The 419,418-nt window shown below is 37.8% G+C and carries 359 protein-coding genes, 2 tRNA genes and 1 rRNA gene (2 of these 362 only partly in view); 178 read left to right on the top strand and 184 right to left on the bottom strand.

The window, feature by feature from the left end; all coding sequences use genetic code 11:
• The 4 genes from SJY44_RS04650 to SJY44_RS04665 form a co-directional block, all read right to left on the bottom strand.
• Positions 1-829 carry the 5' portion of an NADP-dependent isocitrate dehydrogenase gene (locus SJY44_RS04650; RefSeq protein ID WP_396591467.1) on the bottom strand. 608 nt of this gene lie to the left of the window's left edge, so the window shows 829 of its 1,437 coding nt (coding positions 1-829); it begins with the start codon at positions 827-829; its stop codon lies beyond the left edge, outside the window.
• A gap of 155 nt (positions 830-984) precedes the next feature.
• Positions 985-1,299, bottom strand: coding sequence for a hypothetical protein (locus tag SJY44_RS04655; RefSeq protein ID WP_396591468.1), 315 nt, complete (start codon positions 1,297-1,299; stop codon positions 985-987).
• A 54-nt stretch (positions 1,300-1,353) separates the two neighbouring features.
• Complete coding sequence (locus tag SJY44_RS04660; RefSeq protein WP_396591469.1) at positions 1,354-1,737, bottom strand: hypothetical protein; 384 nt, start codon at positions 1,735-1,737, stop codon at positions 1,354-1,356.
• 2 nt (positions 1,738-1,739) lie between these two features.
• The gene (locus SJY44_RS04665) at positions 1,740-2,114 is read right to left on the bottom strand and encodes a hypothetical protein (protein WP_298924202.1); all 375 of its coding nucleotides are present in this window, start codon (positions 2,112-2,114) and stop codon (positions 1,740-1,742) included.
• A 148-nt stretch (positions 2,115-2,262) separates the two neighbouring features.
• Here SJY44_RS04665 and SJY44_RS04670 point away from each other — a divergent pair, with 148 nt between their 5' ends.
• The 6 genes from SJY44_RS04670 to SJY44_RS04695 all read left to right on the top strand — a co-directional run bounded on the left by SJY44_RS04670 (position 2,263) and on the right by SJY44_RS04695 (position 9,031).
• A complete protein-coding gene (locus tag SJY44_RS04670; RefSeq protein WP_396591470.1) occupies positions 2,263-2,949 on the top strand; it encodes a TetR/AcrR family transcriptional regulator in 687 nt (228 codons plus the stop codon).
• A complete protein-coding gene (locus SJY44_RS04675) occupies positions 2,942-4,609 on the top strand; it encodes a peptidase domain-containing ABC transporter (protein WP_396591471.1) in 1,668 nt (555 codons plus the stop codon). The genes SJY44_RS04670 and SJY44_RS04675 overlap by 8 nt, the downstream gene beginning before the upstream one ends.
• A 7-nt stretch (positions 4,610-4,616) precedes the next feature.
• The gene (locus tag SJY44_RS04680) at positions 4,617-5,969 is read left to right on the top strand and encodes an HlyD family secretion protein (protein WP_396591472.1); all 1,353 of its coding nucleotides are present in this window, start codon (positions 4,617-4,619) and stop codon (positions 5,967-5,969) included.
• Complete coding sequence (locus tag SJY44_RS04685) at positions 5,953-7,368, top strand: TolC family protein (protein ID WP_396591473.1); 1,416 nt, start codon at positions 5,953-5,955, stop codon at positions 7,366-7,368. The genes SJY44_RS04680 and SJY44_RS04685 overlap by 17 nt, the downstream gene beginning before the upstream one ends.
• Before the next feature lie 56 nt (positions 7,369-7,424).
• A complete protein-coding gene (locus SJY44_RS04690) occupies positions 7,425-8,282 on the top strand; it encodes a YitT family protein (RefSeq protein ID WP_396591474.1) in 858 nt (285 codons plus the stop codon).
• Between the two features lie 116 nt (positions 8,283-8,398).
• The gene (locus SJY44_RS04695) at positions 8,399-9,031 is read left to right on the top strand and encodes a thioredoxin family protein (RefSeq protein ID WP_396591475.1); all 633 of its coding nucleotides are present in this window, start codon (positions 8,399-8,401) and stop codon (positions 9,029-9,031) included.
• On the opposite strand, the gene SJY44_RS04700 is transcribed toward SJY44_RS04695, so the two are convergent.
• The 6 genes from SJY44_RS04700 to SJY44_RS04725 form a co-directional block, all read right to left on the bottom strand.
• Entirely contained in the window at positions 9,014-9,733 is a 720-nt protein-coding gene (locus SJY44_RS04700; protein ID WP_298924214.1) for a hypothetical protein, read from the bottom strand. The two genes, SJY44_RS04695 and SJY44_RS04700, sit on opposite strands and share 18 nt — an antisense overlap.
• Before the next feature lie 87 nt (positions 9,734-9,820).
• On the bottom strand, positions 9,821-10,507 hold the full coding sequence (truB, locus tag SJY44_RS04705; protein ID WP_299168241.1) for a tRNA pseudouridine(55) synthase TruB: 687 nt from the start codon (positions 10,505-10,507) through the stop codon (positions 9,821-9,823).
• A gap of 41 nt (positions 10,508-10,548) precedes the next feature.
• Positions 10,549-11,343, bottom strand: a complete 795-nt coding sequence (locus tag SJY44_RS04710) for an undecaprenyl-diphosphate phosphatase (RefSeq protein ID WP_298924218.1) — start codon at positions 11,341-11,343, stop codon at positions 10,549-10,551.
• 1 nt (position 11,344) lies between these two features.
• Positions 11,345-11,608, bottom strand: coding sequence for a DUF3098 domain-containing protein (locus SJY44_RS04715; RefSeq protein ID WP_298924219.1), 264 nt, complete (start codon positions 11,606-11,608; stop codon positions 11,345-11,347).
• Positions 11,609-11,617: 9 nt separating this feature from the next.
• Entirely contained in the window at positions 11,618-12,496 is an 879-nt protein-coding gene (locus SJY44_RS04720) for a permease-like cell division protein FtsX (RefSeq protein WP_299168238.1), read from the bottom strand.
• Between the two features lie 97 nt (positions 12,497-12,593).
• The gene (locus SJY44_RS04725) at positions 12,594-14,468 is read right to left on the bottom strand and encodes a T9SS type B sorting domain-containing protein (RefSeq protein ID WP_396591476.1); all 1,875 of its coding nucleotides are present in this window, start codon (positions 14,466-14,468) and stop codon (positions 12,594-12,596) included.
• Positions 14,469-14,566: 98 nt separating this feature from the next.
• On the opposite strand from SJY44_RS04725, the gene SJY44_RS04730 reads away from it, so the two are divergent.
• From SJY44_RS04730 to SJY44_RS04755, 6 genes are all read left to right on the top strand, one after another.
• A complete protein-coding gene (locus SJY44_RS04730; protein WP_396591477.1) occupies positions 14,567-17,494 on the top strand; it encodes a leucine--tRNA ligase in 2,928 nt (975 codons plus the stop codon).
• Positions 17,495-17,596: 102 nt separating this feature from the next.
• Complete coding sequence (locus SJY44_RS04735; protein WP_298924227.1) at positions 17,597-17,851, top strand: SemiSWEET transporter; 255 nt, start codon at positions 17,597-17,599, stop codon at positions 17,849-17,851.
• 335 nt (positions 17,852-18,186) lie between these two features.
• Positions 18,187-19,287 carry an alanine dehydrogenase gene (gene ald, locus SJY44_RS04740; RefSeq protein ID WP_298924229.1) on the top strand — a complete coding sequence of 367 codons (1,101 nt, stop codon included), beginning with the start codon at positions 18,187-18,189 and terminating at the stop codon, positions 19,285-19,287.
• Between the two features lie 92 nt (positions 19,288-19,379).
• Positions 19,380-20,075: a zinc metallopeptidase gene (locus tag SJY44_RS04745; protein WP_298924231.1), complete on the top strand. Its 696-nt coding sequence runs from the start codon at positions 19,380-19,382 to the stop codon at positions 20,073-20,075.
• Between the two features lie 132 nt (positions 20,076-20,207).
• Positions 20,208-20,549, top strand: a complete 342-nt coding sequence (locus SJY44_RS04750) for a winged helix-turn-helix transcriptional regulator (protein WP_396591478.1) — start codon at positions 20,208-20,210, stop codon at positions 20,547-20,549.
• Between the two features lie 5 nt (positions 20,550-20,554).
• Positions 20,555-21,097 (top strand): DinB family protein, encoded by a 543-nt coding sequence (locus tag SJY44_RS04755; RefSeq protein WP_396591479.1) that lies wholly within the window; start codon positions 20,555-20,557, stop codon positions 21,095-21,097.
• On the opposite strand, the gene SJY44_RS04760 is transcribed toward SJY44_RS04755, so the two are convergent.
• Together SJY44_RS04760 and SJY44_RS04765 are read right to left on the bottom strand one after the other, a co-directional pair.
• Positions 21,094-21,564: an Lrp/AsnC ligand binding domain-containing protein gene (locus SJY44_RS04760; RefSeq protein WP_298924237.1), complete on the bottom strand. Its 471-nt coding sequence runs from the start codon at positions 21,562-21,564 to the stop codon at positions 21,094-21,096. The two genes, SJY44_RS04755 and SJY44_RS04760, sit on opposite strands and share 4 nt — an antisense overlap.
• 48 nt (positions 21,565-21,612) lie before the next feature.
• Positions 21,613-22,986, bottom strand: a complete 1,374-nt coding sequence (locus SJY44_RS04765) for a saccharopine dehydrogenase family protein (protein ID WP_396591480.1) — start codon at positions 22,984-22,986, stop codon at positions 21,613-21,615.
• A 79-nt stretch (positions 22,987-23,065) separates the two neighbouring features.
• Between SJY44_RS04765 and SJY44_RS04770 the strand changes: the two genes are divergently transcribed.
• Positions 23,066-23,458: a DUF423 domain-containing protein gene (locus tag SJY44_RS04770; protein WP_396591481.1), complete on the top strand. Its 393-nt coding sequence runs from the start codon at positions 23,066-23,068 to the stop codon at positions 23,456-23,458.
• A 64-nt stretch (positions 23,459-23,522) separates the two neighbouring features.
• The gene (gene pckA, locus SJY44_RS04775) at positions 23,523-25,139 is read left to right on the top strand and encodes a phosphoenolpyruvate carboxykinase (ATP) (RefSeq protein ID WP_396591482.1); all 1,617 of its coding nucleotides are present in this window, start codon (positions 23,523-23,525) and stop codon (positions 25,137-25,139) included.
• A gap of 57 nt (positions 25,140-25,196) precedes the next feature.
• On the opposite strand, the gene SJY44_RS04780 is transcribed toward pckA, so the two are convergent.
• Genes SJY44_RS04780 through SJY44_RS04790 form a run of 3 tightly spaced genes read right to left on the bottom strand, consistent with a single transcriptional unit; the run spans position 25,197 to position 28,258 of the window.
• On the bottom strand, positions 25,197-25,940 hold the full coding sequence (locus SJY44_RS04780) for a uroporphyrinogen-III synthase (protein WP_298924246.1): 744 nt from the start codon (positions 25,938-25,940) through the stop codon (positions 25,197-25,199).
• Between the two features lie 6 nt (positions 25,941-25,946).
• Positions 25,947-26,603, bottom strand: coding sequence for a DUF4271 domain-containing protein (locus tag SJY44_RS04785; protein WP_298924249.1), 657 nt, complete (start codon positions 26,601-26,603; stop codon positions 25,947-25,949).
• Complete coding sequence (locus tag SJY44_RS04790) at positions 26,600-28,258, bottom strand: ArnT family glycosyltransferase (RefSeq protein WP_396591483.1); 1,659 nt, start codon at positions 28,256-28,258, stop codon at positions 26,600-26,602. Before SJY44_RS04790 ends, SJY44_RS04785 begins: the two co-directional genes overlap by 4 nt.
• Positions 28,259-28,378: 120 nt before the next feature.
• On the opposite strand from SJY44_RS04790, the gene SJY44_RS04795 reads away from it, so the two are divergent.
• From SJY44_RS04795 to SJY44_RS04805, 3 genes are read left to right on the top strand one after another with little or no spacing between them, the layout of a single operon-like run.
• Positions 28,379-29,107, top strand: coding sequence for a polyprenol monophosphomannose synthase (locus SJY44_RS04795; RefSeq protein WP_298924253.1), 729 nt, complete (start codon positions 28,379-28,381; stop codon positions 29,105-29,107).
• A gap of 1 nt (position 29,108) precedes the next feature.
• Positions 29,109-30,443, top strand: coding sequence for a dihydroorotase (locus SJY44_RS04800; protein WP_396591484.1), 1,335 nt, complete (start codon positions 29,109-29,111; stop codon positions 30,441-30,443).
• 3 nt (positions 30,444-30,446) lie between these two features.
• The gene (locus tag SJY44_RS04805) at positions 30,447-30,869 is read left to right on the top strand and encodes a DUF4296 domain-containing protein (protein ID WP_396591485.1); all 423 of its coding nucleotides are present in this window, start codon (positions 30,447-30,449) and stop codon (positions 30,867-30,869) included.
• Here the strand turns inward: SJY44_RS04805 and SJY44_RS04810 are convergent.
• On the bottom strand, positions 30,866-31,864 hold the full coding sequence (locus SJY44_RS04810) for an NAD-dependent epimerase/dehydratase family protein (RefSeq protein ID WP_396591486.1): 999 nt from the start codon (positions 31,862-31,864) through the stop codon (positions 30,866-30,868). The two genes, SJY44_RS04805 and SJY44_RS04810, sit on opposite strands and share 4 nt — an antisense overlap.
• Before the next feature lie 84 nt (positions 31,865-31,948).
• Here SJY44_RS04810 and tyrS point away from each other — a divergent pair, with 84 nt between their 5' ends.
• Entirely contained in the window at positions 31,949-33,244 is a 1,296-nt protein-coding gene (tyrS, locus tag SJY44_RS04815; protein ID WP_396591487.1) for a tyrosine--tRNA ligase, read from the top strand.
• A gap of 74 nt (positions 33,245-33,318) precedes the next feature.
• Positions 33,319-33,759: a hypothetical protein gene (locus tag SJY44_RS04820; RefSeq protein WP_396591488.1), complete on the top strand. Its 441-nt coding sequence runs from the start codon at positions 33,319-33,321 to the stop codon at positions 33,757-33,759.
• Position 33,760: 1 nt separating this feature from the next.
• Here the strand turns inward: SJY44_RS04820 and SJY44_RS04825 are convergent, their stop codons facing one another.
• From SJY44_RS04825 to SJY44_RS04850, 6 genes are all read right to left on the bottom strand, one after another.
• Positions 33,761-34,747, bottom strand: coding sequence for an acyl transferase (locus SJY44_RS04825; RefSeq protein WP_396591489.1), 987 nt, complete (start codon positions 34,745-34,747; stop codon positions 33,761-33,763).
• 68 nt (positions 34,748-34,815) lie between these two features.
• Complete coding sequence (locus SJY44_RS04830) at positions 34,816-35,139, bottom strand: T9SS type A sorting domain-containing protein (protein WP_298924266.1); 324 nt, start codon at positions 35,137-35,139, stop codon at positions 34,816-34,818.
• Between the two features lie 139 nt (positions 35,140-35,278).
• Complete coding sequence (locus tag SJY44_RS04835) at positions 35,279-35,587, bottom strand: T9SS type A sorting domain-containing protein (RefSeq protein WP_298924268.1); 309 nt, start codon at positions 35,585-35,587, stop codon at positions 35,279-35,281.
• Positions 35,588-35,735: 148 nt separating this feature from the next.
• Complete coding sequence (locus tag SJY44_RS04840) at positions 35,736-36,836, bottom strand: T9SS type A sorting domain-containing protein (protein WP_396591490.1); 1,101 nt, start codon at positions 36,834-36,836, stop codon at positions 35,736-35,738.
• A 128-nt stretch (positions 36,837-36,964) separates the two neighbouring features.
• Positions 36,965-39,070: a hypothetical protein gene (locus tag SJY44_RS04845; protein ID WP_396591491.1), complete on the bottom strand. Its 2,106-nt coding sequence runs from the start codon at positions 39,068-39,070 to the stop codon at positions 36,965-36,967.
• A gap of 41 nt (positions 39,071-39,111) precedes the next feature.
• The gene (locus tag SJY44_RS04850; RefSeq protein ID WP_396591492.1) at positions 39,112-42,054 is read right to left on the bottom strand and encodes a TonB-dependent receptor domain-containing protein; all 2,943 of its coding nucleotides are present in this window, start codon (positions 42,052-42,054) and stop codon (positions 39,112-39,114) included.
• A gap of 179 nt (positions 42,055-42,233) precedes the next feature.
• Between SJY44_RS04850 and SJY44_RS04855 the strand changes: the two genes are divergently transcribed.
• A complete protein-coding gene (locus SJY44_RS04855; RefSeq protein ID WP_396591493.1) occupies positions 42,234-42,920 on the top strand; it encodes a response regulator transcription factor in 687 nt (228 codons plus the stop codon).
• A 107-nt stretch (positions 42,921-43,027) separates the two neighbouring features.
• Complete coding sequence (locus SJY44_RS04860; RefSeq protein WP_396592117.1) at positions 43,028-43,975, top strand: sensor histidine kinase; 948 nt, start codon at positions 43,028-43,030, stop codon at positions 43,973-43,975.
• On the opposite strand, the gene SJY44_RS04865 is transcribed toward SJY44_RS04860, so the two are convergent.
• The gene (locus tag SJY44_RS04865) at positions 43,900-45,012 is read right to left on the bottom strand and encodes a glycosyltransferase (protein ID WP_396591494.1); all 1,113 of its coding nucleotides are present in this window, start codon (positions 45,010-45,012) and stop codon (positions 43,900-43,902) included. The two genes, SJY44_RS04860 and SJY44_RS04865, sit on opposite strands and share 76 nt — an antisense overlap.
• Positions 45,013-45,098: 86 nt before the next feature.
• Between SJY44_RS04865 and trmB the strand changes: the two genes are divergently transcribed.
• The 8 genes from trmB to SJY44_RS04905 all read left to right on the top strand — a co-directional run bounded on the left by trmB (position 45,099) and on the right by SJY44_RS04905 (position 50,133).
• Positions 45,099-45,770, top strand: a complete 672-nt coding sequence (trmB, locus tag SJY44_RS04870) for a tRNA (guanosine(46)-N7)-methyltransferase TrmB (protein WP_298924278.1) — start codon at positions 45,099-45,101, stop codon at positions 45,768-45,770.
• Positions 45,771-46,397, top strand: a complete 627-nt coding sequence (locus tag SJY44_RS04875; protein WP_298924280.1) for a LysE family transporter — start codon at positions 45,771-45,773, stop codon at positions 46,395-46,397.
• 3 nt (positions 46,398-46,400) lie between these two features.
• A complete protein-coding gene (locus SJY44_RS04880) occupies positions 46,401-46,739 on the top strand; it encodes an MGMT family protein (protein ID WP_298924282.1) in 339 nt (112 codons plus the stop codon).
• A 119-nt stretch (positions 46,740-46,858) separates the two neighbouring features.
• Positions 46,859-47,998 (top strand): Mrp/NBP35 family ATP-binding protein, encoded by a 1,140-nt coding sequence (locus SJY44_RS04885; protein WP_299168218.1) that lies wholly within the window; start codon positions 46,859-46,861, stop codon positions 47,996-47,998.
• Between the two features lie 2 nt (positions 47,999-48,000).
• A complete protein-coding gene (locus SJY44_RS04890; RefSeq protein ID WP_163420210.1) occupies positions 48,001-48,240 on the top strand; it encodes a NifU family protein in 240 nt (79 codons plus the stop codon).
• 69 nt (positions 48,241-48,309) lie between these two features.
• The gene (locus tag SJY44_RS04895; protein WP_396591495.1) at positions 48,310-49,368 is read left to right on the top strand and encodes an NAD(P)/FAD-dependent oxidoreductase; all 1,059 of its coding nucleotides are present in this window, start codon (positions 48,310-48,312) and stop codon (positions 49,366-49,368) included.
• A gap of 42 nt (positions 49,369-49,410) precedes the next feature.
• Complete coding sequence (locus SJY44_RS04900; RefSeq protein ID WP_396591496.1) at positions 49,411-49,758, top strand: four helix bundle protein; 348 nt, start codon at positions 49,411-49,413, stop codon at positions 49,756-49,758.
• A 42-nt stretch (positions 49,759-49,800) separates the two neighbouring features.
• Entirely contained in the window at positions 49,801-50,133 is a 333-nt protein-coding gene (locus SJY44_RS04905; RefSeq protein WP_298924291.1) for a 2Fe-2S iron-sulfur cluster-binding protein, read from the top strand.
• Here SJY44_RS04905 and SJY44_RS04910 read toward each other — a convergent pair.
• On the bottom strand, positions 50,130-51,866 hold the full coding sequence (locus SJY44_RS04910) for an ABC transporter ATP-binding protein (RefSeq protein WP_396591497.1): 1,737 nt from the start codon (positions 51,864-51,866) through the stop codon (positions 50,130-50,132). The genes SJY44_RS04905 and SJY44_RS04910 overlap by 4 nt on opposite strands.
• 135 nt (positions 51,867-52,001) lie before the next feature.
• Here SJY44_RS04910 and SJY44_RS04915 point away from each other — a divergent pair, with 135 nt between their 5' ends.
• Genes SJY44_RS04915 through SJY44_RS04925 form a run of 3 tightly spaced genes read left to right on the top strand, consistent with a single transcriptional unit; the run spans position 52,002 to position 55,494 of the window.
• On the top strand, positions 52,002-53,051 hold the full coding sequence (locus SJY44_RS04915; protein ID WP_396591498.1) for a TPM domain-containing protein: 1,050 nt from the start codon (positions 52,002-52,004) through the stop codon (positions 53,049-53,051).
• Between the two features lie 54 nt (positions 53,052-53,105).
• Positions 53,106-53,315, top strand: a complete 210-nt coding sequence (locus SJY44_RS04920; RefSeq protein WP_163420200.1) for an alkylphosphonate utilization protein — start codon at positions 53,106-53,108, stop codon at positions 53,313-53,315.
• A gap of 10 nt (positions 53,316-53,325) precedes the next feature.
• Entirely contained in the window at positions 53,326-55,494 is a 2,169-nt protein-coding gene (locus SJY44_RS04925; RefSeq protein ID WP_396591499.1) for an acylase, read from the top strand.
• Here SJY44_RS04925 and SJY44_RS04930 read toward each other — a convergent pair whose 3' ends face one another.
• The 4 genes from SJY44_RS04930 to SJY44_RS04945 all read right to left on the bottom strand — a co-directional run bounded on the left by SJY44_RS04930 (position 55,495) and on the right by SJY44_RS04945 (position 59,518).
• Complete coding sequence (locus tag SJY44_RS04930; protein ID WP_396591500.1) at positions 55,495-56,136, bottom strand: hypothetical protein; 642 nt, start codon at positions 56,134-56,136, stop codon at positions 55,495-55,497.
• 74 nt (positions 56,137-56,210) lie between these two features.
• Positions 56,211-57,353 (bottom strand): acyltransferase family protein, encoded by a 1,143-nt coding sequence (locus SJY44_RS04935; protein WP_396591501.1) that lies wholly within the window; start codon positions 57,351-57,353, stop codon positions 56,211-56,213.
• Between the two features lie 102 nt (positions 57,354-57,455).
• Positions 57,456-58,610 carry a helix-turn-helix domain-containing protein gene (locus SJY44_RS04940; protein ID WP_396591502.1) on the bottom strand — a complete coding sequence of 385 codons (1,155 nt, stop codon included), beginning with the start codon at positions 58,608-58,610 and terminating at the stop codon, positions 57,456-57,458.
• Between the two features lie 11 nt (positions 58,611-58,621).
• Positions 58,622-59,518, bottom strand: coding sequence for a metallophosphoesterase (locus SJY44_RS04945; RefSeq protein WP_396591503.1), 897 nt, complete (start codon positions 59,516-59,518; stop codon positions 58,622-58,624).
• 115 nt (positions 59,519-59,633) lie between these two features.
• Between SJY44_RS04945 and SJY44_RS04950 the strand changes: the two genes are divergently transcribed.
• Positions 59,634-62,009 carry a GAF domain-containing protein gene (locus SJY44_RS04950; RefSeq protein ID WP_396591504.1) on the top strand — a complete coding sequence of 792 codons (2,376 nt, stop codon included), beginning with the start codon at positions 59,634-59,636 and terminating at the stop codon, positions 62,007-62,009.
• On the opposite strand, the gene SJY44_RS04955 is transcribed toward SJY44_RS04950, so the two are convergent.
• Positions 62,010-63,203 carry a Pycsar system effector family protein gene (locus tag SJY44_RS04955; protein ID WP_396592118.1) on the bottom strand — a complete coding sequence of 398 codons (1,194 nt, stop codon included), beginning with the start codon at positions 63,201-63,203 and terminating at the stop codon, positions 62,010-62,012.
• 54 nt (positions 63,204-63,257) lie between these two features.
• Here SJY44_RS04955 and SJY44_RS04960 point away from each other — a divergent pair, with 54 nt between their 5' ends.
• On the top strand, positions 63,258-66,974 hold the full coding sequence (locus tag SJY44_RS04960) for a metallophosphoesterase (protein WP_396591505.1): 3,717 nt from the start codon (positions 63,258-63,260) through the stop codon (positions 66,972-66,974).
• On the opposite strand, the gene SJY44_RS04965 is transcribed toward SJY44_RS04960, so the two are convergent.
• Genes SJY44_RS04965 through SJY44_RS04985 form a run of 5 tightly spaced genes read right to left on the bottom strand, consistent with a single transcriptional unit; the run spans position 66,971 to position 76,680 of the window.
• Positions 66,971-67,831: a hypothetical protein gene (locus SJY44_RS04965; protein WP_396591506.1), complete on the bottom strand. Its 861-nt coding sequence runs from the start codon at positions 67,829-67,831 to the stop codon at positions 66,971-66,973. The genes SJY44_RS04960 and SJY44_RS04965 overlap by 4 nt on opposite strands.
• Complete coding sequence (locus SJY44_RS04970) at positions 67,828-68,727, bottom strand: GyrI-like domain-containing protein (RefSeq protein WP_396591507.1); 900 nt, start codon at positions 68,725-68,727, stop codon at positions 67,828-67,830. Before SJY44_RS04970 ends, SJY44_RS04965 begins: the two co-directional genes overlap by 4 nt.
• Before the next feature lie 47 nt (positions 68,728-68,774).
• On the bottom strand, positions 68,775-70,103 hold the full coding sequence (locus SJY44_RS04975) for a vanadium-dependent haloperoxidase (protein ID WP_396591508.1): 1,329 nt from the start codon (positions 70,101-70,103) through the stop codon (positions 68,775-68,777).
• A 12-nt stretch (positions 70,104-70,115) separates the two neighbouring features.
• Entirely contained in the window at positions 70,116-73,382 is a 3,267-nt protein-coding gene (locus tag SJY44_RS04980; RefSeq protein ID WP_396591509.1) for a VCBS repeat-containing protein, read from the bottom strand.
• Complete coding sequence (locus SJY44_RS04985; protein WP_396591510.1) at positions 73,375-76,680, bottom strand: VCBS repeat-containing protein; 3,306 nt, start codon at positions 76,678-76,680, stop codon at positions 73,375-73,377. Before SJY44_RS04985 ends, SJY44_RS04980 begins: the two co-directional genes overlap by 8 nt.
• Before the next feature lie 182 nt (positions 76,681-76,862).
• On the opposite strand from SJY44_RS04985, the gene SJY44_RS04990 reads away from it, so the two are divergent.
• Positions 76,863-78,515, top strand: a complete 1,653-nt coding sequence (locus SJY44_RS04990) for a solute:sodium symporter family transporter (RefSeq protein WP_396591511.1) — start codon at positions 76,863-76,865, stop codon at positions 78,513-78,515.
• A 13-nt stretch (positions 78,516-78,528) separates the two neighbouring features.
• On the opposite strand, the gene SJY44_RS04995 is transcribed toward SJY44_RS04990, so the two are convergent.
• The 5 genes from SJY44_RS04995 to SJY44_RS05015 form a co-directional block, all read right to left on the bottom strand.
• Positions 78,529-78,996, bottom strand: coding sequence for a monoheme cytochrome C (locus SJY44_RS04995; protein ID WP_396591512.1), 468 nt, complete (start codon positions 78,994-78,996; stop codon positions 78,529-78,531).
• 2 nt (positions 78,997-78,998) lie between these two features.
• The gene (locus tag SJY44_RS05000) at positions 78,999-80,222 is read right to left on the bottom strand and encodes a sulfite oxidase (RefSeq protein ID WP_396591513.1); all 1,224 of its coding nucleotides are present in this window, start codon (positions 80,220-80,222) and stop codon (positions 78,999-79,001) included.
• A gap of 8 nt (positions 80,223-80,230) precedes the next feature.
• Entirely contained in the window at positions 80,231-81,775 is a 1,545-nt protein-coding gene (locus SJY44_RS05005) for a sodium/solute symporter (protein WP_298924328.1), read from the bottom strand.
• Positions 81,776-81,924: 149 nt separating this feature from the next.
• Positions 81,925-83,082, bottom strand: a complete 1,158-nt coding sequence (locus SJY44_RS05010; RefSeq protein WP_396591514.1) for an LLM class flavin-dependent oxidoreductase — start codon at positions 83,080-83,082, stop codon at positions 81,925-81,927.
• A gap of 23 nt (positions 83,083-83,105) precedes the next feature.
• Positions 83,106-83,996 (bottom strand): aldo/keto reductase family oxidoreductase, encoded by an 891-nt coding sequence (locus SJY44_RS05015; RefSeq protein WP_396591515.1) that lies wholly within the window; start codon positions 83,994-83,996, stop codon positions 83,106-83,108.
• A 125-nt stretch (positions 83,997-84,121) separates the two neighbouring features.
• Between SJY44_RS05015 and SJY44_RS05020 the strand changes: the two genes are divergently transcribed.
• Positions 84,122-84,664: an NADPH-dependent FMN reductase gene (locus SJY44_RS05020; protein WP_396591516.1), complete on the top strand. Its 543-nt coding sequence runs from the start codon at positions 84,122-84,124 to the stop codon at positions 84,662-84,664.
• Positions 84,665-84,682: 18 nt separating this feature from the next.
• Here SJY44_RS05020 and SJY44_RS05025 read toward each other — a convergent pair whose 3' ends face one another.
• The 5 genes from SJY44_RS05025 to SJY44_RS05045 all read right to left on the bottom strand — a co-directional run bounded on the left by SJY44_RS05025 (position 84,683) and on the right by SJY44_RS05045 (position 94,913).
• The gene (locus SJY44_RS05025; protein ID WP_396591517.1) at positions 84,683-85,681 is read right to left on the bottom strand and encodes a LacI family DNA-binding transcriptional regulator; all 999 of its coding nucleotides are present in this window, start codon (positions 85,679-85,681) and stop codon (positions 84,683-84,685) included.
• Between the two features lie 53 nt (positions 85,682-85,734).
• Entirely contained in the window at positions 85,735-86,667 is a 933-nt protein-coding gene (locus SJY44_RS05030) for a YeiH family protein (protein ID WP_396591518.1), read from the bottom strand.
• 64 nt (positions 86,668-86,731) lie between these two features.
• Complete coding sequence (locus tag SJY44_RS05035; protein ID WP_396591519.1) at positions 86,732-90,067, bottom strand: VCBS repeat-containing protein; 3,336 nt, start codon at positions 90,065-90,067, stop codon at positions 86,732-86,734.
• A gap of 211 nt (positions 90,068-90,278) precedes the next feature.
• Positions 90,279-91,901 (bottom strand): RagB/SusD family nutrient uptake outer membrane protein, encoded by a 1,623-nt coding sequence (locus SJY44_RS05040; protein WP_396591520.1) that lies wholly within the window; start codon positions 91,899-91,901, stop codon positions 90,279-90,281.
• A 12-nt stretch (positions 91,902-91,913) separates the two neighbouring features.
• Entirely contained in the window at positions 91,914-94,913 is a 3,000-nt protein-coding gene (locus SJY44_RS05045) for a SusC/RagA family TonB-linked outer membrane protein (RefSeq protein WP_396591521.1), read from the bottom strand.
• A 372-nt stretch (positions 94,914-95,285) separates the two neighbouring features.
• Here SJY44_RS05045 and SJY44_RS05050 point away from each other — a divergent pair, with 372 nt between their 5' ends.
• From SJY44_RS05050 to SJY44_RS05060, 3 genes are all read left to right on the top strand, one after another.
• Positions 95,286-96,305: a LacI family DNA-binding transcriptional regulator gene (locus SJY44_RS05050; RefSeq protein WP_396591522.1), complete on the top strand. Its 1,020-nt coding sequence runs from the start codon at positions 95,286-95,288 to the stop codon at positions 96,303-96,305.
• A 66-nt stretch (positions 96,306-96,371) separates the two neighbouring features.
• Positions 96,372-98,675, top strand: coding sequence for a glycoside hydrolase family 65 protein (locus tag SJY44_RS05055; RefSeq protein ID WP_396591523.1), 2,304 nt, complete (start codon positions 96,372-96,374; stop codon positions 98,673-98,675).
• Entirely contained in the window at positions 98,672-100,543 is a 1,872-nt protein-coding gene (locus SJY44_RS05060) for an alpha-amylase family protein (RefSeq protein WP_396591524.1), read from the top strand. Before SJY44_RS05055 ends, SJY44_RS05060 begins: the two co-directional genes overlap by 4 nt.
• A gap of 52 nt (positions 100,544-100,595) precedes the next feature.
• Here the strand turns inward: SJY44_RS05060 and SJY44_RS05065 are convergent, their stop codons facing one another.
• Positions 100,596-101,015, bottom strand: coding sequence for a hypothetical protein (locus SJY44_RS05065; RefSeq protein ID WP_298924351.1), 420 nt, complete (start codon positions 101,013-101,015; stop codon positions 100,596-100,598).
• A 186-nt stretch (positions 101,016-101,201) separates the two neighbouring features.
• Between SJY44_RS05065 and SJY44_RS05070 the strand changes: the two genes are divergently transcribed.
• Complete coding sequence (locus SJY44_RS05070) at positions 101,202-101,954, top strand: glycerophosphodiester phosphodiesterase (RefSeq protein ID WP_396591525.1); 753 nt, start codon at positions 101,202-101,204, stop codon at positions 101,952-101,954.
• Positions 101,954-103,225, top strand: a complete 1,272-nt coding sequence (locus SJY44_RS05075; protein ID WP_396591526.1) for an NAD(P)/FAD-dependent oxidoreductase — start codon at positions 101,954-101,956, stop codon at positions 103,223-103,225. The genes SJY44_RS05070 and SJY44_RS05075 overlap by 1 nt, the downstream gene beginning before the upstream one ends.
• A gap of 1 nt (position 103,226) precedes the next feature.
• Here the strand turns inward: SJY44_RS05075 and SJY44_RS05080 are convergent, their stop codons facing one another.
• Both SJY44_RS05080 and glpK read right to left on the bottom strand, forming a co-directional pair.
• The gene (locus SJY44_RS05080) at positions 103,227-103,955 is read right to left on the bottom strand and encodes an MIP/aquaporin family protein (RefSeq protein ID WP_396591527.1); all 729 of its coding nucleotides are present in this window, start codon (positions 103,953-103,955) and stop codon (positions 103,227-103,229) included.
• Between the two features lie 37 nt (positions 103,956-103,992).
• Positions 103,993-105,489 (bottom strand): glycerol kinase GlpK, encoded by a 1,497-nt coding sequence (gene glpK, locus SJY44_RS05085; protein ID WP_396591528.1) that lies wholly within the window; start codon positions 105,487-105,489, stop codon positions 103,993-103,995.
• Positions 105,490-105,560: 71 nt separating this feature from the next.
• Between glpK and SJY44_RS05090 the strand changes: the two genes are divergently transcribed.
• Positions 105,561-106,100: a DUF1697 domain-containing protein gene (locus SJY44_RS05090; protein WP_396591529.1), complete on the top strand. Its 540-nt coding sequence runs from the start codon at positions 105,561-105,563 to the stop codon at positions 106,098-106,100.
• A 25-nt stretch (positions 106,101-106,125) separates the two neighbouring features.
• On the opposite strand, the gene SJY44_RS05095 is transcribed toward SJY44_RS05090, so the two are convergent.
• Complete coding sequence (locus SJY44_RS05095) at positions 106,126-106,599, bottom strand: TspO/MBR family protein (protein ID WP_396591530.1); 474 nt, start codon at positions 106,597-106,599, stop codon at positions 106,126-106,128.
• 93 nt (positions 106,600-106,692) lie between these two features.
• On the opposite strand from SJY44_RS05095, the gene SJY44_RS05100 reads away from it, so the two are divergent.
• Positions 106,693-107,772, top strand: coding sequence for a diphosphomevalonate/mevalonate 3,5-bisphosphate decarboxylase family protein (locus SJY44_RS05100; protein WP_396591531.1), 1,080 nt, complete (start codon positions 106,693-106,695; stop codon positions 107,770-107,772).
• A gap of 1 nt (position 107,773) precedes the next feature.
• On the opposite strand, the gene SJY44_RS05105 is transcribed toward SJY44_RS05100, so the two are convergent.
• A complete protein-coding gene (locus tag SJY44_RS05105) occupies positions 107,774-108,208 on the bottom strand; it encodes a hypothetical protein (protein ID WP_396591532.1) in 435 nt (144 codons plus the stop codon).
• Between the two features lie 406 nt (positions 108,209-108,614).
• On the opposite strand from SJY44_RS05105, the gene SJY44_RS05110 reads away from it, so the two are divergent.
• From SJY44_RS05110 to SJY44_RS05120, 3 genes are read left to right on the top strand one after another with little or no spacing between them, the layout of a single operon-like run.
• Complete coding sequence (locus SJY44_RS05110; RefSeq protein ID WP_396591533.1) at positions 108,615-109,553, top strand: mevalonate kinase; 939 nt, start codon at positions 108,615-108,617, stop codon at positions 109,551-109,553.
• Between the two features lie 9 nt (positions 109,554-109,562).
• Complete coding sequence (locus SJY44_RS05115) at positions 109,563-110,468, top strand: geranylgeranylglycerol-phosphate geranylgeranyltransferase (protein ID WP_396591534.1); 906 nt, start codon at positions 109,563-109,565, stop codon at positions 110,466-110,468.
• On the top strand, positions 110,468-111,418 hold the full coding sequence (locus tag SJY44_RS05120) for a carbon-nitrogen hydrolase family protein (protein ID WP_396591535.1): 951 nt from the start codon (positions 110,468-110,470) through the stop codon (positions 111,416-111,418). Before SJY44_RS05115 ends, SJY44_RS05120 begins: the two co-directional genes overlap by 1 nt.
• Before the next feature lie 82 nt (positions 111,419-111,500).
• Here SJY44_RS05120 and SJY44_RS05125 read toward each other — a convergent pair whose 3' ends face one another.
• Both SJY44_RS05125 and SJY44_RS05130 read right to left on the bottom strand, forming a co-directional pair.
• Positions 111,501-111,995 (bottom strand): VOC family protein, encoded by a 495-nt coding sequence (locus tag SJY44_RS05125; protein WP_396591536.1) that lies wholly within the window; start codon positions 111,993-111,995, stop codon positions 111,501-111,503.
• A gap of 61 nt (positions 111,996-112,056) precedes the next feature.
• Positions 112,057-112,872 carry a DUF6597 domain-containing transcriptional factor gene (locus SJY44_RS05130; protein WP_396591537.1) on the bottom strand — a complete coding sequence of 272 codons (816 nt, stop codon included), beginning with the start codon at positions 112,870-112,872 and terminating at the stop codon, positions 112,057-112,059.
• Positions 112,873-113,064: 192 nt separating this feature from the next.
• Between SJY44_RS05130 and SJY44_RS05135 the strand changes: the two genes are divergently transcribed.
• Both SJY44_RS05135 and SJY44_RS05140 read left to right on the top strand, forming a co-directional pair.
• On the top strand, positions 113,065-113,904 hold the full coding sequence (locus tag SJY44_RS05135; protein ID WP_299214726.1) for a pseudouridine synthase: 840 nt from the start codon (positions 113,065-113,067) through the stop codon (positions 113,902-113,904).
• Between the two features lie 37 nt (positions 113,905-113,941).
• Complete coding sequence (locus SJY44_RS05140; RefSeq protein ID WP_396591538.1) at positions 113,942-115,129, top strand: DUF1343 domain-containing protein; 1,188 nt, start codon at positions 113,942-113,944, stop codon at positions 115,127-115,129.
• A gap of 181 nt (positions 115,130-115,310) precedes the next feature.
• Here SJY44_RS05140 and SJY44_RS05145 read toward each other — a convergent pair whose 3' ends face one another.
• From SJY44_RS05145 to SJY44_RS05210, 14 genes are all read right to left on the bottom strand, one after another.
• On the bottom strand, positions 115,311-116,099 hold the full coding sequence (locus tag SJY44_RS05145) for a hypothetical protein (protein WP_396591539.1): 789 nt from the start codon (positions 116,097-116,099) through the stop codon (positions 115,311-115,313).
• A gap of 149 nt (positions 116,100-116,248) precedes the next feature.
• Complete coding sequence (gene argH, locus SJY44_RS05150) at positions 116,249-117,532, bottom strand: argininosuccinate lyase (RefSeq protein WP_396591540.1); 1,284 nt, start codon at positions 117,530-117,532, stop codon at positions 116,249-116,251.
• Entirely contained in the window at positions 117,529-117,939 is a 411-nt protein-coding gene (locus tag SJY44_RS05155) for an ACT domain-containing protein (RefSeq protein ID WP_298924384.1), read from the bottom strand. Before SJY44_RS05155 ends, argH begins: the two co-directional genes overlap by 4 nt.
• A 4-nt stretch (positions 117,940-117,943) precedes the next feature.
• Positions 117,944-119,020, bottom strand: coding sequence for a M20 family metallo-hydrolase (locus SJY44_RS05160; protein ID WP_396591541.1), 1,077 nt, complete (start codon positions 119,018-119,020; stop codon positions 117,944-117,946).
• Positions 119,017-119,796, bottom strand: coding sequence for an acetylglutamate kinase (gene argB, locus SJY44_RS05165; protein ID WP_396591542.1), 780 nt, complete (start codon positions 119,794-119,796; stop codon positions 119,017-119,019). Before argB ends, SJY44_RS05160 begins: the two co-directional genes overlap by 4 nt.
• 1 nt (position 119,797) lies before the next feature.
• On the bottom strand, positions 119,798-120,544 hold the full coding sequence (locus tag SJY44_RS05170; RefSeq protein ID WP_298924390.1) for an SDR family oxidoreductase: 747 nt from the start codon (positions 120,542-120,544) through the stop codon (positions 119,798-119,800).
• Positions 120,545-120,555: 11 nt separating this feature from the next.
• Complete coding sequence (locus SJY44_RS05175; RefSeq protein WP_396591543.1) at positions 120,556-121,494, bottom strand: acetylornithine carbamoyltransferase; 939 nt, start codon at positions 121,492-121,494, stop codon at positions 120,556-120,558.
• On the bottom strand, positions 121,491-122,618 hold the full coding sequence (locus SJY44_RS05180) for an aspartate aminotransferase family protein (RefSeq protein WP_396591544.1): 1,128 nt from the start codon (positions 122,616-122,618) through the stop codon (positions 121,491-121,493). The genes SJY44_RS05175 and SJY44_RS05180 overlap by 4 nt, the downstream gene beginning before the upstream one ends.
• A 5-nt stretch (positions 122,619-122,623) precedes the next feature.
• Positions 122,624-123,424, bottom strand: a complete 801-nt coding sequence (gene proC, locus SJY44_RS05185) for a pyrroline-5-carboxylate reductase (protein WP_396592119.1) — start codon at positions 123,422-123,424, stop codon at positions 122,624-122,626.
• A 7-nt stretch (positions 123,425-123,431) separates the two neighbouring features.
• A complete protein-coding gene (gene argC, locus SJY44_RS05190) occupies positions 123,432-124,406 on the bottom strand; it encodes an N-acetyl-gamma-glutamyl-phosphate reductase (RefSeq protein ID WP_396591545.1) in 975 nt (324 codons plus the stop codon).
• A complete protein-coding gene (locus SJY44_RS05195) occupies positions 124,399-125,589 on the bottom strand; it encodes an argininosuccinate synthase (RefSeq protein WP_396591546.1) in 1,191 nt (396 codons plus the stop codon). The genes argC and SJY44_RS05195 overlap by 8 nt, the downstream gene beginning before the upstream one ends.
• A complete protein-coding gene (locus tag SJY44_RS05200) occupies positions 125,586-126,200 on the bottom strand; it encodes a GNAT family N-acetyltransferase (RefSeq protein ID WP_396591547.1) in 615 nt (204 codons plus the stop codon). The genes SJY44_RS05195 and SJY44_RS05200 overlap by 4 nt, the downstream gene beginning before the upstream one ends.
• A 218-nt stretch (positions 126,201-126,418) precedes the next feature.
• Positions 126,419-127,783, bottom strand: a complete 1,365-nt coding sequence (locus tag SJY44_RS05205) for a mannosyltransferase (protein ID WP_396591548.1) — start codon at positions 127,781-127,783, stop codon at positions 126,419-126,421.
• Positions 127,784-127,920: 137 nt separating this feature from the next.
• Positions 127,921-128,382, bottom strand: a complete 462-nt coding sequence (locus SJY44_RS05210; protein ID WP_396591549.1) for a GyrI-like domain-containing protein — start codon at positions 128,380-128,382, stop codon at positions 127,921-127,923.
• Positions 128,383-128,587: 205 nt separating this feature from the next.
• On the opposite strand from SJY44_RS05210, the gene SJY44_RS05215 reads away from it, so the two are divergent.
• Positions 128,588-129,238, top strand: a complete 651-nt coding sequence (locus tag SJY44_RS05215; RefSeq protein ID WP_396591550.1) for a hypothetical protein — start codon at positions 128,588-128,590, stop codon at positions 129,236-129,238.
• Between the two features lie 235 nt (positions 129,239-129,473).
• Here the strand turns inward: SJY44_RS05215 and SJY44_RS05220 are convergent, their stop codons facing one another.
• The gene (locus SJY44_RS05220; RefSeq protein ID WP_396591551.1) at positions 129,474-130,196 is read right to left on the bottom strand and encodes a helix-turn-helix transcriptional regulator; all 723 of its coding nucleotides are present in this window, start codon (positions 130,194-130,196) and stop codon (positions 129,474-129,476) included.
• Between the two features lie 116 nt (positions 130,197-130,312).
• Entirely contained in the window at positions 130,313-131,188 is an 876-nt protein-coding gene (locus tag SJY44_RS05225; RefSeq protein ID WP_396591552.1) for a transcriptional regulator, read from the bottom strand.
• Between the two features lie 145 nt (positions 131,189-131,333).
• On the opposite strand from SJY44_RS05225, the gene SJY44_RS05230 reads away from it, so the two are divergent.
• The gene (locus SJY44_RS05230; protein ID WP_396591553.1) at positions 131,334-132,422 is read left to right on the top strand and encodes an alpha/beta hydrolase-fold protein; all 1,089 of its coding nucleotides are present in this window, start codon (positions 131,334-131,336) and stop codon (positions 132,420-132,422) included.
• On the opposite strand, the gene SJY44_RS05235 is transcribed toward SJY44_RS05230, so the two are convergent.
• The 5 genes from SJY44_RS05235 to SJY44_RS05255 form a co-directional block, all read right to left on the bottom strand.
• The gene (locus SJY44_RS05235; RefSeq protein WP_298924414.1) at positions 132,419-133,903 is read right to left on the bottom strand and encodes a cellulose synthase family protein; all 1,485 of its coding nucleotides are present in this window, start codon (positions 133,901-133,903) and stop codon (positions 132,419-132,421) included. The genes SJY44_RS05230 and SJY44_RS05235 overlap by 4 nt on opposite strands.
• Before the next feature lies 1 nt (position 133,904).
• Positions 133,905-134,594, bottom strand: coding sequence for a glycosyltransferase family 2 protein (locus tag SJY44_RS05240; RefSeq protein WP_396591554.1), 690 nt, complete (start codon positions 134,592-134,594; stop codon positions 133,905-133,907).
• Positions 134,595-135,077, bottom strand: a complete 483-nt coding sequence (locus SJY44_RS05245) for a toxin-antitoxin system YwqK family antitoxin (RefSeq protein WP_396591555.1) — start codon at positions 135,075-135,077, stop codon at positions 134,595-134,597. It abuts the gene before it with no gap.
• Position 135,078: 1 nt separating this feature from the next.
• Positions 135,079-136,683: a 4Fe-4S dicluster domain-containing protein gene (locus tag SJY44_RS05250; RefSeq protein WP_298924419.1), complete on the bottom strand. Its 1,605-nt coding sequence runs from the start codon at positions 136,681-136,683 to the stop codon at positions 135,079-135,081.
• Between the two features lie 62 nt (positions 136,684-136,745).
• The gene (locus tag SJY44_RS05255) at positions 136,746-138,095 is read right to left on the bottom strand and encodes an NAD(P)/FAD-dependent oxidoreductase (RefSeq protein WP_396591556.1); all 1,350 of its coding nucleotides are present in this window, start codon (positions 138,093-138,095) and stop codon (positions 136,746-136,748) included.
• A gap of 237 nt (positions 138,096-138,332) precedes the next feature.
• Between SJY44_RS05255 and SJY44_RS05260 the strand changes: the two genes are divergently transcribed.
• The 5 genes from SJY44_RS05260 to SJY44_RS05280 all read left to right on the top strand — a co-directional run bounded on the left by SJY44_RS05260 (position 138,333) and on the right by SJY44_RS05280 (position 143,345).
• Positions 138,333-139,055, top strand: a complete 723-nt coding sequence (locus SJY44_RS05260; protein WP_396591557.1) for a DUF547 domain-containing protein — start codon at positions 138,333-138,335, stop codon at positions 139,053-139,055.
• 21 nt (positions 139,056-139,076) lie between these two features.
• A complete protein-coding gene (locus tag SJY44_RS05265) occupies positions 139,077-139,982 on the top strand; it encodes a hypothetical protein (protein ID WP_396591558.1) in 906 nt (301 codons plus the stop codon).
• 46 nt (positions 139,983-140,028) lie between these two features.
• Positions 140,029-141,045 (top strand): glycoside hydrolase family 113, encoded by a 1,017-nt coding sequence (locus tag SJY44_RS05270; RefSeq protein ID WP_396591559.1) that lies wholly within the window; start codon positions 140,029-140,031, stop codon positions 141,043-141,045.
• 18 nt (positions 141,046-141,063) lie between these two features.
• Positions 141,064-142,326 (top strand): POTRA domain-containing protein, encoded by a 1,263-nt coding sequence (locus tag SJY44_RS05275; RefSeq protein ID WP_298924429.1) that lies wholly within the window; start codon positions 141,064-141,066, stop codon positions 142,324-142,326.
• Between the two features lie 86 nt (positions 142,327-142,412).
• Positions 142,413-143,345, top strand: a complete 933-nt coding sequence (locus SJY44_RS05280) for a hypothetical protein (protein WP_396591560.1) — start codon at positions 142,413-142,415, stop codon at positions 143,343-143,345.
• 4 nt (positions 143,346-143,349) lie between these two features.
• On the opposite strand, the gene SJY44_RS05285 is transcribed toward SJY44_RS05280, so the two are convergent.
• The 5 genes from SJY44_RS05285 to SJY44_RS05305 form a co-directional block, all read right to left on the bottom strand.
• Positions 143,350-144,060: a TIGR04283 family arsenosugar biosynthesis glycosyltransferase gene (locus SJY44_RS05285; RefSeq protein ID WP_396591561.1), complete on the bottom strand. Its 711-nt coding sequence runs from the start codon at positions 144,058-144,060 to the stop codon at positions 143,350-143,352.
• Positions 144,047-144,946, bottom strand: a complete 900-nt coding sequence (locus SJY44_RS05290) for a DUF547 domain-containing protein (protein WP_396591562.1) — start codon at positions 144,944-144,946, stop codon at positions 144,047-144,049. The genes SJY44_RS05285 and SJY44_RS05290 overlap by 14 nt, the downstream gene beginning before the upstream one ends.
• A 121-nt stretch (positions 144,947-145,067) precedes the next feature.
• On the bottom strand, positions 145,068-145,883 hold the full coding sequence (locus tag SJY44_RS05295; RefSeq protein WP_396591563.1) for a purine-nucleoside phosphorylase: 816 nt from the start codon (positions 145,881-145,883) through the stop codon (positions 145,068-145,070).
• Positions 145,864-146,523 (bottom strand): TIGR04282 family arsenosugar biosynthesis glycosyltransferase, encoded by a 660-nt coding sequence (locus SJY44_RS05300; protein ID WP_396591564.1) that lies wholly within the window; start codon positions 146,521-146,523, stop codon positions 145,864-145,866. Before SJY44_RS05300 ends, SJY44_RS05295 begins: the two co-directional genes overlap by 20 nt.
• Complete coding sequence (locus tag SJY44_RS05305) at positions 146,483-147,010, bottom strand: rhodanese-like domain-containing protein (protein WP_396591565.1); 528 nt, start codon at positions 147,008-147,010, stop codon at positions 146,483-146,485. Before SJY44_RS05305 ends, SJY44_RS05300 begins: the two co-directional genes overlap by 41 nt.
• 89 nt (positions 147,011-147,099) lie before the next feature.
• Here SJY44_RS05305 and SJY44_RS05310 point away from each other — a divergent pair, with 89 nt between their 5' ends.
• From SJY44_RS05310 to SJY44_RS05320, 3 genes are all read left to right on the top strand, one after another.
• Entirely contained in the window at positions 147,100-148,650 is a 1,551-nt protein-coding gene (locus SJY44_RS05310) for a glycoside hydrolase family 32 protein (RefSeq protein ID WP_396591566.1), read from the top strand.
• Positions 148,651-148,778: 128 nt separating this feature from the next.
• Positions 148,779-149,771 (top strand): type I glyceraldehyde-3-phosphate dehydrogenase, encoded by a 993-nt coding sequence (gap, locus tag SJY44_RS05315; protein WP_396591567.1) that lies wholly within the window; start codon positions 148,779-148,781, stop codon positions 149,769-149,771.
• A gap of 415 nt (positions 149,772-150,186) precedes the next feature.
• Positions 150,187-150,636, top strand: a complete 450-nt coding sequence (locus SJY44_RS05320) for a hypothetical protein (protein ID WP_396591568.1) — start codon at positions 150,187-150,189, stop codon at positions 150,634-150,636.
• Positions 150,637-150,673: 37 nt separating this feature from the next.
• Here SJY44_RS05320 and SJY44_RS05325 read toward each other — a convergent pair whose 3' ends face one another.
• Positions 150,674-150,901 (bottom strand): hypothetical protein, encoded by a 228-nt coding sequence (locus SJY44_RS05325; protein ID WP_298924443.1) that lies wholly within the window; start codon positions 150,899-150,901, stop codon positions 150,674-150,676.
• Between the two features lie 153 nt (positions 150,902-151,054).
• Positions 151,055-151,127, bottom strand: a tRNA-Phe gene (locus tag SJY44_RS05330).
• Between the two features lie 110 nt (positions 151,128-151,237).
• On the opposite strand from SJY44_RS05330, the gene SJY44_RS05335 reads away from it, so the two are divergent.
• The 7 genes from SJY44_RS05335 (at position 151,238) to SJY44_RS05365 (ending at position 159,014) form a co-directional block, all read left to right on the top strand.
• Complete coding sequence (locus tag SJY44_RS05335; RefSeq protein WP_298924445.1) at positions 151,238-151,966, top strand: type III pantothenate kinase; 729 nt, start codon at positions 151,238-151,240, stop codon at positions 151,964-151,966.
• Positions 151,967-153,232, top strand: a complete 1,266-nt coding sequence (locus SJY44_RS05340) for a hypothetical protein (protein WP_298924446.1) — start codon at positions 151,967-151,969, stop codon at positions 153,230-153,232. It abuts the gene before it with no gap.
• A 102-nt stretch (positions 153,233-153,334) separates the two neighbouring features.
• The gene (locus SJY44_RS05345; protein ID WP_298924447.1) at positions 153,335-154,705 is read left to right on the top strand and encodes a hypothetical protein; all 1,371 of its coding nucleotides are present in this window, start codon (positions 153,335-153,337) and stop codon (positions 154,703-154,705) included.
• 1 nt (position 154,706) lies between these two features.
• A complete protein-coding gene (gene lptC / locus SJY44_RS05350) occupies positions 154,707-155,309 on the top strand; it encodes an LPS export ABC transporter periplasmic protein LptC (RefSeq protein ID WP_298924448.1) in 603 nt (200 codons plus the stop codon).
• 1 nt (position 155,310) lies between these two features.
• Complete coding sequence (locus tag SJY44_RS05355) at positions 155,311-155,514, top strand: hypothetical protein (protein WP_396591569.1); 204 nt, start codon at positions 155,311-155,313, stop codon at positions 155,512-155,514.
• A 5-nt stretch (positions 155,515-155,519) separates the two neighbouring features.
• Positions 155,520-156,809, top strand: coding sequence for a hemolysin family protein (locus SJY44_RS05360; RefSeq protein WP_298924450.1), 1,290 nt, complete (start codon positions 155,520-155,522; stop codon positions 156,807-156,809).
• Positions 156,810-156,893: 84 nt separating this feature from the next.
• Positions 156,894-159,014, top strand: coding sequence for a peptidylprolyl isomerase (locus tag SJY44_RS05365; protein ID WP_298924452.1), 2,121 nt, complete (start codon positions 156,894-156,896; stop codon positions 159,012-159,014).
• A 66-nt stretch (positions 159,015-159,080) separates the two neighbouring features.
• Here SJY44_RS05365 and SJY44_RS05370 read toward each other — a convergent pair whose 3' ends face one another.
• The 4 genes from SJY44_RS05370 to SJY44_RS05385 all read right to left on the bottom strand — a co-directional run bounded on the left by SJY44_RS05370 (position 159,081) and on the right by SJY44_RS05385 (position 163,341).
• Positions 159,081-159,659 carry a GDYXXLXY domain-containing protein gene (locus tag SJY44_RS05370; RefSeq protein ID WP_396591570.1) on the bottom strand — a complete coding sequence of 193 codons (579 nt, stop codon included), beginning with the start codon at positions 159,657-159,659 and terminating at the stop codon, positions 159,081-159,083.
• Positions 159,649-160,935, bottom strand: coding sequence for a DUF2157 domain-containing protein (locus SJY44_RS05375; RefSeq protein ID WP_396591571.1), 1,287 nt, complete (start codon positions 160,933-160,935; stop codon positions 159,649-159,651). The genes SJY44_RS05370 and SJY44_RS05375 overlap by 11 nt, the downstream gene beginning before the upstream one ends.
• Before the next feature lie 178 nt (positions 160,936-161,113).
• Complete coding sequence (locus tag SJY44_RS05380) at positions 161,114-162,025, bottom strand: GYDIA family GHMP kinase (RefSeq protein WP_396591572.1); 912 nt, start codon at positions 162,023-162,025, stop codon at positions 161,114-161,116.
• Positions 162,025-163,341: a hydroxymethylglutaryl-CoA reductase, degradative gene (locus tag SJY44_RS05385; protein WP_396591573.1), complete on the bottom strand. Its 1,317-nt coding sequence runs from the start codon at positions 163,339-163,341 to the stop codon at positions 162,025-162,027. Before SJY44_RS05385 ends, SJY44_RS05380 begins: the two co-directional genes overlap by 1 nt.
• Positions 163,342-163,498: 157 nt before the next feature.
• Between SJY44_RS05385 and SJY44_RS05390 the strand changes: the two genes are divergently transcribed.
• The gene (locus SJY44_RS05390) at positions 163,499-165,658 is read left to right on the top strand and encodes a S9 family peptidase (protein ID WP_396591574.1); all 2,160 of its coding nucleotides are present in this window, start codon (positions 163,499-163,501) and stop codon (positions 165,656-165,658) included.
• Positions 165,659-165,676: 18 nt separating this feature from the next.
• Positions 165,677-167,209, top strand: coding sequence for a peptide MFS transporter (locus SJY44_RS05395; RefSeq protein ID WP_396591575.1), 1,533 nt, complete (start codon positions 165,677-165,679; stop codon positions 167,207-167,209).
• Here the strand turns inward: SJY44_RS05395 and SJY44_RS05400 are convergent.
• The 5 genes from SJY44_RS05400 to surE are packed head-to-tail and all read right to left on the bottom strand — an operon-like array spanning position 167,206 to position 171,993.
• The gene (locus SJY44_RS05400) at positions 167,206-169,230 is read right to left on the bottom strand and encodes a ComEC/Rec2 family competence protein (protein WP_396591576.1); all 2,025 of its coding nucleotides are present in this window, start codon (positions 169,228-169,230) and stop codon (positions 167,206-167,208) included. The two genes, SJY44_RS05395 and SJY44_RS05400, sit on opposite strands and share 4 nt — an antisense overlap.
• Positions 169,230-169,775, bottom strand: a complete 546-nt coding sequence (locus SJY44_RS05405; protein ID WP_298924467.1) for a C40 family peptidase — start codon at positions 169,773-169,775, stop codon at positions 169,230-169,232. Before SJY44_RS05405 ends, SJY44_RS05400 begins: the two co-directional genes overlap by 1 nt.
• 32 nt (positions 169,776-169,807) lie before the next feature.
• Positions 169,808-170,920, bottom strand: coding sequence for a lipid-A-disaccharide synthase (lpxB, locus tag SJY44_RS05410; RefSeq protein ID WP_396591577.1), 1,113 nt, complete (start codon positions 170,918-170,920; stop codon positions 169,808-169,810).
• 19 nt (positions 170,921-170,939) lie between these two features.
• Positions 170,940-171,224 carry a hypothetical protein gene (locus tag SJY44_RS05415; protein WP_298924471.1) on the bottom strand — a complete coding sequence of 95 codons (285 nt, stop codon included), beginning with the start codon at positions 171,222-171,224 and terminating at the stop codon, positions 170,940-170,942.
• Entirely contained in the window at positions 171,214-171,993 is a 780-nt protein-coding gene (gene surE, locus SJY44_RS05420) for a 5'/3'-nucleotidase SurE (RefSeq protein WP_396591578.1), read from the bottom strand. The genes SJY44_RS05415 and surE overlap by 11 nt, the downstream gene beginning before the upstream one ends.
• 202 nt (positions 171,994-172,195) lie before the next feature.
• On the opposite strand from surE, the gene SJY44_RS05425 reads away from it, so the two are divergent.
• A complete protein-coding gene (locus SJY44_RS05425; RefSeq protein WP_298924475.1) occupies positions 172,196-174,394 on the top strand; it encodes a carboxy terminal-processing peptidase in 2,199 nt (732 codons plus the stop codon).
• 99 nt (positions 174,395-174,493) lie between these two features.
• Here SJY44_RS05425 and SJY44_RS05430 read toward each other — a convergent pair whose 3' ends face one another.
• Both SJY44_RS05430 and SJY44_RS05435 read right to left on the bottom strand, forming a co-directional pair.
• The gene (locus SJY44_RS05430; RefSeq protein WP_396591579.1) at positions 174,494-175,762 is read right to left on the bottom strand and encodes a DEAD/DEAH box helicase; all 1,269 of its coding nucleotides are present in this window, start codon (positions 175,760-175,762) and stop codon (positions 174,494-174,496) included.
• A 155-nt stretch (positions 175,763-175,917) separates the two neighbouring features.
• Positions 175,918-176,781, bottom strand: a complete 864-nt coding sequence (locus tag SJY44_RS05435) for a hypothetical protein (protein ID WP_396591580.1) — start codon at positions 176,779-176,781, stop codon at positions 175,918-175,920.
• 142 nt (positions 176,782-176,923) lie between these two features.
• On the opposite strand from SJY44_RS05435, the gene SJY44_RS05440 reads away from it, so the two are divergent.
• Positions 176,924-177,724, top strand: coding sequence for a DNA/RNA non-specific endonuclease (locus SJY44_RS05440; protein ID WP_396591581.1), 801 nt, complete (start codon positions 176,924-176,926; stop codon positions 177,722-177,724).
• Here SJY44_RS05440 and rodA read toward each other — a convergent pair.
• The 7 genes from rodA to SJY44_RS05475 all read right to left on the bottom strand — a co-directional run bounded on the left by rodA (position 177,721) and on the right by SJY44_RS05475 (position 185,459).
• Positions 177,721-179,004, bottom strand: coding sequence for a rod shape-determining protein RodA (gene rodA, locus SJY44_RS05445; protein WP_396591582.1), 1,284 nt, complete (start codon positions 179,002-179,004; stop codon positions 177,721-177,723). The two genes, SJY44_RS05440 and rodA, sit on opposite strands and share 4 nt — an antisense overlap.
• On the bottom strand, positions 178,994-180,862 hold the full coding sequence (locus SJY44_RS05450; RefSeq protein ID WP_396591583.1) for a peptidoglycan D,D-transpeptidase FtsI family protein: 1,869 nt from the start codon (positions 180,860-180,862) through the stop codon (positions 178,994-178,996). The genes rodA and SJY44_RS05450 overlap by 11 nt, the downstream gene beginning before the upstream one ends.
• 56 nt (positions 180,863-180,918) lie before the next feature.
• Positions 180,919-181,425: a rod shape-determining protein MreD gene (locus tag SJY44_RS05455; RefSeq protein WP_298924487.1), complete on the bottom strand. Its 507-nt coding sequence runs from the start codon at positions 181,423-181,425 to the stop codon at positions 180,919-180,921.
• A complete protein-coding gene (mreC, locus tag SJY44_RS05460; protein ID WP_299168149.1) occupies positions 181,418-182,233 on the bottom strand; it encodes a rod shape-determining protein MreC in 816 nt (271 codons plus the stop codon). Before mreC ends, SJY44_RS05455 begins: the two co-directional genes overlap by 8 nt.
• 64 nt (positions 182,234-182,297) lie before the next feature.
• On the bottom strand, positions 182,298-183,326 hold the full coding sequence (locus SJY44_RS05465; RefSeq protein WP_036380166.1) for a rod shape-determining protein: 1,029 nt from the start codon (positions 183,324-183,326) through the stop codon (positions 182,298-182,300).
• A gap of 55 nt (positions 183,327-183,381) precedes the next feature.
• Positions 183,382-184,914 carry a bifunctional phosphoribosylaminoimidazolecarboxamide formyltransferase/IMP cyclohydrolase gene (gene purH / locus SJY44_RS05470; protein ID WP_396591584.1) on the bottom strand — a complete coding sequence of 511 codons (1,533 nt, stop codon included), beginning with the start codon at positions 184,912-184,914 and terminating at the stop codon, positions 183,382-183,384.
• Between the two features lie 92 nt (positions 184,915-185,006).
• Positions 185,007-185,459, bottom strand: a complete 453-nt coding sequence (locus SJY44_RS05475; protein ID WP_298924500.1) for a GAF domain-containing protein — start codon at positions 185,457-185,459, stop codon at positions 185,007-185,009.
• Between the two features lie 145 nt (positions 185,460-185,604).
• Between SJY44_RS05475 and SJY44_RS05480 the strand changes: the two genes are divergently transcribed.
• The 4 genes from SJY44_RS05480 (at position 185,605) to SJY44_RS05495 (ending at position 189,418) form a co-directional block, all read left to right on the top strand.
• On the top strand, positions 185,605-186,015 hold the full coding sequence (locus tag SJY44_RS05480; RefSeq protein WP_298924502.1) for an HYC_CC_PP family protein: 411 nt from the start codon (positions 185,605-185,607) through the stop codon (positions 186,013-186,015).
• An 84-nt stretch (positions 186,016-186,099) separates the two neighbouring features.
• Complete coding sequence (locus SJY44_RS05485; RefSeq protein ID WP_298924504.1) at positions 186,100-188,334, top strand: TonB-dependent receptor; 2,235 nt, start codon at positions 186,100-186,102, stop codon at positions 188,332-188,334.
• A gap of 19 nt (positions 188,335-188,353) precedes the next feature.
• Entirely contained in the window at positions 188,354-188,710 is a 357-nt protein-coding gene (locus SJY44_RS05490; RefSeq protein WP_396591585.1) for a heavy-metal-associated domain-containing protein, read from the top strand.
• Positions 188,711-189,418, top strand: coding sequence for a heavy-metal-associated domain-containing protein (locus SJY44_RS05495; protein WP_396591586.1), 708 nt, complete (start codon positions 188,711-188,713; stop codon positions 189,416-189,418).
• Positions 189,419-189,482: 64 nt separating this feature from the next.
• Here the strand turns inward: SJY44_RS05495 and SJY44_RS05500 are convergent, their stop codons facing one another.
• The 10 genes from SJY44_RS05500 to miaB all read right to left on the bottom strand — a co-directional run bounded on the left by SJY44_RS05500 (position 189,483) and on the right by miaB (position 201,277).
• Positions 189,483-190,973 carry an alpha-L-fucosidase gene (locus SJY44_RS05500; protein WP_396591587.1) on the bottom strand — a complete coding sequence of 497 codons (1,491 nt, stop codon included), beginning with the start codon at positions 190,971-190,973 and terminating at the stop codon, positions 189,483-189,485.
• A gap of 11 nt (positions 190,974-190,984) precedes the next feature.
• On the bottom strand, positions 190,985-193,216 hold the full coding sequence (locus tag SJY44_RS05505) for a DUF4838 domain-containing protein (protein ID WP_396591588.1): 2,232 nt from the start codon (positions 193,214-193,216) through the stop codon (positions 190,985-190,987).
• Positions 193,217-193,238: 22 nt separating this feature from the next.
• Positions 193,239-194,432: a glycoside hydrolase family 18 protein gene (locus SJY44_RS05510; protein ID WP_396591589.1), complete on the bottom strand. Its 1,194-nt coding sequence runs from the start codon at positions 194,430-194,432 to the stop codon at positions 193,239-193,241.
• A gap of 202 nt (positions 194,433-194,634) precedes the next feature.
• Positions 194,635-196,269: a chaperonin GroEL gene (groL, locus tag SJY44_RS05515; protein ID WP_396591590.1), complete on the bottom strand. Its 1,635-nt coding sequence runs from the start codon at positions 196,267-196,269 to the stop codon at positions 194,635-194,637.
• Positions 196,270-196,290: 21 nt separating this feature from the next.
• Positions 196,291-196,569, bottom strand: coding sequence for a co-chaperone GroES (gene groES / locus SJY44_RS05520; protein ID WP_055396737.1), 279 nt, complete (start codon positions 196,567-196,569; stop codon positions 196,291-196,293).
• Positions 196,570-196,714: 145 nt separating this feature from the next.
• Positions 196,715-197,083 (bottom strand): preprotein translocase subunit SecG, encoded by a 369-nt coding sequence (gene secG, locus SJY44_RS05525; RefSeq protein WP_298924521.1) that lies wholly within the window; start codon positions 197,081-197,083, stop codon positions 196,715-196,717.
• A gap of 10 nt (positions 197,084-197,093) precedes the next feature.
• Positions 197,094-197,984 (bottom strand): hypothetical protein, encoded by an 891-nt coding sequence (locus SJY44_RS05530; RefSeq protein ID WP_298924523.1) that lies wholly within the window; start codon positions 197,982-197,984, stop codon positions 197,094-197,096.
• Between the two features lie 5 nt (positions 197,985-197,989).
• Positions 197,990-198,535: an LptE family protein gene (locus SJY44_RS05535; protein WP_396591591.1), complete on the bottom strand. Its 546-nt coding sequence runs from the start codon at positions 198,533-198,535 to the stop codon at positions 197,990-197,992.
• Between the two features lie 3 nt (positions 198,536-198,538).
• Positions 198,539-199,810, bottom strand: coding sequence for a sigma-54 interaction domain-containing protein (locus SJY44_RS05540; protein WP_396591592.1), 1,272 nt, complete (start codon positions 199,808-199,810; stop codon positions 198,539-198,541).
• A gap of 3 nt (positions 199,811-199,813) precedes the next feature.
• Positions 199,814-201,277: a tRNA (N6-isopentenyl adenosine(37)-C2)-methylthiotransferase MiaB gene (gene miaB, locus SJY44_RS05545; protein WP_396591593.1), complete on the bottom strand. Its 1,464-nt coding sequence runs from the start codon at positions 201,275-201,277 to the stop codon at positions 199,814-199,816.
• A gap of 143 nt (positions 201,278-201,420) precedes the next feature.
• On the opposite strand from miaB, the gene SJY44_RS05550 reads away from it, so the two are divergent.
• The 9 genes from SJY44_RS05550 to SJY44_RS05590 all read left to right on the top strand — a co-directional run bounded on the left by SJY44_RS05550 (position 201,421) and on the right by SJY44_RS05590 (position 212,881).
• Complete coding sequence (locus SJY44_RS05550) at positions 201,421-202,671, top strand: LVIVD repeat-containing protein (RefSeq protein ID WP_396591594.1); 1,251 nt, start codon at positions 201,421-201,423, stop codon at positions 202,669-202,671.
• Position 202,672: 1 nt separating this feature from the next.
• The gene (locus SJY44_RS05555; RefSeq protein ID WP_396591595.1) at positions 202,673-202,930 is read left to right on the top strand and encodes a BPTI/Kunitz domain-containing protein; all 258 of its coding nucleotides are present in this window, start codon (positions 202,673-202,675) and stop codon (positions 202,928-202,930) included.
• 231 nt (positions 202,931-203,161) lie between these two features.
• On the top strand, positions 203,162-205,645 hold the full coding sequence (gene topA / locus SJY44_RS05560; protein ID WP_396591596.1) for a type I DNA topoisomerase: 2,484 nt from the start codon (positions 203,162-203,164) through the stop codon (positions 205,643-205,645).
• A 1-nt stretch (position 205,646) separates the two neighbouring features.
• A complete protein-coding gene (locus SJY44_RS05565; protein ID WP_163419967.1) occupies positions 205,647-206,804 on the top strand; it encodes a formimidoylglutamase in 1,158 nt (385 codons plus the stop codon).
• Between the two features lie 119 nt (positions 206,805-206,923).
• Positions 206,924-208,303 carry a gliding motility lipoprotein GldK gene (gene gldK / locus SJY44_RS05570; protein ID WP_298924540.1) on the top strand — a complete coding sequence of 460 codons (1,380 nt, stop codon included), beginning with the start codon at positions 206,924-206,926 and terminating at the stop codon, positions 208,301-208,303.
• An 80-nt stretch (positions 208,304-208,383) separates the two neighbouring features.
• Entirely contained in the window at positions 208,384-209,034 is a 651-nt protein-coding gene (gene gldL / locus SJY44_RS05575) for a gliding motility protein GldL (protein WP_396591597.1), read from the top strand.
• 65 nt (positions 209,035-209,099) lie between these two features.
• Positions 209,100-210,668, top strand: coding sequence for a gliding motility protein GldM (gldM, locus tag SJY44_RS05580; protein WP_396591598.1), 1,569 nt, complete (start codon positions 209,100-209,102; stop codon positions 210,666-210,668).
• 21 nt (positions 210,669-210,689) lie between these two features.
• Complete coding sequence (gene gldN / locus SJY44_RS05585) at positions 210,690-211,592, top strand: gliding motility protein GldN (protein ID WP_298924546.1); 903 nt, start codon at positions 210,690-210,692, stop codon at positions 211,590-211,592.
• Between the two features lie 233 nt (positions 211,593-211,825).
• Positions 211,826-212,881, top strand: coding sequence for an NAD(P)/FAD-dependent oxidoreductase (locus SJY44_RS05590; protein ID WP_396591599.1), 1,056 nt, complete (start codon positions 211,826-211,828; stop codon positions 212,879-212,881).
• Here SJY44_RS05590 and SJY44_RS05595 read toward each other — a convergent pair.
• Entirely contained in the window at positions 212,869-213,261 is a 393-nt protein-coding gene (locus SJY44_RS05595; protein WP_396591600.1) for a DUF983 domain-containing protein, read from the bottom strand. The two genes, SJY44_RS05590 and SJY44_RS05595, sit on opposite strands and share 13 nt — an antisense overlap.
• Before the next feature lie 65 nt (positions 213,262-213,326).
• Here SJY44_RS05595 and SJY44_RS05600 point away from each other — a divergent pair, with 65 nt between their 5' ends.
• From SJY44_RS05600 to SJY44_RS05635, 8 genes are all read left to right on the top strand, one after another.
• Positions 213,327-215,237, top strand: coding sequence for an ABC-F family ATP-binding cassette domain-containing protein (locus SJY44_RS05600; RefSeq protein WP_396591601.1), 1,911 nt, complete (start codon positions 213,327-213,329; stop codon positions 215,235-215,237).
• A gap of 137 nt (positions 215,238-215,374) precedes the next feature.
• Entirely contained in the window at positions 215,375-216,262 is an 888-nt protein-coding gene (locus tag SJY44_RS05605; protein ID WP_298924550.1) for a hypothetical protein, read from the top strand.
• Positions 216,263-216,418: 156 nt separating this feature from the next.
• Positions 216,419-217,555, top strand: coding sequence for an efflux RND transporter periplasmic adaptor subunit (locus tag SJY44_RS05610; protein WP_396591602.1), 1,137 nt, complete (start codon positions 216,419-216,421; stop codon positions 217,553-217,555).
• A complete protein-coding gene (locus SJY44_RS05615; protein WP_396591603.1) occupies positions 217,552-220,839 on the top strand; it encodes an efflux RND transporter permease subunit in 3,288 nt (1,095 codons plus the stop codon). Before SJY44_RS05610 ends, SJY44_RS05615 begins: the two co-directional genes overlap by 4 nt.
• Positions 220,836-222,164: a TolC family protein gene (locus tag SJY44_RS05620; RefSeq protein WP_298924556.1), complete on the top strand. Its 1,329-nt coding sequence runs from the start codon at positions 220,836-220,838 to the stop codon at positions 222,162-222,164. The genes SJY44_RS05615 and SJY44_RS05620 overlap by 4 nt, the downstream gene beginning before the upstream one ends.
• A 77-nt stretch (positions 222,165-222,241) precedes the next feature.
• Complete coding sequence (locus SJY44_RS05625; RefSeq protein WP_396591604.1) at positions 222,242-222,424, top strand: CPXCG motif-containing cysteine-rich protein; 183 nt, start codon at positions 222,242-222,244, stop codon at positions 222,422-222,424.
• 39 nt (positions 222,425-222,463) lie between these two features.
• A complete protein-coding gene (locus SJY44_RS05630) occupies positions 222,464-223,795 on the top strand; it encodes an MFS transporter (protein ID WP_396591605.1) in 1,332 nt (443 codons plus the stop codon).
• A 205-nt stretch (positions 223,796-224,000) separates the two neighbouring features.
• Positions 224,001-224,834, top strand: a complete 834-nt coding sequence (locus SJY44_RS05635; protein WP_396591606.1) for a sulfite exporter TauE/SafE family protein — start codon at positions 224,001-224,003, stop codon at positions 224,832-224,834.
• Between the two features lie 20 nt (positions 224,835-224,854).
• Here SJY44_RS05635 and SJY44_RS05640 read toward each other — a convergent pair whose 3' ends face one another.
• The 10 genes from SJY44_RS05640 to SJY44_RS05685 all read right to left on the bottom strand — a co-directional run bounded on the left by SJY44_RS05640 (position 224,855) and on the right by SJY44_RS05685 (position 237,943).
• Complete coding sequence (locus SJY44_RS05640) at positions 224,855-225,697, bottom strand: endonuclease/exonuclease/phosphatase family protein (protein ID WP_396591607.1); 843 nt, start codon at positions 225,695-225,697, stop codon at positions 224,855-224,857.
• Positions 225,694-226,257, bottom strand: coding sequence for a sulfatase/phosphatase domain-containing protein (locus tag SJY44_RS05645; RefSeq protein WP_396591608.1), 564 nt, complete (start codon positions 226,255-226,257; stop codon positions 225,694-225,696). The genes SJY44_RS05640 and SJY44_RS05645 overlap by 4 nt, the downstream gene beginning before the upstream one ends.
• 502 nt (positions 226,258-226,759) lie before the next feature.
• A complete protein-coding gene (locus tag SJY44_RS05650) occupies positions 226,760-228,343 on the bottom strand; it encodes a hydantoinase/oxoprolinase N-terminal domain-containing protein (protein WP_396591609.1) in 1,584 nt (527 codons plus the stop codon).
• Positions 228,344-228,347: 4 nt separating this feature from the next.
• Positions 228,348-229,430 carry a DUF917 domain-containing protein gene (locus SJY44_RS05655; protein ID WP_396591610.1) on the bottom strand — a complete coding sequence of 361 codons (1,083 nt, stop codon included), beginning with the start codon at positions 229,428-229,430 and terminating at the stop codon, positions 228,348-228,350.
• 2 nt (positions 229,431-229,432) lie between these two features.
• Entirely contained in the window at positions 229,433-230,632 is a 1,200-nt protein-coding gene (locus SJY44_RS05660; protein ID WP_396591611.1) for a cytosine permease, read from the bottom strand.
• A gap of 4 nt (positions 230,633-230,636) precedes the next feature.
• The gene (locus SJY44_RS05665; protein WP_396591612.1) at positions 230,637-230,960 is read right to left on the bottom strand and encodes a hypothetical protein; all 324 of its coding nucleotides are present in this window, start codon (positions 230,958-230,960) and stop codon (positions 230,637-230,639) included.
• Positions 230,960-231,757: an aspartate/glutamate racemase family protein gene (locus SJY44_RS05670; protein ID WP_396591613.1), complete on the bottom strand. Its 798-nt coding sequence runs from the start codon at positions 231,755-231,757 to the stop codon at positions 230,960-230,962. Before SJY44_RS05670 ends, SJY44_RS05665 begins: the two co-directional genes overlap by 1 nt.
• A 1-nt stretch (position 231,758) precedes the next feature.
• On the bottom strand, positions 231,759-233,420 hold the full coding sequence (locus tag SJY44_RS05675) for a hydantoinase B/oxoprolinase family protein (protein WP_396591614.1): 1,662 nt from the start codon (positions 233,418-233,420) through the stop codon (positions 231,759-231,761).
• 2 nt (positions 233,421-233,422) lie between these two features.
• Entirely contained in the window at positions 233,423-235,486 is a 2,064-nt protein-coding gene (locus SJY44_RS05680) for a hydantoinase/oxoprolinase family protein (RefSeq protein WP_396591615.1), read from the bottom strand.
• Positions 235,487-235,591: 105 nt separating this feature from the next.
• Positions 235,592-237,943 carry a TonB-dependent receptor gene (locus SJY44_RS05685; protein WP_396591616.1) on the bottom strand — a complete coding sequence of 784 codons (2,352 nt, stop codon included), beginning with the start codon at positions 237,941-237,943 and terminating at the stop codon, positions 235,592-235,594.
• Positions 237,944-238,057: 114 nt separating this feature from the next.
• On the opposite strand from SJY44_RS05685, the gene SJY44_RS05690 reads away from it, so the two are divergent.
• Positions 238,058-239,302 carry a hypothetical protein gene (locus SJY44_RS05690; protein WP_396591617.1) on the top strand — a complete coding sequence of 415 codons (1,245 nt, stop codon included), beginning with the start codon at positions 238,058-238,060 and terminating at the stop codon, positions 239,300-239,302.
• Between the two features lie 363 nt (positions 239,303-239,665).
• Here SJY44_RS05690 and SJY44_RS05695 read toward each other — a convergent pair whose 3' ends face one another.
• From SJY44_RS05695 to SJY44_RS05730, 8 genes are all read right to left on the bottom strand, one after another.
• Positions 239,666-239,974 carry a hypothetical protein gene (locus SJY44_RS05695; RefSeq protein WP_396591618.1) on the bottom strand — a complete coding sequence of 103 codons (309 nt, stop codon included), beginning with the start codon at positions 239,972-239,974 and terminating at the stop codon, positions 239,666-239,668.
• A 265-nt stretch (positions 239,975-240,239) separates the two neighbouring features.
• A complete protein-coding gene (locus SJY44_RS05700; RefSeq protein ID WP_396591619.1) occupies positions 240,240-241,859 on the bottom strand; it encodes an arylsulfatase in 1,620 nt (539 codons plus the stop codon).
• Between the two features lie 24 nt (positions 241,860-241,883).
• Positions 241,884-243,533 (bottom strand): discoidin domain-containing protein, encoded by a 1,650-nt coding sequence (locus SJY44_RS05705; protein ID WP_396591620.1) that lies wholly within the window; start codon positions 243,531-243,533, stop codon positions 241,884-241,886.
• 11 nt (positions 243,534-243,544) lie between these two features.
• Complete coding sequence (locus tag SJY44_RS05710) at positions 243,545-244,966, bottom strand: sulfatase (protein WP_396591621.1); 1,422 nt, start codon at positions 244,964-244,966, stop codon at positions 243,545-243,547.
• A gap of 128 nt (positions 244,967-245,094) precedes the next feature.
• Positions 245,095-246,102, bottom strand: a complete 1,008-nt coding sequence (locus tag SJY44_RS05715) for a LamG-like jellyroll fold domain-containing protein (RefSeq protein WP_396591622.1) — start codon at positions 246,100-246,102, stop codon at positions 245,095-245,097.
• Positions 246,103-246,125: 23 nt separating this feature from the next.
• The gene (locus SJY44_RS05720; RefSeq protein WP_396591623.1) at positions 246,126-247,913 is read right to left on the bottom strand and encodes a RagB/SusD family nutrient uptake outer membrane protein; all 1,788 of its coding nucleotides are present in this window, start codon (positions 247,911-247,913) and stop codon (positions 246,126-246,128) included.
• 11 nt (positions 247,914-247,924) lie between these two features.
• The gene (locus SJY44_RS05725; RefSeq protein ID WP_396591624.1) at positions 247,925-251,218 is read right to left on the bottom strand and encodes a SusC/RagA family TonB-linked outer membrane protein; all 3,294 of its coding nucleotides are present in this window, start codon (positions 251,216-251,218) and stop codon (positions 247,925-247,927) included.
• A 57-nt stretch (positions 251,219-251,275) separates the two neighbouring features.
• Positions 251,276-252,634 carry a Gfo/Idh/MocA family protein gene (locus tag SJY44_RS05730; RefSeq protein WP_396591625.1) on the bottom strand — a complete coding sequence of 453 codons (1,359 nt, stop codon included), beginning with the start codon at positions 252,632-252,634 and terminating at the stop codon, positions 251,276-251,278.
• A 345-nt stretch (positions 252,635-252,979) separates the two neighbouring features.
• Between SJY44_RS05730 and SJY44_RS05735 the strand changes: the two genes are divergently transcribed.
• Positions 252,980-257,173, top strand: a complete 4,194-nt coding sequence (locus tag SJY44_RS05735; RefSeq protein WP_396591626.1) for a two-component regulator propeller domain-containing protein — start codon at positions 252,980-252,982, stop codon at positions 257,171-257,173.
• Positions 257,174-257,241: 68 nt separating this feature from the next.
• On the opposite strand, the gene SJY44_RS05740 is transcribed toward SJY44_RS05735, so the two are convergent.
• The gene (locus SJY44_RS05740) at positions 257,242-259,902 is read right to left on the bottom strand and encodes a twin-arginine translocation pathway signal protein (protein WP_396591627.1); all 2,661 of its coding nucleotides are present in this window, start codon (positions 259,900-259,902) and stop codon (positions 257,242-257,244) included.
• A 10-nt stretch (positions 259,903-259,912) separates the two neighbouring features.
• Complete coding sequence (locus tag SJY44_RS05745; protein ID WP_396591628.1) at positions 259,913-260,950, bottom strand: substrate-binding domain-containing protein; 1,038 nt, start codon at positions 260,948-260,950, stop codon at positions 259,913-259,915.
• 271 nt (positions 260,951-261,221) lie between these two features.
• On the opposite strand from SJY44_RS05745, the gene SJY44_RS05750 reads away from it, so the two are divergent.
• The 15 genes from SJY44_RS05750 to SJY44_RS05820 all read left to right on the top strand — a co-directional run bounded on the left by SJY44_RS05750 (position 261,222) and on the right by SJY44_RS05820 (position 274,297).
• Positions 261,222-261,500, top strand: a complete 279-nt coding sequence (locus SJY44_RS05750; protein WP_299487700.1) for a hypothetical protein — start codon at positions 261,222-261,224, stop codon at positions 261,498-261,500.
• 510 nt (positions 261,501-262,010) lie between these two features.
• Positions 262,011-263,252, top strand: coding sequence for a hypothetical protein (locus SJY44_RS05755; protein WP_396591629.1), 1,242 nt, complete (start codon positions 262,011-262,013; stop codon positions 263,250-263,252).
• Between the two features lie 66 nt (positions 263,253-263,318).
• On the top strand, positions 263,319-265,838 hold the full coding sequence (locus SJY44_RS05760) for a hypothetical protein (RefSeq protein WP_396591630.1): 2,520 nt from the start codon (positions 263,319-263,321) through the stop codon (positions 265,836-265,838).
• A 93-nt stretch (positions 265,839-265,931) separates the two neighbouring features.
• A complete protein-coding gene (locus SJY44_RS05765; RefSeq protein WP_396591631.1) occupies positions 265,932-266,504 on the top strand; it encodes an RNA polymerase sigma factor in 573 nt (190 codons plus the stop codon).
• Entirely contained in the window at positions 266,497-267,234 is a 738-nt protein-coding gene (locus SJY44_RS05770) for a hypothetical protein (protein WP_396591632.1), read from the top strand. Before SJY44_RS05765 ends, SJY44_RS05770 begins: the two co-directional genes overlap by 8 nt.
• Positions 267,231-270,452 (top strand): CHAT domain-containing protein, encoded by a 3,222-nt coding sequence (locus SJY44_RS05775; RefSeq protein WP_396591633.1) that lies wholly within the window; start codon positions 267,231-267,233, stop codon positions 270,450-270,452. Before SJY44_RS05770 ends, SJY44_RS05775 begins: the two co-directional genes overlap by 4 nt.
• A 103-nt stretch (positions 270,453-270,555) precedes the next feature.
• Positions 270,556-270,771: a hypothetical protein gene (locus SJY44_RS05780; RefSeq protein WP_396591634.1), complete on the top strand. Its 216-nt coding sequence runs from the start codon at positions 270,556-270,558 to the stop codon at positions 270,769-270,771.
• A 3-nt stretch (positions 270,772-270,774) separates the two neighbouring features.
• Positions 270,775-271,167 carry a hypothetical protein gene (locus tag SJY44_RS05785; RefSeq protein ID WP_396591635.1) on the top strand — a complete coding sequence of 131 codons (393 nt, stop codon included), beginning with the start codon at positions 270,775-270,777 and terminating at the stop codon, positions 271,165-271,167.
• Positions 271,168-271,174: 7 nt separating this feature from the next.
• Positions 271,175-271,444 carry an Imm27 family immunity protein gene (locus SJY44_RS05790; RefSeq protein WP_396591636.1) on the top strand — a complete coding sequence of 90 codons (270 nt, stop codon included), beginning with the start codon at positions 271,175-271,177 and terminating at the stop codon, positions 271,442-271,444.
• A 20-nt stretch (positions 271,445-271,464) separates the two neighbouring features.
• A complete protein-coding gene (locus SJY44_RS05795; protein WP_396591637.1) occupies positions 271,465-271,881 on the top strand; it encodes a hypothetical protein in 417 nt (138 codons plus the stop codon).
• 55 nt (positions 271,882-271,936) lie between these two features.
• Positions 271,937-272,320: a hypothetical protein gene (locus SJY44_RS05800; protein ID WP_396591638.1), complete on the top strand. Its 384-nt coding sequence runs from the start codon at positions 271,937-271,939 to the stop codon at positions 272,318-272,320.
• Between the two features lie 30 nt (positions 272,321-272,350).
• The gene (locus tag SJY44_RS05805) at positions 272,351-272,779 is read left to right on the top strand and encodes a contact-dependent growth inhibition system immunity protein (RefSeq protein WP_396591639.1); all 429 of its coding nucleotides are present in this window, start codon (positions 272,351-272,353) and stop codon (positions 272,777-272,779) included.
• 58 nt (positions 272,780-272,837) lie between these two features.
• Positions 272,838-273,398 carry a hypothetical protein gene (locus SJY44_RS05810; protein WP_396591640.1) on the top strand — a complete coding sequence of 187 codons (561 nt, stop codon included), beginning with the start codon at positions 272,838-272,840 and terminating at the stop codon, positions 273,396-273,398.
• A 37-nt stretch (positions 273,399-273,435) separates the two neighbouring features.
• The gene (locus tag SJY44_RS05815; RefSeq protein WP_396591641.1) at positions 273,436-273,657 is read left to right on the top strand and encodes a hypothetical protein; all 222 of its coding nucleotides are present in this window, start codon (positions 273,436-273,438) and stop codon (positions 273,655-273,657) included.
• Positions 273,658-273,661: 4 nt separating this feature from the next.
• Positions 273,662-274,297 carry a hypothetical protein gene (locus SJY44_RS05820; protein ID WP_396591642.1) on the top strand — a complete coding sequence of 212 codons (636 nt, stop codon included), beginning with the start codon at positions 273,662-273,664 and terminating at the stop codon, positions 274,295-274,297.
• A 176-nt stretch (positions 274,298-274,473) separates the two neighbouring features.
• Here the strand turns inward: SJY44_RS05820 and SJY44_RS05825 are convergent, their stop codons facing one another.
• Positions 274,474-276,975, bottom strand: a complete 2,502-nt coding sequence (locus SJY44_RS05825; protein ID WP_396592120.1) for an ABC transporter permease — start codon at positions 276,973-276,975, stop codon at positions 274,474-274,476.
• A 50-nt stretch (positions 276,976-277,025) separates the two neighbouring features.
• Entirely contained in the window at positions 277,026-277,715 is a 690-nt protein-coding gene (locus SJY44_RS05830) for an ABC transporter ATP-binding protein (protein ID WP_396590741.1), read from the bottom strand.
• A 71-nt stretch (positions 277,716-277,786) separates the two neighbouring features.
• Between SJY44_RS05830 and SJY44_RS05835 the strand changes: the two genes are divergently transcribed.
• The 16 genes from SJY44_RS05835 (at position 277,787) to SJY44_RS05910 (ending at position 288,967) form a co-directional block, all read left to right on the top strand.
• Positions 277,787-278,473, top strand: coding sequence for an arylesterase (locus SJY44_RS05835; protein WP_396591643.1), 687 nt, complete (start codon positions 277,787-277,789; stop codon positions 278,471-278,473).
• A gap of 174 nt (positions 278,474-278,647) precedes the next feature.
• Positions 278,648-278,872 (top strand): type II toxin-antitoxin system ParD family antitoxin, encoded by a 225-nt coding sequence (locus tag SJY44_RS05840; RefSeq protein WP_298924613.1) that lies wholly within the window; start codon positions 278,648-278,650, stop codon positions 278,870-278,872.
• Positions 278,869-279,165: a type II toxin-antitoxin system RelE/ParE family toxin gene (locus tag SJY44_RS05845; protein ID WP_396591644.1), complete on the top strand. Its 297-nt coding sequence runs from the start codon at positions 278,869-278,871 to the stop codon at positions 279,163-279,165. The genes SJY44_RS05840 and SJY44_RS05845 overlap by 4 nt, the downstream gene beginning before the upstream one ends.
• An 18-nt stretch (positions 279,166-279,183) precedes the next feature.
• Positions 279,184-279,591 carry a hypothetical protein gene (locus tag SJY44_RS05850; protein WP_396591645.1) on the top strand — a complete coding sequence of 136 codons (408 nt, stop codon included), beginning with the start codon at positions 279,184-279,186 and terminating at the stop codon, positions 279,589-279,591.
• Positions 279,592-279,672: 81 nt separating this feature from the next.
• Positions 279,673-279,807, top strand: coding sequence for a hypothetical protein (locus SJY44_RS05855; protein WP_396591646.1), 135 nt, complete (start codon positions 279,673-279,675; stop codon positions 279,805-279,807).
• A gap of 360 nt (positions 279,808-280,167) precedes the next feature.
• Entirely contained in the window at positions 280,168-280,386 is a 219-nt protein-coding gene (locus tag SJY44_RS05860; RefSeq protein WP_396591647.1) for a hypothetical protein, read from the top strand.
• A 250-nt stretch (positions 280,387-280,636) separates the two neighbouring features.
• The gene (locus SJY44_RS05865) at positions 280,637-281,770 is read left to right on the top strand and encodes an FG-GAP repeat protein (RefSeq protein ID WP_396591648.1); all 1,134 of its coding nucleotides are present in this window, start codon (positions 280,637-280,639) and stop codon (positions 281,768-281,770) included.
• A 353-nt stretch (positions 281,771-282,123) separates the two neighbouring features.
• Entirely contained in the window at positions 282,124-282,264 is a 141-nt protein-coding gene (locus tag SJY44_RS05870) for a hypothetical protein (RefSeq protein WP_396591649.1), read from the top strand.
• The gene (locus SJY44_RS05875) at positions 282,261-283,022 is read left to right on the top strand and encodes a LytR/AlgR family response regulator transcription factor (protein ID WP_396591650.1); all 762 of its coding nucleotides are present in this window, start codon (positions 282,261-282,263) and stop codon (positions 283,020-283,022) included. Before SJY44_RS05870 ends, SJY44_RS05875 begins: the two co-directional genes overlap by 4 nt.
• Before the next feature lie 23 nt (positions 283,023-283,045).
• Positions 283,046-283,489: a response regulator gene (locus SJY44_RS05880; RefSeq protein WP_396591651.1), complete on the top strand. Its 444-nt coding sequence runs from the start codon at positions 283,046-283,048 to the stop codon at positions 283,487-283,489.
• A gap of 5 nt (positions 283,490-283,494) precedes the next feature.
• Complete coding sequence (locus SJY44_RS05885; protein ID WP_396591652.1) at positions 283,495-283,953, top strand: PAS domain S-box protein; 459 nt, start codon at positions 283,495-283,497, stop codon at positions 283,951-283,953.
• 35 nt (positions 283,954-283,988) lie between these two features.
• Positions 283,989-285,044: an iron-containing alcohol dehydrogenase family protein gene (locus SJY44_RS05890; protein WP_396592121.1), complete on the top strand. Its 1,056-nt coding sequence runs from the start codon at positions 283,989-283,991 to the stop codon at positions 285,042-285,044.
• A 167-nt stretch (positions 285,045-285,211) separates the two neighbouring features.
• Positions 285,212-286,381 carry a DUF3440 domain-containing protein gene (locus SJY44_RS05895; RefSeq protein ID WP_396591653.1) on the top strand — a complete coding sequence of 390 codons (1,170 nt, stop codon included), beginning with the start codon at positions 285,212-285,214 and terminating at the stop codon, positions 286,379-286,381.
• Positions 286,382-286,385: 4 nt separating this feature from the next.
• On the top strand, positions 286,386-286,994 hold the full coding sequence (locus SJY44_RS05900; protein WP_396591654.1) for a ParB N-terminal domain-containing protein: 609 nt from the start codon (positions 286,386-286,388) through the stop codon (positions 286,992-286,994).
• Positions 286,995-287,023: 29 nt separating this feature from the next.
• Positions 287,024-288,064: a hypothetical protein gene (locus SJY44_RS05905; RefSeq protein WP_396591655.1), complete on the top strand. Its 1,041-nt coding sequence runs from the start codon at positions 287,024-287,026 to the stop codon at positions 288,062-288,064.
• A 183-nt stretch (positions 288,065-288,247) separates the two neighbouring features.
• A complete protein-coding gene (locus SJY44_RS05910; protein ID WP_396591656.1) occupies positions 288,248-288,967 on the top strand; it encodes a putative quinol monooxygenase in 720 nt (239 codons plus the stop codon).
• 67 nt (positions 288,968-289,034) lie between these two features.
• Here SJY44_RS05910 and SJY44_RS05915 read toward each other — a convergent pair whose 3' ends face one another.
• The 3 genes from SJY44_RS05915 to SJY44_RS05925 form a co-directional block, all read right to left on the bottom strand.
• A complete protein-coding gene (locus tag SJY44_RS05915; RefSeq protein WP_396591657.1) occupies positions 289,035-289,907 on the bottom strand; it encodes a helix-turn-helix domain-containing protein in 873 nt (290 codons plus the stop codon).
• A 6-nt stretch (positions 289,908-289,913) separates the two neighbouring features.
• Positions 289,914-291,482, bottom strand: coding sequence for an HAD-IA family hydrolase (locus tag SJY44_RS05920; protein ID WP_396591658.1), 1,569 nt, complete (start codon positions 291,480-291,482; stop codon positions 289,914-289,916).
• A 100-nt stretch (positions 291,483-291,582) separates the two neighbouring features.
• Positions 291,583-292,452, bottom strand: a complete 870-nt coding sequence (locus SJY44_RS05925) for a polyprenyl synthetase family protein (RefSeq protein WP_396591659.1) — start codon at positions 292,450-292,452, stop codon at positions 291,583-291,585.
• Positions 292,453-293,432: 980 nt separating this feature from the next.
• Here SJY44_RS05925 and SJY44_RS05930 point away from each other — a divergent pair.
• The 11 genes from SJY44_RS05930 (at position 293,433) to SJY44_RS05980 (ending at position 318,617) form a co-directional block, all read left to right on the top strand.
• The gene (locus SJY44_RS05930) at positions 293,433-296,270 is read left to right on the top strand and encodes a T9SS type B sorting domain-containing protein (protein WP_396591660.1); all 2,838 of its coding nucleotides are present in this window, start codon (positions 293,433-293,435) and stop codon (positions 296,268-296,270) included.
• A 709-nt stretch (positions 296,271-296,979) separates the two neighbouring features.
• On the top strand, positions 296,980-302,532 hold the full coding sequence (locus tag SJY44_RS05935) for a leucine-rich repeat protein (protein ID WP_396591661.1): 5,553 nt from the start codon (positions 296,980-296,982) through the stop codon (positions 302,530-302,532).
• A gap of 255 nt (positions 302,533-302,787) precedes the next feature.
• Positions 302,788-302,997 (top strand): hypothetical protein, encoded by a 210-nt coding sequence (locus tag SJY44_RS05940; protein ID WP_396591662.1) that lies wholly within the window; start codon positions 302,788-302,790, stop codon positions 302,995-302,997.
• A 2-nt stretch (positions 302,998-302,999) separates the two neighbouring features.
• The gene (locus SJY44_RS05945; RefSeq protein WP_396591663.1) at positions 303,000-307,547 is read left to right on the top strand and encodes a leucine-rich repeat protein; all 4,548 of its coding nucleotides are present in this window, start codon (positions 303,000-303,002) and stop codon (positions 307,545-307,547) included.
• 605 nt (positions 307,548-308,152) lie between these two features.
• Entirely contained in the window at positions 308,153-308,374 is a 222-nt protein-coding gene (locus SJY44_RS05950; protein WP_396591664.1) for a hypothetical protein, read from the top strand.
• Between the two features lie 54 nt (positions 308,375-308,428).
• A complete protein-coding gene (locus SJY44_RS05955) occupies positions 308,429-308,926 on the top strand; it encodes a hypothetical protein (protein WP_396591665.1) in 498 nt (165 codons plus the stop codon).
• A gap of 47 nt (positions 308,927-308,973) precedes the next feature.
• Complete coding sequence (locus SJY44_RS05960; protein ID WP_396591666.1) at positions 308,974-309,687, top strand: glutaredoxin domain-containing protein; 714 nt, start codon at positions 308,974-308,976, stop codon at positions 309,685-309,687.
• Between the two features lie 358 nt (positions 309,688-310,045).
• Positions 310,046-311,842 carry a choice-of-anchor L domain-containing protein gene (locus SJY44_RS05965; RefSeq protein WP_396591667.1) on the top strand — a complete coding sequence of 599 codons (1,797 nt, stop codon included), beginning with the start codon at positions 310,046-310,048 and terminating at the stop codon, positions 311,840-311,842.
• 1,211 nt (positions 311,843-313,053) lie between these two features.
• Positions 313,054-313,995, top strand: coding sequence for a hypothetical protein (locus tag SJY44_RS05970; RefSeq protein WP_396591668.1), 942 nt, complete (start codon positions 313,054-313,056; stop codon positions 313,993-313,995).
• Positions 313,996-314,100: 105 nt separating this feature from the next.
• Positions 314,101-314,844, top strand: a complete 744-nt coding sequence (locus SJY44_RS05975; protein WP_396591669.1) for a hypothetical protein — start codon at positions 314,101-314,103, stop codon at positions 314,842-314,844.
• A 338-nt stretch (positions 314,845-315,182) separates the two neighbouring features.
• Positions 315,183-318,617 (top strand): leucine-rich repeat protein, encoded by a 3,435-nt coding sequence (locus SJY44_RS05980; protein WP_396591670.1) that lies wholly within the window; start codon positions 315,183-315,185, stop codon positions 318,615-318,617.
• Positions 318,618-318,787: 170 nt separating this feature from the next.
• Here SJY44_RS05980 and SJY44_RS05985 read toward each other — a convergent pair whose 3' ends face one another.
• Complete coding sequence (locus SJY44_RS05985; protein WP_396591671.1) at positions 318,788-319,072, bottom strand: hypothetical protein; 285 nt, start codon at positions 319,070-319,072, stop codon at positions 318,788-318,790.
• A gap of 52 nt (positions 319,073-319,124) precedes the next feature.
• Between SJY44_RS05985 and SJY44_RS05990 the strand changes: the two genes are divergently transcribed.
• Positions 319,125-319,337 carry a hypothetical protein gene (locus SJY44_RS05990; RefSeq protein WP_396591672.1) on the top strand — a complete coding sequence of 71 codons (213 nt, stop codon included), beginning with the start codon at positions 319,125-319,127 and terminating at the stop codon, positions 319,335-319,337.
• Positions 319,338-319,351: 14 nt separating this feature from the next.
• Positions 319,352-322,327: a S8 family serine peptidase gene (locus SJY44_RS05995; RefSeq protein WP_396591673.1), complete on the top strand. Its 2,976-nt coding sequence runs from the start codon at positions 319,352-319,354 to the stop codon at positions 322,325-322,327.
• Here the strand turns inward: SJY44_RS05995 and SJY44_RS06000 are convergent.
• Positions 322,321-322,509 (bottom strand): hypothetical protein, encoded by a 189-nt coding sequence (locus tag SJY44_RS06000; protein WP_396591674.1) that lies wholly within the window; start codon positions 322,507-322,509, stop codon positions 322,321-322,323. The genes SJY44_RS05995 and SJY44_RS06000 overlap by 7 nt on opposite strands.
• 128 nt (positions 322,510-322,637) lie before the next feature.
• Between SJY44_RS06000 and SJY44_RS06005 the strand changes: the two genes are divergently transcribed.
• From SJY44_RS06005 to SJY44_RS06045, 9 genes are all read left to right on the top strand, one after another.
• Entirely contained in the window at positions 322,638-323,579 is a 942-nt protein-coding gene (locus tag SJY44_RS06005; RefSeq protein WP_396591675.1) for a type IX secretion system membrane protein PorP/SprF, read from the top strand.
• A gap of 380 nt (positions 323,580-323,959) precedes the next feature.
• Positions 323,960-324,934, top strand: coding sequence for a lipocalin family protein (locus SJY44_RS06010; protein ID WP_396591676.1), 975 nt, complete (start codon positions 323,960-323,962; stop codon positions 324,932-324,934).
• A 652-nt stretch (positions 324,935-325,586) separates the two neighbouring features.
• Positions 325,587-325,835 (top strand): hypothetical protein, encoded by a 249-nt coding sequence (locus SJY44_RS06015; protein WP_396591677.1) that lies wholly within the window; start codon positions 325,587-325,589, stop codon positions 325,833-325,835.
• 67 nt (positions 325,836-325,902) lie between these two features.
• Positions 325,903-326,775, top strand: a complete 873-nt coding sequence (locus SJY44_RS06020; RefSeq protein ID WP_396591678.1) for a hypothetical protein — start codon at positions 325,903-325,905, stop codon at positions 326,773-326,775.
• A 48-nt stretch (positions 326,776-326,823) separates the two neighbouring features.
• On the top strand, positions 326,824-327,198 hold the full coding sequence (locus SJY44_RS06025) for a hypothetical protein (RefSeq protein ID WP_396591679.1): 375 nt from the start codon (positions 326,824-326,826) through the stop codon (positions 327,196-327,198).
• A gap of 708 nt (positions 327,199-327,906) precedes the next feature.
• Positions 327,907-328,542 carry a hypothetical protein gene (locus SJY44_RS06030; RefSeq protein ID WP_396591680.1) on the top strand — a complete coding sequence of 212 codons (636 nt, stop codon included), beginning with the start codon at positions 327,907-327,909 and terminating at the stop codon, positions 328,540-328,542.
• A gap of 218 nt (positions 328,543-328,760) precedes the next feature.
• Positions 328,761-329,276, top strand: coding sequence for a lipocalin family protein (locus SJY44_RS06035; protein WP_396591681.1), 516 nt, complete (start codon positions 328,761-328,763; stop codon positions 329,274-329,276).
• Between the two features lie 80 nt (positions 329,277-329,356).
• Positions 329,357-329,917: a hypothetical protein gene (locus SJY44_RS06040; RefSeq protein WP_396591682.1), complete on the top strand. Its 561-nt coding sequence runs from the start codon at positions 329,357-329,359 to the stop codon at positions 329,915-329,917.
• A gap of 40 nt (positions 329,918-329,957) precedes the next feature.
• On the top strand, positions 329,958-330,092 hold the full coding sequence (locus SJY44_RS06045; protein WP_396591683.1) for a hypothetical protein: 135 nt from the start codon (positions 329,958-329,960) through the stop codon (positions 330,090-330,092).
• Positions 330,093-330,244: 152 nt separating this feature from the next.
• Here the strand turns inward: SJY44_RS06045 and SJY44_RS06050 are convergent, their stop codons facing one another.
• The 5 genes from SJY44_RS06050 to SJY44_RS06070 all read right to left on the bottom strand — a co-directional run bounded on the left by SJY44_RS06050 (position 330,245) and on the right by SJY44_RS06070 (position 334,141).
• A complete protein-coding gene (locus SJY44_RS06050) occupies positions 330,245-330,571 on the bottom strand; it encodes a hypothetical protein (protein WP_396591684.1) in 327 nt (108 codons plus the stop codon).
• A 26-nt stretch (positions 330,572-330,597) separates the two neighbouring features.
• Complete coding sequence (locus SJY44_RS06055; protein ID WP_396591685.1) at positions 330,598-330,822, bottom strand: hypothetical protein; 225 nt, start codon at positions 330,820-330,822, stop codon at positions 330,598-330,600.
• Positions 330,823-330,870: 48 nt separating this feature from the next.
• Complete coding sequence (locus SJY44_RS06060) at positions 330,871-331,287, bottom strand: hypothetical protein (protein WP_396591686.1); 417 nt, start codon at positions 331,285-331,287, stop codon at positions 330,871-330,873.
• Between the two features lie 246 nt (positions 331,288-331,533).
• Positions 331,534-332,895: a cytochrome P450 gene (locus tag SJY44_RS06065; RefSeq protein WP_396591687.1), complete on the bottom strand. Its 1,362-nt coding sequence runs from the start codon at positions 332,893-332,895 to the stop codon at positions 331,534-331,536.
• Between the two features lie 10 nt (positions 332,896-332,905).
• Entirely contained in the window at positions 332,906-334,141 is a 1,236-nt protein-coding gene (locus SJY44_RS06070) for a terpene synthase family protein (RefSeq protein WP_396591688.1), read from the bottom strand.
• Between the two features lie 424 nt (positions 334,142-334,565).
• Between SJY44_RS06070 and SJY44_RS06075 the strand changes: the two genes are divergently transcribed.
• From SJY44_RS06075 to SJY44_RS06095, 5 genes are all read left to right on the top strand, one after another.
• A complete protein-coding gene (locus SJY44_RS06075) occupies positions 334,566-335,279 on the top strand; it encodes a hypothetical protein (RefSeq protein ID WP_396591689.1) in 714 nt (237 codons plus the stop codon).
• A gap of 1,350 nt (positions 335,280-336,629) precedes the next feature.
• Positions 336,630-336,947 carry a hypothetical protein gene (locus SJY44_RS06080; protein WP_396591690.1) on the top strand — a complete coding sequence of 106 codons (318 nt, stop codon included), beginning with the start codon at positions 336,630-336,632 and terminating at the stop codon, positions 336,945-336,947.
• A gap of 771 nt (positions 336,948-337,718) precedes the next feature.
• Positions 337,719-338,264 (top strand): lipocalin family protein, encoded by a 546-nt coding sequence (locus SJY44_RS06085; RefSeq protein ID WP_396591691.1) that lies wholly within the window; start codon positions 337,719-337,721, stop codon positions 338,262-338,264.
• A gap of 18 nt (positions 338,265-338,282) precedes the next feature.
• A complete protein-coding gene (locus SJY44_RS06090; RefSeq protein WP_396591692.1) occupies positions 338,283-338,843 on the top strand; it encodes a hypothetical protein in 561 nt (186 codons plus the stop codon).
• Between the two features lie 74 nt (positions 338,844-338,917).
• The gene (locus SJY44_RS06095) at positions 338,918-339,106 is read left to right on the top strand and encodes a hypothetical protein (protein WP_396591693.1); all 189 of its coding nucleotides are present in this window, start codon (positions 338,918-338,920) and stop codon (positions 339,104-339,106) included.
• A gap of 101 nt (positions 339,107-339,207) precedes the next feature.
• Here SJY44_RS06095 and SJY44_RS06100 read toward each other — a convergent pair whose 3' ends face one another.
• Positions 339,208-340,488 (bottom strand): tyrosine-type recombinase/integrase, encoded by a 1,281-nt coding sequence (locus SJY44_RS06100; RefSeq protein ID WP_396591694.1) that lies wholly within the window; start codon positions 340,486-340,488, stop codon positions 339,208-339,210.
• A 42-nt stretch (positions 340,489-340,530) separates the two neighbouring features.
• Positions 340,531-340,603: transfer RNA gene (locus SJY44_RS06105), tRNA-Met, on the bottom strand.
• Positions 340,604-340,717: 114 nt separating this feature from the next.
• Here SJY44_RS06105 and SJY44_RS06110 point away from each other — a divergent pair.
• Together SJY44_RS06110 and era are read left to right on the top strand one after the other, a co-directional pair.
• A complete protein-coding gene (locus tag SJY44_RS06110; protein WP_396591695.1) occupies positions 340,718-342,085 on the top strand; it encodes an alanine/glycine:cation symporter family protein in 1,368 nt (455 codons plus the stop codon).
• The gene (era, locus tag SJY44_RS06115; protein ID WP_396591696.1) at positions 342,072-342,956 is read left to right on the top strand and encodes a GTPase Era; all 885 of its coding nucleotides are present in this window, start codon (positions 342,072-342,074) and stop codon (positions 342,954-342,956) included. The genes SJY44_RS06110 and era overlap by 14 nt, the downstream gene beginning before the upstream one ends.
• A 52-nt stretch (positions 342,957-343,008) precedes the next feature.
• Here era and SJY44_RS06120 read toward each other — a convergent pair whose 3' ends face one another.
• Positions 343,009-343,527, bottom strand: coding sequence for a GTP-binding protein (locus SJY44_RS06120; RefSeq protein ID WP_396591697.1), 519 nt, complete (start codon positions 343,525-343,527; stop codon positions 343,009-343,011).
• A gap of 76 nt (positions 343,528-343,603) precedes the next feature.
• Here SJY44_RS06120 and der point away from each other — a divergent pair, with 76 nt between their 5' ends.
• Positions 343,604-344,905 carry a ribosome biogenesis GTPase Der gene (gene der / locus SJY44_RS06125; protein WP_298924664.1) on the top strand — a complete coding sequence of 434 codons (1,302 nt, stop codon included), beginning with the start codon at positions 343,604-343,606 and terminating at the stop codon, positions 344,903-344,905.
• 4 nt (positions 344,906-344,909) lie between these two features.
• Here the strand turns inward: der and pbpC are convergent, their stop codons facing one another.
• Both pbpC and SJY44_RS06135 read right to left on the bottom strand, forming a co-directional pair.
• Positions 344,910-347,249: a penicillin-binding protein 1C gene (pbpC, locus tag SJY44_RS06130; protein ID WP_396592122.1), complete on the bottom strand. Its 2,340-nt coding sequence runs from the start codon at positions 347,247-347,249 to the stop codon at positions 344,910-344,912.
• A gap of 41 nt (positions 347,250-347,290) precedes the next feature.
• Positions 347,291-352,864 carry an alpha-2-macroglobulin family protein gene (locus tag SJY44_RS06135; RefSeq protein WP_396591698.1) on the bottom strand — a complete coding sequence of 1,858 codons (5,574 nt, stop codon included), beginning with the start codon at positions 352,862-352,864 and terminating at the stop codon, positions 347,291-347,293.
• Between the two features lie 214 nt (positions 352,865-353,078).
• On the opposite strand from SJY44_RS06135, the gene SJY44_RS06140 reads away from it, so the two are divergent.
• Complete coding sequence (locus SJY44_RS06140) at positions 353,079-353,492, top strand: nuclear transport factor 2 family protein (RefSeq protein ID WP_396591699.1); 414 nt, start codon at positions 353,079-353,081, stop codon at positions 353,490-353,492.
• Positions 353,493-353,503: 11 nt separating this feature from the next.
• On the opposite strand, the gene SJY44_RS06145 is transcribed toward SJY44_RS06140, so the two are convergent.
• From SJY44_RS06145 to SJY44_RS06170, 6 genes are all read right to left on the bottom strand, one after another.
• Positions 353,504-353,983 (bottom strand): hypothetical protein, encoded by a 480-nt coding sequence (locus SJY44_RS06145; protein WP_396591700.1) that lies wholly within the window; start codon positions 353,981-353,983, stop codon positions 353,504-353,506.
• Between the two features lie 87 nt (positions 353,984-354,070).
• Positions 354,071-354,853 (bottom strand): TPM domain-containing protein, encoded by a 783-nt coding sequence (locus SJY44_RS06150; RefSeq protein WP_396591701.1) that lies wholly within the window; start codon positions 354,851-354,853, stop codon positions 354,071-354,073.
• Positions 354,834-355,271 carry a TPM domain-containing protein gene (locus tag SJY44_RS06155; RefSeq protein ID WP_396591702.1) on the bottom strand — a complete coding sequence of 146 codons (438 nt, stop codon included), beginning with the start codon at positions 355,269-355,271 and terminating at the stop codon, positions 354,834-354,836. Before SJY44_RS06155 ends, SJY44_RS06150 begins: the two co-directional genes overlap by 20 nt.
• A 4-nt stretch (positions 355,272-355,275) precedes the next feature.
• The gene (locus SJY44_RS06160; protein ID WP_396591703.1) at positions 355,276-355,875 is read right to left on the bottom strand and encodes a LemA family protein; all 600 of its coding nucleotides are present in this window, start codon (positions 355,873-355,875) and stop codon (positions 355,276-355,278) included.
• A gap of 28 nt (positions 355,876-355,903) precedes the next feature.
• Complete coding sequence (locus SJY44_RS06165) at positions 355,904-356,233, bottom strand: MerR family transcriptional regulator (protein ID WP_396591704.1); 330 nt, start codon at positions 356,231-356,233, stop codon at positions 355,904-355,906.
• Positions 356,233-357,210 carry a M23 family metallopeptidase gene (locus SJY44_RS06170; protein ID WP_396591705.1) on the bottom strand — a complete coding sequence of 326 codons (978 nt, stop codon included), beginning with the start codon at positions 357,208-357,210 and terminating at the stop codon, positions 356,233-356,235. Before SJY44_RS06170 ends, SJY44_RS06165 begins: the two co-directional genes overlap by 1 nt.
• Before the next feature lie 104 nt (positions 357,211-357,314).
• Here SJY44_RS06170 and alaS point away from each other — a divergent pair, with 104 nt between their 5' ends.
• The 4 genes from alaS to SJY44_RS06190 are packed head-to-tail and all read left to right on the top strand — an operon-like array spanning position 357,315 to position 362,205.
• Entirely contained in the window at positions 357,315-359,939 is a 2,625-nt protein-coding gene (alaS, locus tag SJY44_RS06175) for an alanine--tRNA ligase (RefSeq protein ID WP_396591706.1), read from the top strand.
• Between the two features lie 3 nt (positions 359,940-359,942).
• The gene (locus tag SJY44_RS06180; protein WP_396591707.1) at positions 359,943-360,602 is read left to right on the top strand and encodes a hypothetical protein; all 660 of its coding nucleotides are present in this window, start codon (positions 359,943-359,945) and stop codon (positions 360,600-360,602) included.
• 19 nt (positions 360,603-360,621) lie between these two features.
• Entirely contained in the window at positions 360,622-361,578 is a 957-nt protein-coding gene (locus tag SJY44_RS06185; RefSeq protein ID WP_396591708.1) for a GSCFA domain-containing protein, read from the top strand.
• Positions 361,579-362,205 (top strand): DUF4230 domain-containing protein, encoded by a 627-nt coding sequence (locus tag SJY44_RS06190; RefSeq protein WP_396591709.1) that lies wholly within the window; start codon positions 361,579-361,581, stop codon positions 362,203-362,205.
• Here the strand turns inward: SJY44_RS06190 and SJY44_RS06195 are convergent.
• The 3 genes from SJY44_RS06195 to SJY44_RS06205 all read right to left on the bottom strand — a co-directional run bounded on the left by SJY44_RS06195 (position 362,173) and on the right by SJY44_RS06205 (position 364,851).
• A complete protein-coding gene (locus SJY44_RS06195) occupies positions 362,173-363,930 on the bottom strand; it encodes an aromatic amino acid hydroxylase (RefSeq protein WP_396591710.1) in 1,758 nt (585 codons plus the stop codon). The two genes, SJY44_RS06190 and SJY44_RS06195, sit on opposite strands and share 33 nt — an antisense overlap.
• A 101-nt stretch (positions 363,931-364,031) precedes the next feature.
• Positions 364,032-364,619 (bottom strand): DUF4136 domain-containing protein, encoded by a 588-nt coding sequence (locus SJY44_RS06200; RefSeq protein WP_298924694.1) that lies wholly within the window; start codon positions 364,617-364,619, stop codon positions 364,032-364,034.
• A gap of 70 nt (positions 364,620-364,689) precedes the next feature.
• The gene (locus SJY44_RS06205; RefSeq protein WP_396591711.1) at positions 364,690-364,851 is read right to left on the bottom strand and encodes a DUF5522 domain-containing protein; all 162 of its coding nucleotides are present in this window, start codon (positions 364,849-364,851) and stop codon (positions 364,690-364,692) included.
• Between the two features lie 180 nt (positions 364,852-365,031).
• On the opposite strand from SJY44_RS06205, the gene SJY44_RS06210 reads away from it, so the two are divergent.
• The 4 genes from SJY44_RS06210 (at position 365,032) to hemL (ending at position 368,508) form a co-directional block, all read left to right on the top strand.
• Positions 365,032-365,361 (top strand): hypothetical protein, encoded by a 330-nt coding sequence (locus SJY44_RS06210; RefSeq protein ID WP_298924698.1) that lies wholly within the window; start codon positions 365,032-365,034, stop codon positions 365,359-365,361.
• A gap of 9 nt (positions 365,362-365,370) precedes the next feature.
• The gene (locus tag SJY44_RS06215) at positions 365,371-366,276 is read left to right on the top strand and encodes a 1-aminocyclopropane-1-carboxylate deaminase/D-cysteine desulfhydrase (RefSeq protein WP_396591712.1); all 906 of its coding nucleotides are present in this window, start codon (positions 365,371-365,373) and stop codon (positions 366,274-366,276) included.
• Positions 366,273-367,124, top strand: a complete 852-nt coding sequence (locus SJY44_RS06220) for a glucosaminidase domain-containing protein (RefSeq protein ID WP_396591713.1) — start codon at positions 366,273-366,275, stop codon at positions 367,122-367,124. The genes SJY44_RS06215 and SJY44_RS06220 overlap by 4 nt, the downstream gene beginning before the upstream one ends.
• A 106-nt stretch (positions 367,125-367,230) precedes the next feature.
• Positions 367,231-368,508 carry a glutamate-1-semialdehyde 2,1-aminomutase gene (gene hemL / locus SJY44_RS06225; protein WP_396591714.1) on the top strand — a complete coding sequence of 426 codons (1,278 nt, stop codon included), beginning with the start codon at positions 367,231-367,233 and terminating at the stop codon, positions 368,506-368,508.
• A gap of 224 nt (positions 368,509-368,732) precedes the next feature.
• Here the strand turns inward: hemL and SJY44_RS06230 are convergent, their stop codons facing one another.
• The 3 genes from SJY44_RS06230 to SJY44_RS06240 form a co-directional block, all read right to left on the bottom strand.
• Positions 368,733-369,905: a nitrate/nitrite transporter gene (locus tag SJY44_RS06230; protein WP_396591715.1), complete on the bottom strand. Its 1,173-nt coding sequence runs from the start codon at positions 369,903-369,905 to the stop codon at positions 368,733-368,735.
• Between the two features lie 115 nt (positions 369,906-370,020).
• Positions 370,021-371,865 carry a hypothetical protein gene (locus tag SJY44_RS06235; RefSeq protein ID WP_396591716.1) on the bottom strand — a complete coding sequence of 615 codons (1,845 nt, stop codon included), beginning with the start codon at positions 371,863-371,865 and terminating at the stop codon, positions 370,021-370,023.
• Between the two features lie 174 nt (positions 371,866-372,039).
• The gene (locus tag SJY44_RS06240) at positions 372,040-372,771 is read right to left on the bottom strand and encodes a hypothetical protein (RefSeq protein ID WP_396591717.1); all 732 of its coding nucleotides are present in this window, start codon (positions 372,769-372,771) and stop codon (positions 372,040-372,042) included.
• Between the two features lie 323 nt (positions 372,772-373,094).
• Between SJY44_RS06240 and SJY44_RS06245 the strand changes: the two genes are divergently transcribed.
• The 3 genes from SJY44_RS06245 to SJY44_RS06255 all read left to right on the top strand — a co-directional run bounded on the left by SJY44_RS06245 (position 373,095) and on the right by SJY44_RS06255 (position 375,209).
• Complete coding sequence (locus SJY44_RS06245; RefSeq protein WP_396591718.1) at positions 373,095-373,652, top strand: TetR/AcrR family transcriptional regulator; 558 nt, start codon at positions 373,095-373,097, stop codon at positions 373,650-373,652.
• Between the two features lie 64 nt (positions 373,653-373,716).
• Positions 373,717-374,682 (top strand): alpha/beta fold hydrolase, encoded by a 966-nt coding sequence (locus SJY44_RS06250; protein ID WP_396591719.1) that lies wholly within the window; start codon positions 373,717-373,719, stop codon positions 374,680-374,682.
• A gap of 98 nt (positions 374,683-374,780) precedes the next feature.
• Positions 374,781-375,209: a DUF1348 family protein gene (locus tag SJY44_RS06255; RefSeq protein WP_396591720.1), complete on the top strand. Its 429-nt coding sequence runs from the start codon at positions 374,781-374,783 to the stop codon at positions 375,207-375,209.
• A 98-nt stretch (positions 375,210-375,307) separates the two neighbouring features.
• On the opposite strand, the gene SJY44_RS06260 is transcribed toward SJY44_RS06255, so the two are convergent.
• The 4 genes from SJY44_RS06260 to SJY44_RS06275 all read right to left on the bottom strand — a co-directional run bounded on the left by SJY44_RS06260 (position 375,308) and on the right by SJY44_RS06275 (position 379,937).
• The gene (locus tag SJY44_RS06260; protein ID WP_396591721.1) at positions 375,308-376,372 is read right to left on the bottom strand and encodes an adenylate/guanylate cyclase domain-containing protein; all 1,065 of its coding nucleotides are present in this window, start codon (positions 376,370-376,372) and stop codon (positions 375,308-375,310) included.
• Positions 376,373-376,482: 110 nt separating this feature from the next.
• Positions 376,483-376,929, bottom strand: a complete 447-nt coding sequence (locus SJY44_RS06265; RefSeq protein WP_298924717.1) for a DoxX family membrane protein — start codon at positions 376,927-376,929, stop codon at positions 376,483-376,485.
• A 1-nt stretch (position 376,930) separates the two neighbouring features.
• Positions 376,931-377,818, bottom strand: a complete 888-nt coding sequence (locus tag SJY44_RS06270; RefSeq protein ID WP_396591722.1) for an IPT/TIG domain-containing protein — start codon at positions 377,816-377,818, stop codon at positions 376,931-376,933.
• Between the two features lie 13 nt (positions 377,819-377,831).
• On the bottom strand, positions 377,832-379,937 hold the full coding sequence (locus SJY44_RS06275; protein ID WP_396591723.1) for a TonB-dependent receptor plug domain-containing protein: 2,106 nt from the start codon (positions 379,935-379,937) through the stop codon (positions 377,832-377,834).
• Between the two features lie 104 nt (positions 379,938-380,041).
• On the opposite strand from SJY44_RS06275, the gene SJY44_RS06280 reads away from it, so the two are divergent.
• Positions 380,042-380,950 carry a DUF6607 family protein gene (locus SJY44_RS06280; RefSeq protein ID WP_396591724.1) on the top strand — a complete coding sequence of 303 codons (909 nt, stop codon included), beginning with the start codon at positions 380,042-380,044 and terminating at the stop codon, positions 380,948-380,950.
• A 46-nt stretch (positions 380,951-380,996) separates the two neighbouring features.
• Here SJY44_RS06280 and SJY44_RS06285 read toward each other — a convergent pair whose 3' ends face one another.
• A complete protein-coding gene (locus tag SJY44_RS06285; protein WP_396591725.1) occupies positions 380,997-381,419 on the bottom strand; it encodes a VOC family protein in 423 nt (140 codons plus the stop codon).
• A 66-nt stretch (positions 381,420-381,485) separates the two neighbouring features.
• Between SJY44_RS06285 and SJY44_RS06290 the strand changes: the two genes are divergently transcribed.
• From SJY44_RS06290 to SJY44_RS06305, 4 genes are all read left to right on the top strand, one after another.
• Complete coding sequence (locus tag SJY44_RS06290) at positions 381,486-382,343, top strand: helix-turn-helix transcriptional regulator (protein WP_396591726.1); 858 nt, start codon at positions 381,486-381,488, stop codon at positions 382,341-382,343.
• Positions 382,344-382,467: 124 nt separating this feature from the next.
• Complete coding sequence (locus SJY44_RS06295; protein ID WP_396591727.1) at positions 382,468-382,866, top strand: DUF5367 family protein; 399 nt, start codon at positions 382,468-382,470, stop codon at positions 382,864-382,866.
• Between the two features lie 18 nt (positions 382,867-382,884).
• Positions 382,885-383,376: a DUF1772 domain-containing protein gene (locus SJY44_RS06300; RefSeq protein WP_396591728.1), complete on the top strand. Its 492-nt coding sequence runs from the start codon at positions 382,885-382,887 to the stop codon at positions 383,374-383,376.
• A 24-nt stretch (positions 383,377-383,400) separates the two neighbouring features.
• A complete protein-coding gene (locus SJY44_RS06305) occupies positions 383,401-384,237 on the top strand; it encodes an NAD(P)H-binding protein (protein WP_396591729.1) in 837 nt (278 codons plus the stop codon).
• 49 nt (positions 384,238-384,286) lie between these two features.
• Here SJY44_RS06305 and SJY44_RS06310 read toward each other — a convergent pair whose 3' ends face one another.
• The 6 genes from SJY44_RS06310 to SJY44_RS06335 all read right to left on the bottom strand — a co-directional run bounded on the left by SJY44_RS06310 (position 384,287) and on the right by SJY44_RS06335 (position 390,200).
• Positions 384,287-385,012 (bottom strand): DUF3307 domain-containing protein, encoded by a 726-nt coding sequence (locus SJY44_RS06310; RefSeq protein WP_396591730.1) that lies wholly within the window; start codon positions 385,010-385,012, stop codon positions 384,287-384,289.
• Entirely contained in the window at positions 385,009-385,617 is a 609-nt protein-coding gene (locus tag SJY44_RS06315) for a transcriptional regulator (RefSeq protein WP_396591731.1), read from the bottom strand. Before SJY44_RS06315 ends, SJY44_RS06310 begins: the two co-directional genes overlap by 4 nt.
• A 156-nt stretch (positions 385,618-385,773) precedes the next feature.
• Entirely contained in the window at positions 385,774-386,592 is an 819-nt protein-coding gene (locus SJY44_RS06320) for an SH3 domain-containing protein (RefSeq protein WP_396591732.1), read from the bottom strand.
• A 188-nt stretch (positions 386,593-386,780) separates the two neighbouring features.
• A complete protein-coding gene (locus tag SJY44_RS06325) occupies positions 386,781-387,227 on the bottom strand; it encodes a hypothetical protein (protein ID WP_396591733.1) in 447 nt (148 codons plus the stop codon).
• Between the two features lie 107 nt (positions 387,228-387,334).
• A complete protein-coding gene (locus tag SJY44_RS06330; RefSeq protein ID WP_396591734.1) occupies positions 387,335-387,523 on the bottom strand; it encodes a hypothetical protein in 189 nt (62 codons plus the stop codon).
• Between the two features lie 178 nt (positions 387,524-387,701).
• On the bottom strand, positions 387,702-390,200 hold the full coding sequence (locus SJY44_RS06335; RefSeq protein ID WP_396591735.1) for a zinc-dependent metalloprotease: 2,499 nt from the start codon (positions 390,198-390,200) through the stop codon (positions 387,702-387,704).
• Positions 390,201-390,466: 266 nt separating this feature from the next.
• Here SJY44_RS06335 and SJY44_RS06340 point away from each other — a divergent pair, with 266 nt between their 5' ends.
• Both SJY44_RS06340 and SJY44_RS06345 read left to right on the top strand, forming a co-directional pair.
• The gene (locus tag SJY44_RS06340) at positions 390,467-391,198 is read left to right on the top strand and encodes a hypothetical protein (RefSeq protein ID WP_396591736.1); all 732 of its coding nucleotides are present in this window, start codon (positions 390,467-390,469) and stop codon (positions 391,196-391,198) included.
• A gap of 356 nt (positions 391,199-391,554) precedes the next feature.
• Positions 391,555-391,857, top strand: a complete 303-nt coding sequence (locus SJY44_RS06345) for a hypothetical protein (protein WP_396591737.1) — start codon at positions 391,555-391,557, stop codon at positions 391,855-391,857.
• A 72-nt stretch (positions 391,858-391,929) separates the two neighbouring features.
• On the opposite strand, the gene SJY44_RS06350 is transcribed toward SJY44_RS06345, so the two are convergent.
• From SJY44_RS06350 to SJY44_RS06375, 6 genes are all read right to left on the bottom strand, one after another.
• Complete coding sequence (locus SJY44_RS06350; protein ID WP_396591738.1) at positions 391,930-393,360, bottom strand: SLC13 family permease; 1,431 nt, start codon at positions 393,358-393,360, stop codon at positions 391,930-391,932.
• A 55-nt stretch (positions 393,361-393,415) separates the two neighbouring features.
• Positions 393,416-394,294, bottom strand: coding sequence for an AraC family transcriptional regulator (locus tag SJY44_RS06355; protein ID WP_396591739.1), 879 nt, complete (start codon positions 394,292-394,294; stop codon positions 393,416-393,418).
• A 26-nt stretch (positions 394,295-394,320) separates the two neighbouring features.
• Entirely contained in the window at positions 394,321-395,376 is a 1,056-nt protein-coding gene (locus SJY44_RS06360) for a flavin monoamine oxidase family protein (RefSeq protein ID WP_396591740.1), read from the bottom strand.
• 10 nt (positions 395,377-395,386) lie between these two features.
• Entirely contained in the window at positions 395,387-396,136 is a 750-nt protein-coding gene (locus tag SJY44_RS06365) for an SDR family NAD(P)-dependent oxidoreductase (protein ID WP_396591741.1), read from the bottom strand.
• Positions 396,137-396,313: 177 nt separating this feature from the next.
• Positions 396,314-399,562, bottom strand: coding sequence for a TonB-dependent receptor domain-containing protein (locus tag SJY44_RS06370; protein WP_396591742.1), 3,249 nt, complete (start codon positions 399,560-399,562; stop codon positions 396,314-396,316).
• 79 nt (positions 399,563-399,641) lie between these two features.
• Positions 399,642-400,790, bottom strand: coding sequence for a FecR domain-containing protein (locus SJY44_RS06375; RefSeq protein WP_298924773.1), 1,149 nt, complete (start codon positions 400,788-400,790; stop codon positions 399,642-399,644).
• A gap of 88 nt (positions 400,791-400,878) precedes the next feature.
• On the opposite strand from SJY44_RS06375, the gene SJY44_RS06380 reads away from it, so the two are divergent.
• A complete protein-coding gene (locus SJY44_RS06380; protein ID WP_396591743.1) occupies positions 400,879-401,427 on the top strand; it encodes an RNA polymerase sigma factor in 549 nt (182 codons plus the stop codon).
• A 52-nt stretch (positions 401,428-401,479) separates the two neighbouring features.
• Here SJY44_RS06380 and SJY44_RS06385 read toward each other — a convergent pair whose 3' ends face one another.
• The 6 genes from SJY44_RS06385 to SJY44_RS06410 form a co-directional block, all read right to left on the bottom strand.
• Positions 401,480-402,376 (bottom strand): DUF6999 family protein, encoded by an 897-nt coding sequence (locus tag SJY44_RS06385; protein WP_396591744.1) that lies wholly within the window; start codon positions 402,374-402,376, stop codon positions 401,480-401,482.
• 9 nt (positions 402,377-402,385) lie between these two features.
• The gene (locus SJY44_RS06390) at positions 402,386-404,233 is read right to left on the bottom strand and encodes a 3-oxoacyl-[acyl-carrier-protein] synthase III C-terminal domain-containing protein (protein ID WP_396591745.1); all 1,848 of its coding nucleotides are present in this window, start codon (positions 404,231-404,233) and stop codon (positions 402,386-402,388) included.
• Positions 404,234-404,375: 142 nt separating this feature from the next.
• Positions 404,376-405,464: an amidohydrolase family protein gene (locus SJY44_RS06395; protein WP_396591746.1), complete on the bottom strand. Its 1,089-nt coding sequence runs from the start codon at positions 405,462-405,464 to the stop codon at positions 404,376-404,378.
• A 106-nt stretch (positions 405,465-405,570) separates the two neighbouring features.
• The gene (gene lysS / locus SJY44_RS06400) at positions 405,571-407,262 is read right to left on the bottom strand and encodes a lysine--tRNA ligase (RefSeq protein WP_396591747.1); all 1,692 of its coding nucleotides are present in this window, start codon (positions 407,260-407,262) and stop codon (positions 405,571-405,573) included.
• A 49-nt stretch (positions 407,263-407,311) separates the two neighbouring features.
• Positions 407,312-407,869 carry a thioredoxin family protein gene (locus tag SJY44_RS06405; protein WP_396591748.1) on the bottom strand — a complete coding sequence of 186 codons (558 nt, stop codon included), beginning with the start codon at positions 407,867-407,869 and terminating at the stop codon, positions 407,312-407,314.
• 105 nt (positions 407,870-407,974) lie between these two features.
• The gene (locus SJY44_RS06410) at positions 407,975-409,018 is read right to left on the bottom strand and encodes a helix-turn-helix transcriptional regulator (protein ID WP_396591749.1); all 1,044 of its coding nucleotides are present in this window, start codon (positions 409,016-409,018) and stop codon (positions 407,975-407,977) included.
• 92 nt (positions 409,019-409,110) lie between these two features.
• On the opposite strand from SJY44_RS06410, the gene SJY44_RS06415 reads away from it, so the two are divergent.
• Genes SJY44_RS06415 through lipB form a run of 3 tightly spaced genes read left to right on the top strand, consistent with a single transcriptional unit; the run spans position 409,111 to position 410,766 of the window.
• Positions 409,111-409,266, top strand: coding sequence for a YqaE/Pmp3 family membrane protein (locus tag SJY44_RS06415; protein ID WP_082433465.1), 156 nt, complete (start codon positions 409,111-409,113; stop codon positions 409,264-409,266).
• A gap of 10 nt (positions 409,267-409,276) precedes the next feature.
• Entirely contained in the window at positions 409,277-410,017 is a 741-nt protein-coding gene (locus SJY44_RS06420; protein ID WP_396591750.1) for a hypothetical protein, read from the top strand.
• 32 nt (positions 410,018-410,049) lie between these two features.
• Positions 410,050-410,766: a lipoyl(octanoyl) transferase LipB gene (lipB, locus tag SJY44_RS06425; protein ID WP_396591751.1), complete on the top strand. Its 717-nt coding sequence runs from the start codon at positions 410,050-410,052 to the stop codon at positions 410,764-410,766.
• 31 nt (positions 410,767-410,797) lie between these two features.
• Here lipB and SJY44_RS06430 read toward each other — a convergent pair whose 3' ends face one another.
• The 4 genes from SJY44_RS06430 to SJY44_RS06445 all read right to left on the bottom strand — a co-directional run bounded on the left by SJY44_RS06430 (position 410,798) and on the right by SJY44_RS06445 (position 416,025).
• Positions 410,798-411,493, bottom strand: coding sequence for a hypothetical protein (locus tag SJY44_RS06430; protein ID WP_396591752.1), 696 nt, complete (start codon positions 411,491-411,493; stop codon positions 410,798-410,800).
• 2 nt (positions 411,494-411,495) lie between these two features.
• On the bottom strand, positions 411,496-412,812 hold the full coding sequence (locus SJY44_RS06435) for an OmpA family protein (protein ID WP_396591753.1): 1,317 nt from the start codon (positions 412,810-412,812) through the stop codon (positions 411,496-411,498).
• Between the two features lie 130 nt (positions 412,813-412,942).
• Positions 412,943-415,399 (bottom strand): ribonuclease HII, encoded by a 2,457-nt coding sequence (locus SJY44_RS06440; protein ID WP_396591754.1) that lies wholly within the window; start codon positions 415,397-415,399, stop codon positions 412,943-412,945.
• Positions 415,400-415,428: 29 nt separating this feature from the next.
• Positions 415,429-416,025, bottom strand: coding sequence for a ribonuclease HII (locus tag SJY44_RS06445; protein ID WP_396591755.1), 597 nt, complete (start codon positions 416,023-416,025; stop codon positions 415,429-415,431).
• Between the two features lie 201 nt (positions 416,026-416,226).
• On the opposite strand from SJY44_RS06445, the gene SJY44_RS06450 reads away from it, so the two are divergent.
• A complete protein-coding gene (locus SJY44_RS06450; RefSeq protein ID WP_396591756.1) occupies positions 416,227-418,218 on the top strand; it encodes a putative porin in 1,992 nt (663 codons plus the stop codon).
• Between the two features lie 313 nt (positions 418,219-418,531).
• Positions 418,532-419,418 (top strand): 16S ribosomal RNA (locus SJY44_RS06455) (it continues 635 nt past the right edge of the window).

The raw sequence follows: 419,418 nt of genomic DNA on the forward strand, positions 1-419,418 counted from the left end.
CAGATGGATTGGCCAGATTTTGTCCAGCCCTTCTCGGTGCAGAACCATGAATTGCCTCGAACATAGCACATTGTTCACCTATATTGGCAGATCCTGCCAGTCCCACGGATCCTGTTATTTGAGCAGCGACATCAGATAGTACATCACCGTATAAATTTGGCATAACAATCACATCAAAATTCTCAGGAGTGTCTGCGAGTTTTGCGGCACCTATGTCAATGATCCAGTGTTCGTTAACAATATCCGGGTATTCTATGGCAATTTCATTGAAGACCTGATGAAATAGGCCATCCGTCTGCTTCATTATATTATCTTTTGTAAAGCAGGTAACTTTTTTTCTATTGTATTTTTTTGCATATTCAAAAGCATATCGCACTATTTTTTCGCAACCCGGTCTGCTGATGAGCTTAAGACACTGAACCACTTCATCTGTTTGTTGATGTTCTATACCAGCGTATAAGTCTTCTTCGTTTTCCCTAATAATGACCACATCCATTTTGGGATGTTTGGTCTTTACAAAAGGATGAATGCTGCGACATGGCCTTACATTGGCGTAGAGTCCTAAGGACTTTCGAGTCGTTACGTTGAGACTTTTATAACCACCACCTTGTGGAGTGGTTATTGGTGCTTTTAAAAACACCTTGTTTTTTCTAATAATGTCCCAGGATTCTTTTGTTATTCCGGAAGTATTGCCCTTTAGATAAGCATTTTCTCCAACTTCAATTTCATCGACTTCAAGCTGTGCTCCGGCTGCTTTAAGAATTCGCAAAGTGGCATCCATAATTTCAGGGCCAATTCCATCACCTTTTGCTATAGTAATTCTATTCATGTTTTAAATATTTCATACAAAAGTGCAAATATGTTATCATATAATTTTATTTATATTAATTATGAAAAACATTAATAAAATTTATGTATAAATGATTTATTACACCGGCGGATTTAAATAACCGGATTGTAAGGTCTAGTCTTTATAATCGTTCCTTATGTCTTTTCAGTACTTGATCTAAGATCTGCACTTTGAGCTTCATCCATATAAATTATGGGCATAGCATAAATAAGAGGAAGATTTTCTGCAAACTTTTTTTTAATGCGTTTATTTATTTTGTTGAATAACAATGCTTTTGTTGTACCCATTACCAAGGTCTGTTCAAGACTTTCCTTTTGACCATTCTTTAATCGTTTATGGAGTATTTTATTTGAGACTAGTGCATTGAGCATTAATTTTTCATCGATAAGAAAATCGACTATATCATTTGCTTGCGGAGGGGAGTCGCATATAATATGAATTAAAACCATACGAAATAATTAAGCAGCCACTTACCAAATGGGCGGTCTTCATTATAAATTAGACTAGTTTATGAGCGCTTCTTTTTTCTGATGGTCATTTAATCTCATTTCGCCACTGCCAATTGCAGTTTTCAGGTCGGCTGTCAATGTTCTGTAAGCTTTAAAAAACTTTTTCCCGTCAGACCTCTTAAATGTAATTATTGGATTGCCGCTACTTGATATTTTAGTAATGGTAACAATTGAGCTTTTTAAAGTTGACATATTGGGGATACCACCACGCTTGATAATGAAATTTTTGCGAGGCACATTGATATTCTGATATGAAACACCAGTTGGCTCACCTATAACAAGTTGGTCACCAACCTTTACCAAATCAGTATGGTTTTCTTGCGCATTTAAACCATTTGCGAACAAGGAGAACATTAATAAAAACAGGATAGATTTCATAACTACATAGATTTATTGTTTTCAATTTTTTCTTTAACCAGAATGGCCTTTATGGTAGGTTTGTAACCATAAAAATTCCTTCCGTCCTCTCTTCTTAGAACAACCTGTGTACTTCCGTCAGGCATAACATTCATCTGATCTATTACCACAATATTTCCATGAAAATTCATTGTAAGTCCAAACCCTGAGGAAGAATTTAGGTGGTTGTCAACCATTACAATATCAGAATATGGAATCTCGAGTAACATCCCTTTTTCTGAATCACCTCTGCTCTCAGCAAAGTGTTTAAAATTTATATGCTGTGCTTTGTTTTGAGCCGTAACTTGTAGTCCAGAAAGTAGCATAAAACATAAATAAAATAGAACCTGTCTTTTCATAAGCTTTAGTTTTAGGACATAGTTTTAACATAAAGATAAGATTATATCAGTTATAAAAAAGCATTACTATTGTTAATAAGTAGTTAAACTATCATATGTTAATAGTAATACTGTTATATTTGTCTAAAATCTATAACGGCTTTTATTTATGGAAAGATTAATGCAATCAATTCGAATTGGAATCAATGATAAAATTTACGTAAAAGATCCCGAATCATCAGACTTAGGAAAAAGAATAATTGAACAGAGCATTTTAATGATTGATGAAATGGGCTTTGAAAGTTTCACATTTAGGAAACTGGGCGAGCGCATAAAATCCAATGAAAGTTCCATTTATAGGTATTTTGAAAACAAACATAAGCTCCTCCTTTATTTGGCTTCATGGTACTGGGGTTGGTTGGAGTATAAAATGGTCTTTGCCACAAATGGTATCACAGACCGGAGTGAAAAACTTAGAAAAGCTATTGAGATTCTTACTCAGACGGTAGAGCAAGATGTTTCTTTTTCTCATATAAACGAGGTATTGTTGAGCAAGATAGTTATTAATGAATACTCCAAATCATACCTAACGAAAGAGGTAGATCAGGAAAATAAGGATGGCTACTTTATAATATACAAAAGGCTGGTAAATCGCTTATATGAAATGATTGTATCACTTGATGGTGATTATCCTTACCCTTCTAGTTTAGCAAGTACGGTTTTAGAAGGAAGCCTGCATCAGTATTTTCTTAAGGAGCATTTTCCCATGCTAACAGATTGCAACCAAACGACCACCCCAACACAATACTTTACAGACATGGTCTTTAGGATCGTAAAACCAAAAAACAATGCCTAAAAATATTCTTACTGCTTGGCAGCGCCTAATGGGCATGCTGGCATTGGATAAGAAAGATGTGCTTCAAGTTTTTTATTATGCCATTTTTGCTGGTATAGTAAATCTTTCCTTGCCCCTTGGTATACAAGCAATTATTAACTTAATACAAGGTGCGCAAGTAAGTACATCTTGGATTGTCCTAGTCGTTTTAGTAACCTTAGGGGTTGCATTTGCAGGAGCTTTACAGTTAATGCAGATGCGTATTATTGAAAACGTACAGCAAAAGATTTTCACTAGAGCTTCTTTTGAATTTGCTTATAGATTTCCAAAGATAAAAATGAGCGAATTAAGGAACTATTATCCGCCAGAATTGGCGAATCGGTTTTTTGATACACTTACGGTACAAAAGGGTCTTTCAAAAATCTTAATAGATTTTCCGGCCGCATTGCTACAGATTGTGTTTGGGTTGCTGCTACTGTCATTTTACCATCCCTTCTTTATCATATATGGACTACTCCTATTATTGCTCATATATGTGGTTTTTAAGTTCACTGCGCAACGTGGTTTAGAAACTAGTCTGGATGAGTCAAAAAACAAGTATAAGGTGGCCCATTGGATTCAGGAAATAGCAAGATCCATAGTCAGTTTTAAACTTTCAGGTGGTACAACACACGGTATTGATAAAAATGACACTTTGGTAGCTAATTATTTAGATGCCCGCGAAGGCCATTTTAAGATTTTAGTACTTCAATTTATCCAAATGATTGGTTTTAAGGTCCTGGTAACCGCGGGACTTTTACTTATTGGAGGATTGCTCGTACTTAATCAAGAGATGAATATTGGACAGTTTGTGGCTGCAGAAATTATTATTCTTTTGGTGATTAGCTCTGTCGAAAAAATGATTTTAGGCCTCGAAACTTTTTATGACTTACTTACTTCTTTAGAAAAATTGGGGCAAGTGGTGGACAAAGAACTAGAACCACAAGATGGGGAAAAACCTTTTGCAAAAGACGAAGGATTTGTGGTTGAACTTGCGGATATTTCTTATAATGTGCCCGAAAGAGATAAGAAAATTATTGATGATGTCTCCCTGACCATTACACCTAGTTGTACCATTTTATTGCAAGGGACAAGTGGCTCGGGAAAATCAACACTCTTAAGGTTGATCGCTGGTATTTTTGAACCGGACCAGGGAAAAATATTTGTAAATGATGTTGCATTACAAGGAGTAAACCTTAATTATTACCGCTCTCATCTGGGAAAGTCATTAAGCGAGGAATCTCCATTTGAGGGGTCACTGCTTAACAACATAACATTTGGGAATAAGAATATTTCCCAAGAGGATGTGTATTGGGCATTGGAGAAAACAGGATTGACCCAATTTGTTAAAGAACAACCACAAGGATTGAAAACAGTTTTATATCCCGAGGGGAAACAATTACCGTATACCATTTCTAAGAAAATTGTTTTGGCACGTAGTATTGTTACAAAGCCTAAGCTACTTATCCTAAAAGACCCATTAGACCAATTTGCAGAAAATGAAGCTACGGAAATCATGGACTTTCTAACGGATGGCTCCAATGGATGGGCGTTGGTTATAGTAAGCGCAAACCCAAAATGGATAGAACGTTGCGGGCGCATTATTACTATGGAAAATGGAAAATTGATTAACGAAAGATAGAAAGACAATGCTAAATATATCACCAAATAAGTTAAATGAAAAGGTTGACATTAGTGGCTATAAGGCGGTTGAGAAAGTTTTCTATAGAACGCATTATAAACACTTTAATCGGTTTTTGGCTGCTTTTTTTGTAATCGCCTTCATTATCCTTTTCCTGCCTTGGACCCAAAATATTACAGGGAAAGGTTATTTAACTACATTAAGACCCGATCAACGGCCACAGACCATTCAATCACCTATTCCTGGGAGAATAGAAAAATGGTATGTTAGCGAGGGAGATTATGTAAAGAAAGGGGATACCATTCTCTTTATCTCTGAGGTAAAAAGTGAATATTTTGACCCAAATTTGGTGGAACGTACAGGACAGCAAATCAAAGCTAAGTCAATGGCGGTTACATCTTATGAGGGAAAGGTAGAAGCACTTAACATGCAGATTGGCGCAATATCCAATGAGCGTGGATTAAAATTGGAGCAGGCAAAGAACAAGTTACTTCAATCTAGATTAAAAGTTCAGAGCGACAGTATTGATTTGGAAGCTGCAAAGACCAATATTTCTATTGCGCAAAGACAATACGACCGTGTCGTTCAGCTTGAACAAGAAGGATTAAAGGCTGTTACAGATGTTGAAGAAAAACGTTTAAAGTTGCAGGAAACTCAAGCCAAACTAATCTCACAAGAAAATAAACTGTTGGCGAGCAAGAACAATGTCATAAATGCACAAGTAGAAATTAGTAGAGTACAAGCGGAGTATACGGATAAGGTTTCCAAAGCACAGAGTGATATGTATACTGCACAGTCCAATCAATTTGATTCTGAAGCACAGGTTACCAAATTAGAAAATTCATATACCAATTATGAAATGCGTAATGCCATGCTATATATTAAAGCCCCTCAGACTGGGTTTATCAATAAAGCAATACAATCGGGCATTGGTGAAACTTTTAAGGAAGGAGACAGATTAGTCGGTATTATGCCTTCCGTGTATGATATGGCCGTAGAAACCTTTGTGGAACCCATAGACTTACCGTTATTACATATAGGAGAAAAGGTCCGTATACAGTTTGATGGTTGGCCTGCTATTGTTTTTAGCGGTTGGCCCAATGTTTCCTTTGGGACTTTTGGTGGGGAGGTAGTGGCCATAGAAACTTTTATAAGTGACAATGGGAAATATAGAGTTTTACTGGCTCCAGACAAAGAAGATCAACCATGGCCCAAAGATATACGTGTGGGCTCAGGGGCCAATACCATGGCATTATTAGAAGACGTTCCTATTTGGTTTGAGCTATGGAGACAGCTAAACGGGTTCCCTCCAAATTATTATCAACCTGAAAATAAAGTGGCCGATGTTAAAAAGAAATAAGCAAGGAATCCAGATATGGATACTCTTTTTTCTATCCATTTTTTGGGTTCGGGCACAGCAAGATTCTATCGTACTCAATTTTAACGAGTACTTGGGCTATGTAAAAAAGTACCACCCCATTGCCAAACAAGCCCAGCTGAACATAGCCATAGGACAAGCTAATTTAATGAAAGCACGAGGAGGATTCGATCCAAAAATTGAAGTGGATTATGACAGAAAGGACCTTAAAGGGACAGAATATTGGGATAGATTAAACACAACGTTTAAAGTTCCTACTTGGTTTGGAATTGAGTTAAAAGGAAATTTTGAGCAAAATCAAGGGGAACACATAAACCCAGATGAAGAAGTTCCTGAAGATGGCTTGTATAGCGCTGGGGTGTCAATGTCCTTAGGAGAGGGTTTTTGGATAAATGAAAGAATGGCCACCCTTAAAAAAGCGAAATTCTTTAGAGAGCAATCAAAAGCTGATCAGGATTTGTTTGTAAACCAGGTATTGTACAAAGCTTCTTTAGCTTATTTTGATTGGCTCAGGGCTTACAAAGATGCTATGATTTTTAATGATTTTCTTCAAAATGCTGAAGTGAGATTTGAAGGAGTTAAGCAAAGTGCTCTAGCCGGGGATATTGCTATAATAGATACCGTTGAAGCTAAGATTGCTGTTCAGAATAGGGCTTTGAGCCTGGAGCAGGCCAAAGTTAGATTGATGAAAAAATCTTTGGAACTTTCCAATTTTCTATGGATTAATGATGTGCCTGTAGAATTACAACCGGAGGTAATTCCTGATGAAAATGTGGAGAGCGAGATTGATGTTACCTTAGAGATCATGGGTAAACCTTTGGATAGCTTTACGCTGGAAAATCACCCCAAGCTTAGATCTTTGGAATATAAGATTGATGGTTTGGTTGTAGATAAGCGATTAAAGGCAAATAAGTTACTGCCCATATTGGATGTTCAGTATAATTTCTTGACAGAATCTCCTGATCAAATAAACTCTTTGGACATTGACAATTTCAAAGGTGGGGTAAGTTTTCGTTTTCCCTTGTTTTTGAGGAAAGAACGAGGTGATTTAAAATTGGCAAAGTTTAAGCTACAAGATGCACAATTTGAGCGGGACAATGCACAGGTGGAAATTCAGAATAAGGTCATTGCTATTTATCGTGAATTGGATTCGTACATTACACAAAACCAATTAATTGCCAATATTGTAACAGATTACAATACCTTGCTGAATGCAGAAGAGCGGAAATTCAGTTTTGGTGAGAGTTCGCTGTTTTTGATTAATTCAAGAGAAGGAAAACTTATTGATGCGGCTCTCAAACAGAACGAGGTACAGAACAAGTTTTTTTATACAAAAGCACGATTGTTTAAGAGTCTGGCCATCAACCCAGAAATCTTATAGATACTTTAAAAAGAATCAAAAAGTGATTTAGTTTTCTTAACCATTATAAACCCACAATGAAGATACCTCCAATTTTAAAAGACCTATTTTTCATTTTAACGGGAATTTTTTCTGCAGCATTTGGTTTGGAAAGTTTCTTATTGCCAAATAGATTTATTGATGGTGGGGCAACGGGAATTTCACTATTGGTTACAGAAGTCACCTCAATTCCATTATGGATTTTGATTGTTTTGGTCAATATTCCATTTCTATTTTTAGGATATCGTGTACTTGGAAAACAATTTACCATAAAAGCGATTTTGGCAATTTTAGGATTGGCTTTGGCGTTGGTATTCATTCAATTTCCAGAAGTAACCCAAGACAAATTGTTGGTTGCCGTTTTTGGTGGATTCTTCTTGGGTGCCGGAATAGGGCTTTCAATTAGAGGGGGCAGCGTTCTTGATGGCACGGAGGTTTTAGCTATTTTTTTAAGTAGAAAGCTAGGAACAAAAATAGGGGATATCATCATTTTGATTAACATATTGATTTTTTTAGCAGCAGCCTATTTGTTATCAATTGAAGCCGCTTTGTATTCTATGCTTACCTATTTAGCTGCTTCAAGAACTCTGGATTTTGTACTTGATGGTATTGAAGAATATACAGGTGTAACCATTATATCTGAAAAAAGCGAAGAAATCAGGGTAATGATTACGGAGAAATTAGGCAGGGGATTAACCATTTATAAAGCAAGTGGCGGCTATGGAAAGAAGGGAGAGCATAATGAATATGATGTCATCTACACGGTAGTCACAAGGTTGGAGATTAGGAAATTGAACATTGAACTCAATAAAATCGATGCCAATGCTTTTGTGGTCATGAACAGTATAAATGATACCAAAGGCGGCATGGTAAAGAAAAGAGTATTGAACAAATAATATCCAAACCCATTTCCCAAAATATTGGTTTTGTAAGTTTTCAGTTAGGAATACAACCAATGATAAAAGTCAGCTCTTGTGGAGTTTTTGAGACTTAATTTTGGAAAAATTATCACATGGAAGTAATTGAAGGAAATATACAGAAAGAACGTTTAGAACTTGTTCAAAAGGGCATTTCAAACGGAATGGATTATACGGAATATAGAGATTTAGTACGTCATTTAGCCAAAAATAGACAGACTACGGGCGTTGATCAATTGGAATCACTTATCAATTACACGGAACTAAATGATCGCCGCATGAATAGATGGGACAAAACTTTAAAAGTTCCATCAGAAATTGAAGAAAAGATTTCCAAGGTAAAATCTAGACTTACCTTTTTAGTGCTAAGTGAAAGCTGGTGTGGAGATGCATCACCTAGCTTACCTGTTATGAACAAGATTACAGAACTTAATCCAAATATTGAATTTAAGATTGTACTAAGGGATGAAAACTTGGATTTAATGGATGAATTCTTGACCAATGGCAGTCGCTCCATTCCTAAATTGATTGTTTTGGATAAGGAGAAAGATGAAATAGTAAGTGAGTGGGGACCACGATCTAGTACCGCCACGGATATGGTCGAAGCCTATAAGAAAGAACATGGTACACTGACCTCAGAGTTTAAGCAAGACCTTCAGGTCTGGTACAATAAAGATAAAGGGCAGAATATTTTAAGAGACTTGGTGGAATTACTTCCTTTGGAATAAGTAAGTTATCGTTCCTATTTGGGAGGCTTTAGAATCTGAACTAAACCTTGCTTTTAATGCATAGGCAATAGCATTGTCCACCAAGCAACCATTACTTGTTCCAGAACTCTGATCGTTATAATCAGCTTCGGTAACATAGCCAGATGCGTCCACTTTTATATTAATGACCACTTTTCCGCCTTCAATACAAGTGTAAATTGGTGGTGGTAAGGAATAAGCGTTTCTTTCAATTAGAGAATATGAAATAGAAGTACGCTTGTCCTTTAAATTATTGGTAAACTCCTCTTTTTGAGCTTCGCGTTCGCCTAGCAATTGTTTTTTCTCTTGTCGTTTTTCGGCTAGTTCCTTAAGGTGTGCTGCATATTCACTGTCAGAACCAGAAAATTCGCTTTGGTCACTGTTCAAAGCGCGTTCTTCCAAAATCTCTTCAAGTGTTTTTAAAGGTTCAGGATTACCAACAGAAGGTTTAGCGGTTTCATTAAAGGCCATATGACTTTTAATAGGATCGTTATTGGCCAATTCTTCCATTCTTTCCTCTTCCTCCTTCAATAATTCTACTATATCCTCATCCGCCAAACTCATTTCAATAACATACTCTTCCTCTTGTACTCCTCCTAAATGAATGTTGAACAACAACAATATAATGAGAGACATAGAGAAAAAAGTTATTAATAACGATAACTGGTTTCTGTTTAGGTTCATGGTGATATTATAACCGCTTTTTTCTAAAATTATTTTATTCCAATGATTATGCCTAACCTATTTTTTTAAAAGTATTTAACCTTTCAATCATAGATTTTCCTTAAAAACCATAGGAGTAACAGCATTAATTACGTTGAAATCACCTATTTTGGTTCTTCTGAGCTCAGATAAATATGCTCCAGATTGTAGTGATTTTCCAAAATCATAGGCTAAAGAACGAATGTATGTTCCTTTGCTGCAGACGACTCTAAAATGGATTTTAGGCAGTTTTATTTGTGTAATTTCAAATTCAAGGATTTCTATTTTCCTAGATTTGATTTCTACTTCTATTCCTTCTCTGGCAAACTCATACAATCGCTTACCATCTTTTTTCAAAGCTGAAAACACTGGAGGTACCTGTTCAATTTCACCAAGAAACTGCTTTGTGGCAGTTTGAATAAGGTCTTCGGTAATATGATCCGTTGGAAATGTCTGGTCCACTTCGGTCTCCATATCAAAAGAAGGTGTAGTTGCCCCTAAGGTGAAGCTACCCGTATATTCCTTAACCTGCCCCTGTAGTTCAGGTATTTTTTTAGTGAATTTCCCTGTACAGATAATCAATAACCCAGTAGCTAAGGGATCCAATGTGCCAGCATGTCCTATTTTAAACTTTTTAAGGTCAAATTTTTTCCGAATGCCCCATTTTAAGGCATTAACAGCTTGAAATGAGCTCCATTCCAGTGGTTTGTCTATCAACAGGATTTGTCCGTTTAAAAAGTCCTCTTTGGTTTTCAAGCAGCGTTGAATTTAGATTAACAGGGATTTTTTGAAAGAAATCACCCCCATATGCTCCAAGCGATGGCAATAAGACCAACGATCAAGCAATAAATTGCAAAATACGTGAGCTTGCTTTGGCGTACTATTTTTAGCATCCAAGTACAAGCAGCAAGTCCTGCAATAAAGGCAGCTGCGAACCCTGCACCCATAGCAGCGGTTTCTCCACCTTCAAAATTAATATCTCCACTTAGAATGTCTTTTGCAACTTTCCCAATAATTAACGGAACGACCATTAAAAAGGAAAAACGGGCGGACTTTGATTTATCAATACCCAATAATACCGCTGTGGATATGGTGGCGCCACTGCGGGAAATACCGGGCAGCATGGCTACGGCCTGTGCCATACCAATAATAAAAGCACTTCGGTAAGAAACTCCTTTGTCCGTAGTTTTTGCCAAATCTGCCAAATACAATAAAATAGCAGTAATTATTAGCATAATACCTACAATGATAATTGCTCCATCAAAAAAGACTTCCATAAAATCCTCCAGAAAAAAACCTATCAATGCAGCAGGAATCATCGAAATGATAATCTTCAATGAAAATTGGGTCTGTTCATTCCATGTAAATTGAAAAAGCCCTTTTATAATGTCCCAAACATCTTTTCTGAAGACAACAATGGTGCTCAATGCCGTAGCAAAATGTAAAACCACGGTGAACAAAAGACTTTCCTCTGGAAGGGAGTTACTTCCCAGAATAGCTTTTCCCAATTCTAAATGTCCACTTGATGATACAGGTAAAAATTCGGTCAGTCCTTGAATTATACCAAGGATAATAGCATCTATAATATCCAAACTATTTTTTGTTTTTGTCAGGGTTCAACAAAATGGCATATACCTGAATTCCAAGCCCAATAAGAACTAAAGTAGGGGCCAAACGGATTCTTCTAAAACTGTATATGTCTGGATTAAATACATTGGGGTCGTCACTACCACCCCCGGTCATTAAAATAAACCCTAGAGCAATAAAAGCTAGCCCTATAAAAAGAAAGAGGTAGTTTCTTTTTTGGAAGATAAATTGGGAGGTTGGTTTTTGTACGTTCTTATTTTTCTTACTCATGGTGTAAAGTTAATAATAAAGATCATCTGTCCTTAAATTCAAAAAGCGCTGGGTGGCAATATGCGTGCTTGCCCAAGAAATGATGACTCCAAGCCCAAAAACCCCTACAAATAGAGCTATTAAAACAATAAAATCTTGAAACAAGTTTAGTTCTGGGAAATTTATGTTTACATAGTAAAGGACAATTGCCAAGGCTATAAGCGCAAGTGTTGCCCCCAACATTCCCAGTTTAATATTCGTCCAAATAAAGGGTCTTCGGATAAATGTTTTGGTTGCCCCCACCATCTGCATGGTTTTAATAATAAATCGCTTTGAATAAATAGAAAGTCGGATAGAACTATTGATCAGCAATACTGCTATTAAAGTAAAGGCAGCGCTGGCAAAAAGAATCCACAAACTTATTTTCCGCACATTATCATTGAGCAAGGAAATCAATGGTTTGTCATAGCTTACTTCATCTACATAAGTTTTAGCGGCAATACCACTGGCAATTTCTTCAATCTGTTCTGGTGATACAAAGTCTGCCCTCAGATTGACATCAATGGCGTTTTGAAGGGGATTATAGCCTAAAAATTCAATAAAATTCTCACCAATGTCCTCGCTATATTGTTCGGCCGCATCTTCCTTGGTAATGTAATTGGCCGACTTTGTATAGTCTGCCATGGCCAAACTTTTTTGCAATTGTTCTATTTCCACAGGCTTGGCATTGTCCTTTAAAAAGACTGAAATAGTAATTTGTTCCTTAAAATGGTCTGCCAGTTTTTTGGTATTCAGTACCAAAAGCCCAAGAGCTCCAAGTAAAAACAAAACTAATGCGATGCTCAAAACCACTGAAAAATATGAGGTAATCAGCTTTCTTCGTTGATATCGTTCAATATATTGACTCATAAAGGAAAATCAGTATGTAAAAATAGAAAAGTATGAATTAACAATTGTATAATTCTGGACTATTGCACTGTTTTATCTTTATTATGATATAATAAAATCAACGTTTGAGCGTAAAATGCCCTTTGAACAAACTGTTCCCAACTTTTACAGTGTACCAATAATCGGATGCAGGTAGAGGTCTGCTATCAAAAGTACCGTCCCAAGAATAGTCTTTCTCTTTGGATTGTGCTATAAGTCTTAAGTTTCGATCAAAGATGTTAATTTCATAGTCGTCGGTGACTTGAATTCCTTCTGGGATAAAACGTTCATTTATGCCATCACCATTTGGGGTAAAAAACCGGGGTATTACCAAATGGACGAATGGAAATCGAAGCACACCGCAAAAGTTCTTCTGTCTTATGTAAGCAACGTATGCTCCTCCCAAAAGGTTTTGAAAATTAGGACTTTCTTGATAAACGATGCCATCAAGGGAATATTCAAAATCACCCCCAATTTGGGTGAGAATGGTCAAATCTCTGTGATCAGAAACTATCCTATCCACTATGGGCTTGTCAATTTGAGAAACTTCAATCACCTTTGTGGCGCTGCAGCCGTTGCTGTCTGTTACCATTACCGTATATTCTCCTGGCAGAGTAACAGTTATTTCCTGAGTGTTTTCCATAGTGCTCCAAGAATAGAGGGAATTGGGTAAATCTGCCGATAAGACCAAGGATTCCCCTTCGCATAGAATCAACGCTTCATTTTCTAAGATGGGCAAATCATTATAAAAAATACTTACCGCCGTCCTAGAGTCGGATCTACAACCTGCTATTTCGGATACCGCTTCTGCGTAATAGGTGCCATTTATAGTAGTTTCATAAAACAGGCTACCAGTCTGTAAAAGGGTCCCCCCAACTGGGGCATCATACCAATTTGTTGTAATACCGTTTGGAGTGGAAACGGATACCCCTCCAACAACATCCTCACAAAGCGAAACCTCTCCCAAAGAAGTTGGAGGCATAGGTCTTTCTTCAATAATGACTTCAAAAACATCAGATACCGCACTACAATTTAAATTGGAAAGGTTAATAGGGTCTTCTGCTACCTTTACTCGATATAATGTTGTGCTAGAAATTAAAGGTGATGTCAGGCTTTGAGCGGTTTCACCAATAATATCGTTCCAAGTTGTACCATCTGTGCTTTCTTGCCATTGATAGGCATGAGTGCTGTAAATAGAAAAATCGGGTGTCGCGTTAAGATCAACTGATATAGGAACGTTTTCTTCGCATATGGCAATACTTGTATTATCTAAAGTATCGGCAAGGGTTATTCTATCGCCACAGGCCCTAAAAACAATGTCATCGATGGCCAGGTCATTACCGCAGCCACCTATCCCATTGTTGAGCATTTTCAAAATAACCGAAGTCTGCCCAGGTAATGTTTGAAAAACCAAGGCGTATTGTTCCCATATTGCTGTGGACGTGCTAAAAATATTTCCAGTGTCTCCAGTTGCCAATAAATTTGTGTCGGTATTGTCCCAAATCTGAAACCTTACATTTATTGGAATACCATTGCCACTGCAGCCGGCACTTGGCAGAAGGTTTATCAACCAAGATGAAAACTCATATGAAGTATTTTCGCATAGCCCGTTGATGGTTCTTCTGAAAAACTCACCGGATGTAAAACTTGCATTTACAATAAAAGCTTTGCCATTTGTGTCACCAGGAGTATGGTCATTTGTATTAAACCAATCAAAAAAATTAGTTCTGCTGGATATGGTATAATTTCCATCAACAGGTTCCAAAGGACCTCCATTTACATAGTTGTATGTAGTTGCTCCTGCCGGCAATGGAGGGCCGTCTTGTAACCCAGTCCCAAAAGTTTCCGTAAAAATTGGGTCTCCAGAATTACCACTGCAAAAACCCAATTGAGCCTTTGACTTTTGAAGAAAAAGCAATGAAAATAGTAAAGAAAAGAGTAAGTGGTTTCGCAATGGACGTAAGTAATATTGGTTTTGAATAGGCTTGCCTAATCTTTTCCGCTTTAAGGGATTAAACCTATTTTTGCCAAATTAAAGAAGTAAGATATAAAATGAACTACAATTTCCGTGAAATTGAGGCCAAATGGCAAAAGTATTGGGCAAACAACGAAACATTTAAGGCGTCCAATAATTCCAATAGACCCAAGTTCTATGCACTTTCTATGTTTCCCTATCCTTCAGGGGCCGGACTGCACGTAGGGCATCCATTGGGTTATATTGCCACGGATATCTATGCCCGCTACAAAAGACATAAGGGGTTTAATGTATTGCACCCTATGGGGTACGATTCTTTTGGTTTGCCTGCAGAGCAATACGCCATCCAGACAGGGCAACACCCTGCAATTACCACAGAAACCAATATAAAAAGATATCGAGAACAGTTAGACCAACTTGGTTTTTCGTTTGATTGGAGTCGCGAAGTGCGCACCTCTGACCCCAATTATTACAAATGGACCCAATGGGTTTTTATCCAATTGTTTAATTCATGGTACAATAAGAATACAGATAAAGCTGAGGCGATAACTGATTTGATTTCCATTTTTGAAAAAGAAGGAAACGCAATGGTAAATGCTGCTTCTGATGATGATGCCCCGATTTTTAGTGCGGAGGATTGGGCCAATTTTTCAGAAAAAACCAAGCAAGAATTATTGCTAAAATATAGATTGACGTATTTGGCCGATACTGAGGTAAACTGGTGCCCTGCATTAGGGACGGTTTTGGCCAACGATGAAATCGTCAATGGCGTTTCGGAACGGGGAGGACATCCCGTTATCCGAAAGAAAATGACACAATGGAGCATGCGCATTACCGCTTACGCCCAACGTTTGTTAGATGGTTTGGACACGATTGATTGGCCCCAGCCGCTAAAAGATTCACAGACCAATTGGATTGGTCGTTCAGAAGGAGCCTCTGCCATTTTTAATGTCATTTCGAGCGCAATCGAGAAGCATCAAATAGAAGTCTTCACCACTCGCCCAGACACTATTTTTGGAGCTAGTTTTATGACCTTGGCTCCAGAACATGAATTGGTTGCAAAAATCACTACCCCAGAACAAAAAGAAGCTGTAGAAGCTTATGTGGAAGCTACGGCAAAGCGCTCTGAGCGTGATAGAATGGCTGATGTCAAAACCATATCAGGAGCGTTTACAGGTGCTTATGCGGAACATCCATTTACAAAAGAACCTGTTCCTATTTGGATTGGGGATTATGTTTTGGCAGGATATGGAACAGGGGCAGTGATGTCAGTTCCATGTGGCGATCAACGCGATTATGATTTTGCAAAGCACTTTAATATTCCCATTCCCAATATTTTTGAAGGAGTGGATATTTCTGAAGAAGCGTTTGCTGATAAAGAAAAAACGATTATTGCCAATTCAGACTTTTTAAATGGACTGCCTTATAAGAAAGCGGTAAAATTGGCGATATATGAATTGGAAAAACTAGGCCAAGGCCAAGGAAAGATAAATTACCGTTTGCGAGATGCTGTTTTTAGTCGTCAACGGTATTGGGGAGAGCCTTTTCCTGTGTACTATGTGGACGGAATGCCGCAAATGATTGCAGATAAACATTTGCCTTTAAAATTACCAGAGGTTGAAAAATATTTGCCAACTGAAACAGGGGAACCCCCTTTAGGAAACGCTACGATTTGGGCTTGGGATGCCAAAAACAATAAAGTAGTGTCCAATGAGATGCTGAAACAAGTTCAGCATGACGAAGCTGGTCATTCCGAACTTGATTCGGAATCCCATACAGGAGTGTACCCATTGGAATTAAACACTATGCCAGGTTGGGCAGGAAGTTCCCAATACTTTAACCGTTATATGGATGCTCATAATGATGAGGCCATTTATTCACAAGACGCCATTGACTATTGGGAAGATGTGGACTTGTATATTGGAGGTAGTGAGCATGCTACTGGGCATTTGTTATACTCCCGTTTTTGGCAGAAGTTTTTGTTTGATATAGGAGTTGCTCCAAAAGATGAGTTTGCCAAAAAATTGATCAATCAGGGGATGATTACGGGGACGAGCGCTTTTATTTACAGAACTAATATTGATAATAAAATCACTTTTGTTTCCAAAGGAAGAATTAAAGAGCTGGGTAGTTATTTGGTTGAAATGATAGAAGGAAAAGAACTTGATTTGAGGCCTCAAAATTACGGGGCTTTGCAAAAAATCCATGCAGATGTTTCCTTGGTTAATGCTTCGGATGAGTTGGATATTGACGCCTTTAAAAAGTGGCAACCGGAATACAAGGACGCTGATTTCATTTTGGAAGACGGTAAATATATTGTTGGACGCGAAATCGAAAAAATGTCTAAATCCAAATACAATGTCGTCAACCCAGATGCCATTTGTGAGGAATATGGAGCAGATTCATTACGTTTATATGAAATGTTCTTGGGACCATTGGAGCAATCCAAACCTTGGAACACGGCAGGAATAACAGGGGTTCATTCTTTCCTTAAAAAATTATGGAAGTTATATGCTACGGTTGATGAAAGCATAGAACCTTCAGCAGAAAACTTAAAAACCCTGCACAAGACCATCAAAAAAGTGGAAGAGGATATTGAGCATTTCTCCTTTAATACTTCGGTATCTACTTTTATGATTTGTGTAAATGAATTAACCGCTCAAAAATGCATAAGCAAAGCGATTTTGGAGCCTTTGGCCATTTTGGTTTCCCCCTATGCGCCGCATATTGCAGAAGAACTTTGGGAGAGATTAGGGCATTCACAATCCATTGCAGAAGCACCTTTTCCAAAGTTTGAAGAAAAGTATTTGGTAGAGAGCAGCAAAGAATATCCCATATCCTTTAATGGTAAAACGCGCTTTACTATGGAACTGCCTTTAGACATGGGTAAAGATGATATTGAAGCCGCAGTTATGGCGCATGAAAAGACCCAAGCGCAGTTGCAAGGACGTACTCCTAAAAAGGTAATTGTAGTTCCTGGAAAGATTGTGAACATTGTGGGATAAAATTTTTAAAATAGTGTCATGTTGAGCCCGTTGAAGCGTATTGATTGTTAATATTGTCTATACTTCGACAAGCTCAGGATGATATCATAAAATAAAATGTCCATGAAAACCTTTGAAATTATAGGCCTTATTGCGGCCACATTGACTACATCTTCATTTATTCCGCAGGTTTATAAAGCATGGAAGTATAAATCAACAAAAGACATTTCTTTGGTTATGTACCTTATACTCTTTATAGGTAGTGTGTTATGGTTGTACTATGGACTTATGATTCAAAGTGTACCTGTAATTATGGCCAATGGTATTACAAGCACTTTGGTGGCCTTTGTGGTTATTTTAAAATTAAAACATAAGTAGTCCAATACTGGGCAGGGAAACCCATTGTTTGGAGTACATTCTCGATTAAGGTACATTTTGACAGCATAAAAGCTCCCGCCCAATAATGACGGGTTTTTTATCTTATTGTTGGCTTTATTTATACTCTTATTAAGAATTAGATATAGATAGACGTCATATTTTCGAGATACTATTCTTAAAGAACATATTTATTTTAGTAACACCCCCTATTTATTGAGGGTTAAAATATTAAAAAACATATTTTTTATCCTTTAACCCCTATTTTTTATCGATTTAATTTCTTGGTTTGTTTTTTTTGTAACACTTTTGAAGTGTAAATAGAAAAAAGTAACAAAATGATTGTAGGTGTACCTAAAGAAATCAAGAACAATGAAAGCCGAGTTGGGATGGCACCAGCTGGGGTTTTTGAATTGGTAAAGAATAACCATACCGTTTATGTGCAGTCAGGAGCAGGTGAAGGAAGCGGTTTTTTCAATCAAGATTATCAACAGGCAGGGGCCACAATTTTGGACACTATAGGTCAAGTATACGCTATGAGCGATATGATAGTGAAGGTCAAAGAGCCAATAGCAGAAGAATATAGACTTATTCAAAAAGGGCAAATTGTATTCACATATTTTCATTTTGCATCAAGTGAAGCTTTGACTAAAGCAATGATTGCAAGTAAATCTATTTGTATTGCTTATGAAACAGTTGAAGATGAAGAAGGAACACTACCACTTTTAACACCAATGTCAGAAGTTGCAGGACGTATGGCGATTCAACAAGGTGCAAAGTATTTGGAAAAGCCTGTTAAAGGAAGAGGTGTGCTCTTAGGAGGAGTTCCAGGTGTAGCGCCTGGAAGGGTTTTGGTTTTGGGAGCAGGTACCGTAGGGATTCAAGCTGCAAAAATGGCAGCAGGGTTAGGGGCGCATGTTACCATTTTGGATGTTAATATGAAACGTCTCCGTTATGTAAATGATGTAATGCCTAGCCATGTAGTCACGGAATTTTCAAGCGAATTTAATATCAGAAAACACATACAAACCCATGATTTAATTATTGGAGGTGTACTTTTAAAAGGAGCAAAAGCCCCTAACCTAATTACTAGGAATATGCTCAAAGAAATGCGCCCAGGAACTGTTATAGTGGATGTTGCTGTAGATCAGGGAGGCTGTGTAGAAACTACTAGGGCCACTACCCATGAAGACCCGGTATATATCATCGATGATGTGGTGCACTATTGTGTTGCAAATATGCCTGGGGCAGTCCCTTACACTTCTACAGTTGCCTTGACGAATGTAACACTGCCCTATGTATTAAAGTTGGCCAATATGGGATGGCGTAGTGCCTGCAATTTGGATAAATCTCTTGCAAAGGGTTTAAATATAATAGAAGGTGAAGTGGTCTACGAAGAAATTACGGAAGCGTTTAATTGGGAACCTACTCTTGTCTAACGTACAAATTGGCAGTAAAAAAGCCCTGCCCAATAATGGCGGGGTTTTTGCATTATTGTTGGTATCTTTATATGAATTAAAACACTAAAACAATGATGACATATTATATATTGATTGGCGGAATTGCGTTGATCAGTTGGTTGGTCAGCAGTCGATTAAAGAGCAAGTTCAAAAAATATTCAAAGGTTCATCTACGCAATGGGATGAGCGGTGCCGAAATTGCCCAAAAAATGTTGGATGATCATGGAATTAGAGATGTTAAAGTAATATCTACAGCAGGAATGCTAACCGATCATTATAATCCAAAGAACAAAACCGTGAATTTGAGTGAAGGTGTATACAGTCAGCGCAACGCGTCTGCGGCTGCGGTTGCAGCCCATGAAGTAGGGCATGCTGTTCAACACGCACAAGCTTACGAATGGTTAACTATGCGGTCCAAATTAGTGCCCATTGTGAGCGTTACATCTAGTATGTCAACATGGGTTGTTTTTGGGGGCTTAATGTTAGGCGCAGCAGCAGGTGTAGGTTTTGGCTTTTATATTGCAGTAGCAGGATTGATTATGATGGGATTTGCTACAATATTCAGTTTTATTACACTACCCGTGGAATATGATGCCAGTAATCGTGCTCTAGCATGGTTAAAGCAGAAAAATGTTGTGAGTCAAGAAGAATATGCTGGAGCAGAAGATGCATTAAAATGGGCCGCTAGAACCTATTTGGTGGCTGCTTTGGGTGCCTTAGCTTCTTTGGCTTATTGGGCTTTTCAAATTTTTGGAGGAAGAGATTAAACTCATTTTATTCAAAACTAAAGCAAGACCTGCTTGGAGTAATTCAAGCAGGTCTTTTTGTTGATATATACCTGTTTTGGGTAAGGTCATGCTTTTTTTGTAGTATTGCTACTAAATGTGTAGCAATATATTATGGCAATACCAAAACCTGGAATACCCGTTCGTGGATCAAAAACTGGACAACCTATAATGGCTCTGCTTGATTTATTGGGGAGAAGTTGGGCCATGGGAATCATTTGGCATTTGTACAATGGACCAAGCACCTTTAGAAAGTTACAGGAATACTGTGAATCTATTTCACCTACCACATTGAATAAGAGAATTAAAGAGCTTAAGAACTCACACCTAATAATAAAGACGGTAGATGGTTACGCTCTCTCCGAATATGGTAAGGAGTTATTTGAAATGCTTGAACCCATGGGGCTTTGGGCAAGGAATCGATGGGCAGCAAGTTTTATTGTCAATAAAAACTAAATTTTATGAGAAGAATTAAAAAACCCAATATTGGGGAATATCCTGAGTATTCCCATATTTATTTAGATTTAATGGATGATGATGATAGAGTTTTGGAACACCTTTGGAGCAATTTTCTTAAAATAAAAGAATTTATCTTTTTCCTCCCAGAAGAGAAACTGCATTATAGATATGAAGAGGAGAAATGGACGATAAAGGAAATCCTTGTGCACCTTATTGATGACGAACGAATTTTTGCCTATCGTGCATTGAGGTACGCCAGAAATGATGACACACCCTTGCACGGTTTTAATCAGGATTTTTACACCAAATACTCCAATGCGAATGAACGAAGTTTGGAAAGTATTTTTGAAGAGTATGAATGGGTGAGGAAATCAACCATAGCCCTTTTTCAGAATTTACCGGAGGAGAGTTTTATGCGGGGTGGAAAAGGGATAGATATAGACGGGAGTGTTTTAAATAAAAGAACGGTAAGAGGATTGGCATACCATATTGCGGGCCATGAATTGCGGCATTTTAATATTATTAAAGAACGATACTTGAATTAAATCGAAATCTGCCTATCTATCTGCTGGTTTAATGAAATAAAGGTTTCAGTTCTGGAAACCCCTTCTATTTGCTGAATTTTTTTGTTTAAAACCATCATCAAATGCTCATTGTCCTTGCATAAAACTTTAATAAGTATGGACCAGTTTCCAGTAGTGTAGTGGCATTCCAATACTTCCGGAATTTTTTCCAATTCTTTTACTGCTTGGGGATTGGCCATGGCCTTATCTAAAAAAATACCAATATAGGCCATCGTTGTATAGCCCAACACCTTTGGATTAATTATGAATTTTGAACCTGATAACAATCCAGAGTTTTCCAATTTCCGTAAACGTTGGTGAATGGCGGCCCCAGAAATACCTATGTTTCTGGCAATTTCTAGAATTGGTCTACGGGCATCTTCCATCAAGTACCTTAGTATTTTTTTATCGATACCATCAATTTTAACCGAATTGTTAGTGGTTTTCATGGGAATGATTCAAAATTGTAGTTAAAGATACCTAAAAGCGGTAAAACTTTAACTTCCAATAGAATCGGGGTTATAACCAAGATAGGGCACTTGGTATTCTTTAAAATTAATTCCATAAGATTTTAATTCTGAAAGAATAGGACTGTAAACTTCACTGTTTATGGGAATTTGTACTCCAGGTGTGGTAATCTTTTTGTTCAAAATTTGTAATGTAGCTATTGCAACTGGCAACCCTACAGTTTTTGACATAGCCGTATAGGTTTGATTTTCACCCAGTACAACCATATTGGCATCTATTTGTTTTTTCTTGCCGTCTAGTTCGTAACCAAACTTATGGTACATAACGATCATATCCTTTTCATCCTTGCCTAATGTCCAACTATCTTCAAGTATATATTGAAGCATTTGGGCCGGAGTAGCATTTTTAAGTGGGATTGTTTTAGAATCATCAAAAAGATTCAATTCCATTAGTTTGCCCCAGCGAATATCATCTTGGTCAATCTTAAGGTAGTGCCGTAGTTTCAATTCAACAGAATCCGTTGGAGAATAAGGTAAAAATTGATTTACAAATTGACGGTAAGACATTCCCTCAGAATTTTCAATAACATAGCTGTCATCTGTCATTCCAAGAATTACAAACATCTGCCATGCTTTAGAAAAACCTACCCGTCGCATGGTTCCACGGTATAAGGTTAAACTGTCTTGAAGGCCGTAAGCTTCTCTATATTTTAAAGAATCCCTATTGGGATAAACTTCAAAACTGCCATATCCTTCAATGTCTAAAAGTTCAGTACGGCGAAAAAGTTTTTGATAGGGTATGTATTTATAGGCGCCTTCTTGAATAAATTTAGCAGCTCCACCTTGGCCTGCAACCACAACATTTCTTGGATTCCAGGTAAACTTGTAACTCCATAGATTAGAATCATGCTCAGGGGCAACCAAACCACCTGTAAAGGATTCAAAAAGCAACATTTTTCCACCTTTAGCACGAATGCGATCGATGACCTCCATTGCGCTCATATGGTCAATGCCGGGATCAAGACCAATTTCATTCATAAAGACAAGCCCATTTTTTTTTGCATCCTTGTCCAATTCTTGAATTTCCTTACTTACATAAGAAGCGGTTACTAGATGTTTTTTAAAATGAATGCAATCTTCAGCTATTTTAATATGTAACCTTGGGGGCAACATGGAAACAACGATAGATGCAGAATCTATTGCTCTTCTTCTCTCCTCATCATTAAAAATATCCAAAGTAATAATGCTGCAGTTATGGTGCGAAGAAATATCCTGCGGGATGTTTTCAGGATGAAGATCACCTATAACCAGATGAAGATTCTCCTCTTCAGACTTTTTTAGAAGATAATCTAATAGATATGAGGTGGATTTTCCTGCTCCAAGAACCAAAATAGTGCGGACCATAGGTTTTGTTTACTTTTGATTAAAACGGATACTAAGGTATCAAATTGTTATATTTTTAAAAATATTGACCCATTAAGTTATGAACAAAACAATTTTGCTGACAGGAATCTTGTTTGGATTCTTGGCTATTCTTTTTGGTGCGTTTGGCGCACATGGGCTGGAAAAGTTAGTTGACGTAGAGGCTGTTGATACTTTTGAAACAGGGGTTAGGTATCAAATGTACCATGCCCTATTTCTTTTGGTTTTGGGGATTTGGAATGGACCCACAAAAAGACAGAAAAAAACAGTATTTATTATCATCTTGATCGGGATTGTTCTTTTTTCCTTTTCAATCTATTTGTTGGCCGTAAACAGTTTAACTACCGTAGATTTTAAAAGAATAGCGTTTTTAACTCCATTAGGAGGAACTTTTCTACTTCTGGGTTGGTTTTTTATTGGCTACTACGTTTTAACCGGAAAAGCATCGAAATAAACAATTATAAACTTTATAAAAAGCGATATTTTTCTAGCTTTGTACCAACTTTAAAAACAAAAAAATGAATGCATTTATCCCAGCAACGAAAACGATTTCGTTAAAGCATTATGGAATACTGCACAACAACGTACACTACCAACTCTCTTCTGAAGAACTTCATGATTTAACTATTGATAAGGATATGGGTAAAGAGGCTTCATCAGGAGCCTTGTCCATACATACTGGAGAGTTTACTGGAAGATCCCCAATGGATCGTTTTATTGTAAAGGATGCAATTACCGAGGGCAAAGTTTGGTGGGGAAATATAAATATTCCCTTTGATAGTGAAAAGTTTGATAAACTCTATGATAAGGTCATAACTTATTTAAATGAAAAAGAACTGTTTGTTCGGGATTGTTATGCGTGCGCGGAAGATGCCTATAAACTTAACATAAGGGTCATTAATGAATATTCATGGTCCAATATGTTTGCTTATAATATGTTTTTAAGGCCAACAGAAGAAGAGTTGGAAGCTTTTGATCCGGAGTGGACCGTGATCAATGCTCCAGGTTTTATGGCAGACGCTGCGATCGATGGTACCAGACAGCATAATTTTGCCATTCTTAATTTTTCAAAAAAGATTGCATTAATTGGAGGCACAGGATATACTGGTGAAATCAAAAAAGGTATTTTTTCAGCGCTTAACTTTATTCTTCCGGTGTTTAAAAACACATTGCCCATGCACTGTTCGGCCAATGTGGGTGAAGATGGGGATACTGCAATTTTCTTTGGTCTTTCTGGGACTGGAAAAACAACACTTTCTACTGATCCAAATCGTAAACTGATTGGGGATGATGAACATGGGTGGACTGCAGATAACACCGTTTTTAATTTTGAAGGAGGATGCTATGCAAAAGTGATAGATCTTTCAAAAGAAAATGAGCCTGAGATTTATGGAGCTATTAAGCAGGGCGCTATTCTGGAAAATGTAATTATGGATGATAAGGGTGTCGTTGACTTTTCAGATACTTCTGTTACCCAAAATACCAGGGTTAGTTATCCCATATATCACATTGATAATATTCAACAACCCTCTATAGGTAAAAATGTAAAGAACATTTTCTTTTTAACGGCTGATGCTTTTGGTGTTTTACCTCCAATATCCAAACTTACTCCTGCGCAAGCAGCATACCATTTTATTTCTGGTTATACGGCCAAGGTTGCTGGCACAGAAGCTGGGGTGGTAGAACCACAACCATCATTTTCTGCATGTTTTGGAGCTCCTTTCATGCCTTTACACCCTGCCAAATATGCGGAAATGTTAAGTAAAAAAATGAAAGAATCTGGAGTAGATGTGTGGTTGATCAATACTGGATGGACCGGAGGCCCATATGGGGTAGGAACCAGAATGAAGCTAAAGTATACTAGGGCTATGATCAGTGCTGCTTTGAATGGAGATTTGGGACTTTACAACTATGATAACTACCATATCCATTCCGTTTTTGGAGTTGCACAACCTAGGGAATGCCCTGGGGTTCCAACGGCGGTATTAAGCCCAAGAACAACATGGAACAATGATGAAGCATATTATAAAACAGCCTTTAAGCTGACAAATGCTTTTAGAGAGAACTTTAAGAAGTTTGAAGAATATGCAAGTGAGGAAATTAGGCGTGGCGGACCGCAGCGATACGCTTTTTAAAACAAAAAAGGCCCAATCATTTGATTGGGCCTTTTTTGTTTTATATCGATAACCAGGTTATTTATTTACACTGGTTATATATTTCTGAAGGGCCATGGTCATAGATGGCGTTTCAGGTGTTGGAGCTTTAATATCTATACGAAGTCCAGCATCTGCAGCAGCTTCTACCGTGCTATTTCCAAACACTGCGATTCGTGTCCCATTTTGTTCAAAATCGGGAAAGTTTTTAAGTAAAGACTCAATTCCTGAAGGGCTAAAGAATACCAAAACATCATAAGTTACTTCTCTAAGATCTGACAGGTCACTAATAACTGTTTTGTAGAAGATACCTCGTTTCCAGTCTACTTTAAGCTCATCCAAAATCTGCGGAACTGTAACTTTAAGTGTATCAGATGATGGTAATAGGAACTTTTCATCCTTATATTTTTTAATAAGCGGAACCAGTTCATTGAACATTCGTTTTCCCACGTAAATTTTCCGCTTTCTATAAACAACATACTTTTGCAAATAATAAGCAACTGCTTCAGATTGGCAAAAATATTTCATGCTGTCAGGAACTTTAAAACGCATCTCTTCTGCAATTCTAAAGAAGTGATCTACAGAATTTCTGCTTGTAAGGATAATCGCAGTAAAATTGTTTAAATCAATTTTTTGCTGTCTTACATTTTTAGCTTCTACTTCCTCTACATGAATAAAAGGTCTAAAATCCACCTTTACTTTTTCTTTTTCGATTAATCGTGAGTAGGGAGAATTTTCTATTTTGGGTTCTGGCTGGGAAACCAAAATTGTCTTTACTTTCATAAGCTTTCAATCTTTTAGATAGCTTCCAACTAACACTAAGGGTGCAATTTCGAGTGCGCAAAGGTACAAAATAAAATAGAAAAAATAGGGAATTATAGCTTTTTGATGGTTCTTCAATAGCCTTGTCAGTCCAATGACATTAATGGAAATAATTAAGATTATAGCAACAGAAAATATGATTTTTGAGTCATTTAGAATATAAATAAGAACAATGTTGCTAACGAACATTACCAAACTACTATAGTTGAGGTAGGAGAGTTTGTTGAACAGTAATTCGGAAATTAACCCTTGAGTATTGAAAACAAATCCTTGGGCAAATTGAAGTAAAATTTTGACGATTTGAAACAACAACAACCCTACTATTATTATAAAAAAAGAGGAAGGATTGTCATCATTGGGTAATGTAAAAAAGGCCTTCAGCAACAAGAAAATGAATAAAGAAAAGTTGATCAGTTGGAATATGGTCAATAGGATATGGAACCAATTAAGAAGGCGCCCCTTTTTGTTATAAAGCACAACATACCTATTATTAAAAGGTAATATCATAAAGTTTAAGAATCTATTTCTGAAAAGGTATTTTCCTAGCGCAAGCACAACCATACTAAAAAACAGAACAATCGTTATCCAATCCAAGGATTCAATAGTTTTATAAACTGGGTTCATTCTTTTAGTTTAACTGGTTTACCATTTAGTCCAGGTAGGAGGCCATTTTCAGCTATTCCAATTCTAAAATATCCATGGTTTTCCATTTTAGGTTTTGGTAGCTCAAATTGAAAAAATAAGGTGTCCTTCGATTTTAATATAATTTCACTTGATGATTCTGGTTTAACTTTTAAAGGAATCATCTCTTTCACCTGTTTGTACTTGTTAGAATAGGCAACTGTGTACTTTAGTTCTTCAAGAGGAATGTCAAATTCATAAGGGTTGTACACCTTTAGTGTATATGTGGATTTTTCATGAGGCTCTTCAACAATACATTCTAATTTGCGATAAGATTCAAAGTCATTCATGAAGACCCCATAGAAAACTGTCCCGTCAGGGTATGTGTAGGTAATATCACCACTCTTTCTATATTTTGTGACATAGACTATTTTTTTGTGCCTAACCCGCTCTTCAGAATCATCAATAGAGTACTGATTCTTTCTATACATATGGTTATTGAGAGAGAAAGTCGAGTTTCCGGAGTAAAACTCATACATAGGGGCACTACGATACGAGTTTTCAAAAATTATTGGAATATCTCCAGCTTTTGAATTTAATTCAGATACCCATTGCTTATTTCCGTGTGTTTCAAAAATTATTGGTAATAAAGGGCTGTGAACCAGCCACATCCTAGCATAGATTAGAACTATCATACTAACAATACCCATTCTATACATCCATTTTCTGCTATTGGCATTTTCAATAAGATGGTTAAAAGCCAGAATCGCCGTAGGGATAGAGATAATAATGACCCATTGCGTTTGTACTCTTCGATTAAAACTGGATATAAAAAAGAAAATTACAACTCCGTAGGTTAAATATAATAACGCCTTGGTAAATTTATTGGTAGATTTTGTTTTGATTAATGATAGGTACACCCAATAAAAAAGCAGTCCAAAAATGGCAACAAGATTTACAAAGTAACCCAGGGTAAACTTGGTAAATGAATATGCCTGATTGGGGCGCTCATAAAGATGGTATTTAATAGATACAAAATCATTTTGGTACAGCCACAGAAAATGAGGACTGTAACATACCAATGCAACGGCAACTGCTAACCAAGCATTCCTGTCTTTAATAAGTTTTAAATTGGAAAGGAACACAAATAAAATTACTAAGACCGCATGATACTTGCTGTACATTAAAGCAGCCATTACAACCCCCATGAAGATTGAGGTCCAAATTGTGGGATTGTTTAGAAAACGCTTGTAAAGCAGCAGGAACAGAGCAGTAAAAAATAGTAAAGGAGTATCAGGCAGTGTTAAAAAGCCATAAGCATTCATTAGGGTCATTGAGAATAGAAGAAGAAAAAAGTGGATTACATAATCTTTTTTCTTTGGATTATCTATTAGCTCCCATAGAATTAAATATGTGCCAACAGAAAGGACACAGCTCATAAAACGAACCCCTAACTCTCCATCAAATAAGAAACTACTTAGCTTAATTAAAAAAGCGACCATTGGAGGGTGGTCAAAATAGCCCCAATCCAAGTTCTGAGCATAATACCAATAATAAGCCTCATCGTAAATTAGTTCTGTAAAATAACCCTGTACAAGGTTGAGAATAAAAAGAACTGCCAGGAGAATAAGAAAAAGCCTGGGAAACTTTTGGGTCATTAAATGAATTTTAGATGGTTCAAAGTTACAAATATTGACCAATAATATACTTAGTAATGCATGCCACAACTTGTAAACGCAACTTATAAAACGTTATTTTTGCCATCTAATCTTATGTGAATGGCAGACGGTTTAGTTATAATACCAACCTTCAATGAAATTGAAAACATTGAAGCCATTATAAAAACGGTTTTTGACTTAAAGAAAGATTTTCATGTTCTTGTAGTAGACGATAACTCACCAGATGGTACTGCTCAAAACGTAAAGAAACTGCAAGAACAATTTCCTGAACGCTTATTTCTTGAGGTACGTAAGGAAAAATCTGGTTTAGGAACGGCTTACATTCATGGGTTTAAATGGGCTCTAGAAAGAGACTATGACTATATTTTTGAAATGGATGCTGATTTTTCGCATCGACCAGCAGATTTGTCCCGATTGCATAGAGCTTGTTTAAATGGAGCAGATGTAGCGGTAGGTTCTCGATATAAGAAAGGGGTAAATGTGGTCAATTGGCCTCTTTTTAGAATATTACTGTCTTATGGCGCATCATTTTATGTAAAAATTATCACGGGGATGCAGGTTCACGACCCAACAGCTGGTTTCGTGTGCTATAAAAGAGAGGTTTTGGAAAATATAGATTTGGATGCAGTCCGATTCATTGGTTATGCATTTCAAATTGAAATGAAGTATAGAGCTTATCTCAAAAAGTACAAAATTGAAGAAGTTTCCATCATTTTTACGGATAGGGTAAACGGAAAGTCGAAAATGAACTCAGCCATAATAAGAGAAGCTATTTTTGGTGTTTTCGCAATGAAGTTAAGAAGTATATTTTTCAAAAAGAGTTTTTAAAATGTCAAGAATCCTATTAAAAAATACCAAGGTTGTTAATGAGAATAGCATTTTTGAAACTGATGTGCTTCTGGATGGAGATTTTATAGCACGCATTGATACGGATATCACAGATGATATTGCCAAGGTTATTGATTTAAACGGAGACTATTTGTTACCCGGGGTAATTGATGATCAAGTGCATTTTAGAGAGCCAGGACTTACTCATAAAGGAACTATAGCTACTGAAAGTAGAGCTGCTCTAGCGGGTGGGATTACCACTTTTATGGAACAGCCAAACACTAATCCCCAAACTACCACTATAGAAAAACTTGAGGAGAAATTTGCGATCGCTGCAAAAGATGTCTATGCCAATTATTCCTTTCTTTTTGGAGGTACTAATGATAATCTTGAAGAGCTAAAAAAGCTGGATAAAAATGCATGCTCAGGAGTAAAACTGTTCTTAGGGTCTTCAACGGGCAATATGTTGGTTGATGATGAAGCGGTTTTGGAAAATATTTTCAGGAATACCGAAATGGTAATTTCTACGCATTGTGAAGATGAAGGAACCATACGGGCAAATATGGCCAAATATCAAAAAATGTACGGTGATGATATTCCCATAGCGCTTCACCCTATAATTCGAAGTGAAGAAGCCTGCTATCTATCTTCATCAAAAGCAATTGCATTAGCAAAGAAAACAGGAGCTAGATTACACGTATTCCATCTTTCCACAGGTATTGAGACAGATTTATTCACCAATACGATTCCTCTGGAAGAGAAGAAGATTACAGCAGAAGTGTGTATACATCATCTTTGGTTTTCAGATGAAGATTATGCAGAAAAAGGAACATTGATAAAATGGAACCCCGCTGTAAAGACCGCAACCGATAGAGAAAAGCTTTGGGAGGCACTTTTGGATGATAGAATAGATATTATAGCAACGGACCATGCCCCGCATACCATTGAAGAAAAAGATAATCCGTACACAAAAGCACCATCTGGTGGACCTTTAGTGCAGCATGCCCTATTGGCGATGCTTCAAAAAGAAAAAGAAGGGAAAATTAGTTTGGAGAAGTTAGTGGAAAAAATGTGCCACAACCCTGCCAAACTTTTTGATATTGATAAGAGAGGTTTTATACGTGAAGGATATTATGCAGATTTGGTTCAGGTAAATAGAGACTCCCAAAAGGAGGTTACAAAATCCAATATTTTTTATAAATGTGGATGGTCTCCATTTGAAGGTGTTACTTTTGGTTCCAAAGTGGTGCGCACATTTATAAATGGCCATCTAGGATATGAGAATGGAATTTTCTCTGAAGAGAAAAATGCCAAAAGGCTTACATTCAACCGATAAAAAATGAGAAAACTAGTTTTATTGTTTTCTGGAATACTTCTTTTTTCATGTGGTAAAAAGGTGATTGAAAAACCTGAAAAACTTATCCCACAAGAAAAAATGGTTGCCATTTTGCATGATTTGGCAATATTGAACTCAGCCAAGTCATCTTTTAATCATGTGATGGAGGATAAAGGGATAAAGGTTATGGAGTTCCTTTATCAAAAACATGAGATAGACAGTATTCAATTTTCCCAAAGTGATTTGTATTACGCTTCTGTTCCTCTAGAGTATCAAGCTATTTATGAAAAAGTAGAAGCGAAGTTGGAAACAAGAAGAGCGACTTTGGAAAAGACAACTAAAAAGAGAAATGATAGTATAAGAGAGGCTCAAAAAAAGAAGATAGATTCAACTATCAAGCCTAAAGTTGATAAGACCAAGTCTTAGTTCTTGAATTTTGCACAACAAAAGGTAATGGCTTCTTCTAAGTTCTCAAACTCAAAAGCAATAGCTTGTTTTATTTTTTCACTGCTGTAATTTTCCCTTTTGTACAGTCCTTTGGTCATATTTTTAGTAAGCCTTCTTCGTTTTCCTAGCAATTTGCTTCGTAACCAATCCCATCGCCAAAAAAATTCTAAAGCCAAGAAAGGGATTTTTTTAGTTGGTGTTTTAACTTCAAGTTTTGGCGCAATTTTTTGAAATAATTCTTGATATGACAAATTCTCATTTACGAGAATAAATCGTTCCCGTTCTATTTCTGAATCCATGAGTTTTACCATGGAATTTATTACATCAGCAACGGTTGCAAAACCAGTTCCTCCGGGAAGGAAAGACTTTTTGCCTTTTGAGGCATACGTAAAAAAAGTGCCGCTTCCAGATTTCCAAAATCCAGGACCTATAACCACTCCGGGGTTAACTACAACAACTGCCAGTCCTTCTTGGGAACCTCTCCAAACCTCAAGCTCGGCATCATGCTTTGTTAATCCGTAAACAGATACATGGGTATCACTCCATTCATTGTCCTCTGTTACGAGTTTATCTTTGATGCTAGAACCTATAGCGGCAATGGAACTGACATAGCAAAGCTTTTTGATATTATGTTCCAGACAAAGGTTGACAATGTTTGCAGTACCTTCAATATTGGTTTTAACTAAAGCGGGATACTTATTTGGGTCAAATGAAATGAGTGCAGCACAATGGTAAACATATTCAACATCTTGAAAAAGTTCTCGCAGAGAAACGATATCGGTGATGTCTGCTTTTACCCAAATTATTTGGTTCAGTAAGTTTGATGCATTGTCAGTATAGTACCCAAAGATTTTGGAAACAGTGTTGATAGCGTCTTCATTTCTATAACTAGCTTTCACCTTTTTTCCATTTTTAACCAAATGAAAGAGTAAGTGCGAACCTATTAAACCAGTGCCTCCGGTGACTAAAATCATTTAGTAAAAGTACCCATTTGCAGTGAATTTATTCTAGGATGTAAGAACTTCATTTTATATTTGCACCTACTCTAAAACACTATGATGGCAAAAAACTTTGTTCAAGAATTACAATGGAGAGGTATGGTGCATGATATTATGCCCGGAGCAGAAGAACATCTTATGGAGGGAATGCAGGCTGCATATGTTGGGATTGACCCAACTGCAGACTCATTACATATTGGGCATTTGGTGAGTGTAATGATGTTGAGGCATTTTCAATTGGCAGGGCACAAACCATTTGCTTTGGTTGGTGGTGCTACGGGAATGATCGGTGATCCATCTGGTAAGTCGGCAGAGCGTAATCTGTTGGATGAAAAAACCCTTCGCCATAATCAAGAGGCTCTAAAATCTCAATTAGGGAGGTTTTTAGATTTTGAAAGTGATGCGGAAAATTCAGCGGTCTTGGTGAACAACTATGATTGGATGAAAGATTTCTCTTTCCTTGATTTTATCAGGGATGTTGGGAAACATATTACGGTCAATTATATGATGGCAAAAGATTCCGTTAAGAAGAGACTTTCCTCAGAAGCTAAAGAAGGAATGTCCTTTACAGAATTTACCTATCAATTGGTACAGGGGTATGATTTTTTATACTTGTACCAGAAGCATAATTGTACCCTTCAAATGGGAGGTAGCGATCAGTGGGGAAATATTACCACAGGGACCGAACTTATAAGAAGGATTGGTGGAGGGAAAGGATTTGCCCTTACTTGTCCTTTGATTACCAAAGCAGATGGAACTAAGTTTGGTAAAACTGAAGGTGGAAATGTTTGGTTAGATGCTGAGAGAACCTCACCTTATAAGTTTTATCAGTATTGGTTGAATACTTCGGATGAAGATGCTGAGAAATATATAAAAATCTTTACTTTTTTGAGTAAAGATGAAATTGAAGATTTGGTTATCAAGCACAAAGAGGAGCCTCATCTTAGACAGCTACAAAAGCAATTGGCAGAGGAAATAACTATAAAAGTACATTCCAAGGCCGATTTGGAAAATGCCATAAAGGCGAGTAATATCCTATTTGGAAAATCTACTTCCGAAGATTTAAAGGAACTGGATGAAAAGACCTTTTTAGATATTTTTGAAGGTGTTCCCCAAGCCCAGGTTTCAATAGATGAGGTAAATGCTGGATTGGACATGATTGGTGCTTTGGCAGCAAAAACGGGTTTTCTAGCATCAAATGGAGAGGCGAGAAGAGAGTTGAAACAAAATTCTATTTCAGTAAACAAGCAGAAGGTGAAAGAAGATTTTCTTATCACCACGTCTGATTTAATCAACAACAAATTTGTACTACTTCAACGAGGTAAGAAAAACTATTTTGTTTTGGTAGTGAGTTAGTATATGTTTAAATTTTCAAGTATCACGCAACCAAAAAGTAAATTTCTGCTCTTTTTTGTATAAAACTGAATACGATGAGAATATTGGTGATACTTTTTTCTTTCTTTATGATGGTGAGTTCTTGTAACTCAAGTACTGATAGTCAAGAACAAATTCCACTCCAAAGCGAAGGTCAAAAATGGCAACTTGTAAGAATGACGGGAAGTTTTGTTAATTCTGAGACTGTCGGGGATGATATGGATTGGCAAGAATACTATGTTTTAAAACCAAACGGCATGTTTGTTAAGCATAGAGAAAGGGATGGTTCTATTACGACGGCGACAGGATCTTATGAGCTAATTACACAAGAAAATGAAAAATATTTTGAGCTCACTTACAAAACGGGGAAAGGACTTATTGCCAGTTGCCACGGTGTAGATGGAAAAGAAGTTCTAATGTATAATGGCGATATGCTCTTTGGCACTTGGAATGCTTGTGATGGTCCGGGGTTGGAATATAGCTTGGTCAAAGAATAAATTACAAGGCCATCAAATTACATCCCCTAATATCAGAATGGTCAAATCGGCCAAGGACTTCAAAGGTTCCATTTTCATAGACTTTACCTAAATCTTGGGTAGCGATAAAAGAACAAGAGTATACATTGGCTAAATCAATAATATTTATTCCACCGGTTTTACCAGAAGATTGAATGGAAAGCGGGTCTTCTGTATCTCGAGGGATTACTTTCATCCATGGCGGAGTTTTAAATAGGCCATCACCTTCGGAATATGCTTGAGATAATAACTCCGTCATTCCATACTCCGAATGAATTTTAGATGCTCCAAAAGCCTTTTTAAGAACGTCATGTAGTTCCTCACGGATTAATTCTTTTCGTCTACCTTTCATTCCTCCAGTTTCCATGATTATAGTGTGCTTTAAATTCAGAGGGAATTGTTCCGCTAAATCCAACAGAGCAAATGAAACACCAATTAACAATGTCTTTGTTTGTCTTTCTTCAAGTTGAAGAAGTTTTTGATGGAGGGTATTTAAATCATATAAATAAAAACCACTTTTTGGGTGCTTGGATCTGTCCACAAGGTCATTCACCATAAAAACCAAAGAAGAACCTTCCCTTTCCAAATAGGAAGGTAATAAAGCAACTACGCAATACGCTTCAATAGGGCCATAAAATGTATTAAAACCTTTCAGATAACTCTGTTGATATAAGTTTAAATCAGGAACATAATGTTTACTGGTGGTACTATTGGTGGTTCCGCTACTTTCAAAAATTGCTTCCGATTTTTTATAGGAAGAAACTACTTTGCGCGTCTTGAAAAATTCTATGGGAAGAAAAGGAATCTCTTCAATAAAACGAACATTAGTAGGGGATTTTCCCAAGTGCTTACAATAGCCTTGGTACACGGTATTGTTTTTAAACTGAAACTGAAAGATTTCAAGTGACAATGAATCAAATTCACCTTGGTTTGAAATTGAAAAAATTTGTTGAATTCTTGACCTATCCATTGAGCAACAAAAGTACCCAAAAATAAAAAAGCCCTTCTCTAGAGAAGGGCTTTTTCGATAGCATTTTTTTATTTTATGACCAGTTTTCTAGTCATCGTTTTTTCCTGTTCGGTTACTTGAAGCACATAGACCCCAGGAACCAACCTGGATATGTTTAAGGTGTTTGTTGATATTCTATCTGTAAGCACAATATCTCCAAAAACATCGTAAATTTTTATCTGCTTGCTTCCATTAGAAGCAGTGGTAATGTATACTTCCTCGCCATAGACGGGATTAGGGTACATTTTAAAACCCTGTAGTTCTTGCGCTTGTTCAGTATTTACACTGACCAGCTCTTGGCCGAAAGTGAAAAGGGGTAATGCCATAATGAGAATAAAGTAGATTTTCTTCATAAATGCTGATTTGGGAAATAAGCAATATAAAAGTATGCAAACCTGTTAAAAAGAGCTATAAAATGTTGTGAAACAAAGAATTATGTAGGTAAAGGTAAAAAAGATGGTATTTTGTCGATGAAAAGCCCGAAATAGGGAACTACTTAATAATCAGCTTTCTGGTAGCAACTTTGTTGTTCTCAAAAACCCTTAGAATGTATACGCCTTTGTCTAGGCTAGAAAGGTTCAATTCTCTACCAATAATGGTAGTTTGCAATACTTGGGTTCCTAAAACATCAAAAATTAAGATTTGCTTTGGAGCATTTTTGGTAGTCTCAATATGAATTTTTCCTTGGGTAACCGGGTTGGGGTACAGCTTAAACCCGTCAATATCAGCTCCAGCTTGGGCATTCTGTGCGAATCCAAGGGAGCAAACAAAAAAGAAGAAGACGAGGTAAAGGTGCTTCATAAAGTATTGGTTACAAAGGGTATGCCACAAATATAAATAATTTGAACACTGAAATAGGGGTGCTTTAAGAAAAAAGCCACACTTTTCGATGAAGTGCATAAAAAAAGCCCCGCATTTGGCAGGGCCTTCGATTGAACTGGTTAATAGTTTAGTCGTTGCCTACATAGACTTTTCTGGTACTATTTTTGCTTTTTACAATATAAATTCCATCCTTTTTAAGGTTTTGGATTATAGAATTTTCTTGTTCTACATTGTTCACTTCTCTGGAAAGAACTTTTTGTCCAGAAAAACTATAAATGGATATTTGGTATGGCTCTTCTTTTTTACCAAGTTCCAATGAGGATAAGTCGAAGGTTAAATTGTTAACATCGAGCCTATTTACTTTGAATGGGAAAACATAATGTTGTGGAGGATTTGCATAAAGTGGAGGAGGAGGGAGATAAGGTGCCTTGATTAGAAAATGAAAGTAGTATGTTTTACCTTCAAATAGTGCGAAAGCCCCAGTAGTAGGGTTAGGAGCGGCTGAAAAGTTTCTATCGAAATTTATATCGTACTCTCCATTGGCGGGGATTTGGCTAAAGTTTCCATGAAATACGTTGAACAATTGTATGGGGCCAGTACCCAATACGCTTTTGTCCGACATGTGTACATCGATTTCTCGATTTCCTTGGCCGTAATTGGTTCCACCAATGTTCTTCAGGGTAAATCTAAAAGTGGTTTTAGGATTTCCAAAGGAGGACCAATTCATTTCTATAAGAGGCGATTGATGGTTAAGTACATTCCACGTGTTCCCTGATTGACTTATTTGGGCCTTTATTAACGATACCTTGGGAATTGTTGGACAACCGTTATTGTAACTTGGACCAGCTTCGTTTGGACAATTGTCTTGGCTATCTGGAACGCCGTCACTGTCAAAATCAATAACGCAAGTAAAGCTGATAGGCGCACCTATATTGGTTCCATCAACAAATTCATCTGCATCTTGATTAGACCTGGAAGAAGCCTTAGTGATTTTGACATATTTATCAACTCCATCAATGTTTTCAATAAAATATATATTGCCAACAATTAAGGGGCTGCCGATAAAGATATTCAATTTGATTTGTTGCCCTAAGATATTGTTACAAAAATTGGTATTTGCTTGAGAAAATGTGATTCCCAAGTCGCGGACCTCATGATATTTGTAACTCTGGGCGTTTTGAACGAATGAAACAGCAAAAAACAAGATTAACAATGTAATTTTTTTCATGATTAGTAGGATTAAAAGTTCACAATAAATCTATAAGAAAAAGACTACATATATATTAAGGGTAAATAAAGAAAACGTAAATAAAAAAAGCCCCGCATTGCGGGGCTTTTTAAACTATATTAAATCTTTTAGTTGGTCGCCCAATCAAAGATGGTTACATCAACAGTTGCCGCAGCATCGTAAGCAGCATTTACATCGATGGTTACATTATCAACAGTAACATTGGTAGTGGCACCACCATCTCTAAAGTCAACATTAGTAGTGTATCCATCAAGAGAAAGACCTGTGATTGCAGCACCAGATTCTTTCTTAAACTGTAATGCAGTACCACCTTGGGTAGAAACACACGTCAAGTTTTCTAAAGTAGGCATGTTATTGTCACCATCAGCTTCAACAGCTGTGGAGAAACCGGCTTCAGTATGTAGTACGTAAGCATTGGTCAAGGTACCGTTCCACCCTTCAGTCCAGTCGATAGCATCGTCCTGGTTGTTTTCCATGTAGAAATTAGAAGCAGAAACTGTACCACCAAAGAACTCAACACCGTCATCGGCACCGTTCAAAATAGCAACGTTGCTAATGGTGGTTTCAGAGCCAACTGCATACAATGTAAGACCGTTGTATTGGGATTCAGAGTTAATCTGCGCACCAGCGTAGTTGATAATCAGGTAATTAATAGTCCCAGAGTCATCGGTATTGTTAGAACCACCATAAATAATGTTGCCAACTTCGGCCGTTGCATCGGTACCCTTGGTAGTGGTAGCATCACCAGCAATAACCAAACCACCCCAGTCACCAGCAGTTTCATTCCCGGATGTCATAACAACAGGATTGTCAGTAGTACCAAGGATATCAATCATTGCACCTTTTTGAACTACAATATAAGTACTGGTTGCACCCGCAGCCTGCACGTTGGCAGTAATAGTAGTGCCAGCAGGAATGGTCAATTTAGCTCCAGACTGAACACTTAAAGTACCTTGTAATTCATATGCTATTGAAGCGTCCAAAGTTAAATCAGAAGAAACATTACCTGTAAGGATTGTAGCAGTACCTACAGTTTGACCTGTTGCCCAAGAAAAAGAGTTGACATCTACTGTGGCGAGATTGGCATATAGCTCATTTGGATCGGAATCTTCACCTTCAATCTGTACATTGGAAACAGCACCCCCATCTCTAAAGTCCAATATAGTCTCGTAACCAGATATAGAAAGACCAGTGATAGTTGCACCAGATTCTTTTTTGAACTGTAATGCCGTACCCCCTTGGGTAGATAATACAGTCAGGTTAACTAAGCTTGGGTTACCGTTGTCTCCATCCGCTTCAACAGCAGTAGAGAAACCAGCTTCGGTATGTAGCACATAAGCATTGGTCAAAGTACCGTTCCATCCTTCAGTCCAGTCGATAGCATCGTCCTGGTTGTTTTCCAAATAAAAGTTGGAGGCGGAAACCGTACCACCAAAGAACTCAACGCCATCATCAGTACCATTCAACAAAGCTATATTACTAATGGTGGTTCCAGAACCAACGGCATAAAGTGTAAGTCCGTTGTATTGAGATTCTGGATTGATTTGTGCACCAGCGTAATTGATGATCAGATAATTAATAGTACCGGAGTTATCGGTATCGTTGGAGCCACCGTAGAGGAACTCACCGACTTCAGCACTTGCATCAGTACCTTTGGTGGTTGTGGCATCACCTAGGATAACCAAACCACCCCAATCACCGGGAACTTCACTATCAGATGTCATAACAACAGGATTAGAAGAAGTACCAAGGACATCAATGGAAGCACCTTTTTGGATAACAATATATGTACTGGTTTCGTCACCGGAAGCAGCCGAAGCTGTAATGGTAGTACCAGCAGGAATAGTTAATTTCGCACCATTTTCAACACTAACTGCACCATCAAGGATATAGGTTTCGCTAGCATCAAGTGTTAAGTCTTCTGTTATAGGGCTAAGAGTAGTCAAGTTTACAGAAGTGGTACACGCATTTGGACAAGAACCGCCGCAATCAACACCTTCCTCATCTCCATTCTGAATACCGTCATCACAGGTTGACTCAACAGGGCAAGCAGCACAAGTACCACCACAATCGACACCTGTTTCCGTACCGTTTTGAATACCATCGGAACACGTTGGGCCGTTACCACCATTATCATCACTACTACAACCCGTAAGAACGAGTGCAAATACAGCCATGGAGGCTATTGAAATTTTAAAGATTTTCGTTTTCATAATTAGGGTTTTAAATTTAGATAGTTAATATTTATAAGTTGTTAAAAATTATAAGTCACACCTAGACTAACGGTGCTGCCTAGTTTATAAGATCTTACCGTTTCGGTACGGATAATTCTTTGTGGCGCGTTAGGCCCCAAACGTTCATTTATGTCGGTTGAAAAATCTCGAATTTCATTTCGGTTATCCAAGACTCCCTGGGTTCTTTTTATTTCAGGATTTAAAAGGTTTTGGCCATTCAATGATACCTGCCAATGCTCACCAAGTTCTTTGCTTAACCTAGCATTAAGTACCACAAAACCATTTTCAACTATATTGTCGTTATAGGAATAATCGTAGATGTTAAACCCTTCTGCACTTCCCAAAACAAAAATTTTGTCAGACGCATAGTTGGCATTAAGAGATGCGCCAAAAGCATTTTTACCCGCAGTCTTAAGATTTAAATTGGTGTTCATTATAAAGTCCGATGCTCCTTGTAGACCTGTAGAACTATTGGTTCCAAATTTGAAGAAGTCCGTTGCACTGGCACCATCTGCAGTTGGAACAAGTTTCAAATCTTGTTCATGGTGCATAAGGGTGGCATTAAAAACAAAATTTAAGTCAACTCCAGAATCAATGTCATTTTCCTCATCATAAGTAGGTTTAATCAAGTTAATCTTGCTCTCTAGCTCAATTCCGTAAACCTCTGCCTTTTCTCCAGTATTTTCATAAGTCCATATACTTTCACCGCCACGCTGTACAGTTCTATTGATAGGATCTGTAATATCCTTATAGAATACTGCCAAGGAGATTAACTGATCATTCGTTGGAAAGAATTCCCATTTAATATCAAAATTGTTTGTAAAAGATGCGGTTAGGTTATCTGCATTACCAGTCACTTCTTGACCAGAAGGAGCTACGTATCTAAAGGGGGCGATTTCCTTAAATTCGGGTAATGTTATGGTTCTACTTGCGGCCAACCTTAAGGCATGCTTGTCATTAATCGTGTATTTTAAGTTCAAACTTGGATAAAAGTTAGAATAGTCTTGAGTCGTTTCTCCAACAATCCTTGAGCCGCTACCTCCTACATCATAACTAACAAATATTTCATCTTTTTGCAGTCTAACACCTGCATTTACCCCAAGTTTATTCAACTGAACATTAAAGTCGGCGTAAGCTGCTTGTGAAGTATAATCTCCAGTGTAAACATCCTTTGTTTCTCCGTTGGCATTTTCACTCAACCTAACAACTTGCAAAGAACCGTTGGCAAAATTTTGGGTATTTAATACACCATTCAAATTGTCCAAACTGTTGGTTCTTGTGCTAAATCTATCAACACTATTGGATTCTGTTACCCCAACAAATTCCGAACTAAAATCACGCTCTTTGTTTCGATAGAAAATACCTAATTCAATATCAAATTTTTTGCTGGAATCCCCTTCTTCATCTTCTTCGTTGATAACACTAATTACATCATTTACATAACCGTTATATTCAATATCTTCGATTAATTGTGCAGCTTTTCTTTGATTAAAACCACCTTGTGAGTTTAGTGCTACTGAAGTTTCCGGAGCAGCATCAAAGAATACTTGGTTTCTAATTCGATTGGGTTCATCGGCATTAAGCAAATTATAACCACCTGCCCAATTCAATTGGTTTTTTTCGGATAACCTATGTTCACCCAAAAGTTGCGTGACCAATAGTTTGGTTTGCTTGGTGTTTTGGTCTTTTACAAATTCCAATGGAATCCCAAAACTCCCAAAGGCACCTGTGTCATCACTAACTTGAGCCTCACCGTTTCTACCAAACTCTATAACTTCATCTTTCAATGTGTTGAGAAATGTGGTAGTAGATTTTATTTTATTCTTATCATTTATGTAATAGGTTAAATCAAATAATGCTGTATTTGTGATTTCAGACTCATATTTGGTATAATCTGACGCACCTACTTGAACAAAACCATACTCCAAAATTTGGTAGATACCTTCATTATGTCTAAAATTCTCATTATGCGACCCGGTTAGGATGAAAGAGAGTTTATTGTCAAAAAGTTTCCTCCCAAATGTTAGGTTTACACCATAATTCAATGGGTTTTCCCTAGTGGTAGGATCCCAAGATTGTTCAGTTAATTGTTGAACAAGTGTTCTGTTTGAATTGTAAAACCCAAAAGTGGTTTCATCATCTAAATTTGGAGAAACTAAAAAGTTGTCGTTAACCCCATCTTGGTATACAGATGTGTTCAAGCCACCAGAAACACCTATGCTTAACTCTGAACTTCCAACAAGTTCTCTTGAGGCAATATCGATATTGCCTGAAGCTTGATCGGCAGAGGTTTTTGCTGAATAGGTTTTGCTGATACTAATGTTTTGGATAACCCTTGTAGGAAATAAACCTAAGTTTATGTTTTTTCTATCTACATTATCAGATGGTATAGGTAGGCCATTTAATGTTGTTGATAGGTATCTATCACCCAGCCCTCTAACAAAAATATCACCAGAAGCTTCACTTTCTGTTACTCCTGAAATTTTGGTCGTTGCAGTTTTGGCATCAGAGATACCCAAATCACCTAATTCCTTTGCGCCGATACTTTCAACTACCGTAACTGCATTTTTTTGATCTAACAATAGTGCAACTTCAGAATCTTTTCTTGCAACTGTGGTAACAACCACCTCATCTAATGCCAGTCCAGATGATGCACTCATGGGTACATTTACACTAGTTACTTTATCAGCTACTACCTCAACATTTGGAATTTCGATAGTTTCATAACCTAGATAACTGTATTGTAAAGTATACACTCCGGGCTCAACATTAGAAATCTCGTAAAGCCCATCAAAATCTGAAGTTGTCCCTTGCGTTGTTCCTTTGATCAGAACATTGGCAAAGGCCAATGGTTCGTTATTCAATTCTTTGTCAGTCAGTTTTCCTATTATGCTCCCGGTGGTGGCTTGTGCACTCACCTGCACGACAACTAATAGGGTTAAAATCAATAAATAAAATTTCATTCTTAGCTAAATATTTGGCGCAAAGAACGCTACAGGTTGTAAAAGCGATGTTAGGGACGTGTTAAGTGTTTATTTGAAAACTGTTACAATAATGTTATGACATTAAATCAATGTTAAGCATTGATGAGGTTATAGTATTATATTTACATTTGGGCGATCAACATTAAAAATACCATCCCATGAAAACAAAGGAAATTAAGATTCTACTTGTTGATGATGAACCTGATATTCTGGAAATTGTAAGCTATAATCTTTCTTCTGAAGGGTACGAAGTTTTTACTGCTAAGAATGGAGTAGAAGGTGTGGCAAAGGCAAAAAAGAAAACCCCTCACCTAATTATTCTAGACGTTATGATGCCAGAAATGGATGGCATTGAAGCATGTGAAATTATAAGAAGTACGCCAGGCCTTGAGAATACTATAATAACATTTCTAACCGCTCGCGGAGAAGATTATTCACAAGTGGCAGGTTTTGATGCCGGTGCGGATGATTATATCACCAAACCTATTAAACCAAAAGTATTGGTGAGCAAAGTAAAAGCTTTACTCAGAAGGCTAAAAGAAGAAAAGGCCGATGTTGAGGATATCGTAAAGGTTGGTAACATTGTAATTAATAGAGAAGAGTACAAAATTGTCAATAATGGTGAAGAGATAGTGCTTCCAAGAAAAGAATTTGAACTTTTATCATTGTTGACTTCCAAGCCAAACAAGGTGTTTAAAAGAGAAGTGATTTTAGATAAGGTATGGGGAAATGAAGTGGTTGTTGGCGGCAGGACCATTGATGTCCATATTAGAAAACTACGTGAAAAAATAGGAGACGATCACTTTAAAACTGTAAAAGGTGTGGGCTATAAGTTTGTTTTGTAATGGCTATTAGAATAAGGAAATCTTATAAGTTTGCCTTAAGGTCATCCCTCCTTATTACCTTTTTTCTTGTTGGATTATTTGTAGCCTTTCTCATTTATAAAGGGCAGATGGACTGGTCGTTTATTGTTCTGTTTGCACTATCTTGTTTTGCTGTTTCATTTACGATACTCCAGATTAGGGTAGAACGATTTATCTACAGACGTGTTAAAAAGATATATGATGATGTTTCGCTATTGGAATCTTCATCATTCTCGTCAAAACCTGTTACCACAGATATGAAAACCTTGACTCAGGAAATTGAAAAATTTGCAGAGGACAGGAAGATTGAAATAGATACCTTAAAAATTCGTGAAGAATACAGAAAAGACTTCTTAGGAAATGTATCCCATGAGCTGAAGACCCCCCTTTTTACTGTCCAGGGTTACATACTCACTTTGTTGGATGGTGCCATGAATGACAAAAAAATTCGGGAAAAATATTTAGAGCGAGCCAATAAAGGGGTAGAACGCTTGATTTATATTGTTAAAGACCTGGATTTAATTACCAAGCTTGAAGTTGGCGGATTAAAACTGGAACGAGAAGATTTTGACATTATTGAGTTCATCCAAAATGTATTCGATCTTCTAGAAATGAAAGCAGCAAAAAAGGAAATCAGCCTAACTTTTGATATGGAATACAAAGATCCTATTTATGTAAACGCTGATAGAGAGAAGATACAACAGGTGGTCAGTAATCTTCTTGTAAATTCTATTAAATACGGTCATCCAAATGGAACAACAGAAGTAAGTGTTGAGAATCTTATTAAAAACAAGGTCATTATTAGGGTGACAGATAATGGGGAAGGGATACCAAAAGAGCATATCCCAAGGCTTTTTGAGCGTTTTTATCGTGTAGATCAAAGTGGTAGCCGTGCTGAAGGAGGTTCAGGATTGGGGCTTTCCATCGTAAAACACATTATGGAGGCACATGATGAAAAAATTTATGTTGAAAGTGAAGAAGATGTAGGTTCCGAGTTTTCTTTTACTTTAGAAAAAAGTAAAAACAAGCTAGCGTAGTCAATATCTGATTCAAATTGCTTTAACCCCTCAAAAGTATCCAACCTCTTCAAATCATCAAACTTAAAATCGCTTTGATTACTATAGGGAACTAGATTTTGTTTTTGCAAACGTTTTGCAAGGTATTCCTGCTCATATTGCCCCGGTGTAGGGATAAAAAATGCTTTTTTTTCTAGTTTGGCCAAATCCATTACAGTGGTATATCCAGAACGACAAAGTACTTTGGTACTTTGGTTCAAAGCAGTTTGCAATTCTTGGGATTGCATAAAATTACAAATAGTGAGGGAGCCATTCAAGGTCTCAAATTCTTCAATAAATTTTTTCTCTTCAATTTTACCTTCTACAAAAAGTATATTTCCATCATATTGTTGAAGTTCCTCCAGAAGTTTTTCCTCCAAGATGGTTCGTTGAGGCTCAGGACCAGAAAGTAGAATCATTAAATCGTATTTCTGCTCAACAATTATTTTTTCAAACCTACTTAGAGGGCCTAAATATTTAATATTGATTTTAGATTTTTTCAAATGTCCCAGCTTACCAGTAAGGTTTGGTTTTCCCTTAACATCTGGCACCCAGCAGGCATCAAACTTTTTAATGATTTTTTGATGTGCCTTAGAACTCATCCAAGTTGTATTCCCAGAAAGGACATTAAGTTGATGCGTGATAAAAACACAAGGCACTTTTTTGTAAAATACTCCCAAACGGTTGTCAGAAATAATACCATCCAATTGATGCTCTTTGACCAACTGTTTTATAGCTTTTTTTTCCTTCTTCATTGCCTTCAACACTTTTGGGGAATCCCAGATCATCTTAATTTTAAAATTCTTGGCCTTTTCAGCATAAGTTATCTTGTATGAAGGCAATTCAAAAGAAGGAAGGTCTGGAAACTCCTTCTGTAAAAGCGAAAGAGCAATACCGTCCGATGCTAAATAAGGTTGGTGACCATAAGCTAGAAGAGCATTTATAATTGGGATGCATCTTGTGGCATGACCTAATCCCCAATTTAATGGGGCAACCAAAATGCGTTTAGAGTTTTGCATCACAACAAAAAAACAAAATCAAAATTGCTTTTGGATTTCCTTAGTTTTGCCAAAACATTAAGTTTTTGCACATTAAGAGAAGTTAAGTGGGAAGTAAGAACAAACTTAAAAGATTTAAGGAAAACGAAACTTTTCCAAATGTAATCCAGCCTCAGAGAGAAAAGGTTTTAGAAGGATTCGAATTTAAAGGGAATTGGTCATCTTTTTTTAAAAATGAAAACCCTTTGGTTCTGGAATTAGGCTGCGGTAAAGGAGAGTATACAGTTGGTCTCGCACAGAAGAATTCGGATAAAAATTTTATTGGAATTGATATTAAAGGAGCCAGGTTTTGGAGAGGAGCCAAATCTGCCCAAGAAACAGAACTAAATAATGTGGCTTTCGTGCGCACACAAGTTGAACTTGTAGATCATCTTTTTGGAGAGAATGAGGTAGATGAAATTTGGATTACCTTCCCTGATCCACAAATAAAATACAAACGCACCAAACACCGTTTGACCAACCCGCTATTCCTTGAAAAATATAAACATATATTAAAACCAGATGGAATTGTAAATTTAAAGACCGATAGCGAGTTTATGCATGGATATACACTTGGTCTTTTGCAAGGATTGGGTTGTGAAATTTTGTATTCCAACCATGATGTATATAAAAATGAAGGAAGCCCGGCTGAAGTTTTAGAAATCCAAACTTTTTATGAAAATCAGTATCTTGAGAAAGGAAAACCAATCACTTACATCCAATTTCGGATCACAAACTAAATGACGCACCTGTTAACTCTTTTCTTTTTCACTTTTTTAGCGGCCTTTGGAGCTTCGGTACCGCCTGGTTTATTGAATATGAACGCAGCTAAAACTAGTGTCGAAAAAGGGAAAAGCAATGGAATTGTTTTTGGTTTAGGAGTGTCTGTAATGGTCATTTTTCAAACCTACATTGCTGTTAGAATAGCAAAGTATCTTTCAAGGAATCCAGAAGTGATAGGTATGCTATTGCAAATTGCGCTAGTGGTATTTGCGATATTGGCTATTTTTTTCTTTTTGAAAGGAAAAAAACAAAACGACCACCCGATTGATTTTGAGCAGGGCAAGAAACGCAGTAGCTTCACAAAAGGTCTTTTTTTAGCCGCTATCAACCTCTTAACAATACCTTATTACAGTGGTGTAAATTCGGTGTTTCATACACAAGGATTTATGAATTACAAAGTTATTGATGAGGTGATTTTCATCTTAGCTGCTGGTTTAGGTACTTTTTTGGTGATGTATTTGTACGCCTTTTACTTTAATAAAATGGAACGGAAAACCAATCGCTTTTCCAAAAACTCCAACTATATTTTGAGTGGTTTAATGTTGGTTTTATTGATGATTACACTAATCAAAATTTTCTACTGATAGATGGAGGAACCTAACTTTTTTGATAAGGTCTATGAGGTGGCAAAACAAATACCCTATGGCAAGGTCACTTCTTATGGAGCTATAGCAAAGTATTTGGGCGCTGCTAGAAGCGCTCGAATGGTTGGTTGGGCCATGAACAATTCAGCGGCAAAGGATGTTCCAGCTCACCGGGTTGTAAATAGAATTGGGATGCTCACGGGAAAACATCATTTTGATGGCACTAGCCTTATGCAGCAACTTTTGGAAAATGAAGGTGTAGTTGTGAGGGATAACCAAATTGTAGATTTTAAAAAGCACTTTTGGGACCCGGGAAAAGAATTTGAATCAGAATTGGGATAGCATAAACTCTGGTTATTCCACCATCTTCATTTTCAATATACAAACTTCATTATCTAACCCCCAAGCCGTATCTTTGTAATTTAGAATCAGTTTAAACGACTGCAATTAAAACAGGATTAATGAAGCTGAATAAAGCAGACATTCTCAAGGCATTAGAAAACATATCCGCCCCGGGCGAAGGACAAAATATTGTAGAAAGTGGAGCGGTGACCAATGTACAAGTATTTGGAGATGAAGTTGAGGTAGATGTTACCATAAAGAACCCTAGTCTTCAAGCTAGAAAGAAAACAGAAGTGGAGATTTTAAAAATCATCCATAGAGAAGTTTATGAAAAAGCAAAGATCAAGATTAACGTTAAGGTTGAGGCACCTTCAAAACCTAAAGTAAACCAGATTAAAGGGAATCCAATTCCCGGTATTCAAAATATAATTGCCGTAGCTTCTGGCAAAGGTGGCGTTGGAAAATCTACCGTCACGGCTAATTTGGCAGTTACGTTGGCCAAAATGGGCTTTAAGGTAGGGTTGTTGGATACAGATATTTATGGGCCATCTATGCCCATAATGTTTGATGTTGCCTTAGAAAAACCTTTGTCCATTAACGTGGATGGTAAAGCAAAAATGAAGCCTGTTGAAAATTACGGAGTTAAACTGCTTTCCATTGGTTTTTTCACACAACCAAATCAAGCCGTAATCTGGAGAGGCCCTATGGCTTCAAAAGCCTTAAATCAAATGATTTTTGATGCACATTGGGATGAACTTGACTTTCTTCTACTGGACTTGCCTCCTGGAACTGGCGATATCCACCTAAGCATTATGCAGTCGCTGCCGGTAACAGGTGCCGTAGTGGTTAGTACTCCTCAAGAAATTGCCTTAGCAGATGCTAGAAAAGGAGTTGCTATGTTCCAGCAAGAAGCTATAAGCGTTCCTGTGTTGGGTATTGTGGAAAACATGGCCTACTTTACACCAGATGAACTGCCTAGCAACAAATACCATATCTTTGGAAAGGATGGTGCCAAAAACTTGGCAACGGATTTAGATATTCCATTTTTGGGAGAGATTCCTTTGGTACAGAGCATTCGAGAAGCGGGTGATGTGGGAAGACCAGCAGCTTTGCAAACAGCTACGCCAATTGAAGAAGCATTTGAAGAATTAACAAAAAGTGTCGTTCAAGAATTGGTAAGAAGAAATACAGATTTACCACCAACGGAAGCAATAAAGATTACCACAATGGCAGGATGTGCCGCCGTTAAAAAGAAATGATTATGACGTCAGAAGAGATAAAAACAAATGTTCAAAAAGCCTTAGATGAAATTCGTCCTTTTTTACAAAGTGATGGAGGAGACATTTCATTGATTTCTATAGATAATGGAAGTTCGGTCAAAGTGAAGCTTGAGGGCAATTGCATTGGCTGCAGTGTTAACCAAATGACCTTAAAAAGTGGTGTGGAAATGACCATAAAAAAGTATGTTCCTCAGATTGAAGAAGTCATTAATGTAAGCTAGTCTGACAAAAATCATAAATCCTTCCTAGAACAAATCATAAGTTGCGCAGATATCTAAATACGATTCTGAATGATTAAAACCGATATACTGATAATTGGAGCGGGCCCTACGGGTCTTTTTGCTGTTTTTGAGGCAGGTCTATTACAGCTAAAATGCCATTTAATAGATGCTTTGCCACAACCAGGAGGGCAATGCTCAGAAATATACCCTAAAAAACCGATTTACGATATCCCCGGTTTTCCAGAAGTTTTGGCTGGAGAACTAGTGGATAACTTGATGGAACAGATAAAGCCATTTCAACCAGGCTTTACTTTGGGAGAACGCGCTGAGAAGATTGAAAAATTAGAAGACGGTTCTTTTGTAGTCACTACAAATAAAGGAACGCAACATCACGCACCCATTATTGCCATTGCAGGAGGTTTAGGGAGCTTTGAGCCAAGAAAACCATTGCTGGACAATCTATCCAAATTTGAAGACAAAGGAGTTGCCTATATCATCAAGGAGCCAGAAATCTATCGAGATAAGAAGGTGCTAATAGCAGGAGGAGGAGATTCTGCATTGGACTGGTCTATCTTTCTTGCAGATATTGCTTCAGAGGTTACGTTGGTTCATAGACGTAATGAGTTTCGTGGAGCTTTAGACTCTGTCGAGAAAGCGCAGCAATTAAAGAATCAAGGAAAAATTAATTTGATTACACCTTCTGAAGTAGTTGGGTTACATGGTGAGGAGAGATTGGAAAAAGTTTCCATCAAAAGAACAGACACTTCTGAAGAAATTGATTTAGAAGTCGATAATTTTATTCCACTCTTTGGGCTTTCGCCTAAATTAGGGCCTATTGCGGATTGGGGCTTGGAAATTGAAAAAAATGCGATAAAGGTGGACAATACACTGGACTATCAAACCAATATTCCAGGAATTTATGCCATTGGTGATGTCAACACCTATCCTGGTAAGTTAAAATTGATTTTATGTGGTTTTCATGAGGCCACTTTAATGTGCCAAAGTGCATACCAACGCATATTTCCAGATAAAAAATATGTTATGAAGTATACCACGGTTGGTGGTGTAACTGGTTTTGATGGAAGTAAAAAAGAGGCTCCTAAAGCTGTTGTAAAATCTATTGACTAGTGAAATAGTTTGATGGTGAAGTAGTAAAAAAGTGTTGAGTTTATGACAATACAGCGTTTTGAAGATTTAAAAGTTTGGCAAAAATCTCAAGATTTGTCAGTTGAAGTATATAGAATGTTTTCAAATATTACGGATTTTGGTTTTAGGGATCAAATAAGAAGGGCTTCGGTATCTATTTCAAATAATATTGCAGAAGGTTTTGAACGAAGTTCCAACGCCGATTTTAAAAGATTTTTATATTTCTCATTGGCTTCAAACAGTGAAGTAAGATCGATGTTATATCTGTCTGAAAGATTAAACTATTTAGATCGACCAAAAGCCGAAGAATTGATTAATGAAACAAACGAGGTTTCAAAAATGCTTTACGCATTTATCAAATCAATGAAATAACTAATTCGCTTTATCACTAACCAACTAGTAAACTATAGGAGAATGTCCGACATAAAACTTAAGATTATAGATCGGGATGGAGTATTGCATGAAGTTGATGCGCCAACGGATATGAATATGAACTTGATGGAGGTTGTTCGTTCTTACGAGCTGGCCCCGGAAGGAACTATTGGAATTTGTGGAGGAATGGCCATGTGTGCTTCATGCCAATGTTATATAAAATCTGATCATTCACTTCCAGAAAAATCTGATGATGAAGAAGCCATGTTAGCTGAAGCCTTCTTTGTTCAAGACAATAGCCGCTTAGGATGCCAAATTCATATGAAGGATGATTTGGATGGTCTAGAAGTGGAACTGGCCCCAGAAGAAGCTTAAATCCTAGCCTGATACGTAAACAAGTTATAGTACCTTCCTTCGGTGGCAATCAATTCGTTATGGGTGCCTTGTTCGGCAATTCTACCATTTTCAATCACCAAAATTTGATTTGCTTTTCTAATGGTACTCAATCGGTGAGCTATTACAAAAGTGGTTCTTCCTTTGGTCAATTCAGCTAGACTTTTTTGAATCAATGCTTCGGATTCCGTATCTAGACTGGAGGTAGCCTCATCCAAAATCAGAATCTTTGGGTCCGCTAGAACAGCACGAGCAATGGCAATACGTTGTCGTTGTCCACCTGAAAGTTTTACACCGCGTTCGCCAATTAAGGTATCTAGGCCATCATCAAATCGGTCTGTAAACTCATCAACATAGGCAGCTTTTACGGCCTGTTGTAACTTTTCTTCGGAAGCATCAGGTCTTGGAAAAAGGATATTTTCCTTAATGGTACCTTCAAACAAAAAGTCATCCTGCAGGACTACTCCTAAATGCTGTCTAAAACTGTTCAGGTCAACCTTTGATAAATCTTGTCCATCAACGGTAATGGTTCCAGAATTTGGATTGAGGAAACTAGCTGCCAATCCGGCTATTGTGGATTTTCCTGATCCAGAACTACCAACTAAGGCAATAACCTCACCTGGTTTAACGTCAAAACTTATATTGTGCAATACCTCTTTGTCCTCTTCATAAGAAAAGGAGACATTGTTGAATGTTACATCTCCATGAACAGAATCAAGTTGAATTATGCGTTCTTTTTCCTGTGCTTCGGCAGTTTTGTTCATGAGCTCCTCAGTTCTGTCCAAACCTGCCAATGCCTCAGTTAATTGGCTCCCTATATTACTCATTTGCACAATGGGAGCCACCATGAGCGCCAGCAAAAAGGTAAATTCAATGTATTGACCAATTGTTAATTGGTCCGCTATTATTTTATATCCACCAAGACCCATTATTCCAGCAGTGGCCAATCCGAGTAAAAATGTGGATGAACTTGTCATAAAAGCTGTGGCAGTTAGACTTTTCTTGACATTTTCAAAAAGTTTATGCACACCGCTTTCAAAAACCTTAGCTTCTTGGACTTCTGCTCCAAATCCTTTTATTATTCTTATTCCACCCAAGGTTTCCGTCAATCTTCCTGTAACCTCTGCATTTATCTTTCCTCGGTTACGAAAAATGGGTCGTATAATTTTAAATGCTTTGAGGGCAATTAGTGCAAAAATTGCTAAAGGAACCAAAGTCAATAATGTCATGCTCACACTAATTCTAAGCAAAAGTATTAGGGATACAATCGCAGTAATTGTGCCCCCTACCAATTGCACCAATCCAGTTCCAATTAAATTTCGTACTCCTTCCACATCAGTCATAATTCTTGAAACCAAAGCACCGGATTTAGTATTGTCAAAGAAACGTATTGGTAATGAAAGCACTTGTTTTTGAACTTGCGAGCGGAGTTCTGAAATTAAAAACTGCGCTTGAACACTTAATATTTTTGTAAGCAAAAAAGAAGTCACTGCTTGCACCAGAAAACCTGCAGCCACAATTGCAACAAGAATCTTAAGATATGGGATATCTCCTTCTGGAATTATTTCATCCATAAAAATTCTTAGAGATATGGGTGCAATAAAACTGGCGGCTTTGCTAACAACTATCAATACCAATCCTATAAAAACCAAATTCCTTTTAGGCCAAATAATGGTCTTGAATGCTTTTAAAATACTAACTTTTTTATCCACCATATACTATTCTTCAAAAGAAGATGCAAGTTACTTGAAATTATACTGGCATAAAACCATAAAGACAGCTAGTCAATTCATATGAAAGAAACTGTGTAACATATTAGTATATTTAGATGTTTTTGATGATTAAAGTGTATGGTTAAAAGAGTGCTTTTTTATTTTTTACTTCTGGTTTCTTTCTTTGGTTTTGCACAACAGCAATATCCTGATTTAAAGGAAATAGTCACCGACAGCGCAAAAATATTCACAGTACAGGAATTAGAAGGACTAAAAACCAAGCTTACCAATTTCGAAGAAGAAACTACCAATCAATTGGTGGTGCTTACCATTAAAGAATTAGGTTTTGAAACCATTGAGGAATATGCCAACAAAACGTTCAATAAAAACAAATTAGGTCAAAAAGAAAAGGACAACGGTATTCTTATCCTTTTTGCTCACAACGATAGAAAGGTTCGGATTGAGGTAGGTTATGGCTTGGAGCCCTATATAACAGATGCGGTTGCTTCCAATATTATTAGAAATACTATGATTCCTCAGTTTAAGGAATCCAACTATTATGAGGGTATAAATCTAGCTGCAGATCAACTCATCGAATTTCTTAATAATCCTGAAGCGCTTGAGGAATTCAAAAAAGAAATGGACGCTAATGAAAACCAAATGGATTGGGTTGTTAAGCTTGTTATGGCTCTTTTCCTCTCTATTTTTATTGCAGCTGGTGGATTTATTTTCTTCAAAGCTTATTCTGGTTTAATAGAAATTTTTAGAGGAATGTTGATAGGCAAACTAGGTTTGCTCCAGGGTTTGTTCATGATGGTTTTTAGTTTGATTCAAATCCTTTTTTCTTCTGTTTTCATTTTGATGCCCTTGTTCTTTGCTTCAATGGTTTTTGGTGTTGTTAAGGATATAGATAATATGGATCAGGTGTTTGAACATACTCATTGGCTTTATTACATTCTTGCTAGTTTTTTAGGGATAACCATTTTAATTGCCGTTTTGAAAATCTTGCTTAAAGGGAAAGAAGATTTTAAACTTTCGCTCTACAAAAACGATAAGACTTACATGCGTAAAACCTTCTCCTCATCCGGTAGCCATTCTTTTGGTTCAAGCTCAGGTGGAAGCAGCTCTGGGGGCTTCTCCGGAGGAGGTGGTAGTTCAGGCGGTGGTGGTGCAAGTGGAAGTTGGTGATTGTATTAGTAATTCAAGGGTATTTCATTTATTTTCACTGTGTAAACAAACAATATGGATACGAAAGATAGTAATGGAAATGTTCTTGAAGATGGAGACAACGTTCATGTAGTCAAAGACTTAAAGATTAAGGGAATGTCCAAAACCCTAAAAAGGGGAAATGTGATAAAGAATATTAGACTAACCGGTAATCCACAAGAAGTAGAGTGCAGAGTTGGAAAGGCCCAAATAGTATTAAAGACCCAATTTTTGAAAAAAGCTTAAAATTTTTAGAATGAGAACAGTAGCGTTATTAGTTTTTTTAATGATGGTTTCTTGTGGAGAAAAACCACAAACAGAAGTCGAAAAATGGGAGGCCCAAGCTGAAAATATTACAATTATTAGGGATGATTTTGGGGTACCACATATTTATGGAAAAACTGATGCAGATGCTGTATTTGGACTGCTATATGCCCAATGCGAAGATGATTTTAACCGAGTAGAGCAAAACTATATTTGGGCCACAGGAAGATTGGCAGAGGTTGAAGGCGAAGATGCATTATACAGCGATTTAAGAGCCAGACTTTTTATGAGTGAAGAAGAAGCAAAGGCCAATTATGACAAAAGCCCCGAATGGCTAAAAGAACTTTGCGATGCTTTTGCAGATGGCATTAATTATTACTTGCATACCCACCCAGAAGTAAAGCCAAGATTATTGACCAAGTTTGAGCCATGGATGCCCATGTATTTTAGTGAAGGTTCCATAGGTGGAGATATAGAACGAATTTCTGTCAGAAAAATAAAAGCTTTCTATGAAAGTGGACTGGAGATTCCAGAAATGGAAGAATTGAAAATGAAAAGGGAAGAGGAAATGGCTGAACCTCAAGGATCCAATGGAATAGCTATTTCAGGGAAATTAACGGAATCTGGCAATGCTATGTTATTGATAAATCCGCACACCTCATTTTACTTTAGAGGAGAAGTACATGTTGTTTCCGAAGAAGGTTTGAATGCTTATGGTGCGGTGACTTGGGGGCAGTTTTTTGTGTACCAAGGTTTTAATGAGAAAACGGGATGGATGCATACTTCAACATATACAGATGTGATGGACGAGTTCAAGGAAACCATAGTGAAAAATGATGATAATTTGTTTTATCAATATGGAGAAGAGCTAAGACCTGTAGAAACATCAGAAGTGACCTTGAAGTATAAAGATGGTGATGGTGTCAAAGAAAAAACCTTTCCCATGCACCATACCCATCACGGACCAATAACTCATGCGGTAGATAAGCAATGGACAGCTTCTGCGATGATGTGGGAACCGGTAAAAGCATTGGAGCAATCCTATATACGAACTAAGAAAGATGGCTATAATGGATTTAGAGAAATGATGGATATCCGTACCAACTCTTCTAACAATACGGTCTATGCAGATGCCGAAGGTAATATTGCCTATTTCCATGGAAACTTTATTCCAAAAAGAGATACTATTTTCAATTACAGAGAACCGGTTGATGGAAGCAATCCTAAAACTGATTGGCAAGGTTTGCATTCAGTGGACGAGAACATTCTGGTATTGAATCCTGATAATGGTTGGATTCAGAATTGTAATTCCACACCGTATACATCTGCTTTAGAATTTAGTCCAAATAAAGAAGACTACCCAAATTACATGTCCATAGATCGAGAGAACTTTCGTGGTGTGCATGCCATTGGTTTATTAAAAGACAAAAGTGGCTACACATTAGATAGTCTTATTGAACTTGCCCATGATCCATATTTACCTGCTTTTGAAGCATTGATTCCTGGATTGATAAATGCCTACTATGCTCATCATGATAGAAATCCAAAATTACAAGGGGCTATAGATACTTTGGCGGATTGGAATTTTAAGACGTCAAAAGAATCTGTGGCAATGACCTTGGCGCATTATTATGGGACCTTAAGCTATAAAAAAGCGAATAGACCAGATGGGATGACTCCAATGCAATTAATTACATATTGGGGCAGTGAATCACCTCAAAAAGAAAAACTGACACTTTTTGAAGAGGTAGTTGACCAATTGGAAGCAGATTTTGGAACTTGGAAAATGCCTTGGGGGGAAGTTCATCGTTACCAAAGACTTAATGGAGATATTCGTCAACCATTTGATGATGCTAAACCAAGTATTCCAATAGGTTTTGCTAGTGGTCGTTGGGGCGCTTTGGCTGCCTATGGAGAACGTTACAATAACGGAACCAAGAAAATTTATGGTACTCGGGGCAACAGCTTTGTCGCTGCTGTGGAGTTTGGAGAAAAAGTAAAGGCAAAAACAATTTTGGCCGGTGGCCAAAGTGGTAATCCTGATTCACCACATTTTGACGATCAAATACAAATGTATTCTAATATGAATTGGAAGGATGCGGCATACTACAAAGAGGATGTTCTTAAAAGAGCGGTGAAAACCTATAATCCGGGGGAATAATTATTCTTCTTCCTTAATTACAATAAGACTTGCTTTTGAGCCTGTAGAAAGATTCCAGCGGTTGTTATGGATAACTTGACCTTTTTCATCCGCTATTACGACTTGAGCAGTATTAGGACCGGACGAACCTTGGTTCAGTGCTTCAAAATCAAGACGATTGAAACCTTTTATTAAATCAATATTGATTCCTTTAAAAGAACCCGAAAGCAAAATATTATGTTCTACAACCTCTCCATTAAGATATATTTTGACTCGATCTCCATCTACATATTCATGATCTCTACAAACAACTCCTATGAATTTTGCCGTAGTTTTTAAGTCACCTAAATATTGATCACCAAAATGTTCTTTGGAGCCCTTCTTTTCTTTTTCCCCAACTTTTGGGTCAATGACCATATCATGACCCGCTTGCAGCAACTCTTTATCGGGCAGCATTTTTACTCCGGGCTTATTGTTTTTTGAAGTCAAATTCTCATCAATAATCGAAGGGATACGCAAAGAGGTGCCTTGATTGGCAGGCTTTATATCCAGATTATTTCGTTCCCCAACTTTTAGAGGACGAGTAGTGGGGATATCCCCCTGAGCTTGCAGAGCGGTAATGCCCAAAACAAGACTAACAAGTAGAAAAACAAGTTTTTTCATAGCAACTTGGTCGATACATTGCTTTAAAGTTAACAAATACCTTGCCACCTTATTGGTAAAAGGAAGTTAAATCATCAATCAGTATTTGATTCGCCTTTCTTTTGTTTTAAGCCAAACAGAGGGTGTAACAAGGGAATCCGTAAGATGATTAAATCATAAATCAACCAACTAAGACCAAATGTACCAATCACCAAAATGGAAGCTTTTGCTAATAATCCCCAATCCAATTTAATTAAATAATAGCCAATTGCAACGGTAATGGTCTGGTGTAAAATATAGAAGGGATATACTGCTATATTGGCATAAGCCAATTTTTTACTGGGCCTATTTAAGTATTTTGCGGAATACGCAAAAAGCACAAGAATCCATGACCAAATATTTACTACTTTCAGCAGTGCTTCAACTGCGTGCACAACATAGCCATCTTCCAAAACAAGCCAAATAAAAACTTGACTGAAAAAAGCAATGATTCCAATACTAAGCGCTTTTGTCTTAATACTTTTTAAACTTTCCCAGAAAACCTCGCCTGTGGCAATCAATAAAAATCCATAGAAAAATAGAACTATGCTAAAGCTTATGTTGAACCAGTCATCAATAAGTGCATGTGTAACATCAAAAAAAGGTTCAACAAAGGTTTCTAACAGATATAAAGGAATTACAAAAACGTAAAGTCGAGAAGGCCTTTTAATTAAGTTTTTAATCCATTTAATGAATTTTGTATTATTCTGACGCAGGTAAACAAGAATTGGGGACAATACCAATGAAAACAGAAAAAGGTACGGCAAAAACCAAAGATGGTGCCAGCTAATATTCCCTTCAGGATAGATTCCATCAAAAGCGACTGTCGTAAAAAACTCCAAGAAAGAACCTGTAAATTGTCCGTTGGTCACACGTTCAAAATATATTTGAGGTGGAACAATGAGCAACATGCCCACTGCTAATGGAATACCCAAACGCAGATAACGTTCCAAATTAAATTTCCATATGTTTCTTTTACCCAACGCATAGTATGTTCCCATGCCCGAAATAACAAATAAAACGGGAAGTCGCCATTGGTTTAAGAACAGCATGGGCCAACGCAACCAATCATAAATAACATTGTTTTTAACATGCCAGCCCCATGGCACAAAAAACATTCCTACGTGATAGAAAATGAGCAACCCAAAAACGATTACTCGCAACCAATCTAAATCGTAACGTCTAACTTTTGTTTCCATCTTAGAATTATTTTGATCAAAGATGGAAAGTTGAGAATAAAACCTTATGTTTTTTAAACCCTGAAACGTCTTGAATTATAATTCTGGAGAAGAAAACGCGATTTAACCCGTTTTTTGTTTCATGAACATGGATGGTGATGTACTCGTATGCTTTCTGAAAGCGGTGTAAAAGGCCGATTTAGATTTGAAACCTACCGAAAGGCCAATGGCTTCAATGGTTAAATGGGAATATTTATGACTAATTAACCGATCTTTTGCAATAACGATTCTTTTTTGGTTTAGATAATCGTTAAAGTTCATTCCTGTTTCTGAATTGATTAGTTTGGAAACAAGATTTGTGTTGGAATTAAGCCTTTCCGCTAAATCCTTTAAAGACATTTTTTCGTTTAGAAAGCGGTCATCTTCGGAAATACATTTTTCAATATCATCAAATAGAATTGAGCCGGAGGTAAGTGTTTCGTATTTATCGGCAATCCAGGATTTTTCAAAAAACCTAGATTCTGAAATAATGAAAAATGAAGTTGTAAAGGTTATTATGGTTTGTAGAATTCCAATATAATGATCTCCCCCATCATCATCGTAGTTGAGGAAAATCAGAAATATAAATATTAAAAGACAACTAAAAATGACAACTGTGTTTCTTGAAAAAGCGTATTTGTCGACTTTTATATTTTTAGACGAGAACGTCTTCTTGCTCTTTGCTTTGAAAACCAGTCTAGTGGCCAGAATGATATAAAAAAGAAGACTGAATAGAATCATCCACCTAAACTCATCCTTTACCTTTTGAAAAGAATAGCTGAAGGAGTCTGGAACGGATAGATACCCTAAATTATCATAATAGGCTCCTAAATAAGCATTTAGCTTTACCTCAATAGGTGCCAAATAATAGTTGGTTTGTGATAGCCCATACAATAGTGGAAGCAAAAAATGGGGCCAATGTTTTTTAAAAGTAATCGGTTTTCTTTCAAGCAAGGCATAAATGAAGAAATAAATGGTCGGGGCAATCAAAAGGACAAAGACTTCAGTAGAATCGTTAAAATGCAGGATATATCTTATTAATCCTGTGTAGCATAAATACGTGTCCGCAAAGACTAAACACTGTATTAACAAGGCCCACCCAAAAAGAACCGTAGCAGATTCCTTTTTTGAGCGAAAAAGAATAACAAAGCTTAAAAAAATACCTTGAACGACACCAAGAAACATTAAATGAGATGCAAGGTTATGTCTGATAGGAATTTGATCAAGTATATATTGCACACTTTCCATAGTTATTTATCTATGTAATCCACCAATTTTTCAGGACCTTCCAATAATATTCTTACTATTTGAAGGGTGCCATCTGGTTTTGTGGCGATCTGCCATTTGATCAAAGAAATATTACCGCCTTCAATTTCCAGTCCGGTAATACTTCTGGGGTGTACACAGCTACCATCATTAAAAAAGGGAATCTGTCCCGGTTCAGGAAAACGAGGACGATGCGTATGTCCTGCAATTGTAATCTTTAAGTTGTTTTTTAAAATCCAACGTTTAATACGCCTTTCAATTCTAATGAGCTCTTTGTAGTTTTTTGCAGGACTTGTAGGGTCTGCAATGCCAACAACTTGTAAAGGCTTCCAAAGGACCCGAACCAAAAAACGGCCTATACGCCAGCAAACATAGTTCCACCAATCCGCTTGATGGCCATGAGTACAAAACAGTTCCTGCTGTGTTTCCTTGTGCTTGAGAATTAATGCTTCGTGGTAGGTTATTCCTTCAAAAAGTTCCTTATCCGAGTCATCTATAGGCTCAAAATAGCTTGATAAATGTTTGTCCACATAGGACTTATCCCTATAAACCATATCATGGTTACCCCATAACATATGTAATCTATTTTCGAGATGAAACTTCCGTAACAATTGAAAAACATTCTTATGTGCTTCAAATATGGACTCAAAACTGATATTTTCCCATAACTCATCCCCGTCACCGAGCTCGCAATAGCTAAAACCCTCACGATAATAATAGTTCAGTGCATGAAAATAGATGTTCCGGTTGTTGGCAAAATCATCAGCAAAGCTATTATCTCCCCTATGACAGTCACTAAAAAGTATAAACTTATCCCTGTCATCAAAAGGGATAATCTTGGCATTTTGGTAAGCGCGGTCTAACCGAGTATGGGAGGACATTCAAGAAATTTCACTAAATATCCAAAAAATGCGGACAAATCCATAAAGATTCCCTTAACAACTGTGCATTTTTTCTTTTTGTAACTTTACGGGCTAAACCTCGACTAATCCGCGTATGAAGGAGAATTACAATGCTGAAAGTCCTATGTTGCAATTTGTAAGTTTCAATAAACTATTGGAACATTATGACGAGCAATTGAAAAGCAAAGATAAATTTCTTGCTAACAGGGCGAAGTACGTTTTGGAGGCCCAAGCTCCTTTTCCAGAGTTGAGGGAGGGCTTTAATGATGTTAAGTTGTTAAAGAAACACAAGGATGTAATCAGTATCATCCTTGCTGATACTTTTGCTCCGGTTCTTACAAAAAATGAAATTAAAACGGCTTCTACCCCTTTTGAAAACTTAGTTTTCAATTCCTCAGAACGTTTTCAGGATATTCTTAAAAATGCGGGTGAAGGTTTTGAATTGGAAATCCGTAACCTTCCAATGGATATAAATTACATCATGAAATGTACCGTGGTGTTAAATTTTTACTACGGTTTTAATATGGACTTTAGGCGTCCATTATTTTATGATATTCCAGACACAAATGGTGTTATGCGCCACTATAGAATACTGTACAATGCAGATTTTATGGAAATAATACCGACTGAAAAATCAAAGGAACTTAGTCAAAGTGATGTTGATGAACTTTTAGAGAATTTTGAGAATGTTGAACTTTGGAAGGAGAAGATTCCACCAAACAGTTTTATATCCAAAGGTTTTGTAATCTCCAATATGTTTGATGTAACGGCGGAACATTCCATTTCTGAAATTAAGTCCACACTTATAGGCAGTAACAAGAGAGGGACGGAGAACTTTATGGACAGTTTTCAGGACACCTTCCGGTCATTGTTCAACCTTAAAAAGATTAAGGTAGGTTTTACTGGCTATGATAATCATGCAAATCGCTTTTTAAAGATTTATGGTAAGGGAATAGAAAGCTATATTCTCAAAGGAAAAGAGATGGAGCCCTGTGATGATATGCTTTGCGGATATTCTTATGGCAAGTTGTTTGGGGAGAACACTTATTTTGCTATTTCCAACGTTGAAAAATATTTTGAAAAATCTGGAGGGGCACAGCAACCTTACAAGAATTTACATGAACAAGGCATAAAAAGTGTAATACTTGCTCCTATAGCTGACAATGGCAATCTTTTGGGTGTATTGGAATTGGTTTCTAATACAGTAAACGAATTGAACAGCGTAAATGCAAACAAGTTAGACGATGTAATGCCTTACATTGTTTCTGCTGTGCTAAGATCAATAGAAGAAGAGGAGAACTTGGTGGATGCTATAATCCAGCATGAATGCACAACGGTACATTCTTCCGTTTACTGGAAATTCCAAGAGGAGGCAAAGCGTTTCATGGCCGATGAACTTGTGGGAAACCAACCCGTTTTTAAAGAAATCGTTTTTAAGGATGTATATCCACTTTATGGTCAGATAGATATCAAAGATTCCTCAAAGGAGCGTAACCTTTCAATTCAGAGAGACTTGATGATTCAGCTTTCTGAAATCAATGGAGTACTTCAGGAAGCTATAAAAAAATACGAGCTTCCCATATATGAGGAATTGATGTTTAGGGTTGACACCTATCTGGAAGAAGTTAAGGAAGCACTTTACACCCATACTGAACAGGCAATCTTTGATTTTGTAAAAGAAGAAATAACGCCCGTTTTCAGGCATTTAAAACGGGAAAATAAAGAACTAAAGAATTTCATTGAGAATTACGAAGCACAGATAGACCCTACCACGGAGTCTTATTACGATCATCGTCGTAATTATGACAATAGCGTAATGGAGGCCAATATGCAGTTAGCATCTTTATTGGACAAAAAACAGATAGACGCTCAAAAAATGTTTCCGCATTATTTTGAACGCTATAAAACGGATGGGGTAGAGCACAATATGTACATTGGCAGTTCTATAGCCAATGACAGAAATTTTGATCCACTTTATTTAAGCAACCTAAGATTGTGGCAGCTTCAGGTCATGTGCGATATGGAGAACAAATATTACGCATTAAAATCTAAGCTACCGGTTAAACTGGATGTAGCCTCTTTGATTTTGGTTTATAGCACTTCTTTGGCGATTCGTTTTAGAATGGATGAAAAGCGATTTGATGTAGACGGCACATATAATGCGAGATATGAAATCATTAAAAAACGTATTGACAAGTCTTATATAAAAGGCACCAACGAAAGATTGACCCAAAAAGGCAAGTTGGCCATTGTATATTCCCAAAGAAAAGATGAAAAGGAATATATGCGCTATATAAGATTCCTAAAGGCAAAAGGCTACTTCACCAATAATATAGAAGTTGTAGAACTTGAAGGCCTTCAGGGAGTTACTGGGCTTAAAGCAATTAGGGCCGAAATTTTGTACACTAAGGATACAAAATCTGAACGCACATATACCTATGAAGATTTAATGGAAGAGTTAAAGTCTTAGCTAAAAACTCATTCTATCTGGCCCAAAAAATCGAAAAGCAATTCCGAATGCCACTACGGATATTACTATGCCTATAATAAAAATAGTGTAAGTAAGTCGTAGAATTTTATATTTCCTATTAAGTACAAGACCTAAAAAATATAGGTCTTTGGTCAGTGATGAGTAAATATACTGGTTGTCCTTTACCAACTCCTGAATGGCCCATTCATAATCCTCTAGACTCATTTTATGAAAATTGCCAAAGAATAGGAGATTTACTTTTTTGTTTTTTACATCATCTTTTGTGAATTGTCCACTTGTGACATTAGGTCTTGTGGCTAAAACTGCAAGAACCATTGAGATAACACTAAACGTAATAAAAATCAAGGTAGGATAAATAAGGTAGGCATTGGATGGATTATCTAATTTTGGGATTAGGTTAGATAATGCCACCGAAATTATGATTGCATTTACTGATAATAGAATATTGGCCTTGGTGTCGGCAATATCACTTAGTGTCAAATGATTTTTTAGGGTAACCCTAAAAAGTGTCTGTATACCGCGATCGGGACTTTCACTTTTGTATTTTGCTTTCAACGCTTCCTTTTTGGCAATTTCCTTTTCAGTCTTCTTTTCCTTGACCAATTGTTTTAGGTTACGTTCTTTCGCTTCATCCCAGTTTTCTTTAGCGTAATCAGTATAATACTGATGCTCAGTTCGGAACATCTTTATATTTTCATCTCTCCATTGTTTGCTGGTATATTTAGCTATTCCAAGCTCTTGCAGTTCTTCTTTCAAATAATCTGTTGTTTCCCAGTAACTCTTTTGAGCAAAGTGTGAAGCATCGGCGTCCCTGATAATTTCCTGATGAAGATTGCTCGGCTCATGGTATCTTTTTGTTGCCATGATACAGTTGCAAATCTTTTCAATATCAGTAGCGTTATAACTATTTTCTTTAAGAAACTCAGCAGCAATTTCACAACTGGCTTCTTCATGATTTTCTATGCTTTTAGTATAGCCCGTATCGTGGAACCAAGCAGCCAGTATGAGTTTTTCACTTTCTGTTTCTCCAAGATTATAGAAATTGAGTAATTCTTTAGTACTTTTAACGACACGCTGGGTATGGCGCAAATTGTGGTATAAAAAATTTGGATCAAGTTTATTTTCCAGAATTTCAGATACAAAACGTTCAGCTTTTTCAACAATTTCCGACATATATAGTACTTTGAATTCTCCAAAATACAAAATTTTGGAATCAACTTCAGTCATATGAAAAAACATTACTTAGTTATCCTTTTATTGGCCATTGTATCTAGTTGTGCCACCTATGAGGCAAAATATACTGTCCCGTTCAATAACAGCAAAACTTTGAACGCTAAAGAAGTGGAACACACCTTTTATTTAATTGGTGATGCGGGAAAATCCCCGGTAGGCGATTTAAACCCTGCTCTTAAAATATTTAAATCTAAATTGAGAAATGCAGACAAGAACAGTACTGCTATTTTTTTAGGGGACAATATCTATCCAGCAGGATTCCCGAACAGAGAGGATGACCCTTCTGGTCACGAGTTGGCAAAAAACCATTTGGATGCCCAACTAAGTACAGTAAAAGAATTTAAAGGAAAAACTGTGTTTATTCCCGGTAATCATGATTGGTACAGTATGGGGCTTGACGGATTGGAAAGAGAGGAAAAGTACATTCAAAAAGCTTTGGACAGCAAGGAGGTATTTTTTCCGGACAATGGATGCCCCATAGAAAAGATTAAGATAAGTGATAATATAGTTGTAATAGCCATTGATACAGAATGGTATTTGACCAATTGGGACAAACATCCAACTATGAACGATGATTGTGAAATAAAGGATAGAGGAAGATTCTTTGAAGAATTGGAAGGATTGATCAAAAAGAATTTGGATAAAACCATAATCATTGCCATGCATCATCCAGCGTTTACCTATGGTTCCCATGGTGGGCAGTTTTCATTTAAAGAACATATTTTTCCTGTGGGAGGGAATGTTCCCATACCTATTTTGGGTACAATAGGTAATCTTCTTAGAAAAACTTCTGGCGCTTCAATTACAGATTTACAAAACAAAATGTATAACCACTTAAAGAATCGGTTGATCACCTTAGCGCAATATTCAGAAAAAGTCATTTTCACTTCTGGACACGAACATTCACTTCAATATATAGTAGAGGAAAATATACCTCAGATAGTTAGTGGGTCTGGAGCCAATAAAGGTTATACCCGTCTACTCAACGGAAGTAAATTTTCTTCAGGTCAAATGGGGTATGCCATTTTAAAAGTATACAAAGATGGTTCTTCAGGAGTGGATTTTTATGGCCTCGATGATAATGGAGTTGAAGGTTTACTATATAGTTCAGAAGTGTTGGCTTCAAATAAAAAGAAGATAAGCAGTGATTATAGTGATACGTTTCCTGCGGAAATGGAAGCATCGATCTATACAGATGAAGAGATAGATAGAAGTGGTTTTTACAAATGGCTTTGGGGAGATCGTTATAGAAAATACTATGCTACTAAGGTAAAGGCACCAACAGTACGCCTAGACACTTTATTTGGAGGCCTAAGCGTAGTAAGAAAGGGTGGTGGAAACCAGTCCAACTCATTAAGACTCCAACACAAAGATGGGAGGCAGTTTGTAATGCGCGCACTTAGAAAAAGTGCAGAACGATATCTACAGGCAATCGCCTTCCAGGAACAATATATTATAGGAGAATTTGAAGGTTCTTATACAGAGAAACTGCTGATGGACTTTTATACCGGTGCTCACCCATATGCGCCGTTCGCACTTGGTCCACTTTCGGACGCTGTGGGAATCTACCATACAAACCCAAAGTTGTATTACATACCCAAACAAAATACACTTGGTGACTACAATAACGATTTTGGAGATGGACTGTATATGATTGAGGAGCATGTATCTGAAGGGCATGGAGAGCTGGCGAGTTTTGGGTATTCCAATAAGATAGAAAGTACATATGACCTAATCAATAAGTTGAGGGAGGATGAAGAGTATAGCATTGATAAAAAAGCGTATGTAAAAGCTCGTTTGTTTGATATGTTGATTGGTGACTGGGATCGTCATGTAGATCAATGGCGTTGGGCAGAGTTTGAAGATGAATCTGGGAATAATGTTTTTAAGCCTTTTCCAAGAGATAGAGATCAAGCCTTTTCTATTTGGGGAGATGGTGCGTTGATGTCGTTTGCATCAAGAACGGTTCCTTCTTTACGAATTTTTGAAGGATTTAATGAAGAAATACGCAGTGTAAAAGGGTTTAATGGATCACCAAGAACGTTCGCTTTGGATATGGCATTGCTATCTGAGACTGATAGGAACTTATGGATAGAACAGGCAATGTTAATTCAGGAAAAAATAGATGAATCAGTAATTGATGATTCGTTCTCCGCTTTTCCAAAAGAAGTTAATGATGAGACTGTTTCCAATTTTAAAACGATACTATTAAAAAGAAAGCAAAATCTTGTCAATACGGCAAAAGAGTACTTTAATATAATAAATAAATATAGCGTAGTTACAGGTACGGATAAGGATGATCACTTCGTTATCAATTCATTGAAAAATGGAAGTTTGGACGTTAGAGGGTATCGAATAAAGAATGGAAAGAAAAAGGATTTATTTTTTGAAAAGAATTATGCTCCGGAATTCACTAAAGAAGTTTGGGTATATGGATTGGACGATGACGATGTTTTTGAGGTGAATACACAAACCTCTAAAATAAAAGTTAGAATAGTAGGGGGACAAAACAATGATGAATACAAAATAGCTGAGAAATCTAAAAAGGTACACGTCTATGATTTTAAAACAAAAAAGAACACCTATGATGAAGCCTTTGGAGGTGTAGTTCACGAGGTAAATGACTACGACACCAATACCTATGAGTTTCTAAAAGTAAAGGCCAGCAATAATCAATTGTTACCGTCTCTTGGGTTTAATCCAGATGATGGATTTAGAATTGGGCTTACCGACACCTATACGTTTAATGGATTTAGACAGAATCCTTTTACCCAGCAACATACATTCAATGCAGCTTATTATTTTGCTACAAATGGATTTGATTTAGCGTACAATGGAGAGTTTGCCAATGTTTTTGAAAATGTAAATTTAGAATTGAAGGCTAAGTTTACCAGTCCAAATTTTAGTATTAATTTCTTTGATTTTGGAAATGAAACCGTGAACAATGATGATGAAGAGGTTCTTGAGCTAGATTTTAATCGAGTAAAAATTAGAACCATTGCTTTTGCACCATCTCTGGTTTGGAGAGGTTATTTAGGATCAAAAGTACGTTTGGGTGTTTCTTATGAAAACTATGATGTAGAAGAAACAGAAGGGCGTTTTATCGAGGGATTCTTTACCGATGTAGGACGAGATACCCAGCAGGATTTTTTTGGAGTAGATGCGGAATACAGTTACTCCAATACGGACAATGAAGCTTTTCCGACCATGGGAATGAGCTTTTCTTTGCATGGAGGGTATAAAACGAATTTGAGTGATTCAGGTAGGGCGTTTGGATTTATAGTGCCTAGCTTGTCCCTAGATCATAAAATTTGTTCTGATGGCAGATTGGTTTTGGCCACAAAAATAAAAGGACACTTTAATATTGGAGATGATTTTGAATTTTATCAAGGAGCCAGTATTGGTGCAAATGATGGTTTAAGAGGATTCCGTTTCCAACGGTTTACAGGGAAAACGGCCTACTATCAAAATACAGATTTACGATATAGTTTTAGAAAGCGTAAAACGGGGGTGTTGCCTGTAACCCCTGGAATCTTTGGAGGGTTTGATTATGGTAGAGTTTGGTTCCCGGGAGATTCTTCGGACAAGTGGCACAATTCCTATGGTGGAGGATTTTTCCTGAATGGAGCTGATTTGCTCTCAGCAAATTTTGGATTTTTTAATAGTTCGGATGGTCCACGATTTGCTTTTGGAGTAGGCTTTGGGTTTTAATCAATCTTGTAGGAATATAAATTCCGACCTTTGGTTTTAGACTGTTCATCTGCTATTAAAAGTGTGTTATTGTCAATAAAGCAAATGGATTCTTGTTGGGTTCTGTGCTTTACATCTATGGTGCGCAGAGTACCTTTTGTAAAATCATCCGAACTAAAATCGGTAAACAACCATATAAAACCAGAGCCCAGTAATACAACCTTTTTTCCATCGGGAGAGATATCAGCTCCAGTGACGGAACAGAACTGTTGGTCCGTGCAGGCAGTGAATTCTCCTATTAATGTTGCTTCATGAGAGCCAACAACAGCAGGAATTTTATAAATAAAAGCCTTTCCCGTATAGGGCTTAGTTCTATTTTTTGTGATGAGATATAGAAAGTTGTTTTTGTAAAAGAACGCCTCACAATCAAACATCAATTTTGACTTTTTTGGCGGAAACTTCTTTTGCTCTGGGTAATGAAAGGTAATTTTTTCCGCTTTTATTTTTTTACCAGTTTCATTTTCAGGATTTGGTGTTTTATAGATTGAAAGGTTCTTTCGGTCGTTGGCGTTATTTCCAAAATTCCCTATGTAGAGATTCCCTTTTTCGTCTTTGGCCAAATCCTCCCAATCATGGTTTTTAGCATTTTCTACCTTGAATTCCTTGACTAGATTTGCTTCAAGATTTATGGCATATAAATGATCTTTATTTCCATTGTCTTCTATTGCCCAAACCGTGGTATTATTGATAGAAACAATTCCAGATATCTCACTGAGTTTTGAAGGAAGTTTCCCCAAGTACGTTAAGTCCCCATAGTAAGGTTTTTGGGCACATCCTTGAAGGAATACAAATACTAGGAAAATAGTCAGTTTATTCATTTAGATTCTTTAATTGGCATAAATATTTCTGCTTTCCATTCTAGTTCATTCCCTCCGATGCTTGGGTTATCGTAAAAAATTTCAACAGGAGTTTTCACAACTTCAATATTGTTCTTTTGAGCATAATCCAAAAGCTTATACCAAGCACGGTCAGAGGTTATGTAGTTTCCATTATAAATAGCTTTTAGAGCCTTAGTACCTTCAAAATCTTTATATTTTATCTCATTATTCACCGGCAGTGTGTCTGATTTTATTATGGGATAACAAAAATTATATTCAATACTGTCATTCTGAACGTTCCATTTGGTAATTTCAGTAAAAGGAGAACCGTTTAGTTTAAGGTTGTTTTGCTTTACAAATCCGCTTAAAAAAGGATGGTCTCGCATCATGCCAAATGCTTTTTCAGATTGGAGTCCTTTGACGGTCAAATATGCACAAAAAGTAGACTTTAACTCGTCCTCTCCAACTACACTGACCTTGAAGTTTTTAACATGATTGTTTAAAACCTGATTAAAGTTGACAAGATTTTTTTTGGAGCGTTTTTCTATGACCGTTGAGGTAAAAGGAATCATGAGTTTATTCATGAAACTATTGTTTAAATCCTTGACTCTTACCTTAATTTTTGAGGTAGAATCTGTAATAGGAATTATTTCCCAATCATATTGGACTATGGTATCATTAAATTTTAATTGCTGTTTAATATTCAATAGCCCATCCTGTTCTAATGAAACATTGGATTGCATTCGTTTATCCCAACTTTTTATAGTTTGATTAATTGCACCAGGAAAAGTATTGGCCTTAAATGTTATTAGATAATCATTGGGTTTTACAAAAAGGTACCACCCCAGAAAAGCAATAAGAATAGAAACTATTACCAAAGAAATTTTTCGTTTCATCAGTACTCAAATTAAATTTTAGGTTAAAGAATTATTGAATCATTGAATCATTGAATCATTTTAAGGTTATCCACCACAAATTTACCTAAATCACGTCCTTGTTTTACCCCAACATTTACAGCTTTACGGTAATGGATTCCACCATACATTCTACTTATGGCAGCTTCATCAGCTGCTTGCTTAAATGAAGTGAAAGAACGCACAGGTAATCCGTAAGGCACTTCGGTGTCATCGTCAAAAGCAAAATCGTCTCCAAAAATATCGGTAAGTGTAGTTGCCGCTGCGCCCGACACTACGCTATGACCACTGGTATATTCTGGAAATGGAGGTGTTTGTAGAATGGGCACCCAATTTTCATCAATATGCTCATTAATAAGGGTTTCTGGTCGTATTAGGTTACTTCTGTATTTTTCATCCCAGCAACTTATAAAAGCATCGACCATGGCAATGGATGCTTTGGTATAAGCGTAAACAGTTTTGTTTACGTCGGCATTGGATTTTCTACTTGCAATTTTTGTAATACCAATCCAATGCGCTCCAGGGGTAATTTTTTTGGTTGCGAACATTAAGTGGCCCCTAGTTACAGATACATAAGGATTGCAATCCCAAAATTGGGCAATCTCAACTTCTTCTGAATCATCCCCAGCAGAAGTTATTTGATTGCTGATGTCATAGACCTCTTTTAGCTCTTTAAAGAAATCAGAATCTTCTTCCATAGAAAATGGAGGAGGAGGAGAGGGTTTAAACTGACTGGCGGAATCTATAACGAAAGGTCTTATTTTGTTCCAATGTGGCTCAATGCCCGCCATGTATGCTGGTGGTGTAGGTTGCCATCTTGATGGATTATCGGTGTCAACGGTAAACTTTGGCATGGTTCGGGTTTGGTTGTAATTATCCCCATTCATCCATTTTGCAATATGCTCGGCAACTTCCAGTCCATAGGTCTTTGAGCTATTGAATTCTTTTGTGTTTTTGCCCTCCCAAATAGTATAAAGACTATCGCGATAGGCTTCGATTCGATCTTCAGAAAAAATAAGGCGTTTGCTTAACTCTATGTGCGCGATTAATGCAGCCAATTCATGATTGATTACTTCTCCATCTTTAGGGGTGGGAATGGCCTTTAATCCCCTAACTTGATTGGCCAACGATAGGTATTCATTTTCTTGTGAGGCCAAAATTTCGTAGGCGGCAATATTTGGATAAGCAAATATTCTACTTGCCACGGGGGGCGAAAAGATATCATGTATCATTACTTCCGTTACCTTATCAACTGAGCCGTGAAAATCTTCAGGAGTAATAGTAATGGGTTGACTTTCTTCTGTGCAAGAAAAAAGAAACATAGCGAATAGAAGTAGTAAGCCGATTTGTCCTTTCATCATTAAATAGTTTTAATTCTGTACCCTATATACTTGGGGTTTATCGTTATTAAGCGTTACTAAAAGATAAGTTACATTATTGATTGTAACTATGTTTAGGTGTCTTATTGATTTCTGGGTAAGTTCCAAGCCCAATCTATCACCCAAAATTATATCATTTTCATTAGTTATCAATGCTCCTAGAAAAGAATCGAATCTTCCCTGAAAAGGTGTAACCCCAAAGTAGTTTCCAGCTACTAATACCTCGTTTTTGGAATCGCCATCAAAATCATGGGATAAAAAGGATTTAATTGGAGAAACCTGCAGCTCTGATTTAAAGGGTACAAAAGTGAATTTATCACCCATATTCTTCAAATAGCCAGAACGCAGTTCATGAGCCTCTAAAACTTTTGCTTTGTCAAGGATTGTCTTGTCAAAAAGTTGCTCTATAGTTTTACCTGCAAACTCTTTATAGGTATTGAATTTTTTTCTGAGAAAAACAAGTTGTCCAGATAATTCATCTAGACCTAAAATAGGATAGTATTGTCCATTTTTTTGCGTGGCAACGATGGTCTCCGTACTTCCATTTTCATCAAAATCAGAGAAGAACATTTTCATCGGAGCATTTTCAGATGCGCTAAATTTTGAGTTTGAACCCCAGTTGCCAAGCAAGTAATCCATATCTCCGTCGGAATCTATATCAAAAGGTTGAATAGCTTGCCAAAGCCCTTTTAAAGAACTGTCTAAAAGGTCAACTTCACTAAAATTACCATTGGAATTTTTATAGAATCTTGGAGCCATCCACCCTCCCACTAAGATTAAATCATCCGATCCATCATTATCAAAGTCCGTCCAAACGGCATCTGTGACCATTCCGCCATTTTGGAATGGGGCATTTTCTAGTATTGAAAAACTACCACCTTCATTTATCAGTATGAATGAATTGGGAATCTCCCCGAATTTCGATGTAACGGTATTAGCACCCACAAAAAGATCTAAGTCACCATCATTATCATAATCATTTGCTTTAACTACTGAAGCATTTTCAAAGAAATCTGGCAGATTGGATTTTACAAAACCAGAATCCGTTTTAACAAAATAACTATCTGATAAAGGTTTAGCTTTTCCAGAGAAATCTGCCCCGCCTGAACCCATAAATATGTCATCCTTCCCATCTCCATTAAAATCTTTTATTAGTGCAACTACATCTTCCTTGACCGAATCTTTTTGTAGCTCAAGAAATTTTTGCTCCACAAATGATGTATCCTGTTGCACATAGATTTTGGAAGGAAAGAACTTTGATCCTCCAAAGAATACATCTTCTTTGCCATCTCCATTCAAATCTCCTACAGCGATTGCCGGACCTAAATCAGATACACGATAAGGGATAAGTTTCTCTCTATTAAAGTCGATATGATTATCCTCTATATGTGTAAAATCTATCCCTAAATTATCATCCACTTTTTTGAAAAGAGGTTTGGTTTTAGGTTTTATTGATTGATAATTAAATAGCTTTGTATTATCTGGTTTTATCTCTAAGGTTTGATTTGTGGCAATATCTCTAAGAGTTTGATATGATTTATCTGGCCAAACAATTTTTATTGAATCAACCTTTTGGGTAGTTCCGTACCCAAAGTGTATTAAAGGCTCGGAACTTGATTGAAACCCTCGACTAGTATAGAGTTCTTTATATTGTAAAATGCCTTTATGATAGGAATAAACTTTTGTTCCAATACCAAAAGGGTTCTTTGCTTTGAACTTTGGTTGAATCTTTAGGTAGTTTGCACTTGTATTGGTCTTATTAACATAAATAGTGGCTGGTGCGTTTATGTTATTGGTGACTAAATCTAAATCTCCATCGTTATCCAAATCTCCATAAGCGGTAGCTCCCGATATTAAGGTGTCTTTGGTAATCCAATTGTCAGATTTATTTTCAAACTGGAGATTTGTACTTCCCTTAAATACAACATTATTTATGGCTCCAGAAGGCATCAAATCAAGTGCTTCTTGGTCTACTAATTTAGTATTATCAAGTTTCTTTTGAATCTGTTCGTTAGAAATAAAACGGATATAATCTAAATCATTTGGACGTTTTGGAATTCCGTTGGAAACAAACAAATCTTGTTCTCCGTCTTGGTCATAATCTCCAAATAATGCGCTCCAACTCCAGTCCGTTGCAGCAATTCCACTAAGTAATGCGGTCTCTAGATAATTACCGCTGGGTTGGTTAACATAAAGCATATTTCTTGTAAACTGATAATGATACCCGTAACGCTCAATCCGAAGTCGTTGAACTTGAATATTATCATCCCCTTCTGAAGATTTTAACGGGATTTCATCTTCTGGAAGCATATCCAAAGAAATTAAATCTGGTAAGCCATCATGATTAATATCTGCAACATCACTCCCCATGGAGAACCTGCTCGTATGTCCAAAGTGTTTCCTAAGACTTTCGTTAAACGTTCCATCACCATTATTTAAATAGTAATAATCGTCTTCATGAAAGTCATTCCCAATATAAAGGTCCGGATAACCATCTAGGTTAAAGTCGGAAACAGCTATACCCAACCCATATCCATTTATTCCACCATAAATGCCTGCTTCCTCGCTAACTTCGATAAATTTTCCTCCATCGTTCCTGAGTAGTTTATCTCCTGTTTCAAAATTCCTTGTATAGCGTAGATCAACTCTGCCGAATGACTCTTGAGTATGCACTGCATGGTTTAATAAGTAAAGGTCCAAATCCCCATCAAGGTCATAGTCCAGGAAAGCAGCAGAAGAACTGTACGAGTCAAAATCCAATCCATATTTTGCAGCACTTTCTGTAAAGTTGACCTGTCCTGAGCCTGCCGAAGGGCCATTATTGATGAATAACTCGTTATGTCCTTCAAAACCATTGATTCCAACTACAGCGCATACATAAATATCCAGAAGACCATCGCCGTTTACGTCTCCCATTACTGTACCTGTATTCCATGTACTTTTCCCTTGAATACCTGCACTTTCTGAAATATCTTCAAATTTTAGTCCACCTTTGTTTAGGTACAATGCGTTTTTTACCTGATTTCCTGAAAAGAAAATATCTGGCAAGCCATCATTATTGATATCGCCAATAGCTACTCCACCACCATTATAAAAATAGAGATAGTCCAAAATGTTTAAGTCATCTGATTCCGTCAGGGTATTGGTAAAAGAAACCCCAGTATCTTCAGTAGATGGATTTGAGAAAAGCTCACCTTCTTTTTTTCCACAGCCTAAAACAAGCAGGAAGAGGAGTGATAAAGAAATACATTTATTCATTTTGAATTTTTTCTAAAAACAAAGGGGTGGAATCGTTAATGCCAACGACATAATATTCCCTTTTGTTAATCATAATTTTTTTGATGCTCCTAGCCGGACCAGGGATGTTAACTCCTACATTGTTTACCCATTGAAAACCATTTTCCCCAAAACGCAAAAGTATGCCATGTGATGCATCCATCCTACCCAGTTGAGTGCTAATTTCATAGTTATTGCCAACGGCAAGAATGTCTTTATGGCCATCCTTGTCAAAGTCATCTACAATGATGTCATTGATTGTTGAAACCTGTGCCATACTGGGCAATTTAATTTTTTTGAAGGTGATATCCCCAGTGTTTTCAAAATAACAGCTAGAAAGCTCGTAAACTTTTTTCTGCTGTGCATTTTTAAGGTTCTCAGAGCCAAAGAGATCTTCTAGTGAGGCTTTTGCAAAACTTTCATAAGAAAGGAACTTCTTGTTTAAAAAAGGCATTTGTTTTACCAGTTCATCTTTGGAGGCGAAAGGGGTTTCTTTTTCATTATAGAAATAAGTGACCAAAGGTTCTATGGAACCGTTATCATCAAAATCGTGACTGTATAGGGTAATCGGGTTTTCTACGGATGCTTTTAGTTTGCTGTTATTGCCCCAGTTCCCTGCTACCAAGTCCAAATCCCCATCATTGTCAAAATCTTCGGCAATAATGGAATTCCAAAAACCATGGGTTTTGTCCAAACCATTATTTGAAATCAATTCCATTTTTTTGCCATCATTCATAAAAATAGAGATGGGCATCCAATCACCAAGTGCAACAAGGTCTTTAAACCCATTACCATCCAAATCTGACCAAATTATATCCTTTACATTACCTATGGATTTGAAACTAGGACAAATACTAGAAGTGACATCTTCAAAAACACCCTCCCCATTATTTTTAAATAAATATTGTGTTGCGATAGTTCCAAATTGCTGAGGAACTTGATCGGAAGTAATACAGATGTCCGTATGGCCATCTCCATCAAAATCTACTGTTGTAACTTTAGAAGCATTTAACTCAACTCCTTTAAATGCTTCGGGATCTTTTAAAAATGTTCCATTTTGATTTAGGTAAAACCTTGGTTGTATTCTGTTAGAGGATTTAAATTCATTGCCCGCACTTACTACCACCAAGTCTTGAAAGTCATCGCCGTTGGCATCAAAAAACACATGTGAAACGTCCTCATTGAATGCATCTGCTGAAAAAACATCCTCTTGTTCTTCTATAAACGTGCCTTCAATAGTCTGGATATAAAGTCTAGATGCCTGTGCCTTTGCCCCTGAAATAAAAATATCTTGTAGGTCATCATTGTTTACATCAGCTACCAAGATTGAAGGGCCTTCATTTGTATTGGCAAAAGGGGCCAATGGGTCTCTGTCAAAGTCATAGGTGGGTTGCTCCTTATGAACAAAAGAAACCAGGCTGTCTCTTTGAATAAATATTGAAGGCTTAGCATTATTCCTTTCGGCATAAAAATTACCACTTGCGTTCTTTTCTTCAACTTCTAGTCTGCCTGAGTTGACAGATTCAAGTTTTTGGTATTTTCCAGTGGGCCAAATAACTGTAAGTGATGCTAAAATGGAATCTTTGCCAATTCCCAAATGGAGAGTATTGGGGACAGCAGATAAATACCCTCTGCTCACATAGTTTTCTTGAGCTAAAGTTCCGTTTGTGGTATTTGCAATAAGTTTAGCGCCTATACCAAATGTATTTTCTTTGTTTCCTTTAAAAGTTACTTGGATTGAGTTGTAATTTGGTTTTGAATCAAGAGTATTTTCAAGAATAAAAGCCTCGTCATTAACATTATTGACTACCAAATCCAAATCCCCATCATTGTCCAAATCTGCATAGACACAACCATTGCTGAATGAATTCTCTTTGTTGGACCAAGAATCAGTGACATTTTTAAATGTCAGATTGCCATTATTCTTAAAGAAATAATTGGCAACTTTTTTTTCTGGCAGTTCATTGATAAAAGCCATTTCCTTTTCTGACATTCCCTCTTCAATTTGCTTCTGAATTTTATCATTGGCTATAAAACTGATAAAGTCCATGTCATTGGTTGCGCCCTTTATTCCATTAGAAATGAATATATCTTTATGACCATCGTTATCAAAATCAGCAAAAAGAGGCCCCCAGGACCATTCCGAAGCGGAAATACCACTCAAATTAGCTATTTCACTAAAATTTGTATTCCCTAAATTAAGGTGTAGGGTGTTTTGCATGTATTGCGGGGCAAAACCGTTTTTCAAGTATTGTTGATATACCGGAAAAGCATATTCCAATCCCGAAGTTTTATAGGTCTCTAAATTCTCCGGTAGCATATCCAAAGAAATTATGTCCGTTAAACCATCATTGTTAATATCAGCAATGTCATTACCCATGGAAAAATGGGAGGTGTGCCCCAACTTGGTCTGATCTTCAGAAATAACCTCTTTAAAAGTTCCATTCTTTTGGTTGATGTAGAGGTAGTCGTTTTCAAAAAAATCGTTCCCCACATAAATATCTGGATAGCCATCATTGTTAATATCACTAACACCAAGCCCTAGACCATATCCAATGCCACCCTGAAAAATTCCAGCTTCAGCTGAAACATCAACAAAATTTCCGTTGTCATTTCTATACAAAACATCGCCTGAAAGAGAGTCTATTTGTTTTCTCTTTATTCCCTTACCGTATGATCTATTTGGATTTACGGAATGATTGAGCAGGTACATATCTAAATCCCCATCTATATCATAATCAAAAAATGCTGCTTGTGTTGAGAATCCAGAGAAATCTAGATTGTATTTAGATGCTTCTTCTTTAAAGCTGGAGATTCCGTTTTCATCAACACCTTGATTTACGTATAGTAGATTCTTTCCTTGGATTGTTTTGTAATTTCCAACCTTGCATATATAGATGTCCAATAGGCCATCGTTGTTAATGTCAACATGGGTTACACCCGTTGTCCATCCGTCACTATTGTTAATGTTGGCAGCTTCTGTGATATCTTCAAACTTAAAACCCCCTTTGTTTATATAAAGTTTATCCGCTCCTTGGTTTGATGTAAAATATAGATCAACTAAGTTGTCATTATTAAAATCACCAGCGGCAACTCCTGCACCATTATAGTAGTAGAGATAAGTAAGAATATTGAGTTCTGGGGTATCCTTGAGCTCGTTTTTGAAAGTTATACCAGTATGTGATGCAGGTTGTTTTTTAAAAAAGCTTTCTGAGCTGTTTTTAGAACAACCAACACCTAGTAAAATAGCACTAAAGAAAATCCAGTAGATTCTTCTCATTTCATCAAAATAGGGGGTAAGATAACCATTCCCTTAGTAACAAAGAAAGCCGAATTAGTTAATGTTTTATAGAAACATATGTAACATATTTTGATGATTATATGGTATCTTAAGATAGTAATTGTTGTTTTGGTAAATAATCCAATATATTTATAAACTACAAACAAACTGAACAAATCAACATGTTAGGAATATTATCTTTTCTAGGCTTTACTATTTTAGTAGGGGTCATTGCATATTTGGCTACAAGAAGTACTGATGAAAAATCATCTGATGGATATTTTTTAGGTGGAAGGAGTTTAACAGCGGGAGTGATAGCAGGATCTCTTTTGCTTACCAATTTATCTACAGAGCAAATAGTTGGTTTAAATGGAAGCGCCTATACGGATGGTTTGTCTGTTATGGCTTGGGAGACCTTGGCTGCCATTGCTATGGTTATTGCGGCCATATTCCTGTTGCCTAGATATTTAAAAGGCGGCTTAACGACTGTTCCACAGTTTTTGGCAGATAGATTCGATGTCGCCACCAAAACGATTACATCAGGGCTGTTTTTAACGGGCTATGTTGTAGTACTGTTGCCCGTAATCCTGTATTCAGGGTCCGTGGCCATTAGCGGTATGTTCAATGTGCCGGAATTGTTGAATGTTTCTGACAATACTGCCCTTGTAATATGTATTTGGGGAATTGGTGTCATTGGTTCAATTTATGCAGTATTTGGTGGATTAAAAGCGGTTGCGGTTTCGGATAGTATCAACGCCATAGGGTTGATGATTGGGGGAATTTTGATACCCATATTTGGATTGATGGCTATTGGTGATGGCAGCGTATTTGCTGGGTTGGATACATTAATGTCTACAAATCCAGAACGATTTGATTCTACAGGGCAACATGGACAAGAAGTGCCATTTGCGACTATTTTTACCGGTATGATGCTGGTTCAATTGTTTTATTGGGGGACCAATCAACAGATTATTCAGAGGGCTTTGGGAGCAAAGAGTTTGGCCGAAGGGCAAAAGGGATTGTTGTTGGCTTCATTCTTAAAAATATTGGGGCCGCTAATTTTAGTATTGCCTGGAATGATAGCATATCATTATTTTGACGGAAATCTAGAATCTAGTGATATGGCTTACCCAGCTTTGGTAGGGGCCGTATTGCCGAAATATCTGGTTGGTTTTTTTGCTGCAGTATTATTCGGTGCAATTCTAAGTTCGTTTAATAGTGTGTTGAACAGCTCAGTGACCCTTTTTGGAATAGATATTTATAAGCAGCATATCAACAAAGAAGCCTCAGAAATCAAGGTGGTTAAGTATGGAAAGGTATTTGGAGTTTGTTTGGCTTTGGCAGCAATGTTTATAGCCCCTTTAATTGCCAAGGCTGGCAGTTTGTTCAACTACTTGCAGGAAATCAATGGAATCTACAATATTCCTATACTAACGATTATAGTCGTTGGTTATTTAACGAAACGAGTACCTGCAATTGCAGCTAAAATCGCCATATTTTTAGGCTCGGGACTCTATATTATCAGCCAATTCATTATTGGGCCTGCTATGGTAGATAAGGCATTGGAAACTGCAAAGGCATCTGGAATAACGGATGAAGCAGCATTGAAACTTGTTGAAGCTGATGCGTATCCTCATTTTTTGCATGTAATGGCCATTCTATTCCTGTTAAATGCCGGGATTATGTTGATAATTGGCAAGTTCTATCCGAGAAAGGAAGCTTTTGTTCAGAAGTATACCAAACAAGTGGAAATAACACCATACAAGTATGTAAAACAAGCGGGAGCCATTGTTTGTTTTATCGTAATAGGAATCTATATTTATTTTGCTAAATAAATCTGATACGGGGTTATTTTTCCAAGGGATACCATTCAATATCCGTTAATACTTCGCGACGACCCTTTTTCTGGGGAGCGTAGTTAGTTGTAAGGTAATTGACTATAGCTTCCTCTTGATTTCCTAAATCCCATAAGTTCTGGGTTTCCTGCATCCAACGGATAGTGGCTACCCATCCTTCTTTGGTCATTCTGTTTTGCGTGACCAGTTTGGCTGAGTGACAATTGGTGCAATTTTGGATTACCTCTGTAAGTCCTGTTCCATCAATAAAACCAGTGACAACATGAATCCCGTTTTCAATCTTACCTTCAACTTCTGGAATGGTTATTATGGCAGTTTCTTCTGGTTTATTTTGTAGAACGGAAGGATTTAAAGCAACATAAATAAAAGCAAAAACAGCAATGGCAATCAAGCCAAAAGCGGCAATGAGTTTCTGGTAAAGGCTACGTACTTGTTGTTTAAATTCGTTTTCGGAGGACATGATTAAACTACCTTAATTGCAATTCTATGACAGGCATTATTTAGATATCCTTTTGGATTCCATCCGGGCAGAAGCATAGGCTGTCCAGTACCTTGAGAATCTGTGGCTCTTGCCCAAACTTCGTAATATCCTTTTTTAGGAAAGCCGCTGATTTTTGCTGAAAAATGTTGCCATGCTAACCGGTTAGCTGGTTTCTCAATTGTGCAACTATTCCAAGTGGATCCAAAATCTATAGAATACTCCATTTTAGAAACTTCCAATTCACCTGCCCAGGCATGACCTCTAATATTTAAGGATTGTCCTTCTTTAATCATAGCCCCAGACTTAGGGTAAGTAATCAATGACTTTACTGGCATAGATTCAATAATGCACATATCCTCATCGGCCACTTTTTCACCCGGAGCAACGGGTTCACATGGTACACGATAAGAAGTGCCGGTCATCTTTGCACCATCATGTTCCTTGTTTCGAATGCTAATTCTATTGACCCATTTTCCAGAAGTAGACGCAGGCCAACCACCTGAAACCAATCGTAATGGATACCCATGAGCCAATGGAATATCTTCTCCGTTCATTTTAAACGCCAACAATGTTTCATCTTGCTGTGCCTTAGCAATTGGGACGCCTCTAGAAATGGGTTCTTTCTCCGGATTTCTACTTAAATGTATGTCCGCGGCATGGTACCCAATGTACACCGCATCATTTTTGATTCCAACATCTTCCAGTACATCTCTTAGACGAATTCCGGTCCAATTTGCACAAGATACAGCACCAATGGTCCATTGATTGCCCTTTGCTGGTGGATTGAACTCTCTACGCCCGTTTCCACCACACTCTAAGGTAAGTTGATAGGTGTGTTGCTGGAACTTAGATTTTAATTCTGATAAGGAATAGGTTTTACTTTTTTGAACTGATTCACCATCAATGGTCAAAGACCAGTTATTAACATCTATGTTTTCTGGAATAAGACCATTGTTCCTAATAAACATGAACTTATTAGGTGTGATTTTATCATCTAAAAGATGGGCTTTCGCTTCAATGTTCCACGGTTTGTTGTTAAGAACCGTCATATCCGAATCCTTCTGAAATAATTTAAAAGGATCAGGGTCTTGGAGCGCCAATGGTTTATATCCTAAGGGTATTGTATTCCCAAAGACGATATCGGTTCCAAGGATAGCACTAAAAGTGCCCAAGGTCCCTTTACTAATGAAACTACGTCTTTTCATTATCTATTTTAGTGAAAAATAATATGAAGCAGAACCAATGACAATGCCATTCCAATACCAGCTTTGGCCAGCATAGGTGAAGCAGGTTCAGGCTTCAATTTGTCCTTAATAAATCCAGTTCTTGATCCTAACCAAATAATTACAAATCCAATTATGATAACCCACATGGCTCTAACAAAATAGTTCATGTCCGGGAAATACTCTAAGAAGAAGAATTGTAAAGGAACTGTGGCCGCAAACCCGAACAGCGCAACTCTGTGTTTTGGAAAAGCTAGGAATGCTGCAGCACTTATCAATACCACAATACCACAATTAATAAAGTACCTTAATTGATTGAGCGTATGTGTAAAGGCAGCGCCAGGATCTTGAAACTTTAAGTAAAGCAGGACAATTCCAATGATTGAACCTGAAATAAAAGCTAATAAAATGGCTCTTTTTCCTGACCTAACTACCTGTTGGTCCGTTGCTTTTTTATTTACATATACCTTATAAATATCTATGGACCATAAAGTGGCCAACGAGTTAAATGTGGAATCCACGGTACTCATTAATGAAGCAAACAAAGCACACAAAACAAGGCCTTTAATCCCTATAGGAAGATAAGTGTTTACCAAATATGGGAAAGCAGCGTCTGGTTCTGGCAGTCCATTTTTTCCTAGTATACCGACCAATGCAATTCCTGGTAGAATGATTATGGCGGCCATAAAATACTTCATAAGTCCTCCTACCATTAGTCCAATTTGAACATCTTTCAAACTTTTAGCAGCCAATGAACGTTGCACGACTGACTGGTTTGCACACCAATAATTAATATTTAATAAAAAAGCACCAAAAATATGTGTCCACGGTAATGTATCATGATCAGCAGGTAAATGTAAATGCATTAAATCACCTGTCTTTTCATATAGCTGGGACCACCCACCCATATGATATATCGCAATAAATAATACCACTACACCGCCAGTCAATAGAATTCCAAATTGTATAACGTCTGTACGTACCACTGCTGCCAACCCCCCAAAATAGGTGTATGTAGCTGAGAAAAGCCCTAAGAAAACAATTAGAATTGTGATTCGAATCAATCTATCTTGATGTATAAAAGAAAGGAAATCTCCAAAGACTAAATCTACCGAATAGGCACCCCAGAATAATGCGGCTCCTAATGTAATAGTAGAGAACAAGAGAATATTTGAGGCGGAATATAATAGTGCAACCGTACTACCCAACCTAGTTTTAATAAACTGGGTTATCGTAATAATTTTTTCCCTTAAATACATGGGGACAAAGATGAATGCTGCTAAAAGTAAGCCCTGTATTGCATTGATTTCAAAATTTGCCTGAGCTAACCCATACAAATAGGCAGAACCCATAAAGCCAAGGAATTGATATCCTTGAACGTTGGTAGCAATAGTTGAAAAAGCAATTGAATGCCAACGTAGATTTCTGCCGCTTAAAAAATATTCTTCCGTTGTTGCTTCTTTTGAAGTCCTTCCCGTAAGCGCAGTAACGAATACGATAATAAAATAAGCACTGACAATTAGTAAATCAATCATAGACTATGCAATTAGATGAGTTAATTCCACAGCACAAGATTCCAAATAACAATTTCGCATAATTGGTTTGGTATTAATGGTTGGTTATGGAATAATTCTTAATTATGTAATATACTATTTTGTTTCTAAAATCAGTACCTAAGAGCTTGTTAAATACGTGTTCCGGCACCTAGAGGACTCATTGGTTCTTCTTCGGATACCTTTCCTTGCGCAATTGGCATAGAAAATGTCTTCAGACGTGGCAGGACCAATTTGGCAAATCGCTCACATTCTTCTTTATGTGGATATCCGGAGAAAATAAATGCCCTGATTCCCATATCCATATAACGATTTAATTTTTCTACAATCTGGTCAGGATTTCCAACAAGTGCTGCCCCGCATCCAGAGCGTCCCCTACCTATTCCTGTCCACATATTAGGTTCTACGTAACCATCATCTTCAGCGATTTCACGCATTTCTGCTTGCCTGCTAACACCATAGGATTTTGCATCCAAGGCTCTTTCTCGCATTTCTTTTCCTTGTTCTACACCTAATTTTGAAACAATACTATCGGCATATTCCCTTGCCTCTTCTTCAGTTTCACGCACAACAACGTGCACTCTAAGTCCAAAATCTATTTTACGGCCATAACTTGCGGCTTTGGCGCTCATGTTTTCCATTAACTTTCTTAGATTTCCTTCCGTTTCTGGCCACATTAGATAAACATCACAATGCTCGGCACATAAGTCAACTGCAGCTGGGGAATAACCACCAAAATAAAGTAATGGACCTCCATTTTGATAAGGTTTAACCGGGTCGGATGAAAGTTTCATGTTATAAAATTGACCTTTGTAGTCAATCTCATCCTGGGTCCATCCTTGTTTCAAAATTTCTATAACTTCTCTTGATCGTTGATAACGGTCTTCAGAAGACATTTCTTCACCAGGTAGTGGGGAAGAGATAATATTGATAACAAATCGACCTTTTAAAATATGATCAATAGTAGCCAGCGTTCTTCCCAACATGGGGGGGTGAATTTCACCACAACGCACCGCGGCCAATAAATTGATTTGCTTTGTCATAGGACCTACTGCAGCAACAAAGGGTAATGTATCCTGTCCAACCTGATAAGAAGAAGGGCATAAAATGTTTCGGAATCCATTTTTATCTGCAGTTAGTAATATTTCAGATGCATTTTCAAATGTACTCTTGTGATCCATGCTCCGCTCACCTAAGTAACGATCATCGCCATTACAAATGGGGGCAAACCATGATACTTCAGCTCCTTCTAAATGTGGAGACCTAATTTCTATTTTGGAATTTTCCATTTCTCTTTCTTTATCTATTTTATTTAATCTATTTCTCTTCCTAAGGCAGCTTCCCAGAGCATGTACCATTCTTCATGGGTCAATGATATTTCCAAAGCTTTATGTGCAGCTTGAATACGTTCAATTTTTGAAGTTCCCAAAACAGGGATTATACCCGCAGGATGCTTTCTAAGCCACGCATAAAGAATTTGATCACTTGCGGCATTATATTTTTCTGCTAATATGGCTAAGGTTTTTTGAATACTCTTGACTTTGCTGTCCGTACTATCTTTAAAAAGCAAGCCTCCACCCAACGGAGACCAAGCAGATGGAATTACTTTTAGTTTCTGGCATTGATCTAAGGTGCCATCTTCAAAAGCATTACGGTGTAAAAGTGAAATTTCAACTTGATTGGTAACTAATGGAGTCAATGAGTTTAACAAATCAAATTGCGAAGGCGAAAAATTTGAAACCCCAAAGGCCAATACTTTGCCCTCCTTTTTTAGTTTGGAAATTGCTTCAGCAATTTCGTAAGGATCAAAAAGGTAATCTGGTCTATGCAGCAGCATTACATCTATATAATCCGTTTGCAAACTTGCCAGCGATTTCTCTACGGATGCTTCTATGTGATGTACTGTTAAATCATATGATTTTATCTTGTGCTCAGGACGATTTTCTGAAACCAGCTTTATCCCACATTTAGTGGTAATCCGCATTTTTTGGCGGAGGTCTTTCCTTGATTTAAGCACATTGCCAAAATCTTCTTCCGTAGTATAGTGGCCGTAAATATCTGCATGGTCAAAATCTATAAGATTTAAATCAAGACACCCTTCAATAAATTGTTCATATTCAGATGTGGAAAGATTGCTTCCCCATGTTCCCAATCGCATAGTGCCGATCATATATGGAGAAATGCTGTCTTTTGTTAGTTTCATGTGCATTAAATGATTCGAGTTAGCACTCAAATTTAAATAAATTAATGATAAATGTAAACGTTTACATTATAAAAATTCATAATTTTACAGCATAAATGTTATGTTTAATCTCTTTTGTCATTTAAATGATTACAATTATCTCAGGATCCAATAGAAAAAACAACAAAACCTTACATTTTGCCAGGTATGTTTATGACAAACTTCGTTTGGAAACAGATAGTGAGGTAAAGTTTTTGGATTTATCAGAACTAGAAGGAAATGTTGTCTATGAGAACATGTACAAGGATTCTGACCAACCCAAAATGATTCAGCATATTCAAGACACGTATTTTATACCATCCACTAAGTTTTGGTTTTTTATCCCAGAATATAATGGTAGCTATCCTGGTATTGTAAAATTATTGTTGGATGCGATGTCTATTCGTGAATACAAACCAAGCTTTGATGATAAGAAGGCTTGTATTACGGGAATAGCATCCGGTAGGGCAGGGAATTTACGAGGCATGGATCATTTGGCTGAGGTTTTGAACCATTTAGGAATTCATGTGCACCCCAATAAAAACCCTATTTCCTCTATTTTTAAATTATTGAATTCTGAAGATAATTCCATAACTAAGGAGGCCGAAGAAACCCTTCAAAAACAGATTGCCCAGATTTTGAAATTTTAGACTTCTGTATCCAATAATTTATTTGGTGGAATCTCGTACGATTAGTTTAGGAGATAAAACGGTGGTTTCTGGTTCCATTTTTTTGTCCTGAAGATTTTTAAGTAATAAGTTGGCTGCCAATTCTCCCATTTGCGAGCATTGCTGATCTATTGTGCTAATTTTTGGCTCGGTCAAATTAGTGAAGTCAGCATTTCCAAACGCAATAAGTTTAACATTTTCCGGAACCGCAATATCCATAGTTTTGAGCAGATTTAAAGCATGTAGCCCAATTTCATCACCAAATGCAAAAATCCCGTCAATATTTGGATTAGTTTTAAACGCTTTTTGAAGAACCTCCAAATCAATTTTGACATTGGTGGTAAGCTCAAGAATAGAATGTTTGATAGTGTTATGCCTACTTTTTGAAACAGCATCAATAAATCCTTTTCGTCTTTCGTCAAAAATTGAAACTTTGGAATCACCGGCAATATGAATAATATTTTTGCAATCTTGGTTTATTAAATGTTCTGTTGCAAAAAATGCTCCTCTATAATCATCTAATGTCACCGAATTTATTTGCTTAAGGTTGGGAATCCTGTCAAAAAAGATAACAGGTACTTGACTATTGATGATTTTTTGAATTAAGGAAAAATCAGTTGTTTCTTTAGAGATAGAGATTAGAATACCCTCAACCTTCAATTTTAAAAATGAATTTAAAGCTTCATTTTCCTTTTCTTGAAATTCATGGGACTGTGAAATAATGATATTGTATCCAGAATCACTGACAATTTTCTCTATTCCATTGATAATCCCACTAAAAAAGAAATTGTTTACTTCGGGTACAATTACCCCAATGATTTTGCTTTTTCCGCTGCGTAGTGCCGCCGCCATGATATTAGGTTGGTAATCCAATTCTTCGGCCGCTTTGAGCACTTTTTCTCGTGTCTTGGGCGAGACCAGATGGCTTTCATTGAAAACCCTGGAAACAGTTGCCAATGATAGTCCAGTAATTTTGGCGATTTCTTTTATTCCGGCCATATAAATCAACCATTAAGATTGTTCATCGTCTTTTCAACAAAATGTTCAAAAGATTAGATGTAATTTAAAACATAAAGTAAGGATACAACACCTAAAACTATCCAAGTAAAAATACCAACAATTAAAATATTGAAGCCAAGTTTTTTAAGCTGGGCGATATTAATCTGCAGGCCAATTAGGAAAAGTGTGAAAATCAATGCTTTTCTGGCAATCCAAACAATATGCTCACTGAAGAGTTCTGCTGATGGGACGTAGGAATTAATGAGCATAGCTCCGATGAAACCAAAAATAAACCACGGAAAGGCAAACTTTTCCTTAGAGTTTGAGCCAAAAGAAATGATTAATACCAAAGGTATAATCCATAAAGTCCTCACTAATTTTGTGGTAGTGGCAACATTTAACGCTATTTCTCCATAAACTTGGGCTGCACCTACAACGGAACTTGTGTCATGTATGGCAATAGCGCTCCAGGTCCCAAATTGAACTTGGCTTAGTTCAAAATAATGACCTATGTATGGAAAAATGAACAAGGCTATTGCATTGAGTAAAAATACTATAGCAAGTGAAATGGAAGTTTGAGAAGAATCGGCCTTTAAACTTGGACTGACTGCTGCAATGGCACTACCTCCACAAATAGCGGTACCTGAGGCTACTAATATGGTTGTAATTCTCTCTGACTTGAGGATTTTTCCGAGCGCAAAAGCAATTATAAATGTACAGACAATAGTAATTAAAGTAATGAAAAAACTATTTGAACCTACTTCTATGGCTTGTTTCATATGAATTCCAAAACCCAGACCTACAACAGATAATTGCAGTAAGGTCTTTTGGAACTTCTTGCTGTTTTGAATGATATCTTGGTCAGCTACTTTGAAGATTCCGCAAATCATACCTATAGCTAAGGCCAAAGCAGGAGATATAAACCCAAGTAGGGTTCCGATTAGCACAAGTGCAACTAATATGTATGTGGCTGTTTTTGAAAGCATTCTGAACGAACGCAAAACTACAAATAAAAATGAAAACGTTTACATTTTATTTGGGCACATCAAACTATTGATTGTAGCTATAAATTTTTGGCTTTTCATTATTGATGCCTACAAAAAGGAACTCTTTATCATTCTTATCTTTAAAAGGAAGAAGATGCTTGATTTCGCCTCTTACATAAAAGCCGGATTCATCATATGGCAACCATTCAAAATCTCCATTTTCGTTTGATAGCAAAACACTACCATAGCTAGCGTCAAGCCTGCTGTATTGGGGTTTAAAATCGTAATTATTGCCTCCAAGTATAATATCAATCCTGCCGTCGTCATTGATATCTCTACAATTAATATCGCAAACACATGAGAATTGCGTCTCTTTGGGGAGTCGTTTTATCTCAAAATTTCCATTACCATCATTTATTGCAATTACACTTTCTGTGGTATTTGCTTCTTTGATAATGGAGTTTTTTAGAATGTCAGAATCTAGGAGTTCATCAATGCTCTTTGTGGCATAATCTGAAAATTTGAGGTTTTGTTTCTTTAGAGAAACGAGTTGGTTGGTGAGTTCTCGTTTCATTGAAATGGGAACATCTCTATTTTCAACACTTCTTGTCACTATCTGTTCAATAGTACCATTGTCATCAAAATCGTTGATGAACATTTTGGAAGGAGCTTCGTTTGTGCCATTATACACTGAATTACTTCCTTGGTTGCCGAGGATTAAATCAATATCTCCATCATTATCCAAGTCTTTAGGATAAACCGTATTCCACCAGCCAAGTAGACTATCCAGTGAATTAGCTAGAGGACTAAGCCTTCTTCCATTGTTCTTGAAAATTTTGGGCGACCCCCAATCAGCGGTTAGAACAAGGTCCTTTTTTGAATCTCCATCAATGTCTGCCCATTTGGCATCTGTAAGCATACCAACGTTTTTCAAATGGAAAGCCTTACTCTCTGTTACGTCTGAAAAATTTCCCGTGCCATCATTCTCTAAAAGCAAATGCTCAGGATTTACTCCATAAATACCCGGAACACTTCTGCTGCCAATAAACAAATCAACATCACCATCAGCGTCAAAATCATATGGCGCTATAACTGAAACATTAGTGTTAAGGCTTTTTAAGGTGTTTGGGCTTTTTGAGAAATTTCCTTTTCCGTCGTTTATATATATTCGGTTTGTGTAATTCTTGGCATCACCTGGTATATTGCCCCCAGAACCAACTACCAAATCCATATCCCCATCTCCTTCAATATCCAAGAATGTTGAAGCAGTATCTTCAAAAAGGCGGTCGGCTCTAAACACGTCTTGTACATAGTCCGGCTTGAGTACGCCATTTCCAGAATGTAAATAAATTTTTGCGGGATCTCCCTTTGCACCTCCTATAAATACATCTTCATTTCCATCGTTATTAACATCTGCTATGGCAACTGCTGGACCTTCTTGGGAAAGCATTTTTGAGATTAGACCTTCATAATCAAAGTCTATATGCTTGTCTTCTATATGTGAAGCGATTGATGAACCAATTTCACTTAAAAAGGGTTGTTTGTTTTCTGAATTATTTTGAAATATAATGTTAGCATCCGCTTGTTTAAGAATTAGAGAGGTATTTACATCAACACTTTTAAGAATTTGCGTCTTGTCATTTGGCCAGATTACCCTTAAAGAATCAATCTGTTTTTTTTGACCAAGACCTATTGTCATTTCATAAGCAACAGAAGATTGAAACCCTCTTGAGGGAATCAATTCCTGCCTAATGATTTCATTATCTGTAAAAAGTTCAACAACACTTCCTATACCGAAGGTATTGGGAACATCTCCCTTTAAGTCTATTTTAAGGTAGTTGTTTCCGTTCTTTTCAGCATTGTTTCTATATATAAAGAGTTCTTGGTTTACATTATTTACTATGATATCTAAATCTCCATCATTATCTAAATCCCCATATGCTGCTCCGTTTGAAAAACTGGGGGTGTTTAATCCCCAATCTTCAGAAGAATTTGAAAATGTTAAATCTCCATTGTTTTTAAATGCATAATTTGGAATAGGGGTAGAGGGCATTGCATTGATTACTTCATTTTTTTGATCTTTGTTTCCATAAACGGCCGTTTGTTGCCTTGTAACGTCTTCAAAAAAGTCAATAAAATCTTGATTGGTCAAATCGTGATAAATGCCGTTACATACATAAATGTCTCGATAGCCATCATTGTCCATATCAAACAATAATGCACCCCAACTCCAGTCGGTTCCAGAAACACCGCTGTAATTGGCGATTTCGGAGAAGGAACTTCCTTGGTTTAGCTGAAGTGTATTCTGCATGTATTGGTAGTAGTAATCATTTTGGAGTTTAAGTTGATGGGTATCAAAGGTTTCGAAGGTTGTTGTGTTCTTAAGGCGCTCATCTCCTTCTGGCAACATATCAGTTACAAAAATATCTGATTTTCCATCGTTGTTTATGTCTGCCATATCCGCGCCCATTGAAAAGAGACTCAAATGATTGGCCCAGTCCTTTATGCTTTCTGTAAAAGTTCCATCTTGATTGTTGATGTATAGATAATCGTGCTCAAAGAAATCGTTGGAAACGTAAATATCCGGGTATAGATCATTATTGATATCACCAATGGTAACTCCTAATCCAAATCCGACTAGGCTTCCATAGATGTTTGCTTCTTCACTTACATTAGTAAATATTCCATTGTCATTTCTAAAAAGCCTATCACCACCACCTTTTATCTCTTCAACCACATTCCAGTCTTCTGCTCGTAAATCACGTTTGTTTTCGTAGCCTAAACTTGCAACTGGTATGAAACTGTTGTTAAGCATGTAAACATCGAGGTCTCCGTCTTTATCATAATCAAAAAATGCAGCATGTGTAGTAAATCCGCTATCTGCTAAATTATATTCTTCTGCTTTCTCAGAAAAGGTGAGGTCTCCGTTATTGATGAAGAGTTCATTTTTTTGGTCATCACCTTTAATATTACCCGCATTACATACATAAATATCCAGAAGGCCATCTGCATTAAGATCAACCAATACAACTCCGGTGGACCAAGCTTTAGTTCCGTAGACACCGGCAGACTCTGTAATATCTTCAAAGGTAAAATCACCTTTATTAAGAAAGAGCTTATTCTTTTTACGATTGGCTGTTAAATAAATATCTGGAAGACCGTCGTTATTTATGTCTCCTATTGCAACGCCACCACCGTTATAAAAATTACGGTATAGAAAAATATTAAAATCCTCTTCGTTTTCTATGGTATTGATAAATGATATTCCTGTTTGGGTACTATCCAATGCAGTGAAAAGATGGTTGTGAGAATCAACATTTTCTTCTGTCTTCTTTTTTGAACAGGAAATAACGGTTAAAATGATGAGGAATAGAAAATAACGAAGAAGTCTATTTAGCATCGGATTTAGAATAAGTTTGATTGATTTAATTATTATTAGTTTACCGTTTAAAACTTACGGTTAAGAAGAAACCCAAATATATTTATGTCAATTCGAATGTAATTAATTAGCATCTATTTTCATAACAGTTGACTGAAATTAACTAAAGTGTATAATGAAAAAAGAGGGCAATTATATGCCCTCTTTTAAAATTAAATATATTGATAAACTACTAGTAACCGTCGTTTTGAATCAAATTTGGATTAGTCGCCAAAGCAGCTGCTGGAATAGGAAATTTAACCCTAAATGCATCTGTAACGTTTTTCATTTCCCAAGTGCCTGAAGCAAAGGTTCCAAAACGTAGTTGAACTGCTCTTCTACCCCCCATTACTCCTTCGGAATTCAGTTCTCTAGCGATGATATCTGGCATGTCATCTAAAGTGACACTTCCTAACGGTGCCGCACCTGCTCGCTCTCGTATGGCGTTTACATCGGCAAGAGCTGACGGCCCACCAGTACCACCTCTTAGGGTGGCTTCAGCACGCATTAAGATGGCATCTGCAAAACGTATCCAAGTAAAATCCCTAAAGGTATCTCCGGGTAGATTTCCATCTGCAGCCCGTTGAGGATTTTTAACGATTCGAATACCGTTTCGTTCATTGTTCACTTCTAAATTGGTGAGAATAACGTCCTCATATACCAGAGGATTCTCTTGTCTATCCGTAAGGTTATTGCCGCTAACGTTTCGTTGTTGCCCCCTGATATAACCGGTAGATACACCAGCTACTTCCTCACCTGGAAGTCCAAGTCGTGCATCCTGAGCTACATCATCTGTACCAAAAAGTCTAAAGGTTTCTGTAAGCGTAACAAAACCGTTCCAACCCCCTTGATTAGGGTGTAGTTGATTATACATACGGGTTCTTACGTCACCTTCAAGCATAAAAATTACTTCTTGATTGGTATTATTGGCAGGATCCCAGATATCAAAATAACTTTCATCATTATCAGGATCAGCAGCTCCGATACCGTCCAGCTGGAAGCCTAGTGCTTCTATTGCATTGATGTCTGAAATGACCTGAGTCATATCTCCTTCTGAGCCTACAAGGTGAATAGCATTTAACTGCACCCTAGCTCTTAAGAAACGCGCGAATGCCTCTCCTACCCCAGACAAAGTTCCAGCTCTATCTGCTCCTGAATCTGCAGGCCTCAAAGATACATTGGGACCATTGGAGGAAAGGTTTCCGCTGGAAATGGCTGTATTCAAATCATCCAAAATAAAGGCAAAAGCCTCTTGAGCGGATAATACTGTAGGGTCCACACCTGGACCATCATCCACGCCCCTGATTGGTACTTGGCCAAAGAAATCCAGTATAGAATATACATGAAACGCACGTATAACTTGAGCTTGAGCTAATTCACTAGGATTCGCGCTGGAACGTGAATCTATCAACTGATTTGCGCGAAATGTTGCTGCATTATGCCTATTCCAAGCTTGTAGTACGTAAAAGTGATTGGGATCCCAGGTATGGTTGTGCAACGCACGCCAAACCCCATTATCGCCCCAGTCGGCACCCCTGGTCAATACGGCGATATTTTCTGCGGATACCTCCATGAGCGCATATGAGCTTTCTTGGGAATCTTGACGGAAAAGCCCTACCCCATCACTGTCACCACTGGTATAGAGGGCCTCAAGGCTCGCTGAGGCGCTTACCACCCCAGTGAAGCTACCGCCTGATTCACTGGAAACGGAATCCTGAAAGTTGGGTTCCAGGTCTGTACACGCTTGGAAAGTCACTAAAAGTAAACCGGCACCAAGTGTTTTAATCAATTTGTTCTGTATAAAATCTTTTTTCATCATTTCTTTTTTTTAAAAACTTGCATTAACACCTAGCGAAAAAGTAGTAGGTCTTGGATAAGAGGTCAAATCAATTCCTAAGGAAGGTAAATTATTTAACGTTCTATCTGTTGAGATTTCAGGGTCTTGGCCTGAATAATCAGTAATCACAAACAAATTCTGCGCATTAAGGAACAATCTTAAACTACTAAATGCACTATCTTCTCCCACATTAAAGTTGTGGCCTAAAGTTACGTTTTGTAATCTTAAAAACGACCCATCTTCTACAAACCTTGAAGAAACCGATTGAGGATTAAAAGGATTTTCAACGCCAACCAATGGTAGTGTGTCCGCAAATACATTTCTACCTTGAGATAGGTTAGGAATAGTGGAGAATGCATTTCTGGTATTATTGTAAATGGATTGGCCAAACTGCCCGTTGAAGAACAAGCTCAAGTCCCAATTTTTAAAACTAAAATTATTGGTAAAGCCTAAAGAAAAATCAGGTAAAGCACTTTCTCCAATAAAAATCTGAGCACCTTCGCTGCCAAAAATATTACCTCCATTCTCATCCAAGCCTTGCCAATCTCTAGTAAAGAAGCTAAACAAAGGTTGGTTGTTGGCCAAACGTTGTGAAAAAGCTCTAGATAGACCAGGTCCGTTGATTTGCCCAGCATCTATTTCCGGTCCAACATAGTTCTCTAGAATATTATCCGTATACGTAATATTAAAGTTCAAATCCCAAGAAAAATCTTCGGTCTGTACTGGAATGGCATTAATAGTAAATTCTACACCTTCGTTCACAATATCCCCATCCACGTTAGCAAAAACAAAAGGCTGCGGAGCTGGCTGCGCACTATTTACTTGCAATAGGAATTGTGAAGTCGTTCTTTTGAAATAGTTTACAGATCCTGAAATCCGATTATCCAAAATACCATAATCCACACCAATACTTAATTGCTCATTTTCTTCCCATTGAAGATCAGGTTCATCGAAAGCCACATCTCCTATAGCCCCGGGATCATTCTGATTACCAACGCCAATACGTTGTCTTGACGAAAATTGGTTAGAACCTAAACCTTCTTGGTTACCGGTAACACCCCAGTTGGCACGTAGTTTGAAAGTGTCAAAAAACTCTGGGAACCATTCCTCTTGATCAAGAGCCCAAGAAGCTCCAAAGGCACCAAAAGTACCATATTGGTTGTTTTCACCAAATCGGGAAGAACCATCGATTCTTACAGTACCAGAGAAATTAAATTTATTATTCAACGAATAGTTTGTTCTAAAGAAGAACGATTGCAACTCATCCCTTTCAAGGGAAGTGTTTGCAGCAAATTGTTGTGCTCCGGCAATGTTGTTAATCATCTGAAACAAATCGATAGTTTCAAAATTGAAAGCACGGAGGGTAATGGCTTCATTTACAAACTCTTGGTAGGAATGTCCAAGCACAACATCCAACACATCGTCACCAAATTCTTTATTATAATTTAAATAGGATTCCCAGGTGGTATTGGTCAAATCAATTTCATCCAAGTTGGCTCTACCATTATCTAAAGTTCCATTGGCAGCGAAATTCCTTGATTCCGCAGAAGCGGCGGAAGATGTAGATTTATCAAGACCTACCAAGGTATTGATGGTTAAGTTATCCGTTATTCTATATTGTGCCGACACATTAATAAGAGCCCGCAATGTGCTAGAGGTTGCGCGAGTCAACTCTAAAAGTGCTAACGGATTCCTTCTTTCATTGGATGGCTGGAAGAATCCACCTATAAATCCCTGATCCCTCGTGCCCGATCCAGTCAAAGGTTGAGTGGGATCAAAACCAATGGAAGCTGAGAGTAAATCACCCCTTGCATTTGGGTTATTTGTTATTGGGGGTCTTTGGGACTCAATATTAGAAATGGTAGCTTGTGTGCTCAATTTTAACTTATTATCAAAAAAGCGTTGTGTTGCATTAAATCGAGCGGTCAACCTATCAAACGTACTGTCTTCCACTTCTCCTTCTTGATCTTGATAACCCATGGAAATCCTGTAATTTCCGTTCTCACCTCCTCCTCCATAAGCTATATTGTAGTTTTGGGTAAAAGATGTGCGAAATATTTCATCGTAAGTATCTGTATTGAACCCACCGTCAACAAAAGTACCGCCCGAGATTATATTCTGTGCATCTAAGAATTGTTCCCTTGAAAGCACTTCTGGACGATTACCAATATATCCCACTGAGAAAGTAGAAGAAAATTCCAATACATCCCGTCCTGAGGTACCGGATTTTGTGGTGATGAGAACAACTCCATTCGCACCTCTTGAACCATAAATAGCAGTTGAGGCTGCATCCTGAAGTATGTCAATACTAGCAATATCATTTGGGTTTAAGAAACTCAAAGGATCCAAAGAACCAGAGCTTCCAATATCAGAACCTCCACCAGTATTAGGATCAGAACCTCCACCAGTAGCAGCACTGGTATTGGCCCCGTTTAATGGTACACCGTCAACTACAAAAAGTGGATTGTTATTAGAACGCACTGAAGCGGTACCCCTAACCCTTACGTTAACAGCAGCACCTGGCTCACCACTAGTAGTGGAAATCTGTACACCGGCCGTTTTACCTTGTATCAATTGTTGCGGATTTACAATGACACCCTTGTTAAACTCTTCTGCTTTGACGCTTTCCACAGCACCGACAGTACTTCTTTTGGTAGTTGTACCATAACCAACAACAACAACTTCATCCAATTCATTGGCATCTTCCTGTAAAACAACATTAATTGTTGTTTGTCCATTTACAGCAATCTCTTGTGATGAGAAACCGATGTAACTAAAAACGATAGCTGCATCAGCAGCGACATCATTTATGGTATAGTTACCGTCAAAATCAGTCTGCGTACCATTGGTTGTTCCTTTGACAACAACACTAGCTCCTGGTAAGGGACCGTTTGCATCCGAAACAGTACCAGATACTGTCTGAGCCTTCGCTAAACCAAAGCACACGAATGCACCCAATAGCAAAAAGCTTTTTAGTAGCGTAATCTTCATAAATAATTAATTTTAAGTTTAGTTAATTTTAATTCAAGTGTTAAACATATATAAAAAAAGTGTTAATCTAAATTTAAGTATAGTGCAAGATCAAACGAAAACGGTTTCGTGTTGATAACTTTGAATTGTGAAAGGTTGACAAAACTAAAAGAGTTAATTTATTTAAATCACAATATATTCATCAAGAATTGATGAAATTCACAATATATGGACTAATATACTATTTTTATTTTTTAGGGAAGGTTAACTTCTTTATAAGAGTTTTTGTAAACTTTAAGGTAGTTTTTGTTAAAAAGATTCATTTGAATAACTTGCTTGTCTTTATTGAGTAATTTCCATAGCCAAATTAACTAGACTAAATCTTCAACATACTTGAAAGCAAAGATTACATTAAAGGATATCGCCAGAGAACTTGAGGTCTCTATTTCTACTGTTTCTAAGGCTTTAAAGAACAGCGAAGAGATAAGTAGGGATACAAAAGAAAAAATTCAGGCATTTGCCAAATTGTATAACTACAAACCAAACAACATCGCCATAAGTCTTAAGAACAAAAGGACTAAAAATATAGGTGTGGTTATCCCTGCAATTGTACATCACTTTTTTACTACCGTGATTAGAGGCATTGAGAAATACGCAAATGCTAAAGGCTACAATGTTATTGTATGTCTTTCAGAAGAATCCTTTGATAAAGAAGTCATTAATATGGAAATGCTTGCAAATGGCAGTATTGATGGTTTTATAATGTCTTTATCTTCTGAAACACAGCAAAAAGGGGATTATAATCATTTAAAAGAAGTTACCGAGCAGGGAATACCTGTTGTACTCTTTGATCGTATTACAAATGAAGTTAATTGCGATAAGGTAATTATTGATGATCAGCTGGGCGCATATCTGGCTACTAAAAAGCTAATAGAACAAGGAAGAAAAAAAATAGCATTGATTACCACGGATGATTATTTAAGCGTAAGCAAGGCAAGAACTGAAGGCTATAGAAAAGCCCTTTCCGAAAGCGCCCTAGATGTAGATGAATCAAGAATATTGAAACTGTCATCAATGGAAATGGATGAGAAAAGCATCGGAGATTTTTTTGATACACATGAGGTAGACGCTGTCCTTTGTGTAAATGAAATATTCACGGTCTTTAGTATGAAATTGGTCCAAGAAAAAGGACTTAACATTCCCAAAGACATATCATTTATTGGCTTTACTGATGGATTGCTTTCCAAATATGCAAACCCTAGTCTTACCGTTGTTGCCCAACATGGCGAAAAAATGGGTGAGATTTCAGCACAAATGTTAATTGATAAAGTGGAAAGCGAAAATGAAGAGGAAACGTTCCACACTAAAATTTTGGAACCTACATTGGTAATCAGGGATTCTACAATTAACTAAATTTGTCAAAACCTTTACAGGGAAAGGGGATATCTAAAATTACTCACCAAGTTTTACTTTTTTTCAATGAATCAAGATTATATAAAATCGGACCCTTGGTCCATTATAGAGGAAGGTTTTGATAAAGAACAAGTCAAATCCTCCGAAAGCCTTTTCAGTATAGGAAATGGGGCCATGGGGCAACGTGCTAATTTTGAAGAAGAATACTCGGGAGAAACTTTTCAGGGGAGCTACATAGCTGGGGTATACTATCCCGATAAGACTAGAGTGGGCTGGTGGAAAAATGGATACCCAGAATACTTTGCCAAAGTACTGAACGCTCCAAATTGGATTGGAATCAATGTTTTTATTGACGGAGTTTCTCTGGATTTGAACACTTGCGCAAGTGTTTCCAATTTCAAAAGAGAGCTTAACATGAAAGAAGGTTGGTATCAACGAAGCTTTCAAGCCAAGCTATCTAACAATATTGAAGTCGATGCAAAAATCACTCGTTTTTTAAGCTTGGATGTTGATGAAGTTGGAGCTATAAAAATGGAGTTGGCACTACTAAATTCTAACGCCAAAGTGAAGTTAGTTCCTTATTTGGATAGTGGTATCACCAATGAAGATAGCAACTGGGATGATAAGTTTTGGAATACCACTAGTGTGGACTTCGATAAAGATAGAGCTTATATAGAGGCCCATACGATGAAAACCAATTTTGCAACCTGCACCTTTATGCATGCAAATGCAGAATTCAATGGAGTTTCAATACCTGCACAATTGGGAGATAAAACAGATTCTTTCATTGGTCTTGAATTTGAAAAAAAAGTTTCCCGAGGAGAAAAAATTTCTTTGACAAAATTTGGAGGGTACACGGTTTCTAGAAATAATGAAACTTCAGAATTAATAAATGTAGCCAATACAGTCATAGATCAAGCAACGGCCATGGGCTTTGATGCACTTTTGGAAAAACAAAAAGAAGCTTGGGCCAATATTTGGGAAATGAGCGATATCACTATAGAAGGTGATGTAAAAGCACAACAAGGTATCCGTTTTAATATTTTTCAATTAAACCAGACTTACTTAGGAAAAGATTCTCGATTGAATATTGGTCCAAAGGGGTTTACAGGAGAGAAGTATGGCGGAAGCACTTATTGGGATACAGAAGCCTATTGCCTTCCTTTTTATATGGCCACCAAAAATCAAGAAGTAGCATGGAGCTTGTTGGAGTATCGCTACAATCATTTAGAAAAAGCCATTGAGAATGCTCAAAAATTAGGCTTTACCAATGGAGCGGCACTTTACCCAATGGTAACCATGAACGGAGAAGAATGCCATAACGAATGGGAAATCACCTTTGAGGAAATCCATCGGAATGGAGCTATTTCATTTGCTATCTTCAATTACCACAGATTTACGGGAGATTACAGTTACATCCCAAAAATGGGATTGGAAGTTTTGATTGGTATCGCAAGATTTTGGCAACAGAGGGTCAATTTTTCTCAGGATAAACAAAAGTATGTGATGCTGGGCATTACAGGCCCCAATGAATATGAAAACAATGTCAACAACAATTGGTACACAAACTATTTGGCCAAATGGTGTATAGATTATGCCTTGGAGCAATTGGAAGTAGTTAAGGATGAGTACCCAGAAGACTATAAAAGAATTGTTTCTAAAACAAGTCTGACTTCTTCAGAAACAGAAGGTTGGGCAAAGGTAGTCAACAACATGTACTTTCCATATTCTGAAAAGCATGAAGTGTTCTTGCAGCAAGATGGCTTTTTAGATAAAGAGTTGATTAAGGTTGAGGATTTAGATAAATCAAATAGACCGATCAACCAAAAGTGGAGTTGGGATAGGATTTTGCGGTCTCCTTATATAAAACAAGCTGATGTATTACAGGGGTTCTATTTTTTTGAAGACCATTTCAGCTCAGAAGCGCTAGAGAAACATTTTGACTTTTACGAGCCATTTACCATTCATGAGTCTTCTCTGTCACCTTGCGTGCACAGCATACAGGCAGCAAAACTGGGCAGAATGGAACAAGCCTACACTTTTTATCTAAGAACCTCAAGATTAGACTTGGATGATTATAACAAAGAAGTGGAAGAAGGTCTACATATAACATCCATGGCTGGGACATGGATGAGCATTGTAGAAGGTTTTGGTGGCATGCGAGTGTTGAACGATCAGCTTCATTTTACTCCACAGATACCAACACAATGGAAATCGTATTCTTTTAAAGTTAATTTCAGAAACCAAATAATCACCATTACAGTTTCAGAAAAACAAGCAAATTTTGAAGTAACAGGAGACAAGGATTTGACGATTCAGGTAAATGATAAACCATTGATATTGACTCCTGGAAAAAGTGTTCAGGCATGAAAAGGAATCTCTACATTGCCTTTTTGGCAATCATGGGGATATTGCATTCATGCGAACAGAAAGTTGAAAAAAAATCAGTTCAACCCACAATGAAAAAGAAAGCTGTAGTTTATCAGGTTTTTACCAGACTTTTTGGAAATACGAACAACACCAATAAACCTTGGGGTACCATTGAAGAAAATGGAGTTGGGAAGTTTGCTGATTTTACAGATAAAGCACTGTCAGAAATCAAGGATTTGGGAATAACCCATGTTTGGTATACTGGCGTTCCCCATCATGCATTGATCAATGATTATTCTGCTTACGGAATTTCAAATGATGATCCAGATGTGGTCAAAGGTCGCGCGGGATCTCCCTATGCTGTTAAAGATTATTATAATGTAAATCCAGACTTGGCTGTTGACCCTTCCAAAAGATTGGAGGAATTTAAGGTATTGATACAAAGAACGCATAAGGCAAAGATGAAGGTCATTATCGATATTGTACCCAATCATGTGGCCAGAAATTATGAAGGACTAACCAATCCCGATGGAGTCTCGGATTTTGGGGCAAACGACGATGTTTCCTTGGAGTACCATGTTAACAACAATTTCTATTATATCCCAGAAACGGAATTCAAGGTTCCAGAATGGCAAGATGCATATCTTCCACTTGGTGGAGAAGAAAATAGGCTTTCAGACGCTAAGTTTAAGGAACATCCGGCAAAATGGACCGGCAATGGTTCGCGATTAGCGCAACCTCATTTCAATGATTGGTACGAAACCGTAAAAGTAAACTATGGCATAAGACCAGATGGTACAAAGGATTTTGAAGAATTACCAGAAGGGTTTGATGCAAAGGATTACAAGGCTCATTTTGAGTTTTGGAGTACCAAAACAGTTCCCGATTCATGGAATAAGTTTAGAGATATAGCCCTGTATTGGCTGGACTTTGGAGTGGATGGTTTTCGTTTTGATATGGCCGAGATGGTGCCGGTGGAATTTTGGAGCTATTTGAATTCCAACATCAAAATGAAAAACCCTGAAGCTTTTTTATTGGCTGAGGTCTACAACCCAGACCTTTATAGGGATTATATCCATAAAGGGAAAATGGATTATTTGTACGATAAGGTTGAGCTTTACGATAGCATAAAACACATTATGAAAGGTTATGGTTGGACAGATCATATTCCGGTTGTCCAAAAAGGAATGGCAGATATAGAACATCATATGCTCCATTTTTTGGAAAACCATGATGAACAGCGTATTGCTAGTCCAGACTTTGTAGGCAGTGCGGAGCTGGCAAAACCTGCTATGGTAGTTTCTGCAACACTGAGTACGTCGCCAACCATGATTTATTTTGGTCAAGACGTAGGTGAACCTGGAGCAGAAGATGCCGGGTTTGGTAGCCCCACACGTACTTCAATTTTTGATTATATAGGAGTGCCCAACCATCAACGATGGATGAACAATAAAAAGTTTGATGGAGGTCAACTAACTGATAGTGAACAGGAACTTCGAGATTTTTACAAACGCTTGTTGAACTTCACCATTGAGAGTGATGCCTTGATGGGCGAGTATCAAGAAATCCATTTTTTTAACAAAAACCATACGGAGAATTATGACCATAGAGTACTTTCATACGTTAGATGGTCCAATGATGAAAAATTGATAATAGTATCAAACTTTGATGTTGAAAAAAGCTATGCTTTTGAATTAAAAATTCCTGAAGAGATTATCACTAAATGGAATTTGAAGAATCAAGAATATGATTTAAAAGAAGAGCTATACGGAGAAATAGATAAAGCCCTTTTCGTGAAAAATGGACAAGGAAAAGTTGAAGTCGAGCTTCAACCTCTTGAGTCTTTTATTTTTAGGGTTAATGAATAAAAAAAGCGGATTGCATAACAATCCGCTTAAGTTCAAGGTCGGTTAATTTCCTTTAAGCTTTTGGTGCAGTTTTTTGGTACACCAATCCTATCACCATTCCAATGATTCCATAGAAAACAATCTGCACAACTGCATCAACCAAAGTTCCGGTCATATCCATAAGTCCCATAACAGCATGGTTTAATATACCCATGCCAAGTCCAGTAAAGACGCCAATCCATGCACCAAACTGAAAACCTTCTTTAGCACTGTGATGCCCTCTAGCCCATTTGCTATACACTGAGCTTAATACGAAAGCCATGATTACATTACCTCCAGCAATTAACCCCATATTCATATCTTCATTCAAAAAATTCTTAAGGGTATGTGTCTCATAAAAATCGGCTAGTAAAAACTCCCAAATTCCGTATCCTAACAAAAACATTGTTACGAAAGCGGCAAGTGTCGCTAATAAATTAGATTTTGAAAACATGTTGGTTTGTTTATTGGTTAATAATGTGATAAAAGTATTAAATAAAATTTAACAAATTGATAAAAATTTATACCTTATTATGAGAATATCTCTTCTATAAAGTGTTTTTACTGATATAGTTGCATCTATTTTAACGCTGGCAATTTCAATTTCATGTTGTATTTTTAGTGGTACAAATGAATCAAAATGAAAAAAAGCTTACCCTTAGCATTGATTGCTGTTTTGTTATTTAATAGTTGTGATATGATGGATTCTAAACCTTTGGTTATTGGGCATAGGGGTGCCATGGGACATGAAACTGAAAATACCTTGGCATCAGTCCAAAAAGCAATGGATTTAGGAGTGGATATGATTGAAATAGATGTATTCCAAATCTATAGTGGGGAAACTGTTGTATTTCATGATGAACGCGTGGAAAGACTTTCAAATAGTGGCGGTAAAATAGAAGATTACAACATAGTAGACCTTAAGCAACTTATTTTAGACGGAAACCATAAAATCCCAATGCTACAGGATGTGCTAAAGCTTATAGATAATAAGGTAGCACTTAACATTGAACTTAAAGGATCTAACACTGCAGATAGAGTAAACTTTATTACCAATGTGTATATAAGAGATAGGGGATGGTCTCCTGAAAACTTCATCATTTCAAGTTTTAAATGGGATGAGCTGAGAAAAATGCGGGAGCTTAATAAGGATGTTCAAATTGCTGTTTTAACAGAAGAAGATCCTTTAGAAGCGATTACTGTAGCCAAAGAACTAAATGCTGTTGCCATAAATCCCAACTATAAAACATTGAATGAAGAAAATACAGCTAAAATTCAAGAAGAAGGATTTAGAATCTACACATGGACCGTTAATGAACCTGAAGATATTCAAAAAATGAAGGATTATGGAGTGGATGGAATTATCACAAATTATCCTGAACGGGTAAATTAATGTTTGATGTTGTTATTGTTGGAGGTGGTGCTGCCGGGTTTTATGCTGCGATTCAAGTTGCTGAACAGGCTCCACATCTAAAAGTCGCCATTTTTGAAAGGGGTAAAACCGTGCTTTCTAAGGTTAAAGTTTCTGGAGGTGGTCGATGTAACGTTACCCATGGAGAATTTTCTGCGCATGATTTGGTCACCAATTACCCTAGAGGGCAAAAAGAACTTTTGGGACCTTTCCATACCTATGCTCCCGGGGATGTAATGTCTTTTTTTGAAGAAAGGGGAGTTCCATTAAAAATAGAATCGGACGGAAGGGTTTTTCCACAAAGCAATTCTTCACAATCCATTATTGATTGTCTTGTTGGTGAAGCAGAACAGCTAGGGGTTAAGGTTCTTAAAAATAGTTCTGTAAAACAATTTGGCAAAAACGAAAATGGAGAAGGATGGCAGATAACAACAATGAACAAACATTACCAATGTAAAAAGCTGTTATTGGCTACAGGGAGCAATCCAAAAATTTGGAAACAGTTGGAAGCATTTGGACATAAAGTGATTTCTCCAGTTCCGTCTTTGTTTACTTTTAATATCAATGATGAACGAATCTCTGGAATTCAAGGAGTAAGCACCTTCGCAACTGTAGAAGTTCCGCCAAAAAAAATCTTTTCATCCAAAATTGGCGTTAAGCTAAAAAGTGTTCCAAAAGAAGAACCTGTCCTTCAAGCTGAGGGCCCTGTCTTAATAACGCATTGGGGATTGAGCGGCCCTGCCATTTTGAAGCTCTCCGCATGGGGAGCCAATATTTTGCATGATTATCATTATGTCTTTAGAGTGAATATTAATTGGACACCTGAATACACAACAGGTTCTATGGAACTTTTGTTGAGAGAAATAAAGGAGGTTGAAGCAAAAAAAACAGTTTTACGCACCAACGCTACCGATATTCCTCGAAGACTATGGGTGAATTTGGTAAAAGCTTCTGGAATTGAAGGGGATTTGAAATGGGCAGAGCTTACCAAAGAAAAACTTCAAAACCTAGCAAAACAACTAACTGCATGCTCTTTTAGAGTTGAGGGGAAAAGTACTTTTAAAGAAGAATTTGTTACAGCGGGCGGAGTAAATTTAAAGGAAATCAACTTTAAAACCTTTGAAAGCAAAATACATCCGAACCTATATTTTGCTGGAGAAATCATCAATGTGGATGCCATAACTGGAGGCTTTAATTTTCAAAATGCCTGGACTGGGGCTTACATAGCAGCTAAAGCTATTGCTTCTGGATAATTTAGTGCAAAAACATGGCAATTCCTGCAGCCAATGCAGCACCTAGTATTGGACCTACAACCGGAATCCAAGAATACCTCCAACCATTTGACCCCTTATTTTTAATAGGAACTAAAGCATGTACTATTCGAGGTCCCAAATCGCGAGCGGGATTAATAGCATAGCCAGTGGTGCCCCCTAAAGACAAACCAATTCCCCAAACAATAAGAGCAACAGGTAAAGCGCCCAAAGAACCTAAACCAATAATACTATTGTCCTTAGTTGCAACAGCATCAGTAAAGTACAGTACTGAAAACACCAGCACAAAAGTTCCTAAAATTTCTGTCAAAAGATTTAAAAAAGTATTTGGTATTGCAGGAGCGTTGCAAAAAACACCTCTTTTGCTATTTCCATCCTCTGTGGCATCAAAATGGTCTTTGTTCATTAACCAAACAAAGAAAGCTCCAAGCATAGCGCCAATAAATTGAGCTAAAATATAGTTGGGAACATCATAAATTGAAAATTCTCCTGCCAACGCCAAACCAATAGTGACTGCTGGGTTTAGATGAGCTCCGCTATGGGGTCCAGCGACTACAACACCGGTATATACTGCGAAAGCCCACCCCGTTGTAATCACAATCCAACCAGAGCCACTTCCATAGGTTTTTTGTAAAGAAACATTTGCGTTTACGCCACAACCCAATAGAATCAAAAGGAATGTGCCAATAATCTCAGCGATAAAAGGAGTCATGATAGGTTTTGGTTAAAGGTTATTAGTTTCAACTATTTTAAGATTCTCCTGTCCAAAATTCCAACGCTTTAATGGCTCTGTACCACCCTTGAATGCCTTTTTCAATGGGTTCTCTTTCTGTAGATGGATTAAAGTGTACATCTGTTTGCCATATATCTTGAATTTCCTCCGGACTTTCCCAATAACCAACTGCCAATCCAGCTAAGTATGCAGCACCCATAACGGTTGTTTCCACAATTTTAGGACGTACCGTTACGGTGTTCAAGACATCAGATTGAAATTGCATAAGCATATTGTTGACGGTCGCTCCTCCATCAACTCTTAATTCTTTAATGGAAATTCCAGAATCTGCTTCCATGGCTTTTAAAATGTCCATGGTCTGGTATGCAATGGATTCCAAGGCTGCTCGCGCAATGTGGGCATCAGTGCTTCCTCTTGTCAATCCAAAAATAGTTCCTTGGGCATATTGGTTCCAGTGTGGAGCACCTAATCCAGCAAATGCAGGGACAAAATAAACACCTTCTGAGCTATCTACTGAACTGGCCAGTTGTTCCACTTCAGAAGAAGTTTTTATAATTTTTAAACTGTCACGTAGCCACTGTACCACAGCGCCCGCTATAAAAATACTTCCTTCGAGTGCATAGGTGGTCTTCCCGTTTATTTTCCACGCTACAGTAGTGAGCAAATTGTTTTTGGAAACAATTGGTTTATCACCAATGTTCATAAGCATAAAGCAACCTGTGCCATAGGTGTTTTTTACCATACCTTGCTTGGTGCACATTTGACCAAATAAAGCAGCTTGCTGATCTCCTGCAATACCCGCTATAGGAATTTTGGCAGCAAAGAAGTTTGGACTTGTATGGCCATAAACTTCACTGGATTGTTTTACTTCCGGCAGCATACTTTTTGGAATGGTTAAAAGCTCTAAAAGTTCATCATCCCACTCCATTGTGTTGATGTTGAATATTAAAGAACGACAAGCGTTTGTAACATCGGTAATATGAAGCTTTCCTTCTGTCATCTTCCAAATAAGCCATGTATCAATAGTTCCCAGCACTAAATCACCTGCTTCTGCTTTTTCTCTGGCTCCTTCTACATTATCCAGAATCCATTTTACCTTTGTGCCAGAGAAGTAGGAATCAATGACCAAGCCAGTTTTTTCACGGATCATTTCAGATTTCCCTTGGCTTTTTAGTTCATCACAGTATTCAGAGGTTCGCTTATCTTGCCAAACAATGGCATTGTAAATAGGTTCACCGGTATTTCTGTCCCAAACAACAACAGTCTCACGCTGATTTGTAATTCCTATGGCAGCCAATTGCTCACCTTTTATACCTTTTATGCTTACGGCCTCAGCTGCCATTCCGGCTTGGGTTGCCCATATTTCATTAGCGTCATGCTCTACCCATCCTGGTTTTGGAAAAATTTGGGTGAATTCTTTTTGTGCTACAGAGATTATGGTCCCCTTTTTATCAAAAACTACGGCTCTAGAACTGGTTGTGCCTTGATCTAAGGCAAGGATATATTGATTCATTTAGATTAATTTAATGCGTTTGAATTTACTAAAATAAATCGGAGTAGTTTTATTCGTCAAGATTATAAATTATGAAAAGATACATAGCGCTCTTGAGAGGAATCAATGTAAGCGGCCAAAAGAAAATTAAAATGGCCGATTTAAAGCAGACTCTGGAAAACAGTGGACTACAAAATGTAAAAACCTATATTCAAAGTGGGAATATTGTTTTTGATAGCGAGATTATTGAAACTGATATGCTTCAAGATAAAATTCATAATGCAATTTTAAACGATTTTGCTTTTGAAGTGCCTGTATTGGTGAAAATCAGTAGTCAACTGGAAATGATTTTAACAGCGAATCCGTTTGCGGATGAAGTGGAAGAAAACAGATTATACTTTGTGTTACTTAAAAACCCTCCAGTACAGAGTTTGGTTGATGAATTCAATGAAGTAAATTTTGTTAATGAGGATTTTAGTATAACAAATGCATGTGTTTATTTATGTTGCAAAAACGGATATGGAAATGCTAAACTCAACAATAATCTTGTAGAAAGAAAGCTAAAAGTACAGGCTACAACACGCAATTTAAAGACGATGCAAAAGTTGATTGAAATGACAAAAGACTCTTAATATTGAGTTTCTTGAATCTGAAAAATTAGTTCAATTCCCAGATTTTATAATTAAGCAGAGAGGCAAAGAGAACCCAAAGCAAATAAGGAATAAGCAAAAAGGCAGCTGTTTTACTTACAACTTTAAACCACTTTATGGTTAAAATGATTAAAGTTAAAAGAAGAAGAATCACCAAAAGCGCCCATGATGGACTTTTAAATCCAAAGAAAACAATACTCCAAAGGGCATTAAAAAGAAGTTGAAAACCAAAGTGATAAAGAGCGGTTTTTACCCAGATATGATGAAAACCTTTAGACCAAACTATTCCTGCGGCGATACCCATTAATATGTATAACGATGTCCATACCGGTGCAAAAATCCAATTGGGGGGATTAAAATTTGGTTTGTTCAAAGTAAGATACCAATCATTTACCGAGCTTTGTGTAGCAAAGCTGGATAGAAAACCTATTAAAAGACAAACTGTAACGGCAATTAGGATGTAAACAACCTTTTTTTTCATGATTGGCACGATTCCCCCTAAAATAAGAATTTATTTGTACCCATATCCTTTCAAGCGCCTTGCATCTTTTATATTTGCCCAAATATTTTTCTAATGACAGAAAAAGACTTTCTACCCAATCCATATACTAATTTGCCTGCAAAAGGAAAAGTGACTTGGAAAGCACCCAGTAATATTGCTTTGGTCAAGTATTGGGGTAAAAAAGCAAATCAGATTCCGGCAAACCCTTCAATCAGTTTTACGCTGGATGCTTGTGCGACAACAACATCTGTTTCCTATACTAAAAAGGAGGATATATCACAATTGTCTTTTGATTTGTTTTTTGAAGGGAAGCCTAAAGAGGATTTTAAACCCAAAATTCTAACCTTTTTTGAACGAATTGAAGCCTATCTACCGTTTTTAAAAGCCTATCACTTTAAAATTGAAACCTCAAACTCTTTTCCGCATAGTAGTGGTATTGCTTCTTCTGCCAGTGGAATGGCAGCTTTGGCGCTATGTTTAGTAGAGATTGAAAGGACTATAAATAGAGATATTACAGATACTTTTTTCAAGAAAAAAGCATCTTTCTTAGCACGTTTGGGCTCTGGAAGTGCTTGTAGAAGTATTGAAGGTGATTTAATTCAGTGGGGAGAGTATGCAGGTATTTCTGAAAGTTCTAATCTGTATGGAATCAATTATCCATTTGAAGTGAACGCCATTTTCAAAAACTTTCATGATAGTATTTTGTTGGTACACAAGGGGCAAAAACAAGTTAGCAGCTCCCTTGGTCATGATTTAATGCACGACCACCCTTATGCGGAAAGACGTTTTACCCAGGCACATGAGAATTTGGACAAGCTTAAAAAAGTCTTTGAATCTGGTAATTTGGATGACTTTATAAAGATTGTTGAAAGTGAAGCATTGACATTGCATGCTATGATGATGACCAGTATGCCCTACTTCGTTTTGATGAAACCAGATACGTTGGAAATCATCAATAAAATTTGGGCTTTTAGGGAAGCAACCAAAGTACCCATCTGCTTTACCTTGGATGCAGGTGCAAATGTACATGTGTTATATCCAGAATCTGTAAAGGAAAAAGCAATCCAATTTATTCAGGATGAATTGGTTGTGCATTGCGAAAATGGTCATTATATCTGCGATAAGATAGGGCAGGGGGCAATGTCAAAATAAATTACAAATTTTCACTTTTCAATTTTAGAATGTCTGAGATTACCTTAACTTTCAGAGTTTTCGAATTTGTAAAATTTGAAATATAAGTAAGTAAGCCATAAATAAATAATGCAATTCCTAACATTTCAAGAAGTTCTTCCATAGTATACATTATAGCAAACTGAAGAGTATGGTATCCATGGATTTCGGCATGGTTTCCTTCAATAAGTTCAATTCCCATGGCCCCCCCGACGAATAAAATAGCGGATAGAATGAATATAAGACGTATTTTTTTTGGAAGATTTAAAAGAAATCGAATGTAAATAATTCCAAGAAAGATTATTGCAATGCCATATGGAATTACCCATGCAAAGTATAGATAACCCCCTACATTCACATATTTTTTCACAATAGATATTAGAACCTCATGAAAAGAGAGTAATTCGTCAAATCCCAAGAAGAGAAAGATTAGAGCAAGTATAAACCAGGATGTTTTTTTAGTTTTGGAATTATTAGTAAGACTTCTAGAAATATAATAAAGTAGAAATGCACAGAAAAAAATTGTCATAGAGGAATAAACAGCTGGAAGATTGCCTTCTCTATTAAAATCAAAAAACTTGGTTATATATCTACTGTCAGTATTGAATTTAATTATCAAACTAATAATATTACCCAATAACAAAATTCCTATAAGAATTAGCAACTTTTTTAAAATGGATAATGGAGTAATAATGAATTTCATTTGGCTTGATAATTAGTTTATCAAATTATATACTTTTTTTAAATTACCCATAACTTGTAAATAATTTGAGGTTTTTTTTGATAAAATAATTAATGTTAAATTTGTAAGATATTATCTATCAATGAAAGGACCTCTATTTTATTCTAAAATTCTACTTTTTGGAGAGTATGGAATTATCAAAGACTCCAAAGGTCTTTCCATTCCCTATAATTTTTTTAAAGGCGCCTTAAAGACAGATGAAAATCCATCTGATTTAGCTGAAAAGTCAAACGAAAGTTTGAAGGCTTACGTTAACTATCTTTCAAAACTGGAAAGAGAAGAACAAGGTTTGGTTTCTTTTAATTTGGAAGCATTGGAAAATGATGTCGCAAGCGGCATGTACTTTGACAGTTCTATCCCCCAAGGTTACGGTATAGGTAGCAGCGGTGCTTTGGTAGCAGCCATTTACGACAAATATGCTACAGATAAGATTACAGTTCTTGAGAATTTAACTAGAGAGAAATTACTGAAGTTAAAAGAGATTTTTGGAAAGATGGAGTCTTTCTTTCATGGAAAATCTTCTGGACTTGATCCATTGAATAGCTACTTAAGTTTACCAATTCTTATTAACTCTAAGGATAATATAGAATCTACCAGTATCCCTTCGCAAAATAAAGAAGGTAAGGGAGCGGTTTTTTTATTGGATAGTGGAATTACAGGGGAGACTGCACCTATGGTACAGATTTTCATGGAAAAAATGAAGCAAGAAGGATTTCGTAGTATGATCAAGAATCAATTCATCAAGCATACGGATGCCTGTGTTGAGGACTTTTTAAACGGAAACATGAAATCACTTTTTGGGAACCTAAAGCAACTTTCCCATGTTGTCTTTGACAATTTCAAGCCCATGATTCCATCTAAGTTCCACCAGCTTTGGCAACAAGGTATAGAGACCAACGATTACTACTTAAAGCTTTGCGGTTCAGGTGGTGGTGGTTATATTTTAGGCTTTACACAAGATTTTGATAGGGCCAAAAAAGCACTCAAGGGACACAATTTGGAAGTGGTCTACAACTTCTAAAACAATCAAATGCTTAATAGAAAAAATAAACTCCTGCTGTTTAAGCTATTGAGTTTATTTTCTGTTGTTCGAGGGTATAACATTTTGGTTATTACACTTGCTCAATATTTAGCTTCCATTTATATCTTATCTCCAAATTTACCCCTAAGAGATATGGTTTTGGATATCAATCTCTTTCTTATCGTAACGGCTTCCGCCTTGGTAATTGCCAGCGGATATATTATTAATAATTTTTACGATGCGGAAAAGGACTTGATCAATAAACCAACAAAAACCATGCTAGATAGACTGGTAAGTCAACGGTTTAAATTAACGACCTACTTCATCCTTAATTTTCTGGCGGTTTTAGCGGCAAGTTATATTTCGTTTAGGGCCGTAATGTTTTTTTCGTCCTATATTTTCGGGATTTGGCTGTATTCCCACAAACTAAAACGTGTTCCTTTTATTGGTAATCTGGTATCGGCCTCATTGGCCATCACGCCATTTTTTGTTGTTTTCGTGTATTACGGAAATTTTGAGACGGTAATTTTTGTGCATGCTCTTTTTCTGTTTTTATTGATTTTGGCTCGAGAAATGATCAAAGATTTAGAAAATATGGCCGGAGATATGGCCCAGAATTATAGAACCATACCAATAATCTATGGGGCCAAGGTTTCAAAAGTACTTATTGGTCTATTAATAGTTTTAACCCTGGTTCCTTCACTTTTATTGATCAATATTTTTGATGTGGGTTATATGTACGTGTATTTTTTGGGCTGTATTGTACTGTTAGGGCTTTTTATCATTTTGTTATGGAAAGCCACAGGGAAAAAGCATTATGTTTGGTTGCACAATATTTTAAAATTCATCATTGTTGCAGGGGTTTTTAGTATTTTATTAATTGATGTTGATTTGGTTCTAAATCGGATTTTATAATGGAAAATCTATTAAAAGTGGCAATGGCACAAATTGCCCCAGTTTGGTTGAATAAACAAGCAACTTTAGAAAAAATTGAAAATACAATACAAGAGGCAGCTAAGGAGAAAGCCGAATTGATTGTTTTTGGCGAAGCATTTTTGCCTGGATACCCTTTTTGGTTAGCTCATACTGAAGGGGCAGCATGGGACTTAAAGGTCAACAAAGAATTACACGCCCATTATACTAGAAATTCCATTCAGATTGAAGCTGGCGAATTGGATGCAATTTGCAAATTGGCCCGTGAAAATAAGATGGCAATATATTTAGGAATGATGGAGCGAGCCAAAGATCGTGGTGGTCATAGCTTATATTGCTCTTTGGTATATATAAATCAAAATGGGGAGATAAAATCTGTGCATCGCAAATTACAACCTACCTATGATGAACGCCTTACATGGGCCCCTGGAGATGGTAATGGACTACAAGTACATCCATTAAAACAATTCACGGTTGGTGGCCTCAACTGTTGGGAGAATTGGATGCCTTTACCGCGTGCTGCCTTATACGGTCAAGGAGAAAATCTACATGTGGCTGTTTGGCCGGGAGGACTTCATAATACCAAAGACATTACTAGGTTCGTAGCTCGAGAATCTAGGAGTTTTGTGATTTCGGTTTCTTCATTAATGAAGGTGTCAGATTTTCCAAAAGACACACCACATTTGGACAAAATTTTGGGAAAAGCTCCAAATATTCTTGCTGATGGGGGTTCTGCAATTGCGGGACCCGATGGGGAATGGATTATTGAACCAATTGTAGGTTCTGAAGGATTAATCTATGAGACATTGGATTTTAATCGAGTATATGAAGAAAGACAAAATTTCGACCCTGTTGGGCACTACTCAAGACCAGATGTAACCAAATTACATATAAACAGAGAAAGACAATCTACGGTAGACTTTAAAGATTAATTTTTTTGTCATCCTGAGTTTGCTGAAAGATTTTCAAGGTGAAGGCTTTTATACATTGTTGTGCGTTCGCTTTTTCCTCCGTTTAGTTTGGGGAATTTAGACCAAGTTTATTTCCTTCCGTATCTAAAAACAAAGCAAAAAATCCACTTTCATCTGCGTGAGCGGTTTTTGGGACAATGACTTTTCCTCCATTTTTTTCGACCTTATCAAGAATATGTTGAAGATTATCTCCACCATTAAGATATATGGCCACACCATTTGCTGAAGGTTCGTATCCTTCTCCTTTCATGATAACTCCTGTAACCATTTGTCCTTCGTATGGAAATATTCCCATTTCCATTCCTGGCATTTCCATTTTCTCAATGTTAATACCCAAAATTGTTTGATAAAAATTGACTGCTCGTGAAATATCCGTTGCCGGAATTTCAAAAAGGGAAATAAAACTTTTCATATCATTAGTTTTTTGCTCTTGACTAGAATCTACTTTTTGTATTTCCGGATTTGATTTATTTTGATTGTTACAAGCCATAAGGTTCAAGGCAAGTATTACAGTAGTGCTTAGTACAATTCTATTCATTTTTTCTGTTTAAAATTAAATTAATCTTGAAAGTTGAAATTGTAAAAATGCGACACTCAGTCTATTTGTAGAAAAGAGCGGAAAGCGTCATGTTTTCATTTCCTAAAAATTCCTTCGGGTTCGTCCCTGTAAACTCCTTAAAATCTTTAATGAAGTGTGCTTGGTCATAATATTCGCTTTCATAAGCAATATTAGTCAAGCTTTCCCCTTCTTTATTAAGTAACATTTTTAATGCGGTTTGTAGTCGAATGACTTTGCCTAACTGTTTTGGGCTAACTCCAATTTGTTTTTCAAACTTTCTCTCAAGCTGTCTTCTTTTGGACAAGTCATCTTTAAGAATCGCTTTTATCGGTGCGTTTCCGTTTGTAGATAAAAGGGCGTTAACGGTTGTTTTCACAATATTCTCAACAGTCGACTTGTCGTTTAACCTTTCTAGAAGAAATCCTTCTATGATTTCTATTCGTTCTTTAACATCCTTTGCTCGGATTATTTTTTGCTCTAGTTCCTTGGCGATTTTTTCTTCAAACAATAATGCTAATGGTGTTTCTTTATTAGCTAAGTTTTTAATTGGTTCAGTTACGAAATTGGCAAATCCGTAGGGGTAAAATCGGATTGCAAATGTATTCACATAACCTGTTGGTTCGATATAAAATGGTTCAATGGTTTGTCCAAGTACCATTGCACGAGGTTGTAGGATAAATTCATCTTCCGAAGTATATCGCTTTATGTCATCACCAAGAATAAAAGCCATCTCAATACAGCCATCAGGAACAATCCGCTGTTTTTGCGAATCATTATCAGCAGGAACTTCTAAAGTCCAATAACAGCTAATTAGGTATTCTAAATCTGGATGAGGCTGAAATGTTTGATAATCCATTAATAGTTTGTTTTTTTCTTAGTGACGCACAACGTTTAAGAGATGGTCAGTTTCAATTAACTATATCGGCTGATAAGTGAAGTTCGGAAATTTTATCATAAAAATCCAATCCTTTTCTCTTGTCACACTGAGCCTTTCGAAGTGGACTTAAGGAGGCAAAAAGCACTACCTTTGCAAAAAAATTAATGACTGATGGCGAAATCAGACTACAACCGCGAGCGGAAACCTTCCAACAGAGCGGCAGGAAGCGATAAAAGAAAGCAATTTTCCAAAGGAAAACCACCCAGAAAGAAAACAACACCACAAAAACCATCTAATCCGGATGAAATTCGGTTGAACAAGTATGTGGCAAATGCAGGCGTATGTTCCAGAAGGGAAGCAGATACCTATATTGCCGCTGGCAATGTCTCGGTAAACGGGAAGGTGATTTCTGAAATGGGATACAAAGTAAAACGGACAGATGATGTTCGTTTTGATGGCCGAAAACTGAACCCGGAAAAGAAAGAATACATACTGCTTAACAAGCCTAAAAACTTTATCACCACCACTAATGATGAAAAGGGTAGACGCACGGTAATGGAACTCATTTCCAGTGCTTCTAATTCACGTTTGTTACCAGTTGGTCGTTTGGATAGAAATACCACAGGCCTTTTGCTATTTACCAACGATGGCGATATGACCAAAAAGTTGACTCACCCAACACATGGGGTTCGCAAGATCTATCACGCGCATCTAGATAAAAATTTAACGCTATCAGATTTACGTAAAATAGAGGAAGGGTTAGAATTAGAGGACGGTTTGGTGAAAGTAGATGACATCAGTTATATCCAAGGATCTCCCAAAAAAGAAATAGGCATCGAAATCCATAGTGGGCGCAATCGTATTGTCCGCCGTATTTTTGAGCATTTAGGCTATACCGTAACCAAATTGGACCGCGTTATTTTTGCGGGATTAACAAAGAAAGACCTGCCACGCGGTCATTGGCGTCCTTTAACAGAACAAGAGGTCATTAATTTAGGGATGATTAAGTAACTTAGAGGTACCAAGTATTCACCTCTAAATACATGAAATGCAAAAAGTTGCTGTTGGGCTTGAAATCCTTGCCAAAGACACATTACTGCAACAACAGTTCAAAGGTAATGTCGCCTTATTGTGCCATAATGCTTCAATAGATAGTAAATGCACCCACGCTACCTTTATCTTTAAATCCATCTTTGGAGATCGTTTTAAAAAGATTTTCGGACCTCAACATGGTTTCTCTACCGACGCACAGGATAACATGATTGAGACGGATCATACCGTACATCCCTATTTCAACATTCCTGTGTATTCTTTGTATTCTGAAACCCGTGTGCCAACAGATGCAATGTTGGAAGGAATAGATCATTTTTTTGTGGACCTACAAGATGTGGGCTGCCGTATGTATACGTATATCTATACATTGACACTTTTGTTGGAAAAATGTGCAAACAAGGACATTGAAGTAATTATTTTAGATCGCCCCAATCCAATTAATGGTGAAACACTTGAAGGGAATGTATTGGATACTGCATTTGCTTCTTTTATAGGGAGGCACCCCATACCCGTAAGGCATGGACTTACCATTGGGGAACTTGGATTAATGCACCAAAGGTTATGGGCCAATGAGAAAGCAAATGTTAGGGTGATACAAATGAAGGCCTGGGAAAGGGAGATGTATTTTGCAGATACTCGACTTCCATGGGCATTGCCCTCTCCAAATATAGCAAGGGCAGAGAGTTGCCTCGTTTTTCCTGCAACGGTAATATTTGAGGGGACTTATTTAAGTGAAGGCCGTGGTACCACCCAACCTTTGGAAATTATGGGACATCCGAAAATCAAACCCTTTTCACTTTTTGCAGATCATTTAGAAAAAACGATGATGCATTCTGGATTGAAAGGCTTTGCTGTAAGACCTATCTTATTTCTTCCTACTTTTCATAAATATGTTGATGTGGTTTGCGGTGGTTTTCAAATTCATGCTACGGACAAGGAAACTTTTCAACCCTGGCGGGTAGGACAATTGATGCTAAGGGAACTTTTTCATCACTTGGGTACTGATTTTAAATGGTTGGAACCGCCCTATGAATATATTCATCACTTAGAGCCTATTGATATTCTTAATGGAACAGATCAACTGCGACATTGGGTGGAAAAGAAAAGTTCTTTAGAAGATTTGGATGGCTTAGAGCAACTTGATGAGTATAGGGAGCAACACCAATTGATCAGTCTTTATTAAGGAAGAATTAGAATCTTAAAGAGGTGAATTCTATGGTTACACTTATCGGCCTCGTATAACCGTCAGTTACGGGTTAAATTAGCGATTATTTTCGGTTTAACACAGACTTTAGCAATTTCGAGTGGATTCGGACGCAGTCGAATCCGCCGTAATTGCGGTTATACATTGTTACCACCAGTTTTTATTCCGTTATTATTCCATTTTCAGTTGTTTCTGTCTCCGTTTTTTTATTCAATTTCCATAACCAATATAGTCCTCCTAGTGGTATGCCAAAAGTCCAAGCCGAACTTAAATATCCCATATATGAGAAACTAATTCCGAATAGTATTTGAAAAGTTAATAAACTAAAAGAAAGTCCATAAACTGCGCTATAAGATATCGCTGGAACATTCAGAAATATTACTGCAATATATTTCAACCACTTTTTCTTTAAGTCACTTTTTTTAATTTTTCTAATAATCCAAATATTGAAGATTGGTACACAAATGGCTAATACTCCAAAAAGCCAAAATATCGTCATATTCGGAATTGATTCTTTTATGTCAAGCGTTTTAATGTTGTATATTTTATTAGAATTGTCATCGAAAATTATCTCAAAAACACCAAATTCTTTGTCGTTGGAAAATTCGATTTGAGCTTTTGTGGTATTTGGTGCTGTACTTTCTCCTTCGACAGTCGAAAAAGTTTTATTAGCGGTCATAAATTTGTAGTCCAAATCAGTTCCAAAATTATTTACAATTAACTTTCTGAAATTGGATAAGCCTTTTTTTAATGTGTCAAGGTTTGTGTTTTTAAATCCATCGTGTTCGGTCGCCATATAGGTGAGGCTTTTTTCATAATCTTCTTTTATGAGAGTTTCTACAAATCCTTCTGTTGTGTCTTTGTAAGTAAAAGCGTTATTAATGAAATCACAGCTTGTAAAAATTGATATAGTGAGTATTAGAAATAAAGATTTTGTCAGTTTGTTCATTTTTTCAAATTGGTGGTAACGATAAGCTAAAAATCGTTTTAATGATTCTTTAGCAACTGATAAGTGAAGTTCGGTAATTTTAGCTTAAAAAGCTATGCAAAATTCATGGAGCTACATTATAGCTTGGCGAAAAGAGCGGATGAATTTTTTTAGGTCAGGACCTTTTCCATTTTTTTCTTGATTTCTTCTAAACACAAATTCCCCAAGCTGCCTTCGTGGACATGTTTGATATCTTTTTTGGGTTTAAAGGTTCCTGCTTCAATTTCGCCTCCCATTTTTTTATAAGCATCTCGAAAAGGCATCCCGCTATTGACTAACTCATTTAAAGTGTCTACGCTAAAAAGGTAATCGTATTTGGGGTCATCAAGGATGGCAGTATTCACTTTTATTTCCTTTAAACTAAAATGCATCAACTCTAAACATGCTTTTATATCTTGAATAGCTGGAACAATAATTTCCTTTACCAATTGCAGATCCCGGTGATAACCGCTTGGTAGGTTATTGGTAATCAAGGTCAACTGATTGGGTACCGCTTGAATCTTATTGCATTTGGCCCTAATCAATTCAAAAACATCAGGATTCTTTTTATGCGGCATTATGCTGCTTCCCGTAGTCAACTCATCCGGAAAAGAAATGAAATGAAAATTTTGGCTCATGTACAAACAAATATCCATGGCCAATTTGGACAGCGTAGCAGCCACACTTGAAATTCCGAATGCTGTAGCTTTTTCTACTTTTCCACGCCCCATTTGGGCTGCAACTACGTTAAACTTCAATGTTTCAAAACCCATTGCCGATGTGGTAAATGTTCGATCTATAGGAAAAGAACTTCCATAGCCCGCGGCACTACCCAAAGGATTTTGGTCCGCTATTTTATATGCTGCATTGACAAAGTGTAGGTCATCCACCAAACTTTCTGCATAAGCTGAAAACCAAAGTCCAAAGGAAGAAGGCATGGCAATCTGCAAATGTGTGTAGCCCGGCAGCAAAACGGCATGGTGTTTTTCAGCCAAATCAAGCAACAGATCAAACAAGGTTTTGACTTCATTTTTGATTTCGGTCAACTCATTTTTAAGGTATAGCTGCATCGCTACCAACACTTGGTCATTTCTTGATCTTGCCATATGGATTTTCTTCCCGGTATCGCCTAGTTTTTCGGTGAGCAAAAACTCAATTTTGGAATGCATGTCCTCAAAATCATCCTCAATGGTGAATAGCCCATCTTCAATGCAGTTTGCGATTTTATCCAATTCCTTTATTAAGGCATTGGACTCATCGTTGGTGATCAATCCTACTTTGCCCAACATTTTGGCATGTGCTTTTGAGGCAACTACATCATACTTTGCCAAGAGTAAATCCAATTCGCGATCAATGCCTACTGTAAAATGATCTATTTTTTTGTCGGTGCTAAAACCTTTGTCCCAGAGTTTCATTTTTTCAATTTAGTGGTGTGCGTCAATTTTAGTAAAACGTTCATGGCTCTCTTTGCATCTAGTTGGTCTACAAAGATGTGGTCATGATAATAAGCGGCAACTACATTACAACTGATTTGGTTTTCTGCCATAGCATTCGAAATTGCAGCTGTAAGCCCAACGGACTGTAAGGAAGAATGTACCATTAGTGTAATACAAGAGGCAACATAATCATAATTGAGGTCTAGATTGTCCGCATTCTCTTTTTTTAAAATAAGGGTCATTCCCTCTTTTTCTTTAAAAGTACCATGAACAATGGTTAAGTCTATTTGAAAAGACTCTGGTACACTAACAAAAACATAACTTTCTTCATGAAGAAAGGGTTTCATTTTGGATAAAAGTGCAGCTAGATTTGTTTCTCCTGACATTGAACTATAAATTAACTAGAAATCCTCTTAAAATTTTGATGTACAAATCTATTCCTTCTTCAATTTCTTGTACATAAATATATTCATTGGCAGAGTGAGATCTTGTGCTATCCCCTGGACCTAATTTTACGGACTGGCAACTTAAAGCCGCCTGATCGGAGAGTGTAGGGGAACCATAGGTTTTTCTTCCTAATGCAATACCACTTTGTACCAAATCATGTTCAGGATTTATTGCTGAAGAGTTTAACCGCAATGAACGAGGTGTCATTTTGCAAGGGGCTTCGCTCTGTAAAATCTCAGCAATTTCCTGATTAGAATAACAATCGTTCACTCGAACATCTACCACCAATTCTACTTGAGCGGGCACCACATTATGTTGATTTCCTGCTTTGATTTGTGTCACCGTCAATTTTACTTCACCCAAAGCATCTGACACCTTTTCAAACGAATAATCTTTAAACCAATCCAATACTTTAATGGTGTTGTAAATTGAATTGTCATCATTAGGGTGTGCCGCGTGAGATGGGGTGCCTTCTACCACAGCGTCAAAAACCACCAAACCTTTTTCGGCTATGGCCAAATCCATTAAGGTGGGTTCGCCTACGACCGCAACATCAATTTTGGGAAGAATAGGCAATAATGCCGTTAAGCTCTTTTCGCCAGCATCTTCTTCTTCAGCAGTTGCTGCCATGATAATGTTATGGGTCAAGTTTTCCTGTTCATAGAAATGAACAAAAGTGGCCAAAAGGGACACCAAGCACCCTCCCGCATCATTACTGCCTAAACCAAACAATTTTCCATCTTCAATATGCGGATTAAAAGGATCTTTGGTATAGGCACTGTTAGGCTTTACGGTATCATGATGTGAGTTTAAGAGCAACGTAGGCTTACTCTCATCAAAGTGCTTGTTGAAGGCATACACGTTGTTGAATTGCCTTTGGGTTTTAACACCAAAGCCGGTCAACCACTCCTCAATAGCATCTGCGGTTTTATCCTCTTCTCCCGAAAAAGAAGGGGTAGGGATCAATTGCTGAAGCAACTCAATAGCTCTTTTGGTCAATATTTCTTGATTGATGTTCATAGGGTCAAAGTGGTGAAATTTGTGGTTGTTCCTTGAAGCATTTCGCTATCTCCGATACAGACTTGTTTTACATTATTTTGAAGTGCTTGGAAGCAATTGTGCATTTTTGGAAGCATTCCGTCTGCTATTGTTCCTTTGGCTATAAGCTCTTTATAATTTTTGGAATCTATGTGTTGAATTACCGAGTTTTCATCATCAATATTTTGAAGCACACCTTTCTTTTCAAAGCAATAATACAAGGTGGTTTCAAATTCATTTGACATACCAGAGGCTAATTCAGCAGCTATGGTATCTGCGTTGGTGTTGAACAACTGCCCTTTGCCATCATGGCTCAAAGCACAAAACACAGGTGTAAATTCTGCTTTCAATAAACTAGCAATATTGTTTGAGTTTATGGAATCTACATCCCCTACAAGGCCAAAATCAATTTCTTTTACGGGTCTTTTATGCGCTATAATTGAATTTCCATCCGCACCGCTCATTCCGATTGTGTTGCAATGCAAAGCTTGAAGTTGGGCAACAATTTTTTTGTTTACCAATCCGCCATAGACCATGATTGCCACATCTAAACTTTGAGAATCCGTAATTCTGCGGCCGTTGGTCATTTTGGCTTCAACGCCTAATTTATTACCAATTTCAGTTGCTTTTTTACCACCGCCATGAACCAATATTTTATGTCCATCCATTTGGGAAAACAATTCCAACAAATGCGAAAGCCCTTGCACATCTTCAATGATGTTTCCTCCTATTTTTACAACTGACAGTTTTTGTTTCATTTTATGTGTTTAGAATTCCACCATCAATGGTCATAGCACTCCCAGTAATCCAAGAAGAATCATCTGAAAGCATAAAAAGGGCTAGTTTGGCAATGTCTTCTGGAGTGCCCAATCTTTTGAGCAAAGTTGCGTTTTTAGCATTTTCAACAGCTTCTTCAGGTTTGTCAAAAGCTTTTGCAGAATCCCATATTAGAGGGGTATCCACAGGTCCGGGGCATATTGCATTAACTCTTATTTTGGGCGCATATTCAACGGCCATTTGCTTCATTAAGGCGAGCGTTGCGCCTTTTGATGCGCAATAGGCGGGATGATTGGGAAAACTCTTAAAAGCCGCTATGGATGAATTAATCAAAATAGTACCTCCCGTACCCTCCTGTAGATGTGGGATAGCATACTTTGAGAGATAAAAAATTGAACTTAAATTGGTTTCTAAAGTGTTTTGCCAAGAAGAAATGGGAAGGTCAACAACATTACCCAATCCTAAAACCCCAGCATTCAATGACAGTGCGTCCAGTTTTCCAAAATTGTCAAGTGCTACATTTACAAGTTCTTCATTGTAAGTGGCATTGCCAACGTCACCAGGAACAAACACGGACTTTTCAAGTTTTTTGGCTAGCGCTTGCCCTCTTTTCAAATTTCGCCCAGAAAGAATAAGTTTTGCGCCCTCACTATACAGGGTTTCTGCAATAGCCTTTCCCATGCCACTAGTTGCTCCGGTAATGATACATACTTTGTCTTTCAGCTTCATACGTTTCATGTTTAAAGGACTTCTAAAATTTTCTTTAGTACAATTAAGGCGGAAAATGTCCTATTATTGGCTTGCTCAACCACTAAACTTTGGTGGCCATCCAAAACCGCATCTTCGACTACCACATTTCTTCGGACGGGGAGACAGTGCATAAATTTGGCAGCATCCAGTTTTTTTTGGGTCATCATCCAACTGGTATCTTGATGTAACACTTCTCCATAATTCATATAACCGCTCCAATTTTTCACGTAAACAAAATCAGCATTTTTTAATGCTGTCTCTTGGTCATATTCAATTTGGAAACCTTTTGTGATTTCCGGATTCAGTTCATATCCTTTTGGATGTGTAATCACAAATTCAGCATCTTGCTTTTTCATCATTTCCACAAACGAATTTGCTACGGCATGTGGCAAAGCTTTTGGATGAGGTGCCCATGACAAGACCACTTTAGGTTTTGACTTGGTTTTATGTTCACTTAGAGTAATGGCATCTGCTAAGGCTTGTAAAGGGTGGGCAACAGAACTTTCCATATTCACTATTGGAATGGATGCATGTTTTGCAAAACCCGTTAGTACTTCTTCAGCTTCATCTTTTGTTTTGTCTTCTAATTTAGCAAATGCCCTTATGGCAACAACATCACAAAACTGCGAAACTACTTGGGCAGCTTCTTTAATATGTTCAGATGTGCCCTGATTCATTATGGTGCCATCCTCATATTCCAATGCCCAACCTTCGCTTCCGAAATTCATGACCATAACTTCCATGCCCAAGTACATTGCCGCTTTTTGTGTGCTTAAGCGTGTTCTAAGACTATTGTTGAAAAATAGTAAACAGATTGTTTTTTGCTCTCCTAAATATTGAAATTGGTAGGGATTTTTTTTTAATGTAATTGCTTCATCAACCCAACTGGGAAGAGAGTCAATATCATTTATGGATAGATAGTGTTTCATGCCAATTCCTTTTTTAGGGCTTCAAAAAATAAATCAATATGTGTTTTGGTAATATTCAAGGCTGGTAAAAATCGGAGTAGTTGTTTGTTTTTTGCTCCACCTGTAAAAACACGCTGATTGTAAATCAAACTTTTTCGTAATTCAGCAACCTCAAAATCAAATTCAAGCCCCAACATTAACCCCCTCCCCTTTATTTTTTTTATCTGTGGAATTTCCATTGCCTTTTCCTTGAAATAGATTTCTAAAGACTCCGCGTTTTCAATCAAAGCTTCTTTTTCCAAAACTTCTAAAACAGCCAATGTAGCAACGCAGGCCAAGTGGTTACCACCAAAAGTGGTTCCTAAAAGGCCATAGCTTGCTTTAATGTTTTCATGGATTAAAACCCCACCAACAGGGAAACCATTCCCCATGCCTTTGGCTATGGTAATAATATCTGGTTGAATATCATGATGCTGAAATGCAAAGAACTTACCACTTCGTCCAAAACCGGATTGTACCTCGTCAGCAATTAAAATGACATTGTTTTCCTTGCATTTTTCAGTGATAAATTGATAAAACTTTGTTGTTGGTTCATCCAATCCGCCAACCCCTTGAATTGCTTCCAAAATCACTGCACAATATTCACCCGAAGTAATTGCGGTTTCAAATCCTTCAAAATCATTTAATGGAAGAAAAGTTACTTGTTGCTGTTTGTTTAATGGCGCATTTATGTTGGGATTGTCCGTTGTGGCGACTGCGGCTGAGGTTCTCCCATGAAAACTATTGTTAAACGCAATCACTTTGGATTTTCCAGTATGAAAGGAAGCCATTTTAAGTGCATTTTCATTAGCCTCAGCTCCAGAGTTGCACATGAATAGGTTATAATCCTCGCATTTGGAAAGCACACCTAATTTATCGGCAAGCTCTTGTTGCAAAGGGTTTTGAACAGAATTGCTGTAAAACCCAATGTTGCTTAATTGTTCCTTAAGTCGGTTTACATAATGCGGATGCGAATGTCCTATTGAAATTACCGCATGGCCTCCATAAAAATCGAGATATTTTTCACCCTTGTCATCCACTACCTCAATACCTTTTGCGGATACCGGTATAACATCATAAAGCGGATATACATCAAATAGTTTCATATTTTTTACCCTTTTTTGATGTGGCTAATTTTTTCAAATGAGGCTACAATTCCCCTAATCAAAGAAGAACTTAACCCTTGGTGTTCCATTTCATTTAGTCCTTCAATGGTGCAGCCCTTTGGAGTGGTAACCCTATCAATTTCTTCTTCAGGGTGACTTCCGGATTCTATTAAAAGACTGGCGGCACCATTACATGTGTGCATTGCCAATTCTTGGGCCTCTTTAGCATCAAAACCAAGTTGAATTGCCCCTTGCGTGGTTGCGCGAATCAGACGCATCCAAAAGGCAATGCCGCTGGCACAGATTACAGTGGCCGCTTGCATCTGATCCTCTGGAATCTCTAAGGTATGTCCCATTCTATTGAAGATGGCCTTGGCCAAATCGATTCGTTTTTTTCCAAGTTCATTGGTGCAAAGACAGGTCATTGAATTACCTACAGAAATTGCAGTATTGGGCATGCTTCGGATAATATATCTGTCTGAACCTATGATTTCTTCAATTTTGGAGATACTAAAACCAGTTATCGTACTTATGATAACATGATTCTCTGTTAATAAATCTTTGACCTGTTCTAAAATGGCAGCAAAATGCCCTGGTTGCACTGCAAAAATTAGAATATCTGATTTTTTTACAGCTTCTTGATTGTCAGAAGTGACGGTGACATTTCCATACTTTTCAAAATCCTTGATTTCTGTTGTATTTCTTTTAGTAAGATACATGGTGGTGGCCCCATTGCTATGCAAAACTCCTTTTGCTATTGCCAACCCTAAGTTTCCTGCTCCTATTATTGCTATTTTCATTTTGATTTTCTTTTTAAAATACTCCTGCTTTTAATTGTAGCCCTAGGCTTACATCAAAATCAAACATTAAGTTCATGTTCTGAACGGCTTGCCCAGAAGCTCCTTTTATTAAGTTGTCTATGGCAGATGTTACTAATAATTGGTCTTCATGTTTGTGTAAATGGATATGGCATTGGTTGGTGTTCACCACTTGTTTTAAATGGATGGGTTCTTCAGAAATATGGGTAAAAACAGCATCGGAATAAAAATCTTCAAACAGTTTTTTTGCTTCATCCAATGAGCTCTCAAATTTAGTATAGGCCGTAGCTAAAATACCTCTAGTAAAATTTCCTCTATTGGGCAAAAAGAACAGTTTGCCAGTTGGGTTTCCAAAGGAATCCAAGCTCTCCCCAATTTCTCCTAAATGTTGATGGGTGAAGGGCTTATACCATGAAACATTGTTATTTCGCCAGCTAAAGTGTGATGTGGCGGATAAACCTACTCCGGCACCCGTACTACCGGTTACAGCATTTACATGAACTTCATTTTTTAACAAACCTGCTTTGGCCAAGGGCAATAATGCCAATTGAATAGTAGTGGCGAAACACCCAGGATTGGCAATATTATCAGAAACTTTTATTTCTTCTTTGTTCAATTCAGGAAGTCCGTAGATAAATGATTTTTCGTTGAAGGTGCTATCTTGATGGAGTCTAAAATCATTGCTCAAATCAATGATTTTGGTATTTGCCCCAAAAGTGTTTTCTTCCAAGAATTTTGTTGAATTGCCATGCCCTAGGCACAGAAAAACAACATCTACTTTTGGGTTTATTTTTCCAGTAAATTCTAAATCTGTCAAACCCAATAAGTCTTGATGGGCGGTGCTAATGGGTTTTCCTGCTCGTGTGGTACTGTAGACAAAGTCAATATCGGTTCCTGAATGATTCAATAAAAGTCTGATCAATTCTCCACCAGTATATCCAGAACCACCTATAATTCCTGCTTTAATCATTACTTTGATTTACATGGTTCGCAATTTTCCCAGAATTGGAAAGTATTTTGATAAACCCTTTTGCATCATCAGCGGTCCAACCTTTGTTCATTTCGCCATAGCTTCCAAAAGAAGCGTTCATTAAATCATTTTTCGAGGAAATCCCATTCAGCTCAAATCGGTAAGGATGCAGTGTCACAAAAACATCGCCAGAAACATTTTTTTGAGTGTCTTCTAGAAATACTTCAATATTCCTCATGACTTCATCCAAATAATTTCCTTCATGCAATAGCATTCCATAGAAATTCCCCAGTTGTTCTTTTTGATATTGTTGCCATTTGCTCAAGGTGTGTTTTTCAAGCAAATGATGCGCTTTAATAATAATTAATGGCGCTGCAGCCTCAAAACCTACCCTTCCTTTAATTCCAATAATGGTATCACCTACATGAATGTCCCTTCCTATAGCATATTTTGTAGCTATTTCTGAGAGCTTTTCAATATTCTCAACAGGAGTTCCTGTTTCACCATCAATAGCGATAAGTTCCCCTTTTTCAAAACTAAGCTTGAGCTCTTTTGAAAACTCTTTTTCCAATTGACTTGGATATGCTGTTCCGGGTAATGGTAAATGTGAAGTCAATGTTTCATCGCCGCCAACGGAGGTACCCCATAATCCTCGGTTGATGGAGTATTTTGCTTTTTCCCATGGATAGTCCACACCATTTTTTTGTAGATAATCAATTTCAGCTTCTCTAGATAATTTGTTATCCCTGATTGGAGTGATTATTTCAATTTCCGGAGCTATAATTTGAAAAATCATGTCAAATCTTACTTGGTCATTTCCTGCTCCAGTGCTACCATGGGCGATATAATTAGCGCCAATTTTTTTAGCATGGTTGACAATTTCAATGGCTTGGACAATACGTTCTGCACTTACGGAAAGGGGATAGGTGTTGTTCTTAAGCACATTTCCAAAGATGAGATACTTCACTACTTTTTCGTAAAAATTGGAAACTGCATCTATGGAAGTATAGGATGTAGCTCCTAAATCCAGCGCTTTTTGCTGTATGCTTGTTATTTCTGCTTTGGAAAATCCCCCTGTGTTCACACTTACTGCGTGGACTTCAAAGTCTTTTTCTTTTGATAAATATTTTGCGCAGTAGGAGGTATCTAAACCTCCGCTATAGGCTAAAACTAGTTTTTTCATTTTGCTTTCTTTTTTAGAAAGAGATTTTCCTTAATTCGTTTCAATCTTTGAAACGCTTTGCCATTAAGTCTTTTTGATTCAGTTTTTGATGTGTTTGGGTTGTACAGCATTCCGGTGCATAGACACATGTTTCGCTCGGTTCTGGTAAGAATGTCAAAGTTTTTACAGGTTTGGCAACCTTTCCAAAACTCTGGGTCATCTGTTAGTTCAGAAAATGTAACAGGTTTGTAGCCTAGTTCATAATTCATTTTCATTACCGCCAAACCAGTTGTTATTCCAAAGATTTTGGCGTCAGGAAATTTTTGTTTAGAAAGTTCAAAAACCGCTTTTTTAATTTTTTTGGCCAGCCCCTGTTTTCTGTAATCAGGATGTACGATCAATCCAGAATTTGCAACAAAATTTTTGTTTCCCCAGACTTCAATGTAACAGAAACCGGCAAATTTTTCACCATCCAATGCAATTACTGCATTAGCGTTCTCTAGGCGTTTTATAATATATTCTGGTGTACGCTGGGCAATACCGGTACCACGAACTTTTGCCGATTCAGTAATGGTATCACTTATGATTTGAGCGTATTTAAAATGTGATTCGTTAGCAACTATAATTTCCATTGCTACTTTGTTTTTGAACTAATAAATAATTGAAAGCTGTCTGATGTATTGCGGAAATGGACTCACCTATTTCCAGGAATATAGTGTACCCTTACGGGCGGCGACGCGGAGAGAATGGACGTACTTGAGCAAAGATGCTCAAAGTAGATAATATGTTTTTTTGTCCTTTCATTATGGGTTAAATGTACAAATTAATTCCAGTTGGCATAGAAAAGGAGTTATTTTTTAAAGAAATGTAACTTTTTTTCCCCTTTACCTATTAATTCATAAATAAGAAACCCAAAGACCAGAATATACTCAATGGCCAATAGCCAAAGATTTTCAATATAATCTGAATTTGAATATGCATAATAGCTTAAAACCGCGGTAAAAGACCAAATCATGGCAAACTGATATCTGGTGAATATGCTTAGCACCAGCAAAAAAACTATATACCAAGGATGTACTGTGCTTGATAGAAAGTAATAGCTGGAAAGTACAATGAGCATTGAGGTAATTAGGACATTGTAATTCTGATTTTTTCTAAGAAAGGCAATTAGCAGCGTTCCAATGATTACTGAAATGGCAATGACTTTACCATAGATTTTAATTAGTTCCCAAGGTTTGGCATCAAAATAATTGACAGCAATTTTCTTAACTCCATTATAGATTCCTGCATTAAACTCAAAGTTAGAGAACCAGAGGCCTACAGTTTCTGAGTAGTTGTTGATGAAGACTTGGGAGTAAAAAGGAAGTAGCAAAATAATGCATGTAGCTCCCACTAAAATATAAAACAGGACACTTTTCTTAAAACCAAAGTATTTTAGAAAAAGAGGCAAAAATAAGATTGGCACAAGTTTTACCATTATGGACAGGGCATAAACAGGAGCTCCCCAAACCCATTTGTTGATGGCGATTAAATATAAAGACCAAACAAAGAAAAACAACATGACTCCTTCAAAATGCAGATTTCCTGTTAATTCAACCACCACCAGTGGGTTTAGAAAATACCAAAAAGCCATGTGATTGGATCTATTGAGATTTTGAAGCAACTTTCTTCCAAAATAAAGAATACCGATATCCGCTAGAATGATGGTAAGCCTCATTGTTATTATGGACCCGAGGATGCTTCCCCCTCCCAACATAGCTGCAATGGTAAATATAAGTTGATTTATTGGGGGGTAATTGCTATAGTGTTTTGCACTTAAATCTCCCATGCCAGCAAACAGTTCAGGTGCATTTGCAATAGGTAAATTTTCCTGAAGAATAAGTTGATTTGGCAAGTGTATGTATGGATTGATTCCGTTTTTGATCAATTCCCCATCCCAAATAAAGCGATAAAAATCCTGCGAGAGATTAGGTTCTACAAAGAGGAAAACCAATCGAAATAGAATCCCAGCGACCAATAAGAACTTAAAGTTCCATTTTTCAAATTGGATCAATTTATAATGGAAGAAAAAAAGGGCAGCGAACAGCCCTAGCAGTTTTGGGAAATCTTCTCGATCTAAATCAAAAGCAAAAACAGCATAGAACAACGTGCAGCCTAAAACTATAAGGATAGAATAGGCATGAAGCTTCCAAAATTTTGTGATTTGATGCGGCATGGTAAACGAACATCTCTTGTGCCTGCAAAGAATATAAAAATATATTTGATTCTAAACATTTGGGAAGGATAATAACCCGTTGTGCATTTGAAAGGTGGGATAAAGCTTTAAAGCACAACGGGTAGTCCTAGTGGGTTTTACTCCGTTGCTATGAGTATTTCAGCCTCACCGTTGGTAGGATCTAGTGCTTTCTCGCCATAAATTTCAATATCTGTGGTGTACGCTCTTTTCAAATCCGTATTCCAGATATCCATCCAAGTGTTGATTACCGCATCTTTGGTTAGGTCTCCCTTGGCAATAAATTGTGTATAGTTGGCCTCTGGAACCATTTTCACGGTCATGTCTTCGGGAATATCATCCAGATTGGATACACTACAACCAATAACTATGGTGTAAGGTTTTGTATGATCTCCTTCGTAATCCGTATAAATAGCATAAACAGTTTCATCGGTTTTACTTGGGATTCGGTTCAATGTATTTTCCGACATAAATCTTTTCCAAAGTTGTGGAATGTCTTTTTCAGCTTTTCCTTTGTTGTTAGATGTTCTGGCGGAAAGACCAACAATGGTCAATGCATCTCTTTTTGTGATAGTCATCATGATAAATTTAAGATTTGTACAAAAATATTAGCAGGCTATGACAAGGGTGTGTCAGGGGTGTTTAAAATTGGTCAATTTATCTATTGGATCTATTAATTCAACCTGGATTTTTAATAAAAAATTCGCGAACTTCACTTATCGTTGGATATAAATCATTAAAACGGATTCATATCCTTTTAGTTGGCAGCAAGTTAAAAACTAATAAATGAGAAAACTTCTTTTGACCCTTTTTACCTTTTTTCTAATTTTTTCCTGTAATCAGGAAAGGAATAATGAAAATGATAATAGTGATTTTGCAACATACGGTTTGTTGACTGAAGAACTTTATACATTAAATGTTCTTCTTAAGGAACAAATAATAAATGAATTAGACAATGGATATCTAGAAGATAATGATTTACACCATATTTATGATAGCCTAACTACCGAATACGTTGCATTATTGGATATCACATCAGAGGCTCTTCTAAATAAAGTTGATGTTGAAACTCCCACAGACTATTCAGGCGATTTTTCAAATCCCAAATATATCAACGATTATTTTTTTGATGGACAAACGTATAACTCTAAAGCTATTCAGTTTATTAAAAATACTAATACATATCGTACTGAACTTCTTAAGTTGGTAGAAAATGAAAATCTAGCTTCCAAAATTGAATTTATACTCCAAACTCACGACCCTGAAATGCGGAATGGAGAAAAAGTAAAATACCTAAATTATTATTATAAGGACATGCCATTAATTGGTGTTATAGCTTATATCAATCACAAAAAGAGTAGCATCCTGGAATTGGAACTGGAATACCTGAAAAACCTAAAAATAAAACCAGCTGCCAACAATACCTATAGCAAATAGGGCATAAAGTGCTATTTTTAAAGGCTTGGGCGTGTTTGCTGTGTCCGCCAAATCTTTTGGATTTGGCAATTAAAAAAGAAAAAATAATTACAAAACAAAAAGCTCTGGCTCGCAGACCAGACGGAAACGAAAAGTTTCCTTGCCTGCCCTACTTGCCATAGCCGAGACGATAAGTGTCATCATAAAATTCGTACTCCTATGCCGGCGAATATTTTAGTTTAAAGAGTACACACCATTATTTCCCGTCAGGGTGATTGGCACCTTGGTAATACTTATCATATGATTTATAATATTCTTCCAAGGTCATATTATGTGATTCAAAATGTTCTGATGTAGCGGTTATTTTTTGAATATGGTCTATCCTAAAAACCCTAAAAGCTTTCCTGAGCCTGCAGTATGCAATTAGCAACCAGTTTTCTTGGGTACTATACAATGCAAAAGGCTCAATAGTTCTATTGGAGTGTCTTTTGTCAATGGATATATATTCAATATTCAAAACCTCAAAATTGGTGATTGCAGACTGAATGCGCATTAAATAGTTGCTGGTCTTTTGGTTAGAATAGTTATTGCTAAAATAGATGCGCTCTGTTAGTAAACTGACTTTTTCTTTTTGAGAACCTTTTAGGAGTGCTTTAATTTTTAGAATGGCCTCGCTATAGTTTTGAACAAAAGAGGTGTCTTTGTTTTTAAGAACCAATTGTTCAGCAGTGATAAGGGCATTTGCTTCATTTTCCGTAAACATTACTGGGGGCAATTTATAACCTTCCATCATGGTATACCCCTTGCCTTCTTCTGTAATTATGGGAACTCCGGATTTTTCCAAAGTACGAATGTCCCTATAAATGGTTCTAATGCTAACCTTATGTTTATCTGCAAGCATTTTTGCTGTTACAATCCTTGAGGATTGTAATTGGGTTAGAATAGCCGTAAGTCTTGAAAGTCTTGGTTTTTCTTCCATACAGAACTATAGTTTTATTTAGGTATTTTTCAATTTGATGTTTCTAATCAGGGTCGTATAAATCTAACAATTCTGAATTGGGCCTGCCATTGATAACGACATTTGGTGAAATGAAATCACCATTTAAAATCACTTATTTTTTTGTCATTAAAAAGTACTTTGATGGTATCATTGTTTTCGTACGCTATGTAATGAACGGAGCTATTGCGTTGTGATAGTTTTTTATGCTCTAAAAGTTTAGATAAAGAATCTTGGGGCTTGAGGTTCGAGATCATCATGCCTTCTTTTTTAGGAAACTTTATATAACTGATTCTGTTTGTATGAAGATTGAAAACATTTAAAGAATAGAAATCGTTTTTAGCTAGCGTTGTGTTATAAATTATGTTGCTATTGTCAGATGACCAATTTGCCACTATGGATTCTGGCTTTGAAAAGGAATCTAGTAGGCGTATTTTTCCATTTGTAATATCTTCGGTAAACAAGGCATAGTTTACGCCATCTTTTTTTATTGAAGCAATGATTTTTCCATTTGGAGATAGAATCTTGTGTGCCTCAGCGTTTTTTTTGAAGATGTAGATGAGGGCGGTTACAGCTAAAGCCAATATCAAGATGCCCCATTTTAAATTGCTTCTTCTTTTTATGATTGGAATGGTCCGCTTTTCGATTTCAACTTTTTTCAGGGGAGCGATTAATCGATATCCTTTTCTTGGAAGTGTCTCTATAAATTGAGGATTTGCCCTCGAATCCCTAAATACTTTTCTTAATTCCGATACAGTTTTATCTAATGAATTTTCAGTTACAATGGTTCCTGGCCAGGCTTTCTCCAAAAGCTCTTTTTTCGATATTGTTTGTCCATTAGCTTTGATAAGTTCTAACAAGACTTTCGCAACTTGATTTTGCAAATGAACTTTTTCGCCTCCGTTTGTTAATTCAGAAGTAATTGGATTTAATGTCCAGTCTTTTATTTTATAGTGATACTTTTTTTTAGACATTGAAATATTGAAAATAGAATACGCCTTTATTGAATTCAGAAATAATTCAGGTTCTAACAGATTCAAATAAATACTATTGCCATATTATTGACAGATGTACATACTAACAACAAAATTTACAATGCAAAATATAAAACTAATAGCAATGATTGTTCTATTGGGGAACATTAACGTGTTTGCTCAGTCCAAAACAGTAATCATAAATTCAGAAATTCTTGGAGAGGAAAGACAGGTTCTGGTAGGATTGCCAGATTCATATGATTATGATGGGGAGACTTTCAAGTATCCTTTATTGCTGCTTACAGATGGAGAGTGGCATTTTGATATGGTTTTAAGGGCCACAAAGCTGTTGTATCAAAATGGCTTCCCAAAAATTATAGTTGCTGCCATAGTGAACACCAATAGAGGTAGAGATTTAACGCCTACCAATACCGAGGAAATTCATGCAAGCGGAGGCTCCCAAAAGTTTGATAGGTTTATTAAAGAGGAATTGTTTAAGAATTTGGAAGATAATTATAGAATATCCAATCACAGAACATTGATGGGGCATTCTCTAGGGGGTCTTTTCGCAACATATTCCTTAATCCAAGATATTGATGTTTTTAATGCAATAATAGCTGTAACACCTACCATACGGTGGAATGATTTTAAGATTTTAGAAGATTTTACACCAGATTTCATGGATAAATTGATTCAGTCCAAGAAGCCATTTTTTGTTGGTATTGGAGATGAGGTGGGGCCTGAAAGAGAAGGTGTAGTGCGATTAAAAGAACTATTTGAATCTGCCCATATTCCTAAGTTTACGTACAAAGAATACCTGGATGAATCTCATGTTACCGTTCCTTGGAAGGCTTATTTTGATGGAATAAAGATGGTTTTCAACCCTTTTCTGTTACCTGAAGAATACGATCAACAAGATTTTTCAAAAACTATTGGGTATTATGAAGGTGTGGGAAGCTCTTTTGATTATGACCAAAGGGTACCGCAACGTATTTTATTCAATAGGGGATATGGTGCTCTGGAGAGCGATAACGTAAACGAAGCAAAGGAAATATTTGAATATTACAAGCAAGCCTATCCAAATGTGCCAATTCCCTATACTGTATTGGGAGACATTAATTTTGACTTAAAGAAATATAAAGTTTCAAAAGCAAATTATGATATGGCATACAAACTCTACCCTACAGATTATATAAAGGAACGTATTAAAACTCTTGAAGAGATTCTGAATTAAACTTTCGCAGTTAGTGACTTAAAGAATACAAAGCCAAAACCTAAGAATAACATTAGATGAAAAGGAAAAAGTCCGTAATCATTTAAGGGAACCGCGCTGTACATACCAAATAGGAAATAGACCATGAGTGCAAATTCCAAAATCATATTTGGTGATAGTTTCTTTGTTAAATACTTATTGCCTTTCCAGCTGTCCGTAAGGTTGTTGATGTTAAACTTAGGCGTACGTACAAACTCACTTCGCTTGCCCATATGGCCTTCTAATACCGCAACGGAATTATGCAAGGAGAAGCCCAATGCAACGGAGAAAAAAGTAAAAAACAGTTTTATGTAATCTATAAATTTATCAAAACCACTGCCTTGTATACTTTTATAGGTGAACCAATAGCATATAAACAGAATAATGGTACTTACGATAAAGAAGCTGGTAACTTCAAAAACCCAACCCAAGTGGCCATAACTATTTTTGATGTATAGCATGGGAATACTTAAAACAGCTACTATAAAAACACAAAGGAACATAGAGCTATTAAGCAAATGCATTACGCCATGAAACTTTGTTTTGAATGGAATATTCTTGGAAGTGATAACACTCCAAACTGTTTTTCTGAAGTTTTCCGCACCACCTTTGTTCCAACGAAACTGTTGCGAACGTGCAGCACTAATAACTACAGGAAGTTCAGCTGGTGTCTCTACATCTTCCAAATATTTAAATTTCCAATTTTTCAATTGGGCACGGTAGCTTAGATCCAAATCTTCGGTCAAGGTGTCTCCTTCCCAGTTGCCTGCGTCAAAAATGCACTCTTTTCTCCAAATTCCGGCAGTACCGTTAAAATTGATGAAATGCCCTTTAGAATTTCTTCCTACCTGTTCTAGAGTAAAGTGTGCATCCAAAGCAAAAGCTTGAATTCTTGTTAGGGTAGAATAATCTCTGTTGATGTGTCCCCATCTGGTTTGGACAACACCTATCTCTTCATCCTTAAAATAAGGAACTGTCTTTTTTAACCAATCGCTTTCTGGAAGAAAATCGGCATCAAAAATGGCAACAAACTCTCCTTTGGCAATTTCCAGACCTTCTTTTAGTGCACCGGCTTTAAAACCTTGTCGGTTTTCTCTCTGAATGTGTGTTATATCCAGACCGGTTTTTTGGAGATCTTTTATTCTTTGGGCTGTTTCAATCACAGTATCGTCCGTAGAATCATCCAAAACCTGGATTTCCAACTTACTTTTTGGATATTCTATTTTGGAAATATTTTCCAACAAACGCTCCATAACATACTCCTCATTATAGATAGGAAGTTGTATGGTGACAAATGGAATTTCTTTTGGATCTAACAGGTTGAATTTTGGGGCTACTTCGTTTTTTCTTTTGTTGCCTAAATAGTTGACCAAAAGATTTAGCTGTGCCAAGCTATAGAAGAAAATTAAAACTAAGGCTGTACTATAAATAGCGATGATAATAAAAGTGATCGTAAGTCCCATATTATTTTATACTGTATTTAAAAATCCACCCTAGAATTTTTATGCCTGCAAATATAGCACCTTTTACGGTTCCTGAAACTTTTGAGACACCTATTCTCCTTTTATAACGTACTGGTACTTCGGTATATGCTAGTTTTTTGCGTAAAGCTTTCAACTGCATCTCTACTGTCCAGCCGTACGTTTTGTCCTGCATTTCCAATTCTTTGAGCTTATCGTATTTAATGGCCCTAAAAGGTCCTAAATCTGTAAATTTTGCCCTAAAAAACAAACGCATTAAAAAAGTCGCTAATTCGTTGCCGAAGATTTGAGGAAAAGTCATTGATCCCGCTTCGCGTAGTTCTTTTTTTCGTGCACCTATGACAAAATCCATGTTCTCATTTAAGATTGGGGCCACTATTTTATCCAATTCTTCTGGATAGTCAGAATAGTCTCCGTCGATAAATACGATAATATCGGGTGCTTTGGATTGTTTGTCGATGTAATCCATTCCTTTTAGACAGGCAAAACCATAGCCTCTTTGGTTTTCTGTCAATACCGTAGCGCCTGCTTTTTGCGCATTTTCAACAGTATCGTCTGTAGATCCGTTATTGACCACAATAATTTCTGAAACTGATTTTGGCAACTCTGAAACTACCTTGCCAATGGAATCTCCCTCATTTACAGCTGGGATTATGACTTTAATATCTGCCATTTACTTTAAATCAGATAGATTGTTCTCTTTCTTAAAACTCCTGAAATCATACCACTCCTTAACTTTTTTCCCGTTGTTATATTTTTGTGCAGAAGTCAATTTTTCATTTTTATATTTAAGGCAGTACCCGTTTTTTACTCCTTTTTGAAGTTGACACTTGTGGTTTACTTTTCCTTTTTCATCATAAAACAACCACCATTTAACCATTTTGCCTTTGGCATAATGTCCTTCCATCTCTAAAGTGCCATTTTTTGTATAAAAATACCAGTATCCAACGCGAAGGTTATTGTTATAATGACCTTGTTCCATGATGCGCCCATTAGAAAAATAATACTTCCAGAAGTCTACTTTAGAATCCCCTTTTCTCCAACCTTGTGCCTTTAATTGACCATCTTTATAATACTCGCGGCGATACTCTTTTTTTGAAGCATCATTGAGGGTAAAGCAAAAGAGCAGAAAACCTATAACAAGAAATCTTAACATCTTACTTTTTGTTCACCAATGTCATTAAATCAACGTCATTGCCCAACAATACTTGGTTGCTGTCTATACGACCTTGCAGAGGTCCGTTCTCCAATTTTAGAACACCTCTTGGACATACAGCAGAACAAATACCGCAGCCTACACAGCTAGAACGAACAATGTTCTCTCCTTTTTGGGCATATGCGCGAACATCAATACCCATTTCACAATACGTGGAGCAGTTACCACATGAGATACATTGCCCTCCGTTTGTGGTAATCCTGAATTTTGAAAACAGCCGTTGTTGAAAACCTAAAATAGCTGCCATTGGACAACCAAAACGACACCAAACACGGTTTCCGAAAATAGGATAGAAACCTGTGCCTATAACACCTGAGAAAATGCTTCCTATTAAAAAAGAATATGATTTACGGAGTGTTTCTGATTTGAACAAAAATACTTGGCCTTCACCACTAAAAAAATGGAAACCAATTAAAGCAAGAATAATGACCAAATAACCAGCGGCTCCATATTTTGCATCTTGTTGAAACTGGTCTCTTTTAAAAATCATCACCAAAGCAAAAACAGAAGTCAATAAAACACCTACACCTATTAAGAAAGTACTCTTGGTCAACCAATATTTACTGGTATCATTGCCCAAATATGAATAAATGACCGCTGTGGTCATTAAGGTTACAAAAACAACAACACTGTGTACTACCCAGCGCTCAATCTTCCAAGCTTTTACGGTTTTATCACTTAATTGACGGAAAGAATCTCCAGCAGTTTCGGCCAGACCACCACAACCACAAACCCAGGAACAGTACCAGCGCTTTCCATATTTGTATGTTAGAATTGGACTGATAACAAAAATAGAAAGGACGCCAAAAATCAAAAGAGCAAAACCAATATCACCTGAGCTTAAAAAACCTTTAATACGATATCCTTCAAAATTGTAATAATTCAAAGGCCACATATTTTTAAGGTCATAATAGGGTAGGCTACCACCATTTAAGACCGAACTTCCGTTCAATCTTGCCATCAATTCAGGAATAATAAAGGCAAAAGCTGTTTGAAAGAACATCACACTCATGGTGCGTATTCTTTCATATCTATTATGACGATACTTCCACATAAATTTTATACCAAATGCAAGTATTGCAACAGTATAAAGTGTTCCATAAACAAACCATTGGCTGGCCGGGTTGCCACTTAATGCTCTGCTCAATGGGTCAAATAAACCAATAACCCCTGTATTATCTCCTTTTTGAACTAGACCCAAGTATTCTGGATAGAAATAAAGAATAATGTAGAATGAGGTTAAGGAAATACCAGCAATCCATCCCCAAAAACCTTTACTTGAAATGGATTTGAACCAAACGCCATCATTCTTAATTCCTGGTTCTTTTCTAGAATACATATCCCAAGAAAACCAAATGGTTCCGCTAGTAATGGCTGCCAAAGAAATACTCAGCCAAAGCGCCTTGTTTGGAAAATCAACGTTAAAAGCAGCCAACAAAATGATCGCCAAACCAGATAAGCCGATCAGGGTCGCTATTTTTTGGTTTCTACTTAGTTCTTTTGGTGGTTGACCCGTTAGGGCCATGCTTCTGTCGTAAGTGCTCATATTTTCTTATTCAAAGTTGAATGGTAAAAGTTGTTTTAGATTTATATTGATGGCAACAACCATTAACCAATTGCAAATATTCTTTTTAAACTCTTCTTTTTCATTTTGATGGATTTTCCAAAATCAGTATTGTATTTGGAAACGACCTCAGTTTCATAATTTTTATAGAACTCTGGATCAAAATTGGCATCAATAAGATGTTCCATAACATAATCAACATCTTTTTCTTGGGTTAACCACCTGTCAAAAACCTCATGCCTCATGCGAATACCAAAAGTGTTGATTCCCAAAAACTGATTATTTTCCTTATTGAAGGCTATTGTAATGCATACCTTCTCTTGGGCATGCCTCCAATGAAAGTGCTCCTCATATTCTTTCATTCCTCTTTCAGAAAAGACCCAGCCATAGGTTTGGTATTCAATATCCAAGAATTTAGCTGAGTTGAACCAATGACCTGGTTTGTATTCAATTTGGTTGCCACAGATGGTTTGAGCTACTGTTTCGCCCATCATTCTTCCAGTATACCAAACAGCTTCAATGGGTCTTCTATTTCCAATGGCTTCATGCTGTTCTGCACAATCGCCAATGGCATAAACATCTTTGATGTTGGTTTCTAAAAATCGGTTCACCTTGACACCACGACCCAATTCAATTCCAGAATCTTTTAGAAAATCAATATTTGGGGTAACTCCTGCAGTAAGCCCAACCATATCACAAGCAAGTTCTTCTCCTGTTTCGGCAATAATTACCGATTTGACCTTGCCATTTTCATCAGCTACGATTTCCTTCAGATTTGTTCCAAGGCGTAGGTCAATATGATGCTCTAAAATGTGTTCATTTATCAATTTTGATTCTCCACTGGGAAGAACCCCGTTCCAAAAACTATCTTCTCTAACTAAAAAGGTAACAGGTATATCTCTGCTTCGCAGCATCTCTGCGAGCTCAATGCCAATTAAACCACCGCCTACAATTACAGCTCTTTTGCATACTTCTTTATTGGGAGCATTTACTTCTAAAAGGTCTAAATCTTGCTTAGAATAGAGCCCTTGTGCTCCATGCAAATCTTGACCTGGCCATCCAAATTTATTGGGTTTGGAGCCAGTTGCTATAATTAGTTTATCATAGGTGATAGCTCTGGAGCCATCAATTAACAATTGTTTTTCGTCGGGATTTACTTTGGTTACATACCCTCTTACCAATTCAATCCTATTCTTTTCCCAGAACCAATTTTCATAAGGTTGAATATGGTCAAACTTCATATGCCCCATATACACATACATTAGGGCGGTCCTTGAAAAGAAATAATCTGTTTCCCCAGAAATAATAATGATTCTCTTATCTGAAAGCTTTCGGATATGTCTTGCTGCAGAAACTCCTGCAATACCATTTCCGATAATAACAATGTTCTCCATGAGATTGTATTGGTTGTGGCTAATGTGTCGTCCCTAAATATAGGAACTTAACACGAGGTCTTAATTTAGAAAGAATTTAAATTCTAAAGGTTATCGTAAGGTTATTCCATAAATACGAACGCCTAAGTATTTGATTTATAAATTCTTAAATAAATCATAAAATGTTAAAAGTGCTGTATGTTAAAAAAAAAGGATGCGACAGAAGCTGCAGTTTAATCAACGAAAAAAATTGAAAAGATGAGATTACAGAAAATACTAACCACCTTTTTACTTGCAATTACCTTTCAAATAGGGTTTGCGCAAGACACTTCTGAGTTCTTTACTAAGACAGATACTTTTTTTAAAACCTATGTAAAAAATGGGAGAGTTGCCTATAAAGACATAAAAGCAAATCCAGAGAGCTTAAATGAGCTTTTAAATTTGGCCAAGGCAATTTCAATTTCAAAAAGCGATGCAAATACGTATCAAGCCTTTTGGATCAATGGATACAATTTGTCCGTTATAAAAGGAATTGTAGATAATTACCCTATAAAATCACCTTTGGATAAAGCGGGTTTCTTTGATAAGATAACGTATGATATTGGTGGAAAGAACACGACCTTAAATGATATTGAAAATAAGTTGCTGAGAGCAAATTTCCCTAAAGAAGCCAGATTTCATTTTGTACTTGTCTGTGCCGGGCTAGGCTGTCCACCAATAATAGGTAATGCTTATTTACCCAACACTTTGGATGCTCAATTACAGAAGCAGACACAATTATCCTTAAACAATTCAAATTTTGTAAGGCTTAAGGGCAAAAAGGTGAATCTCTCACAAATTTTTGAATGGTACAATAAAGATTTTACCCAAGAAGGAAAGAGCTTGGTAGATTTTGTTAACCAATACCGCAAAGAAAAATTAGACTCCAACACCAAAGTAGGATACTATCCCTATGACTGGACTTTGAACGAAACCAAATAAAAATTTTAAACAACAACAATCATGAAAAATTTTAAAAACTATATACTATTGTCAGGAATTCTTATGTGTTCTTTTATAGGATTTTCGCAAGATGATACTGATAATCAAAGCAGGAGTAATATTCAACAATATACCCCATCAAAGCTAATTGGAAAAGGACAATGGGACCTTAAATGGTTCAACAACCTTTACACCCAAACGGAGAGTACATTTTCTGATGGAACGGAACCTAGACAAACATTTTTTACCTCTACTCTAGAAGTTTATACTGGGGTTGGATCAAACAAAAGATGGAATGTTGGAGCTATTTTCGAATTTCGTTCCAACGTAGTGGCAGATCGTAGTGCTTTAGATGTATTTAAATTTGATGGTGAAACGGGAACAGCACGTTCTGGACTTACATCATTTGCTCCTTCAGTAAAATTTGTGCCATTTGCTTCAGTAAGTAATTTTTCAATCCAGAGTTCATTCTTTATTCCTTTAGTAGATAATGAAACAGAAGATTTCTTGCCTGTAAATGGTAACGGTGGCGTGTTTCTGGATCAAAATGGATATATATGGCAGAACAGGTTTTTCTATGATCACACCTTTCCTGGAGATAAATGGCAGTTATTTACAGAACTGAATACAGAATTGAGTTTTGGCGACAAGGAAGAAAGTTTTGCCAATAACAGTTTGAATCTGACACCAGGAGTATTTCTTAGTTACTTTCCAAGCTCTAAGTTTACAGTTTTGGCCTTGGCACAACATTCACAGCGTTTGGATCTAGGGAACGATTTTGCACAAGATTTCACAGCTTTAGGAGGTGGCGTTAAATATCAATTGACCCAAGCTTTAAATATTGAAGGACTATACACCAATTTTGTAAGAGGCAGCAACACGGGTCTAGGAGAAACATTTAACATAGGATTACGGGCTATTTTTTAAAGACTAAGCCTTAAAAGATTATTTTAGGAGTCTTAATTTTTTAACTATGAAAAGATTAGGGCTCCTTTGCTTATGTCTACTTCAGTTTTCATGCAATAGTCAAAATATAGAAAAAATAAACGGGGTAAGCTTTGTCGGCTCCAGAGATGAGGTTACTCAGGTTCATGTAGATCCCGTCCTAGGAGTAAATGCCAATTATGCTGCGGTAATGCCTTTTGGTTTCGCTAGGACTTTAAATTCGCCCAATATAATTTTTGATACAGACAGACAATGGTTTGGCGAAACAAAACGAGGGGCACGACAGTACATTGAACTACTGCATAAAAATGGGGTCAAGATAATGCTGAAACCTCAAATTTGGGTATGGAGAGGGGAGTTTACGGGAGATATGACAATGAAATCCGAAGAAGATTGGAAAACTTTCGAAGAATCCTATAGCAAGTTCATTTTGGCCTATGCACATCTGGCTGAAGAAACTAAAGCTGATATTTATTGTATTGGAACCGAATTGGAAGAATTTGTAAAGAATAGACCTGAGTATTGGCAAGATTTGGTTGATGAAGTGAGAAATATTTATAGCGGTAAGCTCACCTATGCCGCTAATTGGGACGAATATTCAAGAACACCTTTTTGGGAAAAGTTGGATTATATAGGAGTGGATGCGTATTTTCCATTGTCAGAGGAGCGTTACCCAACAAAGGAGGAATTGAAATCTGGATGGCAACGTTGGAAGCCCAAATTGGTGGATTTATCAGAAAGAAATGGAAAACCAATCCTTTTTACGGAGTTTGGATATCGCAGTATGGATTACACCGCCAAAAAACCATGGTTGGTAGATAGGAACAAAATGGATGTAAATCTCGAAGCACAAGCCGATGCGACCCAAGCAATTTTTGAAGAATTTTGGAAGGAAGATTGGTTTGCTGGAGGCTTTGTCTGGAAATGGTTTATTCACCATGACGTTTCAGGAGGAGAAGAGGACAATAGATTCACGCCACAGAATAAACCTGCAGAATTGGTAATTCGTAAACACTATACAACCTTGCAAGAATCTAAATTCTAATTTATTGTATAATAGACTATGATGCGTATTGCCTTTGCTTTTTTTCTTATGCTATTAGCAGGCAAGGGATATAGTCAAAGTAAAGTTGTTGATGTAAAAGTTCAAGGAAACAAAAGAACCAAAACAGCTTTTATAAAAAAAATCACAAAGCTTAAAGCGGGAATGGAATTGGATTCTTCACTTATTGAAGAAGACATATACAGGTTAAAGCGATTACCCTCTGTATCTCACGCTTACTTTCAAGTTTTTCCAGCAAATACGGAAGGTGATTACAATGTTTTTTATGGTATAGAGGAAAACTTTACACTAATTCCTTTTGCCAGCGTATATACTTCTAGTAACGATGAATTTGCATTTAGAATTGGGCTGCAGGAATTCAATGTTTTTGGAAACAACATTACGCTAGGGGGATTTTACCAAAGGGATGTTTTTAATTCTATTGGAGCCAATCTTAGAGCTCCGTATCTATTCAGTAATAAACTGGGACTGGCATTAAGCTATCAAGATCTAACAACTCAAGAACCTGTTTTTCTTGATAATGGCACTGCAGATTATAAATACAACAATGAGTCTTTTGAAGTTCTTGGACTTTATGAGATAAACTTTAAGCATAGATTAGAGTTTGGAGTTAATTTTTTTACAGAGGACTATAGATACCTTTTTGGAAGCACAGATCCAGATGTTCCGCAGGCTTTGAACGTAAATAAGCACTTGTTCAAGTTTATTTATAATTATGATGCTATTACATACTATTATCAATATTTATCTGGTTTTAAGAGCGCCCTCAATCTTCAATATGTCAATAGTGCCAATGAGCAGCTGCCAGAATTTATGATTGGCTTTAATGATTTTACTTATTTTTTTAGGGTAGGCCAAAAAGGAAATTGGGCAAATAGACTGCGTTTAGGACTTTCCAGTAATTTGGATACGCCATTTGCGCCATTTGCAGTAGACAATAACTTAAATATCCGGGGAGTTGGAAATACGATTGATAGAGGTACTGGGGCTATCGTTCTAAATACTGAATACAGACATACACTTATTGATAAAGATTGGTTTGTACTCCAGAGCAATGTTTTTATTGATGGAGGTACATGGAGAAACCCTGGAGGAGATTTTAGCGACTTTGGAGACGATCAAAATTTAAGGATTTACCCAGGAGTTGGGCTCAGATTTATTCATAAGAAGATTTTTAATGCAATTTTTAGGATAGACTATGGTCATGGCATTACCAACGAGGCTTCCAGAGGAATAGTTTTCGGAATTGGCCAGTATTTTTAATTCTTATGAATGTATTTCATCGATGATTTTTGCATTTCATCGATTTTTACCATATTTGCAAAGCATCCCTGCAACAACACATAACTATGAAACTATTACTGGCATTTGTACTCTGGATAAGTATGTCTTTTATGCTTTTTGCACAGGATAATTATTATACTGTTACTGCAGAGAAAGGGGACGGAATCTTTTCTATACTTAGAAAACAAGGGCTAGACCCCGTTAAGTACTACGAAGCATTCATCACTTTAAATACCAGGGATATTAAAGATGGAAGTATGTTGCATGTGGGCAGGGAATATAGAATTCCTAAGGCAATGGACTCTTTTAAAAATACTGGAGTGAGGGTACAAATAGCTGAAGGGACCGAAAACCCTATTTTCGATACCGAGCTTGCCACTATGTCACATAAAAGCAAGACACTTAAAGATGCTGTATATTATTTGATTGCAGAAAACCAGACCAGGGAGGAAAACAAATTTGTAAGTGATATTAGCAAGAGTCTGGCAGCAGATCTTATGGTTCATGGCGCAACGGTTTTTATTATAGAAAATAAAGATGAAAAGTTTGCCAATAGTGAGTCTTTGACGGAAGTAGAAAAAATGGGTTGGTATGTTGAAACCATTAATAAGCGCTACTTGCAAAATACCGGAAAATACCAGAGACTGCTCATCATCAGGGCAAATGGTTTAATAAAGAACGGGAACATGGACGTAGCTGTTTACCATCATAACAAAAGTGAAAAAGGGCAGCGTTTCGCTCAAAACATCCAAAATGTCTTTAAAGAAAACAGCATTTCAAACCGTTCTTATAAGGATATCAACATGATTTTTAAAGACAAGAATAGCCTCTATTTGGCTAAAAATACCTTACCCGCTGTAAGCTTATTAACTATAGATGGCAGTTCTAAAACTGTCGGGAAAGATGGAATTTCCGTGCATTCTGATAAAAAGTCTTTTGCAAGCTTGATTACCAACGGTATTCTTAAGGATTATGCTGACCTAGAAATAGAAAACTAGCATTCTATGGATTCAAGAAGTGTTTTGAATAGTATTGAAAAAGTTCATCCGGTCCAGCTCCAAAATAGCTTTTTAGGTGAATCATTGCAAAATGGAACTGCACTTTTATCCATCCTATTTCCCGGTATTTTCTGGCTGAGGTAATTACATGTTCTGGAAGAATTTTAAACGATGTCTGCTTATAGAGCCTTTGAATAAATTCCGTGTCTTCGTAGATTAGATAGTCCTCATTGAATCCCTCGGTTTTATGAAACAACTTACTTTTAATAAAAAGTGACTGATCACCACCTCTGCACAACGTATGGTTTATTCTTGATAGCCAAGCAAAAGTACGTAGGATGGGATTTTTAGTATCAAACTGCATTCTAAAACATCCAGATTGATGACCTTGCTCAATGGCATCTAGAATAAGTTTGTCAAAGTCTTTTGGCGGATAGGTATCTGCATGTAAAAAGTAAAGAATTTCTCCCGTAGCATGTTTGGCGCCGGCGTTCATTTGTCTTGCACGACCTTTTTTAGAATGAATGACCACTGCACCATGTTCTAATGCAATTTCGACGGTTTTATCTCTACTGCCACCATCAATGCAAATCACCTCCAAAACACTTTTTGTGGTGCTATTGTAATTTAAATGTTTAAGTAATTTGCCCAGATAAGCTTCCTCGTTAAGTACGGGGATGAGAATGCTGATGGTTTTGGATTTAATTTGCTTCATTTAAGCTCCAATCATAGTCCAGGTATTCAACTTTTGCATTTTTGCTTATAGGATTGTCCAAGTATATATTTATAAAGTCCAACAATGAAGTATTATTGGTGAAATCACTTTTATACCACTTAAATATTCTTGAAAGCTTTGCAGTGCCATTTTCAAACTGATTTCGTTTTTTGTCATTCACAAAATCGATGGTAGCTTTAGAAAGTAACCTTTCCATATTTTGTTCAGTGAACGCTGCATTAAGCAATTTTGGACAAGAGTAAGAAGCACAGTTTATGGCAAAATGAATTCTTGGTTCATCCATTTTGCGTAATACTTCATGTTCAATATCATTCAAGGAAGTGATGTCCCCGTTTACGGAAATCCAATTTTTCTTCCAGCGATTGGGAATGTCTTTTATGCTTTTGGTAGGATAGTTATCAACGATTAGTTTAACTGTTGCCGCATTGTATAGGTTGATGTAGAATGCCAATTTTTTATCTTTACTCCAAGAAGATGAAGGTGCATTCTGGGATAATAGTTTCAAGTATGTCTCTAAACTGCCAATATCTTTTTTAAATCCAGCATAATTCACATTGCCATCTTCATCTACATATTTTTTCAATAATTCGTTCCAGGAATCATGGTTAAATGCTAAAACCTTTGGCTTTGCTTCTTCAATTTTATTTTTTTTCTCTGTGATTGCTTTTTTTGGAAACTCAACTATTTCAAAAGTATTTTTTGCAATTTCGATGGGCTTAGACTCATTATTCTCTAATGGAATAGATTCGTTGACCGCTGCGATTTCTGCTCTTTTTTGATTTGAATCTACATCAGAATTAACTCTTCCGCTGCCACCGCATGATACAAGCAGTAGTCCAAAAATTAGATTTAGAATGATATTCATGAGTCACTTAATTTGAGGCTAATTGAAAGCACTCATAGAGAAGTCAGAAAAAATGGCCTAACCTTTCAATTTTATATAAAAATAATTTGAATTCAACCTTAGCGGCAATAACACATGTTATTTAAATAACCTTAATCAGTTCTTTAAACAATTGTATCATTTTTGGTTCTGTATTGCCTGCTATTTCAATGATTTCTTGGATATTCACTGGTTTTAGATTATCTGGGTCGCACTCATCCGTTAAAACAGAAACAGCCACAATGGGCAGTCTTAAATGATTTGCAACAATAACTTCGGGAACGGTACTCATGCCAACGGCATCTGCCCCCAATATTTTCAGCATACGATATTCTGCTTTTGTCTCCAGCTGAGGTCCTACTACAGAGGCATAAACTCCCTTTTGAAGCGAGATTCCCTCTTTCTCTGCAATAGCATTAATTTTATTCCGCATATCTAGATTGTAGGGTTCGCTCATATCCACAAAACGATCTCCAAATTCTGCAACATTTTTAAATGCCAAAGGTGACCCTCCCTGAAGATTAATATGGTCTTCTATCAACATAATATCCCCTTTTTTATAATTGAGATTAATTGCTCCAGCTGCATTGGAAACAAATAATTTTTTAATCCCAAGCTGGTGCATTACACGAATGGGATAGGTAACATCCAAGAAATCATATCCTTCATACAAATGAAATCGGCCTTGCATCACCACCACCTTTTTGTTGGCTATGGTACCATAAATTAATTTTCCGGTATGAAACTCTACAGTGGCCAGTGGGAAATATGGAATATGATTATAATGTGCTTCAATCGAATCTTCAATTTCATCTACCAACTGCCCCAATCCGGTACCAAGGACAATGCCGATTTCCGGAGCTTCAAACCCCTTCTTTTTTAAATATTCAACGGATTCTTCAAGTTGTTTTTTTGTCATTCTCTATATGTTTTAAATAAGGTTGGAAAGCTTCAATATCTTTGATGTCCTCATAAATGTCCACGTCATTTTTAGCTTCCAACAAAAAGTAATTTTCAGTTTTTAAGTCTTCTAAGGTATGCGATAATACGGTTTCTGTTCCCCATGCCTTGTTTTTGAACAGTTCCTTTTTAAAGATGGACATTCCCAAAAGATAATAGCCACCATCTTCGGCGGGGCCTATTACATAATCATGGTCTTCCAGTTTTGCAAATGCCTTTTCCAAATCCTCTTGGGAAAGGTCGTACATATCGCTTCCAATAACAATAATTTTTTCAAAGCCTGAACTAAAACCATTTAGAAAAGCATTCTGCATTCTAATACCTAAATCAGCTCCATTTTGAAGCTTTTTTTGATAGATGTTGTTGTCCCATAAATCATTCTCCCAAATAGCTTCAGAATAAAACACCTGTTTTCCTGCTTCCAGTTCCTTGGTAAAGGAGACTGTATGTGCAAGCAAAAATTCATAAATCTCCAAAGCTGTTTTATCTCCCACTTTTGCAGCCAATCTTGTCTTGCATTTTCCAAGCTCTGGATTGCGTGTAAAGATTAAAAGTAGGTTAGTGTTCTTTTTGATCAATAGTCTCTTTTTTGGGTTCATACACTCTTTCGGCGTTTGTCAATAGACTACCCCAATACTTACTAAATGCGTGTACTTTTTCGGTTTGTATGTCATGGGTATTATAAACTGGATACCCTTTGTTTTTCCATTCAAAAATTCCACCGTAAAGATTCTTGACATTGGTATAACCTGCTTGCTCTAATTCTTCACCTACATCTTCGGACCGTACTCCTATGGAACAGTATATAATCAATGGAGTATCCTTATCTGGAATTGACTCCAAAACCTCCACTATTTCAAAGCTTTCATACCCAATCCAAATAGCATTTTTCAAATGGCTAACTTCAAATTCCTCCTTTTCTCTTGCATCCAATAAAACAGTTTTTTCCATACTGCTTAACTCTTCCGTAGAAACATATTCAATGGTGTTGTTATTGAATTTTTCCAGTATTCCAGAGATATATGTTTGTGCATACGAGGTGGAAATTGAAAGAAGTAAAAATAAAAGATTTAAGGGGAATCTCATGAATAAGAAGTAAAAGTCAAAGATAGTGTTTTGTGGATTTTGATAAATAATTATTGCTATCTTAATCTTCTAATCCCAACTAGAATACCATGCAAAAAAGAGTTATGTGTTTATTTATGTTTTTGCTTCTTCTTTCTTGTAAAAGCAAGACAGAGGAAAAAGAAGTGACTCAAGAAAAAGAATCAAAAGTGTACACAGAAAAATACCGTCCACAGTTTCACTTTTCACCACCAGAAAAGTGGATGAACGACCCAAATGGGCTGGTCTACAATGAAGGAATGTATCATCTTTTTTATCAATACTATCCAGAGGATATTGTCTGGGGGCCTATGCATTGGGGGCATGCAGTAAGTAAAGATATGGTGCATTGGGAACATAAACCCATTGCTCTTTATCCAGATGAGCATGGGCTTATTTTTTCTGGAAGCGCGGTAGTGGACAAGAAAAACACTTCAGGATTTGCTAAAGATGGCGAAACACCACTTGTGGCAATTTTCACCTATCATTCCATGGAGGGAGAAAAGGCAGGTAAAAAAGATTTTCAAACTCAGGGTATTGCTTATAGTTTAGATAATGGAGAGACTTGGGTAAAGTATGAAGGCAATCCTGTAATTGGTAATAGTGGAATCAAAGATTTTAGGGATCCCAAGGTTTTTTGGCATGAAGAGTCACAAAACTGGATTTTAGCTTTAGTGGCTGGCGACCATGCGAAATTTTATAAATCCAATGATTTGAAAGAGTGGAAACACCTAAGCGACTTTGGAAAGAGACAAGGTGCCCACGGAGGTGTTTGGGAATGTCCAGATTTATTTCCTTTAAAAGTTGAAGGGTCTAATGAAGAAAAATGGGTGTTGATTATAAGTATTAATCCTGGAGCGCCAAATGGAGGAAGTGGTACGCAATATTTTATTGGAGAATTTGATGGCAAAAAATTCATCTCGGATCAAAAAGAGGCCAAATGGCTAGATTTTGGAACTGATAATTATGCGGGGGTTACGTATAACAATACTCCCAATGGCGAAAGAATTTTTATTGGGTGGATGAGCAACTGGGATTATGCCAGGGACACTCCAACCAAAAAGTGGCGAAGTGCTATGACCGTACCTCGAAAATTATCGCTCAGAAAGGTTGGGGATGATTATCTGCTAGCAAATTACCCTTTAGAACAAATGGACAAATTGGCATCAGAAGTTTTGGACAAGGGTATTAGTGTTCCGGCGGATACCTCACTAACCTTGAATGTTGATGGCTTAAATCAATCTCAGCTCAGTTTTACAACGGCTTCCAAAGATTTTAAACTGATTTTTTCCAACGATTTAAACGAAATCTTAGAGCTTACAATGGATTCCAAAAACAGTGCTTTTATGTTAGATAGAATGAACTCGGGAAAGACTAGTTTTCAGCCTGAATTTGGCAATAAGAAGCATTATATGAATACTCAAGCGCTTGGTGAAGAAGCCTATGAGGTAAAGATTTTATTGGATTGGTCATCTATAGAAGTTTTTATTGATAATGGACTTTATGTAATGACCCAACAAATCTTCCCAACTGAACCATATAATAAATTGACTATTGAAAATCTAGATGATCAATCTGTCATTGAAAACGCTCAAATAAACAAGATGCAATCTACTTGGTAAGTGCACTTAACTCCTTAACTATTTGATTGCATTTAGTGTTCTTTACAATTAATCTCTATTTGTAATGTATAGAGCGGTTTTCAGACTAATAAAATCGATAAAACAAGTAATAACTTAAGAACATTAAAATGAAGATAGGAATAAATGGAATGGGCCGTATTGGTAGAGCCGCTTTAAAGGTAATCACTGAAACCCCAGGATTAGAGGTAGTGGCGGTAAACGATATTGTTTCAATAGAAAATACCACATATTTATTAAAATATGATACGGTTTATGGAGTGTATGAAAAGGAAGTTTCCCATGGTGCAGATACGTTAACGGTTGATGGACAAAAAATACAATACACTTCTATCAGAAACCCAGAGGAATTACCTTGGAAGGAACACCAAGTAGATTTGGTAATTGAAAGTACTGGTGTTTTTACAACAGGTGAAGATGCAGAACGTCATTTAAAGGCAGGTGCAAAAACAGTTATAATCTCTGCACCAACAAAAAGTGCTGATACTCCAACAGTAGTGCATGGTGTAAACTCTAAAGATGGGAATACTAGTGTTTTCTCATGTGCCAGTTGTACTACCAATAATATAAGTCCGGTAGTGGAGGTCTTGGGGCGCAGAATAGGGATTAAAAAAGCAATTATGACTACTGTTCATGCGTACACAGCCTCGCAAGGAACGGTAGATGCTCCTTCAGAAAAAAACTTTAGAATGGGTAGAGCAGGGGCTCAAAACCTAATTCCAACTACAACAGGTGCGGCTATTGCCACCACAAAGGCACTGCCAGAATATGCTGGAAAATTCGATGGAGTTGCAATACGTGTACCAGTTCCTGTAGGATCTATCTCGGATCTAACTTTTGTAACAGAACGATCGGTTACTGCTGAAGAAGTGAATAAAATTCTAATGGAAGAGGCCAAAACGGAACGTTATGCTAATGTTTTGGATACAACCGATGAGCCTATTGTCTCTTCAGATATTATAAAAAGTCCTTATGCTTCAACGATTGATCTTGCAATGACGAGAGTTGTGGATGGCGACTTACTTAAAGTAATGACTTGGTATGATAACGAGTGGGGATTTACTAACCAAATGATACGTCAGATTTTGGAAATTAAAGGATAACTTATGATTACTTAAAAAAAATGGTCGCCAATACTTTGGCGACCATTTTTAATTTATATAATGATAGAGGCAATTAATGAATGTGCAAACGGAGCAGGTAATTACAAGGAACCAAAATAGATAGCCAACTTTTTCTTCAATAGTGTTCATTTTGAAATATGTTTGTTCTTGGTTGAGGTTTTTGATTTATACTCCGAAATTAAAGAAATAGAGGCCTCAAAGTTTTACATTTTCATCAGTTGCTGGGAAAAAGATATAATTGGTAAAAATTACTATGTGAATTGCAAAACGGGTATAAAGTGAATAAAATCCAGTAACGCTAACCTAAGAAGGCATCATACCAAAGTGCTATAAAACTGTTTGGTGTTAGTGTATTAGGTTTTTGAAGCCTAATTTTGGTATTAGATTAAGACTAATGGAATATAAAGATATTAATCAAAATATAGCGGGCAGAATGCGGAAGTGGGGAATGCCGGCTGTTCGTATTTCGTTCGCAGTTATTTTTTTTTGGTTCGGAATTTTAAAACCTTTTGGTTTATCTGCGGCTACAGAACTTTTAATGGCAACAGTAGCCTGGCTTCCTTTCGGAGAGCCGGATACATGGCTTGTGGTAATAGGATGGTGGGAAGTTGTTATTGGAATAACGTTTCTTTTTAGGAAAACAACAAAAATTGCCATTGCCCTATTACTTTTTCAAATGGTAGGTACTTTTATGCCTTTGGTGTTTTTACTTGAAGTTACATTTCAAAACGGAAACTATCTTTTACCCACACTAGAGGGTCAATACATTATTAAAAACGTAATGATTATATCTGCAGCGCTAATTGTGGGAGGGACTTTTTATAAATCCAAAAGAGATTCGTAATCCGACTCTTCTCGTTATAACAGAATGGAAACTTAAATTACACTAAAGGTGTTCCTTTCAAACGTTTTTCAATTTTACGCTTCTTCTCGGTCAGAGATTTCATGACATCCATGAGATTGGAGTCTTGAGTTTCTTTATAAATCTCATTAATAGAAAGTATAAGCTTTTTAGCTTCTCTTGAAGCTGCTACCCTGTCGCTGGTGGACATATGACTCAAAGTTCTACCTACAAACTCTTTTGCCTTTTCTAATAAGTCTTCAGTCATTTTTATTTAAAGTTAATCTAGATTGGCTAAATATAAGAGTTAGTTTGATATTTTATGCCTATATAGCTATTCGATTTTTATATTTATGAAATTATTAAGAATACTACTACATCTTAAAAAACAAAAAAACCGGCAAATTTGCCGGTTTTTTTGTGGTACCTCCAGGAATCGAACCAGGGACACACGGATTTTCAGTCCGTTGCTCTACCAACTGAGCTAAGGTACCTTCAAAAGCCTTTTGCAAAGGCGGGTGCAAATATAATTTCAAAATTAGGATATACAAACAAAAACTTAAAAAAAGGCAATGGTTTTTTTTCAATTCTCCATCTTTGTACTATGAACCTGGTGATTGACATTGGAAATACGCTGATAAAGTACGCTGTTTTTGAAAACAATAAGATTTTGTTTGATGAATACTCGGAGTCAGGATTATTTCTGTCCAAGGTCAAAGAACTTTTTGAACTATATCCAAAAATTGGTCATTCGTTAATTTCTTCAGTTGGTGCATTACAAGGAAAAGAGCAGGACATTGTATCTCTTTTTTGCAGAGTTCACGTACTTACCAGTGAGTCTAAAGTTCCTTTTAAAAATAGTTATGCTACTCCTCAAACTCTTGGTATGGATCGTATAGCAGTGGCAACTGCGGCATTTTATCTTAACCCAAGAGGGAATACCTTGGTTATAGATGCGGGTACTTGCATAACTTATGATATGGTAAATGATTCAGGTGAATATGTTGGAGGTGCCATATCTCCTGGAGTTCAAATGAGATATAAAGCAATGCACAATCAAACTGCCGGCTTACCTTTATTACGTCCTGATGAGATTTTAGATTTTATTGGGAATTCTACCGAAACCTGCATGCACAGTGGTGTAGTCAACGGCGTTTCATTAGAAATTGATGGGGTAATTAGTCAGTACCGTTCTCGCTTTCAAGATTTAACAGTTATTTTAACAGGCGGGGACTCCCATTTTTTTGCCAACCGACTAAAAAATACCATATTTGCGAATTCTAAATTTCTCTTGGAAGGGCTAAATTACTTGCTAGAATACAACAAACGCTAGATGATTAAGAAATTTTTGATTGCTTTTTTTTGCGTAGCTAGTTATGGCATTTTTGCGCAAAACGGTACAATATCACCATATTCATATTTTGGAATTGGAGATTTAAGAAATAATGGTACCGTTGAAAACCAGATGATGGGAGGGCTAGGTATGTATGCGGATAGTATTCATATAAATCTTACAAACCCTGCTGCGTATTCCAAATTAAAACTAACTACTTATACAGCAGGAATTTCACATACTGCGTTTAATTTAAAAAGTTTTACAGAAGAGGAGAAGGTTGGTGTAACAAACTTGGACTATTTAGCAATCGGTTTCCCTGTGGCCAAAAATGTTGGAGTAGGTTTTGGATTAATGCCTTTTTCATCTGTTGGGTACAACTTGACTGATGAAACCACAAATTCAGACCAAGAAACAGTAACTAATGTATTTGCAGGAGAAGGTGGCCTAAACAGGGCTTACCTTTCCGTTGGTTTTGAACCCATAAAGAACCTGAGTTTAGGAGTTACGGTTAATTTTAATTTTGGAAAACTGGAGTATCAAAGGATACAAAGCGTTGAGAATGTTCAATTTGGCACGTTGGATAGACGTGAATCCCGGATTAATGGATACGATTTTAATTATGCGGCTAATTACACCAAAACCATAAAAGATAAGTATACCTTTTACACTTCTCTTATGGTGAACACTCAAGTCAATCTAACTTCAGAGAATACAGAACGCCTTGGTTCTTTTTCTTTGGTGAATGGACAAGAAATTGAGGTAATCAATGTTGATTTGGAGGCTAACAATCTTAGAAACACAGAACTTAAGATACCAACCATAACAACTTTGGGATTAGGTTTTGGTGAAGAAAAGAAATGGTTTATTGGTGGAGAATACAGTTTTCAAAAATTCAGCGATTTCGAAAACGAATTTTTAGGATTGGAAAACGTGACCTATAATGATGCCAACAGTATGGTTCTAGGAGGTTTCTTCATACCTGATTATCGCTCGCTTTCCAGTTACTTTAAAAGGATTACCTATAGGGCAGGATTACGTTATGATGTTACAGGACTTGAGGTGAATAATAAGGAGATAAACAATCTTGGCATAACTTTTGGATTTGGGTTACCGTTGGGCAACAATTTCTCCAATCTTAATATAGGTTTTGAGGCAGGAAAAAGAGGCACGACAGATGCAAACCTTATCGAAGAAAATTATTTTAAATTCAACGTTGGCATATCTTTAAACGATAAATGGTTTGTTAAAAGAAGAATAAATTAATGGGGAATTTTTTGAAATATCAATAAATAACCATTGATATTAATTCCATTAAGATGATTTTTTCATGAAAATTTGTACATTAACCACTTTAAAATTAGTAAGATGAAGAAGAAACACTACTTAACGATGATAGCGATCCTTATGTCGATGGGATTAAGTATGGCTCAAGCACAAAATCCAGAATGCATGACCAATCTGTCTATTTACGCGGAACATGCAAAAGTTAAAAACTACGATGCGGCATATGAGCCTTGGAAAATGGTCTACGAAAGTTGCCCAGATATTAATAAGGCAAATTTCTCATATGGAGAAAAAATTCTGTCGCATAAAATCAAGAATTCCTCTGGAGCGGATAAAGATGGTTATATCCAAGATTTAATGTCATTATATGACAATAGCCTAAAATTTTTCCCTCAGAAATTCAGCAAAGCTGGTGTGGCAATTGACAAAGCTCTTTTATCATATGACAATAAAATGGCCTCTAACGATCAATTGTATGATATGTTGGGAACTGCTTTTCAAGGAGATAAGAAAAACTTCAAAAACCCCAAAGCACTTTACCTTTACTTTTCAAGTTTGGTAGATTTGCATGGAGCGGGGAAAAAAGACCTTCAAGAGGTATTTGATGTTTATGATGATGTAACGGAGAAGGTTGAAGATGAAAACAAAAAATTAACTGCTATTGTTACCAAATTACTTCCAAAAGATTCTTTGGGAACATTAACATCAAAAGAAAAAAGACAACTTAGGGCGGCTACTACAAACTCAAAATCTTATGGTAAGATTGCTGGGAGTATAGATTCTAAATTAGGTGCTCTTGCAGATTGTGGAAACTTAATTCCACTTTACCAAAAAAGTTACGAAGCTAAAAAGGGAGATGTAAAATGGGTAAAGCGTGCCGTTGGAAGAATGTTCTCCAAAGATTGTACGGATGACCCATTGTTTAGCACAATGGTAGAGCTTCAGGCAGAATTAGATCCATCTGCAGACGTATATGTATACTTAGGTACTCTTAAGACTAAGTCTGGAGATAGCAAGGGTGCAATTGCTGACTTTAATAAGGCTGTAGAATTGGAGGCAGATTCGTATAGAAAATCCAATATCCTATATAAAATTGCCACTACGGTTAGAAGAAGCAGTAAATCACAGGCAAGAAGCTATGCGCTTAAGGCCATTGATGCTAACTCTTCAAATGGTAAAGCATATTTGTTAATTGCCAATTTGTATGCAGGTAGCGCAAATGCTTGTGGAACTACAGCGTTTGAAAAAAGAGCAATATACTGGAAGGCTGCAGACATGGCTAGAAAAGCAGGTAGAGTTGACCCGTCTCTTAGTGGACGTGCAAACCAGTCAGCTGCAAGTTACGCAGCAAAGGCTCCTACGAAAGAAATGATTTTCAGCGCCGCTATGGCAGGTAAAACAGTTACTTTTAAATGTTGGGTAGGCGGTAGCGTTAAGGTGCCTAATTTATAGAGTGAAACAGACTTCAAAAAATAATTTAAAGTGTCTTGCCACGGTTTTTGCCGTGGCAATCCTTTTTATGGGCTGTAAGGATAACTATGAAAGGGTAGGTGAAGAAGCAGTCCGACCCATTTTTCCTCAAGGTGTGGCCCAAAATTTCACCCTTACCTATACGGAAACGGAAAAAGAAATGAGCACAGAAGATTTGTCTGACTCAAAGGTAATAGCCATTCTTACCAGCCCAATTACAGAAGATTTTGACAATCAAGATTTCAAGTTTCGTACCTTTCCTAAAGGACTTAAGGTGGACTTTTTTGATGATAAGAACCAAAAGAGCGTTATAACGGCCGATTATGGTATCGTTTATTCCCAAACCAATTTAATAGATTTAAAGGGGAATGTGGTTATAGATAGTCATGATGGGAAAAAGCTGGAAACTCCACAATTGTTCTTCGATAGGGCCAATAACTGGATTTTTACAGAAGAGGTCTTTACATACACAAACCCTGAAGATGGTACAGTAATGGACGGAGAGGGAATGGATTTTAATAGAGATTTTAGTTTTTTCAATGCCCACAAAACCTATGGTCTTATGACCATAAAAGAAAAAGAGTAATATGATAAAATTTTTAAAATATACGGAGTATTTGTACTTGGCTGTAGCTGTCATTTCAATCTATAAAATTGCGACATTGTGGAGTGTAGATCCAAAAGAGACCTATATTTTTATATTTTTTGCAGTGGTTTCTATTGCTATGTTTCTTTTTAGAAGAAAGTATCGTCAACGTTTTGAACAACGAAAAAAGGATAATCAACAATAGTGTTATTGGACTCCTCTATAATCATTATAATTCTCTCATTGCTATTTTCGGCATTCTTTTCAGGAATGGAAATAGCCTATATTTCTGCCAATAGGATTCATATTGAAATTGAAAAAAAACAGGAAGGCTTTTTTGCAAAGATACTGACCTGGCTCACCGAGAAACCCTCCAAGTTTATTGCAACCATGCTTATTGGGAACAACATTGCATTGGTTATTTATGGGTTTTTCATGGGCGATGTACTAATGGATTGGTTTAAAAAACTGGTTCCTACATCTTCAGATTTTTTAAATTCCCTTCTTACAGATTTCAGTCTACTTTCCCAAACGATAATTTCCACTTTAATTATCCTGGTTACCGCAGAGTTTTTACCCAAAGTACTTTTTCAAATCTATTCCAACACACTCTTAAAGGTATTCGCCATTCCGGCATACTTTTTTTATGTGCTGTTCTCGTTCATTTCTTGGTTTGTAATAAAGATTTCAGATTTTGTTCTTCGTGTTTTCTTTAAAACCAAAGGGGATGAGGTTCAATTTGCATTTACAAAACTGGAACTTGGAGATTACATTACTGAACAAATGGAAACCGTAGAAGAGGAGGATGAGGTAGACTCAGAAATTCAAATATTCCAGAATGCTTTGGAATTTTCCGCAGTAAAAGCGCGCGAAGTAATGGTGCCAAGAACGGAAATTACAGCGGTTGAAATAGATGAAACCCCTAAAAACCTTGCTAAACTGTTTTCGGAAACGGGGTATTCCAAAATATTGGTATACAAGGAAAGCATAGATGAAATCATTGGGTATGTTCATTCCTATGAACTCTTTAAAAAACCCAAAACAATCAAGAGTATTCTGTTGCCTGTTGAGCTTGTGCCAGAAACCATGTTAATTCAGGATATTCTTAATGTGCTCACCAAAAAGCATAAAAGTATAGCGGTGGTTTTAGATGAATATGGTGGGACCTCTGGAATAATAACTGTTGAAGATATTGTTGAAGAATTATTTGGGGAAATAGAGGATGAACATGATACCACAGATCTTTATGAAGAGCAGTTGAGCGAAAATGTATTTAAGTTTTCTGCACGTTTGGAAGTAGATTATATTAATGAGAATTACAAACTGGAATTGGCAGAAAGTGATGAGTATGAAACACTGGGTGGATTGATCATGAATGAGACCGGTGAAATTCCTGAACAGGACTCTGAGATAAAGGTTGATAATTTTTTATTTCATATTCTAGAAGTGTCCAATACCAAAATCGACTTGGTTACTGTGCATGTTCTTGCTGAAGATTAACAACTTCCATTCTTTTTTTGACTTTCCTAATTGAAAAGAAAATGGTATTTTCGCCCACTGAAATTATAGAAAACAAGCAGTAAAATGGCAATATTAGAGAATATTAGAAAACGAACAACAGTACTGATTTTAATAATTGGTTTGGCGTTGTTTGCATTTGTAATATCAGGAGTCTTTACCAGCAATGATTTTGCGGGAACAAAAGTAGGCTCCGCTGTGGCAGAGGTAAATGGTGATGATATATCCATTGACGATTTTAGAAAAGAGGTGGAAAACGCTTCTAGACGATTTGGCCCAAGTCTTTCCTCTACGCAATTGGTAAACAGAGTGTATGACCAAGAAGTTAGAAAAGCTATATTGGGACAACAGTTTGAAGATTTAGGGATTGATGTTGAGAGTGATCAAATTATAGAATTTGTAAAAACTTCTGGATACGCTCAAGTTCCAGATTTTCAAGATGAGAACGGAATCTTTAATGCTGAAGTTTTTAAAAGCGCAATTGCAGATTGGAAAGTAAACGATCCATTACGTTATGATGCTTGGTTACAAGATGAGAAAACCATAATTCAATCCGCCAAAGAACGTTTGTATTTTAATCTAATAAAAGGTGGTGTTGGTGCTACACTTTCAGAAGGTGCTTTCGATTATAAAATGGCCAATGAAAAGGTAGATATCCAATATGTTCGTGTTCCATATACTTCAATAGCGGATAGCACTATACAAGTTTCAAAAAGCGAGATACAAGCATACATAAACGAACACAAAGAAGATTTTAACCAAGAAAAGGCAAGAGATATTCGTTTTGTATATTTTGAAGAAAAAGCTTCTGCGGATGATGAAAATGCTATAAAAGATGCAGTTACGGCACTTTTAAACGATACTGTTGAATATTCTGAAGAAAATGACGCTACCGATACTATTTCTGGTTTTAGAAATACCAAGGATATGGCGGCTTTCTTAGATAGAAATTCAGATGCCAAGTTTGATACCATATTTAAGGCTAAAAAAGATTTACCTTCTACTGTAGCAGATACATTGCTGGCTTTAAACGTAGGTGAAATATATGGACCATACCGTGATGGCGATTTCTTCAAAGTTTCCAAAATGATGGATAGAAAACCCAACGGAACCGTAAAAGCAAGTCATATACTTTTTACATATGAAGGAGCTGAAAGGGCTAACCCAAGTATCACAAGAACTAAAGAAGAGGCAGAAGCCAAAGCCAAAGAGATTTTAGCAGAGGCCAAAAAAGAAGGAGCCGTATTCACCACATTGGCAAGAGACAATTCAGATGGACCCTCTGCACCAAGGGGAGGAGACCTAGGATATTTTCAAGAAGGTGTTATGGCAGATGAGTTCAATGATTTTTGTTTTGCTAATGAAGTTGATGCTATAGGTCTGGTAGAAACCCAATTTGGTTTCCATATAATCAAGGTTGATGATAAACAAGATATTGTTCAAGTAGCTACGCTCTCTAGGGAGATTGAACCATCTGAAGAAACAATCAATACATTGTTTACGGATGCCACTAAATTTGAAATGTCCGCTACAGATGCAGAACCTGAAAACTTTGGAGATATTGCAAAAGAAGATAACTATACCATTAGACCAGTTAATAAAGTCAAAGAGATGGATGAGAGTCTTCCTGGACTTTCAGCACAACGAGGTATTGTACAATGGGCATTTAATGATGAGACCAAAGTAGGTGACATCAAAAGGTTTAATATCAATAATGGATATGCTGTTGTGCAGCTTACAAAAAAGTATAAAGAAGGGCTTATGACTCCTGAAGATGCTTCTGCAACAGCCTTGCCAAAAATCAGAAAAGAACAAAAAGCTGCACAAATCATTAGTGCTAACCAAGGAAAAGCGATGGATGCTTTTGCCAAAGACAACAATGTAACCGTTTCCAATGCTTCTTCATTAACCATGAAGTCACCAACAATTCCTGGAGCAGGTAGAGAACCATTGGTTGTAGGTACTGCCTTTGCTTTAGCGCAAGATGCCACTTCTAAACTTGTTGAAGGTGAAACAGGTGTCTTTTTGTTAAAAGTGATTAAGAAGGAAGAAGCTCCTAAAATTGATAACTTTAGCACTTATGCAAACACCATTAAGACCAATGCTGCGAACCGAGTAAACACGGGAGTATACAACGCGTTAAAAGATGGTGCCGAAATAGAGGATAAACGGTCTACTTTCTATTAGGACTCTCTATAAAAATATTAAATAAAAAAGCCTCCCATGGGAGGCTTTTTTATTGCTACTACGGTTCTAGTTTTCCTCTTGTCTTGCTTTAACCAGCGCTCTTATGGGAATACCATCAATCAAAACATCTTTAAGGACAGCATCTCCATTTTTCAGATTGACCAAGGCATAAGTGATTTTAGTAGTGTCTCTTTGAGACTCTCTATAGGTTAGTTCCGCATCATATGCTTTGGATTCTTCCATATAAAACCTGTCAAAAGGATAATCAATTGTCAATTTTGTAGTATCAAAGGAGGTTATAAAACCAACTTCGGCTTTAACAAAATCCTCATTAGGGTCGAGTTTTTCTTTTGAAACTGCTTTTATTTTAGCGAAACCTTCATTGTCTTCTATCATAGAAACATAGATGACCTCTCCACGTATCCAATCATGTTCATCGGGAATTTCTATAGTATTCTCATCATAACTTAATACAATGTATTTTCCTCTAAAAGGATCGCTTGGGTCAATAGGGGCAGTTTTGAACTTGAATTCTTTTCCACTATGCAATACATCTTCTTTATCCCATATCATTTTAGCGGGCACATATAGTTGTGCCAAGACGACAAGAATGAATAAAGGAAACAATACTTTTTTACTGTTCATTTGTCTTTCTTTTTTTAAGCATCCAGTAATTTGTGGCAAAGAATCCTACACCTACGGATACAAATAAAATTCCTCGTACAACAAAGCTCAAATTTGTATCAAAAAACCTGCAAATGACCAAAATTGTAATTATGATGAGTCCATAGTTCAGCACACCTAAATGATTCTGTTTGGCTCCTTCCCTAATGGTCAAGATACCTAGCGCAAAAACATAAAAATTGATTAGGATTGCAGCAAATGGAAAAGATAGTCCAATAAAAAATGCCACAATAAAGAGAATAAACATTGGGGTTAATGGTTTAATATCATTCCAAGGTTTGTTTCTTTGGTGTAAATATAGAAGCACGCCCGCTAGTATTGTAATTATGGCTGAAACAAAAAATTCAGGACTTAAAAGCACTTCATTAAGTAAGAAGTATTTCCTTCTCAAATCTTCCCAAAAACCATCAAAACTTAGTATCAAGAGTAGTATAATAGATCCAAGAGACCCTATTGTCTTATAACCACTGTTCCTTGTTTTTTGTTCATTAAAAAAGGCAAGATTCCCTATCAAATAAAACAGTCCAAACAGACTAAAATAGCCTACAAACATGAACTCTTCCGCCTTATCGGCAAATATTCCAAGAACAATGGTAATTGATAGCGGAATCACCCAATTATGAAAAACCATAAAATTACTTTTTGGTTTTTTCCTGTACAGCAGATAATAAAATGGTAAGATGCCCAAAAGCAACAACCAATAGAGATATGATTCAGAAGAGGGATAAGACCAATAGTTTGTTTCGCAGGCATAGTAGGTTATACCTATTATAAAGAGCAAAGAGGTAACAGAAGACCTCATTATATATATGGCTGGAAGACAAATTAGCATCCATGTCAGTAAGAAGGAACTTAAATCTCCAGAGATATTATAAATCTGACTTACCAACGATATACAGGCTCCAACCCCAAAAAATAAAAGGGTAGTGCCACTTTCTCTCCAGGCAACACTATCTTGTTTTTTAATTAAAACATACCCACAGATAACTTGAGCAACTACCAGAGGTAAAAAAGCAAAGACTGTCTTCGTCATTTTTGAAAGCTCGTCCCAATTGTGAGCTATAATCAGGATAACCCCGAGTCCAACTAAAATTGCTCCTAATATCCCAAAAACAACAAAAAGGCGGTTGGTATATGAACTGCCTTTGTTTTCGTAATAATTTTTAATGCTGTCGGCTGTTTCTTCTGTTATGATGTCAGCCTTTACAAGATTTGGTAAATCCTTAAGAATGCTCATTTCTCTGCTTAGTTTTACCAGCTATTCCCTCTGATTAAAATTATCCAAAAGATAATATAATTGGAGTGCAAGCTTATTTAATGGAAATATAGTAAAACTGTAGAATTACTATTTTATGGATTTGATTATTATAGGATATAGATTGATGAAGCAGAGCTAGTTTTGAAATAAATTAAGTTCAAAGAACCAATTCAGAAAAAGAGAAAATGGTTTCAAATCCTTTGGACTTAAAATAACTAGGAGTCTTTTCACCTCCAGTGGCCATAATGAAATCTCCGCCCCAGGCCCCTAAACTCTTTACGGCTCCAGAATAGTCTGGAAAAAGTTTGGACTTTATGGTTTGTAAACCCAATACTTTTGATAAGATTTCTTCGTGTTCCAACATCAAGGATTCAAACACTGAAAGGGAAGAAGAAGTTGCCATTTGTTTGGTGATTACGGAAATATTTTCTAGTAGGCTGTCCGTATCAAACTTTTGTTGGCGATACGTTGCAATAGCTGCCTTGCTACTTTGTTTTTGGTTGAGATAGACAAAGTAAATAGAATTTTTAAAGGAAGGATTAAAAGGCACTTCCTCAACTTTGGGGATATTATTCTTTAGTTGATAGAAAATAGGGCTATTGTGTTGCGCACAGGCAATATCATAACCACTACCTCCAAAGGCATTGTTCAGTAATCGATAAGCATCGACTTGAGCCCATTGGGCTATGTTGTTTATAAGTGTGGAAGAACTACCCAACCCCCATAATCTAGGAAAGCTTAAATAGGTCTCAACTTTAAGCTCGTCAATATTTTTCAAAAATTCGGGATTTTGAGCTTTTGCTTCAGACAATAAAGTGATTAATGTATTTGAAATGACATCATCGGTAGAAGAGATTAGTGTTAAGGCTTCCAGGTTAAAACTTCCTCTAAACCATTCATTGTCTTTTTCATCCAAACTTGTCCATTCTAACAGTCCCACAGATGAGGTCGGAGTCACCTTTAACGATTGCCCATACTTGGTGGGCACGGCCAATCCAAGAGCACCATCCAAAATTGCATATTCTCCAGAGAGTAACAGTTTACCGTTGCTATAAAATTCTTTCTGCATTAGTTGGATTGAATCTTTTCCAAGGCCTCTTTGACCGAAGCATTGGTTACCGTATTGTCCTTGAAGTAATCCACAAGTTGTAGTTTTTCACTTTCCGAGGCGCCCATTTGATTGAGCATGTTCAACAGATGCATTTTCATATGCCCTTTTTGAATTCCTGTGGTAACCAGAGAACGAACAGCTGCAAAGTTTTGTGCCAATCCGGCAACAGCAACAATTTGCATTAATTCTTTGGCCGAAGGGTTCTGAAGGATTTCTAAAGCCAGCTTTACCAAAGGATGAAGAGAAGTCAATCCACCAACGGTTCCCAGTGCCAATGGAATTTCAATCCAAAATCTAAAGGTATCGTCTTCAATGCTAGCATGTGTTAAGCTCGAATAACTCCCCTCTCTAGCAGCATAGGCATGAACACCTGCTTCAATGGCCCTAAAGTCATTTCCTGTGGCCAATACAACAGCATCAATGCCGTTCATAATGCCTTTATTGTGCGTCACGGCTCTATAGGGTTCAACCTTTGCTATAGCGACTGCTTGCACTATTTTTTGAGCAAATTCTTTTTGAGGAATATTGTCTCCATCCAATGCGGGGATTGGGCAGCTAACTTCTGCCCGAACCAAACAATTGGGCACATAATTGGATAAGATGCCCATCACAATCTCAATAGCTTTCTCTTTTTCTGTAAAACCTGAGTAGGAACTTGCCTTTTCTTTCAAGGTTTTGGCAAATTGCTCCAGACAAGAGTTTATAAAGTTGGCACCCATAGCATCCAACGTCTCAAAAGTGCAGTGCAACTGATAATACCCTTCAATTTTATCACTTAGATCTCTAAGTTGGATATTACTGATTCCACCACCGCGTTTTTCCATGCTTTTGGTAATGGATGCAGTATTGCTATGGAGTTCGGGTTTTATCTCATTAAAAAACTGTTGTAGTTTTTCAGTTTCTCCCTTAAATATAAAATGAACCTGCCCTACTTTTTCAGTTCCTAAAATTTCCGTTTTAAAACCTCCTCGATTTAACCAAAACTTGGCAGCTTTACTTGCTGCGGCTACCACAGAACTTTCTTCAATTGCCATAGGAATAGCATATAAGCTATCATTAATTAAAAAATTGGGAGCGATTGCAAAAGGCAGGTAATAATTGGAAATAGTATTTTCTATAAACTCATCATGTAGTTTTTGAACTGTGGAATCCGTATTCCAATACCGCTCTAACAACTGTTTTGACTGTTTTGGGTTCTTGGTGTAATTAGCTGCTATCCAATCGATTTTTTCACTTTTGGAAAGTTTGGAAAATCCTTCAACAGGAGTGTTCATAGTACTTGGTTAAAGGGTTCAAATATAAGGATAATGCAACTTTTGGTTTTTTTATGGAAGTATTCTGATTTAATTCTTGTTACAATTGTAACACTAAAGTTTAGATTTTGAATAAATATTAGTAAACTTGATAGTTTTTAATCAATTTTTAACTTCAATGAGGAAATCATTTCTCCTACCCCTGCTCGTTTTCGGATTTTTAACCTTCTCGATAGCCCAAAAGAAAAAAATAACCTTAGAAGAAATTTGGGGAGGTGAATTTAGAACCGAGTACATGGATGTGCTCCGGTCCATGAAAAATGGAAAACAGTATACCATTCTAAATTTTAACCGCTCTCCTAGGTCCAGTAGCTTGGATAAATACAATTATGAAACCTTGGAAAAGGTAGAAACCATTGTTGCTTCATCAGATGAGGTGCCTTTCTTTAGCTCTTATGCATTTAGTGAGGACGAATCCAAGATAGTCCTGGCAACGGAGATTGAACCCATTTTTAGACATTCGCGGTTGGGGATCTATTACGTATATGATGTTGCCACCAAAAATATTATAAAGGTTTCTGATGCTAAGATTCAGGAACCTTTGTTGTCTCCAGACGGTTCAAAAGTGGCGTATGTATTGGAAAACAACCTTTTTGTTTTTGATATTGCTTCCAAAAGCGCAAAACAAATTACCACAGACGGTGAGAAGGGAAGCATAATCAATGGAGTAACGGATTGGGTATACGAGGAAGAATTTGCTTTTGTACGCGCATTTGAGTGGAACAGCAACGGTACCAAAATTGCTTTTCTTCGTTTTGATGAAACCAACGTTCCTCTTTATGCAATGGATGTATATGGACAAAATCTGTATCCGTTCCAATATGAATTTAAATACCCAAAAGCAGGAGAGGAAAATGCAAAAGTATCATTGCATATGTTTGATGTGGCTTCTGCCAAGACATCAAATGTAAATTTAGGTGAGGCGTATTATATTCCAAGAATCAAATGGATGAACAATCCCAATCATTTAAGTGTACAAACCATAAACCGACACCAAAACCATTTGAAATTGCATTCGGTCAATGCAACGGACAATTCAGTTTCTGTATTGCTTGAAGAAAAAGATGATGCTTATGTAGACATTACGGACAACCTGACCTTTTTGGCTGATGATAGCTTTATATGGACAAGTGAGATGGATGGTTACAACCATATTTATCTGCACAATGAAGATGGGAAATTGATGAACCAAATCACCAAGGGGGAATGGGAAGTGACCAACTATTATGGCTATGACCAAAAACAGGATAAAATCTATTATCAATCTGTGGAGAATGGTTCTATTAATAGAGATGTGTACAGTATCAGCAGCTCTGGGAAAAGTAAAAAGCGCCTGACCGAAAAAGAAGGAACCAATGCTGCGGATTTTAGTGCAGACTACACGTATTTCATCAATACATTTTCAAGTGCCATAATGCCGCATGAGTTTACATTGCATAAGGCATCAAATGGAAAAAAACTGAAAGACATCAAAAATAATTCGGTACTGGATAACAAATTAGAAGGTTATGAATTGAGTCCGAAGGAATTCTCCACGATAAACATCAATGGGAATGATTTTAACATGTACATGGTCAAACCTGCTGATTTTGACGAAAGTAAAAAGTATCCTCTTCTAATGTTCCAATATAGTGGACCAGGGTCCCAACAAGTGGCCAATCGTTGGTTTGGAAGCAATGACTATTGGCACCAAATGTTAGCATCTGAAGGATATATTATTGCCTGTATAGATGGACGTGGGACAGGATTAAAAGGACGTGATTTTAAAAAAGTCACCTATATGAATTTGGTGAAATATGAAACTGAGGACCAGATTGCCGCGGCTAAAAAATTAAGCGAACTTCCCTACATTGATGAAAACCGAACCGGAATTTGGGGGTGGAGTTACGGAGGTCATATGAGCACCAACTGTCTATTAAAGGGCAATGATACATTTGAGATGGCCATAGCAGTGGCTCCAGTAACCTCTTGGCGTTTTTACGACACAATCTATACAGAACGTTTTATGCGAACGCCTAAGGAAAACCCAGGAGGGTATGATGATAATTCACCATTCAATTATCCTGAGCTTTTAAAAGGAAAGTATTTATTGGTGCATGGCTCCGGAGATGATAATGTGCATGTACAGAATTCTATGCGCATGATTGAAGCGCTAGTGCAAGCCAACAAGGATTTTGAATGGGCCATTTATCCAGACAAAAACCATGGCATTTATGGCGGAAACACAAGACTGCATTTGTTTTCCAAAATGACCAAGTTCGTAAAAGAAAATTTGTAACCAAACTCATTAATATATATGTCAGATATTGTAAAACCAGCCAGTGAAAAGGAACTTTTTGGGCATCCCCAGGGTCTTTTCTATCTATTTTTTGCTGAATTGTGGGAGCGTTTTAGTTTTTATGGAATGCGAGCCCTGCTCACGTTGTACATGGTCAATGTTATATTTGAGGCCTTGTCCAATAGGGATTATGCGGCAGCAGCGGTTTATGCTTCTTATGGGTCACTGGTTTATGCCTCTACGGTAATAGGAGGAAAGATTTCTGATTCTATTTTGGGAATGAGAACTTCTATTTTTTTAGGAGGTATTTTAATGGCTCTTGGCCATTTTGTACTGGCTATTGAAAATAATACGGCTTTCTTTTTAGCATTGGCATTTATTATTGTGGGGAATGGTTTTTTTAAACCTAACATATCAACTTTTGTAGGTACACTTTATAAAGATGGAGACCCAAGAAAAGACTCTGGGTTTACCATTTTCTACATGGGAATCAACATTGGTGGATTTATTTCTCCATTGCTATGCGGATGGCTGGGACAGGCTTACGGATGGCATTATGGTTTTGGTTTGGCAGGAATAGGAATGCTTACCGGATTACTTTTCTTTTGGAGTGGTATAAAAAAGAACGTTTTTGGAGATGGCGGCAAACCGCCAAGTATGGAAGTCTATGAGAAAAAAGTTATGGGAGTTCCTCAAAAGCATCTAATACCCATCATTGCATTTTTATCAGCTCCACTAATAGCATTTTTATTGTATTCCTATAAGTCTTTAGGTGCTGAAGGCAGTTTTCTTGAAGACCAGAACATAGTTAACATACTGTTTAAATTGATTGCAGTTGCTATTTTGATATATATGGGAATGGTTATGATCAAATGTACCGTTGATGAACGGAAAAAGCTCTTCATGGCTTTACTGATTACATTTTTTATGACCATTTTTTGGGGTTTTCATGAACTGCATGGTAGTGTAATTACATTGTTTGCTGCCAGAAATGTGAATTTATCACTTATCAATGCAAGCCAAACCAATGCACTTAACTCCATGTTCATCTTTATTTTGGCAATTCCAATCTCCTTGGTTTGGACATATTTGGCAAAAAAGAAATTGAATCCAAGAACACCATATAAGTTTGGTTTAGGTTTGGTTTTGGCAGGTTTAAGTTTTTACGTTGTATCATTAAGTGGTGGAGCAGCGGATGAAAATGGTATGGTACCATTCTCGTATTTACTTTGGTTGTATTTTATACTATCGGTTGGTGAACTTTTCATGTCGCCCGTTGGGCTTTCAAAAATCACCGATTTATCTCCAAAACGAATTGTTGCTTTTATGATGGGGGTTTGGTTCTTGTCTTCGGCTTTTGCTTTTCAAGTTGTAGGATTTATTTCTAAACAGTTGGCTATTGAGAGTACAGACAGTAATGTGGGTGGCTTGGATACGCTTAATGTATATTTGGATGGTTTCCGTTTAATCGCAATCTATGCCTTAGTGGCCGGAGTTGTTGTGTTGATATTCGGACCGCTAATGAAACGCTTAATGGGCAATATTCACTAGTCCTCATTAAGATTAAAAGAATAATATCCCTTTTCACCGGTACTGTGGAAAGGGATTTCTTTTTTTATGCAAGTTTGCTTCCAACGTGAGACATAGCTTCTGTAGTTGCTGCCATCAGCAATAACCATTTTAGGATTTAGGGAATCTATTACTCTTTCTAAATTAATCTTTGGCGATTGTGTTAGTAATACATAATCTTGATTTTTCACCTGCGGATATATCCCTAGACTATCCATTACATACAGTTTTTTTCCACTGATATTGAAGTTGTTTTTGAACTTATGGTAGGAAATGGATTGAATCCTCTCGGATATTTTATAATCATTTACCATTGACCCAATATTATTGCTGTCCGAAGCATATAGTTTTAAACTTGTCGCTTTTTGATGTAGCAACAATGTGTTCTTGGATTTGTGTAACAATACAAGAGCCTCTTTTTTCTGCCCCTGAATTTGATTCCATATACTCCACCCTTGCAATGTTATAATTCCAGCAAGGAGCGCAATTATGTTTTTTAGTTTTGGTTTGGAGAGAAATACAACCAATGTAGCGATGATTAAATACCCCAAAACCATTTGAACAACATCAAAAGGAATATCCTTAATAATAAAACCTTCTTGTTTGGCTACCCAATCAATGGTAGAATTCATGATTTTGATTATGGCGTTGTACATGACGACCATGAAATTGGGCAGGTTGTCAAAAATGGATAAAAAGATGACCAAAATTCCCATTCCCAGAATCAATCCTAAAAAAGGAATTATTAGAAGATTAGATATAAAAAATAGCGCCGGAAATTGATGGAAATAAAAAAGACTTACTGGTAAAACACCTAATTGGGCTGCAATACTTACGGCTAACAACTGCCAAATTTTACGGATAACAATGTTTTCAGGAAACCAAAATCGTTGAAGCTTCGGGTATATCCAGATAATGGCAAAAACCGCTGCATAGCTCATTTGAAAACCCACTTGAAACAGAAACAAGGGTTTTATCAGCAAAATAAAGAACATGGATAGCGCAATAATGTTGAACGAATTGGTAGGTCTGTTCAAATACATTGCATATGCCAAAAAAGAGAACATGGTCACAGCCCTGACAATAGACGGGGAAAGTCCGGCTATAAATGCATAGGTCCACAGGAGAAATACAATTAGTATCAACTTAATACTTTTGCCTTTTGGGAGCCGCTCTAAGGGGGACAATAAAAACTGAAATAATAATAACAGAATACCAACATGAAGTCCAGAGACGGCTAAAATATGAACAGCTCCAGCGTCTTTGTAATTGTTATAAGTGCTTTCGGAGATGTCATCTCGTTTGCCCAATAAAAGTGCCTGAATTACAGCAAGCTCATCTTCTCCAAAGTTTTCATTTTTTAATTTTGAAATAATATGTTCTCTAAAGTTTGAGGTCAGACCAAAAATGGTTTTAGCAGAATTTTCTTTTAATTGTACAGCATTAAAACCTGTTCGGATTTGATGATATATCCCTTGTTTTTTGAGGTAATCCCGGTAGTTAAATTGATATGGATTCAGAGGAGGTCTAATGGTCTCTGCATTCGAAAACAGAATGAATTCATCATCAACCTTTAGTTTATTTAGCGTAGAATCCGCAGGGAGACTTATAACTATCTTTCCAGTACTTTTTTCGTTTTCAACAGAAATGACCTTGGCCACATACCGTTGTGCGTATTGATTTGGTTTAAGTACCTCCAAAATTTTAAGTTCCCATTGTTTGACTCCATTTATCTCTTTGTTGGAATAATGATGGGAAAGTTTTTTGGATTTGGAAAGGGATACAATAAAAACACCGAGGAGTATAGTGGTAAGAACGGTAATCAACTCAAAAAAGGGAAACCCATCTCTAGATTGTTTCTTCTGGAACAGGTACAAACATGGGAGCAAGGCTAAAAGAGCAAAAAATGAAATATATAGAGCTACTTCAAAATAAAAACCTAGGATAATACCGGCAATGAGGCATATTGTCAATTTTATAGATACAAAATTGAAAAAGCGCATTACAGAATTCGCATTGCCTTAACAAAAGAGTAGTTCCAAAACCCTTCTCGTAAAGAAGATACAATAACACCTCTGGAGGTTGTGGAATGAATAAATTTTATATCATCTCCTTTTACATCAACAACCAAACCCACGTGGTTTATACGCTTTCCGCTTTTACTGGTTTTAAAAAAAAGAAGATCACCTTTTTGTACTTGGCCAACTTTAATGCGTTTGCCCTCCTCTGCCATTTGGTAGGAGACTCTTGGGAACGCAATGTCGTTTTCTTTCAGCGAAACATATAAAAGTCCAGAACAATCCATTCCTTTGTTTGTGGTGCCACCAAATTTGTAACGAGTGCCAGAAAAAGTCATTGCTGTTGCTATAACATCTTCGGTCTTAGAGTTTTTCTTTTTCTCTTTTTTAGGCTTTTCTAGTGGAATGGTTTCTTCGGAAGACCCCTCAACGGTCACGGTTCTAGGAGTACTATAGGTTCTTTTTTTCTTGGCTGTACCACAACCAAAAAGAATCAAAAAGGAAAGAAAATAGAGAGTTCTTTTTAACATCCAAGAATAGCTTTTCTTCTTGGAGGCTAAATCTAAGCATTTTCAATGATTAATTTAGCTGCCAATTGACTGGCGCCATTTCCGCCCAATTTGGCTTTAAGGGTTTTGTAGTCTTCCAAAATGCGATTTCTGTCTTTACCTTCGATAATTTTTGAAAGCTCCTCTTTAAGTTTTTTTGAAGTTAAATCACTCTGTATCAACTCTTTTACCACTTCCTTATCCATGATTAAATTGACCAGTGAAATGTAATCCAAAGTAATAATTCGCTTTGCAATTTGATAAGAAATCCAATTGCCTTTATAGCACACCACTTGAGGGATGCCAAAAAGTGCCGTTTCTAAAGTTGCTGTCCCACTGGTAACCAAAGCGGCATGGGAATGCCTTAACAATGAATAGGTTTGGTTAGATACGTACCCTACATTGTTTTCTTTTATAAAAGAACTATAGAAGTCATCCGGTAAACTTGGTGCTCCCGCAATAACAAATTGATAATCTGGAAAATCATCTCTTACGGAGAGCATTATATTCAACATTTTTTGTACTTCCTGTTTTCTGCTGCCGGGTAAAAGTGCAATGATAGGCTTTTGCGGATTTAGGCTATGTTCTTTTCTAAATGAAGCTTCTTCAACAATTTCTGTGTTCTCTATGGCATCAATCAGAGGGTGGCCAACAAAGTTAACGGGATAGTTATGCTTCTTTTCGTAAAAATCTTTTTCAAAAGGAAGAATAACGTACATATTGTCAATATCTCGTTTTATTTTTTCAATTCTACCTTCCCGTGATGCCCATATTTGTGGAGAAATATAGTAGTTGGTCTTAAAGCCATTTTTCTTGGCCCATTTGGCAATACGCAGGTTAAAACCAGAGAAATCAATAAAAATGATAAGGTCTGGATTAAACTTTTGAATGTCTTCTTTACAAAAGGTAATATTCTTAAAAATAGTGGGAATGTTCTTTATGACCTCCAAGAAACCCATAAATGCCATGTCTTTATAATGCTTGGCCAATGCTCCGCCGGCTTGTTGCATTAAGTCTCCGCCCCAACAACGAATATGTGCAGCTTCATCTTTTTTCTTGATGGCTTTTATGAGATTGGAACCATGTAGGTCTCCAGAGGCTTCACCAGCTATTATGTAGTACTTCATTAATAAAGTTCAAACTCAACTAAAAAATTTTATAATATAAAATTACCAAAGCGGTAATAAGAGTTGCAATCAAAACCCCTCTGGCCCTGTAATCTCTTTTTAAACGCAGAAATCCAAAAAAAGCTATTAGATTTAAAATAGCGCCCAAAGCCAATAAACTTCCAACATGACCTTGTTTTACAGCGGCGTTGAAGGTTTCGGATATGCTTAAATCTGAAAAAATTAAAATATATAATAATGTGCCAAAAGTGTTTGCAATGAGTCCCACTACAAGACCAATTAATACTTCCTTTCTATTTTTCATTTAGACTCCAATTATTTACTTGCGGAATTGTATGATGGGCGGTAAGGTCAAATTGCGTTGGAACCACGGAAACATAACCTTGAGCCAATGCCCATTCATCTGTATCCTCACCTTTGTCCAATAACTCAAATTCCCCGGTCAACCAATAATAATCCTTTCCGGTAGGGCTTATACGTTTATCAAATTTTTCCTTCCAATTGGCTCTTGCCTGTCTGCAAACCTTTATTCCCTTAGGTTCCTCATCCGTTTTTGGAATGTTTACATTCAGAACTATTCCCTTTGGAATTCCATGAAGCAACGCTTCGGTCACTATAGTTTTTATGGATTTGGAAGCATGGCTAAAATCAGCTTCCCATGAATAATCGCAGAGTGAAAAACCAATTGCCGGAATTCCTTCAATACCAGCTTCAATAGCAGCACTCATAGTGCCAGAATAAATCACGTTTATTGATGCATTGGAGCCATGATTGATTCCACTAACACAGATATCTGGCTTTCTGTCCAATATTTCTTGCAGTGCCAATTTTACACAATCTGCGGGGGTTCCGCTACAACTATACTCACTAGGAGCGCCTTCTTCTTGGTCTATTATTACTTTTTTGGAATATAGCGTATTATCTATGGTTATTGCATGCCCCATACCAGATTGTGGACTATCGGGAGCCACAACTATGACCTCTCCAATACCCTTCATTACCCGTATTAATTCCCTAAGTCCTGGGGCAGTTATCCCATCATCGTTGGTAACTAGGATGAGTGGTTTTTTCATTTTACATAATTATTGGCATAAAAATACGTTTTTCATAAGGATATGATGCTCTGGCCGTTTAACAAAAAATTAAAAGCCTTGCACTAAACTGGCACGGTTTTTTCAGTATCTTAGATAATTCATATCAATTGAAACGGAGGATGACGTAATTAAGGTTTGACAAAAATTGTCAAATAATTTCGCTCCTGATAAAAACCCATTTATGAAAAAGAATTTCACCTTGGCGCTTTTGGTAATTCTGGTTGCTGTAGCCTCATGTAGTTTTACAAATAAGTCTTTTGAAAATGACGATAAGGATAAGCTGTTGTTGGATTTGATAACATATGTTCTAGAACGTGGTCATTATGAACCTAAAGATTTAAATGATGATTTTTCCACTAATGTATTCGATGATTTTATAGATGTTCTTGATCCCACAAAAAGATACTTTCTGGCTAGTGATATCAGGGAATTTGAGAAATACAGATTTCAGATTGACGACGAAATCAAAAATACAGACATTACTTTCTTCAACATTGTATACCAACGTTTAATGAAACGAATGGATGAAGCTCAGGATTTATATGCCGAAGTGCTTTCACAACCATTTGATTACGCCATTGAAGAAAACATTAATATTGATTATAAAGATCAAGAATTTGCATCAAACAAAAAGCAGCTTAAAGAACGTTGGAGAAAGCAGCTTAAATACAATACACTCGGTGTTTTCGATAATAAGATTGACAACAAACTTATGGAAAGCACCAACGGAGCTATAGGTGAAGGAGGAGATATCGCTTCCACTAACATAAATTTAAATCTGAAAAATGCCAATGGAGTTTTGAAAGATGTAACCATTGAGGAGATTGAAACTGCCTCTAGGGAGAACACTAAAAACACTTTGGATGAATTTTTCGACTTTATTGATGATTTAGAACGCAAAGATTGGTTTGTACAATACATCAATACCATTGTAGATGAGTTTGATCCCCATACATTCTATTTTGCCCCAGACGACAAAGAAAAGTTTGATATTGGAATGTCAGGCAAATTTGAAGGAATTGGAGCCAGACTACAAAAGAAACCAGAAGGAGCCAGAATTATGGAAATTATTTCTGGTGGCCCAGTTTGGAAAGAACAAAGCTTAGAGGTTGGTGATGAAATATTAAAAGTTGGACAAGCAGGAGATGAGCCTATAGATATTGTTGGCATGCGTTTAGATGATGCCATTAAATTGATAAAAGGACCAAAAGGAACAATAGTTGACTTAACGGTTAGAAGAGTGGATGGTACAGTAGAAGAAGTTTCCATAAAAAGAGATGTTGTTTTGTTGGAAGAATCTTATGCAAAATCTGCTACAGTTAAAAGTGAAGAAAATAAATACGGACTTATTAATCTACCTAAGTTTTACGTTGATTTTGAGGATTACACGGAGCGCAACGCCGCAACAGACGTTGCCAAAGAAGTGGAGCGCCTAAAACAAGAAGGAGTTGAAGGTATTGTGTTAGACTTAAGAGATAATGGAGGAGGGTCTTTAAAAACGGTAGTGGAGATGGCTGGTTTGTTTATCAAAGACGGTCCAATTGTTCAAGTTCGTTCTTCAGGTCAAAGAAAAGAAGTGCATGAAGATAAAGATGAACGTATTCAGTGGGATGGGCCACTAGTTATCTTAGTGAATGAATTATCAGCTTCAGCATCTGAGATTTTGGCGGCTGCCATGCAAGACTATAAGCGAGCTGTTGTTATTGGTAGCAAACAAACATTTGGTAAAGGAACAGTTCAGAATGTAATTCCTTTGGATAATATAGTAAGAAGCAATGAGCATGGAGATTTAGGTGCCATAAAGCTTACCACCCAAAAGTTTTATAGAATCAACGGCGGTTCAACACAGTTGGAAGGTGTTAAAAGTGATATTGTAGTGCCAGACAGATATAGTTATATAGATTTAGGGGAAAGAGATCAAGAAAACCCATTAGGTTGGGATAAAATCACCCCTGCTGAATATAAGATTTGGGATGGTTATATCGATTTTGAAACGACAGTTGCCAATAGTAAAAAACGAATGGAAGGCAATCAACAAATTAAGTTGATAGAAGACAACGCCAAATGGCTTAAAGAGCAACAAGATGAAACAATTGTTTCTTTAAGTTACGATGCTTACAAAAAAAGAGAAGAACAAGCTAAAAAGCGTTCTGATCAATTCAAGAGTCTTAGAGAATATGATTCAAAATTGACATTTGAATCTTTAAAATATGAAACGGAGCTGTTTACGCAAGATTCTGTGCTGAGAGAAAAAAGAGATAGATGGCACAAGAATTTGGCAAAAGACATTTATGTAGAAGAAGCTGTAAATGTGCTAAGAGATTTGCAGTTAAATAACATTAAGAACAGCGAAAGAAAACTGGCAAGCGTAAAAGGATAAACAGTTTTCTGGTAAAAAAATTAAAGCCTACTCCATTGGAGTAGGCTTTTTTTATGGAATAACTTAAACGTTCTAAACAAACGCCAGTTTTAATGGAAATTACCTTTTCTTTCTTCGGAAACCGGGGTTTTGAGAACCTCTTTTTTTATTGCGATTTGCAAAGAACTCTTGTTTCTGGCGACGCTTTTCCTTTTCCAACTCCTTCTTTTCAGAAGCATTCATGGGCTTATCTGTCTGCGGAAATGGGTTGTCATCTACAATTTGGATTTTTTGCTTGATTAGTTTTTCAATATCCCTTATGTATGCATTTTCCTCTGGTTCGCAGATTGAAATGGAAGTGCCCTCCTCACCCGCACGTCCACAACGACCAATTCTATGCACATACGTTTCAGGCTCATTGGGTATGTCGTAATTGACTACATAACGAAGCTTGTCTATATCTATACCACGCGCTGCAATATCTGTGGCCACCAATACTCTAATCTTATCATCTTTAAATTCTTTTAGTGCCCTTTGACGCTGGTTTTGAGACTTATCACCATGGATGGCCGCGCATTCAATTTTTTGTTTTCGGAGATTGCGTACAATTCGGTCTGCCCCGTGTTTTGTTCTAGAAAAAAGTAATACCTGCTCCAGCTTGGGGTCCTCAAGAATATGCAATAGCAATTTACTTTTGTCTTCTTTATTGGTGGTGTATAAATACTGCTGAATCGTTTCCGCTGTGGAAGACACCGGATTTACAGCTACCTTCTTTGGGTTGATTAAAATTTGTTGAGACAGGCTCAAAATATTTTTGGGCATGGTTGCCGAGAAAAATAAAGACTGTCTTTGTTTGGGTAATTTGGCCAAAACCTTTTTAATGTCATGTATAAAACCCATATCCAACATACGGTCAGCCTCATCCAGTACAAAATATTTGACATCCTGTAAAGAGATATATCCTTGGTTCATCAAATCGATTAAGCGTCCAGGAGTGGCAATTAAAACATCTACGCCCTGTCTTAAGACATTGGTTTGGGATCTTTGATTGACACCTCCAAAAATGACTGTATTTGTGATAGTGGTGTATTTGCCGTAAGCGGAAAAGCTTTCTCCAATTTGTATGGCAAGTTCACGCGTAGGGGTAATCACCAGTGTTGAAATCCTTCGTTTACCATTTTGATTTTGTTGATCATTCACCAAGTGCTGAATAATAGGAATGGCGAAAGCTGCCGTTTTTCCTGTTCCAGTCTGCGCACTGCCCAATACATCTTCTTTGTTTAAAACTAGTGGGATAGATTTTTCCTGAATAGAAGTGGGCTCTGTATAGTTTTCATCCCTCAATGCTTTAAGTATGGAAGGAATCAGTTTTAGATCTTCGAATGTCATTTTGTTTTCAATGGGTTACAGTAGTTGGAGTGCAATTAGATTTGAAAAATCCTGCTGTTTTTTGATACAGTCCAAAGGTAACTGAATAGAAAGGTTTCCGCTTAAGAAATCATAGAGCAATTAATTATATGCGGTGTTGTATAACGTTTTTAGTTTTATTCTTGTCGGCTTACTAGTCTAAATTTATTTGACTCAATATTAAATACTCCATGTAGGCTATCGTTCATTCTCTTGTTGTAAAAAAAGTAGAACAGAATTTCGTTTCGCTGATTGTCCCATTTCAAACTTCTTACATCGCGGCCCGTAATTTTTGTTAAGTTCTTGCCATCCAACCCGGAAATGTATAAAAAGTGTTTTTCAAGATTATATACTTTACCAAAAACATTTGGTTCATCCTGCGTTAAACGGTAAATAATTTTTTTTGGTTTGAACTCTTTATTACTTGGAATAACCCCCATAAATCGGATAGAGCCGTTTTCAGGTAGTAATTTATTTATGATATTACAGTTCTTGTCGAGAAACAGAATATTACTGGTATATTCGACAACCATGTTAGATTGATGTATTTCGTAGTTACGTTCTAGGTCAATGTAATCTAAGTTGCCTACCATTGGAATATAAAAGTAGTCCGAATATGGAACTCTTAGCGGTTCGGATAATTTCCCATTCCACATAATGGGCGGTGTTATGTTGTAATTATATCTGGATTTATTGACTTTAGCTTTTCGTGGACTGTCCTTTTTAGAAATGACATTGTAAATCAAGAAAGTACCTATTACTCCCAAAAACACAGTCAAAAATATCAATTCCAGCCGCTTTTTAGACTTGGACTGCTCTCTAAATCTATCAATCGCCTTTTTTATTTGAAACTCTGAAAATTCCTTGAATTTTGGTTTGTCTTCTTTGTTTGATTCCGTGTATAGGACTTCTCGATTATTTCCCTTGAATTTTGCACGTTTTGAAGGCCTTAAATTCCGATTTTGCTTCATTCGATTATTCATGTCCTGAATACTGCTCATTCGAAATTGTTTTTGGTTTTAAAGAAGCTCCCAAAGGAGATTAAAAATGTTGTCAACAAATGAATATAGTTAATAACCAATATAAGAATATACAGACAATAATTATATATTTCTTAAACTTGAAAAAGAAAGCTATAGCTAAATGAAAAACAAAACCATATATACCCTACTCTTTATAGTTTGTGTGGTGGGTTTCTGGGTCTTTGAGAATTTTTATACCCCAGATACCTATTCAAACCCAAATAACAAGACAGACACTACACCTGTGGATTCGGGGTTTTTACCAAGTTCAACCACTGGAACTATTGTAGAACATGAATATTTTATGCTTTCTTACAATGAACCATATGAACAAGCAGAGTGGGTCGCCTATGAACTTAAGAAAAGTCATTTAACACAAGATGATAGAAGAAGACCTTACTTTATTGAAGACCCAAAGGTCAGGACAAAATCCGCTGATTGGAAAAATTATAGAGGCTCTGGCTATGATAGAGGTCACCTTTGTCCGGCTGGCGATAGGCGATTTTCTGAATATGCGTACAATGAAACTTTTTATACGAGCAATATAAGCCCTCAAGACCGGGAATTTAATGCTGGAGTATGGAACCGATTGGAACAACAGGTCCGCTATTGGTGCAAAAAATATGGAGACCTAGTTGTGATTACCGGAGGTGTTTTGGAAAATGGGTTGGAAGAAATAGGAGAAGAGGATGTGGATGTTCCCGACGCTTTCTACAAAGTGGTGTTCAAAAAGAATGGAGACTCTATAGACGTTCTTTCCTTTTTAATGCCAAACAAAGAAAGTAAGGCGGAGTTGGATAGTTTTTTGATTCCTATCGATGAACTAGAAAGAATAACCTCCATTGATTTTTTTGAAAATCAAGATGAAACTTGGCAACAAAAGGTGGAAGGAAAAGTAAATGCTTCCGGTTGGCGTTTTTAAATACCGTCTTTTAAACGATTGGAATCTAGCTTTAAAAAGATAAAAAGTAGCATCGTAAAGAATATCAATCCAGAACCTCCGTAACTAAAAAATGGCAAGGGAACCCCTATTGTGGGGAGTAATCCGATCACCATTCCAATATTGATAAAATAATGGATTAACAATATGGAAATCACCCCATAACCAAACATTCGGCTAAAATCATTTTTCTGTCTTTCAGCAATAAAAATCAACCGTAAAAAGAAAAAGGAAAAAAGCAGAATTACGGTAACCGTTCCCATAAAGCCCCATTCTTCTCCCACGGAGCTAAAAATGTAGTCCGTATGTTGTTCTGGAACAAAATCTCCCTTGGTTCGGGTACCTTCCAAAAATCCTTTTCCAAAGAACCCGCCAGATTCTATTGCTTTTTCAGATTGGTATGTGTTGTAACCAATAGTTTTTCTTATTTCCTCTAATTTCTTCTCGTCTTTTTCCAGACTGAGCCATAGGGCAAAACGGTCGCGGTGTCTTTGCTCAAAAACGTTTTCATAAACAAAACCAACAGATAATGAGAACAGAATAGAAATGGTAATAACTCCAGCCAATGGCAAAATGGGAATCTTTGTTGACTTCCTTTTAAAGATAAATATTAAGGTAGTCAGAATTGCCAATCCTATGGCAACCCAAACTGTTCCAAACATCAATGTGGTGGCAAATAAAACAACCATGGTCAACAAAATTCCAAGATAGTACAATGGAAAGCCTTCTCTAAAGAGCACAAAAAAGAGCGAAAAGTAGATAAGGGAACTTCCTGGATCAGGCTGTGGCAAAATTAGAAGTGCCGGCAACAAAATAATTATCAAAGCATACATCTGATGCTTCCGGGTTTTTATATCTGTCTGAATATCACTTAAATACTTGGCTAATGCCAGCGCAGTGGCAACCTTGGCCAGCTCGGAAGGCTGTAGGTTAAAGAACCCCAAATCGTACCAAGATGTGGCTCCAGCAATGGTTTTTCCAAAGACAAAAAGTCCAAGTAGCAGGACCATTGATATAATATAGAAAATGGATGCAAAGCGTTCAAAAAAATTGGTTTCAATAAAAAGGACAAGAATAATCCCGGCAAAGGCCAATCCTATAAAGAATAGTTGTTTTCCATAAAGTGTAGAAAAGTCAAAAAGTGAAGCATTTGGATCGCTTAATGTCGTAGAATAAATATTGACCCATCCAATCAAGACCAAAAATGCATAAAGAAAAACCGTAAGCCAATCTAATCTTCCAAAAAGCCCTTTACCAGACATATTCATTTATCTTGAAAGGTTCTCCACTATATGGCTTGGCATATTCGTGTTCCAATGTCTTTTCCAGCATTCGTTTTTCTAAATCTTTTCTGGTGATTTCACCTTTTATGTATTTTTCAATGAGCAGGGAAGCAATATGTCCAGCATATCGAGAACCATAATATCCGTTTTCAATATAAACGGCTAAGGCTATTTTTGGATTTTCAACTGGAGCGAAAGCTACAAAAACAGAATGATCTGTAAGTTGCATGCGTTCTCCATTAACTCTTACAAAATTTTCAACAGTACCTGTTTTTCCAGCTATTTCAATATCTGGTATTTGAACCCATCGCCCAGTTCCATATTTATATACATTGGCCATACCTTTAATAACAGGCTCAAAGTGCTCTTTATCTATGGTGGTTTGGTGGGGTTCAGTATATCTAGAGTCGATAGCACCTGTATTCCCAATATTTTTAATGATATGAGGTGTGTAAAAGTACCCCCTATTTGCAATTGCCGCTGTCATATTGGCCAGTTGTAATGGTGTAGCGGCAACCTCACCTTGACCAATGGCATTGGAGATAATTGTTGAAGAAGCCCAGCTGCCATCACCATACCATTTGTCATAGAAAGCTTTGCCTGGAATTCTACCAGGTGCCCCAGTTGGAATATCTGTGCCCAAATAACCCCCAAGGCCAAAACTCTTCATATGTTTTTCCCAAACATCCATACCTTCATCAGTAGTTGGGTATTTTTCATAGATTTTTCTGAAAGTACCTGCAAAGTAGGCGTTGCAAGATTGGTATATGCCTGAGTTCATATCGCGCACACCGCCTCCGCAATGGCACCCTTTCTTTTGACTGCCCACATAAAAACCATTGTAGCATCTAAATTTTGTGCTTGGGTCTATAACACCCTCTTGTAATGCTACCAAGGCATTCATCGTTTTAAAAGGAGAGCCTGGTGAAGGTTGGGCTAATATGGAACGATCCCAAGTGGGTTTGGAAATAGTATCATAATGTAGCTTGCTGTAATTTTTAGACCGCTGTCTGCCCACTAACAGTGCAGGGTCATAAGTTGGTCCTGATATCATGGCCAAAATTTCACCGGATTTAGGGTCAATGGCTACAATTCCACCTCTTTTGCCATTCATCAATCTTTCCCCATACTCTTGTAGCTTTTTGTCCAAGGTGATATGGATTTCCTTTCCTTGCTCAGGTAGTGTGTCCAGCTTTCCATTTTTGTAGGGGCCAATATCCCTATTAAAGCGATCTTTTTGGATGAACTTAACGCCTTTTCTTCCCCTAAGAATTTCTTCGTACTGCTTTTCAATACCTGTACGACCTTTTAGTTCTCCAGCTACATAGTAAGGATTGTTTAACAAGTCTCCTTCATTTACTTCACTAATGTAACCCAATACATTAGCGGCACTGTTTGTGGTATAAAAACGCAAAGATCTCTTCTGAATATAAAAACCAACATAGTGCCTCATTTTTTCTTGAAGTCTTGCGTAATCTTCTTTTGAAAGTTGGGGTACAAGAACGGATGGGAGTCTTGGGGAATATATTCTAGCCCTCCTCAGCTTCTCAATAAAAGCAGGTTTATCAATCCCAAGGAGATTACAGAATTCCAGAGTGTCTAATGGCTTAACTTCACGAGGTATGAACATAATGTCATAGGCAGGTTGGTTTCCCACCATAAGCTCACCGTTTCTATCGTATACATAACCTCTCTCTGGGTAATCATAAATTGCTTTAATTGCTGGGTCTTCCAAAGTTTGATCTGGAGAAAAACTAAAAAGTTGCAAATAGGAAAGCCTACCGATAAAGGTGAATCCTATCATGACAATAATGGAAGATAACAGCAGTTTTTTCATAGACAATAAAATTAGACGAGCTTAGTCTTATGTATTTCAACGAAATAGTAGTCTTTTTATTCGCTTTGTGGGCTAAAAAGTGAACTAAACAGCGTACATAAAATCAAAGTTACAACTCCAGTAGCAAAAACCTTTTTCAAAATCAGTAGGAAGTGGGATATACTTAAAATTTCCAATGAAAAGAAAACAACTTGATGTATTAATACTAATAGGCCTAAAAACGTAATGCGCTGTACTTTGGTGGTATTCTTAAAACTAAAGTTTTGAAATTCATAATTTACCCCAAAACAAAAACGCATAATCACTGGCCTTATGTAGGCTACGGTCAATGAAGCAATGGCATGCAATGCCATGGAGTCTGAAAAAATATCGATCATTAGCCCTAGAAAAAATGCAGTCAGCATAAAAACAGCTCTATTTCCTTTAATGGGAAACCAGTAAAGGAAAATAACATAGACCAAGGGGTTTATAAAGCCAAGGAAGTTCAAGGTGTTGAAAATTAATACTTGGGTCAAGACAAGTAGTATAAATCGAAAACCATTTAAGATTAAGCTGCTATTCATCTGCGGTTTTTGCCTCCAATTTTTTAATTTCCTCCTTGTTCATGTTCTTTATGAGATAGACATTCTTAATATTGGCCATATCGTTGAATAATTCAACATCAATATTATAAAAGCTTCTAGAAGCATTTAGGTCATATTTTTTGATGACACCAATAGGAATGTTTTCGGGAAAAATACTGGACATTGCTCCTGTAACAATAGTATCACCAACAACCAAAGGAACTAGTCTGGGGATGTCAATGAGCTGTACAACCTTATAATCTTGCACATCCCAAATTAATGAACCAAAATAATTCGTGTTCTTTATCTTGGCGTTAATATTGGATTTTGTATTAAGTACGCTCTGTACTGTAGCAAATTTTGAAGAAGTATTTTCAACAATTCCCAAGATTCCTTTAGTGGTAATTACACCCATATCCTGCTCTATACCATGATTTTCCCCTTTGTCTATGGTGACATAGTTTCTTGGGGAGGAAAAGCTGTTTTTTATTAGATTAGCAGTAATTACCTCATAATCTTTGAAAATACTGTCCTTCTCTTGAACGGGTTCTTTTTGAGGATTAAAAAGTAATTTTCGCAGTTGCTCATTCTCTTCAAGAAGCCTATTGTTTTCCTCACGTAGTCCAAAATAGGATGAAATATTGGAGGCTGTGCCATACACATTGCCCATTACCCATTTGGATGAATTGAAGAACTTAGATTGATGGTATGAATGGGTCCTAATGGTTAGCGCAAGGGAAATAACCATAAGAAAGCCATAGAGAAATGCATTTCTGTAACTTAGAATAAAATTGATGATGCGCTGCATGCAATCGTATCATTAGGAAAGTTAATAAACTTTCAAATGGCCATTAAACGGTATAAAAACCGAACTACTTTATTAATATACTTTTATATCGCTCTAAATTTTTAAGTGCTATACCCGTACCTCTTACAACAGCCCTTAATGGGTCTTCTGCAATATAAACGGGTAAATCAGTTTTTTGCGAAAGTCTTCTATCCAATCCTCTTAGCATAGACCCTCCACCAGCTAAGTAAATACCAGTATTGTAGATATCTGCAGCCAGCTCAGGAGGCGTTTGCGATAATGTTTCCATTACGGCATCTTCAACCCTTAAAATACTTTTGTCAAGTGCTTTGGCAATTTCTCTGTATGAAACCTGCACTTGTTTTGGTTTTCCGGTCAATAAGTCTCTTCCTTGGATTGACTTGTCATCCGGTGGAGATTTTAAATCCTCGGTTGCGGAACCAATTTCAATTTTTATAGCTTCTGCGGTACTTTCTCCAACATATAAATTGTGTTGGGTTCTCATATAATAGATAATATCATTGGTAAAAACATCACCTGCAATCTTGACTGATTTATCACAAACAATTCCACCAAGAGCAATCACCGCAATTTCTGTGGTACCACCACCTATATCCACAATCATATTTCCTTTAGGCTGCATAATATCCAATCCAATACCGATGGCTGCTGCCATAGGTTCATGTATTAAATAAACTTCCTTGCCATTTACCCTTTCAGCTGATTCTCTTACCGCTCGCATTTCTACCTCGGTAATTCCAGAAGGGATGCAGATGACCATCCTAAGGGCGGGTGGGAACCATTTTTTCTTTAAGGCAGGAATATTTTTGATGAACATATTAATCATCTTTTCCGAAGCATCAAAGTCAGCAATTACACCATCTTTTAAAGGTCGTATGGTTTTAATATTCTCATGGGTTTTCCCTTGCATCATATTGGCTTCCCTACCAACTGCTATAATCTTTCCAGAGACTCGGTCTCGGGCAACAATGGACGGGCTGTCAACTACTACTTTGTCTAAATGAATTATCAGGGTGTTTGCAGTACCAAGGTCGATGGCGATTTCCTCGGTCATGAAATCAAAAAATCCCATAAAAAGTGTCGGTTTTTTGGATTAAAAGTAAATTTTATCGGCTAAAGTACTAAAATTAATGCTTAAAATGTCTAGTGCCAGTCATTACCATTGCCAGTCCATTTTCATTGCAATAATCTATGCTCAGTTGGTCTTTTATGGAACCTCCTGGTTGTATCACACTTTTTACACCTGCTTTATCAGCAATTTCAACACAATCAGGGAAGGGGAAGAAAGCATCACTGGCCATTACAGCACCGTCTAAATCAAAATTAAAGGACTTAGCTTTATGAATGGCTTGATTTAACGCATCTACCCTTGAAGTCTGTCCTGTACCACTAGCAAAAAGCTGCTTGTTTTTTGCCAAAACAATTGTGTTGCTCTTGGTATGCTTACAAAGTTTGGAAGCGAAAATTAAATCTTCGATTTCTTCAGGAGAAGATTTTTTATCTGTTACAGATGTTAAACCGTCTGCCGTGTCCGTTTTAAAATCCTTGTCTTGAACCAAAACCCCATTGAGACAGGTTCTTACTAGGGTATCCGGTAGATCTACTTCATTTTGAATAAGTATGATTCTATTCTTTTTGCCTTTAAGGATTTCCAAAGCATCAGCAGAGTAACTTGGTGCTATCACTACTTCACAAAATAATTTATGTATCTCTTCAGCTGTAGGCGCGTCAATTTCAACATTAGAAATCAGAATACCACCAAAAGCAGAGACCGGATCACCAGCTAACGCATCAACATATGCTTGATTTATGGTATCCCTTGTTGCCAGACCACAAGCATTGTTATGTTTTAAAATAGCGAAAGTGGGCGCATCATTTTTAAACTCTCCCATTAAGTTTACGGCGGCATCTACATCTAAAAGATTATTGTAGGATAGTTCTTTGCCATGCAGTTTGGTAAAGATTGCCTCAAAATCTCCAAAGAAAAGCCCTTTTTGGTGTGGGTTTTCCCCATAGCGAAGTACTTGTCCATTTTGTTCGCTTATCTTCAATACAGCTTCATCATGATTTTGATTGAAGTAATTAAAGATAGCAGTATCATAATGAGAGGAGACATTGAATGCTTTGGAAGCAAAGCGTTTGCGATCTTCAAGTGTGGTTATACCATCACTTTCAGAAATAACATTAAGGAAATCTTCATAATCCTCCATTGATGAAACACACAGCACATCTTTAAAGTTTTTAGCCGCAGCACGTATCAATGATATGCCACCTATGTCTATCTTCTCAATAATTTCTTGTTCGGGTGCCCCACTGGCAACGGTTTTTTCAAAAGGATATAAATCTACAATGACAATGTCCAGTTGAGGTATTTCAAATTCCTCCATTTGGGCAACATCGCTTTCATTGTCCTGTCTATTTAAGATTCCACCAAAAACCTTGGGATGCAATGTCTTTACACGTCCACCTAAAATAGAAGGGTAACTGGTGACATCTTCAACGGGGACTACATTTATTCCCAAATCCCGAATAAATTTTTCTGTTCCACCTGTAGAATATAGGGTTACCCCAAGTTCATCAAGTTTTTTAACAATAGGTTCTAATCCATCTTTGTGAAAAACGGAAATAAGTGCAGCAGAAGCTTTTTTGGCAGTGTTCATTTTGTGTGTTAAAAATCAATTTATTAAGCACACAAAAGTAATTTTTTTGTTACTAAAAAGTTGGAGGGGTTATCAACAAAATGGCACTAGTTTTAAAGAATTTCAGCTACTTTTTCATTAACAAATTCTAAAAAGCGTTCATCTTCTTCAGTAAATGGATCTGGAGTATTGGAATCTATATCGATTTGCCCAATGTTTTTCCCATTTTTAAATAACGGAACAACGATTTCTGCTTTAACCGTAATACTACAAGCAATGTAATTGTCCTGAGCAGCAACATCTGGTACAACAAAGTTCTCATTGCTCACTGCTACTTGGCCACAAATACCTTTTCCAAATGGAATAATGGTATGGTCTGTAGGTTCACCTACATATGGACCAAGTTTCAATTCGTCCTTATCACCATTTTTAAAATAGAACCCTACCCAGTTATAGTATGCTATTGAATCTTTCAACAATTCGCAAACCTCGGTTAAACGATTTTCTACGCTTTTTTCTTTTTCCGCTAGGATGGAAGTTATTTTGGGTTTTAGGGACGATAACATGAAATTGTTTTTTGCAAATTTATTTTAATTTAAAGTTTTTTGTCTGTTTAAAAGACTAAAAATTACACAATAAGATAGCCTAAAGTTTAGTTAATGAAAAGAGGTTAAAATCCCTTAAAGTGAAATAAATCGTAATTTTGCTCTTGTGAAAACAGTTTTTCATCATATCACTTCAGTACTGCTTGCCATTATGGTATTGCTTTCCACCGTTTCTTGGACTGTGGACAAGCATTTTTGTATGGGTAGGGTAATGGATATTTCACTGTTTGTTGATGCGGAAGAATGCGGTATGGAAGTGGCCATGGCCACAATGGGAGATAAAGTGATGGAAAATCATTGTTGTGATGATGAGTCCTTTACTTTTACTGGGCAGGATGATTTGAAACTTTCATGGTATGATCTAGAAATAGAACACCAGGACTTTCTGGTGGCTTTCACGTATTCATATTTAAATTTATTTGTTCCGGTTGATAAGCTTCCGGTTGCTAACGAAAAATACCCACCCCCTCTTTTGGTCAAGGACATAACTGTTTTGGACCAAGTCTTTTTGATTTGATGTTTTTGAATTTTTAAAATGAAGTCCTCAATGGACTACAAAGGACACATCTTATAGTGTCAAGTAGAAATTCAATACATATAAATGAAAAATATTTTAATAGTACTTTTTTGTCTTCCAATGCTCGTGGGCGCCCAAAAGAAAATTCAGGGCATGGTCATGGAGGCCAATATAGAAAACAAACATATAGGGCTTGCTGGGGCTAATGTATACTGGTTAAATTCTCAAACTGGAACCATTACTAAAAATGATGGAACTTTCAGTATACCTTACCTTAAAGAGCACAACAAACTGGTAATAAGTTTTGTTGGTTTTAGAACAGATACCTTGACTATTGATGAACCCAAAATGGTACATCACTGGTTACAATCTTCCAATCAATTGGATGAGGTGGTAGTGCAAAAGGAGAGAGATGCCGTACAAAAGACGTTTTTTTCCACTCAAAATGTAATTACAGTAAATAGCGCGGAGCTCTTAAAGGCAGCCTGTTGTAATCTATCCGAAAGTTTTGAAACCAATCCGGCAATCGATGTCAATTTTAATGATGCGCTTACTGGCACAAAACAGATTCAGATGTTGGGGCTTACCAGTCCATATTTACTGATTACCCAAGAAAATATTCCAATGGTTAGAGGGGCCTCTCAAACATATGGTCTCACCTTTACGCCAGGTACGTGGGTAGAAAGTATTCAGATCACCAAAGGTGCAGGTAGTGTTGTAAATGGTTATGAAAGTATTTCGGGCCAAATCAATACTGAACTGCAAAAACCATTAACGGATAGCCCTGTGTTTGTTAATGGTTATGCCAATTTAAATGGCCGCTTGGAATTGAACACACATCTAAATACCAAATTGTCTGATAAATGGAGCACTGGATTATTTATTCATGGAAATAGAAGGGATATTGAAGTGGATAACAATGATGATGGATTTTTAGATACTCCCCTGGCCAATCAAATCAATATTATGAACCGTTGGCAGTACCAAGACCCGGAGAAAGGATGGGTAAGTTTCTTTAATGTCAGATTCTTAAATGATGAAAAACAGGTAGGCGAGACTAATTTTAACCCAGATACAGATAAATTCACTACAAATGCTTGGGGTAGCGAGATTGACACAAAAAGGGTTGATGGCTCAGTAAAATTAGGATACGTTTTCCCTGAATTGCCATTTCAAAGTTTTGGTTTTCAAGCCTCCTATAGCAGTCATCAACAGGATTCTTACTACGGTTTCAATGTGTACGATATTGACCATGAAAGTATTTATTCAAACTTTTTATTCAATTCAATCATTGGAAATACAAAGAACAAATTTAAAACTGGTTTAACCTTTGCTTATGATGGCTATGACGAACTCGTAAATAATCAACAATTTGAACGTGTTGATAGATCTGCAGGTGCTTTTTTTGAATATAGTTATGCTAATTTGGAAAAATTAAGCTTTACCGCTGGTCTGCGATTGGATTCACATAACAGATTGGGAACTTTTTTTACACCTAGGTTCCATATCCGATACACACCATGGGAGAAGGCCAGCATAAGAGGGTCTTTTGGTTTGGGAAGAAGAGCTGCAAATATTTTTGCTGAGAATCAAAGGTTGTTTGCTTCTGCAAGAACTATTCAACTTAATGGAAACGGAGGTGATGTTTATGGTTTTGATGCGGAAAAGGCAATGAATTATGGTATAAGTTTTTTACAAGGGTTTACATTGTTTGATAGGCCAGGTAACTTTTCGATGGATTTTTACAGAACGGATTTTGACAATCAAATTGTGGTTGATTGGGAAAATCCCCGAGAGGTTAGATTTTCAAATTTGGAAGGAAAGAGTTTCGCCAATAGTTTACAGGTTGAGTTGAACCATGAAGTACTGCCCAATTTGGAAGTGAGAACTGCATACAAGTTTTATGATGTAAAAACGGATTTTCAGACAGGACTTCAACAAAAACCATTACAAGCTAGACATAGATATTTTGCCAATATTGGGTATAATACACCGGTAAAAGATAACGGAGCTCAATGGCGATTTGATTATACTGTGCATGCATTGGGAGAACAGCGTTTGCCAAATACTTCTTCAAATCCAGTAGATTTTCAACTAGGTGATTTTGCAGAAGGTTATAGCCTAATGAATGCCCAGATGACAAAAGTGTTTTCAAAAAAGTTTGAGGTATATGTTGGAGGTGAGAATTTAACTAATTTTAGACAAAGTAACCCAGTTTTGGGCGCTGAAGACCCTTTTGGTACAAATTTTGACACAACAATCATATACGCTCCCATTTTTGGAAGAATGCTCTATGCGGGCTTTAGATTTAAATCATAACACCTAAAAATAGATAAAAATGAGAAACATAGTATTGACCATAACGTGCATATTGATTTCGGCAATTGGTTTTGCACAGGACAAAAATAAAAAGGTCGCTTTTGAGGTAGATGGCAAATGCGAAATGTGTAAAATGCGGATAGAAAAAGCTGCCTTGGATGTAACAGGGGTCAAATATGCCACTTGGGATATTCCATCACACCAGTTGTCTTTAGTGGTAGATGAAAGAAAAACCGATCCTATGAAGATTAAGACTGCATTGGTTGCAGCTGGGCATGATACCAAAGAGCTTAAAGCAACCAAAGAAGCCTATGACAAAATTCATCCTTGTTGTAAATACCGTGAGGATAATTCAGACGACAGTGATAAGCATTAAATGGAACAAACGTATTCAATCATAGGAATGACCTGTGAAGGTTGTGTTGCTTCGGTTTCAAATAAGCTTTCTAAAACAAAGGGAGTTAAAGGTGTTAAGGTAAGCTTAGAAGATGCGCAGGCAAGGATTGTATCAAGACACCATCTTTCAACCAGTGCTTTGCAGGCTGCTTTGGGAGGCAAATATGCTATAGAGGAAGAACATTCTGTTATACCTATGGTAGCAGTTGAGGAAAAGTCGAAATGGGTGCAATTGAAGCCTTTGTTCTTGATTTTTGCTTATCTATTTGGAGCCTCCACTCTATTGCATTTTAAAGACTGGAATACAGGTGAAGCAATGCTGGATTTTATGGGCTTGTTCTATATAGTCTTTAGCTTTTTTAAATTCTTGGATTTGACAGGTTTTCCTGAAAGTTTTGCAATGTATGATCCTTTGGCAAAACTGATTCCAGCTTATGGTTGGCTATATCCTTTTATAGAGTTGGGATTGGGACTACTTTTCTTAATGCGATTGAAAATAACCTTTGCATTAATTGTAACCGTTGTTGTTCTGGGTATTACAACCATCGGAGTTACTAAAACCTTATTGGATAAAAAAAGTATCCGTTGCGCTTGTTTGGGAACTGCTTTAAAACTCCCAATGACAGAGGCAACTTTTATAGAGAATGCAATAATGCTGGTTATGGCTGGTTGGATGCTTGCAGGCTAAATAAAAATGGAGTTAACCCTTTTTCATGTTCTTTGTTTTAAGTCTTGAAAAAGGGTTTCCCGTTTTATTTCAATTTTATCACAAAAGCATTTGTGTCCAAAAGTTTTGGTTTTAGGTCATCAGGTATTTTAATGGTCAATCCACCCTTGGATGATGTGCATTTTAGTTTTGTATTAAAACCAAGAATTCTTGCTCTAACATTTTTTTGAGGAACGTATCCTGAAAACTTTATCTCAGAAGGCAGGTCGTTCTGATCTTTTTCTGTGAGGTAGATAAGATAAATGGAACCATCGGGTTTAGACGTAATACAGATGTTATCAAACTTATAAGGTGCCATGGACCTAGTGCCATATATGGCTTCGTTGTTTACATCCATCCAACCTCCTATTTCTTCAAGCAATTTATAGGCATCCTTGTCCCATTCCCCTTCTGGGCTTGGAGCAATGTTCAATAATAAATTGCCGCCTTTTGCGACAATATCCACCAGCGTATGTATTGCTTCACGACCAGACATATACTTGGCGTTAAACGAATATGACCATGAGCCTCCAGCAATAATACATGACTCCCATGGATAAGGCAATGGCTTTTCCGGAATTCTATTCTCAGGGGTCAAATAATTTTGATTGATACCGTGAACAGCGCGGTCCACAACAATTAGTCCAGGTTGTTTGATTCTGGCCTTTTTGACCAATGCATCCATTTTAATGTCTTGGTTGATGATTCTATGTTTTAGATAACCATTTTTGTTATCTTTCAATTGCTGATCGTACCAGCTGGTTATTGAAGATTTAGGGGTTTTAGCAACCCAACCGCCATCCAGCCAAAGAATATCCACTTTACCATAGTCTGTAAGTAATTCTAAAATTTGGTTATGGGTGAAATCAACAAATTCTTGCCACTTTTCTGGATTGGCCTCAGGCTCATAATTTACATTACGATCACGAGGAGGGTAATAAGGGTCCCAATAGGATGGCTCATGCCAGTCTGGTTTTGAAAAATACGCTCCAGCCCAAAACCCTTGTGATCTAAAAGAATTAAAAATCTCTTTGGTTATGTTGGCTTTTGGATGCGTAGAAAAAGGAGTTTCAGAATCTGTCACCTTATAGTCGGTATATTTTGAATCAAACATGGAAAAACCATCATGGTGCTTTGTTGTAAATACCACATATTTCATTCCTGCATTCTTTGCTGCGTTTGCCCATTTATCTGGATTGAATTTAGTTGGATTAAATGTTTTCTTTAAACCTTCGTATTCCTTCTTGTAGGTATAATAATCCATGGGATTTGATCCCTTAGTGCGTTCACACCATCCATATTCTTCTGGACAAAGTGACCAAGACTCTACAATGCCCCATTGGCTATAAGTGCCCCAATGCATTAATAATCCAAATTTCAGATCTTGCCATTGTTCCAACTTTTTCAGCACTAATGGGTCTGTTTCAGGAACATAACGTTCTTCCTCATAAATTGCTTGAGAGAAACTGCTTTGAGGTATTAAAATCAAGAATGTTATTAGAGATATAAAGAATGATAAATTGAAACTCCTTTTCATTGTTGAATTTTTTAATTAATAATAATTTCATCGGCAAAAACCCAAGAAGGTAACCCAGCAGCGTGGTGCCAATATGGGGTTTCGGTATTTTTTGCACTTACTTTAAGATATCGAATTTTTCTGGGCTTAAAATCCAAATCAAAATGGTGGATATCATTTACTTTACTTGTTTTTTCTAAAGGATCTGGGTTCTTTAGTGTCCCCAACTGTGTAAAATTTGAGTTGTCCATAGATCCAGAATAGCTTACTGAAGAAGGAAAGAACACCACATGATTGGTTACTTGCAAAAATGCCAGGGATATGGTGTTTATGGTTTTCGGTTCCCCTAAATCGACCACCACTTCCATGTCATTGCCTTCATATCCGAGCCAGTTTGCGTAAAAACTACTGCCACCCAATGCACCATCTGTTAATACTAAAGGGTCTTCATTAGCATATTTCTTAGGTTTCGTCAACGTAACAACTGTTTTGCCTTTTGCCTTATTTGGTTTTTGGGCAATTTTTAGTGCCGACATATAATTGGATGCGTACTCATTAACCGTAAAACCCATTTCATTCATCAAAGTGATGTTGTTTTTTCTGGAAGTATTTATAAAGTTGTCCAGTAAGGAAACAACCATTGGATTGATTGTTTTGTTGAGGTTTTGATCTTCGATCAATAAGCTATAGTTTTCAGTGATATTTTTTCTACAAGCTTCCAAAACTGCGTAATCTACACCCAAACGGGCCATTTTAACCCTTTCCACTACTTCTTGTTTGTGTGCAACTGCCTTTTCGGCCTCATCAAACAGTTGTGTATATTCCTGTAGCAATTCTGGTTTCAGATATGATGAAAATGCTTCTGACGGATCGCCATATAAGAAGAGGAAAAAATCATTGTCCTCTTTAATTTTAGAATGAATTAAGTAGACGTATTTCTTTATAAAAGGACCGGCTTCATGATAATATCCGTTAGTAAATTCTTCTAACAGTTTTTCAATATCTAAATCAGGGTTCCAGAGTAATTTAGCAGTAACATACGAGCGTAGTTCAAAGAGTTCACTTGGATTATGACTATGTTGCTCAAAAATCCATTTGGCATTGTTGTCCCTAAACAATTGTATGTTAGGCTGCAATGTGAAAATATTGGGGAATGGAGCCAGGAAATTGGTAAACTGTGTGGTGTAGTCCCAAATACGAATATTATTGGTCAGTTTTCCCCAACCAATAAGATCACTTGCAAAATCTGTGCACTTTTCTGCTATGGGGGCACTGCGGTCACATTCTATGGAGCATAGAGTGATCAATACATTTGGCTCTGGACGGGTTTTTGGTGGTTTTCGGGTATATTGATAAGCCAAAGTAGAAATGGTCTTATCTGGAAAAGCTTTTGCCACTTGGTTTACAAAATGAATCATTGTGCCGGCAGGGCTTCCTTCTGTTTCATCAATTTTGCTGCAATTATTACATTGACAATGTTGTTGGTTGTCATCCTGGCTTACTGAAATTACTGAAGCTGTCGGATTTCTTTTGAAAAGTGAAGCAACAGAATCCTTTACTATTTCCAAAACTTTTTCATTTGTAAGACAGAGTTGGGTAGGTAGCCTTTTTTCACCTCTTAATGCATAATACTCAGGATGTGATTCGTAGAATTTCTCTTCGGGGATAAACCTATGAAAGGTGTGCACCTTGGCCTCGGGGACATATTTTGGAAATGCTTCATAGGTGACTTTCTGTTGGTCCGCGAATTCATGGTTTTCATAGAACAACTTCGAATGTACTGTTCTTGTTGTTATTTCTGGAATGTGCCTATAATCAATGGGATTAAGAGCAATGGTTTTGGATAGTGGTATCTCTTCGACCCCTGGGGCATACCATCTGCAGTTTAAATAGTTGTTCAAAAACTCAAAGACCGCATTGGTGACGGCCTCGTCAGAGCCTCCAGAAATGAATACATTTTCATTTTCTGTTTTAATTTTTATTTCATACGGTTGTAAATCCTCTTCTTTGATATTTCCAACGTAAATCTTTTTCTTATCAATAGTTTGTGAACTCTCATCTACAATAATCAACTGAACACCGCTTATTTTGTACAGATATTCTTGTAGGTGCTCTGCTGCTGTGTATTGATCCTTGGAAGCATTGTCCATGAAGACGATTTCATAATCTGATTTTCCATTTTCAGCTAATATGACCTGGTCGCTAGAACACGAAACAAAGAGCAAAGCTAAACTCAGCAGTAAGACAAGTAGATTATTTTTCATGGATAGATAGATGATTAATGGGTCAATTTTTTATTGAAGCATCGTACATGGCTTTTAAAAGACTGTTGGCATCTTTGGTATCGTTTCCTAGTTGCCAGAACATTATACCGCCCAATTTCTTTTTTAATGCATACTCAGTTTTTAGCCTAACAGAGACCGTATCATCATAACTTATAAAAATGCTGTCCTTTGCGCTATAGAGGTAGGGTGCTTTTGCAATGGAATCCCAATATCTTTTGTAATTTTTGTCAGCCTCAAATTCTTTCCTAATTTGACTATAACCACTCCAGCCTATGTGCGCGCCTGTGTTTGATTGGTAAAGTCCGTTATTCACAGGAGGGACTCCTTTCCATGCTCTGCCATAAAAAGCCGAACCTATTACAAGTTGTTCAGGTTTGACTCCATTTTCAATACAAAAAGCGATAATTTTTTGTGCTGATCTTGGTCCGTAATCACCGCTACCATCTTTCTGGGATTTCCTATAATTCTCAATAAATTCAGCTGCGGGAGTATCTTTAATGTCTTCTTCTTTAATATATCCCAAAGGGGTATGGTGCCCCGTAAAAGGTGAGTTTCCACCTACCTGATCGTAAGTCATCACATTCATAAAGTCAACATGTTTCATAACTTCCGTAATCTCAATGTTATTGTAATAGCGCTTCCATCCTGCAGATGCAAACGTCAGTATCTGCTCTCTTTCTAAGGTATTTAGAGCTTCGCGCAATTCTTTCATCAACAAGGTGAAGTTCTGTTTGTCTTCTGGTCTTGCTCCTGTATTTGCAGCTGGTATGGCAGGATATTCCCAATCAACATCAAGTCCATCAAGTTGGTATTCTCTATTGAAATTGACTACACTTTCCACGAATTTTTTTCGGTTCTCTGCTGTATGGGACATATCTGAAAAGCCATCAGCGCCCCATCCGCCACAGGCTATCATTACCTTTAAATGCGGGTGTTTTTTACGTTGGGCAACTAATTCGTGAAGTTTTTTGCCATTTTCGGCATGTTTAAACTTCATCTCGCCATCAATTACATTGGTGAAAGAAAATATGATATGCGTTAATTGTTCTAAGGGAAGTTGATCTGGGCTATAATTTTTTTCTGGAACATAATACCCCATTACCACAATTGAATCGTCTTTTTGTTTTTTGCTATTTACAAAAGAAACGACCAGGAATACAACAAGAAAGGCAGTGAAGAGTTTAATGTATTTCATGAGAAAGGGATTTTGTAATCAAAAATTAATCAATTAACTCCCTTTGCTCTAAACTATTAGACAGAAAACATTTGAGAAAGTATGGACGACCGATTTAGAGCTAAAAAATCGCTCAGAAGCTCTACTTCAAATTATTTCAATAAAAAAACCGCTCCAAATTTTGGAGCGGTTTTTTTAAAATATTTATTGGTCCCTAAAGGGATTACATCATACCTGGCATTCCACCGCCGCCGCCCATTGGAGGCATAGCTGGAACATCTTCTTTAATATCTGTCAATGCACATTCTGTGGTCAATATCATTCCAGCAACAGAAGCTGCATTTTCCAAAGCAACGCGAGTTACTTTAGTAGGATCTATGATACCCGCTTTCATCATTTCAACATATTTGTCAGATTTGGCATCAAAACCAAAGTCCCCTTTGCCTTCCATAACTTTAGCGACAACAACAGAACCTTCACCACCTGCGTTTTCAACTATGGTGCGCAATGGAGACTCAATAGCTCTGGCAACAATTTGCAATCCAGTTTCTTCATCAGCGTTTATTGCATCTACTTTAGAAAGAACAGATTTTGCTCTTACCAATGCCACACCACCACCAGCAACGATACCTTCTTCAACAGCAGCTCTTGTAGCATGCAAAGCATCATCTACGCGGTCTTTCTTTTCCTTCATTTCCACTTCAGAAGCGGCACCAACATAAAGTACGGCAACACCGCCAGCCAATTTTGCTAAACGTTCTTGCAGTTTTTCCTTATCGTAATCTGATGTGGTAGTCTCGATTTGAGCCTTGATTTGATTAACACGGGTTTTAATGTTTTTTGCAACACCAGCACCATTGACAATTGTAGTATTGTCTTTATCAATAGTTACTCTTTCCGTAGTACCTAACATATCTATAGTTGCAGTCTCTAAAGAGAAGCCTCTTTCTTCAGAAATAACAGTTCCGTTAGTTAGAATAGCAATGTCTTCTAACATGGCTTTTCTTCTATCACCAAAACCTGGAGCTTTTACCGCTGCTATTTTTAATGAACCTCTTAGTTTGTTCACCACCAAAGTAGCCAAAGCTTCACCGTCAACATCTTCAGATATGATCAACAAAGGTTTTCCAGATTGAGCTACAGGCTCCAATACTGGCAATAAATCCTTCATTGAAGAGATTTTCTTGTCGAACAAAAGGATGTACGGATTGTCTAAATCAACAATCATTTTTTCAGAATCGGTAACAAAATATGGAGAAAGATACCCTCTATCAAACTGCATTCCTTCAACAACATCAACGTAAGTATCCGTTCCTTTTGCTTCTTCTACCGTGATAACACCTTCTTTTCCAACTTTTCCAAAAGCTTGGGCAATCAAATCGCCAATAGTTCCGTCGTTGTTTGCAGAAATAGCGGCTACTTGCTTAATTTTTTCTGATGAATCTCCAACTTTTTTGGATTGCTTTGATAGATTTTCAACAATAGCCTCTACAGCCTTGTCAATACCTCTTTTCAAATCCATTGGATTAGCACCTGCTGCAACATTTTTAAGGCCTTCTTTTACAATTGACTGAGCAAGAACGGTTGCAGTAGTGGTCCCATCACCAGCCAAATCGTTGGTTTTAGAAGCAACTTCTTTTACCATTTGAGCACCCATATTTTCAAGAGGATTCTCTAATTCAATTTCTTTTGCCACAGTAACACCATCTTTGGTTACTTGTGGAGCACCAAATGATTTACTTATGATAACGTTTCTTCCCTTAGGGCCTAAGGTAACTTTTACAGCATTGGCCAAGGCATCTACACCTTTTTTTAGGCCGTCACGTGCATCTATATCAAACTTAATATCTTTTGCCATTTTTCTTTAGTTGATTTTTAATTAAACAATTGCTAAAATGTCGCTTTCACGCATCATCAAATAATCTGAGCCATCTAATTTTAACTCCGTACCAGCATACTTGCCATAAAGAACAGTGTCTCCTACCTTAACCGTGATTGCTTCATCTTTAGTTCCTGGGCCAACAGCTACTACTTTGCCTTTTTGTGGTTTCTCTTTTGCAGTATCTGGAATTATGATACCAGAAGCCGTTTTGGTTTCAGCTTCAACAGGTTCTATAAGAACTCTGTCCGCCAATGGTTTGATGTTAACTTTAGCCATATTATTACTTTTTAGGTATTTGTTTTAAAAATTCTGGAAATGATGGACAGAAATTATGCCATTGCAAAAAAACTGACATTATTAGAAAACAAAAATGCCAGCTTGTCATTCAAGCTGGCATTTTGTATTTGTTTTGTCATTAACACTAGTTAATAGTATCTGCTGGAGTGCTATTGTCAGTTGCAGGAACCTGTTCTGGAACTTCCTCCGGAACCGTTTCAGGAACTGTAGTCTCAATATCATCTCCCTGTAATAACTTGGAATCTGCCTGACTGTAATTTCCTTTAAGGGAAACATTGGAAAGTAGAATCAGTACAATTAATAGCGAAGCAAGGGTCCAAGTACTTTTATCTAAAAAGTCTCCTGTTTTCTTTACTCCACCTACTACTTGGTTTCCACTGCCGCCAAAAGAGGAAGATAATCCGCCTCCTTTTGGATTTTGAACCATAATGACCAAAATCAACAAAAGGCAAACAACAATAATTAATATTAAAAAAATCGCAAACGTACTCATTGTCTCTGTCTTAATCGTTTTCTTTCTGAAGCTTCTTCACCGCCCGAATTTGGTCTGCAAAGAAACCATTTTTTTCTGGATATTTCAAACTCAATATTTTAAAGGCTTGAATCGCTTTTTTATACTTTTTTTGCTCCAAATATACTTTGGCCAAAGTCTCTGTCATCAACTCATTTTTATCCATTTTTGTGGATTCTTTTATGTTGACTTTAGCCTTTAAATCTTCGTTTGGGGTAATTTTGGGTTTATTCTCGATAAACTTGTCCAAAAGGTCAAATTTTTTCTTTTTTTCCAGATTTTTATCTACTGTATTCGGGGTTTCCTCATCAGCGTTTTTGGAAGCCAGTTGCAACCACTCTGTAAAAGAATGTTTTTCTTTTTTGGTAAAAGGAATCGGTTTTCCTAGCTCCAAGTCAATTTCAGGAACCGACTCTTTGGCTTTTTCAACTGAAGAAATTTCAACTTCTTCTTTTTTTGATTTGAAAAGTGCTGGATTCAATATTTGTTCAGCATCTTGAATATTCTGAGGTAAGGCAACCTCTTCGGATTCTACTAAAATGGTTTCAATATCTGGATTAGGCTCAATCTCTTCGGATACTGCTGTTTTATCTTCAAGCTTTGTTGTTCTTCCTGCAATGGTATCCGCAATGTTATTTTGGATAAATTCTTTGGAGGTGACAAAATCAAAGAGAACATCTCTATCCGCAGTATGGGCGGCCGTCACTTTTAACGCGTTGTTGTATTTATAACTGTCCAGATTTTTAAGCCCTTTCAAATGCAACGCCCTAGCTGCTTGAAAATAGGGGTATTCTTCAATAATATCTTCCAGTGCCCGTGTTTGTTTTGGGGATAGGATGGTATTAGATTTTTGAAGAATTTGTATGAAATCCGATACATTCATATTTACTACCAATTGCCTAAAGATGCATTAAAAATATCTTGTGTAATACGTTCAAAAATTTCTTCGTGCGCAGCACTTTGTATGGAATTTAAAGCGGCAGCGGCATCAAAATCAAAAAAGAATGAGAAGCGACGTTCAAAATCCGCATCTTCTTTTGTGGTGTTGTAGAACCTGACATTTACACTCATGGTAAGTCGGTTCTGTGCAGTCAATTGATCTGCTGTTGCCGTCATAGGCGTAACTCTGTACTCCACAATTTCTCCTTCGTACAGCAAATCTCCATTGCTGCCTGTAAGTGATAAGCTGGTAAGGTTATTGATCAAATCCTGAAGTGCCAAGGTGAAATCTCTATCTAATCCAGGCTCAATTGTAGATCCTGGACTTTGGTCTGCATAATTTTGGAAGAAATTCACTTGAAAGCTTTGGGCCGTGCCAATATCCGCTCCGGAAAAATTATAAGCTCCGCAACCATAAAAACTAAGTATTAAAGCAAAAAGTCCAATCTTCACACCACTTTTCTTTATCAAAATATTCAAATGCTTAAATCCCATAATCTATAAATCGTACTGCTTAATTTTTCTGTATAACGTTCGTTCTGAAATCCCTAATTCTGAAGCAGCGGCTTTTCGCTTGCCACGATTGCGCTCCAATGACTTTTTTATCAGTTCAATTTCCTTCTCCTGTAAAGATAAAGTTTCTTCCTCTTGAATTTCTTCAGCAAAATGATAACGATCCTCTTGTGGTTGGGCAACTGTTGCAGTTGCTTCGGGTATTGGCTCAGGTAAATGTAAAACTTCTGCTACATTGTTTTCTTGCTCCTGAGGCTGCTCTTCTTTATTTCCATAAATTTTACGGATCAAGGTCTCGTTTTCTTCTTGTACTTTTTCAGAGTCGTTATTTTTCAATAACTCTAAAGTAAGTTTTTTAAGGTCGTTAAGGTCTCCTTTCATATCGAACAAGACTTTATAAAGAATTTCCCGTTCATTGCTAAAATCGCCTTCCTTTTTTGTTTGACCTATAACCGCGGGCAGATTGGTTTTGCTGGAATTTGGCAAATAGCCATTCAATGTTATGCCCGAAATGGTTCTGTTTTCTTCTAAAACAGATATCTGCTCCGCAATATTTCTTAATTGTCTAATGTTTCCCGGCCATCTATATTTTACAAGTAATTGAATTGCTTGTTCTTCTAACCGAATTGTTGGCATTTTATATTTCTGACCAAAATCTGAGGCAAATTTTCTGAACAACAAGTGAATATCTTCCTGGCGTTCACGTAGTGGGGGAATGTTGATTTCTACAGTACTCAATCTATAGTATAAATCTTCCCTGAACTTCTCTTTTTCAATAGCCTCAAACATGCTGATGTTAGTAGCTGCTACAATCCTGACATCCGTTTTTTGTACTTGCGAAGAACCAACTTTTAAGAATTCTCCGTTTTCTAAAACCCTAAGCAATCTCACTTGGGTCGTTAATGGCAATTCTCCTACTTCATCTAAAAAAATGGTTCCACCATCTGCGACCTCAAAATACCCACTACGGGTCTGTGTGGCACCGGTAAAGGCTCCTTTTTCATGCCCAAAAAGTTCACTGTCAATAGTTCCTTCTGGAATAGCACCACAGTTTACCGCAATATATTTGGCATGTTTACGGTGTGATAGGGAATGTATAATTTTGGGAATAGCCTCTTTACCTACACCACTTTCTCCAGTTACCAAAACCGAAATATCTGTAGGGGCTACCTGTATAGCTTTTTCAATAGCACGATTTAACTTTTTATCGTTGCCAATAAGCTCAAAACGTTGTTTTATGGATTGAACACCTTCCATACTCTAATTATTCTTTGAATATTCAACAGCTTCACCAATAAGTGTCGCTGAGGTACATTCATTTATTTTTACGTGAACAAAATCGCCCACTTTATAATTTTCTTTTGGAAAAACCACAACTGTATTTTGTGAATTTCGGCCCATCCAATGAGCATCTGATTTTTTTGAAAAACCTTCAATCAGAACTTCTTCAATTTTTCCGACATGCCGTTGAGTTCTATAGAAGCTGTGTTTTCGTTGCATTTCGATGATTTCTTGCAGACGCCTCTTTTTTATCTGTTCTGGAATATCATCATCCAATTTTCTTTCAGCTAAAGTGCCAGGCCTTTCGGAATAAGCGAACATAAAACCAAAATCATATTTCACATATTCCATTAAACTAAGAGTGTCTTGGTGGTCTTCTTCTGTTTCAGTAGGAAAACCAGCAATCATATCTTGACTTATACCACAGTCGGGAATAATTTTTCGAATATTATCAATCAATTCAAAATATTCTTCTCTTGTGTGCAGACGGTTCATTGCTTTTAAAATACGATTACTTCCACTTTGCACGGGTAAATGGATAGAGTTGCAGATGTTCTCGTATTTTGCCATTGATTCAATAACATCCAGAGTCATATCCTGCGGATTTGAAGTAGAAAAACGAATCCTCATTTTGGGTTGTACTTTTGCTACCAGCTCCAAAAGATTGGCAAAATTTACAGAAGTAGCCTTTTGCATTTCCGTAGCTTTTTCATAATCCTTTTTCATCCCCCCACCATACCAGAGGTAACTATCTACATTTTGTCCTAAAAGGGTAATTTCTTTAAACCCTCTTTCCCAAAGATCATTAACTTCTTCAAGAATGGATTGTGGGTTGCGGCTTCGTTCACGACCGCGAGTAAAGGGAACCACACAAAACGTACACATATTATCACAGCCGCGGGTTATGGAGACTAAAGCGGTAACTCCATTGGAATTTAGACGAACCGGTGCAACATCACCATAGGTTTCATCTTTTGAAAGAATAACGTTTACAGCGCTTCTGCCTTCATCAATTTCTTGAATAAGGTTGGGCAAATCTTTGTAAGCATCTGGGCCTACCACCATATCCACAATCTTTTCCTCTTCTAAAAATTTGTTTTTTAAACGTTCTGCCATACAGCCCAATACCCCTACTTTCATTCCGGGATTGGTCTTCTTTACTGCATTGAATTTTTCCAAACGTTTTCTAACGGTCAACTCAGCTTTCTCTCTAATAGAGCATGTGTTCACCAAAACTAAATCTGCTTCTTCCAGTTTTTGTGTAGTGTTAAACCCTTCTTTTGCCAAGATTGAGGCGACAATCTCACTATCGGAAAAATTCATGTGACAACCGTAACTTTCTATATAAAGTTTTCTATTGTTCTTTTCGTTTTTCTCCAAAGTCAGAGAACTACCTTGTTGGCTTTCATCAATAATCTTTTCTATGCCTTCGTTTTTGATCATTTCTCCTAGAATGGGCTGCAAAGATAATGCTTATTCCATTTTAGTGACAATTTGGCAGTTAAATTTTATGCAAAAGAAAACGCAACTTTGTTTAAGACTTTCTATCTAAAGGGTGTTATTCTATCCAAAAAACTTAAACAATAATGAAAAAGAAAGTGCTATTAATTTTGTCTTTGGCCACACTTATTTTTGTGTCCTGCGACAGTAACGATGATAATGATGGTTATGCCGATTATTTGGTTGCCAGACCATTGATTATGAGCAAAGCCGAGTTTGCCAATGGTGTAGATATAATTGCACCACGCCCCATTGATGAATCAGGTAAGGTTTACACTTACGAGGATTACATTTTTATCAATGATAAATACCAAGGTGTTCATGTCATAGATAATAGTAATCCACAGCAACCACAAAAAGTTTCGTTTATCAAAATTCCTGGAAATGTTGATATTTCTGTAAAAGATGATTTCCTGTATGCCGATAGTTTAATGGATTTGGTAGTTATTGATATATCAGATTTAAATAATCTAAACACTGTGAATAGGTTGGAAAATGTACTTTATAACAATATTTTTTTTCCATTTGAAGCTGATATTGTAGAATATGATACATATGATTATGATACTGAAATTCTAGTAGGTTGGGAGACTGTTACCGAAAGTAGGTTGACAGCAGAGGTTGAGCAAAATAGAGGTATAGGTATTTTTGACGATGTCGCCTTAAATGAAGCTTCAGATGGAGGAACTGGACAAGGAGGCTCCCTAGCACGGTTTAAAATAGTAGATGACTATTTATACGCTGTGGATAGTCATAACATTAATGTATTTGATATTTCAGATTTAGAGAATCCTGAAGATTTGGAGGATGTTTATGCAGGGTTTGATATTGAAACGATTTTTAATCGTGGCAATCATTTGTTTTTGGGAAGTATGCGCGGTATGTATATATATGACATTTCTTCCCCAGCTACACCAACCTTTGTATCAGAATTTCAACATGGTACCGCTTGTGACCCAGTTGTCGTAGATGGAGATTATGCATACGTAACCCTGAGGGGCGGGAATGAATGTGGTGCTTTGGAAAGCGGTTTGTTCATTGTAGATATTTCTGATATAACTGACCCAAAATTGGCTGTTGATTATCCTATGGATGAGCCTTATGGATTAGGGATAAAAGATGAAAAACTATTTGTTTGTGATGGAAGCTCGGGCCTAAAAGTGTATGACAAAACAGATGTTGAGGATATAAAAATGTTAAACCATTTTAAAGATATTGTTACGTTTGATGTTATTCCGTTAGAAAGTCATTTAATAATGGTTGGCGACGAAGTTTTGTACCAATATGAATATTTAGATGATGAAATAAAGCTCATAAGCCAAATAGGACTCAATTAATATGTGCAGTAATATATATAAAGGTATTATCTGTATTGTGTTACTGTCAGTACATCTAAGCTCCTGTTCTAACGATGATGACAATGAAATACCATCGGCCTGTCAGCTAGAACCGGATCCAGGCGAATGTTTAGCTGCAATTCCCAGATACTATTTTGACAAAGAAGAGCAAAAATGCAAGGAATTCACATGGGGAGGATGTAATGGAATAGTTCCTTTTGAAACTATAGAGGAATGTTTGGAATGCGAAAGAAATTAAATACTATAACATTGAATTTATAGAAAGGTGCTAGGACGAAACCTAACAACCTGAATAAATCTTTTAACTTGGATCATACAATATTGAGGAGCCTTAGAATTTTTGTAGGCGAATCAGGCATGAAGTTTATATGAAATATCCTGTTTTTAACAGGATATTTTTTTGTCAAGTATTTTTCAAAAAATCTAAAATCGAAAAATTCATATACTTTTGTTACCCAAAACTAATTGCATGCCAAAGAATTTAGTTATTGTTGAGTCCCCAGCAAAAGCAAAAACCATAGAACGTTTTTTAGGAAAAGACTACCAAGTAGAATCAAGTTTTGGACATATTGCGGATCTCCCATCCAAAGAGCTTGGTGTAGATGTCGAAAACGATTTTAAGCCAAAATATACAGTAGATAAGGAGAAGAAAGCCTTGGTCAAAAAATTAAAAGATTTGGCTAAAAAAGCAGATACTATATGGTTGGCCAGTGATGAGGACCGAGAAGGAGAAGCCATTTCTTGGCATTTAGCTGAAGAATTGGGCTTAGAGAAAAGCAGAACTAAGCGAATTGTTTTCAACTCTATTACCAAATCTGCAATCCAGAAAGCTATTGAGAACCCTAGGGAAATCAATTACAATTTGGTAAATGCGCAACAGGCAAGAAGAGTTTTGGATAGATTGGTCGGGTATGAGTTATCACCAGTCCTTTGGAAAAAAATAAAACCAGGTCTATCTGCTGGTAGAGTACAATCTGTAGCGGTAAGGTTAATAGTAGAAAGGGAAAGAGAGATTGAGGCTTTTAAACCAGAAGCATCTTTTAGAATAAAAGCAGAATTTAAAACATCTAACGGAAATGTTTTTTCTGCTAAACTAAATAAGACTTTTGTATCAAAAGAAGCAGCAGAAGTATTTTTAAAGCAGAACATTGGTTCGGATTTTTCCGTTGCCAATCTTGATAAAAAACCAGCAAAAAAATCTCCTGCAGCACCTTTTACAACGTCAACCTTGCAACAAGAAGCTTCCAGAAAGCTATATTTTTCTGTTGGTAGAACTATGCAGGTTGCACAACGCTTGTATGAAGCTGGTCTTATTACTTATATGAGAACGGACAGTGTTAACCTGTCTAAAGAAGCATTGGATGCGGCCAAAGATGCCATCGTACAAAATTATGGGGAATCCTACAGTAAAGTGAGAAACTTTACAGGAAAATCCAAAGGTGCTCAAGAAGCACACGAAGCAGTTCGTCCTACGGATATGAAATTGCAATCTCCGCAAATAGAACGTGACCAAGCAAAACTTTATGAATTGATATGGAAGCGAACTCTAGCTTCACAGATGAGTGATGCTGAGTTGGAAAGAACCAATGTGAAAATTAAGGCAAGTTCTCACAAAGAAGAGTTCACCGCAAATGGAGAAGTGGTGAAGTTTGATGGTTTCCTTAAAGTTTATTTGGAAGGTACAGATGAAGAGGATAAGGCAGAAGAACAAGAAGGAATGTTGCCGGCAATGAGTGTTGGTGAAGCTTTGCAAAATAATTTTATTACAGCAACGGAACGTTTTTCAAGACCACCATATCGTTATACTGAAGCTTCCTTGGTTAAAAAGTTGGAAGAACTTGGTATAGGAAGACCATCAACATATGCCCCTACAATTTCCACTATACAGAACAGAGGTTATGCGGAAAAGGGAAGTGTGGACGGAACAGAAAGAAATTATGTGCAGTTGGTTTTGGAATCTGGTCAATTTACTGAAAAGAATTTATCTGAAATGGTAGGTTCAGACAAAGGGAAATTGGTTCCTACAGATATTGGAATGATTGTGAATGATTTCCTGGTCAGTAATTTCACAACTATTCTAGATTACAATTTTACAGCCAAGGTCGAGGAGAATTTTGATGAAATTGCCTCTGGAGAAGAAGATTGGCAAAAGATGATGAAAGATTTTTATAAAGATTTTCATCCCAAAGTTTTAGATGTTGAAGAAAACGCGGAACGTGCAAGTGGAGAACGCATATTGGGTACTGATCCAAAATCTGGAAGACAGGTCGCCGCAAGGTTGGGGCGTTTTGGACCAATGGTGCAGATAGGTACCGTGGATGAGGAAGAAAAACCACTCTTTGCAAGTTTGTTGCCTGAACAATCTATTACAACCATAACTTTTGAAGAGGCCATGGAGCTTTTTCAGCTGCCAAGAAAGTTAGGAACATATGCAGGAGAAGAAGTTGAGGCTAGCGTAGGAAGATTTGGTCCATATGTTAGGTTTGGCAAAAAGTTTATTTCCTTGGCGCAAGGCGAAAGTGCTTTTGATGTAGATATGGAACGTGCCATAGAATTGATAAAAGAAAAAGAGAAAGCAGACGCTCCTATTGCACATTACGAGGATAAAGAGGTTACCAAAGGTAAAGGTAGGTTCGGACCATTCATAAAATGGGATGGGATGTTTATCAACGTAAACAAGAAATACGATTTTGATAATCTTTCCCAAGCTGATATCATTGAACTTATAGAGGCAAAGAAAATTAAGGAAATTGAAAAGTTGATTCAAGAATGGCCAGCGGAGAAAATCCGAATTGAAAAAGCAAGATGGGGAAGGCATAATATTATAAAAGGAAAAATTAAGGTTGAGTTGTCTAAAGATGTGGATGCAACTAAAATTTCTTTAGAAGAAGCACAAGCCTTAATAGAGAAGAAAGCACCTAAGAAAAAAACCAAAGCAAAGGCTAAGAAGTAGTATGGCATTCGATTTTTTGGTTCCTATTAAAGATAGGGTCCTAGCATTTTCAGAGTTATTGCCTCCACAGGCATTGGGTAAAAACATCTTCAAGCATACCGAGAAAAAAGGATTACCTGTTTTCGCAAACGCAACTGTCGCTATTTTTGGGGTTCTGGAATCCAGAAATGGATTCGAAAAGAAACCGGAGCGATTGAATATTGATGAAATACGTATTCAGTTGTATCGCCTAATGGCCGGTAATTGGAATTCCACAATATTGGATATTGGAGATATAGAAGAAGGCAATACGGTAGAGGATACTTATTTTGTGGTCAAAGAAATTGTGGCAGGCCTGTTAGAAGAAAACATTATACCTATTGTAATAGGTGCAACACAAGATATTACATTCCCCACGTACAGAGCTTTTGATAACATTAGGGACATGGTCAATCTGGTATCCATAGATAGCCGTTTTGATTTTGGGGAAGACGAAGAACTTATTTCTTCGCATTCCTACATGAGTAAAATTATCACGGACAAACCCAACAATCTATTTAATTTTTCCAATATAGGTTACCAAAGTTATTTTAATGCTCAAGAAGAGATTGATTTAATGGAGCGACTTTTCTTTGATGCCTATAGGTTGGGAGAAATAGCTGCTAACCTAGAATTGGCAGAACCGGTATTAAGAAGTTCTCATATTGTTAGTCTGGATTTACGTGCAATTCGCGCGAGCGAAATGGGCTCTTTTAAAAACTTTTCTCCCAATGGTTTTACAGGTAGGGAGATTTGTGCCATTGCAAGATATGCTGGTATTAGTGATAAAGTATCATTGTTTGGCATATACGAAGGGGAGAATTCTCCACAAGCATTTCAAATGATAGCCCAAATTATTTGGTACTTCATAGAAGGTATTAGTTTTAGAATAAAAGAATTCCCAAGTTCCAAAAGTGAAGATTTTACAAAGTTCACAGTCCCTACAGATACAGAGGAACTAGTATTCTACAAGAGCCATGTAACAGAACGTTGGTGGGTAGAGGTTCCATCAATTTTGCCCGAACATACTAAAACAAATTCGGCGGCGTTATTACCTTGCACCGAGGAAGACTATCTGGATGCTTGCAACCAGAAGATTCCAGAAAGGTGGTTCAAGGCCTATAGAAAGGGCTTTAACTAACAAATTAAATTTTAAGCATTAATTGTTTTTGCACAATAATTTATTCAAAAAACAGTTTTGAGAATAATGAATTTGTGTTACACAGTTTATAATCTTAAATCGAAAATTTAACCTAAAGTATGAGAAAGCTATTCTTTTCATCTCTAGCACTTGTTTTTTTACTGAGCAGTTGCGGTTCAAAATCAAAGTCAAAAGGTGAACTAGTTGGAGCCCAAGGAAAAAAGTGGTATCCAGAGAAACCCTACGGAATGGAACTGATTCCCCGCGGCTCCTATGTAATGGGTAAAGCTGAAGAGGACCAGGCGAAAGTATTGAACGCTCCCACCAGAACAGTTACTGTACGTTCCTTTTATATGGACGATACGGAAATCACAAATAGTGAGTACCGACAGTTTGTGGAGTGGGTAAAAGATTCCATTACCAGAACCAAATTGGCCATTCTTGCTGATGAACTGGGTATTGGCCCAGAAGATGAAGGTATTGGAGAGTATGCTTTTAAGGATACGGACACTACCAAAATTTCAGTTTACGATAAATATATGCTTGATAACTATGCTGGTTTAGGTGAAACCGGTTATGAAGGAAGAGCATTAAATACCGATGTTGATTTGGTATGGGATACATCAGAATACCCAGATGAATATTATTCTGAGGTAATGGATTCATTGTATATTCCGGAAGAGGAAAGCTATAATGGATTAAGAACCGTTGATGTAACCCAATTAAAATATAAGTACAATTGGATGGATATTGAAGCTGCTGCCCGTGCTAAAAGTGGTAGAAGAAAAGATTTCATCAAAAAAGAGGAATTGGAAATTTATCCGGATACCACAGTTTGGATTCGTGATTTTGAATATTCCTATAATGAACCTATGCACAATGACTATTTTTGGCATGATGCTTATAGCGATTACCCCGTTGTTGGAGTAAACTGGCAACAGGCAAAAGCATTTTGTTCTTGGAGAAGCAAGTTTAAAAACGATGACCAAAAAAGTCGTGGAAAGCAGTTTGTAAACCAATTTAGATTACCAACCGAAGCCGAATGGGAATATGCTGCTAGAGGTGGTATTGATGGAGGTACGTACCCTTGGGGTGGACCTTATGTAATCAGTGATACAGGTTGTTTTATGGCCAATTTTAAGCCTCAACGTGGAGATTATGCCGCAGATGCCGCATTGTACACTGTTGAAGCAAAATCTTACGAGCCAAACGAATATAACCTTTATAACATGGCGGGTAACGTATCTGAGTGGACTAGTTCCAGTTTTGATCCAGGCGCCTATGAATATCTGTCAACTATGAATCCAAACATTGGATCAGGACAGAATAAGAGAAAAGTAATCCGTGGTGGATCTTGGAAAGATGTTGCTTACTTCTTGCAAGTAAGTACTAGAGACTATGAATACCAAGATTCAGCAAGAAGTTACATAGGTTTCCGAACTGTTCAAGATTATATGGGCGAAGAGGATTCTACAAAGGGGCAAGGGCTTCCAAACTAAATACAATAAATTAAACGAGAGAACATTATATAAACCAGTAACCAAATACTTATTTATATAACTTAATTAAAACTAGAATTATGGCACAGTCAAAATCAACAAAAAAACTGTTTAACATGGCCTACGGGCTTGGAGCATCGGTAGTAATTATTGGTGCATTATTTAAAATCCTTCACTGGGAATTTGGACCACTGAACGGTGGGATATTACTTGCTATTGGACTTATTACTGAAGCATTAATTTTTGCAATCAGTGCATTTGAACCAGTAGATGACGAATTAGATTGGTCTTTAGTGTATCCAGAATTGAACAATGGTCAAGCTAAAGGAAATAAAAACGACGCTAAGCAAGCTCAAGAAGCTGAAGGTCTTCTTTCAAGAAAATTGGATGATCTTTTAAAAGATGCTAATATTGATTCTGAGCTTTTCACAAGTTTAGGTGATAGCATCAAGAACTTTGAAGGTGCCGCTAAAGGTATTGCTCCAACTACGGACGCTATTCAGCACACCAAGAAATATTCTGAGGAATTATCTCATGCTGCAGCTCAAATGGAATCTTTGAACAGTTTGTACAAAGTACAATTGGAAAGTGCAAGCAGACAAGCTTCTATTAACGAGGAAGTAGTACAAAATGCTGGTGCATTAAAAGATCAAATGGAATCTTTGGCAACCAACCTGTCTTCATTAAATGGAGTATATGGTGGTATGTTAACCGCTATGGCAAAGAACTAATTAGGGATTTGATTGATATACCAAACCCAGATCAAATTAATTATTAATTCTAATTAGATAAAAACATGGCATCAGGAAAAGAAACCCCACGTCAGAAGATGATCAACCTTATGTATTTGATCTTCATCGCGATGTTAGCCTTAAATATGAGCAAGGAAGTTCTTGCAGCGTTCGGTATTATGAACGAAAAGCTAGAGACTTCCAATATCAAGACTTCAGAAAGTAATGACAATTTCTTGGCTAGTCTTGAAACGAAAGCGTCGGAAGACGAAAAGAAGTACGGCGAATTATATCAAAATGCACAAAAGATAAAAAGCTTATCTCAAGAGTACTTTGATTATTTAGAGACCCTTAAGAAAGGTATGACCGAAAAACTTGAGGATCCTAAGGATTACGCAAGAATGGACAACTCTGATTATTTAGATCAGAAGCTTTTCCAAGGAGATAACCTGTCTAAGGACGGTAAGGAATTCATGAAAAGAATTACCGACTATAGAACTCAAGTATCTGCTATTGCACCTGCAGCTTTGAAAGAAGCCGTAAAAACAAGGTTTGCTATCGGAGATGGCAAAAAAGATGATGGTAAAGTTGAAAAGAGAGATGGTACCCGCCAAGATTGGATCAACTATCATTATGAAGGGTATCCTTTAGTGGCTTCTTTGGCTAAATTAACAGCGCTACAAGCAGATGTTAAGGCAACTGAAGAAGATGCTTTGAAATCAATGTTGGAAGGTGAGCTTACAAATCAAGTTTCACTGACAAACTTTGCTACTTCATTGCATGCATCTAAATCTGCTTTCTATAATGGAGATAAGTATGATGGTAAGATTATTATCAGTAAAACAGATAAAACATCTACACCAGTAAAAGCTGAGTTGACTTTAGACGGTAGAAAACTAACAGAAGGGAAAGACTATAAGTTAGAAGCAGGAGGTGTTCAAATGTTGATTGGTGCCGGTAATCCTGGTGACCATGAGATTGTTGGAACAATGTTCTTTATGCAAGACGGAGAAGAAATTCCTGTTGAGGTTAAGAACTCTTTTGCTACAATTTCTAAGCCTAATGCTGCAGTAATTGCTGCTGACAAGATGAACGTGGTATACCGTGGGGTTGCTAACCCTATGACCATATCTATTCCTGGTATTCCTGATAACAAAGTTTCTGCATCTGCTCCTGGACTTTCCAAGAGAAGTGGAAGCAAGTATGTTATGAATCCTGGTACAGGTAGAGAAGTGACTATTAGTGCTTCTGGTATTTTGCCTGACGGTCAAAGAATCAGTACACCTGCAACTTTCCGTATCAAGGATATTCCAAGACCAGGAGGTACTGTTCGTGGAGAAGCAGGAAGTGCTAAAATGCCTAGAAAAAATCTAGAAATATCTACTGTTGGAGCTATGTTGGAAGATTTTGATTTTGACTTAAACCTTGCTGTAAGCGGATTTAAATTCAAAGTGCCAGGTCAACCTACAATAGTGGTAAACGGAAACAAATTGAATACTAGAGCTAAATCTGCTTTGAGAAGAGCTAAAAGAGGTGAAGCTGTTCAGATATTCGATATTAAAGCATTCATTACAAATAACAAGAGTTACAAGTTGAAGAAAGTTTCTCCTGTTGTAGTGGAGCTTACAAACTAAAAAGTATACATACAGATAATCATGAATTGGAAAAATGCATTTTTAATTGGAGCTTTAAGCTTACTGCCCATTTCAATAATGGCACAGGCAAACATTTTGAATGCCAAGCTGCCAGAAGAAATAGGAGTAAAGACTGAAGCTCAAATAGAGCAGGACAATGATGCCCCATTGGAATACGGATATACAGATGATAGAGATATCCTTTGGTCCAAAACTATATGGGAGGTAATTGACCTAGACGAGCGTGTTAACTTTCCATTGTACTACCCAACCGATACTATTGGTATTGGAGCGGACAGAAGGTCTTTGTACCATGTTTTGATGAAGAACATCAAAAATGGAACTTTGACTGAAGTATATACGGACTCTTACTTTACTGAAAAGCGAAAGTTTGAGGATTTAACCGCTACATTGAGTAAAGTGGATACCACGGACCTTGGATACGAACAAATCAATGCAGGAGAAGAGCTTTCTGCTGAATTTATCAACCAGAGAGATTTGAATGCTGCTGATATTGAAGAGTATCGTATAAAAGGGATATGGTATTTTGATAAGCGTCAAGGAGAGCTGAAATACCGCTTATTGGGTATTGCACCAGTAGCTCCAGATGTAAACTTTGTAGATGATGAGTCTGTAGACCCAGGTGAGAATAAAGTTGAGTTGTTTTGGGTATGGTACCCCGCAGCAAGACAAGTTCTGCACGAAGCCAAAGTCTATAATCAGCGTAATTCTGCACGCCCCATAACTTATGATATGCTGTTGAACGCAAGACGTTTTAATGCAGTGATCTATAAGGAGGACAACGTCCATGGAGATCGTGAAATTGACGATTACGTTTTTGACAATGCACTGTTCCAGTTATTGGAGTCCAAAAGGATTAAAGAAGTTATCCGAGACAGGGAGCAGGATATGTGGGCTTACTAAGCCTTAGAGATTAAATTTTCCAATTCAATATTCATATAGACGCCGCACATTTGTGCGGCGTTTTTTATTTGCCTTTGTTGCTATTGCCTAGAAGAACATGCTAAGTTTGTCAATGAAGTTTTTACATATCTTGGAAGTACAATTAGTATTTAGATTGTCATACTGAGCTTGTCGAAGTATGTTTTTGCTGAGTATATGAAAATTTTCAGGCTCAAGATATCTATTTTTGTAGCATGCTGGATTATATAGTCGTAGGCCTTGGTTTGGCCGGAATCTCATTTTGTGAAATTCTGGAAAAAAAAGGTAAGTCCTTTAAGGTAATTTCAGATGATTCTCAACAGGCCTCCCTAGTAGCTGGCGGACTCTATAATCCGGTTATTTTAAAAAGGTTTACTATGGCTTGGAATGCCAAGGAACAAATGGATTTGGCGCTACCTTTTTATACAAGCTTAGAACAAAAACTACATGTAAAACTGGATTATACCATTCCAGTACTCCGCAGATTTGCATCAATTGAAGAACAAAACGTCTGGTTTGAGGCAGCAGATCGCCCAGGGCTTGATTATTTTTTGTCTACTACCATCATAGAAAATGAAAACCCAAGTATAGATGCCCCATTTGGTTTTGGTGAAGTAAAACATACAGGACGAATAGATACCAAGACATTACTTACTTCCTATTCAGAATATTTGGAACAGCAAGGGCTTTTAGACAAAGAATCCTTCGATTTTTCATGTTTACAGACGTCTGAAGGACATATTTCTTATAAAGCAACTAAGGCAAAGCAGATTATTTTTGCCTGCGGTTATGGACTTAAAAACAATCCTTTTTTCAATTATCTGCCATTAAATGGTACCAAAGGGGAGCTATTGACTATCAAAGCACCAGAATACAAAGAGAAGAATGTTATTAAATCTTCAGTTTTTACAATTCCTCTAGGAGATGATTTGTATTGTATAGGGGCAACTTATAAATGGAAAGATAAAACCAATGAACCTACAGAAGATTCCAAAAATGAACTTTTAGAAAAACTGAAGACTTTTTTAAACTGTGATTTTGAAATTGTTAAACATGTTGCAGGAATTAGACCAACGGTAGTAGACAGAAGACCTTTGGTTGGCCAACATCCCGAACACAAAAGTTTATATGTGTTAAATGGTTTTGGATCTAGAGGCGTGCTTATAGCCCCAGATGTTTCAAAACAGCTGTTCAATAAAATTGAAAATAGAATAGCGCTTGATCCAGAAATCAATATTCACAGATTCACGAAAAAATATTACTCTAACTGACGCTTTACGGACTTGGGTTCATACTTAACAAAAAGGTTGATCCATATATTTCGAGATAAACGTATGATAAAGGGCATAAAAACAACCATAGTAATTACTATTGCAATAAAGGTGTTTACAAGAGAGGTTCCTATAAGAAGAAATGCGATTACAAAAGTTGCTACAGCAAAGGCAATACCCACACCATAGCTTACGTACATGGATCCATAAAAGAACGAAGGTTCAATTTTATATTTAGTGCCGCAATGGGAACAACGCTCATGCATTTTAAAGATTTGGGAAATTGCATATGGATTATTGTTGAGATACATGCTCTCTTCATGACATTTGGGACAACTTCCTGTTAAAATACTGTAGAGTTTGTTTCCTTTTTTTAACATTTGCAGCAATTTTGCATAAAAATACGGATTCACCCGTATTTGTTTTGTAATTCAGGTCACATAAAATGCTAAACATTCATAACCTTTCTGTCGCTTTTGGAGGCGAATATCTTTTTGAGGAAATCGCCTTTCGTTTAAACGGAGGGGACAGGGTTGGCCTGATTGGAAAAAACGGAGCGGGAAAATCCACTTTGTTGAAATTACTCTCTAAAGAAATGGCTCCAGATTCAGGAACCATAGCTATGGAGAAAGATATCAAAATTGGGTTTTTAAAGCAGGATATCGATTTTGAACAAGGTAGAACGGTATTAGAAGAATCATACCAGGCATTTTTTGAGCTTAAATCTTTGGAAGTAAAACTTGATGAAATAAATCAAGGACTCGCAGAAAGAACTGATTATGAAAGTGAGGCCTATAATCAGTTGATGATTGATCTGACTGATGTTACCCACCGATATGAGATTCTGGGAGGCTATAACTATCAAGGTGAGACCGAAAAAGTTTTATTGGGATTAGGGTTCAAGAGGGATGATTTTGACAAAGCTACCGATACCTTTTCTGGTGGCTGGCGTATGCGAATTGAGTTGGCAAAACTGTTGCTCCAGAGCAATGATGTCTTGCTTTTGGATGAGCCTACCAACCATTTGGATATAGAATCCATTATTTGGTTGGAGCAATTTCTCAACAATTACCCAGGAGCTGTGGTAATCGTTTCGCATGATAAAATGTTTTTGGATAACGTCACGAACAGAACCATAGAGATTTCTCTTGGGAGAATTTATGATTACAACAAGCCCTACTCTAAATTTCTGATACTTAGAAAAGAAATCAAAGAACAACAATTAAGTGCCCAAAAGAACCAAGAGAAACAAATACAACAGACTGAAAAACTAATTGAAAAGTTTAGAGCCAAGGCAAGTAAAGCTTCTATGGCCCAATCTCTAATAAAAAAGCTGGATAAGATTGATCGCATTGAAGTAGATGAGGACGATAACAGTGCTATGAATGTAAAATTTCCAGTGTCAATAACTCCTGGCAAAGTCATAGCCGAACTTGAGGGTCTATCTAAGAATTATGGAGAAAAGCAGGTTTTAGAGGGTATTGACCTTTTGGTGGAACGGAGCAGCAAAACGGCTTTTGTTGGTCAAAATGGACAGGGAAAAACTACATTGGCCAAGATAATGGTTGGTGAACTGGAGTATACAGGCGGGCTTAAAATCGGACATAACGTGCAGATTGGTTATTTCGCGCAAAACCAGGCCGAATATCTAGATGGCAAAAAAACGGTCTTAGATACAATGATAGATGCTGCAAATGAAAGTAACCGCAGCAAAGTAAGAGATATTTTAGGTTCTTTTTTATTCCGAGGGGATGAAGTGGAGAAATACGTTAAGGTTTTGTCTGGGGGAGAACGTAACCGTTTGGCATTGGCCAAATTGCTGTTACAGCCCTTTAATGTATTGATTATGGATGAGCCTACTAACCATTTGGATATAAAATCTAAAAACGTACTTAAAAAGGCTTTGCAAAATTTTGAAGGAACATTGATTTTGGTTTCTCATGACCGTGACTTTCTTCAAGGATTAACAGATAGGGTTTATGAGTTTAAGGATGGTAATATCAAGGAGTATTTAGGGGATATTGATTTTTACTTGGAACAACGAAAAGCTGAAGACTTTAGGAAGATTGAAAAAGGTGAAAAGAAAATTAAGGTTGAAAAGGCACAGCCCAAGGAGAATGACTATCAAACCCAAAAGAAACTAAAATCCTTAAAGAATAAATTAAGTAATGTAGAAAGCAAAATTTCACAATTGGAAAAAGACATTGCCGAAATAGACCACAATATGTTATTGGACTATGATACCACCATAGCTGCTCCAGGATTTTTTGATGACTACCAAGGAAAAAAGAACATTTTGGAATCCTTGATGGTGGACTGGGAAAAACTGTCCAATGAACTCGAAATATTGAGTTAACTGCTTTTATAATAATTGCTCACCACGCTTTTTGCTTCGTTTACAACATATTTCCCCTGATTCACCTATTTAATTTGTAGGTATTTTCCTTCTATTCGTAATTTGTAGGTAAATTCTTATGAATTGACTTATTTATAATGACTAGACTAACCATTTTCTGCTTAATACTATTTTCTGCTACAAGTCAGGTTTTTTCCAGTGTGGAAATTTCACAAAAGGAGAAAAGTGCGCTTATTGATCTGTTTAACAATACAAATGGTGAAAAATGGAGTGCAACATGGGATTTAAGCAAACCGGTACATACATGGAAGGGGATTGAGCTGAAGGATAATCATGTGGTTGGAATAAATCTATTTAGAAATAATTTAGAAGGCGTTCTTCCGGAGAGTCTTGGGAAATTAAAATATCTAACCCATTTAAACCTTGCTTTTAATAGCATTACTGGGGTCTTGCCAAAAGATATTGTCAAGCTTAAAAATCTAAAAGTACTTCGATTAGAGATGAATCGAATAAAAGGCTCATTACCACTTGGAATAGGACAGCTTCAAGAACTGAGGGTATTTTCTATGTTCAATAACTTTTTGAGTGGATCTATACCATCAACCTTTGGGGAGTTAAAAAACTTGAGGGAACTTAACTTATCTAGCAATAACCTTAAAGGTCTAATTCCTAATTCAATAGGAAATTTGACAAAATTAGAGGCATTGGGGCTTTTTGAAAATAATTTGGAAGGATCAATTCCAGAAGAAATGGGGAAACTAGGTGAACTGCGGGAATTGGTACTTGCCAATAACCAACTGGGCGGAGAAATTCCTTCAGAATTTGGACAATTGGCCAGCCTAAAAATATTACAGTTACAGAACAATAGATTCAATTCCTATAAAGGCCTAAGAGAGATGGATACAAAACAGTTTCTGGTCTTTGATACCGATGAGAAAACATTAAATCCAAAATTCAACGAAATACAATTGCAACGCACACGAATGGCGGATACAAAATTTGAAGATGTTGACGAGAATGAGTAGTTAGTTATACTTTAGTTTGTTTGGTTTGGGGATGCAGGCGTGTATCCCCTTTTTTTGTTTAGAAAAACAAAACATTCCCTAAGCAATTTATGAAATATTTAACCCTACAACGATAAGGAAGCGAATAGTTTTGCAAAAGACTAATCCATCCTACGCATGCGCAAGCTAATTATCTCCGCCGTTGTTGGCGGACTCATTATTTTTGGATCTTTATATTTTGCAGGATTAATTGCAGAAAGTAAGGACAGTAGAAGGCCAAAACTGCAGAAAGTTGTTAAAACTGTTTTTGTTGATACGGTTAAAAATAGTATCATTCCAATTGTAGTTCCCGCTAATGGAAACCTAAAGGCCAAGAGAAGAGTTGAACTGTTTTCTGAAGTGCAGGGCGTTTTTAGGTCTGGAAGTAAATTATTCAGAACAGGACAAGAATACAATGCCGGGCAGACATTGATTCGTATTGATGCAAGTGAGTACTACGCCAGTGTACAATCTGCAAAAAGCAATTTGTACAATCTGCTTACCTCTATAATGCCAGATTTACGGTTAGATTATCCTGAAATATATCCAAAATGGCAAGAATACTTAAATGGTTTTGACCTTAACAGTACGACGCCAATGTTACCTGAAATGGAATCGGAGAAGGAAAAGTTCTTTATTTCCGGTAGAGGAATAATATCCAATTATTACAATGTAAAGAATTTAGAACAACGACTTTCTAAATACAATATTTCAGCGCCTTTTAAAGGTGTGCTAACTGATGCACTGGTAACAGAAGGAACTTTGGTGCGGGTAGGTCAGAAATTAGGGGAATACATTAATATAGGAGTTTATGAACTAGAGGTTTCAATAAGTAAAACCTATGGAGATTTCTTAAAAGTTGGAAAAAAGGTAGCGCTCTCCAATTTGGATAAGACCCAAGAATATATGGGAGAGGTTAGCCGAGTAAACGGACGGGTTGATCAGAACTCCCAGACGATAACAGTTTTTATTGAGGTCAGTGGAGATAACTTAAAAGAAGGTCAATATCTAGAAGCCAATTTGCAGGCCAAAGAAGAGTCAAATGCTATTGAAATAGATCGTTCGTTATTATTGGAAAACAATCAAATCTTTGTGGTCAGAGACTCTATCCTAGACCTTATTGATGTGATCCCAGTTTACTTTACAGATAAGAAGGTGGTATTGAAAAATGTTCCAGATAGTGAGGTTATCATTGCCAAAGCACTGACTGGAGCTTATTCAGGAATGCTGGTGAAAGTATTTGATGCGGACAAACCAAAAAAGGCCAAATCGTGAGGAAAGTAATATCTTATTTTATTAAGTACCATGTTGCGGTAAATGTAATAATTATTGCATTTTTTATTTTCGGTATTGTTGGTGCATTCTCATTAAAATCCTCATTTTTTCCGCTAACGGAATCCAAAAATGTTTTAATCACAATAGCCTATCCAGGAGCTTCTCCACAAGAAGTTGAAGAAGGAATCGTGTTGAAAATTGAGGATAACCTCAAGGGACTTCAGGGAGTGGAAAGAGTTACCTCTACGTCTAGGGAAAATAGCGGAACGATCAATGTGGAGATAGAGAAGGGCAGGGATATTGATTTTATGCTGTTGGAAGTCAAAAATGCAGTAGATCGTGTTCCTACATTTCCAACAGGTATGGAACCATTAGTAGTTTCTAAATTAGAGCCGGTTAGGCCTACGATAAGTTTTGCTGTAAGTGGACAGAATATTTCATTGACGACCTTAAAACAAATAGGAAGGCAAATAGAAAATGATTTAAGGGCTATTGATGGCATTTCTCAAATCACTATTTCTGGTTACCCAGACGAGGAGATTGAAATAGCAGTAGACGAAAATAGACTACTGGCCTATAACCTCTCCTTTAATGATGTTGCACAAGCCGTTTCCAATGCCAATATTTTGGTTACCGGGGGTAATATTAAGACCAATACAGAGGAATACTTGATTCGGGCAAATAATCGCTCGTACTATGGAGATGAACTTTCCAATGTTATGGTACGCGCAGATGCATCAGGTCGTGCTATACGGCTAAAGGATGTTGCAACCATCAGGGACCGTTTTTCAGAAACGCCCAATGCAGCATATTACAACGGGGATTTATCAGTTAATGTTACCGTTACAAGTACCAATACTGAAGATTTAATAGGTTCCGCAGAAAAAGTAAAAGAGTACATTGTCGATTTCAATCAGAAATACACCAATGTTCAATTGGATGTTGTTCGGGATTTATCCAAAACCTTGACGCAACGAACTGATCTACTTACCGAGAATGCCATAATAGGAATGATTTTGGTGCTTATTTTCCTCTCTCTATTTTTAAATACAAGATTGGCTTTTTGGGTGGCCTTTGGTTTACCGGTTGCATTTTTAGGAATGTTTGTTTTTGCACCAATGCTTAATGTAACCATCAACGTACTGTCTCTTTTTGGGATGATTATCGTAATCGGTATTTTGGTAGATGATGGTATTGTAATAGCAGAAAATATCTATCAACATCATGAAAAAGGAAAAACCCCTGTCCAAGCTGCAATAGATGGAACTATGGAGGTTATTCCGCCCATTCTTTCAGCAATTATCACTACGATATTGGCTTTTTCCATTTTCCTGTTTTTAGATGGTCGAGTGGGGGATTTCTTTAGCGAAGTTTCTGTAGTTGTAATTCTAACTCTGGTAGTTTCATTGGTTGAAGCACTAATTATTCTACCTGCTCATTTAGCACATTCAAAAGCACTTCAGCCCCAAAAGAAAGGCCCTAAAACAGGCATGGCAAAAGTGTTCTCCAAACTAAGAATCATAAATAAATTAGGAGATGATGCAATGGTATGGATGCGAGATAAAATGTATAGTCCGGCTTTACGTTTTGCCATGGATTACAAACTATTGACTTTTGCATTATTTTTTATGGCGTTGGTTTTAACCTTTGGATCTATAGGAGGTGGTATTATTAGAACTTCATTCTTCCCCAGAATTGCAAGTGACAGAATTGCGGTTGAATTGCTTATGCCCAATGGTGCCAATGAAAAGGTTACCGATTCAATAATTAGTATGATTCAGGATAAAGCTCAAATTGTAAACGAAGAGCTTACGGATAAATATTTACAGGGCTCTGATAAGATGCTTTTTGAAAATATGCTTAAAAATGTTGGGCCTGGCTCTTCTTCAGCTACATTGGTCATCAATTTACTGCCAGGAGAAGAGCGTCCAGATGCAATTAGGGCAGATATGGTCACTAGTAGACTAACAGAATTGGTAGGGCCCGTTATTGGTGCAGAGAGTCTTATTTATGGTTCAGGAGGTAATTTTGGAGGAGATCCAGTTTCAGTTTCCCTGCTAGGGAATAACATTCAAGAGCTTAAGGCGGCCAAATCTGAATTAAAAACGGCCTTGTTGAACAATGCACTCTTAAAAGATGTGGCGGACAACGACCCAGCAGGAATCAAGGAAATACGATTGGAACTGAAGGAAAATGCATATTTATTGGGCTTAGACCTACGTACTGTAATGAATCAGGTTAGAGCTGGCTTTTTTGGTGCTCAAGCACAGCGTTTTCAAAGAGGACAGGATGAGATTCGCGTATGGGTACGCTATGATCGAGAAAATAGATCATCTATTGCAGATTTGGATGAAATGCGGATTGCGGCTCCCAGTGGAGAGCGAATTCCTTTGTCAGAAATTGCAACGTACACGATTGAAAGAGGAGATGTTGCAATAAACCATTTAGATGGTCAGCGGGAAATCCAAGTTTCATCAGATATTAAGGATTTGCAAACAACAAGTGGTACAGATGCCATGACATGGGTGCGAACGGAAGTTATGCCAGATATCCTATCCAAATACCCTTCCATTACTCCTTCCTACGAAGGGCAGAATAGAGAGGCGAATAAATTACTTGATTCATTGACTTTTGTGGGCCTAACGGTCCTCTTCCTAATTTTTGTAACGATTGCATTTACCTTTAGAAGTTTCAGTCAACCGCTTTTGCTTATACTTTTGGTGCCATTTAGTTTAACAGCTGTAGCTTGGGGACATTGGATACATGGTTTCCCTATTAATATTCTCTCGATGCTGGGAATTATAGCATTGATAGGCATTATGGTCAATGACGGTCTTGTGTTAATTGGAAAGTTTAATATCAACCTAAGGAATGGACTTAATTTCAATGATGCGTTATACGAAGCTGGACGCTCAAGGTTTAGGGCCATATTCCTAACATCCATTACTACTATAGCCGGTTTGGCTCCACTACTATTGGAAAAGAGCAGACAAGCTCAATTCTTAAAACCTATGGCCATTGCCATTGCTTATGGTATTGGTTTTGCTACGGTTCTTACATTGTTAATGTTGCCTTTGTTTCTCTCTTTTGGAAATAATGTAAAAGTACTGGCCAAAAGATTATGGACAGGCGAAAAAATTTCAAGAGAAGAAGTAGAGCGGGCAATTAAAGAACAGAAAGAAGAGCAACATATGTTGGAAGAAGGAATGCAGCAGCTCAATGGAACTACAAACCACACCGAACCTAAAGAAAATGCTTCAAAAGTTTTAGAAGGAACAACATGATTAAAAGTATATTTTATACACTCCCCATTTTTTTATTGGTTTTTATAAGTACAGCGGAAGCTCAAGAGAAAGTACTTTCCAAAGAAGAAGCCATTGATTTAACATTGGAAAACAACTTGGGTATTCAAGTTGCGCGAAATACCAGAAAAATTGATGACAACAATGCCAATATATTAAATTCTGGCTATTTGCCCACGGTAACCGGCAATGCAGGGGGAAGTATTGATAAGCAAAATACAGAAGGCCAATTGGCAAGCGGAGATATACGTACTGCAGATGGTGCGGAAACAAGGCGCTACAATGCCTCTGTAGATGTAAACTACACCTTGTTTGATGGATTGAACAGATACTACAGCTATAAGAGCTTTAAAGAGCGTTCCCAGCAATCAGAATTAGAAGTAAGGCAGACTATTGAGAATACCGTTTTACAGCTTTTTACCGTGTATTATGAAGTGGCTCGTCTAACGGAGAATACCAAAAACTTGGAACAGGCCTTGGGAATTTCAAAAGACAGGCTAAAACGAGCACGGTATCAATTTGAATATGGACAGAATACCGGGCTGGATGTGTTGAATGCTGAGGTGGATATTAATACAGACAGCATTAATTTGTTAAATTCCAGACAGCAATTACGTAACACAATGCGTGACCTAAACCTTGTATTGAATCAAGATCTTTCCTCACAATTCCTTGCAGATACTACTGTTAATTTTGTACCTGGTCTTCAAATGGAGGAAATGCACAATGAAGCAAAATCGAATAACATCCGACTTCAATTGGTGGAAAAGGACATGAACATTACCATGTACAATGTAAAAGCGGCGAAGAGTGTTTTTCTACCTACAATTGGTTTAACAGGGACCTATGGATGGAATGAATCAACCAATAATAGCCCACTTGCATTTTTAATTCAAAATACATCAACTGGTGTAACCGGTGCTGTTAATCTATCATGGAATCTTTTTGATGGAGGAAGAGGGATTACTGGTATCAAGAATGTAAAAATTGGTTATGAAAATCAAGAATTGCTCAAAAAGCAGATAGAGTTAGAGGTAGAGCGCGATATCCGAAATGCCTGGGACAGTTATACCAATGCGTTGTATGTATTGGAAGTACAGGAAAAGAATTTGCAGACCAATCAAAACAACTTCAATCGCACAGATGAACGCTATAAATTAGGACAGGTTACTTCTATAGAATTTAGACAGGCACAATTGAATCTATTGAATGCGGAATTGGCACAAAGTCAAGCAAAATACAGTGCTAAATTGGCCGAACTGCTAATGCTCCAAATAAGTGGTCAATTGCTGAACATAGATTTTTAATTGGCGAATTCATATATCGAGTCATATCGAGCGCAGTCGAGATATTGGGCTCTTTAGAGTTGTTTTTTGAATAAGGTATGCACGAACATTTCTTTCAATGCCCATATTGTTGGGAAGAGATTTCTTTTCTTTTAGATACTTCTGTGTCAAACCAAACCTATATTGAAGATTGTGAGGTATGTTGCAATCCCATTGAAGCAAATACAACCTTTGAAAATCAAGAATTGATACATTTTGAAGCTAGAGAATTGGGACAATAATTTGTTTACCTTTAAATACAACCGATTCCAGTTTTACTTATGAAGCTTTCAAAGCTGATAGCACCCAAAATTTTCCCGATTTTACTAGTAAATTTTATCGGTATTTTAGGATATAGTATAGTAATTCCAATTCTCATTTTCATAGTGACGGATATGGGAGGGAATGGTTTTATATATGGAATTTTAGGAGCTACATATCCCTTTTTTCAATTCATTGGAGCTCCCATATTAGGAAGGCTTTCAGATAAAATTGGCAGAAAAAAAGTGCTTGTCATTAGCCAGCTAGGTACGTTCATTGCATGGACACTCTTTTTATTGGCCTTTATCCTTCCAGAAACAAAGCTTTGGACTCAAAACACAACGCTTACTGGGAATTACGCAATGACGTTGCCTTTGATCATTATTTTTTTAGCTCGAATTTTTGATGGTTTTACTGGGGGCAATATATCTGTGGCCAATGCATATTTATCAGATATATCCACAGATGAGGATAGAAATTCAAACTTTGGAAAGATGGGGGCTTCTACAAGTTTAGGATTTGTATTGGGTCCAGCTTTTGCTGGGGTTTTGGCTTCTACCATCCTTGGAGAAGTATTGCCTCTAATATTGGCCGCATTAATTTCTCTTGTAGCCATTTTTGTTATAAATACACAACTAAAGGAGAGTGTGCCTTGTGTAGTAAATACAGGAAAGGTCCGCCTGCGGTCTTTACGAAGGTTTTTTCAAGTAGAACATAAGAATTGTTATCAAGAAGGAGAATTACAAGCCAATCCTGAAAAAACAGGATTAAAAAGAATTTTGAGAGAACCTGGTATTCCGCTTTTATACATGGTTTACTTTTTAACTTTTTTGGGCTTTAGTCTCTTTTATGCTGGCCTACCCATATATGCCAATACCATCTTAGATTGGTCATCAACAGAACTGGGTATTTTTCTTGCTTATTCCAGTCTTATTATGATTGTAGTTCAGGGACCTGTTTTGACCAGGTTACAAGGGAAAATAACCAATGAAAGGTTAATACTTGTTGGATCTTTCATACTAGCCTCTTCATTTTTGCTTTTGTCCTTTAAAAGTTTGATAATCATTTATTTGGCCAATACCCTATTATCCATAGGGAACGGTTTAATGTGGCCAAGTTTTATGGCATTGCTATCTAGAACTGGAAGCTCTAAAATGCAGGGAGCCATACAAGGGTATGGTAATAGTATGGGGAGTATTGCCAGTATGTTTGGTCTTATTTTAGGTGGTGTTTTGTTTGAATTCTTGTCAACTACTGTTTTCGCTATTGGAGGAATAATCTTTTTGATTATCACTGCGTTGATGAGTTTCAATTTTATGCAAGGAAAGAAACAGGTACAGCTGAGTACTTAAGGCTGTTAAAACGTGGTTTAAAAGTTAGAAAAATGTGCATTTGATTCATGCCAAATAGTAGATTTGACTTCTTGGCTTTAATCACAAAAGGAGGTAAATCAAATTATAAAAAAGGTTAGATAGGAATTTTTGTATGCTTATCTTTAATTTGAGAAAATTGCCATATTCAATTGTTGAAATAGTACCTTCTTAATCTAATTTTTTAATGACTCTAAACCTTGTAATAATCCTATTTTTAGTGGGTCTTGCCAATGGTTTTTATTCAGGATTAATGGGAACAGGAGGTAATGTTATTCTTATTCCTGCATTAGATTTGGTTTTGGCACCATTGGGCATTTCAGAGCCTGAATTGGTAAAATTTATAATCGCCCATTCTCTTTTTATAACCATATTTAATGGATTTGCTGTGAGCTATAAGCAATATAGAATAGGCAATTTTTATCTTAAGGAAGTTCTGCTCATTGGTATTCCGGCAGTTTTGGCCGGTTTTATGATGTCTGAAATAGTTAAGACCTCTGATTGGTACGATAAAATCTATTTTGACATACTCTTTTTAATTATGGTTTCTCTTGTGGCAATTAGGTTTTTACTCTTTCGCACAAAAAGTGCGGTTTCTAATAGACAAGAAAAACTCCAAAATGGGAAACTAATGTACTATGTACTTGGCTTGTTTACGGGAGTGACCACAGCACTTTCTGGTTTTGGTGGTGGCATTGTTGTAATCCCCAGTCTAACAGATGTTTTTGGAGTCCAAATACGCAAAGCAAGTTCTATTTCTATTGGAGTGGTAATGTTATTGGCAATTGGGGTAACTGCCAGCTATATAAGTTTTGATACCTCTGAACAAATACAACAAGTACTGCCTAATCAGTTTGGCTACATCTCCATGAGTTTGGTATTGCCTATATTGTTGGGTGTGTTTTTGGCAGCACCGTTTGGTGTAAAAATGGCCCATAGAACCAAACCTGCACTATTACGACTGATTTTTGGTGGAGTAATGGTTTTAATAATAGCCAAAACAGTTGTCGGTTTTATTTGATTTTTATGCAATCTAGCTGTCTATTTATCAGTAAACTCAAGTTTAGCAAGCACAGGAAGGTGGTCAGAAGGGTATCTGCAATTTTTGGAATCACTTAAAATGCCGCTTTTAAGTACCTTGAACGTATTCCCGGAAACAAATACATAATCTATTCTACGGGTAACAGGTTGTGTAAAATTAAAGCCATTGAAGGTGCCTTCAGGGCCAAAGGCATTATCGCCAGCCAAAATATGTGCATCGTTAAAAACTTCTTCAAGTAATTTAATGCCTTTTGCATCGCTTTCCAAATTAAAATCACCCATAACAATTACAGGAAGTTTCTTTTTATTCAGCTCCTTAATTATATTCAGGATTAATTGTGAGCTGTTGGTTTTGGCCTCTTTTCCAACATGATCAAAATGCGCGTTGAAAACATAAAATTGTTTCTCTGTTCCATTTATTTTGAACAAGCCGTAGGTGCATATTCTAGGCAATGCTGCATCCCATCCTTTTGAAGGTTTTTCTGGAGTTGTGGATAACCAAAAGGTGTTCTCCTCCAATAAAGTGTATATTTTTTTATTATAGAAAATTGCTGTAAACTCACCCTTTTCATCCCCATTGTCCCTACCAATTCCAAAAAATGAATAATCAGTTAAACCCTCATCAATATCCTTTAATTGATGGATTAAACCCTCTTGGGTTCCAAAAATCCCCGGGGCATAAAAGTTAAGTTGCGAAATAAGAAAGTCCTTTCGGTGTTCCCAACTGTTTAGACTATCCTTGGGATTATCATATCTTATATTATAGGACATAACATCCAACGTTTGTGCGTATATGAATGAAGTGCCAAGCGTAAGAATAGCAAATAGAATCTTTTTTTTCATTTGATAGGGATGCCTCTTAATTTTTTAAAAGCTTTGTTGGCAACATCAACTTCTGCTTTTGTTGTGGTTTCAAATTCCTTTTCGGTTACTAAATAGTGCTCTTGTAAGCTGTCCAACTTCCGGTGCATTTTGGTGATTATGTCTTTGTACCCTCCATTATCAATAGCATTGTACAGCTCTTTTGGGTCTTTTTCCAAATCATAAAATTCCCAAGCATCAATATCGTCATAAAAATGGATTAATTTATAGCGTTTGGTGCGTATTCCGTATTGTTTTTTTACCATATGAAAAGCTGGATAATCATAATAGTGATAATAAATCGATTCTTTAAAATCAACCTCTGTTCCATCCAACAATGCTTTGAATGATTTGCCTTGCATCTTTTTGGTGTACTGAATTCCTCCGGCTAGATCCAACAGAGTAGGAGCAAAATCCAAATTTTGAACCATAGCATCTGTTATTGTTCCCCGTTTTATTCTTCTTGGTAGTTGCGCTAATAAGGGCATCCTTAGGGATTCTTCGTGCATGAAACGTTTATCAAACCAACCGCGTTCACCCAAATAAAAACCTTAATCGGAAGTATAAATCATGAGGTTTTCTTTGGTTGAACTGTATTAAGAGTGCCCTTTCAAATCCAAAATTGTAATCTGTTCCTTTTCTAAGAAAATTTCCGAACTCTTAATGATATTTTTGCAATAGTTTCATAATAAGGAACCCAATCTCTTATGGAGATGGAATTTGATATTAATAAGATTATCGCATCAGGAATTCAAAACAAGCTGAATCCTAATGTATCCCAGAAATAAATAGAAGAAAAACGATCAGGCAGAATTAAGGGCCGAAAAAGAAAGGCCATTGATTCGTCAACGCCTGATAAAAAGTTTAAAACGCTTCAAAAGTATTTGAAAACTAGATTGGTAGTGATCAATACTGATAATTCGAATTGTCAATTGAATGGGAATACATGCTTTACAAAGTTCATATAAACCTGGGAATAAGCAGACTAAACATAAAAGTTTCTTGAAACTTGTTAAATTGTGCAGCATATTTTTAATGTGTTGATTAACTCAACAAATCCCCGCAAAGCTTTACCTTAAGTTTTACAGCTCCAGGAAGATAGGCTAGGGGTATTACTTCTTTTGCCAGTATATTGATGCTATCTTCTAGGGCCCCGTTTTTCAACAACTCTTGTTTTACCTTTTCAAGTAGTTGCTCCAAAGCTGTATTTTCATCATTCTGTAGAGTGTTAATCACCATTTCTTCCTCACAGCCAATTTGAGCAATGCAAGCACCGAATGCGTTGGCCACTTCCAAGTGTTCTGGAAAAATTACGCTAGAAGCACCGTTGATTTCTTTCGGCAACAAGAATGATCCGCCACCACAGGCAACAACAGGAATTTCTCTCGAATCTGTTTTTAGCTTGTCCACTAACTTTTCAATAGTTATTTGAATCTGATGTTTTACTTCGGAAAGAGCTTCTGGAAATGTTTTTTCCGTAATTTTTTCTATCATTTTAATCAGGTTCAACGATTCTTCAGCATGTTCTATTTCCAATTCATTATTAGCCAAAAAGAAATCGGAAAGGGTTAATGTATCACCTTCAAATGCTATGGCTTTTTCCTTAAGTCGATACCCAACCGAATCTGGGCCAAGGTGACATTTGTTGCCAGAAAACCGCACAATGGTACCCCCACCAATTCCAACTGCTACAACATCTGGCATTCTAAAATTTGTAAGAACACCGCCTATTTGAGCTGCTTGGGTACTTTCCCTAGGAAAAAAGTTGACTAGGACGCCTCCATCCGAGGTTGTGCCACCCACGTCAATAACAATTCCATTTTTCACTTTTGACAATGCCCCTGCTCCGCGAATACTGTTTGTAGGGCCAGAAGAAATGGTAAGCACTGGATAATCCTGCACCTGTTCTAATGACATTAAGGTTCCATCATTTTGACCGATGAACATTTGGGACGAAAGACCCAATCCATGTACGGTATCTTTAAAGGCATTCACCATTTTAGAAGCTACTTTTTGTAAAGCTGCATTTAAAATTGCGGCATTTTCACGCTCTAGCAATCCAAGCCCACCAAGTTGATGAGAACAGCTTGTTCTTACATCACTTCCCAAAATTTCCTTGGCCCAAGCAGCTACCTGCAATTCCTGATCTGGCAGTGTTTTGGAAAAAATGCCGGTAATGGCCAAAGATTCCACCTGTCCCTTCATGGAATGAAGATGTCTTTTTACTTCTTTTTCTTTCAACGGACTTATCAATCGACCATCAAATTCATAACCACCGTGTACCATATAAGTATGTTCCCCCAGAAGGACTTTCAATTCTTCAGGGAAATCTGCCATAGTTGGTATGGAACTGCTTGCTGGAAGACCAATTCTGATAGCACCGATTTTGTTTAGTTCTTTTCGTTCCACCAGAGCGTTGGTGCAATGCGTTGTACCCAACATGATATATTTGATATCCTCTTTGGGAATATTTACTTTGGAAATGACAGCGCCAATAGCATTTTTGATACCAGTACTCACATCTAGCGTTGTGGTCTGCTTGGTTTTGGCCAAAATTGTATTGGTATGTGATACCAATACAGCATCCGTATTGGTGCCTCCAACATCAACACCTATTTTGTAATACATACTTTTAATTTTTGTTCAATTCCTCGATGGGAACAAATTTTTCTTCATAACCGAATTTTTGGGGCCCTCCGAGAACGATTCCCTTAGGGGTTCTCCATTGCTTATCGGCCTTCATGCCCAAAACTGCTACCCTAGTGCCATATTGAACTGATTCTGCAGTAATGGGCTGTGCATTTTCTGCATCTATGAGTACAATCAAATCCGGAGTAATAGCGACAGGTTGCCCATCTTTTTTTGCCATTAAAAACTCATTTTGGAAACCCAATTCCATGAAAGACCCTTGATTTTCATCAAGTCCCATGATCTGACAAATACCTTTATTCCAACGACCTTCTGTTTTGATGGTAACATTGCTGATTTTTCCAGTAAAAAGTTTGATGGCAGATGCTTCTTTAATTAAAGAATTCAGCGGACTTAGGCTTTTCTCTTTTGCATCTATAATAGCTTTTCCAAGTTTTTGGGCATACGAGACAATACCATGCACGGCAGCTTTCTTAACTTGTTCACCGCTCATTGGATAGCATCCAATAGCACAACTGCCCCCCATTTGAATTGTTGTGGCCCCGACAAGGGTTTCTCCCCATACATTATCAATAGTATGGTATATATTTCTGTTTCCTTTTTCATCTGCTTGAGCTATAGGAGAAACGGGAATATCATGTAACGTAAAGGTGACCATTTCCAAGCGTGGAAACGCCCTTCCCATACCATCCGCATCCACTATGGGAATATTTTTTTGTGCGGCAACAGCAAACGGGATTACGCCATTGAGTCCACCAGCTTCGGCGGGCATAATGGCATCTATTTTTTTACCCAAATATTCTTCCATCATCTCAAAGGCCTTGATGAATTCATTTCCCGAAAAAAGCTTTTCCACAAGTATCATGGGCGCTCCAAAAGCTGCAATGGGAACTATCAGTGCGTCATCTTCCAATTCTTCAGCTTTGACAAGGGTCACTTCGCCATAGGTATCTATAGCTTGCTTCACCAAAAGCTTTCCAATATAGGGGTCACCTCCTCCTCCCGTACCTAGAACGGTTGATCCCATGGCTATATATTCAATGTCTGATTTGCCGATTTTTCGCATACTTACTTCATGATTTTTTTAAGGATATAATAAACCAATGCACCAACCACAATCCCTAATATGTTTTTGATAGGGGAGTCCATAAGCAACATCAGTGTTACCCCGGCCCCCCAAGAGAATATTCCTATCCAATTTATTTTCTGAGCTTTTTGTTGATAGGTTTTGGCGATATAATAATCTGAGATCATTACTCCTGCTATTGGTGTTATGGTAATGGTGAGAAGGGTAATAAAACTCATGAAATGGGATAGTATTCCAATAGCGGCAAGTAGTATCCCAACAATTCCGACCATTAAAGTGGTTTTGGAGCGAGAAGTATCACTTAGTTTAAAAAGATCATTGAAGGCCAATCCAGAGGAATAGATGTTCATAACATTGGATGTCCATGTAGCCAGTATAAGAATTGACATTGCAAAAAATGGAAAACCTAAGCTGGAAAATATTTCAACGATATCATAAGTTCCCTGTGTAATTGCTAAAATTGCACCAATGGCGAGCAAACATAATGCAGAAGGGATGATTCCAAAGATTGAACCCAAAACCGCATCCCGTTTCGTTGCTGCAAAACGATTGTAATCAGGTGAAATTACTCCTCCAACCGAAATAAAGCCGATGGTGAGCCCAATAGCTTGTAAAAAGGGCATTGGGCTTTCAGGCTTAAAATCCAGTACTTCTTGAAAACTATGAGTTTGAAAGGTGATAACAAGTCCGTAAATCAATAGCAAAACGATAGCAGGTACCGCGATATAATTAAGCCATTTTAGATATTTGAATCCAAAAACTGCTGTGAGTACCATAATAATGCCCCAAAAGACTGACGTGACCCATACAGGAATATCAGGCCCACCCATTTCTAAGAGTATTTTCGAAAAGGAAGCCCCCGCAATATTACTTTGGATTCCAAACCACCCTAAGGTAGATAAGCCAATGACCAACGCAACGATTATCTTGGCACCATTCTCACCAAAACTGCTCGAAGCCAACGCAACAGTCGCTTTTCTTTTTTCAACTGCTGCCATGCTCAAGAAAGACATGAAGAGTACTACAAAGCTAAAACCAATAAGACCAGCCAAAATCGATGTATTGAAACTTAAGGCAGCTATTAAAGTACTGCCAATAAGTAATGCGGGTACGCTTACGATGCCTCCGAACCAAATACCAGCAAGACTATACCATTTTGTGTTAGTTTGATTGTTTTCCATTTTATTATGTCTTGATTAGCATATAAAGGAGTTTTGTGTCCTCCAGAATGTTTCCTGCTTGGGCCTCGAAAGCTTCCAGATAAACGACATCCCCTGACTTTAGGCAACCCTTAATTGAACCATCTTCATTGAGCATTTCAATATTTCCCTGTTGAATAATCGAAATTTCATGGCTTGGATGTCTTGTAAAACCTACTTCCGGAATTCTGGTTCCCTTTTTTAGAAATACTGTACCAAATTGAAACTCCACCTGCTCTTTCTGAATATGAAAAAGAGATTTGTTGTAATGTTCATCGGGCAGTGGGTATGTAATTTTTTTTATCTCCATTAGCTCACGATGATTCTATTACCAAATTGATAGTCATCCGAAAACAGTCCAAATTGTGCAATGTCCTGTTCTGATGGAGGTTCACAGCTCCATTTTCTTGAGGGCTTCCACCCGTATTGTTTTTTTAAAATGGCCGCTTGTTCTGCCTGTTTCAAAGCTGCAAGAGAAGGGTCTATAACAGGCACGCTAAGCTTTTCCTGAATCTCTTTAAAGAAACCAAATTCGCAAGTACAGCCTAATATGACAGACTCTGCGAAATCCTCTTTAACAGCTTTTTCCGCAGCTCTAAACAAATTATTAGCTGTAATATCATGGTCTTTTTGAAACTCACAGACATTCATACCAACATCTCTAAAGGATGCTAAATGTTCCCCATAACCATATTCCTTTATGGTCGAGTGCATTTCATGTTCCCATTTTTTTTGACCGATGATTACGGAAAACTTATTGGATAGTTTTAAGGCAATTTCGATTGAAGATTGACAAGGAGCGACGACTACCATATCACCAGAAATTTCTCTAGCATCCAATAAATAAGGGTCGTAAAAACAACCAATAATCAGAGCATCAAAACCTTCCGCTGAAGCTTGGCGCGTGGCCTTAATCAAATCAGAGGCAATGAGTGCGTTGTAGGTTCTATACTCTAGGTTATCCATTTGACCTACGGTTGGGTTCAAAGAGGTGACATGTACTTCAGTGTTTGAATACTTATTTTCTTTGATCATTTCGGCAAAAAATGCATCATATGCGTCAAAGCCGACTGGGTTCAGATACATGATTTTTATGACATCTTCCATATTAAATATTGTAGAATTCTTTTGCTTCTTTTTTGCTTATGTATCCGTTTTTCACATCTAAGAGAACATTTTCCTTTGGTCGATTTTTAGGGTCTCCATAACCACCTCCGGTGGCGGTAACACATCTTACGATATCTCCTTTTTCCAAAGCAATGTTGGTCCCCAAACTATGTCTTTCTTCCGTCCCATCTTTTCGAATAAGCAAGAAGTAATTATAGGATCCATCATGACCACCATTCATACCCCAGGTTTTTGTTTTTTCACCCAAAAATGCAGCTGTGACATGAGCTCCATCGGAAACAATTTTGTAATCTACATACTGCCCATTTCCTCCTTGAAATTCGCCATATCCACCACCTTCATTGTGAAGGGCATATTGTTCTACCTGGATACCATAGCGCATTTCTCGGATTTCAATTGGAATGTTGTAGGATTCACCACTACCACAGGAGAGTTGCCCACGGTTTCCGTCATGTGATGAGGAAGCTCCCCATCCACCTGCCAAAGGTTCGGCCTGAATATAAAATTGTCCGGTGTCCGGATGCATACCTGAAATGAACGTAGCACAGACAGAACGTAAATGCCCAGCTGGTAACTTATCCGGAATCATTGGCGCCAATATCTTCCAAATTAAATCGATGGACGTGATTAAAACTTCATAGTAAACCGATACTGCCGAAGGGGCTTCCGCGCTAACAATGGTTCCCGGTTCACAGATAACTTTCATTGGCCTGAACGCGCCTCCGTTGGCATCCATTCGTGGTGTAGTTATGGCCTTAAAAAGACTTCGGCAACCTGTGACCAAGCCACTAAAAGCCAGATTGGTAGCACCTTTTACTTGTGGATGAGAACCATTAAAATCAGCTATAAATTCATTATCTGTCACTGTTATTTTAGCCTTGATAGGAAAGGGTCCTTCACCAAAACCATTGTCCTCAATTTCGGTTGTTCCTTCATACACTCCATTTGGAATCTGCTTAAGGGCTTCAATACACATGCGCTCCCCATAATCGAGGAAATCTTCTTTGGCTTTGACAAATGTTTCCAAACCATATTTTTCAATAATTGAAATCACCCTTCGGGCACCTATCTCTGCTGCCGCTATTCCGGCATAGAGATCACCAAGAGTGCTATCCGGTAATCGTACGTTGGATTTGATGAGGTCAACAATAGCCTCATTGATTTTACCTTTTGCTCGTACTTTTATGAATGGGAAATGCAATCCTTCCTGATAAATTTCTGTGGCTACCGTAGAGACAGAACCTGGGAACGTCCCCCCTAATTCTGTCCAATGTGCTTTGTTGACTGTAAATGCGACCAGTTCATTTTTATAAAAAACTGGATATATCACCGATACATCTGATAGGTGGGTTCCCCCACCCGCATAGGGTGTATTGGCAATGACAACATCTCCTTCTTCCAATGTGTTTTCTCCATTGAATTTTTCTAAAGTTGCCCTTACAACAGAATCTAAAGCGGCCAAAAATGCGGTTACTCCGTTACCTTGGGCCAATAGTTCTCCTTTGGAATCTGTAATACCTACCGCATAGTCGAGTGATTCGTAGATGATAGGGCTCATGCTGGTGCGCTGCAAAGTCTGAAACATTTCATCGCCAGCAGCAACCAATGCATCCTGTATGATTTCTAAGGTAAATTTTTCCATTGCTAGACTTTTTGTAAGGTTAGAATTAGGTTTCCATACTCATCAACATGTACAATATGCAAAGGAGTAACCAGTGTGGTCGTGGCTTTTTCGGCAATTACAGCTGGACCCTTAATACTCATTTTTGGTTCTAACAAATTTCTGTGGTAAAATGCGGTTTGCTGAATTCCCAAATCGTCAAAATCAACCTCTCTGGTATCAAATTGTGCATCTTCTACTTTTTTGCCAAGGGTATCCAATTTTGGAAAGTCTGGTTTGTCAACCACCACTTCCGCTACTAAATGGAAATTTACCAATTCAACAACGGCATCCAGCTCAAAAGAATAGTGCTTTTTGTGTTCTTTGTGGAAATACTGGATTATGGTATCCAGCGGCGTATGGTCATCAAAGTTGGACAACAGTACTTTTACATAGTGTTCTTGACCGGCATAACGCAAATCGGTATAATAGGTAAACTTGATGTCGTCGTTTGTATAATCATCCAATTTGAAGTTTTTGATAGCCTCATTTTCCATTTCCGCGAAGGTTGATTGGATAATGGCTCTTTTTTCGGACTCTAGGGTTATCACATTGGTCCTGATAAAATCTCTTCGTATATCAGACATGAGCATCCCGAAAGCAGAAAATACTCCTGCATGCGGTGGGACAATCAATTCTGATACCTGAAGCTCTCTAGCCAAATCTGCCCCATGCATTGAGCCCCCACCTCCAATGACAACCATGGTGAAATCCCTAGGGTCATGTCCTTTGTTTACGGAAATGAGTTTCAAAGCATTGACCATGTTGGAATTGGCAATTCTTAAAATGCCTTTGGCAATGTCTTCTTTTGATGCATTCAATGATTCGCATAAAGGTTGGGCGGCTTTTTCAATACTTGGGTAATCAGGTTGCAGCTCACCTCCCAAAAAATAATCCGGATGTATACGTCCGGTGATAATATTGGCATCTGTAGTGGTAAGATTTTTTCCTCCACGACCGTAAGCAGCAGGTCCAGGCATTGCACCTGCACTTTTGGGTCCAACATGCATTTTTCCTCCCTTATCTATCCAGGCAATACTTCCTCCTCCGTTTCCGATCTCAACAATATCGATTACAGGGGTTTGAATGGGATAACCAGCTTCTGTCCTTGAATGTTCTATTTTATAGTTGGTGGTAATTTTTACCTGACCATTTTCAACTAAGGCGCATTTGGCAGTGGTTCCACCAATATCCAAAACAATCAGGTTTTTTTTGCCAATGACCTTTCCTAAGGCGATAGCTCCAAAAACACCACTTGCAGGGCCAGATTCTACCATGGTAATCGGATTGCTCTTTACATCATTCAAGGTGGTTATTCCTCCATTTGATTGCATGATGTAAGGGGAATCACGTAGTCCTCTATGTTTTAACTTTTCTTTGAGCTGGTTCAAGTACTTTTTGGCAATGGGCAAAACATAGCCGGATAAAACTGTTGAACTTGTTCGTTCATATTCTCGCCATTCCCTAGTCACCTGATAAGAGGCGATTATTTCGATGCTATCGACGAGTTTGGACATTTCTTGAACAAGCTGTATTTCGTGCTCTGGGTTTTTATAAGCATGCAAAAGACAAACCGCAATGGCCTCAACTTTTTCTTCCTTGCAGGTTTTTAGAATGGCCTTTAGAGTCGCCATATTCAACTCTTTGATGACCTCACCTTTGTAATTCATTCGTTCCTCTACCTCAAACCTTAAATATCTGGGCACAAAAGGTGGCTGTTTTACAAAGTTGAAATTGAACAGGTCAGGTCGATTACAACGTGCTATTTCCAGTACATCCCGAAACCCCTTTGTAGTTATCAAGGCCGTTTTCGCGCCTTTACGTTCGGTAAGTGCATTAATGACCACAGTGGTGCCATGTGCGAAGAATTCTACCTCCTTTAAATCTACATTTCCTTTTTCTATGGTATCTAATATACCCTCTTCAAAATTGGAAGGTGTAGTATCTGATTTTGCAACTTTTACTCCTGTTGGTCTGCCTGTTTTTTTGTCAAATTCCAAACATACCAAGTCTGTAAAAGTCCCTCCTATATCTGTTGCGACTCTCATGGTTATCTTAATAAATTTTAAAGAAAGCCACTAATGAGTTTTAGTGGCTTTGCATTTGCAATGGATCACTTAAACTAACTCAAATATTAAATTTGCCCACAGGAGTTAGAACTTGTAGGCTATACTAGCACCATAGGTGGCAGGTTGACCAAGCCACGCTAGGTCAGAACCACCATTAGAGAATGTTTGCGCAAAAAATTCGGTAATGTATTCCGTATCGGTTAGGTTGGTCCCCCAAAGATTTATTGAAAAATTATCAAAAGTAAGACCCAATCTGGCGTTCAAAAGATTGTATCCTGAAGACACTGCGACATTGTCTTCGTGCCAATAAATTTCTCCTGTTCCTTCCAAGTTTACATTCCCATTAAATGAAACATTCTTTGAAATGTCAAAGTTGGATTCCAAACCAAAACTATAGCTGTCTTGTGGTACTAGGGGAGTATTGTTTCCAGAGACATTTATGGTTTCATTGGCACCGGTGCTCACGGTTGATGTACCTTCAGTTATTCTGGCCTTACTTACGCCGTAACTACCGAGGATATCCAGCCAGTTTGTTGCTCTCAGCTTTAGTTCTGCTTCAAACCCTACTGACTCACTTTCCGGAACATTGAAATTACCGATGAGAATATTTCCGTTCCCACCATCAAGTACAAGGGCGTACAGCTGTTGGTTACTGAAATCAATGTAGTATCCAGAGAGATTCAGTATGAAACGACCATTCCACAAGGTGTTCTTCATTCCGATTTCATAGTTGTCAGTGGTTTCTGCTTCAAAATCTGAATTATATCGAACCGTATTACCTTGGTTAAAACCTCCGGTTCTGTATCCCCGCCCATAGTTGGCATATAGTAACATATCCTCAGTTGCCTTTAGTGCTACTGAGAGCTTGGGTTGCAGTTGTGTATCCGTTTTTTCGGGATTGGTGTTTTCAGTGACATTGTCTTGTTGAATATTATCTCGGTCAAATCGAAGCCCTGCCGATAAAGTCAACCGATTGGTAACTTGGAAATCCAAAAATCCGAACGCCGCAATGGTGTTATAGGTATTTGTAAAGTTCCCAATGGCTAATCTGGATTGCGTTCCTGTGGGTTGAAAGGGCGCTGCGAAAAAACCAAAATCAGCAGTGGCATCGGTAATTAGTTGTTTATCCAATTTTTGATAAAAAGCACCTAGATCCCAATTGAATTTGCTATCAGTTGCCGTGGAACTCAATCGAAATTCCTGATTAATGGTTTCTGTGTTACTATCTTGAATTTGTCGTAAAACGTCGGCGGCGGTGAAATCTAAATCCCCTATGTGGTTACGCTCTCCCTTGTTATAGGAAGAAGAGGAAGTAAGTCTAACACTGCCAAGATTAAAATCGAACTTCAGGTTTCCGTAGATGGCGTCAAGGGTAGAACGCCCGAATTGATCTCCTTGAATGGCAAGATTGTCAAAATCATCTGGATCAATGGTGGGGTTACCCGTAGTTGGAGATGCATAATACACTGCACCAGCTTCAGCATCAATAAACTGACCTGTAAGTGTAGCCGTGGTATTGGAAGATAAAACGGCTTTTAACTGTCCCCTAATGGACAAATCCTCAACAAAATCAGGTTCGGTGTTTAATGTAACGTTGTTCAATAAACCATCGCCCTTTTTATAAGAACCTGAGACCCTATAGAAAAGTTTATCTTTTATCAATGGCCCGGTTGATGATAGTTGCGCCTGTAAAAGGTTTCCGTTAGCATACCCAAATTGAATTTTATTTCGTGATGTATTGGTGGGTTCATTGGTAACAATATTGATTGCCCCAGCAATGGCATTTCTACCATAAAGTGCACCTTGAGGTCCTTTGACAATTTCAATCAGTGCCAAATCAAACAATTCTTGGTTGATCAAATTAGCATCAGGTAGCGTAACCCCATCAATTACAAAAGCAATGGGAGACTCACCATTACGGATATGTGAAATTCCCCGAACGGTAATGAAATTGTTTCCAATGTTCTGTGAAGTCGTAAAATTTACGTTTGGAATCTGATCGGCAAAGGTTTGTATATTATTTACACCTTTTGTTTCTATTGCCTGTGCGGTGAATGTAACAACAGACTCCGGAATAGATTGCACGGACTCGGCACGTCTTCTTGCTCTACCAACTACGTTATCAAATCCTTTTACAACAACTTCTTCAAGTTGGGAAGCATCTTCCTCCAAGGTTACATTTAAAGAATTGCCGTTTACTGTAATTTCTTGGGTTTTAAATCCAAGATAGGAAAACACAAGTGTAGCTTTGGAATTGGCTCTTATGGCATAATTTCCTTTAAAATCTGTAGTGGTGCCATTTGTTGTCCCTTGCTCAATTACCGAAACCCCAAAAAGAGGGCCTTCCGCAGACTGAACATTACCGCTAACCTCAATGTTCTGGGAGAAAGAACAAAATGGTAAAAGTAGTATAAGCAATAAAACTGATCGTAGCATGGGTTATCTGATTATAAATTAGTTGGCTAAATATAGACATGTCAATTTTCCTAAGTTTTTTTTCCGAATTATAAATTATATTTTAGTAATTCCATTTAATTAAACTGGAAAATAATGGAAAATATTTTGGAAAGGCATGATAGCGAAACATTACTCCTAACGAAGCAGGTATTTACCGTGCTCCTAAATAAAGTGATAACACATTTTAAAGAATCTCATAAAATAGAAGGGAAATACAAAGATTCCCAGCTGTATGGTTTTGGAAACTATGATACGGAAAAGGCCAATCTAAAGAACGATTTGGAATTAGTTCTTCGAGGGTATGTAAACGGAAAGTACTTGTACAACAAGCTTAGGGAATCATCTTCGGGTAAACCAGTTATTAAGATTAGTAGAGAATATAGGTCTCTATTTTTTAATTATTTGGGATACAGAGATGTCATCGAGTTTATTAAAAGTGATTTGTTCTCACCAAAGCAGCGGGATAAACAATTTGATCTACTCAATAAAAGGGGTAGTTTGATTGACCACTATTATGTGTGCTACTATTTTGGCGAAGACAACAAGATGAATAAAGGTCAGGTAATTATTTACAATGATTGGAAAACGGTGGAAATGATATATGTATATGTTGATGAAAATGGATCTAGGGGCGTGTACATCTTTTACGGAACCATTAATCAAAGTGAGGATTTTGCCCATTTTGACACAAAATATTTTGTAGGAAACAAGAAGAGTGAAGGAGCAAAGTTCATTTTTTTCATTGGTAAGTCATCTCCCAATGAAAGACATTATCTAATCGGAACATATTCAGGATTTGACAAATACGACAGGGCGATAGCGGGAAAAATGATTTTAAAAAAATTCGATACCAAAGCAGAGATTGAGGAGGAAGTAAATGATAAGTTGTTTGACCCCATTATTTGCCAAGAGTTAAATAAAGTTAGGCTAGTTGTGGAAAGCAACATTAGAAAAAACCCTCTTAGATTTTCCAAGAAAAGCCCATATGCCCAAGTCTTAACTAAGTCGGCGGGAGATTATGTTTTTGATTTCAAAATAGAAGGAAAAAGTTATAGTATAAATCTTAAAATTGAAAAACACCATTATAATATTGTGAGTTTGAATGATTCCGTAATTATAGAAGATGACAGAGTTCTTGCACTAAACAAAGGGCAGATACTTAACTTGGATTTTTCGGTTTCCGGAATGTTCCATCTTCAAAAAACATCCGTTTACATCAATGCCATAGATTTCATTAATAAAAATAGGGGTGTAGAAGGACAGTTTAATGGCGTGGATATAAACAATAATATTGTTTCTGGCATTGTCTATATTTCAAAGTTTAATGTAATTAAATGATGGCATTGACTTAAGTATATCTGACGAATTTTGACACCAATAATTTTACTTGAGTTTACCGATTAAATACTATTAATATATCGTGAATTAAGTAACTCTTTTATATGTCAAACAGATCCGTTTTGGTCATCATCTAAACTCTTCCATTCCTCCAGTGTTCAAATAAGAATGAGCAAAAACCACCATGACCATAAAACCGCCAATTGAAAGAACGAATGAAGAAAGCTGTTGAAGTCCTGAAAAAATTCGTTTTATTAAACTTTTGAAAAACCAGCAAAACGCTTCAAAGTAATGCATTAGCGGAAAGCATTTATAATCTTGGGATTTTCTACTTTGAGAAATGATTCGAAAGAAATCAACTTTTTAAAAGCGTTTATTGTTAAACTCTACATATTCATTTCTAATATTCTTATAAAGAATACCCAATCTTTGGTGAAAATCCTCGGTCATGGTTATCTGAAATTGTTTTATACCAATTTGTAGGTGCATTTGTTCGTCGATTTGACCATGTAAGAAATCATAATCATAGGCCAATCCATAACAGGTTTCAGTAGGTTGGGCTGCAAAGAACAGTTTTTTTGAACCCTCGTTGGAGCATGAATAATGGACTATAAAGGAAATACTCTTATAATGTCTAACATATTCATTTATCTTTAAAGGACCATTTTCCATACCCATGGTTTTTTCATTGATTATTGGCTTTGTATTGCGAGTAATCTGTTTGTAACACTATTTAATTTATACTATAGTCTCAGATTTTTGATTCTTAATCGCTAAGAATTGATTTTTATGGGATTATTGGTTATTGTTGCCCGAACAGGAAAGATTCCAAAACTCAGAACTATTCTGCGTCCAAACTTGTTAATATCTCCAATGGAAAACAGATACTTAATCAACGATAAATTCGTCCTTCGTCCTGAATTTTGAAGTATTACAGTTAATCTTGAACATCAGAAAGCAATCCATCTTCAATCAAAGGAATCCTAAATCGTTCTATCTCCGCGTCGACATGTTCATCCTTAAAAATGTTGGCTGCTTTTTCAATGATTTCTGGATGTTGGTGGGCAATATTGTTCAATTCTTCAGGATCTATGCTAAGATCGTATAGTTCTAAAGTTGGTTCTTTTTTTGGATTCTTGAGATTTTGCCTGATTACTTTCCAATCCCCTATTCTTATAGCAACTTGTCCTCCGTATTCAGGATACTCCCAAAACAAAAAATCATGTTCAGATTGATTTTCTTGCCCCAACAAGGTGGGTAAAAAACTAATACCATCGGTTTTATCAGGATTTTCAATATTGTTAAGGTCCAATAAGGTTGCCATTAAGTCATATTGAGCAGAAATATGATTGGTTGTGCTGCCAGGCTTAATGTGATTTGGCCATGAAGCAATCATTGGAACACGAATTCCACCTTCGTACACAAAACCTTTACCTCTTCCATATTCTTCGCCAAAAATACCTGAACTGTCAAAAAATTCACCATCCGTACCGCCAGAATAGGTTACTCCATTATCCGAAGTGAACATGATAATGGTATTTTCATAGAGCCCATTTTTTTTAAGGTGTTCAACAAGCTTCCCTACATTTTCATCTAAATAAGAAATCATGGCGGCATATCCTGCTCTTGGATTTTGATGTGGATAATAACCTATTTCTCCTAAATATGGTTCCTCTTTCCCGAACTTTTCTTTATAATAATCCACCCATTTTTGGGGAGCTTGGATTGGATTGTGGGGTATAGGCGTTGCCCAATAGAAAAAGAAAGGATTTTCTTTGTTTTCAGAGATGAAACCCAACATTTCATCAAACATTAAATCAGGGGTATAATCGTTTAGGTTGTAATCTTTGTAATTTGATGGGTCATTAGGGTCTGCGCCTTCAGCTAACTTTTTACTTGGTGGAATGGTATCGTTGTTAAGGTGGACTCTGTTTTCATTCTTATATAGATGTACAGGGTAATAGGTATGTGCTTGTCTTTGGCAATTGTATCCATAGAAAAAATCAAAACCCATCTTGGTTGGAATTGCATCGGTATGAGGCGCTCCTAGTCCCCATTTCCCTACCATTCCCGTTGTATATCCATTTTCTTTTAACAATTTTGGAAACAATACCGTAGATGAAGGAATTGGTCTTTGACCCTCTAAAGTAGAGTCTAGAACGACAGCTTTGTAATTCCAAACATTTCCTCTTTCATTCCATTCATCATTGCCTCTTATGTAGGCATGTCCAGAATGTTTACCTGTCATTAGCATGTATCTTGCGGGAGCGCAAACAGGAGCTCCGGTATAATGTTGTGTAAATAGCATCCCGTTCTTGGCCAGAGCATCAATGTGTGGAGTTTCAATCTTTTCTTGACCATAAGTGCCCAATTCACCATATCCCAAATCGTCGGCAAGGATGTAAATGATATTTGGTTTTTCCGTTTTGACCTCTGCTTCTGTATTGTCTTTACACGAACTCATCATAAGGCCAAAAAAGAGAGCTGGCAACAAGAGCATGATTGTATTGATAGATTTGAAATAGATCGAATCTGTTGAGAAAGAATGGAATTTCATGTTCATTTTTTTAAAGAAATATTATTATTCCGAAATGATATCGATTTCGTTTAAGATAAGATTTTCCTCTGTTCCGGAGGGAATGTATACCTGACTTATCAAAATTCTTAAATATTGTGAACTAACACTGTTGTCTAAGTTGATTTTAGCTTCTGTCAAACCATTGGATAGAGACATTTCTTTAACCGTTGTGAAACTTATACCATCATTGCTTGTTTGAATGACTACATTCTTTGGTCTATAATTGGTCCCCGCTCTGTCTGAAAACAGGTAAACTCCGCTAAAAGTCATTGAGTTTGCCATGTCGATGGTAATCTCATGAGGTCCACTATCTGCTATATTATAAGGATAGTTTGAATGCCAGTAAGATGATAAATCACTATCTAGCATAGTAGTGGCAACACGGTCGGGATTTGGACTTGTTGTATTGGCTAATATAGTCCAGTTACTTCTATCACGTAACACAAATGGGGTATATGCGGCAATAACGTCATCATTGGGGATTTTTGTTGTTAAATCTATGGTATAGGCATAACCTCCTATTTTTTGCCTGTTGCCATTTTTTGCAATAGCGTTGAATGTGAGCTGTATATCATTTTTCGTCTCATCCTTATATTCATTAAAAAGGTCGCTGTACGGAATCCGCAGACTGAAATTGTATTCATTTATGTTTCCAGTGGGTTCAAGTACTGTCGTAAAGGTTATGTCATCGTAATTATCACCCCCGCCTGCAGGAAAACCGTCATGTCCAACATAGATATGATTTAATACCGCAGGAGATGTAACAGTACCTTGTACCATCAAGGAGTTGTTAGTTTCATCTTTCTCTACCGTATATCCCAAAAATTCGGCACTAACATCAGTGGCATAATATGGAATATTGTCTTTTGTATTAAAAGCTTCACATACATTTAGGATAGCCGAACTCGATGCGGTTAGAAAAACACGTTCAGAACCATCATTTTGATAAGTGTGATTTCCAAATGACATTAAAGAAACTTTCGGCAAATCTGAACCCTTATGTGCGCAATGTGGCAGATTGAGACCATGCCCTAGTTCATGCATGATACCGCCCAATCGGTCACAGTTCATAAGTTGAAAATCACCAATGGATTTTCCAGTCGGGACTAGTTTAAAATCATCTGTATTGGCAAAAGCTATTTTATTGATTCCGTAAAAAGGAACGCCACTATCCCTAAAACCTAGAACAAATGTATGGGTTCCTTGTTTGGTGTTTGGGTTGGCAGCAAAATACTGGTCAATTTCGTTAAGGATTTCGTTATGTCCTTGGTAAGATGTGGATGCAAGCCTGCCTTGTACTAAATGAATTCTTGCCTTGCCTTGTTGATTTGTAACCAAACCAAAGGTTTTTTTGCCATATCCGTTGAGCTCCATTTGAAGTTCAAACCACTGTTGCACATAGACCATCATATTTCCGACTTCATTCAATAATCCCTCATTTACTGTATAATCTGTAGGATTAAAGAAGACCACATTTAAAGCGTATTGATTATTTGGGCTAACATTCCAAATGTCCTCCTCTGAAGTTTCGGGTTCTTTGGATTCTTTTGGTTTTTCACTACTAGTTGGCGGAGTGTTGGTTTCAACACTATCTGATGAGCAAGAGCCAAAGAAAAATGCCAAAGAAAACAACAAATGATATATTGATTTCATCGAATTTATATTCATGACCTTTTTATGATTGGTTCTTGATATGCGTCATTGATTTCATGTGGTATCGGCGCGTTGGTGTCGGCTCTCCATATTTCCAATAACTCTAATAATTCCTCAGCTTTTTCCGGCAAGGCTTTGGCTAAATTGTTTCTTTCTCCCAGGTCATCTTCTAAATTGTAAAGTTCCAAGGCGTTGTCTTCAAAATAATGGTGCAGTTTCCATTTACCATATTGGACCACCGATCCTGGACGTGTTCTAAACTTTGGATCACGATTCTCATTTTCCTTTGTGATGGCCTGTAAATAAACAGGAAAGTGCCAGAATAGGGGTCGTGTTTCCAAAACTTCATTTTTTAATAGGATAGGATATAAGCTCTTTCCATCCAATCTTAAATTGCCAGGTGAATCAATATCAGCAATCTCCAACAAGGTGGGGTAGATATCTAGATGGGAAATAGGGGTCTTATCTACTTTACCCTTATCTATTTTGCTTTCCCAAATAATGAAAAAGGGTACTCTAATACCTCCTTCATAGTAACTCCCTTTACCTGATCTTAGGGGGTGTTGGTTACTAACAAAGAACAACCCTCCGTTGTCCGAGGTAAATATGATAATTGTGTTCTTAAAACGATCTGTTTGTTTTAAGAATGAAATTAATTTTCCGATATTGGTATCCACATCCTCAATCATGGTCGCATATTTGGGATTGCTTCTTCCTTCAATTTTCTCTTTGGTCTGATATTTTTCCAATAAGGAATCTATGGGTTGAATAGGGGTATGCACGGCATAGGGAGCATAATTAACAAAGAATGGTTTATCCTTGTTTTCAATAGAGTCAATAAGTCTATCCATAATGACCCCGGTTAAGCGTTCACCCTTCGGAGCTTTGATATCTAGATTTTTATAAGGAGCGTAGTAACTTGATGGGTGTCCGGCATGACTTCCACCTATATTCGTGTCGAATCCATTTTGCAAGGGGTTGTCGGACAAGTGCCATTTCCCGGCATGAATGGTATGGTAGCCATTTTTTTTAAGCAATTCAGGAATCAATAAAAACTTTTCGGATATATTCGTCTTATTAACTGTTGGAATTAATTTTCGATCCTTGGATTTTCCTCTTTCGGAACTTCCAACCGTAAAAATACCATGTCGTTGGGTCCATTTTCCGGTCATTAAACTTGCCCTGCTCGGTGCACAATTAGCCGCCGCCGCGTAGGCATTGGTAAATATAGTTCCTTGCTTAGATAGGGCATCTATTGTGGGAGTTTCATAAAAATTACCATCCATATATGAAGGTTCTCCCCACCCCATATCATCTATATTTATTATTATGATATTGGGTTTGGTTTGGGCAGAGGTATTTGACGGCTGACTTGTTTGACATCCCACCAAACCAAAAAAGATACTTACAAATATTACAATCTTAATTCTCATGAAATTATGCCTAATGGTATCACATGGTGGGTTAAATCCCTTAAAAGAAAGAATGCCCGAACAACCAACCTGTTAGGGGAACGTTTTCGGGCATCTTTACAAAAGAACTAACTCAAACTAAACTATTTTTACTTAATCTCACTTAAGATTCTAACTTCATCAGATGTTAATACAGTATCAAAAATTCGAACATCGTCTATTGCGCCCTGAAATATTGAACCTCCCAATTGAGATCCAATATTAATGTCAGTCTCTCCGGTGTTACCAGTGTTGAGTACTGTAATTCCAGATATGGTAAAATCTTCAACACCATCAACGTATAACTTTATGGTGTCTCCATCATAGGTATATGCCACGTGGTGCCACTCACCATCATTAACTGTTGTATTGCCGTTATGACCACCTCCTTGGTATTCGAACCTAATTACTCCACTGCTTTGATATTTAAAAGAAGAACGACTGAATGTTCCTGTATTTCCCCAATGTACTAGTGCTGAAGTAGACCCATGAGTTGTTTTTACCCACAAAGCAACAGATCTACTACCTGCTCCATTAATTCCTGTATATCCTGGTACGGTAAGGGCATTTGAGCCTGTAAAAACATATGAACCACCACCTCCCGGTCGTATGTCATATGTCTCAGCTCCAGCAGATGTAGCTGTAATATCTTGCAAGCCTTTATCCAAATCGCTATTAAGGTTATCTTCAAAAGTGTACCTTATCTGGGCTTTGATATCGATATCTATTATAGGAGGGGCGGTGATTTCAATATGTCCTTCCATAAAGACTTCTCCACCGCCAATGGAATTTCGTACCCTTAACGTAACATCATATACACCTGATGATTCATAGAGTACGGTCGGACTTGCTTCATTTGTATAACTTGGCGTTGCACCTGGTAAAACCCAAGTATAAAGACTTGGAGAATTAATTGAAGTATTGGTGAATGTTACCGTACTTCCTGCTTCAACTGATGTGGCAGATGCTGAGAATGATGCTTGGGGTAACAGCGCAGAATCAACATTGGATTCTTCCGGATAGCCATCATCATTACGCGCACATGAGCCTAAAGTCAATAGAAATATTGTCAGAAGACCAAAACTTCTTACTATTAAAACTATATTATTACTTTTCATGTTTTGTCGATTTTTAGTTTGGTTTACCACCCAGGGTTTTGTTCAAGATTTGGGTTTAGGACCAATTGGTCCGCCGGTAGTGGAAATAAGTAGTAATAATCGGGGAAAGCTGGGGGTGCAATGGGAATCAATTGTACATAACCTTCTGCTGCATTGTCCTGAATTGGTATCGTTTGGGTGTAATCCGATTGTCGTATCCACCTTCCCAATTTTACTTCCGTGGCGTAATCCATTTTTTTCCATCTTCGTAAATCGTCCCTTCGGACGCCTTCCCCCATCATTTCAACAGCTCGTTCGCGTCTTATCTCAAATAAAACAGGATCAACATCAGGATCTCTGGTTGGGTCAAAATCGGCTACAATTTCAGAAACAACCATAGGAGCCACTCCGCCACGTTCCCTTAATCTGTTTATGGTGGCATCCGCTATGCCCTGATTAAATTGACCCATTTCAAACATAGCCTCGGCCTGTATCAGTAATATTTCGCCCATTCTAAAAGTAGGGTTATCGTTTAGGTCTTGTCCAGAGTTACCATCGTTATGATCGTTCCAAATCTTCCAAAAACGATACCCATTTCCAGTTTGTGTAGGAACTAACCTGTCAAAATTGGGAACTTCGCCGGTAACTCTTTTGGACCAGTTTCTGTCTGGTAATTCTTTGAAAGGAAAGCCACCCGTTATAGTCGCAAGAATTGGAAAATATTCCTCATCGGCGGCATTACCTGTGGGAGTCCAGTTCTGGGTTCCATCTCCATTTACCCTATACGGCGGCGGACTCATAAGAAGTAAACGGTCATCCCGATCTCTGAACTCTGCATAAAAGTCCCGGTCTCCTTGAAATTGAGTATTGGTCGGGTTGGTAACAGGCAACCCATTTTTTGTCAAAAACTTATCAATTCCTTTTCTTGTAATATCATATTTATTATTGGTAGACCTAGTATTGGTGGATATTGTATGGGTCAATTGATCAATGACATAATGCTTGTATAATATGATACCTGGAATTTCTGCAAGATCGATACTGTTGAAGACCTGATCATAACTTGAATGCAAAACTGGATATTTGCCCATAAGGGTTTCAGAAACTTCTGCAGCTATTGTTAAGAATTTATCAGAATCTCCCAGACTGTGGTACTTACGCCATGTTCCTTCAAAAAGAGCAAAACGTGCCAATAGGGCTCTGGCTACATCCGGATTTACAGTATTTGGGCCATCACCATCTTCCTTAATGATGTTAATCGCTTCTTGTAGATCCCTTAAAATATTGTTTGCCACAAGATCTCTGGAATCTCTAGGAGCATACAAAATATCTGTATCCGAGTCGGTAATCTCGTTTTCCAGCCAAGTTACTCCGCCATAGGTTCTTAAAAGTTCAAAAAATTCATGGGCCCTAAAGAACAATCCTACTCCTCTCCAATGAGCAATATCCCTTTCTTCCATTTCAGATCCATCAATGTTGCCCAACATGATGTTTACCCGGCGAATATTTTCATAGGAATCTCCGTAAATGGTTTCAAAACTATTTGCAGGAATATCAATATTCTGCGCAATATAAGGTCTAGAGATACTGCTACCACCATTTTGCATTAAGTCACCATCCAAATCCCGCGTGGCCGCCCAGACGAGGTTTCTGGGAAAGGTGTCAAAGAATTCATAGAAACTCCACGCATAGGTTCGTACATTGTTGTACGTACTAAAAATAGTCGCTTCCGATAGCTCATCTTGCGGGACAAGATCCAATTCACTATCACAACTTATGGTCAAAAGCAGCATTAAGCTCCCTAAACAAAAACGATTTATTAAATTTTTCATTTCAATTTTTTTTAGAATGATACATTAAGACCTACGGAATACTGTGCCAATATGGGATATCTGGTTCGTACACCAGCGCCTGTCAACGATTGATCTGGATCTAGACCCCTTTGCAATCTATCAAAGGTAAAAGGGTTGTTGGCTGCCACAAAAACCCTTAGTTTGTTGACATTTAAACGATCAAGAACATTAGAATCAAATGAGTACCCGAAAGTGATGTTTTGAATTCGAATATAACTCTCATCGCTTAGGTATTTGGTCTGCACAAATCGGCTTGTTCCATAATTGCTATCATTGTTGCCCGTACTTGCATCCCCATAAATTCTTGGATAGAAAGCATCCTGATTATCTGGGGTCCAATAATCCAATTGGTGGGCATAAATATGATCAAAAACCGAAATATAAGGGAAAATCAAATCCAGATCTTGTTGCCTATCTTCCCCATCCACGGTTGTAAAACCCCTCCAACGATCTCTTTTACCCACACCATTTAAAACAAAGGATAAATCGAAGCCTTTATAGGCCATATTGCCATTGATTCCAAATTGATACCTTCTTGTGTTATTACCAATGCGTTTGCGATCACCAGGACCAGTATCCGCAATCATGTTTCCGTTGTCATCAAACTGCGGAGCTGTCGTACCGTTTCCATTGGTGATTATACCATCACCATTAAGATCTTTGTACTTTACATCGCCAGGGTACGGAACAGGAGTATTTTCCGGAAAAGGAACGCCATCGAGCAACTGTCTGTTTGGGCCAGATAAATCGGCGTCCAAAGTTCCGGACACAAAATCATCAGCGGTATAGTAACCATCGGTAACATAGCCCCAAATCTCACCTACTTCATGACCTTCATAAAATTGACCAATTAATTTTTCGGATGCTTCAAAACGAGTTATTTTAGATTGGCTATCAAAAACATTGACGTTTATACCATAGGTAAAGTCACCAATTTTATCTTGCCAGCCTACTTGTAATTCCCATCCAGTGGTTTCTAGATCGGCGTCGTTCTGTAAAGGCGCTTCTGTTCCTAAAATTGCTGGTAACGGAAGGGCAGCCTTGAGCATACCATTGGTCTCACGTACATAAATATCAAAAGAAGTATTCAATCGATTGTTGAAAAAATTAGCATCCAACCCCAAGTTTTTGGTAACCACCTCTTCCCACGTAAAAGTATCACTAACCAACTGTGCCGGGTTAAAACTTATAAAACGTTGGTCCGCGCTGAGGTCTATCCATTCCGCCAAAAAGCTTTCATATCCTGGGATGGAAGGGTAATATTCTTGTTGGTTATTGTCTGGCCTTCTATACTCTTGGTTTCCTATTTTACCCCAGGAAGCCCTTGGCTTTAATAGGGTTACAAAGTCCGCATTTTTCATAAAAGGTTCCTCGCTAATGTCCCAACCTACAGAGAATGAAGGTAACAGGGCATATCTACTGCCCGAAGCAAATCGGGAAGAGCCGTCATAACGAAGGTTGGCCTCTAAAAAATAACGATCTAGAAGATTGTAATTCAATCGACTAAAATATCCCACAACAGCCCATTCATAAAAGGAATCGGAAATTCGGAAATTCTCTCCTTGTGCTAAATTGAAGGTTGGAGTTTCTGGGTCGATAAGGTCATTTCTGAATGCTGTAAAAACATCTCGCTTTTCATCTTCTTTATTAAAGCCCACAAGAAAATTGAAATTATGGTCGCCCAAGGTCAAATCGTATTTTCCGTAAATGTTCAAACCATTGTAAATCCTGTTGGTTTGTGCTTTTTGAAGACTTGAATTACGCAGCGCATCTTCTTCGGGAACGGTTGGGTTGAACCTAAAGGTGCTATGAAATCTTTGGCCATTATTGACCTCAACTCTATTTATAAAGTTCTTTTCATAGGTATATTCTCCCGTAATTGAAAAATTCTTAAAGGCTTTCCATTCCAAACGTTGGAACAAACGTAAATTGTCATCATCTCTTTTATCAGGAACAGTAAAACGCACCCTATTGCCAGGACTGTCAAAAGGTAGGGTCACAGTTCCATCGTCAAAAAAACCTGTGGGATCGTACATACGTTGTTGAATCGCATTGTTGTATCTAGCATCTGGTATGGACTGGATACTGGAACGGAACAAAACGTTGGAGGAAGATGTAAGGGATGGAGTAATATCGGCATCTATTTGGGCATTAATATTGTATTTTTTGAACGAATCTTTACTCGTGACCATAACACCATCTTCAAAAGCGTAACCGGTACTTAAGCGGTAACCAATCTTCTCACCACCACCCGATACTGAAAAATTATGGATGGTGGAGTACCCAAAATTATTGATAAAATCTTCTATGATATCTGAATCTGCCAGGGGATATAGTTGTCCGCCATCATCGTGTATAGGATAGGTTCTGTTACTGATTGGGTCTGTGACCAAATTAAGTTCATTGGAATTGGCATCGTACAAATCCAATAGTTCTTTCCAACGATCCACATTCTGGCCTGCAAAATAGGCATTCACGCCAAAATCATCGAGGGCCTCCACAAATTGTCTGGTGGCAGCTTTTTCAGGAAGATCTACAGCCCGTGAAATACTTGTGGTCACATCATAACTAAAACTCACTTTTTTATTACGATTGGCAGCTTTTGTGGTAATGAGTACCACCCCAAAAGCTGCCCTTGCACCATAAATGGATGAGGCCGCGGCATCTTTAAGCACCGATATGGACTCAATATCCCTTGGGTTAAGGTCTTCAATATCACCTGGGACATTATTGATGAGAATCAAAGGAGATCCTCCATTGATTGAGGTAAAACCCCTAATGTTTATTGAAGTGGTATTGTTACCGGGTTGTCCTGAATTTTGTACAACCTGTAATCCAGCAGCGACACCTTGTAAGGCTTGTGTGGCATCTACTATAGGACGATCATTAATAATTTCATCAAGTTGAACATAAGAGGTAGCCCCTGTAACGTTTTCCCTCTTTTGCGTGCCAAAACCAACTACAACTACCTCGTCCAATTGAGATACATCGGGAGATAGAGAAACATTTATTGTGGTTTGTCCATTTACAAGTATGGTTTGAGAAATAAAACCAATTGAACTTATAATCAATGACGCATCTGATGGTACATTTATTTCATAATTTCCATCAAAATCTGAGGCAACGCCGTTTGTCGTATTCTGTTCTATGACACTAACACCTGGAATAGGCATTCCGGTTTCAACATCTGTTACATTTCCTGTCACCTTGATATTTTGGGCGGATAGCATGCCACAAAAAACAAGAGTCGTTAGAAATACGAATTTAGTTTTCAGTTTTTGCATTAATCATTTGATTTTAGTTAGTAATCTTAGGTTATCTAGTTTGCTTGCGTTTAAATTTTAATAAGAATCCTTAATCCAATTGTAGGGTTTTCTTTTTATCCAATTTCCACGAGTGAAGTCTGGAAAATCCTGTGGTTCACCATTATTGGCAATGGAAAGTTCAGAAAGTGGAGTAATAGCACTCCAAGCTGCGGCGTCGTAGGCATCCATAGGAGGCGCAATATTTTGCTTAGCTGATTGTACAAAGGCATTGATTACAAAGAAATCCATTCCGCCATGACCCGCTCCTTTGGCGTAGGTTCCGTATTTTTTCCATAGGGGGTGATCATATTTTTCCAACCATTGATTGGCTTCATCCCAGCGATGTGGTTTTGATTTCCCTTCAACGTAAATACGGTTTCCATCTACTTCCCATAAGCCTTTGGCGCCTTGTACACGGAATCCTAGGGAATATGGTCTAGGTAGATTACAGTCATTGGTTATGATGATTGTTTCTCCATTTGAGGTTTCAATGGTATTTGTTACTACATCACCTTGCTTCCATTTTAATGCCGCATTGGGATGGTCTTTTCCGCCTAGTTCAGTAATATAGTTTTTAAAGCCAACTGCATTGGTAGCATGTGAGGTTATCGTTAAAAATCGATTTCCACGATTTATATCGGCCATTGGAGCTATGGGTCCTATTCCATGAGTGGGGTAAAAGTCTCCATTTCGTAATAGTGAATGTTGTGTACGCCACTTGGATTCTGAGATTCCCTTTTCACCAAATTCCGCACCTTTGCCATAGGCAGTTTTTCCGTCATTAAAGAGTACTCCTCTAAGATCATGTTGGTAGCCACATCTATAGTGTACCATTTCTCCGAAGACATTTTGTTTTACCATGTTGAGCACAGCCAATACATCTCTTCTGTAATTGACATTTTCCAAAATCATTAAATGTGTTCCGGTTTGTTCATGGGTATTAACCAAGTCCCAGCACTCTTCAAGGGTATTAGCGGCCGAAACTTCCAAACCTGTATACTTTCCGGCGAGCATTGAATCTTTTGCCATTCGGGTATGCCACAACCATGGAGTGGCTATTATTACTGCATCCAACTCGTCCAGTTCAAGTAAGTTTTTGTAGTCATATTCATTTTTCCCAAATACTTTTGGTTTGGCCGCACCCTTTTTGGAGATAATATCCAAACCTAATTGTATCCTTGCATCATCTACATCACAAATGGCGACTACATTTACATCATCTCTAAGCAGTAGGTTGTTTAAATGATTTGTTCCTCGCAAGCCAACTCCAATAACTCCAATATTTAATTTGGCTGCGTTGGATCCTTTTGTAATACCAAAGGAAATACTAGGAGCAAGGGCCAATCCGGTACTGGCCAATGCAGATTTTTTGACAAAATTTCTTCTTGAATTCATATTGATATCTAGAGGTATCTTTAATTAATATTGTTACTAATTTGTTCCTCTTCAAATATTGGTATAACTGTCCAGGTAAAGGGTATACATTTTAGTCTAAGACCACCTATTTTTTCTGCTTTCAGTCCTTTTTCCCTTTCAAAATGGTTCATTTTGGAAGATAAGGATGTCAAAGTTTCATAAATTAATGTGTACGATAACATTTTAAAATGTTATCGTACACATTAATTGTACTTTTTTGATTTTAAAATGCTCATGTTTAAAGAAAAAAAATGTAATTTGGGTAAGGTTTATCGATTGATTATGGAAATGTATTGATTGATAGCATCTAAAATAGCTGTCGAAATGGGAGATGAAAGAATGGCAATCGGATTAATTACAGACACTGGAGGTTTTTTTAAATGCTTTGTAACAAAGTTTAAGGAAGGGTTTGGTTTCAACCGAGGCTTATGTTGCTTTTTGAGTCTATTTTTTCTTCAATTAGCGCAAAGTCAGGAACTCAATAATTTTATTCACTTTGAAAGGGTATTTCAGGCCTCTTCATCAATAGAAAATGACAGTTTAGGTAACATCCTTATTACTTCCTTTGATGGTATTTATAAGTATAATGGATATGATTTTACCTTTACATCCTATTCTAAAATTTTTGGATACGAATTTGCGAATAAAAGAAGGGTATTCTTTAAAAAGGATAAAAAGAGCAACTTTTGGCTGGCCACCTATAATGGTGAACTTACCCAGTTTGGAAAGAATGGCAGATATGTTCATTTTAGAGACAGTTTATCCATTGAAGGGAAACCGGTAAGAATCAATACCATAATCCCTTTTGATAATAAGGTTTGGTTTGGTTCAACAGAGGGAGCTCTTTACGAATATGCCTATTGCGATTCAAAATTGTCACGAATAGCCACCCTGCCCTATATTGAAAATAGACCCCAAACAATAACCACTATTGCCGCCACAGATTCCAATCAAATATGGATTGGTACAGCTGATGGTAAGGTCTATGGTTACAAGGTCACTATTAAACAGCTTCAAGAAGTAAAAATGCCCTTTGATGACAAAACCCCCCATATGGTGCGTTTGGTTTCTGATAAGAAAAGCAGAATATGGATTGTTTCTGAACTTTATGGACTCTATAGGTACGAACCTGATTCCCAAAATTTGAAAGCGTTTCCTATTTCAGGTTCGGGGGAGACATCCCCAGAGAACTCTCCTCAGTTTTATTCCCTTTATTGCGACGCTCAAGGGAATATTTGGGCAGGAACAGATGGAGAAGGATTGTATAAAATTGATAAGGACAGTAATAGTATTTCCCATTTTAAACATGACGACAACAATAAATTCTCTATTGCAAACAATAGCATAACCAATATCTCTGAAGATGTACACGGAAATCTTTGGGTAGTTTACAAAAGAGGTTTTATAGATATCTTACCAAACTATAGTAGCAGTATACAATACTATACTGGATCGGATGAAAATGTCCCATCTACAGTCCTTAGTGTACTTAAAACCTCTGATAATTCACTTTGGATTGGAACAGATGGAAAAGGGTTGAATAGAGTATTTCCAGATGGAACAAGCGTTCAATATGGCAATAAGACAAATGATTCCCCAATTTTTGGAGGAAGATATATTCAGCGAATTGTAGAGGATTCAAATAAAAAAGTATGGATAGCCACCTATAAAAATGGCCTTTCCGTTTACAATCCTAAGCAAAATGTGTTTAGTAAGGTTAAGATGCCCGGGATTTCAGAAAAAGGAAGTGCTGATGTTCGTTTTCTTTATCAAGATTCAAAAAATCGCATTTGGGCATCCACAAGTGAAGGAGTCCTTCTTTTTAACGAAAGTAAACAAGTGTTGGCTCATTTTAGCTATCGGTCACATGGGTTGTCTGGAACCATATCAGAAAGTATTTGCGAGGCGCAAGATGGTTCCATATGGATAGGTATGAACAGGGGGGGCTTATTCAAGTTTGAGGAAAACAGCGATAATCTTCAGAACTCCCTATTCAGAAAAATTAAGTACTATCAAAAAACGCATATAGAGGATACAAATAACTATGATCCCTCATTTATGATAGCCGATGCGGACAATAATCTTTGGATACGGTCCCTTTCAGGGTCTCTTTTACGCTTTAACACCCAAGATCATTCCTATAAATCATTCATAACGCATAACAGCATAAAGGACTTGGAGATAAGTGCAATGTTATTTGATGATAATGGAAAACTTTGGATGAGTAGTAGAAACGGACTTCATCATTATGACGTAAAAAAGGATTCGCTCGATTCTTATTACAGAGTAAACGGTCTACAAGGAGACAATTTTATAAGGAAAAGTGCTTTTAAAGGCGAAGATGGTATGTTATATTTTGGAGGCGATGATGGGGTGAGTGCCTTCTATCCCCATTTGATGAAAAAAAATAAACCGCAATCACATTTAGGCATTAGCCAAATAGATATTTTGAACAAACCGGCAATTGACTTGGTGCCTGATCAAGTTGAACAAGGAATTGAAAATGTGGAATACTTGAATTTAAAGTATGATCAGTCGTCCTTTTCATTCCAATTTGCAGCTATTGGGGATGTTCTTAATCCAGAATATAATTATGCCTACAGATTAAACGGTTTTGATAAGGAATGGATCGCTCCAAGAGGGGAGCGCGTGGCAACCTATACCAACATTCCGCCGGGCGAATATATTTTTGAAGTAAAAGCAGGAACCAAAAAAGGCGTCTGGAATATTCCAACAAAGCAAATAGCTATTTCTATTAAATCTCCTTGGTGGTCAAACGGTATTGCGTATTTGGTATATTCCTTAATTGTTGGATTACTTTTTCTTGGGATTGTTTTTTGGGTAAGGCTTAGAAATAAATTGCACAGAGAAGAATTTCAATTTAATAAAGAAAAAGAACTGTATGCCCTAAAAATGAATTTCTTTGCGAAAATGTCCCATGAGATTCAGACCCCGTTGACGTTGATTACCGGTCCGATTGATGATATGTTACAAAGGGCAATCTCCAACGGCAATCAATTATTGAGGCAACGTCTTTCTTTAATTAAAAACAATGCGCAAAGACTCTCCAGAATTTCAAAAGGATTGATGACAGTAAGAGATAGGGAGTTGGATAAACTGCGAGTTTACGCTTTAAGGAAAAATATCATATACGATCTAAGAAAAATAGCAGATTCATTTTCGGAACAAGCCAGATTTAAAAATATTGATTTCGTCCAAGACTATCCAAAAGAAGAAGTATTTCTTTGGTATGATGCAGAAAAGTTAGAGCATATTTTTTATAATCTCTTATCCAATGCCTTCAAGTTTACTCCCCGCAATGGAAGGATTATTTTAAAGGTAAAAGAAGGAAGAAAAAGGCTCAAAATTTGTGTGATAGACTCGGGGCCAGGTATCCCATTGGAGGAGCGAGAGGATATTTTTGAGATGTTCTATCAATCAGAAATAGGAAAGAACGTAAAAGGATTGGGGATTGGGCTGGCGCTTACCAAAGAGTTGGTTGATCTTCACCATGGCAAAATAAAAGTTTCCTCTTCAGATGAGGGAACCTGTTTTACTGTAGGGTTAAAAACCGGTGATATTTTTTCAAACGAAGAAAAGGGGATTGGTATGGATATAAGCCCACAATATACACTGTCAGCCACACAAATGGATTTGCTCAAGGAATTGGATATTACTTATGAAGACAAGATTGATAGGGAGGCTACCATACTGATTGTAGAAGACAATGTGGACATGCAAATTTTTCTACGTGATCTGTTTTATGAAAAGTATCATGTGTTCATTGCGGACAATGGGCAAGAAGGATTAAAATTGGCAAGAAAAAAAATACCCGACCTTATTGTCAGTGATATAATGATGCCTACAATGGATGGAATAACCATGAGTAAAATCCTTATTAAATCAAAAGCTACATCACATATTCCAATCGTATTGCTTACTGCCAAAGATGCCGCTAAAACCAAATTGGCGGGCTTGCAAACTGGAGCATTGGCCTTTATTCAAAAGCCCTTTAACCCTAATGAACTATTGGTAAAGGTGGATAACATTCTTGATAATAGAGAGAAAACAATTATCAAGCACAGGGTAGATTTAATCAACAATCCTCAAATGGAGAGGGTTAAATCCAAGGAAGATCTGTTTATGGAAAGATTGGTGAATGAGCTGAATAATCAGCTGGAATGCTCAGAATTTAAGTTGGAGGATTTATCAGATATTATGAATATGAGCTATTCGGTGATTTACCGGAAATGTCAAGATATTACTGGCAAAACGCTAATTGATTTTTACAAAACCTTAAGGTTGAAACATGCGGCCTTACTTTTTTTGGAAAATGGATATAATATTTCGGAAGCCGGATATATGGTGGGGTATAAGAACTCCAAATACTTCACCAAATGTTTTAAAGATGAATTTGGAAAGCCTCCAATGGCCATTAAAAATGAGAGCAAGGAAATTGGAATAGCAAAGTTGATAGAAAAATATAATATTGTTGTGTTGCAATCAATGGAATCATAAACAATACCTTTTGTTCAAATTTTTAACGAGTTGTTTTAGTAATTGGCAATATCCCAACTCTTAAAACTTCATTTTTGAAGAGGCTTTTTTTTAATCTCCTTAAGTAAATTGATTCTTATGGTTTTAGTTTGCTTTTCACTCGCTTTCAGGTTGAAATATTTTTTTTCAAAATCAAGGTCCGGTATAGCCACTTCAATCATGTATGTACCTTCATTAAAAACCTTTGGACTATAATTGCTATTCTCAGGTCTTATAGCATAAACTAGTTGCCCTTTATTATCAAATACTTTTAGTACTGGCTTGTAATTTCCTTTCCATTGTATTTTTGGGAGCCATGCAACGGCTTTTCTTGGATAGTTGTCTTCCTGTGTTATGATAATTGGCCATCCTGGATATTGACTGTTAGGTATGGTGGGGTCAATAAATCTGGGCCAACATTCGGTTTTAATAGTTCGCTGCCTTTTATTAAAGGTAACCAAGCCATAACCTACCGCTCTATTATGCAAAATTTTGGGTTCTTTACCCGTATTCTGAGGATTTGCAACAGCAAATACCGTCATTTTATTGCCAAAACCGTCCAAGTGCTCACCCAAATAGGCAGGATTATCATATGTGTGCTTGCTGCTATCCACATCTGGCCAAAATCTACGGGGCCATATGTTATTTAAGGCTGGTCCTGCGAAGGCATATCCACTGTCACCATGTTCTCCTAAACCATATTGAATAAAACTCGCCAAATGTTGATCCCCGGCAATATGGAAAGCAAAAGCTTTTCGAATAGTTTTAACTGCCAGATCGCGACCTAAGGCTGGCCAACCGTTGGAATCCATATCTACCGTAGGGCGGTCTCCTTTTATATATTCACCTCTTTTTGGAATAGGTAGAGAGGGAATTACGGCCCCTGTCTTTGCGCCTTCGGGAAGTGTGGCCAAAGTCGCAAAATTAGTTTGGGAAAGAACCACCTTCATTTGGGCGTTGTTGCTCCAATCTAGAGCCCATTCATCAAGAAATGTATGTTGTCGATCACCAAGAAGATCTGCTTCAATATGCCGATACTGTTTGATGTCAAAATCATCGCTCATAATCCAGCCATTGTTAACTTCCGCACTTTCCGGAAGAACATTCTTGGGGGCTGATTTAAACTTTCGATCTTCTAGTATGGCAAAACTTATACCTGCGTAATTCCAATGTGTATAGTATACGCCTATCCCTTGTTTTACAGGTGATGGGTCAAATGCGTCAGGTAAATGGCCAGTTTGTGTGCGCTGTACCATATTTACCCATTTGGCGGGCATTTTATACCCTCCACTGTCTTGGGCAGAAGCACCAAACCCTTTGGATGTGTCCGCCTTTTCACCTTCCTCTCCCCAAATATTACCATGGTAAACATCATGGTCATCAGGAATGATGGCACACGGTCGATGCCTAAATAAATCCCGATAAGACCAACCGAACATATACCATTTTCGCAAGTAATCCAGACACATTTTATCATAATCTCCTTGGAACATGGCCCCAAAACCTCCAGTTGCTTCATAAAACTGATCTCCAAGGAATAAGATGATGTCCGGGTTTAACTTTGATACATTTTTTGGAATGTCGGCATCTGGAAAACCATAGTGGAAATTACAGCTAAAAACAGCTGTTCTAATTTCATCTTTACTATGCGGCTCAGCGGATATGGTACCTTCGTAATGATAGGTTTCAGTTTTATTTAGTAAAGGAATGTCAGCAACGATTCTGTAGGGAACATCCTTTTCCTTTTCAAAATTGATAAATGAAAATTGGACGGATCGGCCTTCTGACTCTAGGGACTTTGACTTAAGTGTCGTCCATTTATTCTCATCGTTTTTTACTTGAAAATGAACTGAAAGCCCTTGTATTTCTTCTAAAGGAGCCATTTGTGCGGTAAGCTTTAGCTTTCCTTTGTTCAACGTATATTGTGCAAAACAGATGGGTCCAAAAAAGTTGTTTTCCTCTAAGGTTAAATCCTGTGAGGCAATGTGCCAATTGGAGAAGGCGGCACTTGGCTCTATTTTTTGCTTTTGCTTTTGCTTTTTTTTGAGCTTAAAATCGGACAATAAAGCAAAATTACCAGTGAGCTGGGTATTGGATAATTCCATCCCTTCTTTTTTGTAAAGCAAAAGGTCATTTTGTGGATTAGTCACAGAAACTGTAACCGCATACGAATTATGGTTGGGAACCGCTTCCACCACAAGCCCGAAATGGTCGGGAATAAAATCCAAAGTAGTCTCAAAAATTTGATCGCCGATTTTGAGGTTACCATTTGGTGTTAATCCAATATGGGTTCCTTTCCCAAACACGGCGGCCGATCTGTAATCTTCAATTGGCCCTCTAACCCCAAATTGAACCCCTAAACACCCTTCATCAATGTTCTGCAATTTATGGTTCAATACATCAATTACAATAGAGGTGATAAAACCAACCATTTTTTCAGGCTTTTGAATAGGGAGTAGATGAAGGCTTCTATTTTTATCGGTAACGTCACATATAACCTTACCATCTTTAATAAGCCAATCCTGCAATCTGTTGCCCCAATATTCTGGCCCTGTCCACTTCATATTTGGCCAGTTGTGCCAATTACTATTGAAACTCAAACCTTTTGGATAAGGCCAAGACTTAAAAGTGCTATTGGCAAGCACTGAAGGGGAAATACAGGGAGCGATGGTCCCCATTAACAAGGTTTTCAAATAATTTCTTCTTTTCATCGATTTCTTCTCAAATCAGGTAACTTTCAACGTTTTCTGAGTTTACAATATCAATAGGAAGCAGACGCTTCTTGGGAATTTCCTTTTCAAAGATTAGCTTCTCAATTAATCCTCTCAGCCCTAAAGATGCTTGAATTTTAGGGCTTTGATGTATAAGAAAATCAATTTCACCTTTTTTTAAGCATTCAACATTTCTTAATAACAAATCATATCCGATCATTTTAGATTTTGTTCCCTGACTTTTTAATGCTTCTGCAACCTCATACGCCTTGGAAGTTGTTACAAAAAAGGCATCTATGGGATTGAACTGCTCCACAAAATCAGGAAACTTGCTTTGGAATTCGTTACTATTTAGAGTTAGTTTTTTTATTTCAAAAGAGCTGTATTCCTTAAAAAAGGAAATAAAACCTTGTTCTTTTTGTTTCATATGAATTGCATTATTAAAAGCCTCATCAATATGGATAATTGCAATTCTTGAGTGTGGTTTTATTAAATCATAAATGAGTTTTGCCGCTACGCGTCCACTCGAATATAGATCTTGCCCAGTATGTTGGTCTACAAGGTTGTTGGAAAGACTACTGTTAAAAGTCCCGGATAGAATTTGTCTTGTATTAAGTTTTTTTAAAAGCGTATTGCTTTCTTTTTCAAATAGTGGAACAAATAGTAAAGCATCCAGATTTTCAGTTTGAATCAATTGCTCTCCAATTTTTGAGAATGATTTGGGTTTGGAAGGATCATAACAATAGATTTTAATTTCAAAATCAAAAGCACCAAACTCTTGAATTATTTCGTTTATACCATCCATGCAACGTTTCCAATAAGGATCTTTTTTAGGGTCAGGGAGCAGCACTTTTATGGAGTAGATAGTGTTGTTTTTTAAAGTTCTGGCAATTGGATTAGGTTTGTAATCAAGTTCATTAAGAGCCTTGGTTACCATTTCCATGGATTTCTTGGATACTTTTCCTCTTTTATGAATTACTCTATCTACCGTACCTATTGATACTCCAGCTGCTTGGGCTATATCTTTTATGGTTTGTTTTTTCTTCATTCAATCAGCAAGATATAAAAAGATGCAGAGATAATGTGTACGATAACATTTTTTATACTATCGTACGCATTATCTTTTTTTATTTCCATTTTGGAAGAGGTGACTAAGACCCTATACCAACCATACAGAACCTATGTCAACAAGATTAGAAGCCCTTAAAATGGAAGAAAAGCTAGCTATGGAATTAAGAAGACAACGATATGCGGTGTGGTTCAATTGATACTAAAGAAGGTTAGACCAATCTTAAAAAATTAAAAAATATAAATAAACGATGCGCACCCAGCTGAGAATAGATGAGGAATTTATTTCAATTTGTCAACAGATTTTGAAGGAAGACCTTGACTTAGAATCGTGGGCATTAATTGAAAGTTCTGATCAGTTTCAAACCGACAATTACTGTGGTGGGTTTGATAGTGTAGAAAATGAATTTACCTTTAGTTACTATGACAAAAACGGAACAGAATTTTGGTTTCAACTTCCACTAAGTGATGTCAATAAGGTTATAACGGGAAGTATTACTGAGATAGAAATTCGCGAAGCAGAATACTAAAGTTCAAATAAAAGATTCAAAATTTAAATAGCACAAATCTCATAATCTGGATATTAGATATATTGAAGCTCTTAATTTTATTCGGGGTTTTCTGCTATGTTCATAAGACCTAAGTCATAACCAGAATTGAGCATCAATCCATTGTTGAATTCATACCCTATTTATATATAACCTTTAGTAGGCCTTTGAAACTGGGCGTTTCAAGAAAAAGTTCGGCTCTCGTCCAGCCCGCAATAAAAAAGCTTCACAATTGTGAAGCTTTTTTATTTTGATAGTTGTGTCGTTGATACGTTGTACTGCTTAAGGCGGCGGTGCTATCCACTTTTTACTAGCAAAAATGACGGCGCTTGAGCCGAAAAAGAATTCTTATTCAGCTCAAAAACAATAAAAAATATGAGTTGAGTAAAATTACTGTTCGGCTCAATCTTCTATTGATCAGTCTATCTATCATCAAAACTTGTGATGACATTTTCTTTTTTAAACGATATCCAATAAACAAACCATACTATTATGAAAACAGCTTTTTTCACCTTTTTCCTAAGCCTTATGCTCTTTAATTCATGCATTACAATTAATAAAAGTCCTGAGGATGAAAATGAGAGTCATTATGAAGAAGAGGATATAGCTTATGAAAATGAGGCTTTTGAAGAACCAAGTTTTGAAAATGAAGAGGGTTTCGATACAGAGATACTCCAACATAATTCCAAAAAAGATGGCTTCTTTGACAACTTTGGAGAAAGAGGCATGAAAATACATGAATTCCGTGATGCCAGAACAGGACTTGTTGTTAATAGCACCGAATATCCTGCCTCATGGAAAGTAATTTCCAAACCAACGTATATCATCGATCAAAAACTTCCGGTTTTTCTGATTCAGACAACTGGTCCTAATAATCTTAAATCGTTCAACACGCCTATAAAGGTTCATATCTCCTACCAAAATCCGCAGACCTACCATTTCATGGAGAATAGCAGTATTCGCAATATGCACAGAGCCATGGTAGCCAACCAATACATCTTAGAAGAAGAAGTGGCACCAAGAATGGAAAAAAGCGGATTCAAGTTTGTAAAAAACATAAGGCTTTACAAAACTGAGAATTACCTCAAAGGAAAAATTAGAAATGAAAGCAATGGCCAAGTACAAGTGGATCTTCTTGCTACCGTTTGGGAAAACAACAAAGGCCAAAAAGCATTAGTGTCTGTAGGCAAAATTTACATGCAGCAACCACTAAGCTTTATTGACACCATGACCATGTGGATGTATAGTACTGATTACACTTTTATTGATGCTGGTCATTTTGATGAAACCATTGCCGCTTTTGAAAATGCGCTGATAAATTCAAAGGAAAATCCCAAATGGAAACAATACGTTGCCCAACTATCACAACAACGTGCCCAAATTGCAGCACAGAAAGCTCGGACAGGAAGAATTAACAGAGAGCGTGCATTTGCCGCACACCAGCGTAAAATGAAAGGGATATGGGCAGCACAAGATGCTAACCACGCTTCATTTATGAACCGAAATTTTGGTTCTGGAAGTAGTACTTCACAACGCAATTTTGTCAATATGATAAATGAAGAAGAAACCGTATACAACCCATTAAGTGGCACAAACTACCAAGTGAATGCTTTTTCAACACAAAATTGGATGGATAGTGATGGAAACCTTATTCAAAATGATGATTTGTTCTATACCCCTAATGGCGATATTAATATAAATAATAGGGAGTGGGTAAACGTAAATGGCAATTAATGATGACATTTTTTAACCATCTCGATATTCTATAAAATCAATTTTACAATCTAAAAAGAAACAATTATGAAAACCTCATTGAAATTTTTAATACTAATAGCTGTAACGGCCCTTTTTATCTGGGCCTGTAGCTCCAAAGATGATTCCCCTTTAATGATGGATGATGATGTCTCGGTAAGCGATGATGTTGATCCAACCGATGATGACCCCACAGGAACTACCGATGGATTCATGGAGGTAGATGTTCAAGTAATCTTGCCACAGGGTTCAACAGTAGATCTTGGGGTTACTAGTCTTGTTTCCATATCTGAAGAATTCTCTGTTTCCGGAAACGGAAACTCCAAGGTTGCCCTTAACAAAAATGGGAGGAGTCTTGCCCTACTTATAGATACAGATCAGAACATTTTGTTAATGGGGTTCATTGATGAAGATCAGAGAGAGATTTCGGTACGTAGCACAGCGATAGCGTCTCTTTATAATGCCTTGGGAACGGTTTTTTTACCCGAAGACGTTCGTCAACGATTCTTTGATGAGATTGATGACTTTCCTGGATTGAATGAGCTTGTGGAAGCTGCGACAACAGCTTTTTCCAGTGACGAAAATTACTTTGGCACCGAGGCCTTTGCCGCAATGATAGGAGAAAGAATTTCGACACTGGATGATGCCAAAACCAATGTGGACACTACCAGCAGAATAAATGCTGATGGAAGCGATATACGAAGCGGTATTCAACTTCGGGAAGATGACTCTTTTTCCTTCTCATTGATCAATAGTTTTAGAAGGCGGGCACATGCCTTTGTTTATCGAAAAGAGGTGACTTTCGAAAATGGAGGAGTTGAGCAGCTGATCAGCGATTTTAATGCTGAAAACCCAACTCCAAACAATGATGAAAAAATCTCATCGCCTACTGCTATTAGAGAAGTATTTGGAGTGATCTCAGATTATGGTGCGGGCACAGGAATAGGGTTTGCCATAACCGAGGCAGGCCCCATTTCTCTAGAAGTTGAAGAAGGAGAACAAGAGGTTCTATACAGTTGTCGAGTTGTGGGGACTGCTCTTGGTGAGATAGATACAAATCAAATGACCACAATCGAGGAGGAAAAACTCTATGATCTTATCTACGAAACCTTTGCCTTTGAATTGGTACTTCCAATCCTGTTGGATGTTGCTGGTCACTCTAAATTATTAAAGGGATTAGATGAGACAAAGTATGAGCTTTTTGTGAACCAACTGCAAATTATTGCCTCTTCTGTTCCGGCAGTTGATGAGCCTCTGAAAAAAGGAGAATATCAGACTGCCTTGAACGAATTCTTGAAGGCCTATTACAACAATGCCTTGGGAGCCAATGCAACAGATTTGATTGAGGCACTGTTCGAAGGAGTTGTTGCAGGAGGTGTTAAAGTAGATCCCGACTATTTTGTGCAAAATTCTGCCAGGGCTGGGGAATTGGTGCAAGGAATTGGAAAATACCTGGAGCGAGCAGATATCTTCCTAAAACTTGTTGATTATAGCAGAATTTTATATGCGAACTCAGTATCTAATCATTTGGAAGAATGGGATGTGGTAGCTAGCAAAAACGACGTAACAATAATACCAGAAGAAACCATCGCAATTCAAGGTGAAGAAAAAACATTTAAGGCCATTATTAAGGATGGAAATCTAAGTGCGGGACAATCCTATGAGTACAGATGGGCTACAAGCGGACTTTATGGCGTTATACGTGATGAATTGGGAAAAGAAGGAACTTCTTTTACAAGCTCTAGAAGCGAGATACAATATTTCAGTAGTAATGTAGTGGATTTACCAGATGAGGCATTTGACGAAATCACCGTTGAAGTATTTTTAAAAGAAGGGCAAAATAGTACTCGAATCAATGACGCCAAGGCCGTTGTAGAAGTTAAAGAACTAGGTTTTGAAATAACCCCGGAGAATCCTACAGTAAATGGGGGTACGCGAATCACTTTAAAAGTCAGAAATACCGATCGCACCGATATTACTGATAATTCAACCCAAGATTATCGCATTGTATGGGATGGTGCATCAGGCTTTGGACTTTTCAATGGAAATCAAAATACAGTTTCCAAAGTAAACGATCCACGAGTGATTTATGAAGCAGTTGAAAAGGAAAAGGAAGGAACCGAAACCATCACCGCAGCTATTTACGCAAGAAGAAAAGATTCTGGAGATGCGTACCGATTTATAGACAAATTGGAAACTACAATTAATATTGAAAACGATGAGAATGTGAAATACCTGTACCCAAGGGTAGGACATCTTCTTTATGATGACCCTAATGGCCCTGAAGGCGCATATGGGTATTTTGTATTCTTCGAATTTGACCCAGAGGTGAACGCAGAAAGTTATTCTTTGAGAGTCAAAGAACTCAAATTCGGAAATAATACTACAAGTTTTGTAAATCAAGGTGACAACTGGACAGCTGGGAATCCAGACGACTTGGTTAATGGAAAATATCGATTTATTACTTATACAGGAAGTGGCCCTGGTTCAGCGAGAGCAGATGCCGCGGCAGCACTCGCCACACTGCAAGGATATGCACAGGTACGTGTGGTATTAAAATCAGAGTAAGAACTCATAAACAACGGATTTTGAAGCCGAATAACTGATACTGTTATATAAACTGATTGAAAATCTTTAAATTCCCCGTACTTTCAAAAAGGTATGGGGAATACATTACAGGAGACCAACTACCAACTGACCACCGCTTTTAAAAACAATGATCAAAAAGTGATGCAAATGGTGTATCAAAACACATTCCCTAAATTCAGAAACCATGTATTGAAAAACAGTGGAGATGAAACACAAGCAAAAGATGTGTTTCAAGAAGCATTTATTGCCTGTTGGAAAAACATCAAGGATAATAAGCTGCAAAAAAACAGTAATGTAGCGGGATATCTGTTTACCATTGCCAAGAACAAATGGACTGACCATTTACGTTCATCAACATTTAAAAATACCGTGGCATCGAGCACCATTCCCCATTTAAAGGTGGCGTATGAAGAAAACGATACTGATGCAGAAGTCGTAGAAAAACAGCACGATATCTTACAAAGTGCCCTGCAAAAATTAGGAAACAACTGTAAAAAACTGCTGCATCTTTTCTATTTTGAACGGAAGTCGATGGATTCAATTTCTATGGAATTACAATTGACTCCTGCTTCGACCAGAAATCAAAAGTACCGTTGTATGGAAAAACTACGCGCATTGAGCCATGAATTAAAAAACAATGGATAAGAACCTCAAATACATATCTCCTGAACAGCAAGAAGAATTTGAACATTTTCTTTTGGGCAATATGACCTACAATCAAGAGGCTGATTTCAAAGAACAACTAAATGAAAATGTTGAACTAAGAGTCCAATTTGACGAATTCAAAAGCCTATTTCATGCAGTAGAAGAAGAAGGGATGCGCACTGCGCTTAATGTCTTTCATCAAAAATTTGAATCGAACCATGGCACCAAGTCCTCTGACAAAAAACGCAAAGTTTTTTTAATTGCGGCCTCTATAACTGCTTTTGTTGCTTTGGGAGTTTCACTCTTTTTGAATCAACCTACGCAGGGTGAAAAACTATTTAAGGAATATTTTAGCCCAGATCCAGGATTACCTACTGTAATGGGCTCTAACGACAATTATGATTTTTACGAAGCCATGGTTGATTACAAGCAAGGGCATTATGATGTAGCTATTCAAAAGTGGGAGAAATTGTTAGTGCAAAAACCCGAAAATGATACGCTTAATTATTTTTTGGGTGCCGCCTATTTAGCAAACGACAACACCAAAGAAGGGTTGGTCTTTTTAAAAACTACACTAGAGTCTTCACCGCAGTCAGTATTTAATAAAGAGGCTCTGTACTTCATAGCTTTAGGGCAATTGAAAAATGGAAATGAAAAAGAAGCCATCGAAAACTTAAAAAAGATTTCAGACGAAAAAAGTGAAGCACTACTCAAAAATATTAAAGAATGAAATTTCAAGGGTTTTTTCTTGGATCAAATTCACTGGTTTCCATAGTCTGTATTTTCTTTTCATTTTATATAAATGCCCAGAGAAATAATACTTTAAAAGAAATAGATAGCCTCATTGCTTTAAATGAGTTTGTAGAAGCACAAAAAATAATTCAAGAAGAGATTCATAATAATGATAATACGATTTTGGGTCATTTGGTATATCCTACGGGCAAAATCGAGTTTTTACAAAATCCTGAAACAAAATTTGAGAAGGCCTTAAAATTATTTTCTCAAATAGATTCTGCCAAATCAAGTGATTCTGTTCTATATCAAGCGAATTTGGGAATGGGCTTGCTTTACATAGACCAGGGCACTGTTTCAAATGCCCAAGAATATCTGGAAACAGCAAACGCTTTAGCCAAAAGATTGAGTGATATTACTCGAATGGTTGAATCTGAGTACCATTTAAGTGAGCTAGGTTTAAAATTGGGTGATTTTGGGGAATTGGTAACACGTACGGATAAGGCCATCAAATTAATTCGTAAGAACAAAAACATCGATTTTAAGTTGGCACCTAGGATTTATAATTACAAAGGTGCTCTCATGCACTTTAGTGCTCTACCGGATAGTGCAAATTATTTTTTTGAAAAGGCAATTAAGGCTGTGGATAATACCAATCCAGATCCCGAGCAGACTGATTATCTCCCTGGCACCATATATGGAAATTGGTTTCTGGTCAAACAATCTGCAGGAATGTTTGATGATGCGATGAAGTTTACGTTAAAATCAATCAATCATTATAATTCATTTTTGAAGAAAACGAACAACCATCCCCTTACAGAAAAAGTTCATGGCAACTTGACTATTTCTTATAGAAATTTAGGAAGTCTATATTATGATTTAGGGCAAAAAGAGAAGGCAAAGCAAATTGCATTGCTTGGATATAAACATGCAAAAAAACACTTTTTAAAGAACACCATACAATATTTTGGAGCGGCTTTGATGGTTGGTGAATCTTTGTTGTACAATACCGATTTAAATGAAGCGGAGAAGTTTTTAGAAGAGGCAAGGGCTTCTTTAAATTCAATTCCAGGAAATAATTATTCTTATAAAGCTAATCTTTATGGAGTTTTAGGAGATTTAGCCTACCGAAAAGGCACCTATTCTGAGGCCGTAACAAACTTTAAACGTACCATTGACGCCTATAGAAACAGTAATGAACATGGCTTTTCTCAAAATGAGGTTTACGCTACTATCAATCTTGCAAAATCGTATGCATATCTTGAAAATTACGATACGGCTGAAAGTACCATCAACGCTACGTTATCAAAAGTGATTACATTCTATGGTGATGACAGTTATTTGGCCAATGAGGTAAGAATAGCCAAAGTGAAAATAGTATTTGATAAAAAAGATTACAAAGGCACTATTAAACTGAGCAATCAAATCTTGGATTCATACGAATCTGTAACTTTTAACAATGCAATCTCCAAAGAATTTTTTAGTCCAAACCAACTTAAACTATTGCTCTATCTTATAAAAGCTAAATATGAAACAGATTCGGTTAAATCAGCCAAAAGTTTGAACAGCACAATTTCTTTAGTGAATAGGGCTCTCCAAAGCATTGAAAAAAGAAAATCCTTGGTCACTAGCGATGAAGATGCAAACGTGCTTTTAGAAAATAGTCAGGAACTATTCGATTTTGGAAAGGAATTATATTACCGTCTTTATGACAAAACAAAGGATGAAAAATACCTTAACAAGCTCATTGAGTTGCACGAATCAGCAATTTATCACCGAATTCGCACAAGACTAAACCTGTCCAAGAATCAGTTAGCACCTGAAAGTATTCGACAAGAAGAAAACCAAAATAGAGAGGCGTTAAACTCATTTTTCAACCTAGATGAAGAAACCCAATTCGATGTTGATGAATGGGAAAATACGTTGGCCGCTTGGCAAAAGTATCTCTCCAAGATAAAAGAGAAATATCCTAGATACTATGAAATGAGATACCAATCTGTTGTGACTCCCTTGAGTGACTTACAGCATAACATTGCCCATAATACAACACTAGTTCGGTATTTGTTTTTAGAGAACAATCTTATAGCATTTATAATTACAAATGACACCATGAAAATTGTTCCAATTTCTATGGACTTCTCCTTTAATTGCATCAATATCGTGTCCAACTATCAAAAAAACATTCACGATGTTTCCGAATGCCTCCATAAATTGTACTTACAGCTTTGGAAACCAATTGAAAATAATATCAATACAAAAAACATTATCATTTTTCCAGATCGGGAATTGTTCAATTTAAGTTTTGAACTTTTGACACCTAAAAAAATCAACTCTTTTGGAGAATTGGCCAACAATAGTCTTTTAAACAAACATAATATTGCCTACAATTATAGCCTTTTATTACTTGAAAAGAATCATCGCACATTTGAATTTGAAGATAATTTTGTTGCCTATTCCCCTACTTTTAATGAAAGCATGAAGGAAGAATATCAGCTAGCCATTAACGATTCAATCCATCTAGACAAAACCTACCTAACCTTATTACCACAACCATTTAGTACCGATATTGCAAAAAGATTATCAAAACGGTTTGGTGGAGAGTCATTTTTAAATGAAAATGCCTCAAAAACTGTATTTAGCCGCACTGCAAACGAACATAAAATCATTCACATTGGAACCCATGCAGAATCAAACAATAGAAGTCCTGAGCTTTCGCGGTTAGTATTCGCAAAAAATGTTTCTGATTCAACCAATATTAATGATAATTACCTGTATGCCTATGAGATATATAATCAAAACCTGAACTCTAATTTGGCTATTCTAACCGCCTGCGATACAGGAAAACCCGCCTATCAACCAGGGGAGGGTATGATTTCTCTAGCACACGCCTTTAATTATGCAGGTAGTGAAAGTATCTTGACCAGTTTGTGGCAGATTGATGAGCAATCAAGCACTCAAATTCTAGGTTTCTTTTATAGCTATCTCGAAAACGGACAACCCAAAGATGAGGCACTGCGACTTGCCAAATTAGACTACTTGAAAACCGCTGAAGGCAGAACACTTCATCCACAATATTGGGCGGGTCTTGTTTTAATGGGAAATACATCTCCTATTGAAATATCTCAACCCTTTCCATGGTTATGGGTTATTGGAGGGATCATTCTTATCCTTCTTTTAACAATGTTTTTAAAAAGAAAAGCCTTCAATAAAAATTAAAGACCTTTATAGAGTGATTTAACATAAATCAATTTTACATACCATCCTTCAAATTAATGAGTAAAGTTCAAATAAAGGATTTTAATCTGCTAAAAGTGTAAATATGAAAACCCATGTTGAGTGCAATCAGTGCAAAAAACCATTTTCCTATTCTGAGGGGATATATCGGATTGAAAATCCTGGTGCTGAAGAAATTAGGCCCATTAAATGTCCATACTGCGGTAACTTAATTTCAGAAAAGGCAACAACGACATGGTGGAATATTGACAAGTGGTCCGATGAGGCTATCGAAAAATACAACAAAGAAAAGTTCAAATAAGGGATGAAAGTTAAAGTAGTCAAGGAATTTGAAGCAAAGATATTTGAGGTTTCTCAATTAGAGGAACATTCTATTCCAGGAACTTACCAAAAACCTTATTTCATAGTTGTAGAATCAAGGGAAGATATCAGGGTGCCGTTTCAATTTCATGCACGGAAAGAAATTCTTAGAAAAAGCGGAAAAACGAAATATTTTGATAGTACTTTGATTAACGCACAGGAATATGAAAGTTTTTCTCATGCCCTTGCGGTCGCGAATAAATTTAAAAAGTATGATTTTAGCCCAGGACAACAATTTTATGTGGTTGGTGTGGAACAAGCAAGAATTATCCAAATGAAAAATGAAGAAGAAAACAAGAAAATGATTAAGGCATTTGAAAGGCTAAAGTCTAAATAAACGATTGATGAAATACAAGGGTTTCAGCGTTGTCCAGTTTTCCGATAGTCTCGTAAAATCAAAAGGGTTAGTAAAAATAGCCATTGATTCTGTCAACTGGTGGACTTTTTACAAAAACAAAGAAGCGAATTGGATAGAGTTTTATCCGTTCAGCGAATATCATGGTGGAGGGCCCCCTTATATAATTAATATTAGTTCTTCAGACTTTGAACCTTGGATAGAGGACAACAAAGATTTTGTGAATTCTGTTAGAGAGTTAATCAAAGCTAAAGTGTAATAAAAGGATTCATTGCTAAAATGGAATTTATAACTGAAAAAATTGGCAAGGCATATTACTCAGAAGGAAAAGAGAGTGAAATCATCGACTTTCAATGGACCGTTTTTGGGTTAAAAGTGACAATCTCAACATGGTTAAGTCTAGAACATCAAATTGGTGTTGAATATGAATTCAAATCGTTCAATGGGTTCCGATATTTAGACGAAGGTGACTTTTTAGGTTATTGGAGCTCTTCAGAATTTAACAATGAATCTCACCTATTTCGAATATTAAAAGGAGGTTGGAAAACGGGAGAAGTTACTCAAAGTGGCTTATTGGATGTAAGCCGCGCAATAGATGAATTGAATGAATATTTTATTGCAACCACAAATGGATGCTTGACGGTATTGGCATTTGAAATGCCTAAAATAACTGAAGTTGAATTAAAGGAAAGTTAGAAAAGTTCAAATAAACGATAATCAGTACATGTACATCAATTGTAAATCATTTGAAATGAAAACTATTTTCTTGTCAATATCTCTTGTAGTATGCTTCGCAGCTTCTGGTCAGAATTTGGACTGCGCAAAATTCAGAACAGGCTCATTTACAATGCAGGACCCACAAACTGGGATAAACTACGTTTCAAGAAATGATTCTACACAGGTCGAATATTTACCAAAATTTGGTGTGAAAGTGTTATTAAATGCTAAATGGATTGACAATTGCACCCTTAAACTCAGCTTAAAAGAGGTACTTGAAAATCCAAACAATGTCCCAATTCAAGAATTCATTCTAATTTCTGAAATCATAGAAACTCAGAAGGACTTTTACATTATGAAGTCAAAAGCGATAGATATGGATTTGACTATGATAAGAAAGTTTTCTATAGTAAATTAAACAGATTATAGCCATATTTATAAGTTCAACATGAAGTTTGAAAACAACTGGCGGGAGAAAACTTTAGAAATTTTGGAAAGAGAACAATGGCGAGAGCCCTCTTTTGATAGCCATCTTGTAAAAACTTGCCATGCCTTAAGAAAAAAACCGCTAAGAGAATTTGACAATGAAGATTTGAGAATAATGATAGGACAAAATGAAAGTTTGAATTATTTAATGCCATTAGCAATTGATAGTTTGAAACAAAATATTCTTTCTGCAGGAAATTTTTATGAAGGAGACTTACTGGAACGAGTCTTAAAATCTGATAATCAATATTGGCAAAGAGAAAAGGACAATTGGAGTATCATTTGTGATTTGTTTAGTCGAAATGAAAAATTAATTATGGACTCTGATTTATCTGATTCACTAAAGAAAACATTGGTCGAATCTTTTTCAAGATTTAAAAAAGTAAATTGAAGGAGTTTTTATTAAAGTTCAAATAAAGGATTCAACTAGGTTCAAATAATTAGTTAACATGGGAATTAAATTGTTAATCATTCTTCTTTTCAGCAGTTTCTTTATATACGGTCAAAATGAGCAATTTTTAGAAGGAGAAATAATTAAAAGAAACGGTGATACCCTTGAAGTAAAAATCAAGATGTTAAATCGATTTAAAAGCTTCAATAGAATAATTTACCTAAATGATAAAGGTATTGAGAAAAGAATGCCTGTTGATAGCATTAGGGCCTATAGAAGAGGGAATGAAATCTATGAAAATTTGATTTTAAATTCTGAGGTTTTCGTTTTGGCTAAAAAAGTAATTCAAGGCCCGGAAATGAGTTTATATATTTGGGATGAAAGAGAAACATTAGAGAAAAGGATATTCAACGAAGCTATAGGTAAAAAAATGCCGAAGGTTTTCCAACACAAGTACCTTAAGGATAAAAACAACAATGTCCTAAACGTTACTAACCCATTCAAGAGGAAAGTAAAAAGGTTTTTAACCAATTATCCTGAAGTTGTAGCCAAAATTGAAAATAAAGAGCTAACTAAGGTGGAAGAAATTGTTGTAGAATGCAATAATGGTAGTTATTAAAGTTCAAATAAACGATTACAACCAAACAAAACTATAAGTGAAAAGAAGCAAAATAGTATTGGTACATGTTGGTTTATTTATTGCGCTATCAATTCTATTGGTCTTTTTGGCAGAATCTATCTTGAATGTCATAGCGCCAGGGTTTCATAATGTGGAAATGTGGATTGCTCTAATTGTATTTGGAATACTGGGAATTTTTATAATTCTTTTGATTTCATGTATAGTGTTCATTATGAAAAAGAAAAAACAAGTTCAATAAAACGATGCATGATATCACCTTTATAAGCACGATCCATAAGGAAATTGGAAAATGTAACGCTAAAGAGTTATATAAGATTATCAAGAAATTAAGCCCAGAGGTGATTTTTTTGGAGGCAATTGAGGAAACTTATTCAGAATATGAAAACTATTTGTTTTCGACATATGGGATATTTCATAATAAATTGGAAATATCCGCGATTCAGAGATATAACTACGATACTTCCTTTCAATATGTACCCGTATGCGAAAATGGACTATCAGATGCTTTTCACAAAAAAATCAAATTAGTTAGTCAAAATAGAGAACTACAAAAATTGATTGATAATTTTAATTATTTAGCGGCTGAGAATGGATTTGAATTTCTGAATAGTTTAGAATGTATAAATCTTCAAGAAGAGATGCGAGAGTTGGAGAGCAGGATTTTAAATAATAATGAGATGGATAAAACAGTTAAGGCAGACATTGAAGACTATGAAAAACCAATGATTCAGAATATATATTCATATTGTAACAACAACCATTTCAGTTCAGCAATTTTTTTGTGTGGTGCCGCACATAGAAAATCAATTATTGAAAAAATAGAGAAATCTAAGCCCCAGGAGCAAGGGAATCTGTCATGGGCTATTTTTGAAAATTGAACCAGGTCTCAAATAACTTCGCACAGTAATGTTCCTATGAATTACAATAACTAAGTATCACAAAGTTCAAAAAAACGATGAAAAAGTAACCCCATAACAAAACTTACATGCTTCACGAGATTTCTTACCTCAAGATTCTCAGGTCAGAAATGAGCCTTACTTCATCGTTTCTCTAATTAGCCCCCTTCTTTCCTAAGCACTTCCAATGGAGGACTTTGCAGCACACTTTTGCTGTTTAACAAACCAATCAAAAGTACCAAAGCCATAATACTCGGTAAAACAACTAGAAAAGGAACTGCGGAAGGCACAAAGCTAACTTCAAAAACAAATCGTGCCAACAAGAGACTGCCTAATAATGACAATATAATACCGATACTTCCGCCCAATAGCCCTAAATAGAGATATTCAAGTGCTGTAATGCGAAGAATTTGTTTGCTTTTGGCCCCTAAGGTGCGTAACAACACATTTTCCTTTATCCTTTGGTATTTGCTCGTTCGTACCGATCCAATGAGCACAATGATCCCAGTAAGAATACTGAAGAAAGCCATAAAGTTGATTGCCCAAGCTATTTTGTTCAGAATCTCTTCTATAACCAGAAGTATCTGTCGTAAATCGATAATGGACACTGTTGGAAATTTTCGAACGAGGTCACGTTGCAATGCGGCCGATTTGGCCGCATCTGGGGCTTTGGTGGTCAACACATGGAACTGAGGCGCTTCTTCTAATACTCCAGAAGGGAACAGAATCGAAAAGTTAATCTGCATTCGAGCCCAATCCACCTCACGAAGATGGGCCACTTTGGTTTCCATTAATACACCCTGCACATTAAACACAAGTGTGTCTCCAACTTTGACCTGGGCATCGGCTGCAACATTGTTAGACATCGAAATAGGAATCATACCGTTGCCTTTGCGTTCAAGTGGCCAGGTGCCTTCTACTGTTCGTTCTGAGGCCACCAAGGAATCGCGATAGGTAACTCTAAATTCATGGAACAAAACCCATCGATTTTGGGTCGCAGTGGAATCAAGAATAAGTTCACGTACAGGCCGATTTTTGATTTGATTCATCCGCATGGTGATGATGGGAATATTGTTCAATACATCAAATCCCGACGCTTCGATGCTATTGGCCGCAGCAAGTTTTTCATCAGTTTGGACATCCATCAAAATAAGATTTGGGGTGTCCTCCGAAGCTTCCAAGGAAACCTGAGCCAATAAAATATCTTTGGTGAAATAGAGCGTACTTATTAAAAAGGTGCCCACACCTATGGCCAAAATTAAGACCGTGGTCTGGTTATTGGGACGGTAGAGATTCAAGAGACTCTGTCGCGAAGTAAACCCCCAAGACGTTGGAAAATATTTCTTGATGGCTCGCATAAAAAAAGTGGCTACACCTCCCAAAAGCGCAAAGACCACCAAGATGCCGAGAACGAAATAGAGGGCATAGCGAATACTTCCCAATAACCAAAAGGAGAAGGAAAAAATAAATAGAACAATACCCAATACTACCCACAACTGGGCTTTTCGTGATTTTTGATATCCGCTCTCCTCGACCCGCAACACCTGTAAAGGTGAAACAAACCATGTGTTCAATAAAGGCATTAAGGCAAATAATACTGACAACAATACACCCAATATCAGTCCTGACCAAAGCGCATTGGGTACTAGGGAAATCTGAACTTCAAACGGCAAGAATCCTTCCAACAGCAAAGGAAAGGATTGCTGTAGGAGCAATCCACTCAACACTCCAAGAATGCCTCCGAGTAGACCCATACCTGCAATCTGTAGTAGATAGATTAAAAAACTTTGTCTTCGGGTAGCTCCTATGCATTTCAATAGGGCTACCGAACGTAATTTCTCCTTGATATAGATATGTACTGAACTGGCAACGCCTACACAACCCAACAGCAGCGCTATAAAAGCAATAAGGTTAAGAAACTTCCCGAAATTATCATAACTTCTGCCAAGCCGTTTAGCGGTACTGATGTGCGTATCGAGGTCCGCGTTTTCAACATCGAGTTGAGGGTCAACCTTCTCATCCAATGCTGCCAGATCTTGCTCAGGTTCGGCGACAAAATAATAGTCATATCCGATTCGACTTCCCACTTGTATGAGTCCTGTGCCTTCCACTGCATCGTAGGGAATAATTACAGGTGGAGCCACAGAAGCCCCTATTCCCGATGTTCCGGGAGCGGAAATCAAAGTGCCCATAATAGGAAACACTGTATTGCCTAATTTGATAGAATCACCTGTTTGCACTCCATATTGCAACATGAGTGTTGCATCTACCAGAGCACCGCCGGACTTTTGGTAGGTCTGCGCTGCAGTTTCTGGCTTGGTTTCCAGTTCGCCGTAGAATGGATATCCACCTTCAATACCGCGTACTCCAACCAATTTGGCATCTCCGCTTTTTGGAAAAACCGCCATTGAAGGAAACCCTACGGAACGTCCATCAGCCCCTCCGAGGGAATCGATAATGGCCAATACCTTTTCATTAGGGGGTTGGTTACTATCAATGACAAAATCGGCACCCATCAAGGTCTTGGATTGAATGGCAATATTTTCTTCCAGGTTCTGGCTAAAAGACTGGATGGAAACTACCGCAGCTATGCCCAAAATAATGGAAGCCATAAACAGTAGGAGACGACCGCCACTAGCCTTGCTGTCTCGCCAAGCCATTTTTAACAGCCATTTCCATCCGGCTCCGGATTGCTTTGTTGGAGAATTTATCACGATTCAATCAATACTTCATTCGATACCACTTTCCCACCTCGTAATCGCAATAAACGATTGCATTTTTGTGCCAATTCCAAATCGTGGGAGACAATGACCAAAGTGGTGCCCGCCTCCTGATTAAGTTCGAACAATAGTTGGACGACACGGTCGCCTGTATCTTGGTCGAGATTGCCCGTAGGTTCATCAGCAAATAAAATAGATGGGCTATTTGAAAAAGCACGGGCCAGAGCCACGCGTTGCTGCTCTCCACCAGAAAGTTGGGAAGGATAATGCTGGAGACGGCCACCCAGACCAACCTTACTCAATAGTTCCCTACCGATTATTGCAGGATTTTTTGCTCCCTGAAGCTCCAAAGGGACAATTACGTTTTCGAGAGCTGTCAGGGTGGGGAGCAACTGAAAATTCTGAAAGATAAAACCCACCTTTTCGTTGCGCAATCGGGCACGCTCATCCTCGTTCAAATTTGCTAAATTGGCACCACTCAGTTCCACTACACCGGTATCGGGATAATCAAGTCCAGCGCAGAGACCCAATAGAGTTGTCTTTCCACTCCCTGAAGGTCCTACGATTGCAAAGGTCTCTCCTGCTTCAATACTGAAATTGATGTCATCCAATACCGTTAATTGTTTGGAGCCACTCGTATAGGTCTTCCCTAGGTGCTCAACGTTTAATATCTTTGGCATAACACTTTTGCTTCCTTTTTTCTCAAACTAGGAAAATAGGCAAATGATTTTGATTTTAAGGCCCGTAACCTATGCAAGACCTCTTAAAGTTTCGTTATTTTTTTCTGATTTTATACCTAATTTCCTGTCGTGATGCCCCCAAAAAAGCCTCAGATGTATCAGATGGCAATAGTAATACAGAAAATGTCGTTGCCGAAGAAACCTCCGAAAAAGTGATTTTATTCTTTGGGGATAGTCTTACCGCAGGTTACGGTTTGGAACTGGAAGAGGCTTTTCCAGCGCTTATCCAAAACCGTTTGGATTCGTTAGGTCTCGATTATACCGTAATCAATTCAGGGCTAAGTGGGGAGACCACTTCTGGCGGACGTAACCGTTTGAATTGGGTATTGAACCAAAAGGTCGATGTTTTTGTGTTGGAACTAGGTGCGAACGATGGACTTCGCGGTATTCCCATATCTGAAACCCACAAGAATTTGCAAGCAATGATTGATTTAGTAAGAAAAAAGAATGCTGATACCCAAATTGTACTGGCAGGCATGCAAATTCCACCCAATATGGGCCCAGAATATACTACGGAGTTTCGCAAAACCTTTCCCAAGTTGGCCGAAGCAAATCAAATCGCTTTGATTCCTTTTTTGTTGGATGGGGTTGCAGGTATTCCTGAGCTGAATTTGGAAGACGGGATACACCCTACCCCGAAGGGACATCAAATCGTAAGGGACAATGTTTGGGCGGTGTTACAACAGCTGTTGCAATAGACCACTATTTTTCGAATTATGTAGTTTCTTATTCTTTTAATGAAAAAGATGAATTAAAGTTCAAATAAAGGATGAGGAAACGATTGTCAAATCTTTCCAGGATCATTACAAATAATGTCCAAATATGTCTTATATGGACATTATTTGTTATATTAGTTGTAAATTTAGTAGGACATGAACATTAGTTTCACCAAAAAACAGCAGGAGTATATAAGCGAGCAGGTTGCTTCTGGGGAGTATCAAAATAATAGTGAAGTAATCAGGGATGCTCTTCGGTTGCACGGAATTTATAGAGAAAAAGTTATCCAAGACCTTCGAAGGGAAATCGAGAAAGGGTGGGATGGCCCAGACAGCAAACTATCTATGAATCAAATAATAGCGTCCAAGAAAAACGTATGACATATACTTACGTTCTCTCTGAAGAGGCCGCTGCTGATATAAATGAAATCTTTGAGTTTGGCGAACATAAATTTGGTAACACCCAGGCTATCAAATACCTGATTGGTTTAGAAGAACACTTTGATCAATTAAGTGATAACCCTGATATCGGTCGAGAGAGGGGCGACATCAAAAAAGGCCTATATAGCCTGCCTTACATTTCACATATTATTTTTTATAGAAAACTAAAAGGCAAACTTCGTATTGTAAGGGTTTTGTATGGTGGGCGAGATTTGATTAGGTTCTTGGAATAAAGTTCAAATAAACGATAAATGACTACTGGAGAAATCAGAACGAGTTTTGAAAAATATGTGGGAAATGATAAATATAATCACTTCATTCTGACTCTTTATGAAGCATTCCCATTAAGAAATAGACTTTTCTTCTGGCAAGAACAATTATTGAAGGAATTTACAAATGAATATGACCTGGAGCCAATAGAATTGAGACAAGCTCACAAGATATTCAACCATTGTCCTGTTCATAATTATGAACTAAAGAATGACAATGTTCCAATTGTAGATGGGAATTCAATAAGCTCCAATTTTTCCAATGAAAAGGAAAAAGAATTTTTCCCAATGGCGAATGTAAATGCTCCAAGGGATTTAGAAAGGTTTAGCTATCCCAAAAATGTTGATGTAATTTATTGTGATAAATGCAGGGAATTTTTAAAGCAATGAATATATAAGTTTGAATAAACGATGCATAACACAGATTTAGATAATGTATATTAGAAAAATTCTAAAAAACTAAAATACAAGATGAAAATTGGTTTGACGGCGAGTAAAATTATGCATGTAATTGTAGAGGCTTTGACCAATGAGGAAGCTTTTGAGGCCATATTGATACTAAAACCACCAGTAGAGTACCTAAGACATTATGCTACTATTGATTGATACATATCAATCAATATTTATATAGCAAAGATTTTCAGGGGAATACTGTATATAAAATTAGTTTTAGGTAGAAATTAAAAAAGGCTTCCGAGAAATCAGAAGCCTTTTCTTTTGTAGTAGCGGGGACTGGACTCGAACCAGCGACCTTCGGGTTATGAGCCCGCCGATATTATCACTTATTAATTTAACTATCTGATAAACAGATATTTGAAATATATATAAAGATAGTCCTGTAAACCCGAACAGCTTTAAAGGAATTTTTACCAACTTAAAAAGGTAACCTGTGTCCTATGCTGGGAGAATTATCGAATACTTAGTTATACTTTTGGAAATGGTTTAATGGAATTGAACTTACTGATTATGGAAACTGAATTCGATTTGAACAAGGCTCTTCTTCCTGGAGGAATCCGGAATGAGCTTGATCTTGAAAGGGCTTTTATTGAGGATAGGCTGTTACGGGTAATGGCCAAGAACAACTTCAGAAAAAAACTTCAAAACTGGCTGAATCGACCTATTCAGCCATATCAAATAACAATAACATATACTGCATTGAATTCTTGGCACCAGGGTATAATATGAGTTGCATAAGTGCAAAGATTTTCTATAAATAACACAAGGCTTAAAGAGTTGATAATCTTTGATTTTGGAGGTGCACTATACATAAGTTGACCATATACCTGATGTTGAACCCAAATGTATTCTCAGCGGAAACTTATTTCACTTATCCCAAGTATTAGACGTTTAGTCCTCAATTTAACATGAATTGACACTTTAATTCTACGAATCAACGAACTAGGACTAACCTTTGTCATCTATTAAATGGAAAAAAATGCGAAAATTATGGCATGTTTCTGCGATTTTTTGGATTACAATAAGCGTATCTGGTTATGGACAATCACAAACAGGAGCCAATATCAGTGAGGTAATGGGCGATTTTTCCCAATATAGTGTGAGCTTGTCAGATGACCGTACAACTATGGCAATTGGGGCGCATCACAACAATGGCAACGGCCTTGAATCGGGTCATGTAAATGTTTATAAAAACAACTCTGGGGATTGGCGCCAAATAGGCCAGGACATCAAAGGGGAGGAAGCCGGAGATTGGTCCGGCTATAGTGTAAGCTTATCAAGTGACGGTTCTACGGTTGCCTTAGGGGCTGTTCTCAATGAAGGCAATGGTAAAAACTCGGGGCATGTGCGTGTTTATGAGTATGCGGCCAGCACATGGAACCAAGTAGGTTCCGATATCGATGGAGAAGCTGCAGGGGACTGGTCGGGCTATAGTGTGAGCTTATCTGGTGACGGTACTACTGTGGCTGTAGGCGCTATTTTCAACAATGGTAACGGTAAAAACTCTGGGCATACCCGTGTTTATAAAAATTATAAAGGAGTTTGGAGCCAGATAGGTGACGACATTGATGGCCGGAGGACAAAAGATTTTTTTGGGACAAGTGTAAGTTTATCCGGTGATGGTGACATGGTTGCCATAGGAGCTCACCGAGCAGGACGGCCTGGTTATGTACGCGTATATAAAAATATTTCCGGAAACTGGGTGCAGGTTGGTGATGATATCGATGGTAAGGCAATAGGTGATTTTTTAGGGTGGAGTGTGGGTTTGTCCTATGATGGTGCTATTGTGGCCATAGGAGCTTACGTAAACAACAATAATGGAGAAAGACGGGGCTGTGTGCGTGTTTATCAAAATGATTCTGGGAACTGGGTCCAGATAGGGTCTGATATTGATGGTAAGGAAACCAATGATGATTTATCGGGATTAAGTGTGGATGTATCCAGAAATGATTCCATTGTGGTTGTAGGAGCCTATGAGAAAAATAGTAATGATGATACAGGGCAAACGGTGGGAATCGGTCATGTACGCATTTATGAAAATGATAAAACAAATTCTTGGAATTGGACACGGATAAGTGCTGACGTGCATAAAGGGAGTAGTAGAGGTTTGTAGTCTGGAGTTCTTATATGTCTATGCTTAAGCCTTAGTAAAACAATTAAGTCATGAAAGAATGAATAATGCAATGGTCCCTGCGTGCAGTCATTTAAATAAGCTTTTTGGTTGTGTGGTATAAAAAAGGAGTCTGTCAAGCCCATGATAAATGACAGACACGGAAGTGGTTCCTTTCGTTTTAACAGTAGATGGGTAAAGAAAAACATTAGAGCGGTATGGATATGGAAGAATCATCCATGGCAAATAGAAAATCATCTATGTATCGGCTTGGGTAATGAAAATAGTTTTGTTGATGAATAATTAAGCTATGCATTTATTCAAGAATGATATGGAAAATTAAAATATAAGCTGTTTTGGAAAATTATATAGCTGCTTTATTGGTATATATCGGGCTGTGGATCATTTCAACAGTACGCACCAAGAAATTAAAAAAAAAGGAAGAAGTGGGATATGGGGATATTGGAGCTGTCAAAAAAGATCATGAGCCTTTATGAAAGAAAGAGTGGCAATTTTAACTAGAAAAAGAGAGGAGTGTATCGCGTTGTTGGACGATTTGCGAATTAACGGAGTACATAGACATAAGGTTTTTTTATGCTGGAAAGAAATGTGGTTGTCGGAACAGGAGAGTGAATATGATTTTATTCTGATTGATTATTTTTTTTTCGCCACACTTAGAAATGATATTGTCTGCTATCACTTATTTCATAGATATAAATCCAAGATTAGCTTCTACAGTAGTATTTCGCAAAACATCGAAACTCAAAATGGAAGTAAGGCAGTCAATCTATATCGAATTTTTTTTCGCCCTTTTATGGATTTTAATGACCTGACCGAAAGCAATAACGATGATAATTTTCTGAGGAGCTCCAAAAATATTGTTATGGATATAGATTTGGAAAGAAAGCATGAACTGGGCCATACGGATGGTTTTTTTTTAAAAGAAGGATATTCGCTCATCAAATTTCATTTATGTGAAATCCTATGTTTGGAAAGTGATCGGAATTATATCACCGTGTATTTATCCGACAGAAAACATTTGATCAGACAGACATTACAAGCTGCACTGGAAGTGTTACCAAAGCAATTTTATAGGATAAACAGATCTGTTGTTATCAATATCAACAAGGTTGATAGAATAGTTGGCAATAGTGTCCATATTAAAGGTTTGAACAAATTTCGACCCTTGATGTCAAATAGGTACAAACCTGACATTTTAAATGCCGTGCCATTGTTTAATGAAATGATACAGTAGTGTGCTGAGAAATACGTAAAACCATGAATTATTTATTTATTAACGATAACAAAGTCCAATTGATGGTATTGAAAAGGGCACTTGGTCAATTTGGCCAAGGCCATGAAATCAGGGTTTTAGACGACCCAATGATAGCAATTGACTTGATTCGTTCCAGAGTTTTTTTGCCGGATGTGATTGTCGTGGACTTTAATATGCCCGAGATGGATGGTTTGGATTTCATCAAAGAAGTGAAGTATAAGCTTTACAATGATTGGTTCAGCCATATCCCCATAGTGGTGTTGACTACCGTGGAATGTGTGGAAACTGCCATGGAATGCTATAGAAGCGGCGCTGCGGGCTATATGGTCAAGCCGAACGATTATAAGGTACTTACCCATATGTTGAAGGTATTGATTCAATATTGGGAAGCAAACCTGACCCCCCTTTTACCAGTATTGACAGTTGTTAAACCCATAAAGAACTAATTATTATGAATCAGGATAGTTCAGCTTTAGATAAATTAATGTTACGCTTAACGGACAAGAGCGAAACGAGTATTTTCCAAACGCTACCCAAAGGTTACTTAGTTTTAAATCTTACGGGAGGGATTCTGGGATACAACTCCAAGTGTATGGAATTGATGGGGCTTGGAAATAATAAGGAGAAAACATTAAACGTAGATGATTTTTTATCGGATTACAATAAAAAAAGGTTTATGATCATGCTCGAGCTTGCGGAGCTGAAGGGCCATATTGATGATTTTGAGTTGGAAATCACAAAGCCAAGTGGGCAGATAAAGATTGTTTGGATCAGCACTTCGGCCATATATGACTCCAACAAAAGAGCAATTGCTTTTCATTGCATTATATCCGATATGACCAAGGAACAAATGTTTTTGGACCAAATCAAGGAAGAATTGCTAACCTCCTCACGACGGCTAAGAAAGTGATTGGTGCAAAAGCTGTAAAGTATCGGAACTTTCCCATGGTTCCCAGAGTAGTGTTCGGAAAAGATAGTTTTAATCAATTGAGTGATATTTTGTTGCCCAAAAGAAAGCATCAGGGCGCTCCATTTATTTTTTTGGTGGATGATGTTTTCAAAGAATCAGAGATAGCAACAAAAATTCCATTAGTATGCAATGATCAAATCATTTTCGTTTCTACAAATGAGGAACCAAAGACAGTACAAGTCGATGCATTGGTTCAAAAAATCCAAAGGAAATTCTCAATACTTCCGTCGGGCGTTATCGGTATAGGAGGAGGCACTTTATTGGATTTGGCAAAAGCAGTGTCGGTTGCGTTGACAAACGAGGGCAGTTCAGCTGACTATCAGGGGTGGGACTTGGTCAAAAAACCTTCCATATACCATGTTGGCATTCCCACCATTAGCGGTACCGGCGCGGAAGTATCCAGAACGGCCGTGTTGACAGGGCCTGCAAAAAAATTGGGAATTAATTCCGACCATACGACCTTTGATCAGGTAATTCTGGATCCCAATCTTACGCGAGGTGTTTGCAAGGAGCAATGGTTCTATACAGGAATGGACTGTTTTATACATTGTATAGAATCCCTTAATGGAACCTATTTAAACGCTTTTAGCCAAAGCTATGGTGAGAAGGCACTTGAGCTTTGTAAAGACGTGTTTCTTGGCAAACCGACCCCTGAAGAATCCAGGGATAAATTAATGATGGCTTCGTGGCATGGGGGAATGAGCATAGCATATTCCCAGGTGGGGGCGGCACATGCCATGAGTTATGGTTTGGGGTATTTGCTAGGGGTTAAACACGGTATCGGAAATTGTCTGGTTTTTCAGCACCTTGATGAGTTTTATCCCTTAGGTGTCAGGCTCTTCAACCAAATGCAAGAAAAACGGGGTATTGTTATGCCGCAGGGCATTTGTGCAGGACTAAGTGATGAAGACTTTGATACCATGATCGGAGTGGCCATGGCAATGCAACCTCTTTGGGAAAATGCCTTGGGCAAGGATTGGAGAAATTATATAGACCGAGAAAAACTAAGATCTATTTACGAAAAAATATGAGGTGGACCGTGGAAACATGAAACCATCTGGCCATGGATCTCGTTCCATACCCAACATCAAAATAATAGCGCCTGCTATAGATCGAATATTCGATCATTAAATGGTTTTAAAACAAACAATTTAGAATACGCTTAAAAAACTATTTCAATAATTAATCAAAGTCTGGAATGCCTAAATCCTATTTGGAAGAAAATGTCCATATCGCTGCCAAAAAGCGTATGATAGATATATTTAACACCTTCCCAAAGATATATGTGGCATTTAGTGGGGGTAAAGACAGCACTGTTATGCTACATCTGGCCTTAGAAATAGCCAAATCCGAAAATCGCTTACCTCTTGATGTCCTATTTGTTGATTTGGAAGGACAATATAATACCACTCTTGAGCATATTGAAGAGGTGGCGTTAAATTCAGAAGAAATCAACCTACATTGGGTGTGTCTGCCTTTAAATCTGAGAAATTCAGTGAGTGTTTTTCAGCCCCATTGGCGCTGTTGGGACCCTGAACAATCCAAGGATTGGATTCGTCCCATGCCACAGCATCCCCAAGTAATATCAGACCAGGACTATTATCCCTTTTTTCGTTTTGGAATGGAATTCGAAGATTTTGTATACCAATGGGGCAATTGGTTTTCAAATGGCGAGTCCTCCACATGCTTATTGGGAATTCGATCGGACGAAAGTTTAAACAGGTTCTTTTCGGTAACCACCAACGGTTGGCGCGGAAGAAACTGGATGAGTAAAGCGTCGGAAAGCTTGGTGTTTTCATACCCTATTTACGATTGGCGAACCGAGGATATCTGGCGTTATGTGGGCAAGAAAAAAATAAAGTACAATAAACTCTACGACTATTTTTATTTATGCGGAATCTCCATCCATAAAATGCGTATTTGCCAACCCTATGGCGATGATCAGCGTCAAAGTTTGGCCTACTACCACCAAATCGAACCAGAAACGTGGAATAAGGTGGTAAGACGTGTACATGGCGTTAATTTTGGTGCGTATTACAGTAAAACTGCTGTTCTTGGAAGGATTAAAGTAGTACTTCCCGAAGGCCTGACATGGAAAAGGTACACCTATCTTTTACTACAGTCCATGCCAGAAATCACCAGAAACCATTATGCAGGTAAAATAAAAACCTTTCTCAGGTGGTGGGAGAACAATGGATTTTCTTTAGAGCTCGTCCCGGACCAGGGCAACTTAAAATTGGAGAATTCGGGAAAGCTACCATCTTGGAGAAGAATATGTAAATGTATCATCAAAAACGACTGGTGGTGCCGTAGCCTGGGTTTTACCCAAACCAAAAAAACATATGAAACCCTGTATGCTAAAAGATAGCCTAATGGACAAAAACATAAAGCAAGATATCCTAGATATTTTAAAAAAAAGTCAAGAGATTACAAAAGAAGGGAAAACAGTACTCATCGATCAGATCTCTGAAATCTTTGATCAGTACAAAGAACCCGTTTCAAAACTGCTGTGGGTACCCATAAATACCATTTTACCAAATGGCTATAATCCCAATAAAATGGCCACTCCAGAAAAGCATTTGTTACTCCGTTCTATGCTGGACCATGGCATCACTTTGCCCTTGGTGGTATCAGCTAAACAACAACAACACTATATGTTAATTGATGGATACCACCGTTGGAACCTTATTAAAAAAAGTAAAGTATTGCAGCATAGATTGGACCATAAAGTACCAGTAGTGATATTAGATCTTCCCAAAACAGAACGAATAGTGGCCACCATACAGCATAATAGAGCTAGGGGAAAACATCAAATAGGAGAAATAGGTAAGGTGGTAAAAACGTTATCGGCCAATGGTTGGTCGTCTTCAAAAATTATGGAAGCCTTGGGAATGGATGCGGATGAGGTACTAAGGCTCAAACAATTCAAAGGTCTTGGAGAATTATATAAAGACGGTGATTATTCTCAATCATGGCGTTGAGTTGCCATCTTATAACTGAACAAAATACTATGAACACAAAAGAAAACACATCGGAAGAAATAGATTTAGGACAACTATTCAAACTTATAGGAAACGCAATTAATACGTTTTGTAACCGTATTTATAATAGTTTAAAAGCCTTATATGACCTTTTTATTTCATGTATCCTCTTCCTTAGATTTCATTTTTTTAAGTTTTGTTTGGCGGCTATATTAGGCATGGGGCTTGGTGGTTACTTAGATTATAATACATTGCGTGTATACAAATCTTCTATGATTGTACAGCCTAATTTTAACAGTGTACGGCAACTATATAATAACATTGAATTTTACGATCAATTGGCAAAGGAAGGAGGAATTGAAGAGTTGGCAAAAGTATTGCGTATTTCCCAGTTGGCAGCAAAGAGTATAACAAATATTGAAATAACCGCATTAACGGATAGAGTACAAAAGATTAAACAGTTTGATGAGTTTATTAAAGATTTGGATTCTATTACACGAAAGAACATAAATTATCAGGATTACTTAAAGAACTTTAATGAAATTAATGCAGAGTTTCACAAAATTCAAATAGAAGCGACGGCACCTGAAACTGCAAAGCAATGCCAAAAGGTGATAGTAACCTCTATAAAAAATAATGAATATTTCAAGCTTCAGAAAAAGGTTAATGATGATAATTTGACAGTTAGGGATACTATGGTAAGTAAGCAGCTAGAGGAAATCGATAAATTACAATCGCTTTACAAGGAAATAAGAGTTTTAGAAGCGCAACAAACGGAAGGAACAACGAATATTAATTTGGCAGATAACAGTAAAATAGAGAAAATCCCAGAATTAGAGCTGTTCAAAGAAATAAACAAATTAAAAGAAGAGAAAACTGAGGTAAACATAGAGAAGGCAAATACAAAAAATATCATTAATACAATTTCTGATTTCCCCAATAGGGGAGTATTAATAAATGACTTACGGTATAAAAAAATAATACAAATACCTACATTATTTATGGGTATTCTACTTTCAATATTAGCAATACTCACCTTTAATAAATACCTGGCCAATTATAAAAAATAGCACAATTGATTAAATGGCGTAAACCTTGGTTGAATTGTCATTCGGAGCATTCCGGTAATTTTATGCCAAAGTGTTTACACTTGTTTTCATTTGTGTAAAATAGTCCATGTATTAGTTACAGGTATCCATTCCAGGATTTTCCCTTTTACAGCAAATTTGCACCGTAACAAAACATTAAAAAACATGAAAACAAGAACTCCTTTTAAACTGGCAATCTTTGTATTGCTTCTAGGGTTTTCAATTCAACTATTTCCTAAAACCAAAAACAGTAGTATTATGACAAACACAAAAAAAGAAACCATTGGACTATTAGTTACCATGAAAGCCAAAGCAGGTAAAGCTGAAGCTGTTAAAGACTTTCTATTCAGTGGATTACCGCTAGTACTTCAAGAGCCTGAAACAGTATCTTGGTTTGCCTTTCAAATAGATAAAAATACTTTTGGAATATATGACACATTTGAAGTAGAAGCCGGCAGGCAAGCCCATTTAAAAGGTGAGGTTGCCAAAGCTTTATTGGCCAATGCTGACAGTCTACTGGAAAACTTTGATGTAAACGTGGGCATTGAACCCGTTAATATGATTGCCTCTAACCATAAGCCTGGAACACAAAATAAAGGTCTGTTGGTTATTATGAACGCTAAAGCAGGAAACTCTGAAGCTGTAGAACGTTTTCTAAAGGTAGGGAAGCAATTGGTAGATGATGAGCCGGAAACATTATCATGGTATGCTTTTAAATTAGACGATACAACATACGCTATATTCGACACTTTTGCCGAAGACTCTGGAAGGGATGCACACCTAAAGGGTAAAGTAGCAGCTGCCCTTATGGAAAACGCTCCTGTTATTCTGAAAGATTTCGAAGCTACGGCTATTCAAAAGATAGATATTCTTGCTTCTAAATAATTGTAACAACCTTGAAAAAGAAAACGAAAGGAGCGTCTCAATTGATGCTCCTTTTTTTAAGATCTGCTTATAGTTTTTCTTGTTTGGCAAAGCCTACCGTTTTTCTATAGGTATTGGGCGACACTCCGACTTTCTTTTTAAAGAATCGACTAAAATAAAATTCATCTTCATAGCCTAATGTTGCTGCTATCTGTTTTACAGGTTTTGATGTTAAATAAAGTTCTCTTTTGGCCGCTATAATAATTCTATTGGTAATTAAAGATGTTAGTGTTTGATTTAAATATTTTTTTACTATCCCTGCCAAGGTTTTAGAACTTGTACATAGAATATCCGCATATTCTTGCGGTGCATGCAGCTTGGTGTAATTACCTTCAATAGCATCTACAAGGTTTTGCAAAACTTCTGATTGTCTATCGGCAAATTTTAACACGGTATCTTCATCAAATTTCTTTTTTTGTCTCACGGCTTCAATTAGAAACACTTTCAAAAAAGCAACCAGCACCTCGTGTTGTGCTATGTAATCCCTATCCATTTCCCTAGAAATTTGATTCATAAGGTTAGAGAATAATTCTTCTTCACATAGTTTAAAAAAAGGTAAACCATGAAAATTGCCAAAAAGTACGCCTTCCGTTTCTATTTCATTTTGATGCCTATAGGTACAGAAAAAATCGGGATGAAAATTTAATAGAAATCCCGAACATTCTTCATCTGAAGTAATCATAAATGGCTGATATGGCGATAAGCAAATCATATGGTTCGCTTTGAGCTGATATTCTGAAAAATCCACTTTTAATTTAAAATTAGCACCACGTAATAGAATGATAGAGTAATAATTTTTGCGCTGTATATGACCAAATTGGTTTAAGTCATTGAATCGTTCCAACCTAAATGCCAATTCATCGTTTTGTTTATTGATAAGAATCTGTACCATAATTTTCATTTACGTTTAACTCATTACATTTATAGCCTCTAAAGCAAAGGCTGTACTAAGTTCCCTACTTCCAAAATAGGTGTTAGATCTTGGTGCTATAAAAAGTCCGTACATAGGCCACCCACCATCTTCCAATTGACCGTCCAATAATCCTAAAAAGTCTGCCCTATTAACAATTCCCAACCTTTTTAATGCTATAACCCTTAAAGCACGTTCTAATGGAAACGATGAACTATTGATATGCAATATCAGCATTTCTGTAAGTGGTTTATGAAATTTCTGAAACGTACTGGGGAAATCGACCACCAGCCTGGACAGGAAAAACAAAAACACATCTGGTGCTGGGTAATACCGTGTGCCGTTGAGGTATTTTTGAGTTGTTAAAAAATCGTATACAAAAGCTTGTGTTTCTTTTAGTTCTTCTCGCGCTCCATATCCAATTTGGTGCATTAAATACAATACATTTATGGCTACAATGGCGTCTATTCTAGGTCTGTTATCATCAAAATACACCTGAATGATACCGTCTTCATTTCTGTTGCCTATCATTTGTTCCGCGACGGGAACCACCTCCTCCCTGGAGAGTTTTTTATTATTTAACAGAAATGACAATACCATTGATGTGGTATCCAGATCATCAGGGAAATTTTCTGGTCTAGCTTCATTTTTATAAAAACACCAACGTAGTTTATTTTTTCCATCATGATTAAGAATCTCACAGGACATGGACGCTATGACATCATTGGGAAGCGACGAATAGGAATGTAAAATGACCGCGGTGGAGAATATTTCTTTGGAAAAATCTTCACTTCGCATTAACGCTACCCCATTGCTCACAAAACTTTTGCAGAATGGGAAATCACGTAATCGACTATTTAAATAGGCCTCTCCCGATACCTTCTTTTTGATTACATGATGGTTTATATCTTGAAGACTTCCATTGTCTTCTTTTTCAATGCGGGTATATTCAATATCATCTTTTGTATACTTTACGGTACTTATTCCAAAGCTTGCTGCCTGCTGTAGATTTTCGGATTTGTCGTCTATAAGAACCGTCGTTTTTGGGTTTATGGAGGCACTTGAAATCATGTATTGAAAAATAGCTTCATCGGGCTTTCTAAGTTGCAACAAAGCGGATACGTATATACCATCAAAGTACTTCCAATAATCAAAGTTTGCGTACAAATAAGAGAATGATTCCTGGTCTACATTGGAAAGACAGTATAGTTTTTTATTTCTTTCATGCAAGGTTTTAAGTACCTCCAACATGGGCTCGTTGACTTTTAAACTGGCAACACTTAACTCAAGCAATTCTTTTAGCTTACTATAGGGTGTTTGTAGTTCGCAACTTAACAGGGTAAGTGCTAATTCCCTATTGATCAGACCTTTTTCCAGATCTTGCCATAGTGGGTGATTTACCATTTTCCTTACATCGTCTATTCCTTTTGTTTCTGATGTAAAGTGAATGGAGTCCCAATTTAAAAGGACATCGCCTAAATCAAAAATAATAGTGTCATAAGCATCTAAAGTGTTTAATAATTCGGTAAAATGGGTTACTACTTCTGGGGCTGGAAGCTCTTTCATGATATTGGGGTTTAATTAATGAAACATATGGTATGTAACGTATCATGGTTCTTCTTTTTCTTATGATCAAAAAGCTTCGGTGGGTTATTTTAGGATAATATTATCTTTTCCTTTGAACGGTGAATTTTGCAAGTTCCAATAAAATGGCGACATTTTCTTTTTCAAATTCATCCAAGCAAGACATAGCCTTTTCAGATAGTTTATTGGCTTCTATTTGAGCATTTTCAACGGAACCATAAAGTGAAGGATAGGTTAGCTTGTTTTCATCTGCTAGGTCTCCTGCAGGTTTTCCTAATGCTTCAGCTGTTTCGGTTTTACTTAGAATTTCATCTTTTGCTTGAAATGCCAGTCCTAAGTAATATCCGTATTCCAATAATTTGCCTGTTTGCTGTTCTGACAATTCACTGGAAATACATCCTCCTAAAATTGCCATTTGAATGAGTGCACTTGTTTTTCCTGAGTGTATAAACTGTAAATGCTGTACCGACAACATGTCTTCTTCCCAAGATTCAGCATTTAAATCGGCACATTGGCCTTTATGTAGTTGATCGTTTAGCTTTCGAAAAAGTTCGATGTTCTCGCAATATTTATGAAATGGATACAACCCTTCTTCAAAGAGCCTTGAAGCGGCAAGGATTGCCGTATTTACATCATATTTTATATGGCAGGTTTGTGCGTTTCTTCTAATAGCATCATCATCCTGTATATCATCTATGATTAGGGTATATGTATGTATAAATTCTACTGCTTTTGCGAATTCAAACGCTTGGTCTTGATTTCCATTAAATCCCTCGGCAATTGCCAAAACAATGGCCGGTCTTATTCTTTTTCCGCCATCCCCCAAATTTAGCATATAGTACTTAGCTTCATTTGTGGATTCCAGTATGTTATTGCCGGGGAATTTTATGTTTTTAAAAGTTGTATCTATTTTTGACTTAGTTTTTCTTAAGGCAATTTTTAGTTTTTCCATTTTCAGTTAAGTTTTTAAAAAGGATTTTATAGATTTTGGGGGTACAACATCTAAGAATGCTATGTACTGCACAATAATTGTAAGAAAAAATATCAATAATTGTTTTAAAATTCAGTTAATTAACGTATTCATTCACAAAAATACCTGCTCTGTGTAATCCAGTACATGGACAATTTTCCATTTCGTATAGATAATTTTTCGAAGTATACAATCAAGGATTAATTTCCCTAAAACCAAGATGTTTTAAAGTTGGCTCATCCTTGCGATGAGCCCTTTCGTAACCCTCAAAATTTTCTGCTCCTCACCGATGACATGAATTCCCTTATCAATAGTTCAAAAAGTTTCTGTAATTCTTTTAAGAGGGGAAAAAAATTAAAACAATGATCATGGGGGAATACTTGTTGAACCTGAAACAACTTGGCCTTGGGAAGAAAATTGTTCTATTTCAACTATGCCAAAGAAACCTAAAAACAATGGCTTAAGTATAACGAAGTCTAGTGGCAATAAAAACTTACCCGTTTTGAAGGCTTCAGAGATTGCCGGGAGGAGACTCCAAACGAATAAAAAACCTTGTAAAATCTATGATTCGCAAGGTTTCGTTGTTTTTGGACGATAATAAAATTTAAATTGATATGATTCCTAACGTCAACAATTCGGTCAACGGTGTTGACCGAATAGCCAAAGACCCAAGAAAATCAATGGACACGAATTTCACCAATTCTCCCTTGCACTTTTAATCTTTGATCTCAAACAATAAACGGCCAACAACCCAATCCTAAATCCCACATATATGCTGATTCATACCTAATTCAATCTCAATCATCACTTTTTTTTCAAATCATCATTTCTTATATCTAAACTTAATATTAAAAAAATCGTCGTACTGTTATGAAAGCAAAATAGCCTCTTCAATATTAAGGTATACCGGCAACGGCCAAAGTTGGCACGATACGATTCCACTACACGCTACTCAGCAAACAATGAACATAGTGATTAAATATTGTAAACCTTCTTTTTTTCTCTATATAACAATGTTATGGGCCAATGCTATATGGGCACAACAAATTAGTTTACCCGGCGGCATAACTTGTAATGACCTTGGCGCTATTTGTGTAGAAAATACAGGAACATACCTTTTCGAAAACAATACAAATCGACAACAGGTGCCTGTTAAAATAGCCTGCTTAAATAGCACACCGGGACCATCTTGGTTTTATTTTAGAGTCGGTGATTCAGGTGATTTGATATTTCAAATCAACCAATGGGAAGATGACAATAATGATGGTATTAATAATGATGGTATTGGCTCAGGGCTTGATGTTGATTTTGTAGCTTGGGGACCGTTTAATTCCAGAGAAGGGAATTGCGATGATATTACCATCGACTGTCCTAACTGTCCTGATAATACATTTCAGCCAAATTATTATATCAATGATTTGGACAATTCCAACATTATTGATTGCAGTTATGACAATCTTTCGTCTGAAACACTTACTATACCCGGCGCACAGTCAGGGGAATATTACATCTTGCTCGTAACCAATTTTCACGGCGGACTGGGACTCATAGAAATACAGCAAACCAATTCGGGACAGTCCTCTGCAGGAGCCATTACTTGCTTTACATTGGAAGTGGACGGCATTTTAGGCCCGGATGTGGATGTATGCGATACTGGCAACCTCTCAACAACCCTTGATGCCAATCCAAACAATAATCCCAATTTTGCAGATTTTAGTTGGGAATATGATGATGGTACGGGGTTCGTTCCTATTCCGGGTACAAATGGTATGGATGTCTTGAGTGTTTCCAGCTCTGGTAGCTACCGCGTTACCGTTACCAGTAATTCGCAAGACTCTGACACTGATGTTATAAACGTTTTCTATAGAACAGTGCCAGTGGCAAACAGCATCCCGCCACAAAGCATTTGCGATACCGATAATCAGATTGATGGTTTCTGGAATTTTGATTTGGAGTCCCTACAGGCAACGGCGCTCAATGGACAATCCGAATCTGAATTTAATGTCACCTTCCACAGCAGTTCGAACGATGCTGCTTCCGGAACCAATGCATTACCCTTGATCTACACCAATACGACCGCCTTTCAACAAGAAACAATTTATGTACGTATTGAAAATAGTGACAATACAGCATGTTATGACACAGGAAGCTTTATCGTTGAAGTATTTCCGCCACCTCCCACTACAACACTTACCTATGAAATTTGTGATAATTTTAATGCTACTGATGGTTTTGCCCAGTTTGACCTGTCCACTATGAATTCAGATTTCTTGGGATCCTTGGATCCCTCCCAATATACAGTTTCTTATCACGCCAGTTTTGCCGATGCCGATGCCAATATTCAACCATTGCCCAATGCATATACCAATAGTATGGCCACTACTCAGGTTATCTATGTTCGTGTGGAAAACAATGCCGATGCAGTTTGTTATTCCATTTCCGAGAATATCTTACAAGTAATTCCAGGGGCAGATGCCGTGGAATTAACAGATTTATGGATTTGCGAGAATGAAACGGATTATAGGCTTGATTTTGATTTGACCCAAAAAGATGAGGAGATTTTAAACGGCAGGAACCCTATTTTATTTGATGTGGCATATTTTGCCACTCAAGAGGATGCCGACAATTCAACGAATCCTATATCCGGCCCGTATACCAACTTGAGCAATCCAGAACAAATCTTCGTAGCCATTACCAACACCGTTACGGGTTGTTCCAATACCAATACAAGTTTTAACATTGGCGTTTACGAAGGGGCAAAGGCCAATGAAGATGGTGAATTAATAGTATACGAAGTTTGTGATGATTTTGAAACTAATGATGGTTTTTACCTGTTTGACCTAACACTATTGAACGAAGAAATTTATGATGGACAAAACCCTGATGAATACAGCATAACATACCACTATAGTGTAGACGACGCCCTAGATAACATAAACCTCCTACCAACTCTTTATGAAAACAGCGGAACTTATGCGCAAACCATTTATGCTAGGGTAAGTTTTACCTTGCAACCCAATGAATGTTATGCGGTAAATGAAGTGCCTTTACGAGTGAACGATCTATTTTCAGCTATAGATTTGGATGAGTACTATTGTGCCCCAAGGAACGACTCTGAGCAACCACTGGTCGTGGATACCGGATTATCAGGAGCAAATTACAGCTTTGAATGGTTCTATGAAGGTACCTTACTACCAGATGAAATAGGGCCGAGCATCATTCCAACCCAAGAGGGTGAATACTCCGTAATGGTATATGACGAAGCTCCGTCAACGGTTTGTTTCAGTTTGTTCAGTACCACAATAGTGGAAAACTTGTCCACACTGGATCTGGCATGGAGTACCGAAGCATTTTCTGGGAATCATACGATTGAAGCTAAGACCATCGGAACAGGCGACTATGAATATAGTTTGGATAACGGCTCTTGGCAAGAGGATAGTATATTTACCGATGTGGGCATTGGCATTCACGAAGTTCAAGCCAGGGATAAAAATGGCTGTAGTATGATAAGTAATGTAATACTGGTATTTGAATATCCTTTATTTCTTACACCTAACGGAGATGGCAACAATGACACTTGGCATGTTTCGGGTTTGGACACACAACTAAATCCCTATGTTTATATTCGTGATAGGTATGGAACACTGTTAAAAGTATTAAAACCTGATGATTTAGGGTGGGAAGGCACCTATAATGGCAACGATATGCCCAGTTCTGATTATTGGTTTAACTTAATTTATGATCACCCGTCATCTGGCAACAAAAAACAGTTTCAAGGGCACTTTTCTTTAAAACGGTAAATAATATTGAATTAACTTGCAGTAGGATATAGTGATGAATTTTCAGGATTGCCCCGTCAACACGTAATCCCCACCAAAAATAACAAAGGCAAATCCTAAATTATCAATTCTTATTTTTACTACTGAAGGTCAAATGGCATCATTTGCACAAATAGACCGTCAACCATTCGGTCAACAGATTTTGTAAAGTAACTTTTAGAACCTATAAAATCTCCGCATCCTCTGGAACACCAGAATCCTGGCATGGTCACAAAGAAAAGGGTTTGAACCCTTCAGAACTTCAAAAGGTGTATTTTAACCAAATGGTATGAAATCAATACCATGCGACGGGCAAACCACTAATCCCATAAAACCCATATTTCGTGCCCAGGTTTTTTGCCTTCATAACATTTTAGCTTCTTTTTGGCCCGGTTAGAGTTTTCTCTGTCACAAAAAAATTAAATCCACTCATTGAAATGAATGCTGCCAACACTGACCGTCCTGTTTAAAAAATGTGGGCACTTTTATGGATAAAGTAAAGATAGGTTTGAAGGTCTATGTCCTTAGTATCCACTTTAAAAGCAGCGCCCCGGAACCGCATCCGATCCCTTTTCCAAAATCCCAGAAACACTCCGTTACATCCCAATTATAAAGAGGTTTGGCACTAATTTTTGGATATTTTTCCCTGTATGCTGATTTTTCAATAACCAAACGATTTAAAAAACGAATTATGAAAAAACAACTACAATTAATAGTATCTACGATTCTTATGGTCCTGGCGGGCCTTATCGGCTATGGGCAACAATTGGGTGACGTGTTTACTTATGACAATGTCACGTATCGAGTAACGAAACTTGTCCTCAACAAAGAAGTGACCATACAAAGCAGTACAAATACAGGAGGAGCCCTGACAATGCCCGAAACCGTAACCTATCAGGGTAATAACTTTAGCGTTACCGTTATTGGTCCCCATGCTTTTAAGGACAAGGCCTTGACCAGTGTGAGAATCCCCAACAGTATTAAAATTATTGGGACCGATGCATTTAGGAACACCACCTTGGAGAGTGTGACCATTCCCGAAAACGTTACCCTTATTGCGACGGGTGCTTTTAAGGACAACCCCCTGACCAGCGTACTGGTATTGGCCAATGTACCTCCAAGCCTTCCCGCAAATGATACTTTTTCAAATCTGGGTATAATAGAAGTAGTGGTACCCGTTGGTAACAAAACCACTTATGAAAGTAATCCTGCTTGGGGCAATAGGTATGCTTTTAAGGACATCACGCAATTTGGGGTAGGAACAGCCTTTACGGGCAACGGTATTGGTTATCGAATAACGTCCGTAAACCCTGGAAAAGTGGCGGTGACCGGCAGGACCGGTAGCTCAACGGATACCGATATAACCATACCCGGTACGGTGTTTTATGGGCAGGACTGTGCTGTGACCAGTATTGGTAACAGTGCTTTTGAAAACAACGACTTGACCGATGTGACCCTACCCAACAGTGTGACCAGTATTGGTAACAGTGCTTTTTCAGGCAATCAATTGACCAGTGTGATCATTCCCGAAGGCCTTACCAGTATTAAGGAAAATGCTTTTGCCAACAATCTATTGGCCACAGTGGTGCTGGAGCGTACAGATCCCCCATCAATTCAAACAAACACCTTTGGAAACCATAATCAAATAGATGTGTTTGTTCCCAAGGGTGCATTAGATAATTATACGCCAGCTTGGGACAGCTTTAATTTTAAATCCATCACGGAAGTACTGGAGATTAACGAGAGCTTTACGGTTGAAGGCATTACCTATAAAGTAACGGGGCTAGGTTCCACCAACACCGTCACCATAACGGACAATACAAATACTGGGGACCTTATCATCCCCGGGACCATAACCAGAGGGGGCAATGACTTTAATGTTACGGGTATCGAGGATGAAGCTTTTACCTTTAATCAATTGACCCGTGTCACCATTCCCGTTGGCGTTACCAGTATTGGTGCCAATGCTTTTAACGGCAATCTGAATCTTGCCACAGTGGTACTGGAGGCTGCAGATCCCCCATCAATAGAAGAAAACACCTTTGGAAACCGTAACCAAATAGATGTGGTGGTGCCCAGGGGTGCCCTAGGCAGTTATCAGAACCATGCCGAGTGGGTAGGATTCAAATCCATCACGGAAGAACTGGAGATTAACGACGCCTTTACAGTTCAAGGCATTACCTATAAAGTAACGGCACTTGGCAGTCCCAACACGGTCACCATAATAGACAATACAAATACAGGGGACCTTACCATACCCGGATCCGTACCCTATGGGCCTAATGGCTTTGAGGTTACCCGTATTGGTGATGACGCTTTTGATAGTAATCAATTGACGAGTGTAATCCTGCCGAATAGTGTAACCCATATTGGGGATTATGCTTTTTTTAAGAATCAATTAAGTAGTGTGACCCTGCCGAACAGTGTAACCCGTATTGGGGATAATGCTTTTATGCATAACCAATTAACGATTGTAACCCTACCTAACAGTGTAACCCATATTGGGGATAATGCTTTTAGTCATAATCAATTGACGAGTGTAACCCTACCGAACAGTATGACCAGTATTGGGGGTGGTATTTTTGAGAACAACCAATTGACTAGTGTGACCATACCAAGTAGTGTGACCAGTATTGGGAATAGTGCTTTTGCCAACAACCCATTGGCCACAGTAGTGTCAGAGCGCGCAAATCCCCCATCAATTCAAACAAGCTCCTTTGGAAACCGAAACCAAATAGATGTGATAGTCCCCAAAGGTGTCCCTGCCGGTAGTGCCAAAACCGCTTATGAAACCAACTGGGGCATGGATTTTAAATCCATCACGGAAGTACTGGAGATTAACGATACCTTTACAGTTGAAGGGATCACCTATAAAGTAACGGGGCTGGGTTCCACCAAGACGGTCACCATAACGAACAATACAAATACAGGGAATCTTACCATACCCGGGACCATATCTAGAGGGGGCAATGACTTTAGCGTTACCGGTATCGGGGATGAAGCTTTTGTCTTTAATCAATTGACCCATGTGACCATTCCCGATGGCGTTGCCAGTATTGGTGCCAATGCTTTTAACGGCAATCCGGACCTTGCCATAGTGGTACTGGAGGCTGCAGATCCCCCATCAATTCAAACAAACACCTTTGGAAACCGTGACCAAATAGATGTGGTAGTGCCCAAAGGTACCCCAGCCGGTAGCATCAAGACCGCTTATGAAACCGATTGGGGCACGGATTTTAAATCCATCACGGAAGAACTGGAGATTAACGACAGCTTTACAGTTCAAGGCATTACCTATAAAATAACGGCACTTGGTAGTCTCAACACCGTGAGGGTTGAAGGTTACGAGGGTACGGCTACCAGTATAAACATCCTCCAAACCATAACCTATGGGCCTAATGACTTTGAGGTTATCAGTATTGGCGATGGTGCTTTTGAAAACAGCGACTTGACCAGTGTGACCATACCGAATAGTGTGGCCACTATTGGGGAACGGGCTTTTCTGAACAACCAATTGAGCAACGTGACCATTCCCGAAGGCGTTAGCAGTATTGGCAATGGTGCTTTTGAAGGCAATGCCTTGACCAGTGTGACCCTACCGAACAGTGTAACGAGTATTAAGGATTATGTTTTTGCCGGCAACCAATTGACCGAGGTTACCATACCGGGCAATGTGACTAGTATTGGCGGATGGGCTTTTGCAGTCAATCCAGACCTTGTTACGTTGATTGTAGAGCCCTCCAATCCTCCAACACTCCACGAAGATGCCTTTCGGGATTTAATAAACAACATCGATTTTCGTCATCAAATAGATGTGTTTGTTCCCAAGGGAAAGAGACAAGTTTATTTAGATCATGGGTGGACGGGCTTCAAATCCATCAAGGAGGTTGTAGAGCTTGGGGACACCTTCAGTGTCGATAATATCACATACAAAATTACTGAAATAGTCCCCGATAAAGAGGTAGCGGTTATAGGCTATAGCGTTACGGGAGGAGGGATGATCATCCCTCCAACGGTGGATCATGTCCCAAACACAAACACCTACACGGTGACCAGTATTGGGGAAAGTGCTTTTTTTGGCAGACAATTGACCAGTGTTGTCATACCAAACACTGTTATTAGTATCGGGGAAGATGCATTTTGGAAAAACCAATTGACCAGTGTTGTCATCCCCGAAAGTGTGACCAGTATCGGGCAACGTGCATTTGGTACCAACCAATTAGACAGTGTGACCATACCCGATGGTGTCACCAGTATTGGGCAATGGGTCTTTGCCGCCAACCAATTGACCGAGGTTACCATACCGGCCAGTGTGGAAAGTATAGGGTACCAGGCCTTTTATGATAACCCAAACCTTGGCTTGGTGAGGGTGGAGCGTAACGATCCCCCAGCGCTGGATCCAAATGCCTTTCAAGGCACGCACAGTGATCTTCGTCACCAAATAGACCTGGTCGTTCCCAAGGACAAGAGACAAGATTATATAAATGCAGGTTGGACGGACTTCAGATCCATCACGGAAGTTGTGGAGCGCGGGGACACGTTCATTGTTGGTAGTATAGTATACAAGATTACTTCCTTGAATCCTTATAAGGTTGAGGCCGGGGACTATTATTTCACAAGTTCCAGTTTGACCATCCCCACAACGGTGGATCACGGCCTGAACACGTACACGGTAACCAGCATAGGGGGATTTTCTAGCGTGGGCGCTCCTGCTTTTGTGAGCTTGGTGAGGGTAGAGGCCGATAATCCCCCAATGCTGCATCCAACTTCCTTTCAAGGTACAGGCCGTAGCCAAATAGATGTGATCGTTCCCGAGGGCACTAAAGAAGCATATCTGGCTGCAGAGTGGACGGGCTTCAGATCCATTACAGAGCCCTACGACGCAGGAAATACCTTTACCAAAGGTAGCTACACATACCTGATCACATCATCGAATCCCCAAACTGTAAAAGCTATAGACTATACGGGTACGGCCACCCATGTAAACATTCCTGAAATAGTAAACACAGTTAATGGGCTCTTCACGGTGACCGCTATTGGTAACGAAGTCTTTAAAGATAAAGGATTGACCAGTGTGGCCATACCAAACAGTGTGACCAGTATTGGAGATCATGCATTTTCAGGGAACCAATTGACCGAAGTGACCATACCCGATGGTGTAACCAGTATTGGGGAGTGGGCTTTTGATAACAACCGATTGACCGAGGTGATCATACCCAACAATGTCACCAGTATTGGATATCGAGCTTTTTCGGTCAACGAATTGACCCGTGTCACCATAGGGAACAGTATAACAAGTATCGGAGAATATGCTTTTGCAGTTAACCAAGACCTTGTGATCGTGGTGATGAAGGCCACCGTTCCGCCATCGTTCCATGAAAATGCCTTCTTCGTTCCGTTCACTTACAAAAAAATCAACTTGATAGTCCCTTTGGGCACTGTAGATGCATATTCAGCTGCAGGGTGGACGACCTTCGTCGCATCCATTACAACAGATCCACCACAAGGCTTCACTGTCGATAATATATATTACGAAGTTACTTCCTTGAATCCTAATAAAGTTAAGGTGCCACCATACAACTACTATAACATTACGGGAGCGATGACCATCCCCCCTACAGTGGATTATTTTGGCCTTCACACCTACACGGTGACCGCTATTGCTAGCAGAGCTTTTTACAACCATGGACTGACCAGTGTGACCATACCGGACAGTGTCACCAGTATCGAGGAAGGGGCTTTTGAAAATAACCCAAACCTGGAGACTGTGACTGTAAAGGCCACCGATCCCCCATCGCTCCATGCAGATGCCTTTCAAAATGCAGACCGTAACCAAATAGACTTGATCGTGCCCATTGGCAAGAGACAGGAGTATTTAGATAATGGGTGGCACGGGTTCAGATCCATTACGGAAGCGGCGATGGCCGCACAGAGTGCCGTGGTACAGGGTACCAGTGCTAAAGCATCCCATGTAGAAAATGCGGTGGCACTTGCCCATGGTGCCAAAGGTAATGTGCGCAACAATGTCAGCGTCTACCCGAACCCGGCACAAGATTACATCAACATTGCATTGGGTGATGGTGAAGCGTTACAACAGGTAAATATATACAATGCCCAGGGTGCCCATGTGCATTCTGCACGCGCCTTACAAATAGATGTAAGCCATTTGCCAAGCGGTATGTATATGCTGGAAATAGAAACCAAGGCTGGGGAGAGAGTGGTTAAGCGAGTAATGATACAATAAGCCACACTGCCACAGATAAATGAACAAACAATGATTGTGTAATTTGTAATGTAGAATAATGATATGGCTTTGCGCCATTCCGGACCTGCCCACAATACTGCAGGTGGGCAGGTTCGTTTCGGAACCCCATGACACCGATGGACAATCATTTGTGATGGGGACTTGGAACAGACCTGTGCCAAACCCGTTCCGGTATCCAGGTTGACGATAGGAATTTATTGCACTTTGCGGACATTCAAAATAAATATAGCGACCATGAAAGCCCCATGGTGGTCATGGGGCTGCGTTGGCCCGATTCAGTACTGGTCGGACATATCCAATGTATCATTGGAGCGGCATGCTCCACTTGTTCCAGATGGCCATCCAACGGTGTGGACATGGAAGGTACATTTTTTGGACATCACTTGGCCGCTCTTGATCTTTGTTTTAAAAAATGTGGGCACTTCTATGGATAAAGAAAGATAGGTTTGAAGGTCTATGTCCTTTGTATCCACTTTAAAAGAAGCGTCCCGGAACCGCATCCATTCCCCTTTTCCAAAATCCCAGAAATACTCTTTTACGTCCCAATTTTAAAAGGGTTCAACACTAATTATTGGATATTTCCCTTGTACGGTCATTATTTGCTTGGAAATAATATTCATAAAGTCAAAAAGCATCAAATTATGGAAAAACAACTACAATTGATAATGTACGCCATCTTTATGGCATTGACGGGCCTTACCGCTTATGGTCAAAATGTGAATGATCAATTCGAAATTGATGGCATCACATACAAAATTACCGCTCTCATTGACTTTCCCTATGCAAATAGTCCCCATTTTTCTATTCCAGGCAGAGTAGAGGTCGTAAACTATGATTCCAGTTTCGTAACAGGAACAGAGGTAACTATCCCCGCAAAGGTTAACGACCAAAGTACCGATTACAACGAGTACTGGGTGACCGAGATTGGCGATAATGCTTTTGAGGCAAAAGGATTGACCGGTGTTGATATCCCCTACACGGTGACCAAGATTGGCAATAATGCTTTTTTGAACAACCAATTGACCGAAGTGCTCATACCCTTTCGTGTCAACCGTATTGGGGCTTCTGCTTTTCAAGGTAACCCGCTGGAGACCGTGATTGCAAGGTCTCACAATCGCCCAAACCTGGTTAACGAAAATGCCTTTGGTCCAAAAAGTGATCGCATTCAAATAAACCTTTTGGTGCCCGCAGGCAGGTTCGAACATTATTCGAATAATGGGTGGGACGGGTTCAAACCCGCTGACCCCGGCCCCGACCCCGACCCCGGCACCTTTACTGTTGATGGCTTCACATACGCAATTACGGCTATCTCTCAACCCGAAGTTGAGATCATAGACTATGATGCCAATTCTGGAACAGAGGTGACCATCCCCCAAACGGTGGATCACAACGACATCGATTACAAGGTAACCGCTATTGGCTATAGAGCTTTTCATAATAAGCAATTGACCGAACTTACCTTCTCCGGTCAGAGTAATGTGACCCGTATCGGACAAGATGCTTTTTGGGGAGAAAAAAATCCCTCTAATGATTTTAGAAACCAATTGGGAAGTGTTGTCATACCCAATAGTGTGACCAGTCTCGAGCAGCGGGCATTTGGAACTTGCGGCTTGACCAGTGTCAATATTCCGGAAAATATCACCAGAATTGAGCGGTGGACCTTTGGCAACAACGATTTAAGAGACGTGGTCATACCGGCCAATGTGAAACATATTGATTACCAGGCCTTTTATAACAACCAAAAACTTTCCACTGTGACGGTCCAGCGTAATCCACCAACAACACTGCATGCAAATGCCTTTAACAATCAGGCCAATGTTAGAATGGTTTTTGATCTTGTGGTGCCCTTTGATGCTATACAAGCTTATGAAAATGCGGGCTGGACGGGCCTCGCGAGCATCACCGCCGGAGTCTTTAACCAGGATGGCATTAAATACGGAATTGTTGACACTCCAAACGAAGCAACGGTGATTTATAGTTCAAACCTTAATCCGGTCATTCTCGCAGAGGTGGATGTTGAAGGGTTCGGGTCCTCCCGCAGCGTCTCGGTGACCGCTATAGGAGATAGTGCTTTTGATACCAGGGATATTCAAACGATCCTCATACCGGAGACTGTGAAAAGTATCGGGGCCCGGGCCTTTTATTCCCATCACATTTTCCGGGTGATAACGATGGCCGCTGAACCACCGGAGCTCCATGACGATGCCTTTCTTCCTTTACGCCGTCCCTTCATAGACTTATTTGTACCCGAGGACAGGGTGCAAGCTTATATAGCTGCAGGATGGATAGGTTTCAAGTCCGTCTCTACGCTCGTAGGGCAAATCCATAATAATGAAGGCTTCATTTGGGAAGTCACATCGGTAAACCCCAATGAAGTAAAGCTCGTCAAATTTATAGGTTTGAGAAAAGAGGGTCGTAATCTTCCATTAGAGGAAATGTTTGGTACTGAAGGTCACGTGGAAATTCCCTCAGAAATCTCATACCACCCAACAAACAGTGAGAATGACAAGATGTATACGGTCACGTCCATTGGGGAGGATGTTTTTGATGCGGGTGGGTACAATGGTATTAATTATTGGAGCCCTACAGCTGACCCATTGAAGAGCGTTGATATACCCGATACGGTGACACAGATCGGGGATTGTGCTTTTTGTGGAAATGAGTTGCCCAGTGTTGTTATACCGCCCAGTGTGGATAGTATCGGGAAAGATGCTTTTTCGGACAACCAATTGACCAGGGTTGACATCCCCGATGGCGTGACGTCGATCGGGCAAGATGCTTTTTGGCGAAACCGATTGACCGGTGTCGAGATTCCGGAAAGTGTGACCAGCCTTGGGCAACGGGCATTTGGAACTAACAACTTTACCGAGGTGGCCATACCGAACAGTATCACCAGAATTGAGAAGTGGGCCTTTGCCCAAAACGATCTAGAAGAGGTGACCATACCGGCCAATGTGGAATATATCGGGGAACAGGCATTTTATCAAAACGATTTAAAAGAGGTGACCATATCGGGCAATGTAAGAACCATAGATCTGTATGCTTTTCAGAACAACCCGGACCTTCGCCTGGTGACGATGGGGGCCGACGATCCCCCATCCCTCCATGAGCTTGCCTTTTCCAATGCGGACCGTGGCCAAATAGACCTTGTGGTGCCCTTTGGCAAGAGACAGGAGTATTTGGACAATGGGTGGCACGGGTTCAGGTCCATCAGCTACGGGATCTTTACCGTTGATAACATCAAATACGGAATTACGACTCGAACCGAAGTAATGGTGGTGGACTATACCGGTACGGACACTGCCGTCACCATCCCCGAAACGGCGGATAACGGCCAGTACATCTACGATGTGACCGCTATCGGGGAAAGTGCTTTTCAAAACAAGGGACTCACCCATGTCGGGATTCCCGTTGGTGTCGCCAGTATCGGGGAAGGGGCTTTTAGTGACAACCAATTGACAGCGGTTACCCTACCGGGCAGTGTGGAACGTATAGATGGCCACGCCTTTCTTAACAACCCCGGCCTTGCATTGGTGACGGTAGAGTCCAATGATCCACCGGTGCTCAATGCCACTGCCTTCGCCAATGCAAACCGCCACCAAATAGACCTTGTGGTGCCCACGGGCAAGAGACAAGATTATCTGGATAATGGGTGGAACGGGTTCAAATCCATCAAGGAAGAGATTGGGGTCTCAATAGATGCTCCCGCCGAAACAGTTAATCTATCGCCCTTTACGGTCACCTTTCAGTTCGATCTGGATGTGACAGGTTTTACGGTGGACGACATTGGTCTGGTCAATGCCACGGCAGACCATTTTACGGGCAGCGGTTCCATATATACCGTAGAGGTCACCCCAACATCCTGTAATGGCACCATTGCCATTGATGTCCCTGCAAATGCAGTGGATATGCCCAATTCCACCAATTTGCAGGCAACCGCCACGGTAACAGTGGAAGAGGACCCAAACCTACTTGTAGCGGCCGCAAGGGATATCACCGTTCAGCTGGATACCAACGGGCAGGTCACCATCTTGCCAGGGGATGTGGACAATGGTTCCGCTTATGGCTGCACCAATGTCCAGAACTTGAGCCTGGATATGGATACCTTTGATTGTGGCAATGTGGGCACCCCTGTAACGGTCACCCTGACCGCGGCCCAAGGTACAGAAAGCGCTACGGCCACCGCCTTGGTAACAGTGGAAGAGAATCCTGACCTGGTGGCCAATGCAAAGGATATTACCGTTCAACTCGGTGCCGATGGGCAGGCGACCATCTTGCCAGGGGATGTGGACAATGGTTCCGCTTATGGCTGTGGCGGCACCCCGGAACTGAGCCTGGACATCGATACCTTTTATTGTAGTGATGTGGGCAGCCCTGTAACGGTCACCCTTACCGCTACCTCTGGAGATCAAACGGATATCTCGACCGCTGTGGTGACCGTGGAAAATACTATCAACAGCCTTGTGGCCGTTGCCAAGGATATTACCGTTCAACTGGATGCTGATGGAACGGCTACCATCAGCCCTGGCCAGATCGACAATGGTTCCGGGAGCGGTTGTAACAACATCAGCACCATTTCATTGAGTCTGGACAGGGATGTTTTTACCTGTGACGATGTGGGTATGGCAACCGTTGTGCTTACGGCCACCCAAGGTAGTGAAACGGCAACGGCGATGGCCACGGTCACCGTTGAGGCGAGCGGCAATTGTGGGTCGGGCCCCCTTGTAGATTTCAAGAGAGGGTTTTCCCCCAACGGCGATGGCATTGGCGATACCTTGGTGATCGAAGGTCTTGAACAATATAGGAACAACGTATTGAGGATATACGACCTTAGCCAGCGCCTGCTGTTCAGTGCGCATTATGGCGGGCCCGGCGATGGTTGGGACGGCACCGATAAACGTGGGCTGGTGCCCGTTGGCTCTTACGTATGTGTGATAGACTACAACGAACCGGGGCTGGGCCACGAGGCAAAAATGATATATGTGAATTACTGATGGTCCTTCCGTTTCTCCAACGATTGGTGGCAATAACTGGAAAAGTAAAGAGGTTTTTCAAAAGACGTGGGGCGGAATTTACATTCCGCCCTATCATATTTATTGATGCATACGGTCATCAGGAAAGTCAAATCAAAAAAAGGATTGACAATTTCTTTTTTAATGAAAAAGGGCTTGACCACCTATGCTAAGTTTCTCAGGGGGAACCCAGAGTATTTTTGACGAAATGGCCTTTAATATCGGCGAAAAGTTCAAAAGTAGATTTTCATTGTCCCACCAATCTACTTTTTCGTCACCAATTCAACCGATTTCAACACTTTTTATGGCATGATATTATGTTAAAAATTAAGATTTGTCAAAGATAATCTTCTTAAATGGGATTGGTTTTCATGGGAGTGACTGTGTCAAGAGTTGATCTTCGAAGGCCTTTTTCATTTTCTAGGTTAGTTTTAAGTTAAGACGACGACGGGGGCTTGGTTTACAAAGTCCCCGCCGTTAAAAAACTTTCCCTGACCTGGAGGGATGTCCATTTTAAGGCAGAGAGCATTGACCGGGCCATTGCTCGAAGTTATTTGAATAGCCAACCTGTAATCAGAACAATGGATATGAAGGAAATTATACGAAGAGTCCTAGAAGATAACAAAAGGCTGGAGGCAGAGAAGAAAAACCTCATGGCCGATATCAAGATATTGGTCCAAAACAAGTTTTCTCCCGACAAGGTATTTGTGAGGTCAAAATGGCGGAAACACTTTGAAAAAGAGGAAACCTTCAAAAAACTTTGGAAAGAGATTCAACCGGGAAAAGACCGTGGGAACCGATCAACATAAACAAGCGCTACCTAATTGATATCAATTAAATCAACAACCCTAAATTTTAAAAAAATGAACAGATCAAGAAAAATGAAAACAATGATTCTTTTGGCAGTTGTGGTATTTGCGACAACACTGTCCACTTCATGCAATAGCGAAGAGTATGTTCCGCCCGTAGTAGGCACTTGGTTACAGGCTTCAAGCTCAACAGAGGAGTTTACAAACAATGTTTCGGACGGTATCACAACAGAAACCATTGATGCCGATAATGTCTTTAGAATTACGTTCAATGCAGATGGAACATTTAGTAACTCTTCATCTTACTCTTATACTGATAATGGAGATGTTATTGTTAAAAAATCGACCGATTCTGGAACCTATTCGACTTTTGGGAACCTACTTTCTGTTACCTATGACGGAGAAACCGATACTGAAACAGCTGAATTTACTTTGATCGGGACACATCTTGGCATTGTATATATAGAGGAATTTACTGAAAATGGCGATCAAAAGAGATTAGTTACAATATCGACTTACATAGAGAGTAATGAGCATATACTGGAGCAGTAGGATATGCGCGTCCATTATTAAAGATCGTGGTAACCAATCGACATTTTATGCGTACCGCCCTGGCTTTTGGCCTATTTCTATTATCGGTCCCTTTCTTACAGGGACAGACGTATTATGCATTGCAAATTGACCGGAAAATCCGTTTTGAAGCCAGGGACATCACTGCCAAGTATCAACCGTATTTGGTAATGGGGGTCGATCAAGCATTGGAGTTCCAATCCACCGTTGCTCGATTCTTGGTCAAAAAACGTGCTGTTGAACGGGACGATAGTTTATCCCCAAAAACCAAATACCAGTTGTTAAGGCGCGTATCAAGTCTGGAAACCTCGGTAATGGTGGATGTTCTGGAATCATACCGCTGGCAAGAGTATATGAGGGTCAAACCTCAGATTCAACCGATACCGGAACCCCTTGGTTTTAGGGCCAATGACAGTTTATCAAAACGGGCAAGGAAAAAGAAGTCCGAGGTGCCGGATCTCCCGCCCGCCAAGGTTGGGGCAAAGAAGCAGATCACCATCTATACATCCAAGGGCTGTGATGCCTGTGATAGCATTGTAAGCCAGCTTAAAGCCGGGAATTTCATCTTTAGAAGTGTTTCCCTGGATGAAAACCCCGAAGTAAAAAAACAGTTGGGCCAATTTTTGTCCAGATCGGCCCAAGAGATGGATTCTCTGTCCAGCCCCATAATCAGTTTGGGGGGCAGGCTCTATAACAGAATCACCACTTTCGACCAGATGATGGAGGAAATGGAAAAAGATTAAGGCCGTTTTGCGCCATGGAAACGCTTGTAAAACAAAAAATACTGAGTATAATATTCAAGAACAAACTAAAATTTTTATGGGTAGTACCTCTTTTAATGGCTTTTCAATGTGGTAACGATTTTGTTTTTCTTGAGTACAATCCCTTCAAAACCAACGTGACCCCTAATTTGAACTTTTCAGAGAACGATACGATCTGGATATACGGGAATACACCCAGTAAAGTGTTCGACACGTCCGTAAACGATTCCGTTTTCAGAAGGTATTGAACCCTGGATTGGAAAGTGCAATTAAACGATACCCGATTACATCGATTTTGTTCCAATTTGGACGTATAATTTGATAGCTAATCCAACGTATTTTGAAAAGAACATCAGTCCTATATTTACTGATCAGTTGCATTTGCGCACCTTGTTTTGGGCAAATTGTTGTGGACCCAAACTATTCTGTGGAGCGTTTGGTAACCGAGGTGTTGGTGGACAGGAATTGCGCTGAGACTTCCAACTACAGATTTTCCACCGGTACCGACTATGGTATAAACGGTATTGGCTATTTTGAGTTCAATGGCGATAACTTTCCTTATAGGGAAGGTATTGTGATTTCCACAGGTAGGGCCATTGATGCCGTTGGGCCAAATAATGACATTAAGTCTTCGTGGAACGAACTATGGAGCGGTGATTCCGATTTGTCCACTGCGACAGGAGTATTTAATCTTTTTAATGCTTCCTACATAGAATTTGATTTTATTCCCAAAGCAAACTTCATGAGTTTTAATTTCCTTTTTGCTTCCGAGGAATATTCTTTTGTTTATCAGTGTGTATATTCTGATGTATTTGCTTTTATTTTAACAGATTCTAATGGTGTCTCGTCCAATCTTGCGCTGGTTCCGGGGTCGCAAGCCCCCGTTTCAGCAACCAGTATTAGGCCTGGTGTACCCGGTCCCAATGGATGCGAAGCCAGTAATGAAGAGTATTTTGGTGGCATCAACGGAGATAATTCCGCAATATCGATGACTGGAAACACAACAAATTTGGTGGCACAATCCTTGGTAAACCCCGGAGAAACGTATACCATAAAACTCGTCATATCCGATAACTTGGATTCCTTCCTGGATTCTGCCGTTTTTTTGGAAGCAGGGAGTTTTTCCGTGGATGTATCCCTAGGGGAAAACAGAACTATAAGAAACGGCAATCCCCTATGTAAAGGAGAAATTTTTGAAATGGACGCCACCGCTTCTGATGAAGCCCATTACAGATGGTTTAAAGATGGTATACAATTGCACCTTTTTGATGACATGCCCATAGTATCGGTGAACGAGGATGGAATCTATGAGGTGGAAGTGGAGTTTTCCGCTAATTGTATACTTGAAGGCCGTGTGGAAATCGAGTATATAGATCCTTTTCCATTTAATCTTTCATCCACTTTACAAGAAGAATATCTTTTATGTTTGGATGGTGAAGGTAATCTTCTTGAGCCTCGTCCCCAAATGGACACAAAGCTTTCCTTAGCGGATTATTCTTTTAATTGGTACCGCAACTCGGTAAGTGCCGAAAACCTGATAGCAAATGAAAGTCAACCTTCCCTTGTTCCCACCGAGCCGGGAATTTATCATGTTGTGGTTGAAAACCTGCTGTATAATTGTGACGACATATCCTTGTCCACAAACGTAACTGCTTCCGGACCGCCCACGCTTTTTGAGGTGAATATTTTGAGTGATCTGTTCAGTAATAGCCACTCCGTTTCCCTAGATGTTAAAGGACCAGGTGAGTATATGTTCAGCTTGGATGGATCTACATTTAAAGAGAACAATGTTTTTTCCAATTTGGCTCCGGGAGATCATATTGCTTATGTTCAAAGTGAATGCGGTATCGTTTCCAAGAAGTTCTATATCGTAGATTACCCCCGATTTTTCACACCTAATGGTGATGGAGTAAACGATACTTGGAAGATTGCGAATCTATTTGAAATCGATAATCCAGAAATAAAGATTTTTGATCGTTTTGGTACGGTTCAGCATCAGTTCAAGGATGAAACGGGATGGGACGGCACTGTTGGAGGAAATAAAGCCCCTTCATCAAGTTATTGGTTCAGTCTCACCTATGATACCGAGGATGGTGTCCGAAAAGAGTTTAAAGGTTACTTTGCACTGAAGCGTTAACCTTAACAACCCCCTCACCTAAAAAAAGGTTTTTATGAGACATTGAATACATACCCCTTGGTACCTTGTACCATCATGGTACTGGACGACCGTTACGAAAACCTTCCCCTGGTAAGATGGGAACTCGTCAGGGACGACAGGTTTTAGGCAAAGGGTATCGGCAACCGGCCCGCAAAAAGGTCGGGGCAATCCGTGTGGATTAAAATATCGGGGCTGTCCCATCCTTGTACGAAGATTTCCATTGTCCCCCCAATCCTCTTTTTCGTCCCCAATTTTAAGAGCTCCAACACTTTTTGTGGCATGGTATTATGTTATAAATTTAGATTTGTTGAACGCAATCCTCTTAATGATAATTGGTTTTTAACGGGAGGTATTATGCTATGGGGTTGACCTTCGAAGACCCTTTTCATTTTATAGGTTAGTTTTCTTTTTATGTAGGGTTAGACCAACGACGGGGACTTGATTTACAAAGTCCCCGTCGTAATGAAAACCATCCCTTCTTCGCTATAATACGATAAGATGAAAAGAACTATATCATCTACTTCGCTTATTACAGCTGAACTGCACGGTCTTGTAAGACCTACTGAGCATTCGCGCACATTAAGTACAAAATCCGTCGACATTTGTTGCGGTTTCTTCCATAGTATAATCATCGTCCGTACAAGATGATAAAAAAGTAACAGCAATAATTGTAGCTACAGAGATAACAGTTCTCTTCATAATAAATAGATTAAGGTTCTTGTGTTAGATTTAGATTGGGCTTACCCTAAATGGAGTAAATCAAAATCACGGCGTAAAGATCCACACTATGAGACACATTTATTATCTACTGTTTTTAGCACTGCTTATTATCAGGTATAGTGAAGATGACGAATTTGTTAAAAACGATTTCAAGCTTGGGTTCGATAGAATGGTCTGCCTTGGAAACAAGGCCAGTTTTTACATTTACGACAGATAGCTGGGAGCAGGTCCAACAATTTGTGGAAGTGAAACGAAGACGACTTGATCATAGCGTTCAATACAATAAATAAAGAGCCGTTCGGGCCTTTTTAAAAATTACCCAAAAAAATCCCATCATTTTGTTAAATGGCAAATTGTCCATGGTTCAAAATATCCAAGACATGTAATTTCATGGTGAACCCTTAAAAAAACATCTTGGTCTTTTAAGTTGTATTGTCAATTTATATCCATGTCACTAATCCCCATGACCTATGCCTCATTCAGAACCAAAACCCCAAACTTGGTTTATAAAGCCTTCCATAAATCCAAATTTTGAGTATGCGCGCCAACATTGTCTTGACTGGGCTTTAAAGTTTGAATTCGTAAAAAAAAATGATAGAAATTACCAACGCTTAGAAATTTCCAAGATTTGGATATTGACTGCCCGAGCCTACCCATGGGCAACAAAAGAAGAACTGTGTTTCGCAACCGAATGGTTTACCTGGTTGTTTTGTCATGATGATATCTGTGACGATTCCCAATTAAGAGATCGGCCCGATAGCTTGCTTGTCCTGCACAATGAATTCATGGTCATTTTATTGCATAAAAAAATGCCTGGCGAAAGTGGTCCCTTGCACCGTGGCCTGCTTCATATTCGAGAGCAATTGGACGATATTACCACTGAAAAATGGATTGCTACATTTTGCGAAGATGTACGGCTATATCTTAACGCAACACGTTGGGAGGCTAAAAATCGTATGTACAATACCATAAATAGCGTTTCTTCATATAACAAAATGAGGCTATTCTCTGGAGCGGTATATACTTGTTTTGATTTGATCGGAATGTTCCATCAAATCGATGCAGATGTATCGTTTTTAAAAGACCTTCCTTTTCGGCAAATGATAACAATGGCAAACAATCGTGTTTGTTGGGACAATGATATTCGTAGCGTGGCCAAAGAATTGAAAGAGGGGACAACAAATCTTATTACTTGTTTGAAGCACGAACATAATATTTCAATTGAAGAGGCCATTGAAAAAGCACAAAAGATGTGCGCTATAGAAATGGAGGATTATTTTGAGTTTAAAGAACGGTTGCCAAAGTTTGAAAAGCGGAAGTCATTGCAACAATACACGGCCGGTTTAGAGTCTTTGGTACAAGGTCATATAGATTGGTATTCCGATACCGAGCGCTATACCGTCAAGGATTGACCTAAGGCTTTTTTGGCAAGTCCAGAGGGCACTTCGCTTACTTTTTTCTTTTTCTACAGCGTCATTTACCCATATTGTTAACATTACCTCAAATTACTATTGATCATGTCCCAATTTATTCAAAGAAAGCCCAGTGAACTTTCCCGCAAAGAAAGAAGTCAGGTGAAAGCCCTGTTTGAGCGGTACTATCCCACAGTTAACGACAAGTACATAAGTCATAGGCTATCAAGTGCCTATGGTTTTAATATCGTCCTTTTGAAAAGCCATGGCATCGTTCTGGGGGCCAGCTATTACAAAATGGACAGGTTAAAGACCCCCTTCCTTACAAAAAGAATTCCGGTCGTCCAGTTCGGCCAAGTACTAAAGAATAAATATTACCAGGGCGGGGTCATTTGGCGCACGGGGCATTGGTACGCCCAAAAGAATATAAGCCATTACTATTGCATAAAAAGAACAGTGGGACTATCCATGATCAGCTCTCCAAAAGTCTTCGAGCACTTTACCAAGCTTTTCAAGAATCATTGTCCGAATTTAGGGCCTACGGAGTCGGGCAAGAGCATATCTATTGCCGACTTTTTACAAAATATATACGGAAAAAGAGGGGTGGAACTTAAGTTCGGCACAAAACATTGTCTTGCCCTATTGGATTATGAGCCCATTGATATTACCGATAAATGGGAAAGGTATTATAAATCCAAAGATGAGTCCATCAATACGTTTTTCATTGATAATGAGATCATAAAACTTAAAGGCAATAGAATTTACGATAACAATATTGCATTGATTGTATGTGGTTATCGAAATCCTTGGAGTTTTATGGCAAAGGAAGGGGTAAAGATTCAAATTTGAGATTTTATGCTAAGCACACTTAGGAGCACTTCAAGGGTTTATTTAGGGATATTCCGAAGTAATGTAACTTATTGTTTTATCTCAAAATCTTTATAATTCTTTCCAAGAAAGATTCTTAACACAGCACTTTTTTCATTCGTTTTGTTATCCTTGGTCTGGACACAGACGGTTCTTCTTTCCCTTACGGGAGTAGCATTGTGCCAGCCCGCTACATTATCCCTAAAATACTTTGTTCTATCCCATTTTCAATAGGGTTCGACACTAATTATTGGATATTTCCCTTGTACGGTCATTATTTGCTTAGAAATAATATTCATAAAGTCAAAAAGCATCAAATTATGGAAAAACAACTACAATTGATAATGTCCGCCATCTTTATGGTATTGGCGAGCCTTACCTCATATGGCCAAAGTGTAGGGGACCAATTTGACGTTGATAACATCAGATACAAAATTACCTCTATCGCTTCTCCCGAAGTAATGATCGTGGTTTATGAAGGTACGGCCACAGAGGTGGACATCCCCGGAACGGTCGATTATGATGACGAAACCTATACGGTGACCGCCATTGGTGAGGATACCGATGTTTTTCAAGGTAATCTCGTCCGACCTTTTATTGGAAAGGGACTGACGCGTGTCACCATACCCAACACAGTGACCCTTATCGGGCTGGGGGCCTTTACTAACAACGCCTTGACCGAGGTGGACATACCGAACAGTGTCACCCATATCAGGAGGTGGGGTTTTTCAGGAAACCCTCTAAATGAGGTAACCATACCGGCCTCTGTGGAATATATCGGGCCCGGGGCCTTTTTTGGAAGCACAGACATTCCCATTGTGAGATGCGAGCGCAATCCCCCACCAGAAATTCATGAAACAGCCTTTGCTAGCCCTTTTGCCAGAAAAATGAGCCTAGTGGTGCCCTTTTCCGCCATACAAGCTTATGAAGATGCAGGCTGGAAGGACAACATAGGTTTTGTGAATATCACTGCCGGAATTACTACCATTAATAGAATTGTATACGGACTTCTTGGCGCTCCAAACGAAGCAACGGTGCTCGACCACATAGTGTCCAACTCCAATGGCGTCGATCATAATCCGATCATTCTCTCAGAGGTGAATATTGATGGGGGTACCTACGACGTGACCGCCATAGGCGATGGTGCTTTTAAGAAGGGAGGTGTGCTTAGCATTCATATACCCAGTAGTATAAGAAGTATTGGATCCAGGGCCCTTTATGCTTCCACGCATGCATTTGTGGTCATGGAAGGTGAGAATCCACCGACGTTGGCTCCGGATGCCTTTCAGTATCCACAACGCCACGATCGCGTAAACGTGGTGATAGAAGGGCCTAGCGCATGGGCGCAATCTTATATAAATGCAGGATGGACGGGTTTCAAGTCCCTTACTCCGCTCGTAGGGCAGCTCCATAACAGTAACGGCATCCTTTGGAAAGTCACATCGTTAAACCCCAATGAAATGGAGTTACATGACTTTAACTTTGGAATTGCCGATAATGAAGACATTACGGTCGTTGTTGATGGTGAAGAAGTTATGGTCTTTACAGATGGTCACTTGGAGATTCCCACAGAAATCCCTTACTCCCGTACGCCCGTATTAAAGACGTATACGGTCACCTCCATTGGGGACAATGCTTTTAATAGGTACTCTTCTGCCCCATTGACCAGCGTCAATATACCCGATACGGTGACCCATATCGGGAATTCTGCTTTTGCGGGGAACCAATTGACCGAGGTCGACATCCCCGATGGCGTGACATCGATCGGGGAAGATGCTTTTTGGCAAAACCGATTGACCGGTGTCGAGATTCCGGAAAGTGTGACCAGCCTTGGGCAGCGGGCATTTGGAACTTGCGGCTTGACCGAGGTGACCATACCGAACAGTATCACTAGAATTGAGCAGTGGGTCTTTGCCCAAAACGATCTAGAAGAGGTGACCATACCGGCCAATGTGGAATATATCGGGGAACAGGCATTTTATCAAAACGATTTAAAAGAGGTGACCATACCGGGCAATGTAAGAACCATAGATCTGTATGCTTTTCAGAGGAACCCGGACCTTCACCTGGTGACGGTGGAGGCCGACGATCCCCCATCCCTCCATGAGCTTGCCTTTTCCAATGCGGACCGCGGCCAAATAGACCTTGTGGTGCCCATGGGCAGGAAACAGGAGTATCTGGACAATGGGTGGCACGGGTTCAGGTCCATCAGCTACGGGATCTTTACCGTTGATAACATCATATACGGAATTACCTCCCGAACCGAGGTAATGGTGGTGGGCTATACCGGTACGGACACGGCCGTCACCATCCCCGAAACGGCGGATGATGGCGAGTACGCCTACACGGTGGCCGCCATCGGAAAAGGAGCCCTTCAGAACAAGGGACTGACCGATGTTGGGATTCCATCCAGTGTCACCAGTATCGGGGAAGGGGCATTTAGTGACAACCAATTGACAGCGGTTACCCTACCGGGCGGTGTGGAACGTATAGATGGCTTCGCCTTTCATAACAACCCGGGCCTTGCGTTGGTGACGGTAGAGGCCAATGATCCACCGGTACTCGATGCAACTGCCTTTGCCAATGCGAACCGCCACCAAATCGACCTTGTGGTGCCCACGGGCAAGAGACAAGATTATCTGGATAATGGGTGGAACGGGTTCAAATCCATCAAGGAAGAGATTGGGGTCTCAATAGATGCTCCCGCCGAAACAGTTAATCTATCGCCCTTTACGGTCACCTTTCAGTTCGATCTGGATGTGACAGGTTTTACGGTGGACGACATTGATCTGGGCGGCAATGCCACGGCAGACCATTTTACGGGCAGCGGTTCCATATATACCGTAGAGGTGACCCCAACATCCTGTAATGGCGCCATTGCCATTGATGTCCCTGCAAATGCAACAGATATGCCCAATTCCACCAATTTGCAGGCAACCGCCACGGTAACAGTGGAAGAGGACCCGAACTACCTGGTGGCCATTGCAAAAGATATCACCGTTCAGCTGGATGCCGATGGGCAGGTGACCATCTTGCCAGAGGATGTGGACAATGGTTCCGCTTATGGCTGTGGCAACACCCCGGAACTGAGTCTTGACAGGGATGCTTTTACCTGTGACGATGTGGGCACTCCTGTAACGGTCATCCTTACCGCGGACCATGGCACAGAAAGCGCTACGACAACCGCCACGGTAACAGTGGAAGAGGATCCGAACTACCTGGTGGCCATTGCAAAGGATATCACCGTTCAGCTGGATGCCGGTGGGCGGGCGACCATCTTGCCAGAGGATGTGGACGATGGTTCGGTTTATGGCTGTGGCAACACCCCGGAACTGAGCCTTGACATGGATGCTTTTACCTGTGACGATGTGCGCACTCCCGTAACGGTCATCCTTACTGCAAACCATGGCACGGAAAGCACTACGGCAACCGCTTTGGTGACCGTTGAGGCGGCGACCGGCAGTTGTGGTAAGTCGTCGTCCCTTGTAAATTTCAATAGGGGTTTTTCCCCCAACGGCGATGGCAGCGGCGATACCCTGGTGATCGAGGGCCTTGAAAAATATAGGAACAACGTGTTGAAGATATACGACCTGAGCCAACGCTTGCTGTTCAGCGCCCATTATGGCGGGCCCGGCGATGGTTGGGACGGCACCGATAAACGCGGGCTGGTGCCCGTGGGCTCCTATGTATGTGTGATAGACTACAACGAACCGGGGCTGGGCCACGAGGCAAAAATGATCTATGTTAATTACTGAGTGTTGGCGTGAATAAAAGTTTTACAGGATATGGAGGCTTGGGCAACCGTTCATTTGGCCTTCGTCCCGGTTTTCCTTTATCATGGTCCAATTTTTTGAGCTTGCCCAACACATTTTAACTGCGATTGACCATACAAGGATTGAACTTTACTTCTAGAATGATCGGTCCTTTATGGTTCTTCAACATAGGCAATCCATGGGAAAAATATCCAAGCGGAATGTGGTCGATTTGGCCCTCTTCCATCACCCATACTTTTTATTGGATAGCCTTTTGTTGGAAACAAAAGTGAAGTTTTAGTACAATCCCTGAAGAAAAACAAGTGCCCATATCGGCTAGAACCGGGACAAACAGACCACCAAAGGGAATCGCTCGATTCCCTTTTCCAAAATCCCAGAAACACCCTGTTACATCCCAGTTTTAAAAGGAGTTGGGCACTAATTATTGAATATTCCACCTATATGGTCTTTTTTAATTTGAATTAATATTAAAAAAATAAAACCGTTCAAATGAAAAAGCAATTACTACAGGTAGTATTCGCCATCCTTAAAGGAATTAAGAGAAGAAGCGAATTTATCAGTAACCCAATCTGTTTAGAATTAAATATATCTGAATTCATTCTTGAGGGTATAGAATCACGAAAGCATCTGGGTGATGATTATAAAAATAACAGTACACTTTTAAGGGATAAAGGGAGTAATGTTAAAAAACTATATGTGTAATTTTTAAGGAAGATATGAAACAAAATAACATATTGAATTTCGAAAAGTTAATACTACTAATAGTGGTCCTTCTTTCCCATTCTTTAGTGCAGGCCCAGACAGCCATTCAGCGTGATGCGATTATCCGGGATTACGATCATAGCAAGCTTCAGGCAATGGCTAAGGAATTTGCTGCTACTGCTCGTGCAAATAAACAGGAAGCGCTAGCGCTGGCTAGAATATATGGATGGGAGCCAATTAAGTACAATGCCGATGGCACCTTCGATGAACTCATGGGGGTCAGAGATGATGGCAGCCCCATTTATTATACACTGTATAACGTAGCTGCCGCCAGGTCAACGCGTACAAATCACTTGAATACAGGTGGTTCTCTGGAGCTTGATTTAAACGGGCAAGGCATGAAAGTTTATGTATGGGATGGTGGTCCTACCCAACCCACCCACCAAGAATTTAATCACCAGGTCGACTCTAGTCGAGTGATCATTAATGATGGTGTAACAGCACTGAACGCCAATAGCTGGCATGCACAACACGTCACCGGGACCATTCTGGCAGCCGGTGTACAGCCAAACGCCAAAGGCATGGCTCCCCTGGCACAAGCGTTCACCCACGATTGGGACAATGACCTCACAGAAGCAATCACCGCTGCGGGTGCGGGCACGCTCTTATCCAACCACTCTTATGGATGGGATGTCAGCTACGTAGCCTCGTGGTCCTTTGGAGCATATGAGAATACGGCAAGGGCCTGGGATGAATTGATGTACAATGCCCCTGCGTACCTGCCTGTGTTTGCTGCCGGAAATGACGGAAACTATAGCGGCAATTTCCTTCCTTTAAATGGTAATCCAAATTTTGACAAGTTATCGGGCTGGCAAACAGCCAAAAACCATCTAGTGGTGGCTAACGCACAAGACGCTAACGTTGCACCCGATGGCTCATTGATAAGTGTCTCTATTAATTCGGGAAGCAGTCAGGGGCCTACGGATGATTTCAGGATCAAACCAGATATTACCGGGAATGGAACGGGCGTATACTCCACGGAGGTCAACAGTGATGCGGACTATAGATCTAGGACAGGAACTTCCATGGCGGCTCCAAACGTAACAGGAAGCCTGTTACTGCTACAGCAACACTACAATAATCTGAATGGTTCGTTCATGCGAGCGGCCACACTGAAAGGCCTGGCCTTGCATACCGCGGACGAGGCGGGCATGGCAGGGCCTGATGCCATCTTCGGCTGGGGACTGCTCAATGCAAAAGCCGCAGCGCAGGCAATTACAGCCAATGGCGTAACTTCTATCATCCATGAGCTCACCTTAACCTCGGGCCAATCATACTCCTTGCCAGTTGAGGCAGATGGAGTCAATGATTTGATCGCTTCCATTTCATGGACTGATCCTCCCGGAACAGCTACGCCCTATAACACTCCCAACAACTCCACACCGGCATTGGTCAATGACCTGGACATTAGAGTGACCCAGGCCTCCAGTACCTTCTTCCCTTATCTGTTGACAGGAGTAGATGCCAATGATCAGGGAGATAACAAGGTAGATCCATATGAACGAGTTGATGTGAAAGAAGCCAGTGGGAGTTATATCGTTACTGTTACGCACAAGGGTTCACTTTCAGGCGGATTTCAGAACTATTCACTAATCATCACAGGAAACACTATAGACGACAACGAGGCTCCTACGGTTGCATTGGCCCCGATTACCCTGACACTGGATGGAAATAATGAGGTCACCCTTTTCGCAACTCAATTGGACAATGGAAGTACGGACAACATTACTGTGGCCGAAAATCTTATGTTCAGTTTTGATGCCGATGGCAATGAAACCGATAGGATCTTTGACTGTGGTGATCTGGGCAATCATCAAGTGACACTCTACGTAACCGATGAGCGTGAAAACTCGGCAAGTGCCTCTACCATAGTGACCGTTGAGGAAAATTTGGACAACCTCGTGGCCATTGCAAAAAACATCACTGTACGGTTGGATGCCAACGGACAGGCCATCATCTCGCCCGATATGGTGGACAATGGTTCCAATTATGGCTGTGGCAACACCCCAGAATTGAGTTTGGATATAGCCACCTTTGATTGTGATGATGTGGGCTCTCCTGTAACGGTTACCCTTACTGCAAACCATGGAACAGAAAGCGCTACGACAACCGGTTTGGTGACCGTGGAAGAGTATTTGGGCAACCTTACGGCCAACGCAAAAGATATCACCGTTCAGCTGGATGCCGATGGGCAGGCTTCCATCAGTCCAGGACAAATAGACGATGGTTCCGTTTATGGTTGTGGCAACACCCCGGAACTGAGTCTTGATAGAGATGCTTTTACCTGTGACGATGTGGGCACTCCTGTAACGGTCATCCTTACTGCAAACCAAGGCACAGAAAGCGCTACGACAACCGCCACGGTAACAGTGGAAGAGGATCCGAACTACCTGGTGGCCATTGCAAAAGATATCACCGTTCAGCTGGATGCGGGTGGGCGGGCGACCATCTTGCCAGAGGATGTGGACAATGGTTCGGTTTATGGCTGTGGCAACACCCCGGAACTGAGTCTTGACAGGGATGCTTTTACCTGTGACGATGTGCGCACTCCTGTAACGGTTACCCTTACTGCAAACCATGGAACAGAAAACGCTACGGCAACAGCTTTGGTGACCGTTGAAGCGACTGGCAATTGTAGGCCCGGTTCCGGCTCGCCTCTTGTAAATTTTAATAGAGGGATTTCCCCTAACGGCGATGGCATTGGCGATACCTTGATAATCGAAGGCCTTGAACAATATAAGAACAACGTGTTGAAGATATACGACCTGAGCCAACGCTTGCTGTTCAGCGCCCATTATGGCAGGCCCGGTGATGGTTGGGACGGCACCCATGAAGGCGGATTGGTGCCCGTGGGCACCTATGTATGTGTTATAGACTACAACGAATCGGGGCTGGGCCACGAGGCTAAAATGATCTATGTGAATTACTGAGTGTTGGCGTGAATAAAAGTTTTACAGGATATGGAGGCTTTGGGCAACCGTTCATTGGTCTCGTCCCAATTTTCCTTTATTATATCCCTTTTTTGAGCTTGCTCAACACATTTTAACTGCGATTGACCATATAAGGATTGATCTTTACTTCCAGAATGACTGGCATTGGTTCCGTTCAACATAGGCAATCCATGGGAAAAATATCCATGCGGAATAACGAATCATCCATGTTTTTGAACAGCCAATGAAAATAATTTTAACCCCAAATATTTGGAGTCAAATTTTACATAACGATTACATATATATAAGAATGAGAAAAAACAAGTTTTTTTTTATAGCAATTTCGATATGGTGTATTCAGTCCCATGCCCAGCAGGATGTAACATTTACACTGTATAATTATAACATGAACATCATCAACCCTGCCTATGCGGGGGTCAGCGAAAACTTAGAGTTTACCTCAAATTATAGAGTACAGTGGGCGGGTCTTGACGGCGCACCCGAGACCTTGAGTTTTTCATTGAGCAGCCCAATAGGCGGAAAAGCGGGGATGGACGACAAGGTCGGGCTGGGCCTTTCAGTTGTCAACAGTAGTGTGTTCGTGCTCAAGGAAACCGATATTTTTGTTGATTTCTCCTATAAGCTACAATTGGAGGAAACATTGGACCTGTTTTTGGGGCTTAAAGCCGGAGGCTCTTCCGTAAACATAAATCTGTCAGATACTGAACTTGACAACGATCCGCTTTTTTCAGAAGATGTAAGTGTGTTCAATCCAAATGTCGGAGTCGGTGCCTATTTAAGAGGAGAAAGCTATTATATAAATATATCCGCACCGGCCCTTCTAAAAACAGAGAGATACGAAAAGGAATCGGGCATTGCAACACAGGCCACCGATAAAATGCAATTTTTTATGGGAGCGGGCTATCATTTTCCCTTGAACAAGAATATGACCTTTACACCTTCTTTTTTAACACGGGTAATCAGCGAAGTGCCTTTCTCTATGGATATCAATGGAACCTTCGACCTGTACGATAAGGTCGGATTTGGTCTCAGCTACAGGTTAAAGGAATCCGTAAGTACCCTGGTATTCTTTAAAATTGCAAATAGTTTGCAAATAGGCTATGCCTATGACGCTTCCTTGACGCCAATAAGTAATTATAGTAGGGGAAACCACGAAGTGATGTTGAAGTTTCGAATCTCGGCGGGAAAACAAACACAGATACAGGATGGAGAGGCAAGCACCCGATTATAAACTATGAAGGTGTATATATAGGTGCACAGTTTATATATAGAAGCAGCAAGGGTAATACTACCGGTCGTATAGAGAGTCGGTATGATTCAATGGGTGGTATAATGAGTGTATTTAGGTTACTCCATACGTTTTGTTTAGCGGTTGATTAAGTAAGACGCACATGCATCATAGATTGGGGATCTATAATGAGTAACCTATGTACCATCCAAATGGTAGTACAATAATGAATAAAATAAAACATAACATGAATATGAAAACTATACTAATCCCTATAATTGTAAAACCATTATTTCTAACTCAAAATGGCCATATTGAAAACCAAAAGAACAGTTATAGTAATTACTAAAAAATTCAGATCATATATAAAAATCGATAAAAAAATGATACGTATTAAAACTTATAACCCATTATTGTTCATGCTGTTTGCGCTAGCATTTTTTTCGTGTAATTCCGATGATGATGCCAAGCCGGAAGACAGTGAGGAGATAACGGCCACTAAAGAAAAATTGGTTGGAGATTGGAAATTGGTAAGTAGCACTATTGACAATGAAAACGTTTCACCATCTGAATTCAAATGCTTAAAAAATTCAACGGCCACTTTTGATCAAGATGGTACTTATGAATTAACTTTTTTAAAATTGGGAAGTGGCTCCACAGATCTTTGTTCTCGAACAGATGCGCAATCCGGGAACTATACGGTCATTGGTTTGAACAGGGTCACTTTTTTTAATTTTGATTCTGAAATCGAGTTGATTGACGATACCCTACAGATTACTTCCAAGGTTACCAATGGTAACGGGGAACAAGACCAAATAGATGTTTTTATTAGAAGTGACAATGCAGAGTTAGAGGAAAATGCGGAAGAAGCAACGGACAATCTCGAAACCGATGGCCAGGAAACAGATGACGATGATGACAACACTTTTGATGGAACAGAGGTAATTCAAATTGTATTGGGAAAGTGGAAAATCGACGCTGACCAAGATTGCCTTCAAGAAAACACGATAGAATTTAAACCCCAAAGTGTTTTTGAGTTTATTCAGCACAAAAAAACCTTTAATCGTAGAGATTTGTTAGACTACAATGTAAGCGTAAGTTATCCTTTTCCAGCAAGCATTAAGGCAACAATTCCCAAAGGAAATGACGTGGTTGTTTTTGATACTGATGCAGAATGTCAATTTATCAAAACGAGCACGCTGGAATATGTTGTAAAAGACGAAAAGACCATAGTACTTAAAAACATCTCTGGAATCAAACTGTTGTTGGAAGACAGTTATACCATTAAACTTATATATACATTCACTGATAGTAATGCCAATGAACAGGTTAGGGAATTTGTTTATAAGAAGATATAAGGGACCTGTCTATTCGATAAATCAGAAATATAAAACGTCTTTTATTTAAGCCGTTTGTGGTAATGTTTTAGATTGCTGTAATTTTTTACCCTGTGAAAAAGATGACGGGGCGTTTCCAAACCAATGCTCCCTTGAAAGTATTGGTATTGAAGCAATAACTGGATATATACCAAACGGGAAAAACGACGGGGATTGCTACTTTAAATCCCCGTCGCTGCTATTATTAACTCAAACTCACTAAATTAAAAAAGCGTCACTCTATAAAACCAATGGGTAATTTAACCTCACATTATCACTCCATTGATCATTGATGAAAACTAGTTGATAACAAAGGTCGATTTTTAGTACAGGACCGGACGATAAAATGTGCCCATATCGATTAAAACTGGGACGAACAAACCATAAAAAGGGATTGCCCACTCTTATTATCCCAAAAACACCATTTAACATCCCATTTTTAATAGGCCCCGGCACTTTTTATAGGATATTTTGTGCATAAGGATTAATTTGTGATTTAAAGCAATATTAACAGAACCATCTTAGCTTAATCAGCATCTTACTATACGAGGCAAATTTTATCAAAAGAATGTGAACTTATTTTTTCTTTTTTCTGGTTTTATTTGGTCTTTTTTTTCAGGAGTCGAATGCACAATTGGGTTTTTGCGGTGGTAATTATGGCGATGCGATTTTTACGGAAACCTTTGGCACGGGAACCCAAAATGGTCCTCCACTACCTCCTGGCACTACCACTTATCCCTATGTGGACGGCGCGCCAGCCGACGGAGAGTATACGATTTCGAGTCGAACCAATTATTACCAAGGAGTGTGGTTCGATACCACGGACCATACAGGCGACACCAATGGAAAATTACTTATAGTAAATGCCAAGCCATACGCCTAGGAAATTTTTTCGACGTACAGTTAGCGGGCTTTGTGAAAACACCTCTTATGAATTTTCCTCATGGATAATGAATCTGGTGTCGAGCACAAGTATTGGCTGTGGGCTACAAGGAGGCATCCCGGTGAATTTAAAGTTTGAAGCATGGGACAATACAAACACACGGTTATTGGCGACCGGTGATACCGGTGATATTTTTGACAAAGCTTCTCCTACTTGGGAACAATATGCCCTGGTATTCCAGACTTTGTCGGGTCAAACCTCGGTCATTTTAAAAATGTTGAACAACGGCGCCGGGGGATGTGGCAATGACGTTGGCATTGACGACATCGTATTCAAAAGTTGCGGTGATACTATTTTACTTACAGACAGCACCAACAGCACTTCCATTACGGTTTGCGAAAGTCAAGCACCGATAACAACGACTTTGACCGCCGACCCTGATTTTTCCGTTTACAGTACCCATGCCTATCAATGGCAGGAAAGTGCGGATGGAACAAATTGGAATGACCTTATCGGTGAAACCACTCCTATTTTCATAGCACCTCTCAACACCATTACTTTCTATAGGGTAAAGGTTGCCGAGGATGCCATTAATCTGGCAAATTCAAGTTGTAGTGTTTTTTCGAATGTTTTTCATGTAACTATTGTTGGTATTCCAGATGAGCCCATAAGCCAAGGTGATGTGGAACCATGTGTGGATAATCTCGGGGGCGTTCAGGTTTCGGTTCCAAACGATGTCCTGGTCAATTGGTATGATGCACCTACTGGAGGCAACCTATTGGCAGAGGATTCTGCGCTATACTCCACAACAATTTCAGGCACTTATTATGCGGAGGCAGTGAGCAAAACAACAAATTGTATTTCCAACACACGAACCGCAGTTTCAATTGTTTATTTTGATTTGCCTGTGTTGGAAGGCGAAAGTTTGGCTTTCTGCTAAGGACAATCAATTTCGCTATCAGCAGCAGATCTGACCAATGCTTCCTATTTGTGGAACACGAAAGAGACCACCAAAGAAATAATCGTGGTGTCCCCAGGTACGTATTCCGTTATCGTTACAACTGAAAATGGTTGTTCTGCCACCAAAACGATTCAACTTTCACAAATTGATAATCCGGTTATAGACAGAGCAGTGTCGGATCACTGGGATTTGACCATTTTAACGCTCAATTCTGGAGATTTTGAATATTCCCTCGATGGCCTTATTTATCAGGGAACACCGTTCTTTGAAAACCTACGGGGTGGAGCCTATAACGCTTTTGTAATGGAGAAAAGCGGTTGCGGTGTGGCAGACTTAACCACCCTTTTGTATATCACTGTTATTCAGTATTTTATTTCACTTTTTCAAAATATGCACACCTGATTGTACACTAAAACCAAAAAAAGAACTTTGAAGATATAATTTGCTCTTCTTTGATGTCATAAAGGTACAATTTATGTAAATATTAATGAACTTCATTTACAAGTATCCAATGTCATTTGTTCATAAATCTTCAAACTATATGCGAAAATAGGTCTTAAGGTGAAATTTAATAAAAAAGTGTTCCCTAAGAATGTTCATGAATCAACATTTAATCTAGAGACATAAGAATTATTTATATTGGTATTCCCTAATTGGTTTTTCTGTAAATCATTATTTTAAGTACTCTAGGAAACAAATACGCCGTATCTACGATGAAGGCCAAAAAAAAAGTATTATTTAGAATTGTTTAGGGCTAGCTAGCCTCTTTTTATTGAAAAGAGCATCATCACTTAAGCTGCATTTCCCGGAGGGAACCGGAGGAAGTTTTTGACGAAAAGCCCAAAAGCACATTCCTGTTGTCCCACCAATCCCCTTTTCAGTCCCCAACTCAACTGATTTCAACACTTTTTATCACATAGTTTCATATTAAAAATTGAGATTTACCCTAGGCAATCTTCTTAAATGGGATTGGTGTTCATGGGAGTGGCTGTGCCCAAGGTTGGCCCTTGAGTGCCTTTTCATTTTCAAGGTTAGTTTTTTCATTTGTTAGTGTTAGTACGACGACGGGGGCTTGGCTTACGGGGCTTAGCCAACAATGTCCCCGTTGTTATGAAAACGATTCTTAATAGAGTAATGAATAACAAATACAGTGATATGAAAGACCTTTTGATTATTTCTTCTGCTTTTTTGATTTCAATCTGTGCCTTTGGTCAGGAGGATGAACCCACGGATTCGGAAAAGAGGATCGAGAAGTTTTCCGTGGCCAAAAGAAACGAGATAAGTATCGACGTTATCTCGGCAATAGCCATTCCGGCCCTTAGTCCCAGGTATGAGTATATCTTGGGGCGATACTCTGGAATCGGCGTGGACCTGTTTGTCAACCTGGATGGGGATGATTATGGTTATACAGATTATGAAAAATACTCTTTGACACCTTACTACAGACAATATTTCTTTTCCAAAGAGGATTACGGGGCCAGAGGATTTTATGCGGAAGGATTCTTGAAGTTTTTCATTTTTGAAGAGTGGTTTTACGAAAGTATAAATGATTCTTTTACAACAAATGAAAGTTCTTTTTTTGATACCTCCATAGGCGCAGGAATTGGTTGGAAATGGATAAGTCAGAGCGGTTTTCTTATAGACTTAGGTGTGGGATTGGGAAGGAACCTTGGATTGCCGAGCGATGACTTTGTTGGTTGGGAGGTGCAACCAAGGGGCGGCTTGAATTTTGGATGGAGGTTTTAACTGGACGGCTGAACAACTCTTGAAATGGGAAGAGGTAGATACTTCAGATGGAAACGGTACAAACAAATCCGGAAAGAGAACCAAAGGCTGGAAGAAGAGAAGAAAAGCCTCATGGCGGATATCAGGATATTGGTCCAAGACAAATTTTCGTCCGATAAAGCATTCGTGAAATCAATATGGTGGAAACATTTTGAAAAAGATGAAGCCTTCAAAAAATTATGGGAAGAGACCCAGCCGAGAAAAGATCGCGGGAACGAATAGGCATTATGCGCAAGATAATGATTCTGTTAACAGTGGTAATGTTTGCCACTTCAAGCAAAAGCAATAACATGGAACACCATCGTTGTAAAGAACCGTCCATAGTGGGCACTTGGTTAGAGGCTTCAAGCTCAACCGAGGTGTTTACAAACAATGTTTCTGACGATACAATAACGGAAACCGTTGATGCCGGTAACTTCATTAGAATTACCTTCCATGCGGACGGAACATTCAGTGACCTTCAATCTTACTCTTATTCGGATAATAGAGATCTTGTTGTTCAAACATCGACCGATATCGGAACATATTCGATCAGTGGAAAGATACTTTCCGTTACCTATGACGGAAAGACCGATGCGGACACCATTGAATTTACTTTGAGCGGGACACAGCTTGTCATTGAGTATGTAGAGGAATTTACTGAAAATGGCGATCAAAAGAGATTGGTTACAACAGCTACCTATAACAGACAGTAATGGGCATATATTGGAGAAGTGGTACATGCATTGCCCTATTGCTTTGTTTTACGACGTCCCTTGCACGGTCCCAGACGGGCATGGTCAAGGTGACGGAAACCAAATCCAGGAACCGGATCGCTTTTTTTGCCGAGAACAGGACCTTTACAGACTATGATGTGCTATTTGAGGTAAAGGGCACCAATTTTAGACAGAGTGCCGCCAAACCCAAATGGATCAGGGTTCCCGCAGCATCAAAGGTCCACTTAAAGACCATTATTTTATTTCGGGACAAACGCCCGGTCTACACCAAAACACTAAAGACCAATGACAGTTTATCAAAACGAGCGTTGAAAAAGGAGTTCGAGGTATTGGACATCCCACCGCCCAAGGTCAGGCCAAAGAAGCAGATCACCATCTATACATCCAAGGGCTGTAGCGCCTGTGATAGCATTATGGGCCGGCTCAATGCCGGAAATTTCATTTTTAGAAGTGTTTCCCTAGATGAAAGCACCGAAGTAAAAGAACAGTTGGGCCAATTTTTGTCCAGATCGCCCCAAGAGATGGATTCCCTGTCCAGCCCCATAATCAGTTTGGGGGGCAGGCTCTACACTAAGATTACCACTTTCGACCGGATGATGGAGGAAATGGAAAGGGATTGAGGCCGTTTCGCGCCATGGCAACCCTACTAAAACAAAAAATATGGTGGAAGTATGGAAAAACAATGAGCTAATTACCTTTGGAGAACTATTAAAAGAAGATTCCAGAACATTTATTATCCATTCATCTTCAATTGTCTATGATAAAACAGAATATCATTATAAACGTAAAGTATAAATAAAGGATGAGAATTACTTCTGGAAATGATTGGTCGGATATTGTTTACGTGCTAACCGTACTGATTGGATCTGGGCTATTTATTTTTAAACCTTGGAGAAAAAAAACGAAAGAAGAAATCAAAGATTCTCAAAAAATAGTAAGTTATGGGTCTAAGTATGGGAGACGATGGTACGAAACCAAAGAGCAGAAAGATTTTGAGGCAAAATATTGGCTGTTTGGTATTCTTGTTTCCTTCCTTCTTGTAATTGTTCCGTGGATTTTGGAAAGCATAGGTTGGATTTAACTTTCATACAAAAGTTCAAATAAACGATGATTTTGCCTTCCTCATCTCTAATTACATCTTGAGCTGCTTTGTCAGGTTTTCGGTGAGAAGTATTGGACTCACCAATATTCAAACGTGCGGGACCAGACTCATCTGGAGCGGTTCCATATGACATCCCAGATGCCATGTAAGTTAATATTGCATATTTTTTCAAGTAATTGCTAATTGGTTATTTAGACTTTAGTCGTTAAAATGTGGTTTGAGTATATCATACATTTCATCATAATCTCCTTTTTGAAAAAAACGAATTGTATTTTCAATGATTTCTGGGAGTTCGCTTAGGTTATAGTGTTTAAATTCTAGTAATATAAATTCTTTTAAATCTAATGATAAGTAAGGTGAATCTCGGGCGTCATTTTGTATCTTTCTTATAAGGTCCTTAGTATCTGGACTTGCATACTTCATGTATGCCTTATCTCGGTATTTTTTAAAATCAATCATAATACTTTATTTTTACATACAAGGGTCTAAATGGGGTGACAAGGGCAATAAGCCCAAAAAAATGGCGGTGGGTTCGCCAAATCTATGATTTGGTGGATACCCTATTTTTTTTGGAGTTTGCACGCCCCATTGAATATTTGTAGTGGAAAAAAAAGTATTTGAAGCTAGAAACGTCCTTAAATCAAAAGGGACTTGATAAAGGATCCTCCCGGGAGCTCCCTTGGTTATAGCGTATGGATTGGGTTGACCGCTTGGTTCGTCCCCATGCCTTAGCGTTCCTGAAGGGATATGGGCAGAGAGAACGGACCCTTTAAGCTGTAAGGCCAACATCCTATTCAAGCATATGGTCCGTTGAAGGTTATTGGCAGGTTGGCTAAAAGGCCCAGTGACCACATAGGTGTGAAAAACGAAAAAGTCCTTGGGAGGCATGTAAATAGGCATTTAAAAATCCACAGATTTCTCTTTTTAACATTTTTCGTTGTTTTCAGAATCTCTTTGTTTATAGGGCCTGCGAAACAAGTTGGCCAAATATGCAGCTATGTGGTCACCAATCCAATATCAGAGAATCAAAGCTCTATTAAAAATTGTAATCATTAGGTTAAATAGGCATCTTTTTAAAGTAGGTTAATTTTTTTCGGAATAGGAGGAGAGTTAAAAAGTATTCTCCATTGAGTACTAATGTTTCTTTGTTATGGGTTTTATAACACGGATATCAGTTTTTGGCCTATAGGCAAGAGTTACTTCGTATTCGATTTCTGTATTAGAAGGAACTTCTATTTCAAAATTCGATTTTAGCATATGATACAAAATAACTTGCATCTCCATAAGTGCAAGATTCATTCCAATACACATTCTGGGACCTCTTCCAAATGGTATATAAGCATATTTATGAGGAAGTTCCTGATCAAAACGATCTGGGTCAAAAACATTCGGATTTTTCCAAAATTTTTTGTTACGATGAATCAGTTGTGAAACTATTAGAATTGTATCTCCTTTCTTAATGGGATAACCATTCATTTTCTCATTTTTAATCGCTTCCCTACCTTGCATAAAGGCAGGAGACCATAACCGTAAGCTTTCATTGATTACGTTATTGACATATTGAAGCTGACCGACGTGTTCAACTTTAATAGGGCCGCCTTTGGTGACACGATTATATTCTTCGACCACTTTTTTTCTAATAGCGTCATCTTTATATACATTTACTATCAATGAAAACAGGGCTGTTGCAGTAGTTTCATATCCCGCTGACATAAGAGTCACGAACTCATTATAAATCTGTTTTTTGGGGATCTCTCCACTTCTTTCGAGGAGGATAAACATGGTCATCAAATCATTTCCCGTAAGGTTTTCTTCCTTTTCTTTGCTTCTTATGACCTCAATTAGAAATTTTTTGAGTTTCGTAACTGATTTATTGAATTTTTGATTTTTTGCCGTTGGAAACCATAAAGGTGGCTGTATAGGGGATTTGACATGCCCCATTATTGTAACCATGCCATAAAAAAGATTTTCTTTAATGATAGCAGCACCACCTTCTACATTCTCTCCCAGTAAACATTTCGAGGTGATATCCAGCACAAGATCGCCCATCTCGGAACGAAGCCATAGCTCGGGCTTTGATGGCCAATCCTTGAACATCTTTTTTGCATGATTATCAATTATTGTAAAATAGGAGCGAACCATTTCTTTATGAAAATAGGGTTGCATCAAACGGCGCTCTTTCTTCCATTGTTCGCCTTCTAAAGCAAAAAGACCATCACCTATTACTTTTATGATCAGTTTGACAAGAGAAAACTGTTTATAATTACGATGATTTGTTTGTAATACATGTTGTATATAGTCTGGATGATTGATTGCTATAAATCTTTTATGCGCTATTCTGAATTGAAAAATATCACCATAGGTTTCTGCACATTTTTTCAAAAACCTATCTGGATCTTTGGAGAAAGATTTCATGTTACCAAATAACCAGCTATCGGGCTTGACTTTGGGAATCTTTTTGGGTGTCATATCATTATAAATTATTAAATTTTTCACATGTTATCTCCTATAGTAAGTATTTCTTACAAAGCTCCAAATTATAGCGGGGAGAAAGAATATGAAAGGTCGTAGAGCTAAAGCACACAAAGAGTAGAACTTCGATATATAGATCATATGTTTTTTTGTCCAATTCCGAAGAGGTGGATATATCTTGTAGCAGATTTATAAGTTTAGAGAAAGAATCTCGTGCAATATCAATGGACATATCAATTCCGGCGGACAATTGTTCTTCCTTGGACTTATCCGGATATTCTTGCTTACCGAGAAATACGACTGGATTGTCAACTAGATGTTCTGAATCGCTAAGAATGGAAAATACATCATTTATCAAACAACAATATTCCGCTGCAGACCGCACTGAAGATTTTGTCATCTCCGACTTTAGAAAATCGGTTATCCGTGAGTGGTCACCAATACTACGTTCTTGACCAAGAATATGCATATGATTTACAATGACCCATTGAAACCCTGATGAAAGAACCCGGGTATTCATATATTCCTCAAGAACAGGTGAATCATTTGAATGTGTATACTTTTCTATTTCACCATGGAAGTATACGATCTGTCGTCGATATTCATCAAATACAATTTTAAGGGTTTCGGATGTAAGTACCTTATATCCTTCTATATAACAAAGATCAAATAGAATGCAAAATTCATAGAACACTTTTTGGATCTGTTTGTTTTCCGTAATATTGGAAACGTCCGGAGGTGTTCTGACCTCGTGTACATTTTTATCTTCAATTCCATCAAAATGAATTAAAACTTGATCCACAATTCCAAGAATTGATTTCCCATTAACGTACAGTTCACGCACATCATCAAACAACATATCAAGGAGCCATATCGATGCTGTTGCCAACACCAAATATGTATGTGCCTTTGAAAACTCGCCAATACGTTTCCCATTGCTGGCATCTTGGGGTTTAATACCATGGGGATAAGTATAGAAACAGTACAATAGACCAAGATCGGTAGCTTTTTGGGAAAACTTACCTAGGTCATATTGTTTCAACAGATTATGAACATATTCTGTTCTTTGTTTTTGGTACCCGCAATTTGATTTTGGGGAAAGCTCGGACTTCTTACCAATACCAATCCATTTTGATAACCAATCGTCACATAGATACATAGCTTTAAGGACTTCTTTCCATTGGTCATCATCATATGTTATATGAGGACCGAACACTTCATGAAAACTATCAGATAATACTTGATATCCAAGATTCGTATTTACATCCATAATAGTAGGGCTTTTCCTATAAAATTACTTGTCCTGGATATGCTAAACCATGGACAATTTCCCATTTAACATGGATGATGGCATTTTTTGGGTAATTTTTAAAAAGGCCTAAAGGCTTCCCTGTTTTTGAAGGCCTATAATTGGGTTTACCTTTCCGCTTCGCTCCAAGGTAAACATATCAGGGCTCTGGACATTGGGAATGGTATTTGGAGGGTATTTTATAGAAACGTATTTTTAGGCTACTTCGATGAACATGTGTTTAGAAAGAAAGAACAATCAGTAAGGTTAGAAACCAACTTAGTGTAAACTATGATCTATAACTTTTGTAAACAATGTATATTAACGAACATTATAAATGAACCTCTGCCCTCTTTGCAATACAAACATAGCGGACAAAAAAAATTCGCATATCATACCCAAATTTTTGGGCAAACCGCTATTTCGAGATATAAAGCCACGTCACACGTTTCAAGTGGACAAAAGTGGAAAACCTAGAAAAATACAAGACATCCCGAAACAGGACTTTTTGATATGTTCTGAATGTGAAAAGCAAATAGAAATTTTAGAAACTTACTTTGCGAGAAAATTAAAATCTATAAATGACTATTCAAATAGAAAGGACAAGTTTGAAATTTCTAAAATTGGTCCAAACGAAATATTAAACTGTATTGATTTAAACCCGTTATTATTCAAATTATTCTACTTTTCAATTATTTGGCGACTTTCAATGACGTCAAACCCACTTTTCAAGAATTTCAAATTACCTACCGAAGTAGAATCGGAAATTGGTTTTTTCTTAAAAACTAATCTCTATCCGACTCATAAAGAATTGTTGGAAAATTTAAATTCAATTGAGCAATATCCGAAGTATCATCTAATGGCGTATAAACCTAAAGATGGTCCAAAAAAATTTACCGGAATCCTAACTGCGTTTCAAATGTCTGACGACCATTATGGAATTTTCACTAGCGATATGATTTTGTTTTTTTATTTAAACGAGAATAAAATGGACTTCCAATCTAGGTTGATTTCAAATAAAGAGAATGGAATGGTAAAATTCGTTCTTGCGGATTCAGTTCAATGGAGAAATATTAGTTCAGCAGTTGTTAATCACCGTCTATTAAATAACAGCGGCTAACAAAACTTCCTATGAAAAGCCCTAGTCCAGTTCTCTAAAGTTCAAATAACGCTAATTGAACTTGCGTGTTTTAATCCCACGTTTTATTATACTCTTTACAGTATCCGCTTTTTGCAAAGAGTTTTTGTTTACTTCAAAACACCTCTTCCAAATTATTGATGCCAGAAAATTGATATTTTGAGAATTTTTCCATTTTTTGCTGCAAATAATTACCTGTTTACTGGGGGTTTGAGCGTTTTTGCTGTAAATCACCATATTTCATGTTTTTGACCAATCTCTGAAACCCCTTATAAACAGGGGCTTGACGCAGTAAATGGGATACGTAACGTCGCTTTAGCGTGTTGCCCTCTTGCTTCTCCATTTTCCCGCTGGTCAAAATTCCGAGCCACCTGATTGAAACAATCAGATGCTTTTTTTAGGAATTTACATTCCGCCCTATTCTATATATTGATGTGTACGGTCTATCTGGAAAGTCAAATCAAAAATTGGTATTGGACCATGTTCAACAAAAAGAAGACGGGGACTGCTATTCCAAATCCCCGCCGCTTTTATTAAACTAACTCAATAAATCAAAAAAGCTTTTACCCTTAAAACCAATGGGTAATTTAACCCTACGTTATCACTCCATTGACTATTGATGAACACTAGTTGACAACAAAGATTGATTTTTATTATGGGATTGGACGATAAAATGTGCCCATATCGATTAAAACCGGGACGAACAAGTCGTCAAAGGGGATTGCTTAATTCCTAATTATCCCAAAAAACTTTGCAATATCCCAATATTTCCTTCCTATGTCCCATTTTTAAATAATACCAGCACTTATTGTATGATAATTTCTGTAAAGAATCGATTTTTAATGCCCAACAAGTGAGAGTTGATTTTTTTTTTGAGTTAGTGGTTAGTATTAACGACGGACTTTGGTATTAAAATCTCCGTCGTTATTTTAAAATTATAGGACTGCTGGCATTCATTCTTGTACAAAACCATGCACAATTAAAATGATACCTAATTAAACGATAACATGAATTCAAAAGAACCAACATCAGACTTTTTCTATAAGGTTACATATTCAGTTACCTTATTTCTTCTTGGTATAATAATACTTAGTGCTTCTTTCTATTTTAACCAAGGTTTCATTCATGCAATTACACCAGGGGCATTAATTGGAGCAAATATTAAATATGTTCTTTCATTATTAAAATCTAAATAAACGATGATCCAAAATGTAATAAAATCACCTGAGAGTAGCGATATTGCAGATTTAATAGAAATACTTGCTATTTGGACATGTGGAATAATCCTGTTAGTGATAATAATTCGAACCATATATTTCACTTACAAAAACGATGAGTAATAATTTCGACACCCAGGTTCAAAGGAATTTGATGGGAAAGCAGTTGGAAAAGGAGGATAAGGTATTAGAAGCCAAGGCTCTTTACGAAGCAAACATCTCTGAGAGTTTTGAAGGTAGCTTTCCTTATCGAAGATTGGCAATTTTATATCGTAAAAAAAAGATGTTGTCTGACGAAGTACGAGTTTTACGGAAAGCCATCTCTGTTTTTAATTCATTAGTTTCATTAGGTAGAAGTGATATTGAACCAAAATTGAAAGAATTCAAAGAAGAGTTAAAAAAAGCAGAAGATAAAATATCAAAGTTCAAATAAAAGATTATTATTTTACGTGCTCTAGGAAACAAATACACCGCATCTACGATGAAGACCAAAAAGAAAAGTATTGTTTAGAATTGTTAAGGCCTATCCATACTCTTTTTATTGAAAAAGGCATCACTACTTAAGCTGTATTTCCCAAGGGGAACCTAAGGTAGTTTTTGGCGTAATATTTTTATTATCGGTAAAAAGTTCAAAAGTAGATTTTCACCATCCCCCAAATCTTCTTTTTCGTCCCCAAATTTACTGACTTCAACACTTTTTGTAATACGGTTTCATGTTAAAAATTAAAATTTCCCAGAGTCAATCTTCTTAGAAAGGGATTGGTTTTCATGGGAATGACTGTGTCAATAGTTGACCCTCGAGGGCCTTTTTCATTTTTCAGGTTGGTTTTTATACATGAGGTTCAGACGACGACGGAGACTTAATTTGCTATATCCTCGCCCTTATGAAAACTTCCCTTGACCGGAGGAAAGGTGAATCTTAAGGCAAAAGGCATTGATAGGTCATATATTGACAAGGGAGCATCTGGTGCAAAAATGGATAGAGATAAATACATTAACGAGAGAGAGCCAACCGGGAAAAGATTGTGGGAAACAATCACATGAATCATTCAATTTATATGCCATGGCTTTTACACCGCCAAATTATCGAACACTTTACTGGGCAATGCAACAGCAACAGCAACAGCCATTGCCCACAAGTTTAAAACCCTCACCAATTTTAGATATTGAGATTAATATAATTAACTATAAATTTTAAAAAAAAATGAACAGATCAGGGAAAATGAAAGCAATAATTCCTTTGGCAGTAGTAGTATTTACGACAACATTATCTACTTCATGCAATAGCGAAGAGTATGTTCCGCCCATAGTAGGCACCTGGTTACAGGCTTCAAGCTCAACAGAGGAGTTTACAAACAATGTTTCGGACGGTATAACAACAGAAACCATTGATGCCGATAATTTCATTAGAATTACCTTCAATGCAGATGGAACATTTAGTGACTTTCAATCTTACTCTTATACCGATAATGGAGATGTTATCGTTGAAACATCGACCGATACTGGAACATACTCGACTTTTGGGAATCTGCTTTCTATCTATGACGGTGATACTGAAACAGCTGAATTTACTCTGATATTAAAGATTGTGGAGAGCAATCGACATTTCATGCGTACTGCCCTGGCTTTTGGCCTATTTCTATTATCGGTCCCTTTCTTACAAGGACAAACGTTTTACGCATTGCAAATTGACCGGAACATCCGTTTGAAACCAAGGAGATCACTGCCAAGTATCAACCGTATTTGGTAATGGCCCCCCAATCAAGCCTTGGAGTTCCAATCCACCGTTGCCCGATTCTTGGTCAAAAAACGTGCTGTTGAACGGGACGATAGTTTATCCCCAAAAGCCAAATACCAGTTGTTAAGGCGCGTATCAAGTCTAGAAACCTCGGTAATGGCAGATGTTCTGGAATCATATCGCTGGCAAGAGTATATGAGGGTCAAACCCCAGATTCAACCTATACCGATACCTCTTGATCTTAGGACCAATGACAGTTTACCAAAACGGGCACGGAAAAAGGAATCCGAGGTATTGGACATCCCGTCCTCCAAGGTCAGGCCAAAGAAAAAGAAGCAGATTACCATCTATACATCCAAGGGCTGTGATGCCTGCGATAGCATTATAGGCCAGCTCAATACCGGAAATTTCATCTTTATAAATGTTTCCCTGGATGAAACGCCCGAAGTAAAAGAACAATTGGGCCAAATTTTGTCCAGATCGACCCAAGAAATGAATTCCTTGTCCAGTCCCATAATCAGTTTGGGGGGCAGGCTCTACACCGGGATCACCACTTTCGACCGGATGATGGAGGAAATGGAAAAGGATTAAGGTTTAAATAAACGATGCATAACACATATTTAGACAATGTATGTTAGAAAAATTCTAAAAAACTAAAATACAAGATGGAAATTGGTTTGACGGCGAGTAAGATTATGCATGTAATTGTGGAGGCTTTGACCGTTGAGGAAGTTGAAGCAATTTTGGTGCAAAAACAATCAAGCGTGGCTGCAAGGTATAAACTCACTGAAGAAGAGAAATTGAAGAATTACTACAGGGCACTTCTGCTCAAGCAATCTTTTTCTATACAATAGCGCATCTATTGGAAGGCATAAGATTTTAAACTTCGACCCAAACAACCCTGTACCCAATTAAAACCACTCTTTGTGAAACAATGTGCAATGGAACAAAAACATTAAATATCAAGTGTCAGTAATCCGCTGTAATCCTCAGGAAGTTCTGCATCGATATCCTTCAAATAAGACTTTAATGCGTCCAAGGTAGAATGACCTGTTATGAGCATTAATCTGTCACATGTTTCTGTATAGGCATATTCCTTCCGGAACTTTCTAAAGAGCAGTGTAATAAAAGTGTGCCTAAATGAATAGATAGTGTACTCACCGCCCAGTTGAAGTGTTTCTCCCTTTTCAACAAGGTGTTTATTGTATTTTTCCTTTAATTTTTTGAACCTATCGGTGAAATATCCACGCCTATAGGTCTCTTTCGTATCCCAGGGACCCACACCGTTGGGGGTGAACAAAAAGTTATTTTGTATTGAAAAGTCCAGGTGTTTTATTTCCTTGATTACGATATCGGGTATGATCTTGGTTTTTAGGAGCTTGTTCTTTGCCTTGAAATATATCTGTTTGTGTGTTAAGGAAACGTCCTTTACCTTTAAACGACAGACCTCTATAGGGCGCAAGAAATTGTAAGAGACAAATTTGATGAACAATAATAACAACGGGTCATTTTCTTTCATGTATTCGAACAGGCCCTCCAATACTTCCAAGGGGTATGTTTGATATCTGATGGAATTGGTATCACTTACCTTTATGTCCTCGACAAAGTTTTTTGGAATAATTTCATTGTGTTCTAGCTCACCGAACAGGGAACTCAGAACAATTCTTGTATTGTTTCTGTTCCGGGCGCTGGAAGCTTTGGCGATTTCGTTCAGATATTCATTTACGGTCTGTTTGCTGATACCAAGAATACTTTTTTTAAGTAGGTTCTTTGTCCCAAGGTATTTTTTGAATCGGTTGAGCCTACTGCGGTAATCGGGGATCGATGTTTCGGATAGGCCAGCTACTTTAAGTGAATATGCATAGTCGAGTGCTGCCTCCGATGTATATTCCATGGATTTGGAACCAAGATTCAACCTTTCCTGATATGGAGAGCAGCCCTCTTTAAGCATTTCCGACAAAACTTCCTTTACGACTCCAAATTGTTGCAACCTTTCGGCTTTGGTTTTGTAGTACCTGTTGATACTCATGGTAATATTTGGTTGTCTGACCATGAGCGGGTTTCCATGTTTGTCCTTTAAGGTGGGATGTTCATATTTGTAATACAGGTACCATCTAGCCTTGAGGTTAAAGGTCGGACCACCATGGTATAGTACAGGTTCTGTGTATTTCCTTTTCAAAATTGATTTTTGTGCGTTTCTGTGTGCGGTCTGTAAGATATTAAAAAAAGAACCCATTGACAAAGGTTTTAGTTGCCTGACTGTCAATGGGTTCAAAAGTAGCGGGACCTGGACTCGAACCAGGGACCTTCGGGTTATGAGCCCGACGAGCTACCTACTGCTCTACCCCGCGATGTGGACGGCAAAGATACAACGGTTTTTCACTTATTTCCAAATTAAAACCAATATTCACTAAAACGTTTGACGCAAGTCCAGCTTAAAATCCATAAATTCGAGTTTTTACTCTATGGAAGGTTTTAATGATTTTTTGTCCGCAATGCTGCCCTACACAGAGTGGGCTATGCTTGTTCTCTTAATTGGTGGTGGATTATTCCTCGTTTTTCAATCTAAATTTTTACCATATCGCTATTTCGGTCACGCTATAGCAATAACAGCTGGTAAACATGATAAAGAAGGGGCAAAGGGAGATGTGAGTCATCTTCAAGCGCTATCCGCCGCGGTGGCCGCAACCGTTGGTCTTGGGAATATTTCTGGGGTGGCGATAGCCATTTACATGGGAGGTCCAGGAGTTGTTTTCTGGATATGGATAACGGCGCTTATAGGAATGTGTATAAAGTTTTATTCCTGTAGTCTTTCCATAATGTTTAGAGGAACGGATTCAGAAGGCAAGCTTCAGGGAGGACCAATGTTCTATATTACACAAGGCATGGGTAAAAAAGCAAAGCCTTTGGCAACTTTTTTCTGCGTTGCAGGTCTCTTTGGGTTTTTAGGAGTGTTTACAGCAAATCAGTTTACACAAACCTTTATGAATGTGGTAAAGCCAAATGAAAATTTGGCCTTATTGGGAGATTTTAATTGGAAACTGATTATAGGGATTACCCTTGCCATTATAACATCATTTGTCATTTTTGGGGGACTCAAAAAAATAGCTAAAGTAGCTTCAACGATTGTTCCTTTTATGGTGCTTGTATATTTTACGGCAGTAGTGGTCGTTATGGCAACCAATGCAAGCGAAGTATGGCCTTCTCTAAAACTAATCGTTACAGAAGCCTTTAATTTTGATACCATGGCTAAAGGAGGCTTCTGGGGACTGGTTATTCTTGGAGTTCGTCGAGCAATGTTTTCAAATGAGGCCGGGTTGGGTAGTGCGCCAATGTATCATGGTCAGTCCAAAACAGATGAGCCGGTTCAAGAAGGATTGGTTGCTATGTTGGGTCCTTTTATTGATACAATTATTGTCTGCACCTTAACAGCAATAGTTATTATTCTAAGCGGAGCTTATTTAGAGGCAGAAAGCAATGGAATATTGATGACACTGATTGCCTTTAAAAAAACATTGTTTGGTTATGGTGATGTTTTATTGATGATTATTGTTTCAGCATTTGCGCTATCCACATTATTCACCTATTCATATTATGGCGTAAAGTGTCTTTCTTTTTTGACCAATGCCAAAATTGGAAAATACTACAACTGGTATTTTGTGGTTACTATTGTTTTTGCTGCAGTAGCCTCAGTAGATTTGGTCATTAATTTGATAGATTTGGCCTATGCACTCATGGTTATTCCAAATATGATAGCGGTGCTTTATCTATCTCCTAAAGTTAATTTAGCAGCCAAAAAGTATTTTTCAAAAATGAAGTATGAAAAAGCATAAATCGGGTTTTGTAAATATTATAGGTAATCCAAATGTGGGCAAGTCCACTTTGATGAATGCTTTTGTTGGTGAAAAACTTTCTATTATAACGTCCAAAGCGCAAACTACAAGACATCGAATTTTAGGTATTGTCAATGGGGATGATTTTCAAGTAATTCTTTCAGATACCCCTGGAATCATAAAACCGGCATACGAATTACAAAGTTCCATGATGAATTTTGTAAAATCAGCATTTGAAGATGCAGATGTTCTACTGTATATGGTTGAGATTGGAGAAAAAGCATTGAAAGATGAAGCTTTCTTTACTAAAATCACCAATAGTAAAATTCCTGTATTACTGCTATTGAATAAAATAGACACTTCTGAACAACAGGTATTGGAAGAACAAATACAATATTGGCAAGGGTTACTTCCCAAAGCGGAACTACATGCAATTTCGGCATTGGAAAATTTTAATGTAAAGGAAGTTTTTGAACGTATTTTGGAGTTATTGCCCGAAGCCCCACCGTATTATCCTAAAGATCAGTTAACAGATAAGCCAGAACGGTTTTTTGTGAACGAGACTATCCGAGAGAAAATATTGATGCACTACAAAAAAGAAATTCCATATGCTGTAGAGATAGAAACGGAAGAATTTTTTGAGGACCCAGATATTATTAGGATTCGATCGGTGATTATGGTTGAACGGGATACGCAAAAAGGCATAATTATAGGCCATAAAGGAAGTGCCCTTAAAAGAGTTGGGGTAGAATCACGAAAAGACTTGGAAAAATTCTTTGATAAGCAGGTTCATATTGAACTCTATGTTAAGGTAAATAAAAATTGGCGTAGCAATTCACGCCAACTTAAACGTTTTGGTTACAATAACTAAAACATAAGATAGTCTATGTTTCATAATTGAGTTCAGTGAAAGGAAGAAGGCATTAGTCTGCGCCTTTCCCATTATTTTTAAAATCTGAAATTATCTCCCTAAGATAATCCTTAAGCTGGCTCATCTGACTCCTACCTTTAACCTTTCCCATTCTTCCAAAAGCGTATAGCGCAAACCATATTAAAACCAAAAAAAACATTCCGGTAAGCCAATAAGTTACATCATGCCCAAGGGAATAGTTGGAGTATGCAAAAACCCCCAGAATAATGAAAAGTGTACCTATACCAAAATGCAGGAACATAAAAAATGTCCAAAGTGTAGGATTAGGACCAAAGACGCCATGAATTTTACTTATCCCTTTCTCAAATGAGGTAAGTTCTAAGTGAAGTTGTGGCGACCAAAACGTAGTATCCGTTTTTTTAAACCGTATGTAGATATGCTCGTCCAGCCGTTTTATCAGGAATGGATCTTTGGAGCTTTTGTCAAAAACTAACTTTAATTGTTCAATATCTTCTTTTAAAGAAACTTCAAAACGCGGACGCAAAACAATTTCATTGGCGAAATCACTCATAACTAATTGAAATTGATTAAAAAAGGTATCATTTTTTCTTCATAAATAGTGGTATTTTTGCAAAAATTTAATGCAGATGAGTGCTATTGTGGCCATTGTTGGAAGACCAAATGTTGGAAAATCTACTTTTTTTAACCGATTGATTCAACGTCGAGAGGCTATCGTGGATGCCGTTAGTGGTGTTACGCGTGATCGTCATTACGGAAAAAGTGATTGGAATGGGAAGGAATTTTCAGTAATAGATACTGGTGGGTATGTACTTGGAAGCGATGATGTCTTTGAAAAAGAGATTGATAGACAAGTAGAACTTGCCATAGATGAAGCAGACGCCATTGTTTTTATGGTTGATGTGGAATCTGGTGTAACTGGCATGGATCAGGATGTATCCAAATTACTTAGAAGAGTGAATAAACCTGTTTTTCTAGCGATAAACAAAGTGGACAATGCCCAAAGGGAGGCAGATGCAGTAGAATTCTACTCATTGGGCCTGGAAAATTACTATACTTTATCAAGTATTAATGGCAGCGGAACAGGGGAGTTGTTGGATGCGTTGGTTAAGGAACTGCCTGAAATTGAAGAAGAAGAAAGTGAATTGCCAAGATTTGCAGTCGTGGGAAGGCCCAATGCTGGAAAATCATCTTTTATCAATGCACTTATAGGGGAAGATCGCTATATAGTTACAGATATTGCAGGAACTACTCGGGACAGTATAGATACCAAATACAATAGATTCGGGTTTGAATTTAATTTGGTTGATACCGCAGGAATCCGAAGAAAAGCCAAGGTAAAAGAAGATTTGGAATTTTATTCCGTAATGCGATCTGTAAGAGCAATAGAACATTGTGACGTCTGCATATTGCTTCTTGATGCTACCCGAGGATTTGATGGGCAAGTACAGAACATCTTTTGGTTGGCGCAACGCAACAATAAAGGGATAGTTATATTAGTGAATAAGTGGGACTTGGTTGAAAAGGAAACCAATTCTGTAAAGGAATACGAGGCAAAAATTAAAAAAGCAATGGAGCCTTTTACCGATGTGCCAATTCTCTTCATTTCAGTATTGACTAAGCAAAGAATCTTTAAAGCAATTGAAACGGCTGTCGATGTTTACAAAAACCGTTCAAAAAAGGTAGTGACCAGAAAACTGAATGATATCATGTTGCCTATTATTGAACATACGCCACCACCAGCTTACAAAGGCAAATATGTGAAAATCAAGTTCTGTACCCAATTGCCCACGCCGTACCCACAATTTGCTTTTTTCTGTAATCTGCCGCAGTATGTGCGAGATCCCTACAAACGTTTTTTGGAAAACAAACTGCGGGAAAACTTTGATTTTAGTGGAGTGCCCGTTACCATTTTCTTGAGAAAGAAATAGAAACCTAGTTCTCCGAAGCCCGTTTTACCGATACTTTTTGCTGAATGCGATTGCCTTGATCGTCAACTACGGTCAATAAATATAACCCAGATTTAGCTTGGTAAATGAGTTCATGAAAGCTTTCAGTGGTTCCAATATAGGTTTCATCCAAGTACCAATAGACCATGCTATCTGCTCGTTGGTGCGCCAGCTTGAATATGATTTCAGTTTTACTATTACCTAAGTCTTTTGGTAACAGAACCTCTTCATTTTTCTTTGGATAGATAAACTCCATCAATTGTGATTCTGCAACGGAACAGCCCTGTAAATAAACGGGCAAGGTTTTATAATTTGGATTTGAAGTGGAGTAATAATATTCAATTACAGGAGGAAGGGTAAACCAATTTTTGGCTACCATATCTTCTAATGGATAACACTCAGAATTTACTCTAAACGTTTCTGAAGCATCTAAAAAAACTTGTCGATGATATGGGCATTGTTTGCTTTTAGTGCCATTTATAGGTAGCAACTCCTTTCTTACGTTATTGCAAAAAGCGGAAGCTAGATGCCCACTTTGGGAACAGATTTCCAGTTCAATTAAATCATCAAACGGTTGCTGAAACCAACCACTATTGGGTAATGCATCCAGGATATCAAAAAGAATGGGTGCCGCGGCAGTAATTCCTGTTAATCCAGGTCTTCCTTCACCGTCTGCATTTCCTGCCCAAACACCAATGGCATATTTTGGGGTTACCCCAACGGCCCAAGCATCCTTAAAACCAAAACTAGTTCCCGTTTTCCATGCAATACGTTTTGAAGAATCAAAAAATTGCCAATTTTCGTCACCTTCCGGTCTATTGACTTCTTGTAGTGATTTAATAGTATGGTAAAGCGCACCAGCGTTTAAAACCGGCGCTTCAAACTGTTGCTCACCAAAATCAATTTCACTGTTGAGAAGGTAATTGGGCTCTGCAAATTCATTGGTACGATAGGTGCTGGAATTGGATTCAAAATAGTTTAAAGTTGAAGCGGCGGAGGCATAGGTTTTGGTAAGATCCCATAGTGAGCTTTCAGCTCCCCCCAAAATCAAGGCCAAACCATAGTGTCCAGCTGGTTTGTCCACGGACTTTAAATTCATTTTATGAAGTTTGTTGTAAAGCTTTTGAAGTCCATATTGTCGCAATAACCGAACTGCGGGCACATTTAATGAACGGGAAAGAGCTCTACTGGCTGGTACAACGCCAGAATGCTTTTTATTGAAGTTTTTTGGATTGTAACCATTGATTACAGTTGGAATGTCTTTTACCAAAGTATTTGGCAATAATTGGCCTTCATGCATGAGTGAAGCAAAAAGGAAAGGCTTCAACGTGCTGCCTGTACTTCGATTTTTAGTAATAACATCTACATAGTTACCATGAGTTTTTCCAGAAGGGGAATTGCCCACATAACTTAAAACCTTCCGGGTTTCCACATCCAATATTAAAATGGCAAGGTTATGGATTTCGTTACTTTTTAATCGCTGGTAATGGCGTTCTGCCACAATATTTGCTTGATATTGTAAATGCCTGTCAATAGAAGTTTGTATTCGTTTGCCCTGGTGCTCTTTTTTAATGCGCTCCGTAAGATGAGGCGTTATATTGGGAAGAGCAATGGGTTTTTGTGGTAAAGGTTCGGAAATGGCCAGTTCATAGGTAGTTTCATCGATATGATTTTCTTCCCATAATTTTTTAAGGAGGCGATTGCGTTTCTTTAAGAGCAATTGTTCGTTTCTACCTGGAAAAATAAGCGATGGTGCATTGGGCAAGACGGCTAGGGTAGCTGATTGCCCCCAACTTAATTCTTGTGCGGGAATTCCAAAATAACGCCATGAAGCGGTTTCTAAACCCACTACATTGCCGCCATAAGGTGTATGTGTGGCATAGAGTTTTAAAATGTCGTCTTTGGAATAGCGTAACTCCAACCGAGTGGCCATGAAGATTTCAATGCATTTTTCAAAATAAGTACGCCTCTTATTTTTTCTGCTCATACGAATGACCTGTTGGGTTATCGTACTTCCTCCTCTGCGTGTATCCTTGGTAAGATTGTGTTTTATGGCATTAAAAATAGAGATTGGATTAAAACCGGGATGCTTATAAAAATATTCGTCTTCAAACAAGAGAACGCTTTGTTTAAAACGCTCCGGAATGGAATCCATTTCGGGAAAACGCCACTGTCCATCATGAGCAATTCGAGCACCAATCAATACATTATCAGAACTGGTCACCACGGTTGAGGTGGGGTCCTTAAAAAGCTGTTTGGGTAAGCAGAAAAACCAAAACAAGAAAAGTGTAAGAACAACCAAAAGTTTAATTCGGTGCTTCAACACAATTCTCTTTAAAGCCAATAAAAAAGCCTTCATTTACAACATCATCGTGATACTTTAATCCATTTGCCCTTATTCCGAGCATAAGCGGTATTGTCGTACATAGCTTCAACCTGGGAGCCAGGTAAATAATAGTCACCCAAAAAGGAAGCATTCAGTTTTATGGTAAAAGTTTTGGCCTTCTTTGCACCTAAATCAAAATAGAAGTTAGTCCTATCATCACGAGTATCAATATAATCGGCCTTGCTAGAATTTGGGTCACCTCCACCTGCATAGGATGTATTCACAATTTCCCATCCGCTTGGAACAATCTGTGTCAATGCCAAGTTATCATAATAATCATTGGTGGAGTTGAAAACGGTCAACTGTGCTTGTAACTCAGTTCCTTGACGAAGCTCAGTTACATTAATAGAATTTCCAACAGCATCAAGATACTTTACAGATAATGTTAGATTTTGCTGTTGCGCCAATTCTTGACCCACAGGTAGTTTTCCAGTTTGGGTAAGCGTGGCATAAATGGTATTGCCTTGATTATTTTTGATAAGTATCTCACCTTTTGCTGAGGAGATTAAAATACTTCGTTGCGCAATAGCCCTGTCTGTTTTTACCGCTACCTCTTTTCCGCTGTTGGTAAAAGTCAAATCAAGGGATTTGCCCCCATTTTTTGCAACCATTTTAGCCATGGACAATAAAGCAAATGCGGTCTCTTGGGTGCTATACCATCTTTGTGAGGATAGGTTTTTTGCTAATGAAACAGCCAATTCTCGTTGTTGGGAGTCTCCAAGTATGACCATAGTTTCCAAAGCCATTACCCTATTCCTGAAAACCGAACCATAAGTTCTGTAATTATAGGAATTAGGTGTAAAATTGACGTTTGCGATTTGTGCGAGTTTTTGTGCTACTTCCTTTTTGCCCACTAACGCATAAGCAGCTGCTAATCTCCATTTAGCTTCATTACTTAGATTTTTGGATTCACGCAATCTATTCATAGCTGCCAATTCTGGCTGCTGTGCTAAAGCCAAGGTGTACAGACGATATGCTTGGGCAATATCATTATTGTATCGAGTACTTTGATTGCTCCATTGACGAGCCGTATTTTTTTGATAGCGTAGCCAATTGCTCAAAAATGTCAACGGTAGCTGATACCCTTTTTGTTTAGCTTCCAACATAAAATGTCCGGCGTATGATGTCCCCCAATCATTGGCACTTCCATAACCAGACCAATAGCTTAAACCACCACTTGGTACTTGAAAATCATTCAGTCTCTTAATGGCCGCTTTTATATTTTTTTCAATTTCCTTTTTCTTGTCAAAAGTGATATCTAGTACTTCTGCTAAAAACAATTGTGGAAAAGCTGCAGATGTAGTTTGTTCTACACAACCATGGGGATACTGAAGTAAGTACTCCATTCTTTTTGAAAAGTCCATAGGGGGAAGGGTTGAAAATTCAACAAATGCTGTGTTGGTTCCTGACGTTCCAAAGGTTTCAAAAGAAATGGTCTCTGATTGATTTTCGGTTATCGTATACAACGCACTTTTGGTAGTTATTGGATTAGGGTTTTCTACATCGATTTCAGTTTCGTTGCTTGCGCTTTCACCGTTACCAGATGCTGTGACTTTTATGGTTTGAAATGATTTTGTTGGATTTACCTTAAAATCAAAATTCACAATTTGCTCGCCAACGGAATTGAAAACAATATTTTTTGATGTAGGACCAATAGGTTCCAGAGCTTTTCCTGCATCAATTGAAACCTTTACATTTTTAACCTTTTTTTCCATTGCGAAAACGGTAACGGGAATGGTCACTTTTTCTCCAGGGGATAATTTTCGAGGTATTGAAGTCAATACCATCAATGGTTTCCGAACCGGGGTCGCTTTTTCGGCATTACCATAAGCACTGTTCTCGCTTCCAGCTACAACCATCGTTCGCACAGAACCTACATAGTTGGGCATTTCAATGGAGTGGGATGCTTTTTCACCTGCTTTTAAGGTAAACGGACCTAAATAGGTAACAACAGGCTTAAACCGTTGTGCTTTTCTATTTTTAGCTCCCTCACCAATTCCACCACCACCGATGGCATAAATGTTATCTACACTGATGGAGTAGGCACCCATGACATCGTCAAAAATATCAAAAGTCTTTACGCCCAAAGCTTGTCTGGCATAGAACGAAGCATGAATATCTGGGGTTTTGAATCGTGTTAAATCCAATAGACCTTCGTCAACAACTGCCAAGGAATAGGTCATTGACTTTTCATTGGCCTCCGAGACGGTCACCTTAAAGGATTTTTCCGGTTCCAGAACTTCTGGCATTTTGAGCTCAGGCTTTAAATAAGTAGCTGGATTTTCGACCAATAGAGGTACAACGCCATACAAACGAATGGGTAAATCATTTACGACTTGTCCGTGTGGTTGCAATAATGATATGTTGATGTAGGCATTGGGCGCCATGTCTGCAGTAATGGGAATGGTTGCTTTGGTCTCTTTTGCAGAGGTTTCAATCCATTGCTGTGATAAAACTTCAGAACCATTTTCAATACTTAATAGAGCTCGCCCTCCTATATCTGATGGAAAAGTAACTACTGCCTGATCGCCAAGTGAATACTTTTCTTTATCTGCTGAAAAAATCAAAATTTTTGAACTTTCCGTATCACCAGATGCTGGTCTTCTCCACCAATTTCTATAGAAATAGGCTGTTCTTCCGGTAGCATGGCCAGAATCTTCGTCAATAACACGGATCAGAAAGCGCCCTCCGTCATCATCAGGAATATTCACTTTAAAATTTGCTTTTCCATCAGCTCCAGTTATTACCGACATTTCCTTAAATGGGCGATGTACTGTTGCATTTTCATAACGGGAAAGATTGTCATAACCACGATTCCACCACCAACGCCATTCTATTTTATATATTTTGACCTTCAGTTTTCTATTAGCTTCTTGTTTACCATCTGCATTTACCGAAATCACATCAAATGTTGTGTTCTCATCGGTTAAAAATGAGCCATACTGTCTTGCTTTTGGGGAACGCAATCCTACAAAATGTGAAAAAGGCGCTAATTTTTTGGAGAAAACATCAATTGAAAAATCACCGCCTCCTTCAAATACTTTGGTAGTGAAAGTGGCCTGTAACATACCGGGGGCATTGGTGTTAGTATTGATTTTTTGGTCAATATTGAGTAGCCCCTCTCCATCCAGTTTTGAAGAAATAAATTGAAGTTCCGTTTCATTAAAGGTCCGAACGGGATCTTGAAAAACATATCCCTTATGACTAGGAAATGCATTGGACGCTTGCTGCAATTTAGCGTTGATATCAATTTTTAAATTCCTAGCAGGTGCGCCATGTAGCCACTGTACTATGGCTTTCCCTTTGTTATTTTGATTAGCTTTTAAAACTTCATCTTCAAAAGCAAAATCAACCTTCAACCTATTGGGTTTAACGGTAGCAATTTTTAGGCTTTTGTTGAATTGTGCTCCACCAACAATGATTTTGGCGTTCCAAGTTCCTGTGGGCGAAGTAGTTTTTGTAGGGATGGGGAAGTAATAAAAATCACCCTCTTTTTTGGCATACAATCCATCAGCAACAGGTATGGTACCATCTTTAAGTACATTTCTTTGCACTAATTTTCCTCGTGCATCATTAACTTCTATGGTTACGGGGTGGCTTGCAGGTAATGGATTTGCTTTATCATCAAGGACAAAGGTAAGATGGACAGGATCGCCAGGTCGGTGCACGCCTCTTTCCGTATAGATAAAACCTTGCAGCCCACTTTGTAATTCTTCTCCGGAAACATCAAACTTACTTAATGAAAGTGCATTACCGTCCGCAAGTTTTGCATAGGCAAAATTGTTGTTCTTTTCGGCAACCGCAAAAGCAATAGATGCTTCTCCATCGTAAATTCCAAATCCAGAAGCATCCGTTGTTACTTCTGCCAGAAGCTGCTGCTGAAAATTATACAATTTGATATTTGTATTTGCTTCGGGGTTTGTGGTCAAAAGATTCGTTGTAGCAAAATGGTAAGAACGATTATTTCCTTTTTTTACAATAAGTCCCAAATCACTTCCTAAAAGATTTGTTGTTGCAATTCTGTTTGCATTATAATAAGCTTGGTGGCAAGGGTTATCTTCTTCTTCCCAGTTATAATTGTAGTTTCTCCAATAATAGATCTCATTGTCCCAATAGCGTTCTTCTAAAACTTCATCACTTAGATCTTGGGAATCAGTATTATTTGATGCATAATTTTCTGTTTCATCTTCGGAACTTTCTGAACCTATACATTCATAAGAAGTATGTTCTTTTTGAAAACTGAACTCTATTCGATATAAGGACCCGGGATTGACTTTTATTAATTCTGATAAATCAAGAGCATGCGCCTTCCAAAAACTTGTGTCATCATCCTTAGTTTCTGTAAGTGGAATTACTTTGTAAGCTACTCTGCGTCCCACAGGTCTAAGGTCTGAGTTGTATTCTTGTGTAAGGTTGCTGTTTTGGAGGTATTGCAACATATTATTTTCAAAAACCTGTATCACCCGTACTTCGACAGCAGAAAGGTTAACGGTTTCAAAATAGATGGGTGTTGATGTGGCGTTTGGTAGAATTGTACCTTTTGAAATTAACCGCACATTTGGTTTTAACTGTTCAAAAGAGACCAATTCTGAAAATGATTTTTTAAGTGCGTAACCATATTCACTTTTAATGCCTTCAAATGCATTAACACGTACTTGACCCATTATTCGGTTTGAAGGGTAGACCTTCAAAACATTTCCGTTGATTTCATATCGCAAACTTTGGGCATTTTCAATGGTGACCAACCCATTCAGATTTTGATTCTGTTTCAAGGGATCTGAAAAATTAAGGGTCAAAGCAGCGTTGGGGGCTGTTGAGGTTTTGGCATCTATGACAATAAATTTGTTTAATCCAGGGATTGCATATTTTTCAGAGCCATTATTATCTGCACCAATATCTTTTCCGTTCCAATTAATGATTAGCTCAGTATCATCTGTTTTGCGCGGAATACTATCAATTTTGAAGGTGAAATACCTAGCGTCTTCACTTACATTGTCCCATTTTACTGGAACCTTATTCTCACCTTGGGCAACGGAGAGAACACTATTTATTTTTTCAGCACTCAGAATATCAGAGGCTTCTAAAGTACCTGTTAGGTATTGCCAATTTTTACTATGGGATTGTAGATTCCCTAAATTGATTTTAAAATTTGGAGTAATCGTTTTAAAACTAAACGTATAGTTTTTGAAATCACTTTTAATATTCTCAAAAAACTTACCCAGTGAAAGATTAACAACGTATTCCGTATTGGGTTTTAAATATTCTGAAGGTTGAAAAGTTAGTTCTCTTCCATTTTCAATAGCCAGTTTCCCTTCAACTTTTGGTGTTATTTTCAAGTATTCTGTTGGGAGTTCTTGAGCAAGCTCAAACTGATTCAGTTGTTGAGCTAAGACAATAGTGATAGGGGTGGAAATACTTTGATTTCCATTGGTATGATAACTAATATAATCCTTGAATTTAAATAGGTTATCCGTATCAGCAGAGTCTGTCTTCTTTTTACAAGAAACTAACAAAACAAGTATGGAAATAACTAGGACTCGAACAAAACGTGACATGCCAAAAGGAATTAATTAAACTAATAGTTGACCATGACTAAGATAGCTTAAAAATAGGTGGAGGGGCATTGAAAATTTATAGGTAGTTCGTATTGATTTACGAATGGTTTTTAGTTGATGGATGGAACGTTATGAAACATTTATGATTTACATTATCACATTTAATACCAAAAAAGATAACTTGAAATCGTTAAACAACCTAAAAACGAACATCATGCGAAATCTTATTCTTTTATTATTTACTGCTGGTATTTTTTTTACTGCAAATGCTCAAGAGTCTGACTATCAACTTGTGGAACAAACTTTGAATTATTACATGGAAGGTGGTACCAATAATGATTTCAATACTTTAAAAAAAGCATTTCACGAAACTGCCACAATGAAATACATTACCAAAGAAGGTTATAAGGAGGTAAATGCATTGGAGTTTTTTTCGGGCATGGATGCCTCAAAACCAAAGTCAAACAGAAAAAATAGAATTGCTGAGATAACCATATCTGGTCATGCAGCTAATGCTCGCTTGGAGTTGGAGTATGAGAATTTCACTTTTGTCGACTATATGAACTTGTTAAAGGTTGATGGTGAATGGAAAATTGTAAGCAAGATTTTTTATAAAAGAGTAGATTGATTCCTTCTTTTCTACGGAACAAAAACGGTGACTGTAATAGGTAAGGTGCCTTGGTTTACGAATTCACCCTCAATTCCAGTTAGGGATATGTCATCCGTGCCAATGTATGGACCACAACATTCGTCTCCTTGTATAAAAAAGGCGGTTAAAGTGAGGTTGAATGGGTTTTCATCCTCTATCGTTATTTGATAACCAAGGTCTCCAAAATGGTTGTTTTGCAAATGAAGAACCAGAAGGTCTTGATTTTCAAAGTCCTTTTGGAGTTCAAAATCCACAATGTTAGAATCTAAATCCTGAATGTTAATTTGAGACGCTAGATAGGTACCATTGCTAATGAGGTTTTCTCCGGTAGTTTTGTCTATAACTTTAAAGTATATCGAATTGTCAACGGATAGGCAATCTACAAGAGAGCAGTCAACTTTATCATCTTCCTTACAGCCTAAAAAAGTGTATAAAAGAAGGGAAGAGAAAAACAACCTTTTTAAAAGCATAGTATTGGGTTTTCCAAAAGATGGGGAACTTGATCAAGTGTTGCGTTTAACAATTAAAACTTAACATAATCCACTAAAAACTATAGATTACCAACCCCCAGAGGCACCACCGCCTCCAAAACCGCCTCCGCCGAAGCCGCCACCAAATCCTCCAGATCCAAAACCACCTCCTGAAGAGGAACCGCGATATCCACCACGTCCCATATTGCTGAGGATAATCATGTCCCAGATATCCATGCCTTTATTTTTACCACCTCTGCCACCTTTGTTGTTGCGGTTATTTCTTCTGGAAAGAATAATGATGATAATAAGAAAGATGATAAAAGGCAGTAAAGACTTTAATGAAAACCCTTGGTCACTGCCAAAAGTGTGGTCTTCTTTAAATTCCCCATTTAATACTTGAAAAATGGCATCAGAACCTTTATCTAATCCGCCGTAATAGTCTCCTTTTTTAAATTCGGGAATAATAACGGATTCTATAATGCGCTTAGACATAAAATCCGTTAAAGAACCTTCTACGCCATAACCTGTGTTGATGGCTATTCTGCGGTCATCCCTTGCCAGAAGAACAAGTATGCCGTTGTCTTGGTCCGCTTGGCCAATGCCCCATTTTTGCCCCCATTGTGCCCCTAGGAAATTAATGTTCTCTCCTTCTGTAGAGTTGATGATAGCAACTACAATTTGCGTGGAAGTACTATCGGAGTACCGAATTAGTTTTTGTTCTAAAGCTTTGCTTTGGGGTGCGGACAACAGGTTTACATAATCGTAAACACTGGTTTGTTTTTGCGGCTTTTCAGGAATAGTAAATTGCCCCCACCCTAGAGAAACACAGAATAGGGCAATAAGAAAACTAACCTTTTGATATGGCATCGCTCAGTTCATTGGTATCATTATGGTTCCAAGGAAAATGAGCTTCTAGTTCTTTTCCAGCTTTTATCACGCCTTCTACAATACCTTGCTTAAAATGCCCTTGTTTAAAATGGGATGAGATAAGGTCTTTTGTAGTATCCCAGAAACCTTTTGGAACAGCACGGTCAATACCACTATCTCCATAAATAACAAACTTTTTGTCATCAACGGCTACATAAAGTAAGACGCCATTTTCTTCTTTGGTATTATCCATTTTAAGAAAGTGAAATACTTGTTGCGCCCTACTAAAATGATCTATTTTGGTAGTTGCTTCAATATGTACCCTTATTTCTCCTGAAGTGTTTTTTTCAGCCTCGAGAATGGCTTCAATAATTTCCTGTTCCTCAACAGGGGTCAAAAATTCCTCTACGTGCGACATGTATCTAATTAAAATCGAAGTTTACATCTGGCGCATTTTCAGAACCTGGATTGGAACTAAATAATGCAACTGGATCAAAATTAGCAAGGCTGGCAATAATATTGGTTGGGATTTTTTCAATTTTAATATTGTATTCTCCAGCCAAATCATTGAATCGGTTTCGTTCTACATTGATTCGGTTTTCAGTGCCTTCCAATTGTGATTGTAGTTCCAGAAAGTTTTGATTGGACTTTAAATCTGGATACCGTTCCACAGTGACCAAAAGCCTTGAAAGCGCAGAAGATAGCCCTGTTTGCGCTTGTTGAAACTGAGCTAATTGTTCCGGAGTAATATTATTGGCATCTATAGTGGTGGAAGTTGCTTTTGCACGTGCTTCAATAACATCTTTTAATGTGCCTCTTTCAAAATCCGCAGCTCCTTGAACCGTTTTCACCAAATTCCCAATTAGGTCACTTCTTCGTTGATATGAGCTTTCTACATTGGCCCACTGCTTTGTAGACTGTCCTTTCATATCAACAAGTGTATTGTTGGTTCTTACATACCAGCCGCCAAGTAATACAGCAATCACAATAAGAATGATGATGGTAAGAATACCCTTTTTCATGTTCTTGTTTTTAGTGTTTATAGTTATGTTATAGTTGTTCTTTAATTTTTAGAAGTTCGGCCTTTACTTTTTGCAGTTTTTGGACCACTTCAAAATTGGAGAGGGTTTTTTGTTTTTCTTCTTTCAAATGGATTTTTGCTCCTTCCAGGGTAAACCCACGTTCCTTTACCAAGTGGTAAATCAATTGCAAATTTGTAATATCCTGTGGAGTAAATTTTCGATTGCCTTTGGCATTCTTTTTAGGCTGAAGCACATCAAACTCTTTTTCCCAAAACCGAATCAGAGAAGTGTTCACGCCAAACGCTTTGGCTACTTCACCAATGCCGTAATATCGTTTTTCAGGAAGATCTACATGCATTAATCCAGTGATTGGTTCTCTTGGTTGGCGAATTTGAGCATATTTTCAAACTCTTCCGCCGTCAAACTTCCATAATAGAAGTTAATAGGGTTGATGCGTTCTTCATCTTTAAAGACTTCGTAATGTAAATGAGGAGCTTCTGAACGCCCTGTATTGCCTACAAAGCCTATTAAATCGCCTCGCTTTACCTTTTGCCCTTTGCTAACGTTGTATTTACTTAGGTGGGCATATAAAGACATATAACCATACTCGTGGTCTATTCTAATATGTTTGCCATATCCTGAAGAACGGTTGTCTGCACGTTTAACTGTTCCGTCACCGGTTGCATAAATTGGCACACCTCTTGGTGCGGTAAAATCCATGCCCCAATGCATTTTTCTAGCTTTGGTAAACGGATCTGAACGCCATCCATAACCAGATGCCATTCGGGTTAAATCTTCATTTCTTACAGGTTGTATCGCTGGAATGGCCGCTAAAAGCTTTTCCTTTTCTTCGGCCAATTTGGCAATTTCATCCAAAGACTTGGATTGAATGACCATTTGTTTTTGAATAATATCTAAACGCTTTGTAGCATTGATAATGATTTCAGAATTGTTAAAACCTTCCAAGGAATTGTATCTGTTTATACCACCAAAACCAGCCTTACGTTGCTCTTCAGGTATGGGATTTGCTTCAAAATATAACCTATAGATATTGTTGTCCCTATCTTCAATATTGGCTAAAACCTGCTCCATCTGAGCCATTTTCCTTGTCAAGATTTCAAACTGAAGCTCATAATTATGAACCTCACGATCTAAAGAAAGCTCTTTAGGAGTGTTTAACCAATTTGTATTTAAAAGTACAATAAGGCCAATAAGGCCAAACAAAGCAGCTCCTACTATGAAAAAGAAGAGATTCCGATACTTTTTGGACTTTTTAGGTTCAATCTTCCTATATGAAAGTGTATCTGGATCGTAATAGTACTTAACTTTAGACATGAAGGGATTTTATCCTATTTTTGCGCATTCTTTTAATCAAAACAAACAAATATAAAAATTGTTTTGTATAAAATGTTAAATTTAATAAAACCCTAGCAATTACAATGACATCCCAAGAAGTTAGAGCTCAGTTTTTAGACTTTTTTAAAGAGAAAAAGCATAAAATAGTCGCTTCTGCCCCAATGGTCATGAAAGATGACCCTACTTTGATGTTTACTAATGCGGGAATGAACCAGTTTAAGGAGTTTTTCTTAGGGAACTCCATTCCAAAATCCAAGCGAGTTTCAGATAGCCAGAAATGTCTTAGGGTTAGCGGTAAGCATAACGATTTGGAAGAAGTGGGCAAGGACACCTATCACCATACCATGTTTGAGATGTTGGGGAACTGGAGTTTTGGAGATTACTTCAAAAAGGAAGCAATACAATGGGCATGGGAGTTATTAACCGAAGTTTATAAAATTGATAAGGACAGTCTTTATGTTTCTGTTTTTGAGGGAAGTGATGATGCAGATAATTTGGAAATGGACAAAGAAGCCTTTGAGCTATGGAAGGCCATTGTTCCTGAAGACCGAATTATCATGGGGAACAAAAAGGACAATTTTTGGGAGATGGGAGATCAAGGCCCCTGCGGACCTTGTTCGGAAATCCATGTAGATATACGATCAAAAGAAGATAAAGCTAAAGTTTCAGGTGCCTCTTTGGTAAACCAAGACCATCCTCTAGTAGTGGAAATATGGAATTTGGTTTTCATGCAATACAATAGAAAAGCCAATGGACTGCTTGAAAATCTACCTGAAAAACATGTTGATACTGGAATGGGCTTTGAGCGTTTGTGTATGGTTTTACAAGGCGTAAAGTCCAACTATGACACGGATGTATTTACCCCATTGATTCGCGAAATAGAAACCATCACTGGTCGTAAATATGGTAAAGATGAGGAGACGGACATTGCCATACGGGTTGTTTCTGATCATATTAGAGCCGTTGCATTTTCCATAGCAGATGGGCAATTGCCGAGCAATACAGGTGCAGGCTATGTAATCCGAAGGATTTTAAGACGAGCCATACGCTATGGGTTTACCTTTTTGGGTACCAAAAAACCATTTATTTACCGGTTGGTGAAAGTGTTGGGTGAAACCATGGGTAAAGCCTATCCAGAACTTCGTGAGCAGTACCAATTAATTGAGAATGTTGTCAAAGAAGAAGAGAATTCGTTTTTGAGCACACTGGAACAAGGGTTGGTGCTGTTAGATTCGGTTATAAAGTCTTCAAAAAGTAAAACGATTGATGGGCAAAAAGCTTTTGAATTGTATGATACATTCGGATTCCCCATTGACCTGACTGCTTTGATTTTAGAGGAAAAAGGATATCAATTGGATTCCGAAGGTTTTGAAAAAGCTTTGAAAGTACAAAAAGACCGTTCCAGGGCAGCTTCCGAAGTCTCTAAAGAGGATTGGACTGTACTTTTGGATGATGCTGAACAAGAATTTGTAGGTTACGACAGTCTTGAAGCGGAGGTAAAATTGGTGAAATACCGAAAAGTAAGCAGCAAAAAAGAAGGAGAACAATTTCAGTTGGTCTTTAATCTCACCCCATTTTATCCCGAAGGAGGAGGTCAAGTAGGAGATAAGGGATACTTGGAGGCTGCAAACAGAGATGTTATTTACATTATAGATACTAAAAAAGAGAATAATGAAATAGTTCATTTCTCTGAGAATTTACCAAAGGATGTTTCTGGAACATTTAAGGCTACAGTAGATAAAAAACAGCGCTGGCGAACGGCCAGTAATCATACGGCAACCCATTTGTTGCACCAAGCCTTACGTGAGGTTTTGGGAGCACATGTGGAGCAGAAAGGATCAGCAGTACATTCTAAATATTTGCGATTCGATTTTTCGCACTTTTCCAAGTTGAGTATAGAAGAACTTAGAAGTGTTGAGAATTTTGTGAATGCACGAATAGAGGGTCAGTTACCATTTGAAGAACATAGAAATATGCCCATTCAAGAAGCGATGAATCAAGGGGCAATGGCATTGTTTGGCGAAAAATATGGGGACACTGTGCGCACGGTTCGGTTTGGGCAATCCATTGAGCTATGCGGAGGTACCCATGTAAAGAATACAGCGGATATTTGGCACTTTAAAATAGTATCGGAAGGAGCTGTTGCTGCTGGGATAAGAAGGATAGAGGCCATTACATCAGACGCCGTAAAAGAGTTCTACTTTAAGAACAATAGAATGCTTTTTGAGATTAAGGACCTACTAAACAATGCACAAGATCCAGTAAAAGCGGTAACAGGACTACAGGAGGAAAACACTGCGCTTAAAAAGCAAGTGGAGCAACTGCTCAAAGATAAAGCCAAAGGACTTAAAGGCGATTTAGTTGCAGAACTAGAAGAAGTAAATGGGGTTCAATTTTTGGCCAAAAAAGTTGATTTAGATGCCAATGGAATTAAAGATCTGGCTTTTGAAATAGGGGGTCAGTTTTCCAATCTATTTTTATTGCTTGCGGCAGAAAATGATGGAAAAGCACTGTTGTCTTGTTACATTTCCAAAGAATTGGTGTCCAATAGAAAATTGAATGCAGGGAATGTCGTTCGCGAATTGGGTAAATATATTCAAGGCGGTGGAGGTGGACAGCCCTTCTTTGCTACCGCTGGAGGTAAAAATCCTTCAGGTATTCCAGATGCTTTGAAAAGAGCAAAGGAAATGGTCAATCAAATGGAATAGCGTATGCGATTTATTAAACTTGGAGAAATCAATTGGAAGTACATTCTTAGTGAAATCTTCTTGATTTTTGTAGGGATAAATCTTGCTATTTGGTTCAATGATTGGAATTCTTCAAAAACGGCAAATGCCAATATCGAAATTGCTTTGGATAAAATAAAAGGCGAACTCAATACCAATTTAGAGCAGCTTGCAGAAAATAGGACAAACAATCAAGAAATCACTTTCTTCCTTGATGCTATTAAGGCAATACAGAAGGAGAATTCAGGTAAGTTATTGGTTTCGCCAAAAACCATGAGTGCCTTTGAAGATAAATACAAGGATTTTTTCACGGTAACCGATTCCACTTATGTTGACACAGATTTGTACAATTATGTGGGGGATACCTACATCAACCTTGATATTACAGAACTGAGCAGAATTGCATGGGAAACCTCAAAATCTACAGGAATATTTCATGAATTTGGGTATGAATGCCTTTACGAATTAGAGGGCATATACAATACCCAGAATTTGGTTCAAAATGAGATTGATAAAGCCACGGAAGCTTTGCGAAATCAATCTATTGATGATTTGGGCCGAATTTTAAAATTTGTGAACCAGTTGGAAATACAGCTAGAATCTCAATACAAAGAAATGATTAAGGATTTAGAAAATTGCAGATAGTTGAACGGATACTTCCAAAATGAAACTCCAAACCACAGTCCCTCTTATAAAATCTGAAAATTCAATAGATTATCAGAGTAAACTACTGTTGTTAGGTTCTTGTTTTGTAGAGAATATTGGTGAAAAACTGGAGTATTTTAAGTTTCAACAACTCCAGAACCCATTCGGAATCCTATTCCACCTTTTGGCCATCGAAAATTTAGTGGAACGTGCCATTGAAAATCGCAATTATCAAGAAAATGAAGTTTTTGAACATCATGGCATTTGGCATTGTTTTGATGCTCATTCTGATAATAGTGCCACTTCTAAGACTATATTACTTCAAAATTTAAATGAAGGTCTTAAAGAAACCAAGCAACAACTAGAGCAGACTACCCACATCATTATTACTTTGGGTACTGCATGGGTATATAGGCACAATAGCACTAAAAAGGCTGTTGCCAATTGTCATAAGGTTCCCCAAAAGGAGTTTTCTAAAGAATTGTTGTCCATAGAAGTGATTAAAAATAGCCTCGCAAGATTGATTGAATTGGTGCATTCTGTAAATGAAAATGCGCAAGTAATTTTTACAATTTCCCCGGTACGGCATTTAAAAGATGGCTTTACGGAAAATCAACAAAGCAAATCGCATTTGATTACTGCCCTTCATGGTGTTCTGTCATCTCGAGCGCAGTCGAGAGAGATTTATTTTCCATCTTATGAAATTATGATGGACGAATTACGAGACTATCGTTTTTACGGAAAGGATATGGTGCATCCTAACGAACTGGCCATTGATTACATCTGGGAGAAATTTAAATCTAGTTGGATTTCCTCACAATCTTATGCGGTTATGGAAGAGGTAGAGGCGATTCAAAAAGGCCTGCAACACCGAGCTTTTAATCCTGATTCTGAAGAACATCAAAAGTTTAAAAAGTCGCTCCAGACGAAAATTACGTATCTTAAAGAAAGGTATCCTTTTATGAAATTTGCCTAAATGAAAAAAGTACTCGTTGGAGCGATCATTGCCTTAGCATCTGTGTTGATTTATAAATCCTGCGCTGATGATAGGGCGCAGCAGTCGATTCTAAAGGAAAATACAATGCTTATTCAGCAAGAATTAAAGCAGGTATCTAAACTCATCGTAACAGAAGGACATTTTGTTGAGGTTTATAACTATGCCGATTCTAAAGAATTGTTTGGTGCATTGGTCACAGCGGATAAGAAAGCTTTGGTTGTTGTAAATGCAGAGGCCACAATTTCATATGATCTTTCCCAGATTGAATATGAAATGGATGAAGCTCAAAAAACGATTCATATTAAAGTTATCCCTGAACCTGAAATCAAAATCAATCCTGATTTTGAATATTATGATGTGACGGCAGATTATTTTAATCCATTTAAGGCTGAAGATTACAATGCCATAAAGCAAAATGTAACCACCTCATTGCTTAAAAAAGTAAATGCTTCATCACTAAAATCCAATGCTGAAAACCGGTTGATCAGCGAACTTTCTAGAATTTATGTGCTTACAAACACCTTAGGTTGGACTTTGACCTATGGTCAGGAAAAGATTGACTCCGCTAAAGCATTAGAGACTATGGGAAAAACTCTTATTGATTAAACCTACGCCATCATCAATTAAATGCCCCACCTTTGGGTTATTCAGTTTAACTGTTTCCAAATGCACTAGTATTTCTTGTTGAAACTCCTTGTCATCGCTCTTTTTGGCCAACTCATAAAGTTCTGTGGGCAAAAGCCAATCATCTGGGTGGTCTTTCTTGAGTTCTTGAAAAACCTTATTTCTAGAAATAGTAGTATTTACACCCTCCCTAAAATCCCTGATTTGAGCGTAATATAGCTCCAATTGTTTTCTTTCGGTGTTTTTTACGGATTTAATGGTGGTTTCTGTTAGTTCATGTGAGGTAAGGTCAAAACTGTTTAAATCTGCAGGACCATTGAAAGCGGAAACTACTTTTTGGCCAACAGCCATATGGTATAGCCCCCAATTGGGCAGGAATAAATGCGTTCCATCATAGGTAACCTTGCAATCTTTAAAGGTGATCAAGATGATTTTACCCTGTAGATTTCGGGTTCCGGTGACTATAGTGCCTTCTATGTTCACACCTCCTTCAAATTCTAATGAAATCTGTTCCCCTTCAAAAATTTTGTATGCTTTTAAATCACGAGGACCCATATCCTCAATAGCAAGGTTGATGCCTTTTAACTTGCCAATAGGGGAGCCAAAGCCTTCCGAATGTTGCTCAGTGCTGTGTCCAACGAGTTCTTTTTCGCGATAAGCCAATGCTGTAGGACCTACCGTTCGTATGTAAACGGGTTTGCCATTATGTTCAATAACCGAATTGAACTGTCCTGATACTTGAAGCCCCGTACTAAGCTCAATGGTTCCAAGGGCTTTGGAATCTATTAATTTTTGTATTCCAGATAGTCCTCCGGTACGTAAAGCCATGGTGTTTGCAAAATCCTCTAATACTTGGCTCAGATAGGCAAAATGAGGAGTGACAAAAAGTTGCGGTTGTGGTTTGGTAATATCAAAGGCTTTTTGGGCTGTTTCAATGGTGTAAGGTTCTTTAACTACATCACTTTGCATGCACCATTTACTTTCCCCAATAGATGATAGTAGACCAGCACCATAAATTTTTGGATTATCCAGCGTGCCAATTAAACCATATTCCACTGTCCACCAATGAAGGTTTCGGATAAGGGCCATTTCACTAGGTACGCCCATATTTTCCTGTAAGTCTTCAATATGCTTTTCGGCCTTGTCTATTTCTTCTTGTGAGGTTCCTGTTGCTTCTTTGATAATGGAAAGATGCCTTACAGCTTGGTAGAGCTCATAATCTTTGGCACTTGAAATGGCTTTACTACCTATTTCCCCAAAGCGTCTTAAATATTCAGCGTATTCAGGATTTGCAATTATAGGAGCGTGTCCTGCCCCTTCATGAATGATGTCTGGAGCTGGGGTGTATTCAATGTTTTCTAGCTGTCTAATATCTGAGGCAATGACCAATACGTTATATGCCTGAAACTCCATAAATGCAGAAGGAGGAATAAAACCATCAACGGCAACCGCTGCCCAACCAATCTCTTTTAAAATACGGTTCATGCCATACATGTTGGGAATATGATCTATGGAAATTCCTGTTTTCAACAAACCATCCACATATGATTTATGGGCCACTTTACTCAAATAGTCCACATTTTTCCTCATTACATAGCGCCACACTGCCTGATTAATAGCAGAATAGTCATCATAATTCTGCGGCTTTATGAACTGTTTTAGATGCTCTGGCAGCTTGTCTAGAATGGGATTGGATTCGTAATTCATTGCACTTTTTTAGTCACCATAAAGATACAAAATCACAATGTGTTTCTTGTTAGTTGGTAAGTGGGCATAAAAAAACCGCCTCAAGGGCGGTTTTAAATTTTTTAGTTTGCTGCAATCTCGGTAGATGGCGGATATTCTTTGAGAATGTTTGCTACGAACTCACGAATTCGTTCCTCTTTTTTATCAATATTTTTAGTGTTATTTAAGGTGCCTACACCACGACCTTGCCAAACCAATCCTTTGTTTTTGGCATCTATCAAATCTATATACAAAGAACCTTCAGTTCTGGTACTCACATTATTTCCAAAACCTCCACCTGGGCCCCAAAGCCATGGGTTGTAAAAACCTCCGTAGCCCCAGCCACCCCAACCCCAGCCACCCCAGCCAAAGTTGTTGTTGTATACATCTACTTGCTCGCGTTCTTTCGTAAAAATATTCACCAACAAATCTGGTTGTTGGGATTTTACAAAACCGCGAGAACTCATTTCGGTATCAATAGCTTTTAGAATTCGTTTTTTGTCCAAATCGGATATTTGGGCCTTGTCTATACCTGTTTTATAAAAGGCATAAGTCTTATAGGTTTTAAAATCCGCTTCTTTATCATAGTCGGCAATAACCCTAACAGAGCTGCAGGATGCCAAGAAAGTAACTGCGAGAGCAGTTAGTGTTAATAGTTTTAAATTTTTCATAGTAATCTTTTTTTTGAGTTCATAGAAATGACTACAAATTAATCACAAATATTATGCCGAATATTCCCGTTCAAGGTCTGCCATTTGTTTTTTTGTCGTAACCGTAGGGGCAATGTCTACAGCCGCTTTCACAACAATAGCCTCGTTTTAAATGGTATTTTTCTGTAAATACTTTGTACCCCTCCTCAGAGAGATAAAAATCACCCTCTTCCAAGGGAATAAGCTCCTTCATATCTTACGAAACCAATTTCGTTACTTATAAAATTAAGGTATTCCAGTGAATAGGACTAGGATTTTACAATTTGAAGGCACCTTGAGTAGTTCACCGAAAATGTTAAGTGTATTATCGAAACAATTTAATTTTCACAAAATTTAGCTGTTATATTTGTAGGAATCTTATGATAGTTTTAGTGTGATATTAGTATTTAAACACTTTTTTTATCGAAATTATGTAGGCTTGTCCCTTTGGCCTTTCATCATCTTAAAAGAGGATGCGCTCAGAAATGATGAGGCACTCATTAATCATGAGCGTATACATCTTAAGCAGCAGCGAGAACTATTTATCCTCCCTTTTTATATCCTTTATATCTCTGAATGGTTGCTAAGAACATTACTTTATCTTGATAGTTATAGAGCATATCAAAATATAAGTTTTGAACGTGAGGCATATGCCAATGAGAATGATAAAGATTATCTTTCGCAAAGAAAAACCTTTGGTTTTTTGGATTATTTGACGCGATAAACTCACAACTTGTTAATCCCCAATCAAAAAGTACACTTACCTCTTCTTGAGGAAAAAGGCATAACGCTTTGTTTAAAGCGGGAGGATACCATACACCCTTTTATCTCAGGTAATAAATACCGAAAGTTAAAATACAATTTACTTGAGGCAAAAAGACAAGAACACACCGCGCTACTAACTTTTGGTGGTGCATTTTCCAACCATATTGCTGCCACGGCATTTGCAGGTAAAGAAGCAGGATTAAAAACCATTGGTATTATCCGTGGCGAAGAACTTAAAGATAGCTGGACAGAAAACCCCACTCTAAAACTGGCCAAGGAACATGGAATGGAATTTCATTTTGTGTCACGAAGTGATTACAGAGAAAAAGATACTTCAACTTTTTATGAAAGACTGAAATCTCTTTTTGGTGATTTTTATTTGTTACCAGAAGGAGGAACCAATGCTTTGGCGGCAAAAGGCTGTGAAGAAATTTTGACCGAAGCAGATATGGAATTCGATTTTGTTTGCAGTTGTGTGGGGACTGGTGGCACTGTGGCCGGTCTTATCAATTCAGCAAAGCCGCATCAAACCGTTTTAGGGTTCCCAGCGTTAAAAGGTGATTTTCTAAAGCAGGATATTCTTAAATTTGCCCGTAATGAAAATTGGGAGTTTATTCCTGATTACCATTTTGGAGGCTATGCCAAGGTAGATGAACGCTTGATTGATTTCATCAATATCTTTAAAAAAGAAACCCAAATTCCATTAGACCCCATTTACACGGGAAAAATGCTTTTTGGTATTTTAGACATGGTAAAGCAAGGGTTTTTTAAACCAGGCGCCAGTATTTTGGCCATCCATAGTGGAGGATTACAAGGTATAAAAGGCATGAACCTTGTATTGAAGAAGAAAAATTTACCGTTATTGGACATATGATCAGGCGAATAGGATATCTAGTAGTGTTGGCTTTATTGGTTGCAAGTTGTGGAGCTAAAAAGCGAACCCCATCAAAAAAAACAAAAACGGTGGTTAAGACCAAACCAATCCGTAACCCCAATACTGGAATTCCCAAAGACGGTACAAAAGAGTCAGAATTATATCCCTTGCCTGTTAACCCCGGAAGGTTTGTAAAATTCCCGGTTGCCAATACACAGGAGTATATTGAAACGTTCTCGGAGATGGCTCAATACGAAATGCGTGCCTTTGGCATTCCGGCAAGTATCACATTGGCCCAAGGTATTTTAGAGAGCGGTTCGGGTAAAGGAGAGCTTACCAAAAAAACCAACAATCACTTTGGTATTAAATGCCATACGGGTTGGGATGGCGAATTCGATTTTCATGATGATGATGCCAAGGGCGAATGTTTTAGGAAATACAACCACCCTATGTATTCATTCAGGGATCATAGTGTTTTCCTTTCTTCCCGTTCCCGGTATAAATTCTTATTCAATTATAGACGGAACGATTATAAAAAATGGGCGTACGGCTTGCGTGAAGCGGGTTACGCCACAGACCGTAAGTATCCCCAGAAACTTATTGCCCTTATTGAACGCTACAATTTGGATCAATACGATGAGAAAGTGGTTCGTGGCGGATTGGAAACAGTACGAAAACCCAAACAATATGAAGTGTTTACCCATGTGGTGGAAAAAGGGGAAACACTATACGCCATCTCTCGAAAATATACCATTTCGGTAGACGAACTCAAACAAATCAATAATTTGAATACCAATACGCTGGCCATAGGACAGGTACTCAACATTCGAAAAGAAAAAACAAAATAATTTGTCACATCGAGCACAGTCGAGATGTCTTGTGCTTTGAATCGTTTTCGTCCTTCGATATACTCAGGATGACAACTTGAACTGACAATTAAATAGAAAATAATCCATGCTATACCAAAGAAGTAGCGCCTTATTTACTGAGGCCAAAAAATATATCCCTGGTGGGGTAAATTCCCCAGTAAGAGCGTTTAAAGCAGTAGGGGGCGACCCTATTTTTGTAAAAGAAGCAAAGGGCGCCTACCTCTATGATGAAGATGGCAACCAGTTAATTGACTATATCGCTTCTTGGGGTCCTCTTATTTTGGGTCATGCATACGAACCAGTAATCAATGCAGTGGTGGAGAAGGCCAAAAAAGGAACTTCCTTTGGAATGCCCACGGAGATTGAAACGGAATTGGCAAAACTGGCCGTTTCCATGGTGCCAAATATAGATAAGATTCGCTTTGTGAATAGTGGTACCGAAGCCTGTATGAGTGCCGTGCGACTTGCCCGGGGCTATACAGGAAAAGATAAGATCATCAAATTTGCGGGTTGCTACCACGGCCATTCCGATTCTTTTTTGATACAAGCAGGGAGTGGTGCGGTTACTTTTGGTAGTCCTAACAGCCCGGGCGTTACACAAGGAACGGCCAAGGACACCCTTTTGGCGGAGTACAATGACCTAGAAGGTGTAAAAGCGTTGGCTGCAGCTAACAAAGGCGAAATTGCTGCTATTATTTTGGAGCCCGTAGCAGGAAATATGGGTTGTATTATTCCTAATGATGAATTTATCCAAGGATTACGAAAATTGTGCACGGAGGAAGGCATTCTTTTGTTGTTTGATGAGGTGATGACCGGTTTCCGATTGGGAAAAGGCGGAGCACAGGAAGCTTTGGGGATTGATGCAGATATTGTAATGTTCGGAAAGGTAATAGGAGGTGGACTTCCCGTAGGAGCATTTGCTGCAAAAGCGGAAATTATGGCTCATTTGGCTCCTGATGGCCCTGTATACCAAGCAGGTACCTTAAGTGGGAACCCATTGGCCATGAGTGCAGGACTTGCTATGCTCACAGAACTAAACAACAAACCAGAAGTCTTTTCCAGCCTGGCGGAGAAAACCGAATATTTGCACAAAGGCATTGCCAGTGTATTGACGGAAAAAGGCGTAGCACACCAAATTAATCGATACGGCAGCATGATTTCAGTACATTTTTGTGAAGCGCCAGTGGTTGATTTTGTCTCTTCAGCAAAAGGAAATAACGATACCTTTAAAAAATACTTTCATGGTATGTTGGACCAAGGCGTTTATTTACCTCCTTCCGCTTTTGAGAGTTATTTTTTAAATGATGCCATCAGCTATACTGATTTGGATAAAACCATTGATGCGGTTAAGAACGTTTTTTAAAAGAAGTTTGCTCCTTCCTGTTGTCATCCTGAGCATAGTCGAAGGAAAGATAAGGTGCCCGAAGATCATTTAGACATGTGAAGTGAAGCGACGATTGAGAAATCTAAGGCCCCAAAAAGTAATTCCTCACATTCGGCTTGAAGAACCACGTCAGTTTGAGTGGTGTTGAATTACGAATACTTCTCGATACGATTATGTAAAATCACTCTAAGTGACGATTGCTTTTAATTTCTACGTTTTTTGAACAATCCCCACAACCCTAAAATAGGGCCAAGAGCTAAAACTGTAAAAAGATATTGTGTAGGGATAACATCCTGAAGTGCGGCAATCACCTGTAAGCTAACTATGGTGATGGCAAAACCAATACAATTGACAATGGTCAGTGCGGTGCCTTTAATTTCTACTGGGGCACTCTGCGCTACCATGGTAGAAAAGAGGGGTGAATCTGCAATGACTACCATACCCCAAAACAACAAGAATGCTATAAAAACGGGAGTGGAGGCGTAAAGCAACAGAAATGGAGATACCAAACAGCAAATCCCAGAGAGGAATAGGGAGGTGGCCGCAATACGTTTAGTGCCCCTACGCTGCGAAATATATCCCCCAAGCACGCAGGCCAATCCACCAATCGCAATGACCCAAAACGACCAGAAGGAAACACGAAATAGGTTATGCCCCTGCCATTCCGCATGTAGCCCAAGCAAAATCGGAACAAAAGCCCAAAACGTATAGAGTTCCCACATATGTCCAAAATAGCCAAGAGCAGCGGCCCTAAAATCCTTCTTTTTAAAAACAGAAAAACAAGCTGTAAAGTTGAGATGTTGGCTGGGTTTTCGGTAGGGGCCATTGGGCACTAAAACTACCATAAGGACACCACCCAAAACGGCAAGTGCAGAGGTGGTATAGATTACATATTGCCAGGGAAATACAGCAGAAAGCCATTTTAGAAAATGCGGCAGGGCGGTACCTAATACCAAAGCACCTACCAAATAGCCAAGTGATTTGCCCAAGCCCTTATTAAAATAATCTGCGGCGATTTTCATGCCTACGGGATAAATACCCGCCAGAAAGAAACCGGTCAAAAATCGAAATATTAAAATGCTGGTCCAACCACTACCTTCCCAAATAATACCTAGATTAAAGATAGCACCCAGAATGGCACTCCATAAAAATACTTTAGAGGGCGAAAAACGATCTGTTAATGTTAATAAGGCAAAGAGTAAGGTACCGATGATAAAACCAAATTGCACAGCCGAAGTGATGTTGCCTAAACTGTTTTCGCCTAAATTAAAATGGGCAATTAAAGAAATCAGTACGCCATTCCCTGCAAACCAGAGTGATGTGCAAAAAAATTGCGCAATTACGATAATGAAGAGAATATGTTTGGGAGGTTTCACCCTTCTAATTTAAAACTGAAAAATAGTCATTTCGAAGGAGCTAAACGACGGAGAAATCTCTAAGCTAAAATAAAACTAGTATCACTAAAAACATCTAGATACCAGCTCATTCACTTTATTTACTTAGAGCTTTTAATATTCGTTCTTCGTTTATTACTATGTCCCTGAATAATACGTGAGGAAATTCCGTGTATTTTGATGTTTTAAAAGCCTCTGAAATATTCGATAGAGTAGAAGCTGTTATAAGTGATAAATTCATTTCTGTGTCCATTTCGCAGTCCGTAACAAAATCATCACTAAACTCTGGTGCGACAAGTAATATTTTAACAATTCGCAAGTCATTTTTAAGTGCTAAATTCTGATAAGATTTTAATTGTCTTGAAACAGTGCTAAATTTATTATAACCTCGTTCTTTGCTTGTTTTACATTCTACAATTATCACTTCATTATTATCCAAGTTTAAAAGAATATCTATCATATCCTTTTTAGTGTTCAGCTTATTTTTAAACGTATCATCAACATTGAACCCCAAACCTTTAAAAATTACTTTAGTTAATTCCTCGAATTTTATTCCGAGTTCACTTTCTTTAATAGTTATACCGTTTTCTTTTAATAGGTTCAAATTTCTATAAGCAACATTTTCGAAGTTTTCTAAATACAAATTCTCAACATCTTTGTAATGCTCAAGAATGTTTAAAATATCATCTCCACGTTGTTTAATTCCATAGTCCTTAATAAATTTGGTTAAATCCGTTTTAACTATTAAGTCCAAAATATCTCTTGGCTTTATGTTGTAATCAAGTAAAAAATCTGCTTTTAACACATATTCATCTTGTAATTGGAATTGGTCTTTTATCTGTTTGTTCAGTTTTGGTAGAGATTGATTTAATTCCGTGAGAAGTTTGTCAAATCCATCCAATGATATCCCTACTTTCTCATCACGCTCAACATTCTCAAAATGTTTAATAAGACTACTAATTTTGTCATCTAACGTGCTTCCTTTTAAATTTGAAATATTCAGACCTTTTTCGCAAAGTTCATTTAAAGTCTTTTTCTTTTCTGTTAATGTACTTCCTTGTTTATAAATATCATCTAGAAGTAGGCTCGTAAAAGAAACACCTTCTTTTATTATTTCTTCAATTTTTTGAGCGTATGACAATTTTCTGTCAATATTATGCTCTCTGGCAATTTGATTGATAATAGGTTCTCTTAAAAGTTTAAGTGTTCTTCGATAGAATTTTTCTGCGACTTCTTTTTCTCGAACTCTGCGTAACATTCTAACCATTTCATCTGCTATGTAAATCGTATTCTCTTTGTTAGAATAAAATATTACACCAATGTTTTTTAGACCTTTTATTACGTCTTGAATATCAATCTTTTTGATTGGTATTATTGAGTAATTTATTAATTTGACTTCTTCTTGTGAAAGCCCTAATTGTCTTGAAAGTGTTAATATTATTGAGAGTTCGTCTGACGTAATTTTTGCATCTCGGTTATTTTCAATGTCATTTCGATAAGCTGTATGCAAACAAGATTTGTAGATTTTATAATCACGTTTTCGAGTTATACTCAATTCCGATTTATCATTTTCAAAGTCAACGTTCAATCCTTTTATTCTTACTTTAAGATTTTTGATTTCGGTTTCATATAATCTCGAAAACCAATCTCGTTTCATTATGCAATTGCCATCACGTATTATGATGTCGATTAAAATATCTAATTGTGATGTGATTTCCTGAAATTCACACTTAATGTGAGCTTGAAATTCGTTTGCAGTTAAAGCAAAAATTTTGGATATATTTTGATTGTCAACCGATTTCAAACCCTTATCTGATGAGCTTAAAATATTTTCGATTTCTTTTCCGTTTTTTGGGTTCTTGGTTATGATATTATCAATTATTTTAATAAATGAGTTCTTTTCTATTGAACCAAGTCTATCCAAAATATTTTCTAATTTCATAAAGTATATTGTTTAATACTGCTATTTATTCAGTTTGTGGGCAACAATCATATATAATAATTGATTATAGCTAAAAATAGAGTTGGGGAGATTGTTCACAAGTTAGTTTATGTACAGCAGATTATTATACACAAAACCCTTAAAAAAACTAAGGTTTTTCTATAATGTATAGTCTTAATCCTTAATTACAGCACGTAAAAAGGCTTCTACTGCAGGAGAACGGCCTAAAGGTTCTAAAAAACAAGTATACACATTTACTAAAACAGCCAGATAGGTGGCAGGGTGTTTTAGCTTTTTATACTTCCAGGCGGCCAAAAGTATCATCCCAATAATCAATACTTGTGTAAAGTACATGGGGAGCATGATATCTATATGGGGCCAATGTTTGGCATTTAGACCAACATACACATTTTGTATACCACGGCCCAAGGCAGGCATCATAATCAAAAACACTGTGGTAATTAGCCACCAAGCATGATCTTCCAGACTTTTTCGTTTTATAATACTCATAATTACGGCATAGCCAAAGGCCAGAATCATCACAATTTCCACAGCCGCTACACCAATAAAAAACCAAGGCTCAAAAGGCCCAAAGTTGTCACTAAATTCAGCAGCATCGTTGGCATTGGTAATATCCCTAAATAGCATACTAAAAGCAGTAATACAGACACCACCTGCCAAAAACATTCCTATAATGCCGTTGGTACGGTGTTTTTCCAATTTACCGTGTGTAGCGTAATATGGTTGTATGATTAGATATAGATACCAAATGGTGCCGGTCCAGTAATGTACATGCACGGACCAAGCTTTTTGGACAAACTCGCCCCAATAATCCCCAAAAATGCCAAATTGCATAAAGATCATGGGAATGATCATCCATTTGTACAAGCTTTTGTAGTGGTCCATTGCTGCAATTTTTAGTGGTTAAAATATAACATGGCTAATTGCTGCATACAGGATATGCAGTTAATACTTCATAAAAAAGGGGGAGTTTGTTGATTACAAGATAGTTAAAATTTGTTTTGGGAGATATCGAAAGAGTATAATTGGTTGTTAACTATGTTTTTTTGGTTGTAGCATCCTGAGCCTGTCGAAGGGCGAGAACTCTTTAGAACGTGGATTGGGAAGACATCTCGACTGTGCTCGATGTGACAATTTGGTTAAAGAATGTTAAAATTTTACCGAACGTTTGGTAAAATTTAAAATATTGTTACATTTGTCCCATGAGAATGGCAAAAGTATCAGATCTAGAAATTTTAAACGGCTTAATGTCCGTGTTCCGAGCTAAGGGATATGACGGAGCCAGTTTAAACGAATTGGCGGAAGCTACTGGTCTTAAGAAAGCTAGTCTCTATCATCGGTATCCTGGTGGTAAAAAGGAGATGACGTCAGCTGTCCTGGACTTTATGGAATCTTGGATTGACAACAAAGTCTATGCTGTATTGTCTGATGATGAGATACCTTCGGTACAACGTTTGGACGAAGCTTTGATAAACATAAAAGCAGTGTACAACAATGGTAAGGAAGTGTGTTTGTATCGTTCCCTATCCATGGATACTGGAATGGCGCTGTTTGGAGAGAAAATAGAAAAGGGAATCAACCAATGGTTGTCATCATTTATTACTTTGGGCAAGGCCGTGCATTTAGATGATGCAACTGCAACGCAATTTGCAAAACAAACCTTTATAGATATTCAAGGGAGTTTGGTGCTGTCCAAAGCTATGGATACTACGGAGCCTTTTGAAAAGGCCATCAGCCAAATTAAAGAACGCTATACCAATACCTAAAAAAATTTGAACAATAAATTTACCGAACGTTCGGTAGTAATAAATGAATATTAAATCTAAAACAATGAAAACAAGAAAAACAATCGTAACACTTTTTACTTTGGCAGTAGTTTTTGCCATGAACCTTAACGGACAGACCAAAGGGAAATCCGTAACCAAAGATGATTACCCAACTACCTTTCATACGGCCAAAGTTGCCGGGCTGGATATTTTTTACCGAGAAGCGGGACCTAAAGATGCCCCTACCTTACTTTTATTGCATGGGTACCCTACCTCGTCGCATATGTTCCGAAATTTAATGGAAGATCTATCCTCAGACTATCATTTAATCGCCCCAGATTATCCTGGATACGGACGTAGCTCCCAACCTGCCATGGCAGATTTTGAGTATAGCTTTGACAATTTCGCCGAAATCGTAGATGAGTTGTTGGTGCAGCTAAAAGTAGATCGCTACAGCTTATATTTAATGGATTATGGTGCGCCAGTGGGATATAGGATTTTTGAAAAACACCCAGAGCGTGTAGATGCATTTATTGTTCAAAACGGAAATGCTTATACGGAAGGTTTGGCTGATTTCTGGGATCCACTACGTAAACTGTGGGCAGACAATTCAGAAGCAAATAAAAAACCTTTGGAAGGATTCCATCAAATAGGTGGCTTAAAATGGCAGTATTTGCATGGTGTACAAGACAGCACTAAAGTGAGTCCAGATAACTGGAACCATGATTTACAACATTTAACACGTCCAGAAAACAACGAGATCCAATTGGCCATGTTCTATGACTATAGAACAAATATGGGAAAATATCCAGGATGGCAAAAACTGTTTAGGGAGTATCAAGTACCTACTTTAATCGTTTGGGGACAGAACGATATTATCTTTCCACCTTCTGGAGCGCATCCATATAAAAGAGACTTAAAGAATGTGGAATTCCATTTGTTGGACACTGGGCACTTTGCTTTGGAAGAAAAGGGCGATGAAATTGCAAACTACATCTACAATTTCTTAAAAAAGAACAAAATAAAATAATAGATTCACTGCCCATAGCACTTTTTTTCATGGTTCTGTGGGTAGTGTTTTTTGTTTTTTTTCGACTTAATGTCAAACAACAACAAACAAAAAACATCATGCAACAAGAACAAGACGAGATAAAATTACCTGTACCTCCTTTTACTTTGGAGACAGCCAAACAAAAGATTCAGCTAGCAGAAGATGCTTGGAACAGCCAAGACCCTATAAAAGTTTCCAAAGCGTATACGGTGGATAGCGAGTGGCGCAACCGTTCCTTGTTTGTCAATGGACGTGAAGAGATTCAAGCATTTTTGACCGACAAATGGCAAAACGAAGAAAATTATAAGCTTAAAAAAGAATATTGGGCACACAGTGATGACCGTATTGCAGTACGTTTTGAATACGAATACCAAAATAAGGATGGTGATTGGTTCCGAGCTTATGGCAATGAAAACTGGGAGTTTAATGAAAAGGGATTGATGAAGAAGCGCTATGCCAGTATCAATGATGTTGCTATTTCAGAAGAGGAGCGAAAGTTGAGGTAATCATCAGTTCGAATTGTCACCCTGAGTTTATCGAAGGGTGAGAAAATTTTAGAAACGGGGATTACAAGACATCTCGAATGCGCTCGATATGATTTGTGTTATGAATCTAAGGAAACGGCGCAAATCTCCACTTTGTCCTTTTTTCCTTTGAGTGGAATACTACCCATAGTAGTATAGGCAAAATCATTTGAATTCAATTGGCCTTTAAGGCTTTCTGAAAGCAACAGTTCGCTCTCCAAGGCATTACATTGCCCCTGAATTCTGGCGGCAGTATTGATGGTATCGCCATGGTAGGCGATTTCCTTTTTATATTTTCCCACTTCGGTAACGGTGACGATACCTGCATGCAGACCCGCTTTAAAAAAGGGTTTGCAATCATACTTTTTTTGATAGTGTTCACTCTTTTTATGAAGCAGTTTGGTAAAGTTATAATATGCTCTAAGGCAATTTTCATTTTGTAATCCCTGTTTCAGTTTCCACGTAAGTACAGCTTCGTCTCCAACATATTGGTAAATTTCAGCTTCGTTCTCTACGGCTACACCCAAATCGTTAAAGCAGTCTTGTACCAGCATACTATATTTTACATGCCCCAACCGTTCCGCATGTGCTGTGGAGGACTGTAGATCTAAGAACATAAAAATACGTTCTTCTTCACGAGGAGTATAGAACTTACCGCGCAGTAATTTGAACAGATTACCTTCGCCCAACATTAAATTTACTTGGCGAAATATGGCCAAAAGCAAATCCACAACAATTACATAAAAGTAAACAGCGACACTACCTGTATCAAAAGCAAAGGTGATAATGTCAATGGGAACACCAAAGTATAGTTCATAGACTCCATAGGCAATGACTATGAGCAATACTATAAATAGTACTGAATATATAGCGTTTATTAGCAGTAGTCTTCCAATAGAAACATGTTTGTAGACACGTTCCTCCACTAATATTTGGGCAACTGCTGAACCTATCCCCATTATTGGGCCAAGGGTGAATGCAATCATTAGGCCAGAGATGAAATCAAATTTTAGGGTACCCAACTCCTCCGTTCCTACGCCCCTAACAATGCTGAGGAAAACGAAGGCAGAGGTCCAACCCATTAGGTAAAACCGAATGATGCGCCACCTACGTTTATTAATCAATTTTGATAAGAAGGAAATCATAGCTTTAAAGGTATCCTTTTTGGATAAATTACCTTATCCCTTATCATCAAAAAAGAAAAGCGGGGCAATTGCCCCGCTTTTCACAACAAACTAACTGAAACCTAACCAAACTAAATCGGTTTTATCCAAAGCAAATGTTTCCATTTAGCTCTTTCTTTTAATACTAAGGCAATATTAATGGCAAACAAACCTCCGGTTTGTAGCAGTTCTCCCATTTCATCCGACTCTAAAAACAGATGGAACAAAAAGATATGCAAGGTAATGGGCAATAAGAAAATTGCACCTACAAAACTACTTCCCTGTAAGAGTACCAATAAACCAAAAAAGAGCTCGCAAATACCTAGTAATTGCCAGAAATACCCTGTCTGTTTTGCACCACTGATGTACAGTATTTTTTGGAGTGTACTTTCCTTTTCTGGGACTTTAAATTTCTCAGCTTTTTCTACAACTTCTATTGGTGACGGAATCGGTTTTTGAAATTTCTGAACTCCACCATAAACCATCATTCCACCCAGAATGAGTCGTAGCACAATGAATAAAATATTGATTCCTTTCATCTTATTCTGCTAAAGAAGTTTCTCCCTCGTTGGGGTTGTAGATATAGTTGAACGTAAAATATCTGAAATCATTCATAGCTATTGTAGGAGTAATTTCAGTAGGAGCATCCTTATAATAGCTTAAGATTTCAATTTTGGCATATTTATCATCATGTGTGCGCACAACCAGTATTCTACCAGGAACGGGAGTGACAGTAAAAGTGGCGGGATTGTAGTTGTACCAACCATTGTCACTACCTGAGGGTACTGCAAGGGTACCATCCGCATCTTGAACAAAAGTCATCCCATCGGCACTATTCACATCAGCAAAAGTTCCACTTTCTATGGCTATACCAGCATTTCCATTCCGTACGGGCTCATCACTGGTTCCAGTCTCTGCGCCCCCGTTAACTATAATGGTCAAACCTCGAAAAGCAATATCCCAATCGGTTTCACTGTCAGTTACTTGACCGGTTTCAAAGCTAAATTTTGCAAAGGGTCCACCAACGGGCTGCCCTTGTCCACCTGTTTGAGGTGCTTCTAGATTGCTCATGGCTTCCACTACCAAATCTGATAATACATTGAATGAAGTAGGAGCGGCTTTGGTAAAACCGTTGGCAACAATGCTAACTTCTCCACTAGTAGCTCCTGTAGGAACCTCGGTCACAATTTGGGTGCTAGTTGCAGATGAAATAGTGGCTGCAACGCCTCCAAAGGTTAAATTGATTACAGTTGCATCTGTAGGAAAATCTGAACCAGTAATGGTAATCTCTGTTCCAACGGCGCCAGAGGCCGGAGTTATAGCGGTAACGGTGAACTCGGTCAGAGGAACTTCACCATCATCGTCGCTGCAACCTACAAAGGCCACAAGCATAAATATTAAGCTAAAAAGTTTTAAAGTGGTTTTCATAATGATCTAAAATTTAAAATTGAATGTTAAGTTTTGCGAATACCAATATTCCTGGGTTTATTAGCACATCGTTATCTTGTGCTGCAAGGGGGCTATTCCCTTTAAAGTCCAAAAGGTTGTTCGCCCCCAGTTGCAGACTGTAATGTTCAAGAAAAGTTTTTCCAAATGTTAGGTTGACCAAGGCATAACCGCCAACAAAGCTGTTGTCAAAATCGTCCAAGAGATCGTTTCCGTTGCGATCTGTTAAACCAAACCGACTACGGTATGTAACTCTAAGATTGGCGTTTGCGCTCCATTTTGGAATGTCATAAAAGGCCTTAAAATTGATGGTGTGTCTTGAACGGTTTTCCAATCCAAAATAATCTGATTTGGACAAGCGAATGGTTTCCAGAGTTTCTGGGTCTCGAGCAAAGACCTCACCATTATCCAACGCATCTTCTTTGTCTTTGTCAAAAGCAAACAAGAGCTGATACCCAGCAGATAGATTAAGCGTTTTAAAAAGGTTATACTTCAGATCTAACTCAAGCCCTTGGGTGTACACGCTCTCACGGTTAACATATCCAAATACATTTTGACCATTTGTTTTTGCAGCCAAAATTCTGGTATCGATTAAGTTTTTAAAGTCGTTTCTAAAGAAGTTGAGTTCGGACGATATTTTTCCTTCTTTATAGGCAACCCCAAAATTATAGCCGACGGAACTTTCAGCATCCAAACGTTCACCTAATTGCGAAGGATCCACTTGCAGTGTGGCAATTTCATCATTGTCTTGAAGGCGTTGAATACCAGCAGCTTCAACCTCCTTTCCAAAAACAGAATATCCGCCGCCTGCGGCGTTGGTAAAATCGAGATATAGCTGACGGAAATCAGGGGCTTTGAAACCGCTTCCCACGGACCCTTTTATAGAAAAAGAAGGGGTAATATCATATTTGGCAGAGATTTTTGGACTTAGTTGGGAGTTATACTCACTGTGATTATCAAAACGTGCCCCAGTTATGATATTTAGTTTTTCAATAGGTTTAAAATCATACTGGATAAAAATATATTGAGAATTAAAAGTGACCGTTTCAGCAAAAAGAGAACGGTCTAGGGTTTCAAAATTATAACCACCTCCAATGGTTAGTGTGTTGTTGAGGCTAAAAGAGTGATTGAACCGTATTTCTGGCCTAAAGAGTTTTTGGTCAAAATCGTTGGCAATAAGAAGTTCATTATCAATAGGGTCAACAACCTGTTCATCGGTAATATAGTTGGTATAGTAAAACTCATATTGTAGATTGGTTTTTTTTGAAGCATTGTGATTTACCCGCAACTGGGCATTTGCATCTTTTTCTTCACTAGTGCTGGGTTGTATATCAAATTCTTGATAGAAATATCTGCCCGATGCGAAAACATCTATATTCTTAGCGATATCAAAAAAGAGACGGCCGTTTAAAGTATAGTTGAAAAAAGGATTAACGGTTTGTCCATCTTGGGTAGGGGCGAGGTCATAACCATCTGTACTTAATCGGTCAGCAAAAATGGAATAACCTATTTTTTTGGTGCGTTGATTGAGGCTGAGGTTGGTATTTTGATTGTTAAAGGTTGCGGCTCGGTGCGAAACCTGTCCGCTAATGTTTTCAGAAGTAGGTTTTTCTGTGATGATATTGATGACACCGCCCAGGGCTTCTGAACCGAAAAGGCTCGATGATGGGCCTTTGACAACTTCTATTTGTTTAATGTTACCAATAGCAAAACGACTTAAATCCAAATTCCCAGAACTACGTCCCACCACAGGAACCCCATCAATAAGAACCAAAATATAGTCAGATGCTATTCCTTGAATCTGGACACCCTCTCCACCTCCAATAGTTGCATCTGGGGTCATAATAATTCCAGTTTGTTCATTCAATATCTCGTTTAATCGAGTTACTCCCGTTTGTTGTAACTGTTTTTTAGAAATTAAGGTTACGGGTAAAGGAAGAGAAGATAATTGGCGTACAGTACGTGTTGCGGTCACTATTACTTCATCCAAATTTTCAATGAGAATGGAGTCTTTCTCGTTTTCAACCTGTTCTTGAGCGACACTTAAAGCGCAGAAAAAAAGTAAAAAATAAAAGAGAATATTATTTTTATTTAGACTCATTCTAATTAGATTTGCGACAAATATATATTTATTTTAAATTAATCTAAATAAGAATAGTATAATTTTTTATTTTTTTTTCGAATCCAAAAAACAATACATTTAAAATGAAAAGAGTAGCGATTTTTAGCGTCTTTAGCTTAGCGTTTGTATTTGCCGCAATGGCTCAAAACAAGAAAGAACAGGACAAAAAAGCCATCAAGGACATGTGTGGCTGTTATGAAGTCAGCTTTGACTTTGCAGAGACTTTTGAATATTCAAAAGATACAGCTTATGTACCCTCAAAGGTTAAACATGATAAAGGTCTTGAATGGGTACAATTAGTGGATGACACTGCTGACAAAATTGTGATGCAGCACTTACTTATTGTTGGAAAACCAGATAGTCCACATGTAATTAAGCACTGGAGACAAGATTGGTTATATGAGAATACAGATTTGTACACGTATGATGTAAATAACAAATGGAAGTATGTGCAATTACCTAAAGAAGATGTGAAAGGACAGTGGAGCCAGAAGGTATTTCAGGTGGATGATAGCCCCCGTTATGAAGGTTCAGCTACTTGGGTACACGTGGATGGTAAAAGTTCATGGGAGAACACGACCGATGCACCATTACCCAGAAGGGAATATACCAAGCGAAGTGACTACAATGTAACCGTACGTACCAATAAACATGCTATCACCAATGAAGGATGGATTCATGATCAGGATAACAATAAGGTGATACGCAAAGAGGGGCAAGAAGACATCGTATTAGCTCAGGAAAAGGGTTTGAATACTTATAAAAAGGTTGACGATACCCGTTGTTTGGCTGCGCAAAACTGGTGGAAAGAAAATCATCAGGATTGGGCTTTGGTAAGAGCAAAATGGGATGCTGTGTTTGCTCGCAAGTCTAATCTTCATTTAAATGCAAAGGTCGATGACAAACCTTTATATGCCCACTTGTTCGCCAAAGAATTTGTGAAAAGTGAAGATAACATTGATAAAATAATAGAAACCTTTATTGCGAAGTAGTGTAATTAGTTTGGTTAATAGAAAGCTGCCCATTTAGGGTGGCTTTTTATTTACCCATATAACCCTTTTCTACTAGACGTTTGGATATCCACCAGTAGTTGCCCGCAGGATCAACAATTCCCCCTTGACGATCTTCATACGGCATATCCGCAGGTTCAAATACTACCTCTGCACCTTGGGCCAATGCGTTTTGATACATGGTGTCCACATCTTCTAAATATAAATAGAAAGCAGTTCGCATTCCCTCAAACTGTCCCCTTGCCTGGCTGATCATAAAACAACTATCCCCAATTTTGAGAATAACATTGCTAATGTCACTATTTGTTTCGTTGATGGATCTATTTATTTCTTCAGCGTAAAACGCTTTTTGTAGAAAGTTAATTAAAGCCTCTGGATCTGCTACGAACAAATATGAGTTTACGTTGCTAAAGCCTTCAGGAGTATAGGTATTGAACACGGTTTTTATCATCTAATGGTTAAAGGATTCAAGGATTAGGTACAAAATAAGTATTTTTAGTTTATATCAATAAGACCAATGACGAGGGATATATTGGATATCAACGATTTTATCATTCTAATAGAGGAAGCAACCGCAGAAAAGGTAACTATAGACTCCTGTTTATTTGATGAGCCTGTTATTGCAGTTGCATTTTATGGTTCTGGAAATGTTGATCTTTCCGTCAAATATGGAGATAGACAAAAGGATTTTAAACATACTAAAGGATTGACGCTCTCTTTTTATGCGGATGAAAAAGTTGAATTTGAACATACAGTTTCCGCAAGTAAGCCTTTGGAATGTATTGTTATTGCTACTTCTCCACGAAATCTTGAAAAATTGCCCAATGAAGAAGGAGAGTTATTTTCCCAGATGTTGAATCAACTGGTTAACCCATCTGATCACTATGTGGAGGGCCCACAGTTTTTAATGACCCCTGAAATGCAATCCATAGTAGATCAGGTTTTTCGTGTTTCATATGATGGAAAAACCAAGATGATGTTTCTTAGAAGCCAAATAACGGCATTGATAGCGCATTTTTTTGGTGAACTTGCTTTGTTGGACAAGGAAGTTATTAAACCCTCTGAAAAAGAAAAATTATTTGAAGCGAAGGAAATTCTTTCCAATAATTTGGACTCGCCCCCATCATTAACAGAATTGTCCAAACAAATTGGACTGAACACCTTCAAACTGAAAAAGAACTTTAAAGAACTCTTTGGTGTGCCCGTTTTCAAATATCTTCAGAACGAACGACTTTCAAAAGCACATTATTTAATTAGAAATCAAGAGGCGACTGTTCAAGAGGCCGCTTGGCATGTGGGTTATGATAGTTTAAGTTCCTTTTCAAACGCTTTTGCTAAAAAGTATGGTTTTCGCCCTAGCGAAATTAGAAAATAGGGTGCTTTTCTTAATCTGGTAAAACAGTATTAAATCCTTTTAGAACAAATCATTCTCCTTTTCAAACAAATACAGCCATCTATCCAGCTCTAGATTTGCTCCTGTAATTAAAAAACAGAGTATTATGAAAATTTATAGAGCAATACTAATTGGAGCCCTGATATGGATTCTTGGAGTAAGCATCTTCATGGCATCTTATTATTTGCCATTTATGGAAGATTTAGACCAACAAGCTAACATTGTGCTGGCCATATCTATTGTGCCGCTAGTGTGGTTAGGAATGTTTTTGTACTACAAAAAAGGTGATAAAACACATGGTTATGAGGTTGGTGAGATTATGCTACTGACCAGTATAGCTTTAGATGCTTTGATAACAGTACCATTGATAGTTATTCCCGCTGGCGGCAGTCATTATAGCTTTTTTACCTCTTTTGATTTTTGGTTCATTGCTTTTGAGTTCATTATCGTGGCCGTACTGTATTGGCGCATAATGGTTAGGCCCAAGTTGGATTACCAAGGATAATAAGTAAAAACATCAACTATGGAATTTTCTATAAACACCGTAACACTTTTTCTGGCCATAATGCTCACAGGCTTGGCAGCAGGACTATGCTTTACTTGGACTAATGCTATAACCCCGGGAATAGGGCAACTGGAGAACCTGGGTTATCTACGATCCTTTCAACAAATGAACAGAACCATTTTAAATCCTTTGTTTTTTGTGGTATTCTTTGGGCCCGTGCTAATGACGTTGTTTGCTGCCATTTTAAATAAGGCTGCAGCGCCCCAGACATTCTGGATGATTTTGATTGCTGGGGGAGTCTACTTAGTAGGCGTAGCCATGGTAACCATATTTGGCAATGTTCCCTTGAACGAAATATTGGACAAAACGGACCTTATGGCTAGCAATGAACAAGAACTAAAGGAATTGCGAAAACAGTTTGAAGGTCCATGGAACCGTCTGCATTTGATAAGAACAATTACATCTGCCATCTCTTTTGGATTATTGATTTTGGCAGGATTCACTAAATAAGTATAAACATTAAAATTAAATAGAATGAAAAATAACATTTTAGTATTAGGAGGAAACGGAAAAACAGGTCGACGAGTAGTTCAAAGATTGAAAAAACTAGACCAAAACGTGCGCATTGGCTCAAGAAGCGAAAATCCCAATTTTGATTGGGAAAACCCAGAAACTTGGTCTGCTGCACTTGAGGGAATGGACAAAGTATATATCACTTTTCAACCCGATTTGGCGGTACCGGGAGCTTTGGAAGCTATTGAAGGTTTGGTAAAAGAGGCCAAGCGAAAAGAGGTTAAAAAGCTGGTGCTTCTTTCTGGAAAAGGGGAGCGGGAAGCAGAGTTATGCGAGCAAGTAGTGATTAACTCTGGAATAGATTACACCATTGTTCGTGCCAGTTGGTTTAATCAGAACTTTAGCGAAAGTTTCTTTTTAGATTCTATTTTAGCGGGTCATGTAGCTTTGCCCCAAGCAAATGCCAAAGTACCTTACGTGGATGCAGATGATATTGCCGATGTTGCGGTTGCTGTTTTAATGAACGATAAGCATAATGGTGAAATTTACGAATTGACCGGTTCCAGGTTTTTAACTTTTGAAGAGGTAATGAATGAGATAGCGGAAGCCTCTGGAAGAGATATCGAATTTACCGCAATTTCCTTACCGGCATATACCAAAATGATGGAGGAACACGGTATTCCATCGGACTACATATGGTTAATTAATTATTTGTTCACCGAAGTTTTGGGAAATGATGATAACCAGGTAATTACCCATGGTATTGAACAGGTTTTAGGTAGAAAACCTAAGGATTTTTCGGATTATGTGAAGGAAACTGCCGCAACCGGAATATGGAATCAAACCGTACAGGTGTAATGAACCCAAGCGTATGAATTTAAAGGCAGACCAATTTAGTCTGCCTTTTTTATAAGATGTCAGTCAAATAATTATATACTACTCCAGAAAGGATTGCCAGCCCAAAACTCAATAAAGTGCCTATAAGCACATATTCGGTTAGTTTTCGGTTTTTTCCTTTGTTTAAATCCCCAAACCTGAATACAGATTTGGCTGTAATCAGCAATCCAATGGCGGCCCATTGGTCGGTCAGGATAAATCCAAAGACAAAAAGGCGCTCCAGCATTCCAATGTATTTTCCAGCATTTTTTAAAGAACCACCTTCATCTGGATCTTCGGCCTTTAGGATTTCTGCAATATATGGAGCTAATAGCATCCTCATTAGAATGCCAGACACGTAGGTTACAAATACTAGAAAAGTGATGAATAGAAGATTTTTTTCTACAAAAAGAGTTTCAAAATCAATATCAAAAGGCGTTAGCAAATAAATAACTCCTGTAATTACAAGTAAGTGCAAAACTTGATCTACAACAAATAGCCATCGGTAGTTTTTTTCATTGGTAAAGGTTAGTTTGCCGAGATCTATTAAATAATGGGTGGCAATAATGATACCGACGATTCCAAGGTATTGAAATTGTAATAGGACCAAAAGGAGAATTAGGTGTACTCCAATATGCCAATACAGGTATTTTGATTTCCACTTTTTTTCAAGTTTATCGTCTACCCAGTGGCTGGGTTGCAACATAAAATCTCCAATAAAATGTGCCAATAAAAGTTTTAACGTAAGTAGAATCATAACTGTGAGAGATGGGTTTTATAAAATTGAATCATTTTTTGTACTTCATCAAAACCCGCCCGTATTAGAGCCTCGCTAATATTACTCTGTGATTTTTCCAATACTGAGGCCAGTTCTTTTTGGTTGGCATTTGGATATTCCATGGCAGTTTTCACTATTCGCGAAGTTGCAGGTAACCAATTGTCCATACCAAGTGCTGCAAGTTGTAACATAAGATTAATTGGAGCATCAAATGTTTCTGAGTTGGATTTTAGTGCAAGGGTCTGTTTTTTCAAATTTTCAAAACACTCCCCAGAATTTATAAAGGCAGAACCGTTGGATTCTGTTATTTTTTCTGAGTCATAATCTTTTTCTCCAACACCTATTGCCATGCGAACATCTATTCCTTTTTTCTGTTTTACGTTTGCTTTGATGTAGATAGCGGCTTCTAAGGCTTTTTCTGGTGAAATTTCCAGTTGAAAGCTATCTCCACGGTAGATTTCCCATTGTGTGGGCTCTTTGCCATAAGTGTCCAAGGCCGTTTTTAGATAGGGTAACCAAACCTCTGGTGTTGCTTTCCGAGAGTTAATAATATCTCCGGTTATGATTGCGGTTGTCATACTCATAAGCACAAATATCGGTAAAATAACCGATAATTAAAAATATCGGCTAAATAACCGATAATTATGAATATCGTTTAAATAGCCGATAATGAAAGAAAAGCTGTAAAGTAACAGTAATGAGCCCTTTTCCAATAGATAGAAAGGAGCCTTTTTATTTTTTTAATTTGAAACTCCCTCTCGATAATCAGGAACTAATTTTCCGTCTACCCAACTCAACATTCTGGTTTCCATAGCAGTTTTTTTCCATTGAGAAGCTTCATCTAAATTTTCATTGCGTTCTTTCTTGAAGAGGATTTTTCCTGAAATACCACCTTCATCAAAAGGGAAAACAAATTTTTCTGAATAATAGAACACCCCGGCATCTGAGATTTGTGAAAGTGAAGCAACTTTGGTGAGTTCATCGTTTTGAGCAAAAAGGTAAATACCTCCTCCCTCCATACCACATGCTTCTGCATAATAATCAATAAGCAATATTCCATCTAGGCCGGGAACACCCTTATCATCTAAAGCTTTGATGCGAATAGTCGAGTTGGCCAATGGAATCTTTTTTTCAATATAAGTGCCATTCTTTATATTTCTTATATTTAAAAAAGTACGTTTACCTTCCTTGGAATAAGCAAAAAAATAGTTCTGACTGTTCAATGTCTTTTTTTCTAGAGATAACAGACCTCCTAAGAGATATCCGGTTACACCATCATCATACTTTACCTTATAGAAAGGGGAATCAAAACCCCTGTAAGGCCAGGTGAACTCGGTCTTCTCTATGATTTTTACCCATTCTCCAATTTTCAGTAGTTCTAATACTTCAGATTCAACATCTGGTGCCGCTCGTAACTTAACATCATTGCCAAAGAGATACACCTGCTCCCCAGGTTTAAAATCACATTCTTCCAATGGACAGTTGTATCCATTCTGAGCTGTTATAGTGGAAAAAGTAAATAGAGTGGTAAGGACTGTAATATAAAAAACTGCTTTCATCTTTTTAATTTTAAGGATTAAACAGTTCTTAGGAAGGTTATAATATATACGGTATAAAACGACAAAATGGTTTACCGTAATAGATTTAGAAACAATGTAATTATTATAAATGGGGGAGATTATTTAGGGACGCAAAAAAAAGAAGCCACGTACATGGCTGACGTGGCTTCTAAAATCAACAAAAAACATTATCCTCTTCTTCCTTTCTCCTGCATTTTCTTTTTGCTTTTTATTCCCTTTCTTAGCTTCAATTTTTTCCATGTTTGGTACTGCTCATCTGATAGTACCTTCTTCATTTTTTGATGATGCGCAATTTGATAGTCTAATCTTGCATTTTCTATTTCAAATCGTTCATCCGGTGTGGGTTTTCTCCACTCGCCACCTTCTTTTTTTGTCTTGATCTCTTCATGTTTGGCTTTTCGCATTTCAGCCTCTTCCAAACTGATTTCCATGACCTGTTTTTGTTGCCCTTCATTTAGGTCCAGTGCTAAAGTCAATTTTTTAGTGCGTAACGTTGCAATTTGGGCCGCGGTCATATCAGCCTTTGCACTTTTTCCTGTTCTAGGTCCTTCATGTTTTTGTGCTGTTGCACTCAATGTGGCCAATACGACCACTAATACTACGAATCGTTTCATATGTCTAAACTTTTAATGATTTGGTTATTGGACATAGGTAGAGACCAATGGTTTAATAGCCAATACATTATTTATAAAGCTTTTAACAATAAAATTTAGAGGGAGACCTACTCTTCCTTGTCTAAAGGATTTTCTTCGGATTTTTCAACTTTGTCGGCATCTTCAAAGTCAGCCTCAACAAATTCTTGGGATTTTAGTTGAGCTTGGAACTCATCTTCCTGTTGTATGCCATTATAGATAAAAGCGGCAACTACAAAACAGGACAAATAGATAAGACTTTTGATTTTGTAGGTCATGATACTAAGATTTGGGATTACTAAATTAGGGAAACCATTTAGCAATCTTTATGATATGTTGCGAAATGATCTTTTTTAGATGTGAAACGGTCAAAAAGTATGGTATAACCGACAAAATGCACTATTTGCCTAAAAAAGACCAATTGCAATCGTAAATTCCTACGAAATCACATAAACCTTAACTAGGATCTAGAATAGCATCAATACGCTCCAGCGCATCTTGAAGATGATATTTGCTCATTTGATCACTAATACGGCCCATTCCGTTTCTAATGTCTCTTTTCAAGTTATTCAATTCAGCTCTTGCTACAGAACGAATATCAGATTGACTGGTATTGACTACTGTGGATTTACGATAACCTCCAAAATCTGAAAGCTTTTTTTGATTTTCAGCAGTCATTAGGTATGCTAAACGATCAATATGTGCTTTTTGAAGATTCCTTCTATAGGTATCAATGGACTTCCCACTTCTTGTCTCTGACCAAATACCTTTGCGCAAATCACTCATCATATCTAACAAACGGTATGCCTTATTCCCATTTATAGCTTCGTTTTCAATAATACGCGCCATTTTACCTAAATGAAGAATGGTATTCAAATAGCGTTCTTGTGTTGCGCGAATCCGTTCAACAGAACCTGAGTATTGAATCTTATTGAAAATCTCTTGGTCGATTAGCCATTCTGGTGTTTTGAACAATTGTTCTTGCATAAAGAACATACAGTTTTTTTGATGTTCTTTATCCACATGAGTGTAAACAGCACCCTCTTGGTCAGCCGTTTTATGATATTCATAAACCCCACCAATATTATTGGAAACATGCCCCATATATCTTCTGTATTGACTCACTACTTGTCCATATAGCGTTTCTAAATCATCGTAATTCCTACCATCTTCCGTGGTCCATTCAGCCAAATTGGGAACAATTCTTTTTAGGTTTTCAATACCATATAAACTTGCCTTAATGGCATCGTCCCCTAAATCTTCTGTCTGTGAACTAGGATCATGGATATCACCCACTTGCTGATGTCCAAAACGATAATTAGGGTCATTTTCATGAGCTCGAATCCAATTGTTTAAAATTGGTTTTTCCTCTTCCGCAGATGCATTCAAAATAGGTTTGTAACCCCAGCGAATGGCATGTTTGTCATAAATACCAATGTCAGGCATAAGGGCAACCCCTTCATCTCCTGGTTGGGCCACATAGTTAAATCGAGCATAATCCATAATACTTGGTGCTGTACCAAACTTTTGCGTAAATTTCTTTGAACGGAGTGAATCTACTGGATAGGCGACACTGCTTCCCATGTTATGGGGCAACCCAAGAGTGTGTCCTACTTCGTGAGAAGAAACAAAGCGGATTAATCTACCCATAATTTCATCTTTAAATGCAACATTACGTGCTTCTGGGTTAATGGCTGCAGTTTGCACAAAGTACCAATTGCGCAATAAGGTCATTACATTATGGTACCAGTTAATATCAGATTCCAAAATCTCACCACTACGCGGGTCGCTCACATGGGGACCATTTGCATTTGGAATGGGAGAGGCCAAATACCTAACCACCGAATACCTAACATCTTCAGGCGACCATTCAGGATCTTCCTCTTTTGAAGGTGGGTCCTTGGCCAAAATTGCATTTTTAAAACCTGCTGCTTCAAAAGCAACTTGCCAATCTTCAATACCCTGTTTTATAAAAGGAATCCATTTTTTAGGTGTGGCTCGATCTACATAATATATAATGGGCTTTTTGGGTTCTACCAATTCACCTGCTTTGTACTTATCAATATCTTCATCTTTCACTTCCAATCTCCAACGGTCCAAATAACGCACAGTTTTGCTTTCTTGTGCGTCCAATCCATAATCTACTTGACCTCTTGCAAACCACCCTACACGTTCGTCAAAATAGCGACGCTTCATTGGTTTTTCGGGCAATAGAATCATAGAGTTATTTATTTCTATAGAAATGGAACCCAAACTCTGATTACTTGGTGCCGCCTTGGCCATATAGGTCTTTACATGCCGTGCTTCAATGTTTAATGGGTAACTTTTTATAGATTCCACATAACTTCTTTCTGCATCTAAGCGACTTACCTTATATCGTTTTCTATAAAATTCAGGCATGCCAATAGCATTGACATCTTTGGTAAACATGGGATCAACCTCAATAACCGTGGCTGAGTTCAATGAATCCTTCGTATTAAATGCTTTGATGTTAAAAGCAAAGAGCACAGGTTCAAAATTGGAGTTGACAACGGCCTCATGAACAGGTAGGGAATCGGCAGCAACATTTCCATATGAGACCACGCGTAATAGTACTTTTTTGGGCTTTTTTTCCCATCGCAGTACCTGGGTGTTGATTTTTCCTCCACCAAAACCAATTCCGGTGGCTGTTTTCGAAATTCTGCTCACCATTAGCATTTCGCGGTTAAATAGCGAATCTGGAATTTCATAATAGTGTTTATCATCTACTTGATGAACCTGAAAAAGGCCTTCATCAGTTTTTGCTTCTTTGGTTATGACCTTATCATAAGGTTGAATTTCTCCCTTTTTTGGTTTGGCTTCTGCTTTTTGCTCGGTGTTTTTCTTTTTCTTTTTGAAAAGTTGGGCCTCTGTAGTTTGAAAAGTGCCAACCAAAAAAATAAGTACTAAGACTTTTGGAAGTAATTTTTGAATCATTTTTAATCAATTTGATTTGCTCAATGCGATCAAAGAACCTAAAAAACGTGAAAACAGACTGTTAAATAATTATTAACTCTCACTTTTTTTCTAAAGAAGGCCAACCTTTGGGAGTATTGCGTTTTACTGGTGCTTTCCGTTGAAACCCCACCTATAGCTGGGCTAAGAGAAAATATTTTTTTCCAAAAAAAAACAAAAAGCTGTAACAATTTAAAATTTGGGTAGTCTTATAAGCATATTACATCAATCAAAAAATTCAATCAAAAATGAACAAGTTATTAATGATTTACGGATGTGTACTATTAGGTAGTCCCGCCGTAGCAGAAGACCAACAAAGTACTACAACTGTTGTAGAAGCCAAAACAGAAACAGTTAGTACGTTTGAGAACAATTTTACAGTATTGAACCTCAATACTGAGTTAAGTGAGACAACTTCAAGATTTTACGGTACAGTAAATGAGGAGTTCTTTGAGTTAAATTTGAACGAAATTGAGTTTGTAGAAGAAGAATCGGAAATCGATTTAGGTTTTAACACCTCTGATTACCTTCCTAAGGATTTTAATCCGTATGAAACTTATTTTGATTTGAATTCCCTCATATACATCGAAGACGAAACCGAATTGAAGCTAGACTTCAATGCTAGTGACTATTTACCAGAAGGTTTTGATCCTTATACAGAAAGTGTAGATGTACATTCTATCAATTATGTTGAAGATGAGGATTTGAATCTAGGGTTTAACACATCTGATTATCTTCCTGAAGGATTCTCACCTTATGAAGCGTATATAGATTTAAACGCCATTCCTTACATTGAGGAAGAAGTGGATTTAAACTTGGGGCTGAACAGAAAGTATTCTTTACCAAAAGGTTTTGATCCTTATACAGACTTGGTAGAGGTAAGTTCCATCAACTTTATTGAAGAAGAAGAAATGAACTTAGGTTTTGATACTGCTGAGTATCTACCTAAAAACTTTGACCCGTATACAAGGGCAAACTAAGTAGGATGTTTTATTTTCATTTTACAAATTTTTGAGTTAGTTAGTTATGAAAAGCCCTCACCAGAGGGCTTTTTGTATATAGGTTGTTTTCTTTTGCCTAGTAAATTCATCGATTAAAAGTGCTTAACAAAAAAATAACACTAAAATCGACGAAGTGTAAATGGTAATAAAACCGTTTTAGAGCTATCAATCTGATAATATTTGAAGCTCTGGGCTAACAGTTTGCTAATTCCGGTAAGTGGGAATTAACAATTCGATGACACCACTGTTTTTAAGGGCTTGTTAATAAAAAACCAATTATAATAATGCTCACTTTTTGTGGTTTTATCTTTGTTGTAAATTAAAAAACGACAGTTATGAAATACAAGAATTATATATTGACAGCACTTGGATTTGCCTTATTGGCATTTAATGCAAATGCCAAATCATTGGCCACATTGGATGAAGATTTTGATATAAGCAAAGTCATTTTCATTGAAGAGGACCAAGATTGGGAACTAGGGTTTGATACCACCAAATACCTACCTGAAAACTTTGACCCCTACAGTGGGGATTTTTCAGTAAAAGCTATCAATTTTGTGGACGAATGTGATGAAATTGAATTAGGATTTGAAACCGCTGGATACTTACCAGAAGATTTTGATCCCTATACAAGGTAAGTTAGTTTCTTACTATTTTTTGAGTTAGTTAGTTTGTCAGGAGCCTTTCCAATTTGGGGAGGCTCTTTTATTTTAGAACAATAATGGTATCACAAACTGAAAGACAAGAATTAAAAGTGCTACGGAGATAAGATTCAAAATAATGCCCACTCTGGCCATTTGAGGAACCTTTACATATCCACTAGCAAAAACAATGGCATTTGGCGGTGTGGCCATGGGTAACATAAAAGCGCAACTACTGGCAATGGTTACTGGAATCAATAGATAAAGTATTGGAATTTCAAGACCAATAGCTATACCTGCAACAACAGGTGCCAAGACAGCAACAAGTGCTACGTTACTCATGAGTTCTGTCATAAAAAGCATTAAAAGAATTAGAAGTGATGCAGTCAAAAGAATGCTGATATCACTGCTTGCAATTGCGATAGCCACCATATCCACAATCCCACTAGATGACATTCCTTTTGCCAGTGCCAGTCCACCTCCAAACAATATTAAAATACCCCAGGCAAGTTGAGAGGTGTCCTTCCATTGGATTATGAAATCTCCCTTTCTTAAATTGTATGGAACGGCAAAAAGAGTAATTGCCGCAAAAATACTGATCATGGTATCCGTAAGACCAAGACCAGGGAAAATATTATTGATTAATGTCCTAAAAATCCATAAGAAAACGGTAATTCCAAAAATGACCAGGACCATTTTTTCTTTCCTAGAGGTAGGACCTAACTTTTGAAGCTCAGCTTGAATAACTTCCTTAGATGCATTGAATTTTAAATCCCGATTTGGGAACATCCATTTTACTAAGACCAAATAACTAATGCCAATCATAATAATTGAAAAAGGCAATCCCAGCGTCATCCATTTTAAAAAAGAAATCTGAGTGTTATATTCATTTTCCAAAAGCCCAATTAGAATCGAATTTGGTGGGGTACCAATCACGGTAGCTATTCCTCCCGCGTTTGCGGAGAAAGCAATGCCCAACATAACACTAAGAGCAAAATTCTGGTCGTTTTTAGTAAAGCCGTCTTCGTCATCAACCAACAAATTGATGACAGAAAGGGCAATGGGTAACATCACAACGGTACTGGCCGTATTGCTTATCCACATGCTTAATGATGCTGTGGCAATCATAAAGCCGAGAATGACTTTATTTGGTGTGGTGCCTGTTAAGCGTATAATATTTAATGCTATGCGTTTGTGCAAGTTTACTTTCTCTAGGGCCAATGCCATTACAAATCCACCAAAGAATAGAAAAACAATGGGACTTCCATAATTTGCACCTACTTCGGCAATGGGCAATATTTTAAGCAGAGGAAAAAGTAATAAAGGTAAAAGTGCGGTTACTGAAATGGAAACAGCTTCAGTTATCCACCAAATCAACATCCAAACTGCTACTGCAATAACAGGGTCGCCTTTTTGAGAGACAATGTCAAACGGTAAATTGCTTAAAATAAGAAAGACAATGGGGCCGGCAATAAGGCCTACTTTTTTACTCAATCTCAAAAAGTTTTAATCAGGCCTAAACTAAGGCTTTTTGGTAGAATAAAAAAGGGGGTATTTATTCTAAAGTGCCACGATATTTATTTGGAGTGACCGAAACATATCTTTTAAAATATTTTATGAAGTATGAAGGGTCATCGAAACCCACTCGGAAAGCAACTTCTCCTATTTGTAAAGTGGTGAATCTTAGTAACCGCTTTGATTCTAAAATTACACGTTCTGAAATAAGTTGAGCTGGAGATTTATTTGCGACAGTCTTTGTGATGGTGGTTAATGTTTTAGAAGAAATATGAAGCAAATTGGCGTAGTCACTTACAGAAAGACCATTCTTGTAATTTTCCTCTATAAGTTCTTTAAACTTGAAAAATTGAAGCTCATATGGACTTGTAAATTCTAATTTCCCATCTAAATCTTTAAGATGGGCGCGTTCAAGATTTATTAAAAGGCACTTTAGTAAAAACCTAACAATATTTTCAAAACCAAAGCGGTTTCTTTTGTCAAGTTCATTTAGAATTAAAGCCATATAATTTTTTGCTGTTTTTATGGCTTCAAAATCCATGGCATAGCATGGGTTTTGTTGTGTTTTAAAGATGTTGTATTTCAAAAAAATATCAACATCAGTATGCATAAAAAAACTTTCATTGAAGTGTATAAGCCAACCGGGAACATCCAGATTATCATCAAAATAATGGATTTGATCTTTAGAGATAAATAGGATGGTATTTTCGTTAATATCGTACGTTTTAAAATCTACGGTATGTGTTCCTCCTTTTTTGAAAAACCATATCACCTGATAATAACTATGCGAATGTGGAGTAGCTGCTTTTTCAATATTTTTGGCACGATACTCTTTTAGGTCATATACCTCAAACTGTAGTTTTTTTGGATTTGCTTTATGCAGATGATATTGCGCTATTTTTGCCAAATTGTCCCTCACGTATTTTAATGCTATTTCATCTAAAATTAGACCAATTCTTTGTTTAACAACTTTTTGGCAGCATTTAATCCGCTATGGACCGCGCCATCTAAGTAGCCGCCATATACGGGAGAAGTTTCAGTGCCAGAAAACAGCAGTTTACCGTTATAATGCCATTGTCTGAAAACTTCATGTCCATATTGGGGACTCATATATACCGACTTTAAGTTTTCACAAGATGTTTGTCGATCTTTTGACCAATCCTTTTCAAAATAGGCTGCATAGTTTTTAACCTCTTCACCCAAATACTTTCCCAGGTAACTTAAAATCCTTTCTTTTCTTATTTCGGCCTTAGTATCCCTTAATCCTTCATTGACAAAACCCATGAGAGCAAAGATATTCTCCTGATAGTTACAATGATCATACAATTCTATAACGGGTCCTACTTGACCTATAACTGTGCCTGAAAAGTCTTTTTCTTTCCAAAATGGTTGATCAAATAGAATACCCACTTTAATGGCATTACTCATCCATGTATGGGTAGATTTCATTGTTTGAAGCAGGTTCTCGGGTAACTTTGGGCTAAAATCGATTCCTGATGCCAGTTTGGGTGGTATGGTAATGATAACTTTCTCTGCGGAATAAGTTTTATTTTCAGTTGCTAAGGTAAGAGTGTCTTGGCCTTCAACAATGTTAGTGACTATTGAATTGAGATGAATTTTATCGACTAATACACTGGCAAGTTTGTTGATGATAGCAATAGAACCATCGGCAATTCGATATGCCGATGGTCCGTTATGTTGATTTTCAAAATAGTGCGCGGGAGCCATGGTATTGTACACCAGCACACTTTTACCTTTACTATATTGCTCAAACTTATTGATGGACAAATCATCTAGCAATTTAGATAAATTGGTGTGATGGTCTTGAAACCAGGTTGCCCCCAAATCGATACCGTTCTTTGTATGGATTCTACCCCCAATGCGATCTCTAGCTTCTAAAATGATAAAATCCTTCTCACCGTTTTCAATTAGAGCGTAAGCTGTGGTCAAACCAGATAATCCAGCTCCTACAATGATATATTTTGAATGTATTGTTTTCAAAAAGACAAATTTAATTTCTTCCAGACATTACACCACCATCGATATCCCAAATAGCACCGGTAACCCAAGAAGCCTTATCAGAAAGCAAAAAGGAAATAGTATTGGCCACATCTTCTGCACGACCATTTCTGCCTATTGGATGGAATGCGTGAAAACTTTGAAGCGCGTCATTTGCCTCTTGTTTACCTCCAAATACACTCTCATAAACTGGAGTCTCAACTACCGCTGGTGATACCGCATTCACACGAATTTTATGGTCTGCCAATTCCATGGCCAGATGTTGTGTTAAACTATGTAATCCTGCCTTTTGCATGGAATATGCAGAAGAAGGTGTGGTTTTCACAGATTGTTTGGCCCACATTGAACCTACGTTAACGATAGATCCACCTTCTGTTGCTGCCATTTTTTTCGCAGCAGTTTGGGTAATGAAAAAGAAACCTCTATTTAAATCCAAATATGAATCATAATCAGATTCCGTATGGTCTAAAAATGGCTTTGGGCCAAAAATACCCGATGCGTTGACCAAATAATCCAGATTGTCCCAACCTTCAATTGTACTTTGCAAAGCATCTACTTGAGTTTTGTTGGTTATATCTACTTTGTGAGTTACCAAATTACCATTGGCTTCACTTTTAAATGAGTTCAACTTAGTATCATTAGTACCTACTACATGTACTTCAATACCTTTATTTAAAAGGTTTTGCGCGGTTGCTTTCCCAATTCCACTACTGCCTCCTATTATTAATGCTCTTTTTTTCATTTTAATTTGATTTTTAAATAATTACAGAGCAAAATTATACCACCCTAATCCGCTATTTAAGCCATAAAAAGAGAACAAGTGGTAATTTTGGGAAACTGTTCGTTTTAAATAAAGAAACCTTCCGGTTAAGGAAGGTTTTTTTGATAAACTAAACTTGACTAATTAAAATATAAAGAACTATAAACTCAATCTTAATCTTGCAAAAAGAAAACGGCCACTATATCCAAATTGAGACGTTCTTCTTGAATACACAAATTGGTCTCCTGAGGTACCTCCCTCTCTATTTTCATCTGGGTAAACATCAAAAAGGTTATTGGCCCCAATGGTTAATGAAAGGTTATCAGTGAATGTTTTTGTCACTGTAAGATCGGTAATCAGTTTTCCAGCATAAATGGCATCATCACTAACGGTGGTGCCTTCTACGCGGGCATCTCCATTAAAATCGTCAGGATCGGTAACCTCTCCGAAGTATACATTTCTTAATAGAAAATCCCAGGTATTTAAAGAAACCAGATTGGTCAGATTCAATTTTGTTCTTGGTTGGGCCAGGGTTAAAAATGCTTCTTCTTGACCATCAAAGAAAGACCCAGTTAGTCCGGCATTTTCTATGAGTTCTGGAACAAAAATGTTTTCAACTTCTGTTTTGTTGAAAGTGGCCGCTAAATCATTTTTTAATATGGCATCTCCCAAGTTTGTTTTATGGGAAAGAACAATATCCAAACCTGAAGATTTAGTGTCAATGGCATTTACAAAGAATCGAGCACTAGTAGCTCCAGCAGACGCAAAAATTGATGTAAGTTCAGGATCACCGCCGTTTCCGAAGCTTCCGCTATACACAATACGGTCGTCAATATAAATTAGGTATCCATCAACCGTGATTGAAAAGTCGCCAAAATTACCTGTTAACCCTGCGCTAAAACTATTGGAAGTTTCCTCTCTTAACTTATCAATACCGATAAGTGTAGCTGCCCTACTGTCATTGGTGAAAGTTCCTTGTTCAAAAGGCACATTATCCACAAATACCGTACTTGTTCTACTAAAAAACTGTTGGTGCAATGATGGTGCCCTAAAACCAGAACTGCTTGCTGCTCTTAACGCAAGATTTTCTGTGAGCTTTAATCTTGTGGCCAGTTTGTAGTTGAAGGTGCTCCCAAAGTCCGAATAATTTTCATACCTACCCGCTAAACTTAGCAACCAGTTTTCGGTAAAGTCTGCTTCAAAATCAGCATAAAGGGAGATATTGTTCCTGAATTTTTCTGTTGCATTACCAGGGTCGTACCCACGGAAAACTTGAGACCCTCCACCCAATGGTGCGCCGGTAAAATTGTTTCTTACCAGTTGATCGTCTGGAGTTACGCTATTTACAGGATTTCCATTGATATCAAAGCTGGTGTATGATGACTCTTCTCCAGCTATAATTTCATACTTTTCAACCTTGTATTCAGCTCCAAAAGCAACGTTGAATCCTTCAAAAATATCTTCATGGAACCTGCTAAAATCCAAATTAGTTGTATTCTGTGAAAAGCTTAGTCCACCAGCATCAAAAATACGTGGAGTAGCAACACCTAAGGTTCCATTACTAGAGTTTCCTACCGTAATATCAAATGTATTTCTACCATAGGTATTTGAAAAATCCACATCCCACTCATTTACTTTTCCTTTAATTCCGATGGCAAGGGATTGATCTAGAATATCCGTCCCAATACTGGGTAAAAAGCCATTCGGGAATGCAGGAGTATTGGCACGACCATCACCTTGTGCAGGTCTTCTATAGAATCCTGAAGCTAATCCTTGACGATAGCTTATTCCCCCGAAGCCATATACCTCTGTTGTTTCTGAAACCGGGATTGAAAGGTTTGCAAAGAATTTCCCTTCTCTTAGTCTTGACGTACCTACTTTAAACCTAAAATCTTTTCGTGTTAGTCCGCGGGCAGAAAGTTCATCCTCATCGGCATCAAAACCTAACAAACCACGAAATGTGGTAACATCGGTTTCATCATTTAGATTTAGACCTGCAATTTGATCCTTAACACCTTGATCAAGATAACCAATGCCTTGCGCAGCATTGGCATAGTCCTGCAAGGTCATATCGGCTACCGTTCCTCCACCAGCGGCAAAAACACGCTCTGCTCCATGAAACCCTTGAAAAATGTCACCTGCGTAATCCTTGTTTCTTAGTGCAGGTTCTCTAGTGGAAAGGGAACCGGTAAAATTAATATACCCACGATCTCCGATCGGAAGTCCAAAATTGGCATCTAGTTGAAATTTTTCACCATCACTTCCTCCTTCAAATTGATTGCTATTTTCACTAAAATTTGCTCCAGAGGTCAATGAAAGATCAAGCTTACCGGTTGATTTTTTAAGCACAATGTTGATGACTCCGGCAATGGCATCTGAACCATATTGGGCCGCTGCTCCATCTCTAAGCACTTCTATACGTTGAATGGCTGCTACGGGGATAGCGTTCATATCTGTTCCTACACTTCCTGCACCAACAGTTCCATTTACATTTATGAGAGCTGAGTTATGTCTTCTTTTTCCGTTGATCAACACCAATACTTGATCTGGACCTAAGCCACGAAGTGAAGCGGGGTCAACATGATCTGTACCATCTGATACTGTTTGCGATTGTGAGGTAAAAGAAGGCGCAACATAGTTCAATATTTCATTTACACTAACCTGTGGTCCTTGATTGGCAATAGTGGCCATATCAATTACATCCACTGGAACGGTAGTTTCGGTTGCTGTTCTGTTAGGGTTTCTGGACCCTACTACAACCACATCATCCAATCGGGCAGCGTCTTCCAGAAGGACTATCGCGACTGTAGACTGTCCATTCAGTGAGACTTCAGTTGTCTTGAAACCAAGATAGGAGATGACCAGGATGGCATTTTCGTCATCAATTTCTAGAGTGAAATTACCATCAAAGTCTGCTTGTGAACCATTTGTGGTGCCTTTCACCAAGACATTTGCCCCGGGCAATGGGTTGCCATCACTGTCCTTAACCGAGCCTCTTACTTGCTGTTGTTCATTGACAGGGTAGATGGAACTTTTATCCAACGACTGTTTTTTAAGTACAATCTGATTTCCATTTATGGAATAATCCAGTTTTTCTTGTTTCGAGAGCCTATCCAAAACTGCGAATATCTTTTCGTCTGATGCGGTCAATGAGGTTTTTTTGGTATCGTTGATTTCGTTCATATTATAGAAGAAATTGTAACCAGATTGTTTTTTTATCTCATTTAAAATATCCTTTAATGGAACATTTTCAAATTCAAAATGGACTTTCCTCTGCGAGTAAATATCACTGGCAGTAAGCTGACAAATAATGAATAAAGTGAGAAAAAAACTTAACTTCATTTTTAAGGTCAATTTTGTACAGGCCACCAAGAAAAAGGGTGACTTGAAAACCATGTTTTTTTTCATAATTTTGAGTGTTTGATTGTTAGTGATAATTCTTGTTAGCGATCTAATATGGGGGGAGGTGCTGCAACACCTTCCCTTTCTATTTTAAAATGGTGATTACATTGTTCTCTATTTTATAGGTAAATGGTGTACTGGAAGCTATTGTATTTAAAATAGTCTCTATGCGTTCGTTCTCAAATTCTCCTGTAAACATCTCGTTATTTAAGCTTTCAACCTTGTTGACAATTGAAACATTGTGAGCTCTTTCCAATTTGCGCAGGATTTGTTCAAAAGATAAATTGTCTATGATCAATCTGTTTTCCATCCAACTGGTATAAGTACGTACATCAACCTTTTGTTTGGTCAAAGTGCCGTTCTGTTTTATAAATGCAGCTTGATAGCTGGGGCTAAGATGAATTTTTGTATCAGGGTTAGAGTTCTCATAAACATTTACAGAACCCTCTACCAAGGTAGTAGAGATTTCACCATCAGATTTATAAGCGGATACGTTGAATTGTGTTCCCAGAACTTTGATGTCCACGTTTTCTGCATTAACAATAAAAGGCCTTTTTTCATCTTTGGTAACATCAAAATAGGCTTCGCCTTCTAAATAAACCATGCGATTTTGGGCAGATGTATTTAAGTTTTTTGGAAACCGCAGTCTAGATCCTGAATTTAACCAAACCTTTGTACCGTCAGAAAGTGTTATCCTGAATTTTTGACCATAAGGGATATAAACTTCGTTGAAAACTATATTATCATCAGATGGATTTGCTATTTGACTAAAATCCAACCCGGTTGATTCTTTTTCTGCTATAACATTGCCTTTCTTGTCAGTAAGTACTTTTCTGTTATCCGCCGCTATTACTTGTTTCGTTCCATCTGCAAGCGTAATTACTATTTGATTGGATAGACTGTTTACCAGCGTTGATTCAGAATTACCTTTATTATTAAACTGGGAGACATATATAAAACTAGCAGTAGCTAAGAGGCCTATAAAAAGAGCTGCATAACGAACCAAGTGAAGTTTTTTTCTTCTTATGACCCTACCTTTATCCACAGCAATCATGAATTCTTTAAAAGCATCTTTTCCATCAAAGTGATGGTGTAAATTATTTTCCGACCTATTTTTTATCTCTTTTTTAAAAGTATTTAGGTTTTCCTTGTTGGCCAGCACCCACTTTTTTAATCGCTTTCTTTCGTTAGCGGAAATAGTTCGGTTTAAAAATTTCTCAATTAAATCTTGCATTTTTGATAGTCTTACATCTCTATGATACGAATTTGACAAAAAACCCCTACTTTTTTTATAAATTTTATACTTTAGCCTATATTTTTTTATGATGAACGAAAAAATACTTGTAGAAAATTTAAAGAAAGGTGACGTATCTGCCTATGAGTATTTGTTCAATGAATACTATGATTGGCTGTGTAATTATATCTTTAAACTAAGCGGTAATAGAAGCCTTTCCAAGGATATTGTTCAAGAGACAATGATTAAGATTTGGGAAAAGAAACATCAGATAACCATCCGAGAATCGCTTAAGGCATATCTCTTTAAATCATGTCATAATCAATTTTTACTTCAACTAAGAAAAGACAAAAAGAAACCAGATCTTTTAGATAGAATTCGATGGGAGACGATTTACGACAGCTATTTTGAACTTAAGGAAGATGATGATCTTATAAGAGCTAGCTATAACAAACTGGAAGAACTCATTGATAAGTTGCCGCCAAAATGCAAGGAGATTTTTATCATGAACAAGTTGGAGCGCAGAAAGTATAGGGAAATCGCAGAGGATATGGGTATTTCCATCAAAACTGTGGAGAATCAAATGTCCAAGGCCTTACGGATAATTAGAGAGAATGCTTCGGTGCTTTTATTTTAATAGAATCTAAAACTAATTCTATTTTTTGAGCGTCAATTTCTGGATTTATTGTTTAAACCGCTACAGGTGTTACTATGCCATCTTTGGAGCGACCTAGTTTAATATTCACCAATATTTCATGTAAAGTTTCGGTAGCAAGCCCATGAAGCACTAAGCGATATGCGGCGGTATATGTGGAAGTTGGTACCATGGGGTGTTTGTTGTTAACTAGCCCTAAATGCCCTGGTGTTCCCAATATTTGAGTTGTATAAATTGCAACGGTTTCGTCTAATTGTAAAGAATTGGAAGCCCTTACAAAATCATTTGCGGTGAGAAAAAGTTGGTAAAAGGGGGTAAACAATTCTATGGCAGATCTTAAATCAAGGACGTTTGTCCATTTCTTTGGAAATTCAATATGCTTAAATTGATTTTCAGAAACCATACTTAGATTTAATGTATCCTGCTTTTGTAGTACCAATCCTTTTTCTTTCAATTCACTATTCAGCTTAATTACAAAATTGTACAGGTTTAAATCATGATTTAAGAAAAGATCATCTTTAACGTCATTAAAATCATAAGGCTTTAAAGGACTTGTGGTAACTTGAATCCCATCTACATTTTTAGCGACAAATTCCAATATTTCACTTCCTGCATGAAAATGACGAAAAATCAATAGATTGGCATCTGGGCTAACAAACCGCTTTAATCCCCACGCCAATATTCTATGGAGGGCCTTGGAAGAATTAAAGAATTTTGGAAAGAAAAACTTAAAAATATGAATAAAGAACATTGAAATTTTTGACCAAAACTTGATAAAAGGAAGCAGATACCTAGTGGATTTACTGTTGTTATCGCGCATTAAGGCCTGCTTGGTCAAAATATTAATCGGGATACTACTGTCCAGATACATTGCCAACCAAGGGTTGGGGTCTCTGGTATCATGATTTTTTATGTCAAATTGATTATCCATAGCTGTAAATTAATAATTACCCAGTTCTTTTAACTGCAAATGATACAATAGTGCTGTAGTTTTTGCTGTTTTGGCAATTTGCCTTGCCAGCTCCATATTCATTAAGGGGTGGTTCAAGGCTTCTTCCAAATGATGAAAATGATTTTCATCTGCCACACCATGATAGGTTAAAAATGAAACCTGATTGTCTTCAAGTTTGAGTTGATCCTGAATTAGGTTTCCCCAATATCCTGCAAGCCGCTTTCCAATGCCCTCAATAATGAACATTGCGCCTAATAGATCAATTGGATTTGGACTACTTGCTCTCTGAAACATAAAGGAGGACAAAGCCGCACTTCCAATGTTTTTCTCTCCAAGTTGAATTTTTTCCAAAGACTCACCAAGAGCTACATAGTTTTTTTCCAAGAGCTGATAGTCTTTGTGTTCTGTGGCGGTATGTTTTATAAAAGCAGATCTAAGTTCAAATAAAGAAATATCGATATTGGAAGCTGCTCTAGAAATCCATTGAGAACCATCAATGACCTGTTGTCTTAGATCAAACAAAAGCAATTTGTAGTTTTCAATACTAAGAGTTCCCTGATGAATCTGCTTAACAATGGGAATTTCCAATAGTTTGTTTTCAAAATCAATCCAAATTTGGGTCAACTGTCTAACCAGCCATTCTGATGTTGGATTCCTGTCTATATTAAGACCTGGAGCCTCTACTTTTCTAATTGAATATTTGGGAGCTATTTTTTTTGCATTCCCAACCACTTTGAGTTTCATGAAAGAAGTTATAAACCTGCCGCTTTCCGGAACCATACATATAATGGTATCGCCTTCCTTCAAATTACCGGAGTACATCAATTCTTCAAGCATTATAAACATTGATGCTGAACCAGTATTGCCTTTACTGGTTAAGTTGCTAAACCATTTTTCTTCAGGAATATTGGCCCCGCCTTTTTTTAAAAGGTCTATTATGGGTTGTTTAAAATAAAGGGATGAGTAATGGCAACAAAACCAATCAATTTCCTCAGTGATTATTTTATCCTGATCAATTAAATTGAAGTAGTGGGACACCCCCACTTCAATAACCTTGTTTAAAAGCCTGGTATTTTGTTTCAAATTAATTGCACCATCTTTTGAAGCAGTTTCATAATCAGGATAATCTAGCCACCCTTTTACAAAATTATCCTTGCCCATGGCGCCAACATACATACAAAGCGGATTCTCATTTGCGTAAGATTTTATATCTATCCACTCTATCTTTAGGGAAAGCCCTTTGGTGTTTTGTTTATTTTCCAGAACCATTGCACCGGCACCATCAGATAACATCCATCTTAAAAAATCGGTATCGAAAGGGATAGATTTTTGTTCTTGCCCTTCAAACCTTGATGCTTTAAAAAGCCTGCTGGCAAACTCACTTCCAACGCAAAGTGCATTTTCTTTTTCATTTGCTTTAATTTGAGAATAGGCACTTTTAATGGCCATCATTCCGCTTGCGCAAACACTCTGAAAACTGGCTAACTCGCAATGAGTAGTACCTAGTTCTGCATGCACCAAACTAGCAAAACCTGGTACAGGGAGGTCGCCTTGGGTAGTGCCTGCGGAAATCATTTGTACATCTTGATTAAGTACGCTACTTTTTTTAAGAGCAGCTTTACATGCCATTCCAGCTAATTGGGCATTGGAGTGGGTGCTTTTCTGATTTTCATCCAAGGCATAGTACCTATTCTCAATTCCATTCTGACTTAGGATTCTTGATTTGACTCTGCTTTCCTTACCATGTATTTTCCCCAGATAATCTTCCATTTCTTCATTAGAAATTGGATTGTTTGGCAGATAAACTCCTAGGGCATTGATATAAACTTCCTCCATAAATTTGATGATGAATCTTATGACAAGATAGGACTATTGCATAAAACAAAAAGGGTTTGTTCGGTAGTCTTCTCTATTCTGCTGCTACCTTCTGTAATTAATGACCTTTTTGTTTTTTAGCAAATACGAAGCAAAAATTAGATCACTGCAATTCTAAAAAATCTACAGCGTTTTTATAATAAATCTTGTGGAGAATTTCTTTTGAAAGTTGTAATCCTTGTGTTTTTTGGCCACGTATAACCAAAGAGTCGGAACTGCTTAAATAGCGCCATAACTGATTGTAGCTTTCGTCAAGATTCATTTCCTCTTCCTTGAGTTCGTCTGGGGACATTACATTTTCGGGAGTAGAATTGCCATAATCTGAACCGAATAGTATTTTATCTTGATACTTTTCAAAAAACGCTCGTACCTTTTTAGAGTCCTGGTTGGCTAAATCCCCAAATCTGGCTGCGAGTTCCACATACATATTTGAAAACTTGTCAAGGCGTTCACTCACCATCTCAACACTGTGGGACATACTTCCTAAATGGGCACATAGAATTTTTAAATCGGGATTGTTTTCAATCCATTTATCCCTTGCACTGATAATGGTTTCATATGAGGGTATTTCGGGAAACTTGTAGGCGTGGTATTGTGGATTGTTTTTATAATATCCGTAGTGCGGGTTGTTGGGGTCTAATGGTCTCCAGGCTTGTTCAGGTTCACCTATATGTGCCATTACTGGGATATTTTTTTGCTTCAGAAAATCCCAAATAGGTTGCAAGCGCGAATCATCTATTTGAATAAAATGCCCAGAGGTGTCTTTGGTTACCATTCCAAAGTTCTTCCAAACTTTGACCATTCTTGCACCAGAATCGATTTCTCTCTTTAATTGTTGGATTGCTTGTTCCGCAAAATCAGGAGAATCAATTCCGACACCGATTAATGAAGAGCAGAGAAAAAACAAATCGGAATGTTTTTGGGCATGAGCTAAATAGGAATCCCAACTTCTATTGATTCCTGTTGAGTCTTTAATGGAAACATCCACTAAAACCGATTGCATACTCCATTTTTCATGTAATGCGGGAAGGTATTCCCTAGGAAACTTATAGTGCGAATGCACATCAATTTTTCTGATAGACTGTTTGTTGGTTTCGGATACTGAGGTTTCCTTTGAATCACTATTTTCAGAATTTGTTTTGCAGGACGAAAGGACAATTACCAAAGTCAAAAACCAGACACTAAATTTCATAACAAGACAGTTTAACCATATTTCACATCAGTAACAAATACGGGTTATTTGCCTTTAAATTAATGAATTAAGTCGTTTAATTCCTCTTTTTGTAAAGAAAGCAGCACTAATTTTTAATTCTGGAAATTAAACCGGTCTCAGTTTTTTCAACTTCAAAGAGTCCCAGTTTTGCCAAACTCTTAGAGCTCTTATCCCATTTTTTACCACTAAGACCTGCTTTTTCTTTAAGCTCTGCCAATGGCATTTCACCGATAGGTTTAAGAATATCCATGATTATTTTTTCTTCTTCCGTAAGTTCCACTGCTTTTTTCTCCGGACGCATTTGCGGAAAGAACAATACCTCTTGTATGGATGAATTATTGGTCATCAACATGACCAAACGATCTATTCCTATTCCAATACCAGAAGTAGGAGGCATACCGTATTCAAGAGCACGCAAAAAATCCTGATCAATGAACATGGCTTCGTCATCTCCTTTTTCAGAAAGCTTTAATTGGTCTTCAAAACGTTCGCGCTGATCAATGGGGTCGTTTAGCTCAGAGTAGGCATTCGCCAACTCTTTACCGTTTACCATGAGTTCAAAACGCTCGGTAAGCGCCGGATTGGTGCGGTGTTCTTTGGTCAATGGACTCATTTCTTTTGGATAGTCGATGATAAAGGTAGGTTGCACGTAATAGTGCTCACATTTTTCTCCAAATATTTCATCTATTAATTTGCCCACTCCCATGGTCTCATCAACTTCTAATCCCAATTTTTGACCAACTTGCCTCAACTGAACTTCATTCATGCCAGCTACATCGTAACCGGTATGTATTTTAATGGCCTCTAAAATAGGAACACGAGCATAAGGCGCTTTGAATTCTATTTCATTTTCCCCAACAGTAACTTTAGTACTGCCGTTAGCATCAATGGCTATTTTTTCCAATAACTGCTCGGTGGTATCCATCATCCAGTTATAGTCTTTGTAGGCTACGTATAGCTCCATTACGGTAAACTCTGGATTGTGGGTACGGTCCATTCCTTCATTTCGGAAATCTTTGGAAAACTCATACACACCATCAAAGCCACCCACTATCAATCTTTTAAGATATAATTCGTTGGCAATTCTCAAATACAAAGGAATATTCAATGCATTGTGATGCGTTAAAAATGGTCGCGCCGCAGCTCCACCAGGAATGGGTTGTAAAATAGGAGTCTCTACTTCTAAATATCCTTTTTCATTGTAAAACTCACGAATACTGTTTGTTATTTTTGTGCGTTTGATGAAAGTTTCTTTTACCGATGGGTTTACCACCAAATCCACATAACGCTGGCGATAACGCATCTCAGGGTCATTGAATTCATCAAATACATTGCCATCGGCATCCTTTTTAGGTAAGGGCAACGGTCTCAGCGCTTTGCTCAACAAGCTAAAGTTTTTGACCATAACGGTCTTTTCTCCTACTTGCGTGGTAAACAATTCCCCTTCAACACCAATAATATCGCCAATGTCCAATAACTTTTTATAAACTTCATTGTAAAGGGTCTTGTCTTCCCCAACACAGATTTCGTCTCTATTAAAGTAGACCTGAATACGCCCTTCACTATCTTGCAATTCAGCAAAAGAAGCTTTACCCTGAATTCTTCTGGACATTAATCTACCGGAAATCACCACCTGTTTACCTTCTTCAAAATCACTTTTGATACTCTTGGAAGTAGCATCAACTGGATATAGCGCAGCAGGGTAGGGGTTAATTCCCATTTCCCTGAGCTTAGATAATTTTTCCCTTCGAACGATTTCCTGTTCCGATAGTTGCATAGTTTATAAAAAATTAAAGCGCAAAATTACACTTTTGCGCTTTAATTCCTTACTTGCTCTTGCTTAATGTGGCATAATTAGGGGTGTATGGTTTCCCGCTTACAATTTGTACCATGTCTTCCTCTAAAGATTCAATGGGAGTTTCCACTATTCTGTTAATTTCTTTACCATCCTTAAAGAAGATTATTGTAGGCACTTTTATGATGTTTAGCCCTTTTTCTTCACCCGTCGGGCTGGTCTTGACAAATCCCTTTCTACGATCAAGAGCAACAATTTCCAATTTGTTCATTGGGAAGTTGGCAGTTTCTAAAATCTTAATGATTCTAGGGACTTCTCTCTTGCTGTCACCGCACCATGTGCCTAGGAACAACTTAATTTGATGACGCTTTAGCGGTTTTTTAATGACGTTGATCAAAGTTTCATCAACGTCATAAGACTCATGGCCTTGTTGGAACCAAACTTGATAAGGTTCCGAATTTAGGCCATCCAGATTAATTTTACCAAGCAAGAATTTTTTGCCATTTTCCAATGTGATTTCCTTGTTAAATTCTTGGGAGAAAATAAGAGAGGAACTAATAAATAATACCGTTACTAAAATTGATTTCATAATTCTCGGTTTAAAGTTTAGAACCGAAAATTCAATAAAATCAATAGGTAGTCAGGCTTTTCGCAGATGGAAATTAGGACTAGACCCTAGGTGGATTTTATGAAATTAGAGGATTGACCTAATCTCATCTCGTGAAGAAACACCAAGTTTTTTATAAAGATTGTTGATATGTGTTTTTACCGTACTTAAACTAATAAATAGCTCTGAAGCAATTTCTTTATTGGATTTCCCTTCAGAAATTTTGACCATAATATTTCTTTCTTGAACGGTAAGCATATCAAAGGGATTCTTCTTTTTCTCACGTTTTCGCCTTTTAAAATTGAAATAGGCAACTTGTAAAATCAAAAAAAGTACTCCGCCAAAAAAAAGATATTTCCAATAGCTTTCAGTTGATGCTGTATCTGTTTGGTTCTGTATTACCCTATCTCCTTTTAGCTCATTTTCATATTGTAATGTAAAAGGGGCATCGGGGTATTTTTCTATTAACCTTGTCAACAGTTCATCATAGTAACCATTGAGTTTTACATCGGTCATATAGTATGCATGAGTCTCATTCTTTCTGTCCGATAAAAAATCGTAGATGTATAATTCAGCCAAAGGCTCATCTGACCCTTCTGCAAAGTCCTGTAATATTTTAAACCATTTTTTTGAATTGAGGGAAGTACTTGATTCACTAGTGTAATCCATGAATTCGAATATCATTTCTTCTTTTAGGGCATCTATGTCCAAAAAAACAGATGATTTAGAGTTGGTTGAAGCAATGGTACATAACGCCTGATTTTCAAATGATGTGGGAAATTGAAGAGTATCTTTATTTTTGGCAATAAAAAGCACACTTTCGCTACTATCGCACTGTCCTAAAAAATGGTTGGTCTTTAATTCATCCGAACATCCATCCAAATGGAGCTGGTATACTCGATTGCTGTCTAAAAGATTATTTCCTTCAAATTGAAAATAACCTAAGGAATCCACTAAAGTTTTTTGGATAATTTGATCTAAATAGATTCGAGAAGATTTCCTGTAATCTTCTATCAATGATAGATATACTGTTCTGCCTTCGTTTTCTTTTGATACTTGCCCGGAGAAATGATATTGTCCTAGCCCGGTAAAAGCGTTTAGAAGAATAAAAAGGAATATGAAAATCCGCATGTTACTTTTGTTAAGTGATTAAATTTAATGGTTTTGTGTAACAAATCCAGCAAATTGGATACCTATAAGTATCATCAATCAAAATCAAATCAATGAGTTTTTGGAGAGTTTTATTGGCTATCATTTTTCCCCCTTTGTCGGTCATCGGAAAAGGTTGCGGTTCTTTTGTTATTGTATTACTTTTAACACTTTGTGGATGGGTGCCAGGCATTATTGGAGCACTTGTCATACTAAATAATACGAACTAAAAGTAACCACATGAAAAAAATCCAAATCATGTTATGGGCATTGGCAATTGTCCTAATCTCGTCATGCAATTTTACAGAAGAAATATTTTTACAGGAAGATGGTTCAGGAAAACTATCAATCAATTTTGATGGGTCTGAACTTATGGAAATGGCAGGAGAAGAAATGATGAAGAGCAATGAAAAAGCCATTGATTCCTTGATTTCTTTTAGGGACATGTTGGAAGAGAAAAAAGATAGCATAGCAGCTTTACCACCGGAAGAACAGGTCAAATTGAAGCGTTTGGAACCTTTCAACATGCATATGGTCATGAATCCAGAGGAGAAGTTGATGAAATTTGACTTATTCAGCGAGTTCAAGAATGTGAGTGAAGTTAATGATGCATTTAACGCTTTTCAAGGTGCGAGTGCCCTTGGGCCAAATAGTGGAGAAGGAAAGCCAGCTCCAATGGGTATGCAAGACCCAACTACCGAGGTGCATTATGCTTTTTCAAAGAATTCATTTTCAAGAAAAGCCAAGATTATTGACGAAGAGTTGTTTCAACAGGGATTAGACAGTCTACAGGGTGCAGAAATGTTCCTTTCAGGTTCTACTTACACCCTTAAATACCATTTTCCAAGAAAAGTAAAATCTACCAATGTTGAAGGTGCTACATTTAGCGCTGATGGTAAAACCATGTTCTATGAAGTTGGGTTTATGGATCTTATGAAAAACCCTGCAGCATTGGACCTTGAGGTAGAGTTGGAAAACTAGTTTTCAGTCACAGGTCTTTGTATCTTTGCGGGATGAACAAGAAAGTTATCCTGCAAGATTTAGGTTCAAAGGATTACAAGGAAACTTGGGACTATCAAGAAGCCCTTTTTAAAGGAATAGTTGATTTAAAAATCAAAAATAGAAGAGAGCAGGCCAATCTTGAAACTCCTAACTATTTTCTTTATGTAGAACATCCGCATGTTTATACTTTGGGCAAAAGTGGCGATATTAATAACCTTTTGGTTAATGAAGCTCAACTTAAAGAAAAAGAAGCTACCTTTTATAAGATCAATAGAGGAGGAGATATTACTTATCATGGCCCTGGACAAATAGTGGGTTACCCCATATTGGATTTGGATAATTTCTTTACAGATATTCATAAATACCTTCGATTTTTAGAAGAAATAGTGATTTTAACCTTGTCAGAATACGGCTTGAAAGCCGAGCGTTCTGATGGTGAAACAGGCGTATGGTTAGACGTAGGGACTCCCTTTGCTCGAAAAATTTGTGCTTTGGGAGTGCGTGCCAGTAGATGGGTAACCATGCATGGCTTTGCATTAAATATAAATACAGATTTAGGTTATTTTGATTTAATGATTCCCTGCGGAATAAAAGACAAGGCCGTAACTTCTTTAAACGTTGAATTGGGAAAAAAGGAAGTAGACACAGAAGAGGTAAAACAAAAGCTACTTCAACATTTTAAAACACTCTTTAAAGCGGAGTTGATAAAACAAAAAACCGAGGTATAGGCCTCGGTTTTTTAATATATAAAAATATGATTTACTTTTCAAGCTTGGTCAAGACCATGCTGTTGGTCAACTTTCCTTTTTGATTATAACTTTCTTGCTTTACCATGCCAATACCTTCAGCAAGCCAAATTCTAGATGGAAAGACCTTGTTGCCCATCATTGCCATTTTTGTCTTGTTTTCACTATAAATAACGTAACATTCAAAATCACCCACAGGAGAAGATACTTTCTCTTTTTTCTCAACCTTCCTATTGATGGTTTCCACATTCATGTTCATGGTCATACCACCCATATCAGCAGCTATTTTCACATTTGCATCTGCTAACTCTTGGCCTACGGTCAAATTGTTGGGCAATTCAATGTCCGTGCCGGTAACATCAATTTCCACTGCGGCGAATTGCTGCATCATTTGCTGGTTCATTAAAGATTGGAAGTCGATTTTAACTACATCACCTTCGCAAGTAAAGCCATACTCGGATGACATAACTTCTTTGCCTTTATGGTCCTGGTATTTCATTTCCATTGTTGCAGAGGTCTTTCCTCCAGAATCTGAAACATTTGTTACGGTATAATCTGTTTTTCCTTGAAGTTTTCCTTTTCCATTGTAACTGGTGTATTGGAAGGATGCCCCGTCTTCAAGTGGATAGTATTTACTGCATTCAGATTGAGCAGTTCCAATTTGCGTTGAAAGAAAACAAATTACTGCGGATATTAATACTTTTTTCATGGTTATTGTTTTATGAATTCGACCCTTCTATTTTGTGCTTTTCCATCTGTGGTGCCATTGTCGCCTACAGGTTCAGATTCTCCCTTTCCTTGCGAAGACAATCTGCCCGATGAGATTCCGTAAATAGAAACCAATGCATTTTTAACTGCTTCGGCACGTTTTTGCGAAAGTGACAGATTACTTTCGTTGCTACCATCGGCATCTGTGTGCCCAACTATTTTAAGGTTCATTGAAGTTTCTTGTTGCAACACCTGTGAGATTTGTCTAATAATTCCCATGGATTGTGGTTGTATGTTGGCCGAGCCTACATCGAAAAGGATTCCGTTGGTGGATACTTTACCTTCGGAAATGAGTTTTCTTCTTAAGTCTATACCACCTTCTGCAACTTTGAGATTACTAATAAATACGCGTTCTGTGCCATCCTTGAAACCGTTCATGTGGAACTTAAGTGTAGTTAGTACCTCTCCAATTGGGACAATACGGGGAATGTCTATATGTTTTTCTTCGTTTACCCATAATCTAAAACGTTGCTTGTTCACAGCTATGGATACATGGGGTCTATTTTGTATTTCTTCCCTCAAATCTGCTTTTACGGTACTGTAAATATCTCTTCTATTGTTAATTCTACTTTCCATGGTAATTCCAACAGGCGTATATTGACAAAAGGAAATATTTGCGTGTACAAAGTTGCTGCCTTCTTGAAATTTGTCATCATCACTAAGATCAATCCTGAGTATGGCGTTGGAAGAGGTTTTGTTGTCAACACCAACATTCATTAAGTCAAATTCAATAGTATATTCTTCTGGGAGTTGTGGCACATCTGGAATGTAATAGAGTCTATATCCAGAGATCAGTTCAAGCCATTTTTCGGCGGAGTCTCCAAGAGTCACTATTTCTCCACTTCCATTGGTATTCCATTTGGAGGGAAAGTCACCAACAAAATCAAAAGCGAAATCATCAAAAAACATTAGCTTGTCTCCAGGAACATAGTCAAATTTGCTATATACCTGAATTGCTTTTGTTCCAGTGGACTCAGAAGTTTCTGGAATAGAGGTGCCGTTTCCTGAATTGCCTTGATTACCATTGCCTGTATTTTCGGGTGCTTTTGGGGCTTGTTTTCCGCTCGAACCAGGTTCGAGAATACTGTCCAATGCTTGATCTGTTTTTTTGGAAGTTTCGTTTTCCACACGGCGTTCCACCGTACGTTCTGCGGCTTTTTCAGCTTTTTTTGCCAGTTTTTTAAAGAATTGAGCATTACTGTTCATGCTGAATGCCATAGCAAAAATCAATAGGATTTTGCCTACAAAAGAGGTTTTCATTTACGTAGTGTTTTGATTATGTGTTCTTTAAGGTAAAATAATCTTTTTGAATCTACAAAAAGGACTTCATAGAAGTACGCAATATGTATATTCTGTTTAAACTAATGTATAAGCTGCAGTAAAGCTGCTGTTAATTCATCTTGTAGAGAATTAGAGAATTCTCTTGATCCTTAGCCACTAATTCTAGCTTTTTGTCATTGTCCATGTCTACTAAATCTATTAAAGAGTTTCCAAAAACAGGGAAATTAGGAATGGGTTTGGCTTGGCTATCGAACATGAATATTTTTTGATTTTGAATATCTGTTACACTTACGTAGATTTTGTCGTAGATATAAAAGATTTTGGGTTTTGTGTAGACACCTAAATCCAAATCCACTTTCTTGCCCCTTATACTTAGAACATTATCATCCATAAAGACCAAAGTATTACTGGTAGCATACATTCCATGATCTTTATTCAAGTTAAAATTGGTGCTGGTAAGTTTTCCTTTGGTGTCAACCTGGTGAAGCACCCCTTTTTTATTTGTGGTGGAAAACTTGTCTTTATACAAAAAGACTTCATTGTCTGAAAAGTCAATTTTTTGAGTCACCTTAATACGGTCACCACCGGATCTATGCAGGATTTTAAGGGTTTTATCTTCTAACTGAAATACCAAATAATCTTTATTGGAAATTCTGAAGTGTTTTGGGGCAGCAATTATGGGACTTTGCGCTTGGGTATAGATAAATCCGTCAACAACTTGGGCTTTGTTATTATACATAAATACCTTTTCACTTTGGGTAATAATAAAGCGATAATCCTTTTTTTCTTCATAATCGAATACCGCTAAAGGATTTAAATTTCCGCCTTCAAATGCTTTATTAAAGGGAGGCACTTCATCTCCGTTTCGGTCTATGATCAAAAATTGATTGTTAGTGCAGAAAGCCAACTGCAAACGACCATTTTTGTAGATGTCAACCTGTTGTATAGGGCCTTGTATTCTTCCATCCAGTTGTTTTTTCCAAAGCACCTTCCCATCAGTTGAAATTAGATACAAAAAGTTGTTTTGGTCTTGAACTACAATTTCTTGCTTGTTGGTTCTATGATTTTTCACAAACTGAGGATCAATTGCCAAATCTGTATCCAATTCCAAAGTAAACAAAGGTGTTACTGTATTACTTTTTACTGTTTTTTCAATTTTGGAGATTAGGAAGTTGATATGGGCAAAATCGGTATCTGCTACCACTTGGGCCGCAAAAGTATGGTCTGAGAAATCCCCTTTCTTGATTGGGTTGAAAAGTTTAGGGGCAAACTCTTCCTCAGCAAAGAAGTCTATTCCTGAGGAATTGGAAACAAATAAAATACTGGACTCATTGGCCAGCGTAGCTTTCGCAGTTTTATAGATAGGAGCATTGCTAAACGATGTTGCGTTCCGATAATTACTTATTAAGGTTTGTAAGGGTTCTTTACTTTCTGCAAAAACAAAAGTGTTTTCAAGAATCGTACAAAAATTAGATGCAAAACCTTTCAATAAAGGAGCGAACCCTTCCGATAACAAGTCCTTATGCTTTAAAACCAAAATTTCACTTCCTTGATAGGTAGAAGATGAGGTTTTATCGGCATTTAAGAATTCGGATAAGCTTTCAGTTCCAAAGGAGTTAAGCAATGCTACCTTTTTGTTGTTTAAATAGATGACGCCAACTTCTTCAACAGTATTAAAAAGGGTGTCAATTGGTTTTATTCTATCTAAGTAGACGTTTTGGTTTTTAGCAAAAACCTGATAATCGTCAAAGGTATAGGAAAGCACGGCCTGTGCATTTAATGGGGCAAAGAGAGGTGTTTTATTGGTTAACGGAGTTGTCCCTTTAAATAAATTGATGAAATTTTTGGTAGAGTCTGTTGCAACGGCAACTCCATTAAAACTAAAATTATCAGAATTGGCTGAAAAATCTACGGAGACCCAATCTGAAAAAGATTTTACACCATCATGATTTTCCTTTAGTTGTGAGGACAGTATAGAAGATGGCTCATTTAAATTAAAGAATAAAGTTGCTGATTTAGTAGGTCCAGCGGTATCATACAGCCTTTTTAATGTAGGATTGACCTTTGAACTATTGGAACGAGCCATATTTTCCATAAGCATAAGTGAAGAGCCTACAATAATGGTATTGTCGACTATCATGCTATAGACTTCATAGTCCTCAATAGTATATTTGGTTATGTTTTTGTTTTGGTAAGTAAGTGTCTCAACGGTCTTGTCGGTTATGTTTTCCAAATCAAAAAAATCAGCATTTCTATCGGAAACAAGAACAAATTCGTAATTCTCTTTACCAATTTCATAAAAAGCCAAAACGCAAGTGGTTTTGGTATTAACATGCTCTAATCCACCTGTCTTTTTAAGAATCTTCTCATGGATTTGAAAATTGTTTGTTTTTTCAAGGAAAGCATTGTTTTTAAGCTCGCTCTTGAAATTGGATAAATTATTAATTTTTACAATTAGTGCAGAATTTGGCGGTAAGTACCTTAATGGTGAATCTGTAATTTTTACCTCGGTCTGGCAAGAAATGAAGAAAAGGATGAGTATGGGCAGCAATACCTTGGATTTCATTTTCAAAGTTTCCAACAAATTTATGATTTTTAAATATCCAGTGTTAACTGTTCTGGAAGTTGTCTAAAGCTTTTTCTGTGATATTTGGTAAGTCCATGTTTTCTAATGGCTTCCCTGTGCTCTTTTGTAGGGTATCCTTTGTTTTTTTTCCAATTGTACATAGGAAATTCTTCGTGTATCCTTGCCATGTATTCATCCCTATAAGTCTTGGCCAATATAGATGCTGCTGCAATGCTCATAAATTTACCATCCCCTTTAATAATGCACTCATGTCCAACAGATGGATAGGGTTTAAATCGGTTGCCATCAACAATAATAAAACTTGGAACCTGTGCCAATGTGTCCAAAGCACGATGCATTGCCAAGATAGATGCGTTCAGGATATTGATACTGTCTATTTCATTTTCAAAAACATGACACACCGAAAATGCGACTGCTTCTTTTTCAAGGATAGGCCTTAAAAACTCCCTTTTTGATTCTGACAATTGCTTGGAGTCGTTTAATATTTTGTTTGAGAAACCTTTGGGCAGAATTATTGCCCCTGCCGTGACCGGTCCGGCCAAACAGCCTCTTCCAGCTTCATCTGTGCCCGCTTCATTTGAGTATTTATAAATGTGTTTGAGCATTTTCTATACAGACAAATATTTGGTGCTCTAAAATAAAGAATGAAATTTAAAGCAGAAAAATCAAACTTAAAACCCTTGAAGCTTTTTGCCAATGAATTCTCTTTTTTGTTAAGAAAGTGTTTTGACGAGAACTTTTAAGCTTCAAACTTTCACATTTCTTTAGAAACAAAACATATACCTTTGCTTGACGAATAACATGGAATGAGATTTTTATTTTTTGCCCTACTCTTTTTTCTGGGTCAATTACTTTTTGCACAACAAGACTCCTTACCCCCATTAGAGAAAACAGACTCTATAACTAAAGGAAAGCCCAGATTCATAAAACAAAAAGAAGAAGAGGAGGAGGAAGCTAGAACAGTTTCTATTACCGATTACAAGATTATTTCTTACGCAAGGGATACTATTACTTTGGATACTACCTTGACCATTTTAAAAGAATACAAATACAATTTTTTAAGAAAGGATGATTTTGAGTTGATGCCTTTTTCCAATATTGGCCAACCTTATAACACTCTTGGAAGAACTTTTTCCAATAATTGGTTCTATCCGCATATGGGGGCGATTGCAAAACACTTTAATTATTTTGAAACAAGAGATATAGATTATTATAATGTTGCAACCCCAATGACAGAACTTATGTTTAAAACTACTTTGGAGCAGGGGCAACTATTAGATGCTTTACTAACGTTCAATCTGTCTGAAAGATTTAATTTTTCATTGGCTTACAAAGGATTTAGGTCTTTGGGGAAATACCGTTTTGATCAAGCTCAGTCAGGAAATTTTAGAACAACGTTCAATTATAGCAACAAAAAGGATAACTATAATTTAAGAGGACACATAGCCGCCCAGGAAATTGACACCGAAGAAAATGGAGGATTACTTAATAGGGAACAATTTGAGAATGATCCAGAAGGTGATTTTACAGATAGGTCACGAATTGATGTTCAGTATCAAGATGCAAATAACCGAGTGTTGGGTAAGCGATACTTTTTGGACCATCAATTAAAATTATTGAACATAAAAAGAGATTCTACAGATAACGAACCTACAACACTTACAATTGGTCATGAATTTAATTATGAAACTAAGCTTTACGAGTTTATTCAGTCATCCCAAACAGATGCTTTTGGCCTAGACCCGTTTGTAACTCCTATAGAAGATAAGGCTCGTCTAAAAACAATGTTCAATAAAGTGTCCACAAAATTTTCAAACAAGACTTTGGGCAATGTAACGGGTAGTGTTAGCCTTTACAATTACAGCTATTTTTTTAATAGCATTTTGGTGACCGAGGCAGGTACAATTCAAAACCAATTAGAAGGAGAAGAAATTGCTATTGGGGGTGGTTATTCTAAAAAGTTTGGTCGCTTGTTTCTAGAAGGAGATATCAATTACAGTGTTTCTGGGGAGCTAACGGGGAACGCATTCAATGCGTCGGTGTCGTATCAAATAAATGATAATAATCAATTTTCTGGTTTTATTAATGCCTCCTCCCGAATGCCCAACTTTAATTTTTTATTGTATCAAAGCGATTATCAAAATTTTAATTGGCAGAATACAGCTGTTTTTGAAAACCTTCAAACACAGAGTATCGGATTTGGTTTTGATTCAAAAAAGTTAGGCTCATTGGAAGCTGAATATAGCGCCATTGATAATTATACTTACTTCGAGTCCATTGCAACACAAGAACAGATTGATAGTGCTCAAGAGACAGCTTTTGTAAAGCCGTTTCAGGAGGCCACAACGGTAAATCATTTGCGCGTAAAATATACCAAAGAATTTAAGTGGAGAAATTGGGCTCTCAACAATACAGTTCTCTATCAAGATGTTACCCAAGATAAACAAGTGCTTAATGTGCCGCAGCTGGTGACAAGGAATACACTTTACTTCTCAACAGACGCGTTCAAAAAGGCAATGTTCTTGCAAACGGGGGTAACCTTTAAATACTTTGCTTCCTACAATATGAATGCCTATAATCCATTGTTAGGAGAGTTTTACATTCAGAACAGAGAAGAATTTGGAGGCTTTCCCATGTTGGACTTTTTTATCAATGCCAAGGTGAGGCAAACTAGGATATATTTAAAGGCAGAACATTTTAATTCTTCCTTCTCCGAACCTAACTTTTATTCGGCGCCAAACTATCCCTTTCGAGACTTTGTTATTCGTTTTGGATTGGTATGGAATTTCTTTTCTTAAAATTATCACAACATTAAAATAATTTGAACCTGAAAAACAGTGGTTTACAATTTTATTTATTTTTTTAAAGAAAAATAGATGAAAACTACTTGCGGAGGAAAAATAAGGTGTTTATATTTGCACCCGCTTAGCTGATAAGGCTAGGTTGAAAGAGAGAGGGGGAAAGGCCTTTTTTAGGGTTTATTTTTTTCTTTTTGATTTAGAGAAGTTCATTAACATATTGTATAGACAGCGTAAAAGAGAATAACAAAGAACCATTTTGATGTCAAGGACTTGGTTGTTGTTTGGGAGTTGAATAGATATTTAACGATAGACAATGAAGAGTTTGATCCTGGCTCAGGATGAACGCTAGCGGCAGGCCTAACACATGCAAGTCGAGGGGTAACGGGGAAGCTTGCTTCCGCCGACGACCGGCGCACGGGTGCGGAACGCGTATGGAACCTGCCCCTGTCAGGGGAATAGCCCAGAGAAATTTGGATTAATGCCCCATGGTATCGCGAAGACACATGTTTTTGCGATTAAAGATTTATCGGACAGGGATGGCCATGCGTACCATTAGTTAGTTGGTGAGGTAACGGCTTACCAAGGCAGCGATGGTTAGGGGCCCTGAGAGGGGGATCCCCCACACTGGTACTGAGACACGGACCAGACTCCTACGGGAGGCAGCAGTGAGGAATATTGGACAATGGTCGGGAGACTGATCCAGCCATGCCGCGTGCAGGATGACTGCCCTATGGGTTGTAAACTGCTTTTATACGGGAAGAAACGCATCTACGTGTAGGTGTCTGACGGTACCGTAAGAATAAGGACCGGCTAACTCCGTGCCAGCAGCCGCGGTAATACGGAGGGTCCGAGCGTTATCCGGAATCATTGGGTTTAAAGGGTCCGTAGGCGGGCCATTAAGTCAGGGGTGAAAGTCTGCAGCTCAACTGTAGAATTGCCTTTGATACTGGTGGTCTTGAGTCGTTGTGAAGTGGCCGGAACATGTGGTGTAGCGGTGAAATGCATAGATATCACATAGAACACCGATTGCGAAGGCAGGTCACTAACAACGTACTGACGCTGATGGACGAAAGCGTGGGTAGCGAACGGGATTAGATACCCCGGTAGTCCACGCCGTAAACGATGGATACTAGCTGTCGGGACTTCGGTCTCGGCGGCCAAGCGAAAGTGATAAGTATCCCACCTGGGGAGTACGTT

This window comes from Allomuricauda sp. R78024, assembly GCF_044596045.1.
Taxonomy (GTDB): domain Bacteria; phylum Bacteroidota; class Bacteroidia; order Flavobacteriales; family Flavobacteriaceae; genus Flagellimonas.

Bases quoted from the DNA above. Each gene is read 5' to 3' on its own strand.
- SJY44_RS04955 (WP_396592118.1), bottom strand. From the start codon at position 63,203: ATGTCGGAAATTGTTGAAAAAGCTGAACGTTTTGTATCTGAAATTCTG.
- SJY44_RS04980 (WP_396591509.1), bottom strand. From the start codon at position 73,382: ATGAATAAATGTATTTCTTTATCACTCCTCTTCCTGCTTGTTTTAGGC.
- SJY44_RS05760 (WP_396591630.1), top strand. From the start codon at position 263,319: ATGAAAACCTCATTGAAATTTTTAATACTAATAGCTGTAACGGCCCTT.
- SJY44_RS05075 (WP_396591526.1), top strand. From the start codon at position 101,954: ATGTTTGATGTTGTTATTGTTGGAGGTGGTGCTGCCGGGTTTTATGCT.
- SJY44_RS05365 (WP_298924452.1), top strand. From the start codon at position 156,894: ATGGCAATATTAGAGAATATTAGAAAACGAACAACAGTACTGATTTTA.
- SJY44_RS04985 (WP_396591510.1), bottom strand. From the start codon at position 76,680: ATGAGAAGAATCTACTGGATTTTCTTTAGTGCTATTTTACTAGGTGTT.
- SJY44_RS05650 (WP_396591609.1), bottom strand. From the start codon at position 228,343: ATGTATTACAAAATAGGTGTTGATGTTGGAGGCACCAATACGGATGCT.
- SJY44_RS06330 (WP_396591734.1), bottom strand. From the start codon at position 387,523: ATGACCTACAAAATCAAAAGTCTTATCTATTTGTCCTGTTTTGTAGTT.
- SJY44_RS04675 (WP_396591471.1), top strand. From the start codon at position 2,942: ATGCCTAAAAATATTCTTACTGCTTGGCAGCGCCTAATGGGCATGCTG.
- SJY44_RS05840 (WP_298924613.1), top strand. From the start codon at position 278,648: ATGAACATTAGTTTCACCAAAAAACAGCAGGAGTATATAAGCGAGCAG.
- SJY44_RS04665 (WP_298924202.1), bottom strand. From the start codon at position 2,114: ATGAAAAGACAGGTTCTATTTTATTTATGTTTTATGCTACTTTCTGGA.
- SJY44_RS06255 (WP_396591720.1), top strand. From the start codon at position 374,781: ATGCAACAAGAACAAGACGAGATAAAATTACCTGTACCTCCTTTTACT.
- SJY44_RS05265 (WP_396591558.1), top strand. From the start codon at position 139,077: ATGAAAAATTTTAAAAACTATATACTATTGTCAGGAATTCTTATGTGT.
- SJY44_RS06325 (WP_396591733.1), bottom strand. From the start codon at position 387,227: ATGAAACGATTCGTAGTATTAGTGGTCGTATTGGCCACATTGAGTGCA.
- SJY44_RS04895 (WP_396591495.1), top strand. From the start codon at position 48,310: ATGATTAAAACCGATATACTGATAATTGGAGCGGGCCCTACGGGTCTT.
- SJY44_RS05175 (WP_396591543.1), bottom strand. From the start codon at position 121,494: ATGAAACACTATCTATCCATAAATGATATTGACTCTCTTCCCAGTTGG.
- SJY44_RS05885 (WP_396591652.1), top strand. From the start codon at position 283,495: ATGAATCAGGATAGTTCAGCTTTAGATAAATTAATGTTACGCTTAACG.
- SJY44_RS05285 (WP_396591561.1), bottom strand. From the start codon at position 144,060: ATGAAGCAAATTAAATCCAAAACCATCAGCATTCTCATCCCCGTACTT.
- SJY44_RS06380 (WP_396591743.1), top strand. From the start codon at position 400,879: ATGATGAACGAAAAAATACTTGTAGAAAATTTAAAGAAAGGTGACGTA.
- SJY44_RS04655 (WP_396591468.1), bottom strand. From the start codon at position 1,299: ATGGTTTTAATTCATATTATATGCGACTCCCCTCCGCAAGCAAATGAT.
- SJY44_RS05530 (WP_298924523.1), bottom strand. From the start codon at position 197,984: ATGAATGTATCGGATTTCATACAAATTCTTCAAAAATCTAATACCATC.
- SJY44_RS05610 (WP_396591602.1), top strand. From the start codon at position 216,419: ATGCGCAAGCTAATTATCTCCGCCGTTGTTGGCGGACTCATTATTTTT.
- SJY44_RS04900 (WP_396591496.1), top strand. From the start codon at position 49,411: ATGACAATACAGCGTTTTGAAGATTTAAAAGTTTGGCAAAAATCTCAA.
- topA (WP_396591596.1), top strand. From the start codon at position 203,162: ATGCCAAAGAATTTAGTTATTGTTGAGTCCCCAGCAAAAGCAAAAACC.
- SJY44_RS06265 (WP_298924717.1), bottom strand. From the start codon at position 376,929: ATGAAAGGAATCAATATTTTATTCATTGTGCTACGACTCATTCTGGGT.
- SJY44_RS06055 (WP_396591685.1), bottom strand. From the start codon at position 330,822: ATGAAGTATGCAAGTCCAGATACTAAGGACCTTATAAGAAAGATACAA.
- SJY44_RS05535 (WP_396591591.1), bottom strand. From the start codon at position 198,535: ATGGGATTTAAGCATTTGAATATTTTGATAAAGAAAAGTGGTGTGAAG.
- SJY44_RS05015 (WP_396591515.1), bottom strand. From the start codon at position 83,996: ATGAAACTAACAAAAGACAGCATTTCTCCATATATGATCGGCACTATG.
- SJY44_RS06305 (WP_396591729.1), top strand. From the start codon at position 383,401: ATGAAAAATAACATTTTAGTATTAGGAGGAAACGGAAAAACAGGTCGA.
- SJY44_RS05355 (WP_396591569.1), top strand. From the start codon at position 155,311: ATGATAAAATTTTTAAAATATACGGAGTATTTGTACTTGGCTGTAGCT.
- SJY44_RS06240 (WP_396591717.1), bottom strand. From the start codon at position 372,771: ATGGACCACTACAAAAGCTTGTACAAATGGATGATCATTCCCATGATC.
- SJY44_RS06095 (WP_396591693.1), top strand. From the start codon at position 338,918: ATGGAAATTGGTTTGACGGCGAGTAAGATTATGCATGTAATTGTGGAG.
- SJY44_RS04840 (WP_396591490.1), bottom strand. From the start codon at position 36,836: ATGAAAAAAATTACATTGTTAATCTTGTTTTTTGCTGTTTCATTCGTT.
- SJY44_RS05380 (WP_396591572.1), bottom strand. From the start codon at position 162,025: ATGCAGAAAGAATTTTATAGCAACGGTAAACTGTTACTCTCTGGAGAA.
- SJY44_RS05435 (WP_396591580.1), bottom strand. From the start codon at position 176,781: ATGAGCAGTATTCAGGACATGAATAATCGAATGAAGCAAAATCGGAAT.
- SJY44_RS05155 (WP_298924384.1), bottom strand. From the start codon at position 117,939: ATGTCAGGAGAAACAAATCTAGCTGCACTTTTATCCAAAATGAAACCC.
- SJY44_RS05660 (WP_396591611.1), bottom strand. From the start codon at position 230,632: ATGGAAAACAATCAAACTAACACAAAATGGTATAGTCTTGCTGGTATT.
- SJY44_RS05510 (WP_396591589.1), bottom strand. From the start codon at position 194,432: ATGAAATACATTAAACTCTTCACTGCCTTTCTTGTTGTATTCCTGGTC.
- SJY44_RS06335 (WP_396591735.1), bottom strand. From the start codon at position 390,200: ATGATTCAAAAATTACTTCCAAAAGTCTTAGTACTTATTTTTTTGGTT.
- SJY44_RS05290 (WP_396591562.1), bottom strand. From the start codon at position 144,946: ATGAATATCATTCTAAATCTAATTTTTGGACTACTGCTTGTATCATGC.
- SJY44_RS05415 (WP_298924471.1), bottom strand. From the start codon at position 171,224: ATGAAAAATAGAAAGGAAGTATTAATTGGTCTTGTAGTGGGACTCATT.
- SJY44_RS06260 (WP_396591721.1), bottom strand. From the start codon at position 376,372: ATGATTTCCTTCTTATCAAAATTGATTAATAAACGTAGGTGGCGCATC.
- lysS (WP_396591747.1), bottom strand. From the start codon at position 407,262: ATGCAACTATCGGAACAGGAAATCGTTCGAAGGGAAAAATTATCTAAG.
- SJY44_RS04950 (WP_396591504.1), top strand. From the start codon at position 59,634: ATGAAGGAGAATTACAATGCTGAAAGTCCTATGTTGCAATTTGTAAGT.
- SJY44_RS06180 (WP_396591707.1), top strand. From the start codon at position 359,943: ATGCGATTTATTAAACTTGGAGAAATCAATTGGAAGTACATTCTTAGT.
- SJY44_RS04885 (WP_299168218.1), top strand. From the start codon at position 46,859: ATGAAGCTGAATAAAGCAGACATTCTCAAGGCATTAGAAAACATATCC.
- SJY44_RS06060 (WP_396591686.1), bottom strand. From the start codon at position 331,287: ATGCCTCCCAAGGACTTTTTCGTTTTTCACACCTATGTGGTCACTGGG.
- SJY44_RS05230 (WP_396591553.1), top strand. From the start codon at position 131,334: ATGATTGTTCTATTGGGGAACATTAACGTGTTTGCTCAGTCCAAAACA.
- SJY44_RS04890 (WP_163420210.1), top strand. From the start codon at position 48,001: ATGACGTCAGAAGAGATAAAAACAAATGTTCAAAAAGCCTTAGATGAA.
- SJY44_RS04750 (WP_396591478.1), top strand. From the start codon at position 20,208: ATGGCAATACCAAAACCTGGAATACCCGTTCGTGGATCAAAAACTGGA.
- SJY44_RS04805 (WP_396591485.1), top strand. From the start codon at position 30,447: ATGAGAAAACTAGTTTTATTGTTTTCTGGAATACTTCTTTTTTCATGT.
- SJY44_RS04785 (WP_298924249.1), bottom strand. From the start codon at position 26,603: ATGAACCCAGTTTATAAAACTATTGAATCCTTGGATTGGATAACGATT.
- SJY44_RS06295 (WP_396591727.1), top strand. From the start codon at position 382,468: ATGAAAATTTATAGAGCAATACTAATTGGAGCCCTGATATGGATTCTT.
- SJY44_RS06345 (WP_396591737.1), top strand. From the start codon at position 391,555: ATGAAATACAAGAATTATATATTGACAGCACTTGGATTTGCCTTATTG.
- SJY44_RS05590 (WP_396591599.1), top strand. From the start codon at position 211,826: ATGCTGGATTATATAGTCGTAGGCCTTGGTTTGGCCGGAATCTCATTT.
- SJY44_RS06185 (WP_396591708.1), top strand. From the start codon at position 360,622: ATGAAACTCCAAACCACAGTCCCTCTTATAAAATCTGAAAATTCAATA.
- SJY44_RS05950 (WP_396591664.1), top strand. From the start codon at position 308,153: ATGAAGGAAATTATACGAAGAGTCCTAGAAGATAACAAAAGGCTGGAG.
- groES (WP_055396737.1), bottom strand. From the start codon at position 196,569: ATGGCTAAAGTTAACATCAAACCATTGGCGGACAGAGTTCTTATAGAA.
- SJY44_RS06135 (WP_396591698.1), bottom strand. From the start codon at position 352,864: ATGTCACGTTTTGTTCGAGTCCTAGTTATTTCCATACTTGTTTTGTTA.
- pckA (WP_396591482.1), top strand. From the start codon at position 23,523: ATGAATGCATTTATCCCAGCAACGAAAACGATTTCGTTAAAGCATTAT.
- SJY44_RS05010 (WP_396591514.1), bottom strand. From the start codon at position 83,082: ATGGAAAATTCCAAAATAGAAATTAGGTCTCCACATTTAGAAGGAGCT.
- SJY44_RS04995 (WP_396591512.1), bottom strand. From the start codon at position 78,996: ATGTCCTCCGAAAACGAATTTAAACAACAAGTACGTAGCCTTTACCAG.
- SJY44_RS05325 (WP_298924443.1), bottom strand. From the start codon at position 150,901: ATGACTGAAGACTTATTAGAAAAGGCAAAAGAGTTTGTAGGTAGAACT.
- SJY44_RS05035 (WP_396591519.1), bottom strand. From the start codon at position 90,067: ATGCTAAATAGACTTCTTCGTTATTTTCTATTCCTCATCATTTTAACC.
- SJY44_RS05490 (WP_396591585.1), top strand. From the start codon at position 188,354: ATGAGAAACATAGTATTGACCATAACGTGCATATTGATTTCGGCAATT.
- SJY44_RS06035 (WP_396591681.1), top strand. From the start codon at position 328,761: ATGGGAAGAGACCCAGCCGAGAAAAGATCGCGGGAACGAATAGGCATT.
- SJY44_RS05665 (WP_396591612.1), bottom strand. From the start codon at position 230,960: ATGGAGATAAAAAAAATTACATACCCACTGCCCGATGAACATTACAAC.
- SJY44_RS05925 (WP_396591659.1), bottom strand. From the start codon at position 292,452: ATGGAAAAACTAAAAATTGCCTTAAGAAAAACTAAGTCAAAAATAGAT.
- SJY44_RS05465 (WP_036380166.1), bottom strand. From the start codon at position 183,326: ATGGGATTTTTTGATTTCATGACCGAGGAAATCGCCATCGACCTTGGT.
- SJY44_RS04945 (WP_396591503.1), bottom strand. From the start codon at position 59,518: ATGTCCTCCCATACTCGGTTAGACCGCGCTTACCAAAATGCCAAGATT.
- SJY44_RS04660 (WP_396591469.1), bottom strand. From the start codon at position 1,737: ATGAAATCTATCCTGTTTTTATTAATGTTCTCCTTGTTCGCAAATGGT.
- SJY44_RS06165 (WP_396591704.1), bottom strand. From the start codon at position 356,233: ATGCATGTAGATCTTCCTGAAAAACGATATTACGGCATTGGTGAAGTA.
- SJY44_RS04960 (WP_396591505.1), top strand. From the start codon at position 63,258: ATGAAAAAACATTACTTAGTTATCCTTTTATTGGCCATTGTATCTAGT.
- SJY44_RS05060 (WP_396591524.1), top strand. From the start codon at position 98,672: ATGAAAAGGAATCTCTACATTGCCTTTTTGGCAATCATGGGGATATTG.
- SJY44_RS05205 (WP_396591548.1), bottom strand. From the start codon at position 127,783: ATGCCGCATCAAATCACAAAATTTTGGAAGCTTCATGCCTATTCTATC.
- SJY44_RS05390 (WP_396591574.1), top strand. From the start codon at position 163,499: ATGAGGAAATCATTTCTCCTACCCCTGCTCGTTTTCGGATTTTTAACC.
- SJY44_RS05055 (WP_396591523.1), top strand. From the start codon at position 96,372: ATGAATCAAGATTATATAAAATCGGACCCTTGGTCCATTATAGAGGAA.
- SJY44_RS05595 (WP_396591600.1), bottom strand. From the start codon at position 213,261: ATGTTAAAAAAAGGAAACAAACTCTACAGTATTTTAACAGGAAGTTGT.
- SJY44_RS05250 (WP_298924419.1), bottom strand. From the start codon at position 136,683: ATGAGCACTTACGACAGAAGCATGGCCCTAACGGGTCAACCACCAAAA.
- SJY44_RS05625 (WP_396591604.1), top strand. From the start codon at position 222,242: ATGCACGAACATTTCTTTCAATGCCCATATTGTTGGGAAGAGATTTCT.
- SJY44_RS05725 (WP_396591624.1), bottom strand. From the start codon at position 251,218: ATGCAAAAACTGAAAACTAAATTCGTATTTCTAACGACTCTTGTTTTT.
- SJY44_RS05550 (WP_396591594.1), top strand. From the start codon at position 201,421: ATGAAAAAGAAAGTGCTATTAATTTTGTCTTTGGCCACACTTATTTTT.
- SJY44_RS05565 (WP_163419967.1), top strand. From the start codon at position 205,647: ATGGCATTCGATTTTTTGGTTCCTATTAAAGATAGGGTCCTAGCATTT.
- SJY44_RS06375 (WP_298924773.1), bottom strand. From the start codon at position 400,790: ATGCAAGATTTAATTGAGAAATTTTTAAACCGAACTATTTCCGCTAAC.
- SJY44_RS05860 (WP_396591647.1), top strand. From the start codon at position 280,168: ATGGAAACTGAATTCGATTTGAACAAGGCTCTTCTTCCTGGAGGAATC.
- SJY44_RS05780 (WP_396591634.1), top strand. From the start codon at position 270,556: ATGAAAACCCATGTTGAGTGCAATCAGTGCAAAAAACCATTTTCCTAT.
- SJY44_RS04935 (WP_396591501.1), bottom strand. From the start codon at position 57,353: ATGGAAACAAAAGTTAGACGTTACGATTTAGATTGGTTGCGAGTAATC.
- rodA (WP_396591582.1), bottom strand. From the start codon at position 179,004: ATGTCTGGTAAAGGGCTTTTTGGAAGATTAGATTGGCTTACGGTTTTT.
- SJY44_RS05750 (WP_299487700.1), top strand. From the start codon at position 261,222: ATGCGCACCCAGCTGAGAATAGATGAGGAATTTATTTCAATTTGTCAA.
- SJY44_RS05910 (WP_396591656.1), top strand. From the start codon at position 288,248: ATGAAAACAAGAACTCCTTTTAAACTGGCAATCTTTGTATTGCTTCTA.
- SJY44_RS05635 (WP_396591606.1), top strand. From the start codon at position 224,001: ATGACTCTAAACCTTGTAATAATCCTATTTTTAGTGGGTCTTGCCAAT.
- SJY44_RS05790 (WP_396591636.1), top strand. From the start codon at position 271,175: ATGAAATACAAGGGTTTCAGCGTTGTCCAGTTTTCCGATAGTCTCGTA.
- SJY44_RS06250 (WP_396591719.1), top strand. From the start codon at position 373,717: ATGAAAACAAGAAAAACAATCGTAACACTTTTTACTTTGGCAGTAGTT.
- SJY44_RS05895 (WP_396591653.1), top strand. From the start codon at position 285,212: ATGCCTAAATCCTATTTGGAAGAAAATGTCCATATCGCTGCCAAAAAG.
- SJY44_RS05170 (WP_298924390.1), bottom strand. From the start codon at position 120,544: ATGAAGCTGAAAGACAAAGTATGTATCATTACCGGAGCAACTAGTGGC.
- SJY44_RS05455 (WP_298924487.1), bottom strand. From the start codon at position 181,425: ATGAATAGCAGCTTAATCTTAAATGGTTTTCGATTTATACTACTTGTC.
- SJY44_RS05740 (WP_396591627.1), bottom strand. From the start codon at position 259,902: ATGAAAAGAAGAAATTATTTGAAAACCTTGTTAATGGGGACCATCGCT.
- SJY44_RS05800 (WP_396591638.1), top strand. From the start codon at position 271,937: ATGAAAACTATTTTCTTGTCAATATCTCTTGTAGTATGCTTCGCAGCT.
- SJY44_RS05975 (WP_396591669.1), top strand. From the start codon at position 314,101: ATGTCCCAATTTATTCAAAGAAAGCCCAGTGAACTTTCCCGCAAAGAA.
- SJY44_RS06435 (WP_396591753.1), bottom strand. From the start codon at position 412,812: ATGAAAACCTCTTTTGTAGGCAAAATCCTATTGATTTTTGCTATGGCA.
- SJY44_RS04835 (WP_298924268.1), bottom strand. From the start codon at position 35,587: ATGAAGCACCTTTACCTCGTCTTCTTCTTTTTTGTTTGCTCCCTTGGA.
- tyrS (WP_396591487.1), top strand. From the start codon at position 31,949: ATGGCAAAAAACTTTGTTCAAGAATTACAATGGAGAGGTATGGTGCAT.
- SJY44_RS04845 (WP_396591491.1), bottom strand. From the start codon at position 39,070: ATGAAAACGAAAATCTTTAAAATTTCAATAGCCTCCATGGCTGTATTT.
- SJY44_RS05400 (WP_396591576.1), bottom strand. From the start codon at position 169,230: ATGCGCTTTTTCAATTTTGTATCTATAAAATTGACAATATGCCTCATT.
- SJY44_RS06155 (WP_396591702.1), bottom strand. From the start codon at position 355,271: ATGTCGCACGTAGAGGAATTTTTGACCCCTGTTGAGGAACAGGAAATT.
- SJY44_RS04925 (WP_396591499.1), top strand. From the start codon at position 53,326: ATGAGAACAGTAGCGTTATTAGTTTTTTTAATGATGGTTTCTTGTGGA.
- SJY44_RS06070 (WP_396591688.1), bottom strand. From the start codon at position 334,141: ATGGATGTAAATACGAATCTTGGATATCAAGTATTATCTGATAGTTTT.
- mreC (WP_299168149.1), bottom strand. From the start codon at position 182,233: ATGCAGCGCATCATCAATTTTATTCTAAGTTACAGAAATGCATTTCTC.
- SJY44_RS05140 (WP_396591538.1), top strand. From the start codon at position 113,942: ATGCAAAAAGTTGCTGTTGGGCTTGAAATCCTTGCCAAAGACACATTA.
- SJY44_RS06285 (WP_396591725.1), bottom strand. From the start codon at position 381,419: ATGATAAAAACCGTGTTCAATACCTATACTCCTGAAGGCTTTAGCAAC.
- SJY44_RS04795 (WP_298924253.1), top strand. From the start codon at position 28,379: ATGGCAGACGGTTTAGTTATAATACCAACCTTCAATGAAATTGAAAAC.
- SJY44_RS04820 (WP_396591488.1), top strand. From the start codon at position 33,319: ATGAGAATATTGGTGATACTTTTTTCTTTCTTTATGATGGTGAGTTCT.
- SJY44_RS05340 (WP_298924446.1), top strand. From the start codon at position 151,967: ATGATTAAGAAATTTTTGATTGCTTTTTTTTGCGTAGCTAGTTATGGC.
- SJY44_RS06000 (WP_396591674.1), bottom strand. From the start codon at position 322,509: ATGTTGAACGGAACCAATGCCAGTCATTCTGGAAGTAAAGATCAATCC.
- SJY44_RS04910 (WP_396591497.1), bottom strand. From the start codon at position 51,866: ATGGTGGATAAAAAAGTTAGTATTTTAAAAGCATTCAAGACCATTATT.
- SJY44_RS05240 (WP_396591554.1), bottom strand. From the start codon at position 134,594: ATGGCAGATATTAAAGTCATAATCCCAGCTGTAAATGAGGGAGATTCC.
- SJY44_RS05605 (WP_298924550.1), top strand. From the start codon at position 215,375: ATGACTAGACTAACCATTTTCTGCTTAATACTATTTTCTGCTACAAGT.
- SJY44_RS05900 (WP_396591654.1), top strand. From the start codon at position 286,386: ATGGACAAAAACATAAAGCAAGATATCCTAGATATTTTAAAAAAAAGT.
- gldL (WP_396591597.1), top strand. From the start codon at position 208,384: ATGGCACAGTCAAAATCAACAAAAAAACTGTTTAACATGGCCTACGGG.
- SJY44_RS05320 (WP_396591568.1), top strand. From the start codon at position 150,187: ATGGAATATAAAGATATTAATCAAAATATAGCGGGCAGAATGCGGAAG.
- SJY44_RS04680 (WP_396591472.1), top strand. From the start codon at position 4,617: ATGCTAAATATATCACCAAATAAGTTAAATGAAAAGGTTGACATTAGT.
- argH (WP_396591540.1), bottom strand. From the start codon at position 117,532: ATGAAACTCTGGGACAAAGGTTTTAGCACCGACAAAAAAATAGATCAT.
- SJY44_RS05475 (WP_298924500.1), bottom strand. From the start codon at position 185,459: ATGTTATCGTCCCTAAAACCCAAAATAACTTCCATCCTAGCGGAAAAA.
- SJY44_RS06320 (WP_396591732.1), bottom strand. From the start codon at position 386,592: ATGAAAGCAGTTTTTTATATTACAGTCCTTACCACTCTATTTACTTTT.
- SJY44_RS06270 (WP_396591722.1), bottom strand. From the start codon at position 377,818: ATGAAAACCACTTTAAAACTTTTTAGCTTAATATTTATGCTTGTGGCC.
- hemL (WP_396591714.1), top strand. From the start codon at position 367,231: ATGCTATACCAAAGAAGTAGCGCCTTATTTACTGAGGCCAAAAAATAT.
- SJY44_RS05160 (WP_396591541.1), bottom strand. From the start codon at position 119,020: ATGAACATCAATCAAGAAATATTGACCAAAAGAGCTATTGAGTTGCTT.
- SJY44_RS06405 (WP_396591748.1), bottom strand. From the start codon at position 407,869: ATGAAATCAATTTTAGTAACGGTATTATTTATTAGTTCCTCTCTTATT.
- SJY44_RS05210 (WP_396591549.1), bottom strand. From the start codon at position 128,382: ATGATGACTATCACAAAAAGAGATGCATTGACCATTGTTGGTCTTTCC.
- SJY44_RS06450 (WP_396591756.1), top strand. From the start codon at position 416,227: ATGAGATTTTTATTTTTTGCCCTACTCTTTTTTCTGGGTCAATTACTT.
- SJY44_RS05600 (WP_396591601.1), top strand. From the start codon at position 213,327: ATGCTAAACATTCATAACCTTTCTGTCGCTTTTGGAGGCGAATATCTT.
- SJY44_RS05620 (WP_298924556.1), top strand. From the start codon at position 220,836: ATGATTAAAAGTATATTTTATACACTCCCCATTTTTTTATTGGTTTTT.
- SJY44_RS05675 (WP_396591614.1), bottom strand. From the start codon at position 233,420: ATGGAAAAATTTACCTTAGAAATCATACAGGATGCATTGGTTGCTGCT.
- SJY44_RS05700 (WP_396591619.1), bottom strand. From the start codon at position 241,859: ATGAAATTCCATTCTTTCTCAACAGATTCGATCTATTTCAAATCTATC.
- SJY44_RS06085 (WP_396591691.1), top strand. From the start codon at position 337,719: ATGAACAGATCAGGGAAAATGAAAGCAATAATTCCTTTGGCAGTAGTA.
- SJY44_RS05310 (WP_396591566.1), top strand. From the start codon at position 147,100: ATGCAAAAAAGAGTTATGTGTTTATTTATGTTTTTGCTTCTTCTTTCT.
- SJY44_RS05200 (WP_396591547.1), bottom strand. From the start codon at position 126,200: ATGGAAATTATAGTTGCTAACGAATCACATTTTAAATACGCTCAAATC.
- SJY44_RS05000 (WP_396591513.1), bottom strand. From the start codon at position 80,222: ATGAAAAGACGTAGTTTCATTAGTAAAGGGACCTTGGGCACTTTTAGT.
- SJY44_RS05305 (WP_396591565.1), bottom strand. From the start codon at position 147,010: ATGAGATTCCCCTTAAATCTTTTATTTTTACTTCTTTCAATTTCCACC.
- gldM (WP_396591598.1), top strand. From the start codon at position 209,100: ATGGCATCAGGAAAAGAAACCCCACGTCAGAAGATGATCAACCTTATG.
- SJY44_RS04875 (WP_298924280.1), top strand. From the start codon at position 45,771: ATGACGCACCTGTTAACTCTTTTCTTTTTCACTTTTTTAGCGGCCTTT.
- SJY44_RS05375 (WP_396591571.1), bottom strand. From the start codon at position 160,935: ATGAGCATTCTTAAGGATTTACCAAATCTTGTAAAGGCTGACATCATA.
- SJY44_RS04810 (WP_396591486.1), bottom strand. From the start codon at position 31,864: ATGATTTTAGTCACCGGAGGCACTGGTTTAATAGGTTCGCACTTACTC.
- SJY44_RS05195 (WP_396591546.1), bottom strand. From the start codon at position 125,589: ATGAAAAAACTAGTTTTAGCCTATAGCGGAGGTTTAGATACCTCCTAC.
- SJY44_RS05300 (WP_396591564.1), bottom strand. From the start codon at position 146,523: ATGAACCCAAAAAAGAGACTATTGATCAAAAAGAACACTAACCTACTT.
- SJY44_RS05880 (WP_396591651.1), top strand. From the start codon at position 283,046: ATGAATTATTTATTTATTAACGATAACAAAGTCCAATTGATGGTATTG.
- SJY44_RS05370 (WP_396591570.1), bottom strand. From the start codon at position 159,659: ATGAACAGTAAAAAAGTATTGTTTCCTTTATTCATTCTTGTCGTCTTG.
- SJY44_RS05805 (WP_396591639.1), top strand. From the start codon at position 272,351: ATGAAGTTTGAAAACAACTGGCGGGAGAAAACTTTAGAAATTTTGGAA.
- SJY44_RS04790 (WP_396591483.1), bottom strand. From the start codon at position 28,258: ATGACCCAAAAGTTTCCCAGGCTTTTTCTTATTCTCCTGGCAGTTCTT.
- SJY44_RS06410 (WP_396591749.1), bottom strand. From the start codon at position 409,018: ATGCGGATTTTCATATTCCTTTTTATTCTTCTAAACGCTTTTACCGGG.
- SJY44_RS05125 (WP_396591536.1), bottom strand. From the start codon at position 111,995: ATGAATAGAATTGTACTAAGCACTACTGTAATACTTGCCTTGAACCTT.
- SJY44_RS05135 (WP_299214726.1), top strand. From the start codon at position 113,065: ATGGCGAAATCAGACTACAACCGCGAGCGGAAACCTTCCAACAGAGCG.
- SJY44_RS04690 (WP_396591474.1), top strand. From the start codon at position 7,425: ATGAAGATACCTCCAATTTTAAAAGACCTATTTTTCATTTTAACGGGA.
- SJY44_RS05070 (WP_396591525.1), top strand. From the start codon at position 101,202: ATGAAAAAAAGCTTACCCTTAGCATTGATTGCTGTTTTGTTATTTAAT.
- SJY44_RS05255 (WP_396591556.1), bottom strand. From the start codon at position 138,095: ATGGAGAACATTGTTATTATCGGAAATGGTATTGCAGGAGTTTCTGCA.
- SJY44_RS05825 (WP_396592120.1), bottom strand. From the start codon at position 276,975: ATGGCTTGGCGAGACAGCAAGGCTAGTGGCGGTCGTCTCCTACTGTTT.
- purH (WP_396591584.1), bottom strand. From the start codon at position 184,914: ATGAACACTGCCAAAAAAGCTTCTGCTGCACTTATTTCCGTTTTTCAC.
- SJY44_RS05940 (WP_396591662.1), top strand. From the start codon at position 302,788: ATGAAAGCCCCATGGTGGTCATGGGGCTGCGTTGGCCCGATTCAGTAC.
- SJY44_RS05440 (WP_396591581.1), top strand. From the start codon at position 176,924: ATGAAAAACAAAACCATATATACCCTACTCTTTATAGTTTGTGTGGTG.
- SJY44_RS05735 (WP_396591626.1), top strand. From the start codon at position 252,980: ATGGGAGATGAAAGAATGGCAATCGGATTAATTACAGACACTGGAGGT.
- gap (WP_396591567.1), top strand. From the start codon at position 148,779: ATGAAGATAGGAATAAATGGAATGGGCCGTATTGGTAGAGCCGCTTTA.
- SJY44_RS05260 (WP_396591557.1), top strand. From the start codon at position 138,333: ATGAGATTACAGAAAATACTAACCACCTTTTTACTTGCAATTACCTTT.
- alaS (WP_396591706.1), top strand. From the start codon at position 357,315: ATGACATCCCAAGAAGTTAGAGCTCAGTTTTTAGACTTTTTTAAAGAG.
- SJY44_RS05120 (WP_396591535.1), top strand. From the start codon at position 110,468: ATGGAAAATCTATTAAAAGTGGCAATGGCACAAATTGCCCCAGTTTGG.
- SJY44_RS05785 (WP_396591635.1), top strand. From the start codon at position 270,775: ATGAAAGTTAAAGTAGTCAAGGAATTTGAAGCAAAGATATTTGAGGTT.
- SJY44_RS05655 (WP_396591610.1), bottom strand. From the start codon at position 229,430: ATGCGAAAAATCGGCAAATCAGACATTGAATATATAGCCATGGGATCA.
- SJY44_RS05385 (WP_396591573.1), bottom strand. From the start codon at position 163,341: ATGAACACTCCTGTTGAAGGATTTTCCAAACTTTCCAAAAGTGAAAAA.
- SJY44_RS05145 (WP_396591539.1), bottom strand. From the start codon at position 116,099: ATGAACAAACTGACAAAATCTTTATTTCTAATACTCACTATATCAATT.
- SJY44_RS05730 (WP_396591625.1), bottom strand. From the start codon at position 252,634: ATGAATTCAAGAAGAAATTTTGTCAAAAAATCTGCATTGGCCAGTACC.
- SJY44_RS05890 (WP_396592121.1), top strand. From the start codon at position 283,989: ATGGTTCCCAGAGTAGTGTTCGGAAAAGATAGTTTTAATCAATTGAGT.
- SJY44_RS04930 (WP_396591500.1), bottom strand. From the start codon at position 56,136: ATGAAAAAACTTGTTTTTCTACTTGTTAGTCTTGTTTTGGGCATTACC.
- SJY44_RS06370 (WP_396591742.1), bottom strand. From the start codon at position 399,562: ATGAAAAAAAACATGGTTTTCAAGTCACCCTTTTTCTTGGTGGCCTGT.
- SJY44_RS05100 (WP_396591531.1), top strand. From the start codon at position 106,693: ATGACAGAAAAAGACTTTCTACCCAATCCATATACTAATTTGCCTGCA.
- SJY44_RS05710 (WP_396591621.1), bottom strand. From the start codon at position 244,966: ATGAGAATTAAGATTGTAATATTTGTAAGTATCTTTTTTGGTTTGGTG.
- SJY44_RS05225 (WP_396591552.1), bottom strand. From the start codon at position 131,188: ATGTCTAAAAAAAAGTATCACTATAAAATAAAAGACTGGACATTAAAT.
- SJY44_RS04865 (WP_396591494.1), bottom strand. From the start codon at position 45,012: ATGCAAAACTCTAAACGCATTTTGGTTGCCCCATTAAATTGGGGATTA.
- SJY44_RS05295 (WP_396591563.1), bottom strand. From the start codon at position 145,883: ATGACAAAAAAACAACTTGAAGAATCCGTTGAATATTTAAAAAAGAAG.
- SJY44_RS05130 (WP_396591537.1), bottom strand. From the start codon at position 112,872: ATGGATTATCAAACATTTCAGCCTCATCCAGATTTAGAATACCTAATT.
- SJY44_RS04760 (WP_298924237.1), bottom strand. From the start codon at position 21,564: ATGAAAACCACTAACAATTCGGTTAAAATTGATGGTATCGATAAAAAA.
- SJY44_RS04905 (WP_298924291.1), top strand. From the start codon at position 49,801: ATGTCCGACATAAAACTTAAGATTATAGATCGGGATGGAGTATTGCAT.
- SJY44_RS06100 (WP_396591694.1), bottom strand. From the start codon at position 340,488: ATGGGTTCTTTTTTTAATATCTTACAGACCGCACACAGAAACGCACAA.
- SJY44_RS05765 (WP_396591631.1), top strand. From the start codon at position 265,932: ATGGGGAATACATTACAGGAGACCAACTACCAACTGACCACCGCTTTT.
- SJY44_RS05680 (WP_396591615.1), bottom strand. From the start codon at position 235,486: ATGAGAGTCGCAACAGATATAGGAGGGACTTTTACAGACTTGGTATGT.
- SJY44_RS05005 (WP_298924328.1), bottom strand. From the start codon at position 81,775: ATGATTGATTTACTAATTGTCAGTGCTTATTTTATTATCGTATTCGTT.
- SJY44_RS06040 (WP_396591682.1), top strand. From the start codon at position 329,357: ATGGTCAAGGTGACGGAAACCAAATCCAGGAACCGGATCGCTTTTTTT.
- SJY44_RS05500 (WP_396591587.1), bottom strand. From the start codon at position 190,973: ATGAAAAGGAGTTTCAATTTATCATTCTTTATATCTCTAATAACATTC.
- SJY44_RS05850 (WP_396591645.1), top strand. From the start codon at position 279,184: ATGACTACTGGAGAAATCAGAACGAGTTTTGAAAAATATGTGGGAAAT.
- argB (WP_396591542.1), bottom strand. From the start codon at position 119,796: ATGAAACAAAAACTGTCAGTTGTAAAAATAGGAGGAAACATCATTGAA.
- SJY44_RS04670 (WP_396591470.1), top strand. From the start codon at position 2,263: ATGGAAAGATTAATGCAATCAATTCGAATTGGAATCAATGATAAAATT.
- SJY44_RS05770 (WP_396591632.1), top strand. From the start codon at position 266,497: ATGGATAAGAACCTCAAATACATATCTCCTGAACAGCAAGAAGAATTT.
- SJY44_RS05865 (WP_396591648.1), top strand. From the start codon at position 280,637: ATGCGAAAATTATGGCATGTTTCTGCGATTTTTTGGATTACAATAAGC.
- SJY44_RS05930 (WP_396591660.1), top strand. From the start codon at position 293,433: ATGAACATAGTGATTAAATATTGTAAACCTTCTTTTTTTCTCTATATA.
- SJY44_RS06440 (WP_396591754.1), bottom strand. From the start codon at position 415,399: ATGAAATCCAAGGTATTGCTGCCCATACTCATCCTTTTCTTCATTTCT.
- SJY44_RS05345 (WP_298924447.1), top strand. From the start codon at position 153,335: ATGAAGAAGAAACACTACTTAACGATGATAGCGATCCTTATGTCGATG.
- SJY44_RS05485 (WP_298924504.1), top strand. From the start codon at position 186,100: ATGAAAAATATTTTAATAGTACTTTTTTGTCTTCCAATGCTCGTGGGC.
- SJY44_RS05640 (WP_396591607.1), bottom strand. From the start codon at position 225,697: ATGAAAAAAAAGATTCTATTTGCTATTCTTACGCTTGGCACTTCATTC.
- SJY44_RS04700 (WP_298924214.1), bottom strand. From the start codon at position 9,733: ATGAACCTAAACAGAAACCAGTTATCGTTATTAATAACTTTTTTCTCT.
- SJY44_RS05080 (WP_396591527.1), bottom strand. From the start codon at position 103,955: ATGACTCCTTTTATCGCTGAGATTATTGGCACATTCCTTTTGATTCTA.
- SJY44_RS05275 (WP_298924429.1), top strand. From the start codon at position 141,064: ATGATGCGTATTGCCTTTGCTTTTTTTCTTATGCTATTAGCAGGCAAG.
- SJY44_RS06275 (WP_396591723.1), bottom strand. From the start codon at position 379,937: ATGAGTCTAAATAAAAATAATATTCTCTTTTATTTTTTACTTTTTTTC.
- SJY44_RS06030 (WP_396591680.1), top strand. From the start codon at position 327,907: ATGAAAACGATTCTTAATAGAGTAATGAATAACAAATACAGTGATATG.
- SJY44_RS04765 (WP_396591480.1), bottom strand. From the start codon at position 22,986: ATGGTCCGCACTATTTTGGTTCTTGGAGCAGGAAAATCCACCTCATAT.
- SJY44_RS05830 (WP_396590741.1), bottom strand. From the start codon at position 277,715: ATGCCAAAGATATTAAACGTTGAGCACCTAGGGAAGACCTATACGAGT.
- SJY44_RS04730 (WP_396591477.1), top strand. From the start codon at position 14,567: ATGAACTACAATTTCCGTGAAATTGAGGCCAAATGGCAAAAGTATTGG.
- SJY44_RS05955 (WP_396591665.1), top strand. From the start codon at position 308,429: ATGAACAGATCAAGAAAAATGAAAACAATGATTCTTTTGGCAGTTGTG.
- SJY44_RS04755 (WP_396591479.1), top strand. From the start codon at position 20,555: ATGAGAAGAATTAAAAAACCCAATATTGGGGAATATCCTGAGTATTCC.
- lipB (WP_396591751.1), top strand. From the start codon at position 410,050: ATGAACAAGAAAGTTATCCTGCAAGATTTAGGTTCAAAGGATTACAAG.
- SJY44_RS04975 (WP_396591508.1), bottom strand. From the start codon at position 70,103: ATGAAAGGACAAATCGGCTTACTACTTCTATTCGCTATGTTTCTTTTT.
- SJY44_RS05065 (WP_298924351.1), bottom strand. From the start codon at position 101,015: ATGTTTTCAAAATCTAATTTATTAGCGACACTTGCCGCTTTCGTAACA.
- SJY44_RS05425 (WP_298924475.1), top strand. From the start codon at position 172,196: ATGAAAAAGAATTTCACCTTGGCGCTTTTGGTAATTCTGGTTGCTGTA.
- lpxB (WP_396591577.1), bottom strand. From the start codon at position 170,920: ATGAAGTACTACATAATAGCTGGTGAAGCCTCTGGAGACCTACATGGT.
- SJY44_RS04880 (WP_298924282.1), top strand. From the start codon at position 46,401: ATGGAGGAACCTAACTTTTTTGATAAGGTCTATGAGGTGGCAAAACAA.
- SJY44_RS05540 (WP_396591592.1), bottom strand. From the start codon at position 199,810: ATGGAAGGTGTTCAATCCATAAAACAACGTTTTGAGCTTATTGGCAAC.
- SJY44_RS04695 (WP_396591475.1), top strand. From the start codon at position 8,399: ATGGAAGTAATTGAAGGAAATATACAGAAAGAACGTTTAGAACTTGTT.
- SJY44_RS05935 (WP_396591661.1), top strand. From the start codon at position 296,980: ATGAAAAAACAACTACAATTAATAGTATCTACGATTCTTATGGTCCTG.
- SJY44_RS05495 (WP_396591586.1), top strand. From the start codon at position 188,711: ATGGAACAAACGTATTCAATCATAGGAATGACCTGTGAAGGTTGTGTT.
- SJY44_RS05820 (WP_396591642.1), top strand. From the start codon at position 273,662: ATGCATGATATCACCTTTATAAGCACGATCCATAAGGAAATTGGAAAA.
- SJY44_RS05990 (WP_396591672.1), top strand. From the start codon at position 319,125: ATGAAAAAGCAATTACTACAGGTAGTATTCGCCATCCTTAAAGGAATT.
- SJY44_RS05090 (WP_396591529.1), top strand. From the start codon at position 105,561: ATGAAAAGATACATAGCGCTCTTGAGAGGAATCAATGTAAGCGGCCAA.
- miaB (WP_396591593.1), bottom strand. From the start codon at position 201,277: ATGATCAAAAACGAAGGCATAGAAAAGATTATTGATGAAAGCCAACAA.
- SJY44_RS04800 (WP_396591484.1), top strand. From the start codon at position 29,109: ATGTCAAGAATCCTATTAAAAAATACCAAGGTTGTTAATGAGAATAGC.
- der (WP_298924664.1), top strand. From the start codon at position 343,604: ATGAGTGCTATTGTGGCCATTGTTGGAAGACCAAATGTTGGAAAATCT.
- SJY44_RS05915 (WP_396591657.1), bottom strand. From the start codon at position 289,907: ATGAAAATTATGGTACAGATTCTTATCAATAAACAAAACGATGAATTG.
- SJY44_RS05280 (WP_396591560.1), top strand. From the start codon at position 142,413: ATGAAACTATTACTGGCATTTGTACTCTGGATAAGTATGTCTTTTATG.
- SJY44_RS05040 (WP_396591520.1), bottom strand. From the start codon at position 91,901: ATGAAAAAAGATTTTATACAGAACAAATTGATTAAAACACTTGGTGCC.
- SJY44_RS05835 (WP_396591643.1), top strand. From the start codon at position 277,787: ATGCAAGACCTCTTAAAGTTTCGTTATTTTTTTCTGATTTTATACCTA.
- SJY44_RS06365 (WP_396591741.1), bottom strand. From the start codon at position 396,136: ATGAAAAAAAGAGCATTAATAATAGGAGGCAGTAGTGGAATTGGGAAA.
- SJY44_RS06195 (WP_396591710.1), bottom strand. From the start codon at position 363,930: ATGAATTACGAATCCAATCCCATTCTAGACAAGCTGCCAGAGCATCTA.
- SJY44_RS04745 (WP_298924231.1), top strand. From the start codon at position 19,380: ATGATGACATATTATATATTGATTGGCGGAATTGCGTTGATCAGTTGG.
- SJY44_RS06145 (WP_396591700.1), bottom strand. From the start codon at position 353,983: ATGCTTTTAAAAAGGTTGTTTTTCTCTTCCCTTCTTTTATACACTTTT.
- SJY44_RS05705 (WP_396591620.1), bottom strand. From the start codon at position 243,533: ATGAAATCAATATATCATTTGTTGTTTTCTTTGGCATTTTTCTTTGGC.
- ald (WP_298924229.1), top strand. From the start codon at position 18,187: ATGATTGTAGGTGTACCTAAAGAAATCAAGAACAATGAAAGCCGAGTT.
- groL (WP_396591590.1), bottom strand. From the start codon at position 196,269: ATGGCAAAAGATATTAAGTTTGATATAGATGCACGTGACGGCCTAAAA.
- SJY44_RS06235 (WP_396591716.1), bottom strand. From the start codon at position 371,865: ATGAAATTAGAAAATATTTTGGATAGACTTGGTTCAATAGAAAAGAAC.
- SJY44_RS05045 (WP_396591521.1), bottom strand. From the start codon at position 94,913: ATGAAGATTACGCTACTAAAAAGCTTTTTGCTATTGGGTGCATTCGTG.
- secG (WP_298924521.1), bottom strand. From the start codon at position 197,083: ATGAGTACGTTTGCGATTTTTTTAATATTAATTATTGTTGTTTGCCTT.
- SJY44_RS05960 (WP_396591666.1), top strand. From the start codon at position 308,974: ATGCGTACCGCCCTGGCTTTTGGCCTATTTCTATTATCGGTCCCTTTC.
- SJY44_RS06140 (WP_396591699.1), top strand. From the start codon at position 353,079: ATGCGAAATCTTATTCTTTTATTATTTACTGCTGGTATTTTTTTTACT.
- SJY44_RS06160 (WP_396591703.1), bottom strand. From the start codon at position 355,875: ATGAAAAAGGGTATTCTTACCATCATCATTCTTATTGTGATTGCTGTA.
- SJY44_RS05970 (WP_396591668.1), top strand. From the start codon at position 313,054: ATGCCTCATTCAGAACCAAAACCCCAAACTTGGTTTATAAAGCCTTCC.
- SJY44_RS06415 (WP_082433465.1), top strand. From the start codon at position 409,111: ATGAGTTTTTGGAGAGTTTTATTGGCTATCATTTTTCCCCCTTTGTCG.
- SJY44_RS04830 (WP_298924266.1), bottom strand. From the start codon at position 35,139: ATGAAGAAAATCTACTTTATTCTCATTATGGCATTACCCCTTTTCACT.
- SJY44_RS05450 (WP_396591583.1), bottom strand. From the start codon at position 180,862: ATGAAAAAACTGCTGTTATCTTCCATTATTGTCATGATAGGATTCACC.
- SJY44_RS05685 (WP_396591616.1), bottom strand. From the start codon at position 237,943: ATGCTACGATCAGTTTTATTGCTTATACTACTTTTACCATTTTGTTCT.
- SJY44_RS06395 (WP_396591746.1), bottom strand. From the start codon at position 405,464: ATGAAATTTAGTGTCTGGTTTTTGACTTTGGTAATTGTCCTTTCGTCC.
- SJY44_RS06020 (WP_396591678.1), top strand. From the start codon at position 325,903: ATGAATCTGGTGTCGAGCACAAGTATTGGCTGTGGGCTACAAGGAGGC.
- SJY44_RS06340 (WP_396591736.1), top strand. From the start codon at position 390,467: ATGAACAAGTTATTAATGATTTACGGATGTGTACTATTAGGTAGTCCC.
- SJY44_RS05630 (WP_396591605.1), top strand. From the start codon at position 222,464: ATGAAGCTTTCAAAGCTGATAGCACCCAAAATTTTCCCGATTTTACTA.
- SJY44_RS06010 (WP_396591676.1), top strand. From the start codon at position 323,960: ATGATACGTATTAAAACTTATAACCCATTATTGTTCATGCTGTTTGCG.
- SJY44_RS04780 (WP_298924246.1), bottom strand. From the start codon at position 25,940: ATGAAAGTAAAGACAATTTTGGTTTCCCAGCCAGAACCCAAAATAGAA.
- SJY44_RS06045 (WP_396591683.1), top strand. From the start codon at position 329,958: ATGGTGGAAGTATGGAAAAACAATGAGCTAATTACCTTTGGAGAACTA.
- SJY44_RS04915 (WP_396591498.1), top strand. From the start codon at position 52,002: ATGGTTAAAAGAGTGCTTTTTTATTTTTTACTTCTGGTTTCTTTCTTT.
- SJY44_RS06390 (WP_396591745.1), bottom strand. From the start codon at position 404,233: ATGGAGGAAGTTTATATCAATGCCCTAGGAGTTTATCTGCCAAACAAT.
- SJY44_RS06315 (WP_396591731.1), bottom strand. From the start codon at position 385,617: ATGAGTATGACAACCGCAATCATAACCGGAGATATTATTAACTCTCGG.
- SJY44_RS04970 (WP_396591507.1), bottom strand. From the start codon at position 68,727: ATGAAACGAAAAATTTCTTTGGTAATAGTTTCTATTCTTATTGCTTTT.
- SJY44_RS05025 (WP_396591517.1), bottom strand. From the start codon at position 85,681: ATGGCCGGAATAAAAGAAATCGCCAAAATTACTGGACTATCATTGGCA.
- SJY44_RS05795 (WP_396591637.1), top strand. From the start codon at position 271,465: ATGGAATTTATAACTGAAAAAATTGGCAAGGCATATTACTCAGAAGGA.
- SJY44_RS06080 (WP_396591690.1), top strand. From the start codon at position 336,630: ATGAGTAATAATTTCGACACCCAGGTTCAAAGGAATTTGATGGGAAAG.
- SJY44_RS06150 (WP_396591701.1), bottom strand. From the start codon at position 354,853: ATGCCATATCAAAAGGTTAGTTTTCTTATTGCCCTATTCTGTGTTTCT.
- SJY44_RS05505 (WP_396591588.1), bottom strand. From the start codon at position 193,216: ATGAAAAATAATCTACTTGTCTTACTGCTGAGTTTAGCTTTGCTCTTT.
- SJY44_RS06430 (WP_396591752.1), bottom strand. From the start codon at position 411,493: ATGAAAAAAGTATTAATATCCGCAGTAATTTGTTTTCTTTCAACGCAA.
- SJY44_RS06170 (WP_396591705.1), bottom strand. From the start codon at position 357,210: ATGTCTAAAGTTAAGTACTATTACGATCCAGATACACTTTCATATAGG.
- SJY44_RS05335 (WP_298924445.1), top strand. From the start codon at position 151,238: ATGAACCTGGTGATTGACATTGGAAATACGCTGATAAAGTACGCTGTT.
- SJY44_RS05095 (WP_396591530.1), bottom strand. From the start codon at position 106,599: ATGAAAAAAAAGGTTGTTTACATCCTAATTGCCGTTACAGTTTGTCTT.
- SJY44_RS05215 (WP_396591550.1), top strand. From the start codon at position 128,588: ATGAGAAAACTTCTTTTGACCCTTTTTACCTTTTTTCTAATTTTTTCC.
- SJY44_RS04825 (WP_396591489.1), bottom strand. From the start codon at position 34,747: ATGGATAGGTCAAGAATTCAACAAATTTTTTCAATTTCAAACCAAGGT.
- SJY44_RS05845 (WP_396591644.1), top strand. From the start codon at position 278,869: ATGACATATACTTACGTTCTCTCTGAAGAGGCCGCTGCTGATATAAAT.
- glpK (WP_396591528.1), bottom strand. From the start codon at position 105,489: ATGAATCAATATATCCTTGCCTTAGATCAAGGCACAACCAGTTCTAGA.
- SJY44_RS05235 (WP_298924414.1), bottom strand. From the start codon at position 133,903: ATGGGACTTACGATCACTTTTATTATCATCGCTATTTATAGTACAGCC.
- SJY44_RS06420 (WP_396591750.1), top strand. From the start codon at position 409,277: ATGAAAAAAATCCAAATCATGTTATGGGCATTGGCAATTGTCCTAATC.
- SJY44_RS04715 (WP_298924219.1), bottom strand. From the start codon at position 11,608: ATGAGTAAGAAAAATAAGAACGTACAAAAACCAACCTCCCAATTTATC.
- SJY44_RS05980 (WP_396591670.1), top strand. From the start codon at position 315,183: ATGGAAAAACAACTACAATTGATAATGTCCGCCATCTTTATGGTATTG.
- SJY44_RS04770 (WP_396591481.1), top strand. From the start codon at position 23,066: ATGAACAAAACAATTTTGCTGACAGGAATCTTGTTTGGATTCTTGGCT.
- SJY44_RS05855 (WP_396591646.1), top strand. From the start codon at position 279,673: ATGAAAATTGGTTTGACGGCGAGTAAAATTATGCATGTAATTGTAGAG.
- SJY44_RS05115 (WP_396591534.1), top strand. From the start codon at position 109,563: ATGCTTAATAGAAAAAATAAACTCCTGCTGTTTAAGCTATTGAGTTTA.
- SJY44_RS04720 (WP_299168238.1), bottom strand. From the start codon at position 12,496: ATGAGTCAATATATTGAACGATATCAACGAAGAAAGCTGATTACCTCA.
- SJY44_RS06245 (WP_396591718.1), top strand. From the start codon at position 373,095: ATGGCAAAAGTATCAGATCTAGAAATTTTAAACGGCTTAATGTCCGTG.
- SJY44_RS04860 (WP_396592117.1), top strand. From the start codon at position 43,028: ATGGACTGGTCGTTTATTGTTCTGTTTGCACTATCTTGTTTTGCTGTT.
- SJY44_RS06205 (WP_396591711.1), bottom strand. From the start codon at position 364,851: ATGAAGGAGCTTATTCCCTTGGAAGAGGGTGATTTTTATCTCTCTGAG.
- SJY44_RS04735 (WP_298924227.1), top strand. From the start codon at position 17,597: ATGAAAACCTTTGAAATTATAGGCCTTATTGCGGCCACATTGACTACA.
- SJY44_RS06280 (WP_396591724.1), top strand. From the start codon at position 380,042: ATGAAAAGAGTAGCGATTTTTAGCGTCTTTAGCTTAGCGTTTGTATTT.
- SJY44_RS05810 (WP_396591640.1), top strand. From the start codon at position 272,838: ATGGGAATTAAATTGTTAATCATTCTTCTTTTCAGCAGTTTCTTTATA.
- SJY44_RS05690 (WP_396591617.1), top strand. From the start codon at position 238,058: ATGGAAAATATTTTGGAAAGGCATGATAGCGAAACATTACTCCTAACG.
- SJY44_RS05715 (WP_396591622.1), bottom strand. From the start codon at position 246,102: ATGAAAAGTAATAATATAGTTTTAATAGTAAGAAGTTTTGGTCTTCTG.
- argC (WP_396591545.1), bottom strand. From the start codon at position 124,406: ATGATTAAAGCAGGAATTATAGGTGGTTCTGGATATACTGGTGGAGAA.
- SJY44_RS05020 (WP_396591516.1), top strand. From the start codon at position 84,122: ATGATTACAATTATCTCAGGATCCAATAGAAAAAACAACAAAACCTTA.
- SJY44_RS05905 (WP_396591655.1), top strand. From the start codon at position 287,024: ATGAACACAAAAGAAAACACATCGGAAGAAATAGATTTAGGACAACTA.
- SJY44_RS05430 (WP_396591579.1), bottom strand. From the start codon at position 175,762: ATGACATTCGAAGATCTAAAACTGATTCCTTCCATACTTAAAGCATTG.
- SJY44_RS05995 (WP_396591673.1), top strand. From the start codon at position 319,352: ATGAAACAAAATAACATATTGAATTTCGAAAAGTTAATACTACTAATA.
- surE (WP_396591578.1), bottom strand. From the start codon at position 171,993: ATGAAAAAACCACTCATCCTAGTTACCAACGATGATGGGATAACTGCC.
- SJY44_RS05395 (WP_396591575.1), top strand. From the start codon at position 165,677: ATGTCAGATATTGTAAAACCAGCCAGTGAAAAGGAACTTTTTGGGCAT.
- SJY44_RS05220 (WP_396591551.1), bottom strand. From the start codon at position 130,196: ATGGAAGAAAAACCAAGACTTTCAAGACTTACGGCTATTCTAACCCAA.
- SJY44_RS04965 (WP_396591506.1), bottom strand. From the start codon at position 67,831: ATGAATAAACTGACTATTTTCCTAGTATTTGTATTCCTTCAAGGATGT.
- SJY44_RS06385 (WP_396591744.1), bottom strand. From the start codon at position 402,376: ATGGATAATCAATTTGACATAAAAAATCATGATACCAGAGACCCCAAC.
- gldK (WP_298924540.1), top strand. From the start codon at position 206,924: ATGAGAAAGCTATTCTTTTCATCTCTAGCACTTGTTTTTTTACTGAGC.
- SJY44_RS05245 (WP_396591555.1), bottom strand. From the start codon at position 135,077: ATGTTAAGATTTCTTGTTATAGGTTTTCTGCTCTTTTGCTTTACCCTC.
- SJY44_RS05775 (WP_396591633.1), top strand. From the start codon at position 267,231: ATGAAATTTCAAGGGTTTTTTCTTGGATCAAATTCACTGGTTTCCATA.
- SJY44_RS06290 (WP_396591726.1), top strand. From the start codon at position 381,486: ATGACGAGGGATATATTGGATATCAACGATTTTATCATTCTAATAGAG.
- SJY44_RS06310 (WP_396591730.1), bottom strand. From the start codon at position 385,012: ATGATTCTACTTACGTTAAAACTTTTATTGGCACATTTTATTGGAGAT.
- SJY44_RS04850 (WP_396591492.1), bottom strand. From the start codon at position 42,054: ATGAAATTTTATTTATTGATTTTAACCCTATTAGTTGTCGTGCAGGTG.
- SJY44_RS05180 (WP_396591544.1), bottom strand. From the start codon at position 122,618: ATGAAACTATTTGATGTATATCCGCTTTATGATGTTATACCGGTATCC.
- SJY44_RS05875 (WP_396591650.1), top strand. From the start codon at position 282,261: ATGAAAGAAAGAGTGGCAATTTTAACTAGAAAAAGAGAGGAGTGTATC.
- SJY44_RS05720 (WP_396591623.1), bottom strand. From the start codon at position 247,913: ATGAAAAATTTAATAAATCGTTTTTGTTTAGGGAGCTTAATGCTGCTT.
- SJY44_RS04990 (WP_396591511.1), top strand. From the start codon at position 76,863: ATGTTAGGAATATTATCTTTTCTAGGCTTTACTATTTTAGTAGGGGTC.
- SJY44_RS05270 (WP_396591559.1), top strand. From the start codon at position 140,029: ATGAAAAGATTAGGGCTCCTTTGCTTATGTCTACTTCAGTTTTCATGC.
- SJY44_RS05920 (WP_396591658.1), bottom strand. From the start codon at position 291,482: ATGAAAGAGCTTCCAGCCCCAGAAGTAGTAACCCATTTTACCGAATTA.
- SJY44_RS06300 (WP_396591728.1), top strand. From the start codon at position 382,885: ATGGAATTTTCTATAAACACCGTAACACTTTTTCTGGCCATAATGCTC.
- gldN (WP_298924546.1), top strand. From the start codon at position 210,690: ATGAATTGGAAAAATGCATTTTTAATTGGAGCTTTAAGCTTACTGCCC.
- SJY44_RS05695 (WP_396591618.1), bottom strand. From the start codon at position 239,974: ATGGAAAATGGTCCTTTAAAGATAAATGAATATGTTAGACATTATAAG.
- SJY44_RS05670 (WP_396591613.1), bottom strand. From the start codon at position 231,757: ATGGAAGATGTCATAAAAATCATGTATCTGAACCCAGTCGGCTTTGAC.
- SJY44_RS05405 (WP_298924467.1), bottom strand. From the start codon at position 169,775: ATGTTAAAAAGAACTCTCTATTTTCTTTCCTTTTTGATTCTTTTTGGT.
- SJY44_RS05555 (WP_396591595.1), top strand. From the start codon at position 202,673: ATGTGCAGTAATATATATAAAGGTATTATCTGTATTGTGTTACTGTCA.
- SJY44_RS04920 (WP_163420200.1), top strand. From the start codon at position 53,106: ATGGATACGAAAGATAGTAATGGAAATGTTCTTGAAGATGGAGACAAC.
- SJY44_RS06190 (WP_396591709.1), top strand. From the start codon at position 361,579: ATGAAAAAAGTACTCGTTGGAGCGATCATTGCCTTAGCATCTGTGTTG.
- SJY44_RS06445 (WP_396591755.1), bottom strand. From the start codon at position 416,025: ATGCTCAAACACATTTATAAATACTCAAATGAAGCGGGCACAGATGAA.
- SJY44_RS06220 (WP_396591713.1), top strand. From the start codon at position 366,273: ATGATCAGGCGAATAGGATATCTAGTAGTGTTGGCTTTATTGGTTGCA.
- SJY44_RS04685 (WP_396591473.1), top strand. From the start codon at position 5,953: ATGTTAAAAAGAAATAAGCAAGGAATCCAGATATGGATACTCTTTTTT.
- SJY44_RS05110 (WP_396591533.1), top strand. From the start codon at position 108,615: ATGAAAGGACCTCTATTTTATTCTAAAATTCTACTTTTTGGAGAGTAT.
- era (WP_396591696.1), top strand. From the start codon at position 342,072: ATGAAAAAGCATAAATCGGGTTTTGTAAATATTATAGGTAATCCAAAT.
- SJY44_RS04855 (WP_396591493.1), top strand. From the start codon at position 42,234: ATGAAAACAAAGGAAATTAAGATTCTACTTGTTGATGATGAACCTGAT.
- SJY44_RS05030 (WP_396591518.1), bottom strand. From the start codon at position 86,667: ATGCTTTCAAAAACAGCCACATACATATTAGTTGCACTTGTGCTAATC.
- SJY44_RS06005 (WP_396591675.1), top strand. From the start codon at position 322,638: ATGAGAAAAAACAAGTTTTTTTTTATAGCAATTTCGATATGGTGTATT.
- SJY44_RS06110 (WP_396591695.1), top strand. From the start codon at position 340,718: ATGGAAGGTTTTAATGATTTTTTGTCCGCAATGCTGCCCTACACAGAG.
- SJY44_RS05745 (WP_396591628.1), bottom strand. From the start codon at position 260,950: ATGAAGAAAAAACAAACCATAAAAGATATAGCCCAAGCAGCTGGAGTA.
- SJY44_RS06120 (WP_396591697.1), bottom strand. From the start codon at position 343,527: ATGAGTGATTTCGCCAATGAAATTGTTTTGCGTCCGCGTTTTGAAGTT.
- SJY44_RS06200 (WP_298924694.1), bottom strand. From the start codon at position 364,619: ATGAAAAATTTAAAACTATTAACACTAACTGCTCTCGCAGTTACTTTC.
- SJY44_RS05755 (WP_396591629.1), top strand. From the start codon at position 262,011: ATGAAAACAGCTTTTTTCACCTTTTTCCTAAGCCTTATGCTCTTTAAT.